Source organism: Rossellomorea sp. DA94, from assembly GCF_029834455.1.
Taxonomy (GTDB): Bacteria; Bacillota; Bacilli; order Bacillales; family Bacillaceae_B; genus Rossellomorea; species Rossellomorea vietnamensis.
Genome location: NZ_CP122397.1, coordinates 1,083,273 through 1,544,645, shown reverse-complemented (window position 1 = coordinate 1,544,645; position 461,373 = coordinate 1,083,273). Strand labels below are relative to the sequence as shown.

443 protein-coding genes, 16 tRNA genes, 3 rRNA genes, 3 pseudogenes and 6 riboswitches (2 of these 471 running past the window's edge) are annotated in these 461,373 nt (G+C 45.0%); of the genes and pseudogenes, 129 read left to right on the top strand and 336 right to left on the bottom strand.

What is annotated here, in order from left to right; genetic code table 11:
* The 11 genes from P8596_RS08130 to P8596_RS08080 form a co-directional block, all read right to left on the bottom strand.
* On the bottom strand, positions 1 to 1,085 hold the 5' portion of the coding sequence (locus P8596_RS08130) for a class I adenylate-forming enzyme family protein (RefSeq protein ID WP_224520495.1). The gene continues 403 nt to the left of window position 1, outside the view; only the first 1,085 of its 1,488 coding nucleotides appear in the window; it begins with the start codon at positions 1,083 to 1,085; its stop codon lies beyond the left edge, outside the window.
* Between the two features lie 118 nt (positions 1,086 to 1,203).
* Positions 1,204 to 2,298 (bottom strand): endonuclease, encoded by a 1,095-nt coding sequence (locus tag P8596_RS08125; protein WP_224521118.1) that lies wholly within the window; start codon positions 2,296 to 2,298, stop codon positions 1,204 to 1,206.
* A 267-nt stretch (positions 2,299 to 2,565) separates the two neighbouring features.
* A complete protein-coding gene (locus P8596_RS08120) occupies positions 2,566 to 3,744 on the bottom strand; it encodes a thiolase family protein (RefSeq protein ID WP_279726557.1) in 1,179 nt (392 codons plus the stop codon).
* Positions 3,745 to 3,769: 25 nt separating this feature from the next.
* Complete coding sequence (gene fabG, locus P8596_RS08115) at positions 3,770 to 4,513, bottom strand: 3-oxoacyl-ACP reductase FabG (protein WP_061811230.1); 744 nt, start codon at positions 4,511 to 4,513, stop codon at positions 3,770 to 3,772.
* Entirely contained in the window at positions 4,510 to 5,421 is a 912-nt protein-coding gene (gene phaZ, locus P8596_RS08110) for an intracellular short-chain-length polyhydroxyalkanoate depolymerase (protein ID WP_224520497.1), read from the bottom strand. The genes fabG and phaZ overlap by 4 nt, the downstream gene beginning before the upstream one ends.
* A gap of 16 nt (positions 5,422 to 5,437) precedes the next feature.
* Entirely contained in the window at positions 5,438 to 6,442 is a 1,005-nt protein-coding gene (locus P8596_RS08105; RefSeq protein ID WP_224520498.1) for a 3-oxoacyl-ACP synthase, read from the bottom strand.
* Between the two features lie 14 nt (positions 6,443 to 6,456).
* Complete coding sequence (locus P8596_RS08100; protein ID WP_224521119.1) at positions 6,457 to 7,413, bottom strand: branched-chain amino acid ABC transporter permease; 957 nt, start codon at positions 7,411 to 7,413, stop codon at positions 6,457 to 6,459.
* Positions 7,414 to 7,456: 43 nt separating this feature from the next.
* A complete protein-coding gene (locus P8596_RS08095) occupies positions 7,457 to 8,317 on the bottom strand; it encodes a branched-chain amino acid ABC transporter permease (RefSeq protein WP_224520499.1) in 861 nt (286 codons plus the stop codon).
* 12 nt (positions 8,318 to 8,329) lie between these two features.
* On the bottom strand, positions 8,330 to 9,037 hold the full coding sequence (locus P8596_RS08090) for an ABC transporter ATP-binding protein (protein WP_224521120.1): 708 nt from the start codon (positions 9,035 to 9,037) through the stop codon (positions 8,330 to 8,332).
* Positions 9,021 to 9,833: an ABC transporter ATP-binding protein gene (locus P8596_RS08085; protein ID WP_224520500.1), complete on the bottom strand. Its 813-nt coding sequence runs from the start codon at positions 9,831 to 9,833 to the stop codon at positions 9,021 to 9,023. Before P8596_RS08085 ends, P8596_RS08090 begins: the two co-directional genes overlap by 17 nt.
* A 51-nt stretch (positions 9,834 to 9,884) precedes the next feature.
* On the bottom strand, positions 9,885 to 11,105 hold the full coding sequence (locus tag P8596_RS08080) for a substrate-binding domain-containing protein (RefSeq protein ID WP_224520501.1): 1,221 nt from the start codon (positions 11,103 to 11,105) through the stop codon (positions 9,885 to 9,887).
* Positions 11,106 to 11,322: 217 nt separating this feature from the next.
* On the opposite strand from P8596_RS08080, the gene P8596_RS08075 reads away from it, so the two are divergent.
* Positions 11,323 to 12,837 carry an HD-GYP domain-containing protein gene (locus tag P8596_RS08075; RefSeq protein WP_224520502.1) on the top strand — a complete coding sequence of 505 codons (1,515 nt, stop codon included), beginning with the start codon at positions 11,323 to 11,325 and terminating at the stop codon, positions 12,835 to 12,837.
* Between the two features lie 60 nt (positions 12,838 to 12,897).
* On the opposite strand, the gene P8596_RS08070 is transcribed toward P8596_RS08075, so the two are convergent.
* From P8596_RS08070 to P8596_RS08055, 4 genes are all read right to left on the bottom strand, one after another.
* The gene (locus tag P8596_RS08070) at positions 12,898 to 16,038 is read right to left on the bottom strand and encodes an AfsR/SARP family transcriptional regulator (RefSeq protein WP_224520503.1); all 3,141 of its coding nucleotides are present in this window, start codon (positions 16,036 to 16,038) and stop codon (positions 12,898 to 12,900) included.
* Between the two features lie 210 nt (positions 16,039 to 16,248).
* Complete coding sequence (gene lepB, locus P8596_RS08065; RefSeq protein ID WP_034763363.1) at positions 16,249 to 16,809, bottom strand: signal peptidase I; 561 nt, start codon at positions 16,807 to 16,809, stop codon at positions 16,249 to 16,251.
* A complete protein-coding gene (locus tag P8596_RS08060) occupies positions 16,806 to 17,447 on the bottom strand; it encodes a TVP38/TMEM64 family protein (protein WP_224520504.1) in 642 nt (213 codons plus the stop codon). The genes lepB and P8596_RS08060 overlap by 4 nt, the downstream gene beginning before the upstream one ends.
* Positions 17,448 to 17,732: 285 nt before the next feature.
* The gene (locus P8596_RS08055) at positions 17,733 to 19,703 is read right to left on the bottom strand and encodes a S9 family peptidase (RefSeq protein ID WP_224520505.1); all 1,971 of its coding nucleotides are present in this window, start codon (positions 19,701 to 19,703) and stop codon (positions 17,733 to 17,735) included.
* A 207-nt stretch (positions 19,704 to 19,910) separates the two neighbouring features.
* Here P8596_RS08055 and P8596_RS08050 point away from each other — a divergent pair, with 207 nt between their 5' ends.
* Positions 19,911 to 20,300 (top strand): YhjD family protein, encoded by a 390-nt coding sequence (locus P8596_RS08050; RefSeq protein WP_034763359.1) that lies wholly within the window; start codon positions 19,911 to 19,913, stop codon positions 20,298 to 20,300.
* Between the two features lie 7 nt (positions 20,301 to 20,307).
* Here the strand turns inward: P8596_RS08050 and P8596_RS08045 are convergent, their stop codons facing one another.
* Positions 20,308 to 20,877 carry a competence protein ComK gene (locus P8596_RS08045; protein ID WP_079533760.1) on the bottom strand — a complete coding sequence of 190 codons (570 nt, stop codon included), beginning with the start codon at positions 20,875 to 20,877 and terminating at the stop codon, positions 20,308 to 20,310.
* 196 nt (positions 20,878 to 21,073) lie between these two features.
* Between P8596_RS08045 and P8596_RS08040 the strand changes: the two genes are divergently transcribed.
* Both P8596_RS08040 and P8596_RS08035 read left to right on the top strand, forming a co-directional pair.
* Positions 21,074 to 21,310, top strand: coding sequence for an IDEAL domain-containing protein (locus P8596_RS08040; RefSeq protein WP_034763355.1), 237 nt, complete (start codon positions 21,074 to 21,076; stop codon positions 21,308 to 21,310).
* A gap of 121 nt (positions 21,311 to 21,431) precedes the next feature.
* The gene (locus P8596_RS08035) at positions 21,432 to 22,112 is read left to right on the top strand and encodes a DUF421 domain-containing protein (RefSeq protein ID WP_224520506.1); all 681 of its coding nucleotides are present in this window, start codon (positions 21,432 to 21,434) and stop codon (positions 22,110 to 22,112) included.
* Between the two features lie 37 nt (positions 22,113 to 22,149).
* Here the strand turns inward: P8596_RS08035 and P8596_RS08030 are convergent, their stop codons facing one another.
* From P8596_RS08030 to P8596_RS08015, 4 genes are all read right to left on the bottom strand, one after another.
* Positions 22,150 to 22,473, bottom strand: a complete 324-nt coding sequence (locus tag P8596_RS08030; RefSeq protein ID WP_224520507.1) for a hypothetical protein — start codon at positions 22,471 to 22,473, stop codon at positions 22,150 to 22,152.
* Positions 22,474 to 22,665: 192 nt separating this feature from the next.
* Positions 22,666 to 23,937, bottom strand: coding sequence for a M48 family metallopeptidase (locus P8596_RS08025; protein WP_224520508.1), 1,272 nt, complete (start codon positions 23,935 to 23,937; stop codon positions 22,666 to 22,668).
* 255 nt (positions 23,938 to 24,192) lie between these two features.
* Entirely contained in the window at positions 24,193 to 24,504 is a 312-nt protein-coding gene (locus P8596_RS08020) for an AzlD domain-containing protein (protein WP_224520509.1), read from the bottom strand.
* Entirely contained in the window at positions 24,501 to 25,220 is a 720-nt protein-coding gene (locus tag P8596_RS08015) for an AzlC family ABC transporter permease (protein WP_224520510.1), read from the bottom strand. Before P8596_RS08015 ends, P8596_RS08020 begins: the two co-directional genes overlap by 4 nt.
* Positions 25,221 to 25,322: 102 nt before the next feature.
* On the opposite strand from P8596_RS08015, the gene P8596_RS08010 reads away from it, so the two are divergent.
* Both P8596_RS08010 and P8596_RS08005 read left to right on the top strand, forming a co-directional pair.
* Positions 25,323 to 25,880, top strand: a complete 558-nt coding sequence (locus P8596_RS08010; protein ID WP_224520511.1) for a helix-turn-helix domain-containing protein — start codon at positions 25,323 to 25,325, stop codon at positions 25,878 to 25,880.
* A gap of 116 nt (positions 25,881 to 25,996) precedes the next feature.
* Entirely contained in the window at positions 25,997 to 27,061 is a 1,065-nt protein-coding gene (locus P8596_RS08005) for a CotH kinase family protein (RefSeq protein ID WP_224520512.1), read from the top strand.
* 42 nt (positions 27,062 to 27,103) lie between these two features.
* On the opposite strand, the gene P8596_RS08000 is transcribed toward P8596_RS08005, so the two are convergent.
* From P8596_RS08000 to P8596_RS07975, 6 genes are all read right to left on the bottom strand, one after another.
* Positions 27,104 to 28,354, bottom strand: coding sequence for a YeeE/YedE family protein (locus P8596_RS08000; RefSeq protein WP_224520513.1), 1,251 nt, complete (start codon positions 28,352 to 28,354; stop codon positions 27,104 to 27,106).
* A gap of 131 nt (positions 28,355 to 28,485) precedes the next feature.
* A complete protein-coding gene (locus P8596_RS07995) occupies positions 28,486 to 29,388 on the bottom strand; it encodes an AEC family transporter (RefSeq protein WP_224520514.1) in 903 nt (300 codons plus the stop codon).
* Positions 29,389 to 29,458: 70 nt separating this feature from the next.
* Entirely contained in the window at positions 29,459 to 30,781 is a 1,323-nt protein-coding gene (locus tag P8596_RS07990; protein WP_224520515.1) for a 2-hydroxycarboxylate transporter family protein, read from the bottom strand.
* A 199-nt stretch (positions 30,782 to 30,980) separates the two neighbouring features.
* Positions 30,981 to 31,691: a response regulator gene (locus P8596_RS07985; RefSeq protein WP_279726555.1), complete on the bottom strand. Its 711-nt coding sequence runs from the start codon at positions 31,689 to 31,691 to the stop codon at positions 30,981 to 30,983.
* Positions 31,684 to 33,285, bottom strand: a complete 1,602-nt coding sequence (gene dcuS, locus P8596_RS07980; protein WP_224520517.1) for a DcuS/MalK family sensor histidine kinase — start codon at positions 33,283 to 33,285, stop codon at positions 31,684 to 31,686. The genes P8596_RS07985 and dcuS overlap by 8 nt, the downstream gene beginning before the upstream one ends.
* Positions 33,286 to 33,568: 283 nt before the next feature.
* Positions 33,569 to 34,345 (bottom strand): enoyl-CoA hydratase-related protein, encoded by a 777-nt coding sequence (locus P8596_RS07975; RefSeq protein WP_279726554.1) that lies wholly within the window; start codon positions 34,343 to 34,345, stop codon positions 33,569 to 33,571.
* Between the two features lie 254 nt (positions 34,346 to 34,599).
* Between P8596_RS07975 and P8596_RS07970 the strand changes: the two genes are divergently transcribed.
* A complete protein-coding gene (locus P8596_RS07970; protein WP_279726553.1) occupies positions 34,600 to 34,794 on the top strand; it encodes a hypothetical protein in 195 nt (64 codons plus the stop codon).
* Positions 34,795 to 34,835: 41 nt separating this feature from the next.
* Here the strand turns inward: P8596_RS07970 and P8596_RS07965 are convergent, their stop codons facing one another.
* The 3 genes from P8596_RS07965 to P8596_RS07955 form a co-directional block, all read right to left on the bottom strand.
* On the bottom strand, positions 34,836 to 36,392 hold the full coding sequence (locus P8596_RS07965; RefSeq protein WP_229595767.1) for a fatty acid--CoA ligase family protein: 1,557 nt from the start codon (positions 36,390 to 36,392) through the stop codon (positions 34,836 to 34,838).
* Positions 36,393 to 36,542: 150 nt separating this feature from the next.
* Positions 36,543 to 37,529, bottom strand: a complete 987-nt coding sequence (gene lplA / locus P8596_RS07960; protein WP_224520521.1) for a lipoate--protein ligase — start codon at positions 37,527 to 37,529, stop codon at positions 36,543 to 36,545.
* A gap of 11 nt (positions 37,530 to 37,540) precedes the next feature.
* Positions 37,541 to 38,275 carry an MBL fold metallo-hydrolase gene (locus tag P8596_RS07955; RefSeq protein ID WP_034763331.1) on the bottom strand — a complete coding sequence of 245 codons (735 nt, stop codon included), beginning with the start codon at positions 38,273 to 38,275 and terminating at the stop codon, positions 37,541 to 37,543.
* 196 nt (positions 38,276 to 38,471) lie between these two features.
* On the opposite strand from P8596_RS07955, the gene yhfH reads away from it, so the two are divergent.
* Positions 38,472 to 38,606 carry a protein YhfH gene (gene yhfH, locus P8596_RS07950; protein ID WP_079533738.1) on the top strand — a complete coding sequence of 45 codons (135 nt, stop codon included), beginning with the start codon at positions 38,472 to 38,474 and terminating at the stop codon, positions 38,604 to 38,606.
* Between the two features lie 64 nt (positions 38,607 to 38,670).
* Here yhfH and P8596_RS07945 read toward each other — a convergent pair whose 3' ends face one another.
* The 3 genes from P8596_RS07945 to P8596_RS07935 all read right to left on the bottom strand — a co-directional run bounded on the left by P8596_RS07945 (position 38,671) and on the right by P8596_RS07935 (position 42,464).
* Positions 38,671 to 39,423 carry a FixH family protein gene (locus tag P8596_RS07945; protein ID WP_279726552.1) on the bottom strand — a complete coding sequence of 251 codons (753 nt, stop codon included), beginning with the start codon at positions 39,421 to 39,423 and terminating at the stop codon, positions 38,671 to 38,673.
* Positions 39,424 to 39,566: 143 nt separating this feature from the next.
* Complete coding sequence (locus P8596_RS07940; RefSeq protein ID WP_279726551.1) at positions 39,567 to 41,765, bottom strand: YhgE/Pip family protein; 2,199 nt, start codon at positions 41,763 to 41,765, stop codon at positions 39,567 to 39,569.
* A 126-nt stretch (positions 41,766 to 41,891) separates the two neighbouring features.
* Positions 41,892 to 42,464: a TetR/AcrR family transcriptional regulator gene (locus P8596_RS07935; protein ID WP_034763328.1), complete on the bottom strand. Its 573-nt coding sequence runs from the start codon at positions 42,462 to 42,464 to the stop codon at positions 41,892 to 41,894.
* Between the two features lie 188 nt (positions 42,465 to 42,652).
* Here P8596_RS07935 and P8596_RS07930 point away from each other — a divergent pair, with 188 nt between their 5' ends.
* The gene (locus P8596_RS07930; protein WP_279726549.1) at positions 42,653 to 44,059 is read left to right on the top strand and encodes a LysM peptidoglycan-binding domain-containing protein; all 1,407 of its coding nucleotides are present in this window, start codon (positions 42,653 to 42,655) and stop codon (positions 44,057 to 44,059) included.
* 114 nt (positions 44,060 to 44,173) lie between these two features.
* Here P8596_RS07930 and hemY read toward each other — a convergent pair whose 3' ends face one another.
* The 4 genes from hemY to P8596_RS07910 all read right to left on the bottom strand — a co-directional run bounded on the left by hemY (position 44,174) and on the right by P8596_RS07910 (position 49,842).
* Positions 44,174 to 45,571 carry a protoporphyrinogen oxidase gene (gene hemY / locus P8596_RS07925; protein ID WP_224521121.1) on the bottom strand — a complete coding sequence of 466 codons (1,398 nt, stop codon included), beginning with the start codon at positions 45,569 to 45,571 and terminating at the stop codon, positions 44,174 to 44,176.
* 117 nt (positions 45,572 to 45,688) lie between these two features.
* Positions 45,689 to 46,621 carry a ferrochelatase gene (hemH, locus tag P8596_RS07920; protein ID WP_034763325.1) on the bottom strand — a complete coding sequence of 311 codons (933 nt, stop codon included), beginning with the start codon at positions 46,619 to 46,621 and terminating at the stop codon, positions 45,689 to 45,691.
* A gap of 90 nt (positions 46,622 to 46,711) precedes the next feature.
* Positions 46,712 to 47,740 carry a uroporphyrinogen decarboxylase gene (gene hemE / locus P8596_RS07915; protein ID WP_279726547.1) on the bottom strand — a complete coding sequence of 343 codons (1,029 nt, stop codon included), beginning with the start codon at positions 47,738 to 47,740 and terminating at the stop codon, positions 46,712 to 46,714.
* An 821-nt stretch (positions 47,741 to 48,561) separates the two neighbouring features.
* Positions 48,562 to 49,842 carry an IS110 family RNA-guided transposase gene (locus P8596_RS07910; protein ID WP_279724108.1) on the bottom strand — a complete coding sequence of 427 codons (1,281 nt, stop codon included), beginning with the start codon at positions 49,840 to 49,842 and terminating at the stop codon, positions 48,562 to 48,564.
* A 435-nt stretch (positions 49,843 to 50,277) separates the two neighbouring features.
* On the opposite strand from P8596_RS07910, the gene P8596_RS07905 reads away from it, so the two are divergent.
* Both P8596_RS07905 and P8596_RS07900 read left to right on the top strand, forming a co-directional pair.
* Positions 50,278 to 50,784 carry an antibiotic biosynthesis monooxygenase family protein gene (locus P8596_RS07905; RefSeq protein WP_279726546.1) on the top strand — a complete coding sequence of 169 codons (507 nt, stop codon included), beginning with the start codon at positions 50,278 to 50,280 and terminating at the stop codon, positions 50,782 to 50,784.
* 144 nt (positions 50,785 to 50,928) lie between these two features.
* Positions 50,929 to 51,504 carry a cysteine hydrolase family protein gene (locus tag P8596_RS07900; RefSeq protein WP_224520527.1) on the top strand — a complete coding sequence of 192 codons (576 nt, stop codon included), beginning with the start codon at positions 50,929 to 50,931 and terminating at the stop codon, positions 51,502 to 51,504.
* 99 nt (positions 51,505 to 51,603) lie between these two features.
* On the opposite strand, the gene P8596_RS07895 is transcribed toward P8596_RS07900, so the two are convergent.
* Genes P8596_RS07895 through liaF form a run of 3 tightly spaced genes read right to left on the bottom strand, consistent with a single transcriptional unit; the run spans position 51,604 to position 54,143 of the window.
* Positions 51,604 to 52,257, bottom strand: coding sequence for a response regulator transcription factor (locus P8596_RS07895; RefSeq protein WP_224520528.1), 654 nt, complete (start codon positions 52,255 to 52,257; stop codon positions 51,604 to 51,606).
* A 19-nt stretch (positions 52,258 to 52,276) separates the two neighbouring features.
* Positions 52,277 to 53,305, bottom strand: coding sequence for a sensor histidine kinase (locus P8596_RS07890; RefSeq protein ID WP_224520529.1), 1,029 nt, complete (start codon positions 53,303 to 53,305; stop codon positions 52,277 to 52,279).
* Between the two features lie 25 nt (positions 53,306 to 53,330).
* Positions 53,331 to 54,143, bottom strand: a complete 813-nt coding sequence (gene liaF, locus P8596_RS07885; protein ID WP_254653549.1) for a cell wall-active antibiotics response protein LiaF — start codon at positions 54,141 to 54,143, stop codon at positions 53,331 to 53,333.
* Between the two features lie 237 nt (positions 54,144 to 54,380).
* Here liaF and P8596_RS07880 point away from each other — a divergent pair, with 237 nt between their 5' ends.
* Positions 54,381 to 55,778 (top strand): hypothetical protein, encoded by a 1,398-nt coding sequence (locus P8596_RS07880; RefSeq protein WP_254653548.1) that lies wholly within the window; start codon positions 54,381 to 54,383, stop codon positions 55,776 to 55,778.
* A gap of 40 nt (positions 55,779 to 55,818) precedes the next feature.
* Here the strand turns inward: P8596_RS07880 and P8596_RS07875 are convergent, their stop codons facing one another.
* Positions 55,819 to 56,412 carry a phosphatase PAP2 family protein gene (locus P8596_RS07875; protein ID WP_254653547.1) on the bottom strand — a complete coding sequence of 198 codons (594 nt, stop codon included), beginning with the start codon at positions 56,410 to 56,412 and terminating at the stop codon, positions 55,819 to 55,821.
* A gap of 96 nt (positions 56,413 to 56,508) precedes the next feature.
* Here P8596_RS07875 and P8596_RS07870 point away from each other — a divergent pair, with 96 nt between their 5' ends.
* Positions 56,509 to 57,711: a M20 family metallopeptidase gene (locus tag P8596_RS07870; protein ID WP_279726545.1), complete on the top strand. Its 1,203-nt coding sequence runs from the start codon at positions 56,509 to 56,511 to the stop codon at positions 57,709 to 57,711.
* Between the two features lie 40 nt (positions 57,712 to 57,751).
* Here the strand turns inward: P8596_RS07870 and P8596_RS07865 are convergent, their stop codons facing one another.
* The 4 genes from P8596_RS07865 to P8596_RS07850 all read right to left on the bottom strand — a co-directional run bounded on the left by P8596_RS07865 (position 57,752) and on the right by P8596_RS07850 (position 61,028).
* Positions 57,752 to 58,159 carry a DoxX family protein gene (locus P8596_RS07865; RefSeq protein WP_051758452.1) on the bottom strand — a complete coding sequence of 136 codons (408 nt, stop codon included), beginning with the start codon at positions 58,157 to 58,159 and terminating at the stop codon, positions 57,752 to 57,754.
* A gap of 142 nt (positions 58,160 to 58,301) precedes the next feature.
* Positions 58,302 to 59,003, bottom strand: a complete 702-nt coding sequence (locus tag P8596_RS07860; RefSeq protein WP_034763313.1) for an EcsC family protein — start codon at positions 59,001 to 59,003, stop codon at positions 58,302 to 58,304.
* Between the two features lie 62 nt (positions 59,004 to 59,065).
* Positions 59,066 to 60,295: an ABC transporter permease gene (locus P8596_RS07855; RefSeq protein ID WP_254653546.1), complete on the bottom strand. Its 1,230-nt coding sequence runs from the start codon at positions 60,293 to 60,295 to the stop codon at positions 59,066 to 59,068.
* Positions 60,285 to 61,028 carry an ABC transporter ATP-binding protein gene (locus tag P8596_RS07850; RefSeq protein WP_061811488.1) on the bottom strand — a complete coding sequence of 248 codons (744 nt, stop codon included), beginning with the start codon at positions 61,026 to 61,028 and terminating at the stop codon, positions 60,285 to 60,287. Before P8596_RS07850 ends, P8596_RS07855 begins: the two co-directional genes overlap by 11 nt.
* 1,290 nt (positions 61,029 to 62,318) lie before the next feature.
* Here P8596_RS07850 and P8596_RS07845 point away from each other — a divergent pair.
* Together P8596_RS07845 and P8596_RS07840 are read left to right on the top strand one after the other, a co-directional pair.
* Positions 62,319 to 62,741, top strand: coding sequence for an HIT family protein (locus P8596_RS07845; protein ID WP_034763312.1), 423 nt, complete (start codon positions 62,319 to 62,321; stop codon positions 62,739 to 62,741).
* A gap of 172 nt (positions 62,742 to 62,913) precedes the next feature.
* On the top strand, positions 62,914 to 63,450 hold the full coding sequence (locus P8596_RS07840) for a tryptophan transporter (RefSeq protein WP_034763310.1): 537 nt from the start codon (positions 62,914 to 62,916) through the stop codon (positions 63,448 to 63,450).
* A gap of 61 nt (positions 63,451 to 63,511) precedes the next feature.
* Here the strand turns inward: P8596_RS07840 and yhzF are convergent, their stop codons facing one another.
* Entirely contained in the window at positions 63,512 to 63,706 is a 195-nt protein-coding gene (gene yhzF / locus P8596_RS07835) for a membrane protein YhzF (protein WP_034763309.1), read from the bottom strand.
* A 165-nt stretch (positions 63,707 to 63,871) separates the two neighbouring features.
* Here yhzF and P8596_RS07830 point away from each other — a divergent pair, with 165 nt between their 5' ends.
* Together P8596_RS07830 and P8596_RS07825 are read left to right on the top strand one after the other, a co-directional pair.
* Positions 63,872 to 64,243, top strand: a complete 372-nt coding sequence (locus tag P8596_RS07830) for a YtxH domain-containing protein (RefSeq protein ID WP_279726544.1) — start codon at positions 63,872 to 63,874, stop codon at positions 64,241 to 64,243.
* A 373-nt stretch (positions 64,244 to 64,616) separates the two neighbouring features.
* Entirely contained in the window at positions 64,617 to 65,192 is a 576-nt protein-coding gene (locus P8596_RS07825; RefSeq protein WP_034763913.1) for an HTH-type transcriptional regulator Hpr, read from the top strand.
* Between the two features lies 1 nt (position 65,193).
* Here P8596_RS07825 and P8596_RS07820 read toward each other — a convergent pair whose 3' ends face one another.
* Complete coding sequence (locus P8596_RS07820) at positions 65,194 to 65,511, bottom strand: DUF1878 family protein (protein WP_279726542.1); 318 nt, start codon at positions 65,509 to 65,511, stop codon at positions 65,194 to 65,196.
* A 194-nt stretch (positions 65,512 to 65,705) separates the two neighbouring features.
* Here P8596_RS07820 and P8596_RS07815 point away from each other — a divergent pair, with 194 nt between their 5' ends.
* Together P8596_RS07815 and P8596_RS07810 are read left to right on the top strand one after the other, a co-directional pair.
* Complete coding sequence (locus tag P8596_RS07815) at positions 65,706 to 66,242, top strand: DUF3267 domain-containing protein (protein WP_279726541.1); 537 nt, start codon at positions 65,706 to 65,708, stop codon at positions 66,240 to 66,242.
* 219 nt (positions 66,243 to 66,461) lie between these two features.
* The gene (locus P8596_RS07810) at positions 66,462 to 66,641 is read left to right on the top strand and encodes a hypothetical protein (protein ID WP_034763303.1); all 180 of its coding nucleotides are present in this window, start codon (positions 66,462 to 66,464) and stop codon (positions 66,639 to 66,641) included.
* A 59-nt stretch (positions 66,642 to 66,700) separates the two neighbouring features.
* Here the strand turns inward: P8596_RS07810 and P8596_RS07805 are convergent, their stop codons facing one another.
* From P8596_RS07805 to P8596_RS07795, 3 genes are all read right to left on the bottom strand, one after another.
* Entirely contained in the window at positions 66,701 to 66,796 is a 96-nt protein-coding gene (locus P8596_RS07805; RefSeq protein ID WP_079534381.1) for a YjcZ family sporulation protein, read from the bottom strand.
* 127 nt (positions 66,797 to 66,923) lie between these two features.
* Entirely contained in the window at positions 66,924 to 67,007 is an 84-nt protein-coding gene (locus tag P8596_RS07800; RefSeq protein WP_060670486.1) for a YjcZ family sporulation protein, read from the bottom strand.
* Between the two features lie 86 nt (positions 67,008 to 67,093).
* Positions 67,094 to 67,180: a YjcZ family sporulation protein gene (locus tag P8596_RS07795; RefSeq protein ID WP_034763301.1), complete on the bottom strand. Its 87-nt coding sequence runs from the start codon at positions 67,178 to 67,180 to the stop codon at positions 67,094 to 67,096.
* A gap of 186 nt (positions 67,181 to 67,366) precedes the next feature.
* On the opposite strand from P8596_RS07795, the gene P8596_RS07790 reads away from it, so the two are divergent.
* Complete coding sequence (locus P8596_RS07790; protein WP_279726539.1) at positions 67,367 to 68,320, top strand: peptidylprolyl isomerase; 954 nt, start codon at positions 67,367 to 67,369, stop codon at positions 68,318 to 68,320.
* 52 nt (positions 68,321 to 68,372) lie between these two features.
* On the opposite strand, the gene P8596_RS07785 is transcribed toward P8596_RS07790, so the two are convergent.
* The 6 genes from P8596_RS07785 to P8596_RS07760 form a co-directional block, all read right to left on the bottom strand.
* Positions 68,373 to 68,552: a sporulation YhaL family protein gene (locus P8596_RS07785; protein ID WP_034763298.1), complete on the bottom strand. Its 180-nt coding sequence runs from the start codon at positions 68,550 to 68,552 to the stop codon at positions 68,373 to 68,375.
* Positions 68,553 to 68,666: 114 nt separating this feature from the next.
* A complete protein-coding gene (gene yhaM, locus P8596_RS07780; protein WP_034763296.1) occupies positions 68,667 to 69,608 on the bottom strand; it encodes a 3'-5' exoribonuclease YhaM in 942 nt (313 codons plus the stop codon).
* 53 nt (positions 69,609 to 69,661) lie between these two features.
* Complete coding sequence (locus P8596_RS07775; protein WP_279726979.1) at positions 69,662 to 72,613, bottom strand: ATP-binding protein; 2,952 nt, start codon at positions 72,611 to 72,613, stop codon at positions 69,662 to 69,664.
* A 5-nt stretch (positions 72,614 to 72,618) separates the two neighbouring features.
* Positions 72,619 to 73,830, bottom strand: coding sequence for a metallophosphoesterase family protein (locus tag P8596_RS07770; protein WP_279726536.1), 1,212 nt, complete (start codon positions 73,828 to 73,830; stop codon positions 72,619 to 72,621).
* 142 nt (positions 73,831 to 73,972) lie between these two features.
* Complete coding sequence (locus P8596_RS07765; RefSeq protein WP_061811352.1) at positions 73,973 to 75,223, bottom strand: ABC transporter permease; 1,251 nt, start codon at positions 75,221 to 75,223, stop codon at positions 73,973 to 73,975.
* Complete coding sequence (locus P8596_RS07760; protein WP_079534389.1) at positions 75,216 to 76,115, bottom strand: ABC transporter ATP-binding protein; 900 nt, start codon at positions 76,113 to 76,115, stop codon at positions 75,216 to 75,218. The genes P8596_RS07765 and P8596_RS07760 overlap by 8 nt, the downstream gene beginning before the upstream one ends.
* 196 nt (positions 76,116 to 76,311) lie before the next feature.
* On the opposite strand from P8596_RS07760, the gene P8596_RS07755 reads away from it, so the two are divergent.
* Positions 76,312 to 76,497, top strand: coding sequence for a YhzD family protein (locus P8596_RS07755; protein WP_034763288.1), 186 nt, complete (start codon positions 76,312 to 76,314; stop codon positions 76,495 to 76,497).
* Between the two features lie 95 nt (positions 76,498 to 76,592).
* Here the strand turns inward: P8596_RS07755 and P8596_RS07750 are convergent, their stop codons facing one another.
* The 6 genes from P8596_RS07750 to P8596_RS07725 all read right to left on the bottom strand — a co-directional run bounded on the left by P8596_RS07750 (position 76,593) and on the right by P8596_RS07725 (position 84,133).
* Positions 76,593 to 77,387, bottom strand: coding sequence for an enoyl-CoA hydratase (locus tag P8596_RS07750; protein WP_061811354.1), 795 nt, complete (start codon positions 77,385 to 77,387; stop codon positions 76,593 to 76,595).
* Between the two features lie 101 nt (positions 77,388 to 77,488).
* Positions 77,489 to 79,102, bottom strand: a complete 1,614-nt coding sequence (locus P8596_RS07745; protein ID WP_279726534.1) for a long-chain fatty acid--CoA ligase — start codon at positions 79,100 to 79,102, stop codon at positions 77,489 to 77,491.
* An 828-nt stretch (positions 79,103 to 79,930) separates the two neighbouring features.
* Complete coding sequence (locus tag P8596_RS07740) at positions 79,931 to 81,424, bottom strand: coproporphyrinogen III oxidase (protein ID WP_061811537.1); 1,494 nt, start codon at positions 81,422 to 81,424, stop codon at positions 79,931 to 79,933.
* Between the two features lie 133 nt (positions 81,425 to 81,557).
* Positions 81,558 to 82,430: a Cof-type HAD-IIB family hydrolase gene (locus tag P8596_RS07735; RefSeq protein WP_347815205.1), complete on the bottom strand. Its 873-nt coding sequence runs from the start codon at positions 82,428 to 82,430 to the stop codon at positions 81,558 to 81,560.
* A 135-nt stretch (positions 82,431 to 82,565) separates the two neighbouring features.
* On the bottom strand, positions 82,566 to 82,919 hold the full coding sequence (locus tag P8596_RS07730; RefSeq protein WP_034763247.1) for a YlbF/YmcA family competence regulator: 354 nt from the start codon (positions 82,917 to 82,919) through the stop codon (positions 82,566 to 82,568).
* A 74-nt stretch (positions 82,920 to 82,993) separates the two neighbouring features.
* Positions 82,994 to 84,133 carry a DUF445 domain-containing protein gene (locus P8596_RS07725; protein WP_254653541.1) on the bottom strand — a complete coding sequence of 380 codons (1,140 nt, stop codon included), beginning with the start codon at positions 84,131 to 84,133 and terminating at the stop codon, positions 82,994 to 82,996.
* A gap of 131 nt (positions 84,134 to 84,264) precedes the next feature.
* On the opposite strand from P8596_RS07725, the gene P8596_RS07720 reads away from it, so the two are divergent.
* The 4 genes from P8596_RS07720 to P8596_RS07705 are packed head-to-tail and all read left to right on the top strand — an operon-like array spanning position 84,265 to position 89,252.
* Complete coding sequence (locus P8596_RS07720; protein ID WP_279726533.1) at positions 84,265 to 85,593, top strand: YheC/YheD family endospore coat-associated protein; 1,329 nt, start codon at positions 84,265 to 84,267, stop codon at positions 85,591 to 85,593.
* 4 nt (positions 85,594 to 85,597) lie between these two features.
* Positions 85,598 to 86,689, top strand: a complete 1,092-nt coding sequence (locus P8596_RS07715) for a YheC/YheD family protein (protein ID WP_279726532.1) — start codon at positions 85,598 to 85,600, stop codon at positions 86,687 to 86,689.
* Positions 86,689 to 88,062, top strand: a complete 1,374-nt coding sequence (locus P8596_RS07710) for a YheC/YheD family endospore coat-associated protein (RefSeq protein ID WP_254653538.1) — start codon at positions 86,689 to 86,691, stop codon at positions 88,060 to 88,062. The genes P8596_RS07715 and P8596_RS07710 overlap by 1 nt, the downstream gene beginning before the upstream one ends.
* On the top strand, positions 88,059 to 89,252 hold the full coding sequence (locus P8596_RS07705; RefSeq protein WP_254653537.1) for a YheC/YheD family endospore coat-associated protein: 1,194 nt from the start codon (positions 88,059 to 88,061) through the stop codon (positions 89,250 to 89,252). Before P8596_RS07710 ends, P8596_RS07705 begins: the two co-directional genes overlap by 4 nt.
* 42 nt (positions 89,253 to 89,294) lie before the next feature.
* Here P8596_RS07705 and P8596_RS07700 read toward each other — a convergent pair whose 3' ends face one another.
* A complete protein-coding gene (locus tag P8596_RS07700) occupies positions 89,295 to 89,693 on the bottom strand; it encodes a ferritin-like domain-containing protein (protein ID WP_060670520.1) in 399 nt (132 codons plus the stop codon).
* 126 nt (positions 89,694 to 89,819) lie between these two features.
* On the opposite strand from P8596_RS07700, the gene P8596_RS07695 reads away from it, so the two are divergent.
* Together P8596_RS07695 and P8596_RS07690 are read left to right on the top strand one after the other, a co-directional pair.
* Positions 89,820 to 90,029 carry a YheE family protein gene (locus P8596_RS07695; protein WP_061811107.1) on the top strand — a complete coding sequence of 70 codons (210 nt, stop codon included), beginning with the start codon at positions 89,820 to 89,822 and terminating at the stop codon, positions 90,027 to 90,029.
* Positions 90,030 to 90,126: 97 nt separating this feature from the next.
* The gene (locus tag P8596_RS07690; RefSeq protein WP_034763239.1) at positions 90,127 to 90,315 is read left to right on the top strand and encodes a hypothetical protein; all 189 of its coding nucleotides are present in this window, start codon (positions 90,127 to 90,129) and stop codon (positions 90,313 to 90,315) included.
* Positions 90,316 to 90,370: 55 nt separating this feature from the next.
* On the opposite strand, the gene P8596_RS07685 is transcribed toward P8596_RS07690, so the two are convergent.
* Positions 90,371 to 90,631: a metal-sensitive transcriptional regulator gene (locus tag P8596_RS07685; protein ID WP_034763238.1), complete on the bottom strand. Its 261-nt coding sequence runs from the start codon at positions 90,629 to 90,631 to the stop codon at positions 90,371 to 90,373.
* A gap of 147 nt (positions 90,632 to 90,778) precedes the next feature.
* Between P8596_RS07685 and P8596_RS07680 the strand changes: the two genes are divergently transcribed.
* A complete protein-coding gene (locus P8596_RS07680; RefSeq protein ID WP_061811100.1) occupies positions 90,779 to 91,696 on the top strand; it encodes a PucR family transcriptional regulator in 918 nt (305 codons plus the stop codon).
* 96 nt (positions 91,697 to 91,792) lie between these two features.
* Complete coding sequence (locus tag P8596_RS07675; protein WP_034763235.1) at positions 91,793 to 92,890, top strand: ABC transporter ATP-binding protein; 1,098 nt, start codon at positions 91,793 to 91,795, stop codon at positions 92,888 to 92,890.
* 48 nt (positions 92,891 to 92,938) lie between these two features.
* Here the strand turns inward: P8596_RS07675 and P8596_RS07670 are convergent, their stop codons facing one another.
* Entirely contained in the window at positions 92,939 to 93,190 is a 252-nt protein-coding gene (locus P8596_RS07670) for a hypothetical protein (protein ID WP_156477355.1), read from the bottom strand.
* Between the two features lie 295 nt (positions 93,191 to 93,485).
* Between P8596_RS07670 and P8596_RS07665 the strand changes: the two genes are divergently transcribed.
* On the top strand, positions 93,486 to 93,704 hold the full coding sequence (locus tag P8596_RS07665) for an alpha/beta-type small acid-soluble spore protein (protein WP_034763234.1): 219 nt from the start codon (positions 93,486 to 93,488) through the stop codon (positions 93,702 to 93,704).
* A 91-nt stretch (positions 93,705 to 93,795) separates the two neighbouring features.
* Here the strand turns inward: P8596_RS07665 and fumC are convergent, their stop codons facing one another.
* The 4 genes from fumC to P8596_RS07645 form a co-directional block, all read right to left on the bottom strand.
* Positions 93,796 to 95,181 (bottom strand): class II fumarate hydratase, encoded by a 1,386-nt coding sequence (gene fumC / locus P8596_RS07660; RefSeq protein WP_061811099.1) that lies wholly within the window; start codon positions 95,179 to 95,181, stop codon positions 93,796 to 93,798.
* Positions 95,182 to 95,334: 153 nt separating this feature from the next.
* Positions 95,335 to 96,069 (bottom strand): amino acid ABC transporter ATP-binding protein, encoded by a 735-nt coding sequence (locus P8596_RS07655; protein ID WP_061811098.1) that lies wholly within the window; start codon positions 96,067 to 96,069, stop codon positions 95,335 to 95,337.
* 18 nt (positions 96,070 to 96,087) lie between these two features.
* Complete coding sequence (locus P8596_RS07650) at positions 96,088 to 96,783, bottom strand: amino acid ABC transporter permease (RefSeq protein WP_261751510.1); 696 nt, start codon at positions 96,781 to 96,783, stop codon at positions 96,088 to 96,090.
* The gene (locus tag P8596_RS07645; protein ID WP_279726531.1) at positions 96,767 to 97,582 is read right to left on the bottom strand and encodes an amino acid ABC transporter substrate-binding protein; all 816 of its coding nucleotides are present in this window, start codon (positions 97,580 to 97,582) and stop codon (positions 96,767 to 96,769) included. The genes P8596_RS07650 and P8596_RS07645 overlap by 17 nt, the downstream gene beginning before the upstream one ends.
* A 199-nt stretch (positions 97,583 to 97,781) precedes the next feature.
* Here P8596_RS07645 and P8596_RS07640 point away from each other — a divergent pair, with 199 nt between their 5' ends.
* A complete protein-coding gene (locus P8596_RS07640; RefSeq protein WP_254653535.1) occupies positions 97,782 to 98,390 on the top strand; it encodes an NAD(P)-dependent oxidoreductase in 609 nt (202 codons plus the stop codon).
* 44 nt (positions 98,391 to 98,434) lie between these two features.
* On the opposite strand, the gene P8596_RS07635 is transcribed toward P8596_RS07640, so the two are convergent.
* The 10 genes from P8596_RS07635 to yfcC form a co-directional block, all read right to left on the bottom strand.
* Entirely contained in the window at positions 98,435 to 98,920 is a 486-nt protein-coding gene (locus tag P8596_RS07635; RefSeq protein WP_224520553.1) for an endolytic transglycosylase MltG, read from the bottom strand.
* Positions 98,917 to 99,294, bottom strand: a complete 378-nt coding sequence (locus P8596_RS07630) for a hypothetical protein (protein ID WP_279726529.1) — start codon at positions 99,292 to 99,294, stop codon at positions 98,917 to 98,919. Before P8596_RS07630 ends, P8596_RS07635 begins: the two co-directional genes overlap by 4 nt.
* A 211-nt stretch (positions 99,295 to 99,505) precedes the next feature.
* Positions 99,506 to 101,524, bottom strand: a complete 2,019-nt coding sequence (locus tag P8596_RS07625; protein WP_279726527.1) for an ABC transporter ATP-binding protein — start codon at positions 101,522 to 101,524, stop codon at positions 99,506 to 99,508.
* A complete protein-coding gene (locus P8596_RS07620) occupies positions 101,521 to 103,278 on the bottom strand; it encodes an ABC transporter ATP-binding protein (protein WP_061811092.1) in 1,758 nt (585 codons plus the stop codon). The genes P8596_RS07625 and P8596_RS07620 overlap by 4 nt, the downstream gene beginning before the upstream one ends.
* Before the next feature lie 555 nt (positions 103,279 to 103,833).
* On the bottom strand, positions 103,834 to 104,148 hold the full coding sequence (locus tag P8596_RS07615) for a YbjQ family protein (RefSeq protein ID WP_061811091.1): 315 nt from the start codon (positions 104,146 to 104,148) through the stop codon (positions 103,834 to 103,836).
* 199 nt (positions 104,149 to 104,347) lie between these two features.
* A complete protein-coding gene (locus P8596_RS07605) occupies positions 104,348 to 104,665 on the bottom strand; it encodes a YxlC family protein (protein ID WP_279726526.1) in 318 nt (105 codons plus the stop codon).
* Positions 104,649 to 105,182: an RNA polymerase sigma factor SigY gene (gene sigY / locus P8596_RS07600; protein WP_254653532.1), complete on the bottom strand. Its 534-nt coding sequence runs from the start codon at positions 105,180 to 105,182 to the stop codon at positions 104,649 to 104,651. The genes P8596_RS07605 and sigY overlap by 17 nt, the downstream gene beginning before the upstream one ends.
* 422 nt (positions 105,183 to 105,604) lie before the next feature.
* On the bottom strand, positions 105,605 to 106,873 hold the full coding sequence (locus P8596_RS07595; protein WP_061811088.1) for an MFS transporter: 1,269 nt from the start codon (positions 106,871 to 106,873) through the stop codon (positions 105,605 to 105,607).
* A 328-nt stretch (positions 106,874 to 107,201) separates the two neighbouring features.
* Positions 107,202 to 108,377 carry a beta-aspartyl-peptidase gene (iadA, locus tag P8596_RS07590; RefSeq protein ID WP_224520561.1) on the bottom strand — a complete coding sequence of 392 codons (1,176 nt, stop codon included), beginning with the start codon at positions 108,375 to 108,377 and terminating at the stop codon, positions 107,202 to 107,204.
* A 76-nt stretch (positions 108,378 to 108,453) separates the two neighbouring features.
* Complete coding sequence (yfcC, locus tag P8596_RS07585; RefSeq protein WP_224520562.1) at positions 108,454 to 109,956, bottom strand: putative basic amino acid antiporter YfcC; 1,503 nt, start codon at positions 109,954 to 109,956, stop codon at positions 108,454 to 108,456.
* A gap of 165 nt (positions 109,957 to 110,121) precedes the next feature.
* Between yfcC and P8596_RS07580 the strand changes: the two genes are divergently transcribed.
* Together P8596_RS07580 and P8596_RS07575 are read left to right on the top strand one after the other, a co-directional pair.
* Positions 110,122 to 112,182 (top strand): sigma-54 interaction domain-containing protein, encoded by a 2,061-nt coding sequence (locus P8596_RS07580; protein ID WP_224520563.1) that lies wholly within the window; start codon positions 110,122 to 110,124, stop codon positions 112,180 to 112,182.
* A 338-nt stretch (positions 112,183 to 112,520) separates the two neighbouring features.
* The gene (locus P8596_RS07575) at positions 112,521 to 113,039 is read left to right on the top strand and encodes a universal stress protein (protein ID WP_224520564.1); all 519 of its coding nucleotides are present in this window, start codon (positions 112,521 to 112,523) and stop codon (positions 113,037 to 113,039) included.
* Positions 113,040 to 113,101: 62 nt separating this feature from the next.
* Here P8596_RS07575 and P8596_RS07570 read toward each other — a convergent pair whose 3' ends face one another.
* On the bottom strand, positions 113,102 to 113,554 hold the full coding sequence (locus P8596_RS07570) for a helix-turn-helix transcriptional regulator (protein ID WP_224520565.1): 453 nt from the start codon (positions 113,552 to 113,554) through the stop codon (positions 113,102 to 113,104).
* 197 nt (positions 113,555 to 113,751) lie between these two features.
* Between P8596_RS07570 and P8596_RS07565 the strand changes: the two genes are divergently transcribed.
* Positions 113,752 to 115,149 (top strand): cryptochrome/photolyase family protein, encoded by a 1,398-nt coding sequence (locus P8596_RS07565; protein WP_279726525.1) that lies wholly within the window; start codon positions 113,752 to 113,754, stop codon positions 115,147 to 115,149.
* Positions 115,150 to 115,203: 54 nt separating this feature from the next.
* Here the strand turns inward: P8596_RS07565 and putP are convergent, their stop codons facing one another.
* From putP to P8596_RS07550, 3 genes are all read right to left on the bottom strand, one after another.
* Entirely contained in the window at positions 115,204 to 116,673 is a 1,470-nt protein-coding gene (gene putP, locus P8596_RS07560; protein ID WP_061810957.1) for a sodium/proline symporter PutP, read from the bottom strand.
* Between the two features lie 374 nt (positions 116,674 to 117,047).
* Complete coding sequence (locus P8596_RS07555; RefSeq protein ID WP_061810956.1) at positions 117,048 to 117,611, bottom strand: NAD(P)H oxidoreductase; 564 nt, start codon at positions 117,609 to 117,611, stop codon at positions 117,048 to 117,050.
* 215 nt (positions 117,612 to 117,826) lie between these two features.
* A complete protein-coding gene (locus P8596_RS07550) occupies positions 117,827 to 119,071 on the bottom strand; it encodes a dicarboxylate/amino acid:cation symporter (RefSeq protein ID WP_061810955.1) in 1,245 nt (414 codons plus the stop codon).
* A 372-nt stretch (positions 119,072 to 119,443) separates the two neighbouring features.
* On the opposite strand from P8596_RS07550, the gene P8596_RS07545 reads away from it, so the two are divergent.
* Positions 119,444 to 119,878, top strand: coding sequence for a low molecular weight phosphatase family protein (locus tag P8596_RS07545; protein WP_224520567.1), 435 nt, complete (start codon positions 119,444 to 119,446; stop codon positions 119,876 to 119,878).
* Between the two features lie 44 nt (positions 119,879 to 119,922).
* On the opposite strand, the gene splB is transcribed toward P8596_RS07545, so the two are convergent.
* The 8 genes from splB to P8596_RS07505 all read right to left on the bottom strand — a co-directional run bounded on the left by splB (position 119,923) and on the right by P8596_RS07505 (position 126,160).
* Positions 119,923 to 120,951, bottom strand: coding sequence for a spore photoproduct lyase (gene splB / locus P8596_RS07540; RefSeq protein WP_224520568.1), 1,029 nt, complete (start codon positions 120,949 to 120,951; stop codon positions 119,923 to 119,925).
* A gap of 12 nt (positions 120,952 to 120,963) precedes the next feature.
* Positions 120,964 to 121,209 carry a transcriptional regulator SplA domain-containing protein gene (locus P8596_RS07535; RefSeq protein ID WP_034763200.1) on the bottom strand — a complete coding sequence of 82 codons (246 nt, stop codon included), beginning with the start codon at positions 121,207 to 121,209 and terminating at the stop codon, positions 120,964 to 120,966.
* 139 nt (positions 121,210 to 121,348) lie between these two features.
* On the bottom strand, positions 121,349 to 122,128 hold the full coding sequence (locus P8596_RS07530) for a TatD family hydrolase (protein ID WP_279726523.1): 780 nt from the start codon (positions 122,126 to 122,128) through the stop codon (positions 121,349 to 121,351).
* On the bottom strand, positions 122,121 to 122,858 hold the full coding sequence (locus P8596_RS07525; RefSeq protein WP_224520570.1) for an ABC transporter ATP-binding protein: 738 nt from the start codon (positions 122,856 to 122,858) through the stop codon (positions 122,121 to 122,123). Before P8596_RS07525 ends, P8596_RS07530 begins: the two co-directional genes overlap by 8 nt.
* A 1-nt stretch (position 122,859) precedes the next feature.
* A complete protein-coding gene (locus P8596_RS07520; RefSeq protein ID WP_224520571.1) occupies positions 122,860 to 123,621 on the bottom strand; it encodes an ABC transporter permease in 762 nt (253 codons plus the stop codon).
* Positions 123,618 to 123,911: a thiamine-binding protein gene (locus P8596_RS07515; RefSeq protein ID WP_061810949.1), complete on the bottom strand. Its 294-nt coding sequence runs from the start codon at positions 123,909 to 123,911 to the stop codon at positions 123,618 to 123,620. Before P8596_RS07515 ends, P8596_RS07520 begins: the two co-directional genes overlap by 4 nt.
* Positions 123,912 to 123,923: 12 nt before the next feature.
* Positions 123,924 to 124,910 (bottom strand): ABC transporter substrate-binding protein, encoded by a 987-nt coding sequence (locus P8596_RS07510; RefSeq protein ID WP_279726521.1) that lies wholly within the window; start codon positions 124,908 to 124,910, stop codon positions 123,924 to 123,926.
* A 167-nt stretch (positions 124,911 to 125,077) separates the two neighbouring features.
* Positions 125,078 to 125,187, bottom strand: a riboswitch (TPP riboswitch).
* A 49-nt stretch (positions 125,188 to 125,236) separates the two neighbouring features.
* Positions 125,237 to 126,160 carry a phosphotransferase enzyme family protein gene (locus P8596_RS07505; RefSeq protein WP_279726519.1) on the bottom strand — a complete coding sequence of 308 codons (924 nt, stop codon included), beginning with the start codon at positions 126,158 to 126,160 and terminating at the stop codon, positions 125,237 to 125,239.
* Between the two features lie 86 nt (positions 126,161 to 126,246).
* On the opposite strand from P8596_RS07505, the gene P8596_RS07500 reads away from it, so the two are divergent.
* Positions 126,247 to 127,149 carry an aldo/keto reductase gene (locus P8596_RS07500; protein ID WP_279726518.1) on the top strand — a complete coding sequence of 301 codons (903 nt, stop codon included), beginning with the start codon at positions 126,247 to 126,249 and terminating at the stop codon, positions 127,147 to 127,149.
* 45 nt (positions 127,150 to 127,194) lie between these two features.
* On the opposite strand, the gene P8596_RS07495 is transcribed toward P8596_RS07500, so the two are convergent.
* From P8596_RS07495 to P8596_RS07485, 3 genes are all read right to left on the bottom strand, one after another.
* Entirely contained in the window at positions 127,195 to 127,380 is a 186-nt protein-coding gene (locus P8596_RS07495) for a Fur-regulated basic protein FbpA (RefSeq protein WP_034763185.1), read from the bottom strand.
* A 137-nt stretch (positions 127,381 to 127,517) separates the two neighbouring features.
* Positions 127,518 to 128,411, bottom strand: a complete 894-nt coding sequence (locus tag P8596_RS07490; RefSeq protein ID WP_034763183.1) for a cation diffusion facilitator family transporter — start codon at positions 128,409 to 128,411, stop codon at positions 127,518 to 127,520.
* Between the two features lie 180 nt (positions 128,412 to 128,591).
* Positions 128,592 to 128,921 (bottom strand): hypothetical protein, encoded by a 330-nt coding sequence (locus P8596_RS07485; protein ID WP_224520576.1) that lies wholly within the window; start codon positions 128,919 to 128,921, stop codon positions 128,592 to 128,594.
* 300 nt (positions 128,922 to 129,221) lie between these two features.
* Between P8596_RS07485 and P8596_RS07480 the strand changes: the two genes are divergently transcribed.
* From P8596_RS07480 to P8596_RS07460, 5 genes are all read left to right on the top strand, one after another.
* Positions 129,222 to 130,547, top strand: a complete 1,326-nt coding sequence (locus P8596_RS07480) for a hemolysin family protein (protein WP_279726978.1) — start codon at positions 129,222 to 129,224, stop codon at positions 130,545 to 130,547.
* 257 nt (positions 130,548 to 130,804) lie between these two features.
* Entirely contained in the window at positions 130,805 to 132,217 is a 1,413-nt protein-coding gene (locus tag P8596_RS07475) for an ABC transporter permease (protein WP_279726517.1), read from the top strand.
* A gap of 11 nt (positions 132,218 to 132,228) precedes the next feature.
* Positions 132,229 to 132,927 carry an ABC transporter ATP-binding protein gene (locus P8596_RS07470; protein ID WP_279726515.1) on the top strand — a complete coding sequence of 233 codons (699 nt, stop codon included), beginning with the start codon at positions 132,229 to 132,231 and terminating at the stop codon, positions 132,925 to 132,927.
* A 158-nt stretch (positions 132,928 to 133,085) separates the two neighbouring features.
* Positions 133,086 to 134,372 (top strand): GntP family permease, encoded by a 1,287-nt coding sequence (locus tag P8596_RS07465; protein WP_279726513.1) that lies wholly within the window; start codon positions 133,086 to 133,088, stop codon positions 134,370 to 134,372.
* 18 nt (positions 134,373 to 134,390) lie between these two features.
* A complete protein-coding gene (locus P8596_RS07460) occupies positions 134,391 to 135,167 on the top strand; it encodes a 3-hydroxybutyrate dehydrogenase (protein WP_034763177.1) in 777 nt (258 codons plus the stop codon).
* Positions 135,168 to 135,210: 43 nt separating this feature from the next.
* On the opposite strand, the gene P8596_RS07455 is transcribed toward P8596_RS07460, so the two are convergent.
* Positions 135,211 to 136,818 carry an SLC13 family permease gene (locus P8596_RS07455; protein WP_481900323.1) on the bottom strand — a complete coding sequence of 536 codons (1,608 nt, stop codon included), beginning with the start codon at positions 136,816 to 136,818 and terminating at the stop codon, positions 135,211 to 135,213.
* A gap of 193 nt (positions 136,819 to 137,011) precedes the next feature.
* Between P8596_RS07455 and P8596_RS07450 the strand changes: the two genes are divergently transcribed.
* Complete coding sequence (locus P8596_RS07450) at positions 137,012 to 137,641, top strand: YczE/YyaS/YitT family protein (RefSeq protein WP_061810945.1); 630 nt, start codon at positions 137,012 to 137,014, stop codon at positions 137,639 to 137,641.
* Between the two features lie 81 nt (positions 137,642 to 137,722).
* Here P8596_RS07450 and P8596_RS07445 read toward each other — a convergent pair whose 3' ends face one another.
* The 4 genes from P8596_RS07445 to P8596_RS07430 form a co-directional block, all read right to left on the bottom strand.
* On the bottom strand, positions 137,723 to 138,067 hold the full coding sequence (locus P8596_RS07445) for a hypothetical protein (protein WP_279726512.1): 345 nt from the start codon (positions 138,065 to 138,067) through the stop codon (positions 137,723 to 137,725).
* 117 nt (positions 138,068 to 138,184) lie between these two features.
* Positions 138,185 to 139,597 (bottom strand): SpoVR family protein, encoded by a 1,413-nt coding sequence (locus P8596_RS07440; protein WP_061810943.1) that lies wholly within the window; start codon positions 139,595 to 139,597, stop codon positions 138,185 to 138,187.
* 411 nt (positions 139,598 to 140,008) lie between these two features.
* Positions 140,009 to 141,199, bottom strand: a complete 1,191-nt coding sequence (locus P8596_RS07435) for an MFS transporter (RefSeq protein ID WP_254653516.1) — start codon at positions 141,197 to 141,199, stop codon at positions 140,009 to 140,011.
* 250 nt (positions 141,200 to 141,449) lie between these two features.
* A complete protein-coding gene (locus tag P8596_RS07430) occupies positions 141,450 to 141,752 on the bottom strand; it encodes a DUF3889 domain-containing protein (RefSeq protein ID WP_034763166.1) in 303 nt (100 codons plus the stop codon).
* Between the two features lie 167 nt (positions 141,753 to 141,919).
* On the opposite strand from P8596_RS07430, the gene P8596_RS07425 reads away from it, so the two are divergent.
* Positions 141,920 to 142,174, top strand: a complete 255-nt coding sequence (locus P8596_RS07425) for a YhdB family protein (protein ID WP_034763164.1) — start codon at positions 141,920 to 141,922, stop codon at positions 142,172 to 142,174.
* Positions 142,175 to 142,289: 115 nt separating this feature from the next.
* Here P8596_RS07425 and P8596_RS07420 read toward each other — a convergent pair whose 3' ends face one another.
* The 6 genes from P8596_RS07420 to P8596_RS07395 all read right to left on the bottom strand — a co-directional run bounded on the left by P8596_RS07420 (position 142,290) and on the right by P8596_RS07395 (position 150,398).
* Complete coding sequence (locus P8596_RS07420; protein WP_279726510.1) at positions 142,290 to 142,832, bottom strand: NADPH-dependent FMN reductase; 543 nt, start codon at positions 142,830 to 142,832, stop codon at positions 142,290 to 142,292.
* 21 nt (positions 142,833 to 142,853) lie between these two features.
* Positions 142,854 to 143,489: a response regulator transcription factor gene (locus P8596_RS07415; RefSeq protein ID WP_254653514.1), complete on the bottom strand. Its 636-nt coding sequence runs from the start codon at positions 143,487 to 143,489 to the stop codon at positions 142,854 to 142,856.
* Between the two features lie 14 nt (positions 143,490 to 143,503).
* Positions 143,504 to 144,619, bottom strand: coding sequence for a GAF domain-containing sensor histidine kinase (locus P8596_RS07410; protein WP_224520583.1), 1,116 nt, complete (start codon positions 144,617 to 144,619; stop codon positions 143,504 to 143,506).
* A 175-nt stretch (positions 144,620 to 144,794) separates the two neighbouring features.
* Complete coding sequence (locus P8596_RS07405; protein ID WP_279726507.1) at positions 144,795 to 146,546, bottom strand: phospho-sugar mutase; 1,752 nt, start codon at positions 146,544 to 146,546, stop codon at positions 144,795 to 144,797.
* 441 nt (positions 146,547 to 146,987) lie between these two features.
* Positions 146,988 to 148,529 (bottom strand): bifunctional GNAT family N-acetyltransferase/carbon-nitrogen hydrolase family protein, encoded by a 1,542-nt coding sequence (locus tag P8596_RS07400; protein ID WP_061810936.1) that lies wholly within the window; start codon positions 148,527 to 148,529, stop codon positions 146,988 to 146,990.
* A gap of 195 nt (positions 148,530 to 148,724) precedes the next feature.
* Positions 148,725 to 150,398, bottom strand: coding sequence for a glycoside hydrolase family 13 protein (locus P8596_RS07395; RefSeq protein ID WP_254653512.1), 1,674 nt, complete (start codon positions 150,396 to 150,398; stop codon positions 148,725 to 148,727).
* 159 nt (positions 150,399 to 150,557) lie between these two features.
* Between P8596_RS07395 and P8596_RS07390 the strand changes: the two genes are divergently transcribed.
* Positions 150,558 to 150,983 carry a disulfide oxidoreductase gene (locus tag P8596_RS07390; RefSeq protein WP_061810934.1) on the top strand — a complete coding sequence of 142 codons (426 nt, stop codon included), beginning with the start codon at positions 150,558 to 150,560 and terminating at the stop codon, positions 150,981 to 150,983.
* Between the two features lies 1 nt (position 150,984).
* Positions 150,985 to 151,458 carry a thioredoxin family protein gene (locus tag P8596_RS07385; protein ID WP_254653510.1) on the top strand — a complete coding sequence of 158 codons (474 nt, stop codon included), beginning with the start codon at positions 150,985 to 150,987 and terminating at the stop codon, positions 151,456 to 151,458.
* Positions 151,459 to 151,639: 181 nt separating this feature from the next.
* Here the strand turns inward: P8596_RS07385 and P8596_RS07380 are convergent, their stop codons facing one another.
* On the bottom strand, positions 151,640 to 152,041 hold the full coding sequence (locus P8596_RS07380; protein ID WP_254653509.1) for a DUF5365 family protein: 402 nt from the start codon (positions 152,039 to 152,041) through the stop codon (positions 151,640 to 151,642).
* Positions 152,042 to 152,212: 171 nt separating this feature from the next.
* On the opposite strand from P8596_RS07380, the gene P8596_RS07375 reads away from it, so the two are divergent.
* Positions 152,213 to 153,097, top strand: coding sequence for an RluA family pseudouridine synthase (locus P8596_RS07375; protein ID WP_279726505.1), 885 nt, complete (start codon positions 152,213 to 152,215; stop codon positions 153,095 to 153,097).
* An 80-nt stretch (positions 153,098 to 153,177) separates the two neighbouring features.
* Here the strand turns inward: P8596_RS07375 and wrbA are convergent, their stop codons facing one another.
* The 8 genes from wrbA to P8596_RS07335 all read right to left on the bottom strand — a co-directional run bounded on the left by wrbA (position 153,178) and on the right by P8596_RS07335 (position 161,840).
* Positions 153,178 to 153,792 carry an NAD(P)H:quinone oxidoreductase type IV gene (gene wrbA / locus P8596_RS07370; protein ID WP_061810931.1) on the bottom strand — a complete coding sequence of 205 codons (615 nt, stop codon included), beginning with the start codon at positions 153,790 to 153,792 and terminating at the stop codon, positions 153,178 to 153,180.
* A 71-nt stretch (positions 153,793 to 153,863) separates the two neighbouring features.
* The gene (locus P8596_RS07365; RefSeq protein WP_279726976.1) at positions 153,864 to 154,265 is read right to left on the bottom strand and encodes a DoxX family protein; all 402 of its coding nucleotides are present in this window, start codon (positions 154,263 to 154,265) and stop codon (positions 153,864 to 153,866) included.
* Positions 154,266 to 154,545: 280 nt separating this feature from the next.
* Positions 154,546 to 155,376 carry an aldo/keto reductase gene (locus P8596_RS07360; RefSeq protein ID WP_254653508.1) on the bottom strand — a complete coding sequence of 277 codons (831 nt, stop codon included), beginning with the start codon at positions 155,374 to 155,376 and terminating at the stop codon, positions 154,546 to 154,548.
* A 133-nt stretch (positions 155,377 to 155,509) separates the two neighbouring features.
* Positions 155,510 to 157,777, bottom strand: a complete 2,268-nt coding sequence (gene helD, locus P8596_RS07355) for an RNA polymerase recycling motor HelD (RefSeq protein WP_279726502.1) — start codon at positions 157,775 to 157,777, stop codon at positions 155,510 to 155,512.
* A 192-nt stretch (positions 157,778 to 157,969) separates the two neighbouring features.
* Positions 157,970 to 159,151 carry a sensor histidine kinase gene (locus P8596_RS07350; protein ID WP_224520592.1) on the bottom strand — a complete coding sequence of 394 codons (1,182 nt, stop codon included), beginning with the start codon at positions 159,149 to 159,151 and terminating at the stop codon, positions 157,970 to 157,972.
* A 224-nt stretch (positions 159,152 to 159,375) separates the two neighbouring features.
* Positions 159,376 to 160,308 (bottom strand): ATP-grasp domain-containing protein, encoded by a 933-nt coding sequence (locus P8596_RS07345; protein WP_254653505.1) that lies wholly within the window; start codon positions 160,306 to 160,308, stop codon positions 159,376 to 159,378.
* 97 nt (positions 160,309 to 160,405) lie between these two features.
* Positions 160,406 to 160,681, bottom strand: a complete 276-nt coding sequence (locus P8596_RS07340; RefSeq protein WP_279726500.1) for an MscL family protein — start codon at positions 160,679 to 160,681, stop codon at positions 160,406 to 160,408.
* 199 nt (positions 160,682 to 160,880) lie between these two features.
* The gene (locus tag P8596_RS07335) at positions 160,881 to 161,840 is read right to left on the bottom strand and encodes a LacI family DNA-binding transcriptional regulator (RefSeq protein ID WP_279726499.1); all 960 of its coding nucleotides are present in this window, start codon (positions 161,838 to 161,840) and stop codon (positions 160,881 to 160,883) included.
* 147 nt (positions 161,841 to 161,987) lie between these two features.
* Between P8596_RS07335 and P8596_RS07330 the strand changes: the two genes are divergently transcribed.
* Positions 161,988 to 162,128 (top strand): hypothetical protein, encoded by a 141-nt coding sequence (locus P8596_RS07330; RefSeq protein WP_224520595.1) that lies wholly within the window; start codon positions 161,988 to 161,990, stop codon positions 162,126 to 162,128.
* Here P8596_RS07330 and P8596_RS07325 read toward each other — a convergent pair.
* Positions 162,125 to 162,331 (bottom strand): annotated as a pseudogene (locus P8596_RS07325) (hypothetical protein). The gene P8596_RS07330 and the pseudogene P8596_RS07325 overlap by 4 nt on opposite strands.
* Before the next feature lie 723 nt (positions 162,332 to 163,054).
* On the opposite strand from P8596_RS07325, the gene P8596_RS07320 reads away from it, so the two are divergent.
* Entirely contained in the window at positions 163,055 to 163,672 is a 618-nt protein-coding gene (locus P8596_RS07320; RefSeq protein WP_279726975.1) for a nitroreductase family protein, read from the top strand.
* 53 nt (positions 163,673 to 163,725) lie between these two features.
* Here the strand turns inward: P8596_RS07320 and cydC are convergent, their stop codons facing one another.
* The 3 genes from cydC to P8596_RS07305 form a co-directional block, all read right to left on the bottom strand.
* Complete coding sequence (gene cydC, locus P8596_RS07315) at positions 163,726 to 165,444, bottom strand: thiol reductant ABC exporter subunit CydC (protein ID WP_279726498.1); 1,719 nt, start codon at positions 165,442 to 165,444, stop codon at positions 163,726 to 163,728.
* Positions 165,445 to 167,175, bottom strand: coding sequence for a thiol reductant ABC exporter subunit CydD (cydD, locus tag P8596_RS07310; RefSeq protein ID WP_279726496.1), 1,731 nt, complete (start codon positions 167,173 to 167,175; stop codon positions 165,445 to 165,447).
* Positions 167,176 to 167,383: 208 nt separating this feature from the next.
* Positions 167,384 to 169,027, bottom strand: coding sequence for a M20/M25/M40 family metallo-hydrolase (locus P8596_RS07305; RefSeq protein WP_224520598.1), 1,644 nt, complete (start codon positions 169,025 to 169,027; stop codon positions 167,384 to 167,386).
* Between the two features lie 241 nt (positions 169,028 to 169,268).
* Here P8596_RS07305 and P8596_RS07300 point away from each other — a divergent pair, with 241 nt between their 5' ends.
* The gene (locus tag P8596_RS07300) at positions 169,269 to 170,570 is read left to right on the top strand and encodes an NCS2 family permease (protein WP_034760258.1); all 1,302 of its coding nucleotides are present in this window, start codon (positions 169,269 to 169,271) and stop codon (positions 170,568 to 170,570) included.
* 59 nt (positions 170,571 to 170,629) lie between these two features.
* Here P8596_RS07300 and P8596_RS07295 read toward each other — a convergent pair whose 3' ends face one another.
* Complete coding sequence (locus tag P8596_RS07295; protein WP_254653725.1) at positions 170,630 to 171,175, bottom strand: histidine phosphatase family protein; 546 nt, start codon at positions 171,173 to 171,175, stop codon at positions 170,630 to 170,632.
* Positions 171,176 to 171,318: 143 nt separating this feature from the next.
* On the bottom strand, positions 171,319 to 171,855 hold the full coding sequence (locus tag P8596_RS07290) for a GNAT family N-acetyltransferase (protein WP_079534760.1): 537 nt from the start codon (positions 171,853 to 171,855) through the stop codon (positions 171,319 to 171,321).
* A gap of 330 nt (positions 171,856 to 172,185) precedes the next feature.
* On the opposite strand from P8596_RS07290, the gene P8596_RS07285 reads away from it, so the two are divergent.
* The 3 genes from P8596_RS07285 to P8596_RS07275 all read left to right on the top strand — a co-directional run bounded on the left by P8596_RS07285 (position 172,186) and on the right by P8596_RS07275 (position 174,354).
* Positions 172,186 to 173,136 (top strand): L-lactate dehydrogenase, encoded by a 951-nt coding sequence (locus P8596_RS07285; protein WP_279726494.1) that lies wholly within the window; start codon positions 172,186 to 172,188, stop codon positions 173,134 to 173,136.
* 88 nt (positions 173,137 to 173,224) lie between these two features.
* Entirely contained in the window at positions 173,225 to 173,692 is a 468-nt protein-coding gene (locus P8596_RS07280) for a hypothetical protein (protein WP_254653499.1), read from the top strand.
* A gap of 8 nt (positions 173,693 to 173,700) precedes the next feature.
* Positions 173,701 to 174,354 (top strand): SIMPL domain-containing protein, encoded by a 654-nt coding sequence (locus P8596_RS07275; RefSeq protein WP_279726492.1) that lies wholly within the window; start codon positions 173,701 to 173,703, stop codon positions 174,352 to 174,354.
* Between the two features lie 77 nt (positions 174,355 to 174,431).
* Here the strand turns inward: P8596_RS07275 and P8596_RS07270 are convergent.
* From P8596_RS07270 to P8596_RS07240, 7 genes and pseudogenes are all read right to left on the bottom strand, one after another.
* Positions 174,432 to 174,971: pseudogene (locus P8596_RS07270) on the bottom strand (NAD(P)H-dependent oxidoreductase).
* Positions 174,972 to 175,092: 121 nt separating this feature from the next.
* Positions 175,093 to 175,899 carry a pyrroline-5-carboxylate reductase gene (gene proC / locus P8596_RS07265; RefSeq protein WP_279726491.1) on the bottom strand — a complete coding sequence of 269 codons (807 nt, stop codon included), beginning with the start codon at positions 175,897 to 175,899 and terminating at the stop codon, positions 175,093 to 175,095.
* A 128-nt stretch (positions 175,900 to 176,027) separates the two neighbouring features.
* On the bottom strand, positions 176,028 to 176,231 hold the full coding sequence (locus P8596_RS07260; RefSeq protein WP_224520604.1) for a hypothetical protein: 204 nt from the start codon (positions 176,229 to 176,231) through the stop codon (positions 176,028 to 176,030).
* Positions 176,228 to 177,250 carry a phosphotransferase enzyme family protein gene (locus tag P8596_RS07255; protein WP_279726490.1) on the bottom strand — a complete coding sequence of 341 codons (1,023 nt, stop codon included), beginning with the start codon at positions 177,248 to 177,250 and terminating at the stop codon, positions 176,228 to 176,230. The genes P8596_RS07260 and P8596_RS07255 overlap by 4 nt, the downstream gene beginning before the upstream one ends.
* 10 nt (positions 177,251 to 177,260) lie before the next feature.
* Positions 177,261 to 177,578 carry a YciI family protein gene (locus P8596_RS07250; protein ID WP_224520606.1) on the bottom strand — a complete coding sequence of 106 codons (318 nt, stop codon included), beginning with the start codon at positions 177,576 to 177,578 and terminating at the stop codon, positions 177,261 to 177,263.
* 106 nt (positions 177,579 to 177,684) lie between these two features.
* Positions 177,685 to 178,422, bottom strand: coding sequence for an alpha/beta hydrolase (locus P8596_RS07245; protein ID WP_279726489.1), 738 nt, complete (start codon positions 178,420 to 178,422; stop codon positions 177,685 to 177,687).
* 49 nt (positions 178,423 to 178,471) lie between these two features.
* On the bottom strand, positions 178,472 to 179,461 hold the full coding sequence (locus P8596_RS07240; RefSeq protein ID WP_224520608.1) for a Gfo/Idh/MocA family protein: 990 nt from the start codon (positions 179,459 to 179,461) through the stop codon (positions 178,472 to 178,474).
* A gap of 85 nt (positions 179,462 to 179,546) precedes the next feature.
* Between P8596_RS07240 and rpiA the strand changes: the two genes are divergently transcribed.
* Positions 179,547 to 180,233: a ribose-5-phosphate isomerase RpiA gene (gene rpiA / locus P8596_RS07235; protein WP_279726487.1), complete on the top strand. Its 687-nt coding sequence runs from the start codon at positions 179,547 to 179,549 to the stop codon at positions 180,231 to 180,233.
* A 24-nt stretch (positions 180,234 to 180,257) separates the two neighbouring features.
* On the opposite strand, the gene P8596_RS07230 is transcribed toward rpiA, so the two are convergent.
* The 6 genes from P8596_RS07230 to P8596_RS07205 all read right to left on the bottom strand — a co-directional run bounded on the left by P8596_RS07230 (position 180,258) and on the right by P8596_RS07205 (position 186,432).
* Entirely contained in the window at positions 180,258 to 180,749 is a 492-nt protein-coding gene (locus tag P8596_RS07230) for an STAS domain-containing protein (RefSeq protein ID WP_224520609.1), read from the bottom strand.
* A gap of 140 nt (positions 180,750 to 180,889) precedes the next feature.
* Positions 180,890 to 182,050: a sporulation protein YhbH gene (gene yhbH, locus P8596_RS07225; protein WP_371928753.1), complete on the bottom strand. Its 1,161-nt coding sequence runs from the start codon at positions 182,048 to 182,050 to the stop codon at positions 180,890 to 180,892.
* Between the two features lie 263 nt (positions 182,051 to 182,313).
* Positions 182,314 to 182,487, bottom strand: a complete 174-nt coding sequence (locus P8596_RS07220) for a hypothetical protein (protein ID WP_098441226.1) — start codon at positions 182,485 to 182,487, stop codon at positions 182,314 to 182,316.
* A gap of 76 nt (positions 182,488 to 182,563) precedes the next feature.
* A complete protein-coding gene (locus P8596_RS07215; protein WP_224520610.1) occupies positions 182,564 to 182,746 on the bottom strand; it encodes a hypothetical protein in 183 nt (60 codons plus the stop codon).
* Between the two features lie 101 nt (positions 182,747 to 182,847).
* Positions 182,848 to 184,743: a PrkA family serine protein kinase gene (locus P8596_RS07210; RefSeq protein ID WP_034760298.1), complete on the bottom strand. Its 1,896-nt coding sequence runs from the start codon at positions 184,741 to 184,743 to the stop codon at positions 182,848 to 182,850.
* A 396-nt stretch (positions 184,744 to 185,139) separates the two neighbouring features.
* The gene (locus tag P8596_RS07205) at positions 185,140 to 186,432 is read right to left on the bottom strand and encodes a purine/pyrimidine permease (RefSeq protein WP_279726485.1); all 1,293 of its coding nucleotides are present in this window, start codon (positions 186,430 to 186,432) and stop codon (positions 185,140 to 185,142) included.
* A gap of 213 nt (positions 186,433 to 186,645) precedes the next feature.
* Here P8596_RS07205 and P8596_RS07200 point away from each other — a divergent pair, with 213 nt between their 5' ends.
* A complete protein-coding gene (locus P8596_RS07200) occupies positions 186,646 to 187,542 on the top strand; it encodes a LysR family transcriptional regulator (RefSeq protein WP_279726484.1) in 897 nt (298 codons plus the stop codon).
* Between the two features lie 53 nt (positions 187,543 to 187,595).
* On the opposite strand, the gene nfsA is transcribed toward P8596_RS07200, so the two are convergent.
* From nfsA to queG, 5 genes and pseudogenes are all read right to left on the bottom strand, one after another.
* Positions 187,596 to 188,345: an oxygen-insensitive NADPH nitroreductase gene (gene nfsA, locus P8596_RS07195; protein ID WP_279726481.1), complete on the bottom strand. Its 750-nt coding sequence runs from the start codon at positions 188,343 to 188,345 to the stop codon at positions 187,596 to 187,598.
* 88 nt (positions 188,346 to 188,433) lie between these two features.
* Positions 188,434 to 188,907, bottom strand: coding sequence for a tRNA (uridine(34)/cytosine(34)/5-carboxymethylaminomethyluridine(34)-2'-O)-methyltransferase TrmL (trmL, locus tag P8596_RS07190; protein ID WP_060674724.1), 474 nt, complete (start codon positions 188,905 to 188,907; stop codon positions 188,434 to 188,436).
* Between the two features lie 16 nt (positions 188,908 to 188,923).
* Positions 188,924 to 188,968 (bottom strand): annotated as a pseudogene (locus tag P8596_RS23885) (hypothetical protein); the annotation flags it as partial.
* Between the two features lie 5 nt (positions 188,969 to 188,973).
* Positions 188,974 to 189,846 carry an amidase domain-containing protein gene (locus P8596_RS07185; protein ID WP_371928750.1) on the bottom strand — a complete coding sequence of 291 codons (873 nt, stop codon included), beginning with the start codon at positions 189,844 to 189,846 and terminating at the stop codon, positions 188,974 to 188,976.
* Positions 189,847 to 189,931: 85 nt separating this feature from the next.
* Positions 189,932 to 191,071 (bottom strand): tRNA epoxyqueuosine(34) reductase QueG, encoded by a 1,140-nt coding sequence (gene queG, locus P8596_RS07180; protein WP_279726480.1) that lies wholly within the window; start codon positions 191,069 to 191,071, stop codon positions 189,932 to 189,934.
* Positions 191,072 to 191,170: 99 nt separating this feature from the next.
* Here queG and P8596_RS07175 point away from each other — a divergent pair, with 99 nt between their 5' ends.
* Together P8596_RS07175 and P8596_RS07170 are read left to right on the top strand one after the other, a co-directional pair.
* Positions 191,171 to 191,842: a B3/B4 domain-containing protein gene (locus P8596_RS07175; protein ID WP_279726479.1), complete on the top strand. Its 672-nt coding sequence runs from the start codon at positions 191,171 to 191,173 to the stop codon at positions 191,840 to 191,842.
* The gene (locus P8596_RS07170; protein WP_279726478.1) at positions 191,823 to 191,963 is read left to right on the top strand and encodes a hypothetical protein; all 141 of its coding nucleotides are present in this window, start codon (positions 191,823 to 191,825) and stop codon (positions 191,961 to 191,963) included. Before P8596_RS07175 ends, P8596_RS07170 begins: the two co-directional genes overlap by 20 nt.
* 74 nt (positions 191,964 to 192,037) lie before the next feature.
* Here the strand turns inward: P8596_RS07170 and P8596_RS07165 are convergent, their stop codons facing one another.
* The 29 genes from P8596_RS07165 to P8596_RS07025 form a co-directional block, all read right to left on the bottom strand.
* Positions 192,038 to 193,006: a sugar phosphate isomerase/epimerase family protein gene (locus P8596_RS07165; RefSeq protein ID WP_279726476.1), complete on the bottom strand. Its 969-nt coding sequence runs from the start codon at positions 193,004 to 193,006 to the stop codon at positions 192,038 to 192,040.
* Between the two features lie 12 nt (positions 193,007 to 193,018).
* The gene (locus tag P8596_RS07160) at positions 193,019 to 194,059 is read right to left on the bottom strand and encodes a Gfo/Idh/MocA family protein (RefSeq protein WP_279726475.1); all 1,041 of its coding nucleotides are present in this window, start codon (positions 194,057 to 194,059) and stop codon (positions 193,019 to 193,021) included.
* Between the two features lie 15 nt (positions 194,060 to 194,074).
* A complete protein-coding gene (locus P8596_RS07155) occupies positions 194,075 to 195,100 on the bottom strand; it encodes a Gfo/Idh/MocA family protein (RefSeq protein WP_279726474.1) in 1,026 nt (341 codons plus the stop codon).
* 19 nt (positions 195,101 to 195,119) lie between these two features.
* Complete coding sequence (locus tag P8596_RS07150) at positions 195,120 to 195,845, bottom strand: ThuA domain-containing protein (RefSeq protein ID WP_279726472.1); 726 nt, start codon at positions 195,843 to 195,845, stop codon at positions 195,120 to 195,122.
* A 16-nt stretch (positions 195,846 to 195,861) separates the two neighbouring features.
* Positions 195,862 to 197,430, bottom strand: a complete 1,569-nt coding sequence (locus P8596_RS07145) for a response regulator transcription factor (RefSeq protein WP_279726471.1) — start codon at positions 197,428 to 197,430, stop codon at positions 195,862 to 195,864.
* Positions 197,411 to 199,222, bottom strand: a complete 1,812-nt coding sequence (locus tag P8596_RS07140) for a sensor histidine kinase (RefSeq protein WP_279726470.1) — start codon at positions 199,220 to 199,222, stop codon at positions 197,411 to 197,413. The genes P8596_RS07145 and P8596_RS07140 overlap by 20 nt, the downstream gene beginning before the upstream one ends.
* A 142-nt stretch (positions 199,223 to 199,364) precedes the next feature.
* Positions 199,365 to 200,642 carry an ABC transporter substrate-binding protein gene (locus P8596_RS07135; RefSeq protein ID WP_224520625.1) on the bottom strand — a complete coding sequence of 426 codons (1,278 nt, stop codon included), beginning with the start codon at positions 200,640 to 200,642 and terminating at the stop codon, positions 199,365 to 199,367.
* Positions 200,643 to 200,724: 82 nt separating this feature from the next.
* The gene (locus P8596_RS07130; RefSeq protein ID WP_224520626.1) at positions 200,725 to 201,552 is read right to left on the bottom strand and encodes a carbohydrate ABC transporter permease; all 828 of its coding nucleotides are present in this window, start codon (positions 201,550 to 201,552) and stop codon (positions 200,725 to 200,727) included.
* Positions 201,552 to 202,448 (bottom strand): carbohydrate ABC transporter permease, encoded by an 897-nt coding sequence (locus tag P8596_RS07125; RefSeq protein WP_257474862.1) that lies wholly within the window; start codon positions 202,446 to 202,448, stop codon positions 201,552 to 201,554. The genes P8596_RS07130 and P8596_RS07125 overlap by 1 nt, the downstream gene beginning before the upstream one ends.
* Before the next feature lie 307 nt (positions 202,449 to 202,755).
* Positions 202,756 to 202,829, bottom strand: a tRNA-Gly gene (locus P8596_RS07120).
* 4 nt (positions 202,830 to 202,833) lie between these two features.
* Positions 202,834 to 202,917, bottom strand: a tRNA-Leu gene (locus P8596_RS07115).
* Between the two features lie 8 nt (positions 202,918 to 202,925).
* Positions 202,926 to 202,999 (bottom strand) — tRNA-Cys (locus P8596_RS07110).
* A 7-nt stretch (positions 203,000 to 203,006) separates the two neighbouring features.
* Positions 203,007 to 203,081: transfer RNA gene (locus P8596_RS07105), tRNA-Gly, on the bottom strand.
* A gap of 4 nt (positions 203,082 to 203,085) precedes the next feature.
* Positions 203,086 to 203,157: transfer RNA gene (locus P8596_RS07100), tRNA-Gln, on the bottom strand.
* Between the two features lie 39 nt (positions 203,158 to 203,196).
* Positions 203,197 to 203,272: transfer RNA gene (locus tag P8596_RS07095), tRNA-His, on the bottom strand.
* Positions 203,273 to 203,283: 11 nt separating this feature from the next.
* Positions 203,284 to 203,357: transfer RNA gene (locus tag P8596_RS07090), tRNA-Trp, on the bottom strand.
* A gap of 8 nt (positions 203,358 to 203,365) precedes the next feature.
* Positions 203,366 to 203,449: transfer RNA gene (locus tag P8596_RS07085), tRNA-Tyr, on the bottom strand.
* Positions 203,450 to 203,465: 16 nt separating this feature from the next.
* A tRNA-Thr gene (locus P8596_RS07080) sits at positions 203,466 to 203,541 on the bottom strand.
* 14 nt (positions 203,542 to 203,555) lie between these two features.
* A tRNA-Phe gene (locus tag P8596_RS07075) sits at positions 203,556 to 203,631 on the bottom strand.
* A 163-nt stretch (positions 203,632 to 203,794) separates the two neighbouring features.
* Positions 203,795 to 203,871, bottom strand: a tRNA-Asp gene (locus P8596_RS07070).
* A 10-nt stretch (positions 203,872 to 203,881) separates the two neighbouring features.
* Positions 203,882 to 203,955 (bottom strand) — tRNA-Met (locus P8596_RS07065).
* 22 nt (positions 203,956 to 203,977) lie between these two features.
* Positions 203,978 to 204,053 (bottom strand) — tRNA-Val (locus P8596_RS07060).
* A gap of 31 nt (positions 204,054 to 204,084) precedes the next feature.
* Positions 204,085 to 204,159 (bottom strand) — tRNA-Glu (locus P8596_RS07055).
* Between the two features lie 15 nt (positions 204,160 to 204,174).
* Positions 204,175 to 204,266: transfer RNA gene (locus P8596_RS07050), tRNA-Ser, on the bottom strand.
* A 6-nt stretch (positions 204,267 to 204,272) separates the two neighbouring features.
* A tRNA-Asn gene (locus tag P8596_RS07045) sits at positions 204,273 to 204,347 on the bottom strand.
* A 7-nt stretch (positions 204,348 to 204,354) separates the two neighbouring features.
* A 5S ribosomal RNA gene (gene rrf, locus P8596_RS07040) occupies positions 204,355 to 204,471 on the bottom strand.
* Between the two features lie 298 nt (positions 204,472 to 204,769).
* A 23S ribosomal RNA gene (locus P8596_RS07035) occupies positions 204,770 to 207,705 on the bottom strand.
* Positions 207,706 to 207,901: 196 nt separating this feature from the next.
* Positions 207,902 to 209,453: ribosomal RNA gene (locus P8596_RS07030) — 16S ribosomal RNA — on the bottom strand.
* Together the 16S, 23S and 5S rRNA genes with 16 tRNA genes alongside form the textbook arrangement of a ribosomal RNA operon.
* A gap of 260 nt (positions 209,454 to 209,713) precedes the next feature.
* Positions 209,714 to 210,580: a nucleotidyltransferase-like protein gene (locus P8596_RS07025; RefSeq protein WP_034762625.1), complete on the bottom strand. Its 867-nt coding sequence runs from the start codon at positions 210,578 to 210,580 to the stop codon at positions 209,714 to 209,716.
* Between the two features lie 154 nt (positions 210,581 to 210,734).
* Between P8596_RS07025 and P8596_RS07020 the strand changes: the two genes are divergently transcribed.
* Complete coding sequence (locus P8596_RS07020; RefSeq protein ID WP_034762624.1) at positions 210,735 to 211,085, top strand: YgzB family protein; 351 nt, start codon at positions 210,735 to 210,737, stop codon at positions 211,083 to 211,085.
* 86 nt (positions 211,086 to 211,171) lie between these two features.
* Here P8596_RS07020 and perR read toward each other — a convergent pair whose 3' ends face one another.
* The 8 genes from perR to P8596_RS06980 all read right to left on the bottom strand — a co-directional run bounded on the left by perR (position 211,172) and on the right by P8596_RS06980 (position 217,077).
* Positions 211,172 to 211,612, bottom strand: a complete 441-nt coding sequence (gene perR / locus P8596_RS07015) for a peroxide-responsive transcriptional repressor PerR (RefSeq protein ID WP_371928721.1) — start codon at positions 211,610 to 211,612, stop codon at positions 211,172 to 211,174.
* A gap of 92 nt (positions 211,613 to 211,704) precedes the next feature.
* A complete protein-coding gene (locus P8596_RS07010; protein WP_034762619.1) occupies positions 211,705 to 212,253 on the bottom strand; it encodes a cob(I)yrinic acid a,c-diamide adenosyltransferase in 549 nt (182 codons plus the stop codon).
* A 1-nt stretch (position 212,254) separates the two neighbouring features.
* Positions 212,255 to 213,205 carry a D-2-hydroxyacid dehydrogenase gene (locus P8596_RS07005; RefSeq protein ID WP_279726467.1) on the bottom strand — a complete coding sequence of 317 codons (951 nt, stop codon included), beginning with the start codon at positions 213,203 to 213,205 and terminating at the stop codon, positions 212,255 to 212,257.
* Positions 213,206 to 213,433: 228 nt separating this feature from the next.
* On the bottom strand, positions 213,434 to 213,898 hold the full coding sequence (gene bcp / locus P8596_RS07000) for a thioredoxin-dependent thiol peroxidase (RefSeq protein WP_034762614.1): 465 nt from the start codon (positions 213,896 to 213,898) through the stop codon (positions 213,434 to 213,436).
* A 73-nt stretch (positions 213,899 to 213,971) separates the two neighbouring features.
* The gene (locus P8596_RS06995) at positions 213,972 to 214,376 is read right to left on the bottom strand and encodes an ion channel (protein ID WP_060673410.1); all 405 of its coding nucleotides are present in this window, start codon (positions 214,374 to 214,376) and stop codon (positions 213,972 to 213,974) included.
* A 61-nt stretch (positions 214,377 to 214,437) separates the two neighbouring features.
* Positions 214,438 to 215,223 (bottom strand): ABC transporter permease, encoded by a 786-nt coding sequence (locus P8596_RS06990; protein WP_224520628.1) that lies wholly within the window; start codon positions 215,221 to 215,223, stop codon positions 214,438 to 214,440.
* A gap of 3 nt (positions 215,224 to 215,226) precedes the next feature.
* Positions 215,227 to 216,018 carry an ABC transporter permease gene (locus P8596_RS06985; RefSeq protein ID WP_224520629.1) on the bottom strand — a complete coding sequence of 264 codons (792 nt, stop codon included), beginning with the start codon at positions 216,016 to 216,018 and terminating at the stop codon, positions 215,227 to 215,229.
* A 48-nt stretch (positions 216,019 to 216,066) separates the two neighbouring features.
* Positions 216,067 to 217,077 carry an ABC transporter ATP-binding protein gene (locus tag P8596_RS06980; RefSeq protein ID WP_224520630.1) on the bottom strand — a complete coding sequence of 337 codons (1,011 nt, stop codon included), beginning with the start codon at positions 217,075 to 217,077 and terminating at the stop codon, positions 216,067 to 216,069.
* A gap of 199 nt (positions 217,078 to 217,276) precedes the next feature.
* Here P8596_RS06980 and P8596_RS06975 point away from each other — a divergent pair, with 199 nt between their 5' ends.
* Both P8596_RS06975 and P8596_RS06970 read left to right on the top strand, forming a co-directional pair.
* Positions 217,277 to 218,563 carry a glutamate-1-semialdehyde 2,1-aminomutase gene (locus P8596_RS06975; RefSeq protein WP_159361645.1) on the top strand — a complete coding sequence of 429 codons (1,287 nt, stop codon included), beginning with the start codon at positions 217,277 to 217,279 and terminating at the stop codon, positions 218,561 to 218,563.
* Positions 218,564 to 218,800: 237 nt separating this feature from the next.
* Positions 218,801 to 219,883 carry an FUSC family protein gene (locus tag P8596_RS06970; protein WP_224520631.1) on the top strand — a complete coding sequence of 361 codons (1,083 nt, stop codon included), beginning with the start codon at positions 218,801 to 218,803 and terminating at the stop codon, positions 219,881 to 219,883.
* A gap of 45 nt (positions 219,884 to 219,928) precedes the next feature.
* On the opposite strand, the gene nikC is transcribed toward P8596_RS06970, so the two are convergent.
* From nikC to fabL, 10 genes are all read right to left on the bottom strand, one after another.
* Positions 219,929 to 220,825 (bottom strand): nickel transporter permease, encoded by an 897-nt coding sequence (gene nikC / locus P8596_RS06965; RefSeq protein ID WP_034762597.1) that lies wholly within the window; start codon positions 220,823 to 220,825, stop codon positions 219,929 to 219,931.
* Between the two features lie 27 nt (positions 220,826 to 220,852).
* Positions 220,853 to 221,857 (bottom strand): ABC transporter permease, encoded by a 1,005-nt coding sequence (locus P8596_RS06960; RefSeq protein ID WP_034762595.1) that lies wholly within the window; start codon positions 221,855 to 221,857, stop codon positions 220,853 to 220,855.
* A 263-nt stretch (positions 221,858 to 222,120) separates the two neighbouring features.
* Positions 222,121 to 223,710, bottom strand: coding sequence for an ABC transporter substrate-binding protein (locus P8596_RS06955; protein ID WP_229593683.1), 1,590 nt, complete (start codon positions 223,708 to 223,710; stop codon positions 222,121 to 222,123).
* 74 nt (positions 223,711 to 223,784) lie between these two features.
* Positions 223,785 to 224,750 (bottom strand): ABC transporter ATP-binding protein, encoded by a 966-nt coding sequence (locus tag P8596_RS06950; RefSeq protein WP_279726464.1) that lies wholly within the window; start codon positions 224,748 to 224,750, stop codon positions 223,785 to 223,787.
* The gene (locus P8596_RS06945) at positions 224,725 to 225,741 is read right to left on the bottom strand and encodes an ABC transporter ATP-binding protein (RefSeq protein ID WP_061810823.1); all 1,017 of its coding nucleotides are present in this window, start codon (positions 225,739 to 225,741) and stop codon (positions 224,725 to 224,727) included. The genes P8596_RS06950 and P8596_RS06945 overlap by 26 nt, the downstream gene beginning before the upstream one ends.
* Before the next feature lie 306 nt (positions 225,742 to 226,047).
* Positions 226,048 to 227,796 carry an ABC transporter ATP-binding protein gene (locus P8596_RS06940; RefSeq protein ID WP_279726463.1) on the bottom strand — a complete coding sequence of 583 codons (1,749 nt, stop codon included), beginning with the start codon at positions 227,794 to 227,796 and terminating at the stop codon, positions 226,048 to 226,050.
* A 169-nt stretch (positions 227,797 to 227,965) separates the two neighbouring features.
* Positions 227,966 to 228,496 (bottom strand): nucleoside tri-diphosphate phosphatase, encoded by a 531-nt coding sequence (gene ntdP / locus P8596_RS06935; RefSeq protein ID WP_034762875.1) that lies wholly within the window; start codon positions 228,494 to 228,496, stop codon positions 227,966 to 227,968.
* Between the two features lie 183 nt (positions 228,497 to 228,679).
* Positions 228,680 to 228,943: a YgaB family protein gene (locus P8596_RS06930; RefSeq protein ID WP_279726461.1), complete on the bottom strand. Its 264-nt coding sequence runs from the start codon at positions 228,941 to 228,943 to the stop codon at positions 228,680 to 228,682.
* A gap of 253 nt (positions 228,944 to 229,196) precedes the next feature.
* Complete coding sequence (locus tag P8596_RS06925; protein WP_034762583.1) at positions 229,197 to 229,403, bottom strand: gamma-type small acid-soluble spore protein; 207 nt, start codon at positions 229,401 to 229,403, stop codon at positions 229,197 to 229,199.
* A 76-nt stretch (positions 229,404 to 229,479) separates the two neighbouring features.
* Positions 229,480 to 230,223, bottom strand: coding sequence for an enoyl-[acyl-carrier-protein] reductase FabL (gene fabL / locus P8596_RS06920; RefSeq protein ID WP_034762580.1), 744 nt, complete (start codon positions 230,221 to 230,223; stop codon positions 229,480 to 229,482).
* A 104-nt stretch (positions 230,224 to 230,327) separates the two neighbouring features.
* Here fabL and P8596_RS06915 point away from each other — a divergent pair, with 104 nt between their 5' ends.
* The gene (locus P8596_RS06915) at positions 230,328 to 230,552 is read left to right on the top strand and encodes a mother cell protein YfhS (RefSeq protein WP_224520635.1); all 225 of its coding nucleotides are present in this window, start codon (positions 230,328 to 230,330) and stop codon (positions 230,550 to 230,552) included.
* A 32-nt stretch (positions 230,553 to 230,584) separates the two neighbouring features.
* Here the strand turns inward: P8596_RS06915 and mutY are convergent, their stop codons facing one another.
* Positions 230,585 to 231,691: an A/G-specific adenine glycosylase gene (gene mutY, locus P8596_RS06910; RefSeq protein WP_224520636.1), complete on the bottom strand. Its 1,107-nt coding sequence runs from the start codon at positions 231,689 to 231,691 to the stop codon at positions 230,585 to 230,587.
* 49 nt (positions 231,692 to 231,740) lie between these two features.
* Positions 231,741 to 232,049: a hypothetical protein gene (locus P8596_RS06905; RefSeq protein ID WP_061810821.1), complete on the bottom strand. Its 309-nt coding sequence runs from the start codon at positions 232,047 to 232,049 to the stop codon at positions 231,741 to 231,743.
* Positions 232,050 to 232,136: 87 nt separating this feature from the next.
* Between P8596_RS06905 and P8596_RS06900 the strand changes: the two genes are divergently transcribed.
* The gene (locus tag P8596_RS06900; protein ID WP_279726459.1) at positions 232,137 to 233,123 is read left to right on the top strand and encodes a metal-dependent hydrolase; all 987 of its coding nucleotides are present in this window, start codon (positions 232,137 to 232,139) and stop codon (positions 233,121 to 233,123) included.
* A gap of 43 nt (positions 233,124 to 233,166) precedes the next feature.
* On the opposite strand, the gene P8596_RS06895 is transcribed toward P8596_RS06900, so the two are convergent.
* Entirely contained in the window at positions 233,167 to 233,442 is a 276-nt protein-coding gene (locus P8596_RS06895; protein ID WP_034762572.1) for a YfhJ family protein, read from the bottom strand.
* Positions 233,443 to 233,593: 151 nt separating this feature from the next.
* Here P8596_RS06895 and P8596_RS06890 point away from each other — a divergent pair, with 151 nt between their 5' ends.
* Both P8596_RS06890 and P8596_RS06885 read left to right on the top strand, forming a co-directional pair.
* A complete protein-coding gene (locus P8596_RS06890) occupies positions 233,594 to 233,758 on the top strand; it encodes a small, acid-soluble spore protein K (protein WP_034762570.1) in 165 nt (54 codons plus the stop codon).
* Between the two features lie 31 nt (positions 233,759 to 233,789).
* Positions 233,790 to 233,948 carry a YpzG family protein gene (locus tag P8596_RS06885; RefSeq protein WP_079531087.1) on the top strand — a complete coding sequence of 53 codons (159 nt, stop codon included), beginning with the start codon at positions 233,790 to 233,792 and terminating at the stop codon, positions 233,946 to 233,948.
* Positions 233,949 to 233,985: 37 nt separating this feature from the next.
* Here P8596_RS06885 and P8596_RS06880 read toward each other — a convergent pair whose 3' ends face one another.
* Entirely contained in the window at positions 233,986 to 234,312 is a 327-nt protein-coding gene (locus P8596_RS06880) for a YfhH family protein (RefSeq protein WP_061810819.1), read from the bottom strand.
* A gap of 184 nt (positions 234,313 to 234,496) precedes the next feature.
* On the opposite strand from P8596_RS06880, the gene P8596_RS06875 reads away from it, so the two are divergent.
* Positions 234,497 to 235,168, top strand: a complete 672-nt coding sequence (locus tag P8596_RS06875; protein WP_279726457.1) for an SDR family NAD(P)-dependent oxidoreductase — start codon at positions 234,497 to 234,499, stop codon at positions 235,166 to 235,168.
* Positions 235,169 to 235,209: 41 nt separating this feature from the next.
* Here P8596_RS06875 and P8596_RS06870 read toward each other — a convergent pair whose 3' ends face one another.
* Together P8596_RS06870 and recX are read right to left on the bottom strand one after the other, a co-directional pair.
* Positions 235,210 to 235,623 (bottom strand): hypothetical protein, encoded by a 414-nt coding sequence (locus P8596_RS06870; protein ID WP_279726455.1) that lies wholly within the window; start codon positions 235,621 to 235,623, stop codon positions 235,210 to 235,212.
* A 40-nt stretch (positions 235,624 to 235,663) separates the two neighbouring features.
* Positions 235,664 to 236,470 (bottom strand): recombination regulator RecX, encoded by an 807-nt coding sequence (gene recX / locus P8596_RS06865; RefSeq protein ID WP_279726453.1) that lies wholly within the window; start codon positions 236,468 to 236,470, stop codon positions 235,664 to 235,666.
* 91 nt (positions 236,471 to 236,561) lie between these two features.
* On the opposite strand from recX, the gene P8596_RS06860 reads away from it, so the two are divergent.
* The 3 genes from P8596_RS06860 to P8596_RS06850 all read left to right on the top strand — a co-directional run bounded on the left by P8596_RS06860 (position 236,562) and on the right by P8596_RS06850 (position 237,953).
* Positions 236,562 to 237,467, top strand: coding sequence for a TIGR01777 family oxidoreductase (locus P8596_RS06860; protein ID WP_279726451.1), 906 nt, complete (start codon positions 236,562 to 236,564; stop codon positions 237,465 to 237,467).
* Between the two features lie 71 nt (positions 237,468 to 237,538).
* Positions 237,539 to 237,664, top strand: coding sequence for a YfhE family protein (locus P8596_RS06855; RefSeq protein WP_079531092.1), 126 nt, complete (start codon positions 237,539 to 237,541; stop codon positions 237,662 to 237,664).
* 103 nt (positions 237,665 to 237,767) lie between these two features.
* Positions 237,768 to 237,953, top strand: a complete 186-nt coding sequence (locus P8596_RS06850) for a YfhD family protein (protein ID WP_060673389.1) — start codon at positions 237,768 to 237,770, stop codon at positions 237,951 to 237,953.
* A 94-nt stretch (positions 237,954 to 238,047) separates the two neighbouring features.
* Here P8596_RS06850 and P8596_RS06845 read toward each other — a convergent pair whose 3' ends face one another.
* Entirely contained in the window at positions 238,048 to 238,548 is a 501-nt protein-coding gene (locus P8596_RS06845) for a DoxX family protein (protein WP_279726449.1), read from the bottom strand.
* Positions 238,549 to 238,884: 336 nt separating this feature from the next.
* Positions 238,885 to 239,226 (bottom strand): VOC family protein, encoded by a 342-nt coding sequence (locus tag P8596_RS06840; protein ID WP_279726448.1) that lies wholly within the window; start codon positions 239,224 to 239,226, stop codon positions 238,885 to 238,887.
* A 219-nt stretch (positions 239,227 to 239,445) separates the two neighbouring features.
* Here P8596_RS06840 and P8596_RS06835 point away from each other — a divergent pair, with 219 nt between their 5' ends.
* Positions 239,446 to 241,071, top strand: coding sequence for an ABC1 kinase family protein (locus tag P8596_RS06835; RefSeq protein ID WP_279726446.1), 1,626 nt, complete (start codon positions 239,446 to 239,448; stop codon positions 241,069 to 241,071).
* 83 nt (positions 241,072 to 241,154) lie between these two features.
* Here P8596_RS06835 and cphA read toward each other — a convergent pair whose 3' ends face one another.
* Positions 241,155 to 243,785 carry a cyanophycin synthetase gene (gene cphA, locus P8596_RS06830; protein WP_279726445.1) on the bottom strand — a complete coding sequence of 877 codons (2,631 nt, stop codon included), beginning with the start codon at positions 243,783 to 243,785 and terminating at the stop codon, positions 241,155 to 241,157.
* Positions 243,786 to 243,800: 15 nt separating this feature from the next.
* On the bottom strand, positions 243,801 to 244,595 hold the full coding sequence (locus P8596_RS06825; protein WP_224520647.1) for a cyanophycinase: 795 nt from the start codon (positions 244,593 to 244,595) through the stop codon (positions 243,801 to 243,803).
* A 231-nt stretch (positions 244,596 to 244,826) separates the two neighbouring features.
* Between P8596_RS06825 and P8596_RS06820 the strand changes: the two genes are divergently transcribed.
* Positions 244,827 to 245,009 (top strand): hypothetical protein, encoded by a 183-nt coding sequence (locus P8596_RS06820; protein WP_279726444.1) that lies wholly within the window; start codon positions 244,827 to 244,829, stop codon positions 245,007 to 245,009.
* Positions 245,010 to 245,020: 11 nt separating this feature from the next.
* On the opposite strand, the gene P8596_RS06815 is transcribed toward P8596_RS06820, so the two are convergent.
* Entirely contained in the window at positions 245,021 to 245,332 is a 312-nt protein-coding gene (locus P8596_RS06815) for an MGMT family protein (RefSeq protein ID WP_224520649.1), read from the bottom strand.
* 159 nt (positions 245,333 to 245,491) lie between these two features.
* On the opposite strand from P8596_RS06815, the gene P8596_RS06810 reads away from it, so the two are divergent.
* Together P8596_RS06810 and P8596_RS06805 are read left to right on the top strand one after the other, a co-directional pair.
* Positions 245,492 to 246,235 carry a Cof-type HAD-IIB family hydrolase gene (locus P8596_RS06810; RefSeq protein WP_224520650.1) on the top strand — a complete coding sequence of 248 codons (744 nt, stop codon included), beginning with the start codon at positions 245,492 to 245,494 and terminating at the stop codon, positions 246,233 to 246,235.
* Between the two features lie 110 nt (positions 246,236 to 246,345).
* Positions 246,346 to 246,858 carry a CBO0543 family protein gene (locus P8596_RS06805; protein WP_279726442.1) on the top strand — a complete coding sequence of 171 codons (513 nt, stop codon included), beginning with the start codon at positions 246,346 to 246,348 and terminating at the stop codon, positions 246,856 to 246,858.
* Between the two features lie 146 nt (positions 246,859 to 247,004).
* On the opposite strand, the gene P8596_RS06800 is transcribed toward P8596_RS06805, so the two are convergent.
* The 3 genes from P8596_RS06800 to P8596_RS06790 all read right to left on the bottom strand — a co-directional run bounded on the left by P8596_RS06800 (position 247,005) and on the right by P8596_RS06790 (position 252,342).
* Positions 247,005 to 249,143 (bottom strand): ATP-dependent Clp protease ATP-binding subunit, encoded by a 2,139-nt coding sequence (locus P8596_RS06800; protein WP_279726441.1) that lies wholly within the window; start codon positions 249,141 to 249,143, stop codon positions 247,005 to 247,007.
* Between the two features lie 294 nt (positions 249,144 to 249,437).
* Positions 249,438 to 249,866, bottom strand: a complete 429-nt coding sequence (locus P8596_RS06795) for a hypothetical protein (protein ID WP_279726439.1) — start codon at positions 249,864 to 249,866, stop codon at positions 249,438 to 249,440.
* Positions 249,867 to 250,290: 424 nt separating this feature from the next.
* Positions 250,291 to 252,342: a catalase gene (locus P8596_RS06790; RefSeq protein WP_279726438.1), complete on the bottom strand. Its 2,052-nt coding sequence runs from the start codon at positions 252,340 to 252,342 to the stop codon at positions 250,291 to 250,293.
* Between the two features lie 208 nt (positions 252,343 to 252,550).
* Between P8596_RS06790 and P8596_RS06785 the strand changes: the two genes are divergently transcribed.
* From P8596_RS06785 to P8596_RS06770, 4 genes are all read left to right on the top strand, one after another.
* Complete coding sequence (locus P8596_RS06785; protein ID WP_279726437.1) at positions 252,551 to 253,186, top strand: DUF4004 family protein; 636 nt, start codon at positions 252,551 to 252,553, stop codon at positions 253,184 to 253,186.
* Positions 253,187 to 253,212: 26 nt separating this feature from the next.
* A complete protein-coding gene (locus tag P8596_RS06780; RefSeq protein WP_279726436.1) occupies positions 253,213 to 254,004 on the top strand; it encodes a polymer-forming cytoskeletal protein in 792 nt (263 codons plus the stop codon).
* A 167-nt stretch (positions 254,005 to 254,171) separates the two neighbouring features.
* Entirely contained in the window at positions 254,172 to 255,467 is a 1,296-nt protein-coding gene (locus P8596_RS06775) for an alkaline phosphatase family protein (RefSeq protein ID WP_279726435.1), read from the top strand.
* Positions 255,468 to 255,498: 31 nt separating this feature from the next.
* Complete coding sequence (locus P8596_RS06770) at positions 255,499 to 256,773, top strand: MFS transporter (RefSeq protein ID WP_229593585.1); 1,275 nt, start codon at positions 255,499 to 255,501, stop codon at positions 256,771 to 256,773.
* Between the two features lie 49 nt (positions 256,774 to 256,822).
* Here the strand turns inward: P8596_RS06770 and P8596_RS06765 are convergent, their stop codons facing one another.
* The 5 genes from P8596_RS06765 to P8596_RS06745 all read right to left on the bottom strand — a co-directional run bounded on the left by P8596_RS06765 (position 256,823) and on the right by P8596_RS06745 (position 260,012).
* Positions 256,823 to 257,458 carry an FMN-dependent NADH-azoreductase gene (locus P8596_RS06765; protein ID WP_279726433.1) on the bottom strand — a complete coding sequence of 212 codons (636 nt, stop codon included), beginning with the start codon at positions 257,456 to 257,458 and terminating at the stop codon, positions 256,823 to 256,825.
* A gap of 115 nt (positions 257,459 to 257,573) precedes the next feature.
* Positions 257,574 to 257,717 carry a hypothetical protein gene (locus tag P8596_RS06760; protein WP_224520660.1) on the bottom strand — a complete coding sequence of 48 codons (144 nt, stop codon included), beginning with the start codon at positions 257,715 to 257,717 and terminating at the stop codon, positions 257,574 to 257,576.
* Between the two features lie 96 nt (positions 257,718 to 257,813).
* Positions 257,814 to 258,350 (bottom strand): DUF3189 family protein, encoded by a 537-nt coding sequence (locus P8596_RS06755; protein WP_279726432.1) that lies wholly within the window; start codon positions 258,348 to 258,350, stop codon positions 257,814 to 257,816.
* A gap of 126 nt (positions 258,351 to 258,476) precedes the next feature.
* Complete coding sequence (locus P8596_RS06750) at positions 258,477 to 258,998, bottom strand: ferritin (RefSeq protein ID WP_279726431.1); 522 nt, start codon at positions 258,996 to 258,998, stop codon at positions 258,477 to 258,479.
* Positions 258,999 to 259,073: 75 nt separating this feature from the next.
* The gene (locus tag P8596_RS06745) at positions 259,074 to 260,012 is read right to left on the bottom strand and encodes a DMT family transporter (RefSeq protein WP_279726429.1); all 939 of its coding nucleotides are present in this window, start codon (positions 260,010 to 260,012) and stop codon (positions 259,074 to 259,076) included.
* A 186-nt stretch (positions 260,013 to 260,198) separates the two neighbouring features.
* On the opposite strand from P8596_RS06745, the gene P8596_RS06740 reads away from it, so the two are divergent.
* Together P8596_RS06740 and P8596_RS06735 are read left to right on the top strand one after the other, a co-directional pair.
* Positions 260,199 to 260,537, top strand: a complete 339-nt coding sequence (locus P8596_RS06740; protein ID WP_254653462.1) for an ASCH domain-containing protein — start codon at positions 260,199 to 260,201, stop codon at positions 260,535 to 260,537.
* A gap of 19 nt (positions 260,538 to 260,556) precedes the next feature.
* Positions 260,557 to 260,994 carry a hypothetical protein gene (locus tag P8596_RS06735; protein ID WP_279726974.1) on the top strand — a complete coding sequence of 146 codons (438 nt, stop codon included), beginning with the start codon at positions 260,557 to 260,559 and terminating at the stop codon, positions 260,992 to 260,994.
* Between the two features lie 66 nt (positions 260,995 to 261,060).
* Here P8596_RS06735 and P8596_RS06730 read toward each other — a convergent pair whose 3' ends face one another.
* Positions 261,061 to 261,468, bottom strand: coding sequence for a potassium channel family protein (locus P8596_RS06730; RefSeq protein WP_279726427.1), 408 nt, complete (start codon positions 261,466 to 261,468; stop codon positions 261,061 to 261,063).
* Between the two features lie 164 nt (positions 261,469 to 261,632).
* Positions 261,633 to 262,010: a hypothetical protein gene (locus P8596_RS23880; RefSeq protein ID WP_481900322.1), complete on the bottom strand. Its 378-nt coding sequence runs from the start codon at positions 262,008 to 262,010 to the stop codon at positions 261,633 to 261,635.
* A 128-nt stretch (positions 262,011 to 262,138) separates the two neighbouring features.
* Here P8596_RS23880 and P8596_RS06720 point away from each other — a divergent pair, with 128 nt between their 5' ends.
* Both P8596_RS06720 and P8596_RS06715 read left to right on the top strand, forming a co-directional pair.
* Entirely contained in the window at positions 262,139 to 262,861 is a 723-nt protein-coding gene (locus P8596_RS06720) for a TerC family protein (protein WP_279726423.1), read from the top strand.
* Positions 262,862 to 262,960: 99 nt separating this feature from the next.
* Positions 262,961 to 263,665 carry a DUF421 domain-containing protein gene (locus tag P8596_RS06715; RefSeq protein WP_279726421.1) on the top strand — a complete coding sequence of 235 codons (705 nt, stop codon included), beginning with the start codon at positions 262,961 to 262,963 and terminating at the stop codon, positions 263,663 to 263,665.
* 33 nt (positions 263,666 to 263,698) lie between these two features.
* On the opposite strand, the gene P8596_RS06710 is transcribed toward P8596_RS06715, so the two are convergent.
* A complete protein-coding gene (locus P8596_RS06710) occupies positions 263,699 to 264,748 on the bottom strand; it encodes an NAD(P)/FAD-dependent oxidoreductase (protein ID WP_279726419.1) in 1,050 nt (349 codons plus the stop codon).
* 179 nt (positions 264,749 to 264,927) lie between these two features.
* On the opposite strand from P8596_RS06710, the gene P8596_RS06705 reads away from it, so the two are divergent.
* The 4 genes from P8596_RS06705 to P8596_RS06690 all read left to right on the top strand — a co-directional run bounded on the left by P8596_RS06705 (position 264,928) and on the right by P8596_RS06690 (position 268,752).
* Positions 264,928 to 265,773 (top strand): ABC transporter ATP-binding protein, encoded by an 846-nt coding sequence (locus P8596_RS06705; RefSeq protein WP_279726418.1) that lies wholly within the window; start codon positions 264,928 to 264,930, stop codon positions 265,771 to 265,773.
* Positions 265,724 to 266,650, top strand: coding sequence for an iron-hydroxamate ABC transporter substrate-binding protein (locus P8596_RS06700; RefSeq protein WP_279726417.1), 927 nt, complete (start codon positions 265,724 to 265,726; stop codon positions 266,648 to 266,650). The genes P8596_RS06705 and P8596_RS06700 overlap by 50 nt, the downstream gene beginning before the upstream one ends.
* Before the next feature lie 69 nt (positions 266,651 to 266,719).
* Positions 266,720 to 267,727, top strand: coding sequence for a FecCD family ABC transporter permease (locus tag P8596_RS06695; protein ID WP_279726973.1), 1,008 nt, complete (start codon positions 266,720 to 266,722; stop codon positions 267,725 to 267,727).
* Positions 267,724 to 268,752: a FecCD family ABC transporter permease gene (locus tag P8596_RS06690; RefSeq protein ID WP_279726416.1), complete on the top strand. Its 1,029-nt coding sequence runs from the start codon at positions 267,724 to 267,726 to the stop codon at positions 268,750 to 268,752. Before P8596_RS06695 ends, P8596_RS06690 begins: the two co-directional genes overlap by 4 nt.
* Positions 268,753 to 268,934: 182 nt before the next feature.
* Here P8596_RS06690 and P8596_RS06685 read toward each other — a convergent pair whose 3' ends face one another.
* The 8 genes from P8596_RS06685 to P8596_RS06650 all read right to left on the bottom strand — a co-directional run bounded on the left by P8596_RS06685 (position 268,935) and on the right by P8596_RS06650 (position 277,264).
* The gene (locus P8596_RS06685) at positions 268,935 to 269,915 is read right to left on the bottom strand and encodes a bile acid:sodium symporter family protein (protein ID WP_279726414.1); all 981 of its coding nucleotides are present in this window, start codon (positions 269,913 to 269,915) and stop codon (positions 268,935 to 268,937) included.
* Complete coding sequence (locus P8596_RS06680) at positions 269,912 to 271,309, bottom strand: FAD-binding oxidoreductase (RefSeq protein WP_279726412.1); 1,398 nt, start codon at positions 271,307 to 271,309, stop codon at positions 269,912 to 269,914. Before P8596_RS06680 ends, P8596_RS06685 begins: the two co-directional genes overlap by 4 nt.
* A gap of 215 nt (positions 271,310 to 271,524) precedes the next feature.
* Positions 271,525 to 272,619, bottom strand: coding sequence for a threonine aldolase family protein (locus P8596_RS06675; protein ID WP_279726411.1), 1,095 nt, complete (start codon positions 272,617 to 272,619; stop codon positions 271,525 to 271,527).
* A 15-nt stretch (positions 272,620 to 272,634) separates the two neighbouring features.
* On the bottom strand, positions 272,635 to 273,597 hold the full coding sequence (locus P8596_RS06670) for an alpha/beta hydrolase (protein ID WP_279726410.1): 963 nt from the start codon (positions 273,595 to 273,597) through the stop codon (positions 272,635 to 272,637).
* Positions 273,598 to 273,733: 136 nt separating this feature from the next.
* Positions 273,734 to 275,122 carry a bifunctional metallophosphatase/5'-nucleotidase gene (locus tag P8596_RS06665; RefSeq protein ID WP_279726409.1) on the bottom strand — a complete coding sequence of 463 codons (1,389 nt, stop codon included), beginning with the start codon at positions 275,120 to 275,122 and terminating at the stop codon, positions 273,734 to 273,736.
* A 129-nt stretch (positions 275,123 to 275,251) separates the two neighbouring features.
* Positions 275,252 to 275,866: a class F sortase gene (locus P8596_RS06660; RefSeq protein WP_279726407.1), complete on the bottom strand. Its 615-nt coding sequence runs from the start codon at positions 275,864 to 275,866 to the stop codon at positions 275,252 to 275,254.
* On the bottom strand, positions 275,866 to 276,657 hold the full coding sequence (locus tag P8596_RS06655) for a DUF4397 domain-containing protein (protein ID WP_254653447.1): 792 nt from the start codon (positions 276,655 to 276,657) through the stop codon (positions 275,866 to 275,868). The genes P8596_RS06660 and P8596_RS06655 overlap by 1 nt, the downstream gene beginning before the upstream one ends.
* Before the next feature lie 136 nt (positions 276,658 to 276,793).
* Positions 276,794 to 277,264, bottom strand: coding sequence for a DinB family protein (locus tag P8596_RS06650; protein ID WP_279726405.1), 471 nt, complete (start codon positions 277,262 to 277,264; stop codon positions 276,794 to 276,796).
* Positions 277,265 to 277,363: 99 nt separating this feature from the next.
* A riboswitch (purine riboswitch) is annotated at positions 277,364 to 277,465 on the top strand.
* 78 nt (positions 277,466 to 277,543) lie between these two features.
* Between P8596_RS06650 and ade the strand changes: the two genes are divergently transcribed.
* The gene (ade, locus tag P8596_RS06645; protein ID WP_279726403.1) at positions 277,544 to 279,289 is read left to right on the top strand and encodes an adenine deaminase; all 1,746 of its coding nucleotides are present in this window, start codon (positions 277,544 to 277,546) and stop codon (positions 279,287 to 279,289) included.
* A 163-nt stretch (positions 279,290 to 279,452) separates the two neighbouring features.
* On the opposite strand, the gene P8596_RS06640 is transcribed toward ade, so the two are convergent.
* The 3 genes from P8596_RS06640 to P8596_RS06630 all read right to left on the bottom strand — a co-directional run bounded on the left by P8596_RS06640 (position 279,453) and on the right by P8596_RS06630 (position 282,459).
* Positions 279,453 to 280,967 (bottom strand): flotillin family protein, encoded by a 1,515-nt coding sequence (locus P8596_RS06640; protein ID WP_224520682.1) that lies wholly within the window; start codon positions 280,965 to 280,967, stop codon positions 279,453 to 279,455.
* Between the two features lie 177 nt (positions 280,968 to 281,144).
* Complete coding sequence (locus tag P8596_RS06635; protein WP_279726402.1) at positions 281,145 to 281,513, bottom strand: DUF1761 domain-containing protein; 369 nt, start codon at positions 281,511 to 281,513, stop codon at positions 281,145 to 281,147.
* A 13-nt stretch (positions 281,514 to 281,526) separates the two neighbouring features.
* Positions 281,527 to 282,459 carry an AraC family transcriptional regulator gene (locus tag P8596_RS06630; RefSeq protein WP_279726401.1) on the bottom strand — a complete coding sequence of 311 codons (933 nt, stop codon included), beginning with the start codon at positions 282,457 to 282,459 and terminating at the stop codon, positions 281,527 to 281,529.
* Positions 282,460 to 282,591: 132 nt separating this feature from the next.
* Positions 282,592 to 282,782, top strand: a riboswitch (cobalamin riboswitch).
* Between the two features lie 152 nt (positions 282,783 to 282,934).
* Here P8596_RS06630 and P8596_RS06625 point away from each other — a divergent pair.
* Complete coding sequence (locus tag P8596_RS06625) at positions 282,935 to 283,408, top strand: acyl-CoA thioesterase (RefSeq protein ID WP_254653443.1); 474 nt, start codon at positions 282,935 to 282,937, stop codon at positions 283,406 to 283,408.
* 56 nt (positions 283,409 to 283,464) lie between these two features.
* Here P8596_RS06625 and P8596_RS06620 read toward each other — a convergent pair whose 3' ends face one another.
* From P8596_RS06620 to P8596_RS06580, 9 genes are all read right to left on the bottom strand, one after another.
* Positions 283,465 to 284,826: an SLC13 family permease gene (locus tag P8596_RS06620; protein WP_279726399.1), complete on the bottom strand. Its 1,362-nt coding sequence runs from the start codon at positions 284,824 to 284,826 to the stop codon at positions 283,465 to 283,467.
* Between the two features lie 210 nt (positions 284,827 to 285,036).
* Positions 285,037 to 286,551, bottom strand: a complete 1,515-nt coding sequence (locus tag P8596_RS06615) for a tripartite tricarboxylate transporter permease (protein WP_254653441.1) — start codon at positions 286,549 to 286,551, stop codon at positions 285,037 to 285,039.
* A 12-nt stretch (positions 286,552 to 286,563) separates the two neighbouring features.
* Complete coding sequence (locus tag P8596_RS06610) at positions 286,564 to 287,010, bottom strand: tripartite tricarboxylate transporter TctB family protein (protein ID WP_224520689.1); 447 nt, start codon at positions 287,008 to 287,010, stop codon at positions 286,564 to 286,566.
* A 69-nt stretch (positions 287,011 to 287,079) separates the two neighbouring features.
* Positions 287,080 to 288,054 (bottom strand): tripartite tricarboxylate transporter substrate binding protein, encoded by a 975-nt coding sequence (locus P8596_RS06605; protein WP_279726397.1) that lies wholly within the window; start codon positions 288,052 to 288,054, stop codon positions 287,080 to 287,082.
* A gap of 253 nt (positions 288,055 to 288,307) precedes the next feature.
* Entirely contained in the window at positions 288,308 to 289,003 is a 696-nt protein-coding gene (locus tag P8596_RS06600; protein ID WP_224520691.1) for a response regulator, read from the bottom strand.
* Positions 288,996 to 290,609 (bottom strand): sensor histidine kinase, encoded by a 1,614-nt coding sequence (locus tag P8596_RS06595; RefSeq protein ID WP_279726396.1) that lies wholly within the window; start codon positions 290,607 to 290,609, stop codon positions 288,996 to 288,998. The genes P8596_RS06600 and P8596_RS06595 overlap by 8 nt, the downstream gene beginning before the upstream one ends.
* Positions 290,610 to 290,841: 232 nt before the next feature.
* Positions 290,842 to 291,096 (bottom strand): hypothetical protein, encoded by a 255-nt coding sequence (locus P8596_RS06590; RefSeq protein WP_224520693.1) that lies wholly within the window; start codon positions 291,094 to 291,096, stop codon positions 290,842 to 290,844.
* A gap of 21 nt (positions 291,097 to 291,117) precedes the next feature.
* Positions 291,118 to 292,122, bottom strand: coding sequence for a hypothetical protein (locus tag P8596_RS06585; protein WP_279726395.1), 1,005 nt, complete (start codon positions 292,120 to 292,122; stop codon positions 291,118 to 291,120).
* Complete coding sequence (locus P8596_RS06580; protein ID WP_279726394.1) at positions 292,115 to 293,002, bottom strand: ABC transporter permease subunit; 888 nt, start codon at positions 293,000 to 293,002, stop codon at positions 292,115 to 292,117. Before P8596_RS06580 ends, P8596_RS06585 begins: the two co-directional genes overlap by 8 nt.
* Positions 293,003 to 293,116: 114 nt before the next feature.
* On the opposite strand from P8596_RS06580, the gene P8596_RS06575 reads away from it, so the two are divergent.
* Positions 293,117 to 293,680 carry a hypothetical protein gene (locus P8596_RS06575; RefSeq protein WP_279726392.1) on the top strand — a complete coding sequence of 188 codons (564 nt, stop codon included), beginning with the start codon at positions 293,117 to 293,119 and terminating at the stop codon, positions 293,678 to 293,680.
* A gap of 40 nt (positions 293,681 to 293,720) precedes the next feature.
* Here the strand turns inward: P8596_RS06575 and P8596_RS06570 are convergent, their stop codons facing one another.
* Positions 293,721 to 295,691, bottom strand: a complete 1,971-nt coding sequence (locus P8596_RS06570; RefSeq protein ID WP_279726391.1) for a beta-propeller fold lactonase family protein — start codon at positions 295,689 to 295,691, stop codon at positions 293,721 to 293,723.
* 12 nt (positions 295,692 to 295,703) lie between these two features.
* Positions 295,704 to 297,767 (bottom strand): hypothetical protein, encoded by a 2,064-nt coding sequence (locus tag P8596_RS06565; RefSeq protein WP_279726389.1) that lies wholly within the window; start codon positions 297,765 to 297,767, stop codon positions 295,704 to 295,706.
* 209 nt (positions 297,768 to 297,976) lie between these two features.
* On the opposite strand from P8596_RS06565, the gene P8596_RS06560 reads away from it, so the two are divergent.
* The 3 genes from P8596_RS06560 to P8596_RS06550 all read left to right on the top strand — a co-directional run bounded on the left by P8596_RS06560 (position 297,977) and on the right by P8596_RS06550 (position 300,276).
* The gene (locus P8596_RS06560; RefSeq protein ID WP_279726388.1) at positions 297,977 to 298,639 is read left to right on the top strand and encodes a VC0807 family protein; all 663 of its coding nucleotides are present in this window, start codon (positions 297,977 to 297,979) and stop codon (positions 298,637 to 298,639) included.
* Between the two features lie 107 nt (positions 298,640 to 298,746).
* Complete coding sequence (locus P8596_RS06555; RefSeq protein ID WP_279726387.1) at positions 298,747 to 299,997, top strand: helix-turn-helix domain-containing protein; 1,251 nt, start codon at positions 298,747 to 298,749, stop codon at positions 299,995 to 299,997.
* Between the two features lie 93 nt (positions 299,998 to 300,090).
* Positions 300,091 to 300,276: a hypothetical protein gene (locus tag P8596_RS06550; RefSeq protein WP_034762451.1), complete on the top strand. Its 186-nt coding sequence runs from the start codon at positions 300,091 to 300,093 to the stop codon at positions 300,274 to 300,276.
* A 16-nt stretch (positions 300,277 to 300,292) separates the two neighbouring features.
* Here the strand turns inward: P8596_RS06550 and P8596_RS06545 are convergent, their stop codons facing one another.
* The 11 genes from P8596_RS06545 to mnmH form a co-directional block, all read right to left on the bottom strand.
* Positions 300,293 to 301,099: an arylamine N-acetyltransferase family protein gene (locus tag P8596_RS06545; protein ID WP_347815204.1), complete on the bottom strand. Its 807-nt coding sequence runs from the start codon at positions 301,097 to 301,099 to the stop codon at positions 300,293 to 300,295.
* Between the two features lie 128 nt (positions 301,100 to 301,227).
* Positions 301,228 to 302,181 carry a PDR/VanB family oxidoreductase gene (locus tag P8596_RS06540; protein ID WP_279726386.1) on the bottom strand — a complete coding sequence of 318 codons (954 nt, stop codon included), beginning with the start codon at positions 302,179 to 302,181 and terminating at the stop codon, positions 301,228 to 301,230.
* Complete coding sequence (locus tag P8596_RS06535) at positions 302,181 to 302,666, bottom strand: hypothetical protein (RefSeq protein WP_279726385.1); 486 nt, start codon at positions 302,664 to 302,666, stop codon at positions 302,181 to 302,183. The genes P8596_RS06540 and P8596_RS06535 overlap by 1 nt, the downstream gene beginning before the upstream one ends.
* On the bottom strand, positions 302,663 to 303,601 hold the full coding sequence (locus P8596_RS06530; RefSeq protein ID WP_279726383.1) for a heme-dependent oxidative N-demethylase family protein: 939 nt from the start codon (positions 303,599 to 303,601) through the stop codon (positions 302,663 to 302,665). Before P8596_RS06530 ends, P8596_RS06535 begins: the two co-directional genes overlap by 4 nt.
* A gap of 73 nt (positions 303,602 to 303,674) precedes the next feature.
* Positions 303,675 to 305,546 (bottom strand): squalene--hopene cyclase, encoded by a 1,872-nt coding sequence (shc, locus tag P8596_RS06525; protein ID WP_279726381.1) that lies wholly within the window; start codon positions 305,544 to 305,546, stop codon positions 303,675 to 303,677.
* A 106-nt stretch (positions 305,547 to 305,652) separates the two neighbouring features.
* Positions 305,653 to 306,369: a DUF2161 domain-containing phosphodiesterase gene (locus tag P8596_RS06520; RefSeq protein ID WP_279726380.1), complete on the bottom strand. Its 717-nt coding sequence runs from the start codon at positions 306,367 to 306,369 to the stop codon at positions 305,653 to 305,655.
* A gap of 86 nt (positions 306,370 to 306,455) precedes the next feature.
* Complete coding sequence (nagE, locus tag P8596_RS06515; RefSeq protein ID WP_279726379.1) at positions 306,456 to 307,898, bottom strand: N-acetylglucosamine-specific PTS transporter subunit IIBC; 1,443 nt, start codon at positions 307,896 to 307,898, stop codon at positions 306,456 to 306,458.
* A gap of 579 nt (positions 307,899 to 308,477) precedes the next feature.
* Positions 308,478 to 309,965 carry a glutamate synthase subunit beta gene (locus P8596_RS06510; RefSeq protein ID WP_279726971.1) on the bottom strand — a complete coding sequence of 496 codons (1,488 nt, stop codon included), beginning with the start codon at positions 309,963 to 309,965 and terminating at the stop codon, positions 308,478 to 308,480.
* Positions 309,966 to 309,982: 17 nt separating this feature from the next.
* Positions 309,983 to 314,581, bottom strand: a complete 4,599-nt coding sequence (gltB, locus tag P8596_RS06505; protein ID WP_279726378.1) for a glutamate synthase large subunit — start codon at positions 314,579 to 314,581, stop codon at positions 309,983 to 309,985.
* A 505-nt stretch (positions 314,582 to 315,086) separates the two neighbouring features.
* Entirely contained in the window at positions 315,087 to 315,341 is a 255-nt protein-coding gene (locus tag P8596_RS06500) for a hypothetical protein (protein WP_279726377.1), read from the bottom strand.
* A gap of 41 nt (positions 315,342 to 315,382) precedes the next feature.
* Positions 315,383 to 316,423, bottom strand: a complete 1,041-nt coding sequence (gene mnmH, locus P8596_RS06495) for a tRNA 2-selenouridine(34) synthase MnmH (protein ID WP_279726376.1) — start codon at positions 316,421 to 316,423, stop codon at positions 315,383 to 315,385.
* A 279-nt stretch (positions 316,424 to 316,702) separates the two neighbouring features.
* On the opposite strand from mnmH, the gene P8596_RS06490 reads away from it, so the two are divergent.
* Positions 316,703 to 318,253, top strand: a complete 1,551-nt coding sequence (locus P8596_RS06490; RefSeq protein ID WP_279726374.1) for a glycoside hydrolase family 10-like protein — start codon at positions 316,703 to 316,705, stop codon at positions 318,251 to 318,253.
* Positions 318,254 to 318,296: 43 nt separating this feature from the next.
* Here the strand turns inward: P8596_RS06490 and P8596_RS06485 are convergent, their stop codons facing one another.
* The 7 genes from P8596_RS06485 to P8596_RS06455 all read right to left on the bottom strand — a co-directional run bounded on the left by P8596_RS06485 (position 318,297) and on the right by P8596_RS06455 (position 324,399).
* Positions 318,297 to 318,848, bottom strand: a complete 552-nt coding sequence (locus P8596_RS06485; protein ID WP_279726373.1) for a cysteine dioxygenase — start codon at positions 318,846 to 318,848, stop codon at positions 318,297 to 318,299.
* A gap of 18 nt (positions 318,849 to 318,866) precedes the next feature.
* Positions 318,867 to 319,781: a DMT family transporter gene (locus P8596_RS06480; protein ID WP_254653716.1), complete on the bottom strand. Its 915-nt coding sequence runs from the start codon at positions 319,779 to 319,781 to the stop codon at positions 318,867 to 318,869.
* Positions 319,782 to 320,078: 297 nt separating this feature from the next.
* The gene (locus P8596_RS06475) at positions 320,079 to 321,410 is read right to left on the bottom strand and encodes a 6-phospho-beta-glucosidase (RefSeq protein WP_279726372.1); all 1,332 of its coding nucleotides are present in this window, start codon (positions 321,408 to 321,410) and stop codon (positions 320,079 to 320,081) included.
* Positions 321,411 to 321,425: 15 nt separating this feature from the next.
* Positions 321,426 to 321,716: a hypothetical protein gene (locus P8596_RS06470; RefSeq protein WP_224520714.1), complete on the bottom strand. Its 291-nt coding sequence runs from the start codon at positions 321,714 to 321,716 to the stop codon at positions 321,426 to 321,428.
* A 200-nt stretch (positions 321,717 to 321,916) separates the two neighbouring features.
* Positions 321,917 to 323,197 carry a PTS sugar transporter subunit IIC gene (locus P8596_RS06465; protein WP_079531141.1) on the bottom strand — a complete coding sequence of 427 codons (1,281 nt, stop codon included), beginning with the start codon at positions 323,195 to 323,197 and terminating at the stop codon, positions 321,917 to 321,919.
* A 27-nt stretch (positions 323,198 to 323,224) separates the two neighbouring features.
* A complete protein-coding gene (locus P8596_RS06460) occupies positions 323,225 to 323,530 on the bottom strand; it encodes a PTS sugar transporter subunit IIB (protein ID WP_229593458.1) in 306 nt (101 codons plus the stop codon).
* A gap of 2 nt (positions 323,531 to 323,532) precedes the next feature.
* A complete protein-coding gene (locus P8596_RS06455) occupies positions 323,533 to 324,399 on the bottom strand; it encodes a MurR/RpiR family transcriptional regulator (protein ID WP_159361600.1) in 867 nt (288 codons plus the stop codon).
* 159 nt (positions 324,400 to 324,558) lie between these two features.
* Between P8596_RS06455 and P8596_RS06450 the strand changes: the two genes are divergently transcribed.
* The 6 genes from P8596_RS06450 to P8596_RS06425 all read left to right on the top strand — a co-directional run bounded on the left by P8596_RS06450 (position 324,559) and on the right by P8596_RS06425 (position 330,909).
* A complete protein-coding gene (locus tag P8596_RS06450; protein WP_061809518.1) occupies positions 324,559 to 324,897 on the top strand; it encodes a PTS lactose/cellobiose transporter subunit IIA in 339 nt (112 codons plus the stop codon).
* 12 nt (positions 324,898 to 324,909) lie between these two features.
* A complete protein-coding gene (locus tag P8596_RS06445) occupies positions 324,910 to 326,007 on the top strand; it encodes a DUF871 domain-containing protein (RefSeq protein ID WP_279726370.1) in 1,098 nt (365 codons plus the stop codon).
* Positions 326,008 to 326,010: 3 nt separating this feature from the next.
* A complete protein-coding gene (locus tag P8596_RS06440; protein WP_279726369.1) occupies positions 326,011 to 326,922 on the top strand; it encodes a BadF/BadG/BcrA/BcrD ATPase family protein in 912 nt (303 codons plus the stop codon).
* Entirely contained in the window at positions 326,915 to 328,081 is a 1,167-nt protein-coding gene (gene anmK / locus P8596_RS06435; RefSeq protein ID WP_481900321.1) for an anhydro-N-acetylmuramic acid kinase AnmK, read from the top strand. Before P8596_RS06440 ends, anmK begins: the two co-directional genes overlap by 8 nt.
* A gap of 99 nt (positions 328,082 to 328,180) precedes the next feature.
* Complete coding sequence (glcD, locus tag P8596_RS06430) at positions 328,181 to 329,593, top strand: glycolate oxidase subunit GlcD (RefSeq protein ID WP_224520721.1); 1,413 nt, start codon at positions 328,181 to 328,183, stop codon at positions 329,591 to 329,593.
* The gene (locus P8596_RS06425) at positions 329,590 to 330,909 is read left to right on the top strand and encodes a (Fe-S)-binding protein (protein ID WP_224520722.1); all 1,320 of its coding nucleotides are present in this window, start codon (positions 329,590 to 329,592) and stop codon (positions 330,907 to 330,909) included. Before glcD ends, P8596_RS06425 begins: the two co-directional genes overlap by 4 nt.
* A gap of 70 nt (positions 330,910 to 330,979) precedes the next feature.
* Here the strand turns inward: P8596_RS06425 and P8596_RS06420 are convergent, their stop codons facing one another.
* The 7 genes from P8596_RS06420 to P8596_RS06390 form a co-directional block, all read right to left on the bottom strand.
* A complete protein-coding gene (locus P8596_RS06420) occupies positions 330,980 to 331,141 on the bottom strand; it encodes a hypothetical protein (RefSeq protein ID WP_224520723.1) in 162 nt (53 codons plus the stop codon).
* A gap of 228 nt (positions 331,142 to 331,369) precedes the next feature.
* Complete coding sequence (locus tag P8596_RS06415; RefSeq protein ID WP_279726366.1) at positions 331,370 to 332,287, bottom strand: ketopantoate reductase family protein; 918 nt, start codon at positions 332,285 to 332,287, stop codon at positions 331,370 to 331,372.
* A 74-nt stretch (positions 332,288 to 332,361) separates the two neighbouring features.
* A complete protein-coding gene (locus tag P8596_RS06410; RefSeq protein WP_224520725.1) occupies positions 332,362 to 332,970 on the bottom strand; it encodes a methyltransferase in 609 nt (202 codons plus the stop codon).
* A 107-nt stretch (positions 332,971 to 333,077) separates the two neighbouring features.
* Entirely contained in the window at positions 333,078 to 334,469 is a 1,392-nt protein-coding gene (locus P8596_RS06405) for a nucleoside recognition domain-containing protein (protein ID WP_224521135.1), read from the bottom strand.
* On the bottom strand, positions 334,456 to 335,181 hold the full coding sequence (locus tag P8596_RS06400) for a FeoB small GTPase domain-containing protein (protein ID WP_224520726.1): 726 nt from the start codon (positions 335,179 to 335,181) through the stop codon (positions 334,456 to 334,458). The genes P8596_RS06405 and P8596_RS06400 overlap by 14 nt, the downstream gene beginning before the upstream one ends.
* A 2-nt stretch (positions 335,182 to 335,183) precedes the next feature.
* Positions 335,184 to 335,435: a FeoA family protein gene (locus P8596_RS06395; RefSeq protein WP_034762401.1), complete on the bottom strand. Its 252-nt coding sequence runs from the start codon at positions 335,433 to 335,435 to the stop codon at positions 335,184 to 335,186.
* 212 nt (positions 335,436 to 335,647) lie between these two features.
* Positions 335,648 to 336,193, bottom strand: coding sequence for a GNAT family N-acetyltransferase (locus P8596_RS06390; protein ID WP_224520727.1), 546 nt, complete (start codon positions 336,191 to 336,193; stop codon positions 335,648 to 335,650).
* A gap of 170 nt (positions 336,194 to 336,363) precedes the next feature.
* On the opposite strand from P8596_RS06390, the gene P8596_RS06385 reads away from it, so the two are divergent.
* Complete coding sequence (locus P8596_RS06385; RefSeq protein WP_224520728.1) at positions 336,364 to 337,038, top strand: NAD(P)H-dependent oxidoreductase; 675 nt, start codon at positions 336,364 to 336,366, stop codon at positions 337,036 to 337,038.
* Between the two features lie 48 nt (positions 337,039 to 337,086).
* Here the strand turns inward: P8596_RS06385 and P8596_RS06380 are convergent, their stop codons facing one another.
* The 6 genes from P8596_RS06380 to P8596_RS06355 form a co-directional block, all read right to left on the bottom strand.
* Positions 337,087 to 338,334 (bottom strand): ATP-binding protein, encoded by a 1,248-nt coding sequence (locus tag P8596_RS06380; protein WP_224520729.1) that lies wholly within the window; start codon positions 338,332 to 338,334, stop codon positions 337,087 to 337,089.
* A gap of 36 nt (positions 338,335 to 338,370) precedes the next feature.
* Entirely contained in the window at positions 338,371 to 338,940 is a 570-nt protein-coding gene (locus P8596_RS06375) for a helix-turn-helix domain-containing protein (RefSeq protein ID WP_224520730.1), read from the bottom strand.
* Positions 338,941 to 339,154: 214 nt separating this feature from the next.
* Entirely contained in the window at positions 339,155 to 340,213 is a 1,059-nt protein-coding gene (locus P8596_RS06370) for a C45 family autoproteolytic acyltransferase/hydrolase (protein WP_224520731.1), read from the bottom strand.
* A 77-nt stretch (positions 340,214 to 340,290) separates the two neighbouring features.
* Positions 340,291 to 340,809 (bottom strand): hypothetical protein, encoded by a 519-nt coding sequence (locus P8596_RS06365; RefSeq protein WP_034762394.1) that lies wholly within the window; start codon positions 340,807 to 340,809, stop codon positions 340,291 to 340,293.
* A 190-nt stretch (positions 340,810 to 340,999) separates the two neighbouring features.
* Positions 341,000 to 341,584 (bottom strand): ATP-dependent Clp endopeptidase proteolytic subunit ClpP, encoded by a 585-nt coding sequence (gene clpP / locus P8596_RS06360; RefSeq protein WP_261751686.1) that lies wholly within the window; start codon positions 341,582 to 341,584, stop codon positions 341,000 to 341,002.
* A 21-nt stretch (positions 341,585 to 341,605) separates the two neighbouring features.
* Positions 341,606 to 342,280 carry a sigma factor-like helix-turn-helix DNA-binding protein gene (locus tag P8596_RS06355; RefSeq protein ID WP_224520733.1) on the bottom strand — a complete coding sequence of 225 codons (675 nt, stop codon included), beginning with the start codon at positions 342,278 to 342,280 and terminating at the stop codon, positions 341,606 to 341,608.
* A 185-nt stretch (positions 342,281 to 342,465) separates the two neighbouring features.
* Here P8596_RS06355 and P8596_RS06350 point away from each other — a divergent pair, with 185 nt between their 5' ends.
* From P8596_RS06350 to P8596_RS06335, 4 genes are all read left to right on the top strand, one after another.
* A complete protein-coding gene (locus tag P8596_RS06350; RefSeq protein WP_224520734.1) occupies positions 342,466 to 343,140 on the top strand; it encodes a response regulator transcription factor in 675 nt (224 codons plus the stop codon).
* Entirely contained in the window at positions 343,137 to 344,507 is a 1,371-nt protein-coding gene (locus tag P8596_RS06345; protein WP_224520735.1) for a HAMP domain-containing sensor histidine kinase, read from the top strand. The genes P8596_RS06350 and P8596_RS06345 overlap by 4 nt, the downstream gene beginning before the upstream one ends.
* A 72-nt stretch (positions 344,508 to 344,579) precedes the next feature.
* Entirely contained in the window at positions 344,580 to 345,617 is a 1,038-nt protein-coding gene (locus P8596_RS06340) for an ABC transporter permease (RefSeq protein ID WP_224520736.1), read from the top strand.
* A gap of 1 nt (position 345,618) precedes the next feature.
* Positions 345,619 to 346,272 (top strand): ABC transporter ATP-binding protein, encoded by a 654-nt coding sequence (locus tag P8596_RS06335; protein ID WP_224520737.1) that lies wholly within the window; start codon positions 345,619 to 345,621, stop codon positions 346,270 to 346,272.
* A 23-nt stretch (positions 346,273 to 346,295) separates the two neighbouring features.
* On the opposite strand, the gene P8596_RS06330 is transcribed toward P8596_RS06335, so the two are convergent.
* From P8596_RS06330 to P8596_RS06320, 3 genes are all read right to left on the bottom strand, one after another.
* The gene (locus tag P8596_RS06330) at positions 346,296 to 347,327 is read right to left on the bottom strand and encodes a beta-carotene 15,15'-monooxygenase (RefSeq protein ID WP_224520738.1); all 1,032 of its coding nucleotides are present in this window, start codon (positions 347,325 to 347,327) and stop codon (positions 346,296 to 346,298) included.
* A 39-nt stretch (positions 347,328 to 347,366) separates the two neighbouring features.
* Positions 347,367 to 348,461 carry a serine hydrolase gene (locus P8596_RS06325; RefSeq protein ID WP_224520739.1) on the bottom strand — a complete coding sequence of 365 codons (1,095 nt, stop codon included), beginning with the start codon at positions 348,459 to 348,461 and terminating at the stop codon, positions 347,367 to 347,369.
* A 110-nt stretch (positions 348,462 to 348,571) separates the two neighbouring features.
* Positions 348,572 to 349,438, bottom strand: coding sequence for a DMT family transporter (locus tag P8596_RS06320; RefSeq protein ID WP_159361580.1), 867 nt, complete (start codon positions 349,436 to 349,438; stop codon positions 348,572 to 348,574).
* Positions 349,439 to 349,689: 251 nt separating this feature from the next.
* On the opposite strand from P8596_RS06320, the gene P8596_RS06315 reads away from it, so the two are divergent.
* Positions 349,690 to 349,860, top strand: a complete 171-nt coding sequence (locus P8596_RS06315) for a hypothetical protein (protein ID WP_224520741.1) — start codon at positions 349,690 to 349,692, stop codon at positions 349,858 to 349,860.
* 108 nt (positions 349,861 to 349,968) lie between these two features.
* A complete protein-coding gene (locus P8596_RS06310) occupies positions 349,969 to 351,501 on the top strand; it encodes a multicopper oxidase family protein (protein ID WP_224520742.1) in 1,533 nt (510 codons plus the stop codon).
* 35 nt (positions 351,502 to 351,536) lie between these two features.
* Here the strand turns inward: P8596_RS06310 and P8596_RS06305 are convergent, their stop codons facing one another.
* A complete protein-coding gene (locus P8596_RS06305; RefSeq protein ID WP_224520743.1) occupies positions 351,537 to 352,394 on the bottom strand; it encodes an AraC family transcriptional regulator in 858 nt (285 codons plus the stop codon).
* 253 nt (positions 352,395 to 352,647) lie between these two features.
* Here P8596_RS06305 and P8596_RS06300 point away from each other — a divergent pair, with 253 nt between their 5' ends.
* The 3 genes from P8596_RS06300 (at position 352,648) to P8596_RS06290 (ending at position 355,032) form a co-directional block, all read left to right on the top strand.
* Entirely contained in the window at positions 352,648 to 353,082 is a 435-nt protein-coding gene (locus P8596_RS06300) for an SRPBCC family protein (RefSeq protein WP_079531187.1), read from the top strand.
* Positions 353,083 to 353,406, top strand: a complete 324-nt coding sequence (locus P8596_RS06295; protein WP_224520744.1) for an ArsR/SmtB family transcription factor — start codon at positions 353,083 to 353,085, stop codon at positions 353,404 to 353,406.
* Between the two features lie 147 nt (positions 353,407 to 353,553).
* A complete protein-coding gene (locus P8596_RS06290; RefSeq protein WP_279726364.1) occupies positions 353,554 to 355,032 on the top strand; it encodes a flavin monoamine oxidase family protein in 1,479 nt (492 codons plus the stop codon).
* Between the two features lie 42 nt (positions 355,033 to 355,074).
* Here the strand turns inward: P8596_RS06290 and P8596_RS06285 are convergent, their stop codons facing one another.
* From P8596_RS06285 to P8596_RS06275, 3 genes are all read right to left on the bottom strand, one after another.
* Entirely contained in the window at positions 355,075 to 355,440 is a 366-nt protein-coding gene (locus tag P8596_RS06285) for a permease (protein ID WP_244886877.1), read from the bottom strand.
* The gene (locus tag P8596_RS06280) at positions 355,437 to 355,649 is read right to left on the bottom strand and encodes a helix-turn-helix transcriptional regulator (protein ID WP_279726363.1); all 213 of its coding nucleotides are present in this window, start codon (positions 355,647 to 355,649) and stop codon (positions 355,437 to 355,439) included. The genes P8596_RS06285 and P8596_RS06280 overlap by 4 nt, the downstream gene beginning before the upstream one ends.
* Positions 355,650 to 355,794: 145 nt before the next feature.
* The gene (locus tag P8596_RS06275) at positions 355,795 to 356,730 is read right to left on the bottom strand and encodes an NADP-dependent oxidoreductase (protein WP_279726361.1); all 936 of its coding nucleotides are present in this window, start codon (positions 356,728 to 356,730) and stop codon (positions 355,795 to 355,797) included.
* 191 nt (positions 356,731 to 356,921) lie between these two features.
* Between P8596_RS06275 and P8596_RS06270 the strand changes: the two genes are divergently transcribed.
* Positions 356,922 to 358,340, top strand: coding sequence for an NAD-dependent succinate-semialdehyde dehydrogenase (locus P8596_RS06270; protein ID WP_279726359.1), 1,419 nt, complete (start codon positions 356,922 to 356,924; stop codon positions 358,338 to 358,340).
* 38 nt (positions 358,341 to 358,378) lie between these two features.
* On the opposite strand, the gene P8596_RS06265 is transcribed toward P8596_RS06270, so the two are convergent.
* Complete coding sequence (locus P8596_RS06265) at positions 358,379 to 358,552, bottom strand: hypothetical protein (protein WP_224520750.1); 174 nt, start codon at positions 358,550 to 358,552, stop codon at positions 358,379 to 358,381.
* A 324-nt stretch (positions 358,553 to 358,876) separates the two neighbouring features.
* On the opposite strand from P8596_RS06265, the gene brnQ reads away from it, so the two are divergent.
* On the top strand, positions 358,877 to 360,175 hold the full coding sequence (brnQ, locus tag P8596_RS06260; protein WP_279726358.1) for a branched-chain amino acid transport system II carrier protein: 1,299 nt from the start codon (positions 358,877 to 358,879) through the stop codon (positions 360,173 to 360,175).
* A 65-nt stretch (positions 360,176 to 360,240) separates the two neighbouring features.
* On the opposite strand, the gene P8596_RS06255 is transcribed toward brnQ, so the two are convergent.
* Positions 360,241 to 360,699, bottom strand: coding sequence for a GNAT family N-acetyltransferase (locus P8596_RS06255; protein WP_279726357.1), 459 nt, complete (start codon positions 360,697 to 360,699; stop codon positions 360,241 to 360,243).
* 122 nt (positions 360,700 to 360,821) lie between these two features.
* Entirely contained in the window at positions 360,822 to 361,316 is a 495-nt protein-coding gene (locus P8596_RS06250) for a lactoylglutathione lyase family protein (RefSeq protein WP_034762355.1), read from the bottom strand.
* Positions 361,317 to 361,449: 133 nt separating this feature from the next.
* Between P8596_RS06250 and P8596_RS06245 the strand changes: the two genes are divergently transcribed.
* A complete protein-coding gene (locus P8596_RS06245) occupies positions 361,450 to 361,782 on the top strand; it encodes a winged helix-turn-helix transcriptional regulator (RefSeq protein ID WP_279726355.1) in 333 nt (110 codons plus the stop codon).
* 77 nt (positions 361,783 to 361,859) lie between these two features.
* On the opposite strand, the gene P8596_RS06240 is transcribed toward P8596_RS06245, so the two are convergent.
* From P8596_RS06240 to P8596_RS06220, 5 genes are all read right to left on the bottom strand, one after another.
* Positions 361,860 to 362,456 (bottom strand): LysE family translocator, encoded by a 597-nt coding sequence (locus P8596_RS06240; protein ID WP_279726354.1) that lies wholly within the window; start codon positions 362,454 to 362,456, stop codon positions 361,860 to 361,862.
* Positions 362,457 to 362,489: 33 nt separating this feature from the next.
* Positions 362,490 to 363,107 (bottom strand): LysE family translocator, encoded by a 618-nt coding sequence (locus P8596_RS06235; protein WP_279726353.1) that lies wholly within the window; start codon positions 363,105 to 363,107, stop codon positions 362,490 to 362,492.
* A gap of 12 nt (positions 363,108 to 363,119) precedes the next feature.
* Positions 363,120 to 363,590, bottom strand: coding sequence for an Lrp/AsnC family transcriptional regulator (locus P8596_RS06230; protein WP_279726351.1), 471 nt, complete (start codon positions 363,588 to 363,590; stop codon positions 363,120 to 363,122).
* Positions 363,591 to 363,739: 149 nt separating this feature from the next.
* Positions 363,740 to 368,287: an FtsX-like permease family protein gene (locus P8596_RS06225; protein WP_279726349.1), complete on the bottom strand. Its 4,548-nt coding sequence runs from the start codon at positions 368,285 to 368,287 to the stop codon at positions 363,740 to 363,742.
* Positions 368,284 to 368,976 (bottom strand): ABC transporter ATP-binding protein, encoded by a 693-nt coding sequence (locus tag P8596_RS06220; protein ID WP_224520759.1) that lies wholly within the window; start codon positions 368,974 to 368,976, stop codon positions 368,284 to 368,286. The genes P8596_RS06225 and P8596_RS06220 overlap by 4 nt, the downstream gene beginning before the upstream one ends.
* Positions 368,977 to 369,177: 201 nt before the next feature.
* Here P8596_RS06220 and P8596_RS06215 point away from each other — a divergent pair, with 201 nt between their 5' ends.
* Positions 369,178 to 369,534 carry a DUF488 domain-containing protein gene (locus P8596_RS06215; protein WP_224520760.1) on the top strand — a complete coding sequence of 119 codons (357 nt, stop codon included), beginning with the start codon at positions 369,178 to 369,180 and terminating at the stop codon, positions 369,532 to 369,534.
* A 66-nt stretch (positions 369,535 to 369,600) separates the two neighbouring features.
* Here the strand turns inward: P8596_RS06215 and P8596_RS06210 are convergent, their stop codons facing one another.
* The 4 genes from P8596_RS06210 to P8596_RS06195 form a co-directional block, all read right to left on the bottom strand.
* Positions 369,601 to 371,826, bottom strand: a complete 2,226-nt coding sequence (locus P8596_RS06210; RefSeq protein WP_224520761.1) for a bifunctional diguanylate cyclase/phosphodiesterase — start codon at positions 371,824 to 371,826, stop codon at positions 369,601 to 369,603.
* Positions 371,827 to 371,961: 135 nt separating this feature from the next.
* Complete coding sequence (locus P8596_RS06205; RefSeq protein ID WP_224520762.1) at positions 371,962 to 373,662, bottom strand: transglutaminase domain-containing protein; 1,701 nt, start codon at positions 373,660 to 373,662, stop codon at positions 371,962 to 371,964.
* A gap of 133 nt (positions 373,663 to 373,795) precedes the next feature.
* On the bottom strand, positions 373,796 to 374,302 hold the full coding sequence (locus P8596_RS06200; RefSeq protein WP_224520763.1) for a GNAT family N-acetyltransferase: 507 nt from the start codon (positions 374,300 to 374,302) through the stop codon (positions 373,796 to 373,798).
* Between the two features lie 117 nt (positions 374,303 to 374,419).
* Entirely contained in the window at positions 374,420 to 374,929 is a 510-nt protein-coding gene (locus tag P8596_RS06195; RefSeq protein WP_224520764.1) for a DUF3916 domain-containing protein, read from the bottom strand.
* Positions 374,930 to 375,078: 149 nt separating this feature from the next.
* On the opposite strand from P8596_RS06195, the gene P8596_RS06190 reads away from it, so the two are divergent.
* From P8596_RS06190 to P8596_RS06180, 3 genes are all read left to right on the top strand, one after another.
* Positions 375,079 to 375,462 carry a GntR family transcriptional regulator gene (locus P8596_RS06190; RefSeq protein ID WP_034762336.1) on the top strand — a complete coding sequence of 128 codons (384 nt, stop codon included), beginning with the start codon at positions 375,079 to 375,081 and terminating at the stop codon, positions 375,460 to 375,462.
* 3 nt (positions 375,463 to 375,465) lie between these two features.
* Positions 375,466 to 376,569 (top strand): DUF1648 domain-containing protein, encoded by a 1,104-nt coding sequence (locus P8596_RS06185; RefSeq protein WP_279726348.1) that lies wholly within the window; start codon positions 375,466 to 375,468, stop codon positions 376,567 to 376,569.
* Between the two features lie 289 nt (positions 376,570 to 376,858).
* Complete coding sequence (locus P8596_RS06180) at positions 376,859 to 378,277, top strand: alanine/glycine:cation symporter family protein (RefSeq protein ID WP_224520766.1); 1,419 nt, start codon at positions 376,859 to 376,861, stop codon at positions 378,275 to 378,277.
* 25 nt (positions 378,278 to 378,302) lie between these two features.
* Here P8596_RS06180 and P8596_RS06175 read toward each other — a convergent pair whose 3' ends face one another.
* The 6 genes from P8596_RS06175 to P8596_RS06150 all read right to left on the bottom strand — a co-directional run bounded on the left by P8596_RS06175 (position 378,303) and on the right by P8596_RS06150 (position 384,330).
* Entirely contained in the window at positions 378,303 to 378,833 is a 531-nt protein-coding gene (locus P8596_RS06175) for a GNAT family N-acetyltransferase (RefSeq protein WP_279726346.1), read from the bottom strand.
* Between the two features lie 99 nt (positions 378,834 to 378,932).
* A complete protein-coding gene (locus P8596_RS06170; protein WP_279726345.1) occupies positions 378,933 to 380,003 on the bottom strand; it encodes a PLL family lectin in 1,071 nt (356 codons plus the stop codon).
* A gap of 110 nt (positions 380,004 to 380,113) precedes the next feature.
* On the bottom strand, positions 380,114 to 381,373 hold the full coding sequence (gene hflX, locus P8596_RS06165; RefSeq protein WP_224520769.1) for a GTPase HflX: 1,260 nt from the start codon (positions 381,371 to 381,373) through the stop codon (positions 380,114 to 380,116).
* A 590-nt stretch (positions 381,374 to 381,963) separates the two neighbouring features.
* Positions 381,964 to 382,884, bottom strand: coding sequence for a methyl-accepting chemotaxis protein (locus P8596_RS06160; RefSeq protein ID WP_279726343.1), 921 nt, complete (start codon positions 382,882 to 382,884; stop codon positions 381,964 to 381,966).
* A gap of 339 nt (positions 382,885 to 383,223) precedes the next feature.
* Positions 383,224 to 384,048, bottom strand: coding sequence for an SDR family oxidoreductase (locus P8596_RS06155; RefSeq protein ID WP_224520770.1), 825 nt, complete (start codon positions 384,046 to 384,048; stop codon positions 383,224 to 383,226).
* Positions 384,049 to 384,195: 147 nt separating this feature from the next.
* Positions 384,196 to 384,330, bottom strand: coding sequence for a hypothetical protein (locus P8596_RS06150; protein WP_256504009.1), 135 nt, complete (start codon positions 384,328 to 384,330; stop codon positions 384,196 to 384,198).
* Positions 384,331 to 384,581: 251 nt separating this feature from the next.
* Between P8596_RS06150 and P8596_RS06145 the strand changes: the two genes are divergently transcribed.
* Positions 384,582 to 385,151 (top strand): TetR/AcrR family transcriptional regulator, encoded by a 570-nt coding sequence (locus P8596_RS06145; protein ID WP_279726341.1) that lies wholly within the window; start codon positions 384,582 to 384,584, stop codon positions 385,149 to 385,151.
* A gap of 81 nt (positions 385,152 to 385,232) precedes the next feature.
* Positions 385,233 to 388,400 (top strand): bifunctional cytochrome P450/NADPH--P450 reductase, encoded by a 3,168-nt coding sequence (locus P8596_RS06140; RefSeq protein ID WP_279726340.1) that lies wholly within the window; start codon positions 385,233 to 385,235, stop codon positions 388,398 to 388,400.
* A 128-nt stretch (positions 388,401 to 388,528) separates the two neighbouring features.
* On the opposite strand, the gene P8596_RS06135 is transcribed toward P8596_RS06140, so the two are convergent.
* From P8596_RS06135 to P8596_RS06100, 8 genes are all read right to left on the bottom strand, one after another.
* Positions 388,529 to 389,359, bottom strand: a complete 831-nt coding sequence (locus P8596_RS06135; protein WP_224520773.1) for a carbohydrate ABC transporter permease — start codon at positions 389,357 to 389,359, stop codon at positions 388,529 to 388,531.
* A 15-nt stretch (positions 389,360 to 389,374) separates the two neighbouring features.
* The gene (locus P8596_RS06130; RefSeq protein ID WP_279726339.1) at positions 389,375 to 390,274 is read right to left on the bottom strand and encodes a carbohydrate ABC transporter permease; all 900 of its coding nucleotides are present in this window, start codon (positions 390,272 to 390,274) and stop codon (positions 389,375 to 389,377) included.
* Between the two features lie 154 nt (positions 390,275 to 390,428).
* Positions 390,429 to 391,682: an ABC transporter substrate-binding protein gene (locus P8596_RS06125; protein WP_279726338.1), complete on the bottom strand. Its 1,254-nt coding sequence runs from the start codon at positions 391,680 to 391,682 to the stop codon at positions 390,429 to 390,431.
* A gap of 56 nt (positions 391,683 to 391,738) precedes the next feature.
* Entirely contained in the window at positions 391,739 to 393,847 is a 2,109-nt protein-coding gene (locus P8596_RS06120) for an amylo-alpha-1,6-glucosidase (RefSeq protein ID WP_279726337.1), read from the bottom strand.
* A 143-nt stretch (positions 393,848 to 393,990) separates the two neighbouring features.
* Positions 393,991 to 395,007, bottom strand: a complete 1,017-nt coding sequence (locus P8596_RS06115) for a LacI family DNA-binding transcriptional regulator (protein ID WP_279726336.1) — start codon at positions 395,005 to 395,007, stop codon at positions 393,991 to 393,993.
* 187 nt (positions 395,008 to 395,194) lie between these two features.
* Positions 395,195 to 396,061 carry an AraC family transcriptional regulator gene (locus P8596_RS06110; RefSeq protein ID WP_279726335.1) on the bottom strand — a complete coding sequence of 289 codons (867 nt, stop codon included), beginning with the start codon at positions 396,059 to 396,061 and terminating at the stop codon, positions 395,195 to 395,197.
* A gap of 115 nt (positions 396,062 to 396,176) precedes the next feature.
* Positions 396,177 to 397,622, bottom strand: a complete 1,446-nt coding sequence (locus P8596_RS06105; RefSeq protein WP_279726334.1) for a DEAD/DEAH box helicase — start codon at positions 397,620 to 397,622, stop codon at positions 396,177 to 396,179.
* Between the two features lie 410 nt (positions 397,623 to 398,032).
* Entirely contained in the window at positions 398,033 to 398,233 is a 201-nt protein-coding gene (locus tag P8596_RS06100; protein ID WP_034762315.1) for a cold-shock protein, read from the bottom strand.
* A 244-nt stretch (positions 398,234 to 398,477) separates the two neighbouring features.
* Here P8596_RS06100 and P8596_RS06095 point away from each other — a divergent pair, with 244 nt between their 5' ends.
* Positions 398,478 to 398,690, top strand: coding sequence for a hypothetical protein (locus P8596_RS06095; RefSeq protein ID WP_224520780.1), 213 nt, complete (start codon positions 398,478 to 398,480; stop codon positions 398,688 to 398,690).
* A 78-nt stretch (positions 398,691 to 398,768) separates the two neighbouring features.
* Here P8596_RS06095 and P8596_RS06090 read toward each other — a convergent pair whose 3' ends face one another.
* The 3 genes from P8596_RS06090 to P8596_RS06080 form a co-directional block, all read right to left on the bottom strand.
* Positions 398,769 to 398,969 carry a cold-shock protein gene (locus P8596_RS06090; protein WP_034762311.1) on the bottom strand — a complete coding sequence of 67 codons (201 nt, stop codon included), beginning with the start codon at positions 398,967 to 398,969 and terminating at the stop codon, positions 398,769 to 398,771.
* Between the two features lie 297 nt (positions 398,970 to 399,266).
* Positions 399,267 to 399,413, bottom strand: coding sequence for a DUF3934 family protein (locus tag P8596_RS06085; RefSeq protein WP_082386265.1), 147 nt, complete (start codon positions 399,411 to 399,413; stop codon positions 399,267 to 399,269).
* Between the two features lie 85 nt (positions 399,414 to 399,498).
* Complete coding sequence (locus P8596_RS06080) at positions 399,499 to 400,272, bottom strand: MerR family transcriptional regulator (protein WP_224520781.1); 774 nt, start codon at positions 400,270 to 400,272, stop codon at positions 399,499 to 399,501.
* Positions 400,273 to 400,426: 154 nt separating this feature from the next.
* Between P8596_RS06080 and rluF the strand changes: the two genes are divergently transcribed.
* The 3 genes from rluF (at position 400,427) to P8596_RS06065 (ending at position 402,939) form a co-directional block, all read left to right on the top strand.
* Positions 400,427 to 401,134, top strand: coding sequence for a 23S rRNA pseudouridine(2604) synthase RluF (rluF, locus tag P8596_RS06075; RefSeq protein WP_224520782.1), 708 nt, complete (start codon positions 400,427 to 400,429; stop codon positions 401,132 to 401,134).
* Positions 401,135 to 401,305: 171 nt separating this feature from the next.
* The gene (locus tag P8596_RS06070; protein WP_224520783.1) at positions 401,306 to 401,923 is read left to right on the top strand and encodes a DUF47 domain-containing protein; all 618 of its coding nucleotides are present in this window, start codon (positions 401,306 to 401,308) and stop codon (positions 401,921 to 401,923) included.
* Between the two features lie 14 nt (positions 401,924 to 401,937).
* A complete protein-coding gene (locus tag P8596_RS06065) occupies positions 401,938 to 402,939 on the top strand; it encodes an inorganic phosphate transporter (protein ID WP_224520784.1) in 1,002 nt (333 codons plus the stop codon).
* Positions 402,940 to 402,980: 41 nt separating this feature from the next.
* On the opposite strand, the gene P8596_RS06060 is transcribed toward P8596_RS06065, so the two are convergent.
* The 6 genes from P8596_RS06060 to P8596_RS06035 form a co-directional block, all read right to left on the bottom strand.
* Positions 402,981 to 403,358: a DUF2500 domain-containing protein gene (locus P8596_RS06060; RefSeq protein WP_318020740.1), complete on the bottom strand. Its 378-nt coding sequence runs from the start codon at positions 403,356 to 403,358 to the stop codon at positions 402,981 to 402,983.
* A 124-nt stretch (positions 403,359 to 403,482) separates the two neighbouring features.
* On the bottom strand, positions 403,483 to 403,956 hold the full coding sequence (locus tag P8596_RS06055; protein ID WP_224520785.1) for a response regulator: 474 nt from the start codon (positions 403,954 to 403,956) through the stop codon (positions 403,483 to 403,485).
* Positions 403,957 to 404,032: 76 nt separating this feature from the next.
* A complete protein-coding gene (gene desA, locus P8596_RS06050; RefSeq protein WP_224520786.1) occupies positions 404,033 to 405,064 on the bottom strand; it encodes a Delta(5) desaturase DesA in 1,032 nt (343 codons plus the stop codon).
* Between the two features lie 266 nt (positions 405,065 to 405,330).
* Positions 405,331 to 406,305, bottom strand: a complete 975-nt coding sequence (locus P8596_RS06045) for a TRM11 family SAM-dependent methyltransferase (protein ID WP_318020743.1) — start codon at positions 406,303 to 406,305, stop codon at positions 405,331 to 405,333.
* Between the two features lie 51 nt (positions 406,306 to 406,356).
* Positions 406,357 to 407,142 (bottom strand): SDR family oxidoreductase, encoded by a 786-nt coding sequence (locus P8596_RS06040; RefSeq protein ID WP_224520787.1) that lies wholly within the window; start codon positions 407,140 to 407,142, stop codon positions 406,357 to 406,359.
* A gap of 108 nt (positions 407,143 to 407,250) precedes the next feature.
* A complete protein-coding gene (locus P8596_RS06035) occupies positions 407,251 to 408,114 on the bottom strand; it encodes a 5'-methylthioadenosine/S-adenosylhomocysteine nucleosidase (protein ID WP_224520788.1) in 864 nt (287 codons plus the stop codon).
* A 135-nt stretch (positions 408,115 to 408,249) separates the two neighbouring features.
* Positions 408,250 to 408,353, bottom strand: a riboswitch (purine riboswitch).
* A gap of 176 nt (positions 408,354 to 408,529) precedes the next feature.
* On the opposite strand from P8596_RS06035, the gene P8596_RS06030 reads away from it, so the two are divergent.
* On the top strand, positions 408,530 to 409,429 hold the full coding sequence (locus tag P8596_RS06030; protein ID WP_224520789.1) for a Gfo/Idh/MocA family protein: 900 nt from the start codon (positions 408,530 to 408,532) through the stop codon (positions 409,427 to 409,429).
* A gap of 153 nt (positions 409,430 to 409,582) precedes the next feature.
* Here P8596_RS06030 and mmuM read toward each other — a convergent pair whose 3' ends face one another.
* Positions 409,583 to 410,530, bottom strand: coding sequence for a homocysteine S-methyltransferase (mmuM, locus tag P8596_RS06025; protein WP_224520790.1), 948 nt, complete (start codon positions 410,528 to 410,530; stop codon positions 409,583 to 409,585).
* Complete coding sequence (gene mmuP, locus P8596_RS06020; RefSeq protein ID WP_279726333.1) at positions 410,499 to 411,911, bottom strand: S-methylmethionine permease; 1,413 nt, start codon at positions 411,909 to 411,911, stop codon at positions 410,499 to 410,501. Before mmuP ends, mmuM begins: the two co-directional genes overlap by 32 nt.
* 92 nt (positions 411,912 to 412,003) lie before the next feature.
* A riboswitch (SAM riboswitch) is annotated at positions 412,004 to 412,110 on the bottom strand.
* 137 nt (positions 412,111 to 412,247) lie between these two features.
* On the opposite strand from mmuP, the gene nei reads away from it, so the two are divergent.
* Positions 412,248 to 413,072 (top strand): endonuclease VIII, encoded by an 825-nt coding sequence (gene nei, locus P8596_RS06015; protein ID WP_279726332.1) that lies wholly within the window; start codon positions 412,248 to 412,250, stop codon positions 413,070 to 413,072.
* 70 nt (positions 413,073 to 413,142) lie between these two features.
* Here the strand turns inward: nei and P8596_RS06010 are convergent, their stop codons facing one another.
* From P8596_RS06010 to P8596_RS05980, 7 genes are all read right to left on the bottom strand, one after another.
* Positions 413,143 to 415,359, bottom strand: coding sequence for an ABC transporter permease (locus tag P8596_RS06010; protein WP_224520793.1), 2,217 nt, complete (start codon positions 415,357 to 415,359; stop codon positions 413,143 to 413,145).
* Positions 415,359 to 416,060 (bottom strand): ABC transporter ATP-binding protein, encoded by a 702-nt coding sequence (locus tag P8596_RS06005; RefSeq protein WP_279726331.1) that lies wholly within the window; start codon positions 416,058 to 416,060, stop codon positions 415,359 to 415,361. The genes P8596_RS06010 and P8596_RS06005 overlap by 1 nt, the downstream gene beginning before the upstream one ends.
* A 2-nt stretch (positions 416,061 to 416,062) precedes the next feature.
* Positions 416,063 to 416,692, bottom strand: coding sequence for a TetR/AcrR family transcriptional regulator (locus P8596_RS06000; protein WP_279726329.1), 630 nt, complete (start codon positions 416,690 to 416,692; stop codon positions 416,063 to 416,065).
* Between the two features lie 145 nt (positions 416,693 to 416,837).
* Positions 416,838 to 417,410, bottom strand: coding sequence for a cysteine hydrolase family protein (locus tag P8596_RS05995; protein WP_279726328.1), 573 nt, complete (start codon positions 417,408 to 417,410; stop codon positions 416,838 to 416,840).
* Positions 417,411 to 417,593: 183 nt separating this feature from the next.
* A complete protein-coding gene (locus P8596_RS05990; protein ID WP_279726327.1) occupies positions 417,594 to 418,628 on the bottom strand; it encodes a zinc-binding dehydrogenase in 1,035 nt (344 codons plus the stop codon).
* A gap of 62 nt (positions 418,629 to 418,690) precedes the next feature.
* Positions 418,691 to 420,139 carry a protein adenylyltransferase SelO gene (locus P8596_RS05985; RefSeq protein ID WP_224520798.1) on the bottom strand — a complete coding sequence of 483 codons (1,449 nt, stop codon included), beginning with the start codon at positions 420,137 to 420,139 and terminating at the stop codon, positions 418,691 to 418,693.
* A gap of 107 nt (positions 420,140 to 420,246) precedes the next feature.
* Positions 420,247 to 421,641, bottom strand: coding sequence for an amino acid permease (locus P8596_RS05980; RefSeq protein ID WP_279726325.1), 1,395 nt, complete (start codon positions 421,639 to 421,641; stop codon positions 420,247 to 420,249).
* Between the two features lie 200 nt (positions 421,642 to 421,841).
* Here P8596_RS05980 and P8596_RS05975 point away from each other — a divergent pair, with 200 nt between their 5' ends.
* From P8596_RS05975 to P8596_RS05965, 3 genes are read left to right on the top strand one after another with little or no spacing between them, the layout of a single operon-like run.
* Entirely contained in the window at positions 421,842 to 422,705 is an 864-nt protein-coding gene (locus P8596_RS05975) for an ABC transporter permease subunit (protein WP_224520800.1), read from the top strand.
* On the top strand, positions 422,705 to 423,730 hold the full coding sequence (locus tag P8596_RS05970; protein WP_279726324.1) for an ABC transporter permease subunit: 1,026 nt from the start codon (positions 422,705 to 422,707) through the stop codon (positions 423,728 to 423,730). Before P8596_RS05975 ends, P8596_RS05970 begins: the two co-directional genes overlap by 1 nt.
* Entirely contained in the window at positions 423,727 to 424,329 is a 603-nt protein-coding gene (locus tag P8596_RS05965; protein ID WP_224520802.1) for a hypothetical protein, read from the top strand. Before P8596_RS05970 ends, P8596_RS05965 begins: the two co-directional genes overlap by 4 nt.
* A gap of 127 nt (positions 424,330 to 424,456) precedes the next feature.
* Here the strand turns inward: P8596_RS05965 and rlmD are convergent, their stop codons facing one another.
* From rlmD to htpX, 10 genes are all read right to left on the bottom strand, one after another.
* Positions 424,457 to 425,821, bottom strand: coding sequence for a 23S rRNA (uracil(1939)-C(5))-methyltransferase RlmD (rlmD, locus tag P8596_RS05960; protein ID WP_481900337.1), 1,365 nt, complete (start codon positions 425,819 to 425,821; stop codon positions 424,457 to 424,459).
* A gap of 159 nt (positions 425,822 to 425,980) precedes the next feature.
* Entirely contained in the window at positions 425,981 to 427,147 is a 1,167-nt protein-coding gene (locus P8596_RS05955; protein ID WP_279726321.1) for an N-acetylmuramoyl-L-alanine amidase family protein, read from the bottom strand.
* Between the two features lie 188 nt (positions 427,148 to 427,335).
* A complete protein-coding gene (locus tag P8596_RS05950; RefSeq protein WP_224520805.1) occupies positions 427,336 to 428,301 on the bottom strand; it encodes a histidinol phosphate phosphatase domain-containing protein in 966 nt (321 codons plus the stop codon).
* Between the two features lie 12 nt (positions 428,302 to 428,313).
* Complete coding sequence (locus P8596_RS05945; protein ID WP_224520806.1) at positions 428,314 to 429,093, bottom strand: DeoR/GlpR family DNA-binding transcription regulator; 780 nt, start codon at positions 429,091 to 429,093, stop codon at positions 428,314 to 428,316.
* A complete protein-coding gene (locus tag P8596_RS05940; protein ID WP_279726319.1) occupies positions 429,090 to 430,091 on the bottom strand; it encodes an ABC transporter ATP-binding protein in 1,002 nt (333 codons plus the stop codon). Before P8596_RS05940 ends, P8596_RS05945 begins: the two co-directional genes overlap by 4 nt.
* A gap of 1 nt (position 430,092) precedes the next feature.
* Positions 430,093 to 430,872 (bottom strand): ABC transporter permease, encoded by a 780-nt coding sequence (locus P8596_RS05935; RefSeq protein WP_279726318.1) that lies wholly within the window; start codon positions 430,870 to 430,872, stop codon positions 430,093 to 430,095.
* On the bottom strand, positions 430,869 to 431,714 hold the full coding sequence (locus P8596_RS05930; RefSeq protein WP_224520809.1) for an ABC transporter permease: 846 nt from the start codon (positions 431,712 to 431,714) through the stop codon (positions 430,869 to 430,871). The genes P8596_RS05935 and P8596_RS05930 overlap by 4 nt, the downstream gene beginning before the upstream one ends.
* A gap of 83 nt (positions 431,715 to 431,797) precedes the next feature.
* On the bottom strand, positions 431,798 to 432,622 hold the full coding sequence (locus P8596_RS05925) for an alkaline phosphatase family protein (protein ID WP_224520810.1): 825 nt from the start codon (positions 432,620 to 432,622) through the stop codon (positions 431,798 to 431,800).
* On the bottom strand, positions 432,612 to 433,697 hold the full coding sequence (locus P8596_RS05920; RefSeq protein ID WP_279726317.1) for an ABC transporter substrate-binding protein: 1,086 nt from the start codon (positions 433,695 to 433,697) through the stop codon (positions 432,612 to 432,614). The genes P8596_RS05925 and P8596_RS05920 overlap by 11 nt, the downstream gene beginning before the upstream one ends.
* Before the next feature lie 222 nt (positions 433,698 to 433,919).
* Positions 433,920 to 434,801 (bottom strand): protease HtpX, encoded by an 882-nt coding sequence (gene htpX, locus P8596_RS05915; RefSeq protein ID WP_279726316.1) that lies wholly within the window; start codon positions 434,799 to 434,801, stop codon positions 433,920 to 433,922.
* Positions 434,802 to 434,956: 155 nt separating this feature from the next.
* Here htpX and P8596_RS05910 point away from each other — a divergent pair, with 155 nt between their 5' ends.
* Positions 434,957 to 435,661: a DUF1836 domain-containing protein gene (locus tag P8596_RS05910; RefSeq protein WP_224520813.1), complete on the top strand. Its 705-nt coding sequence runs from the start codon at positions 434,957 to 434,959 to the stop codon at positions 435,659 to 435,661.
* Positions 435,662 to 435,708: 47 nt separating this feature from the next.
* On the opposite strand, the gene P8596_RS05905 is transcribed toward P8596_RS05910, so the two are convergent.
* Entirely contained in the window at positions 435,709 to 437,706 is a 1,998-nt protein-coding gene (locus P8596_RS05905) for a YhgE/Pip family protein (RefSeq protein ID WP_279726315.1), read from the bottom strand.
* A 118-nt stretch (positions 437,707 to 437,824) separates the two neighbouring features.
* On the opposite strand from P8596_RS05905, the gene P8596_RS05900 reads away from it, so the two are divergent.
* Positions 437,825 to 438,727 (top strand): LysR family transcriptional regulator, encoded by a 903-nt coding sequence (locus P8596_RS05900; RefSeq protein WP_224520815.1) that lies wholly within the window; start codon positions 437,825 to 437,827, stop codon positions 438,725 to 438,727.
* A gap of 59 nt (positions 438,728 to 438,786) precedes the next feature.
* On the opposite strand, the gene P8596_RS05895 is transcribed toward P8596_RS05900, so the two are convergent.
* The 3 genes from P8596_RS05895 to P8596_RS05885 all read right to left on the bottom strand — a co-directional run bounded on the left by P8596_RS05895 (position 438,787) and on the right by P8596_RS05885 (position 443,468).
* A complete protein-coding gene (locus P8596_RS05895) occupies positions 438,787 to 439,278 on the bottom strand; it encodes a GyrI-like domain-containing protein (RefSeq protein ID WP_224520816.1) in 492 nt (163 codons plus the stop codon).
* A gap of 33 nt (positions 439,279 to 439,311) precedes the next feature.
* Entirely contained in the window at positions 439,312 to 439,605 is a 294-nt protein-coding gene (locus P8596_RS05890) for a hypothetical protein (RefSeq protein WP_224520817.1), read from the bottom strand.
* 149 nt (positions 439,606 to 439,754) lie between these two features.
* Complete coding sequence (locus tag P8596_RS05885) at positions 439,755 to 443,468, bottom strand: S8 family peptidase (protein ID WP_279726313.1); 3,714 nt, start codon at positions 443,466 to 443,468, stop codon at positions 439,755 to 439,757.
* Between the two features lie 336 nt (positions 443,469 to 443,804).
* Here P8596_RS05885 and P8596_RS05880 point away from each other — a divergent pair, with 336 nt between their 5' ends.
* Positions 443,805 to 444,008 carry a hypothetical protein gene (locus tag P8596_RS05880; protein ID WP_279726312.1) on the top strand — a complete coding sequence of 68 codons (204 nt, stop codon included), beginning with the start codon at positions 443,805 to 443,807 and terminating at the stop codon, positions 444,006 to 444,008.
* Positions 444,009 to 444,032: 24 nt separating this feature from the next.
* Here the strand turns inward: P8596_RS05880 and P8596_RS05875 are convergent, their stop codons facing one another.
* The 4 genes from P8596_RS05875 to P8596_RS05860 all read right to left on the bottom strand — a co-directional run bounded on the left by P8596_RS05875 (position 444,033) and on the right by P8596_RS05860 (position 448,106).
* Positions 444,033 to 445,061 carry an ABC transporter permease subunit gene (locus P8596_RS05875; RefSeq protein WP_279726310.1) on the bottom strand — a complete coding sequence of 343 codons (1,029 nt, stop codon included), beginning with the start codon at positions 445,059 to 445,061 and terminating at the stop codon, positions 444,033 to 444,035.
* Positions 445,058 to 445,927: an ABC transporter permease subunit gene (locus P8596_RS05870; protein WP_224520820.1), complete on the bottom strand. Its 870-nt coding sequence runs from the start codon at positions 445,925 to 445,927 to the stop codon at positions 445,058 to 445,060. The genes P8596_RS05875 and P8596_RS05870 overlap by 4 nt, the downstream gene beginning before the upstream one ends.
* Before the next feature lie 109 nt (positions 445,928 to 446,036).
* On the bottom strand, positions 446,037 to 447,323 hold the full coding sequence (gene lysA, locus P8596_RS05865) for a diaminopimelate decarboxylase (protein ID WP_279726308.1): 1,287 nt from the start codon (positions 447,321 to 447,323) through the stop codon (positions 446,037 to 446,039).
* 113 nt (positions 447,324 to 447,436) lie between these two features.
* Positions 447,437 to 447,613: riboswitch (Lysine riboswitch) on the bottom strand.
* Between the two features lie 349 nt (positions 447,614 to 447,962).
* On the bottom strand, positions 447,963 to 448,106 hold the full coding sequence (locus P8596_RS05860; protein ID WP_279727058.1) for a hypothetical protein: 144 nt from the start codon (positions 448,104 to 448,106) through the stop codon (positions 447,963 to 447,965).
* Between P8596_RS05860 and P8596_RS05855 the strand changes: the two genes are divergently transcribed.
* Positions 448,039 to 448,941, top strand: coding sequence for a DMT family transporter (locus P8596_RS05855; protein ID WP_279726970.1), 903 nt, complete (start codon positions 448,039 to 448,041; stop codon positions 448,939 to 448,941). The genes P8596_RS05860 and P8596_RS05855 overlap by 68 nt on opposite strands.
* 41 nt (positions 448,942 to 448,982) lie before the next feature.
* On the opposite strand, the gene P8596_RS05850 is transcribed toward P8596_RS05855, so the two are convergent.
* The 8 genes from P8596_RS05850 to P8596_RS05815 all read right to left on the bottom strand — a co-directional run bounded on the left by P8596_RS05850 (position 448,983) and on the right by P8596_RS05815 (position 459,580).
* Positions 448,983 to 449,630 carry a 2OG-Fe(II) oxygenase gene (locus P8596_RS05850; RefSeq protein WP_279726969.1) on the bottom strand — a complete coding sequence of 216 codons (648 nt, stop codon included), beginning with the start codon at positions 449,628 to 449,630 and terminating at the stop codon, positions 448,983 to 448,985.
* Between the two features lie 345 nt (positions 449,631 to 449,975).
* Entirely contained in the window at positions 449,976 to 451,115 is a 1,140-nt protein-coding gene (locus P8596_RS05845; RefSeq protein WP_279726968.1) for a mannitol-1-phosphate 5-dehydrogenase, read from the bottom strand.
* A 5-nt stretch (positions 451,116 to 451,120) separates the two neighbouring features.
* A complete protein-coding gene (locus tag P8596_RS05840; RefSeq protein ID WP_279726306.1) occupies positions 451,121 to 453,190 on the bottom strand; it encodes a BglG family transcription antiterminator in 2,070 nt (689 codons plus the stop codon).
* Positions 453,191 to 453,276: 86 nt separating this feature from the next.
* On the bottom strand, positions 453,277 to 455,184 hold the full coding sequence (locus tag P8596_RS05835) for a PTS mannitol transporter subunit IICBA (RefSeq protein WP_279726305.1): 1,908 nt from the start codon (positions 455,182 to 455,184) through the stop codon (positions 453,277 to 453,279).
* Positions 455,185 to 455,380: 196 nt separating this feature from the next.
* Positions 455,381 to 457,426, bottom strand: a complete 2,046-nt coding sequence (locus tag P8596_RS05830; RefSeq protein WP_279726303.1) for a DUF4179 domain-containing protein — start codon at positions 457,424 to 457,426, stop codon at positions 455,381 to 455,383.
* A 148-nt stretch (positions 457,427 to 457,574) separates the two neighbouring features.
* Complete coding sequence (locus P8596_RS05825) at positions 457,575 to 457,907, bottom strand: hypothetical protein (protein WP_051758405.1); 333 nt, start codon at positions 457,905 to 457,907, stop codon at positions 457,575 to 457,577.
* A 129-nt stretch (positions 457,908 to 458,036) separates the two neighbouring features.
* The gene (locus tag P8596_RS05820) at positions 458,037 to 458,585 is read right to left on the bottom strand and encodes a hypothetical protein (RefSeq protein WP_224520825.1); all 549 of its coding nucleotides are present in this window, start codon (positions 458,583 to 458,585) and stop codon (positions 458,037 to 458,039) included.
* A 161-nt stretch (positions 458,586 to 458,746) separates the two neighbouring features.
* On the bottom strand, positions 458,747 to 459,580 hold the full coding sequence (locus P8596_RS05815; protein WP_224520826.1) for an STAS domain-containing protein: 834 nt from the start codon (positions 459,578 to 459,580) through the stop codon (positions 458,747 to 458,749).
* Positions 459,581 to 459,944: 364 nt separating this feature from the next.
* Here P8596_RS05815 and asnB point away from each other — a divergent pair, with 364 nt between their 5' ends.
* Positions 459,945 to 461,373, top strand: the 5' portion of a protein-coding gene (gene asnB, locus P8596_RS05810; RefSeq protein ID WP_224520827.1) for an asparagine synthase (glutamine-hydrolyzing). It continues 395 nt past the right edge of the window; the window shows 1,429 of its 1,824 coding nt (coding positions 1-1,429); it begins with the start codon at positions 459,945 to 459,947; its stop codon lies beyond the right edge, outside the window.

Here is a 461,373-nt window from a genome sequence, read left to right as displayed (position 1 = left end):
TGTTCAGGGTTCTTCCAATATTCTTTGAATAAATGATCCCCTCCTAATAAAAGCTCCCCGACTTCCCCCTGGCCGACAGGATTCCCCTCGTCATCGATGACCTTCACCCGGTTCAACATCATCGCTTTCCCTACCGAACCCTTTTTCATACGGGAAGGGTCAATGTAGAAATTATTTGGCCCGGCTTCTGTCAAACCATACCCTTCCTTAAAGGGAATCCCTTTTTCTTTAAAAAATTCATATACTTTCCCTGGACAAGGGGCTCCCCCGGATAAAAACACCTTCATCTTCGGGAAAAGGGTAGACTTGAATCCCTCCTTTTCCATCAGCAGATGATACATGGTCGGTACAAGGAGAACAATGCTGCATCCATATTCATTTAAAGCCAGTATCACCTGTTCCGGATCGAACCTCTCAGCGACCACGACCTTTCCCCCTATCATTAAAAGGGGAATCGATAAAGCATTTAATCCACCTGTATGAAAAGTAGGCAAATACGTCACGGTGCAATCTTCTTCGATTAAATTCCAGCTCACCACTGTATTCAGGGCATTTGACGTCACTGATTTGTGTGAAAGGACGACCCCCTTTGGACTCCCCGTCGTGCCCCCTGTATAAATCATCAGCCAGGGATCAGAGAGTGAGAGAATAGGAGTGTATGACATACCTTTGTCCACTGAGTAAACTTCCCCTGCAACATCATCTATACAGAGTTGCGGGCAACATGTAGAAATTGAAGAAACGAGGAGTTGAAGTTCTTTTTTATAAAATAGGAGACTCGGGGTACAATTCTTTGTAATCGATTCAATCTCAGCTGGCGCTAACCTCCAATTGAGTGGAACAAACACAGCCCCAATCTTTCCACAAGCAAACAAAATCTCAAAGCAGATCGTATGATTCGTGGATATGAAAACTACACGGTCCCCTTTCACAATCCCATGATCACACATATATCTAGCCCACTTAGACGCCCTGTCATCTAAAGTACGGTAATCAATCCTATCGTCCGTGGCAGCATTCAGTAACGCAATCCGGTCAGGAGAGATCATTGATCGCTTATGCAACCAATCTGTGACTCCTTCCATACTCATCTCCTCCTTTTGGTAGTTGTATCCATCATAAGGATCAGAGGTTACAAATGAGTTACAGGCCGTGCCTCCTTCAACGAAAAAAAAGACCCGGAAGACTCCGGGCCCAAACGCTTTACCAGATCATTTCTGCCCACTCGGGGTGATCGATGAATGGATTTCTATTTCCTTGATACTGTTCATAGATAATGTTATTCCTGCGGATTTCCCTTTCATCAACGGGATCTTCTTCGTTCCATTCAAGAAGTACAGACATTTTGCCCATATAAGGGGCACTTCCGTTGTTGACGTTATTGTTCATTTCCAAATCCACTTCACCACTGTCCCCTTCATAGCGGACATCCATGTAGAAAATCATCCGTGCCACGTCGCCTTTTACTTCATCACGAGGCTCCCATGAATCGCTATCATAATAGTTTCCAGGGGCTTCACTCTGCTCGTTTCCACCATTATCGAAGTCAAGGTTTCCTCTTGTAGAGTTGACCGTCACATCCGTCGGTCTTAAATGATGAAGGTCCGTCCCCGGGCCCTGAGCCGTTCCGAAATCACCATGGGATTTAGCCCACACGTGTTCACGGTTCCAGTCGTTCACTCCGCCGCCGTTTGTCGTTTTCGATTGTGATCGTCCTGAGTAGAGGAGAATGACATTATTGGGATTGTTGGGGTCTTCATCCGTATTCCGCAACGCTCCCCACACAGCATCGTACGAAAGGGTTTGATGGTCATCGATGATGTTATGTAGTGCGGTTTTCAGTGCTTCACCCGTTTTCCCTTCAGCTGTGTTGTAATATTCTTCATAAGCCGGTGGGTCGGTTGGTTCCGTTGGAGGATCGGTTGGATCGGTTTCCCCGCCTTCCATCGATTCAAACACCGATGTCGACTTCACTCCCGGGTGGGAAAAATAGGCCGTCAAGCTACCCGTCACCTTGATTTTTTCTCCCATCAGTCCCGGGTTACTCTGAAGACCGAAGCTTGAACGGTAAGAAGATGGGATTTGAACATACACCATTTGATCAGTATCGGCTTCTGACGGGGAATCCGCTAATGCCAATGCATAATCGTTCGGAAATTGATTTGTGACAACCGATGATTCAGATGTCGGCTGCCCGACCACATATCCTTCTACGGACTGTGTGGATCCATTTTGATTTGAAATGGCCTGGTCCACCGTATAAGGGGAATTCCACGTCCCATTTCCTGCAGCACTCATTTGACTGGGGGATACCTGACTGCACGCAATCGTAAAAATAAATACAATGGCAAAAATACCGATGACTTTGTTGTGTATAGATTTCAAATTGCTTCGCCTCCTTTGAATGCATTACACATTTAGCGTACAATATCGATTGTCATTATAGGGTAAATTTTATGTAAATAAGGGAAAATGAGTCAAATTTCACAAGGTGCAGCTGGTGATTTTGGTACATTTCAGCAACGCAAAAAGTGCCGGCCCACTCATGGACCGGCACTTTCCCTGCTACATTCCTTCCACGAAAACCGAAGCACCCATGCCTCCGCCCACGCATAGTGACGCAATTCCTTTTTTCAATTCACGGCGCTTCATTTCATGGAGCAATGATACGACTAGTCGGGCGCCTGTGCAACCGACGGGATGACCGATGCTGATCCCGCTTCCATTCACATTCACCTTTTCCCGGTCCAGTCCAAGTTCTTTCTCCACCGCTAAATACTGAGCAGCAAACGCCTCGTTGATTTCGAATAGATCGACTTCATCCAGGGACCAGTTTTTTGTTGTATGTAATCCTTTTTGAATGGCAGGTACCGGACCGATTCCCATCACTTTGGGATCGACTCCCGCCACTGAATAACCGACGATTCTTCCGAGTGGCTGTAATCCTCTCCTGTCGGCTTCTTCTTCACTCATTAAGATTAAAGCCGCTCCACCGTCATTCAGGCTGGACGAGTTCCCTGCTGTAACAGATCCCCCTTCTCGGAACGCCGGTTTCAATTTCTCTAGTTTACCGAAATCCAGTCCTGCACGGGGACTTTCATCTTTCTCAATGATTTTATCCCCTCTTCGCTGCTTTACCGTAATCGGTACGATCTGCGTATCGAAGTATCCCTTTTCCATTGCGTTCACTGCCCGCTCATGACTCAGCACCGCATATTCATCCTGTTCTTCGCGGGAAATGGAATGGATTTCCGCAAGGTTTTCAGCGGTTTCCCCCATCATGATGCCATGAATGGGATCTTCAAGCACCTCCCAAACCGAATCGCGGATTTCTCCGTGTTGCAGTCTTTGTCCGAATCGGTGCTGCTTTAATATATAGGGGCTCGAGCTCATCGCCTCCACTCCGCCAGCCAGGACGATATCGGATAAGCCCGTTTGGATTTGCATGGCTGCCGATATGATGGCCTGCATACCGCTTGCGCATTGACGTTGGATCGTAAAGCCCGTCGTTGTGTCATCAAAACCGGCAAGCAGGGAAGCCGTTCTGGCCGTATTAGGCTGATCGGTCCTTTGGATGCAATGCCCAAGGATCACTTCATCAATGTCGCTTGCCGATAACCCGCTTTCCTTTGCGGCTTCTTTCATTACGGGTACGATCAAGTCTGTCGGAAGCAGGTCCTTGAACGCTCCTCCAAATGCGCCAACCGGCGTACGAAGAGCCGATGTGATTACTACGTTTCTCATTTTGTCACTTCCCTTTCGTGTCTGATTACATCATGATCCCGCCATCAACATGGAGGACGGTGCCATTCACATAGTCACTATCGTCCGATGCAAGGTACAAATAGGCCTTTGCGATATCTTCCGGCTTTCCTAATCTGCCAAGTGGAATCATCGCTTTCATTTGATCGATGACCTTTTCCGGTACGGCAGCCACCATGTTCGTCTCGGTAAAGCCCGGTGCGACGGCATTGACGTTGATCCCTTTGCGACCTAACTCCTTTGCCCATGTTTTCGTCATCCCAACGACCGCGGCCTTCGTTGCAGCATAGTTGGTCTGACCGACGTTTCCGTAAACCCCGCTGACAGAAGACGTATTGATGATTTTCCCTTTGCCATTTTCGATCAGATGCGGCAGGACTGCCTGAGTGCAGTTGAATACACCTGTTAAATTGACATCCAGGACCTTCTGGAAATCTTCTGATGAAAGCTTATGAACCATAGCGTCCCTCGTGATTCCCGCGTTATTGATTAAAATATCGATCTTTCCGAATTGCTCTTTTACCCCTTGAACGAATGAATCCACCGAAGAGCGGTCGGCCACATCCCCTTGGAAGAAGACGGCTTTTCCCTTCCCCAATTCGTTCAGCTGGCGAGCTTTTTCTTCCCCGCTTTCCTGATTGAAGTCCACCAGGGCCACATGACATCCTTCGTTTACAAATGTTTCAGCTGCAGCAAATCCGATCCCGTTGGCTGCACCAGTGATGATTGCGACTTTCCCGAGAAGCCTCATGCCATTTCCTCCTTCGTATGCAAAAACGAATGGATCGTGTCGAGCAATTGATCCAAATCGTCTATGAGCGGTGAATGCCCACTATTCTTTAATTCGACAAATATAGCGTTTTCTCCTATATCCTCGATGATTTCCTCTGTCATTTCCTTCGTGATGACATAATCCCGCTCTCCCCTGATGACAAGGACGGGTATGAAAATCGCGCCTGCCTTACCTGTTCCTTCCACCAGACCATTGTATACACCACTTATATTGAACGTATTAAGCGCTTGATAAATATGAGCGAGATTCCGTTGGGTTCTCATGTCATCGATATATTCTTCATAGCGTCTTGCCTCAGGCTGGTTATGGGAATAGATCAGGGCATTCCAAAGACCACGGAGGAAATCCCTGTCATTTCCGTCATATGCGGCTTGAACGGGAATCGTCTTTCCTGTGTCCGATTTCACTTCTTCCATCGTACGAAGGCGTTTTCCCAAATCAGGTGTGCCATCTTCTTTCGTCCCCATAAATGGATAACCTCTGGTAGATGCAGACGCGAGTAAGATTAGATTCTTGCAATCATCGGGATGATCAATGACATATTGCATCGCGACCGCCCCTCCTGTGGACCATCCCATCATTGAAAATCCGTTGAGACCAAGCACGTCCACCCAATCCTTCAGATCATCAGACAAATCTTTGATACTTGCAATCTCCCGATGATAGCTGGATTCTCCAAATCCTCTCATATCAACCGCATAAATCTTATAACGCCCATCCATATTTTCCAGGACGATATCCCAGTGTTTGGATGACGTCATATTCCCATGGACGAGAACGAGGGGAATATGTCCCCCGCTTCGCTCCCGATAAGAGAGAGTTTCTCCATTTCCAAGCAATACTTTCTTTAATTGAACCGTTGTCATAACGCTGATCCCCCTTTTAAGAATTCCCCCAGACGATGGTGGTCGCCCCCCATGCGTATCCAATACCTGCACTGACGAGGACGACCACATCGCCATCCTTCAGCTTGCCTCTTTCTTCCGCCAATCGCAGTGATAGAATTTGATCGAATTGCCCGATATGGCCGTATTCCTCAAGATAGATGGATTGCTCTTCCGTGAGCCCCAATTCCTTTAATACATAGAGGTGGGCGGACCTCTTCATGTGCAGCATGGCGACATAAGAGATATCCTTTTCTTCGTAACCACTCTTATATACAGATTCACGTATGACCTTCAGGAAGTGATCCATGGACTTCTGTTCCAATCTTTTTTTCATTCCATCAGGATCGGTCACTTCGAGCTTATAACGGTGGAGGGACTCTCCTGTCAAAGGCTCCTTCGTTCCTCCCACGGGGACAATGACGTCTTCTGAAAACGAGCCGTCGGTGATGATGGATGTCTCCAATACCCGGTTTTTCTTCAGGTTTTTTTGTAGAATCATCGCCCCGCCTCCTGCTGCCAGGTTGAACATAAAGCGGGTCCTGTCATTCTCGTAATCTATGAAGTCGCTGTTGCGGTAGCCCCCTGCCAATAGGACCGTTCTAATGGCAGGGTCCGTTTCCAGTAAGCTTTTTGCAAGTTTCATGGCCATGATGGTGGTTCCGCATCTCAGTGCAACATCGAATGCCCAGGCATGGTACGCCCCGATTTCTTCCTGAAGCTTGATACCCGCGGTCCAGAGGGGATACTCTTTATGCTCTTCCCCAACGTATATGACTACATCTATATCCTTGGCATCGATGGCGGCCTTTGAAATGGCTTCTCTTGCCGCTTGAATCCCCATGGCACATGTATGGTCTTCAGGATGTGGAACCGTTTTCTTTTTAATCCCCATTTTGCTTTCTACAACCTCTATCGGAAGTCCTGCTTTTTCTGCGATTTCTTTACTTGTCATAGTGGATGAGGGCAAATACATCCCTGTACTGAGCATACCGACTGTCATGAAGATCCTCCCTTTTAGCTTGCGATGTTTTTCTCTTCTCTGTCTTTTTCTTTTGTCCGTTTTCTCTTCTTGATTTTCTTGAATGATCCCACAATGCCCGCCGGGAAGAACATCACGGCCAGGATATAAAGGATACCGAAGAAAATGATCCATCGTTCAAAGATCGGATACGTTTTCGCGAGCTCAGTCAGATAGTGATGGGCAAATTCAATCAACCCTGCACCGACCATCGGTCCGATCAAAGTCCCCACCCCGCCGATGATGGTCATCAATAATGCATCGAGGGTCACATCCATGGTGAATACGCTCGTATTCACGAAGCGTAAGGACAAGCTGTACAAAGAACCCGCAAAGCATGCTACCACCCCGGCTATCACACTGGCTAAAATCTTGTAATGAAGAACCTGGAAGCCGATCGATTCCGCTCTCTGCTCATTTTCACGGATCGCCTGGAGAACGGAGCCCGCCGGAGAGTGGGTGAACCTTTTTAATAACAGAAAAATGATGACCATGACACCGAGACAAACGAAGTAAAAGACAAGACGATCCTTCAATACTTCCGGTGTCCGGAACGTAAATCCGTCATTCCCGAAGGTCAGGCTTCTCCACTTTTCCGCACCGACTAGGAACAAACCTGCGAAGGCCAGGGTCAGCATGGCATAGAAATGACTCTTAAGGCGTAACGTCAGGAGTCCAACGACATAGCTGACGATTCCTGCAATGACGGACGCAGTAAGGATAGAGACTACGAGCCAAAACATGGTCGGCTCCATCCGGTCGAGAAAGATCCCTGTGGAATACGCGCCGATTCCGAAGAACATGGCGTGCCCAAAGGAGACGATTCCTGTATAGCCAAGCAGGAGATCGTAACTCATGGCGAAAATGCCGAATATGAATACCTGCGTCAGAAGAATCATCATACTTCTTGAATCGTTGAAAAATGGGTAAACGATCAAGATGATCAATGCCATCCCTAAAAATGCGTTCGATCTGTCTTTGAGAATCTTCACTTCCTCACCCCTTTACTGTAAATAACCCTTGTGGTCGGAATATGAGTACGAGAGCCATTAAGATCATATTGACGGCGAGGGATAGTTCCGGGACATAATAGGTCATGAACGAGCCTGACAATCCAACTAAGATGGCTGCGAACAATGAACCCGGAAAGCTCCCCATCCCTCCAATCACCACGACGATGAAGGCGAGGATCGCGAATTCCATGCCCATTTCGGCATAAATGACACCCGAATAGGGCGCAAGGAGAATCCCGCCGAGGGCAGCAAGCGCAGACCCGACCATGAATACATACATAAACACTCTCTTGATATTGATCCCGAACGCTTCAACCATTTCTTTATTCATGACCCCTGCCCGGACGATCAAACCGATTCTTGTTTTATTCAAAACCAGTTGCACAATCGTGAAAATGAAGAGGCCGATGAGGATAATAAAGACACGGTATTTAATGACAATAATATCCCCGATCGAAAAGCTTCCCGCTAAATAGTCAGGCGCTGTGGCCGATAGCTGATTCGGTCCCCATACCACTTTCAATAATTCTGACAGGACGAGCATGAAGCCCAGAGTAATGAGGATTTGCTGCACATGGTTTCCATACACAGGCTGTATGATGAATTTCTCCGTCACAAAACCTAATACCAACCCCGTCGCAACCGCTCCGATGATGCCGATCACAAAGCTTCCTGTCACGGTGTAGATCCATACTCCGCTATAAGCACCCCATGCGAACAAACCGCCGTGGGCAAAATTCAATACATCCATCAACCCGAATATGAGTGTCAAACCTGCTGCAAGCAAAAAGATCAGCATCCCTGTCGCCAACCCATTCAGTGCCAGGGTAATGATGAGGTCCATCCTATTCACTCCTCACGCGATTCCTAAGTATTTCCGTTTCATTTCTTCATCTTTCACCAATGACTTCATCTGCCCATGATGGACAGTGGTTCCATCGTCGATAATATAGAAACGGTCCCCAATCCCGCTCGCCATCAAAAAATTCTGTTCTACAAGGAGGATCGTCGTTCTTTCCTTCATTTCTTCAATGGAACGCATGACTTTCTCTACAACGATCGGAGCGAGCCCCTTACTCGGTTCATCAATTAAAATGAGGTCATTATTATTTAGGTACGCCCTTGCGATGGAAAGCATCTGCTTCTGACCGCCGCTTAAATTCCCTCCGGCTTTCTTCCAGAATGTCTTTAAATCCGGAAACAGATCAATGATCCAATTCATGCGATCCTCCGTCTCCTGGTCCTGGACTTTCATCGCCACCTTCATATTTTCTTCCACTGTCAGGTCTCCGAATATCCCTTGATCCTCAGGTACATAACCGATGCCTCTACCCGCCACTTTAAAGGTTGGGAGCCCCTGGATTTCTTTTCCTTTATAGATGATTTTTCCCTGTGACGGTGGTGTAAGCCCCATGATGCTCCTGAGACTGGTCGTTTTCCCCGCACCGTTTCGTCCAAGAAGCACCGTTACTTCACCCTGCTTCACTTCAAAAGACACTCCCTGGAGGATATGGTACTGCCCGATATACGTTTCAATATGATCTACTTTAAGCAGTGTGCTCATCATATAAGCCCCCTAAATAGGCTGATTGCACCTGCTCATTTTTCATGATTTCCTTCGGATGATCATCAGCAAGCAACCTCCCATTGAATAACACCATGATGCTGTCTGATAAATCCATGATCATATCCATTTTGTGCTCGATGAGGACAATCGTTTTTGTTCCCTGGGATTTGATGGCACGAATCACTTCCAGAATCTGTGGTACCTCCTCCAGTGACATCCCTGCCGTCGGTTCATCCAATAATAAGATTTCCGTATCCAGTGCAAGGAGCATGGCAATTTCAAGCTTTCTTTTTTCCCCATGAGCAAGATTTACGGCAAGGGAGTCGGCTTTATTTGAAAGCATGACGAGTTTCAGTAATTCATGGGATTCGCTCATCACGTCCCTGAATGAGGCTATATTTCTGTGCATCACATACCGGATTCCTTGTTTGGACTGTACGGCCAATCTCACATTCTCCAGCACCGTTAAGTTTGGAAACACATTCGTCATTTGAAAGGAACGGCCGATGCCGAGACGGGCACGTTTTGTCGGGGACAGCCTGGTGATTTTCTGCCCTTTCAGATACACATCACCACTCGACGGCTTTAATTGTCCGCTTAATAGATTGAAAAGTGTCGTTTTACCGGCACCATTCGGCCCTATGATGGATTTGAATTCCTTTTCCGGTACAGAAAATGTCACATTGTCCACGGCTGTATGGCCACCGAATGTGATACTTAAGTTCTTGGTTTCTAAAATACTCAACTCTTTCACCCCGCTTGGATTTTCATGAAAGGGGCTGACTGTAAACAAAGTGCCATAACACCATGTCAGTCACCCCCCATTCATTCGTTTACGTTCAATTTAGTTTCGGATTGGCGGCGCTGTTTCTTCAGGAGAAAGTTCCCTGATCAATACCGGTACAGGATATGGAACTCCTTCCTTCTTTTCAAGCTTAATGGCGTACAGTGTTTGAAGGGCCTGATGATCTTCTTCACGGAACGTCATCGTCCCTTTCGGCGTCTCAAAGCTCATGCCTTCCATCGTGTCGATAAGTGTATCGGCATCCAGATCCCCTTCCGTTTTCTTGATCGCCTCGACAATGGAAATTGCCGAGCTCATCCCTCCAGGAGTGAAGAGATCCGGTACTTCATCATATTTCTTCTGATGCTCTTCCACTAGCCAGTCATTGATCTTATTGTCAGGCAGTTCATGGTAATAAACACTGAAGCCTTCCATCCCGACAAGGGGTTCCATAGCGGAAAGGGCGGCAATATCGGGTGCTCCCGTTGATATTTTGATCCCTTTTTCCTGAAGCTTCATATCCGCTATCTGATTCCATGGAGAATTGGCTCCCGCCCAGATGACAAAAAGATAGTCCGGTTTACTATCGATGACCTTCTGGATGTTGGAGGTGAAATCTGTCGCTGCCGGGTCGGCATATTCTTCCAGGACGATGTCCGCTCCGAGTTTTTCGGCTGCTTCCTTAAAGGCGGCCACCCCGTCGCGTCCAAAAGAGTAATCAGGTGCCAGAGTGGCAATCTTCACCCCATCCTTCGCGATCGCCGCAGCACCTGCAACAGCATCCTGTGAAGAGTTACGTGCGGTCCGGAAGATATATGGATTAAACTCCGATCCTGTGATGCTGTCCGCAACGGCAGGTTCGACAATCATGATTTTTTCATATTCCTCTGCAAGAGGGAGCACGGCCAGGGTGTCACCTGAGCTTGAAGATCCCACCAGGAAATCGACTTCATCCTCTTCTAATAGTTTCGTTGCTTTCTGAACCGCTACCTCCGGCTTTGTTTCTGTATCTTCATAGACTACTTCTATCTTCTTTCCAGCCACCTCCATCTTTCCATCCGTCGCATACTCAAGACCCAATTCAAATCCCTGCTTCGTCTGCTTACCGTATGACTCCAGCGCCCCTGTCAAGGAAGCAAGCACCCCGATTTTCACCGTCTCCTGTTCCTTCCCATCCCCGTCCCCTGATCCACTGCTGCTTTCCGAACTGCAGGCACTTGCCGTTACCAACAGGCAGGACAACATCAGGATGAAAGCCGTCCATCTAAATGATCGTTTCATTCTTTTTCCCCCTTAAGATTGAACTAAAGCGATAATAGCTTTGATTTCATCTTAGTGGAGGGGAGTTACAAATGAGTTACAGGGTAGACAGGGAGGCTGTCTAGTAGTGCGTGATGGTTGTGGTTGTTTATGTTGGGATGATAAAAACCATGTTCCCCCCTCCCTTTTTCCTATATAATGAATCTACTAAATGTTAGTGAAATTGGAGGATTCATCCTTGGAGATATTTCAGCGATTTCAGCGTACCATCATCAAAAATTATCTTTTAGGCAGTTTCATAGCCGTGTTCGGTGTCGGCTCTGTGTTCATTTTTCAAACCCTTTCTCTTAAGGAGGATGAGTTCATTGCAATGGGCAGCATCATCTTCCTTTCGATTGTCACCATGTTCGGATTTGAATTTCTCGTCTACAGGAAGCATATTCGTCCAATGAAAGACGTTTATATCGGGAAAGACCATTCCATCGATTTGGAATTCCTCGTTACCGCTTATAAACAAGCAGAAAGATTTCCGCTATTAACCGTTAAACGGATCCTGTTGCCCCACTTCCTGGGGCTTTCAGTTCCTTCGACTTTGCTGACAGTCGTGTTCATCCATGAAGGCACTCTTTCCATTCCGTACTCGTATATCCTTTACGCATGGTGTGGGGCTTTTCTAGTGGCGATCCTTCATGCGCTGATTGAATTTTTCTTAACATTCAAAGCTTGTCACCATCTGCAAGTAGATCTGATCCGGAAGGCGAGGGTACGGTATGGAGTGGATCCTTCCAATGAGTCCACTTTATTTATCAGTTTAAAACAAAAGATCCTGGCCGCATCGCTATTCCTTGCCCTGTTCCCGATCCTGCTGTTTTCACTCGCGTCACAGATCCGCTTATCCATCGCGGACTCTGCTCTTTTAGTGGACTACTGGAAATGGGCTGGCATCCTTGTCCTCATCATTACGATTCTTGCCTTCTACGGGGCGATCCTTATTTTTAAAAATATTGAAGGACCCGTAATGGAATTGGTCAACCGTTTTGAAAAGGTGGAACAGGGGCATGTTGCACCCTCTCTCAATACGTATACGGACGAGTTCTCTCACCTCTTTTCGGGATTTAACCATATGGTGGAAGCCATCAATCTCCGGGACCAGAAGAACCAGCAGCTTCTCGACCAATTTTTCGCAGTGGTGGCAGGCACATTGGACGCACGAGATCCTTATACCGCAGGTCATAGTAAACGTGTGGCGGAATATTCCGTTCTGATTGCCAGACAGTGTAAATGGTCCCTGGAGGAAATCGATTTACTCAATAAGTCGGCACTGCTTCATGACATCGGAAAGATCGGGATCAGGGATGACGTGCTTTTAAAAGAAGGTCGATTGACCGATGAAGAATTTGATCAGATCAAACGTCACCCTGCAATCGGTGAAGAAATCGTCAAAGGGGTCCAGTTGACGGAAGAACTCCAGCCCATCTTACCCGGGATTAAGCATCACCACGAGAGGATCGATGGCTTCGGTTATCCGGACCGGTTAAAAGGGGACGAAATACCCGTATTCGGACGATTGATCGCTGTCGCCGATGCCTTTGACGCCATGACGTCTGATCGCCCTTACCGTAAAGGGATGCCTTATGAGAAGGCATTTTCCATCTTGAAAGAAGGAAGGGGGACACAGTGGGACAAGGAATTTGTGGATGCTTTCCTGAAGAGGATGGAATTTGATGCCGGGAATAAAAGGCAGACAGGGTGATACATGCCTCTCCACGCCAAAAAAGGATCCAATCGCAAACCGACCGGATCCTTTTCCTATCTAAAGTGCTTTTCCGCCACTCTCTATTCCCATCACCATTTCATACATTTGAATGGTCGCCGTCATCGGTTCTACACCAAGTTCAGACTGAAGGAGGGATTTGCACCGCCTGAACCATTTAACGGCCTGTGGGCGGTTATTTTTTTGATAATAGCCGTACATAAGGATTCTGTAAGCTTCCTCCCAGAGGGGATCATGGTCGATGATGGTGAAGCAGTAATCGAGAGCTTCGTCTACCTTTTCCTCTCTGACAGCAAGCTGTGCCCGTTTTTCCAATCCCCTCAAGTACAGCAGCTGTAATCTTTCCCTTTCCTTTCCGGTCCACCACATGCCTTTTCGGTCGGGCAGGAACTCACCTTTATAGTAGTGAAAGCCCCTTTCAAGATATTGTATGGACTTTTCCATATCATTCTCCTTTAACCCTTCCATGATCCAATCCGTAAATTGTTCGGCATCGTATTCAATATTTGCTGATGAATTCAATCCGTAGCCTTCCTGGTGCCTCCCGATAAAGAAAGCTTTTCCCCTTGCTTGTCGATTCGGCTCCAATACATTGTTCAAAGCATTGAGTGCCACTTTGAAATCACGGTCGGAACCACTCCCTTCTGGCCACAGCTCTTCGATGATTTCTTCCTTCCTCTTTAATTGCTTTCCATGGATCAGCAGATATTGAAATAATTCCTTTGCCTTCTCCCTTTGCCACTGCTTCTCAATGACCCTTTGATCCCCTAACTGGATTTCAAATCGGCCAAGGGTTTGAACCTTTATGGAATAACCCGGGTGAGAGGGGATCGAATCATACCCCAACCTTGTTAGCAGTTGATGACAGTATGGAGCATGGATTCCTTCCTGATAAGCTTTCACGATTAACGGAACCAGGCTTTGCAGGTCTTTTGGCCCGAATGTCGTCGGCTTAAAAAAGATAAATTCATATTCCCCTGTCTGTACTTCATTCAAACAGGAGATCATGCTCTCCATAAACAAGGCAGTATCACCGGTTTTATAAGCGACTGCGCTTTTCCACAGCTTTGTCATCGTTTTGCCGTATCGGTCACCGCAGGAATCAAATTGCCTCTCCGCCCGGTCAAAGCATGTTCTTGCCTCTTCCCATTCTTCACGGTAGAAATCCGTCATTCCCATACTGAGCAGGATAAGGGAATAGAGCCACATGTCCTCCACCTTTTCCGTTTCATGCAGCGCTTCTTCGGCCAGTTCCTTCGCCCTTTGAAACTCACCCATCCGGGCAAAAAGAATGCTCAATCCCATATACGGTTCTGCTTTTCCCCTGGAGACATTGATTTGACTCATTAATTCTAGCGAGGTTTCATAACAGTTTTTTGCCAGGGATGTATCATAGTCGCTGATCAGCTGGACCGCATGTCCCATCCTGATCCACCCGCAGGCTTCCACAAATGGAGATTTCCCTTTTATCCCCTGACTGATTCCATGCTGTGCCAATGATTTGGCTTCCTTCCCGTTCCCCATGAACGATTGAATGAGAGACAGTAGCAATTCTTTCTCACGGTGTGATTGAGGAAGCTGATTTTCCCCTTCTTTGTATAGCAGGACCTGCTTGGCTTCTTGAAGCTTGCCTGTCCTGAGCAGCATCCTTGCTTCGAGGTTGCCTTCTTCTTTCATGAATCCGTTCCTTTTTCCTTTGTCATACCAAAGTTTTGCCTGTATCGCCTTTCCTGAGTTTACAAGGTTCTCGGCTGTTAACACGTACAGGTGATTCTTTTCTTCCACATATTCTTGCTCCCCGGCTTCAAGGCATTCAATGGCCTTAAGTAAAAACCGCTGTGCTTTTCCCGGCTGAATCGTATCTAAATAAATCCGTCCAATTCCTTCATATGCTTTACTCAACATAATCGGGTCATTTTCTGTCAGCTGCACTCCCCTCGTATAGGCTTTTTCTGCTTTTTCATAAAATGAACGATAGCGAAAAAATTCTCCTTGATAAAACCATAGGGAATGATGGTGATCCTTTACATGATCAGGTATCCCTCTTAAGTAATCCCCCAATGTCTCGAGCTGCCCGCCCTTCATCATCCCTTCAGCTTCTTTGACGAGGATCGTGGACACTGCCTCGATATTCCCCATTTTCAAATAATGGAATATGGCTTTCTCCCAATTCCCGTTCCCTTCGAAGAATCGGGCGCACTTCAAATGAAGTTCCTGATAGAGCGCTGGGCTTTCTTCTTTTAATCTTCGTTCTAAAAATGTTTGGAACAAGGCATGCAGACGAAAATGATGAGAGCCTTTCATTTCCTGTAGGAGAGCATTCTTTTCGGATAGCTGCTTCAGCATCTGTTCGGATCCCGGCAGTTCAAAGATCACTTCGCACGTACTTCCGTTGATTTCATCCAGGATCGAAATCTGCTTAAGGAACTGTTGCACGATGGGTGTTTGTTTGGAGAGCACTTCCTGGGCCAGGTAATGAAAGAGTTCTTCCAGGGAGGAATGCTGTTTTTCCACCGTAAGGATATCCGGATTCTCCTTAAGCTGCGAGTGGATCATACTGACTGCGATGACCCAGCCTTCGGTCAAATCATAAATGGCATCGAGCTGGGATACAGGGATGAGGGTTTCATGAAACCCCGTTAAAAGCAACTCCACCTCTTCTTTCTTGAGGCACAAATCACTTTCTGATATCTCCATCAGTTGACCGGATATCTTAAGCTGTATAAATGAGGACCAGGCAGGTTTGGTGCGTGTAGAAAGAAAGAAATGAATATTACCGGGTAAATGTTCGATGACTTTCTCCATCCATTGATTGATGAGAAAGGAATGATCCACAAGATGATAGTCATCTACAATGATGGTGAAGGAGTGGGGGATTTTCATACATTCATTAATAAACAGGGCACTTAACCGGTGGATATCATCTTCCTTCATATATTGTCCCATAGACCGGAGCATCTCTCTTAGTTCTTCTCCAAAATGTGGCATCTGCTTTTGGATTCCATAGACGATATTGGTGACAAAAGGGATCAGTCCATCATCGGTCTGAGTGATGGAGTACCAGCAATATTCTGGTTGTACATCCTGTAAAAATTGGCTGATGGCCGTACTTTTCCCATAGCCTGCTCCCGAATGGACGATCACTAATTTGTAATCTGTAACCGTTCTCATCTTTTTCATTAAGCTTGGACGCCTAATGTAGGAATCCTTGACAACAGGCGGCACAAATTTGGTTTCAATGATTGGAATTTCCGCTGTCACATAACCACCCTCAAAACGAACGAATTTTCTTACTATTCTATCATATTTATATTGGTCAAAGGTGGATAACTAGTACATAATCGGCAAAAAAAGGAGGCGTCCCCATCATGAGACGCCTTCTTTTTCGTTCTATTTTCTAAACTGTACATCCCATTCATTGATCGGCCAATAGCGAAGGTCCACTTTCCCGACAATCTGCTCACGATCCACAAATCCGAAATAGCGGCTATCCATACTTCCCCTGCGATTATCCCCGAGAACGAAGATCTTACCTTTAGGGACTGTTTTTTCTCCTGTGATTTCCTGCAGGGTAAAATCACCCGTCAGCTTACTGCCGATGTACTCCTGCTTGAATTTCTCTAAATAGGGTTCTGGATAGTACTTCCCATTCACATAAAGTTTGTCATCTTTGTACACGATTTTATCACCAGGCAAACCAATGATCCTCTTCACATAATCTTCTTTTTCATTTGCATGGAACACCACTACATCAAAGCGGTCCAGTTCTCCTATATGATAGCCGATTTTATTGACAACCAGTTTATTTCCATCCTGCAGTGTCGGCATCATCGATTCGCCTTCCACCACATAGTTGGAGAAGAGAAAGGTCCGAATGATGATGAATATGATTAATCCAATTCCCAAGGCTTTGATCCATTCAAGTCCTTCTCTTTTTACCTCTTCTCTCAATTTGATTCCTCCTGCTTTTTCCGTTCGATTCGTTGGTCTAATTCCATTTTCTTATTCAGATGTATCTCAATTCTTTTTCCGATAAACCATAACACAAAAATAATAGCCACAACGATTACAGTACGAATTGGTTGTTTAACTAATGATATAATATCATATCCTATAAAACTAATGGTGAATATCATCACCATTTTCCCCGTTACCACTGCCAGCATATATTGAGCAATGCTGATGGAGGATAATCCTGCCACCACATTTACAACCGCAGACGGAGTAAACGGGAAACACAAAAGGATGAACAGCGGTCCAAACCCATGCCTGTCTACCCATTTTGTCAATCGATTCACTTGCTTATTCTTCCTCAAGAAGCGAAAGACCCTTGTCTCCCCGTATCTTCTTACCAAAAGAAAGACGATCAGGGCACCAAGCGTCGCACCGATCCATGAGAACAAAAAGCCCCACCATAAACCGAATGCATTCGCATTGGCCGTCACAAACACCACCAGGGGCAGGAACGGAAGAAATGCCTCCAGCAATGGGAGGAGGATTCCGGGAATCGGTCCAAATGAACGATATTGCTGAATCAATTCCATCATATTTTCAAGCGTAAACCAATTTTTTATCGTATTGATATTCATATTATATGTTTCCCCTTAAACGACCATGAACTTCGCCTTCACTTCTTACTCTCTCATCATATCACACCGGAACAGGATTTCCATATTGCAATTTGACGTGTCGTTTTTATTAATACACGTTTTCCTAAAGCGGGGGATTGTAAACCTCATCCGGCAGGGTAATTTTTTTCATGACGGGTCCTTGCCCACCTGTCGAACGTCTAAGGATGGCCGTTCCCCCTCTCCCTATTCCGTTTCCCTCAAAAAAACTGCCATCCCCACCGGAATGACAGTTCTCCCAATCCTCTATAAATGCTCCCCGAACCAGTCGAGTATTTCCTGCAAACGGGCTTCCCGCATGGATGGCTTTCCTGTACGGGAGAGGTTATGGTTGGATTCCGGGAAGCGGACGAACTTCGTCTCTTTATTCTCCCGTTTTAATGCGATGAATAACTGTTCTGCCTGCTCGATCGGACAGCGGTAATCCTTTTCACTGTGAAGGATCAATAACGGAGTGTCCATATCCTTCACATAGGCGAGGGGAGAGTGCTTCCACAAAGTTTCAACGTCCCCAAGGTCGCTTTGAATCTGCCACTCGGAGAAATAGTAGCCGATATCACTCACTCCATAAAAGCTGATCCAGTTACTGATCGATCGCTGGGTCACAGCTGCTTTGAACCTGTCGCTGTGGCCGATGATCCAGTTGGTCATGAAGCCTCCATAGCTTCCACCGGTCACACCAAGGCGGGATTCATCGATGAAAGGAAATTTCTTCAGTGCGTAATCCACTGCCTTCATGATATCTTCGTAATCCCCTCCGCCATAATCACCCCGTACGGCATCGACGAACTCCTGACCGTAGCCGTGACTTCCTCGGGGATTGACGTATAAGACAGCATAGCCGGAGTTTGTGATGACCTGGAACTCATGAAAGAATGTGTTACCGTACATCGTATGAGGACCCCCATGAATTTCCACGATAAGGGGATACTTCTTTCCTTCCTCAAATCCCGCAGGTTTCATGATCCAGCCTTGGACCGGCATATCTTTCGCCCCGTTGTACATGAACGATTCCGGACAGGACAGTTCCCTCGCGGCAAGCAGATCCCCGTTTAAACGGGTGATGGTGGTGAGTTCTCCGGTCGGGACATGCAGTGTATACAATTCCCCTGGTTCTGTCGGTCTGCTCATTGCCAACAGGATGGTTTGGCGGTCCGAATCCAGGTCGAATCCGTAGACATGCTGCTCTTCCTGTAAAAGTGCAGGATAAATGGCCCCCTCGATGTGAGCATAATAGAGGACCGTGTTCCCCGAGTCCGATGCCAGAAAGTAAAAACTTTCATTGTCCTTAGACCATTGTATCCCCGTCCGTGACGAGCCCTGGATGCTGTCGCTGTTAAGGTAATCCCCTACCGGCACATCCATCCCTTCAGTCAGGCAAACGGAGTATCCGGTCTCAAGTCCGTGAATATATATCTTATTATGAGTTGCGTTTTCAAATTCACGATTATGGCCAATATAGGCAAGGTGCGTGCCATCCGGAGACCAGCTTGCTTCCCCGTAGTATCCCGGCTCCCCGTTCACTTGTTTCATCTCTCCAGTGTCAAGGTGAAAAAGATATAAATCGGACTGGAATGAAAAGTCCCTGTCTTCTTTCCTGTCTGTCGATACGGCAAGGTACTTTCCATCCGGGGACCATGAATGAAGCGTGTAGTCATGTTCATCATCCGTGAGCCTTTTCATTTCCTTCGTTTCTACATTCACATATGCTATCTGTGAATATGAATCATCATGGAAGCCGCGATCATCACTTTTATATTTCATGCTTGTTGTTACAAAAGGCTTTGGCTTTTCCTCTTTTTCGTCTTTGTGATCAAACGTTCCGCCTTTCTCTAAGCGAATGGTTAAGGCAATCTTTTCACCGCATGGGGACCACACAGGATTCGAGACCGCAACCGGACAGTCCGTGACCCGCTCTGCTTCCCCTCCATCCCGTCGGATGAGATAGAGCTGATTGACACCGGACCGGTTGGAGATGAAAGCAATCCTCCTTCCATCAGGTGACCATCTTGGTGACGAAATCCTCTGTTCCCCAAACGTCCATTGACGAATGGATTTTTCTTTTAGGTCGATACTATGTAAGGTTGAGAAATATTCATCTTTTTCTTTACACATCACCGTTTGAACGAATACAGCTTCATCTCCACCCGGTGAGAGCCTTGGATCCGATACAGCCTTTATTTCATAAAGGTCTTTTATGGCCATGCTTTTCTTCATGCTACGGCACCTTCCTTTCATTTTGTACCCTATATATTTTCGACATTGAAAATGCGAATCCCTTCACGGATAAAAACCTGCGATCCCCTTCATAATAGAAACAAATTCAAATTCTACAATTTTCCCTATTGAAAGTAAATTGAAATCAACGTAAAATATGAAATACGAACACACGTTCTATACCAAAGTGAAAAGGAGTCTTTTCATATGACAAGGATACCGGAGACCGATCGGAATATTTTGGAGCAGGCAATCTATCTGCCCATGGTGCTGACGATATTGAATCGCGACCTGCAAGTCGTCGACAGCAGCCCATTTAAATTAAAGAGACCGTATTTAGAGATGATCGAGGAGACGATGAAGGTCATTCAGGGAGAACTGGCCCACGTTAAAAAGTATATGAGGACGAATAAGATGAAGGTGGAACGGATTCAATCGGATGATGCTTTCACGATGTACATGTTTTTGTATAAGGGATATGAAGAGCACCATAATTACTTCAATCCACGCCTCCGGAACCGGGTGGAGGATTTAATGAGACATTATCTGTTCCGCCGTTTCACGGAAACAAAGACAGATACAACAAAAGAAGCGTGACAGTGGCTCACGCATCGGTTTTGTGTATATGTCGATTCAAATAGAACGTTTTTACATTATTCATTTCACTCTGGACCTTCGTATTATATTTACTTTCCATTTCAGCGATCCGCTGTGTATAGGCAATGCGTAGATCCGAGGTGCGGAGCATTTGGTTTTCAAAAGAACTGTAAGAAATGGGAACCGTACAGGATTCATTGTTTTGCAGGAAGATTCGTGTTGATCCATTTGTCAACCGTTCATATCCCCGGACATGGGAGTGGGAAATCCATGCACATTCCTGCTTTACTGGAGAGGATGTCGGGAATAGATAAATGGACATATCAGGGTTGACCATGATGGGGGCTTTGTAGATGATACCCGTAAGTTTCTTCGTACCTTCTTTCCTGCCTTCATAAGAACAGCCAAAGAATTCACAACTTTTCTTGAGGATATCAAAGGGTTTAAACGGAGAAATCAATACGTCATCCACCTCTATTATTTTCGTAAATGTCCTGGCGCCATATTCCATAGGCTGAAGGATCATCGTATGGGGATTCACTTCATATTCTTCTATAATTCGAGATTTTTCTCTCATTTCATCGCCTCCATTTACATTTTTCACCAAAATAATACCACAAATTTCGAGGGTTGTCTCTCATATTTTTAAAAATTCTGATATTTATCCCCTTTTACTGTTTTATGAATAAAAAATTATCAGAATATTTAATTTTTTGGTTGAATTTTTACTACTTACCCCATATACTAATAAAAAGAATTCAGGGGTGACGTATATGGAAAGCAAAAAGTCCTATACAGAAATGATGAAAGCCGCTGCCATGACCCGGAAGAAAGCCGCTGAAAGAAGCGTAATGGAAATCTATATCGATATGGTCCTGCATGAAAGCATTTTAATGACACAGAAATCCAAGCTCTTAATTGACATTGATGCCGCCCTGGATACAAAGGATAAAGCACTGTTCATGAAATTATCAAAGGAATTAAATGAATTGAACGTAAGTTACGGATAATCATAAATGGCTGACTCCACCTCCCGAGTCAGCCATTCCCTTTTTATCGGACGGGCCTTTGGTACCTTCACGTGCATGACTTCCTCCCCATTGGCTAATCCTAATGGGGAATCTATACACGATGGAGCGAATCATCATGATCCTATTGATAAAAGTTCTGGTCCTCTACCTGATCACCATAGCGGCTATGAGGCTGATGGGTAAGTCTACAATCGTCCAGATGACCCCTTATGACCTGGTGGCCATCATCATCGTCGGGACCATTGCCTCTGAACCATTGATTTCAACAAAATTCTGGCCGACCATCACAGCCCTCGTCTTTCTTGTCGGACTCCATGTGCTGTTTTCATTCCTTACGTTAAGTCAATGGGGAAACCGGTTCTTCCTGGGAGAGCCTACATTGTTAATAAAAGACGGGGAAATATTGGAAGATAACCTGGAAAAGTCAAAGATCTCACTCATTCAATTAACATCCATCCTCAGATCTCAAGGATACCCGAAGATTTCAGATGTGGACTATGCGATGCTCGAGCCCATCGGTGAAGTGAGCATTATCCCCAAGGTAGAAAATACGCCGGTGACAGTGGAACATCTCAAATTGAAGATCGACGATGAAGGCCTGCCGATTTCGGTCATAGTGGACGGAAAAATCCAAACCAGGAACTTGAAGCTCCTGGGAAAATCGAAGGAATGGCTGGAAACACAACTAACCAACTCCAACCTGCACCATAAAGATGTGATCTTCGCCTATATGACGGAAAAAGCGAAAAACCTGGTTATCAGCAAAAGAGAAAAGGCCTAGTGGGTGACCAGGCCTTTTTCTTTATGCCTTCAAGATTTCAATGGAAAATGTCCCCATAAGCTTTTATTGTTAAATAGAATACGACTACAGTGTAAATCAAGGCTGTCCAAAATGATATCGAGTGATAGAATCTCTTCTTCTTTTTACCTTTTAACAAGTTGTGGATCCTCTGATACCGATAACCACCACCGTAAGTATAAATGATGATCAAAGTGATCAATATCCCAATGATCAATGACCATTCCATCATTGGGCGGCCAGTTTCAAGATAACTCCAAAATGGCAATCCCACTAACACCAACATAGTAAAAGCAATCTTGCTAAAGTACAACAACAGTTTTTGGTGTATGATTCCTTCCATCCCCTACCACCTCTCCATCCAATTTTCATGATCCAGCTTTTAGATATATTACTTATTTTACCATAAAAGTTATAATTTAGAGAAAACATTTTTTACTTAATCTTTCTGTTATCATAGCTGGTTGATCCTTTCCCCGTTCATTCAAAAATAAAAAAAAACGAGTCAATATAGCTTTGACTCGTTTTTTTCTCTTTACTCTTTTTTCTTCTCCGCTTCATATTCCTCAAGCATCGACAGGCGTTCAAGCATTGTAGGATGTCCGTAACGGAAGATCTTCACCAACAGAGGCGGATTCACTTGGGATAATCCCACCTTCGATAACTTCTGGAAGGACGAGATGGCCGACTCCTTATCACCGGTCATTTCGATGGCGTAGCGGTCCGCCCTCGTTTCCTGGTACCTGGAAATCCAATTGCTGAGTGGACTGATCGTAAACAACAGCATGGATGTGATCATTAAAAATAATGGAAGTGAACTCAAGTTCGAGACTTTCGAAACTTTCAAATCATCACTGTGATTGGCCACGATGCCCCTCATCAGCTTAGCCGTCAGGAATAGCCCGAAGAAGGACAGAACGAGATAGATCCCGATTCCGATATAGATATGCTTTTCCACGTAATGAGCCATTTCGTGGGCCATGACGAAGAGGATTTCCTTGTCTGTCAGCTTTTCAAGGGTCGTATCCCATAAGACGATCCTTGAATTGGACCCTACCCCGGTGACATATGCGTTAAGGGAATTGGTCTTCTCTGACATATCGACTTCAAATACGTGATCAGCAGGGATATCGGCTCTGTCTGCAAGTGAGAGGATCTGCTCTTCCAATGCTTTATCCTTCAATGGATAGAAATCATTGTAGAGGGGATCTATCAGTACAGGCTGAACAAACATCATGAAAATCGTGAATGGCACAGACAAAGCCCAGGCGGCAAGCCACCAGCGCTGTTTAAAGCGTTTCATCAAGGCATACAGGACTGAGACGATGATGAACATAAGCAGATAATTCACCCAGAAATCCGTGATTTCGTCCTTCATCCACATGGAAAACGTCTGAGTGGAAATGTGGTAGCTTTTTGAAATCTTATATGAAATATACTGCAAAGGGAAAATAGCCACAAATGAAGAGATCGATAACCAGAATAAGAAAATGGCCGTTTGAAGGAACCCATTCTTCACGGTCCCCCTCGCCCATTTTTCAAACACACGGGATACTCCGAAAATCAGGATCAGGAAATAGAATAACCATTCATACGGAGTGGATAAGAAAAATAATAGATTCTTGATTTTGGAAAAGTCCTCACTCAACAGAATTTCTTTATTATTCATAAAAGTGGCCGGGTCCGCACTGCTTCCCTTATACGTTTCAGGTAAAGTGGAATCCGCCAGGAAAAATAAGTACACATATAAAAATAAGCCTAATAGCAAGTAAGCCAATATTGACCTGAGCGCCCATTTTCTAGCCAACATACTTCCTCCCTTCGTCTTCACTACTATATGTAATACCCTGTCCAAAGTTTTAGAACCTAAACACGGACGGTGAATGAAATGGTCCCGTCCGGGAAGGGAAAATCGTTTATCTGACGTTCTGGTGATTTACGTACCACATATCCGCCATATCTTCATTATATCTGCCAGGATAAATTTTTATCTGTCATTTTTCAAATTTATATAGTACGTCCAGGTTCCATAAAAAAAAGCCACGATTTAAATCGTAGCCCTCTACATTAAAGAGACCGAATACAAAGACAAAACGGAGATCGCCCCGATCACCACAAGGATCACGTTGGCACCCAAAAACGCGATGGCAAAGGCAGCCACCGTCCCCACTGCCCCAAACAGGAGGTTCCCTTCCTGTATCAGAAGAATACTCGGGAAAATCAACGCTCCCAAGACAGCAAAAGGGACATTCTTCAGCACTCCTTGAAAAAAAGGTGGAAGTTCCTTTCCCTTAAATACGAGGAAAGGGAGCATTCTGGGTATGTATGTCACTACGGCCATTCCAATGATCATCCACACAATGGCAGGATTCATATGGTTTTCCCCCTTTCTTTCAGCATGATGACTGCCTCAACGATCACGGCAGATGCAATCGTGGCGGCCACAATCGACCAGCCGTTTGAAAGGTTTGTCGTAAATAGGAGGGTGCTATTCAGAGCCCCTGCGACAACGGCTAAAAATGTGACCTTGACGCTCTTTTTCATAGAAGGGACGAGAAGTCCGACAAACATGGCATACAAAGCAATGGTCATACTGGCCTGGAGGAAACCGGGGAGGATTTCTCCGATAAAATATCCCACACCGGAATTCACGACCCAACTGCCGTATGAAATGAGCATAACCCCAACGGCAAACCCCGTCCGCACTTTCCCCTCTTTGACACTGATGACCGTGAAGGTTTCATCCGTGATGCCAAACGCATAAAAAAGCTTTTTAAACAAACGGTCTTCTTCAAGTTTCTCACTTAACGAAGCAGACATCAGAAAGTGACGGATGTTTACAATGAACGTTGTTAGAATGATTTCAATCATTCCGGTACCCACCGCAATCAGGCTCAAGGATATGTATTGAGCAGCCCCTGCGAACACGAGCATGCTCATCAAGATCGTCTCCGTCACTGTAAGCCCGGTTGTGCGTGCCAACAAGCCAAACGTCAGGGCCACAGGCATATATCCAATGGCAATGCTGATGCCACCCTGCAGGCCATAGCGAAAGTCACTCACTTTTTTCGTAGAAAGAAGTGCTTCCATCCCTTCACATCCTTTATAATAAGTGTTATTCACTATTTTAATTTTTTGATAATTTATTATATTATACATATAGACGTTATAATAAACAAGAGGAGTTTTATCATGGAAAATTTCCCGATACAAATTGGTGAGAATATCAGAAAGATCCGGAGAGAACGGGGATTCAGCCTTGAACAAATGGCTGAGCGGACAGGGGTCAGCAAGGCAATGATCGGTCAAATCGAACGTGGGGATTCGAACCCTACCGTCGCCATTCTGTGGAAGATTGCCAATGGCTTGAAGGTATCCTTTTCTTCCCTCATTGAGAAGCCGAGCAGCCAGGTGTCCATCATTCATTATGAAGACGTGCAGCCTGTGCTTGAAGATGACGGCAACTACATTGTGTATCCCATCTTCCCTTTCGATCCCTTAAAGAAATGGGAAAGCTATCGGGTGGAAATGAAACCGGGTTGTACCTATCGGAATGAAGGACATACGAAGGGTGTAGAAGAATACATCACAGTTCTATCAGGAGAGATCACCCTGAAGATTGCAGAGGAAAAGTATGAGTTGACGGCAGGAAGTTCGATTCGGTTTGCCGCTGACTCTGGTCATCAATACTCCAATGAAGCGAATCAGGAAGCTGTCTGCCAAATGGTCATTTATTACGGGGAAGAGTAAAGCAGTCATGAAATGGAACCTCCATTTCATGACTGCTTTTTTTTCTCACGTCGTGTCAAACTTTGGAACCCACCAATATACTATTACATCTTTAAGTTGAGAGGAGAATAATGAACATGACTTCTTCCCTACCCTCATTTGACCTCCAATTCGATCATACTGATTTACGGGAGCTGGAACGTGATGTATGGAGCAACACTTCTGTTCCGGCTCAATTGAAAATAGAAGATGCCGTACATGACATCCATATCCGGTACAGGGGATCCTATACACGGGAACTGGAAAAAAAGTCGTATCACATAGAATTTGGCAAACAACAAGACCCGGATGAATCCTCAGAACTGCACCTGAACGCAGAGTCCCTTGATCCCTCCCATTTCCGGAATAAACTCTCCCTCGATTTCATGAGGGAACTGGGCATCCACACACCGGAGAGTCAGCATGTATTCATTACCCTGGAGGGGGAACCCCTTGGTTTATACCTTCAGCTGGAATCGGTGGATGAGATCTACCTGAAAAAGAGAAACCTTCCCCCGGGGACGATCTATTATGCGGTCAGCGACAAAGCTGACTTCTCACAAAAGGGAAAACGCGGCCTGACATCAGGATACCAGCGAAAACTCGGACATATGGAAGATGATCATACCCTCATCCACTTCATCAAGAGAATCAATTCACCTTCAACCTTCCAACATGAAATCCCCCGGCTCTTACACATTGAAAACTACTTGAGGTGGCTTGCCGGGGCTGTCTGTACAATGAATAATGATGGATTCACCCATAACTACGCTTTGTATCTGAACCGGAGGGATCAACAATTTTCCATCATACCGTGGGATTACGACGCTACATTTGGAAGACGGGTAAACGGGGAGGTCATGGAATGGGATTATGTACCGATTACGGGGAAAACGAAAAACAAACTGACCACACAGCTAATGAAACGATCGGGCTACCGAAAACGATATAAGGATATATTGGAGGAAATTCTTGAAACGACGTTCAATGTGACACACCTTGAAGACAAAGTGATGAGCTTACACTCTTCCCTGAGACCCTATATCCTGATGGACCCCCATTTTCAGAGGGATATTGATGTGTATGACCGGGAACCTTCCTTCATCCTTCAGTTCATTAAAGATCGCGGTGCTTACCTGAGACAGGAATTAAGGTATCTCTAATAAAAAATAAAGCGTGGGAACAAGAAATTCCCACGCTTTCCATTAACAGAACGTATCCTTCGGTTTTGGAACGGACAAGCCGAACAGAGGACGAAGATAGAGTGCAAGGAATGTGCCGGCAAGGGCCAGAACTCCCCAGATGTAACCGTGAAGGCTGAAGGAAGCAATTCCTCCGAAGTACGCGCCGATGTTACATCCAAATGCCAAGCGGGCACCATATCCCATCAACAGTCCGCCAATGACCGATGCCATGGCATTTTTACCAGTGATCTTATTGAAGCGGAACAAACCTCCGGCTGCAGAGGCCAGGAATGCTCCAAGAATGACACCGAAGTTCAATACGGTAGTAGAATCAGCAAAGATTGATGCTTGAAGGGCCTCTGCATTGGCTCCTGACCAATAGCCCCAGCTGGCAACATCTACACCGAACATTCCGGCAACCTTGGATCCCCATAACGCAAAGGCCGATGTAATTCCCCATGGATTTCCCCGCGTCATGAGTGTGAGGGCATTCAATACCGCAAGAACGATGGCAGCTGCAATAAGTGGCCAGGATCCACGGAAGATCCGCTTCCACCCTTTTGCAGACGGAAGAACTGCCATGCGCGGAGGATTCTTCTTCTTTTCGATCCGAAGGGTGACCCATGCAACGAATGCGAAGAATAACATGGACACGACCCACGCGCCGAAATAACCCAGTCCTGTAGACGTGGCCAGCGAGATCGGCTTAAAGGAAGGAAGCTCCTCTGTCCAAAATGGAAGATGAGCCGCTCCGACGGTTGCACCTACAATAAAGAATAATAGCGTGATGAACATGACGGAACGCCCTCCGCCAATCGCATAAAGGGTTCCGGAAGCACATCCTCCCCCCAGCTGCATCCCGATCCCGAACAGAAAGGAACCAACAATCAGGCTGACACCGACTGGTGACACATAGCCTGTCGCTTCTCCTCCAAAAAAGGTGTACCCTGTAGCAAGAATTGGTGCAAACAAAGTAACCGCAACGGCGAGCATTACCATATGGGCACGCATCGCCTGGCCGTTTCCGACAGACATCACCCTGCGGAAGGCAGAAGTGAAGCCGAATCGTGCATGAAATAATGTATATCCTAACAGAAGTCCGAGAACGAGAAGCACGGTTTGGGCGATTTCCTGTGTAAAGAGCAGGTAGAGACCAAGAACCGCTGATACGATGATCCCACCAGCCACTAATGACGTCTGTGGTGAGTTCAATTCGGTACTCTTTTTCTCGGGACCTTTTTGTTCATTAATTGGTTGAACATATTCAGCCATAACAAATCCTCCTTAATCTTATTGATTTGGTTGGAATTTATTTTACAATAGTAATGGATTCTTCAGAATCTGTCAAAAGATGAGCTTCCATAAAAAAACCACCTGAGTGAAAACACTCAAGTGGTTTTACCTTATGAAACCAGTGCCAACATGACCGGAATCGTCACGATACTCAAAAGGGTCGTGACCAGCGTACTTGCTGATACGAGATCAGGTTCCGTATTGAATTGCAGTGAAAACATCGTCGTATTGGCAGCAGTCGGCATGCTTGCCAATATAATAAGGATTGAACCAAGTGTCGATGAAATCGGCAGCAGGGAGACGATCGCCAATGCCAGAATGGGCGAAGCGACCATTCTCATAATCACGATGAAGGATAATGCGCTTCTCTCCACTTTCTTCCCGCCAAGAGTGGCCAGCTGCATCCCGAGGACCACCATGATTGTAGGGATCGTGGCTTGTGAGATCAAATCGATCGTTTGATGTAGAAATAGTGGAACGTGAAGGTGCAATACCTGGAAGGCAAGCCCGATAAACGCTCCATATAAAATCGGCATCTTGACGATCTTTATCCATATTTCCTTTGCTCCCCTTGCTTTGTCACTCCCGCTAATAGCGTAGTATAATCCGATCGTATTCATAAGGAAAGATTGAATCACCATCATGATGACGGCATAGCGAAAACCGAGTTCGCCAAACCCGAACAGAATGATGGGTACACCGTAATTACCCGAATTCATGAAAACGCCGGAAAGGATCATGGCCGATTCTTTCGGTTTTGAGTAGTTCCTGAACGCAGCCACTATTTTAACGGAAAGAATCAATATGACACAAAGTGCGAGGCAAAAGAGAAAAATATAAAGATAGTCCATATTCAGTTCATTTTCGTAAAAGGTCTTGAACGCCAGGAAAGGATACATTAAGTAGATGGCCATCTTCGAAATCGAATTGATTTCAAAGCCAAGTTTCTTTTGGCCCATATATCCAACGGCAAAGACCAGTAAGGCAGGCAGTACAATCAATATTACATCCATTTATGTCACCACAATCTATTGAAATGAAAGATAGGCCTGACTACTAGAGTCAAGCCTAAGTGTACCATATTTACAGGAGTGGGATGATTAATCCGGCTAACAGCAGGATCAATGCGCCACCCAGTCGTGAAGAAATCTGTGCGAATGGCATTAGCTCCATTCTTTTGGATGCTGACAACACGGCAACATCCCCTGTTCCTCCCATATTCGCCATGCACAGTCCCGCGGTGATGGCTGCTTCGATCGGATAAAAACCGACCAGTTTCCCAAGGATCGCTGCACCGATGATCGCCCCCAGGACCACTCCGAGTACGGTCAGGATATATTGAAGAGTCAAAGCTTCAAGGACCGTATTCAAATCCGTGTACGCAACACCGATCCCGAATAGTAAAGCGAAGGTCCAGTTAGCCGCTACAAATTGATACCACTGACTCGCTCCCTCTACAACATTTTGAGGAATGATATTTGAGATCTTCGCCACTGCCACCAGAATGATCATGATTGCATAAGGATGAAGAGGCAGAATGGATCCCAGCAGGGTACCAACCGTAAAGAATGTCAGGGCAGCAAGTAAGCCAACTCCCATCTTCTCAATATGATACTTCTGCTTTGTTTTCTCATAGGTAAAGCCTTTCATGAGCTGGCCGTTTCCACTCAGGGAAGGGACCTTTTTCCCGATAATATCAAGAACCGATGCGAGAATGATGGCAAATACATTTCCCAACGCAAGTGCCGGTACAAGCATCGATATATAGTAGCTCGGATCATTCCCCATCATTTCTGAATAGATCTGACTCATCGGCACTGCGCCGGCTCCCATTCCACCACCCATGATGGGCATGGTAATGACAAGGATCGCTTCTTTAAGGGTAAAGCCGACAAGAGATCCAAATATACCGGCTACAATGATCGCTCCGGCCACTGCACCGAAGATTGGGAGAAAGTAGCGAAGGCCCACCTTCACCAACACTTTCGAATTCATCCCCAATATACTTCCGGTAATTAACGCCGCAATATAAAAATTCAAGAATCCACCTGACTTCATAAAGTCGGTCATGGATGTGACCGTGGTTTCAGGAAGCAATCCGGCATAGACCATATAAGCCGCGCCGAAAATCGCGATGATGGCACCTCCTCCAAGGAATGTTTTTACGATGGGGGTACGGTCTCCTGCCCATCCAAATAATTCACCAAGGACCATCATGACGAGAAGGCTTCCGATCATCCCTCCCGGCAGATTCCCCGTGTACATGCTAACCAGCGTAATCCCCGCGAAGACCAGGAACCAAAGGATCGGCATACTAAAGATTTTAAGAGAACGATCTTTCGTATCCGTCACATCCTCTTTTGTTTTCCCATTTTCATATGAAAGTGTTGATGCAGGTTGTCCCATTTTGTTCATCCCCTTTGTCGATTTATAAGTACGAGCTGAATACTGTACCACTCTTTCCAGTACTCACTTCCTTACACCCCTGTAATCGCACTTTAGCAACCGCTTACATGATACTCATTTTATGAAAACGCTTTATGATTTCATAGATTATGAAACTATTGTTTGTTTTTTGAAATTAAAATAAGCAGCCATAAGCTGCTTATAAATAACTTTCGATTCTCGGGATATTCATTTTTTTCAACGAATACTGATATACCGGCCTTCCGATTCCATAGACCAAAGTTTCATCCACAACCCCGATTTCTTTCAAGAACCTCAGGTACTTTCTGATCGACACCCGTGAAATGGACGTCACCCCCGCTATATCATCTGTTGAAAATGACTCTTCTTCGAAACTGACAAGCTCTTGATAAATAGACGCCAATGTACTTCTCGCCAACCCTTTAGGAAGGGACATCTTCTCCCGGGTTTCCTGGACATCCCGTAATAAAAGCAAATCCAGTTCGCCTTGTTCGATGATAGAATGCTTTTGAAGAATGTGATTACTCTCCCGGTAAGACGTCAACGCTTTTTTAAACCGTTCGAATTCAAAGGGCTTGATTAAATAGTCGACCACGCCCATCCTGAGGGCACTTTGAATATTCTCGACTTCTGATGCCGCTGTGATGAGGATGACATCCATTTTCCGCTGTTCCATGCGAATTTGCTCCAATAAGTCCATTCCCGTTTGCTTCCCGGGCAAATAAACATCCAATAATATCAAATCGACCTTCAACTCATTGATCTTCTCCATGGCATCTTCAATGGAATTCGAAATGCCGATTAATTGAAATCCATCGATCTCTTCCAGATACCTTTGATTAAACCGGGCCACCATTGGATCATCTTCCACGATCAATACATTAATCACCTTTCATCGCCTCCTTATATGAAGCCTGAACGATCATGGTCGTTCCCGAACCTTCCTTCGATTCAACATGCAGGGTCCCATTCAGCTTACCGATACTCTCTTTCACCAGGAAAAGACCGTAGCCCCGTCCTTCTCCCTTAGAAGAATACCCCTTGATGAAAATATCCTCAACCATGTCTTCCGGCATCCCTATTCCTGTATCCGTCACTACGATTTCAAGCTGACCATCCTCAAAAAACACCTCCATCAACACTTCCTTTTCCTCACAACCCATCGTTGCATCAATACTATTATCCAATAGGTTTCCAATGATGGTGATCAGCTCATGGGTAACGGCCGGGTTCCTTGGTTCCGGAAGAAAATCGTGACATTCGATGGTTAACCTAACGTTCTTTTCCCTCGCGTAGCTCAGTTTCCCCATGATAAAGCCGGCCAGGGCAGGGTCTTTCACCTTCGAGGTCACCCTGCTCACTTCGTCGACACGGAAGGAAACAAGTTCTTTCACATACCGGCCTAAGTGGCTGTAATCCTTCATCTTTACGAGTCCCATAATGACATGCATCTTATTCATGAATTCATGTGACTGAGCCCGTAGAGCTTCCGCATATGATTTTACACCGGTTAGTTGTTCCGCCAACTGATTTACTTCCGTCTTATCACGGAAGGTAGAGATCGCTCCGACTACCTCATCATTGACGATTAATGGAACCCGGTTCACGAGTATTGATACCCCGTTGATTGTCTGCTCTTCGTCAAGCTCGGGTTTCCCCGTCTCCATCACCCGTTCAAGACGGGTGTGCGGCATGTATTCCTTAATGGGCATACCTATCGGATCAGAACTCAGTCCAGCTTTATTGAAAATTTTCAGCGCTGATTTATTCACAAGGGAAATGGTGGTATCCTTATTCACAGCCACCACTCCTTCATGGACCGACTGGAGCATCGTATTCCGCTCCTCTAAGATCTTCGCAATCGCAAAGGGTTCAAGCCCAAATAAGATTCTCTTTATGTACCGGGCAATGAAGATTGCGCCTATAATCCCCACAATGATTCCGAGAGCCGAACCCAATAATATATTGTAGTGGCTTTGATTAAGCGCTTCCTCTACACTTTTTAGGGAAATCCCGACAGACACTGCCCCGATCTGTTCGTGTTTCTCATTGTAAACGGGAGAAAAAGCCCTCACAGACTTACCAAGCGTGCCCTCAGAAATGGACAGGCTTTCTTTACCTTCCAACACATCTTTCTCGTCCCCACCGACAAAGTGCCTGCCAATCCGATCAGGATCGGGATGTGATTTCCGTATGCCCTCCATGTCCATCACCACAACAAACAGGACCTCTGCTGATTCTTGGATATCCAAAGCGTATTCTTGTATGCTGTCTTCCTTTTCTGGATTCTGAAGGCCGTTCTTCACAATCGTCGAGTGGGCCACCGTCCTTGAAACAATCTTAGCTTTTTCTTCAATATTCGCTTCAATATTATCATTGATCGTCCTTGTAATCAGCAGATCGGTTATGACAAGGGAAATGAGGACAACGACACATACGAAAAGAATGATGATGGTACTTAGTTTAAGCTTCTTCTTTTTCACGGGCGTCACTCCTGTGCAGTTTGGTATGATTGTTTATTTTACATGAATTTTGGTTTTAAGATAGACCCGCGTAAAGAAAGAGGCTCCATGGGAACCTCCAAAACCTTTATGGGAAGAAAACTTCCCTGTACCCAGCTCTTCAAAACACTGTGGCAGTTCTTCTATTTTTGAAAGTGAATCTCCCCCTGGCCCCAACCATAAAAAAGATCCGCCACGAGAGCCAAGCTGGCTCCACAGCAGATCTCCTACTCACGTAAAAGCTCGATCAGTCAAAATGTTCGATTCACTTCCCCTTAAACTCAGGCTTCCGCTTCTGACTGAATGCCAGTAAAGCTTCCACACGATCTTCAGTGGGTATTGTGATTTCATATGCTTTTCTCTCAAACTGCAAACCTGTCTGCAAGTCCACGTTCATCCCATTCTTGACGGCAAACTTTGCCTGCTGCAGGGCAACCGGTCCATTCGACAGCATCGGTTCCACGAATCCATGGACTTCCCCCATGAAATTCTCTTTTTCTACTACTTTTGTAACAAGCCCGATTTCCAATGCTTCTTCCGAAGTTAAACGTTTAGCCGTCAGGATAAGTTCGAGGGCTTTGGATTCACCGACCAGTCGCGGCAGACGCTGAGTCCCTCCTGCTCCCGGTATGATGGCGAGGCTAGTTTCGGTAAGCCCCATTGTCGTACCAGCTACAGCTATCCGGAAATCGCAGGCAAGGGCAAGTTCCATCCCTCCGCCGAATGCGTAGCCATTCATGGCGGCGATGGTCGGCTGCGGAAGGGTGGCGACAGACTGGAAGACCTCCCCGATCTTATAAACATTACGGATGACCTGTTGTTCAGTCAAGGTCTTTCGTTCCTTAAGATCAGCACCGACTGAGAAAGCTTTTTCCCCGCTTCCGGTAAAAATGACGACCCGGACGTCCGGATTGATGCGGAGTGCTTCGACTACCTGCTGCAGTTCGTTCAGTGTATCGTAATTAAAGGCGTTCATGGCATCCGGCCTGTTGATGGTGACCGTTGCAACGTTGCCCTTTTGTTCCAGTAAAATGGATTCCATGTTTGTTCTCCCCTTTGTTTAAGTGTTTCCTCCTTATGTATGATTCGACACGAATCGAGAAAACCCTTTCATTTTTTAAAAGGACTGAACACTTCCCGGGCAAATGCATAAACTATCGTGACATCAACCCATAAAGGAGTTGTACGATATGATGCATCATCCGTATAATCAAAACCCTTACCTCCAGCATCAACAGGCCAGTCAAAGCTTCAATCCATACCACCGTGAAACGAAAAGTCTTCCGGATCAGTGGGTTGAGTATATTCAACCACTCCCGTGCCTTATCTGAAGTGGAAGAAGGCATCAATCTGACCCACCTCTTCCAGGAATTTATCTTATCCGGTGTATTAGTCGGGCAGGGATTCACTCCAGAGCAGGCAATTGAGCAGGTTGAGACGTGGGAAAAAGGTGAATCCAAGTTATTACAGGCCAGTAAAGCTATGAAATAAAGAAAAAAGATGCTCAGTGATCCACTGAACATCTTCTTTCTTTAGGACTGTAGGACTTGCTCTTTTAACGCTCTTCTTAAAATTTTTCCCGTTGTGTTCTTCGGCAGTTCATCCAGGAACTCGATGGATGCCGGGAGCTTGTATTTCGCAAGATGCTCTTTACAATATTCCAGCACACCCTGTTCTGTCAGGGATGGATCGCTTTTTACAACATAGCAGTTGACGGCTTCACCCAATTCGGGATGCGGGACACCGATGACCGCTGCTTCCACGATACCGGGATGATTGTATAGCACTTCTTCCACCTCACGAGGGTAAACATTGTACCCCCCTACGATAATCAGTTCTTTTTTACGGTCCACAATGTAGAAGTAGCCATCTTCGTCCATGCGGGCAAGGTCCCCGGTATATAACCATCCGTCACGGATCGTTGCGGCGGTTTCTTCTTCCATCTTGTAATATCCCTTCATGACATTCGGGCCTTTGACAATCAGCTCACCGACCTGTCCTACAGGGACTTCTTCTCCCATTTCATCGACGACTTTATTCTCCAGGTTCATGATCGATGTTCCGATCGATCCGGGTTTTCTTGGTCGATCCAGCGGGTTGAAGCAGGTCACAGGTGACGCTTCGGATAATCCATATCCTTCAGAAATCATGACATTGAATTTCTTTTCAAAGTTTTTCAAGAGAGCCACCGGCAGGGAAGCGCCTCCTGAAATACAGAGACGAAGCGATGATAGATCCTCCGGGTTTCCATCTGGATACTGAAACAGGAAGTTGTACATGGTCGGTACTCCGGCGAATACGGTTGGTTGAAACGCCTTTGATAATTCAAAAATGGCCTTTGGACTGAAGCGCGGGACGATTAACAGGGTAGCCCCTCTCAAAAGTGGTGCATTCAGGACCACTGTTAAACAGAATACATGGAACATTGGCAGAGCGGTAATGACGGTATCATCTTCATTCATTCGTAAATAGCTCCCGACGTCGGTCGCATTGGAATAAATATTCTTATGAGTGAGCATGGCACCTTTTGGTTTCCCTGTTGTTCCGGAAGTGTACAGAATGATGGCCACTTCATTCTCATCCACCGTCTCACCTTTGAATCCGGGGTCCCCTTTGCCCAAAACACTTGTAAACGATTTCATTTTAGGGTAAGCAAGAGAAATGTTTTCTAAGTCAATATCCTTTGCCCGCTCATCTCCTGATTCACACAGGATGAAGTGCTCGACATCCGATAACAGATGCTGCATCTTCTCGATTAATGGCACGAGTAGATCAAGTGTGAGAATGGCCTTCACATCACCATTTTTCAGAATATATCCAATCTCATCAGGAGTATAGATCGGATTGATCGGGATGACCTTTAATCCAAGACGAAGTGCACCATATAATCCGATGACAAAATGCGGTGAATTCCCCAATACAAGCGCGATATGATCTCCCTTTTTCAGACCCAATTGCTCTAAGCCGCTTGCAAATTTCGATACAGCACCATTCAATTCCCCGTATGTACTTGAAGTATTTAAGAAATGATAAGCTGTTTTATCTGCTTTCTCTTGAGCGATTTGGTCTAACCGTGTAGCAATATTCAATTGTATCCCTCCCCTTTTCAACAAACTGAATGAATGGTCATTCATCAAACTATTAAAAGTATTCAAAATATATTCTATATAAAGAATAGTATTAATACAAGTATATTGATGCAAAAAAACCGCCCAATTTGGACGGTTCTTCCGTTTATATCAATACACCAAATCAACGAATTCATCCTTCGTGATATTACCGAAATAGTGTTGGATATCAACACCTTCCAATGCCCCGGCAATGTCCTTTCGCTCGTAGCGAGTACCAGCCAGCTTTTCTTCAATGTCCTCTACATTTCCAACCCCAAAGAAATCACCGAAGATTTTACAGTTATCGATCTTCCCTTTATTCACTTCGAGTCGGACATCGATGGAACCGACCGGGAAGCGGTGGGAATGCTGGAGATTGAATTTTGGTGACTTCCCATAGTTCCAATCCCAGTTCTGATAGCGTTCTTTTGAAAGCTTATGGATATTCTCCCAGTCTTCTTCCGTCAGGACATATTCTTCTACGTCGCTTCCGTCGAAGATAAAATCAAGGAGGGTTGAGCGGAACTCTTCTATCGTCATTTGTTCAGCCAGGAATTCTGAAATATTGGCCACACGGCTCCGGATTGATTTGATTCCTTTTGATTCGATCTTGTCTTTTTTCACCCGGAGAGCGGACACGACGTTTTCCATTTCGGAATCGAACAGCAGCGTTCCGTGGCTGAACATCCTACCCTTAGTGGAGAACTGGGCATTGCCTGAGATCTTTCTGCCTTCTGCGATGATATCGTTACGACCGCTCAGCTCTGCTTTCACCCCGAGTTTGTGGAGAGCCGTTACAACAGGCTCAGTGAACTTTTTGAAATTGTGAAAGCTCTCCCCATCATCTTTCGTGATAAAGCTGAAGTTCAGGTTCCCAAGGTCATGATACACGGCTCCCCCACCGGAAAGGCGGCGTACGACGTGAAGTCCCTGTTTTTCTACGTAATCTGTATTGATCTCTTCAATTGTATTTTGATTCTTCCCGATGATGATGGAAGGTTCATTGATGTAAAATAATAAATAACTCTCATTAATATCTAAGTTCTTCAGTGCATATTCTTCTATAGCAAGATTGATCCGCGGATCTGTGATTCCTTTATTATCAATAAATAACATCGTTTTCCCTCCTAAATTTCTACTACCATATCTTTTTTTGCTAATGATACATTACCGCTATAAATTGTTTTCGCTTCTGTCATCAACTGCTCCAAGTCACCGAAATGAGGCAAATGGGTGAGGATGAGGTTGCGTGCACCGGTTTTCTGAGCAAGTTTTCCGGCATCCAGACTAGTCATATGACCAGCATTCGAGGCATCCATATCACCATAGAAATTACATTCACACAGAAGCACATCAGCATCCTGCCCGAATGAAATGAATTCTTCCCTGAAGGCTGAATCTGCTGTATAAAAGAGGGATTTTCCATCTGCTTCGATTCTCATTCCGTAACATGGAACGGGATGCTTGGATTTCACAAACGTTACCGTGAAGGGACCAACGGATAAAGAAGAGTCCTCAGTATACTCATGGGCTGTCATCAAATCTTTGTATGTAAGGGAACTGAATCCTTGCTGATCTTCCCTATGGGCATATACAGGCAGTGTACCTTTGTTTTTCCCCAGGAAGTATTGAATCAGTAATGCGTGTTGTAGTACACCTATATCTGCCACATGATCAGGATGATAGTGGGACAGAAGGACCGCATCCAACTCTGTTGCTTCTATGTGGTGCTGAAGTTGGGATAATACACCACTTCCACAGTCGATAAGCAGTTTGAAGCCATGAGCTTCAAGTAAATACCCGGTGCTTGCTTCTCCTGCTTTCGGATATCCGCCCCATTGACCAATAACGGTTAACTTCATGTCTGAACAACGCCTTTCACTTTAGTCTGTCCCCCTACTATACTTCATTGTGCCTATTTTTTCATTTTTTCCGCCCATTTTAGAATTTATTGTTGACGAAACTCATACTGTTATAATACAATAAAATAAATTAACACATCAGTTATATAACACGAACAATTGATGGGTGAATACAAATTTACGGAGGGTGATGAACATGGTAAAAAATATTGTTGAGTTCTTTCGAAATTTGCCGCCTAAGTCTTGTGCACAATGTGGAGATACAATTGAGGAGCAACATGAATGCTACGGCATTTATTGCGAAAAATGTACGACTGACTACGAATACTAAGCGCATGAAAATCAAGGGGTACTAAAAAGGATGCTCTTCAAAATGAAGAGCATCCTTTTTATGATTATTGTACGTCTACTGTTTCCATGGTGTGTTCGTGAATTTCTTCTCCTTTGGTTACGTGAACCTGTACATTATAAGAACCTTTTTCAGGGAATGTATAGGAACCGCTATACTTGCCGGCTTCACCCGGATCCAGGTCCACCCACTCATGTTTCTCCTGACCGTCCTGATAAATTTCAAAACGAACCCTGGCATCTTCCAGTGCAGTTTCTTCATTTTCAACATGGACCATCATTTCTGATTCTTCCCCGGCTTTAATACTGTCAGGCTTCATAAGATGAATAGATACGGTACTTTCATGCTGGCCATGATGGTGATCCTCTCCCGCTTCCTCATGCTCTCCTTCTTCTACATCACCAATTGCAATCTCTGTCTTTGGCATCGTATGCATGTCGCGGGCGGTCACATGAACCTGTACGGTATACATGCCATCTTCTTCAAACGTCTTTTCTGCCTTGTATACCCCGTCCTTGTCGTGCTTCCCTTCAATCATTTCACTTTCTTCTTTATGATCATTTTTCCAAATCTCATATTTCACTTCATCGGCATCCTCGACGTTCTCATCACCTTGTGTGACTTTCGTGGAAAAAGAAACAGTTTGACCCTTCTCCCCCTTTTCAGGTACGTCTAATTTTGCCTCGATTGGTTCTAATTTCTCGTCGTCTTTTGCTCCGTTATCTTCATTTGAATTACCGCATGCAGCGAATAATAACGCGAGAAAACCCACGAGCATAAACAAACTTATTTTTTTCATAATAAATCCTCCTTTATGCATTTTTTAATGTATCACCATTATGTACCACTCATCCATTAGTATACACGTTTATGTTTACACAGGGTTTGTCCATTTAATGAAGAAAAAACGGTAGATGTGTGTGACATCTACCGTTTTTTTCCTTAAGCTTCTACTGATTTTGTATATTGTTTCTTGAATAGCCCTACAAAGAACACGGCCGTCAATGCAACGAACACAATGAAGTACCCCAGCAGGATGTATAGATTCTGCCACATGAAGGCGAAATCCCCGCTTGAAATGACCGCTTTAAACGCTGACACCGAGTACGTCATCGGTAACAGTGCACTAATTGGCTGCAGTGCCGTCGGTATCAATTCTAGTGGGAATGTACCGGCACTCGTTGTTAATTGCAGAATCAAGATGATGATGGCGACGAATCGTCCAGGATCACCAAGGATTGTAACCAGCATTTGAATCAATGCCAGGAACGTAAGACTTGTAATAATAGTAGAAAGTAAGAATAATGGTACACTTTCCACTTCAAGCCCCAATCCAAAGAGTAAAATCGCTGCTGCGATCAGAGATTGGATGATCCCCACTGTCGTAAGCACTGTGAATTTACCCATGAACCAGCTCATTCCGCTTGATGGACGATCGGATGGTTCGCGGAGTGGATACACAATCGAGATTAATAATGCCCCTACGAATAATCCAAGAGATAAGAAATAAGGAGCAAATCCTGTTCCGTAGTTTGGCACATGATTGATTTTCTCATTTTTCACATCGACTGGACCTGCCATCATGTCATACGTATCGTCGTCCGCTTTGACACTGTTGGCTTCTTTTGCTGCATCTTTTAATTTCGATTCGTATTCCGTTGTTCCATCAGATAGTTTCGTTGAACCGTTTGCGAGCTCAGTTGAACCATCGGCGAGTTTCCTGGATCCGTCTGCTAGCTGATTGGATCCATCATATACCCGGTTAAGGCCAGAACTTAGTTCATTCGCTCCTGAAGCAAGACCTACCGTCCCCTGGTATACGTCTCCAAGTTTCCGATTTAATAAACCGTAGTTTTCCACTACTTTGTTTTGACCTGCCACAAGTTGATTGGCACCTTCATCCAGTTGAGCTGATCCGGCTACAAGCTGACCTACGCCGCCTTGTAGTTTCTTTTGACCTTCATTTAATTTACCGATATTAGTTGCTAAGTCAGTTGCTCCGCCTTGTAATCCAGTAATTCCAGTGCTTAATTTACCTGTACCTGTTTCAAGACCAGATGCTCCCTGCTTGATTTGACTGATCGCAGCCTTTAGTTCAGCCTGCTTTTCTTCAGGCAGGCTACCCATGTATGGAGCCAATTCATTCTCAAGCTTAGTGGCACCTGCTCCAATTGCCTGAGCACCGGCTTGAGCACTGTCGGCTCCGCCTTTTAAGGCACCGATCTGATCGGCAAGGTATTTAGATCCGGCCTGCAATTTAGCCGTATTGTCCACAGCACTATCAAGCCCGGCGTCCACCTGTTCCAAACCTGCCTTGCTTTTATCGATTCCGGCAGCAAGAGAATTCAACCCGGTTTGAACATCCTGTGTCCCTTTATATAGTTGCTGTGATTTATCCGTCATGATACCGACACCGTCAGATAGTTCCTGAGAACCTTTAGCCAGTTTCTCGGCACCTGCACGGGTTTTGGCCACCCCGTCTGTCATCTCGACGTTCTTTTCAGCAAGGACTGCTAAATTGTCTTTTAGCTTCTTGGCACCTTGAGAGAGATCAATGGCCCCGCTATTGATTTCGCCCGCTTTATCGCTGGCGGTCTTGAAACCATCTCCCATTTCCTGAATCTTATCAAACATGGTTTCGGCATACGTTTCTGAAACGGATTTAGAAAGACTCGCTTTGATCTCTTTCATGGCCGTATCCCCGATTTGAGCAGATAAGAAGTTAAAGCTCTCATTCGGTACATATTTCAGCGAAAGCTTTTGAGGATTATCCTCTAACAATGTTGTACCGTTTTCAGAGAAATTCTCTGGAATTTCTACAAGCATATAGTAGTCTTGTTTCTCCAGATTCTTGTACCCTTCTTTTTTATCCACAAAATGAAAATCGAACTGATCGCTATCCTTCAGCTTATCAACAAGCTCCGATCCAATATGCAACTCCTTGCCGTCAAACTCTGCTCCCTGGTCACTGTTCACAACAGCTACAGGAAGATCTGAAAGCTGCTCGTATGGATCCCAGAATGCCCAAAGGAACATGCCGCTGTACAGTACAGGAATAAAGAGCACGGCTAGTATTGGAATGAGCAGCTTCTTGTTGCGAAAAATCGCTTTGAATTCTGAACCAATAAATGATTTCTTCATATTATCCTCCTATTGTTATTCAAATGATTTGAACTATTGACCAATAAACCCAAACGGTCATTTAAAGGTAAAAAATAAATGACTATTTCATTCGATTGGTCATTTTTCCCTAAAAATGAAGGACTATCAATTTGATAACCCTTTAATGATATATAGCTCAAACAGATTGGCTATTTCATCTTTATCAAGTGGACCATGTGCACGTTCCCAATCGAAGATCAATGAAACGTATAGCTTCAATAGGACGAATGCTGTCATTTCCGGGTTGCAGGGCTTAATAGCTCCTGAGGAAATGGCCTTTTCTATTCGGCGACTCAAAAATTCTATGACCACTTTTTCCATGCGGTCAATGACCTCGGATACAGCAGGCGTTCCCATTTCACGGGCTTCCTGATATAACTTGATCGTCAGCTTATGCTCTTTGCGAAATTCGAGAAGACGAAACAACGCGCGGTGGACATTTTCAGAAAATGTAGCTTCCGGATCAATCACTTCTTCTGCTTCAAAGGTCATTTCATTAATTAACGATGAAACAATCTCGTCGAATAATTCTTCCTTATTCTTAAAGAACGTATAAATCGTTCCTTTTCCCACATTCGCTATTTTAGCTACTTGATCCATCGTCGTGGCTTTATACCCAAACAAGGAAAAAGAATTGGTAGCCGCCTCGAGGATCTGTTTCCTTCGATCAATCGCCATGAACTCACTCCTTCCATTTGACCGTTTGACTATATTTGTAATTTAGTCATTTTGTTAACAATGATAAATTTATCACATCTTCGATCATTACACAAGTGATATTTTTCAATTTCTTTATCCCCGTTCTTTCATATCGAATAAGCCCTGTTGAATAGGCTATAGGTATAAGACCGTTCAGGAGGTGTCATATGAATATTTACGTAGTGAAAAGCGGGGATTCACTCTGGTCGATCGCATCAAAGTACGGGGTTGAGGTGAACCAGATCGCTTATGGAAATCAATTAAAGAATCCCAATATACTCGTTATCGGACAAAGTCTTCTCATCCCGGAACCTTTAAAAGAATATATCGTTCAGCCAGGTGATACGTTGTATAAGATCAGTCAACAGTATCAAATGGATTTCAATGAACTACAGACATTCAATCAAATTTCTGACCCCTCCACACTATTTATCGGTCAGTTGATTGTCATGCCCGCCTTCATTCACAGGGTTCGAACAGGCGATACCCTTTATACCATCTCCTATAATTATAAAGTGCCCATGCAAGAGATTTTGAATGCGAATGCCATCTCGAATCCTTCCCTTATCTACCCCAATCAACAGATTCGGATCCCGAATACGAAACCGGTGATTGAGGTGAATGCATACATCACGAGGACGGATAGCCAAGGAGTGGCCGAAGTGAATGGGCTGGGAAGCTACTTCACTTACCTTGCTCCTTTCACCCATTCCATTACAAAAGAAGGCACGATTACAGAACTGAACGACACCGGTTTGATATCAGCTGCGGATAACCAACAAGTCGATCCCCTATTGGTCCTGACCAATTATGTAGACGGCAAATTCAACTCCGACCTTGTCGCCACAATCTTAAGGAGCGATTCACTGCAAAATACGTTAATCTCTTCCATTCAGGAAAAAATGGAGGCAAAGGGTTATAAGGGCTTGAACATAGATTTCGAATACGTTTACCCTGAAGACCGGGAAAATTATAATTCCTTTTTAAGGAAGACGGTCTCAGCATTAAGACCAAAAGGCTATTCTGTCTCAACGGCACTCGCACCGAAAATCAAGGCAGATCAAAAAGGCCTATTATACGAGGCCCATGACTATAAGGCCCAAGGAGAAATTGTCGACTTTGTTGTCCTTATGACTTATGAGTGGGGATGGGCAGGGGGAAAACCATGGGCGATCGCACCCATTAATGAAGTAAAAAAAGTACTGGACTACGCCGTAACGGTCATACCCCGCAATAAGATCCTCATGGGGGCTCCATTATATGGTCGTGACTGGAAAATACCATGGGTGGATGGGACCTTTGCGAAATCCGTCTCTCCTCAGGCTGCCATAGACCTTGCAAGCAAATACGGGGTCCGCATTCAATATAATGATCAGTATCAGTCTCCATTCTTCAAGTATTGGGATGAGAACGGACAGCAGCACGAGGTCTGGTTTGAAGATGCAAGAAGCATGCTGGCAAAGCAAATGGTGGTGAACGACTATCGATTAAGGGGGCTGAGCTACTGGGTGCTTGGTTCTGCCTTTCCACAGAATTGGGTGCTTCAGCATTCCAGATATCAGGTAGTGAAGTAGGGTGCACCTTCAACCCGAGGGTGCTTTCTTTCATCTGGAAAGTGAGGCCTAGAGAATATTCAGCATGCCCTCAAAAAAAAGACCACCAGTTTCCCGGCAGTCTTCCGCAAATAATTAGTTCAAGTAGTCCAACACTTTTGCTACGGTCCTCTCCCCCTGCCCGATGCAGTCGGGAATACTCAATCCATCATATGAACTCCCAGCAATGAATATCCCCGGTAAAGTAGCCTCTGCTTGCTCATACATACGTTGAATCCGTTCCCTGTGCCCCACCGTGTATTGAGGCATTGAATTTTTATATCGTGAGACAATCGTGAAATCAGGGGGACCATCAATTTCCATGATCTTACTCAAATCATCGAGCACGATCTGCTCGATGTGGTCATCGGATAAATCCACGATGGTTTCGTCACCGGACTTGCCCAGGTAGCAACGCAATAATGCCTTTCCTTCCGGAGCCGTGTGCGGCCATTTTTTATGTGTCCACGTTCCCGCAGTCAGGGAGTAATCGCTATTTCTGGAGACCAGGAACTCGGTCCCGGCGATATCTTTTTTTATGGCCTCTTGTGAGAACCCCATTGCCACCGTCGCCACTGAAGTAGCTGGCATCTCCTTTAAGAAATGTAAGAATGGATAGGAGGGGAACATGGATTGCAATACGTGATGGGGAGTCGTGACGATGACGCTGTCTGCCTCCATTTGATCACCGTTCGTGAACGTGACTGTATAATCACCGCTGGTCTCTTTTTCTATGTTGGTTACCTTCATGCTTTTGTAAGCGGTATTTGGTTCCAAGCCTGCTTCCATGGCATCGATCAAGGATTGAAGACCCCCTGTAAAAGTCAGGAAGTTCCCTTCTTCGTTCGATTCTCCCGCTTGTCCGCTCTTCTTGATGCCGGCTATTAAACTGCGATGTTTCTGTTCTAATTCATAGAGTTGCGGAAATGTAGACATTAAGCTTAATTGATCGATATCCCCGGCGAATATGCCCGTTAAGAGCGGTTCGATCAAATGGTCAACCACTTCATCCCCCATCCTTCTCCTGAAGAATTTCCCCAATGACTGATCTTCTCTTTCCTGGGAACGCGGAAGGATAAAATCCGCTGCAGCCCTCATTTTTCCTGATAGTGAAAATAAACTTGTTGTGATGAAAGGGGCGATTTGGGTTGGAATCCCTACGATGGATCCCCCGGGAATCGGATAGAGTTCACCACCGGCTATACAGTAGGACGTGCCTTTCTTATTTCGGACGAGCTTGTCCTCCATACCCAGTTTTTCCGCTAAACGGGAGATTTCCGTTTTGCTGGATAAACAAGAATCCGGACCCTTCTCGATGATATAGCCGTCTTTTTTGAGGGTTTGAACCTTCCCGCCCAATCGGTGGGTGGCTTCTACCAGTTTTACTTCGATGGGGAGATGTTCTTCCTTGATTTTCTGTTGCAGATAGTAGGCTGTGGTTAAACCAGTGATCCCTCCACCTACGACTACAATCTTTTTGTTTTGTTGTTCCAACACGTTCATCGCCTTCTTTAACAAAATATCTTCATATCCAATAATAGATAAGGACTAAAGCGCTTGAGAGTGAACCCACTCGCTTCAGTCCTTCGGTGTACAGCCAAAAACGGGAAACTATTTTTTAAGGTGTTTTAACACGACATCTGCCATGGCATCAATGAATTCCGGTTTGGCGTTCGGCATTTCCGGACGATAGTAAGAAGCTCCGATATCATCTGTTACGACTTTGCATTCATAATCATTATCATAAAGTACTTCAAGGTGATCAGCCACAAACCCTACCGGCGTATAAACAAAAGTAGTGTAGCCCTTTTCCTTGTGAAGATCCCTTGTCAGATCCTGGACGTCAGGACCGATCCATGGGTCAGGAGTGTTCCCTTCACTTTGCCATCCTACGGCATATTCCGTGACTCCGGCTCCATCTGCGATCATCTTCGCCGTTTCCTCCAATTGCTTTGGATAAGGATCTCCGGACTGCAGAATGCGTTCGGGAAGGCTGTGAGCAGAAACAATGAGGACCGCTTTATTACGCTCTTCATCACTCATGTTTGCAAAGGTCTCCTTCACCCGGTCTACCCAGTACTGAATGAATTTAGGTTCCTCATACCAGCTTTCGATCGATGTGATCGTTGGACCGCCAAGCTTTTCCGCTGTTTCTTTCGCACGTCCATTGTACGATTTGACGCTGAACGTTGAAAAATGAGGGGCGAGTACGATGGAAACCGCTTCTTCAATGCCGTCATTGTGCATTTGTTCGACTGCATCTTCTACGAACGGTTCAATATGCTTTAATCCAAGATACATTTTAAATTCAATATTGTCTTGAACCGCATTTAAACGTTCTTCCAGGCTTTTCGCCTGATCAAGGGTGATCTTAGCCAGTGGGGAAATCCCCCCGATTGCCTCGTAACGTCCCCGCAAGTCATCCAAAAGTTCACTGGAAGGGACTCTTCCATGTCGGATATGTGTATAGTAGCGTTCCAGATCTTCTTCTTTATATGGTGTACCATAGGCCATCACCAATAGACCCATTTTCTTCTTTGACATCCCATTTCACCTCATTGTCAGTTTCATACATTCCATTATTGTGCCATGTTTCTTTCATAGAATCCATTTATAAAGATGTATGAATGTTCTCTACCTGGCACTGTATTCATGCACAAAGGCTGCTAATCGTTTTAATGTGTCTGGATTGACTTGAGGGAATACCCCATGTCCGAGGTTGAAGATGTGACTCAGGTCCTTCCCTTGATCCAGGATCTCTTTGGCTTTTTCTTCAATTACGTCCCATGGTGCCAGCAGGATCGCAGGATCCAGGTTACCCATCACCGTTTTGGAGATGCCCCTTTCCCTTGCTTCCTTGATCGGCAATCTCCAATCAAGTCCGACTACATCGATAGGGAGATCATGCCATTCATTTGCAAGGTGGCTTGCTCCGACACCAAACATGATCAATGGTACATCCTCTTCCTTCAGTTCATTAAAGATTCTTTCCATGACCGGCTTGATGAATGTGCGATAATCCTGTACATTCAATGCACCTACCCAGGAATCGAATATTTGGAAGGCAGACGCCCCTGCTTTGATTTGGGCTTTTCCGTAGGTGATTGTCATCGCTGCCAATTTATCCATTAAAGCAAACCAGGCTTGCGGTTCTGCATACATGAACGCTTTTGTTTTATTATAGTTTTTAGAAGGACCACCTTCAATCATATAGCTTGCCATTGTAAACGGAGCACCGGCAAAGCCGATCAATGGAACCGATAATTGTTCCTGTGTCAGTAATTTGATTGTGTCCAATACGTAAGGAACATCCTGTTCAGGATTGATTTCCCCAAGCTTTTCAACATCCGCAGTCGTACGGATGGGATTATCGATCACAGGACCGATGCCTGATTTGATCTCGACATCCACTCCAATCGAAGGAAGTGGGGACATGATATCCTTGTAAAGGATTGCTGCATCGACGTCATATTGTTCCACAGGCAGCCTTGTTACATATGCACAGAGTTCAGGCTGGTGCGTGATTTCAAAAAGAGAATATTTCTCCTTGATCTTCCTGTATTCAGGCTGTGAACGACCCGCTTGTCTCATATACCAAACCGGAGTATAATCCGTTTCCTCTCCCCTTGCCGCTCGTAAAAAAGTATCATTCATCTGTTTCATACCTTTGTTCGTCCACCTTTCTATGTAACTCCATTAACCCTATTGTAAACTAATTTGAGTAGATTCTAAAATTGCCATTTCTATTAGCTGTATGTTCAAACGTTGTTGCTGTTAATGAAGCGAGTAGTGGTTGATTTCCGCTGCAGGTGCTCGCTTTCCGCGGGGCGTGAGTTGAGCCTCCTCGGGCTAAAGCCCTGTGGGGTCTCAACTTTCACGCATTTCCCGCAGGAGTCGAGCACCTTCCGCTTCAATCAACTTTCTAAATATCGTTTTTTACTTCAAACTAAAAACAATTCTTTGACCAATTTAACAAAACCAATTTATTCCTTATTGTCATTTCCAAATAATTTAGTAGACATACTTTTTTGACTGTCGTGTCATTTATAAGGCTCTGTCAAGTCTTTCGCGATTAAGATGGTGAGGGGAACTGCGTAGACTCCCTCGGGAAAGGTTATTATATCAGGGCTTACAACCGGTTTATTCTCTTTTAAAAATTTTTTAAATATCATATTAGATAAACGCATTCCCTTTTTTTCTTATTTGTTCAAAATAAAGGGATTTACGCTTACGCGTTGCGTTAAGAGACTGGAAGGGTCTCCCTTATATTCAGTGATGGGCACTTTTGATCTCTGCTTGTTTAGGTAGACTTACCCTCCCATATCTCCTGGCATCGAGTGCCTACATTCCTTCGTTGGGTCTTTCCCTAACGCAGAGGCCAGCGTATGCTCCTGCATGGACTGATCAGTAGATCGTCGAAAGTCGTGTATGGGCCGGCTTCTCAGTGTCTGGGTTGTAGAAGAACTACGTTCTAATTCAAATAGTTAGGCTGCTTTGAGATGAGAGAGGAAAGGCATATCTCGCATCATGCGCTCTAAATCAAAGGTCGTTTCATAATGGCTGAGTCCGTGACAAATTTGAAGTAATTTACGACACAGAATCACAAGTGCTTCTTTTTTCGTTACTGGTTTCTCGCGATCATTGCTGTAGTAGTCATAAAGTGCTCGAAACGCCGAGTTTGAGTGTAGTAAAGGGAACACTGCTTTGTACAATAAAGCTCGAAGCCTTCTTCGCCCTCGCTTAGATATTCTTTTTCTACCCTTTGATTCACCAGAAGAATTCGTTACCAGTGTTAATCCCGCGAGTTTAAATAATTGGCGTGGATCCTTGTAACGTTTGAGTGAACCTGTCTCGGAGAGTAGCTCCAATACGGTTGTTTCACTAATTCCGGGAATCGATGTTAGGTAATCAAAGTCAGGCAATTGGCGGGCAAGGGTGACAAGGTTTTCAGTAAGCTCTTGGATCTGTGATTCATACATGAATAACTGGTCAAGCAACATTCTGATTTCCATGCGTGCCATTTCAGGACTGTCTTTCAATCCTATAGACTGCTCTGCCACTTGAAGGAGTCGCTCTACTTTATTCTTTGACAGATAGCGAACACCCTTTGTCTGAAGAAAGTCAATCAGCTCTTCAGGCGAGAAGATCACAAGATCTTCTGGTAAAGGGGCATATTTTAAGATAGCTTGAGCCTGTTTTCCAAGACCTTTGATGACGGAAGCGAACTCAGGGAAGTAAAGGTCGATCCATCGTCGGATGCGGTTTTGAATAGAGGCCGATTCTTCTTTTAAACGGACTCGATAGGCCGTCCCCCGACGAAGTTCAGAATCGATTTGAGTCATTTCCCTTGGCATACTGTAATATCCTTGTGGCATCATTTTTGCGATGACCCGGGCATCTTTCAGATCATTTTTACTCTGTAGGTTATCGTCTAGCTCTTTGGTTTGTTTAACGTGAAGAGGATTGACAAGGACATATGGAATGCCATGATCTGTTAGAAAAGCTGCGAGATTCATCCAGTAATGGCCGGTAGGCTCAAAACCAATGATGACTTCCTTTTTATTATGAATACTTATTAGCTTTAGGATAGTAGCGTAAAAGCTTTCAAATCCTTGAAGGGATTGGCGAATGACAAAGCTTTTCTTGAGTTCACGTCCACGCTCATCTACGGCACAGGCGTAATGATTCCGCTTCGCTATGTCAATACCAACAACCAGTGTAGTTTCAGAAATTTGATTAATACGTTGATTTCGATTATCATGCATGTGAAGATCCTCCTTAGTTATGAGCGATTGGTTAGCACCTGCATCATAACGGAGGGTCTTTTTTTATGCAATAGATGAATTCTCACCTCACAGGAATAGCTCCTGCGGAAAACGGGCGTGCCGAGACCCCGGAAGCGACAGCTGAGGAGGCTCGGCCGTTCGTCCGCCGGAAAGCGAAGCGGTTCCCCTCACCATCTACCACACTCTGATTGACAGAGCCTTTAGCAAATTCAAAGTTTGTTAAATATGAACGTACAGATTGTAACCCTTTTAAACTATAGACGTTTTAGGGAGAATTGTATAGTTTTCAAGGGAAAATGTCATAAATTTGCCGATTTTTGAGGGGTGGTGAAAAAATATCCATCATTCATGTTACAAGAGTGAAAGAAAAGGGAAGAGTATAGTAGAAGTGACTACTTTATTGAGGTGATTTGGATGAAGCTATATATGACGACAGGAACACATGATTTCTTACAGAAAATAATGGATCAGCATGCGGGTGAAAAAATGCTTTTGATGCAGGGCGAAGATGCACTGCTTTTACATGAAACAAGCGGCGAAAGTGTCTTTGAATCTCCCCGCAGCTATGAGATTGTCGATCAATCAGGTGAACTTGAAAGTAAAGGATACGTGGTCTTCAACAACATCCCCGTATCAGACGAAGGCAGGCCGCTTTTTGAATACCGCTTTAAAAACCGTGCCGGTTTGATTGAAGATGTGCCAGGTTTTACCGCGATTCGGGTCCTTAGACCACTGGACAACGATACATATGTGATCATGACCCTTTGGGACGATGAACGGAGCTTCCTGGGCTGGCAGGAATCCAAGCAATACGAGAAGGCCCATGCAAAGAGGGGCACTGAAGAAGGAATCGATAATCAAAAGGATATCTTCCCACGTGCATCCTATGTAAGTAAATACTACGTTTCGGGTCAATCCTGAAGAAAAGCTGCCTAAACTCAGGCAGCTTTATTCTTTTCAATCTTTACAATTACAGTGAAGGTGTACATACATAATTACAAATTATTAACAGTATACTTAATCGTATTGGTTACAGACATCCTGAATGAAAGGAGAGGAGTTCCGATGAGTGAAACATGTTTGATTCTGATTGATTTCCAAAAGGCATATAATGATTCTTCACTGGGAAAGCGGAATAATCCCCGTATGGAAAAGAACGCTTACCAGCTTTTGCACGGTTGGAGAGAAAAAGCCTGGCCTGTTGTACACGTACAACATTCATCTTTCGATATGGAATCACCACTGCATTCAAGTTCAAGAGGTTTTGATTTTATAGAGTCTTTCCGTCCTGTACAAAAGGAAAAACACATCATTAAGCATGCTAATAGCGCTTTCATCGATACAGATCTGGATTTATATCTAAAACGGGAAAAATATACATCCCTTGTTGTCATGGGGTTCACAACGAATCACGGTATATCCACTACTGTCCGTATGGCCGCGGATCTGGGATATGAAGTGACGGTCCCTTATGATGCCACTGCATGCTTTGAAACCTATTCGTTTGACGGTTCCCTATATTCCGCTGAAATTGTTCATGGACTGTCCCTGGCAAATCTACACCATGAATTTGCTTCTATTTCTTCAACGGATTCCCTGCTATCATCACGATTGAAATTAACGAAGCCGGTCATTTTTTAATCATCATTATCGCTTTTTGCAGAATGGGCTTAGTCAAGGGGAATGACTTCATTCCTTTTGACTAAGCCCATTCTGCTTTCATCCTTTCATATACCTTCTCTACTCTTTCCTTTCGGCTTTATGCAAGATCCCATTTCGATTGGCATAAATGGCTGCCTGGGTCCGGTCCGCGACCCCAAGCTTACTCAAAATATTACTCACATGGGTCTTGACGGTCTTGATCCCGATAAATAACTCTTCGGAAATTTCCTGATTCGTCAGCCCCTCACCCAAGCATTTCAACACATCCATTTCCCTTGTCGTCAACTCTTCATGAGCCTTTCTTTCCTGGGGACGGAATCGGTTCAGCATCTTATCGGCAACTTTGGACGCTATGACCGATTCACCCTTAACCGCCTTATAAACCGCCGCGGTTACTTCTTCTGCACTTGCTGTCTTCAATAAGTAACTATGAGCACCTGCCTCAATGGCAGGAAACACCTTTTCATCGTCATAGTAGCTTGTAAGGATGATAATTTTACAGTGAGGATGATAGGATAGGATCTTCCTTGTGGCTTCAATGCCATTCCCATCCTCCATCAATAAATCCATTAATATGACGTCGGGCATATACAGCTTGGCAAGCCGGGCCGCTTCATTTCCACTTTTTGCTTCTCCAAGAAAGTCAATCCGCTCTTCTGTCAGCAAATAAGTTTTCATGCCCAGCCGTACCATTTCGTGATCATCTACAATCATTACCTTTATCTTATCCATTTGTTTTGCCCCCTTTGAATTAGACCGGGATGCGGAGATCGATATACGTTCCCTCTTTTTCTTTGGAGCGAATCTGAAATAGTCCTCCAATTTCCTCCGCCCGCTCTCTCATCGTTTGAAGTCCGTACGAGGTCATCTTATTCTCCTTTAGATTAAACCCCTTACCGTTATCACTGATATACAATGTGACAAAGCCCCCTTTTTTCTCCGTCACGATCTTTACTTTCGTTGCTTCCGAGTGACGAAGGATATTGGAAAGACTCTCCTGGATGATCCTGAACATATGCGTTTCAGTACCTTTCGATAAGTCTTCCATACCATCCAGGGTGGCATCAATCTCAATTTGTGTTTTTTCCTTCAATTCTCTGATCAAGATGGTTAACGCTTGACGAAGACTTTCGCCCCTTAAGTCGATCGGTCGAAGATGAAGAAGAAGGGCCCTCATCTCACCTTGTGCCTTCCCTGCAATGTCGGCTATTTGTTTCACGATGATTTCAACCTTTTTATAATCCGTCCCGATGCTCTTTTGCGCCGCGGAAGAAAGCATATTCAGTGCAAATAATTGCTGGCTGACAGAGTCATGCAAATCCCTGGCAAGCCTCTGCCTCTCCTCCATGACCGCAGCCTGGTGAGCCTGATCAGCAAGCTCTGACTTCTCATCTGCCAGCCGCTGAAGTGATTTCACCTGTTCTTGAATGAATACCGCAAGCTGATTCAATTCATCCGATAAAATCCCGAGCTCATCATGCTCATACCTGTCCACCCTGGCAGAGAACTTTCCACTTCGGAGTAAGGTGACGAAGGTGGATATATCATCGATCCTGCCTTTGAATGTATACCCTGTACGAAAACCGAAATAAATGCTTAATAGGAATAAAATGATGGCCAACCAAGTGGTTAAATAAATGGAAAGAGAAAGAGAGATACTGGGATCCTCTGAAAGGAACAGATAGACTTGCAAAACGATAAAAAAAAGTAGGATGGTCATGATAGCCATCATTAAAAAGCTCTTGAAGATCCAATTTCGGATATTTGAGGTTTTATTCAATCTCATTCCTCCTTTCACGCAACCTTTATATCCTGGTAATCCGGATCGAACCGATTTTCACATCAATCGTCAGCTTTATTTTTTTACTTGCCTCCAAATAACCTGGTGATCGATAATACAGTTCCGAACGAATATCAGCAGATTTCTGATCAAACAATTTCACATCCCCCACCTGCACCTTCAAAGTGATTTCCACAGGGACATTTTCCGGTATGATCATTTTCACATCGCCAATCCAGCCTCTGATATCAATAGGTGTTTCCCCTTCAGGAATGAAGGCTTTACTGAAATCAAAATAGTAATCTCCGATGGCATTGTAAAGTTTCATATTTTCCAGGGGCCAGTTCGGTTCTGAAAAACGGATATCCCCGACGATAAACCCTCTATTTACCTTGGGTTTCTTGTGGAGGATCTTTTCACCCAGTGGCTGCTCCTTATCATCTGTTTCAGCTGTCTTATCAAACGGATAATCACTGCTTATACTCACTTGAATCGGTTTATTCCTCACGATCCGATGAATCGCAATGGCAATAATGATGACCGGCCATAGTTTCCACCAATTCCCGTAATCGAAAACCAACACATCATATTTATCAAGGAGGATCAGCACCCCAAGTGCCAAGCTGAAAAGGCCGAACAATAATTTGCCGAAGCTTTTTTTCAAAAAGCTGTCTACTGACCACTTCAAACCCAGCAGTAATAACAAAATAGGAATAATATTGACAAATATCTGCGTTATTTCCAAGGAAATGACACCGATATTCAGTAATAATAGCCACAATCCTATCATCATCAGCAAAAATGAGAAAAACCATTGCTTTCTTCCTTTGTATCTCATACAGGCACCACCTTCACATCACTTATTAACTTTCTCTATTAACATCGTCTATTCCTGTTATTTCTTTTATTATAGATTGATTTCCACGGGTGTTTGACGAGCATGGGAATGATTCACCCTCAGTCCAGAGGCTGAAAAAATGTTTCTATCCTGTATCACACCTTATTTGCATTTTCATAATCTATAGTACAGATCAGGGCAAATGCCCAAGGTTTGAAACATTGAGGGGGTATTCTAATGGGGATTGACTTGACTGCTCTTCATTGGATTTATTTAGTTTTCATAGGGTTGATCATCCTATTTATGATTTTCCGAAAGGACACGACCATCGTATGTATTCTCGGAATCTTCAGTATCGCTTTGATTGCTACGGGTTCGATGAGCGGGTCGATCAGTAGTATATTTAATAGCTTCATTTTTGCCATCACTGAATTACTTTCTACCATTCTCGTCATTTCCATCATTGTTGCCATGAGTAAAGGATTGACGTCGACAGGGATCAATGATGTGATGATCCGACCGTTCACTAAGTTCATCCGCACCCCTGCACTTGCGTACTGGACGATCGGTCTTGTCATGATGTTCATTTCGTGGTTTTTCTGGCCATCCCCCGCAGTGGCCCTTTTGGGAGCCGTGTTGGTACCCGTTGCCTTACGTGTCGGATTGCCAGCCCTCGGCATCGCCATGGCCATGAACTTATTCGGTCATGGGATCGCCCTTTCAGGTGACTTTGTCATTCAGGCTGCTCCAAAGCTGACGGCAGACGCTGCAGGTATTCCTGTTTCAGAAGTTATTTCTGCAAGTATCCCCCTCATCATTGTCATGGGAGTGGTCACGACCGTCACTGCATTCATCTTCCTTAAACGAGATATGAAAAAAGGGATCCTTACGGTCGATTCAAGCTCCCTTGCTGCCATCGATCCAGAGCAGGATGCTTCACATGAGCTTTTATCATCCCGTTGGAAAAAGGCCATTGCGATCCTTATCCCTATATTATTTGCGGCTGATATTACGGCAATGGTTTTATTCGATCTGCAGGGTGGAGATGCAACCGCACTGATCGGGGGAACCTCCATCATCATCCTCTTATTGATTTCATTGGCCGCTTATAAAGGAAAAGGATTAGAGAAAACGACCAGTTTCATGATTGACGGGTTTCAGTTCGGGTTTAAAGTATTCGGTCCGGTCATACCGATTGCCGCTTTCTTCTATTTAGGGGACTCGGGGTTTCAAACGATCATTGGGGATTTTCTTCCGGCAACATCCCATGGAATCGTCAATGACCTGGGCGCATCCCTTGCTGCCGCCGTCCCGCTTTCCAAGGCTGTGGGCGCGATTACCCTTACGACGGTCGGGGCCATCACTGGACTTGATGGATCAGGCTTCTCGGGAATTTCTCTTGCCGGTTCCGTCGCCAATTTATTTGCTGAAAGCATCGGTTCCGGTATCGCTACCCTGACGGCCCTGGGCCAGGTTGCAGCCATCTGGGTCGGTGGCGGGACCCTTGTACCATGGGCACTCATCCCGGCAGCAGCCATCTGCGGAGTCGACCCATTCGAACTTGCCAGGCGAAACCTGCTTCCAGTCGTCATCGGACTGGTCGCAACTACCATTGTAGCGATGTTCTTAATCTAAAGACAGAGGGACGGACCTTCCAAGGGAAGGTCCGTCCCTCTTATTTTGCAGGGCGCTTTTCATATAGGAAGATACACAGCACGAAAAACGAGTAACCCAGAAGGAAGCCGGCAGCAACATCAGTAGGATAGTGAGCCTGTTCCGCTACACGGCTGAATCCTGCCAACAGGGAAAGGATGACGGCCAAAGTGAAGATCGTGACTTTCATTCCCATGGTGGAAATTTCCTTACTGAGGAAATAAGCGATGACCAGGAGAAAGACAATCCCCACCATGGCATGACCGCTGGGAAAGCTGAACCCCTCTTCCCCATGGGAAAACGGGGGTCTTTCACGTTCCATCCACCCTTTGATGACTTTATTTAGGACGTTACTACCCGCAACCAGTACCACGACCGTTATGATTCCTGCGTAATCTTTTTTAACCCACCAAAGGAACAGGATCAAGGCGATTGTGGCGATTCCAATTACCAACTCGGTCCCTATCACGGAAAATGGTTCTAAAACGTTCATGTCGCCCATGTTTGTCAGAAGATAATCCTCTCCGAAAATCTCCATGTCATGATAAACAAAATGGGCAATGGTCATAAAAAGTACAAATGAAATGATAGCTGAAATGGATAAGGTTTTATTCATCGAATCCTCCTTGAATTTCACTTATCCCCTCTTCCCGGTACATATTTAGTGTTATAATATTCGTAATATTCACCAAACATTAGGAGGTTTGAGGACTTGCTGAATGAATTATATCAGAAATTAGAAGATCGTTGGATAGAAATGGTTAATATCAGAAGATTTCTTCATCAACACCCGGAATTATCCTTTCAGGAAAAAAATACGGCAAAGTATATTGCGGATTACTACAAAGAAATCGGGGTCCCCGTTCAAGAACATGTCGGGGGCAATGGGGTGGTAGCAAGGATTGAAGGGGCTCTCCCCGGAAAGACCGTAGCTCTGCGTGCGGACTTTGACGCCCTTCCCATACAGGATGAAAAGGAAGTGGAATATCGTTCTACCGTGCCGGGTGTTATGCACGCCTGTGGTCATGACGGCCATACCGCGACACTTCTGGTATTAGGGAAAACCCTTCATGAAATGCGAGAAACCCTTTCAGGGACAGTCGTTCTCATACATCAGCACGCTGAGGAATATGCACCCGGAGGAGCTAAGTCCATGATCGAAGCGGGTTGCCTCGAAGATGTGGACGTGATCTTTGGCACCCATTTATGGGCAACCGAACCACTTGGGAAGGTCCTCCATCGAACAGGTCCGATCATGGCCGCTGCGGACCGCTTTGAGATTGTCATTAAAGGATCCGGGGGACATGGGGCACAGCCTCACAAAACGAAGGACTCCATCGTGATCGGAGCTCAAGTTGTTGCAGAACTTCAACAAATCGTCAGCAGAAGAGTAAACCCGATTGATCCAGCCGTGGTGACGGTCGGCTCCTTTATAGCTGATAATGCGTTCAATGTCATAGCCGATTCAGCTAAATTGATTGGAACGGTACGGACCTTCAATCCAGAAGTCAGGGACTTTATTGAAGAAGAAATCGAACAGATCCTGAAAGGGGCCTGCCTTTCCGGACGCTGTGATTATGAGTTTGTATATGAGCGGGGGTATCCGGCCGTTGTCAATCACCCTGAGGAGACAGAACTATTCATTCAAAGTGCCGATACTGTAGATGAAGTGCATACCGTGGAAGAAATCGAAATGCAGATGGGCGGTGAGGATTTTGCCTTTTATTTAGAACATGTGAAGGGTACTTTCTTCTTTACGGGAGCCAAGCCCGATAATGTGGAAACGGCCTACCCACACCACCACCCAAAGTTCGATCTTAACGAAAAAGCGCTTCTCATTGCAGCAAAATCATTGGCAAGTGCAACCATTCACTACCAGAATAAACATTCCGTTTCGGAAGCCGTTCCGAAATAACGCAAAGAAGGATCGGACGCTCACATCCGATCCTTCTTTTTTAATAAAAGCGATGATTCTTTTCAATTTTACTGACCACCAACACCCACCAAATCAAGAGGGGCTGGAACAATAATCTGACCCAAAGCAGCAGTTGATTGGCATCTTCCTGTCCCGGGGCCGGAATTCCTTTAATGGCCGCGTAGATATTTGCAGGAAATACAAGAACTAAATAAATCGCGGTGATGATCCCAGTTTTTTCACGCGTCTTCGGAATCAACAGCAGGACTGACAGAATAAATTCAATGATTCCTGTGATATAAACAAGCTCTTCTCTTAAAGGAATAAACGCAGGGACCATTTTCGCAAATCCTTGGGCTTCAATAAAATGAAAGACCCCTGCCAGAAAGAAGAAGAATGAGAATAAAATGAGCCCGACTATCTTCCATGCTTTTTTCCGTTTATTCATCTATTTCACACCTCACTAAACACAATTTACCCTACCCTTATCACTATACATGAAGTCATTGCGGAAATAAAAAGATGGGTTTGTCATCACAATGACCCCAACAAAAAGAAGACCGATCATGATGATCGACCTTCATACGGTACTATTCTACTGCATGGAAGTAGCGAATCCGATAAGCAAATTTTGCCACCTCACCAAGCTGATCCAAAAGCTGATAATTCGCATAGGCACCCACAACCGCCCCGACTCCAGGGATGAGCTGGAGCATCTTCACCAAATCGATGTAATCCCGATACTCCTGTTGAAAGGTTTTCCAGTCAAGTTCCTTCAGCTTTTCTTTTTCTTCCTCCCAATTCTCAATGATGGAGAGGACCTTCTTCTTATGAGCATCACTTGAGAATGCAAGCTGAAAAACATACAGAAGAAATAGACGCTCCTCATATTGTTTGGGGTCATAACCATGAATCAGGGAGCATTCGCTCAAAAATTTCATCTTAATAGACAGAAGCAATGGAAAATCCGCAAGACCAAGGAAAATCCCCCCGGCACCGGTTCCTGCCCCTTCGATGGTGGCAGCTTTCCGGTAAAATTCCATTCGTTCCTTCATCACGACTTCCCGTTCCTGTAGCTCAGGTCTGTAGGCCGCCTGAAGGGACACCCATTCGCTGCCCTTCAGGGTGACCTCCACCATTTTCTTGATGCTTTCCGTGACGACTTTATGCGCTTTCTCAGGTATCCACTCATTCACTTTCGTCTGGGCCTGTTTGGATACCCTCTTAAAGATGGACGATTTCCTGGTGTATCTCCGTTTCCACTGCTCGAGCTCTTCTCTTTCATGGCTCACTTTAGAACCACCATCCTTTTTGGTCAGCCTTTACTCATACTATGTTCATCCTGCCTGTTTCATTAAAAAAGCGTTTCTTCCATCTTTTTCAACCTTTGGACGAGGTAGAACTGACTGAAAAAGATGGAGAAGGTTAAGCCTGCAAGCAACGTGATCAATCCAGGCAGCCACTCTCCCCTTATAAAAAGGGGTAGTGAAAACACAAGGGCCTGTATCATCATCGACTGGCTCATGATTTTCTGAAAAGATGATGTCTTCAATTCCCTTGAAACCGGATAAATAAGTACCCAGATCTTATAGTCAAAGCGCTTGAATAATGGAATCATCTGAAAAGCTGTCAAATAAAGAAATACCATAGCCGTCAGAATACTGAAGATGAAAGATGGATTGGAATAGATCAGCAACACACCGATCAGGGTCAAGCGTATATACAGACCTGAATATTCACTTGTCCTTACAAGCGAGCGAAGATACAAATAGCGATAGGTTGATGCTTGAGAGAAAGGAGCCTTCACAAGCCAGTCGAGCCATTTTCTCCTGTGCACTTTCCCTTTCAGCTTTGGAACATCCGTGAACATATTGGCGATGCGATAAAAGATCAGCATGCGCTGCTCTTCAAGATTGATCAATAAATCCCATTTAAGGTTCTTACCCTTTGTTGCTTGATGAAAATAAAAGGCATAGCCGAGCATCAAGACGGCCACGATGAGTGTCATCCAAAGGTCGGCTCCCGATAACACAAGGAACAAAAGAGTCCCGTTCAATAGGAAACGGACAAGACTGTCCGTCAGGTGAGCTTCCCTCTCCTGAAACCTTAACATGAACCAACGAACAAAGAGATTCCATATTTTCATGACCAATACTAAGCCAAGTAACGGAAAGAAGCTTCTGAAACTGTTTCCAGAAACAGCTACATACATAGGCATTAGGGCAGCCAGGACAAGCAGTTGAATGTAGGATTGGAACATGAAGCTGATCCAGATACATTTCCTGAAATAACCGGATAACCGTTCTTCTAAAGGTAGAAGAAATACAGCATCCGCCTCCCGGAGAAATGTGTAAACCGGACTCCATGCCAATAAGAGACCAAGTGCGACTGACATGATGAGAGGAGCCGGGAATGTTGGCTCGAGTGTCTTCACCCACTGATTATACGTAAATGCAGCGCCCCCCAAAGCGAAAATCAGGACGAATAACAAATGATCATTGAACATGTATTTCAAATACTTTTGAAGTTCCTGATTATACTCTACAATCCTCTTTTTCCAGATGCCCTCCACGTTATTCATCATGGGATTCTTCCTTTGTCAACTGGATGTATATATCATCTAAAGTGGCTTCAGGCATCGTAAACTCCCTGCGAAGCTCTTCTAAAGTCCCCTTTGCCCGGATTTTCCCTTCATGAAGGATGATGAATGAGTCACAATATCTTTCGGCAGTAGCTAATATATGGGTAGACATCAGGATGCCCGCTCCATTTTGTTTCATTTCCTGCATCCAATCCAGTAACGACTGGATCCCGAGTGGGTCCAATCCGACAAACGGTTCGTCGATGATGTACAGACTGGGCTGAATAAGAAAGGCACACATGATCATCACTTTTTGTTTCATCCCTTTAGAAAAATGAGCGGGAAACCAACTCATCTTCTTTTCCATACGAAACGCTTTCAACAATTTATCGATTCTTCCCTTATATTCCGCATCTGATAATCCATAGGCCATGGCCGTAAGCTTCAGGTGTTCCTCGAGGGTAAGTTCATCATATAAAATTGGTGTTTCCGGTATGTATGAGAATTGCTTGCGATATTGATCGGCATCCTTTTTCAACGTATGGCCGTTGATGGATACCTCCCCTTGCTTCGCCTCCATCAGCCCGATGATATGCTTGATGGTCGTACTCTTACCCGCCCCATTCAATCCGATTAACCCGACAATTTCATTAGAGTCAATGGAGAATGTTATATCCTTCAAAACCGGCTTCCTTGTATACCCGCCGACAAGATGCTTAATTTCTAATAACGACACGAGCAGCAACGTCCTTTCTCTTCTATATGTATTATTTCTATTTTATCAAAACTTTAAAGCAAAGGCATGCTTTGAATATGAATCATTTTCTCCAACAGATCTCTAAAGACGAACAAGCAAGTAATTTGTCGAGATCACTTTCTACACCGCTATTGATTTACGTGCAAGACTTCGCTTTCCTCGGGGCGGAAGGCAAGCCTCCTCGTCGCTGACGCTCCTGCGGGGTCTTACCTATTCCGCTTTTCCCGCAGGAGTCTACGTCTTGCACTCCAATCAATAGCTAGATCCTGCTGTAACTGACTATGCTTTAGGAATAATTGCAAAAGCCCTTTTTTACCGGGTTTTGGTTATTCATACACAGACTTTAGTTTTCGAATGTTCGGTCGTTTGGAAGTATTAGCAGGATGGGGCATTACTGTAACAAAAAGGATAAGAGTGGTGTAGTAATCTCGGCATTACATTTTCACAGTGACCACTTATACTTGGGTAGTTGATTGGAGCGGAAGGTGCTCGACTCCTCCGGGAAACGCTGGACAGGTGAGACCCCGGAGGCGCAGCCGAGGAGGCTCACCGCCAGCCCCGTGGAAAGCGAGCACCTGCAGCGGAAATCAACCAGCACACACTCTTTCTCAGGGGGAGAATTACGACAACCGTTTGAATAAGCAACCTTCCACATTTTAGCATTCATAACCTCCCCCTAGAATGCACAACATATTATCAGAAGGGGCCAGCAATAAGAAAAAGGGGATGGTTGTTAAAGACCAGCTAACCGATTTCACTATTGTTTGCGACTTGAAGGATTCGTCGTCTTCTTTAGTGAATGACACACTCACCCAATTCATTTCATCAAAAATTTGATAAATGAGGTGTTTGTTAAAGCACATTTTGACTAAATCAACTTTCTTACTAAGCTTTTTTAGCCTACAAGATAAGGGGATGGTCAGTTTGCACAAAGTCATTCATGTTTCTAACGATTTACACATATCATCCTTATAGCAAATGAGGTGTTTGTCCAAGACGGCTAACAGTTTCTATTGTCTAAATGCTTAAATAGCAAAAAGATAAGGGGATGGTCGCATTGAACAAAGTTCATTCTACCCTAGAATGGTACACTTTTCGAAGCTACTAACGAATGAGGTGTTTATCAAAGAGAATGAAGCCTGACATATAAACCTTTACAGTATTACCCCTTCTAAGAAGAGAGGCAGGAAAATCGTTCCTGTCTCTTCTTCATTTATTGTCCTATTAATGATAAAATACATACACCATTACTGAAAGGTGGAAATGAATATGAGTGACTGTATTTTTTGTAAAATCATCGATGGGGAAATCCCGGCAATGAAAGTATACGAAGATGAACATGTCCTTGCTTTTCTTGACATCAGTCAGGTGACGAAAGGTCATACGCTTCTTATCCCTAAAGTACATAAAGAAAACGTCTACGAGCTGACACCGGACATGGCGAGTCACCTCTTCTCTGTAGCACCTAAGATCGCAAACAGCATCAAGGCTGAGTTTAGCCCTGTAGGAATGAACCTTTTAAGCAATGCAGGTGAAGAAGCAGGACAATCCGTCTTTCATTTCCACATGCATTTCATTCCACGCTATGGAAATGGCGATGGCTTCGGAGCCGTTTGGAAAACCCACAATGACGACTACAGTCAAGACGATTTGAAAGAGATTGCAGCTTCCATCGCACAGCACCTATCATAAATTCGACAGCCCGCACCCTTATCATTGAAGGATGCGGGTATTTTTTCAGAAAATTAAATCTTTGACACCCGTTCACAATATGTTATAATGTACCTATCTTTTCGCTGATGGCAACAGTGCACATTAGGAGAAGCAGAATACAAAGTATAGTTTAGTTGAGGAGAGATGAGAAATGAATACAAAAACACTTGTATCCCTGTCATTATTAGTAGGGATCGGAGCGGTCCTTCACACAGTGATCCCGGGCATATTCTTAGGGATGAAACCGGACATGATGCTGACCATGATGTTCTTAGGGATTATCTTGTTTCCGGCCAAGAAAAACGTTTTGCTATTAGGTTTATTAACAGGAGTCATTTCAGGACTGACAACACAATTCCCTGGTGGATTCTTGCCAAACCTGATCGATAAACCGGTCACGGCATTCGTCTTTTACGGATTATTCCTGGCAACAAAGAAAATCACTCGTTCACTGTTAGGTGCTTCTGTTCTAACCGCAATCGGTACACTCGTATCAGGAAGCGTATTCCTGCTTTCTGCATATGTGATCGTAGGACTGCCTGGGGCTTTCTTCGCTCTATTCGCAGCAGTCGTCCTTCCGGCAACACTTGTGAACGCCGGCGCGATGTTCGTTGTGTATCCGATCATCAACGGTATCTTAAAACGTTCAACCATTCGAGAAGCTGTCACAACAGAACAGCTATCCTAAACGAAATAATAAAAACACCCTCCATGCCTTGTGATCCGTCACAAAATGGGGGGCTTTTTTATTAACTGACTGCAAACCAGAGCAGTATCCCTATGAGAAACGTGATCAATCCACCTGAACCCAATATGGTCGCACGTTTTTTTAATATATTTTTAGGAGGATACATTCCAGGTCTTTGAATACTAATGAAGTTATATACCATACTTAGAAACAACACTGTACTGAGAGCAAAGAAACCAAAGATTATTCCGTCCATTCTGTTAGAACCTCCCCCCTCTTCCTCACCTCTTATCTTATTTTTATGCGTTTGAAGAGAAAGATATGAACCGTCTTGTTTCAATCTGTTCTAAAAGGGAAAAGGAGAATACATACTGATTGGAGAAATATAGTATTATAGAAATAGAAGAACGAGGTGAACATAATGAATAAAAAATCTCTTGCCTACGGATTACTAATCGGTGGAGTGGTCGGAGGAGTCGCGTCCCTTTTGACATCCCCTTCATCAGGTAAAGAAATCCGTGCACAAATCAAAGACAAGAAAGACGATTGGACAGTGGTCATCGAGGAAATGAAAGGCCACATCGGTGAATTGAAAGAGTCAATCGGCACCCTGTCACAGGAAGGAAAGGAAACGGTCCTTCAGCTTTCCAAGGATCTTCAAGCTTCCTTCAAGCAGTGGCAGGCTTCAACCGAGCCGAACAACCAGCGCCTTCAAGAAGAAATCCAATCCATCCAGCGAACCATCGAAGAGCTGGAAAAATCGATCAACTCAGCCAACACACCGAATCCATAACCCTATCCCCGTTATGCCCTTCACCCAATTATGGGTTAGAGCTTGCGGGGATTCTCTTTTATTTAAAAATAAAAATTATTTCCACCCCGATTTCTTTCAGAATAGTGTTTCCCTATTAAAGTCCCGTCATTACAGGGTTCAAACACTCTAATATTTCTATTATGTATCCGGTAAACCAACCAGAAATTATATACTTCGAAAAATTTTGTCAATTTAGCCTTTATTAATTATTACTTTATTGGCATAATAAAATATAAGCGCTTTCTTTTTGATGATTGTTGTAGTAGTGAATCCTTTGGAACTGCTTACAACGCAACCATTTCAAGAACAGCTTATAGTAAAAAAAGATTTTCTAGCAAAGTGGGTGAATGAGATGAAGGAAAGAGAATTTACTTTGAAAGAGGCAATGCTCTTCAGTCAAAGGATGGCTCAGCTTAGTAAAGCTTTGTGGAAGGCCATAGAAAAGGACTGGCAGCAATGGATCAAGCCATACGACTTAAATATCAATGAACATCATATTCTCTGGATTGCGTATCATTTAAAGGGTGCTTCCATTTCGGACGTGGCCAAATTCGGTGTTATGCATGTTTCAACGGCATTTAACTTTTCGAAGAAATTAGAGGAACGTGAACTTCTTGAGTTTTCCAAACGGGAGAATGATAAGCGGAATACGTATATTCAACTGACGGCCAAAGGGGAGAATATCCTTCTTGATCTAATGAAGAACTATCAGCCGGAAAGTCATTCCATCTTCCAGGGAGTATCTCCATTACGGGAATTATATGGGAAGTTCCCCGAAATGATCGAAATGATGACCGTCGTACGTAATATTTATGGGAATGATTTTATGGAAATATTTGAAAAGTCATTTCACAATATTGAAAATGATTTTTCTGATGATAATGGAAAGCTCGGTGAACTATTTGAAGATGAGGAAGAACTGGCATGATCTACAAGCTCTTCTGTAATTGTTTCATCAAAGCTGGATAAATATTCTGGATAAGGCAGCTATCCACGACTTCATGCACCTTCAGCTTTGCATGAAGCACATCTTCAAATTCTTTAAAAAGCGGAGTATTGTATACGAATCCTTCCGCTTTTTGTTTTTCAAGTTTCATGCTCAATCTATCACAAGTTTGAAAAAACTCCTTCACTTCCCTCTCTGACAATCCACTACGAATGATCAGACGATAAAAGGGATATCCGTTTTCAGGCATCATTTCAGCCATCAGCCTCTGATGGTATTCAAGTTTTTCTATTCGCTTCATTAGTTCGTGCATCTTTATCACCCACTATTTATCTCATACTCTTATTGTACAAAACTATCACATACCTGTCGCCCCAAACTCCCTTCAAAAAATAAGAAAAATCCTCTAAAATGTATTGATTTTTTCCGGTAATCGTAATAAAGTATGTAAAGCACTTAATTAACCACAATTCGTCTAATGGAGGCGATTTTTTTATGCATTGCTGGAAAACAATCAATCTGGAAAAACAATTTGGATTCTACCGAGTCTTTTTACTTTCATCCATCATCATGATGATGGTATTCTCATTAATATACGTACCAATCAACTTACTATTTCCGAGTGCTTTTTACGATAAGCATTTCCTGGGATTCTTCGTGGGCCTGATCAGTATCTATCCATTGCATAAATTTTTTCACATCGTGCCCATCTTGCCTTTTGTGAGAAAAATAAAATGCAAATGCAACAGAAAAATGTATTTTTTGCCGATACTTTCATTGCGGGTGGATCAGCCAATTTCAAAATACCGTTATTTGGTCGCCCTTGTGGCCCCATTCTTTGTACTAAACAGTATTTTATTATTCGGGTGCTTCCATTTCCCACATTATTCGCATTACTTTACCATGCTCCTTGCATTTCATTCAGGGATCTGTGCCATTGATTTCATTTATGCGAAACAGTTGATGGACTCACCAAAGAATGCTTTAATCGAAGAAAATGAAGATGGATACGAAATATTGATTTATCAGTAAGGATGATGGATGGCCATTGAAGCATACACTCGATGGATGAAATCATCCTTCTCATATTTTCGGGATGATTCACTGCTTTCGTTCACCCATTCTTCATACCGGAAGGGCATATATATGAAAAAAGCTTCATTTACATGAATTAAGGCAACACTCTTGCTACCAATTAGGGAAATAATTTGGTAATGTATAGTCTATAGGAGATAACGGGGAGGGGTTTGGATGATCTCCATGTTTTTAGTATTTGCTGTCTTCATCTTATTTTATATAAATAAAATGACCAACGCATTATGTTTACAAAAAGAAATACCTGAAGAACGCCAACCTAAGGTATTTAGGACCATCAATATCCTTATCACCATACTGCTGGTTTCTTCTTACATAGAGATACTATTTACATAGAACATGAAGTGTAAAAAAAGCAGATCCGGAAAACCGGATCTGCTTTTTTATCTATTTAATTAGCAAACGTATGCTGCACCAATGATGATTAACAAAATGAATAAAACTACGATTAACGCGAAACCTCCGCCGTACCCGCCGCAAGCACCTGACATATGCGCTTCCTCCTTTCATGTATGAAAAGCATAAACATATGAATATGAAGCAAAAGGGGCCAGCCTTTCTTAAGGTATTGCCCCCTCTTACAGTCTTTATCCGGTGAACCTAAACCCTGAGGCTAAATTATAGCCATGCTGCACCTACAATGATTAACAGGATGAACAGTACTACGATTAACGCGAAACCTCCGCCGTATGCGTGACCCATAACTTTCCACCTCCTTTGAAGCGCTACTTTATCTTATTCAAGTTAGCTGCCATATGTTTTAGGCTAATGTCATAATTTTAATTTTTTTAGTAAATATATGCGGCACCAACGATGATTAATAAGATGAACAGCACTACGATTAACGCGAATCCGGAATTGTATCCACAGCTCATATTTATTACCTCCTTTTCTCTCTTCGCTCTTATCATATGAAAGTACCTAGGAAATGGGTGTGTAAAATGCCCATTTTTCTGAAGATTAGTTTGGAAAATATTTTTTTAAATGGAAGAAGTGTGTTATAGTATGTTTTGTAGATTTTGACAAGCCATCAAACGAATTTATTGTAGGAGTTGGTCACCATGAAAAAATGGATCATTTCAGTATCACTGGCTGCGGGAGTCGTAGGACTTGCAGGGTGCAGCGGTGACGAAGCTGAAGGAAACAGTGACGTTGTTGCAACAACAAAAGCCGGAGATGTAACAAAAGATGAACTTTACAAATCAATGAAGCAAAAATTCACTCCACAAATGGAACAGGCCCTTCAGGAACTGGTATATACGAAAGTCCTTGAAGACAAGTATGACGTGTCAAAAGAGGAAGTTGATCAAAAGCTGAATGAAGCGAAAGATCAGTTGGGACCTCAATTCGATATGTTCTTACAACAATATAATTTGGACGAAAAGTCGTTCAAACAATATCTGAAGCTACAATTGCTTCAAGAAAAAGCTGCGATTTCCGATGTGAAAGTAACAGATAAAGAAGTCAAAGACTACTACGAGAAATGGAAGCCTGAAATTAAAGTCCGCCACATCCTCGTAGAAGATGAAAAAACAGCCAAAGAAGTGAAGCAAAAATTGGCTGATGGAGCGAAATTCGAAGATCTTGCCAAGGAGTACTCCACAGATCCCGGTTCTGCTGAAAACGGCGGAAGCTTAGGATGGGTAGACTACGCTGGTCGTCAAAACTTTGTCCCTGAATTCTCAAAGGCACTGGATACCCTTGAAAAAGGCAAAGTAAGTGAACCTATCAAAACAGAATATGGTTATCACATCATCGAAGTGACTGATAAAAAAGAAAAGAAATCCTTTGACGAAATGAAAAAGGAAATCGAAAAAGAATTAAAGCTTTCCAAAGTGGATCCTCAGAAAATCCAGGAAGCGATGAAAGCTGAAATCGAAAAAGCTGATCTGAACATCAAAGATAAAGATTTGAAAAAATCATTCGATCAAGTACTGAATCCTCCTGCAGCTCCTGAGGGTGGAGAAACACCAGCACCTGAAGGCGAAGCTCCGGCAACGGAAAAACAGGAATAACCAAAAAGGACTGACGGCTACCTTAAGCCATCAGTCCTTTTTTATCATTTGATCAAGACGTCAGTTGACGCTTCTTCTCTTTTTCCTCTTCCATTCGATGAATATACACTTCTCCTTCTTTCTCAATCCATTCATCTTCCAGCGTCTTTTCTTCCTTCGCCGATTTGATCGTCATAAAGGCACTCCCGAAAATTCCAGCTACAACAAGGTACATCCAAATAGGCAGGGTCATTTGCTTCATCTCCTTATAGGTTTGTCCTCTTTTATTTACACTATATGTGGGCGGGGAAGAAAACATGACAGCATGATAAAAAAAGAATCCGGTCCATGGACCGGATTCTTTTTGTTATTTATGAAAGGTTGGTTTATAGAATGAACGGTTGTCGAGTGCGAATACTCTCTCCGTATACTCACCCGGCTTCACCCGCTGTAGGGCCCGATCAAGCATATTCATCTTTGCGTCGACATTATCGATGTAGTGAAGGATCTCTGCTTCCCGGATGAGTGGCGGCTTAGGGCTTCCCCACTCGGCTTTCCCGTGATGACTCAACACGAGATGTTGAAGAATCATGACCTCTTCGCCTTCGATTCCCAGTTCATCCGCTGCTTTCCCGATTTCATTCACCATGATTGAAATGTGCCCGATCAAATTCCCTTCAATCGTGTACGTTGTCGAGGTAGGACCCGACAGCTCGATGACTTTCCCTAAATCGTGAAGGATCACCCCTGCATAGAGAAGGTCCGAATCCAGGGAAGGATACAGTCCGGCAATGGCTTTCGAAAGATCCAGCATCGAGACCACATGATAGGCAAGGCCGGATACGAATTCGTGATGATTCTTCGTAGCTGCCGGATATTCAAGGAAAGGCTTTTGATATTTCTTGATCAGATGCCTTGTGATGCGCTGGATATTCGGGTTTCTCATTTCAAAGATATACTGTGTAATCTTGCTCGTCATCTCATCTATGCTCACCGGCGCCGTTTCCAGGAAATCTGAAATGGCATAGCCATCCGCCGGGGAAGCGGGTCTGATCTGTTTGATCTTCAGCTGATTCTTCCCGCGGTAACTGTGTATGTCCCCGACGACCCTAACGATCGTTTCAGGCTGGTAGGCCTTCTCATCCTGCTCAGAAGCATCCCAGAGCTTCGCTTCCATATCTCCGCTCTTATCCTGCAGGATCAGCGTAAGAAACGGCTTTCCTGTATTTGTGGTACCCTTTGTCATTTGCTTGATTAATAATGGCAAGTCAATCGTCTCACCTACGCTGAAATGTGTAATACCTGACATCTGTTCTCCTCCGTTCACTATAAAAGTAGTTTCAGTATATCATATTTTTGTACTCAGGAAGTCTGGATCGACTCCTTCCTCTTTAACACAATCATCTCTTCATCCGTGAACGATTGTTTGATATGGGGGTGACAGGTGAAAAATAACACTTGATGGTCCCTTGCCACTTTCCTTAAGAGCGAAAGAAATGCCTTTGTTCTGGTCAGGTCAAAGTTGACTACCCCATCATCAATCAAAACAGGCAATGGATATTTATCACCGATCGATTGAATGAGGGCAAAGCGGATTGAAATAAATAGCTGCTCTTTCGTCCCTTGACTGAGTTCGATTGCATCAAAGATGGTCCCATCCATCCTCTCCACTTTGATCATTTCATCATCCAGTAAGAAAATGCGCTGATAATGCCCTTCCGTCAGTTTCCTGAAGTTTTCTTCTGCAAGCTCTATGACTTTCGGCATTTTGGTTTTTTGATATAGCTCCATTGTTTTTCTTAACGAAACCCCTGCCAATGTATACGTAGACCATTCAAAGGCCAGCTCCCCCAGCTCGGCTTTTTTGCTTTGGAATTCTTGAAGGATGGCGGAATGGCTCTTGCCTTCTTCTAACGTTTTAATTTCATACGAAAGGGAGGCGAGTTCTTTTTGCAGAGCGGACAGCTCTTTTGACAACTCTTCGATGGATTGTAAGACCCGGGCCGATTCCTTTCTGCTTTCTTCCAATGAATGAAACTCAAGGAACGTATCAAGGGTTTTTTGGGTCAATCTCGTTTTCATCCCCTTATATTGAGACCAAAGTTTGCTTCGTTCCTGAACCTTCATAGCCTTCTCCCTGAATTCCATTTCCTCGGAGCAACCAGCTACAAGGATAAGCTCTTGTATTTCATGTCGGATTTTTTCAATTTCTATGGAATGTTTTTCGATATCCATAGATAAAGGTTCTAACTCTGCAACAATATTTTCGACTACCAGCCGCCGTTTCTCCAGATCCTGCAGCATCCCTTTTAATTGAAGCAGCGCTTCGTCCACTGTCGTGAACAGGAGTGCATGGCGTTGAAACCAACCCCGGCATTCTTCAGTGAATTCTTTCACCTTCTTTTCTGAATAAGCCTCTTCAGCGGATAAATGGCTATATGTTTCATATGAATAGACGATTTCTTTCATCTTGGCAAATGCATCACGTAGCCACTTCCAATGAAAATCGGAAGGTAAGGATAATTCCCCTTTCAGGCTTTCCATCCTTTCTTCTCCCCAGATGATCGCTTTCTCAAGCTCTTCCTTTTTCTCATGAAGCTTCTGTACCTTCAGCTCCTGTTCTTCCAACGACAAGACCCGCTGCTTCCATTCGTTGCGAAATTCCATTTGTTCCAAAAGGCTTTGTTCTGCTGTATCCAGGGTCCCGGTTTTCTCCGGTTGAATGTCTTTGGCTCGCTCCTTAAGCTTTTCAAGGGTGTCGGTTTCTGTCCTTACATTCTTCCTCGATTGAAAGATGGTTCCACCGATAGCCATCAGAACAAGCAAGCTCATACCTGCCATGACCCAATTGCCGGAGAACATTCCCCATAAACCGAATCCCATTGCAATCAGCAATGCTCCACCACTGAACAGCATCTGATTCGAATAGGTAGCTTTTTTTCGGCTATAGTTTTCCTCTGCCTCCTTTACTTGCAGATTCATCCATTCCATCTGCTCCCTCGTAGAATTCTTGCCGGTTAGAGCCTTGACCTTTCGTTGTAACTCTTGATATTCATCCTCTTCCATTAATCGTTGTTCTAAGTTTTCGCATTTTCTTTCAATGATTTGAAGTTCTTCCATTTCCTCTTCTTTAAGCCGATCCAGGCTTTCCCGTTCGTGAAGGAGTTTGGTCTGATGATCCAAAGCCTGCTGGATGTTTTCAGACATCATCAGGCTTGTATTTAATGACGGGATATTTTCCATTTCAATCTGCAGCCCTAATTCCCGGATGGTGTCACTGATTTTACTTTGGAGCATTCTTAATTCTCTGCTTCGCTCCCCGCTCTCTTCTTTCCACTTCAAGTAAGAGGATTGACGGGACAATAGTTCCTCCATAAACGGAATATCTTCTCTTAATGAAAGGTCCAGATCGTTCGATTCCAACTTTTCCTGTAGATTCTTTTGTTTGCTTTTCAGGGTCTCAAGATAGGCTGATGTTTGTCTTTCTTCGATCTTCAACTCGTTCATTCGCTCTAATCCGTCTGGAGGGAATTCGAGGTCTTTCAGCTGGGAGAGGCGCTTTTCGACATCATTGAATTGGACAAGGGTATCCCAATTTTCATTTACGGAAATAAGATGTTCTCTCTTATCAGAGAGAAGCTCCTTTTTCTTCTCCAAGTCCGATATTTCCGCCTCCAGGGATCTGCGTCTCGCTATGAGCGGCAGGTACTGATCATTCTTCTCTTTCCCTTCCTTCACTCGTTTTTCAAGGTCCTTTAGTTGAGAAAGCACTACATTGATCCTCGGTTTCCTACCTGATTTCTTAAACAGCTGTTCCCTTTCTTTCTGCCAATCCTGGGAAAGCTTCAAAAGAAGGTCCGTCCCTGTAGATCCCGCTGCGAATAAATATCGGTTCAGTTCCTCTTTTTTTAGTCGCTGGATGTTCTGAAGGCCTTCCAGGTTGAATGAGAAGATGTTTTGGTAGGTGGACCGGTCCATTTTGCCCAACAATTGTTGGAGGGTTTCTTCTCCTTCCACTCTCCCATCTTCAAATTGGACGGATACGTCTCCCGCTGCCTTCCCTTTGACCCGCTCAATGCTCACCATTCCCTGATCTTCCACGTGACAAAGGATTTTCCCACCATACTCGGTCGATGATTTTGGAATGTATCTCAACAAAGATTGCTGTTTCGTCGGAAAACCGAATAGGATGCTATGAATGAATGACATGATCGTGGATTTACCCGCTTCATTTTCTCCATAGAATAATTGAAGGTCGCTAAGTGTATAATGCTTGTTGTCAAGCTTTCCATATCCGTATATATGAAGTTCCATCAGCTTCAATTTCTTTCACCCCCACTTTTCAGTAAGTGCTTTGTTTCTTCTATTAAATCGTTCTTCCCTTCGTCCTCCAACGGTGCAAGAAATCGGTAGATCGACGGATGTTCATACAACTCTGCCAAGACTTCCTTCCACTCTTCCCCTTCAAGGCTTTCAAGGGTTGAAATCATATCCTGAAGAAAGGGATCCCGTTCCTTTATCGCTGTGCTGGCGGGAGATCGGCGTATGGAGTGAATCCATTTCAATTCCCCATGGTTTTCTATATCCGATTGCAGCGCCTCCAGGAGATCGCCATTGTCAATCTTTCTCATCATATCTTCTGGGAGCGAATCTTCATCCGTTAGGACGATTTCAATCAAGCTGTCTTCATGTATGGTTTCCACTGCCTGTTGGATGCGCTGAAACACCTCACCAAACCTCCCTATACCATGCAGGGATACATCGCATGTTTCCCAAAGCAAATCATGGGTGGGAATGAACGACAGCTCTGTCTGATACTCATCAAGTAAGACTTCATAGCATCCTTTTGCACCGGTCTCCTTTCGGTGCCTGCCTTGGATATTCCCGGAATAGACGATATAAGGCTCTTCATGCAAAATCCGGCGTTGATGAATATGCCCGAGTGCCCAGTAATGGTAATTCTTCTCCAATAATTCATTTAGCGTAAAAGGGGCATACGTTTCATGAGATGAATTCATGCTCCCTTCACTTCCATGCAGGATCCCGATCGTATAACGCCCTGCGCCTCCTTTAGGATATTCCCCGATCCTTCTTTCCCGGATATGCCTTGTTCCATAGCTGAACCCCACGATATCAACAAGGGTACCATTCCTGGTGGTAAGCTGTTTCACTTCGGTTTCCTCGTGAAAAATATGTATATTATCCGGCATATCCAGTTCTAATCGACGGCTGCCGAGATGATCATGATTTCCGTGGACGACGTATACAGGGATATCATGTGAATGTAGGATTTGAAATTGTTTCACTAGTTTAGCCTGGGCACGGATGCTTCGGTCTTCTTCATCAAATAAATCCCCACTGAGAATCATAAAGTCTACTTCTCTTGCAATCGCTTCTTTCACCACTTTTTCGAATGAAGCAAAGGTACTATTATGTATTCGTTCAAATAATTCTGTCGGTAAATGCTTCAGCCCTGTAAATGGACTGTCCAAATGTAAGTCTGCTACATGAAAAAACCGTATGTTCTCCATGAAGTCCCCTCCTTCAACACTACGAATATACGTTCTGCTATTCATTCATTATATCCCAAAACCGGGGAAGATTTCAGTATGTATTCACATTTTATCCGTTTCATATAAAAAAGCTGCCACTTTAAAGGTGACAGCCCTCCACTTATTTCTTTGATGTTAAATCGATTGCTTTCTTTATATCTTTATATGAATTGGACTTACCGTATAGTAGCACCCCTCCACGATAGACACGTGCACCGAATACCCCCAGCAATGCGATGGAAACAATCAGGACGAGTATCCCGATGACTGGCTCATACACCGGCAGGTTCAGCATCCCGACACGAAGGAACATGACCATCGGAGTGAAGAAGGGAATGTATGAAGTTACGGTTACAAAGCCCGATTCAGGACTACCAAGGCCAAACATGGAGATGAAGAATCCGATCATGATGAGAAAGGTCATCGGCATGATCATCTGCTGGACATCTTCAATCCTACTCACAAGGGATCCAAGCAGGGCTGCAAGGGTTGCATACAGGAAATATCCAAGCAGAAAGAAGATGATCGCATAAATGATGACACTGAGTGATAGGGATTCAAATCCGAATCCTTCAAAGAATCCCCCTACCAGTTCATCCTTCTTGCGGATCAGGGTAAAATAACCTACACCAAGGATAACCGCTAATTGAGTCAAACCAACGAGACCGATTCCAATGATTTTGGCAAACATTTGTTTGACCGGTGACACACTTGATATGAGGATTTCCATGACCCTGGAGCTTTTCTCTGTGGCGACCTCCATCGCCGTCATATTGGCATAGGCAATCACAGAGAAATAGATAAAGAATAATAAGACGTAGACAATTCCCCTTGCCTGACTCAGTTCTTCTTCAGACTTGGCCCCTTCAAGGAGTGCCTCCTTCTCGAAATCAACCGGGGCACTTAATAAGGCCAGCTCCTCGCCGGACAGATCCAACTTACCCGCAGCAAGGGAGGATTTCACATTTTGCAGGGCTGCCTGCAATTCTCCGGCCACGGCAGACTCCGATAACGAGTTTGATTTATACAGGGCCTGTGGCAGCCCATCACTGCTTTCACTTAAGACCAGTAAACCTTTATATTCTTCCGACTCTATTTTTTTCTCGATTTCCTTTGTTGACTCCGAGGCAGGCTTTAATTGAATCTCACTATTCATTGTCTCCAGCTGCTCTAGGAGGGGCTCATATAGTTTGCCCGTTTGATCCTGAACCGCTACCTTGCTCCCTTCATCATCCGTGAAACTCGAGATGACGCTGTCGAAATTGGCCAGCAGGACAAGGGCAGCGGCAATGATGATCGTGGATATGATAAAAGACTTGGCTTTCAATTTTGACATATAGGAATGACCGAGGATCAAGAAGAAATTATTCATAAGAGGTTCCCACCTTTTCTATAAATATATCGTTCAGTGAAGGTTCCTCAAGCTCGAATTTTCGCAGGAAGCCCTTTTGGACGACATCATGAAATACTCCTTGGGCAGCAGCCTCGGATTCCACCTGGAGCAGGACTCCTTCCGTCGTTTCTTTAAGCTTTGTCACTCCCTGCATGTCCTTAAGGTAGGTAAGGTCGAAATCCGCATGTATCACGACATTCTTCTTTCCAAAGGAACGTTTGATTTCCTTCAGTCCGCCATGTACCACGGGACGCCCTTTATGCATGATACACAAGCTTTCACAGAGCTCCTCCACATGCTCCATACGATGACTTGAAAACACGATGGTCGTTCCATTCTTCTTGATTTCCCTGACGGCGTCCTTCAACAGCTCCACATTCACGGGATCAAGACCGCTGAATGGTTCATCAAGGATCAATAGTTTCGGTTTATGAATGACCGATGCGATAAATTGAATTTTTTGCTGATTCCCTTTGGAGAGTTCCTCCACTTTTTTATTGAGATATTGAGGAACGTTGAATCGCTCCAGCCAATAATCCAACTCTTTCAGGATCGTCTTCTTTTCCATTCCCCGGAGGCGTGCCAAATAGACGATTTGATCACTCACCTTCATTTTCGGATAAAGTCCCCTTTCTTCCGGGAGATATCCGATTTCCGGACTGGTGGAATAATCAATCCCCTTGCCGTCCCACGTGATCCTGCCTTCTGTTGCATCCAACAATCCCAACACCATTCGGAAGGTCGTCGTCTTTCCGGCTCCATTCGCCCCAAGGAACCCGAACATTTCACTTGGGGGAATTTCAAGTGACAGCTCATCTACCGCCGTGAAATCCCCAAACCTTTTGGTCACCTGTTGTAATTTCAAACTCATCTTTTGTTTCCCCTCCTGTTGCCCTTTAATAAAAATCCGGCATTCACTTATCTCTCTAGTACTCTACGATTCTATCCATAAAAGGTTTCATTTTCCATTCTTTTTTTCGTTATCAAACTATTTAGACTTCACAAAAAAATGATAGTATGAAAAAATAAAGAAGAACATCATTTCAAGTACAAAGGGGTATTACATAATGAAAGTATATAAACTGACGGTATTCGAGAAAGACGGCAAAAAAATCCTGGATGAATCATTCGAAGCTTCCTCTGACAGCGAAGCGAAGAAAATGGGAGAAACCATGCTTGAGGAAAAAGGCTATGCTGAACATACGCATCGCTGTACGTCCCCACTTGGGAAACTCTTGCTGTTTCATGTGTAGAATGACCTCTTGCATTACAGACTTCAATGGCTGTAATGCATTTTTTATGCAACGACAAAAAAGAACCAGCCTTTAAGACTGATTCCCGTTTTCCATTATTCACCCTTGAATTCAGGTCTTCTCTTCTCCACGAATGCGCGGATGCCTTCCTGGTGATCGGAGGTCTGGCGCATGAGCCACTGACCATCCTTCTCAAGATCAAGTGCCTGCTGCAATCTTTCTTTGTTCAACTCCACATATACTTCTTTCGTTTTCAGCATTGCTTTCGTCGGCGCACTTAATACCTGTTTGGTATAGCGTGCGATGCCTTCCTCCAATTTCCCTGAAGGTATGGCTTCATCGACGAGCCCTTTCATTAGGGCTTCCTGTCCTTCAAATACTTTCCCATTCCAGATCAACCGTTTTGCCTTGTGCGCCCCCAGGCGTTCCTGCAGAAGGAAATGACTTCCTCCATCCGGGATCAAAGCGATGCCGATAAAGTTCATGGCGAGCTTACTATCTTCTTCACAAAGGATATAATCAGAAGCCAGAGCCAGGCTCAACCCAAGCCCCGCCGCAGCCCCGTGAATGCCTGTCAGGACCACTTTCGGCATGGAATATAAGGTCATCACCAGTTCACTGATCGTATCCATGATCTGTGAAAACTGCTCCTCCCCACTTAATGAAAGCATGGACTTAATATCTCCCCCGGAGGAAAATCCCTTCCCCTCCCCTGTCAGGATCAATAATGAAATCGTTGGATCACTTTTCACTTCCTTCAAAGCAGCCAGCAATTCTTCCATAAGCCGGGCATCCAATGCGTTCAGGGACTGCGGCCGGTTCAAATGAACCCTCGCCACTTTCCCATCTTTATGTAGTTTTACTGTTTCGTATTGATTTGACACTGTCAAAAAAATCCCTCCCCTTTCTATTAGCATAGCGCAGAATGATTATTTAGAAAAGTACAATAATTCAAAACAGAGATCGACATAGTGCCGATCTCCCGTCTCAATTAGATTTGTTTCATCTGATCCTGAACCTGGTCCCTTAGAGCCCTCTTTAAGAATTTTCCAACAGAGGTTTTCGGGATTTCATCCAGGAACAGTATCTCATCCGGCAGCCACCATTTCGCAAACTGAGGCTTCAGGAATTCCATGATTTCTTCTTTGGTCACACTGCCCTTCCCGGATTCCTTTAAAACGACACAGGCAATCGGACGTTCCTGCCACTCCTCATGGGGCACTGCCACCACAGCAGCTTCAAAGATATGCTCATGGGCCATGAGGGCATTTTCAAGATCGACGGAAGAAATCCATTCCCCACCGGATTTGATCAGATCCTTCGTGCGGTCAACGATCTTGATATAACCCTCTTCATCTATGGTGACGACATCCCCCGTATACAGCCAGCCATCCCTGAAGGCATCCTCGGTACGTTCATCTTCATAATACTCAGAAGCGATCCAGGGACCCCTTAAGGCAAGCTCACCCATTTCAGTACCATCCCATGCCACTTCCCCGTCTTTTCCGACGATCTTCATATCTAATCCAGGTACGAGGATCCCCTGCTTCGCTTTCAAGTCGAGCTTCTCTTCGGCAGAAAGATCGTCATGATAGCTTTTCGATGCTGCAATCACAGCGAGTGGGCTTGTTTCAGTCATGCCATAAGCATGCATGAACGGGATGCCGAACTTCTCCTCAAATGACCGGATCATCCCTTTAGGAGCTGCCGATCCCCCACACAGAACGGAACGAAGACTTGAGAGATCATACTCATTTTTCTCCAATTCATTGAGTAATCCAAGCCAAATCGTCGGTACCCCTGCGGAAATGGTGACTTTTTCATCCTGCATGAGCCCGGCAAGCAGTCCAGGCGTGAAATATGGTCCCGGCAGAACCTGCTTACTACCGAACCAAACCGACGCAAATGGGAGTCCCCAGGCGTTCACATGGAACATCGGCACCACCGGCAGGGCAACGTCCCTTTCACTTACGCCTGTTGTATCAGCCAGCCCGAGTGCCATTGCATGGAGCACGATGCCCCGATGGGAATAGATGACTCCTTTGGGATTTCCGGTCGTGGCCGACGTGTAACACATTCCAGCAGGGGCATTTTCATCAATGTCGTTGCGGAATTGAAACGATGGATCCCCCTCTTCCAACAAACTTTCATAATGATACACAGGCTCGAGGGTCGTCTCGGGTAACTCTCCGTCGGTCATGACGATGAAGGCTTTAACCGTAGGGATCTGGTCCTTCACCTTTTCAATGAGCGGGACGATGTCCGGGTCGATGAGCAATACTTGATCCTTGGCATGATTGATGATGTAAACGATATGTTGTGGCGATAAGCGGATATTGATTGTATGTAATACGGCTCCGCTGCAAGGAATCGCAAAGTACGCTTCCAGATGACGATGATGATTCCAAGCGAGTGTACCGACTTTGTCTCCTTCTTCAACACCGAGTTTCGACAGGGAGCTTGCCAGCCTCCGCGTTCTCTCACCCCACTGTTTGTATGTGAAGCGGTTGATCCCCGACTCTGTCCGGGATACGATTTCTTTCTTAGGAAAATACTTTTCGGCTCGTTCAATCATTTGTGTCAATAGCAGAGGTGTTTGCATCATATTCGATCTCTCCCCTCAAAATAGTAAGCGTTTACAAAAAATGTCTGATTTTCTATGTCTATCTTACTAATTCTCCTTTCATGATGATATCTCCTCTAAGCCGGGTTGAAATATTCCTGTAATGAGCAAGGAAACGGAAGCCATAATAAAAAATTCTTTAGACAAAGATTGATGTTTTCTTAAATAAGGGACTGCCAAAGCTCTGTCTATGAGTGAGGGCGATAGATGGTGATGGGAACGGCTTCGCTTTCCGGCGGACGAACAGCCAAGCCTCCTCGCATTCGCTGCGGGGTCTTGTCTCGTCCGTTTTTCCGCAGGAGTCTACGCCGTTCCCCTCACCATCTAAAAGAGATACCGTGACAGAGCTTACAGGTTAAAAAATCTATAAATTTGGATCATACTATTAGCTGCAATTGGTCACTGCACACGATACAAAACGATGTTTTCTCGATGTGTATCCTAGTAGGCTAGACCTCCATACCCCGAAAGTTGATCCTCGCTGCAGGTGCTCGACTCCGACGGGAATAGCGGGAAAGTACAAAAAGCGGAGGCGGCTCGCCTAGCCCCGACAAGCATAAGATGAATGGGCCGATAAGGCGCTTTTTGCCTTATTGGTCCATTTAGCTTATGACCTCGAGGGGCTAGCCGCTGTAGCTAGACAGTTGAGACCCCACAGGGCAAAGCCCGTGGAGGCTCAACTCACGCCCCGCGGAAAGCGAGCACCTGCAGCGGAAATCAACCACCACTCGCTACCTTAAGTAGCAACAAGCTTTACAAATAGAGCCTAATAAAAAACACGCCACTCATGATGAAGTGACGTGTTTCCGTTTATGAAAATAAATCATTCAAGATCTTGATTTTCTTTTCTGTGTACTCTTTGAAACCAAGGTTATAGGCATTCGGTTCTTTTGGATTGGCGAAGTGCGTGATCTTTCCGGTTTTCGGATCGATGAATTTGCTTGCCGCCCCGCAGCCGATTCCAATGATGGTCTGGACTTCTTCCATGATCATGATGTTATAGATGCTGTCCTGCTCTGGAAGGGCGTATCCCACATTTTCCAGGTTGCCGAGAATGTTCTTCTGACGGTATAAGTAGTAAGGCTCATAACCATGCTCCTTCGTCCACTCTTCCGCAAGATTCATCATCTTCTCAATTTCAAGACGGTCCGCCACTTTATACTTGTCCTTATTCTTTGTCATTTCGGACGCCCGCTTAAAGGACAGGGTGTGAACCGTCAAGGATTCAGGCATAAGCTTCTCTGTTTCGTCCAAGGAATGCTGCAGCTCCGGAAGCTCCTCCCCTGGAAGACCAATGATGAGGTCCATATTGATGTTATTCATTCCCATACCACGGGATAAATGAAATTTGTCAATTGTTTCCTCCACCGTGTGATGTCGCCCGATCGCTTTTAAGGTTTCCTGGGTGTACGATTGAGGATTGATGGAAATCCGGTCGATGTTCCATTTATTGAGCACTTCGAGTTTATCTTCGGATATCGTATCCGGTCTCCCTGCCTCCACCGTTACCTCCCTTACCTTGTCCACATCCGGGAAGGAGCGGTACATCTCTTCATAAAGAGCATCCATTTCTTCAGCTGTGATGGACGTAGGGGTACCCCCGCCATAATAGATGGTCGTAATCTTGATATTGTTTTCTTTCATCCAACGTCCCATTTCCTGGATTTCGTAATGAAGTCCCGCCAGGAAGGAATCTACCCTCCCCTGTTTACCGAGAATCGCATAGGCAGGGAATGTGCAATAAGCACACTTGGTTGGACAAAACGGAATGCCGATATAAATGCTCACTTCCTGCTGAAGGTCATAGAGATCAGGCACGACGGATAATTGACGATCAACGATGTTTTGCATCAGCTGGATCTTTTCATCCGTGATCAGGTACTCTTTTTTTAATTTCTCATGAATCTCTTCCTTGGGCATCCCAAGCTGCATCTGTTTATGAATCAGCTTCGTGGGACGGATTCCCGTCAAGATGCCCCATTTTTGCCTGATCCCCGTCAAATCTTGAAGAACATTTAAGTACACATGGGAAACAGCCGTTTTCAGCTGTTTGAACCGCTCTTTCTCATTTTCATAAGGTACCCAGTCGTGCACATAACGTGCAGTGTATGATTGTCCTTTGAAGTTCGTTAATACAGCTTCCGCCTCTATCTTGTCATCTGAAGAAAGTTCTATATGGACTTGAAGATCGGCCTCATCACAATCACCGAAGTGAATGGCAGACTCTTCAAAGAATAAATTCGCTATCAATCGCAGGGGACGTTCAAAACGCTCATCCTCGATTCCTTTTATCAAAACATTCACGTTCTAATCACCTTTCATATAACTAATAAGCTGTTATAAGTGTACAGAAAGGGGTGGGAATGGTCAATGGTCCGAACCCTCCCAATAGAAGAACACCCCGTATTCCTGTTGGAATGACGGGGTGTTCCTTGAGTCACGATTTTATGATGTTCATTTTTTTCAGGAATGGGATGGGATGTTGTTTACGGAATAACTCAGTGACAAAGTACGGAATCCCTTTTTCAACCTGACTGCGTGTGATCCAGTCCGCCGCTTCCCGCACTTGACGTGGTGCATCTCCCATGGCAACACCGAGACCCGAACATTCCATGGAATCAATGTCATCGATGCCGGATCCGACCATCACGATTTGATGCTTCTTCACTCCGAGACGCTCAGATAGATACATCAATCCCCTGAGCTTTGAAACACCCCTGGGAACGATATCCAGTTTATAGTCTGACGTCGGAATTGCGTCCACTTCCTCATACATTCCTTTTAACGAAGCGACAACGTCCCATACGTCTTCCCTGTGTTCCATCACAACCGAAATCTTCGGTACTGCCATCGGATTCTCCAACAGGTGATCACTCACCCGGTCCACAAACTGTTTGCTGTAAAGTAATTTCGATTCTCTTTGCCATGAGACCTTTGCCATCTCACGTGCCCCGGTACTGGTTTTGCCTACGATGGATCGCTTTTCATGGGACAAGTGTACCTGGCATGAAAAGCCTTCAAGGAATTGAGAGATTTCATACGTAATATCTTCCGCAATTTTTTTCACATACAGCGGTTTTTCAAGCTCGCCTGCGATATAGGCGCCGCTGTGTGTAACAATCGGGCTTTCAAGCTTCAGGGCTTTGGCTACTTTCTTAGCAGAAGCAAAACTCCGGCTTGTAACCAATGTGACCGGAACCCCTTTATCTTGAACGTACTCAATTGCTTCCTTCGTTTCCTTCGCAATTTTTCCGTTTTCATTTACAATCGTGCCATCAATATTCAAAGCCAGCATTCGATAGATCATCATTGGTGTCCCCCCTATATGTTGTCTACTCCCTTTCTCTACTTTTATGAAGGATGGGAGACAAATATGCCAAGGGGGTGGAATGCCCAACAAAAAAAGACCGGCTCCCATCAGGAAGTCGGTCCCTCTTCAACACGATTATTTTTGCATTGAACCATAAAGTTCTTCAAGCGGCTTCATGATGACTTTGTTTAAGTCATTGATCACCATGCTCATGCGTTGCTCAGCTTCCATAAGCTTTGCAATCTTTTCATGTTGCTGAACAAGTTGAGCTGTTTTTTGAGCCTGCTCCACTTCTTCCTGAGAAATTTCTTCACCGCTCATTTGTTTTTGTTGAAGTGTCATTTGAATGTTTCTGAAGTTTTCAAACATCTTGTTGGCAGATTCGTCATTGTTTACTTCATCATACATTTTCTTCAGTTGCAGGAATTCATCGCTCTGACGCAATGCGCTTTCCAGTTCGTTCGCTTGATCGTATAAGTTAATAGCCAAAATACGTACCTCCTAAAATTTCAGTCTCCCTCACTATAACAAACAATGGGGTTGATTTCTAGGCAGGACCCTTATCAGGATATGAAAAGGGCGATCAATCCCTGAATGATCCCGATCACACCGCCGAGCAAAGCACCGAGATACGTGATCATTTTGAATTCCCGCCTCGAAATGCCGAGGACAAGTTCCTCGAGCCTGCCGACAGAGAAGGATTCAACCTGCTCCTGGACGATATGCTGAAGGTGCATCTTCTCCATGAGGTTCGGAATCTTCCTGGATAAGAGGTCCGTCCCTCTATCCACCCATTTCGGAAGCTGTATGTCGAAGAAGGTTTGCTTGTGCGGTTCGAGCCAAGACCTGAGCGGTTTGGAGAGGTGACCGTCGATGTTGACGAGTTTGACAAGTGACGATTGGACAGTCTGGATGAGGTCCTCTTCCGGCAATCTGTCGATGAACTCTTCCAGTTTCATTTGTTTCAGCTTCGACCACTCTTGGGTCAACAGGTTAAAGAGGATTTCCTGTGTCCCTTCATGCTTAATGAACTTGACGATTTCCGGTTGCACTTTATCTGCAACCGAGGTGTTGCCCAGGAACATGCCCAACATGTTTCCTAGCATGCCGCGTTCTTTGAGGAAATCATCAATCATGATCTTCACTTTCATTTTTCCTTCCGGGCTTGTGAAATACGCTTCCGCCCTATTTGCAATGAAGTCGACAAGCTTCGGTATACTTTCTGAAACCTTTTCCTGCCACCTCTCAGGAAGTGCCTCTTCCAGTTTCATAGATGTATAGGACATCTTCGTATCTTTGATCTTTCCTGCGACCCAGTCCTCAAGCCATTCATTAAGTCGATCGGAGGAAACGGGGATTTGGAGGGTGTCCAGCCACTCATTCACCGTTTTGTCGGATGTGAAGACCGGCTGCAATTCTTCGGATAGCCAAAGGGTCACATCCTTTTGGAAGTCTTCATTCATCACTTTTTTCTGAAGGCTTTCAGGGGTGATTAAGTGGTCCACCACCATCTTCCCGAGTTGCTCTGCCAATTCTCCCCTGCGTTTTGGGATCAGTCCCGGTGTAAATGGGACTTTGAATTTTCCGATATAGTATGCCCGATAAGGCCTGAATAACATTTTTATTGCAAGTGAATTGGTGACTCCCCCAATAAGGGCCCCAACGATTACCATGAATAATACCAGGATGAAAGCATCTAGCATGAGTGCACCTTCCTTTTCTACTTCTCTCGTTTGAACATTTTGCCTATGTTTACATAGAATGCTATATCAACATTAGCCCAATAAATTATTATAAAGTCAATCTAACGGGTTATGCAAACGGGGAATGCCGGATGAAGATAAAATGTTCATTTGTTTCTCATCAACACACGAAGGACCATCATCATTTATATATCCCAGACAAATGGATGGACCGCTTCCCTTTTCAACGACATATGACGTTGAAATGCGGCAGCTCCCTTCTTGACGTGACATGCATGGGAACAAAAACAGATTCTTTACAGATTATGTTGGATACATCCGATTCATTATTCGCAGCCATCCCGATATTGGAAAATATATGGATTTCCATCGATGCCGGGATGATCCATATGGGACCGGTTGCGGCTCTCTTACTCAATCAACCTACGCTCGCAACCATCCATTCCCATTCTTTAAAGGAATATTTTACAGAGTGTCAGGAATGGTTTCAACGAAAAGGTGGATTTTTCTATCTGCTTCCCCTTTCCTCCTTCGCCGGGAATAAAAGGGAAGGTGTTTATTATAACGGAAATGATTGGGAAACCGGTCTTCTACCTGATCCCCATGTCCTATACAATCGATGTCACTCACGAAAAATAGAGCGGTCCCCTTCCTTTCAAAGTGCTCTTGGCCGCACTCTGGACCGGGGCATCCAGGTTTTCAATTCCGGCTTTTTGTCCAAGGATGAGGTATACAATGCATTAAAAGACAGCCCCGTCCTTTCTCCACACCTGCCCGAAACCGTAAAGGGAATTGATTCCCTGGAGAAAATGCTTACCCTGTATCAAGATGTTTTCGTGAAAGGGATAAATGGGAGCAAGGGACGCTACATCATGCGTATCCAAAAAAGAGACGATGGATATCATATGCAGCAGAATTCATTTTCGACTGAGAATCCCCTCAACTTCCCCACCTACCCTGCTTTGTACAAACAGCTTAAGGCATGGTGCAATCGTTCTTATCTGGTTCAGGAAACGATTCCCTTTCTAACGTTCGAAGGACAGCCTTTGGATTTTCGCTTTCTCTGTCATCAGAATCGGAATAAAGCATGGGAGCTGGTCTCATCGGTTGCTAGAATTGCTTCACAGGATCAATTCGTGGCAAATGTCGACCAGGGCGGACGGATTGCAAAACCTCTCTCGGTCTTGCAAACGATCTTTTCTCCCAGGGAGAGCCTGGCTATCATGAAAGGGATGAAAGAATTATGTATACACGCTTCAACGCTTCTTGCCGATAGCATGGAAGGACATTTCGCAGAACTCGGAATCGATATCGGCATTGATCAGTCGGGAAAACCATGGCTGATCGAAATCAATTCCAAGCCTTCTAAACGGACCTACTTAGAAAACGACAGGATTCGTCCTTCAGTTAAAGCACTTTATGAATATAGTTTGGCCATCTGGACAAATAAGGAGGAATAATACGATGAATCACTCATTAGGCATCATGACCCTTACTCCTGAAGTGAAAAATGAATATTTTCTCGAAATCGCTAAGCAGTCCCTTTCATATCCAATCGACCTTTACCTGTTTTCTCCACAGGGAATATCTCCTTTGAACGAAACCGTGGAAGGATTTCACTTCGACAGGATGACGGGGGAATGGGAAAAAGATGCCTTTGAAATCCCGGAGTACATCTATGACAGAACGTATTATCAGAAAGATATGAAGTCCCGGCAGGCGAGAGCCGTCGTTCAATGGTTAAAGAACCAGAAGCATATCCGTTTCCTTGGTTACGGATTACCAAACAAATGGCATCTTTATGAAAAGCTGAAACAGACCTCCCTCGCCCCCTATATCCCTGTAACATCCTTAGTAGCCGATGGAAAACATTTATTAAATCTCCTCCTCAAACATAAAGATATAATAATCAAACCTGTCGACGGGGCCCATGGATTTGCCGTTTACCATCTCGTTTTCAATCAACAGAGTATTGTCGTTCGCACCACCAAAAAGCAAGGAATCATAGAACAATCATTCCCAAATGAAGATGTCTTTTTAAAATGGGTTGACCACATGCTCAAGGTTCACACGTTCATTTGTCAAAAACGGCTGCCAAACCTGACGAAAGGAAATGCCCCTTTCGATATGCGCATTCTCCTGAATAAAGATCACAACGGGGAATGGAGGGAATTTCAACGCGCAATCCGTCAAGGGGTAGAGAATGGGATCCTGACGAATATCAGCCGCGGTGCTTCCTATCTTTCCTACAAGGAGTGGAAGGATAGCCAGGATTCACATGCATGGGATTTTATCGACGAAGAACTTACATCCATTTTGGAAGAAGTCCCTATACTTCTTGAAAAACATTTTTCCCCTCTTTTTGAAATCGGGGTCGACCTCATTATCGGGGATGATCATTCCCTATGGATCCTGGATTTGAACTCTAAGCCGGGGCATAAAGTAGTGGATGCATTACATCCCGGGAAGTTATCAACATTATATCAGGCACCTTTAGATTATTGTGACTTTCTATCCTCACAATCTCTATCATCCTTAAGGCGAGGTGATTTCTAATGCTCCATGCATACAAGGTCGAATACTTCCAAGATGAAGAAAGCATCCTCTACCTTCCGTCCGGGTTCAAAACCGGGGAAGATACCTTTCCACATACCGTGATACTCGGGACCAGAAGACAACCTGCCAGCTGCAGGCGCCATCCGAATGGCCGGAACGTAATGGGGATCAGTACTCGTTTAGCTGAAAAGCTGCACCTTCCATCAAAAGTGAATTCCCTTTCCCTCTACTGTAAAGACGAATGTGTACACGCAGGGGTCCTGATTGGAATATTCACTGCGGGATTCACAAGTTTCCGATTAAGCCCCATCGGACAACGCTCGCACTTCTTCAAGAAGCTACTGTCGGTTCAATCTTCCCTGGGAGTCATCCCCTTTGTATTTGGAGAACAGCATATTGATTGGGAGAATGGGCTCATTAAAGGATTGTTTCATTTTGGAGAAGGATGGGAAACGGAAGAAATCCCTTTCCCGAATGTGATTTATGACAGACTTCCAAACAGGCAGAGTGAAAAGCGGAAAACCTATCAGGGACTGAAGGAGAGACTGGAAAGAGAATACGGCATTCCGTGGTATAATCCAGGATTCTTCAATAAACTCGACCTTTTTGAGAGATTGGAAAATGATCTGACTGTTCAACACTTCCTTCCTGAAACCAGGCCGTTCCAATCATTTGAGGAAATGGAGCGAATGCTTTCCTCCTATAACCATATTTATTTAAAGCCTAAAAACGGGAGTCTCGGAAAGGGAATACACAAAATCACACATAACCGGTCCACAGAAGAGTATTACTGCCGTTTCAGGGACGGTGATCAGAAGAACCGCTTACTTAAGTTTAAATCACTGGAGCAGCTGGCCAATACAATATTCAAAAGCAGAAACCTGGACTCCTTCATCGTCCAACAGGGAATCTCGTTACTGAAAGAGAATAATCGTCCCATCGACTTCAGGGTCCATACAAATAAAGACGAAGAAGGAAACTGGCAAGTCAGTGCAATGGCGGGAAAAGTGGCGGGGACGGGAAGTGTGACGACACATGCGAACAATGGTGGAGAAGTGAGGGTCCTTTCAGAACTATTCAGGGAAGAAAAGGAAAGACAAACCATTGAGGAGGCTTTAAAGGACGCGGCTTTATTGTTGTCACACGCCATTGAGGGGAATCTTGAAGGATTCATCGGCGAAATAGGCTTTGATTTCGGTGTGGACGACAACCATCGCATTTGGATGTTTGAAGCAAACTCAAAGCCTGGCAGATCGATATTCTCACATCCTGACTTAAAAAGGTTTGATTTATTAACAAGGAAACTCGCCTTGTCATTTGGTATTTTCCTCACCCACCAAAGCTTGGATCATCCCGAGGAAATGATACCATGAACATCCTTTACGACCGGATGAAGAAGACCTTTTTTCACGGAGAAGAACCCATTACTACCTATGGATTTGCGAAGGATTCCTTTCTCTTATCATCGAAAGCTTCCAATCAATGCTATACCTTTACCATCTCTCACCGAAAGAGGAATCGTCCCGCGATCCCCTTAGTCGGCATCGTTTCAAGTAAAGAAGGAAAAAACAAATATAAGGGAAACTTTGAATTATTCCGGTCGATACAACAGGACGTCGAGCAGTCTGGAGGAATCTGTTTCGTCTTCTCCCCCCAGGATGTTCTGGGTGATTCGATAGAGGGGATCATGTATAATCATGTTTTACACAAATGGGTAAGATGCCTGTTCCCCGTTCCAAACGTCATTTATAACCGGGTCCCATCAAGGAATGCAGAGCAAAACCAAGCATACGAAAAGCTTCTTCGTTTTATCAAGAAGCATGGGATTCCATTCTTCAATCCCCATTTCTTTAATAAATGGGAAATCTACGAGCTGTTGTCCAAAAATGATGAGCTCAAAGCATATTTGCCGCAGACCGAGCTGGTTACCGATGAAGCCTCCCTTTCACGCTTCTTGACCACTCATCAGAAAGTATATGTTAAACACGCTCTCGCTTCGCAAGGAAAAGGGATTCGCCTGATTGAACTGGATGACAGAGGCGGAGTCCTATGTAAAAGCATTAAGAAAATAGAGAGGTTCGTATCGATCTCCCGCCTTCATCAAACGTATAACGAATGGTTTATGGGCAATGAGTGGATCATGCAGGAAGCGGTCCCTTGTAAAACAGTGCACGAACACCGTTTCGACTTTCGCATATTAGTCCTTCACACGGGTGATGATTTCCGCTTGATCGGTATCGGGGTACGCATGTCCCAGCGTCAGGAAGTCACCACCCATGTACCTGCCGGTGGCAAAATCATTTCCCTGAAGGAAGTGGCAGATGCAGAAACAAAAAAAGAAATTTCGAGGATCGTTCAAACATGCGGGGAGGAACTGGCCAAATCGTTTGGCTATGTAGGGGAGTTTTCCATTGACCTCGCTCCCAAAGAACAAGGGGGATTTGTTTTGTTTGAAATTAATTCAAAGCCGATGTGTTTCGATGAGACAGAGATTGAGACGAAGCGGAGAAAACAGCTTGTCCGTACGTTCATGACACTCAGTGCACAAAACAGTGAAGGTTGAATCTTCGTGAATGACACAAGGTTCAACCTTTTTCTTTATCGCTTATCGTAAGGAATTATAAATGGTTGAAAACCTGGTTGCATGTTCCTGTTCATCTGTCATGGCAATAAATAGCGGTTTATATGCCTGCTGATTGGGAATCTCCAGGAGCATATCCCGGTAAAACTCCGCACCCTCCAGTTCATCCTTCAGTGCGCGGAGCACCCCTTCCTTGAAAGTGGTGAACCCCACCTTCTCTTTCTTGTGCTCATAATACTCTCCCGTCAATAAATAATGAAGATATTGAAACATTTCATAATGTTCTTTTTCGTCTTTTTGAGCATGTTCAATAAACTCTACGTACAATGGGTTATTGGTCCGTGCTTTTAGCTCTTTATAGAAATAATAACCTGTCCATTCATCACTGATCGCCTTCTCTAAATCACGAATAAACGAATTCATCCTTCGTCCCTCCCCTATCTCTTCAGTAAATTCTATTAGAGAAGACTTCCATTTATGATACATTTCACGGCCGGTCCTACACAGCCCGGGTTAAAACGTTTACAATAGGAATGGAGGTGACCAATGATGATCCAACATTTTCAATTTAAGAACATGTACGAAAATAAACAGCTCCCGGGCTGGACGTTTTCCTTTTATTTCAGCGGGACGAAATATACAGGAACATACCATAAAGACGGAAGGATTGAATGGACCGGCCCAAATCCTCCCTCTGACAAGGAAGAGACCCTTAAGAAGCAGTTGCATGAACTGATGCTATTCCATGTTTATGAGTGATGCAAATTACATAATACCCTTGTCCGGAAGAATTTAATCCTGCTCCATGCATAACTTCAGCCCCCTTTCTAAAACTAAAGAAAGGAGGCTGATGAGAATGAAAAAAGAAAATAAGAACGATCAATTCCTTCCTGATACGAATTACGAAGGAAAAGAAAAAGCATTCCTGGATGTCGACCGTTTCATCAACGAAGGGATGTCCGGAGGTTCCGTCCACATGAGGGAAAACACCACCAACATCGAAGAAGCGATCGAAATCACAGACTACGAAGAGCCCCCAAGATAATATGGACAAAAAAAGCTGCCAATCAGGAATCTTCCCTTTGGCAGCTTTTTACCTTTTATCGACTTTTCACGAGCATATTGACAGCTTCCTGGATCGCATCTTCCGCCTTTATGCCCTCTTCTTCTGACTCGCGTATGCACGCTTCCAGATTCTTTGCCACGATGAGGCCGATTGTCCGGTCAACAGCAGTTCGAACGGCTGATAGTTGAGTCACAACATCCTTACAATGTTTCTCATCCTCCATCATTTTCAATACACCACGGACCTGACCTTCAAGACGTTTCATTCGATTCGTAACTTCTTTCGTATATTCCATTCAGGACACCCCATAAGAATTATTCATTGTACAATAGTATTAAAATTATTGTACTTTTGCAATCATGCACTCTTTGATTACTCCAGCTATTTCAGTACAATGTCATTATAACCTTTTTTACTATAATAATGAACAAAGAGGGATCACATGTTTACATCTTTACGTAAAAAATATCCTGGCGCCATCATTCAGCACCATTATCCCACAAGCCTTGAATCTACGAAAGTCTGGTTTACGAACGAACAGGAAGATGAATATATAGGGATCGATCAATCAGAAATCTCCCAGCCGGAACTGGATTTATTATATTGCTTGTTTCAAGAGATCACCCCTTCACCAGGAAGCGTGAATGATTCTCCCGATTCCGCTGAGTGGTACCAATACTTATTGGAGAACGGGCCGGTCCCCTCCATGCATGATGGAGAGTTCCGCATCATTCAATTCAGTCTGAAGGAAGGCAGGGAACAGCTTCAACTGAGAGAAGCATTCCAACATTTATTACCACACGGGACCATCCTCGTTTTCCTTACAGATCGCATGGGACTACTTATAGAAAGGAAGCATGAGTGGATGATGGATGAGGAACAGCTGCAGTCGATTTCCCATGTCATTGAATCGGATTTCTTTGTCAGTCCTTCTTTTTACATTGGGCAGTTTCATGATGCAGATTCACATTTCCCTGCTTTTTTTGCCCATGAGCGTGAGCTATTTTCGTTTTCGGGAACCATTCATAAGCAGGCATTCATCCAGTCGGCCGTGACGGTTCTGCCTGAATTCATCCTCCACCACTTTCCACATGAGTGGGAGGAGCATTTCTTTAAAAAGGTCGCCGACTTCTTTTCAGAAGATCCTGAACAAATTCACACCATCCGGGCATTTCTAGAGAATCAATCCAATATCAGTCAGACCGCCAAAACATTATTCATGCATCGGAACAGCGTCCAGTACCGGATTGATAAGTTTATTGAAAAAACAAATATAGATATTAAAAGCTTTCAAGGTGGGATCCTTGCCTACTTTGCCTGTTTAAGCTTCCAATCTGACAACCTGCCCAATAATGTTTAGGCAACTTTGTGCAGGTTGACCATATCGTTTTGAATCCGCTTTCTCTACAATGAATCTATAGATGAAAACGATTGCATTACAAGGAGGAGAAATGAAGTGGCTGAATTAAAATTAGAACATATCCACAAGATTTATGATAGTAAGGTAACGGCGGTAAATGACTTTAACCTTCACATTCAAGATAAAGAATTCATCGTATTTGTTGGACCATCGGGATGTGGGAAATCCACTACCCTTCGTATGATCGCCGGACTCGAAGAAATATCCAAAGGGGATTTCTCCATTGACGGAAAGCGCGTAAATGATGTTGCGCCTAAAGACCGTGATATCGCTATGGTGTTCCAGAACTACGCCTTATACCCTCATATGAGTGTGTATGATAATATGGCATTCGGTCTTAAACTGCGTAAGTTCGATAAACAGGAAATTGACCGTCGCGTACAGGAAGCGGCCAAGATCCTCGGTCTTGAAGCACTGCTCGACCGGAAACCTAAAGCTTTATCAGGTGGTCAGCGTCAGCGTGTAGCACTTGGCCGTGCCATCGTCCGTGATGCGAAAGTATTCTTGATGGATGAGCCTTTATCCAATCTTGATGCTAAGCTTCGTGTACAGATGCGTGCTGAAATTGCCAAGCTTCACCAACGTTTACAAACAACAACGATCTACGTAACACATGATCAGACAGAAGCGATGACGATGGCCACACGTATCGTTGTCATGAAAGACGGTGTTATTCAACAAGTCGGTTCTCCTAAAGAAGTATATGATAAACCGGAAAATGTCTTCGTAGGCGGATTCATCGGATCACCTGCCATGAACTTCTTCCACGGATCCCTGGAAGATGGGAAATTCGTCATCGGCAATACGAAAGTGTCTGTACCGGAAGGAAAAATGAAAGTGCTTCGCGAACAAGGACATGTAGGAAAGAGCATCATCCTTGGTGTACGTCCTGAAGATATTCATGACGAACCTCTTTTCCTGGATACTGCTCAAGGGGCGAAAATCACGGCGAAGATTGAAGTATCTGAATTAACGGGTGCTGAAACGATGCTGTATTCTCAATTAGAAGGACAAGAGTTTGTAGCCCGCGTTGACTCCCGTACAGATATCGTTGCAGGTCAAACGATCGATCTTGCATTCGATATGAACAAAGCTCATTTCTTTGATTCAGAATCTGAGTCAAGGATCCGATAAGTAGAAAAGAAAATGGCGCACCCTGTTTTTAGGGTGCGCCATTCTTTATTAAAATTCCGTCAGGTCTATACTTTTCCCTTCCTCATCTCCACACCGGATGCATGTAAAAAGATGAAGGCAGGTATCAGAGCAGCTGCTATTCGGAATGCCGTCGGCTAATTGCACGTGCTGTATATCCATATACGCACTATACTCATCGTAAAAATCATAATATCTACCCTGATCCGTTGTCGAGTCTCCACACTTCTTGCAAAGTCCCCTGTATTCAACGATCCCGTTACATAATGCGCAAGCTTTCATGATGTGTCACCATACTTTCAATCTAAATCTTTGTATAGTGTTATCCTTTTTACAATCATGGTGATTTATGTAGAAAACTTGCAGGGATTTAATAGGAATAAATTCCCTGTCATCCCCTTGAATATAATTCTTCAGAGAAACCATAATACCTAGTAACAAGGCAGCAACAAGCCTTCACTAAACCCCACTCGATGGGTTACACCATATGAAGATGGTCGCTCATGGAATAGCGTGCTGGTGCAATCCCAGCTAACCCAACCAAAAAAACTTATACATTCTAAGGAGATGACAGATTATGCAACAGCAACAATCTCGCAGCAATTCATCTAACCAACTAGTAGCTCCAGGAGCTCAACAAGCAATCGACCAAATGAAGTACGAAATCGCTTCTGAATTTGGCGTACAATTAGGACCAGATGCAACAGCTCGTGCTAACGGTTCTGTAGGTGGAGAAATTACTAAACGCCTGGTTCAAATGGCTGAACAACAAATCGGTGGCGGGTACCAAAAATAATCACCAATTTAATATGATTGGATAAAACTCCCGGTCTTTTAGGCCGGGAGTTTCATTATGTCTTAAATAGTTTCCAGTCCATGCTTTCCCATCATTTATTATGAACCATAGCTGCCGGATCGATCCATTTATCATACTGTTCTTCTGTCAAATAGCCTGACTTGAGGGCCGCTTCTTTCAATGTTGATCCTTCTTGATGGGCCTTCTTCGCAATTTCTGCCGCCTTCTCATAACCGATGTGGGGATTTAAAGCGGTAACGAGCATGAGGGATCTTTGCACAAAGTCTTCAATGACGTCACGATTCGCCTCTAGTCCCTTTACACATTTATCGTTGAAGGATTTTATTCCATCTGAAAGCAGCCTAACGGATTGCATCATATTATAGATGATGACCGGTTTGAAAACATTCAGCTCGAAGTTCCCCTGACTGGCGGCAAAACCTATGGCTGCATCGTTTCCGAAGACTTGGGTCGCGACCATGGTCACGGCTTCACTTTGTGTCGGGTTCACTTTCCCCGGCATGATGGAGCTGCCTGGTTCATTGGCAGGTATCGTCATTTCTCCTATGCCGCTTCGGGGACCGCTTGAAAGCCATCTGACGTCATTCGCAATTTTCATAAGATCTGCTGCCAATGCCTTAATGGCACCGTGGACGTACACGATTTCATCATGGGATGTCAGGGCATGAAACTTATTATCAGATGAAGCAAACTTGATGCCTGTCTGTACTTCTAATTGGGCCGCAACCTTGCTGCCAAAGGTCGGATCTGCATTGATCCCCGTTCCTACTGCCGTTCCCCCGATGGCAAGATTGACCAAGCGCTGTACACTTTCCCTTGTCATGCTATAGGATTTTTCCATCATGGAACGCCATCCACTGATTTCCTGCCCGAGAGTCAACGGCGTAGCATCCTGAAGATGGGTACGGCCGATTTTTATAATATCCTGAAATTGATCCTCTTTCTCTTTCAATGTTGCAATGAATTCCTGAAGCACGGGAAACAGCTTGGATTCGATTTCCTGATACGCCGCTACGTGCATGGCCGTCGGGAATGTATCATTGGAACTTTGAGACATGTTCACATCATCGTTGGGATGGACCCTCTCCTCAGAGCCATTTTCTCCGAGAAGTTCATTGGCTCGATAAGCCACTACTTCATTTACATTCATATTGGACTGTGTACCGCTTCCCGTCTGCCATACGACCAGTGGAAAATGGTCATCCCACTTCCCTTCCAAAATCTCATCACATGCCTTTCCAATCGCCCTCATCTTCCCTTCAGGAAGCTTTCCGAATGAATGATTGACGACTGCAGCCGCTTTTTTCAACTGTGCAAAGGCATATGTAACCTCAATGGGCATCTTCTCAGTACCGATCTGGAAGTTTTCCTTACTCCGTTGAGTCTGAGCCCCCCAATATTTTTCCTTTGGTACCTTCATTTCTCCTATCGTGTCACGTTCAATACGGTATTCCATTGTCATTCCTCCCTGTAAATGATCCAACTACTACCATATTTCCACTAAAACGTTCCCTCTAACCTTTTTGTGAAAAGTTTATTAGATTTAGCTGACGATATGAATAAAACCTAAAAAAAGATGAATGAGCCCACGCCCATTCATCTTCTCACTTTATTGTATTAAGTTAAGGAATTGCTTCGTACGTTCATTCTTTGGATTTTCAAACACTTCCTGTGGAGGACCTTCTTCGACGATATAGCCCCCATCCATGAAGATGACCTTATCGGCCGCTTCTTGGGCAAATCTCATTTCATGGGTGACGACGACCATGGTCATCCCCTCTTCGGCAAGGTCTTTCATGACTTTCAATACCTCGCCAACCAGTTCGGGATCAAGCGCTGAAGTGGGCTCGTCGAAGAGCATCACTTCCGGCTCGATGGCGAGGGCCCTAGCAATGCCGACCCTCTGCTGCTGCCCACCTGAAAGCTGGAATGGATAATAATCAATCTTATCACCAAGACCGACTTTTTCAAGCAGTTTGATGGCCTTTTCGCGCATCTCGGATTTTTTTCGTTTCTGTACAACGGTCGGTCCTTCCATGACGTTTTCGAGTGCAGTCATGTGAGGGAACAGATTATAGTTCTGAAATACCATCCCTGTTTTTCTTCTTAGGTTGATAAGCTCCTGTTTGGTTACCTTTTTATTGAAATCAACGGTGGAACCGCCTATCGAAACAGTACCGTCATTCGGGATTTCAAGGGCATTCAAGCAGCGGAGGAACGTTGTCTTTCCTGAACCAGAAGGACCGATCAGGACGATGACCTGTCCTTTTTCGACTTCTACATTCATACCTTTTAATACTTCTAACTGATCAAATCGTTTTGTTAATCCTTTAATGGAAATCATGTTCAATCTCCTTTTATATTACTTGGCAATGTACCGATCCAGTCGGTTCTCTATACGACCTTGTATAATGGATAAAATAAAGCAGATGACCCAGTAAAGCAGCGCTGCTTCCATGTACATAAGTAAAAACTCATAGTTGGTAGCCGCAATTTCCTGTGCCTTCCTGAACATTTCCGTCACTAGAATCAAGGAAGCAAGTGACGTATCCTTCACCAGACTGATGAAAGAATTGGATAACGGAGGAATGGATACCCGTGTTGCCTGCGGCAGGATGATTCTCTTTAAAGCTTGAGAATACGTCATGCCGATGGAATAGCCGGCTTCCCATTGTCCTTTCGGGATCGATTGAATCGCGGCACGGACGATTTCGGACGAATATGCACCTTTATTTAATGAGAAAGCGATGATGGCAGAAGGGAACGGATCGAACTTGATTCCCAAAGTAGGTAACCCATAGAAAATGATAAATAATTGAACGAGTAAAGGGGTCCCTCTTATCGCAGATACATAAAACCTTGCAATCCCACGTAAGATTGATATATTTGACAGACGGGCAAGAGCAGTCAGAACAGCCAGGATCATCCCTAAAGCAAATGAAATGAGCGTTAGAGGTATAGAATAATACAAAGCCCCCTCTAACATCGGAAGCAGGGAGCTTTGCAAAATATCAATCATTGCTTGAGGATCCTGGTAAATGCTACTTAGGAGATACATCTTCTCCGAACCACTTATCAGAGATCTCTTTGTACGTACCGTCTTCCATCATTTCCTCTAACGCTTTATTCACTTCTTCTACCAGCTTGTCATTGCCTTTACGGAACATCAGGCCACTTTGACCAGCGTCTTCAGCTTCTGCGGCAATTTTCACATTGGCATTCGGCTGTTTCTTCAGGTAATCAAGGATTGAAATCTTATCATTCACTGTTACATCCACTCGGCCTTGCTCAAGTAATTGGATGGATTGTGACAGACCTTCCACCCCTTGAATTTTCGCACCATTTTTTTCAGCGATATCGCGGTAGTTACTAGTCAGGGATTGAGCAGAAGTCAATCCTTTGATGTCCTCAAATGAAGTAACATCTTTGTTGTCTTTCGATACAACCACTACTGCACTTGATTCAATATAGGGTTTAGAGAAATCATATTTCTTCTCACGGTCTTCACGAATTCCCACCTGGTTTGCAATCATATCGAAACGCTTGGAATTCAAACCTTCAAACATTGCATCCCATTGTGTTTCCTGGAATTCCGCTTCGACACCGAGTCGCTTCGCTACTTCACGGGCGATTTCTACGTCAAACCCGGTCAGCTTTCCTGATTCGTCATGGAATGTGAAAGGAGGATATGTACCTTCCGTCCCGACAAGTAATTCTCCATCTTCCTTTACCTTATCGAAAAGGGATGTCTCTTTCGAATCACCGTTTGATTCTTCTTTATCTTTAGATTGACCACATGCAGCTAATACCATGGATAAAGCGATTAGCATGATGATGGATAATTTCCACTTTTTCATTGTATAACCCCCACTATTCTTATCGGATTTAAATTTGTTACGAATGTCATCATAAAACGTTACCAGAGATAAGTCAACATAAAAGTTTCCTACCCGAGTTTTTTTTCACGTCTTTAGTATGTATCCTTGAATACACAAACATGTAAAAATTTCCGATTATACGTTACACTAATTTTAAAGAAAAATAGGAGGGCACGATATGAAAATTGCTTTATTCGGCAGTACGGGCCGAGTTGGTTCCGTCGTCTTTCAACGGGCTATATCAGAATATGAAGTAAATCGATTGGTACGGAGAGGCAGCGGACAGGACGCTCCCGGCACGGAAATAATCGGGGATGTGTTGAACGAAGGAGATGTGATGAAGACCATCGAAGGCTCGGAGGCCGTGGTCAGCTGCCTGAATACAGATAAGGAGGATGTACTCACAAAAAGCATGCCGATCCTGTTAAAAGCCATGAGAAGCTATGGGGTAAAACGGATCATTACGTGCGGGACGGCGGGCATCCTCCAGGCGAGGTCGGAGGATGGTCTTTACCGTTTTCAGTCGAGTGAATCGAAACGGAGAAGCACAACCGCGGCCGAAGACCACCTAAGGGCCTTTCTCATGCTTCAGGCATCCGAAATGGACTGGACCATCGTTTGCCCCACTTATTTGCCGGATGGGGAACGGATCGGGAATTATCGAACGGAAAGAGATGTACTTCCAGAAGGCGGTAGCAGCATTTCCAAGTACGACACAGGAGATTTCATATACAAACAACTGTCAGACCTGTCCTTCATCAAAAGCCGGGTCGGGATCTGTTATTGAGTATGGGATAAAAAAACGGGACTGATAGCAGTCCCGTTTTCCTATTATTTAAAGATGGCCGAAATGATTTCGTCCGTGGTCATTCCACTTTCGACATCAAAGGTACCTGGGCGCAGCTCGTTCTCAAGCCCCCGCTTTTCTACCTCTTTATAGAAATCCAACCCATCTTTTATGATATTGGCTTGTTCCAAAGCGTTTCCTACGTCGATGCTTGTCATACCGGTAGAAACGGTGAGCATCGTTTTGTAGACCACCTTGCCGTCATCTTTCTTATCCGATGCTTTCTCTTCTTGATTTTCATTCATGGCTTTCAGCTGCTTGTTCCACTGGTCTTCAGTATGTATGACATAGCCTTTTGAAGTCAGCTTCTTCACCATTTCATCCTCTGTCAGCTTTTGCACTTCAGCAGGTTCTTCTTTTCCGGTACTGCTTGCTTCAGAAGGACCGAAAAGATACACAGCCCCAATCAAAGAGGTGGCGATCAAGATCCCTCCAGCAAAGCTCCGCAATGAATTCGATGTCACTGTCATTGTGCCACTAAGCTCCTTTCACCCTTTTGAGCCATAAATGGCGCAAGCATATGCTCCACTTCATTAGGCTTAAGCTTTGTTTTACCTGCAATGCTTTCAATGGAATAGCCTCTTTTATACAAATCTAACATTTCACGAAGCATCTCTCGTTCTTCTGATTCAGCGGGTGCAGCCCCTGCCTGTTGAGCAGTGATTTCCGCATCCAGTTGAATATTTCTTAATTGCATTTCCAGTCCATGCACCTCATTCAAAACATTGATCGATACATGCTCTATCTGTTGCTCAAGCTTTGAGTTGGTTTGTGTCGTTTTAATAAACGATAAAATGAGCAGCACAACTGCTGACCCAAATAAAATGGCGATTGCCCATCCCATCTTAGGATCCTCCCTTTATGAAACTTTTTTATCAATTAAATTATACATTGATAATGACGAAATTTCGATTTAAAACGACAAAATACCACGAAAGTCCTGTTTTCTTAACAGGAAATTGTATTTATACATGGATAATTCCCCGTAACATCAGTATATTTTCAAGTTTAAAAGAAAAAGCATCCGACTACTATCGTCAGATGCCCTTTCTCTTCTACCCTGCCAGATTCTCTTTTGATCCCTGCTGGAGCTGATACATTTGATAATAACGGCCAAGCCTTTTCATTAATTCATCATGATTCCCACGTTCAACGATTTCGCCTCGATCTAATACAAGGATTTGATCCGCTTCCTTGATCGTGGATAATCTGTGAGCGATGATGAAGGTCGTACGGCCCTTTTTCAGGACTTCCATCGCTTCCTGGATGATCGCCTCAGTCTCTGTATCGATGCTTGATGTCGCTTCATCGAGAATCAGGATCGCTGGATTAAAGGCCAATGCACGTGCAAAGGATATCAGTTGGCGTTGACCGGATGAAAGGGTGCTGCCTTTCTCGATCACCGGTTCATCATATCCATTCTCCAGGTTTTTGAACACTTTTTCCGCTCCTACAGCATTGAGTGCCGCCTCCACCTGCTCCCTTGAAATCCTTGGATCATCGAGACTGACATTCGAAGCGATCGTCCCTGTGAACAAATAAGGATCCTGCAAGACGATTCCCATATGTTCCCGAATCGTTTGATAGGGAATATCGACAATGTCTTTTCCATCAATCCGGATTTTCCCTTCATTGCTATCATAGAAACGGAATAACAGATTCATGATCGAGCTTTTTCCTGAACCCGTATGTCCCACCAAGGCAACGGTTTCCCCTTTATTCGCTTCAAACGTAATATCTTTCAATACATATTCATTCTCTTTATATCCAAAGAATACATGCTCAAAGCTTACATTCCCGTCATACCTGCTCATTTTACCATCTTCCACAGGAGTCCCCGTCTCTTCAAGCAACTGGAAAACCCGTTCTCCCGCAACAAGTGCCTGTTCAAGATTGGCAAGCTGATTCACGATCCCTGTCACCGGCTGGAACAACCGGTTGATGTAGTCCACAAAGGCATAAAGGACGCCGAGGGTGACAGCAGATCCCACTCCGATCGATGCTCCTCCGAAATACCATATGAACGCTACGAAGGTGATATTCCTCAGTACCCCTACAAGGTTATGGGAGGTCATTGAATTTAAGCTTAATAGCTTATTTTGATAGTTGAAGTGGGTTTCGTTCAGATCTTCGAATTCTTCGTTCGTTTTCTTCTCCCTGCTGAAAGCCTGTATGATGTTCATGCCCTGTATGGATTCATTGATCATGGCATTGATATCACTCACTTTCGATCTGATGATATGATTGTATTTCGACGCATAAATTCGGTAAAGATACGTCCACACAACCAGGATCGGTATCAGGATCAAGCAGATGGCCGCTAATTTTGAATCAAGGATAAAGAGTGCAATGTAAATACCGATAATATAAATCGTACTGGAGAAAAACGTTGATAGTACGGTTACATACAGGTCCCTGATTGCTTCGGTGTCGTTTGTGATCCTTGCAACGACCTTCCCTGCCGGAAGATTATCGAAATAGCGGATCGGAAGCTTCTGGATGTGTTGAAACACATCATTACGCATCTTTTGTATCACACGGTTTGCCGCCTTCTGAAGGTAAAACCGCTGGCCGTATTGGAAAAAAGCCGCGACGACAAGCAAGCCGAAATAAAAGGCAATCAATCGGATGATCCTAGGGATTTCAGGATTATAGAACTTGAGAAGCTCATCCCCTGTTAATTTCTTGGCGGGATAAGTTTCTGATTCCCCGCCTTTCGTGATCGTCATCTCCCCCGATGACACCGATCGTTCCCCGTCAAAGGAAACGTTGGCAGGGACGAAATAAAACGCTCTGCCAACCTGAAGGATACGGACGTCTTCCCCTTTTGTTTCTCCATCACTGAAATATTGATCACGTTTATACCAAGTACCCTCATAAGGTACAGCTTCTTTTCCCTCAACCGTTTCATACCAGGTCGATTCAATCCCGAGGATATGATCATCAATCAGTTTCTTGGCTATGAATGGACCGGCAAGTTCCGCCGCCACTGATACACTGAGCATCAAGAGGGCAGCTATGATGATTTTCTTATAAATGAGGGCATATTCGGTTAGTTTTCTTCCGACTTTCATGCGCCCACCTCCTCTGGTGAGGAATCTTCAACTTGTTGGCGGTCAAATTGTTCTTTATACCAACCGCCATTCCCGAGGAGCACTTCATGTACCCCTTCTTCTACCACTTTCCCATCCTCGAAAACGATGATCCAGTCAGCATGCTGAACCGCCGAGAGACGATGAGTCGTAATAATCGTTGTTTTTCCTTCACGTTCTGTTCGTATATTGTCTATGATCTTTGCTTCTGTCTTGGCATCTACTGCCGATAATGAGTCATCAAGGATAAGGATTTCAGGGTTCTTGATGAGGGCTCTTGCAATCGAAATCCGTTGTTTCTGGCCACCCGAGAGAGCCACACCCTTCTCCCCTACAAGGGTGGTCAACCCATCAGGCAGCATGTCGAGGTCCTTCTTGAAATCAGCCAATTCTATCGCCTTTTCCAAATCTTCCTCTGTTGCATCATGCTTTCCGAATAGAATATTTTCCCTTACAGTTCTGGAAAAAAGAACATGATCTTGTGGGACATACCCGATCCAATCCCTTACCTGCTGAATGGACAAGTCATCAATCGGGATACCTCCGATGGATAAGGAACCACTTCCCGCAGGATATTCACGGAGAAGCTGCTTGATGAAAGTCGTCTTACCGCTTCCTGTCTTCCCGACTATCCCGAGGGTTCCTCCTTGATGAATGTTCACATTGATGTTGGATAGGTTCAGTACCTGTGAGGAAGGATATTTGAAGTCCACATCCTTAAATCCGATCTGTTCCGGGGAATCGATCGATTTAGGATTTTCTCTATCCTGTACGTCCTGGACATAATCGAGTGTCTCCTGAACCCGATCGAGGGATGCATTCCCCCGCTGCATCACATTGATCAATTCACCGATTGCAAACATCGGCCAGATCAACATTCCCAGATACACATTAAAGGAAACCAGCTGTCCCAAGGTAATGCTCTGGTGGAATACCAGATACGCGCCATAACCCAATCCGATTAAGTAACTTAATCCAACGAGGACTTTTATGGTCGGTTCAAACAAAGAGTCGATCTTCGCAACACCGATATTTTTGTTATACACATCTTCCGTCATATCACCGAAACGATTTTCATCTGCCCTTTCCTGTACGTAAGCCCGGATGACCCTGACCCCTGCAATCGACTCAAGAACTTTATCATTCAGGTCTCCGAATGCATCCTGAGCTTCGGTGAACCGTTTATGGATTCTTGCACCATATACCTTCATTAACAAAGCCATGATCGGCAAAGGTAAAACGGCCGCTATCGTCAGTTTCCAGCTGATGAGAAACCCCATCGTAAACAGGATCGTTAACATGAACACGCTCGAATCGATCAACGTCAGGACACCGAAACCCGCCGTGATTGAAATCGCCTTTAAATCATTCGTCGCCCTTGCCATTAAATCACCCGTCCGATTCTTCTCAAAGAACGTCGGGGTCATCTTTAAGAGGTGACCCATGAATTTACTGCGCAGCTTCCTTTCAACGAGAAAGGCCCCACCAAACAATTGATACATCCACACATACGTCATCCCATACGATATGATGGCAATCCCGGCAATCATCCAAAGGTACTTCCCCACCACATCCCAGGTCATCGCACCGAGGTGAATGTCATCGATGGCATTCCCCACAAGCTTCGGAGGGATCACATCAAGGATCCCTACAATCGTCAATAGAATGATCGCCACCGTATACCTTTTCCAATTTTCAATAAAGAACCATGATAATTTCTTAAAAATACTAAACATCCCAGTCTACCTCCCCATGTTGACTTTCTTTACTATCCGCCTTCTGTCTCCACAGCAGACATCATCTTCTTCATTTGAACCATTACCATCATCTTTTCCTCCTTCATAAATGAATAATCTATGTGTGATCAAGGGTGCCCTTGGGTCCACCGCTAAGCGATAACATACAAAAGACGGACGTCACAGGACAGTCAGAATCGCATTCCCCAGGTGGGGGTGATTCTGTTGTGCCTTATAGACGTCCGTCTTCATGAATGGACATAAAAAAGCACAGATTATAAACATAACCTGTGCTCGTGAATTCATATGAAATCATTAAGGAGTTACCGGTCATGTGATGATATGAAATTGATTTGAAAAGCCGCTGTTGCTCCTTGAGATCCATTCACTTTCATCATCACAAACCCTCCATTCGTTACCGTTTTTTATTCCATTAATAACCATACTACAGGACCTTAATTGTGTCAATATTATTTTTATTGATAATTTTCTATATACTATATGATTTTCTTCTGTATTCGGTAACCATCTTTCCTCTATTTCACTACAGTCTTATCATTCAACAGTGACCGCCGTACCATAAGCAATGATTTCAGAAGCGTTCTGCATGACGGAGGATGTTTCGAGACGAACAGCCACCACTGCATTCGCTCCTAATTGAGAGGCTTCCGCTTTCATGCGGTCAATAGCCTGCTTTCTTGCTTCCTCCATCAGTTCGCTGTATTCACTGATTTCACCGCCGATGATGGTCTTTAAACCTGCAATGATATCCTTTCCGATATGCTTAGCCTGTACCGTACTTCCCCTCACGAATCCCTTCAATTCCTTGATTTCCTTTCCTGGTACATAATCTGTGGTTACAATGATCATGATTTTCTCTCCCCTTTTCTCCTAAAAACTTTTTTCGCGAATATGAAATAAAAAATGATGGGCACCGGGCACTGAATCAGCCCCCAAATCCCCCAGAACCAATACTGATGTCCACTCCTACGTGCATCGATGAATAAATAGATGCTTTGGACCAAAAGAAGGGGAATGACAATCGGCAAGATATAAAGCTCTTCTCTTGTCATGTCCTTTTCACCTTTTTCGTATAAGTCAATCCAATAAATATCGAAGCTCCTGCGAAAATGAGAACCTGAAGGAGAAGAAATAGAATCGGCATTTGAAACAAAGTAAGGGAGAAAACGGTCAGTAGGCAGCAAGCAAGAAGAAGAAAGAGTATCAAATCTCGTTTAAACCTTGCTTTTAACTGCTCTTGCTGATCCTCGACCAATTGCTCAAACCATTGAAGGGACGGAGTACTTTGATCTACTTCACGATCAATGGACCGAAAGCCTTCCTCTATCAATTCCTTTAGTTCATCCTGTTCATGTTTGTTGTTCATCTATTTTCAACTCCTTTCTCATCCTTGTAATTCCGTGATGGACCCTGGATTTAACGGTCCCAGGCGGCAGATCCGTCATTTGACCGATCTCTTCGTATGAGTATCCATAATAGTGCTTCAATATGATAGGAAGCCTCGCCTCATCTGAAAGTCGTCCCAGTGCGGCTAATGCATCATTCCACTCTTCGTTTCTAGATTCCATTTCCCACTTGAGCTTTCTACCATTCATTTCTTCCCTCTGCCAATCCTTTTCTCTTTTGCTTTTGCGCTGAAGATCGATATACCGATTGGTGGCAATCGTGATCAGCCAGGAGGAAAATTTGGATTTCCCGTTGTATTGATGGATTTTCTCCACACATTTAGCCATTGTGTCCTGAGCAAGCTCTTCTGCCAGATCACGATTCATCGTTACTTTGATCAAATACTTCACTAAAAAGGGGTAATGTTCTCTAAATAGAAGAGCAAAGGCTTCATGGTTCCCTTTTTTCGCTTGCTTAATCCATTTTTTCTCTTCCATCCTTTACTGTCCTTTCTATCCCCCGGCAGGTGAGTTCATTGATAAGACGTACATGAAGAAAAAACGTTCATAAAATGATTATACTTTTTAAAAATAATTTTCATTCTTTTTATAATAGCGGTTTATTAAACATTTTTACTGTTAAAGAAGCGAGTGCTGGTTGATTTCCGCTACAGGTGCTCGCTTTCCGCGGGGCTGGCGGTGAGCCTCCTCGGCTACGCCTGCGGGGTCTCACCTGTCCAGCGTTTCCCGCAGGAGTCGAGCACCCTCCGTTCCAATCAACTATCAAAGCATATTTACTTATGAGTAAAGGAAAAATCATTTTTTCCTTCCAAACCACATTATTTTCAAACGATTGAAGAGGTTTATAATATAAAAAACCCCTACTGAATCATCTTGCCCAATTCAGCAGGGATGTTTCTTTAACTATTTAAAACGGCAGAATGTGGTTCTTCTTCCTTTACGTATTTAGGCAGGATGATGGTGTAGAATACGGCTACGATGATGAGGCAGCCTCCGACGAGCCAGTAGAGCATTTCAACTGTGATCACAGACGGGAATGTCATAGCGATGACTCCCAGGGTGATCGATTGTGACAGCATCATAAGGGGATTGATCCATCCCTGTACCCTCCCCATCATCTTTGGGTCAATGATACTCGGCATCCATCCCCCGATTGCAATGTTCACAAGTGGCAATCCCAGTGCAGCAATGAAAATGATCATCAGGAAAAGCCAGGTGGTCGGGGCAAACGATGCTGCGATGATAAAGGTACCCGATATCACGAGACCTGCCACGATCAATACATGAAATTTGAATTTTTGGGTGAGCATGGAGGAGAAGATACTTCCGATCAGCACTCCTGCCCCGAAGGCTACCCCTAATAGAATGGAATATTCTTCATAGGAATCGGGAGCCAATTTATATTTCAATATAAAAATAGGGATGACCGCAAATCCACCGTTCACAATGCCGAATACGATAAACCCTCCAATCAATGATAGGAGCAGCTTATGATTGAAAATATATTTCATTCCTTCTGTAAAGTCTTTAGTCACAGATTGAATGTTCAAATCTTTCCAGGAATGCTTCCCATTTGGGAGCCTGACTTCTTCCGGAATGACACATTTCTTAATCAGGATGGCAGAGATCACAAAGGTAACGAAGTCAACCGCAATGGCACCGTAAATCCCTGTCGTCCAATAGACAAAGATGGCAACGGCATTTCCGAGTAGCATAAACAAGCTCATAACCATTTGGTTGAGTCCGGCAGCTGTAGAATAATCATCCTTTGAGAGGACCCCCTGCAGGATTCCTTGTTCTGCCGGGAAGAAAAATTTCTGGACACCGCTTCTTAGGAAGAGAACCGTAAAGATGAGCGGAAGCCAGCCTATGAAGATGGCACCGAATAATAATAATGTGAGAATAGCACTGATTGTATCACAGTGATAGGCAATTTTTTGGCGGTCCAATCTGTCAGCGAACACACCTACAAGGAAAAACACGAGAAGAGTCGGGAGTGAATACATCATTTCCGTAATCGATGCATACATGGGCTGCTCAGAAAAGCGATCCAGCAGATAAAACATAAACGCTGTCAGGCCAATCACACTTCCCATATGCGAAGTAAAGTTAGCGAAGAATAATTTTAAAAATATTGGATTTTTAAAGATTTCAATCATTTTTTTCATAACATCCGTCCCCCATCAATAAGTAACTATCTTTATCATATGGAAATGACCTTAAGGACAGTAGGGGCTTCTGGTGGTTTTTTCCTCCGTCTCGGGTCGGATAAGGTTTAGGCGCCTCTACAAAAAGGGGAATGATTTTTCGTTTCGCTGATATATTCGGTATTTCGCTGATAAAAGTAATGTTTTCGCTGAAATATTCGGAATTCCGCTGATATATTCCAGATTTCGCTGATAAAATGAAGATTTCACACGAACCGCTCTAAGCGAGCATCCAATTTCAATAAAAATAGCCCGGAGCACCAAGGCTCCGGGCTATCCTTTCTTTCCATCACTGTTCAAATGTCCCTTTCACGATTGCTTCCCCGTTTTCCACCATCAATTTCCCTCTGGCGAAAACCGTATTCACGTCAAGGGTTTCCTGATCCAAAAGGACAAGATCAGCGTCCTTTTCGACTTCCACGCGACCTTTTTGCTTTAGTTTCAGGATTTTCGCAGGATTCGAGGTAATGACCCTGATCGCTGTTTCCAAAGGGATGTTTTCCATCAGAACGGCATCCCTCACTTCTTTATAGAGGCTTGACACCTGACCGATCTGCAGTCCGATCAGCTCTCCATCACTATCAAAATTCGGCAGACTTGCTTGTCCATCGGAGGTATAGGTGATTTGTTCCACCGGTACGCCCGCATCGAGCATGCGTTTAAGCGCTTGACTGCATTTCACTTCCCCGTCTTCCAAAAACTGAGGGATGGTACTTGTTGTAAAGTCTACATAGCCGCCTTTAAGTGCATATTGGATCCCTGCTTCAAAAAGATGGGCATTCCGGTTGATGTGAGTCGGATAGAACTGCTTGATCGGAATATCCGTCGTCTCGACAATCTCTTCCAGCAGGTTCAAGTGATCATAACTATCCCCGACGTGGATATTTACAATCCCGGCTTTCCCCGACAACATCCCTCCAATCCTTGCGGCGGAAGTAATTTTCGCTAACTCGTTTACCGTCGGCTGAGATGAGCGGTGATCGGCTATCGCCACTTCACCCACTCCAATGATTCTATCGACTAAGATGATATCATCCTCAATCTTTCCGGTTAGGGTTTTCAAAGGTACCTGGTATGAACCGGTTTGCGTATAACAGGTAATCCCTTCTTCCTCCAGCCCCTTCGCTTTGGCTATGAGGCTTGCCATCGTCCTCGTCGTCCCGTCTGTGCCGATGACACCGACAAGGGTGGTGATTCCTGAGAGCGTGGCCTGAGTCAATTGGATTTCAGGGGTTCTTGTACGGAAGCTCCCTTCGCCTCCTCCGCCCATAATATGGACATGTGAGTCGATGAATCCGGGTACAACATACTTCCCGGTTGCATCCACCACTTTTATATCCACAAATTGACCGGGAAGTTCAATCTTGTCTTCAATGAAACCTATTTTATCCCCTACCAGGAGGATATCCTTTTTCCCTAGATATGCTGGAGCATAAACTTCCCCGTTTTGAATTAATGTCAGCATGATGTTTGCTCCTTTCATTTCATGTTAATGACCAAGCCGGGGCCAGAAAGGCGGACCCGGCACAAACGTTCAAAAATTAGAATCCGATGAGTGTGGCCGTAATCACAAAGATGGATGACAGTACGAATAGAATGAGCATGAATTTAATGATGAATTTAGCCCACACACCCCAATCGACCCGCGCTGCCCCGAGTGTACCCATAAGGGCTGCAGAAGTCGGAACCAGGATATTCGTTAATCCATCCCCCAGTTGGAAAGCCAGTACCGATACTTGGCGCGTGACGCCTGCGATATCGGAAAGCGGGGCCATCAATGGCATCGTGAGCGCTGCTTGACCGGACCCGGAAACCACGAAGAAGTTGAATACAGATTGGAATACATACATACACCATGCTGAGATGGCTTCCGGGAAATCACCGACTACCTGCCCCGCACCATATAATACCGTGTTCAATACAGAGGGTGCATCCGGTGCGTCTCCACCAAGGATGATGACGATCCCTTTCGCCATCCCGACCACCAAAGCTGCAGGCAGAAGATCTTTCGCTCCGTCGATGAAGCCGTTTGCTACATCATCCCAACTCATTCCATTTAATTTAAACAGAACCCCGATGACCCCTGCAACTAAACCAATGGTAAAGAATTGGCTTGCAATCTCAGGAATATAATAAGCATGTTCCACGACCCCCCAAATGATCCAGGCGATCCCCACTACTACTGTAAGAATGACGAGTGTATGTCCCAAAGTGAACTTCGCATGTAAGTTTTCCACTTTACCTTCTTTCCTGAAATATTCATCCGTTTTGTAAGAAAGGCTTCGTTTAGGATCCTTCTTGATCGCATTGGCATATCTCCAAGTGTAAATGATTCCGACAAGAGTAAAGACGATCCACATGACAATACGGAAGCCGGCACCTGATAGAACCGGTACACCGGAAACCCCTTGAGCGATCGCTACCCCGAATGGATTCATCCACGATGTGGCAAACCCGATCTGAGTGGCAACATACGTGATCATGATCCCCGTGATGGCATCATATCCAATGGCAATCATGATCGGAACGAGGATCATGGCAAAGGCAATGGCCTCTTCCCCCATTCCAAAGACGGCCCCCCCTAATGAAAATAAGAAGAACATGATCGGAATGATAAGGGACTCCTTCCCTTTGGTCCGATCGATCACCTTGAGGATCCCTTCTTCGATCGCCCTTGTTTTCATGATGATTCCGAAGGCTCCCCCGATAATGAGGATAAAGGCCACTACCCCTACGGCCGAGCCCCATTTATCTCCTGATACAAGACCTTCAAATACATAATTCAGGAAACCGATCCCACCACCAGGTTCAAAAAGGCTTGTTCCTTCCCTGATGAGGTTTCCATCATCATCTTTTAAATAACTGAACGAATCCGGATCCAGGACTGTTTTGGTTTGTTCTTCCCCATCCTGCATATACGTGATTTCTTCTGTAGCAAATTGCCCCTTAGGTATGACATACGTTAAAATGGCAGCCGCAAGTACGACGAAAAACACAATGATAAACGTATGCGGTACCTTCCAAGCTTTTTGTTCTTTCTCCATTTTTTATCCCCCCGTTTAACAGATTAATAACCTTCATTTTCTTATATGCAAGTTCCATGCCAACCCCTTATTATCTGAAAATACAAACTTCAATCCCATTAATGGTTGAAATGGGTTAGAATATAGATAACCAAAAACCTTTCATTAACCATAAGGAGGATTCAAATGAAACGTGAATTAATTCTATTAGCCGGTACAAAGGAAACAGAGAGAGCCCTGAAGGAACAGTTACAGTCCGTTTTTGGCGAACTGATCCATATTACCAGTTATGCCTGCGATGAGGGGATTCCAACCTATTTCACACATGAACTGATTGTATACTCATCTTCTCTGATCGAGCCTGAAGTACAGGAATATATCGATTTCGATTCCTGCACCATCATCAAAGCCCGCCGTACGGTGAATTATGAATACATAGACCGCATATTTGAATTACCTCCGGGAAAGAAGATCCTTTATGTGAATGACTTCATCGAGACGGCCCAAGAAGCCGTCTCCACTCTGAAGCGTCTCGGTATAGATCACGTGGACTATATCCCTTACTCTCCTTCAGGAGGAGGGGATACGAAACAAATTGATATTGCTGTTTCTCCAGGGGAGATGGCGAGCATCCCCTCTTCCATCCCCCATAAAATCGATATAGGTGTCAGACTGATCGATTTGAATACGATCATGAAAATCATCCACCATTTTCAATTATCAGAGAGATTGACCTTTGATATTACAGATCGTTATACAAGGAAAATCATCGAGCTCAGTCAGAAGCTCGGTGCCATTAACCGTCGGGCCAAAACATTAAACAAATTTTTAAATAAAGTGGTCGATGGAGTGAACGACGGAATCCTCGCCTTTCAGGAGGATGGGGAAATCACCGTCTTCAATGAAGTACTCGAAAGAATGATCGGGATTACCGCGGCTCACGCGAAGGGGAAGAAATTGAGCAGGGTGTTCAAAAACATCGAGCTCAATCGTTTCCTGACCTCAGAGCAGGATGAAGATCTGGAATACTTCACACTCCGTCAGCAGAATGTCATGGTGTATCGCTTCCGGCTGGAGGCAGAAGGTGTCATTGTGGCTACTTTCAAGGATATGGAAGAGACCATTGAAATGGAGAAAGTGCGGAAACGCGAGCTCCAGCGAAGGGGATATATCGCTAAGTATACATTCGACAGCATATTAGGGAACAGCCCTCTTATTAAAGACACTAAATTGATCGCAGAAAAACTTGCAAAAAGCGAGCTGCCGATATTGATTTATGGTGAGACAGGGACTGGGAAAGAGCTGTTTTCCAGCGCCATGCACAATGATTCTTCCCGTAAGAACAGTCCATACCTCGCTGTTAACTGCAGCGCGTTGCCGGAGGACCTATTGGAAAGTGAATTATTCGGTTATGAGGAAGGAGCCTTTACGGGTGCTAAAAAGGGCGGCAAAAAAGGATTATTCGAACAAGCCGATGGAGGCACCCTGTTCCTTGATGAAATAGGCGATATCAGCTTAAAGCTTCAGGCGAGACTTCTAAGGGTGCTTCAGGAAATGGAAATCAGAAGGATTGGAGGAAACAAAAATATCCCGGTGGATGTGAGGATCATCGCTGCTACAAACAAGGATCTTCAAAACTTAATCATTGAAGGTACGTTCCGGGAAGACCTCTACCATCGATTAAAAGTGTTATCCTTACAGCTTCCAAGTCTCAGGGAAAGAAGTGAAGATATCCCCCTTCTTATCGAACACTTCCTCGGAATAGAACATAGTAAAATCACCACGATCGACCGTGCCGTTTTGGAAGCCATGAAGAAAGCACCGTGGAAGGGAAATATCCGGGAACTAAAAAATACACTCCTATATATGATGACCGTGGCTGGGCACAACAGGCTGACTCTGCAAGAATTACCGAGAAATGATTATAATTTCACTGAGATAGAGCAAACTAACGGTACCTATTCTCCGGCGGAAATCACCATGTCTAAATCCCAGGAGTATATCAACATCCTGACTGCATTAGTGGGATTCTTTGAAAATGGAGAAAGGGCAAGCAGGGAAAAGATCCATTCTTCACTCCAACAAAGTCCGACCCCGCTCTCCGTTCAACAGATCAGGACAAGATTGAGCGAATTACAGGATTTAGGATACGTTTTCATCCAAAGAGGGAGAATCGGAACTGAAATAACACCAGCAGGAGTAAATTGGCTAAACGAACAGAGGGAGAATGTTTTAACCAGTCGATAACGGGGTATCTTACCTTTAACCGGTTAGATACAAAAACATTCTTCACGATACAATAAGTCGAGGTGATTTTCATGGTACGTACGATCTTAATGGTCATTGGCGCAATTGTTGTTATTGGCTGGATCATCAGCATGCTTTAAAAGGAACCCCTATCAGCCAAACATTATTCTTGCAATTATTTGAGTTATATTATTGAAAGCGAAGGAGCAGAATGGATCTTCCCCCATTCTGCTCCTTATTTTTATTTCAGATTATCCCCACCTCGGGAATCTGCCAAAGAAGATTAAAAATTCTAGAAACGGGTAAACAACAGATATCCCAATGTTGAGGTGATTAACGTGTATAGACATATTCTATTAGCTTACGATGAAACAGATGGCAGTAAAAAAGCATTAGACGAAGTATCGAAATTAATGAAAAGTTCCATAGACTCTAAACTGACCGTGCTTCATATTTCAGATGAAAAGACAGCGAATGAACCTCGTGATAATTTCACACCGACTCACGCACTCGCTGATACGTCTCCCGGTTTCGATAACCAGTACATGGGGAATCTATCGGTCTCCCCTGACAACAAAGTCCGTGACGAAGACAGGCATGAAATCCAGACACCTACTTCCACTCACCCGTATTTAGTAAATGCGAGGGAAAAACTTTCTCCTCATGGAGTGGATGCCAACTACATTCACCTCTCAGGTTCTGAAGCGAAACGCATTTGTGAATACGCCAAGGAAATACAGGCCGACCTGGTTGTCGTTGGAAGCAGCGGCAAATCCGGCATGAAGAAATGGGTACTCGGAAGTGTAAGCGAAAAAGTCACGCAAGACTGTGAATCCAGTGTCCTTGTGGTAAAGTAAGCCATCAACAAAGAGGAGGGACGGACCTTTAAAGGTCCGTCCCTCCTCTATTGTTATGTATCCTAATGACTCGTTAATTCATCCAATCGCTTACGGCTGCTTTTCTCATCGAAGCTGCTATAGATCCGGTAGTCCTCTGCATCGAGTATTCGATAGTGCTTACTGAACAGGTTTTGTTGAAGAATGTATTCGTCAGTCTTTTTAATATCCTTCCACCAAATCTTGCCACCAAGTGTTTTTTCCTTCCGATAATCAATGCCTTCCCGGGCGATGGTCTCAATAACCTCAAGGGGTTCTCCACCAAGACTGGTCGTTAACGTTTCACTATCCTTGAATAACGCACAAATGGCGACGGCTGCGGTCCAGCTGGCCATCACTCTACCTTTTTCAATCTGTACGAGGGTTTTTTTCGATAACCCTATGACAGTAGCCATCTTATCCTGCGTATACCCCGCCTCTGTCCGTACCAGCCTTAATTTATCAGAGATGATTAATATGATTTCTTCTTTTGTCATGGTTTCACACCTTAATCGTTTATAGTGTAATATTACACCTATATCATACCTGTTTTCAATCCCAATCAAACATCTTTTATCCAACCCATTAAATTTTGAATACAAATCAATGATTCACTATACTTCTACTTAGAATGCATGTAATCATTTTTGTAACCATGCGCTGAAGATAGCATCATTTTAAAGGAGGAATCAAGGTGGAGGATCCCATCATCATTCTGATCAGAGAGGACTTACGGATTCATGATCACCCCGCTCTCTATGCAGCTTGCCAGGAAGGGAATGTGATCCCCCTATATATACTAGACGAGGAAAGCAACCTAGGCGAAGCAAAGAAGTGGTGGCTGCACCGGAATATCGAGGCCTACCAACATTCCCTTCAATCGATTAACGGCAGACTATGGCTGGATAAGGGGAACGTGGAAAAAGTCCTTTCCAAATGGGTGAAGAACACCAACGCAAAGGCTGTTTACTGGAATCGGACATACGACCCCGACATTTACCAAAGGGATCGTTCGATGGCCGAGGCCCTGTCCTCCCAAGGAATCCAGGTCAAGACGTTCGAGGGAACCCTCCTTCTGCCCCCCTGGAAAATCAAAAAGGATGACGGTACTCCATATAAGGTGTATTCAGCTTATTACCGATCACTCAGGAAAGAAGAAATCCCAAAACCCCTTCCAGCTCTTAAACGGATGGAGGTTCCACAGCTACAAGACGATGGGATGGTCCTGAACGATTTGGATCTCCTTCCGACCATCCCCTGGTATCACATCATGGAAAGCATATGGGACCCTGGTGAAGAAGCGGCAATCAAAAGAATGAACTCATTCCTCACTAAAAGATTAGATGATTATTCAGAAGGGAGAGATTTCCCGGGCAAGGGACTGTATTCCACCTTGTCACCTTATTTGGCTCTCGGGATCATTTCCGTCAGGAGAATCTATCATGCCCTCCTCGATATGGAGAATAAACCGATTGAACCATTTATTAAGCAGCTTATATGGAGGGAATTCTCCTATTCAGTCCTCCTCCATTATCCCGAGTCACCGACACGTCCACTAAATGAGAAGTTTGCCGAATTCCATTGGCAAAGTGATGAAGAAGGTTGGGAGAAATGGACAATGGGCAAAACCGGTTATCCCATCGTCGACGCAGGGATGAGGGAATTGTGGGCAACCGGTTTTATGCATAACCGGGTGCGAATGATTGTGGCATCCTTCCTGACAAAGCACCTGCTCATCCCATGGCAAAGGGGAGCAGAGTGGTTTCTTGATACCCTGATTGACGCAGACATTGCCAACAATTCAATGGGGTGGCAGTGGGTGGCAGGCTCAGGATTTGATGCAGCACCTTACTTCCGGATCTTTAATCCGACCCTTCAAAGTGAAAAGTTTGATGAAGAAGGGACATATATACGGATGTGGGTCCCTGAACTAAGTCAACTCCCTAATCGATATATACACAAACCCTCAGACGCTCCCGAAGATGTTCTGAAAAAGGCAAACCTTACCCTTGGAGCGGATTATCCATATCCAGTCGTTGATCACAAAGCAGCCAGAAAGAGAGCATTGGCGCATTACGAGAAAATAAAATAATGCAAAGAAAAGGACCCGATACGATCGTATCGGGTCCTTTTTAAGATCAATTGGTTATTCTTTTAGACGCAACTTAACAGTTTCGAACTCTTCCTGTACTTCTTTGGCAGGAGGGTTACCAACAAAACTGAAGATAAAGATTGCGATGGTCGCAAAGATGAATCCAGGCAGGAGCTCATACACATCGAAGAGTCCTCCAGACAACTGCTTCCATACAATGACGGTCACTGCACCTGTGATCATACCTGCAAGGGCACCGTTACGTGTCATGCGTTTCCAGAATAAGCTCAAGATCACGACAGGTCCAAAGGCAGCACCGAAACCAGCCCATGCATAACTGACTAACTCAAGCACTTTACTATCGCGGTCATATCCTAGGAAAATGGCAAGGATGGCGATTACCACTACCGAAATACGACCAACCAATACCTCTTCTTTTTGGCTTGCTTCTTTTCGGAAAATGGCTTTATAGAAATCCTGAGCCAGGGCACTTGATGAAACAAGAAGCTGTGAATCCACTGTGCTCATGATCGCTGATAGAATGGCCGCAAGTAAGAAACCTGCTACCCATGGATTAAATAATACTTGCGAGAACATGATGAACACCGTTTCTGAGTTTTCCAACGGTGAATCAGCGAAATACGCAATACCAGAGAAACCGATGAAGATGGCTCCGAATAGGGAGACGATCATCCATACCATACCAATCAAGCGTGCTTTAGGTATTTCTCTCGTTGATTTAATACCCATAAAACGGACAATGATATGAGGCTGTCCGAAATAACCCAAGCCCCATGCGAGAAGCGACACGACTGAAACAAACGTCGCTCCCGTGTAAACATTCAAGTAAGACGGATCGATGCTTGATACGGCACTTACCGTTGCATCCCAACCGCCAATTTCGGAAATGGCTACGATCGGAATGATGATCAAAGCAAGGAACATCAAGATCCCTTGAATGAAGTCTGTCCAGCTGGCTGCAAGGAATCCACCAAAGAATGTGTAAGACAGGATGACCCCTGCACCAACCCATAAAGCTAAACGGTAATCCATATTGAATGATTCTTCAAGTAAGATTGCTCCACCCACTAAACTCGATGAAGTATAGAACGTAAAGAAGATCAGGATGATGATAGCAGAGAACACTCGAAGAATTTTGCTTGAATCGTGAAAACGATTTTCAAAGAAATCAGGTACTGTAATTGAATCATTCGCCACTTCCGTATAAACCCGGAATGGCTTTGCAACGAATTGCCAATTCAAGTACGCACCTACCGATAGACCAATCGCTAACCAGATTGACCCCATACCACTGGCATAAACGGCACCCGGCAGACCGAGCATCAACCAACCACTCATGTCGGAAGAACCTGCACTCAAGGCAGCTACACCGGCAGTCAATCGCCTGCCTCCAAGCACGTAGTCGGATAAATTGCTGGTTAACTTAGCTGCCATGTAACCAATAATACCCATTCCAATTAAATAAATAATAATCGATGTTAACGTTTGAATATTAATATCCATAATCTACTCCTTTGTTTTTTCTGTAAAAAAAGTAATGATTGATAAAATGATCAATGTCGGCATTGGAATTAATAACCATAACCAGGTTCCCAATGTTAATTCTTCACCCATATCAAGTACCTCCTCCTTATGCAATTAAGTGTATTTTTTATACACTTATTTTTTAAATGTTAATTTCCCGGCTGTTATAGACACAAGAATTATCATACCATAAACGAGAATTTTTTAAAGTCATCTGCTTCTTACAGGGATAAATACATGAATAAATATACGTTAATATTCGATATTTTTGTCTTATATCAATTATTACTCAATATTTATTCACAAAAAATTATTTAAATTTATTGAAAAACAGTACTTTTTTCTCACCCTAATCAAAATAACGTACCAAGCAGATACGCTTTATTCATAGTTTTTTCATAATCGAATTTTTTATCCCTGTCCATTGTGTCGAAAAAGATCTCCACTTCTTTGTCAATGACCCCCATCTTTTCTGAAATTCCCTGTATTAGTTGGTGTCTCAACGATTCATCATGACCATTAGAAATAAATTCCTCCTTCGTTTCACCTGCGAGCCCGACCCAAAGAACCTTCTGAGGATTAACTTGAGTGAATGCCGGATATGTAAAGACTCGATCAATATACCCTTTCATAATGGCTGGTAAACCATACCACCAAATCGGGAACACAAAGATCAGGGCGTCATATCTCTTTAATTTCTTCCTTTCCTTCTCAACAATATAAGAGGGTTTTCCTTTCGCAGGGTTATCCCACTCATCTTCACCCTTTTCATCAAGCAGGGGATTGAATTCCTCCCTGTACAAATCTAAAATGGATGACTTATATTCTTTGTCATGCAGACCTTTCTGAATATGCTTTGTAATGGAAAATGTGAGGGAATTCGTCCGCGGATGGGCAACAATCATCAGTACTTTCAAGAAAAACAACTCCTTAAATAGACTTTAGTGATCACTGTGCAGCATTCACTATTCAGGATAACATACCGGATTTCTCACCAAGTCCGTCTCCTTTAATTTGTCGAATGTACATGGGGAGCATACATACCCAATACGCCCCGCTCCTTTTTACAAAAAAAAGATGAAATCGAGTTGATTTCATCTTTTTTTCTTGCAACATGACGTTGGGCGGATGTTTATGACTCGCCCCTTTGGATCTTAATGGTCCGTTTTTTCTCTGACTCGGATACAAACAGGGCACATGCAGCATCACCAGAGATGTTAATGGATGTACGGGCCATGTCCAACAGACGGTCTATTCCAAGGATTAACCCGATCCCTTCGACAGGAAGATTAACACTGCTTAAGACCATGGCCAGGAGGATCAACCCGACTCCCGGTACCCCTGCGGTACCGATACTGGCAAGTACAGCCGTGAGGACGACGGTAATGAGCTGTTCCATGGATAAATCCACATTGTATACCTGAGAGATGAACACAGTGGCCACCCCTTGCATGATGGCGGTACCATCCATGTTGATCGTGGCTCCCAGGGGCTGGACGAAGGAGCTGACCGACTTTGAGACACCCAGGCGCTGCTGGGCAACGTCCATTGAAATCGGGAGGGTCGCGTTACTGCTGGATGTACTGAACCCTACACTCATGGCAGGACTGAAATTCTTGAAGAACCAAATCGGGTTTTTCTTTGCGAGTAAGAATATCGTTCCTCCGTACGTAATGATGGCATGAACAAGTAAAGCCGCTAATACAACTACAAAATAAAGCCACATCGCTTTCAGGGCACTGGAACCCTGACTTCCGATTGCCGAAGCGATCAATCCAAATGTTCCGTATGGAGCGAATTTCATTACAAGGGTCACGAGATACATCATCAGGTCGTTTCCTTGCTCCACAAGTTTCAGAATTCCTTTTGTCTTATCGCCCAGTGCCGTTAATCCGAATCCGATGAAGATGGCAAACGCGATGATTTGGAGCATATTGCCTTCGGTCATGGCGGTTAATGGGTTTTTGGGGATGATGTTCATAAGTGTTTCGCCGACAGGAGGAGCCTTTTCTGTTTTAAAGCCCTCTGATTGGGAGGCGTCGATTCCTTCCACCAATCCCGGGTCGATGATGTATGCCAGTGTCAAACCAATCACAATGGCGATACACGTTGTCAGTAAAAAGTAAACAATCGTCTTCAAACCGATTCTTCCGAGTTTCTTCGGGTCTCCCAATCCTGCCGATCCAAGGACGATGGAAAGAAACACAATCGGCACGACAAGCATACTGATCAGGTTGAGGAAAATCTTCCCTAGGGGTGTGAACAGATAAGGGTCTAATATATCGAATAAATCTTTTGCAAATATGTTCAGGATCAATCCTACTACAGCCCCTAATATCAAGGCTGTAATGATCTTGGTTGTCAAATTAAATTTCATAGATGTACCTCCCTATAATTTTCCAAATAGTATAAAGATATTACCCTTTTATCATTTTTATAAAACCAAAAATTTTTAGAACATTTAATGAATGAATTTCTCTATTGTCATCCCCCGGCTGCTTTGTGCGTTCAAGAATTTCATTCTCCTTTCCCCATTATACTGATTTTTTATGAAATGAAAGAAGATTAAAGGAGATTCACATCGAAATTACTAGTTTTATGTAGTAGTATTTCATAATTTCAGGTAGTTCAATGAATCCATTCTACTAAGAAAGCCTTACCAAAAAATTCTTTTCACATTTCATGGATTATCTTTTACGTGATTGGGTAAATAGTAATAACAGCATGAAATAGAAAGGAACATACGATTATGAATAAAACCGTCTATTTTCTTTCAAGTAGTCAACAGCGCAGCTTGATGGCTGAGGGCTGGGCAGAGAAGCTCGAAGTGTCGGATTGGTCTTTTAAAAGTGCCGGATGGGTTTCTGACAGTCGTAGTCGTGAAGAATTCAGCGTCCTAGCAATGAAAGAATTATGTATCGATATCAGTTCATTTCCTCTTTCGCGCATTGAGATGAAGGAACTTGGCGAGGCCTCGGTTATCGTTGCGATTCAGGATACAGAGTATGATGACAAGATGGAGCTTCCCTCTGAAATAGAAGAAAAAGTCATCTATTGGAATTTACCGAATCCACGTAAACGTTCTGCGACATTGATTGAAGAATGGGTACACTATCAGGAAATTTGTGACGAAATTGCTATGCGGGTGAAGGACTTGGAACATTTACTTCCACAATTACATTAAGAGGACTGATTACAACAGAACGTACATGTAATCAGTCCCTTTTTTTACGTAAAATACTCCAGCTTCGCTTTCGGAAAATGCTTCTCCATATAAGCATACAGATGATCTTTGATTTCCTGCTCTTCATCCTTCTGGTATATATACTTACCGATTCCGTATTTCCCCCATTTGTATCGACGTTCTTCTTCATTTAATTCAAGTTTCGTCATCGGGTAATTCTTCTCGATCACCCTTTTAGCAGGCTTCGTGAAACGGTGTTGGATAAATTCGAAAGTTAAATCCTTTTTTGCTTCTTCAGGAAGGTGGGCTTCGAGGTGTTCGAACATTTGCTTATATCCTTCCTGCCATCCTTCATGTATATAGATGGGAGCTACGATAAAGCCCAATGGATACCCTGCCCTGGCTACCTTACCGGCTGCTTCCAACCTTTTATCCAACGGGGAGGTACCCGGTTCAAAATTCTTAATGACATAGTCTGCGTTGATGCTGAAGCGAAATCTTGTCTTCCCATTATGTTTCGCATCCAGCAAATGATCAACGTGATGAAATTTGGTTACGAAACGTAACTTCCCATACTCCGATTTACCAAAATGTTCAATCGCGCGCTTTAGTGTATGCGTGAGATGGTCCACACCGACGATATCAGACGTACACGCTGCTTCAAAACGCGTGAAATCGGGTGCCCTTTCCTCTATATACCGATCCGCCGCCTCAAATATTTCATCAACATTCACATAGGTGCGAATATAGGGTTTACTGCCCATCGTGGTTTGAAGATAGCAATAATGGCAGTGCCCCATACACCCTGTCGCAAACGGGATGGCATACTCAGCTGACGGTTTGGAGGTATCGAATTTCAGCGTTTTCCGCACGCCCACCACTAACGTTGATTTGGCGATCCTGTATTTTTGAAAATGATTATCCCCAGGCAGATCGCGCACCTGATTGTGGGAAGTGGTATATCGAATTTCAACATCCATCTTTTCGAACTTTTCCTTTAACTGCTTCCCTAATGGGTAATCCAGTGCATTTGGTTCAAAATAGACCAATTGAGGCACAAACGGTTTCACCATATTCTTTCCCTCCTAAAGGTCTCCAAATGATTGTGAATAAGCCTCTTCTGCTTCTGCTTCTGTAGAATAGACTGCTACCTCATGTGTTAACGGATAATAGGTTTCATAAAGAAATAATGCTAATTCGTTTGGGTTTTCCGGATCGTGTACAACCGCTGCTTCCTGCACATTGGCTACACTTTGCGTATGCGGGTTACGGTAGATCACGTACACAACATCGCCAGCTTGATATGGCGTATAGTGATTATTCAATTCCATTTTTCTCACCTTTTCCTATCATTCATTACTTTCATTTTCTGTCAATCGAGATAGAAATATGATGGTAAAAGATGTTTAATTAGCATAAAGCCAAAAAAGAAAACTCCCCCCACTTGACTAACCGCAGGAGAAGTTTGTTCTATAAACCATAAAATTCAGTTGTATTTTTGACCAATTGTTTATATACAGCTGCTTCTGACATACTTTTTAATTCGGCCACTTTCTCAATGGAGCGGTGCATCATGCCAGGATGAGTCATTCTTTCTTGAAAGACTCCTTCAAACCTCCAGGGACCGTCTGTCTCCACCATCAGCCCTTCGATCGGGTAGTCCCTGACCAGCTGTTGTATTTCCTTTTCATACAGGACATCAGGCGTAACAGAAACGAGGTAACCATTACGGATCATCCTTTCGATCGTTTTACTATCTCCCTTAAACCAATGAAAATGAGCTTTTGAAATGGAATGCTTCTCCAATAAATCGCAGATGATGTGTGCATGCTCATAAACACCATGAAGGATGATGGGTTTATTCAGCCGATTCGATTCAATGATAAAGCGTTCCAACAGCTCTATGTAAGGAGCGAGGACCAGTGAGGGATCTTCTTTCATTTTGTAATAGGGCAGACCGACTTCTCCTATTGCCACAAGCTCTTGATGATGCCGCTGAATCCACACCAGAAGTTCCTCCACCTCACTATCCGAAGGAAGCTCTTGTTCCGGATGAAAACCGGCAGCTGCCTTTACCCTCCCGTCCTTTTTCGCAAATGCCAGATTTCGTTTGGATGATTGGAGGTGAAGGGATACAGAAATGAGAGCCTCTACTGAGTAGAGATCGAGCTCCCTCAGGATTTTTTCACGTTCTTCCTTTTCATATAAGTCCAGATGAGTATGAGCATCGATAAGCGATGGTTTACACATACTGGGATAATTCCTCGAAAATATCCGTTTTCCATTTTAGGAACTCTTCGGTTAGAAGGATTTCTTTATCACGAGGTCGCGGGAAAGGCACCTTGAATTCCTTTTGCACGCGTGCCGGTCTGGTTGATAACACAATGATACGGTCCGACAAGAAAAGTGCTTCGTCGATATTATGAGTGACAAACAGGACTGAACTTAAGTCTTCTTCCCATATGGAAAGGAGCCACCTCTGCATGTCCAATCGGGTAAATTCATCAAGGGCAGAAAATGGTTCATCCAGGCATAAAAAGGATTGGGGACTGACCAGTGCACGAATAAATGCAACGCGCTGTTTCATCCCTCCTGAAAGATCTTCAGGGTAAGCGTCCTCATAGCCCTTCAAACCGGCGCGCTCAATCATCCCCATCGCCATTTCCTTATCCCTCTTTCCATGCAGCTCCTGACCAAGCATCACATTCTCGATCACCGTCCTCCACGGTAAGAGGGACGGACTTTGTGGCATATAGCTGATGGACCCTCTACGGCCATTGATCGACTGTCCATCGAGCTTTATATCTCCTGAATCGGGTGCGAATAATCCACCGATCACGTGAAATAACGTACTTTTCCCACTTCCTGAAGGCCCAAGGATGGAAACAAACTCACCTTCCCCTACTTGAATGGAAAGATCATCGAGGATCAATTCACCATCAAAGGATTTGGACATATTTTGGATCGATAACGTCGTCATGTTATTTGTCCTCCTTTCGATTCCACTTCACCATGACTCTTTCTAATAGTACGATGAGTCCAAAGAACAGCAGGCTTAGGAGCATGATCATGAAAATGGCGACAAACACCCTGTCGGTCCTGAAGGAAGAGGATGCAAGAGTCATATAGACGCCAATCCCTTTTTGAGCACCAAGCCACTCCGAAATGACCGCTCCCATCACACTATAGGTAGCGGAGATTTTCAAACCGGAGAAGATGGAAGGCAGTGCATGTGGCCACTCCACTTTCCGGAAAATCTGTCCTTTGGTTGCACCGGACATTTTCATATAAAGAATATACTCTCCATTCGTCTGCCTGAATCCATCCATCGCCGAAACAGCCACAGGAAAGAAACAAATCAAGGTAATGACGATGATTTTGGGCAGGAGTCCGAATCCGAACCAAATGACAAGGAGAGGGGCCAATACAATGATGGGTATATTCTGAGATAGGATCATGAGAGGATAGACCGCTTCCCTTACCTTAGGGAGGAGATGCAGTACCACCGCTGTCCCGAGCCCGATCGAACAGCCGATCGCAAACCCTGTGATCGTCAGAAATGCCGTTGATGAGAAATTCCCCTTGAACTCAGACCACGAGGCAATTCCTTCTTCCCATATCTCTGAAGGCGACGGCATCAGCCAGGCTGGCACCTCAAATAATTTAATGGCCACTTCCCAAATGATGAATAAAAGGATGAGGACCAAGAAGGGTCTCCATCCTTTTGAAATCCAAGTCCTCATCCTTTATATTTCTCCGTTAAGTCGTCCATTTCGATCCCATCCGGCTGGTACAATACTTTGATCTGGGAAATGACATTTTTGCTTCCTATTTCAATCATTCGTTCATTCATCTGTTCAATCACCTTGAATAATTGTGACAGATTCCCCTCCATCGTCGTTTCCAAAGGATGGACTTCATATCGCACTCCCGATTTTTCGATGATTGCGATCGCTTCATCCACATATGGAATCACATCTTCACCGTTCTTGGTCTTTGGAATGATTTGTATGCTTACAAGTGCGTTCCCCATTTTGTTCACCTCTTATTTTGGTAAGAATTCGTTCGTGAATGCTTTCTTGCTTTCGAGTTTCTTATCTAATAAATCATTTTCATACATCCATGACGCATAGTTCTCCCAGACTTCCAGTTTCTGCTCTCCCCATCGGTCAGCATCATCTTTATATTTGGGTGCGAGCCATTCCTGACTCTTCATGACCAATTCTTTATCAAGATCTGGAGCTGCATCTAATAAAATCTCTCCCGCTTCTTTCGGGTTGTCGATTGTGTATTGATACCCTTTGGAAGCAGCTACCATGAATGCCTTGACCGTTTCAGGATCTGAATCGATCATTTTCTCATTTGTTGTAAGTACTGGAGTGTAGTAATCCAGTTTATCGGAATAATCCTTTACATACATCATGTTCAACTCTTCACCGCGGAGTTCAGCTTCAATTCCTGTCCATCCATAATAAATCCAGGCGAAGTCAACGTCCCGTTTAACGGCAGTAAAGAAATCGGTGTCTCCCATGTTGATGAAATTCACTTTTTCTACATCCGCGTTTTCTTGCTTCATGATTGAATCCATAACGGCTTTCTCAACGGGTGAACCCCAGCCGCCATAGCTTTTCCCTTCAAAATCCTTTGGTTTTGTAATACCCTTACTCTTCGGGGAAGCAAACCCCGACGTATTATGCTGTATGATGGCAGCTATGGATACGATGGGTACATCCTGGACCCTCGCTTGAGTGACACCTTCCTGATATCCAACTCCGAAATCGGCTTTCCCCGATGCAACGAGTTGATCGGCACCCGCTTCCCCGGGCAGGATGATGTCTACATCCAGTCCCTGATCCTTGAAGTAGCCTTTTTCTTTCGCTACATACAATCCAGTGTGGTTGGTATTTGGTGTCCAGTCGAGTACGACATTTACTTTTTTAAGATTGTCCATCTTCTCATCGGCTGCATCTTCCCCACCGTTACAGGCGGATAAAAGAAGTACAGAGCAGATGAGGAACATCCATTTTTTCATGATGATTCCTCCTTCGGTCTTTTGCGGTCGTAACGTCTCATTCCTATATTCTTCGCTTATTCTGGAAAATGAATGTAAACCAAAGGCAGTTGAGGCGTAAATTCAGGGGTGAAACAAAAAAACGCCCCAAGCTTCAGCCGCGGGACGCATCGTTAAACAGGTTATGTATCGTTTAAGAGAATGTTTCCTACGCTGGTATCAGCCAGTTCAGGTTCAAAGGGTCAGTATCTACAGGATACAATCTCAACCGGCCACTCCGGTCCCCCTACACGTGGAATATGAAATTTAACGTTATCTTCCTCCCTACTTTGCCATAGAATGAAAGGTTATTCAAGCTTTTCCTTCTCATATTGAAAGACTCCATGAAAATAAGCCGATGCAAACAGTTCCTCGATGAAATTCATGCACGAAGCACCCGCTTCTGTATATCCCTGATGATAGGTTAAAAAGGCATATTGCAGGAGAAAGAGAATGACTATTGACGGCAAGATCCTTTTCTCTCCTGCAGTCAAAGGGGCATGCCTTTCATATCCTTTCATAAATGCCAGAATCCATTTCATTGACTCATCTTTTTTCTCTTTCGGGGCTGCTTTGAGCATACCTGCGAGGAAGTAGCCGATGTCAGTAATCCGGGGTGCCGTCCGGATTCGTTCAAAATCAATGATCCCGCACACTTCTCCTCCCTGCATCAAAATATTCCCCGAATTGTAGTCGCTATGAACGAATTGATGTGGCAAACACCGGTAGGGATGCTCCCACCCCTTCATCTTTAATAAGATCACTTGCCCCCTTATGCCGATCGATTCAGTTTCAAGCTCCTTCACCCATTCTGTTACATGACTTTCAATCTCCCAGCCCTTCGTTTCATAATGACACCGATAGTCTTTAAGGATGAGATGAAGGGTTGCAAGGTATGCTCCTGCATTTGTCAGGGAGTCGGCAGACCATTCCTTCAATGGCGTTCCTTCAAGGGCCTCATAAAGAGAATAGATTTGCTCTTCTTCTTTTACATAAGGAAGTTGTGAGCAAGTTAATAGAGGGGATTCAACGTTAAGGTGATGACTCATTAAATAATCGGTTAAATAGAGCTCCTCCATCCGATTTTCAGGGGAAGAATACACTCTTCTTTTTAAATAGAAGGTCTTTCCTTCTGCCTTCACTTCCGTAACATCAGGATGAAGAAGAAGTGTTTTGAAGGAAGTGGGATCCATTCCCCAATGACGTACAATATCCTGAAGAGGTTCAATCATTTCTATTTCCTTTCCATACATAGTAATATACTTGTAGTATGACTTTGAAAGAATATACACATACCATACGAAAAGAGGTTTCACCTATGCAAAGAATACAAATGACAGAAGACTTATCATTCTCGAGGATCATTCATGGATTATGGAGACTATCAGACTGGAAGCAGTCCAAGGAAGATACGTTATCATTGATCCAACACAATATTGAAAACGGAATCACAACGTTTGACCATGCCGATATTTATGGTTCTTATATGTGTGAAACCTTATTCGGTGAGGCGCTAGCCCTCCAACCATCCTTGCGGGAGAAGATGGAGATCGTAACAAAATGCGGCATCGTCCTGCCTTCCGACAATCGACCGGAGCACAAGACGCATCACTACAACACGAGTAAGAAACATATTCTCACCTCGGTTGAACATTCTCTCCAACAATTAAAAACGGATTACATTGATCTCTTGTTGATTCACAGACCGGACCCATTCATGAACGGGGAAGAGGTAGCTGAAGCCTTCACACAATTAAAAGAAGAAGGGAAAGTCCGTCATTTCGGAGTATCCAACTTTAAAGACCATCAGTGGAATATGCTTCAATCTTATTTACCATTTCCATTGATCACAAACCAGATTGAATTATCCGCCTATCACCTGGAGAATTTTGAAGACGGCACGTTGAACTTCTGTCAGGAAAAGCGTGTGGCTCCCATGGCATGGTCACCACTGGCAGGAGGGGCGATCTTCAAGGGGGAAGATGAGAAAGCGGTCCGCCTTCAACATACATTAAAGAAAGTCCAGGAGGAAACAGGAGCGAAGGGGATCGACCAGATTCTATACGCGTGGCTGCTTAACCATCCGGCCAACATCATGCCGATTGTCGGATCAGGTAAAAAAGAACGGATCCAGCATGCAATCGACTCTCTTTCCATCCAATTGGATCATGATCAATGGTTTGAAATCCTGCAAACATCCATGGGACATGATGTTCCTTAATGAGTACATGAAAAAAGACGATCCTTTCTTTAAAGGGTCGTCTTTTTATTGAGCTATATCTCCACCAACATAATATTCAAGGTACACATCCTGCAATTCATCCATTGAAAGTTCATAGAGCTGCTTACCGAACGATTTATAGACGCCGATCCTCAATAACTGTTGTATATAAAAGTCTTTTTTAAATTCGGGTGTTTTGTTCTGTTCAGATTTCGTTTCTTGATGTAGCATGTTCATCCCTCCAGTTGAGGATATACCCCATACATGGAGAGACATAAACATCCGTTTCCCATTTTTCTTGAATCGATCTTTTAAAAACCCGTCACTCCAATCATGAGAGGGAGCTTCTTCATAATATTCCCAATCGATCATGTACAACTATGATGATGTCCCTCGAGCACGGTTTCCCCTTCCACTTGGATAGTAGAGTGATGAATACCAAACTCTTGTTCAAGAAAGGATGACAGCTGTACTAAAATTTCATCCCGATTCACTTCATCCCCTACGACGACATGGCAGCTTAAAGCTTTAAAATCCGAAGTGATGGACCATACATGAAGATCATGGACTTCCCTTACCCCCGGGACCTGTGACAGGCTCCCAGACACCTTTTCCATATCAACATCTCCCGGAGAACCTTCCATTAGAATATGAATGGAATCCTTCGTCACCCTCCATCCGGAGATGACAATAAGAATCGCTACGATGACAGAAGCAATCGGGTCTGCCAGATTCCAATCAAAGAAGTAAATAAGAAGACCCGCTATGATGGCTCCGACTGATCCGAGCATATCCCCCAGTACATGAAGGAACGCACTGCGGACATTCAAATTATGTTCGTTGTCCCCTTTCATCAGGATCCAGGCGACAATGATGTTCACAATCAAGCCGATTATGGCGATGATCATCATGCCGGGTGATACAGCGGGAGTATCGATGAAGCGACGGTAAGCTTCCCAGAAAATATAAAGGGAAACCAGGATCAGGGTGATCCCGTTCAAAAAGGCAGCTACGATTTCAAAACGTTTGTACCCGTAGGTCTTACCCATATCCGACGCCTTCTCCCCTATATAGAAAGCGGCCAGACTTAAGCCAAGTGCCGCTGCATCACTGAGCATATGCCCTGCATCTGAAAGAAGAGCGAGACTATTTGTCACCACTCCCCCCACCACTTCAACAATCATAAAAGAAAAAATGAAAAGAAAGCTGATTAATAATGCTTTTTTATTTTGGTTGTGGCCATGACTGTGATCGTGACCCATAAAATATCCCTCACTTTCAAATGTTTTCTTCTAAGTACATGAATACTATTCACTATTATACGTACCGCCGCTTCCATTAAGCAAAAATATGGCATCCACCCTATGAACAGGACGGCTCCGGAAGCCGATCTTTGAACATAAAAAAACCCCGGACACTGAATCCGGGTTTTCGCTGAAGGATTAATTTTGTTGCAGCTTTTTACGCTCCCGCTTCATGAAGAGGTCAAGTGTTACCCAGAACACAACGGATGTAATGGCGAAGATGGCGATGGCGAAGTAAATGTCTTCTGTTTTCCAGTCTAATCGGGGAATAAGCAGGCCCAATACACCTGATAATATATAGTAGCCTCCAATTAATTGCAGGTATAACCGTCCTGTTTGGGATTGAAGGTTTTCAAGATACCCTTTTCCTGCTTTGCCGAAGAAAATGGCTACTCCTCTTAAAATGACATAAACCGAAAAGGCAATGATAAGGGATACAACAAACTCTTGATTAAAAACGTCTGCCATGATCGTCCTCCTTTCCAATTATCCAGTGTTTTGAATCCTAAATGATTGTATTGTTCATAAATATTCACTATGATGAAATCATGAATCTTTCCGGTTAATCGTTATATCTCAGAATAACCCAATGCGTGTTGCATTTCAATGACAATGGATAGGAATGTAATACGTTAAAGGATATATTCAATTCATAAGGATTTCAAGTGGCATTCGGCCCTCAATTCTTACGTAATCATGACTATATTATACAGGAGGTGATTGAAGCGAAAGAATGGGACAACTTCCCGTTCTTTTGACTTCTACTACTTGGATATTTTAATTAATTTACTACTTGTCACCCTACTGATCGGATTGACAGCGTTCTTCGTCGCTTCTGAATTTGCCATTGTGAAAGTAAGGGGTTCGAGAATCGATCAGTTGGTCTCTGAAGGAAATCAAACCGCTGTTGCTGCGAAAAGGGTCATTTCCCATCTCGACGAATACCTTTCTGCCTGTCAGCTGGGGATTACTATCACCTCCCTTGGACTTGGCTGGTTAGGAGAACCAACCATCGAAACCTTGCTTCACCCATTATTTGAAAAGTTTGATTTGAATCCGTCCATTTCTAGTATCATTTCATTTGCACTGGCTTTTTCGGTCATTACCTTTTTGCATGTGGTAATAGGGGAATTGGCTCCGAAGACATTCGCCATCCAAAAAGCTGAAAAAATCACCTTATTATTTGCCAAGCCGCTCATTTGGTTCTACCGGATTGCGTATCCATTCATTTGGACCTTGAATAGTTCGGCACGTGTGTTTACAGGCATGTTCGGTTTGAAACCGGCCTCAGAGCATGAAATCGCCCATTCGGAAGAAGAGCTTAGAATCATTCTTTCCGATAGCTATAAGAGCGGTGAAATCAACTCTTCCGAATTCAAGTATGTGAATAAGATATTTGAATTCGACGAGCGCATCGCCAAGGAAATCATGGTCCCCCGTACAAACATTGTGACTCTATCCGCTGGATCCACCATTGATGAAGTATTATCGGTCATTAAGGAAGAGCGGTATACGAGATACCCTGTCGTGGATGGGGATAAGGACAATATCCTCGGGGTCGTGAATGTGAAGGAACTCTTAACGACCCTCGTGAATCATAAAAGCGAGCATGAAGACGTAACCTCCTTCATTAAGCCCGTCATTCGCGTCATTGAAACCATCCCGATTAAAGCCCTGCTCCTCAAGTTGCAAAAGGAACGCTCCCCGATGGCCGTCCTTCTTGATGAATACGGAGGAACGGCAGGTCTGGTTACGGTGGAGGACATCATCGAAGAAATCGTCGGTGAGATCCGGGATGAATTTGATATCGATGAAATTCCTGAAGTCCAGAGGATAAAAGAAGATCATTATATTTTCGACGCCGTCATGCTCATTGAAGACGTGAATGACCTTCTCGGCATCTCGATTGAAGAAGAGGAAGTCGACACAATAGGAGGCTGGTTCCTCACTCAAAAATATGAAGTCAAGCCTGAAGATAAGATTGAAGAACAAGGCTACTGCTTTAAAGTAAAAGAAATCGACGGCCACCATATTCAGTATCTGGAAGTCACCAAAATGAACAGCGCCAAAAATAAAACGAACGGGTCTGATTAAAGTCCCGTTCGTTTTTTCTATGCCCTGATAATATCGTTGGATTGTTCTTTTCTTTCTTCCAACAAGGATTTATATTTCCTGCCCCCTCACATTTAACCTTTCGGACATTATTCGTTCATATTTTGGCCACATTTGATGGATAAGCTATTTCTGTAGATCCGGTTTATAACTACCGGGCTGTACAGGAATCATGGAAAAGGCGGGTCGAAAAATAAAACACGCCCACAAATTATTTGAATGGATAGGAGTAGAGGAGAATGAATTTTATTAAGCGTGCCTTTTGGAGTGTGAAAGCACGAATGGGGAAGAGCATTTTATTACTGATCGTCCTGACGGTCATATCCGTATTGGTGCTCTCAGGATTAACGATCCAGACCGCTGCGGATCAATCCAGCATCTTAGCACGTGAGAAATTAGGCGGCGAGGTGACATTGACCGTGGACCGGGAAAAGCTCATGGAACAGCAGCAAGGACAGGATCAAGATGGTGGAGGAAGACAAAGATTCCAATCAGTCCCCGTCCCCCTTGAATCTGCTGAAGAACTTATCGATTCCACTTATGTAAAAGGCTACAACTACTACTCTTCCACTTCTGCCCTCGCCAAAGATTTTACTGCTGTAGGCAGCGAGGAAGCAACGGAAACTAGTGATCAAGGAGGACCTGGAGGCGGCAGGATGATGGCCGGGGATGTATCTGTAGAAGGAATTGTATTCTCAGATTCAACAAGTTCATTCATGAATGGAGATGCATCCATCGTCGAAGGTCGTCATCTAACTGAAGAGGATTTGAACAAAGACGTAACACTTATCGAAAAAAACCTTGCCTCCGAAAATGACTTGAAAGTCGGGGACTCGATCACTTTAGCTAATACTGATGGTACAGAATCCACCCTTGAGATTGTGGGAGTCTATGAGACCACAGCAGAAATGGATGAAAGAGCTCAAAATTTTACCTTTTTGAATCCATACAATCAGCTGTTTGTTCCTTATACCGTAGCGAATACTTTAAAAGGCACAGGTGATGCGATCGATCGAGCCGTCTACTATATGATGGACCCGGCTGATATTCAAAGCTTTATAGCAGATGCAGAAAAATCTTCTATTGATTTTGATCAATACAAGCTGGATGCTAATGACCAACTATATCAACAAATGATGGGACCGATTGAAAATGTAGCCTCCTTCTCAAACAATGTTGTACTCCTGGTCACCATCGCCGGAGCCATCATATTGGCGCTCATCGTCATGATGACTATTAGAGAAAGAAAATATGAAATGGGTGTGCTCCTGGCCATTGGTGAAAAAAAAGCGAAACTAGTCAGCCAATTCCTTGTTGAGATTTTGATTGTGGCCGTTTTGGCCATGGGGATCTCTACTATGACAGGAAACCTGGTTGCCAATCAAATAGGTGAAAAGCTTCTTCAGCAGGAAATCACTCAGTCAGAAGAAGCAACCGACACACCAGCATCATTCAACTCACGCCGTATGCCGTTTCAAGCTTCAAACGTACAGGATGTGGACGCTGTGAATGAATTGTCCATTCATACGACAGGTGAAGACCTTATAAAATTGTTCGGAATCGGGATGATGGTGGTATTACTTTCAACAATGATTCCATCTTTGACGGTATTGAGATTAAACCCTAAAGCAATCTTAACAAAACAGGATTAAGGAGGACTATGATGAGTACCCTTTTACAGTTTGAAAATGTCAGTTACAACTATAAACAAGATTCTAAAAAACAGCATATATTAAAGAATGTGACCGCTGAATTTAAACGGGGCACCTTCTATACTTGTGTCGGTCCATCAGGCTCCGGGAAAACAACCTTCCTATCCCTGGCAAGCGCATTGGATTCACCTACCGATGGACAAGTACTATTCGAAGGAAAGAACATACGCAAAATCGGTTTATCTACATTTCGGAATAAATATGTTTCCATCGTCTTTCAATCCTACAATCTCTTGCCCTATATGACAGCTCTGCAAAACGTACTGACGGCTATGGAGATTACAAAATCCCAGGCCAAGAACAAAAAAGGATTTGCCCTGGAAATGCTCCAAAAGGTGGGTATCTCTGAAGAACAGTCGCGTCAAAGGATCCTCACTCTAAGTGGCGGCCAACAACAGCGGGTTTCGATTGCGAGAGCACTTTCATGTCAGTCAGAACTTATTCTGGCAGATGAACCGACAGGGAACCTTGATGAAGATAACGCCGGTGGGATCGTTGATTTGTTGAAAGATCTTGCCCATAAAGAAAACAAATGTGTCATTGTCGTAACCCATGATCAAGGTCTGGCACAGAAATCGGACACCGTCATCACCCTTTCAAAAGGAAACCTCGTCTTCAAGGATATGAGGAATGTGGAACAATTCATTTAAGTGAAGTACTGACCGAAAGGCTGCCGCATAAGCAATGCGGCGGCCTTTTCAATTGCTCCTGTTCCCCACACTTCTCCATATGATAAAACCCATCCACATAGAATAAATCCATTCATTATTGGAAAAATAAGCGGAAATAGATAGTTAAGAGGTGAATTATGACTAGCATCATCGTTGGATTAATCCTGCTTATGGTTTTAGCGTATTTAGGATGGTCGATCATCTGGATCGCGCCGCTGGTTGCAGGTTTGGTTGCGTTAATGAGTGGTCTCGATCTGCTGCCGGCCTATACAGAAACGTATATGACAGGGTTTGTGGACTTTGCAAAAGAATGGTTTCCTGTCTTCCTGTTCGGGGCCATCTTCGGAAAGTTGATGGAAGATGTAGGGGCCGCTCAATCCGTTGCATACAAGATCACCAACATTATCGGGAAAGACAGGGCCATTCTGGGAGTACTGATTGCAGCAGCGGTATTGACATATGGCGGTGTCAGTTTATTCGTGGTGGTGTTTGCCATCTATCCACTGGCGATCGCCATGTTCAGAGAGGCGGATATTACTCGGAAATTACTGCCACCAACCTTTGTATTAGGTGCTTTCACCTTTACCATGACAGCAATCCCCGGTACACCACAGATCCAGAACCTGATACCGATTGATTACTTCCAGACATCACCTACTGCCGCTCCCATCATCGGGATCACCGGGGGGTTAATCATGGCGGTTGGCGGGTACTTTTATTTAAGATGGCGTCAAAAGCAGTTCACGGCGAAGGGCGATGTTTTCACCGAACCTAAAGGCGGGAATGATGTAAAAGAGATTAAAGAATCGGAGCTTCCGAACTTCTATCTCTCGTTTCTGCCACTTGTCATCGTCGTCGTTACATTGAATGTCTTCAAGTGGAACATCCTGACTGCCCTTCTTGTCGGAATCCTTTCAATATTACTTATTAATTTCAAACATTATAAGAAATTCATTCCTGCTGTCAATGGAGGGGCCAAAGGTTCTGTGATGGCCGTGATCAATACGAGTGCCGCCGTCGGGTTTGGGGCTGTCGTGACAGCGGCACCCGGTTTCAAGACATTAACGAAACTCATCCTGGGCATCAAAGGGAACCCGGTGATCTCAGAAGCAATCGCTGTGCAAACATTGGCTGCCATAACGGGTTCTGCTTCCGGAGGGATGGGAATTGCCCTGGAGGCGCTGGGAGATAAATATTATGAGCTTTCACAGACAAGCGGAATCAGCGCAGAAGCATTCCACCGAATTGCGTCCATCTCTTCCGGTGCATCGATTCTGCCTCATAATGGCGCTCTCCTGACCCTATTTGCCGTAACGGGACTTACTCATAAAGATTCATATCTAGATGTTGCCGTTGTCGGGCTGCTTATTCCGACAATCGCGGAAATCGTTTCAATCATACTAGCCAATATGGGAATTTACTAATTCGAGGAGGAAATCAAAATGGTCAATGACAAAGTGGTATTTATTACAGGTGCTGCAAGAGGGATCGGATTTGAAATCGGGGAACATTTTGCCCAAAATGGTGCAAAGGTCGTCCTGTCCGATATCAATCAAGAAGGATTGGATGAAGCGGTAGATGAACTAAAAAGCAGAGGGTTTGAATGCCTTGGCATTAAATGCGACGTAACGAGTGAAGACGACGTGAAGGCCGGAATCGATAAGACCGTAGAACACTATGGACGGATCGATGTCCTGATCAATAATGCAGGGCTTCAACATGTTTCACCCATTGAAGATTTTCCGATTGAAAAGTTCGAACTATTAATCAAAATCATGCTGACCGCCCCATTCATTGCAACAAAATTTGCTTTTCCACATATGAAAAAGCAAAAGTTTGGTCGGATCATCAACATGGCCTCCATCAATGGCCTGATTGGATTTGCCGGAAAAGCTGCCTATAATAGCGCGAAGCATGGTGTCATCGGGTTGACAAAAGTCTCGGCCTTAGAAGGTGCTGAACACGGGATTACGGTCAATGCTATGTGTCCCGGTTACGTGGATACTCCCCTTGTCCGCAACCAGCTGAAAGATATCTCCACCACCCGTGGTGTTGAGCTTGAAAAAGTATTGGAGGATGTCATTTATCCCCTTGTCCCACAAAAACGATTGCTATCAGTAGAAGAAATTGCGGACTACACCATCTTCCTTGCAAGTGACAAAGCAAAGGGCGTAACCGGACAAGCTGTAGTGTTGGATGGTGGATATACAGCCCAGTAATACTGCACAGCAAAAATCGGATCAGAAACCTGATCCGATTTTTTTACTTTAAATGCCCAGGGAATGCACCAAGGTCCACCCCCCACACGAGCGGCATCACAAAATAAATCAACAGGGTGATAAACACGATACTGATCAAATTCAACCAGACGCCCGCTTTCACCATATCCCCCATTTTGATATAGCCAGACCCGAAGACAACGGCGTTCGGTGGAGTGGCAACCGGCAGCATGAAAGCACAGGATGCAGCAAGCCCGGCGGCTACCATCAGGCTGTAGGGATGAACATCCAAAGCAGCAGCCAATGCTGCCATAATCGGAAACATCATCGTGGCTGTAGCCGTATTGGACGTGATTTCCGTCAGAAAAATGACAAAAGTGGTCACAGCTGCAAGGATGATAATGAAAGAGACACCATCAAGGACCGTCAACTGCTTTCCGATCCATTCTGCCAAGCCTGTTTCCTTGAACCCCTTGGCAATGGCGAGTCCTCCCCCGAATAGAAGCAGGATACCCCATGGCAGCTTCTTGGCATCCTCCCAGTTGATCAATCTTGCCTCTTTCCTTCCTGGAAGAAGGAAGAGGACAAGTGCCCCCGTCATGGCAATGATCGTGTCATCTAAAGAAGGAATCCACTTGTTCAATAAGAAGGAACGAGTGATCCAGCAAAGGGCAGTGGCCGTAAAGACAGTGAGAACGAGCTTTTCCTCAAATGAAATGCGCCCAAGGGAACGGTTTTCCTGTTCGACGATTTCCCTTCCCCCCGGCAGTTCTTTTATTTTCAAAGGAAACGCCACTTTAATGAGATACCACCATGTTACGATGAGGAGAATGGCTGCAAGAGGGACTCCGAACAGCATCCACTTTGCAAAGGAGAAATCGATACCATAGAGCTGTTTCACAACAGCTGCGAAAATGGTGTTCGGTGGCGTTCCAATTAATGTCCCTAATCCTCCGATCGATGCACTATAGGCAATCCCCAGCATGATGACTTTACTGAAGTGCCCTGTTCTATTCGCTCCCTCCTTCTTTAAGCTTTCATTCACCTGGTAAATCACCGCGGTTCCGATCGGCAGCATCATCATAGCCGTTGCCGTGTTCGAAATCCACATGGACAGAAACCCCGTAGCAAGCATGAACCCAAGGACAATCCGTTCTGTACTCGTCCCAATCAGCAGGATGATGTTCATGGCGATTCGTTTATGTAAATTCCATTTTTCCATGGCAATCGCGATGATGAACCCGCCCATAAACAAAAAGATGGTCCCATCTCCATAAGCAGATGTGACATCCCCTGACTGCAGTGCCCCGGTAACGGGAAACAGGATGATCGGCAGAAGGGATGTAGCCGGAATTGGAATCGCTTCCGTAATCCACCAAATCGCGATCCAGACGGTTCCCGCAAGAACCCCCACTGCTTCTTTGGACAATCCTTCAGGAGAAAAGAACAGGATGATAAGAAAGAATAAAACCGGCCCTAACATAAATCCGATTTTTTTCCCGGGATTTGCAGTCGGTTCCGGAGAACGATCCGTCTGCATCCCTCCATTTACCCCAGCTGGAGTACTTCCCGATGTAAAAAACCTGAACGTGTCCAATACATCAGCATGCCACTCCCATAGCGTTTTCCAAGCATACTTCACGGTTTGCATCTTATTCCCCCTTTTCTTGTGATACTAGTCCATACCCCTTGAAGAAACCTGTATAAACAAGAACAAACCACAATTTGTCAGATTGACTCATCCCTCCTTATAAACAGAATGAAAAAAGGACCATTTCATCATAAAGCGTTTCATTGTAAAATAATGTTAGAGTAGAGATGACGGTAGGATAAAAGGAGAAACGATGAAAATTTATTGGCAAATCAGCTATTTTGTAATCGGTTTACTTATTTTCAGCTATGGAATCAGCATGTCCATTAAAGTCCAATACTTAGGCATCCACCCATGGGATGTATTAAATATCGCCCTGTTCGACAAGTTCGGGCTGACCATCGGAACGTGGAATATCATTGTCGGTGCCACTCTCATAGCAGGCACGCTTATCTTGAAAGGAAAATACATTCAAATCGGAACCATCCTGAATGGAGTGATGGTCGGCATGCTTGTTGATCTTTTTCTATTTTATGATTTGCTTCCTCCACAAACGGGCCCCGTTATGGACACCTTGATTCTCCTGTCTGCCATTCTGTTCATGGGGGTCGGAGGCGGGTTGTATTCGGCTGCCCATCTTGGAACCGGTCCAAGAGATGGATTTATGCTCACCATTTCAGACCTGACCAATCTTTCCATCAGCAGAGTCCGGATCCTATGCGAGTGCACCGTCTTACTGATCGGTCTACTCCTCTCCGGTCCCGTCTTCGTTTTCACGTTTATTTATACGTTCATCCAAAGTCCCATCTTCCAAAAATCGTTTCTATACTTTACCGAAAGACTCCATACGCGCTTTCCGAATCGAAGCAATATTAGTATGTAATTTAGAAAAGCGGAAGGGGCTCGTACTGGGGGTGAATCAAGAAAGGACAAACCGCCCTAATCGCAGTTTGTCCTTTTCACGTTATGACATTTCGCATGCCACTAAGCCATATTGCCGTCCATGATCAAGCTTCTTGATGAATTGAAACAATTGCTGCACCTCCTCATTATCCCCCTCTCTCTTATAGTAGTCTTCCAGCACCGACAGCATTTCATCAGGGTACATCAGGCATGTATGGCTTCCCCAATCTGTTTGCCTGCCTTCGAATCTTTTATAGTAAATGCCATCCAACAGGGCAAAAAACAGGTCATACCCTTTAGGAAAAAACGGACTGATCCGCTTCGGATAATTATGATTCCAGTCTCCTCCCTCATAATGGAATGTCCGGTCAGTCAAATCACCGATAAAGACTTCAACATCCGCCATCCTATCTCCTCCTCATTCAATAAATGCCTACTCTACATTGTATAAACCCGTCCATCATGTTTAGAACAAAAAAAGAGCCGCATCAGGATTCTTCTCCGTGATGCGACTCGTGATTTATTATAGATATTTCCGTTGGACGCTCCTTCCGTCATACGTAAATAGCATATCCCGGTTCTCCACATGGGTCTCGATGTGGACCGGTCTTCCCCAGAGCCGGTGCAAATAAGGTAAAACCTTTTCCAAATATTTAATATCAAGCTCGACATCCTCAAACCAGTGCTTAAGATACAGCTCCCCGCTCTTCATGTAGTCCCCGTCATTCACGGTGATGTAAGGGAAACCGCCATTCACCCTCATGCCCACGAGCTGATCCCGTACATGGGTCCATTCTTTATCGACAATTTTATAATCCTTCCCCTGCTTTTGGAACAGATACATATCCTCTCTCGTCACCAGATCCTTCGTTAAATAGTTTCGCAAGAAGGAAATATCCGATTCGATCTCACGCACTTCAAACATTTTTTCACGACCGGAATTCGGCTTTACCCCCCGCTTTTTCATCTCTTCTGTCGGGTTGTCGAACCGATCCTCAATATCTTCGAAAATCTTCAGACCGAGATAATATGGATTGATCTGTGTGCGGGACGGCTGTACGACACCAGCATTCAGCTTGGCAAATTCGATCGATTCACCGCTTGTCAGATCCATTTCACGAATGATCCGCTGATGCCAATACGAGGCCCACCCTTCATTCATGATCTTCGTTTCAAGCTGAGGCCAGAAATACAGCATTTCTTCCCTCATCATCGTCAATATATCCCGCTGCCAGTCCGACAATTCCCTGCTGTACTGCTCGATGAACAGGAGGATGTCCTTCTCCGGCTGCGGCGGAAACTTCTTCTTCACCTTCTTCTTTTCCCTGCTCTTTGGCTTTTCATCCAATGACCATAAATCATCATAAGGCGTTGCATGACTCACTTCTTCTTCTTCCCACTCCACATCATCCATCGTCCATGACAGTTTCGGCCGCATGAGGGAAGGATCGATATGTTCATCCACTGCAAGGACCGCATCAAGGAAATTCTCGACTTCCTGCTTCCCATGTTCGATCTCATACCTGCGCACACGTTCAGCCGTAGCCGACATACTTTCCACCATATCCCGCTTCGTATTCTGAAAACGGACATTGTTCTTAAAGAAATCACAGTGGGCCAGAACGTGAGCCACAATCAATTTATTCTGTATGAGGGAATTGGAATCCAGCAAGAACGCATAACAAGGATCCGAGTTGATCACAAGCTCATATATCTTACTCAACCCCAAATCATACTGCAGCTTCATCTTATGGAATTGCTTCCCGAAACTCCAGTGCGAAAACCGTGTCGGCATCCCATAAGCCCCAAAAGTATATATAATGTCAGCAGGACAAATCTCATAACGCATCGGATAAAAATCCAGACCAAACCCGGCTGCTATCTCAGTAATTTCCCCTATCGCATTCTGCAAATTCTTCTGCTCCTCTAAATTCATCTTCATCCCCCTCTTTATTCTCTTATCTAAATGTATGAAGAGAAAGGGGATTTGATGAAAAGAAAAGCGGAAGGGGCTCGCACTGGGGCGACAAGCATAAGAAGAGTCATCCGGAAAGGCGCTTTTTGCCTTTTTGGATGACTCTTCTTATGACCTCGATCCCCAAGCCCCTGGAGCTAGACAATAGAAAAGCGGAGCCGGGTTGGGCAGGCCCGACAAGCATAAGATGAATTGGCTAGAAAGGCGCTCTTTGCCTTTTTGGTCGATTTAGCTTATGACCTCGAGGGACTACCCGGCGGAGCTGGACAATTAGAAAAGCGGAAGGGGCTCGCACTGGGGCGACAAGCATAAGATGAGTCACCCCAAAAAAAGCTGTTCCCCTAACCCCAGGGAACAGCCTTCTTATCAACCTTACGTATCCAGATTCTTTTGCAATCGTTTAACCGGGATGAGCGTAGTGAGCAGCAGGAGTGCAGACCAGGTGAAAACCATCGAAACACTCATGACCTCAAGGAGAAGTCCGACCCCCACTGACGATAAGCCGAATAAGAGCGTGGTTAACGCCCCTTGTGCAGCATAAATCTTCCCGAGCTCTTCCGGTGGCGCACTCTCCTGTAAATACGTCTGAAGCACTACATTCTTTATTTGATCAAATAACCCGAAAACAAACGACAAGATAAGCGCCATCACGGCCATTTTATTCCAGGCAAATACAAGGGTGACACTTGAAGTGACGATCATGCAGAAGGGGAGCCACTTATGCCGGTGTTTTGAAAAGATGCCATGCAGCTTAAATATGAGATAGGAGGCAAGGACCAATCCCACAAAGAAGCTTGAATTGATGAATCCCCACCATTCTTCCCCCCGCTGAAGCGAGAGATCGACATACAAATACAGGACGGCGGCAATCCAGACGGTCCCTGAGATCGACTCCAGCCCGTATATCCAAAAAACGTGGACCAGCCCTTTCCGGCTTTTAACCTGAGACCATCCCTCCCCAAGCTCCTGCCACCAAACCTTGCGAACTTCCAGGGTGCTACTTGGAATGACCGGCAGCTTCAGCATAAAAAAGGTTGAGGCCAGAAACAAGAGAATCACCACAATGAAAAGATTCGTGGCATTCAGGACCGCTAAAAGAATACCGCCCAAAGCCCAGCTTGAGAATTGAATCGTCTGATCGACGGTTGAGAGGAAGCCATTCGCCCCCATAAGTTCCTCTCTCTTAACAAGAAATGGCACATATGCATTTCTCGCTGGAAGTGCCCAACCATCCAGAAAAGAAATGATACTCGCACAACTGAGATAAATCCACACATTCTGAGTACCCAGTACCATCATCATGAGGAACACGCATAAAAAAAATGTCTTCCCCATTTGCGAATACGCGATCAAGCTCTTCATCTGTGTACGATTCAACAACAAAGGCGCTGCCATGCTGCTGATAAATCGTGAAAAGGTGATCACTAAAGGAACAGCCGTCATGTAAACAGCAGAACCGGTCAAGTCGTAAACAAGGGAGATCAACCCTACGATATAGAAGATATCCCCCATATTGGCCAATGCCTGGCCGAACCACAGATTTCTAAATGCATTGGAGTGCATATCTCTTCCTCCCTCTATTCAGTTTATATATAGGTAAGAAAAGAACAGCATCACATCGGAACAAAGATCCCCTTTCAGAATCAAAACGATTTATGTATGATTTCATTTTAGCAAATTGCCGGTGAATTTGCAGGTAATACTTTAGTTTATCGTCATATGGGTATGCACGTGCAGGTTTTACGGGGAAACGGCCAGCTCCGCCTATAACAAAAAAAGCCTCCTTAATCAAAGAAGACTTCATCTGTTCCCGCTATTCCTTTACCGAGATGTTGAGTACCTTTTCATTATCAAGATCGTGTACCACGATGACAACGACCTTTTTCTCTGCATTATTTTCTTGCACGGTAAATTCAAATGCATCGGATACTTTGTTCTCCGTCATTTTCTTGCGTCCCTGGTACTGATAATCCTTTACAGGCTGCCCAGGATAGTCCTCTTTGATGACTGCTGTTGCAATGCGTCCAAACTTCTTATAATCCGATTGCTCGGCATGGGCCTGACTTGAAAATACTAGAAAAAATACAGTTGATAACATCACGATTGCTTTCTTCATTTTCATCACCTCTATTTACGTTTCATTACATAGGATGATTTAATCAGGCATTTTTATTCACCCAATAGAAGGAAAACGAGCATTTGCAACAGTACCAACTTTTACAGAGAAAAAAATACGGTTTCTCGCGCAAAATAGGAGTACCCCTTCAGAAGGAGGGAAACCAAGTGAACAAAGTCGATTACGATCGGGCCTTGTATTACACTCACCGGTCAGAATGGGATAACCTGTTGATCCTAATGGTGAGAACGAAGGATGACCTTCTTTCAAAAAGAATTGAACATTTCTTACATGCGTATCATTTTTCAAATGATTACACGGTTGTAGAGCGTAATCTCTATACGCTTTTACGATATATCGAACATGCAAACTTCACCTATAGTGTCGAGCAACCACTTCAGGAAACCTTTGCAGAGATGTAACAATAAGAGAATTCCACCTACGGCTGATCCGATTAGTATGCACGATTGGATCAGCTTTTATTTATTTCCATCAGGTGTAAGATCACTAAAAACCGGCAAAAATGCCGATTTTTCATCATTGGGACGAAATTTCAGTTTTTACCAGTTCAGCTGCTTTTACATACACCTTTAATTCCCTCATCAGGTCATCCACTAACTTTGCAGGTTCTTCCAATAGCCCATCATTTTCATAATCAAAGCAGTGGGGGTCAAGAACAAGCTGTTTCGGAATGACATTTGCATACACTCCCCGACCGACGATACGGAGATTATTCAAGCAGTTGATACCGCCTTTCCCCCCGCCTGCGCATGCAAGAAGGGCGACAGGTTTATGGGCGAATTGCTCACTGCTTAAGAAATCGAGTGCGTTTTTGAGTGCCCCGCTCATACCGCTGTGATACTCCGGGGAAGCTAAAATGACGGCGTCCGCATCTTTCACTTTTTTCTTAAGTGATTGAACGGCGGAGACCTCCGATTGCTCCTGTTCTCCAGTGTAAAGTGGAAGGGAGCCGTCACTCAAATCAATAAGATCACAATCATATGTTCTTGCAATGAATCTTGACGCTATTCCAGTACGTCCGCGTTTTCTCGGGCTTCCATTGATGATTACGATGTTCATGTCATAAAAATCCTTTCCAGATTAATTTTTTGTCAATTGATGTTTCACGGCATAAAGTGCCGCCTGTGTCCGATCTGACACTTCCAGCTTGGAAAAAATGTTCGAAATATGGGTTTTGACGGTTTTTTCCGTAATATAAAGGCTTGAAGCAATCTCTTTATTACTCTTCCCTTTCGTCAGCTCAATCAAAACATCCTTCTCCCGTTTGGTGAGCTCATGAATTTTATGGGGAGGCTCTCGTTTCGTGATCCTTGTCAGTAAATGATTGGTTGCTTTCGGGTGAAGAGAGTTTTCACCTGAAAGAAGTTTTCGGATCCCGCTCACTAATTCATCGGGTTCAATGTCCTTTAACTGATATCCTGCCGCTCCTGCTTCTATAGCGGGAATCACGTGATTCTGGTCGGAAAAGCTCGTCAGCATCAGAATTTGAATATCTGGATAGTTCTTTTTAATTTCCCTGGTCGCCTGGATGCCGTCCATGACCGGCATCATCAGATCCATCAGGATGATGTCGGGTTTCAAGTCTCCAGCCATTTGAACGGCCTCTTGTCCATCCTTCGCTTCACCGACGATATCAAAGTCCTTTTGTGTTTTCAGAAAGAAAACCAATCCCCTACGTACGACGTGGTGATCATCTGCTATCAATACTCTAATCATTTACCCGGCACCTCCTAATACGGTAATCGAACTGATATGACCGTTCCCCTTCCAAGCTGACTGTCGATCTTCAGCGTACCACCAATGCTTTTCACACGTTCCTTCATACTTTGGATCCCGACTGAAGGCAGGGACTGCTTTCCGTCATATTGAAATCCGTATCCTCTATCTTCAATCGTCAGATGGATCGATTGCGACTCACTTTTCAATGTATAGAGGATGCGTTTCTCCCCGGAATGCTTTTTACAATTATTCAGTGCTTCCTGACTGACACGCCACAACACTTCTTCTATTTTAGAGCTTAAGGAAATGACTCCTTCAACTTTCGTTTCCAAGGTCAATCCGAGCATCTCTGCGTATCCTTTGGACGCTTCTACGACTCCATTCTCAAGCCCATGGGGTCTCAATTGCCAGATGAGGGCCCTCATTTCCGATAAGGCTTCCTGAGCCAACCCTTGAATCGTTCTGAACGTATCCTTTACTTCTTCATCCCCGGTCATTTCTGCCCCTCCCCTTGCTGTTAACGTGAGGGAGAACAACAATTGATTGACCGAATCATGAAGATCTCTTGCCAGTCGGTTCCTTTCTCCGATCAACGCGACTTCCTGCTCTTTTTTCGTGAGCAGGATGCGCTTGATGGCGGATCCGATTTGGAAGGCGACCGATTCAAGAAGCGCCAGTTCGTCTGTTGTGAAGTGGGTCTTGTTCGGTGCTGCGACATTCAATAACCCAAAGGACTCATCCCCGGACTGGAGGGGGACCGTCGCATGATGGGTGATATCATCTGTATTTTCCCTGTTCTCTTCGATGGCCTGCTCGATCCGCTGACATTCAATAATATTGGACGCTTTGGTGAGTTTACCTTTTCGAAATCGATTCACACACCAGCACCCGCCCTTTTTCATCGGCTCACATTGACGCTCTGAGAGTGATTCCGGCAGACTCTCATATGAAACAAGTTCGTGGCTTCCTTCTTTTTCAATGAAGAAGATCCACCCTGTTGTAAAGCTTGAACCCCTGATCAGCTTCTTCAGGGCACCTGAAAGCATGGAATCAAGCTCTGTTTCGTTGTTCAGCAACTCGGCTATCTCTTTCAAAAGTCCGATATTTGAAAGGGATTCAGAATTCATGTTCATCGTCCTCTCCGATCCTATACTACTATTATATAGATTTCACATAAATCCGGTATTATCAAAAAGAAGGATACCCTTCTACGACCTTTGACCGAAAACACACGTTCCCATCACAATCCAAAAAACAAGAGATGCAGGAGCACATCTCTTGTTTTTAAAATGATGAAAAGGTTTACGCCTTCCCTACAGACGAACGGATCATCGTTTCGACTTTCGCCATGATGGCATCCTGCAGAGCTTGTAATTTCTCACCGCTGTCGCTTTCGGTCTCACCGATCACGCTGAAATAGAACTTGATCTTCGGCTCGGTCCCTGATGGACGGAGGCAAATCCAAGATCCATCTTCAAGATGATATTTCAACACATTGGAAGAAGGCAGATGAATGGAGGATTCTTCACCGGATACCAAATCCACTTTCGTACTTGTTTTGTAGTCCTCTGACGAAACCACACGTAAGCCTGCCACTTCTTTCAACGGTTCGTTCCTGAAGTCCTTCAGGATCCCTTGAATTTGTTCGGCTCCTTCTTTTCCTTTAAGGGTCAGACTCTTCAGTCCTTCCTGATAAAACCCGTGTACTTCGAATAATTCATGGAGGACATTGTATAGCGTTTTGCCTTCTTTTTTATAATAAGCAGCCGCTTCTGCCGCCATCAATACTGCTTGAATGGCATCCTTATCACGGGCAAAGTCGCCGATCAAGTATCCATAGCTTTCTTCATATCCGAATAAGAATGAATACGCACCTGTTTCTTCGTATTGCTTGATTTTTTCCCCGATGAATTTAAAACCTGTAAGAACATCCTCGACTGAAGCTCCATAATGTTCAGCGACTTTACGGCCCAATTCGGATGTCACAATGGTTTTGAATACCCGGCCGTTCTCAGGGATCATATTCTTCTCCTGTTTGCGGGCAAGGATATAGTCCAGGAGGATCGCCCCTGTCTGGTTTCCGGTAAGGAGGATATACTCGCCTGTTTCCCCTTTTACCGCTACACCTAAACGGTCTGCATCGGGATCCGTCGCAATCAGGATATCCGCGTCGATTTCCTTTCCGTCACGGATGCTGTATTCAAATGCCGCTTTATCTTCAGGGTTCGGAGACTTCACTGTTGTAAATTCAGGATCAGGGACTGCCTGTTCCTTTACAATGTGAACTTGCTCATACCCTAATGCTTTCAACCCTTTTTCTGCCATCTTCAAGGCAGTGCCATGCAGGGGTGAGAAGACGATTTTCAAATCGGTTTCCTTGGCGATCTGAGGCTTCTCGGAAATCGAAATCAAATGTTCCAGGTATGATTGATCGATCTCTTCCCCGATCATTTTAATCAGCCCGGCTGCTTTTAATTCTTCTTCTGTCTGAACGTGGATTTCCAGTTCATTTTCAACGGCGTTCACTTTCTCGATCACTGCATCCGCTACATGTGGAGGAAGTTGAGCACCATCTTCCCCGTACACTTTATATCCATTGTATTCAGGAGGATTATGGCTTGCTGTCACTACGATGCCGGAGAATGCCTTTAGCTGCCGCAGGGCAAATGAAAGCTCCGGTGTCGGTTTCAATTCATCGAAGACATATGTTTGGATGCCATGGGTTGCCAGGGTCTTCGCTGACTCCATGGCAAATTCAGGTGATTTATAACGGGAATCGTAAGCGATTACAACTCCGCGGTTCTTAGCCTCCTGACCCTGTTCTTCTATGTATCTCGCCAGTCCTTCAGAGGCTTTTCTGACTGTATAGATGTTCATCCGATTGGTTCCGGGACCGATTTCTCCCCTCATTCCACCCGTACCGAATTCAAGGTTTTTGTAGAATGCGTCTTCCAAGGACTTTTCGTCGTCTTTCATTGACTCTAGAAGTTCATTGACTTCTTTGTCCAGATGTAAGTAGCTGCTCCATTTTTCCCAAGATGTTTTCCAACTCAAAACGATCCCCTCCTAATGCTGTATAATAATGAATTCTATCATATATTGTAGAATTCCTTCTAAAACAATCCGTCACATGTCGACAAGATTCGTTTAATCCTTATTTTAGCATAATTTCTATTTGAAAGAATCAGTATGTTTGTGTTGATAAAAAAAGCGAGTGCTGGTTGATTTCCACTCCAGGTGCTCGCTTTCCGCGGGGCGTGAGTTGAGCCTCCTCGGGCTATGCCCTGCGGGGTCTCAACTTTCCCGCATTTCCCGCAGGAGTCGAGCACCTTCCGTTCCAATCAACTTTATAAGGTAGTGTGTAATCGTTAAAAATATAAATATTCATTAAAATAAATGATCCTATACCCACGATATATTTACCGAAGGATGTTTAAATATGCTTTCATTAAATAAAGCCCCGCTGAACAATTCAGCAGGGCCTTTTGATATGCATTATTTTTTATAATTCACTCCATAGACATCATGGCGTCGGTCTTTGAGTTGACGGACGGTTCCTGATTGGCGTTGGCGGCGGAGGACTTCGAGGTCGACGTCTCCGATCATGACCATTTCGATGTTAGGGTTGGTCTCGCCCACGATTCCATCACGCGCGAATTCAAAGTCGGACGGGGCAAAGATGCCGGACTGGGCATATTGAATGTCCATATTTTCCGTTTGTGGAAGATTTCCGACCGTACCGGAAATGACTGTGTAGATCTGATTCTCCACTGCACGTGCCTGGGCACAGTATCTGACGCGAAGATAACCTTGACGGTCCTCTGTACAGAATGGGGTGAAGATGATTTTTGCACCCTTGTCTGTAGCAATGCGCGCAAGCTCTGGGAATTCAATATCATAGCATATTTGAATCGCGATCTTCCCGCAATCCGTATCGAAGACCCTGACAGAATCCCCGGGGCTGATCCCCCACCATTTCCGTTCATTCGGTGTGATATGAACTTTGTATTGCTTCTCGATCGTCCCATCACGACGGAAAAGATAGGCAATATTGTAGATCTCATCGTTTTCTTCCTTGACGAAGTGTGAACCCCCGATGATATTGACATTGTACCTGACAGCAAGGTCCGTGAATAATTCAATATAATCCTCAGTGAAGTCTGTCAACCGTCTTACTGCAAGGCTTGGTGATTGAATATTCAGGAATGACATGAGCTGGGTGGTGAAAATCTCAGGGAACACCACGAAATCTGATTTTGCATCGGAAGCCACATCGGTGAAGTACTCCACCTGATTGGCAAACTCTTCAAAGGAGTTGATTTTCCGCATCATATATTGAACGACACAGATCCGGACCGGATAGCTCGTTTTGAAGTGACGTTTGCTGGATGGACGGTAGTCGACATTATTCCATTCCATCAGTGTGGCATATTTATGGGACCTCTTATCATCCGGCAGGTAGTTCGGATTGATCCTCATCAGGGTGAATCCGTTCAGAAGCTGGAACGAAAGGACTGGATCGTAAATCTTGTGACGCCCCACGGAATCCACATACTCCCTTGGAGACATTTCATCAGAATGTTTATGATAATTCGGGATGCGTCCCCCGATGATGATACTCTTTAAATTCCACTGCCTGGCAAGGTCCTTTCTGGCTTCATACAAACGGTGACCTACCTTCATGCGCCGGTAATCAGGGTGCACCATCACTTCGATCCCGTACAGGTTATAGCCGTCGGGATTGTGGTTCGTTATGTAACCATTATCCGTTACATCATCCCATGTATGGCGGTCGTCGTACTCATCAAAGTTGATGATCAGACTCGAGCATGATGCGATGATCTCTCCATCTAATTCTGCTACGAGCTGACCTTCCGGAAACACTTCCAGATGACTTTCCAGATGCTCCACTTTCCATGGGTCCATCCCTGGAAAGCAGACAGACTGCATATTGATGATATCTTGAATGTCCTTATGTTCCATTGGACGGATGATCATTTTCTTTTCAAATTGTGATAAGTCCAGTTTTTCTGCCATCTATGATCTACTCCTTCATAAAATACCTGAATTATATACCCTTATAGTGCACTGTTGAAACGAAGTTCATGACAGTCCATTTCTTTTATTTTAGCAAAGGGGTGAGGATTTTTTGAAGAAATATGATTTGTCTTTACTCAAATAAAAAAGTCCTTAAAAATAGAAGCATCCGATGATTAGGATGCTTCCTTTCATTTAACCTTTAAAATAATACACCGTCGCTTCCCATGGGTTTAAAGTAAATGCATCTTTTTCATGCAGTTCTTCGTTTGATATGAGGATTTCCGTTTGAGTGATATCAAAGGAAGCGATGTTGTCGATGACTTGCTCTTCTCCTGATACATTGCAAAGAACGAGGATCTTTTCATTCCCATGTGTTCTCGTATAGGCATATACGGAAGGGTGATCTGCATAGTGAAGCTCGAACGATCCGTATGGAATGATGTCATGCTCTTTGCGGATCGCAATCAATTTTTGATAGTAGTAGAAAATGGATTCTGGATCGTTTAAGGCTTTTTCGGCATTGATCTCTCTGTAGTTCGGGTTGCTGGCGATCCATGGTTCCCCTTCTGTGAATCCACCGTGTTCCGTGTCGTCCCACTGCATAGGAGTCCTTGCATTGTCTCTTCCTTTTACGTAAATGGATTCCATGATTTCCTCTGGATCCATACCCTGGGCTATTTTTTCCCGATACATGTTCAATGTTTCGATATCCCGGTATTCATCAATGGAAGAGAAGCGGACATTCGTCATACCAAGCTCTTCCCCCTGATAAATGTAAGGCGTCCCCTGCATCATATGGAGGAGGGTCGCAAGCATTTTCGCAGACTTCACCCGATACTCTCCATCTTGTCCAAGTCTTGAGACGATTCTTGGCTGATCGTGGTTGTTCCAATACAGACTGTTCCAGCCCTTCCCGTGAAGTTCCGTTTGCCATTTAGTCAGGATTGATTTCAATTTTACAAGATCGAACGGAATGACGTCCCATTTCCCTCCCGGTCCCGAATCGACATCCATATGCTCGAATTGGAATACCATATTGACTTCATTACGGTCTTCACCTGTGTAAAGTACGGCTTCCTCGGGTGTCACCCCCGGCATCTCCCCAACCGTCATCGCCTCATAATGGGAGAGGACCTCCTGATTCATTTCCTGAAGAAATTCATGGATCCGTGGACCGTTCATAAAGTACTCATGACCGGAAGCATACGGTTTACCTTCAGGGTTCGGCGCATCCGGTAACGTAGGTACTTTCGATATAAAGTTAATGACGTCCATACGGAAACCGTCGATTCCTTTATCCAGCCAGAAGGTCATCATGTCATAAATTCCCCGGCGCAACTTCGGATTTTCCCAGTTGAGATCCGGCTGCTTTTTCGAGAAGAGATGTAGGAAATACTCTTCTGTTCCCTCATCATATTCCCAGGCAGAACCGCTGAATACAGATTCCCAGTTATTCGGCTCTTTACCGTCCTTTCCTTCACGCCATATATAATAATCACGATAAGGATTATCCTTTGATTTCCTCGATTCCACAAACCAGCCGTGCTCATCGGAAGAGTGATTCACCACAAGATCCATCACAAGCTTCATCCCACGGTTATGCATTTCTTCAAGCATTTCCTCCCAATCAGCCATCGTGCCGAACTCATCCATGATTTTTTTATAGTCGCTAATATCATAGCCATTATCATCATTCGGGGATTCATAAACAGGGGATAACCATATCACATCAATGCCCAGTTTTTTTAAATAATCCAATTTAGAGATGATTCCTTTAATATCCCCGATGCCATCACCATTGCTATCCATGAAACTGCGAGGGTAAATTTGATAGACCACCGATTCTTTCCACCATTTTTTTGTCATATGTGTTTTCCTCCTGTTCAGCATCAAGCAAGCGTTTTCTGCAACCGCTTGCACAAATCGTTAAAAAAATATCACATTTCTTCATAAAGTTTTCTCATTTTACTTTTATAATAATATCATACTATAATTTGATAGAATATACGTAGAAAGGAATTCTATATGAATAAAAAAGCAGATTCTCTGTTATTCCTGGCTTGGGCCTCTTCCCTGGTCGCCACGATGGGGAGTTTATATTTCTCTGAAATCATGAAATATGAGCCATGTGAATTATGTTGGTATCAGCGGATATTAATGTATCCGATGGTGATTTTATTAGGAGTGGCTTATGTACGCAAAGATTTTAAAGCGGCATTATATTCTACCATTTTTTCCGGCATCGGCCTTCTCATTTCCATTTATCACTACTCTATCCAAAAAGTTTCGATCCTGACTGAGAGTGCCCCAGCCTGCGGACGCGTTCCTTGTACAGGTGAATACATCAACCTGTTCGGTTTTATCACAATTCCGTTTCTTGCACTCTTGGGGTTCATCATCATCTTCATTTCAAGTGTGATCGTCTTAAAAGCTATAAAGGAGGAAAACTAGATTGAAAAAAATCATCATATTCCTGGTGGCGATCGTCGGATTATTCGCAGCCATCGCCATTGTCACAAGCGTCCAGAACAGTCAAAAAGCCGAGGGAAATAAGTTCAAAAAAGCGAAACTCGACCCTGCTACCGTTGAGCTGCTGGATGATCCAAACTATCAAAACGTCATCCTTCCCGAAGAACTGGAAGAGACATTAAAGAATAAAGAAGAAGCGACCGTATACTTCTACAGCTCTACTTGTATCCACTGTAAAAGAACGACACCTACCCTCGCACCTCTTGCCGAAGATATGGGAGTCGACATGGTTCAGTACAATCTGCTTGAATTCGAACAGGGCTGGGATCAATACGGAATCGAAGCCACCCCTACACTCGTCCATTATGAAAATGGAAAAGAAGTGGCGAGAATTGTAGGAGAACATCCTAAAGAAGATTTCAAGGCATTTTTCGAAGAGAACGTAAAATCAGAATAAAAAAAAGAGGGGCTGACTTTTCCACGAGTCAGCCCCTTTCAAGTGAGGAGGAATTTCAAGATGAAGATACGTTGTATCTTCAAGATTAACTTAGTACTTGCTATTTTCCCCTCACAAGAACCTTTCAAACATGCTAATGTGAATTTTCTAAAGTATCTAACTATTAAGGACGTGATATAACCTACACAAGCAGCTGGTTATCCGCTCTCGAGTATATGCTCAGATTGTGCTTACAGTCCGATTCTTCCGTAAATTGATCATACGATAAAGGGAAGAACATGCCAAAGCTTTGAAGGATCCCGGCATTATGATAGAACATATCTTCATATAGGTCTTCTTTTGAGCCGCTTTCAATGATGGAAATCAGCGTTTGCAGGCTTGAGATCACTTGAAATGCTTCCTTCAGAGTCCCGAAATATTCAAAGTTCCTCGTCGTCGTATGTAATACTTGCATATCATCGAATTGTTCGATTTCATCATCTGTGAAATAATCAGGGAAAATAGTACAATACATGTACTGTATAAGCTCTTGGATTTTATCTTCCTGTTCATGTGTTGATGCTAGTAAAACTTTCACCATCATAGCCCACCTTTGTAACGGTTGTAATCTCTCTGTAATAGATATATTAAGGATAACATAGAAGTAGAACCAACAGCGTGGTAATTATACCCATGAATTGGGTTGAATAGGTGCTATGGTAGGCTTAAATACCCACAAGAGTATAAGATATTTGTCATTTAAAGGGGTTTTTTGATGAAAACACGGAAAATAGGCGAACGATTCGACCTAGTCATTCCAAATGATTGGAAAAATGTAACGATTGAAACAATTCTTAGAAAACACTGGCAGGCTCCTAAGAAACTGGTTCATTCCATGAGGATGGACGGTGATGTCAAAGTAAATGGAGAGTTGACTTCATGGACTTCCCCACTCTCACAAGGAGATATTCTACAGATTCGACTATTCAAGGAAGTCGAATACGATGTTCCCCCGACCTACGGGGAGTTAGACGTCTTGTTTGAAGATGAACATCTGATTGTGGTCAATAAACCTGCCGGGATCGATACCCATCCAAATAATCCTGATGAAACGGATACCCTGGCCAACCTTGTCGCTTTCCATCATCAGGCAAATGGTGAGAGATGCCGCGTGTTGCACATCCATCGGTTGGATCGCGATACGTCCGGAGCAATCATCTTCGCCAAGCATCCATTAAGTAAAGCGATCCTTGACCGCCTTCTTGCCGAAAGACAAATCAAGCGTACCTATCATGCCCTCGTTCACGGTCGATTAAAGCAAAAAAAAGGCACCATCTCAGAACCGATTGGGAGAGATCGTCATCACAATACGAGAAGGAGGGTTTCGCCTTCCGGTCAGGATGCAGTCACCCATTATAACGTAATGGAAGTCAGGAATCCATATACACTCGTCGAAGTACAGCTTGATACCGGCCGTACACACCAAATCCGTGTACATATGAGCCACATCGGACACCCTCTGGCTGGCGACACATTATATGGGGGAAAGCCGGTCTTCACCAGGCAGGCACTGCATGCAGCCCGAATTTCGTTCCCTCATCCGCTGACAGGGGAACGGATTGAATGTGAAGCTGATTGCCGTGATGATATTGGGTTGTAATGGAGTGAATTCAAAGGAAATCTGAACGCATCAAAAAGACCAGGTCATTCAAAATCATGAGTGACCTGGTCTTTTTATCATTATTTCAATCCATTTTTCACTGCTTCAGCGATTTGGATCGTACGGCGGGTTTGGTGTTTTACGGCAGGCTCGACGGATTCGACCATATTGCCTTCCCCATCGACCGTTACACTCGTACCGTATGGATTCCCTCCAGTTGCAAAGCTTGATTGATCTGTGTATCCAGGTGCTGCGATGATGGCACCCCAGTGCATCATGGTTGTATAAAGAGCCAGAACCGTTTGCTCCTGTCCACCGTGTGAGTTGCTTGCAGATGATGTGGCACTCACTACTTTGTTGGCCAGTTTCCCATTGAACCACAGTCCTCCGGTTGTATCCAGGAACGCCTTGACTTGAGAGGGCACGTTACCGAATCTGGTAGGAACGTTGAATAGATAAGCATCTGCCCACTCCAAGTCATCAAGGGTCGCTACCGGAACCGTATCTTTTGTTTCATTATAGTGCTTTTCCCATGCCGGGTTGGAAGCAATCGCTCCTTCTGGTGCAGTCTCTTCAAAGCGAAGTAATTTCACCTCTGCCCCCGCTTCTTTTGCAGCTTCTTCGGCCCATTTCGCCATCTGATAGTTTGTTCCTGTTGAACTGTAATACATGATTGCCAATTTTACGTTAGACATAAAATCTCTCCTTTAATTATGTTTTTTATAATAAATGGGTGAAACACAGATTAGGGTTGCATGTAAATCTATTAAGCAAATAATAGTGCATCTATTGAAAAGCTCCCTGCACCGACAAGGGCTACCCCCAGTGCCACAACAATGAGCATCACATTATATTCTGTACCATTTTGTGTCGCCCAATAACCGTTCGCACCATGAACCTTCACGATGGCCACGATCATGGTGCCAATGATGAGCAGTGCACCTAATGGCGTAAGGAAGCCTGCGGCAAACATTAATCCACCCGCTACTTCGGATATCCCTGCAAGTAACGCCATCGTCCTTCCCGGCTTGATTCCAATCGATTCAAAGAATCCTCCCGTACCCTGGACACCATGACCTCCGAACCACCCAAATAATTTCTGTGTTCCATGAGCAGCGAATGTCAATCCTACTACTAAACGAATAACCAATAAACCAAACGCAGCCAATGCTGTCATCTTTTTTCCTCCTTCTTGTTTTCCCTTCGAGATTTACCTTTAAACATTTCAAATTCAATTATTCTTACGTCAATTATCTTGAATGTGAGATATATAATTAAAAAAATAAGACAAGTTATCTCGAATGTGATTATTTTGATTTCGAGATAATTGTATAATATCCTTCTCCTCCCTGTCAACAACTATTTGCAACATTTATTGAAATGGGCTGGACGAAAAAAAGAGGTCCGTCCCTTTGCATGAGGGACGGACCTCTTTCGAAAGATCGATATTAAAAATCGAAGTTGTCTGGATCTGGACCAAAACGTTCGTCCAGATTCAGTTGGTTGATTTGATTCATTTCTTCCAGTGAAAGCTCGAAATTGAATAAATCTGCATTTTCTTTGATGCGGTTTTCATGAACTGACTTCGGAATGATGATGACATCATTCTGAAGGTGCCAGCGCAGAATCACCTGTGCAGCAGACTTTTCATGCTTCTCTGCAATGTGGTTTAATGTAGGTTCATCCAGTACCCGCCCTTGAGCGATTGGTGACCACGCTTCGACTGCGACATTGTGTGAAGCACAGAATTCTCGTATTTTCTCCTGGTTCAGACGGGGATGTAACTCGATTTGATTTAATACAGGCTTTTCATTGCCATTTTTCATCAAATCTTCAAGATGATGCTGATGGAAGTTACTTACACCGATTGATTTGATCAATCCTTCGCCATGAAGTCTCTCCATTGCTTTCCATGTATCATTGTACTTTCCTTCCACCGGCCAGTGAATGAGATACATGTCCAGATAATCCATATCGAGCTTCTTCAGGCTCGTTTCAAATGCTTTTAACGTCGTATCGTAGCCTTGATCGCTATTCCATACTTTCGAAGTGATGAACAGGTCCTCTCTCGCTACGCCACCTTCTTTCACCCCTTGCCCTACGCTTTCTTCATTGTCGTAGATCGCGGCGGTATCGATGGAACGGTATCCGGACTGAATCGCTGTACGGACGGCCTGTACCGTCTCAGACGGATCTTTCATTTGGTAAACTCCTAAACCGACATAAGGAATTTCGATTCCGTTATGTAGTGTCTTCGTGCTTTGTAAGTTTTTCAACATATTGCATCCCTCCTGACTCATTATTTTACAAAGTTAAACGCCAGAAAGCTAATTTTATGATTCCGGAGTATTCTATGAGAGTAAAAAGGTCCGTCCCTCGGTTTTGAGGGACGGACCTTTTCTTCTACATTGCCTATTGACCGATAAATTGTTCTCGTTTCTTTCCTATGAATGCAAGTTTATGAAGGGGACGTGTCATGGCAACGTACTGGAGCTTGATGTCGAGTTCGTTTTCCGGGTTGAATGCTTCATCCACCGCAGCGATGATCACCACGTCAAACTCGAGTCCCTTCGAGAGATAGGAAGGAACGACGACAATCTGATCTTTCGGGATCGATTCCTGTTCTTCCAATAGCTTTACTTTCCCTGGCTGCCTCTCTTGAAGGATTTCACTGATTTTCACACAGTCCTTCATGCTTTTTCCAATGACGGCGAAGGTTTGGAATCCTTCTTTCCGTCCTAACTCCACTTCCTTCTCGATGAAGGAAGCGAGTTCATCCACTTCCACATACTCATCAAAGCTCGGAGAATCTCCGTGTCGCACCACCGGATTCACTTGCGGAAAATCATAGGGCAGGAGACTAAGCAGTTTATTCGCTTCCTCCATGATTTCAATCGTCGTACGGTAGCTTTTTTGAAGCTCGGTGTACGTCGCCCTCGGAAAGATATCCCGATAGACCGGTTCCCAGGACTGAAGGCCCCGGTATGAGTGAATCCCTTGAGCGAGATCCCCCACCAGTGTGAACATGTCGGTCTCAAGTGCCCGCTTCAATGAATAGAGCTGCATATAACTATAATCCTGTGCTTCATCTATGACGATGTTTTTTGCTTTGTGGAATTTATCGATTCCGAACAAATGGGATTGCAAGTATAGGAGAATGGCCAGATCCTCTACTTCATACTGCTTTTTCTTCGCATATTTCAATGTGTACTGACAGAGCCGTTCCGCCTGTCTCCCGCTGAGCTCCCCCTTCGAGTAGGAAGCAAGGCGCACGGGATCTGAGAACAACTCAATGAAATATTGATGAAGTGTTTTCTTTTCAAACTGCTTCATGTATCCATTGACACTTGTCCGTATTGCTTTCTTGATTTCGTCCACACGCTCGAGTTTCTTATCCAATGCTTTCGAGACATATTCCTTTCGGTTCCCTGCCTTTGAACGTTCAAAGAGTGCGGTTTCAATCCGCTCATCAAAAAATTTCTCGACCTTCTCAACCATTTGCTTCTTGTTCGACCGTACATAGCTTTGAAGGAGTGACTTCAGCTTTTCCATCCGGCGATAGATTGGCATATACGTATATTCCTCTTTGAAAAGGTGAGTGAACCTTTTGGCGGTGTAGAGCTTGTATTTATCCACATAGAAGTCCTTTGAAGTATAAAAGCGCTGTTCGACTTCTTCTATATAATGCTCGAGAATTCTCCTGAATGCTTTAGACCCTTTGAATCCTGATATCCATGATGCGGTCTCTACTTTTTCATCATGGGTCTCGATCAGTTGAATAAGCTTATTATCTTCTACAATCGTAAGCTTCTTTTCTAAGCAGGTCATGACATAATCCGTGAATGTCGTTTGCCTTACCCGCTCCACCCCAAGTTCCGGCAGCGCTTCTGAAATATAGTCAATGAACAAATTACTCGGGGCCAGGATCATCAGTTGCCTCGGATCAAAATGCTGTTTATAGTTATAAATAAAATAAGAAATCCGGTGAAGGGCAATGGTTGTTTTCCCACTTCCCGCCGCCCCCTGTACAATGATCGGCTTGTTCAAGTCGGCCCGGATGATCCGATTCTGTTCCTCCTGGATGGTAGAAATGATTTCAGTCAAACGGTTACTGGAGCTTTTGGCTAAAGAATCCTGAAGCAGTTCATCCGTGGTGGTTAAGTCAATATCGCGAATCTCTTCCAGGAGTCCATCCTCGATCATGTATTGGCGCTTCAGAGATAAATCTCCCTCGTACGTTTCACCTTCAGCCTCGTAAGAGACATCGCCGATCCTTCCTTCGTAGTACAGGTTTGCGATGGGGGATCTCCAGTCGACGATGATTTGCTCCTGATTTTCACGCTGATACAAGGAGGTCTTCCCGATATAATGCTTCTCCACCTTGCCGGAGCCCTCATGTTGAAAATCGATCCGGGCAAAGTACGGTTTCGTCTTTGCTTTCGTAAGGGACTCCAATTCTTCTTTGGACATCTCAAAAAAGCTTGAGTTCGTCAAGATATCGATGTAGGCGGCACTCGACTCTCCCCAATCAATATCTCCAAAAGCTTTTTCCATGTTTTCCTTATACTTTTCCTTACTCGTCAGGGATGTGCTGATGACTACGTCAATATAGCGCTTCGTAAACTCTAATCGTTCTGATTCAATTGAAAAATCGGGATGAATAGTCGATTCCTTTGTCATACATTTCTCCTTCCAATTGTTTTAGCCGCAATGGAGAAAAAACGTCTTCCCACTTCCACCAAGGTAACGACTCTTGATGGGGAAAACGTTGATTAAGACACATTGAAATCTGTAAAAATTATGTAGGCGTTTGGGAGCAGAAATATATATTATCAGATAATTCAGGAATAAACAAGTAGAAAAACCCTTCACCTAAACAGATGAAGGGTCCTTCACTTGATCCACAGGAAACACAATCTGAAAACCAGTCCCCTTACCCACTCGGCTCTCCACGGTAATGACACCCCTCATGGCTTCGATGATCCGGTAGGAAACCATCAGTCCGAGGCCCGTCCCCTTTTCCTTCGTAGAGAAATAAGGTTCGCCGAGTCTCTCTTGTTGATCCGGGGTCATTCCGACGCCGGTATCAATGATGGATATGCTTACGGTCCCTTTTTGAACCTTCGAAAGAATGGTGAGTGTGCCCCCATCAGGCATGGATTCAATGGCGTTTTTCATGATGTTGAGAAATGCCTGTTGGAAACTGCGGGTGTTCCCTACGATGGAGGCATCCTCGATCCGTTTATGTACCAGGACCGATTGTTGATTGCTCAAGGGCTCAACCATGTCGGCGAGCTTATGGAGTTGCTCCGAAATGGAGATGTTCTCCACTTGATCCGGATCCGGTTTAGCGAACGTAAGATAATCGTTAATGATTTCTTCTGCCCGGTTCAGTTCGGATGATGCGATCGTTAGATATTGTTCCCTTTTTCCTACAGGAAGATTTTCCTGATGGAGCAGTCTCAGGAATCCCTTGATCACCGTTAAAGGATTTTTCACCTCATGGGAAATGCTGGCAGCCAACTGAGCGAGCACTTCCATTTTTTCTATTTTCACGAGGGCTTGTTTGATTTGAATCTGTTTAAGCAACGTCTCACAAATGTATGTCAGGATCAGCATGCCCAGGGAAGGGAGAAAAATAAAATTTATCAGATAGCTTTCGTCGATCACAAACACAGTCATCGCCTTCGCAATAAGAGCTGCTACGATGGAATGAACTGTAAAAAGCACCACAGAGAATATGATCTTCTTCCGGCTTGATAACCGGTTGAAATCGAACCATTTCATCCCGATGACCGTCAAGAGGTAGATCACGGCATATATCACGAATGCCACCATACTCCAACTGTAGATCATCGTCCTGGATACCAATAAGACAGCGAGCAATGCGAGGCCTGTAAATGGACCGCCATACAGAATGCCGAGAACAAACGGGATCATCCTGAGATCGTGGACACAGTAGGGGTTATTGTATATGGGGGAAAGCATACACAGAATAATGGCGATACTTAAAGAAACAAGGGTTGCGAACCTTGTATACCAACCTTGTATCATCTTTTTTTCAACAAGGAAAAAAATTAAAAAAATACTCAAAATGATATAAAAGAAATTATTAATGACATCCTGATTAAAAATAATCATCCTGACCCTTTGACCTTTCACAGAAATTGTCTTCTTTATAAAAATTCTACCATACTAATCCATCTATCGTTACAATTATATATGTAACTTGTTATTTACATAAGAGAACTCTCCTGTACTACAGGAGAGTCATCACCTTACACCGTTTTCAATTGTTCACCAAGATATTTTGCCAGCTCGAGCATTCCGTATTGCCCGGACTTCGACTCGGCCTCTTTATTGTAATTCGTATTCGTGTTCACATCATACGTGTAGATGTTGCCTTCTTTGTCCTGAATAAATTCAATCCCGGCAATATCGATTGTATTCGCATGCAAAAACGCTTCATATGATGTCAGGATCTCATGTGAAAAGTTCTCCCTGATCTGAAACTTAGGCTTGTCTTCCTGTTCCCCTACAGGACAGAATAGGTCATCCACCTGACATACGTCAGCAGGACATAATTCGAATCCATCCGATGTATCCACCTTTACTGCATACATGAACTTACCACCTATAAACTCACAGCGTGTAATCGATGCATCGGGTGCTTCGATGTACTCCTGTATAAGTGTCGTGCCGTCTAATGGCTCTTCAAAGTCGTCACTGTACACATAATTCTTCAATGCTTCCACCGAATGGAACAATTGCACCCCCAAACCTTTTCCTGCACGATTATGCTTCGTGATGAAAGATGGTTTACCAAGCTTTTCACAAGCTTCAATTATTTGTTCTTTCCCAACGGCTGCAATAGTTTCCGGTGTCTTGATGCCGGCAGCATTCAAAGCTGTATACTGATTTACTTTACTAACTTCCAAGCGAAGGGCACGGCTTCCATTCAGGACCTTTCTTTCGTTTCGCTCTAACCAGGATAGAACGCTCTCCGTCAACTCCGGTGCAAAACGATGGTTTCGCGTATGAGACGACGCACTGATTCGATTATAGAAAATACCTTCCGGCGGCTTTGATGATAATTCGACGAGTCCACGATCAAGGAACCATTCCTCATATGGCAGTTGTAGCTCATCAAGCCTGGCCGTTAAATGATTGGTCCATTCACTGTTTTCATGAATGATATGAATTTTTTTCATGATCATTACCCCATTTGTTCGTATGATTTTAAATATACAGTCTTTTAACACAAAGTAATCCTACTATAAAAGTAGGATTTAGGCAATGATCATGAATTCACTTTAACTTACGATCCGTCCTCATTTGAATTTTCATGCCGCTTTTCGTCAGGAGATCACGGGCTTTGACCGGTACCGCTATGCGGGCACTCCTAAAATCGTCCTTCAGAATGTCTCTGATTTCCTGCAGGACTTCAAGATTGTTCGTTCGATGAACCTTAGAAGCCTGATCACTGGCAGTTAAACGATTGAGCAGTTTAACCATTAGAAAAATACTCGTGGCAATCAGAAGAAGGTCAACCAATGAGCCCAGGAACTTCCTCAATCCAATCACTCCTGTCTTATCTGAAGATGCTTCACTACTTTAAGATATGGGGAAAAGGAGTGTGTTATGAAGGCTAATTCCTTAAAAAAGATATTTTCCTATGATGGCGATCAATACAATACATGCGACAACTCCCATCAGGATGACGAGCATTTTTTCTTCCTTGTTCCCCTGCATGGTTTTCCCTCCCTCTAATGAGCAGCATGACTTACACGCTTCCCCGTTCAAACAATCTTGTGTACAATATGACCGGATCAGGATGTTCCGATTCAAGAAAGAGTTTAAACGCTTCTTCCCCCACCTTTCTTATCGGTACTTCAAAAGATGTGATATCCAGGGCATCGGAAAGGGGGTGGTTATCAAAGCTCAGGATAGCCAGGTCGTCTGGAATCCTGATTGATCTTTTTCCCGCCTCTGCCACCATTCCCGCAGATACTTGATCGCTCGTTACGATAAGGGCAGAGGGCTTCTCTTCCATCCGTTCCCATTCACTCAACACATCCCGTCCGTCCTGAAGATCGTAGCAGTCATTGAAGATCCACTCGTCACGAACGGGATGGCCGGCAGCCTCTGCGCTGTCGAAGAATCCCCGGATCCGCTCTTCGCTATTCGTCCCAAATGTTCTGTGCAAACACAACCCGATTCTCGAATGCCCTTTAGAATAAAGATACTGGAGCCCGCTCCGAATCCCCTGATAATGATCAATGAATACCTTCTTATATGTGGGGTCGTATACATTTTCACAAAAAACCACATTCGGACTGATAAATGAAGCAAGAGCATCCAGAGAATTGGAGCGTGACGTCAGGATCAATCCATCCACTTCCTTCATCTGAAGTCGATGAAAGGCATCCAATTCAGCCCCCCTGTCATAATCCGTCTGAAAAAGCTGGAGGTGATAGCCATGCTTTAACGCTTCCCCCGCTATGCCTTGAAGAATCTCCCCGAAGTAAGGAAGATTCAAATAAGGCAGAATCACTCCGATGCTATAGGTTTTCCCTTTTGATAAATGGACGGCGTTCGCGTTCTTTATGTAGTTTAACTGCTCCACAGCATCCAGGACCTTTCGGCGCTTCTCTTCTTTCACATAAGGATGGTCATTCAATACCCTCGAAACCGTTGACACCGAAACTCCTGCAAGCTTTGCAATACTTCTAATGTTTGTCATACCCATACCCCTTAAGTAACCATATTCCAACCCTAAACGATCTCTTAAAATAACGCTTGCTCTGAAACGCGTTTCACACTTTAAAGTAAATCATGCAAGGAATTCCATTGCTTTTTCATTCCAAAAACATGATAAGGAGGCTATACTATGCTCGGCATTTTATCCTTACCCGTTCTCTGTGCCATCATCATCGGCGGAAGTTACGCTGCATTAAAGCCCATCCAATTCCACACTTCCTACGATCAAAATGATCCCTTTGAGCACATTTACAACTCTAAGCTCCTTTAAATCGTATGATGCCTGAATATAACTAAATCCATTTTCTCTACAGACAAAAAAATAGTTTGGATCACTTTTGCCACCGCTATTGATTTCCGTGCAAGACTTCGCTTTCCTCGGGCGGAAGGCAAGCCTCCTCGTCGCTAGCGCTCCTGCGGGGTCTTACCTATTCCGCTTTTCCCGTAGGAGTCTTCGTCTTGCACTCCAATCAATAGCTAGATCCTGCTTTATACATTGAAGATGCTTTAGCAATAATTATAGAAGGACCATTTCACCAAAGTTGTTATACATACACAGACTGCAGTTTTCGAATGTTCGCTCTTTTTGGATGTGTCGGAGCAAAATGAGTCATTCAGGATAGGTTAGAAAAGTATGTTTTACAGTAATCGGTCACTGCAACTAATAGAATAGGAGTTGGTGAATGTGATTGTAAAGCACTCTCTACATTACATTGTTATAGTGAAGACTTACACTTGGAAAGTTGATTGGAGCGGAAGGTGCTCGACTCCTGCGGGAAACGCGGGAAAGTACGAAAAGCGGAGGCGGCTCGTCCAGCCCCGACAAGCATAAGATGAATGGGCCGAGAAGGCGCTTTTTGCCTTATTGGACCATTTAGCTTATGACCTCGAGGGGCTAGCCGCCATAGCTAGACAGTTGAGACCCCGCAGGGCAAAGCCCGAGGAGGCTCAACTCACGCCCCGCGGAAAGCGAGCACCTGCAGCGGAAATCAACCACTACTCGCTACAGCCAAAAGGAACAGTATTTACTATTCAAAACATCCACCGATACTGGTTCTTTGACACATCCTAAAACTTCATTCCTTGACGCATACTAAAACGTCGGTTATATTGTTCGTATTGCTTAATAACTTACAAAAAGTAAGTAACATACAATTATATACCACATTATAACATTTCTTCATACATCAAGGAGGCATACTCATGGATAATTTCTTTCAAATCGTCGACGAACGCCGCTCCACGAAAGTATACGACCCTCAGGTGGAAATCCCCCGTGAGGAATTGGTCAGCCTGTTAGAGGCGGCTGGGAAAGCTCCATCTGCCTGGAATCTGCAGCAATGGAGATTCCTTGTATTTGACCAAAAAGAAGTGCAGGAACGCCTGCTTCCGATCGCCTATCACCAGCAGCAGGTACATGATGCTTCTGCTGTCGTAGCTATACTTGGTGACCTAGAAGCCAATAAGAACATCGATCCCGTCTTTGATCCTGCCATTGAGAAAGGCGAAATGACGGCGGAAATCAAAGAGGTGCTGAAGAAGCAGATCGAAGGTGCGTACAGCCGTGAGGAATACCCTCGGGACGCTGCATACAGCAATGCGTCACTCGCTGCCATGCAATTCATGCTTGCCGCAAAAGCGAAGGGCTGGGACACTTGTCCGATCGGTGGATTCAATCCGGCTGCCCTCGTTTCTGAATTCAAAGTATCCGGGCGTTATCTTCCGATCATACTGATCACAATCGGAAAACCGCTTCAAAAAGCTCGAAAGACAGATCGACTGGACATCCGAAACTTAATTGATTGGGCAGAATGATTGCCTGTTACTAAAGCCACATCCTGAATGGGATGTGGCTTCTTTAGTGTGAGTTAGAATAGGACGCTCTTTTCAATCTGCTTCATTTCATAGAAATAGCCTTTTTGACTCATAAGCTCCTGATAGCTTCCTGATTCCACCACACTCCCCTGATCCATGACGATGATTTGGTCCATTTTTTCAAGACCTGTCAATCGATGACTGATCAGAACCAGCGTATCCCCGTCGGCTGCTGAATACAGATGGTCAAATATTTCTTTTTCCATCAGTGCATCAACGGAAGATGTCGGTTCGTCGAGCAACCATAATGGTGCGTCTTTCAAAAGGGCCCTTGCAATCGCCAACCGCTGCTTTTCCCCCCCGGAAAGATTCTCTCCTTTTTCCAATACTTCATCCTCTAAAGAAATGTGATCCAGTTTCACTTTATCCAATGCCGACTTCATTTCTCCATCTGTCAAATCATGACGCACGAGCATCAGATTTTCTTTGATTGTACCGTAAAAGAAATGGTTTTCTTGAAGAACAACATTCGCATACCCCCACAATGTCTCTTTATCGATATCTTTAATGGAAGCATCATTGACGAAAATCGCTCCTTCATCCGTTCGGTAAAAGTGTAATAACAATTGAAGTAACGTCGACTTGCCTGACCCCGATGGTCCTACGACCGCTGTTTTCGAACCTGCGGGAAGCTCGAGGTTCACCCCGTTCAGTGTCTTCCTTTCCTCCCCGTCAAAGGAAAAACTCACATCCTTCATGCTAATGGCAGGAACATCCCCTTCAAAAACCGAAGCCATTGGAGGTCCGTCCCTCTCGATAGACTCTTCATTCGTGATGGTAGTGAGCCTTGTTGCCGCCCGACGCGAATCTTCATAGTGGGTCGGCAGGATCGCCATGGGTGTGGCGTTTTCAAATACGGTTAATGAGATCATGACAAGCATGGCAAGGAATATTCCGTCCAATTGACCCGCTGCTACTGAATAAGCCCCCAATGCCAAGACGATCCATGAAATGAGCAGGGAAACCAGGATGTTCGTTGAATGACTAAAGAGGGAATATCGGCTCTCCCTTTCCTGTTCGGTCACATACCCTGTCGCTGCCTGGACTAGATTCGCCTCTTTATCTTCCAGTCTCCGGTAGATCTTCAGGTCCCTGAATCCATAAAGAAATTCCGTCACCTCGGTCGATAATCCCCCACGTCTTTCCCGCAGCGTCGCCTCCACTTTTCTCTGTTTAAAAGCGAAGTAGGCTGGGACGATATAGCCTGTCAACAATAGACCTCCGAGTAGGACCAGGGCAATCGAAACAGAGTAAAACACAGTAAATAAAACCGTGCTTAAAAATACCATCACCAGGATCACGGGCGGATAAAAGACACGAAGAAAGAAATTCTGCAGGCTCTCAACATCCCCGACGATTCTTGCAAGAAGGTCCCCGCTCCGATAACGCCCGAAGATCCCCGGTGCTAGGGGCTCGATTTTTTCATAAATGGAAACCCGCAAGTTCGCCAAAATCGTGAACGTGGCCCGATGGGAAAAATAACGTTCCCCATACCGGCTAAGTGCCTTCGTTAAACCAAACAATTTTAACAGAGCAATCATGACGGTCAGGGCATAAAGCGGTACCTCCAAGGCCGCTTTGGAAATTAAATACCCACTTGAAGCAAAGAGTCCCACAGAGGTAATTCCAGCCAGAAAGCCTAAAAGAATTGAATACGCAACATCCTTCTTTTCCTTCATCATCAGCTTTACGACAAATTGTAATTCTTTCATCTAATGTTTCACCCCTTGCTGTACATTCACCATATCACGATAGTGAGGAGCCGATTTCATGAGCACCTCATGAGTTCCAAGCCCAGCCACTTTTCCTTTATCCAACAACAAAATGGCATCTGCTTTTCGTATTGTATGAAGGCGGTGTGCTACTGTAATGACGGTAGAACCCTTAGCCAACTCCTCCATCGACGACTGCAGGATTTGCTCGGTACCAATATCCAGTCCGGTAGTCGGTTCATCAAACAGGATGAGGGACGGACCTTTGAGGAACGCCCTTGCAATGGCAATGCGCTGCTTCTCCCCACCGGAAAGCCCTCTCCCCGCTTCCCCGATCGGTGTATCATATCCCTTCTGAAGTCCCGCGATCATTTCAGCAATCCCCGCTTTTTCAGCAGCGGATACGATTTCTTCTCGAGTGATCCCTTTTCTTCCCCCGACCGCAATATTTTCAGCTATCGTGCCAGAGAATAAGTACGGGTTCTGTGAAATGTAACTCAATTGATCAAACCAGTCACTTTCCGCGTATTCGCTTCTCGGGACTCCATTAATGAGAAGGTCTCCCTCAGAAAGATCAAGCAGACCTGCCAGCAGATGAAGGAGGGTTGTCTTCCCCGCTCCACTCTGACCGATGACCGCCACCTGGCTCTGTGAAGGAAAGGAGGCGGTGACCCCTTGAAGGGCATAGCCTTTTTCACTGTAGGAGAACCCGAGGTTACGCAGTTCGATGGTGGGAGGAATCCCATTTGAATTGAACTCCCTTTCCCCCCATTTGACCGGCTGACCCTTTTCCTGAAGCTCCTCCATGACTTTCTTTGCGGCCCCCATGCTCCCACGACCGGTATGAAATGCATTCCCCAGCTCTTTTAAAGACTGATAGAATTCCGGTGCCAGGACAAGAACGAAGAAAGCGGTAAAGAATGGGATACTCTCAAAGACTACCAATCTCAGCCCCACCTCCAGGGCGATCAGGCCGATGCTTAACATGGAAATGAATTCAAGCATCAAGGAAGACAAAAATGCCGTCTTCAATACATCCATGGGCGCTTCCCGGAAATCCAGACTGCTTGATTTGATCCCCTCTTTCTGTTGCTTCCCCTTCCCAAGTAACTTTAAAGTAGGCAATCCTTGAAGAGTATCGAGGAACCTCCCGGAAAACGCGGTCAGCTTATCCATCTGCTTCTCTGATTTCTTCTTGGTCATGACTCCGATGATGGCCATGAATAATGGGATGAATGGAGCCGTCACCACCATGATCAAACCTGTATACACATGCTCAGTGAAGATGGTGATCAACAGGATTAAAGGAACGATGGTGGTCTGGATCCTTTGAGGAATATACTGACTGAAAAATCCGTCCACCCCATCGACCGCATCCATCATCGTGCTGACCTTTTGACCCGATTGACCTTGAATGGAGGCCTGAAGGGGATTCTTTGCCCATTTCTTTAACAGCCGTTTCCTCAGGTCCACCTTCACCTTTCTTGCCATCCTGATTCCAATCCGGCCATTGACAAATGAAAGGGCTGACCTCCCTATGAGTATGAGAAGCAAAGCCCCAAGCATCGGGAGGATCTCCTGGAACCCGAGCTTCTCTATGAATATTGAATGAACAATGCTTACGAGCAAATACGCCTGCCCAACAACGACTCCTCCCATCAACAGGGAAGTCCCGTAAAGCGTCATGGTCGATGCTCTTTGCTCTTTGGCTAATTGATTAAGCTCTTTCATATTTTCTCTCAACCCCAAAAGTTAAAAGTTAGTGAAATACTTCACAATCTATATTATAGTAAACTTGTTCCGTTCATGCATCTTTTGGGATTGACCGTTTTGTGACAATTTTCTAGTGAGAATCCAGAAAAATTCATTTTTATAGTAAATCACACTCTAATGACCAATAAAAAATAGAGAGGAAAATAACCTCTCTACCTATTTCATATTAAATTTCCAATAAGTCCTTCGTCACCCGCCTGATGATCTCCGGCAGGACGGAGAACGTATAAGGTTTATACACTCTTTCGGTCCATTGATGACCATCTTTCCCGTAGACTCCTATATTGATGGAGGGGATGTTCAGCTTTCTGATCATATCGATGGGCACCGGGTACAGGTGATCGATGAGGGGCAGATTCTTCTTGAAAACCTCGATATCTTCATCTTCTTCGTGAAGGGAAAGAAAGCTGCCATCTGCGAGATATGGGAAAAACCGTTTGATGACGAATTCTTCGCCTGTCTCATTTGATATGTCATCCAAGCAGGTTCCGAGCACCTCTCTCACCTTCTTGCCGTACTCATTTTCCTCATTCACAAAATTATGTGGTAAAAAAGGCGGAGCGAAGAACAGGATGACCCTTGGTGTCCGGTCGGGGTCAAGATGCTGGAGGGCTTCCACCATTGAAAAAGCAATCGTCCGTCGGTCCTCCCCTTCCATATCATGAAAAATTTTCTTCATGACGGGGTCCGGATCTATGCCCCTTTCTTTCAGCCAGAATATATACTCCCTTAACGTAAGGACCTCTACTTCCCATGAGAATTCCCGTTCGGGGAATCCGTGATAGTTCCGGTACTGTTCAAACTGCCTTTTGCTTCGCTCTTCCATTTCACTTACTACCTTCAAAGCGACCTTTTTCATGTCGTACAGCACTTCACGAGCCGTTCTTTCATATACAAAATAATTGAAATACAGAGACGCACTGAGTGGTGTCTGAACATTATACGTATGCTTATCCTCTTTAAAATGCAAACATGAAGGCGGCAGGGTGAACTCCCCGGGGATATCCTCGAGATAATCAAGATTCTGATTGATTTCGAGATTGATCTTCGAAGCGATCACGGTTGGATCAATCGATGTCAAAACATCCCCTACATGTGCTTCTCTTCCATATATATAGAAACTTGGCAGCAGCTTCCCCGCTGCTCCCGTATAAATATACCGTTTACAATCCCCGTCATAAATAGGGGAAATGAAGTCTGTGTTGATTGCTGCTAAATAGTCAAAGCCTTCGTTTTTCAAGCGGTGGAGATCACTTAAAGCCGCAATCATCCCGGCATGCTCACTTTCTTCATCCCCATTGAACAGGAAGAGTAAATTCCCATCCGGCTGTTTTTCCCCTGTATGATATAAAAGATTCGCTAAATGGACGGCGATCCCGCTCTGCATATCCAAGGAGCCCCTCCCGAACAGCCAGTTTCCTGAAAGGGCATCTTCTTTTACCTTCTCCTCCCCTTCATAATCCATGAAAAACTTCTGCAGAAAATCCGGGTCATGGGCCATATCCTGGAGGGCCCCATAATCATCTGTTCCCACCGTATCGTAATGGGCATGAAATACGACGGTTTTAGAAGACGCCCCTTTTACAAAGGCAAAGACGTTCTTCCTTCCAATCGGATCATTAGGGACTTCCTGTAGCCAGACTCTTTCGGGATGATGCTTGAAATAAGGAAACGATGAGATCAATTTATATATAAATAGGGCTTTCTCACTTTCGCCGGTTGTACCGTTATAACTTTTCAGAGCGATTAAGGATCGTGTGATGAGTTCGATCTGTTCAGAAGTTGACTTGTTTTTCAGTTGAGTATACATAGTACCGCCCCTTTCTTAAAGAAATATGAGCCTATGCGTGGTAAATCGTTCAATGCATGGGCATTATAGAAACTGATTCCTCTATAATTGATAACATCTTATCGAAAAAGAATGGGGTTTGGAAGGGGTTTCAAGATATTTTCTTAAAAATAATTCGGTCTTTTCTATTGAAATTCGTTCTATTACCGAATATTATAGAAGTTGTGTGTTTTTAATGTTCGTTTTTATTGGAGGTTTTACGATGTTTAAATTAAAGGAAAACGGTACGGATCCCAAAACGGAAATACTTGCCGGTATTACAACATTCCTGACGATGGTATACATAGTGGTTGTGAATCCCATCATCTTATCCGATGCGGGTGTCCCGTTTGATCAGGTATTCTTAGCAACCATCATATCGGCCGTAGCCGGAACGTTATGGATGGCATTGTTTGCAAATTATCCGATCGCCATTGCACCAGGTATGGGATTGAATGCTTATTTTACTTACTCAGTTGTCGGTGCACATGATGATATTTCATATATCGTTGCTTTTTCTGCCGTTTTCGTAGCAGGGATCGTCTTCATCCTGCTCTCTTTAACACCCTTGCGAAAAAAATTGATCGAAGCCATTCCTCAGAATCTGAAGCACGGAATTACAGCGGGAATCGGTTTATTCATTGCTTTTATCGGATTGCGTCTGACTGGATTGATCCAGGCACATCCGACAAATTTAGTACAGCTTGGGGATCTTCATTCCCATTCAGCACTTCTTGCATTGACCGGATTGGCCGTCACACTGATCCTCATGGTCCTGAACGTCCATGGAGCCCTGTTCATCGGGATGATCGTGACTGGATTGATTGCGTACTTTACGGGAGACCTTTCCTTTAAAGAAGGATTCGTCGCCATTCCCCATCTTCCTGAAGGACTGATGGTAGCAAACCCGGTAACGGCTTTTGCCGACGTCTTCCAGTATGGATTATACGCGGTCGTCTTCTCATTTTTACTTGTCACCATCTTTGACACGACGGGAACGATGATCGGAGTGGCACAGCAGGCTGGACTTATGAAAGGAAACACCCTTCCGAGGGCCAGGCAGGCACTTCTAGCCGATTCCATCGCGACAACGATCGGTGCGATGTTCGGGACGAGCCCGACATCCGCATATATCGAGTCTTCGGCTGGCGTTTCTGCCGGGGGAAGAACGGGATTGACAACCTTGACCGTATCGATCCTGTTTATCGCTTCCGCCTTTTTCGGGCCATTGGTCAGTTCCGTATCTGGGATCTCTGCCATTACGGCTCCTGCCCTGATCATCGTGGGCAGCCTGATGATGGGAAGCATTTCCCAAATTAAATGGGATCAGCTGGATGAAGCCTTTCCAGCATTCCTCATCATCCTGAGCATGCCTTTAACATCCAGCATCGCAACGGGGATCGCACTGGGATTCATTTCTTATCCTTTACTGAAAGTAGTGAAAGGACAATGGAAACAAGTACATCCACTTGTTTATATCTTTGCTGTCCTGTTCTTCTATCAGCTGGCGTTCCTGCCTCATTGATTCAGATAGATACTCGAAAGACCGTTCACAGTGAACGGTCTTTTTTAAATGAGCTGCGATTATATTCTTTTTACACTCTCGAGATTTCTATCATGGAATGCTAAACAATATACATCCGGCATCTCAAGTTCTCTCCAGAATTCCACATCATATCCCGCGTCAAAATAATTCATGATCAGGACCATAATATTTCCGTGGGTTCCAATCACCACGTTTTTACCAGTATATTCTTCCAATATTTTAAATATCCCCTCGACACCCCTCTTTTGAGCGGTAAGATTCGACTCTCCGCCTTCCAGTGCAAGGGAAGGATCAGCCCAAACCGATGAAATGGCTTCCTGAAAGTTTTCGACAGGCACCGAGGATAGTGTGCGCTCTCTCATCTCAGACACCAATGTAATTTCCTGATCGATATGCCGGGCTATTCCTTCTACCGTTTCAACGGCTCTTTTGTAGGGACTGGAACAAATCACGTCAATCCCTTCTTTTATCAGTCGTTCCGTCACCTTAAGAGCGTCCCTTCTTCCCTTTTCAGACAGGGGCCTCGTTAACTCTTCCGGCGTATAAATCGAGTGGGCATGCCTGACAAGATATAATTTAGTCACGGTCACATCCATTCACTCCTTTCTCTTAGACAACAATAAATAGGGCCGCCCGTTTGAACAGCCCCTGACTATTCGATATGTACTGCGTAGAAATCATGTCCTTACTTTTTTACTTTTCAAAAAGCCACAGGTGTATCTTCCATTTACTCGGGTATGAACTCCATCAACCATGAATCATGGTATACCCCTTCATGAAGCTCATGCTCCCGGAGTATCCGTGCTTTACTATATCCACATTTCTCATAACAGCGAATCGCTCTCGTGTTCCATGTCATCGGATCCATCACGAGGCGGTGGACTCCCTCCTTCTGAAGCAAGTATTCCACCACAGCACGAATGAGCTTTGTCCCGACTCCCTTATTCCAATAATCCGCCTCTCCGATGAATTGATCCGTACCATAAATCACTTCATCCAGATTCGTATAGCCGTAGCGTATCATCGTCTCATGATCGAGCTGGTAATATTGAAGATAACCGATTTCAATTCCTTCATACTCAACTAGACAACTCATGACACCCCTATCCGAGAAGAATTTCTCCTCCACCATCTCGGGTGTGAAAGGGCGATCCCTGCCTTCATAAAATTCCAGGACGACGGGATCCGTCAACCACCTTGAAAGCGTGTACTTATCCCCAGCCACTAACGGACGGACATTCAACTCCCCACTCACGACATTCATACATACAGCACCTCCATAAACAAACCTCTTCCTCTATACATTCATCACAACCACTAAAAAACCCTTCTTTTAGAGGGACGGACCTTGATTCCTAGAACCAGGTCCCAGGAATCAAGTCCGTCCCCCTCCAGTAACTTTGACAAATTTGTGAATCATTTCACAATAAATGTATGATAGGATGTATTTATTAATAGAATATCAGTGAGAAACGTGTTATGATTTGTTTGTGAAATACTTCACAATATCAACGGATTCAATCTTCCCCTCTAACCATCGGGAACGGATGTTACCAATCGCTAGGACAAATTATGAAAGAATAGGTGATGACGTATGACAGTCAAATGCACAAACAAAGTAGCTTTAATCGGTACAGGATTTGTCGGTTCCAGTTATGCCTTCGCTCTTCTCAATCAAGGAATCGCCCATGAGCTTGTGATGATCGACTTGAATAAGGAGAAAGCCGACGGAGATGCACGTGATTTAAATCACGGTCTTGCTTTTGCTTCCCCCATGAAGATTTCAGCCGGGGATTATCGTGATTGTAAAGACGCTGATTTGGTCGTCATCACGGCCGGAGCCAATCAGGCCCCCGGTGAAACCAGATTGGATCTTGTAGAAAAAAATGTGAAGATCTTCAAAAACATCGTAGACTCCGTCATGGAAAGTGGTTTCAACGGAATCTTCCTTGTCGCCACCAACCCTGTCGACATCTTAACCTATGCCACCTGGAAATTCTCCGGCCTGCCGAAAGAGAGAGTCATCGGCTCAGGGACGATCCTCGATACAGCCAGGCTCCGCTACCTGGTCGGCCAGCATTTCGATATCGATACACGAAATATCCACGCCTATATCATGGGGGAACATGGTGACACAGAGTTCCCGGTCTGGAGCCATACGACAGTTGGTGCAAGTCAGTTGAATGAACTGATTGATATGGACAGGGAGAACGTCCAGAAAGACCTCGATGACATTTTTGTCAATGTAAGGGACGCCGCCTATCACATCATCGAACGAAAAGGGGCCACGTACTACGGAATCGCCATGGGACTTGCCCGGATCACCAAAGCCATCTTCAATAATGAAAACAGCATCCTGACCGTTTCCGCCCTCCTTGAAGGAGAATATCAGGAACAGGACATGTATATCGGTGTACCGGCCATCATCAACCGGGATGGAATCCGAAAAGTTGTCGAACTTCCCTTGAATGAAAAAGAAAAGACCCAGTTCTCCCATTCTGCCCAAACGTTGAAAAACGTCATGAAAAAAGCGCTGGAATCTTAATGGGCTACCTTATCACAGCAGATTAGACACGCACGCCCACTCCCCCTCCTCATAAGATAAAGAGAATTCTTTATGAGGAGGTTCTTCTATGTACGATCACAGACAATTATTCCCTGGTTTTCCCGGGGGAGGACAGGGTTCCGGTGGTGGCTTCCCTGGTATTCCTGGATTTCCAGGCGGCGGTGGTTCAGGCAGCGGTGGTTTCCCAGGCATTCCCGGTTTTCCCGGTGGAGGACAAGGAGCACCAAGCTCACCACCCCCTACAGGCGGGCAGGGGGGACAAAACCAACCACCACCCGGTCCACCACCGAACTTCCAACCGCAAAAAACGGCACTTCAAGGAACGCAGGGTGGACCGAGCACCTTCGCAGTCGATCCGGGTGCCATCAGAAGATGCTTATTCCGTTACACGTATATATGGTTAAGAAGAGATGCTTTCTGGTTCTACCCGGTGTTTGTCGGGCGCCGTTCCATTGCCGGATGGAGATGGATCGGATTCACATGGGTGTACTTCGGCATCGATTTGGATAAAATAGAATCCTTTACGTGCGTGTAGGTGGCGCCATGCACTCAATCCCATACTATCGAACCAATCAATCGAATGGCATCATAACCGTGAGCGGGGAACATACTTTGTATGTCGATCCGGATCAAGCCCTCGTATCGATAGGCATTGTGACGAATGATAAAGAGCTTGAAGTTGCCCAAAACGAGAACAAGCAACTTTCCAATCGGGTCGTTCAGTCCCTTTTAAATAACGGAGTTCGCCGACAGGATATTCAGACGTCCACCTATCAAGTTCTTCCACAGTATCAATTTGAAGATGGAAAACAAACGTTCACCGGTTATGAAGTTCGACAAGTATTCAGGGTCACTGTTAAGTCGATCGAAAAAGTCGGAAAGATCATTGATGATGCTTTAAAGAGTGGGGCCAATCGAGTGGAAAACATTCAGTTCATTCAGTCTAACCCCATCGAATCCTACCAGCAGGCTCTCGCCTTAGCCTATCAAGAGGCATACCAAAAGGCACTCACATTATCCGGCCAATCAAATCAACAGCTTAATCCGCAGCCCAAATCCATTACGGAACAATCCCGGCCTTCAGCCGTTCCCTTTATGAACACCGCCTATTTAAAGGCAGCCGACGAAAGTACGGCCGTGGAGCCTGGTCAAATTGCCGTCACAGCCATCATCACAGTAGAATTCAGGACCCATTAAATAAACTGCCAAAGTAGAGAACTACTGAGGCAGTTTTTTTCTGGCATCCACTTTCCATCACTCTTACAAAATACCGCTTACCGACCTCTCTTCAAATCCCCATCCCTCACATAGGCAGCCACTTTTTCTGCAGAAATGGAGACTTCCTCATCACTCAACATCCTGACGCCCTGCTCGGCATATGCAGGCAGGAAGGTCATCCCTGTGAGGTTAGCCATCGCCTGTAATGGTTTCAGCAATTCACTCATGGAATAATGATTATAGCCTCCTGATTGGTAAGCCCCGGCAGGTCCGCCTGTTGAAGTGACAACCAGGAATTCCTTTCCAAAGAGCTTCGTCCCTTCCGAACCGTATGCCCAACCGTATTGAAGCACTTGATCCTGCCATTCTTTTAAAATGGCGGGAGTGCTGTACCAATAGAATGGAAATTGAAACACGATGCGATCGTGGGCCAGCAACAGGTGTTGTTCTCTTTCTACATCGATTTTCATGTCAGGGTATTCTTTATATAAATGATGGACCGTGATGTTCTCTTCCTTCTCCAGCCGGTCTGCTCACGCTTTGTTCATTCTGGATTCTTCAATGGCTGGATGGCCAACCAATACTAATGTTTTCAAATTCTCTCACTCCTTATTTGTATGTACAAATAATAACACATATTCATTTGTACATACAAATAATATCTTAAAAATTTTTATTTTTTATTTACCCTATTAAATTTGCAGGTAACTCAATCAGCTATTCACCAAGGGATTTCGATTTGCGCCCGCAGGCTTCCATGGCCGATAATACAGCCCCCTTGAACTGGTGTTTCTCTAAAGCAGCCACTGCTTCAATCGTTGCGCCTCCGGGTGAACAGACCGCATCTTTCAGCTCTCCTGGATGAGTGCCGGTTTCAAGGACCATTTTAGCTGCCCCAAGCACTGCCTGTGATGCCAGCTGATAGGCAAGATTCCTCGGAATTCCCTGGAGGACGGCTCCATCGGCGAGTGCTTCGATAAACATAAACACGTAGGCAGGAGAGGAGCCGCTCACTGCCGGTATTGCATCCATCAAGCTTTCCTCGATCTTTTCCGCCTTTCCGAAGCTTTCAAGGATTGCCTGGACATGTTCCAAATCGCTTTCTGTTATTTCTTCATTCACACAGTATGCGGTCATTCCTTCCCCGACAAGACTCGGAGTATTCGGCATCGTCCGTACGATTTTGGCAGAAGGGGAAATCTGCTCTTCCATCCATTCAATCGTGATTCCAGCCGCAATCGTAATGATGATGCTGTCTTTTTTCAAGGAATGTTTGATGGATTCGATCAGGTCCTTGTATTGATCCGGTTTCACAGCAAGGAACACAATATCAGAAAAGGCTGCTACATCCAGATTGTCATCCGTCGCCTTCACTCCAAATTTCTCTCTGACCATATCCAGGGTTTCCTGAGTCCTGGCACTTGCACGAACAGATTGTCTGTCCACCAGCCCGGACTTCAGTATCCCTCCCATGATGGCCTGCGCCATATTTCCACATCCTATAAATCCAATGGTTTTATCCATTTCTTTCACCTCTCGATTTTATGTAAACAGTCTTTAGCATCATACCAAACTTTCCCTTCTATTAACATGTTTCACCTCTTCACTTTAAAAAAAGGCCCCGGGAGACCACTCCACCCTGAGCCTTTCCATCATTCCACCAGCTTCCCGCAATGGGGGCACAGGGATTTAGAATAATCCTTTGGAATCTTTTTATGACAATGACTGCATGTTTTCACATACACCGGCTGATCGAACAGGTCTTCCGACATGCCGTATCCACTCTTGAAGGTCACCCTCATCACCCTGACCAGTAACCCGATGATTCCCCCGGTAATCAGTAAAGCCCAGATCATCTTGTGCGGACTACACGAAGGATCTTCTCATAATCAAGGTCGACGATTGGTTCATCCTCCTGTAACCTCTCCCTGATTTGGGACAGCAACGACCGCTCTCCATCAGATAAATTCTCAAGATCCCACTTTTTATGGAAGACTGTGTAGAGAGTCAGATCCCTGAGAAGCAGGAAATGGGGGATGCGCTTGACCCATTCGTCATCGATGTCACACTCCGTCAAATATCCTTTAAGAAACGCGATGAGGAATTTCCCCCCGAATCCACTGCGGGTTTCCAGGGTCTCATTCCGAAACTTCCACCATACTGAATAATATAACGGGATGGCCACGTCGCTTACAAAAAAGAATTGAGTACTGTCATCAAAGTCGAATACATGGAGATCTCCATCATGAAAAAAGAAGTTGCCTGGATGGATGTCCGAATGAATGAGTCCAAACGAATCACGTGTCTCTTTAAATCCTCTGATCGTTTCCTTGTTTTGATGTCCTTTACTGATAATGTCCCTGTCTTTATCACTCGTCAAATATTTCTCGTAATCAAGTACATCATCTTGATCCCACCGGTCACGCCCAGCTTCACCCTGCACATACCCCTTCGTTACCCGGTGCATATGACCGGTGAGTTTTCCCCATTTATAAAAAAGGTCATCATCAAATAAAGGATCATCCATCTTCACGGGTTTCCCGGGAGCTTTGTCAAATAAACAGACAAAGAAATGTGTATCCCCCGCCTCCAGTACTTCAACCAGGTTTCCTGCTTCTGAATCATTCACGAGTGAAACATTCACCCCATGTTTATGTAAGTAATTGATCCATTGCAACTCTGCTTCCACTTCCCCTTTTGAACGATGGGAACTATGAGTCAGGCGGAGGATATAGGGAATCTCTCCCCTGTGCACCTCATACACATAGTTTTCGAAATCACCAAGCTTCTTCGCATGATTTGTGTCGCAGCCGAAGCGTGAAGCTGCATCCTTTAATATATCCTCTGTAAAAAGTTCTTGAATCCACTTTTCCATTCTTTATCTCCTAGTCTATGACATGTTCATTTTTTCTTAAAAGAGCCACACGATAAGGGAACAGTTCTGCTGTCATGATACCTTCAGCTACAGTCGGATCTTCTTGCATGAATGCCTTTGCCTGTTCCTCGTCATCCGCTTCAAATACTACGATTCCAAAGGCATTTTCCTCTTCATTTAATGTTCTGCCGGCAAGGATCACTTTCCCATTGTCCGTCCATTCTTTCAAGCGTTCGAAATGACGTTTCACGATTTCTTCATCCCCGGTTGTCCAATTTGCTTCTTGATACAAGCGTGGGATCAACTTTAATACATAAATAAATTCCATTTCTATCTCTCCCTTCACCATGACATATACGACCTGCTCCGTCCATAATCCTTTATTCAGAAATCAAAAAGGCCGCTTGAGTTCGACTCAAGCGGCACTAAAAGGGTTAGTTCTCCTTCATCCAATCGTCCATCACCTGTATGATTTCATCCTGCTGTTCCCACACGGAAATACTCGCTTTCTTGTCACCCTTTTGTGGACCATACACTCCGAATCCTGCATGGTTGCCGCCGTCAATCTTATGGAAGGCCGCTTTAGACGGCAGCAGCTTCTTACTTTTTTCAATATCATCCCCTGTGGTAAGGCCATCGTTCTCTGCGTAGATGCTTAGGACCGGCATATCGCTCTTGGAGAAATCAGCCGAAGTGGTTGGATAGGAGGCCAGGAATATGACACCTTTCACTTCATCTTGATGATCATAGGTATACGATGCCGCAGCCACACCTCCCAATGAGTGACCGGACAGATACCAATCAAGCTTTTCATCGAAATCGCTGATGATCTTTTCAGCTTCATTCATGCCGAAAAAAGCGATATGAAATGGCATCTCAGGGATGACGACGGTGTACCCCTTATCGGATAGAGACTTACCGATATACCCATAAGCCTCCACTTCCACCTTTGCTCCGGGATAAAGTATGACGCCTTTCCCGTTTGAATCTTCACTTTTAAAAATAAGCCAGTCATTTTTTTCCTCTATCAGTGGGTCATCCCCCAGGTGGACTGCCTTCGTCAACTTCTCCTTGGCTGAATACGTTTGTTCTGACCAGATGTAGAATCCCAGAAAACCTACTACAATCACTGCCAAAAGAACAATTCCGGCCCATTTTAATATCTTTTTCATCGGCTCTCTTCCCTTCATAGACACTAAATAAAACATCATTTCCGAATCGTCAAGTCCGATCTGCCGGAAAAACCAGTCCGATCTGCTTTCTGGCGTTATCCATCACCCTGGAGCTGATTAATGAATTCTGGTAAGAATTAATGGGAGATTCGTATTCCCCGCCTTTTTTGATGATGGAAACAAATTCACTTATTTCGTAATACATGTACGGAAAGTCCTCTTTTTGAGTATAAACACTTTTTTCTCCATTATGATAATAAAACGTCAGTGTACTGAATTCACCTATTTGATCGATGGTGACTGTTCCTTCCTCTCCTTGGATTTCAGTCGGGATGTGCGTATTTGAAATCTTAGAGAAAGTAGACACCACTTCCATTTCATCGTATTTCATGATGACTGTGCCTGAACCATCGACACCTGAATCCAGCATGGTGCCAGTTGCCTTTATTTCCTTCGGCTCTCCGAATAGAACAACCATGGGATAAATGCAATAAACACCCAAGTCCATCAGGGCACCATTGGAAAAAGCGGGATTGAATGCATTCAGGACCGTCCCATCTTTGTACGCGTCGTATCGGGAAGAATACTTACAGCAGCTGACATTGACTTTCCGAATGGTCCCGATGCTGTGCAGCTTCTCTCTAAGCACCTTGAAATTGGGCAGGAATGTGGTCCTGACCGCTTCCATGAGTAAGGCATCGTTCTCCTTTGCAGCAGCAACCATCTCTTGAACTTCTCTTTCATTCGAAGCCAATGGCTTCTCACATAATACGTGAATGCCTTTATTTAAAAAGGTGATGGCCTGACTGCAGTGAAAGGAATTGGGGCTGGCTATGTACACGGCATCGATAAGATCTTTACTCGCCATCTCTTCTATATCCGTGAACCAGTCGCCGATCCCATGGCTTTCAGCGAATGCCCTTGCCCTCTCTTCGGTCCTTGAGTAAACAGCCTGTAATTGAAAGTCATCCACGCTTTCTGATGCTTGTATAAAACGGTCAGTGATCCAGTTGGTTCCGATGATTCCGAATCTAATCATATATGATCTCTCCTTCTTTCATTCATGTTTATTCTAGTATAGAATGCTAAGTAAAACGATGATTATATTGGAAAGGGGCACTAGAGTGGACAGCCTGGAAAAGAAATGGGCCGGTGAAAAAGCGGCAGAATATATACAAGACGGAATGACGATCGGTTTGGGAACCGGCTCAACCGTTTATTGGACGATTCAAAAATTAGGGGAACTCGTCTCTCAAGGATTACAGATCAAGGCCATCCCCTCTTCAGTGGAAACAGAGCGCCTGGCAAAAAAGGCCGGCATTCCATTGACTACCTTCTCTGAAGTGAACATGTTGGACCTTTCGATTGATGGCGCCGATGAAGTGGATGCCATGTTCAACTTAATAAAAGGGGGAGGTGGAGCATTGGTGAGGGAGAAGTTTATTGATACGTTCACCCGCAAGTTTATCGTTGTCGTGGACGAGTCCAAATTGGTCTCAAAGCTTGGCTCCTTCCCTCTCCCTGTTGAGATCACACCCTTCGGATGGGAAGTGACATGCCGATCACTCGCTGAATTAGGATGCACGCCTGTTCTAAGAAAAAGAAATGATGAACGATTTATATCCGATAACGGAAACTATATCGTGGATTGTCATTTCACGGGCATCGATGCCCCTGCCTCCCTTCACTCCCAGTTAAAACAATTATTAGGTGTCGTGGAAACAGGTCTTTTCATTGACGTGACCGACCTGATGATTGTAGGGAAACCGGATGGCGTGGAGGTTGTCTCACCCAAGAAGAATCTGACATGATGGCACTCAGTACAAAAGCCAACCTTATTGGTTGGCTTTTTGGAATTCCATGTCTTTTTCCCTCATCAAATACTGCAGTGCTGTCCGGAATGTCAGGAAGGTTTTAATCCCTTGAAGCTCCCTCACTCCTGAATTGATCATTACTTGCGTAAGAGCAGGAGTGAAACCGACGAATAGGGTTTCGATCCCCATTAACCCGATCGCATTGGCCATATTATGGATATAGGTGCCGAAGATGTCGATTTCTCCGATTTCTTTTTCTGAAATCGCTGAGAAGTCTACAATGATGGTATTGATATCTCCTCCATATGAGAAGTCCAATATCTTTGAAATGATCATCTCAAAGCGTTCAGGAGTGAGCCTCCCCGTTATGGGAATCAGAATCGTTTCAGGGATGATGGACGGGATGATGGGTGCTGATATATCCTTGATAAGCTCTTCGGATTGTGCCAGCTTTTCTTTCAATTCTTTAACCTCTTGCTTTAATCGTTGAACTTCTTGACTTTCACTTGTCATGACAACCCTCACCGCTTATAGAATGTTTTTAAAGTACCTTTCTCTATTCTAGCACTTTAGATACAGAATAACCTAATGATTTCATATGTAACGAGATAAATAGATCACAATGAAAAACCAGCCTCGTCGGCTGGTTTTTCTCACGCGAATGCCTTTTCCTGCTCCTTGTGGAAGAAACTCTTCATGGCATGGAATACATCGGCTTTTTGTTTAAGGATGTAGTAGCGGAAATCGTCGTTTTTAATATTTTTATAGGCTGACATCAATGTGGAGTGACGATTATACTGATTCACTTCCCCATATCCGAACATGCTGGACACTTTCATTAATTCTTCGACAAGCTTGACACACCGCACATTATCACTCGTCAGGTTATCCCCGTCGGAGAAATGGAAAGGGTAAATATTGTAACGGCTTGGAGCATACTTTCCATCTATGAGCTCAAGGGCTTTTCGATAGGCTGATGAACAGATCGTACCTCCGCTTTCCCCTTTCGAGAAGAAGTGCTCTTCTGACACCACCTTGGCTTCGGTATGATGAGCGATGAATTCGATTTCCACGGTTTCATATTTCGTGCGCAGGAATCGGGTCATCCAGAAGAAGAAGCTTCTTGCCATATACTTCTCCCACACTCCCATACTGCCGCTCGTATCCATCATCGCGAGTACAACGGCTTTGGATTCGGGCTTTAATACTTCGTTCCACGTCCTGAATTTCAGATCCTCTGTAAAGATCGGATGAAAGCTTGGTGCTCCTTTCATGGCATTTCGTTTGAAGGCAGACATCATCGTCTTCTTTTTATCTATATTCCCCATTAGGCCGGTTTTACGGATATCATTGAATTCAATATGCTCGACGGTTTGGACATCCTGCTCTTTCTTCTTCAGGTTCGGAAGCTCCAATTGGCTGAATAACGCTTCTTCAATTTCAAGCATCGAAACTTCTGCTTCATAATAATCTTCACCGGCTTTGTCCCCGGCCCCTTGACCTTTTCCTGGACCCTGCTGCTGTTGTGAGCCGTCCCTTGCAATGACGTCCCCTACCTGGCTTTCACCGTCTCCCTGCCCGACGTGTTTATTCTTATCATAGTTGTAACGGATTTTATATTCATCTAACGAACGAATCGGGATTTTGACGACGTCTCGGCCATTGGACATGACAATGTTTTCTTCTGTGATCAAGTCTGGTAAATTATTGCGGATGGCATCCTGTACTTTCTCTTGATGTCTTTGCTGATCATCGTGACCTTTGCGGTGGAGGGCCCAATCTTCCTTGGAAATGACAAACTGATGATTATCCATTTGACTCAAATTATTCCCCTCCTTAATTTTTTTCACATTTTTTCATTTTCCTGCATACACTATGTTGACTGTCTAAACTGCACGTATCCCATGAAGTGAAACGGGGATTACTCTATCCTATGCAGAAGTATTGATAAATTTACAAATAATTTCGACAATTAACCGTTCTTTTCTAATCGGACGAGCCTATTTTTCTGACAGGTTGTAATGCCTGTCCCGGATCGATGAAATTCCAAAAAAAATAATCAGGCACTTTCACCTGATTAAGCTTCCTCTTCATATTGAGCCGGGTCTGAAACTCGATTGTTCAACTTTAATTCGCCACTGGAACGTAATTTCTCCATTTGCTTTCCCAGTTTAATGACTTCCTCCATATTGGAGGCCATGCTACCATTGAGAGGTTCCGCTTCTTCCCGGGATTTCGGTGTAAACGACATCCTATCAACCCACCTTCATTTGATAATGGGTCCGGCTCTCTATCTATAGATTATGGTATTCAGAGTTTTCTGTCAACTATTCCTTGTCTTTCTCTTTATACTGAACAGGATCGGGCTGTTTTTTATCCTCTTTCAATTCTTCATTCGTCCTAAGCTTATCCATCTGCTTCCCCAATTGCTCCATCTCTTCCATATCATGCGCCATTGAGCCGTTTTCCGGTTCATAATTTTTATCTAATTCGTGTTTGCTTTTACTCATATCTCTTCACCTCTTGGATACTACTTTTCCCTTTCGATGAGAGATTTAAACAATCCAGAAAAAATCGGAAGATGCCGAAGCACCTCCCGATTGCACGTCTATTAACGATTCAACAGGCTGCCCACATAGCGCAGTAATTCATTGGCGGATGTTGAGTTATAGCCATGTTCATCGATGAGGCGGGCAACCACTTCGTTGACTTTTTTCAGCTGCTGTTCGTCTGGCGTTTTAGATGATGTCGTGATTTTCACAACGTCCTTCAAGTCAGCGAATAGCTTCTTCTGAATGGCTTCTCTCAGGCGATCATGGGAATTGTAGTCGAATCGCTTCCCTTTACGGGCATAGGCAGAGATTCGGATCAGGATTTCTTCACGGAATGCCTTCTTCGCATTTTCTGAGATACCGATCTGCTCCTCTATGGAACGCATCAGCTTTTCATCTGGATTGATTTCTTCACCGGTTAACGGGTCATGAAGCTTTGCTTTGTTGCAGTAGGCTTCAACATTATCAAGATAGTTATCCATAAGCGTTTTCGCAGACTCTTCATACGAGTACACAAAGGCTTTCTGCACTTCTTTCTTGGCGATATCATCATACTCTTTCCGGGCAAGGGAGATAAAATTTAGATATTTTTCCCGAAGCTCATTGGTGATCGATGGATGTTGGTCCAGACCTTCCTTCAAAGCCCGGAGAACATCCAACGCGTTAATGGTCGGTACTTCTTTTCGAATGATCGTAGAAGAGATACGGTTGATCACATAACGCGGATCGATACCGCTCATTCCTTCATCCTGATATTCCTTTTTCATTTCGTCCACGTCAGCGGAGTTAAACCCTTCTACATTTTCGCCGTCGTACAGGCGCATTTTCTTGATTAAATCGATGTCACCGCGCTTCGGTTCCTTCAGTCGTGTCAGGATCGTGAACATCGCTGCGACCCTTAATGTATGAGGAGCCACGTGGACGTTCGAAACATCACTTTCGTTGATCATTTTTTCATATATCTTCTCTTCCTGGGTAACCTTCAAATTATACGGGACCGGCATGACGATGATACGTGAATGCAGGGCTTCATTCTTTTTATTCGAAATGAAGGATCGGTACTCGGTTTCATTCGTGTGAGCCACAATCAGCTCGTCGGCAGAAATCAGGGCAAACCGGCCTGCTTTGAAGTTCCCTTCCTGGGTAAGAGATAATAAGTGCCATAAGAACTTTTCATCACATTTGAGCATTTCCTGGAATTCCATCAAACCACGGTTCGCTTTATTTAATTCCCCATCAAACCGGTACGCACGCGGATCGGATTCTGAACCGAATTCTGCAATCGTCGAGAAATCGATGCTTCCTGTTAAATCGGCGATATCCTGTGACTTTGGATCAGATGGACTGAATGTACCAATTCCAACACGTTTATCTTCAGAGAAGAAGACTCTTTCCACTTGGACGTCTTCAATGCGGCCCTGGTATTCTTTCTCCAGACGCATTGTATTCAACGGAGAGAGATTTCCTTCAATTCGGATGCCATACTCTTCATAGAAATCTTCACGTAAATGCTGAGGGATCAAATGCAGCGGGTCTTCATGCATCGGACAGCCTTTAATGGAGAATACTCCTCCTCTTTCAGTCCGTGAATACTGCTCGAGTCCCCGTTTCAACATGGAAACGAGTGTCGATTTCCCTCCACTTACAGGACCCATCAATAATAAGATCCTCTTTCTCACGTCTAATCGTTTCGCAGCAGGATGAAAGTATTCTTCAACGAGTCTTTCCAGCGCCTCTTCTAAGCCAAATAATTGATTGCTGAAGAATTTATACTTCCGTTTCCCCTCGACCTCCTCGACTCCGGCATCTTTAATCATATTAAAGACTCTTGAATGAGCAGACTGCCCGATCCAAGGCTTCTCTTTCAGCAGGTCTAAATACTGAGCAAACGTCCCTTCCCATTTCAGTTTCTCTTCTTCTTCTCGGTAATGTTCAATTCTTTTTAAAATATCCATAAGGACCTCCCCCTGTCGCTTAATGAGAGACGATTAATATACTCTATGCGCTTGTTCACCCGAACATGTTAATAAGATATTTTAATTCAAGACAAACGGTCGATATTCGCTTCATTCATTGGAATAGAGACATAAATATGAAACGCTTTCTCTTTCGACCTTCAAACTTTCACAAAACAGCAAAAAAAGTCCAACTTTCGTTCACATCAATTTGAAAATAGGCTATACTAAAGACAGACTGTGGAATAAGTAAACTGGGAGGTTGCAAAAACATGGGTACTGTCATGATCGTAGGTGTATCTTTAACGTTCTTAGTAGCGATTTTCACTGCTGGATATAACGATAAACCGGGTTCCAACTAATGCATACTAAAAAGACTGGCCAAGGCCAGTCTTTTTATTTTTGCCGCCATATGAAATTCATCACGATCACCACTACTGTCCCGACAATCAAACCGTTCCCCATCACAATCTGAAGCGAGCCGGGAAGATTTGCGAAAAGTTCAGGTGATTGAAAGAAGAGAGCAGAACCACTCAATACTGAAATCCCGATAATGGTCACTTCCCGCTGCCTCAATTCAAGGGCATTCATCTTTTTCAACGCAATGATGAACATATTGACGATAGTTGATAAAAGCGCTGCACTGGCGACGGCTACGGGAAGAGTCGACACTACATTCACCACCTGGGGAATGAACGATATAATTAATAAACTGCTTGCTCCTATAAGAAATGACAGGCCACTCTTTTGTTTAGCGGTTTGGACAAAACCCGATGTTACCGGCAAGGGCACAATGGCGAGTGCAGAGAAAAGGGAAGATAACCAATGATTGATTCCTCCGACGACAAATCCTTTTCTGATACTATCCTGTTTCTCTATCTTCTTGCCATCGTACACATCATACATTGAATCAACGGCTGCAATATTATTTAAGATCAAAGTGAAAGAAAACATTATCGTCGCCACTACGATGCTACTATTAAACGTAGGCTCCCCCCACGAAAGGAGCTCTGGTACATGTATGCGATAGCTGCTTTCTCCTGCCGGATTAGAAACACCACCAAATATGGCAAACATTCCCCATCCTACTATGATACCGATCAACAGTGAAAACTGCTTTCCAAAGCCTCTGGCTCTTATGGATAAAAACACGATAAAGGCAAATACAAAAAAGGCGAGACTTGTTAGTTTCCAATCAACATCCCCCTCTTCTTTCACAATCATCCCATTGAAAAAGATGCCACTAAGCTGAACCGCCAGAAGAAATAAAAAAACACTAGAAACCAAAGGAGGGAATACTCTTTGGTAAAATAAGCGGTTTTTCACAAGCCCCATCAAGATAAGAAAACCTCCTGCTAAAGCAAGTGATCCCATACCGATCGACAGTGATTCATCCAGGGAAAGACCATTTTGTTTAGAAAATGCAGCCAATACCACAAACACACTTACCCATGATCCCGCCGGTCCTTCTATAATTGGAAGGGAGTGTCCCATTCCTTTCTGCAGGATAGATCCGAGGGCGACCAGGAAAAGCGTCCTTTGCATTAACCCGGATATTTCAGTCTCTCCTAATCCAAACACATTACCGATTACAATCGGAAGTGCAATCGACGTTCCGATCATAAACATGAGCCATTGAAAGCTTTGTGTAACGATTTCAGCATGCTGCTTTTTACTTTTCACGATCATAAAACCTCTCCTGCTCCCATGAGCATCTCTTTCATACTTCCTTTTTTACTATGCGTTATAACCACTTCTTTTTCCTCCCCATGATGTTGAAACGAATATACAACAGGACCATTTTTCTTTTCATATGATAACTGTTAGGATACCAAAAGTTGATTTATATGAATAATATCTATTAAATTATATTATTATATATTTATTGTATAAAAGGACGTGATGACCATTCTGGACTTTAAACAAATGCGCTACTTCATGGCAATTGTGGAGGAGAAAACCATACTTGCTGCTGCCAAGCGACTGCATATGTCTCAGCCTCCCCTAAGCCAGCAATTGCGCACAATGGAAGCGCACCTCGGTGTAAGCTTATTTTACAGAAAAGGTCGAAGACTGGTGATCACGGAGGCTGGAAAAGCCCTTTATCAGCACTCTTATCAGATGATCAAGTTAATGGAGGCAGCAGAAGCAGAAGTGAAAGAAATTGGTTCCGGAGAAAAAGGAAATCTGAGGATCGGAGTATATACATTATCCGATATCGATTTGCCAACTATCTTAACCAAGTATGAGGAGAATTTTCCACACATCAGCTATAATATTCATCAAAATGAATCCTCACAGCTCATTCATCTATTAGAATTACGGGAGATAGATGCTGCCCTGATTCGGCTTCCCTTTTCAGGGGACAATCTGGAAAAGGTCATTCTCCAAGAAGAGCCATTTTATTACATTACAAAATGGTCAGATACCACCCACAATACATTAGAAGAAATCGTTCACGAGGCTTTAATCCTTCCCAGTACAAAGCGTTTGGGATTGTATGAATTAATACTTCAGTCATTTCATTCGATTGGATTGACACCGTATGTTAAGGCGGAGTGTTCGGACACCATACTCCTTGCCAACCTGGTGGATCAAGGATTCGCTTCCACAATCGTCCCTCATAGCGCACTGGAGGTATTTAGACACAAAGATGTTCACATAAGACAAATTAAGGACATGGGCTACTCAAGCTACGGTATCGTATGGAAAAAAAACTTCTACCTTCCTAAAACAATAAGAGAATTCATCCGGTTGGTTACTGATCATTATCAGGTCGAATGTCCGGACCTGGATTAGAAAAAGCCCGTAAGGATTCAATCCTTGCGGGCTATATAGAAAAGAATATTTTATTACCTTTTATTAAACCCCTTCTTCTCCACAAATTCCTTCATATACATCCGCTTCTTACCAGACAGCATCTTTGCCATTTGCGCGGTCCAGCGATCCGATCGTTTCCCTGCGGTCCGGGCATGATAATAGGCTGAAATTGTTTCATCATAGCGGTCAAGCCCTTCCTTTATGGAGGTCTCATCCACATTGTATGAATCCTCATGATAAACCGATTCCAACGGCAGCCTCGGCTTCACATCCGAATGATTCTCAGGGATACCGACAGCGAGTCCGAATAAAGGGATGACCCGGTCCGGCAGCCCCAGCAGTTCACTTACTGATTCCAGGTCATTTCTGATCCCGCCGATATAGCAGATCCCAAGTCCCATTGATTCAGCCGCGATGGATGCATTCTGGGCAGCCAGGGAAGCGTCAATGAGGGCCACCATGAATTTTTCCGTGCTTTCCAAAGAAGGAATGATGTCTGATTCTTCCCAATCACCTATTTTTTCATGGCGGAATAAATCAGCACAGAATACGAAGAAATGGCCGTTTTCTTCAACATAACCTTGATTCCCGGCAAGTTCAGCAAGCTTCTTCTTTTTCACGGGATCCTTCACGCCAATGATTGAATACGCCTGTATATAACTCGATGTACTCGCAGCTTGTGCACTGGAGACAATCGTACGGATCTGCTCCTCTGTCAGTGCTTCATTTTTAAATTCACGGATGGATCGATGTTTCAGGATGGTTTCGATGGTTTCATTCATTATGTAGTCTCTCCCTTCTCATTATCCTCTTAGTATAAGCTAAATAAAAAAAGGAATGAAAATCATTTGATTTTCATTCCTGCCTTTTTTATAACAGCCCCGGATAATTTCGCTGTCTCAATGCTTCATAGATGAGAATAGCCGCTGTGTTGGAAAGGTTCAAGGAGCGGACGTTTTCATTCATAGGGATGCGGAGTGCCCGGTCCAGATTATTCTGGATGATGTCATCAGGAAGTCCGGATGTTTCCCTGCCGAAAATAAAGAAGTATTCTTTGTCTTCCACACTATAGTCAAAGTTTGTGTGAGGGATTTTCCCGTACTTTGTTAAATAGAAAAATTCACCGCCGTCGTTTTTCTCGAAGAACTCTTCGATGGAATCATAGTAAACAATGTTTACAAACTGCCAGTAATCAAGGCCGGCGCGCTTTAACATTTTATCGTCCGTCGAGAATCCAAGTGGTCGGATCAAGTGCAGGGTTGTGTCCGTCGCTGCACACGTTCTTGCAATATTCCCTGTATTCGCAGGGATTTCTGGTTGATATAATACAACATGTACTCCCATGTTAATGTCACCTCATTCATAAAACTCTAAGTGACATTATACCATTTCTCCCCCATAGAACAAGACTTAACGGTCATCTACGATCGTAAAAAAACGATATTTCATATTAGGTGTATAGGCAGTGGAATCTTCGTATTTCCAATATCTCATCCGGCTATTGAAGGTATGGGCATTCACGAGGGGCTCTCCCGCGGCATCCTTTCCCGTCACAATGGTCGTATGATCAAAACGTCCGTCCCCTTCAAAGTCGTAGCAGATCACGTCCCCAAGCTTCAATTCTTTCGCATCATCCACAAGCCTGCCGCGAAGACCGATCGTCGAATTAGGGATATACCACCTTAAGGAATTCGCCACCGTCCAGCTGTAACTCCAGTTCTGATTCCGCATCCACCAGCCCTTCCCCTTGGTGGGATATCCACGCATGGGAGCATCCCCTGCATGAAGGCATTGCGAAATATAATTCGTGCAATCATTTTCGAACTTCTTGAATGCCGGGTTATAGCTGTTCCACCACCGCTCTGCATATTGAACGGCACTGAGTCGGTCATACCGGTACGTCACTCTTTCTTCTTCTTCATGAGTGACGCCCTCCTCTTCTTCCACGCTCTCTTCACGTTGAATCTGGATTTCTCCATCTTCATACATTTTATCATTGTAGAAGACCGCCCTTCGATTCTCCACTTCCTCTTCCAAATAGAGCAGGGCCCCCTGCTTGATGAGATATTTATAATGAACATCATATAAAATGGTTTGAGTCTCATTGCTTTCTTGTGTAATGCGGAGGACCTTTCCGGTTGCATCCACCTTCACGATTTCTGCGTGGCGCTCCTCGCAAGATGCTTTTTTTCTTCTCACTTTGTCACTCTCGTAATCTGATTGACTGCGAGAAGTATATTCTTCGATTACATGATGGACTTTTTCCATTAACAGCTTTCGAATCATCGTCTCCCCTCCTCACTAATTGATATGCTCCACTCAAACCGTTCAAAACAAAAAAGGATAAACTCGAGGAGAATTGACGAGTTTATCCTTTGTGCTGTATTAAATTAAGACCTTTTCGTATTTCATCCATGACTTCTTCATCCGTTTCAACCGCTTGCTGCATGAGAAGTGCTTTTTCCGCTGTTTCTCCGCCGATTTTCCCCAGAGCCCATGCGGAGGTTCCCCGCATGACGGGCCTCACATCTTTTTCCATAACATGGATAAGCTCATCTACTGCCGTCTCATCTTTAAAGTGAGCGAGGGCAATGATGGCGTTTCGCTGTATGGGCTTCTTTCCTCTCCAGGAACCCGATACATGCCCGTATTTCTCTTTGAACTCACGGTTACTGATGGTTAATAGGGGCTTTAAGAGTGGCTTCGCGATTTCCGGATCCGGCTCCATCTCTTCATGAAAATGAAAGTCCATCCCCTTATTTTCAGGACAAACGGTTTGACAGGTGTCACAACCGTACAGGCGATTTCCGAGCTTCACCCGGTACTCATCCGCAAGAAATCCCTTCGTTTGAGTTAAAAACGCAATGCATTTTTGGGAATCCAGCTGTCCGCCTTCCATGAGGGCCCCCGTCGGGCATACGTCCACACATTTATTGCATGTCCCGCACTGGTCCTCCATAGGTGTATCCGGTGCAAATGGAAGATTTGTCACCATTTCCCCCAAATACACATATGATCCGAATTCGGGTGTGATGATGGAACAATTTTTTCCGCTCCAGCCGATCCCTGCACGCTCCGCCACGGCCCGGTCCACAAGTTCCCCCGTATCCACCATGGATTTGAAACGCGCCTGTGGGACTCTGGAGACAATATACTCTTCAAGCTTTGAAAGACGATCCCTGAGCACATGGTGATAATCCGTCCCCCATGATGCCCTGCAGAAAATCCCCCGTCTCTCCCCACGCTTGCTTTGGGGGGCATTTTTCATCTTGGAAGGATAGGCAAGGGCAATCGCGATGATCGATTTCGGTTGATCAAATATCAAGGAAGGATCGACCCGCTTCTCAATATCCTTCTCCTCGAATCCGGATTGATACCCTAGCATCTCCTGACGAAGGAGCCGGTTCTTCATTTCAGAGAACGTATCGGCCGTGGTAAACCCGATCTTATCTATTCCAATCTCTTTACTGTACGCAATGATATCCTGTTTTAATTGATTTATATCCATTGCCCCTGCCTCCTTTCTGCATTTATTTAAATAAGCATTCGTGAAATAGCAATGTGTATTATGATAAACTATTTTAAAACAAATGTGGAGGGAAAATAAGTGGAAATCACAATAGATTCATCCATTACGAGTAAAATCCCCGATTTCAAAGTCGGATTCATTCAATACCATCATATCGAAGTCGGCTCTTCTCCTCAAATGCTGAAGGGCAGACTTCAACTGTTTCAGGAATCGATATTCTTTGACCTTCATGATAAGAGTGTCACTGAACTGGAAGGGATTGCCGCCTGGAGGGAAATCTTCAAGAGGACTGGAAAAGATCCCAACCGGTACCGTCATTCAGCCGAGGCCCTTTTCCGCCGTGTCAAAAAACAAAATTATCTGACGACCATCAACTCTGCCATCGATCTCAATAACTTCTTCTCCCTTCAATACGAAGTGCCGATCGGCATATACGACTGTTCGGGGCTCAAGGGAAATCACATCGAGTTAAAAGTAGGGGAAACGGGACAAACCTACACAGGGCTCAACGGCCGGGAAAACTCCCTGGAAAACCTCATCGTCGCCTGTGACGGGGACGGACCTTTCGGAAGTCCATTCGTAGATTCTGACCGTGCACCCGTCGGAGAAGGGACGAAAAATGCCGTACAGATCATTTTTTTGAAGCCATCCCTTTCTAAAGAAGAAAGCGGGAAACTGACGAAATCATTGATGGATATGTTCATCGGGATTCATGGAGGGGAAGGTTCGTTTGAAGTGGTTGGTGGATAGTGGATTCTCCAGGATTCCTGGGAATCACTCCAACCCAATGTGGACAGTGGCCGGGGTTAATCCGGCCGTTTTTATCGTGAATCCAGCCGTTTCAGCAAATAATCCAGCCATTTTACAATAAATGTTAACCCGAGGCACCTCCACACTTCATTTCAAAAAAAAAGAGAGCCCCATGGACCCTCTCCTTTCAAAAACTTACACCCACCACATATCCGACGGCTGTTCCTCAATCAAGATCGACTTCAGATTCTTCACGGCACGTCCGAATCCTTCTTCAATCGACATGATCGGATCTTCATGCTCGATGCTTACAACATAATCATACCCGAATGTGCGAAGGGCACTCATCATATCCGACCACTCCTGCAAGCTGTGCCCGCATCCAACCGAACGGAAGGACCACGCCCTTGTCTGGATGCTGCCGTATGGCTGCATATCTGTCAGACCGTACATGTTGACGTTGTCCTGGTCGATATATGTATCCTTCGCATGGAAATGGTGGATCGCATTTTCCTTTCCAAGGATCTTGATCGCTGCAACCGGATCGATTCCCTGCCACCAAAGATGACTTGGATCCAGATTGGCTCCGATTGCATCGCATGTTTCTTCACGAAGCTTCAATAACGTGTACGGAGTATGTACAAGGAACCCTCCGTGGAGCTCGAGACCGATTTTTACATTATGATCCTCTGCTAGCTTCCCTATCTCTTTCCAATACGGAATCAACTTTTCTTCCCACTGCCATTTCAGGATATCTCCGTACTCGTTCGGCCAAGGTGATACCGGCCAGTTCGGATGCTTGGCTCCTTCATGGTCCCCTGCCGTACCGGAGAAGCAGTTGACGACCGGTACATTCATCAATCCGGCTAGCTTGATCGTTTTCTGCAGAGCAGCATGGGATTCTTCAGCAAAGACGGCATCAGGTGAGATCGGATTTCCGTGACAGCTGAACGCACTGATCTGAAGTCCCCGTGACGTTACCTTCTCTAAGTACTCGTTTCTCTTTTCTTCGCTTTCTAAAAGGGCGTCCAGGTCACAGTGGGCATTTCCGGGATATCCTCCCGTACCGATTTCCACTGCGTGAAGTCCGGCTTCTTTTACATAATCCAGCATTTCATCAAGGTTTTTTTGTGAAAATAATACGGTAAATACGCCTAGTTTCATTTATACTTCCTCCTATTTCAATGGGATGCTTTGTCCGGTTTCACTGCTTTTATAGATGGCATCTATGATTTGGGACACCTGCATGGCTTCCTCCGGTTTCACAACCAATTCCTCTAAACCGAGACAGCTGTTGATAAAGTTCTGTGCTTGGGGAAGACTCGGATCGTCTTCACCGGGAAGCCAATCCGCATCACTATTCAGAAGCATGCCGTGCTTCATCTGATTCATCTGGAACGGGAATAAATCGACTCCCCCCGTTTCCCCTGAGATGCTCATGCTTTCTTCATCACTCTTCACGTTTGCGGACCATGACGTTTCAAAAAGCATGGATGCCCCGTTATCGAATCTGATATAAGCGGTCACGTGATCATCGACTTCAAAGGTCTCTTTATCGAAATCCCCCCATTGATTCACTTGATCAGGCATTCTACTAAGTTTGTTATATGTCGTTCCCGTCACTTCGACAGGTGTAGGATTTCCGAGAAGCCACAGGGATAAATCGAGGAAGTGACATCCGTAGTCGATCAGGCTGCCTCCGCCTTGAAGCTCCTTATTGGTAAACACTCCCCACCCCGGTACTTTGCGGCGACGGATCGCCCTTGCCCTGGCGACCATCGGTTCTCCGATTTCATCTTCCATGATCACCCGCTTCGCCGCACGAGAGTCCTTCATGAAACGATAATGATAGGCGATCGCCAGAACCTTCCCTGATTCTTCAGCGGCACCGATCATTCTTTCACATTCCTCAGGAGTCATGGCCATCGGTTTCTCACAAAACACGTGCAGACCCGCTTCGAGGGCGGCAATCGTGATTTCCGCATGAAATTTATTCGGAGTACAGACCGTTACGGCATCCACATGCGCGAACATGTCCCGATAATCACTGAACACGTGCGGGATGTTAAAGGTTTCTGCCACAGTTTGAGCCGTGACGGGATTGATATCACTGATCGCTTCAATCGATACTGAATCTGATAGTTTAATAAAAGTAGGGATGTGACGCGTCTGGGCGATCCCCCCGACGCCGATCACTCCCATCCGAAGTTTGTTCATCGCTCGCATTCCCCTTTATAGCTTTACAATTCGTTTTGTTTCACTTGATTCAAGAGCTGCCAACACAACCTCAAGTGATTTCTTTCCTTCTTCACCCGGTACGAGAGGCTCTGCATCATGAAGGATGCAGTGTACAAATTGATCGATCACGCGGGAATTCGACTGTCCTCCCTCGTCATTCGTTTGGATGCCGCCAAGCTCATACTTCACTACTTCCCCCGTTGCATATTGCACGACAAGGGAGTTTACCGGATCATCTTCTAAACGGAGAATCGCTTTCTCTCCATATATAATGGTGGAGTTGTCTTCTTTGGACACATAAGACCAGCTTGCTGCAAGGGTACCGATTGTACCGCTTTCTGTTTTCAATACGCATACTGCCGTATCATCCACATCGGCATTTTCCTTTGCGCTTGTTTCCACAAAGGCGCCGACTTCAGCAAATTCTTCCCCTAAGATGTAACGGAGAAGATCTGTTTTATGAACACCAAGGTCACCCATGGCACCGATGAACGCTTCATCCTTTTTGAAGAACCAGCTATCCTTGCCATCAGCACTCCAGCCTTCAGGACCGCCGTGGCCGAATGCCGAACGGAAGCTGTAGATTTTGCCCACTTCCCCGTTTTCAATCAGCTGCTTCGCTTTTTGATGAGAAGGGACAAAACGCTGGTTGTGAGCGATCATCAGCTTTTTACCGCTTTTAACCGAGGCATCGATCATACTTTCTGCTTCTTCGCTTGAAGTCGCCATCGGCTTTTCACATAGTACATGCTTTCCTGCGTTCAAGGCATCGATGGAAATCGGTGCATGCAGGTAGTTCGGTGTACATACGCTCACTGCTTCCACATCAGCATTTGCCAGCAGTTCTTTATAATTGGTATAGGCTTTAGCTCCTACTGCATCGGCGAGTTTCCAAGCCCGCTCCTCGACGATGTCACATACGGCGACTACTTCAACGTTTTTATTATTTGCGTATTCCGGAAGGTGACGGTGCTGAGCGATGCTTCCACATCCGATGACCCCAATTTTTAATATTTTCATGATTTTTCCTCCTCTATTTTCAGTTTGATCCTTTGATCTCTTCGAGCGGCTTTGCATTCCCGTATACAGGTCTTGCATGATCCACCGGTGCAGACCATTTCACGGCATTGACGATGACCTTTTGGACATTTTCATTGTAATAAGTCGGATAGGTTTCATGTCCCGGACGGAAGTAAAATACTTTTCCGTTCCCACGCTGATATGTACACCCGCTTCTGAACACTTCCCCACCTTCGAACCAGCTCACCATCACAAGCTGATCCGGTGCCGGGATGTCAAAATGCTCTCCATACATTTCTTCTTTTTCAAGCTCAAAATATTCCCCTAAACCGGCTGTGATCGGATGGCTCGGGTCCACAATCCAGATACGTTCCTTTTCATCCGCTTCCCGCCACTTCAAATCACAGGATGTTCCCATCAAGGTTTTGAAAATCTTAGAGAAGTGACCTGAATGAAGGACGATCAAGCCCATTCCGTCGAGGACCCGCTGTTTCACCCGTTCGACCACCTCATCCTTCACTTCTTCATGGGCGATATGGCCCCACCAGACCAATACATCCGTACCTTCAAGCACTTCTTCCGTCAATCCGTGATCACCTTCATCCAATGTAGCGGTTTTTACATTGTAGGACGCTTCTCCGAGGAAAGAAGCGATGGCACCATGAATTCCTTCAGGATACACTTCTCTCACTTTCGGATTCTTTTGTTCATGTCGATTTTCATTCCATACGGTTACGTTTACCATTGTAAAACCTCCAAGTTTATATTTGTGCATGCCGGTATTCATTTGGTGTTACACCCGTGTGCTTCTTGAACACCTTACTGAAATATTTTTCATTCCCGTATCCTACTCCGTAGGCCACTTCGTAAATTTTTAAATACGGGTTTTCCAGGAGCTTTTTCGCCTTTTCCATTCTGATACCGGTGATATAATCCGTGATGGTCGCTCCATAATCCTGCTTAAACTTACGGGAAATGTATTCCCTGCTTAAGAAAAACCTGTCGGCGATGTCCTGAAGGTTGATATCCTCCTGATAATGCTGCTGCAGATATTCTTCAATATGCTGCATATTGTTTTTTTCCTTCTGATATTTAACGTTTGTCAGTGTCTGAATAAGTTCGATAAATTCTTTTGTCTTCTCTTCTTTAAACTTCCGGAACGAAAACGATCCGTCTTCATTCCAATAATCCGTTCCCCGGTAGAAAGGTTCCTGACGCTTGATCTCATATTCCTTCAACCAATTATTACGCAACAGTTCAAACTGATCTTCCCAGGCCTTAAGCTGCTCGATGGAGATGGTATGTCTGTTTTCTAACTGAGAGAAGATCGCTTCCAGCTGGTGCTGGACCTGCTCCCTGCTTCCAGAACGGATGGCCCATTTCAATTCATTGGAGTAATCCAATAAATGAAGGAGGTGCCCGCTCTTCACATCCCGGTGTGTGACCAGTTTCTTCTGATCCAGGAGGGCATGCCTTGAAAATACTTCAAGGGCGGATTCATAGGCTTCATTCACCTTTTTTGACTTCTTCCCGAGAGCGAGGACCGTAAACACCTTGCTATATTGATAGATTATTGAGTAGATTTCCTCCAGCAGATAGGTCACACGCTTATCATTCCAGAAGAGAATGACAAGCTCCTCTTCTTTGTGGCTGTTCCGGAAGCATACCCCATCATTTTGCTTTCGTAGAAGCTCATTGCAAATATTAATGAGGGTGAAAAAGGCGAGGTCCCTGTCTCCCTGAAAGGATTTCATGACAATCGGCTTGATCGGCAGGAGCGCAACCGTTTTCTCAAGCTTCGGCAGTGAAACACCGAACTCCCTCTCAACCTTATCCACCATTTCAGCCGTAATGCTCTCCTTCGCGCAAAGACTGGAGAATAATCGATCCCAGTATAGAGGCTTGGCCTCATTGAGTACTCTGTTTTCCTCGACTTGGGTCCTTCTTGACCGGGCCTGCTCATTCCATTCCAATACCGCTTTATCCAGCGTGTCATTCAGTACATCCGGTTCAATCGGCTTCAGGATGTAATCGAAGCTCTTATAATGGATTGCGTTTCTCATATACTCAAAGTCATCATATCCGCTCACAACGATGGTCTTGCTTGTCAAATCAGAGGCATGAAGCCATTTTAACAGGGTGATGCCGTCCCTCTTCGGCATCCGCATATCCGTGAAGATGATCTCGGGCCTGTGCTCTGTGATCAATTCGATTGCTTCGTCCCCATCTTCCGCCTCTAGGATGGTATGGATACCGTGCTTTTCCCATTCTGCCAACAAAAGTAACCCTTCACGCACATGCTTTTCGTCGTCAATGATGATTGCTTTCATTTGCCTCACCTTCCATTCTGAGTGGCAGCCTCATGGTGACCATAAAGCCTCCATCTTCATGATTCTCAAGTAGCAGAGCCGCCTGATGGTCATAGTAAAGTTTTAGCCTTACATACACGTTCTTCAGCCCTATATTGGTTTCATCACCGGTTTTATTCCATGCATCTGCTTTGAAATGCTCTTCTATTTCCCTGAGCCTGTCTTCTGTCACCCCTGCTCCATTATCCCGGACGACCATCACCAGTTCTTTCCCATCCTGAAAGCAGGTCAGATCAATTCTCCCCACTCCATCACGGATGTCGAACCCGTGCTTGAAGTAGTTTTCTATGAGGGGCTGCAGGATCATTTTGGGAACGGGAACACCCTTTACCCCATCGTCCACCTCGACACTATACTCCAGGTTTTCGCCAAACCGCTCCTTTTGTAAAAGGAGATAAGCGTTCGTATAGTTGATTTCCTTGCTTAAAGGAACCACATCCTCCTCCATATTCATCCCGTATCTCATGATTTTAGATAAATGGGTGATCAGGGAGTATATTTGCGGAACCCTGTTCTTAAGCGCAATTGTCCCGATGGACTGCAGGGCATTGTAGAGAAAATGGGGATTGATCTGCGACTGCAGGACCTTTAATTGATTCGTTTTGTTTTCAAGTTCCAGCTTATACTCCCTGTTGATCAAATGATTGATCCGCTCGATCATCTGCTGAAATCGATTCCCAAGGATCCCGATTTCATCAAAACCGAATGATTCCGCCTGTACTTTCATATTCCCTTTTTCCACCTCCTGGATATTTGAAAGCAGTATCCGGATTGGAGATGTAATTTTGAAGGAAACAAACAGAGTCGCAAGCACAACGAGGGTCAAGCCAAGAACCCCGAACAGGATGTTGATCTTCGCCACACTAAAGGCACTTTCATACAGATTGCCATAAGATACCCTTTTCACGAGGAACCATCCTCCCGAAGAAGCTGGAAGCTGATCGTACATCATCACCCCGTTGAACCTATCTTCCTTCCACTCAAGTGTCCCGGAAACATCCTTTGACTCCATGATCTTTCTGATCCATTTCTGATTGTTTCCACCATTCGATACGTCACTATCCGAGCTGTAGATCATTTCCCCTTCTGAAGACAAGAGGTAGAATTCCTCAGAATCAGGGTTATAGAGGTTCCTGCTTAAATCAATGATTTTATCCGGAGAGATGTCCAGGGAAATATACGCCAGCACCTCGTCACCGGGAACATTCCGGAACGCCCTGTGAATCGTAATGATATCCTTCGACCGGTTAATATTCTCCTCTTCCTGACTATTGGTGGGTTCAATGTACATATTGTACGGGCTTCGTTCTGCATTTCTGAAGTATTCCCACTGTGAATCTTTTATTCTATTGGAGAACACAACGGTGGATCGCTTTGTTGCTGAAATGACCCGGTCACCGTTGGCAAAGGAGATGCGAACCCCATTGATTGTGTCCCCAGTGTAGAGAATTGTTTGCACAATATTCTTCACGATGCCGATCGTCAGGTAGTTATTCTCCTTACCCGGTGACCTCATGAAATTGATGAAATCTGGATTATTATAGAGGGACAGCGATAACCCGTTGAGCTCATTGATATAGCTCTCCAAGTTCACCTTCCCCTGATAAAGGAGATTACTGCTTTCCTTCACCACCTGCTCCTCAATCGAATCCTTCGTATACAAATATGTAATGATGATCGAACTGCCAAACGGCACAATCGTCGTAATCATCAACAGCGCAATCAACTTATTCCGAATGCTTGTCTTTAACATGAGGGACGGACCTCCCAGGTCTCACTTATACACTAGTATAAAGTGTTATTCCCCGCTCTTGGAAGTGTTTTTTCGAAATATTCCTACTAAACTTATAAAATAGAAAGCATGCCTTCAATAGACATGCTTTCTACTATTCTGTTTACTTCAAGTTATCCCACGTTTGTTGGAATCGCTCAAGTACAGTATCATAATCAATTTTTCCGGCTGCATATTCCTGGATGGTCGCAGCGAATTCTTTGTTCGCTCCATCCGGCCATTTGAACCAAGTCCAAGGAATCGTCTTCTCATCCTTAGAGTAGTCAAGGATGGATTGACCCAGGTCACCAAGACCATTCGGCTCGATATTATCAAATGCAGGAATGAACGCAAATTCTTCTGTGATATAACGCTTACCTGTTTCAGATGAAACCATCCACTCCAAGAATGTTTTCGCTTCTTCAAGGTGTTTAGAGTTCTTATTCAATACCCAGTTATTCGGTACACCGACAGGAAGGCGATCTGCATTCTCGTCATTGCTGATCGGAATCGGAAGGAAGCCCATGTTGATATCAGGATTGATCTCCGTGATCATGTTCTCCGTCCAGTTCCCCTGTTGAAGCATCGCCGTTTCACCAGAAGCAAACAACGTGACCTGCGTATTATAATCCGTTGTTAAAGGATTATCGTTGGCATATTTAAGCTCAGTATCCAGTACTTCTTTAAACTGTTTGAACTTCTCGTTCCCTACAATCTTCTCAGAACCGTCATAAAGTCCCGCGATGAACGCATCCGGATCTTCCTGTTGTGCAAAAGGAATGTTCAGTAAATGCTGACCGATTACCCACCACTCGCCGTAACCAGCTGAGAATGGAGTGATTTTCTTCGCCTCGAGCTTCTTCGCAGCGTCTTTCAACTCATCAATCGTTTTAGGAGGCTCAGTGATACCTGCTTTTTCGAATAAATCTTTGTTGTAAACAAAACCATACCCTTCTAAGTTAACTGGCATACCATAAAGCTTGCCGTCCTCATCCGTCATCGGAACTTTCCCGATCGGAAGGACATGCTCAACCCAAGGTTCACCAGAAAGATCCGCAAGCTTCTCTTTCCAAAGCTCTAACTCTTTGAATCCACCATTGTTGAAAATATCCGGCTCTTCACCTGATGCAAATTTCGCTTTAAGGGCAGCACCGTAATCGGCACCTCCACCAACGGTTTCAAGCTTGATTTTAATGTTCGGATGCTCCGCTTCGAATTCTTTGATCATTTCTTGAAGCTGATCGGCAATTTCAACCTTGAACTGGAAGAAATTCAATGTTACGACATCATCACCTGAACCTGAATCCCCGCCTGAACTGCTTGTTTTGTCTTTAGAAGAACAACCTGCAATGATTCCAAATACTAAAACCAAAGACATACATAGTAATAAAATACGCTTCATAAATGGAATGACCTCCCTGATATAAAATATTTTATATAAATTTCTGTATCAATGATAGACCATCTCGACAGAAACTTTATATCTACTTGATCGAACCTGACGCAATTCCTTTGATGATATGCTTCTGCAAAAACAGGAAGAAGATGATGATCGGTGTGATCCCAAGTACCAAAGCTGCAAGTCCCATATCCCACTGCTTCGTATACTGTGCAAAGAAGGAGCTTGCTGCAAGCGGGATCGTACGCAGTTCCGCATCCTGTAACACAAGGAGTGGAAGCAGGTAATCATTCCAGATCCACAATGTGTTCAAAATAATCACAGTAACCGTTATCGGCTTAAGTAATGGGAAGACGATTCTCCAAAACACGCCAAACTGACTGCAGCCGTCTATCATCGCTGATTCCTCGATTTCAATCGGGACGGTTTTCACAAATCCGTGATATAAGAACAGGGAAAGTGGCACTCCGAACCCAAAGTACATGAGAATGAGACCGGGAATGCTATTTGTCAGTCCCAGTGTACCCCCGACCTTCATCAAGGGAATCATCACCGTCTGGAACGGGATCACCATGGCTGAAACAAAGATCACGAATAAGATCTTGCTGAACTTCCCTGGCGTACGGACCATTTTCCACGCCGCCATTGAGCTGATGATCACTAGGCCAATATTACTGAAAACGGTGATGATCAATGAGTTCCAGAAAGCCCGGGGGAAATTAATGACTTCCCACACTTTTGCGTAGTTCGAAAACATAAATTCCTCCGGCCATGCTGCCGCATCAATCAAAATCGCAGCAAATGGTTTCACCGAGTTGACTAGTACGAAGTAGAAAGGGATAAGGAAAATGAGCCCGATCACAATCCCGATGATCTCTAATACAAATGTTCTTTTCGTATAGCGATTGCCCATTACGCCTCAACCTCCTTCTTCTTCGTCACCATTACCTGGACCGTCGTAAACACGGCCACTACCACAAAGAACAGAATCGACTTCGCCGTCCCAAGTCCATAACGGTTATTCTGGAAAGCTTCCTGATAGATATTGATCGCTACAGATTGCGTGGAGTTAAATGGCCCACCGCCTGTCAGCGAGATGTTAAGATCAAATATTTTAAATGCCATCGAAATCGTCAGGAAGAAACAAATCGTGAATGCAGGTAATATTAAAGGAATAATGATTTTTGTGAGGAGGGTCCAATTTGATGCCCCATCCATTTTCGCTGCTTCAAGAAGTGAATTGTCCACCCCTTGCAATGCCGCTACATAAATGACCATCATATACCCCGATATCTGCCAGGCAAATACGATGACAATCCCCCAGAAAGCCGTCTTCTCATCACCAAGCCACGGCATCTTAAAGAATCCGATATCCGTCATATTCCCAAGTGATGCAAATCCTTTAACAAAGATGAACTGCCAGATGAACCCTAGTAACAATCCCCCGATGACGTTGGGGATAAAGAATACCGTCCTCAGGATATTGCGCGTCTTCAACGCGGCATTCAACAACAGGGCAAATCCGAATCCTATCAAGTTACTGATGATCACTGCCGCAAACATAAACTTCGTAGTGAACATGAATGAATTAAAAAACGTCTTATCATCCGTGAAGATCTTTTTGTAGTTATCGAATCCAACCCACTCGACAACCGAGCTGACACCATTCCATGAGGTGAAGGAATAATACACACCCATCAAGAATGGAAGAATCTGAATCACTAAGAAAAATAAAAGTGCCGGTCCAACAAAGGCAGCGTACGTCAGCAAGCTCTTATACTTGAACTTCTTCTTTGTCACTGCCTTCATTTGTACATCTGGGCTTACTGGTCCAGTCTGAATCTTTGGTTCCACCCGTATCACCACCCTATCTGTGTAATCGCTTTCTTTTATTATAATGGTAGCGCTTTCTTAATAAGGGGAACTCAATTGACGAAGAAGGTGCACTATTTTGACTAGATGGGTTTTGTTTTGGTGGGTGATGGGTAAAAGAAAAGGTTGTGAGTTTTGTGTGAAAAGTTAGTTTTGCAAATCATTAAGTGGTGTTGAAATAATGCTGAGATTTGAACAAATAAAAAAGACTTCCTCATAAAGAGAAAGTCTGTCGTATGTAAGTTGGAGCGGGTGAAGGGAATCGAACCCTCATCATCAGCTTGGAAGGCTGAGGTTTTACCACTAAACTACACCCGCGATGTGGTACCGGTGGCCGGGATCGAACCGGCACTCCAGAGGAACACGATTTTGAGTCGTGCGCGTCTGCCAATTCCGCCACACCGGCATTACATTTGGAGGCGGCAACCGGATTTGAACCGGTGATCAGGGTTTTGCAGACCCATGCCTTACCACTTGGCTATGCCGCCTTAATATTGGAGCGGAAGACGGGATTCGAACCCGCGACCCCCACCTTGGCAAGGTGGTGTTCTACCACTGAACTACTTCCGCACTACTGGGCTAGCTGGATTCGAACCAACGCATGTCGCAGTCAAAGTGCGATGCCTTACCGCTTGGCTATAGCCCACTGATAGTATATGTCACGGAAATAAAAATGTGACTTTTATGGGGCGACTGATGGGAATCGAACCCACGAATGCCTGAACCACAATCAGGTGCGTTAACCACTTCGCCACAATCGCCATGTTAAAATTGGCAGGGGTAGTAGGAATCGAACCCACACCAAAGGTTTTGGAGACCTTCGTTCTACCGTTAAACTATACCCCTAAAATAAATGGTGGAGGGGGGCAGATTCGAACTGCCGAACCCGAAGGAGCGGATTTACAGTCCGCCGCGTTTAGCCACTTCGCTACCCCTCCAGCTAAATCACTTGACTGGTGCCGGCAAGAGGACTTGAACCCCCAACCTACTGATTACAAGTCAGTTGCTCTACCAGTTGAGCTACACCGGCATCAAGTAAATAAATGGTGGCTCAGGACGGAATCGAACCGCCGACACATGGATTTTCAGTCCATTGCTCTACCAACTGAGCTACTGAGCCAAATAGTTTCCGGCTTCCGCTAAGCTTCGAATCTCTTCGTCAGCTCACTCAGTCACATCCTCACGTATGTTAAATACGCTACGGTGTTCCTTCGATCGCTTCCTCGACCTTCTCGCTTATCGAAACCCTTTTCCTTTTCAAGAAACAATACTCTAAGTAAAAATGGCGGTCCGGACGGGACTCGAACCCGCGACCTCCTGCGTGACAGGCAGGCATTCTAACCAACTGAACTACCGGACCAAAAATGGTATTGCGGGGACAGGATTTGAACCTGCGACCTTCGGGTTATGAGCCCGACGAGCTACCGAACTGCTCCACCCCGCGACGATATGAACAAAAAAATAAATGGTGGAGGATGACGGGATCGAACCGCCGACCCTCTGCTTGTAAGGCAGATGCTCTCCCAGCTGAGCTAATCCTCCACTATGTAAATGAATTCTTTTTGAAAGAAAATGGTGACCCATACGGGATTCGAACCCGTGTTACCGCCGTGAAAGGGCGGTGTCTTAACCGCTTGACCAATGGGCCTTATTGAAAATATAATGGCGGAGAGCAAGGGATTTGAACCCTTGAGACAGCGTTAACCGTCTACACGATTTCCAATCGTGCTCCTTCGGCCACTCGGACAGCTCTCCATATATTGGCTCCGCAGGCAAGATTCGAACTTGCGACCGATCGGTTAACAGCCGATAGCTCTACCACTGAGCTACTGCGGAACGATATGCCTGGCGACGTCCTACTCTCACAGGGGGAGATCCCCCAACTACCATCGGCGCTGAAGAGCTTAACTTCCGTGTTCGGCATGGGAACGGGTGTGACCTCTTCGCCATTGTCACCAGACTATGTATTGTCTCTTTTTTAAGGACAAGTACTATTATATCGTGTAGATAATTTTTTTCAAGGATTTTTTTATATTTTCATATAAATTTTATTCCTTCAAAACTAGATAAAGGATTGATGTCAAGAAAGCCGAATATCGACCAATGTTGCATCTACTATTGAAAGTAGAATGCAGTCCAGCTCCGGCGGCTAGAGACTCGAGGTCATTTCAGTTCAATCAGCTGAGGGTAAAGAGCACCCTCTTCTGATTGCCCAGAAATGCTTGTCGTCTCTGTTCAAGCCGCCTCCGCTTTATAGTGTGGTTAAGTCCTCGATCGATTAGTATCAGTCAACTCCACATGTCGCCAAGCTTCCATCTCTGACCTATCTACCTAGTCATCTTCTAGGGATCTTACTCACTTACGTGATGGGAAATCTCATCTCGAGGGGGGCTTCATGCTTAGATGCTTTCAGCACTTATCCCTTCCGCACATAGCTACCCAGCGATGCCTTTGGCAAGACAACTGGTACACCAGCGGTGCGTCCATCCCGGTCCTCTCGTACTAAGGACAGCTCCTCTCAAATTTCCTGCGCCCACGACGGATAGGGACCGAACTGTCTCACGACGTTCTGAACCCAGCTCGCGTACCGCTTTAATGGGCGAACAGCCCAACCCTTGGGACCGACTACAGCCCCAGGATGCGATGAGCCGACATCGAGGTGCCAAACCTCCCCGTCGATGTGGACTCTTGGGGGAGATAAGCCTGTTATCCCCGGGGTAGCTTTTATCCGTTGAGCGATGGCCCTTCCATGCGGAACCACCGGATCACTAAGCCCGACTTTCGTCCCTGCTCGACTTGTAGGTCTCGCAGTCAAGCTCCCTTGTGCCTTTACACTCTGCGAATGATTTCCAACCATTCTGAGGGAACCTTTGGGCGCCTCCGTTACTCTTTAGGAGGCGACCGCCCCAGTCAAACTGCCCACCTGACACTGTCTCCCACCCCGATAAGGGGCGCGGGTTAGAATTTCAATACAGCCAGGGTAGTATCCCACCGATGCCTCCACCGAAGCTGGCGCTCCGGTTTCCAAGGCTCCTACCTATCCTGTACAAGCTGTACCAAAATTCAATATCAGGCTACAGTAAAGCTCCACGGGGTCTTTCCGTCCTGTCGCGGGTAACCTGCATCTTCACAGGTACTATAATTTCACCGAGTCTCTCGTTGAGACAGTGCCCAGATCGTTACGCCTTTCGTGCGGGTCGGAACTTACCCGACAAGGAATTTCGCTACCTTAGGACCGTTATAGTTACGGCCGCCGTTTACTGGGGCTTCGATTCGCACCTTCGCTTGCGCTAAGCACTCCTCTTAACCTTCCAGCACCGGGCAGGCGTCAGCCCCTATACTTCGCCTTACGGCTTCGCAGAGACCTGTGTTTTTGCTAAACAGTCGCCTGGGCCTATTCACTGCGGCTCTCTCGGGCTTGCACCCTACCAGAGCACCCCTTCTCCCGAAGTTACGGGGTCATTTTGCCGAGTTCCTTAACGAGAGTTCTCTCGCTCACCTTAGGATTCTCTCCTCGCCTACCTGTGTCGGTTTGCGGTACGGGCACCTTTTTCCTCGCTAGAGGCTTTTCTTGGCAGTGTGGAATCAGGAACTTCGCTACTATAATTCGCTCGCTATCACAGCTCAGCCTTCACGATGATGGGATTTGCCTCATCATCAGCCTAACTGCTTAGACGCACATATCCAGCAGTGCGCTTACCCTATCCTCCTGCGTCCCCCCATTGCTCAAACGGAAAAGAGGTGGTACAGGAATATCAACCTGTTGTCCATCGTCTACGCCTATCGGCCTCGACTTAGGTCCCGACTAACCCTGAGCGGACGAGCCTTCCTCAGGAAACCTTAGGCATTCGGTGGATGGGATTCTCACCCATCTTTCGCTACTCATACCGGCATTCTCACTTCTAAGCACTCCACCAGTCCTTACGGTCTAGCTTCGCAGTCCTTAGAACGCTCTCCTACCACTGACACCTAGAGGTGTCAATCCACAGCTTCGGTGATACGTTTAGCCCCGGTACATTTTCGGCGCAGAGTCACTCGACCAGTGAGCTATTACGCACTCTTTAAATGGTGGCTGCTTCTAAGCCAACATCCTGGTTGTCTAAGCAACTCCACATCCTTTTCCACTTAACGTATACTTTGGGACCTTAGCTGGTGGTCTGGGCTGTTTCCCTTTCGACTACGGATCTTATCACTCGCAGTCTGACTCCCATGGATAAGTCTTTGGCATTCGGAGTTTGTCTGAATTCGGTAACCCGATGAGGGCCCCTAGTCCAAACAGTGCTCTACCTCCAAGACTCTTACACATGAGGCTAGCCCTAAAGCTATTTCGGAGAGAACCAGCTATCTCCAAGTTCGATTGGAATTTCTCCGCTACCCACACCTCATCCCCGCACTTTTCAACGTGCGTGGGTTCGGACCTCCATTCAGTGTTACCTGAACTTCATCCTGGACATGGGTAGATCACCTGGTTTCGGGTCTACGACCACATACTCAAATCGCCCTATTCAGACTCGCTTTCGCTGCGGCTCCGTCTTATCAACTTAACCTTGCATGGGATCGTAACTCGCCGGTTCATTCTACAAAAGGCACGCCATCACCCGTTAACGGGCTCTGACTACTTGTAGGCACACGGTTTCAGGTTCTATTTCACTCCCCTTCCGGGGTGCTTTTCACCTTTCCCTCACGGTACTGGTTCACTATCGGTCACTAGGGAGTATTTAGCCTTGGGAGATGGTCCTCCCAGCTTCCGACGGGATTTCACGTGTCCCGCCGTACTCAGGATCCACTCAAGAGGGAATGAAGTTTCAACTACAGGGTTGTTACCTTCTTTGACGAGCCTTTCCAGACTTCTTCGTCTACTTCATTCCTTTGTAACTCCGTATAGAGTGTCCTACAACCCCAAGAGGCAAGCCTCTTGGTTTGGGCTATATCCCGTTTCGCTCGCCGCTACTCAGGGAATCGCAATTGCTTTCTCTTCCTCCAGGTACTTAGATGTTTCAGTTCCCTGGGTCTGCCTTCCATACTCTATGTATTCAAGTAAGGATATTGTTCCATTACGAACAATGGGTTCCCCCATTCGGAAATCTCTGGATCAAAGCTCACTTACAGCTCCCCAAAGCATATCGGTGTTAGTCCCGTCCTTCGTCGGCTCCTAGTGCCAAGGCATCCACCGTGCGCCCTTCATAACTTAACCGAATTGGTTGTTACATCAGGTTTAAAACCTAAAATGGCGATACTCGGTAATTTCTTGACTATCAATTTATCTTTATCTAGTTTTCAAAGAACAAACACAACTTTTATCTCGTAAGAGATAAAAAATGTTTTGATGGTTGAACCATCAAAACTGAACAAAACTTCGACTGTCAAACGTTTTAGTAAATCTTCCTTAGAAAGGAGGTGATCCAGCCGCACCTTCCGATACGGCTACCTTGTTACGACTTCACCCCAATCATCTGTCCCACCTTAGGCGGCTGGCTCCAAAAGGTTACCTCACCGACTTCGGGTGTTACAAACTCTCGTGGTGTGACGGGCGGTGTGTACAAGGCCCGGGAACGTATTCACCGCGGCATGCTGATCCGCGATTACTAGCGATTCCAGCTTCATGTAGGCGAGTTGCAGCCTACAATCCGAACTGAGAACGGTTTTATGGGATTGGCTAAACCTCGCGGTCTCGCTGCCCTTTGTACCGTCCATTGTAGCACGTGTGTAGCCCAGGTCATAAGGGGCATGATGATTTGACGTCATCCCCACCTTCCTCCGGTTTGTCACCGGCAGTCATCTTAGAGTGCCCAACTGAATGCTGGCAACTAAGATCAAGGGTTGCGCTCGTTGCGGGACTTAACCCAACATCTCACGACACGAGCTGACGACAACCATGCACCACCTGTCACTCTGTCCCCCGAAGGGGAAAGCCCTATCTCTAGGGTTGTCAGAGGATGTCAAGACCTGGTAAGGTTCTTCGCGTTGCTTCGAATTAAACCACATGCTCCACCGCTTGTGCGGGCCCCCGTCAATTCCTTTGAGTTTCAGTCTTGCGACCGTACTCCCCAGGCGGAGTGCTTAATGCGTTAGCTGCAGCACTAAGGGGCGGAAACCCCCTAACACTTAGCACTCATCGTTTACGGCGTGGACTACCAGGGTATCTAATCCTGTTTGCTCCCCACGCTTTCGCGCCTCAGTGTCAGTTACAGACCAGAAAGTCGCCTTCGCCACTGGTGTTCCTCCAAATATCTACGCATTTCACCGCTACACTTGGAATTCCACTTTCCTCTTCTGCACTCAAGTTCCCCAGTTTCCAATGACCCTCCACGGTTGAGCCGTGGGCTTTCACATCAGACTTAAGGAACCACCTGCGCGCGCTTTACGCCCAATAATTCCGGACAACGCTTGCCACCTACGTATTACCGCGGCTGCTGGCACGTAGTTAGCCGTGGCTTTCTGGTTAGGTACCGTCAAGGTGCCGCCCTATTCGAACGGCACTTGTTCTTCCCTAACAACAGAGCTTTACGATCCGAAAACCTTCATCACTCACGCGGCGTTGCTCCGTCAGACTTTCGTCCATTGCGGAAGATTCCCTACTGCTGCCTCCCGTAGGAGTCTGGGCCGTGTCTCAGTCCCAGTGTGGCCGATCACCCTCTCAGGTCGGCTACGCATCGTTGCCTTGGTGAGCCGTTACCTCACCAACTAGCTAATGCGCCGCGGGTCCATCTGTAAGTGGTAGCTAAAAGCCACCTTTCAACATTTCCTCATGCGAGGAAATGAGTTATCCGGTATTAGCCCCGGTTTCCCGGAGTTATCCCAGTCTTACAGGCAGGTTACCCACGTGTTACTCACCCGTCCGCCGCTGATATCAGGGAGCAAGCTCCCATCAATCCGCTCGACTTGCATGTATTAGGCACGCCGCCAGCGTTCGTCCTGAGCCAGGATCAAACTCTCCGATAATAGTTTGAATAGCTCTTTAAAAATAAATCTAGAATTAACGTTGACGTATTGTCTTGTTTTGTTCAGTTTTCAAGGTTCAATGTGTAAGCGCTTCGTTTAAGCGACTTTTTAATCTTATCAAGTTGCCACCGTGTTGTCAACAACTTTTTTCGTTTTTTTAAGTCGCCACTGACCGCTCGTTGCCGTCGTTCAGCAGCGACATTTACTAATATACCAAGGTAGCAGATTGAAGTCAACGAAAAATTAATATTTTACTATAATTATTTCGCTGCACGATAATAGCGATGATAAATACCTTGTCCTTTCGTCTCTACATCGACGATTTCAACAAATCCTTTATCCGTTAAATACTCGATCAGCATGCTTAAATCTACGGAATAGTGTCTTGCTTCTGAATGATTAAGAAGATCCTGGAATGTCCAGTGTTCCTTTTGGCCAAGGATGTCCAACAGATGTTCAGTCGAAACCTTCGTTCTTGAGTGGATGAGGAACTCACTTGCCAGGAACAGGAGCTCCAGCCGTTTATCGATTTCTTCATCACTGGTAACGAGCTCTTCATACAGTTTATAAATCTCAGGTTCTATTTGCTTGACCTGGTTCCATACGGTTACCTCAGGGTGGAACCCGTTTTCAATAACCGCCAGTCGCGCTAAATGATGCAAAGAGTGGACGATGTGATTGTATGCATCCAAATAATGTTTGCTTTCAAAGAATTCTTTACCGTCCATATACCGGCGGATCAATTTGGCAAATTCCATGCCCATTTTGATCTTTCTGCCATAGAAAGGAAAGTCTCGCAACTCGGTTTTAAGATTCTGGATAAACTCGTTGCGGTCAAACAGGACTTTCCCATTGAATAGCCAATCGATCACTTTCCGGTTTGATCCGAGTAAGATCCACTCATTCAGCTTGGCTTCTGTCACGATATGTAATGCTGCCTTTTGTTCTTTATAAGAATAATGCTTGATGAACACAGGCTCTTCCGCTTCCTTCACAATCAGGAACAGGACGATATCAAAGGTATCGGTCAAGGGACTTGATTTCTTGCTTTGTTCTATTAGAAGCGCTCCTAAAGTATTGGGGTGACTTGTACGCTCTTGGTATAACGGTCGTAAAATGTCTTCCATTTCATACTCCTCCACATCACTCATTGGTTGGTTACTATTTCGACATTCAAAGGGGATTTCCTTCTCTGAATATAGTCATTTTTCGACAAAATGGTTTCGCATCCCTCTACTACCAACAAATATGGTATAGTATTTTTTTAGGAGGGACAAACAAATGGCTAAGAAATATTCAAGTAAGATCAATAAAATCCGTACGTTTGCCTTAAGTTTAGTTTTCATCGGATTTATCATTATGTACGTCGGTATATATTTTAGAGAACATCCGTGGGTTATGACAACATTCATGCTACTGGGTTTTCTGGGAATCATCGGAAGTACGGTTGTCTACTTCTGGATCGGGATGCTGTCGACGAAGGCCGTACAGGTGACATGCCCCAATTGCGGTAAGGTCACCAAGGTCCTTGGGCGTGTAGATATGTGCATGTATTGTAACGAGCCCCTGACTCTTGACCCGAACCTTGAAGGGGAAGAATTCGATGAGGACTATAATAAAAGGAAAAGATAAAGCTGAATGAGAAAAGACCTTCAACGGAAGGTCTTTTTTGATGCCCAATATAAAAGAAGAATGGTTCTAATTAGAACCATTCTTCTCTAATGTGTCTCCTTAACAGAACAGTCAGAGCACGTGCCGTAAATTTCCATACGATGGTTGTTCACCTTGAATCCCGTGACATGGGAAGCCAGTTGTTCCACTTCATCAAGTCCAGGGTAATGAAAGTCTACGATTTTACCGCAGCCATCGCAAATGACATGATAATGATCGGTCGTCACAAAGTCAAAGCGACTGGATGCATCCCCGTATGTCAGTTCTTTCACTAAACCTACTTCACGGAATACACGCAAATTATTATAAACGGTCGCCACACTCATGTTAGGGAATTTCCCTTCGAGCGCTTTATATATGTCATCGGCAGTTGGATGGGCCATTGAATCAATGAGATACTCTAATATCGCATGACGTTGAGGAGTGATACGGACTCCCGTTTCCTTCAATGTCGAAATCGCTTCTTTCAATTGTCCTTCTTCAGACATCGTCATGCACCTCTTTTCATAAGAATTATTATTTTATAATCTTTATAAATAGTGTACTAATCAACGGTCCATTTTGTCAATCTTTCACCCTGCTACTCGTGGAGGTTTTTCTCCTGCTCACCAAGCTGCTGGTTGATGTATCTGCCTGCTACGAAGAGGTAGTCAGAAAGCCGGTTCAGATACGAAAGGACTAATGGATTGATGTCTTCATCAATTCCTACAGCTTCTCTTTCAGCTCTCCTGACAATCGTTCTTGCTGTATGCAGGGCGGCACCGGCCGGTTGACCACCGGGAAGGATGAAGTTTCGTAGAGGTGTGAGAGATCCGTCCATCCTATCGATTTGATCTTCCAATTCCTTGATATGTGTTTCATCAAGCTTCCATTTCACTTCTTTTCCAGCGGGAGTAGCAAGTTCTGCCCCGACATGGAAAAGGATCGTTTGCACCTTGTGAAGAAACTCTTCGAACTCTTCTTTACCATCAAAGTATTCAGCCTTGATATAACTTAGACCAAGACCTATCATGGAGTTCGCTTCATCGCAGGTTCCGTAGGCCTCCACACGTTGATCCTTTTTCGATACGCGGGTTCCATATACCAGGGAAGTCGTCCCTTTGTCTCCAGATTTCGTATAAATTTTCATATTAATAACCCCTCTCTGCATCAATCACGTTAATAAAGTTATCCCTCTTATTACTATATGTAGATAAATTCTTTTTAAAGATTTCAAGTGCCCTTGGCATGTACTTTTTTGTAATGCTTGAAAGGTGAGGTGTCACCGTGATGCCTTCCGTTTTCCAAAAAGGATGATGTTCAGCTAACGGCTCTTGATCAAATACATCCAGATACATATGTTGAATCAACTTCTTTTCTGTTACTTCAAGAAGGACGGATTCTTCAACAAGGTCACCCCGGCCAATATTGATGAATACAGCAGACTCCTTCATCTGTTCAAAATGATCAACGTCCAGTATTCCCTTTGTCCGGTTTGTACTTGGAAGCACAGAAACAATGTAATCGGCTTCGGGGAGCTGATCCCTGAAGGTCTCCAAGGTGAACATGCTGTCAAAATGCTTTCCGGGTGAGCCGGTGGAATTCACTCCACTTACGTTCATTTGAAATGCCTTTGCCAGTCGGGCGATTTCCCCTCCAATGGCTCCCGCTCCAAGAATAAGGAGAGATGCTTCATGAAGTTCAGTGGTAGGTAACCTTCTGCTCCACAGGGCATCTTTCTCCTGCTCCCATACTGATTGAAGCTGTTTTGCATGCTGAAGCATCAAGCCAATCGTGAACTCTGCCATGGGGATCTTGTGGATTCCCCTTGCATTGGTGACAAGGATCCCCCTTCTTTTGATTGCTTCAAACGGCATTTTTTCGAGTCCCGCCGAAGTGACCATGATCCATTTGCATTTCTTGCTTCTTTCAATATGATCACTCGTTAAATCTTCCCCCATCGTAACGATCACTTCCGCATCGGGAAGCTCACTTTCCGCTTGGTTGATTTTTTTATAAAAAAGGAACTCAACCCCAGGGAAGCTATTTGTTAAATCTGAGACGAATTCTTCTTTCGGTTGAAATGTAAAGATGATTTTCATGTAGTTGCCTCCCATCCCTATTGCCCATTATTTTACCATATAGGAGAGGGTTCTCCCTAGTTTCGAGCATCCCTGTGCGCATAAAAAAAGAGGATCGACCTGGTCGATCCTGCTACACGGATGAGACTGACTTATTTGAGGAGGTTGCCCTACTCTTACTATATGTCCTTACAGCTTTTGTGAATGGACAAAAGCCTCAAACCCGTTAAAATAGGCTGGAAAATAGGCTTAGGAAAGGTTTTCTTGAATATATTGAAGAGCTTCTTCGACATGCCCCTTCACTTTCACCTTCCGCCATTCCTTGGAGAGGTTCCCTTCTTTATCAATGATGAAGGTGGAACGCTCGATTCCCATGTATTCTTTTCCGAAGTTTTTCTTCAGCTTCCATACGCCGTATTCCTCTGCCACTTTATGATCTTCATCTACCAGCAGGAGGAACGGAAGCCCATGCTTGTCCACGAATTTCTCATGTTTATCGACGGGATCCGGACTCACCCCAAGGATGACGGCATCAAGATCTTCAAAGTTCTCATGCTGATCCCTGAAATCACACGCTTCTGTTGTACACCCTGGTGTCATGTCCTTCGGATAAAAATAAAGGACCACGTTTTTTCCTTGATAATCAGATAGCTTCACCTTTTCTCCATTGCTTGCCAGTAATTCGAATTCAGGTGCTTTTTGACCAACTGTCATACATCTTCCCCTCCTAATGGTTATCGTTCTGACTTTAGCGTACCCAATAGGAGGGAAAAACTCAAACCATACGCTACTTGTTCTCATAGTGTAAAAAGGACTTCACGACAAAGGCTGCCGGTATCGTATAGCCGAGCCAGGACTCGATAAGGGCAATCCCTCTCCCGATCCCAACAGGGGTTACATCGCCATACCCCACTGAGAAGAGGGTAATGCCGCTGAAATACATCGTAGTAAAAAAATGATCGAGGAAGTCTCCGGAAAGTGGTCTCCCCGCCTCGACTAGAATCTGGATGCCCTCGATCTCAAGGAGCATGAATAATAACCCGAACCCGATCATGATCGTGATATAGCACATTCCCAAAAAGAGAAAATGATGAAGGGAAACATGGTGTTCTTTCCATCGTGAAGGATAAAATAATGCCCGCAGACTCATGACCATGCAAAAAAGAATGAAAAATCCAATGATATAAAGCATGTACATACCCTCTTTTTTCTGCTTGTCTTAGTATATGTACGCTTTTCATCGTGAAATCATTCTAGTTACCTGCTCCCCTGTACCGTTTCACACCTTCATTCCAAAGGAAGATGGAAAAAATGAAAAAACCGATTCCGACAAATGGAGTCAGGAACGAATACGAATACCATTCCGTCTTTTCAAGGAAAAAGGCGGATGGATATACGCCAACGAACGCAAAAGGAAGGATCCAGGTCAGTACAAACCGGATGACGCTATTGTAAATATCCACCGGATATCTTCCATAGTTTCCGATATTGTACATCATCGGCATGATGGACGTTTTCGCATCCGACCAGAACGCAATGCTTGCAAGAGCAATGAAGATCCCTGCATAGACGAGGGCTCCCCCCAGGACAAAAACGATGAATAGAACCGGCTCATACCATTCGAAGGTGATATCAAGCCTCCCACCTGCGTAGTACATGACGGCCATTCCCGTGATGACGCCAAAAAGGGACTCCAGCTCCATCCGCTCCAATATCACTTGAAATAAACTGTGGATGGGCCTCGTCAGGATCCGGTCGAACTCACCCTTCACTACATACCGGTCGTTAAAGTCCCAGATATTGAAGAAGGAACTGAACAGGGCGAACGGTACAAGGAAAAATCCATAGATAAATATAATTTCATCCCTTGTCCATCCGCTCAACAGCTGCGTGTGACCGAAAACAACAAGGATGAATACAAGATTGACAGCTTGAAATAGTAAATCGGATAATATCTCGACAATCAGATCGGCCCGGTACTGCAACCTGATCTTCATGTATTGGGCGACATATTGAAAAAACATCTTCACATAAAACATCGGTCACCCTCCCTGTATGATCATTTGTTTTTTTGCCATGACCCAAAGCACTTTAATCGGTATAAGGAGAAGCAGCGACCAAAGGCCCTGCATCATGATTGCATTGAAGGCTTCCGACGTGGAAAAGCCATTGGTGAAAATCATGCTCGGGACATAACTGATGCTTTGAAAGGGCAGATACTCCATCACATTTTGGGCCCACAGGGGGAAAAAGTGAATCGGAAGAAGGAGTCCCGAGAATAAATCGATGACGACCCGTTTGGCCCTGATGAGACCGTCGTTATTAAATAAGAAAAAGGTTGTGATCCCTGTCAGCAAATTGATTTGGGTATTGATGATGAAACTGAAAAGGATCGAAATGGCGAATAATCCGATCGTGTCAAAGCCTGTCCCGATTTGAAGTGGGAAAATCAGGCTTACGATGATCATCCCCGGAAACGAGAAAAACACCAAACGGAAGATTCCCTCTCCCAGTCCCTGCATCGTCTTCATGCCGAGATAGTTATATGGCCTGATGAATTCAACGGCCACTTTCCCCTCTTTGATTTCCTGCGCAATTTCACGATCAATATTATTAAAATAAAATGCCCTGGCCATCCACGATACGGCCACATAGGTCGTCATCTGAATGATTGATAATCCTTCAATATCCTGTTTTCCACCATAAATGGCCTGCCACAGGAAATAGTACGCACCGATGTTGATACTGTAAATCAAGATTCCACTATAATAATTTGTGCGGTAGGCAAGCATCATCAGAAATCGGATGCGAATCATTTCGATATACTTAGCCATGATCCTTCACCCCGCATACGAGCAGACTCACAGCTTGTTTTCCTCCACTCAACTTGTCACAGCCCCTTTTTCATAGATGTTTCGGATGATTTCCTCAGTAGTCGTTTCTTCTATCTTCATATCTTTCACTTTGAAGTTGGCCACGACATCTGTAATGAGCTGTGAGATGACTTCTTCATCGGCATCTGTTATTGCAGCGTAGGATTGCTTTTTCTCATCAAAACTCCAGGAAATGTTCTGGTTTTTAGTAAGATCCGATAAAGCAGACAGAGAGATTTCATCCAGGAATTGAAAGACGACTTCTTTCTGATCTCCCCAGTTTTCTTTCAGCCGACTCAGTTCACCATCGTAAATGATCTTCCCTTCATCGAGCATCACGACCCGTTCACACAGCGCTTCGATATCGGATAAATCGTGGGTCGTAAGTAAAATGGTTGTATTGTATTTCTCATTGATTTCCTTTAAGAACTGACGGATTTTTAATTTTACGAGTACATCCAATCCGATTGTTGGTTCATCCAGGAAGAGCAGTGGTGGATTATGGACAAGTGCGGCGGCGAGTTCACACCTCATCCGCTGTCCCAGGGATAACTTACGGACAGGTTTGTCCAGGAGCGGAGCGATATCCAGGGTTTCAATCACATGATCCATATGTTCCTTGTATTGTTGATCCGGCACTTTATACACCTTTTTCAGCAGTTGAAAGGACTCCTGCACGGCAATATCCCACCAAAGCTGGGAACGCTGGCCGAATACGACACCGATCGTCTGTACGAACTTCTCCCGGTCCCGATGCGGATCCATCCCATTGACGGTTAACTCTCCCCCGGTCGGAGTCAGGATCCCCGTCAGCATTTTGATGGTGGTAGACTTCCCGGCCCCATTTTCACCAATATAACCGACCATCTCCCCCTGCTTCACATTAAAAGAAATATCGTTCACCGCCGGAACGACTTTATAATTACGCGTAAATAAATCCCTGAAGGCACCCTTCAGTCCTGATCGACTGGAAAAAGCCTTGAATTCTTTACGCAAATGATTCACTTCAATTGCGTTCATCTTGCGTCCTCCTACATTCTTTTAAAATAGGTTTGTCTTTTAGAAACAAAGAATAGTGTACCACAGTAGGCTGATTCTTTTTGAACAGTCTGCTTGAAATTTAGTGTACCCATCGATTCCCTATTTGCTAAAGTGGAAAAGACCGTACTACAATAGAAGGGTGGTTCATAGACAAATACACATTAACCGGGAGGAAAATATGAAATTCACTGAATCAGAAACTTTACATACAGAAGCATTGGAGCATATAGTCGGAGGCGTGAACAGCCCATCCCGATCCTATAAAGCAGTTGGCGGCGGATCACCTGTTGCCATGGAAAGAGGAAAAGGCGCATATTTCTGGGACGTGGACGGGAACAAATATATCGATTATCTGGCTGCATACGGTCCCATCATCACGGGACATGCCCACCCTCATATCACCGAAGCCATCACAAGAGCCGCGGAAAACGGTGTCCTTTATGGAACTCCTACCCGACACGAAGTGAAATTTGCGAAAATGATCAAAGAAGCCATGCCTTACATGGACAAAGTCCGCTTCGTCAATTCAGGTACCGAAGCCGTGATGACCACGATCCGTGTGGCAAGAGCCTATACAGGGAAAGACAAAGTCATCAAGTTCGCGGGCTGTTACCATGGCCACTCTGATCTGGTACTAGTTGCAGCCGGTTCTGGTCCGTCAACGCTCGGAACGCCGGATTCTGCAGGGGTTCCGAAAAGCATCGCGCAGGAAGTCATCACCGTTCCATTCAATGACATCGAGCCGTTTAAAGAAGCGATGGAAAAATGGGGAGATCAAATCGCCGCTGTCCTTGTGGAACCGATCGTCGGGAACTTCGGGATCGTGGAACCGAAGGAAGGCTTCCTCGAGCAGGTGAATGAAATCGCCCATGCTTCCCATTCCCTTGTCATCTATGATGAAGTCATCACAGCATTCCGCTTTACTTACGGCGGTGCCCAGGACATGCTGAAGGTAAAACCTGACTTGACTGCACTCGGAAAAATCATCGGTGGAGGACTTCCGATCGGAGCGTACGGCGGTAAGAAAGAAATCATGGAACAGGTGGCACCACTCGGACCTGCCTACCAGGCTGGAACGATGGCCGGAAACCCAGCCTCCATCCTTTCAGGGATTGCCTGTCTGGAAGTATTAAAAGAAGACGGCGTGTACGAGAAATTAGATCAGCTTGGGGAGATGCTTGAAAAGGGGATTTTAGCTGCGGCTGAAAAGCATAACACCCCCATCTCCATCAACAGGCTGAAAGGAGCCCTTACTCTCTACTTCACAACGGAAAAAGTGGAGAACTATGAACAGGCGGAAGCAACCGATGGAGAAATGTTTGCGAAGTTCTTCAAACTTATGCTTAATCAGGGCATCAATCTTGCGCCATCTAAATATGAAGCATGGTTCCTGACGACGGCCCATACGGAAGAGGATATTAAGGTGACACTCGAAGCTGTAGACCGTGCCTTTGCACAACTGTAAACACAATCAATAGACTGCATGCCACAAGCGTGCAGTCTTTTTTTGAGATACCATACTATTTCTCTACCTTATCGCATATCTATGGTTTTTGTGGAAGAACGATTGTTTATTCCCCTTTATAAAAAGGTACATATTTTGTAAAAACTTATTCGAATTTGCCTATTGATATTACTTGTAAGTACATGTATAGTACAGTATTGTTTATTAAAACGTTACACAAGAAAGGACTCTAATTCCATGAAACTTGGTGCTCGCATCCTTAAAACGGGAATTGCGATTGTATTAGCTTTACTTGTATCCCAGCTGCTCGGCATACCTTCTCCGGTGTTTGCGGGAATCGCGGCGGTCTTTGCCGTCCAGCCCACCATTTATCGTTCTTATCTATCCATTATCGAACAAATTCAGGGTAACCTGATCGGGGCCGGAATTGCCGTCATATTTGTACTATTATTCGGAAGCAATCCATTGATTGTGGGTCTCGCTGCTGTTATAGCCATTGCTATCATTCTAAAATTAAAGCTGCAGAACACAATCGGTCTTGCACTGGTGACGATGATTGCGATCATGGAAGTAACGGATCAGGACTTCATCCAGTTTGCATTCATCCGTTTCTCCACCATCATGATCGGGGTCTTCTCATCATTCCTGGTGAATCTTGTCTTCCTGCCGCCAAAATATGAAACCAAGCTTTATCATAAAGTATCCGATTCAACGGAGGAAATCCTGAAGTGGATCAGGTTAAGTATGAGGCACGCAACGGAGTTCCACCTTTTGAAAAAGGATCTGGAACGAATTAAAGAAAAGTTGATAAAAGTCGACCAACTGTATCTTCTATATAAAGAAGAACGGGATTATTTCAAGAAAAATTCGATTGTCAAAAGCCGTAAGCTCGTGATCTTCCGACAAATGATTTCTTCAACGAATCGTAGTTTCGAGATATTGAAGCGCCTGAATCGGTATGAAAACGAAATCTATCAATTGCCCGACGAATTGCGGGCCGTCATTAAAAATCAACTTGATTGTTTACTGACCTATCATGAACAGCTACTATTAAAGTTCCTTGGCAAGATGCATCCTCATGCAGAATCGGAAGCCCAGCAGGATGTATGTCTGCACCGGAAAGAGCTGATGAGGATCATGCTTGAAGAGGTCAATCACCATACAAAGGATGACAACATCCATAATTTCCACCTGCTTCATATTTTCTCTGCCATTTTTGAATACGATGAACATCTGGAGCATTTGGAAAAACTGATTACAAGCTTTCAGTCGTATCATAAAGAGGATAACGAAGTAATGATCGGGGAAGAAGAAGAATAGATGGAAAAACGGAGCAAAGACTGATGTCCTTTGCTCCGTTTTTTATTAGTTTTTCATTTTTGGATCCAGTGCATCCCGGAGTCCATCCCCCATCAGGTTGAAGCCTAATACAGTCAGCATGATGGCGAGGCCAGGGAAGATCATCGTCCAAGGCGCCTGAAGCATGTACTGTCTTGCATCGGACAGCATTTTTCCCCATTCAGGTTCAGGTGCCTGGGCTCCAAGACCAAGGAAACCAAGTGCTGCCGCTTCAATGATGGCCGTCGCAATGGCAAGTGTTCCCTGCACGATGATCGGAGCCATACTATTCGGCAGTACATGACTGAAAAGAATCCTGAAGTCGCTCATCCCGATTGCTTTTGCAGCCATGACATACTCTTCCTGCTTCACACTCAGTACCCGTGAACGGATGAGTCGACCGAAATTCGGTATATTGATAATGGCAATGGCAATCAATGCATTTCGGAGTGACGGCCCAAGTGCTGCCACAACAGCGATTGCAAGCAGGATACTTGGAAAGGCAAGCATGATGTCAAAAATACGGGAAATGATCGTATCGACCCATCTGCCATAATAACCCGCTACGATCCCCAGTAAACTTCCGATTACAGAAGAACCGATGACGGCGAAGAAACCGACCCACAACGAGATACGCGCACCATGGATGATACGTGATAAAATATCCCGTCCAAAATCATCCGTTCCTAACCAATGTTCTGAGGACGGTGCCTGCAATCGTTTGGATAAATCCTGTTCATTGATCCCCTGGGGTGCAATGAGTGGTGCTGCAATCGCCAGGATGACAAAGAAAAGGACGATACAAAATCCGACTAAAGCAATTTTATTCTTTGTGAAGCTTTTCCAGGCTTCCTTCCAGGGAGAAACCGTTTCTTCTTCCAGGGAAGGATGAAGCTCCTTTTGCGGTTCTGCTAATTCTGCCATGAGAGTTCACCTCTTTCTTCATTGATGTTAGTTGTATTTAATACGCGGATCGACAGCCGCATACAGTAAGTCGACAATCAAGTTAATCGTGACAAAGATGGTGGCGACAACCAATATTCCGGATTGAACGACTGGGTAATCACGGTAACCGATCGCTTCGTAAATATAACGTCCGATTCCAGGCCAGCCGAAGATGGTCTCGGTCAAGATCGCACCACCGAGGAGAAGCCCCATCTGTAAACCAATGACGGTCAGCACCGGGATGATGGCATTTTTCAAAGAATGCTTGTACACGACCCAGAACATTTTCAATCCCTTGGCACGGGCTGTGCGAATATAATCCGAACGCATAACTTCCAACATACTTGAGCGTGTCATCCGGGCAATAATGGCCATCGGGATGGTCGCTAAGGCAATCCCCGGCAGAATGATGTGCTTCAATACGTCACCAAGCTGATCGAAACGGCCCTGCATGATTGTATCGAGAATATAAAAGTTTGTTATTGAATCCACGGGATTCCGTATATTCTCCCTTCCTGTTGTAGGCAGGATGTCAAGCTGGATACCGAATGTCCATTGCTCCATCAGTCCTAACCAGAAGATCGGCATGGAAACACCGATAAGAGCCAGGATCATGGCCGTATAGTCGAACCAGGAGTTTTGGAACCATGCACTGATGATCCCTGCATTCACACCTATGACAATTGCGATGATGATGGCCACGATGGCAAGCTCAGCTGTAGCTGCCAGATAAGGCCAGATTTCGGTTGAAACTTCCGTCTTTGTTCGAAGGGAGCTCCCTAAATCCCCGGTCAATAACCCTTTTAAATAATCGATGTATTGGATATACCAGGCATTGTCGAGACCGAGCTGATCCCTTAATGCTGCAACGGCTTCCTTCGTAGCCTGCTGCCCCAGTATCACCTGAGCGGGATCTCCCGGAATGGCACGGATGATCGAAAAAACGATAAGAGTCATCCCGAGTAATACGGGAATGAGCTGCAGTAGTCGACGAATGGTGTATTGGAACATTTTGTTCACCTCTCTGTGTGGAGATTCTGATTTCGATAAAAATAATATGATTGCTTGTCGGGGCTGAACAGCCGCTTCCGCTTTTCTATTTGTCCAGCTGCAGCGGCTAGCCCCTCGAGGTCATAAGTCAATCTTGCCCCAAAGGCAAAGACCGCCTTTTGTGCAAGCTCGCCTTATGCTTGTCGGGGCTGTTCAAGCCGCTTCCGCTTTTCTATGTACAAAGGGGAGAAATCTTAGATATCTCCCCTTTGATTTGTTGCTTATTACTCCATGTCTACTGCGCCTAACCAGTCGGAACCGGTTGGATGCGGCTTGAAGTTTTTAAGTGCTGCGCTTCCTGCAAGCAGCGGTGTAGAGTGAGCAAGTGGTACCCATGGAGCATCCTCATGGATGATTTCCTGGGCTTTCTTGTACAACTCTTCACGTTTTCCAGGATCTACTTCTGTTTGGGCATCGATCAGGATTTTGTGTACCTCATCGTTTTTGTAGTAAGAGTAGTTGTTGCTTCCGATATTGTCTTGGTCAAGTAAAACGTATAGGAAGTTATCAGCGTCTCCATTATCCCCGGTCCAGCCGAGTAAGAATGCATCCGCCTCTCCGTTTTTCGCTTTTTCAAGGTAAGTCGCCCACTCGTAAGACACGATTTTGGCTTTTACTCCTACTTCAGCAAGATCTGCTTGAATCGCTTCAGCCACTTTTTGGCCATCCGGCATGTATGGACGTGGTACAGGCATTGCCCATAGTTCCATATCGAATCCGTCTTTAAGACCGGCTTCAGCAAGAAGTTCTTTCGCTTTTTCAGGGTTGTACTCATAAGGCTCGATATCATCATTGTATCCGCCGATTACTGGAGGCATCGGGTTTTTCGCCATTTCCGCTTTTCCTTCGAAGAATGCATCAATGATCTCCTGCTTGTTGATTGCATAGTTGATTGCCTGACGTACTTTAGGATCATTGAAAGGTTCGCGAGTTGATGTTAATCCTAAGTATCCAACGTTCATGGATGGACGTTCGAATAATTGCAGGTTGTCATCGCCTTCGACTTTACTTGCATCACTTGGGTTTACACCATCAGCAAGATCGATTTCACCTGAAATCAGCGCATTCAGACGGGCTGAGTTTTCAGGGATCGATTTGAATACGACTTGATCTAATTTTGGTAAATCTTTGTTCCAGTAGTCTTCGTTTTTCTCGATGACGATTTTGTCATTACGCTTCCACTCAACAAATTTGAAAGGACCTGTCCCCGCATCTGTCGGCGCTTCAGCAAGCTTGTCACCAAGTTCATCAATTGCTTTCGGGCTTACGATCGCAAATGGGCTCATGGCAATGTTTTTCAAGAATGGTGCTTGAGGACGCTTTAATACGAATTCGACCGTCATGTCGTCAGCCGCTTTCACTTCCTTGATCACGTGACCTTCCTCACCTTTAAAACCGCCAAACATAGAACCGTAGTAAGGGAATTGATCTGCATTCCCGTTCATCCAGCGTTCGAAGTTTTTCACAACGGCATCTGCATTGAAATCTGTGCCGTCCTGGAATTTCACTCCCTCACGCAGCATGAATTTGTAGTTCAACCCATCATCGGATACTTCCCACTTTTCAGCTAATCCCGGGTTTACTTCTGTATCCTGCTCTCCGAATTTAACAAGTGTTTCGAAGATGTTTTTCGTTACTTTAAATGATTCCCCGTCAGTTACTGTTCCCGGATCAAGAGCGACAGAGTCTCCCCCGCGACCGAAGATCAATACTTTGGGATCTCCATTATCTCCACTGTTGCCGCTGTCACCTGATGATTTTTCATCTCCTCCACATCCGTAAAGCGCGGATGATACGAGCAGGATGAGCAGCATTAAAATTGACCAGCTTTTTTTCCTCAACTAAATCCCCTCCTGAATAATGTTTATATACTTATGAGACTTGTCTTCTAGTAAAGATGACAAGCTACATAATGCCCTGGTTGGTGTTCCTTGAATTCCGGCACTTTCTTTTTGCAGATGTCCGTTGCATGCGGGCACCTGGTATGGAATGTGCAGCCGCTAGGTGGATTGGACGGACTCGGGATGTCCCCCTGTAAGAGAATGGTTTCCCTTTTGAAATCCGGATCCGGTACGGGTACCGCCGACAGGAGCGCCTGGGTGTATGGATGAAGAGGCTTTTCATAGAGATTCTCACTATCGCTCAGCTCCACCATTTTTCCGAGATACATAACGCCCACACGGTCGCTTATATGTCTGACTACACCGAGATCATGCGCGATGAAGATATAGGTGAGTCCGAATTCTTTTTGTAGATCCTGCATCAGATTCAATACCTGGGATTGAATGGATACGTCCAGGGCAGACACAGGCTCATCGGCAATGATGAGTTTCGGCTTCGTCATGAGCGCCCTGGCAATCCCGATCCTCTGCCTTTGTCCTCCACTGAATTGATGCGGATAACGTTTCGCATGATAGCTGCTTAAGCCGACGATGTTGAGGAGTTCATGAACCCTTTCTTTTCTTTCCTTGGCAGAACCCATTCCATGAACCTTGAGTGGTTCTTCGAGGATCTTTTCTACCGTATGTCTGGGATTCAAGGATGCAAAGGGATCCTGAAAGACCATTTGCATTTCCCGGCGAATCTTCCTCATGTCCGAGTTTGATAGACTTGTAAGCTCACGATCTTCAAATGTCACTTTGCCTTCGGATGGGTCGATGAGTCTCATGAGCATCCTGCCCGTCGTCGACTTCCCACATCCACTTTCCCCTACGATTCCAAGGGTTTCTCCTTTATTGACGGTAAAAGAAACACCGTCCACCGCTTTAACAGAACTGACGGGTCGTCCAAGGATCCCGCCTGTTATCGGGAAATGTTTCTTAAGATTCTCAACCTTTAGCAACGGTTCCGTCATAAACTCCCTCCTCCGCTTCATCGAACAGGAAGCATCGTGTGCAATGTCCTTGTGATGTTTCATATAATTCCGGTGTTTCCACTAAACAGCGATCGAATGCTGCATCACAGCGGGCTGCAAATCGACAGCCTGTCTTGATCGACCCCGGCTTTGGAACATTCCCCTGGATCGAATGCAGTCGCTGCTGCTTGATTCGCATATCGGGTACAGATTGTATCAGGCCTTTCGTGTAAGGATGCTGAGGGTTCTTGAAGATTTCTTCAACAGTGCCCTCTTCCACCACCTTGCCTGAGTACATGACAACGACCCGTTCACATGTTTCTGCCACAACCCCTAAATCATGTGTGATCAGGAGTACGGCTGTGTTCAGTTCCTTATTTAACCGCTTCATTAATTTTAAAATTTGGGCCTGGATCGTCACGTCCAATGCGGTTGTAGGTTCGTCTGCTATCAGGACGCGGGGATCGCACACCATCGCCATGGCGATCATGACCCTTTGCCTCATCCCTCCGGATAATTGGTGAGGGTATTCCTTGATTAATTCTTCAGATCTCGGCAAGCCGACCATCTTCATGATGTCGACGGCCTTTTCCCTTGCCTGTTTCTTTCCTACTTTCGTATGTATGCGTATTGCTTCGATTAATTGATCTCCTATGGTAAAGACGGGGTTCAACGATGTCATCGGTTCCTGGAAAATCATCGCTATGTCATTGCCCCGGATATCCCTCATCCGCTTTTCGGAAGCCTGTGTCAGGTCTTCATCTTTATACAGGATTTTTCCGCCGACGATTTTCCCTGGCGGCTTTGGTACGAGACCCATGATGGATAAGGAGGTGACACTTTTCCCGCATCCACTTTCCCCGACAATCCCGAGCACCTCCCCTTCGTTCACATGAAAACTGACTCCATCGACTGCAGGAACTTCTCCATCATCCGTAAAAAAGGAGGTCCTTAAATCTTCCACTTTCAGTAAAGGACGCTGTTCGCTCATTCAAATCCTCCTCTTCGAAACTATCTCTCTTTTCTTAATAGTGCTTATTTTCTAAATTTTATATGTCTCTTATTATACAAGATGTTACAAATGTTGCAATCCATTTTCAGAATTTTTCTACAAGAAGTCGATATTCCCACTTCCATTCAATATATGTCCAATTAACCCTTTCATTCCTTCCATATAAAGTTATTTAGCACTACTTTATTCACGACACACCTGAAATAAGTTTGATATGTTTTTTGAAAACACAAAAAAAGTCATGACATTTATCACAGGAATCGTGATATGTCATGACTTTCACTATTATTGGTCGAGTTGTTGCACTTGGAAGAGCTTGTAGTAGTGACCTTGCTTCTTCATTAAATCTTCGTGTGTCCCCATTTCGACAACTTCCCCATGCTCCATGTGGATGATCCGGTCCGCATGAGTGATCGTGGAGAGTCGATGGGCCACGATAAAGGTCGTCCGGTCTTTTGCCAGGACTTCAAGGGATTCCTGGATGAGGTGTTCGCTTTCTAAATCAAGGGCAGACGTCGCTTCATCCAAGATGAGGATCGGCGGATTCTTCAGGAATACCCTTGCAATCGCCACCCTTTGCTTCTGACCGCCTGACAGCTTCACGCCACGCTCCCCTACGCGGGTATCGTAGCCTTGGGGCAATTTCATGATGAAGTCATGGGCATTCGCCGCTTTCGCCGCCTCGATGACCTCTTCATCCGTCGCTTCGGGATTACCAAACTTAATATTCATCTTGACAGACTCACTGAAGAGAATATTGTCCTGCAGTACCATTCCGATGTTGTCCCGCAAAGATCTGACCTGGAACCTCCTGAGGTCCGTACCGTCTAAAAGGATCTCCCCTTCCGTCACATCATAGAAGCGGGGTATCAGACTGACGAAGGATGATTTACCCCCTCCGCTCATACCGACCAGCGCAACGGTTTCCCCCGTCTTAATATCCAGGTTGAGGTTCCGGAGCACTCTCTCTTCATCCGATTCATAACGGAAAGAGACATTGTTGAACTGGATATCCCCCTGTACATTTTCACACGGAACAGCACCCGGTTCATCATCGATATCATACTTTTCATCCATGAATTCAAATACACGATCCATGGAAGCAATCGATTGAGTCAGTGTTGTAGATGAGTTCACCAGTCGTCTGAGTGGGCCATACAGGCGGTCGATATATGCAATGAAGGCAGCCATCGTACCAATGGTAAGATCTCCATTGATCACTTGCAGCCCTGCATAACCAATGATGATCAATGGTGAGATATCCGTGATCGTATTGACGACCGCAAACGCCTTCGCATTCCAGCTTGTCTGCTTTAAAGCCTTCGTCAGGAAATTATGATTCTGATCCTGGAATTGCTTCTGTTCATAATCTTCAACAGCAAAGCTCTTGATGACAGCCATCCCCTGGACCCGTTCATGCAGATGGCTTTGAACTTCTGCAAGCGCCTGGGAGCGATCTCTCGTCAACCCCCTGAGCCTTCCGAAGAAATAGCGGACACTGAAGGCGTAGAATGGAAAAGCGATGAGGGACACAAGGGTGAGCGATACATCCATCGTGAACATGATGGACAAGGCAATCACAATGGTGGCCGCATCCAGCCAAAGATTCATCAGCCCTGTGATGACGAAATTCTTCGTCTGCTCCACATCATTGATGACCCTTGAAATGACTTCCCCCGCCCTTGTATTCGAATAGTACTTAAAGCTGAGCCGCTGAATATGCGAGAAAAGATAATCCCTCAAATCATACAGGATCTTGTTGCCGGTCCACTGTGCAAAGTACTGCCTGTAATACTCCACCGGCGGCCGCACGAGAAGGAACAGGACGAGCATGATTCCCATGATCATGAGCAGCTGACTTGTCTTTTCATCGGCTGTCAGTCCTTTAGCCCCGACGATATCATCAATGACATATTTGATTAATACGGGGATCAATAAAGGGATGGTGAATTTAATGATGCCTATGATTAATGTACCTATGATCTGCCACTTATAAGGTTTGACAAACTGAAGGTACCGTTTGATACTATCCAAGTGATTACTCCTTTCTAAGGTGTATGCGTTTAGTTTACCCCAATAAAAAGGGGTGACCCTGTACGGAAAGAAGCACTGCAGCTCCCCCTGATCTCATGATCGATCAGGAGAAGGTTGCTCCTTACCGGGTCAGCCCTTTTACACCTATACAACTTTCCTAAAAATCCATTTACCCTCTGTGCGTCAAATATCGCTCGTACCAAATATCGATAAAGTCCGGGGCGAATGGCCCTTTTCTCTGTCTGATCCAGCGGACAAGCTTGTCGACATTCCGCTTAAGGATGTGATCGATCACATCCGGGTAACCGTAAAGCTTTCGATGAGCTTCATACTCATCTTCATCGAGCAATGTATATGTCATGTCGGGAAACACTTTGATATCCAAGTCGTAATCGATATACTTGATCGCCTCATGATCATATACAAATGGTGAGCTTAAATTACAATAATAATAAATACCGTCCTCACGAATCATACAAATAATGTTAAACCATAGCTCAGAATGGAAATAGCAGATGGCCGGCTCTCGTGTCATCCATGTCCTTCCGTCTGACTCCGTCACCATCGTCCGGTCATTTCCACCGATGATCTGATTGGTCGTCCCTTTCAGGACCGTCGTCTCATTCCAGATGCGGTGAATGTTTCCATCATGCTTGAAGCTATGTATTTGTACAGATTTTCCTTCAGTGGGAACCGCCATCGTATCCCCTTCTTTCATTTCAGAATTACCTTTATATATGCTTGTCTATTTTATCATTATAACGTTTCCTCAGAAAATTTAAAACAAAAGGGCTATCCTTAAAGAAAATATCCTTTAAGAATGGCCCGAATTTGATCTTTACTGGGGTCTAATATAGAAATGGCAGAGGTGCTCCTCCTGATTTTATGATGTGACACCGCTTTGTTCCTTTTGATAGGAACGGATCACTTCATCGGTCTGCTCTTGGAAGGTTTTCTGAATTTCCCTGAGATCCTTCTTCTTCCTTAGAATTTCCTTCTGTATCGATTCTACCTTTGTCATCTCCTGAAGCTGGATCAATTCTTCCTCCAACGCCTGGCAACGCTCTATCTCGGACTGAAGATATAACAACTTATCCATTGTACACAGCTGTACCGAAACCAACTCATTAAATCGTTGCTGCAACACTTCGACCAACTCCTCTAAACAAGCTCTCCTAACACATTCTCCCTTCCCATCACAAACCCTTTGACTTTTTCTGTCATAATCGTGAAAGTTTTGTCGATGGAGGGACGGACCTCCATTTTCAGAGGTTATATGGAGTAGAAGTGTTGTTATATAAAGCTTTGTATGATTATGAGTGTTGTTTTGAGAGGTCCGTCCCTCCAAAATGAAAAAGCACCCATCGAAATGGGTGCTTTTTCTGTCAAGAACAATGGGATTATTGTTGTTGACCGTATTTTCCAGAAGCTTTCGCTTTGTTAGCTTCTGCTTGTTGGTTTTGTTGCTTTACGTGTTGAGCTGCTGTCGTTTCAGAAGCGAACTCAGTACCGTATTGTTGTTGCTGAGCTTGACCAGCTTGAGCGTTTTGTTGTTTCACGTGTTGAACGCTTGTACCAGATTGAGTTTTGTTTGGTTGTTTTGCCATTGTAATCACCTCCACGCTTATTAAGATAACCAAGCGTGGATTTCACTATTCGATTTTTTTCAGGAAAAACGTTCCATTAGACAAGGAGAGAACGACCACCGTCCACGATAATGGTTTGACCCCTGATCATGGAAGAATCATCTGAAACGAGGAACATGACTGACTTCACAAGATCGTCGATTTCGACCATCCGTCCTGCCGGTGTTTTGCTGCGGGCATCCTCAAGAAGTTCTTCACGGTTAGGGAAGTGTTTGAGTGCATCCGTGTCGATTGCGCCGCCTGATACGGCATTTACGATAATGTCACGTGGTGCAAGCTCAACGGCAAGATAGCGCGTCAATGCTTCCACGGCAGCTTTTGAAACCCCTACCGTAGTGTAATTATCCAGGTAACGGATGGATCCCAAAGAGCTGATGCTCACAATGCGTCCGCCCTTGTCCATTAATTTTGCTGCTTCCTGTGCACAGAATAATAGAGCTTTACTGTTAATATTCATCGTCCAGTCCCAGTGAGACTCTTCAAGCTCCATGACAGGGCGTAATACTCCTGAAGCCGCGTTGCTAACCAATACATCCAACCGGCCGAACTCTTCTTTGATCTGTTCGAACATGGATTTGATTTTATCGACATCCCCGACATTCGCACGGACCACAAATGCTTTTCGTCCCAGTTTTTCAACTTGTTCAGCCGTTTCCAGGGCACCTTTTTTACTGCGGGCGTAATTGACGACGATATCGTACCCTTTTTCTGCAAGCTGGATGGCGATTTCCCTTCCAAGACCGCGGCTGCTTCCTGTTACTAATGCTACTTTTTGACTCATATTACTTCATCCTTTCAATTTCATTTTCCAATTGGTCCAAAGCATAAAGCGACCCTGAACACACAAACTAATAAGAACATATCAGTTAAATGGAGGAATGAGTTATGTATGTAGGCAGAGATATGACCGAGCTTTCCATGATACCAAAAGATGAATGGAAGAAAAGTGAGCTTGCTTTCTTTCACCATTCACTACAACAAATAGTACCTTATTTGAATACAGAAGGACAATCGATTCATCGGGAAATTATCGAAGAAATCGAAAACCGCGGTGGATTGAAGCGCGGCGAAGCCGATTATACACATGGAACGAAGATAAGTTACGACTGAAATAAAGGAGCAGCGGGACCCGCTGCTCCTTTCTATTTCTGCAGTATCCCTGCTCCTGTTTCCTGCCAGATTTTCTGGTGTGATACAGGAAATGCATACTTTTCCATTTCCAACGGAGTAACGGCAATCAGTTCGCTTCCTTCTAACGTATTGCTGTTTACAGATCCCACATACACCTCGATATCCCAAACGATGTGAGAGAAGATATGCTGGATCTTTGTCACAACTCCGGCCTTTAAAGAGCAATCCACTTTATACTCCTCTTCCATGAGTTGGAGCAATTGCTTCCTTCCGCTGCTTGCATTTCCTACTTCAAAATTAGGGAATTCCCATAAATTAGCGAGCAGGCCCTTCCCGGGGCGTTTATGGATCAAAACCCGATCATCTTCTGTGAACAGGACCGCTGCCGCCATATTAAGCTTGCGGGCCGATTTTTTCTTCGATTTAATGGGGAGTTCAGTCTGAACACCTTCTTCAAAAGCCTGGCAGTGCTCACGTACGGGGCAAAGCAGACAGGATGGGGATGTCGGTGTACAGATCAGGGCACCAAGTTCCATCAATGCCTGGTTGAAAAAGGAAGGGTTTTCTCTTGAAATCAGCTCCCTCACTGCTTCTTCAAACACTTTTCTGGATGAAGGCTTGGCGATATCAAGCCATATGGACAAAATACGTGAAAATACCCTCATCACATTTCCGTCCACTGCAGGCTCAGGTTTGCTGTAAGCAATACTTAAAATCGCTCCCGCCGTGTATGGACCGACCCCTTTTAAAGAAGAAATTTCTTTCGGCGTATCCGGAACGACTCCTGCATACTTTTCATTCACTTCTTTCACAGCTGTTTGCAGATTCCTGACTCTCGAATAATAACCGAGGCCTTCCCACGCTTTCAGCACATCCTCTTCATCTGCAGAGGCAAGGGCAGCTATTGAAGGAAATTTCTCGATGAATCGGTTAAAATAAGGTATGACCGTATCCACCCTCGTTTGCTGAAGCATGATCTCTGACACCCAAACTTTATATGGGTCTTGATCCTTCCTCCATGGCAAATCGCGTTGTTCTCTTGAAAACCATGAAATCAAATCATTCTGAAATTCCTCACGGTTTATGGTCTGTAAGTGTTTCAGTGGCTCTTCTATCAATTTTGTACCTCCAGGATGTTAATTGTTGCATTGAATAGGGAATAAATAATTAGTACTCTGTTTTTAAACAGACAAGCTTTATTTCTTGTAACCCACCACAAATACATTCGTCCAATAATCCAAATAATAAATGACGACGGGACATCCGTAAACGTTTTAACGCATGGAAATGGGATTCTGTCGGAACCACAAAGGTTTCGATATAGCGATTCGAATCATCTTCAGCCTTCTCCCAATGGAAGTTGAGAGCATCATAATGTGGTAATGTCTCTGCGATATCGGTCATAATTTGCTTATATCGAGGGTTTGAATTCTGCTTGATTTCATATTCCAAATGTATGTGCAAAGTGTTTTTCATTGAAATAATCTCCTTTTAACCATATCATGTTCACCAATGAAACGTCATAAACAAATCTTAGAAATGCGAGCCAAGGGAGGACTTTTTTTGGATACAGGCACTCATATCGTCATGGGCTTCGCTCTCGGCGGATTGGCTACTTTAGATCCCGTCGTAGCTGAAAGCGCAGCCACTTCTCAAAGTGTGTTGGTCGCAGCCGTGATCGGCTCTCAAATTCCTGACATCGATACCGTATTGAAATTGCGCAATAATGCGGTTTATATTCGTCACCACCGGGGGGCCACCCACAGTATTCCTGCGGTCGTTCTCTGGCCGCTCTTAATTGTTGCTTGTCTTTATCCGTTTTTTCCAGGTGCTGATTTGCTTCATCTATGGATTTGGACATTTGTGGCCGTATTCCTCCATGTATTTGTCGACATTTTCAACGCGTATGGAACCCAGGCCATCAGGCCGATCTCGTCGAAATGGGTCGCTTTAGGGGTCATTAACACGTTTGATGCGATCATATTCGCCTTACATGTAGTCGGCTTGATACTGTGGGGTCTTGGTTTTCCACCGGGAAAAACCTTTTTGGTCATGTACATTGTCATTTTTGCTTACTATGTATTGAGATTTCAGGTTCAAAAAGCCGTGAAAAATGCAGTGAAGCGAAGAATCCCCCAGGCTGAAAAGATCATCGTTTCACCGACGATCCGATTTTTCCAGTGGCGCCTGGCGATCGTTACGAAGGAACATTATTATGTAGCACGGGCATTCAGGCGGTCGATTACGATCTTTGATAAATTTCAACGCGTTGAACTACCTGACAGTCCAATCATCAAAGCCGCGAGGAAAGATAAAAACCTGGCAGCCTTCCTCTCCTTTTCCCCGGTTTACCGGTGGGAAGTGGATGAGTACGATGACCATTATGAAGTCCGCTTTATCGATCTGCGATATCGAAATAACGGACACTACCCATTCGTCGCCCTCGTGCAGCTCGATAAAGACCTGAACATCGTCAGCTCCTACACAGGATGGGTCTTCAGCGAAGAAAAACTCCGCTCAAAAGTGGACATTGACATTTTAATTGATTAAAGCAGTGAGGGACGGACCTTTTAAAGGTCCGTCCCTCATTACTTTAATGTACTAAATCATCATCTTCTTTGTCGTCGATCAGGTGTTTGTATTTCGGGTTTTGTGCGGCGAATTCATGGATTTGCTCACCGTATGTATTGACCCATTGTCGAACGACTTTCTCCGTCACTGCTTTTCCTTTGTAATCGTAACCTGCTTTTGCGTATGTTGCTTCGAAATCTTCCCATACGAGTTCAATCCAGGTCCTCGCTTTTTCATACGAAAGCTTATTATTTTTTTCTATTAACAATTGTGTTAATTCGTGGAATGTAGACTCCATTTTGTCTCCTCCTTTTCCATATATTTAGTTTGTACTTTTATGATAATGTCGACCATTTCACCCATACTAAAGGTACGTGGTTAAGCTTAGTTGTGAATCTTTGCTTCTTCACGGTATAAGTCAGTACATTTCACCTTTTAGGAGGCACATTATGCGAAATAAATCGACAGGGTTCCCCAACATGAACAACAATAAATTTGAAGGTGAACCGAGAGCAAAGGCGGAATATGCATCTAAAAGGGCTAACGGCACCATCAACACCCATCCTCAAGAACGCATGAAATCTTCTGGACAAAGAGATCACGACTCACTTTAATACAGTGAAATTTGATTAGGGGGTAGTCACGATGGGAAACATGAAAAACAACTTCTACCGAAATAAGTACAGCAGTCCATTTAACAAGGCATTCTACAATCCGAAGCATGCCCATTCTCAGGCAAATGGACAAACCACACAAACTCAAGACTTAATCATTCTGGAGAACCAGACACGTAAGCGTTCCTAGATCTTCTGAGGTCCGTCCCTCTTGACGGACCTCTTCCTTATTTCTTTTCCCCCGCTAAAAGGGAAATGGGCAAAGCTTCTTCTTTCCCGTCTCCGCCCAATCGATATCCCCATGCGAAAACTCCATTCAGATAGTCCACTTTAAAATAAGTGCCCGGATCTCCTTCAATCCCATAAATCCCACCAGGCTTATAAGCATCTGGATCCATGAGATAAGCCTGCGCCATAAGGGCTTTCCGCTCCAACACAGCAAACTCATTCACAATTCCCAACTGCTCTGCTTTCCTTGCCTTCTCCTTCAGCGAAGCAATCTCCTGCTTCAACTCATGCTCCGTCATCTCACTATATCTTCTCTCTTGTTCCATTCCTCATCACCTCTACTAATAGTAGTATAGAGAAAATGATACAATAAGAAAAGCGCAAGCGGCTTGGTCAGGCCCGACAAGCATAAGACGGGATGGCTGAAAAGGCGTTCTTTGCCTTTTTGGCCATCACGGCTTATGACCTCGAGTGGTCAGGCCCGACAAGCATAAGAAAGGATGATTAAACATGAAGACAGCCATCATCACAGGTGGAGGCTCAGGCCTCGGGAAAGAATTGGGGAAACTCTTTAGCCAGCAAGGATATCACATATTCCTTCTTGGTCGAACAGAAGACCGTCTAAAAGAAGCAGGAACAGAAATTGAACATATAGACGGACAAGTCTCATATTCCACGTTGGATATACGCTCCACACATGACATTCACCAATTCTGCAGGGATCACCTTAATGATCGTAAGGTTGAATTACTCATACATAACGCAGGAGTAGGCTATTTCGGTCCTTTAGAGGAGTCAAGTGACGATGAGTTAATCAGTATGTTTGAAACCAATGCCCTTGGGCCAATACGGTTAACGAAGGCACTGCTGCCTCAACTGAAGAAGAAAAGCACCATCATCAATATCATTTCTACAGCCGGCCTTAGAGGAAAGAAAAATGAGTCCTTGTATGTAGCAAGCAAGTTCGCCCTAAGAGGGTTCGGCGAAAGCCTTCAAAAGGAATACGAAGCCAAGGACCTACGCATCGTGAATGCTTATATGGGTGGAATGGATACTCCATTCTGGGAAAACAGTGACCATATCAGTGACCCGTCAAGACTCCGCTCTCCTAGAGCAGTAGCGGAGACGATCGTAAATGAATTTCGGGAAAAAGATGAAATCGTCATCGAATCAAAAAAATAAACAGCAAAAGGCAGCCATCGATGATCGAAGGCTGCCTGGATTTAAGGAGCAAACGGGAAAAACATAAAGGCCACAAAAAATAATAGCATAGGAACCAAAAACAATGCGAATACATCAATGACCACGACAAAGGCGATCCATACCCAGCGGATGCCATCCTTTCGTTTTAAAAATTGCTGAATCATCCTGATGTTGACCAGGATCAAGAAGATTACAACTCCCAGAAGGAAGAATGGAACGACCCATTTCCCCATATCCTCAGCAAACCCCTGGTTGAACCACTCCTGCCTGCCCAATGAAAAGTAGTCCGTTTGCACTTTAATCAACAATTCACCGATGAGAAATAAGAGAGCGGTGCCTATCACTATTCCTCCAGTGTAAAGCTTGAATTTTCTCCCTGTCCCAATAATAAGCGGAAGGGTAACAACAACAAACAGGATCGCGGCTATCTCCACTGAACTCTCCCTTTCCCCATCCTTTTAGTAATGAAAAGAATCACTCTTCATTTTCTTTTAATTCTTCCAACAACCTTTCAATGTCTTCCATTGAAAACCCTTTTCGATACAACGTTTGCTTCATTTTCTGTACATACTCATATCCATCGTATTTTGAACTGAGTTTTCTGTGAGCCTTCAACCCCTGATGATAAACCGCATCCCATCTCTCATCATCATCCCGTTCGGATTCGACCGTTTCCCAGACGATTTTCATGACTGAGCCAGGATACCCTTTTCTCATCATGTTTTGTTCAATCTTTTGCTTGGCAATCATCTTGGAATCTTTCCGATACTTATGAAGGAGCTTTTCTGTCAGGGCGACCGCTTTGTCTACCTGCTTTTCTTGTGTGAAAGCGGCCAGGGCTTCTTCAATATGGGAATCCCCCACGCCCTTTCTTCTCAATTCCCCCCGGATCCAAGTCGGCCCCTTATCAGCCGTATTCATTTGGGTCCCGACAAACGCGTGGGAGAATTCTAAATCATTGATGTATTTAATCTCATTTAATTTATGAATGACTTCCTGGATGATCCCTTCCTCCGGGTCCCCTTCCTGCAGGTGATCACGGATTTCCTTTTCCGTTCTCATCCGGTAGGCCAGATACTGAATGGCTTTATTAAATGCTTTTTTGACATCGTCTTCATATTGAAGCTCCGAAATCTCGAGCTCATCTACCTCCAGCCCTTTTCTGAGCTGAAACTTGGCAAGAATCGCTTCATCGACACTGAAAGAATATTTTCCATCTATAAATAAATTGTAACGCTCATCGTTCTTCACTTGCTTCGTTATTTTCGTAATCTTACCCATATTTTCCACCTCCTCTTAATCCTAACACATTCAACATATGTTTTTTATTCTGAAGATAGGTAAAATAATAAGTATAACTGGAGGGATGATGATGAAGATTGCCATAACAGGTGGAACAGGTTTTGTCGGCCAGGCTCTGACTGAGGAACTTCTCAAACACCAACATGAAGTGATGATCCTGACCCGAAATCCGGATAAATACGATGCTCGGCCAGGTGTGACGTATGTGAAATGGCTCTCCGATGGGGCAAGACCCGAAGCGGAGCTCGAAGGAATTCACTCCTTCATTAATCTTGCGGGAGAATCCATCAATAGCGGAAGATGGACCGAAGAACGCAAGAAACGGATCATCAACAGCCGGATCAACTCAACCCGGGAAGTCATCAATATTATAAAAGCATTGAAAGACAAGCCTGCCTCCCTTATCAATGCAAGCGCAATCGGCTATTACCCTTCTTCCAAGACGAATACGTATACGGAAGCCTCAACCGAGACAGCTGACAATTTCCTTGGGGAAACCGTTCAAATATGGGAAAAGGAAGCAGCCAAAGCCACCCAAATCGGCATACGGGTAGCCTATACACGATTCGGCATCATTCTCGGCAAGGGGGAAGGTGCCCTTCCACGGATAGCCCTTCCCTATAAAATGTTTGTCGGAGGGACTGTCGGTTCTGGTGAACAGTGGATGTCATGGGTTCACATCAACGATATCGCGAGAGCTTTGCATTTTGTAGCCGAAACAGAGGGGATTGCAGGACCTGTTAATGTCACCGCTCCTTCTCCCGTCACTATGAAAGAATTCGGAAAGACACTAGGGACGGTCCTTGGCAGGCCACACTGGATACCGGTCCCTTCCCTTGCTTTAAAAGTGGCCATGGGTGAAATGAGCGAACTCGTACTGGAAGGACAAAGAGTCTTACCGGTTGTCCTCTCAGAACACGGTTTTCAATTTCAATATCCGGAATTGAAAAGTGCCCTCATTGATATTTATCAGTAAGTCACAGGTATGTCCCTTCCTTTTCACGGCAAAAATAGAAATAATCTTGAAAAGAAGGGATGTACATAGAAATGGATAATAAGAAAAAGAAAGACAAAAACAAGTCGGTTCTATCAAGTGCTCAGGAAGTCACGTACTCAAGGGAGTTCAAAGCAGCAGATCGTGCAGGCGGTTTCAGTTCCAAAGCCCACAGATAGACAATTATTACCTAACTAAAAGCCCTTACTTTGAAGAAAGATAAAGGTACAGGTCCCACAGGATCCTGTACCTTTATTTTTTAACCAAAAGGGGATGTTGATATTGGGAAGATCACGCGGCCATAGCAAAAGAGGAAATAAAAACAGCCTGCCACAAACACCCGCTCAGCTCAAATCTGATGGTGTTGACGAAGAGTTCTCACGAGAACTTGCCGATCAGGCAGATATGGAAGCACAAGCCCGCGCGAACGCTGCAAACCAGCGTGCACGGGTGAAGAAAAACCAATAGTGAATCCCGTTCGTTAAAAAGTCGGGTTTGAGGAATTCAGCTTTAAAGAGCCCCACGCTGTGACAGCATGGGGCTCTTTCATTTCCAAACGTTCTCATACAACAATCGGCTTTTTGTGCTTTCTGTCATGTTGAGTGATCGTTTGTTTCAAGTAAGGAATCATCCAATGGTCAGCTCCCCAATAGTAGGCGCCCCTACCTGTAAAGAGGAGGATGATGGCCGCTGTGTAAAGGATGGGGTTCGTGCTGACAGTCCCTGCCAGTAAGAAATTCAAGTTCATAAATGCACCTGCGAGAAGGGCCGGCAGCGTCATTAAGCCGACAATCAGCCCTACCCCTACCAACATTTCTCCCCAAGGAATCAAGACATTGAACAGTTCTACGTTCGGCAAAGCGAATCCTTTCAAGAATTCTGCATACCAGCCTTGTACGGCTGGATGATCTCCTGTCGCATTAGCCAAAGCCCCCTGCAAAAAGCCGCTTGCATCAAAACCGTCATTCACCTTATGCCACCCAGCTTCAAGCCACTGAACTCCCAACCAAATCCTCAACACTGTCCAAACCGCGCTCACTTTTTGATTTTCCCACCATCTCATGATGGATCATCTCCTTTTGGATGTATAATTTGTGAAACTATTCACAAATATATTTACGTTAAGATGACCTGTTGTGATTTATATCGTGTTATTGTGAAATGTTTCACATATTCTTTACACTCTTAATATACCTCTTCTCCCCCCTTAATACAATAGGCTTTCGTGTCGTTCACAAAGGTGTCAAAATCCTGGAGTTTAGGAAGAGTTCAGCTGCTGAAATAGAAGCGAAAATCAGCAGCTGAATTTCCTTTCTTATTAGACTGTTAAAGTTCAGCCAATCTTCACCTGTCAAAAATCAACGGAATTTTAACAGGTGAACAAGCGGGCCGTCTGTAGTTATCTCTCTCTACTCAAATCAATGATCCGGATTACATTTTCACTATCATCTTGGTAAATGGCATATCTTCCTGGTGGGATATCACATGGAGTTTTAATGAAATGGAGCTTTTCCTGATGATGTTCATAATATTCATCTACGCTGTCTACGATAAAAATTCCGCCTGGTCCTAATTCAGGCTCATCATTTTCAATCATTAGTTGAACATCCGTTCCCGGCAGCCTAAGGGCAATGGTATGATCTCCTTCCCTCCAGGCCTCTTCAAACCCTAATGTGTCTCGATAATAAATAAGGGATTTCTTTAAATCTGTTACAGGATGACATAGAAAAGCCAGTTTCATATACTCCACCTCAATTGATATTTTTACAAAAACCTAACTTGGTTTGTATAACGTAACATAGTTATACATCGCTTATGCTGCAATAAATCCCGTACGCATTAATTTTACCATAAAAACCCATATACAACCCGCTATTTTTTGAAAATACAAAAACAGAAACTTTCTAATTTCCCACACGTACTACATAATAGAGATAGATATCCGTTTACGGGGGATGAAATGATGAAGTCAGAGAACAAGCTTTGGAGAATGTGGAAGGTATTATCACTCGCCTTATCCATAGTGGTCAGGGTCTACTGGTACCGGCTGCGTGGTAAGTCCCAATGGGAAAAAGAAAAGCTTTGGGAACAAATCGGGAAAGAGTTCAAGGAAACCCTTTTTGAACTGAATGGCGTGTTGATCAAAGTTGGACAACTCTTAAGTATACGGGAGGATCTGCTTCCGAAAGGGTTTATCAATCAAATTCAAGACTTGGTTGACCATGTACCTCCTTCACCTTGGGAGAGAATTGAATCGGTTCTTGAACGGGAATGGGATGCTACCGTTACTTCCAAAGTCAAGAGCATCGACCAGGAAGCCATCGCCTCGGCTTCCATCGGGGAAGTGTACAAAGCGACACTGCTTGATGGCACCCAAGCGGCCATCAAGGTACAGCGACCGGAGATCCCCTCACTTGTGAAGACCGATTTCCGGACATTGTCCATCATCATCTGGTTTGCCCGGCATTTTGCTCCCATGCCGAAGGGGTTCATTAATTTTAAAATGCTATATAGAGAATTGAAGCAGGTCATCGAGCAGGAGCTCGACTTTTCAAAGGAAATGACTACCGCCATTTCTTTTAAACAGCGGTTTAAAGATCATGCCAATGTTAAGATCCCGACTATGTATCCTGAACTCTGTACAGATAAAGTATTGGTGATGGAATGGGTCGATGGGGTTCGATTGAATGATAGAGAAGCGATTGATTTGTATGGACTGAATGGCCAGAAGCTTGCACAGGAACTATTCCGTCTCTTCCTCCCTCAGTGGCTCGAGCCGGGAATCTTCCATGCCGATCCCCATGCCGGGAACATTCTGCTTCAGCCTGATGGTACTTTCGTTTTATTGGATTACGGGATGATTGGGGAAATTTCCAAAAGGGATTCAGCCCATTTCCAAAACCTCCTCGAAGGGGTTCTTTTAAAGAATTTCCGGAAAGCTTCAGAGGCTCTTGCCGAATTGGGGTTCTTGCTTCCAGACGCCAGTCCGAAGACGATTGAGCATGTGCTAAAGGAATTTGTCACTCTGGATATGGAGCAGTTTAAACAGATGGATCTGATATCGGTAAAGAAGGAAATCAACGAAATGATGAAATCACTTCCTGTGCAGGTTCCGACCCGCTTTATCTTTTTAGGGCGATCCTTCGCCACGATCGAAGGACTTGTCCACACATTGAGCCCGGATGAAGAAACCCTTGATGTAGTCAAGCCTGCCTTTATGGATTGGGTGAAGGATGGGAACACAAACAAATGGGAGCTTCTTATGAAATGGGTCAGCGCCCAACCCCTTTTTCAGACCGTTCAAAAAGTACGGCAGTTATTGGATATACCGGAAAAGGCACTGGAACAAAAGGAACATCATCAGCTAAACGAGTTTCAATTTAAGATATTCGAGGGTCAAAAGAAGCAGGCTTATGTCATTATACTAGCAGGCTGCCTCGGGGGATTTTCAGGACTGGCGTTCGATATGGAGGTCATCTGGAAAGGAAGCTTTGCCCTGGCAGGATTCGGTGTCGCAGGGTATTGGATGATTGCCACAAGGCAAAGAAACTGGTTAAAGAAGTTGAAAAATGGGCAACTGTATTAAGAGTTGTTTCCCAGTTAAATAAAAAGCTCAGAGCAGCCTCTGAGCTTTTTCCTATTTAATCCGTGTGTAGTAGAATTTCATCCCTATTCAGCCCTCTGAAATTCACTCCTCGATACAGAACTCTTCATCACGGAATCCATAAAGGTTTGAATCGATGCGTAGTCGTCATACAGAAACAGTAAGGTGTCACCCGGCTGTGACATCTCCCACGCCATGAACAAGGCATGGATTTCCTCCGGTTGCACATGAATCGTTGGATGTCCTTTGGATTCATCCACCCCTCTGGTCAGCAAATGGATGGTTTCTCCCGGGGCCCTTCCCCTTAAATTCAGATCTTCCTTGATAATGAAGATATCAGAATGCTTTCCAAAAATCCTTCCCATTTCCTGAATCGTTTCATCTTTCCGGTCTCCCGCAGCTGAGCCAACCGTGATGACCCTTCCATCCTTCAGATAGGCAATGGTATCGTATAATGCCCTTAAGCCTGCCGGATTATGGGCGTAGTCCACAATGATGGTCCTTCCTTGTACGATTTGAACATTGAATCGTCCACGATTCTGATTTTCAGTCGGCAGAAAACTGATCACCTTGCTTCGAAGTTCGGAGAGTGGGCGTCCTAAAGAATGTGCGGCGGCAAGAGAACCAAGCACATTCAAGACATTATACCTGGCAGCACCATTGATGGTGATGGGAATATGGGAGACCGGCAAAAATCGTTCCGTTTTCCCCTCACAGGTATGCATGATCCATCCTTCATCCATGTACCAAGCCTCATTCCCATTTTCAATATGCTCCTGTATCACTGGATTTGAAAGAGATAATGAGAAATAGACAATCTTTCCATACGTTTGAGTGGCCATTTGGACACATCGCGGGTCATCCGCATTCAATACGCACGATCCTCCTGGTAAAACCACTTCAGCTACTGTCTGCTTCAGCTTTGTTAAATCCTCCAGCGTATCTATACCATTCAATCCCAGATGATCTTCACTGATATTGGTAACGATGGCCACATCACAGTGCCTGAAAGCGAGACCTTCCCTCAGCATGCCGCCTCTGGCCGTTTCAAGTACAGCAACGTCTACACCAGGGTGGGAGAGGACTTTCCTGGCGCTTTTTGGACCGCTGCAATCTCCTTCATCGATTTGTTGTTCGGCGATCCAAACGCCGTCAGAGCAAGTAAAGCCGACGGTTACATCCTCCTTTTGTAATAAGTGAGAGACCAACCGGCAAGTCGTTGTCTTACCGTTCGTTCCTGTCACAGCGACTATCGGGATCGCCGCTTCCTCGCGATTTTCGAATAAATAGTCAACGATTGCTCCCCCGACGTCCCGGCTTTTTCCTTCTGAAGGATAATGGTGCATCCTGATCCCAGGCGCAGCATTCACTTCAAGGATGGCAGCAGCTCCCTTTTCGAATGGGACGGTTACATCTGTTGAAAGGATATCGATTCCGGCAATGTCCAGACCGATGGCAACCGCAGCTCCTTCTGCCATCTTGCGGTAATGAGGATGAACATCATCCGTCACGTCAATGGCTGAACCACCGGTTGAAAGGTTCGCATTCCCCAGTACTTCAAGACTTTGTCCCATTTTAAGGACCGTATCCAGGGAGTGTCCCTCCTTCTCCAAATGTACAACGGTTCGTTCATCCAGGGGAATTCTGCTCATGGCTTTCTCATGTCCTTCTCCACGCAAAGGATTTTTGTTTTCGCTTTCAATTAGTTCCTTGATTGTTTTTCTCCCGTCACCTATTACCGTTGGAGGCTGGCGGAGACTTGCTGCAATGAGTTCATTATTCACGACAAGGAATCGGTAGTCCTTTCCTTTATAGTAACGTTCAATGATATAGTCAGTCCCTTCACTGTATACACAGCGGAAGGCCGTTAACAGATCAAGTTCATTCTGGATATCCGTCACGATATTTTGTCCCTGGCGCCCATTGACAGGTTTGATTACGAGTGGGAATCCGATCTTTCCCGCAGACTGAAGAAGCTCGTATTCATTTGAAACGACATCCCCCTCAGGAACTGGCAGACCTGCACTCTTCAATAACATTTTCGTCGCATCTTTATCACAGGAGTCCTCTACAGCAAGATAAGAGGATTGACTTGAAATCGTCGCCTGTACGAATTTTTGTTTCTTACCTGTCCCGAGCCTTAAATGGCTGTTTGTTCCCGTTCTTTCGACTGGTATCTTACGGGCTTTGGCAGCTTGGAAGATGGCCTCTGTACTCGGCCCCATTTTATGCAGATGATATAGATCGGAAGTTTCTGATATGTAAGGTTCGGCGCTGACCTCTTTATGTTCGAGGATGGCTTCTACGATTTCCATCGCTGCTGTAAACGCATAATATCCGGACTTCTTCTCCACATAATCGTATGTCACGAAATAAATTCCTTTCCGTTCGCTCGTGATCGTTTTGCCGCGTTTTACAGTGATTCCCGCCAGATGCTGGATTTCGAGTGCAATATGTTCAAGGATGTGGCCCATCCACGTCCCTTCATGCAAGCGTTCCACAAATCCCCCTGCATACCCCCTTGAACAGGTGTGTGTGAACAGGGATGGCATGACCTTCAGCAATGTTTCGGTAAACCCTTCCAATCGATTGGAGGGCTTCTCTTCGAACTCCTCTATGTCGAGCTCAATGCAGATCGTCGGCTTGAAGCTGTATAAGTTAGGACCGGATAAGTAGTTGACGCGATTGATTTTCATTTAATTGTTCTCTCCTTAAGATAAAATTAATTCCCTTTTGGTTAAATCAAAGATCGCGCCCTCACCCAATGTGTGAAAACGAATATCTGATATGGTCATGTTCTCTTTATTTTCAGCAACATCTATATAGGAAGACGTTTTCCCATCAAAAATGCTCACATTGAATTCACCGATCACTTCAAATTGATTCCGTTCACTGTTGACCCAAATCGCTGTATTTTCATCGATCCCCACCCCGATAATTTGAGGATTTAATGCAATCGCCCTCATCAGCCTTGAAAATCGGTCACGCTGGGAAAAGTGCTGATCTATAATGACGTCTTCGAGAAACCCGAAGCCAGAGCCCATTTCGAGGATCGATACATCCTGCTTTTTTGAGATTTTGGATGAAATGATCATCAGCCGGCTCATGACGGCAGCCCCGGCACTGGTCCCGCCTATGACCAGACCTTCCTTCCATTCCTTGATACAGTGTTTATAGAAGGTTGTCCCCCCCAGCAGGCTCGTGAGTCTGAGTTGATCTCCGCCTGTCATGAATAACCCCGACAGGGAAGAAAGCTGCTCGATCAATTCAGGATCATCCGCTTTCTCACGGGAATCCAGATGGAGCAATAGTGGTTTTGTTCCATGAAGCGTCTGAAACAAACTTGCGTATTCATTTCCTACCTCTTCCGGATAAGCTGTAGCAGTCGTAACGATCCCAATCGGACCTTGTCTATTTTGACATAATGAAGCGAACTTCGATAAGATGACCTTCTCATCCGTTTTATCCTCATTGCCCCCAATGATCAGCAAATCACCTTTTGCCATCCTCCATCAACCTCTTCGCTCTCATTTAATTTCCAAAAATAGTTCAGAAAATTAAAAATATATTTTGTATTCAACAAAGCATCTATACCCTTGTTTACCATTGATTAAACCTATATAAAAATAGAAAAAGACCAGGTCCATCCTTTATAAAGATGAAAACCTGGCCATCCTGCTATAAGATCACTTTCTTCGATTTAAAATATATAGTAAAATATTTACAGGAGGGATACCATGACAAATCGAAAAGAACCGTTCAATGATGTGACCGACCATATGTCTAAAATTGAAGGGGCACCCATGAACCAGCCCGGAAAGGAGAGTCTTCCACTCGGGATTCGGATTATCGGTTATGTAATCATTGGGTTTACGGGCCTTACGACTTTATTTGTCTTTATTTTGGGCTTGTTTGATTGAAGTTTGTTCCTTTATGATTCAGGGTGATACTGATACTCCCCAAGTTCAATCCGGTTATTCCCTATAAAATGGACTCCCTCCGCTTCCAGGGACAGCCTTTGGCTCATCATTTGCTCCTCATCACGAAATCCGATTTCCCCTTTGCTGTTTAGAACCCTGTGCCAGGGGAGTTTATACTTTTCACTCATGGAGTGCAGGATCCTCACGACCTGCCTTGCAGCCCTCGGACTTCCTGCAAGCTCCGCAATTTGTCCGTATGTCATGACCTTTCCCGAAGGAATATTGGCTATGATGGTAACCGCCCGTTCGGTAAACGGCTTCATGCATGTTCACCTCCCCTTCCTTCTCTCATTTATGTATTACCCTTATGGAATTAGGAATTCTATTATTCAGGAAACCTTGTCTTCATCAAGTCACGTTCCTAGAAGATTTCCTCCCTTTATATTACACTGTATAAGAATGAAAAGAAGGATGTGATACGAATGGATATTAAACTGATTGCATTGGACATGGATGGGACACTCGTCAACCATGAGGGCGAGGTATCCCCTGAAAACGAACAAGCCATTCAGCGGGCAAAGGAAAAGGGGATTCACGTTGTACTGAGTACCGGACGTTCTCTTTTTACTTGCAGGGACATTTCAGATGAGCTTGGTCGCTCATCGTACCTCGTTACCGTGAATGGCGGAGAAATCTACGATCATGAATACAATCTTGTAGACCGCATCCCTCTTGATATCGATCTTGTAAAGCAGTTATGGGCGCTTAAAGAAGAGCATGATGTGTATTTCTGGTCTTCCACTTCCCAAGGCTTATTCAATAGCAGGAAACCTTTTGAGCAGGATATCGAATCGTATGATTGGCTGAAGTTTGGCTTTGATATCCAGGATGATGATGTCCGCAAAGTCATGTGGGACGAACTGGTGAAGAATGAAGCACTCGAAATTACGAACTCCTCACCCACCAATATCGAAATCAATCCAGCAGGGGTCAATAAGGCGGCTGCCCTGGTGAAGGTGTGTAAGTGGCTGGACCTTTCAATGGATCAAGTCATGGCAGTCGGGGACAGTATGAATGACATCGCCATGATCCGGGAAGCAGGATTCGGTGTGGCGATGGGCAACGCTCAGGAAGCAGTGAAAGAAGCAGCGGACTGGGTGACAGGGATCAATACTGATCACGGTGTCGCTCAGGCAATCGATAAAGTACTGAAGGAAAAAAACTAACTCGTTAAAAAAGGGCCTGATTATCGAATCAGGCCCTTTCTCTTTCCACTGGGTCTATTCCTTTCCTGTTACGTCTATACTAATGGAAAAAACAAGGATTGTACCCCGCTATGTACCTAATACTGATCGTCGTCGTTTATTTACTTTTCGCAAAGTTCTTTATTGATTGGAAACGCTGGAAGGATTTTTATCCAACGGTTCAGTTTTATATTATCTGCAACCTTACGTATAACATGATATTTTATAACCACACCTTATGGAAGTATAAAGCGGTGACGGTGGACTGGCTGAATCATACGTTGATCGATCTTGTTTTTACCTTTTTCATCATTCCTGTGGTGATTATGATCTACCTCCGTTATTTTCCCTATCGGAAAAAGAAGACGGTTTACGTCTCGAGCTGGATTGTTTACTTTACGTTTATCGAGTATTTATTTCATAAAAAAGGGCTGTTCCTTTACGAAAATGGTTGGAACTTAGGATGGTCTGCTGTATTTAACATCATCATGTTTACCATTTTGGGATTGCATCACAAAAAACCGCTGCTTGCACTCATCCTTTCTGTTCCCATCATCGGCATCCTTTTGTTGATTTTCCATCCATCTTTACAAGAACTAAAGTGAGGGTGTTTTGATGACTTCCTTTTCTACACCTATTTTCATAGTCTCGATTCTCGTCGTGTATATAACGATGGCCATTTATATCGCCATATTGAAGCGAAAAGAATAAAGAGCAAGGAGCATCCGATCCCGGATGCTCCTTGCCCATTTTATTTCACGATGATCTCATCATTTTCAACTGATACGATCAGTTCCGTTACGCCTTCCTCATCAAGAAGGAAGTCGGCAATCTTATCTTCCACTCTTTCCTGGATCACCCGGCGCAATGGTCTTGCACCAAATTCAGGATGATATCCGAGTTCCACGAGTCTGCGCTTCGCTTCTCCGTCTATTTTCACTGTAATCCCCTGCTCCTTGAGCTCATCCTGCAACTCATTCAGCATCAGATCAAGAATTTGCAGTAACTCTGCCTTGTCGAGTGATTCGAATTCAATGATACTGTCGAATCGGTTAAGGAACTCAGGCTTAAAGTAGGCACCCAGTGATTGTAGAATATTCGTTTCTTTAATGGCATCTGTGCCTCCGGTATTGAAACCGACGACGGCTTCCTTCTTATCCGTCACCCCGGCGTTACTTGTCATGATGATCACAGTCTCTTTGAAGCTCACCGTTCTGCCTTGACTATCCGTAAGACGACCGTCTTCAAGAATCTGAAGGAACATATGCTGAACATCGGGGTGCGCTTTTTCAATCTCATCCAGAAGTATGATGGAGTAAGGATTCCTTCTTACTTTTTCCGTCAGTTGTCCGGATTCTTCATGACCCACATAGCCAGGAGGGGATCCGATCAGTTTAGACACAGAGTGTTTCTCCATATACTCACTCATATCCAAACGAAGCATGGAATCTTTAGATCCAAACAACTCTTCTGCCAATGTCTTCGTTAATTCTGTTTTCCCTACACCCGTCGGTCCCACAAATAGGAATGTTCCGATTGGACGGTGCTTCGCTTTCAAGCCTGCCCGGCTGCGTCGGATGGCTTTCGCCACTTTTTTCACGGCTTCATCCTGTCCGATCACTTTATGGGCAAGGTTTTCTTCAAGGGATTTCATCCGCTTACGGTCATCACTTTGAAGCTTTCCTACAGGGATGCCTGTTTTGGTTTCAATGATCGCCTGGATCAAGTCCTTTTCTACAAGTGCCTTTGAATCAGATGATTCCCGGCCAAGCTGTTTCTCCAAGGACGCTTCCTCATCCCTTAGGATCGCTGCCTGCTCATAGTTTTCTTCTTTCGTTGCCTGCTCTTTCTTTACTTTTACTTCATGTAATTTTTTGTGAAGGGCCGTTTTATTCTTGCCTTCAGATAGAAGGTTCACTTTTGAACCTGCCTCATCCATCAGATCAATCGCTTTATCCGGCAGGAATCGGTCCTGTATATAACGGTGTGACAATTTCACACATGCCTCGATGCTTTCGTCTGTGAATTCCACCCCATGATAGTCTTCATAGCGGGTTTTTAAACCCTTAAGAATTTCAATGGATTCTTCCGGTGTAGGCTCATTGACCATGACAGGCTGGAAACGACGTTCGAGTGCCGCATCTTTTTCGATTTGACGGTACTCTTTAAGGGTTGTCGCCCCAATTACCTGCAGTTCACCGCGAGCAAGCGCAGGTTTTAGGATATTCCCTGCATCCATGGATCCTTCTGCAGAACCTGCTCCCACCAATTGATGGATCTCATCGATGAATAGCATGACGTTCTCTCGACTCTGCAATTCGTTAATGATGGCTTTCAACCGTTCCTCGAATGATCCCCGTACACCTGTACCTGCTGTCAAGGAAGCAACATCCATCACATATACTTCTTTGTTTAATAATTTTGACGGCACATCTCCTGCTACGATTTTACGTGCCAATCCTTCCGCAATGGCCGTTTTCCCGACGCCGGGCTCACCAATCAGTACCGGATTGTTTTTATTGCGGCGGTTCAGAATTTCAATCACACGATCCACTTCTTTGTCACGACCGATAACCGGATCGATCAAGCCGGCTTTAGCTGCTCCAGTGACATTACGCCCGAACTGGTCGAGGATGCCGTTTCCGCCATTCCCCTCTTTCGCTTGAGCTGATGAAGATGGCTGATGCTGGCTTTGGAATCCATGGTCGGGACTTCCGCCCATGCTCATACCTTTGAATAATTCATCAAACGGGAAACCTCCGTGAATGCCAGAAGGGGTTTGCTGCTTTTGAAAGCAAGCAGAACACATTTTCATACTGGATTTCTTACCATTCAGTTGCGTATGGACTTCAACTGTTGCTTGATTATGATGACATACTTGGCATTTCATGAACATGACCTCCTGTTGTCTTCTTATATATTAAGTGGTTTGTTAGTTGGTTTATGGGTAAGGTCATACTATAATTTGACTATGTTTGACTTTGACTTTTCTTGACCTTATAAACATAGTATACTTTGACCTTTTTTGACTTTCAACATTTTTGCTTATGGGAATTTTTTCTTGGATTCTACTTTCCCGTTGATTGAAGAGTATAATAGGGTGGAATAGAGAAATCAACTAATTGATTTATGGATATTCCACTCCTGAAATACACAAAAAAAGCCGGCATGTCCGCCGACTCTATTAATACCAATGCTCCCATTTGTCTTTGTAGCACTCATGCTTCTTTTTATGGCATGTGCATTTTTTAATTTTCTTCAGTTCGTCCAGAATGTCTTTTAGAAGATCTTTGATATCTTGATCCTTGTCTTTTTTACATTCATCATGCTTGTAGGATTCGGATTGTTTTTTATACATACGCTGATTCACCACCTTTTCAACCATTGGAAGAATATTCATCATATTTGCCATGGCCCCTAAGTTTCCAAGTGAACCTAGTGCATCAAGAGAACTCTTACCTTGAGAACCTAACAGTCCTTTAAGGTGATCCTCATTCAGTAATGAACTTACTTTTTCCTTTGCCGTTTCCAGATCCAGTTTACTCGCATCTTCTTTTGTGTATTGGTTGATTAAATCCATAAGTCCTTCTAGTGGATTATTATTTTCACTCATCGATTTCCCCTCCATCTTTTTGCAAATTTCAATGTAATGGTATTCCTTGAAGACTTGTCTCCAAGGAATGATCAATCTTTAAATCTTAGCTAATGGCACTAACGGCAAGTAGAACCAAAATAGCGATTCCAACAATCAATGCTGCTAGAGGGTTAATTGCAAGTAGTACTAGAAAAGCTACAATTAACAGAACTAATAGCAAGCTGTAAAAGTCAAATTCGTCATGAGAATGACCGGCACCCATCCATAATCACCTCACTTATTCAGTACTTTTAAATCACCTTACATGGCTATCTTATGTATGTATTGGTAGTTTCGAATGATATAAACGTCTATTTTCTAGTAAAAAGGGCTATTTAAACCATAAAAAAATGCTAGACCTAAGAAGCAGGTCTAGCATTTCCCCGTTACTATTCTATTATCCTTACACTAATTCACGATCCCAATGACGATGTGCTGCGATGGCTGCCGTGAATTCCTTGGCGAATGACTTCATGTCATCCCCGGTTACAACACCTGAACCCCTCACACCTGCCTCTTCCAACCAGTGTAAACCTTCATGGGTGGCACCGATCGGTTTAAAGTGAGAATACGCTTCTTTAACAAAGTAGGTGGTATCTTGAGAAAATTTCTTATCTACGTTTTCTCCACCTACAACGTATAGGCTGTCGAATAAGACCGATTCTCCCGTTAAGAATGTATGGTCCACTTCAAGCTCTGTACCGTCATCACCTTTGCGCGTCCCCAGTTTGTCACTGATGATTTCAGGCTGGACCCCTTCTTCTTTAAGAGCAGAGAGGACACGGTTCACTTCTTCTCCTTTAAAGCCATTTCCTACGATGACACCGACTTTCCGGGTAGCCGGCTTCTTTTTCGTATTTTCCTGACTTAAAGCCGGTGAAGATTTCGTTACCTTCGATCCTTCTCCTTCAGGTACTTTTATATTGATCGCTTCCGCAAAACCTTTAGCCAGATCCATACTGACGTTTGCAAACATATCGACGATCTGCTTCTGAATCGATTTGCTTTTCACTTTTCCGAGTTCAAAGCTGAAGGCTTGAATGATATGCTCCTTCTCCGGCTCACTCATGCTGTTCCAGAATAGTGTTGCCTGAGAGAAGTGATCCTTGAAGCTTTCACTTCTTGTACGTACTTTCCTGCCCTCCATCTTTTCCTGATAGTGGGTGTACCCGCCTTCTTCCTGCGAAACGGGGGCCGGTGTATTATGAGCCAGTGAATTGTTGTGATAGCTGACCTGTCCTTTATTGATCGTATGGCGGCCGTATCCATCACGCTGGTTATTGTGGAAAGGACACACAGGTCTATTGATCGGAAGCTCGTGGAAGTTCGGTCCCCCAAGACGGATCAATTGTGTATCCGTATAGGAGAATAAGCGTCCCTGCAACAACGGATCATTGGAGAAATCGATTCCAGGCACGACAGATCCAGGGTGGAATGCCGCCTGCTCCGTTTCGGCAAACACATTGTCCACATTGCGGTTTAACGTCATTTTCCCGACGATCTTCACAGGGATTTCCTCTTCCGGCCATAGCTTCGTAGGGTCAAGGACATCAAAGTCAAAGTTAAACTCATCTTCCTCCTTGATGAGCTGAACACCCAGTTCATACTCCGGATAGTCCCCTCCCTCGATGGATTCGTATAGATCACGGCGGTGGAAATCAGGGTCTTTCCCGTTAATCTTCTGTGCTTCATCCCAAACGAGTGAGTGTGCACCGAGTACAGGTTTCCAGTGGAATTTCACGAAATGGGCTTTCCCTTCCTCGTTCACCAGACGGAATGTATGGACACCGAAGCCTTCCATCATACGGAAACTTCGGGGGATTGCCCGATCGGACATAGCCCACATCACCATATGAGCGGACTCCTGATTGTTTGCAATAAAGTCCCAGAATGTGTCATGGGCAGAAGCAGCCTGTGGCATTTCATTATGTGGCTCAGGTTTAAGAGCATGAACTAGATCCGGGAACTTGATCGCATCCTGAATGAAGAATACCGGAATATTGTTCCCGACCAGATCATAATTCCCTTCTTCTGTATAAAATTTAGTGGCAAATCCCCGGGCATCACGCACAGCCTCCGCAGAACCCCTGGATCCCGCCACTGTGGAAAAGCGGACAAATACAGGTGTCTTCGTCGACGTGTCCTGAAGAAATTTAGCCCTTGTATATTCTTTCATAGAGTCATAGAGTTCGAACTCCCCATGTGCCGCAAATCCCCGGGCATGGACAATCCTTTCAGGAATCCGTTCATGGTCGAAGTGGGTCATCTTCTCACGGAAATGGAAATCCTCCATTAAAGTAGGTCCACGCTCTCCGGCTTTCAGTGAAAACTCATCCTCTGATACCTTCAGCCCTTGATTGGTTGTCAGATGCTTTCCTTCGTCATCCACTCTATACTGTTCAAGCTGTTCATCTTTACTTTTACCATTCACCTTCGTATGACGCTCGTCTCCCATTCTTTCATCCCTCTCATGTTTATTAATGTTTACTATGTAAAACATTCTGATTATCTAGTACCCTTGATGGATTGATGTAAACATTTATTGGAAGGTCGGGATTTATGATTTTTAATTTTTTCATTCTTTCCTTTACTGCGTAACATTGTTCTGTTAAACTGAAACTACAGTAACGTAACAATGTTTTGTTTCGAAAAGAGGAGACCCAATGGAAACCGATTTTATTTCTAAAAAAGAAGTACTGGAACTGACCGGGATATCCTACGGACAGCTTTACCGCTGGAAACGTAAGAATATCATCCCGGAAGGATGGTTCATCAAGAAATCCAGTTACACCGGTCAGGAGACGTTCTTCCCAAGGGAGAAGATGCTTGCCCGGATCGATGCAATCAAAGAAATGAAAGATGATTACTCCCTGGATGAGCTCTCGGATTTCTTTTCACCTAATCCCGCGAGGATCGAAGTCAGTGAAGAAGAACTATCGTCGCTCAACATTCTTTCAGAACACACCATGGCTTTCTGTACATCCCTATTACCAGTAAAAAAAGCGTACGAATTCCAGGACATCCTGCATATGGTGATCATCGAAAAATGCCATAGGACAGAGATTCCTAAAGAAGCTCAGCAAACCCTTTATCTTTTTCTTCATGAGAAGTTTACACCACTGAAAGAATCTTCCCTTGAGCTGATCGGTATCCGGAAAGGTGAGGCGTATATGTGGATGCTCCTGCCCCTCCCTTCAGATTTCCTTCTGGACCATACGGCTCAAGTCGTATTGAGATTCGATCTGCAACAAATGATGGAAGAATTGAAAATTACATTAACGAATACGAAGGGGATTTGACGTCCCTTTAATTGGAGGAGAAATGCATGAATACAGTGGAAAAGAGAAAGCTTCATGATTTGAAGATCAGCGGGTCCGGAACATCCGGCGGTGGCCAATTTGATGAAGTGAAGATCAGTGGAAGTGGAAAAATCGCAGGGGATATTGACTGCCGTGAAATGAGAATATCGGGTTCCGGCACCGTTGCAGGTGATGTAAAAGCAGGCCTGATCAAAACCAGCGGCTCTTCCTCCATCGAAGGAGACACGAAAGCCGAAACGATTACAACGAGCGGGAGTTCCAAATATGCAGGGTCCGTGATGGCATCCGAAATGACGATAAGTGGATCCAGTAAGGTGACCCGGAATCTGATCGTTGAAAAACTCAAGGTGAGCGGCTCATGCAAGGTAGGCGGGAAAATTCAGGGCGGATTGATCAGGGCGAGCGGATCGTTAACGGTTGGAGAGGATTGTGAAGTCGAAACCTTCTCAACCTCAGGCTCTGTACACATTGATGGATTGCTGAACGCCGACAATGTCCAGATTGAAATCAACCATGAATCTTCCATTAAAGAAATCGGCGGCGAAAAAATTTCAGTGACTCACCACCATTCAAGCAAACTACTCAAACAGGTAGTCAACTTCTTTCTGCAAAAGGAAGATTGCTTATCTTCCGAACTAATCGAAGGGGACGAAGTCTATCTTGAAAATACGAAGGCAAAACTCGTTCGCGGAAAAAACGTCGTGATCAAGGAGAATTGTGAAATCGATACGGTAGAATACTCCGGCACCATCGAGGTACACAAGGATAGCTCGATCAGAAATAAAGTGAAAATCTGACGGATCAGTGACAGGGTATGGCTCGGCCATCCCTGTTTTTTCAATTTTCATCGCACTCATTACATCCCCTTCATCTCCACATATTCGAAATTTCATATTTTTATTCTGAATGTTCTGCTATATTAATAGGTATATAGTACAATCCTGCGAGGATATTGGAGGACTTTATGGAACGTTTGACCGATCACCTCATCATCATCTCTTTCGATTGTTTATCTGCCTTGGATTTTCCGATTCTAAAAGGACTCTCCCACTTCCGGGAGCTGCTTTCACATGGTTCTTACTGCAAAAGGGTTGAAACCATCTATCCTTCTGTCACGTATCCCTGTCACGCCACAATTGTCACCGGAAAGTACCCCAATCGTCACGGTATAGTGAATAATACACTCCTCCAGCCTGGCAGGGACTCGCCTGACTGGCATTGGCATCGGAAATCCATTAAGGGTACCACCCTCTATGACGAAGCAAAGAAGGCGGGGATGACCACCGCTGCCCTCCTTTGGCCGGTGACTGCCAAAGCGGATATCGATTATAATATGCCGGAAATCTTCGCCAATCGTCCCTGGCATAATCAAATCCTCGTTTCACTTTTGAATGGGAGCCCCCTCTTCCAACTGCAGATGAATCGTCTTTTTGGCCATATGCGCAATGGCCTGAATCAACCTGAGCTGGATGATTTCGTCCTTGAATCGACGCTTGAAACAATCAAAAGGAAACCAGACTTATTGCTTGTACACTTTACGGATCTTGATACCAAGCGGCATTACCACGGTTTCTCTTCAGACGAAGCACATGCAGCGCTCCGCCGCCATGACGACAGATTGGGAAGGATCGTAGGAGCGTTAAGGGACAACGGCATCTATGATAAGTCGACGATCGTAGCCCTTGGTGATCATAGCGCCCTCGATGAATCGAAGGCCGTCCAACTCAACACCCTCCTTAAGGAACAGGGGTTCATCACCGTAAACCGGCGCGGGAAGATCACTGACTGGAAAGCGTATTGCAAAGGGTGTGATGGTTCTGCCTATGTGTATACAAAGGATCCCGAATCGAAGCAGAAAGTGAAGGACCTTTTGGAACGATTACAACCTGATCCAGCGAGTGGAATCGAATCCATCCTCACTGGAGAGGAAGCAGCCCGGAAAGGGGCCGATGAACAGTGTTCGTTCATGCTCGAAGCCAGACTCGGGTTTTATTTCAAAGATGCATTGGATGGTTCCTTCATCCATACGATCACTCCGGAAGATGTGAAGGAAAAGCGTTACACGTACGGCTCCCACGGCTATTCTCCGGAAAAGGAGAACTACTCCACGATCTTCATGGCGGCGGGAAAAGGAGTTCGTCCTCACCTCGAGATTCCTTCCATGGGTCTCATTGATGAAGGACCGACATTTGCCAGATTGCTCGGACTCACCTTAGAAGATATTGACGGAAAAACGATTGAAGAAGTATTGGATATCTAATGAAGATTCTGTTTCCTTAGGGGGAAAAACCATGAAACGTTTTTCAAAAGAAGAAAGCAGCTGGATTTTTTATGATTGGGCCAATTCAGCGTATTCCATCATCATTTCCACCGCCGTCTTTCCGCTCTTTTATAAAGCGGCCGCTACAAATGCAGGTGTCAGTGCCGCTAATTCAACGGCCTATTTGGGATACACCATTGCCATTGCGACCTTCATCCTGGCCATGATCGGTCCCATCCTTGGGACCATCGCCGATTATGAGGGATATAAGAAGAGGTTCTTTTCCTTCTTCTTTGCACTGGGTGTGACATTCACCCTCCTCCTCGCTTTCGTCCCGAGCGATCAATGGCTGCTTCTTTTAGTCTTTTATACAGTGGCAGCAGTCGGATCCGCCGGTTCGAACGTCTTCTACGATGCCTTTTTGACCGACGTAACGACGGAAGAACGGATGAATCGTGTATCATCACGGGGATTTGGATTTGGGTATATCGGGAGCACGATACCGTTCATCCTAAGCATCGCCATCATCATCTTATCCCAGAACGGGACCCTTCCCATCTCCGTTACGGTCGCCAGTAAGATTGCCTTTGTGATCACCGCTTTATGGTGGGGTCTCTTCTCTATACCGCTATTAAAGAATGTCCATCAGCGCTACTTCATCCAACGGGAAAAAAGCCCAGTCGCGAACAGCTTCAAACGTCTTGGCAAAACGATGAAAGAAATCAGGAAATACCGGGCACTCTTTTTATTCCTGCTTGCTTACTTCTTTTATATTGACGGTGTCGGCACCATCATCACCATGTCCACGGCGTACGGGTCGGATCTTGGGATCACCTCCACCAACCTTTTGATCATCCTCTTTGTGACCCAGGTGGTGGCTGGACCATTCGCCATTCTCTATGGAAGGCTGGCTGAAAAATTCACAGGTAAAAAGATGCTGTATGTGGGCATTTCCGTGTATATCATCGTGTGCATTTACGCCTATTTTCTAGAGACAACCATGGATTTCTGGATCCTTGCCATGCTCGTCGCATCTTCTCAAGGGGGCATCCAGGCACTGAGCAGGGCTTATTTTGCAAAGCTGATACCGAAGAAAAACGCCAACGAATTCTTCGGGTTTTATAATATTTTTGGTAAGTTTGCATCGATTCTCGGACCGTTATTAGTGGCTGTCACCGCACAAATGACCGGCGCGTCCAACAGTGGAGTATTCAGCCTTGTCATCCTCTTTATCATAGGGATTGTGATCCTTGCTTTCGTACCCGAACCGACAGAGGCTGACGTCGAGAAGTCAGCCATCGTATAAAGAAAAAAGGGCCTGAACGCTTATGTTCAGGCTCTTTTTTGCATTTCAATTAGAAAGTATGTGCTGCGTCTTTCGCGCGGGCAATCGCATCTTCTTTGATTTCCTGTGCTTTATCCGGCATTGCCGCATGTCCCTCCACAAAAACTCCCTCAAAGGAAGGTACACCAAAGAATTGCATGATAAGGCTTAAATAACGATGACCCATTTCCATGCCTGCTGCCGGTCCTTCAGAGTAAATACCGCCCCTGGCCTGGATATGTATCGCTTTCTTGTCCGTCAATAATCCAACCGGCCCCTGCTCCGTATACTTGAATGATTTCCCTGCCACTGCCACGGAATCGATATATGCTTTCATCACCGGTGGAAATGAAAAATTCCAAAAAGGGGTCACAAATACGTATTTATCAGCCCCGATGAACTGATCGGATAGTTCATTAAGGCGGTTTACTTTCTTTTGCTCTTCCATGGAAAGCTCCTCAAATCCTTTACCTGATTGAAGCTTCCCCCAACCGCTGAAGACATCCGCATCGATATGGGGAATATGCTCCCGGTACAAATCGAGGTGAATTACCTCATCTTCCCGGTTCACATCCTTATACGTATCCATAAATGCTTTCGCAACCGCCATGCTGTACGATTGGGTATCGTCATGGGGATGCGCGGTAATGTATAATACCTTTGCCATTCATCATCCATCCTTTCTTCTATTAACTCACAATCGTATTTTGTGAAGATATGAATGGAATTATCCTTTTTCACTGTAAAAAAAGAATGCTGCCCTGTAGGACAGCATTCGATGCTTACTCTTCTTCTCCTGGTACTTCAAACGGGTTCCCCCCGATATGTTTCCTCATTTCGTCTGTTAGTTCAAATGGAGTGTTTTCTTGTGTTTCCCCTGCTGCAAAATGGTGACTGCCATCAAAGTGAAATGGTTTACCTTCCAATGTCGACACCTCCGTTTTACTGTAGTATGACCATTATGTACAGGCCCATACAGAACAGACCTTTTACCCAGTAGTATTTACTTATTATAATATGCTTTACTTCCAGAAGATATCCTTTTTTCCCATTTTATATTGATATTTTTTATTTTCTAATACCACGACTTGTTCATGGGATGTTGTTGCCACACGCTTTGTTTCCTCCACTAGATGCTGAATGAGACCATGGCACTGCTCCGCCCCTTTCACAAGGAGGGGCACGCCGATCCAATCGATCTTCAGTTCCCTTGAGAAGAAACCTCCCGCTGTCATAGCTGGCGGGACGGTTGGCGAAGTGTTGGAAATGATGATCTTCTCTTCTTGTCCGTATCGATTCAGCAAAATACCACTCAGATCGGTTAAGGCAGGGACCACATACTTGGAATTCCTTCGTCCGATCGTATAGACGGGACACCCTTCTTCGTCCGTTCCGTGATATAGAATATGCCCCGTGTCTTTTTTTGTAAGTTGGTTAAAATATGGAACAGAAAGGATCTCTTCCTTCGTCAACTTCCCCGGTTTCAGTATTTGTAAATGATAGGCTGCAGCCATGGACGTGGTATGAGTCCCACCGAAATCGTTGTAAATATAAATCATCTGATCACCTTTAAGAGATTCGTTTTCTTCAGTATGAACGGTCGGGGTGGAGAGTATCCCTTTTCATCTTGATTCAATAAAAAAACCTGCTCCCAAAAATGGGAAAGCAGGAATTCATTGCCTGAATCAACCACCCGCAGGAGCGGGACCGGCTGCAGGTGCTGCTGTACGCTGACCAAGTTCCTGGTCCAGCACCAATAGAGCGGCGGGATTATCTCCGGCAAGTTTCAACCGATCGACAATCGTCAGCGCCTGGGCTTCTTCATCAATCTGTTCTCTCAGAAATTCCTGAATGATGACAGCAGTCTGTTGATCATTTTGGGCGGCATAATTGTATGCTTGTTGATAAGAGTTGGTAACGAATCGCTCATGCTCCAGCACTTTTTGAAACGTTTGAAGAGGGGTGCCATACTCTTTCGGCTGCGCAGGGAGCTGCTGAAGATCGACCAGCCCTCCCCTGTCTGTCACATAGTCGATGAGCTTCAACATATGTGTTCGCTCTTCTTCCGACTGTAGTCTCAGCCAACTGGCCATCCCAGTATAATTCTGATTCGCCATATAGGCGGACATGGCAAGATAGAGAGTAGTAGACACGTGCTCGATTCCAATCAAATTATTTAAGAGCTTTTGAATTTGTTCGTTAAGCATACCCTTCCTCCTTAAAAATATATTGACTCTTCATTTTATTGAAGGAAAGTAATAATTATGATTGATTCATTAAACCTACATATGGTGATGTTGTTTCCCCTCGAGGAACCGCTTTTGTTTTCTTCTGACCACAAATTCTTCGAGGGTCCCGGAACCACACACGACTCCAAGAACGATGAACACCAGTCCGAACAGATGATAGAACGTCACGGTTTCACCAAGAAAAACCGCCGCTCCAAGAAGTGAGAAAAAGGTATTGAGATTCAGGAAAATGGATGTTTCGGCAGCCCCTATTTTACCAATTGAATGATTGTAGATCATATGACCGACTGCTGTGGCCAATATGGCAGAGGCAAAAAACAGCACCCATATGGCGGCCGGTGCATCGCCTAACTGCTTCAGTCCTCCCGGCTCCATGATCAGACTGATGACAAACAGAATGACAGAACCAAACACAAGCATATACCCCGTCAATAACCGGGGATCCAACGTCTTGGCGGCACGGCTTATGATGATGAAGCTCAACGCCTGAGAAAAAATGGAGATGAAAATGAACAAATCTCCCATCTTCAGACCACCGAGTCCTTCCCCTCCCGACAATACAATGATCGTCACACCGACACTGCCTGAAAGAAACCCTATGATCTTGATCATGGTCGGCCGGTTCCTGAGGATGATCGTCGCCATTAGAGCCGTTAATAATGGCCCCGTTCCAAGGATCAGGCCCCCATTTGTAGACGATGTTCCCGTTAACCCGACTGATAAAAAATAATGATGACTGACCACATTTAACAGACCACCGGTAATGATGAACAGAAATTCCTTTCCTGTCGGCTTCCTGATCTTTCCCATCAGGCCAAGGAGAATAAATACTGTAACACCTGCTGTGAAAATGCGAAGCGAGGTGATCGTAACAGGTGTAAATTCACTTACAAGCGTTTTTAACGCCGGCACATTAAAGCCCCATATGAGCATGATGAACACAAGGATGATATACGTTTGCCATTTTTTCAATACGTCGGAGCCTTCTTTCTATATCGGATATTTCATCCAATCATAGCACCCGAAAGCCATTACGACTAGAGATAGAAATCCTTTTTTGGAAACAAAAGGGACATTTCAGCCCTGATATAGACAGTAGCTTTTTTTCTCCCCGACCCAAGACTATGCTATAGTATAGGTCGAAAGGGGTTTTTTAACATGTCAAATCAAGAACTGCCACCAAAAACATGTTCCATCGAGCGTTTAGTCACGAAAGCGGAAGACGTCGAAAAAGTGCTTCAAGGAACGAAAACGGCGACCCGCCGAAACGGAAGATACGCGGATGTCGGGGAAATCATGGAGCTTCAAGGAACGAAATACATAGTGAACAGCGTCTATTCACAGTCACTCGGCGAACTGACAGACGAACACGCCAAGCAAGAAGGGTTTCAAACAGTGGAGGATTATAAAAATGCCATCCTCTCTTATCATCCAGGAATGCCGTGGCACCCCGGCATGAAAGTATGGGTCCACGAATTTAGCTTAGTGACAGAATAGAGCACTTCACATGGAGCAGCTGCTATATAGAACATTGATCTATCTTCATGTCATAAGTGTCGTGGCTTCCATCGGGCCATTCTTCTTACTTCTCTTGACGATGAACAAGTTACGGACCGCTTCCCCGTCCATCCTGCCTTCGTACCTGGATACATTCCGGTACACCGTGCAGCTTTCCAAGCATTCAGGGCACGTCCTTGTCGGAACGGGGATCCTCCTCGTACTTCTTGGACCATGGACATGGACGACACCGTGGATCGTCATGACCCTCGTCATCATGTTCTGTTCTCTCTTCTTTCTCGCACGGGCATTTTCGCCGACTTTAAGGAAATTCGAAGAGGAAGATGCGGACAGGGAAAAGCTTGTTGGAAAGTTACATCGGACCGTTTGGATTTATCTCATTCTCCTCCTGGCCATGCTATGGTTTATGGTGGTGAAACCGGGGATGTGGGTGTAATTCTTTGCGTGTACCAGGTACAGTCGGGGACGATTGTACCTGGTACACGCTTTTTAGGTTCGAATCCTACTCATTCCCCTTACTACTCTTCGAATCCAAAACCTTCATAAAGTAGGCCGTCGGAAGTAACAGGCCGATCGCCGCTTCAAGCAGCGCAAAGAACCTGAGATGACCCGTCGGGATATAATCGCCGTAACCCACCGACAAAATCGTCACTCCGCTATAGTAGAGATAGTTAAGGAATGTGTGCTCCACCGGCTTCCCACTCGGCGAGCTTATCCTGAGCATAGGATTGTCAAACGACAGGGTATAGTAGAGGACAGCAAACGCGATCATGATACTGAGAAGCACAAAGAACAGCTTCAAAAAAAGTGCTGTACTGAAATAACTATACTTAAAGTGCTTATCTTTAAAGAAATAAATTAAGTTGGCCAAAATAAATAGAATGGCTCCTACTGTAACGATGGTTGCCAAAACGTGTGAATCCTCCTCTTGTCAATGTAGTATGTTTCATTTACCACGTTCGGTTTGTTTAAAACTTAAGACTTTAAATTCTTATTCCTCATCCTCAAAATCCACATATGATGTACCAATCCTCTTTTTAAGAAAGGTGAGAATGACATTGAATCTGCCATACACTATGTATAGACCCGCTCACGGCGGTGGAGGGCATGCAAGTTGGGGAAACGGGCACGGCCACGCGACTTGGGGACACGGAACAAGCTGGAACCCGGGAGGCAATTGGAATCACGGGGGAAACTGGGGATACCACGGTTGGGGTTACCCCGGATTTGCTGCGGGGACAGTGACTGGTTTAGCGGTTGGGGCCGCCGCGTCACCCGGTCCTTACCCGGTGCCGGTTCCTGCTTATCCCTATCCGTATCCTTACCCTTATCCCTATCCACCGCCTTATCCCCAATCATAATGAAGCCAAAATCCCCGATCCTGAATGGAGTCGGGGATTTTGATTTGATTATGATCGCAGAGAAGATGAGCATGTATTCTCTATTAACCATGAAATTCCTCCCATGGAATAGAGTTAACGGCTCACGCGACTGCTGGACGTTTTTCTATTGAAAAAATGTGGTATAATAGATTAGTTAGCAAATTATTCATAGATTCGTATACACAAGGAGGAAGCAATATGGATTTGTTATTTCCACTTGGACTAGCCATATCCACTGGTGCAATCATTGCCCTTTTAAAAATCATAGCCATCGATATCATTTTATCTGGAGATAATGCCATCGTCATTGCCATGGCAACAAGGAGATTACCCAAAGACCTTCAGAACAAGGCCATATTCTGGGGAACGGCAGGTGCTGTCATCCTGCGTATTTTGTTTGCGGCCGTCATCGTTTATTTACTTCAGATTCCTTTCGTACATCTCATAGGAGGAGTCCTGTTACTATGGATTGCCTACCAGGTGCTCGTTGAAGATGAAGAGGAAGCCAATATCAAGTCACACACCGGACTTAGACAGGCCATCATGACCATCATTGTCGCAGACGCCGCCATGAGTCTTGATAATGTCGTTGCTGTTGCAGGTGCCGCTCATGGACATATCGGTATGATCGCCCTCGGCGTCTTCATCTCGATTCCGATCATGATATTCGGATCGAAAGCCATTGTGAAAATCCTTGAAAGATTCCGCTGGATCGCTTACCTTGGTGCAGGGATCCTTGCCTACACAGCAGGTGAAATGATTGTGTCGGATGAAAAATTCTTAGACTTGATCAATATCGAACATGGACTGATTACTACCATCATCACCATCGTACTGACCGCCGCGATTCTTATTGGTGGGTTCCTGGCAAATAAACGTTCTCAATCTGATCACAAAAATGTTCACCAATATAATGCATAACCCTCGAAGATGCCAGCAATTGCTGGCATCTTTTTTGTTTCTTGAAAGTACTTTTTGGAAAGACTAATTGTCAGTTAAGAAAGAAGGAGGACGTGCGTATTGGATTTCTTTATGAGCCAGGATTCACTAACCGCTGTGGAATGGATTTCCCGTGCTGCTATAGGATTCATCTTTTTACTTATCATAACCAAATTAATGGGACAACGCTCCATTTCTCAGCTGCGATTCCTTGATTTTGTCATGGCACTTTTAATCGGGAATATTATGGCTCACCCCTTGTCTGACGAAGGGTTAGGAATGAAGGGATCTATGCTCACTATGGGAACATTGGTGATTCTCTATCTACTTGGGGTTTACCTCAGTCTTCATTCAACCTTCATACGAAAAATACTCGATCCTTCACCTATTTCTATAATACATAATGGGGAAATCTTATATAAAAATCTTAAGAAAGCAAGGATTCCTATAGAAAGCTTGTTATCTGAATTAAGGAAGCAGCAAATCGAAGAAGTTCATAAAGTTGCGATCGCCCTGTGGGAGCCTGGAGGAGAGATTTCATTTTTTCTCAAACCACAGTATCAGCCCGTTACACATCTGGATGTCGCACTCCCTTTTAAAACATTTGACCTCCCCATCCCCATTATTGAGGATGGCAGAGTCAATCAATCGGAATTAATGAAGCTGAATAAAGACGAATCCTGGCTGCACGATCAATTAAGAAATTCTTATGATGCAACAGTACATGACATCTTGCTGGCAACGATAGATAAGCAGGATCAGATAAAAATCTATCTGTATAAATGAACAATCCCTCTATCCTCTGGGGGAGCATTACCATTATGATTTCATCATCTGCTTAACCAATTCTTTATTCCTTTTCTTGAATGCTTCGTTATGGGAAGAGACCATGGCAAATTCATTGGCGCCTGGCTGAATGAATTGTTTGGCTTTATTGATCGCGTTTGCTGCATCCTGGAAAGCACCGGCAATCAGGTTCACTTTCCCTTCATACTTCAAGATATCCCCTGCTGCATAAAGCCCTTCTATGGATGATTCGCTCGTTGCCGTACCTGCTATATAATACTCATCAATCATGTTGATATCGAGTGAACTATTCTTAAGTAAAGATGTATCGATTTCATATCCATGATTGATGATCACTTCATCGATCGCCAGGTAGGAAACTTCATTTGTCTGGTGATTCTTCAACTCTACCCTTTCAATGGAATCATGGTCTGCACCAGCAACCAATTTGGATATGGAGGTGTTCAGTAAGCAGGTAGCCGAGCTGTTCATAAGCTGGGCACATTGTGCTTCGTGTCCTTTGAGGGCGTCTTTACGATAGGCTATGTATACCTTCTCAGCCACCGGCTCGAGTTCATTGGCCCAGTCGATTGCTGAGTTGCCTCCACCTGAGATGATGACGGTCTTTCCTCTGAATCGTTTCAGTGATTTCACCGTATAGTGTAGATTGGTAATTTCGAAACGTTCAGCTCCTTCGATGTCTAGCTTTTGAGGATTTATGATCCCGCTTCCCACTGCGACGATGACCGTTTTTGAATAATGCTTTTTACCGGAACATCCCTCAAGAATAAAGATTCCTTCTTCATTGCGTGTGATCGATTCAACCTTTTCATTCAGGACGACCGTCGGATTGAATGTCAGCCCTTGTTGAACAAGCTGCTCAATCAGTCTTGCCCCCGGTACAGGAGTCATTCCCCCCACATCCCAGATCATCTTTTCGGGATATACATGTATCTTTCCGCCTAAGTCGGACTGAAATTCAATGATCTTTGTTTTCATTTCCCTGAGACCGCTGTAAAAAGCTGAGTAAAGGCCAGCCGGCCCTCCACCGATGACCGTTACATCAAATAGTTCCTTCTCCATTTCCGTTCACTCCTTGAGTAACCAAACTTTAATTGATTATCATTCTCAATTAAATCCTATCTCTTTTTCAGCCACTTGACAACCAAATTTTCTGTTGACATTGGAAAAAAAGGATTATAGTATTGAAATTGTTCGAGAATGAGAATCATTATCAATTTTTTATGAATGGAGGTCATAATATGGTTCGCCTCTGTACAGACGAATTAAACATTGGTTACGGGGACCGCCTGATTGTGAAAAATCTTAGCGTCGACATCCCGGATAAAAAGATCACAACCATCATCGGATCCAATGGTTGTGGAAAGTCCACCCTCTTGAAAGCGATTACCCGCATCATCCCCCACCACTCCGGCCATGTCCTGTTGGATGGTGAAAACATTTCAAAAGGAAATACAAAAGAATTGGCAAAGAAGATGGCGATCCTCCCTCAAACACCTGAAAGTGCAAGTGGTTTGACGGTTGGTGAGTTGGTGTCGTACGGACGTTTCCCCCACCAAAAGGGTATGGGACGGCTGACGAAAAAGGATTATGACGTAATCAACTGGGCCCTTGAAGTGACAGGGACTCTTGAATTCAAGTATAGAGAAGTCGATGCCTTATCAGGCGGTCAGCGCCAACGTGTGTGGATCGCCATGGCTCTTGCCCAGGAAACGGACATCATTTTCCTCGATGAACCTACTACATATTTAGACATGGCCCACCAGCTCGAAGTCCTTGAACTGTTACAAAAGCTCAACCTGGAACAGGAACGCACCATCGTAATGGTCCTGCATGATTTAAACCAGGCAGCCCGGTTTGCCGATTATATCGTAGCGTTAAAAGAAGGTGAAATCGTCCAATCCGGAAGTTGCGAAGAAGTCATCACCCATGACGTATTGAAAGAGGTATTTCACATTGATGCCGAAATTGGAAGAGATCCCCGAACAAACAAACCAATGTGCATCACATACAATTTACTCAAAGGAGAAGATCAACATGAAAAAATGGCTCATTCCGTTTACTCTGCTGTTGGTGTTACTGGTTAGTGCCTGCAGCAATGGTTCAACGAAAGAAGAAGGATCAGAATCAAAGGAAAAGGATCGTAAATCCGATACCATCACGTATCAATCAGAAAATGGTCCCGTAGAAGTACCAGCTGACCCACAGCGTGTCGTCGTCCTATCCTCATTTGCCGGTAACGTGATGGCACTTGATGTGAACCTGGTCGGTGTCGACTCCTGGTCCAAATTGAATCCACGCTGGGATAAAGAACTCGAAGGCGTTGAGGAAGTAACCGATGAAAGTCTTGAAAAAATCATCGAACTGGATCCCGATCTGATCATCGGTTTATCCAATATCAAGAATGTGGATAAATTAAAAGAAATCGCTCCTACGGTTACATACACATATGGAAAAGTAGACTATTTAACGCAGCACATTGAAATTGGGAAACTATTAAACAAGGAAGAAGAAGCTCAGAAATGGGTGGATGATTTCAAGAAGCGTGCTCAAGCTGCCGGAGATGATATCAAAGCAAAAATCGGTGAAGACGCGACTGTTTCTGTCATTGAAAGTTTCAATAAGCAATTATACGTTTACGGCAACAACTGGGGACGCGGTACAGAAATCCTTTATCAGGAAATGGATTTGAAGATGCCTGAAAAAGTAAAAGAACAGGCGTTGGAACCGGGATATTTTGCCCTTTCGACTGAGGTGATGCCTGAGTTTGCCGGAGACTACCTGATTATAAGTAAAGATCCTAAAGCGGATAACTCCTTTATGGAAACCGAAACATACAAAAACATTCCTGCCGTGAAGAACAACCAGGTATTTGAAGTGAATATGATGGAATTTTACTTTAATGATCCTCTTACACTGGATTACCAGTTGGACTTCTTCAAAGACAAATTTCTAGGTAATTAATTCTTAAAGGGGGATTCTTATGATGAGAATTCCCCTTTTCCATACTTTAAAAAGAAAAGATGATGGATGATGCTCACTCAAAATCAACGAATTCCATTTATATTTAAATTGATCGGTGCAACCTTTCTTTTTGCAGCTGCCTTCTTGGTATCTGTTACATTCGGAGCTGCTGAAACAACGGTGAGGGATGTCTTTCATGCCCTCACCTTCTCGGCCGAGGGAGATAAGATTAATATCCTCCAAGAGATCCGCTTCCCCCGGGAAGTTGCCGCCATTGTGGTCGGGGCGGCCCTGGCCGTATCAGGTGCCATCATGCAGGGCATGACACGGAATCCCCTGGCCGATCCCGGTTTACTCGGCTTGACAGCCGGAGCGAATGCTTCATTGGCAGTCGCCATTGCATTCCTCCCCTCCATCAGTTATGTCGGAATCATGATTGCCTGCTTCATAGGTTCTGCCGCAGGGGCCATTATGGTATTCGGTATCAGCTCCATGAAAAGGGGCGGTTTCTCCCCCTTTAGGGTCGTACTGGCAGGAGCTGCCGTATCTGCTTTTTTATTTGCCATTGCAGAAGGGATCGGCTTGTATTTCAAGCTATCGAAAGATGTCTCCATGTGGACGGCAGGCGGAATGATCGGTACTACCTGGTCTCAGCTGCAAGTGATCGTTCCGTTCATCATGTTTGGTATATTAGTGTCCTTACTTTTATCCAGGCAGTTGACAATCTTGAGTTTGAATGAAGAAGTGGCGGTAGGCTTGGGACAGCGGACGGCGGTTGTGAAAAGTGTCCTGTTCATTGTGATTGTCCTGCTTGCAGGTGCCGCCGTTGCACTGGTGGGGAATATGGTGTTCATAGGATTGATGATTCCCCATATGGTCCGGGCGGTTGTCGGGACAGATTACCGTTTCATCATTCCGATCTCCTCCCTGTTTGGAGCTTCTTTCATGCTAATGGCCGACACACTTGGACGCACGATCAATGCTCCATACGAAACACCCGTGGCAGCGATCGTCGCGATGATGGGACTTCCGTTCTTCCTGTTCATCGTACATAAAGGAAGGAAAGGATTCTCATGATACATCCGGACTTGATTAAAAAACAACGATGGTTGCTTATAGCTTTTTTCATCCTTATTGTCACAACAGCCTTTATCAGCATCGGACTGGGCTATTCTTCCGTATCGTATGGCAGACTCCTCCCCACTCTGTTGGGTGATGGGACATTCAAAGAAGAATTCATCCTTTTCTCCATACGTTTACCGAGGATCATCATCACGATTCTCGCTGGGATGGCCCTTGCCTTATCCGGTTCCATCCTGCAGGGGATGACCCGGAATGACCTGGCCGATCCCGGTATCATCGGAATCAATTCAGGTGCAGGTGTTGCTATTGCCATCTTCTTTTTATTTTTCCCAATCGATGCGGGGTCATTTGCTTATCTGCTTCCGGTTGTGGCTTTCTGCGGGGCACTCCTTACAGCCTGCTTGATTTACTTATTTTCATATAGTAAGAGAAACGGGATACAGCCTGTCCGGCTTATCTTAGTGGGAGTTGGATTCTCAATGGCCTTGTCGGGGCTCATGGTCATTCTGATTTCGAGTGCTGAACGGGCAAAGGTGGATTTCATTGCCAAATGGCTGGCGGGGAATATATGGGGTGCCGACTGGCCGTTCATATGGGCGATTCTCCCTTGGCTTGTGGTCCTCATTCCATTTGCCCTTTATAAATCCCAGATGCTTAACCTGCTGGGATTGAGTGAACCCGTTTCTGTGGGGATTGGCGTCTCGATCAACCGTGAGCGGTTCCTGATGCTGATCGTGGCAGTTGCCCTGGCAGCCTCTGCCGTTTCCGTTACAGGAGGGATCGCCTTTATCGGTCTGATGGCCCCTCATATGGCAAAAGCGATGGTCGGGCCACGGAACCAACTGTTCATCCCCATCGCCATATTACTCGGAGGCTGGCTCCTGCTCCTCGCCGATACCATCGGCCGGAACATCCTCCAACCCGACGGAATCCCCGCCGGCATCATGATCGCCCTCATCGGTGCCCCCTACTTTATGTACCTGTTACTAAGGAGGGACGGACCTCACTTTTCAAGTTGAAGTGTGAGTATGACGGGCTCTGTGCTTAAAAAAGGTAGGTCCGTCCCTCCACAAAAAGGCAGATCCCCCACTTTCATGTGGGGATCTGCCTTTTTCTTTATAGGATATGAGTGGCAATCAATCGATCGAGTTTTCGCATGGCCACTTTTTTGTTGAGGCTTAGTTTCAGCTTTCGGAATTCCCTACCTCGCCGTTGGAGTAACAGCTCTTTTACTATATTCCTCCTCCACCTCGACCTCCACAGGCTTCTTACTCCAAAACGTTGCAAGGATCGGTCCTGAAATATTATGCCATACAGCGGCAATGACACTCGGCAGGGCAGCGAGGGGACCAAAGTGGGCAGTGGCAAGGGCCACCCCGAGTCCGGAGTTCTGCATCCCCACTTCAATGGAGATAGCGCGTCTCGTTCCTTCATCAAGCTTCATCAGGACACCGGTTCCGTATCCCAAGCCAAGTCCAAATAGATTATGAAGGATCACGGCCGTGAAAATGATCGCGCCGGAAGATGCGATATTTTCAACATTTGCAGAAACGACAGCTGAAACGATGATGATGATCGCGAGAACTGAAATAAGCGGGATGACGTTCAGGCTTTTTTCGACAGTCCCTGGGAATAGCTTTCGTATCACTAACCCAAAAGTGATCGGAAGAATGATTACCTGCACGATTGAAAGAAACATGGCGACGGGATCGACGGGCAGCCATTGACCGGCAAGACCTAGAAGGATCAGTGGCGTTGCAATGGGTGCCATTAGTGTCGAAAGTGAGGTCATGGCGACGGATAACGCCAGATTCCCTTTAGCCAGATAGACCATGACGTTGGATGCCGTCCCGCCGGGAACAGACCCCAATAATACCAAACCGGCAGCCAGTTCAGCCGGCAGACCAAGTATGTAAGCAATTAAAAATGCACCCAGTGGCATGATGAGGAATTGTGCCAGGACACCTGTGATGACAGGAAGAGGTTTTTTTAGTACCAGTTGAAAATCAACGGGCTTAAGAGTGAGCCCCATTCCAAACATCACAACACCCAATAGAATCGTAATATATGCTCCTAAAGATAGAAAGGGAGCGGGAATAAAATAAGCGACAGCCGCTACCAGGATGACCCATACTGCAAAGTACTTCCCTGCCAGATTACTGATGGTTTCAAGTAGTTTCATTTGGATTCCTCCTTCTTTTTATGTACCAGCTTATGAGGATTGAAAATTCCATCGGGATCAAGTGCCCGCTTTATTTTCTCCATGACCTTCAAGGCTCCCCCGTGTTCCCGCTCTTGATATTTCATCTTCCCTACACCCACTCCATGTTCGCCTGTGCATGTGCCATTCCGTTCAAGGGCGTATTCAACGATCAGTTCGTTATAGATGCCGGCTCTCTTCACCTCTTCCGGATCATTCAAGTCAATCATGAGTGAGGTATGATAATTCCCATCTCCCACATGCCCGAGAATCCCTCCGATGAGCTCTAATTCTTCAAGCTTTTTCCGTGCATGCTGAACAGCTCCCGATAATTCTGAAATAGGTACGCAAACATCCGTCACCATGAGTTTCCTTCCCGGATGCCCATGCACATAAGCATAGGCGAGATTATGCCTCGCTTCCCACAATTTGTTCCTTGCTGCCGTATCCTCTTCAAAGACAATGTCTTCACACTGATGATCGGCCACGATTTCTTTTGTGAATTCAACGTCTTGATTCAGACCCGCTTCATTTCCATGAAACTCAAGGAACAGAGTCGGTTTTTCCTTATAGTCCGTATCACTGAACCGGTTCACTTGAATCATGGACGGCTCATCTACAAGCTCACACCTGGCAATCGGGACTCCCGCCTGCAGGATTGAAACAACGGCTTCCACTGCATCATTTACATGTTTGAAAGAAGCACGTGCTGCCACGATGTGTTCAGGGATGCCATATACGCGGAGGGTCAATTCCGTGATGCATCCCAGCGTTCCTTCAGACCCTACGAATAAGCTATTCAAGTGATAACCCGAGGAGGACTTCTGTGCCATATTCCCGGTGTGGATCACGTCTCCATCAGGGAGTACCACTTCGAGATCCCGCACCTGATCACGCATGACACCGTATTTAACCGACGTCGTCCCACTCGCATTCGTCGCTGCCATACCGCCGAGGGTCGCATCTGCACCTGGATCCACTGAGAAGAAGAGGCCATATTTCTTTAATTCTTTATTCAACTGGGTGCGCGTCACACCTGGTTGAACCTTTACAAGGAAATCCTTTTCCCTTACCTCAAGGATCCTATTCATCTCGGAAAAATCGATCGTGATCCCTTTATCATACGGGATGACGTGCCCTTCAAGACTGGTGCCAAGTCCAAAAGGGATGATGGGGGTTTGATGACCAGATGCCACTTTCACGACAGCACTCACCTCCTCACTGCTGCGGGGAAACACCACCACATCCGGCGGGCTTGGAGAGTGATAGGACTCATCTTTCCCATGCTGATCCAAAATCGTTTCATTCATCGTCACCTGGCCTTCGCCAACAACCTCCCTTAATTCATCCAACAAACGACTATCCTTCACACTCATTAGCCCTCTCTCCTTCAAAATGTATAATGTATCGAATTATACCCAATAATCAGAATATTTCAATAGTCATTTGGGATTCTTTTGAGATATCATTTGAGGGACGGACCTCCAAAAGCGGCCTTTTTACAGAGGAATCCTTATCATACCGGAATTTCGGCAAGGTCCGTCCCTCCAAAAAAAGTGGTATCGGAAGAGTTCCGATACCACTTTTTTTGTCATTTTTGTTCTTTTTTTAGTTTTTCATTTAGGAGGGTGAACATTTTTTCCAGGTTTTCTTTTGGTACGGTTTTGTATTGGTCCCCGATGCTTGCTTCAAATACACATTCATTTTCGTTTACTTCTTTCACGTAGCCGGTTAAGCCGATCCTCGTTTCTTCATACACTTCGATCAGAATGGCTTCGATCTGCTTTTGAGGGTAGTGGAAGAAGACGTGAAACATATTCGAAACAGGCGTTTCTGGCAGGGTCCTGATCCCCTCACAACCATTCAAATAACCAGCCAGTTCCTTCGCTCCTTCATAATACTGTTCCATCTTATCGACACGTTGATCAAAGTAGTAGTCGGCACTGATAATGTATGGATAAAGACTGATCAGATCACCGCCATGGCGCCTTTTCCACACCTTGGATTCGTCAGTGAATTTCTCGTCGCCTGCAAGGATCGCGCCTGCAATACCTCCGAATCCCTTATAGAAAGAAATATAGACACTATCAAATAACTCACAGATTTCTGCAGCACTCTTCCCGTAATAAGGGAGCACTTCATAGAGTCGTGCCCCGTCCAAATGAAGCTTGATCCCTTTATCCCGGCAATATTGGGAAATGGCAACAAGGGTTTCATACTCAGGCAGCTGTCCTCCTATTTCCCGTTGAGGAAGCTCTAATAATAAGCATGCAATCTCTTCCTTCAAACCAACAACATCTTCAAGATTAATCACCGAGTCCTTATCCGCCAATAAAATAGGCTCGATCCCGTGTAATTTCTTCAACCCATCCTCTTCATGAATTTCCAGGTGACATAATGGATGGTACGCCACTCTCTGCACACCTTTTTGATCACACCAAATCCGGAGGGCGATCTGTTGGGCCATCGTCCCGCTTGGAAAGAACACGGCCTGTTCTTTCCCAAGGCTCTCTGCCATCTTTTGTTGAAAGTCTTCTATGATTTTTCCTGATCCATATATATCGCTGTCCACATCACCATCGAAACCCTCAAGTGCCTCCTTCAGGACATGAAGATCCCTTTTCCCATGACCCTGTAAAGGATGTTTAGCATTTTTATACTCTTCAAATAACGTTTTTTCCCCCATCACGATTCATCCCTTCTATGATTTCATCGCCTCGGCAATGAATCCCTTGATCCGTTTCTTGTATTCTTCTTCTTGTACCGTGAACCCTTCTGTATGTCCTGCCCCTGGTACGATCCATAATTCTTTCAGACCTTTCGCAGCCTTATACAAGCGATTGGCCATCTCCGTCGGGACCAGTTCATCCTGATCGCCGTGAATGATGAAGAGGGGCAAATGGTTCTTCTTCACCTGTTCCAATGCCGATGCTTCCTTGAATGAATATCCTGCTCTCACTTTTGTCACCACACCCGTGATGTTCATAATCGGAAACGCAGGTAACCGATAAAGATATTTCAACTGATGGGCAAGCTCCTCGTCCACTGAAGTATACCCACTGTCTGCAATGATTCCCTTTACCTCATCAGGAAGGTCTTCCCCACTCGTCATCAACACGGTCGCAGCTCCCATTGAAAAGCCATGGAGAAAGATGGTGTCCTGCCCTTTTTCATTGATCAGCAAATCAATCCACCTTTTCACATCCAGTCGATCGTCCCAGCCGTATCCGATATAGTCCCCTTCACTCTTTCCATGCCCCCGTGCATCAGGCTTCAGGATATTGTATCCCTCTTCATAATAGAATCTGGTGATCTCCGGCATTTGCTCACTGTTTCCTTTATATCCATGAGCAAGGATCACCGTTTTCCCATTTGGCGACTCGTTCTCGAGGTATTGGGCTCTAAGGGTCAACCCATCCTCCGATTCAACCTCAACCGTTTGAAAATCCCGCTTACTTGTCCAGTTTCTTAATTCTTCCAACCTCTCCTGTTCTTCCTCCAATGCACTGACTGCCTCGACCGCTTCTTCCGTCCCGCCGTAAAGCTCCACTGCTTCATTGCTGCGGTTGATGGCTACATCGTAAAAGTAGTTGCCGGCAACAGTCAGACCAATGAGTAGAAACAACACCAAACTGCTGACAATCCACAGAATTTTCTTTTTCATGGCATGTTCTCCTTCATACAAGTAGTTATCTCTATTTTACTTGAAGGCTGCCTAAGTTTCACAGAAAAAAGACCTGCTTACATGTTTCTTCCCTGAAAAAAAAACGCCCAGGTTCACTGAGCGTCTCTGTTGAAGCCTAAGCCATGACATTACTGCCTTCACTCCACCTGTTCATCTGCGCTTTTTCAATGAACCCTGCTCGTTCAGCGTATATCCGGATCACATCACGAATTTCTTCAGGCAAGTATTTTTCATTTCGGCCGTGACCGAGGGATTCATAACCGGACCCCCGCTGTAAATAATCAGAAGAGGCAACGGAATACCATTTCTCATCCTCCAAGGGCGTACCGCCGATGAGGATTTCAGAGATTCGCCGTCCTTCTTGAATAATTTCTGCACCGGACACATGAAGTCTGCCGACGAATTTCCCCCTGAACCCCGGACCTCTTCCATCAGCCAAGCAGACCTGGGCATCCATGGAATCCTCGATCGCCTTCCGGATATGCTTTCCCTGGATTTCGAAGGAGGTCGGATTCAATGGGGATGGACAAATCTCGATGAGTTTCTTATGACTGATATACTGAAATGCCCCGGCGTTCACAATACCACTATTGATTAATCCGAAATCGCATTTCAGCATGTCCTGCAGACCGTCGGCAATCAAATTCGTCATCGGATTCTCTTCCATCACATCATGCCAAAGGGGCCGGTCGAGTGTGTAAAGCGGCCTGCTTAACACCTCGATCGCTTTTTCTTTATTTCTTTTCATAATATCGATTACCTCATGATCAGGTGGATAGGGCTGAGTCGAGATCGTTTCACCCCGTATCAGTTTCACTCCCTCATTTGTTACTTCCACTTCGATCAGACCCACATATTCCCCATAGCAGCCCGCACTGTTCAACACAGTACCATTCACACTCTTTGCCCGCGCATAAAGCTGATGATCATGAGCTGAAAGAATCATATCCACTTCATCCAGCTCATTCGCAAGTTCCTCGTCAATTTCTGTACCCACATGATTCAGGAGAATACAGACGTCATATGTTCCACGGTGACGAACGAGTTCCTCCTTGATGGCTTTTTTATAATCCGTAATGTATACCCCGAGACCCTCATTGAAACCTTGCAGGTCAGGGGATGCACCCGTTATAAAAATTCGCAGGCCGTTTTTCTCCAGAATGACGCTTGACTTCACTCCGCTGATGGGTGCCTTGTCTTTTCTGTACAGATTGTTGCTGATAAAAGGGATCGGACTACTACCAGCCATATGTTCAAGGGTATCGAAGCCGTTGAACATCTCATTGTTCCCGATGGTCAATGCATCATAGCCGACACTTCTAAGCAGTTCAATTGCAGCCATCCCCTTTGTTCCCTGAAGCTCGATGCTTTTGAAATCGGCAAAATCTCCCCCGTCCAGCACAATCGTATTTTCATCTTTATATTCTTTGATCAGTGTCGCGGCTCTCGCGAATGCCTCAAAGTGGCTGTGTACATCATTTGTATGTACTATTTTCAGTTTCATTTTTACCCCCACCAATGTTTGTCAGAAAACTCTCTCTATTTAATAGTATAGGAATTTATGATTGTGTAAAGGCTTTTTATGGAAAAAAAGAGAGCTTATCTTCCATGCGATGGGAGGTAAGCTCTACACTTAAGATTCTTCAGTTTGATCATCTACCAGCTCTGTATAGACAACAAGTCGTTCAACGTAGTTATGAATGTCATGATCGAAATAACCTGTGCATGTGATCAGATTCAGCTTCCTTTTCTCACTCGGTCCAAAAATCTTTCGAAGCGGTGCATCATCTTTATCATAGGCGACCTTTTCCTTCACCACGAATGTAAGAGTTTCTCCAGATTCCCCCTGCAGATGGATCTTATCACCGGGCTCAAGCGTCTTCAGCTCAAAAAAAACAGCCGGCTTTTTCTCATCATCTACATGTCCTGCAAGAACGGCATTCCCTTTTTCGCCCGGTTGAAATCCAGGTTCAAACCATGCTACATCCTTTCCGTTCTTCGGAAGCTCCATATTCCCGTTCTTATCAAGTCCAAACTCCTTAATCGGGGCCTCAAGTCCTAGTTTAGGGATCGACAGGACAGATGGTTTGATCTTGTTCTCTTCTTCTACTGCTTCAGGCGTTTTGGCTTGAACAGGTTGTTCAACGGTGGATGATTGAACAACGGTATCCGGAACGGTTTTAGGCTCTTCGGCAGCACATGCCGCCAGAAGAGCCAAAAGGGGAATAGTCAGTAATTGTTTTTTCATTATTTTTGCAGTTGTCTGCGTGTGACAAATAGTAGAGCCGCTCCACCTAATACCACTGTTGCAAGGACAATTGGAAGATTGGAAGATTGTTCAGTCGCTGCTCCGCCCATCCCTGTTTCAGGCATGCTTCCAGGCATCATCGTATAATCCTTCAATACAAGTACTTCTAATTGATCGGCCGTATTAATGGCAAATACGCTGTATACCGTGTTTTCTTCAAGCATCGTACCGGATAGATCCAACACTTGATCTCCTTCAGGTGTTCTGATTTCTAAATCATATGTTCCCGGATCTAATTCCTTGTAATCTGTGATTGCTTTGAATTCTGCCCCGCTGAAAAGTGCATCTCCACCTACAGGACCTACATCAACGGTCGGTGCATCCGGTGAAAGATGTCCTACGCGTACCTTCGTCATCCCTTCCGTTACATCCATCGAGTCTTGTGCCACGACTAGTTCCAGGTTTTCCAATGTATTGGCCGCTGCTACAGTGTAAGCCATACCTGCTTCAACCGTCAGGTCTTGAGAAATGACCGGATCTTCGCTTCCCATGGTCCCTGCAGCATAAATTTCTACTTTATGGTCTCCGGCAGGAAGATTCATATAATCCGTCGCTGCTTTAAATTCCGCACCTTCCACCACGGCATTTCCGTCAACATATACATCGACAGCCGGGGCATCCGGAGAAGCATGTACGATACGAACCATCGCATCATTTTCTGCTGCAAACGCACCTCCTGCCAGTGATAGGAAAAGCATTGCCGTTACAAAAATCGTAAAAATCTTTTTCATTTCATCCACTCCTTTTGTTTTGTACAAGTTTTGTATTTTACTTGTACATTAAATGTATAATCATATGAAAAAGATTTCAACTTTGAACTGCACTACTCAGCACATTCACTCTTCCACTTTATAAATAGGCGGTTCCTCATTCAAACATCGGTACCCGGGGATCCTTGTCATAGCAATGGACAAGCATGCTATGAAGTTGTCCACGATGGTGATAAAGATGAGCTGCGACCTCCACCAGCCACTCGAATCTTGTATATGTCACTCCCCAATAGGCCGTGGTCTCTTCCACCAGCATATCTTCAGTCCATGCCGCCACCTGCTTTTTCAGATAGTGAAAATTCTCCTGTAGTTCCACTCTCATGTCTTCGAGGGTATGGATAGATTTACTCCTGTAAAAAGAATCCATTTCTTCTCGGCTGGCTTCCCCGGCGATGAGGTCATCCGCCAAGCAGATGAGAGAAATATGCGAAAGCAGCTCCCCTATGGAATGCTTGGAAGGAGTCGGTCTCATGTTGAGGTCTTCCTCTTTAAGGCCGTCCATGATTTTTATGATTGACTCTACGGCTACTTCGATTTGATGCAGGGTGCTTCGACAATATACATTCATATTCATTCTCCTTATGACCTTTACCTCTCATTATACAAGGAGATACCCATTGACACATTCCATTCGGTGCATATACAATGTGAAATAATCATTTTTCATAAATAAATATATTCGCATACTCGTATAATATTGGAAATATGGTCCTAAAGTTTCTACCAAACTACCGTAAATGGTTTGACTACGAGAGAGAGCAGCGACAGCAGTCCCTGCTCTTCTCTCTCTTTAAGTCAAACCCCGGATGAATCCCGGGGTTTTTCTATTCGATAAGGAGAGGATCACATGAGTACACAAAAAGAATCACTAAAGAAACGGATTGCAGCGGCCAATAAAGATATCCCTGCAGACCTAGTCATAAAAAACGCGAAAATTATCGATGTCTTCAACCTGGAAATCACGGACGGAGATGTCGCGATAACGGACGGGATATTTGTCGGCATCGGGACATTCGAAGGAAAACAAGTGATTGATGCTAAGGGGAAATATATTAGCCCCTCCTTTATCGATGCACATGTCCATATCGAATCCTCCATGGTCACCCCTTCTGAGTTCGCTAAAGTCGTTCTCCCACACGGCGTCACCACCGTCATCACTGACCCACATGAAATAGCCAATGTGTCCGGTGAAGACGGCATCCGGTTCATGTTGGACGATTCAGAACACATTCCATTAGACGTCTTCGCCATGCTTCCATCCTGTGTCCCTGCCACACCTTTTGAACATTCAGGGGCCACTTTGACAGCACATGAATTGACCCCTTTTTATCAGCAGGAACGTGTCCTCGGACTGGCAGAAGTGATGGATTACCCATCCCTTCAAAAACGGGAAGACTCGATTGTGGACAAAATTACGGCCACCGCTTCATTCACCCACAATATGGACGGCCATCTGGCTGGTCTTGATACGAATGCCATCAATGTGTATAAATCAGCCGGCATCCGGACCGATCATGAGTGTACCTCCGTTCAAGAAGCAAAGGAACGCTTGCGGAGGGGGATGTACCTTTTGATTCGGGAAGGGAGTGTCGCAAAGGATCTCTTGTCCCTCATCGGTGTCGTCAATGATAGAAATGCACGCCGATGCCTCTTTTGTACAGATGATAAACATCTGGATGACTTAATCGAAGAAGGCAGTATCGATCATAATATACGGTTAGCCATCGGGGAAGGCCTTGATCCACTATTGGCGATTGCCATGGCGTCCCTGCATGCCGCCGAATGTTACGGCCTACATCAAAAAGGAGCCGTTGCACCTGGCTATGAAGCGGATTTCGTCATGTTTGAGAACCTTGAAACAGTGACCATAGCTGATGTGTTCAAAGCTGGAAAAGCGGTAGCTAAGGATGGGAAGTACATTGGAAATACAATGGTCAAAACGGTTCCTGACCCATCCCTGACGTCAACCGTCCATATTCCTGATATCACTGAAGAAGATCTGAAAATCAAAATCGGAGCTGCTAAAAAAGCTAATATCATTGAAATTAATCCCAATCAGCTTCGAACCAATAAAAAAATCGAAACGGTACAAGTAGAAAACGGGAGCTTCAAAGCCTCCCCCATACATGATCACCTCAAAATCGTCGTCGTGGAAAGACATACCCACACAGGCAACATTGGATTGGGCATCGTCAAAGGCTTCGGACTGAAGGATGGAGCCATCGCCACCACCATAGCCCATGATTCCCATAACATTGTGGCAACGGGCACCAATGACGGGGATATCCTAATGGCTGTGAAGGCACTGGAAGAAATGAACGGCGGCCTTGTCATGGTGAAGGATGGACGGACCATTGCCTCCCTTCCTTTAGCCATATCAGGTTTAATGTTTGAAGGGGACTATGAAGTCGTTGCAAGGGGAATTCATCAGTTGAAGGATGCTTTCGTTGAAATGGGATTCTCCGGGGACTTTAATCCGTTCTTAACCCTCTCTTTCCTCACTCTGCCCGTGATCCCGGAATTGAAGCTGACGGACTTAGGATTGTTCGATGTCGGGGATTGCCGGCATATCGAGGTGAGTGTGGAAGGATGATACGCGGAGTTGGACGGTTTGGTTGTTTTTTGTTTGACTGTTGAATTCGGTGATGAGTTTGTCTGTTGAATTTCCCGCAGTTTTCAGCAGCTGACATCCACTTCCAACACTAAAAGGTGCCAGGCACAGAATCTTCATTCCGTGCCTGGCACCTTTTTTTATCTTATTTACTTCCCTGACCCGCTTCTTCAAACTCTTTTTCTTCCACCTCGTTCGAAGCTGCTGCTTCCTTTTCTCCTGACTCGGAAATAGCAGGCTGGTAATGCGTCGGTTGAGTCCTGTTTGCATACGACTTCAGTAATTCCCCAACATCGATGCCTGTCATTTCACGGAGTGGCTCCTGCATGTCAAGCATCGTTCTTGTGATGCTTTTACCAAAGGAAGGCACCCCTTGGCCATTACCTGAATCGATGATCTTGACTGAATCGATATTGTTCAGAGGCTGAGCGATCTTCTCTGCGAATACCGGCAGCATTTCGATGAGTTTCTCGGTGATGATGACATCTCCGTGTTTTTCCATGGCTTCTGCGAGGAGTTTACGGGATTCAGCTTCTGCTTTACCGCGTTCACGGATGACATCGGCTTCGGCCGACCCTTCTTCCCTGCGGATCTTCGCTTTGGCTTCCCCGTCGATTTCCGACTTACGTGCTTCCGCTTCCGCTTTACGGGTCGTTTCGTAATAATCTGCATCTGCTTTCGTTTTACGGACTTTCGATTCTTCCGCCTCAAGCTTAACTGCGCGCTCACGTTCAAGGAATTGAAGGGTCAGCTCTTCTTCTTTTACTTCCTTGGCAAGTTTCGCTTTTTCAAGCTCATAGGACTGTTCGGACTTCGCTCTTGCGCGTTCGGTTTCTTCTTTGAAAGCAGCATCTTTGATGTCTTTTTCCTTTTTCGATTCTGCAATCGTGATTTGGCGTTTGTATTCTTCTTCTTTCGCTTCCTGGTCGGTTTGGGCACGGTGGATACGCGTTTCACGTTCTGTGTTCGCCTCAGCGATTTCAGCTTGTTTCCTCACCTCAGCGATACGCGGACGACCAAGATTTTCTAAGTATCCATTTTGTTCGTCAGCATCCCTTATGTCCGTCAAACCGAGTGACGTGATTTTGAAGCCCATCAGATCAAGCTGTTTCTGGGCGATTTCCGACACATCGGCATTGAATTTTTCACGGTTGCTGTTTATGTCTTCCACGGTCATTTTTGAAAGAATCGCGCGGAGGTTACTTCCCAGCACCTCGATGATTTCATCTTCAATTTCTTTTTGATCCTTACCGAGGAACTGCTCGGCGTAGTTTGCGATCCCGTTCAAGGTATCGGCAACCTTCACCATGGCCACGGCATCGGCCACGATCGGCACTCCTCCATTTGTGTACACTCTTGGTGTCGATAGTTTCAATTGGAATGATGTAAGGTTAACAGGAGTGGACGTCTGGAAACGTCTTAATCTGTATCCCCCACCACGGATGATTTTCATGGAACGGCCTTCCTGGTCGGTGAAAATATTCGATTCCTTCTCAGGATCCCCCAGTTTCGGTCCGGTAATGATCAGTGCCTGGTTCGATTTCGCCGTACGATAGCGGAACCTCATCCAGAAGTAATAGGCGATCCCCACAATTGCTGCAATAACCAGAACAGGAATCAGGAAAACGAAAAATCCAATCACACTCAATGATCCTAGCATTCTGACAACCCCTCTCGACATTTTGTTTAAACCAGCATGTCTGATTTAATTTTAAATAAAAGTGCTAGCTACACTACTATATACGGAGCCCACCCTTAAAAAGTTTCAATAAATTAGGCGAATCTCCTATTTTTATATAAAAAAGCCTGAACCTGTAGAAGTTCAAGCTTTCATATGCTATAGAAATAAACCGTGCAATGCACCAAGCAAAGTGAAAACGATGAGATGGTCTCCGACAGCAATTAGAAACATCCGTTTAGTCATGAGTCCAAATAGTGTATTTTTAAAATAGACGATGGATATAAGAAATCCAACAAGTCCACCAATCAAGGCTCCTGAAGCAAAGCCGCCGGAATTCGTTGCATAAACGAGAACTCCCACCAGTGCTGAACTGATGAATGCCACCAAGACAGCCAAGACATATTTCACCGGTCCTGTTCTTTCCTGATCTTTTTTACCGAGTAAAAGTGAATAATAAATCCCGCCGTATATCATATAGAATACGGCACCAGCCATAAACGCAGACACATTAAAGTCTATTGTCATCCCTATTCCTCCATTAATTGGGTTCAATGGCCAGAGCGATCGCCTTTATACCGCATCTTATATCAAGCGATCCTTGTACACCCGTTACCTCAACTAGCTCCACCGGGTTCCCCAGATATCTAAAGCCGCTTTGTGGCAGCCAATAGCTATATAGTTCTGAGTAACATTCAATCAACATGCCCCTTTCTCCATAGTCGACAGGGTTTGGAAACTCATATATTACATGCTTACCTCCCGAAAAATGATTGACATCATCTCCCGATAAGCTTTGATCCTTAACTACCAGGCGGCATTCGTACCTGTTTTTATCTGGTGGAGTAATGTAAGGATTGCTCTTTGGGACTCCGAATAGTAGTGAATTTCCCTTCATCAGATTTCTTGCATTTCCCCAATGATAGAGATCTCGCCACGTGTCAGGGATTCCCTCTGTATAGGAGCCTGTATAATAACGGTTGATGGTAGTACACTCAGGTAACTCGGCAACCTTCACTTCAGTAAGATCCAGCCATTTAAATTCATTATAGGATTCTCTGCTTTGGATTGCTTTCGGATTTGTGCTGAATGTTTTAGATTTCTTGCTATTAACATATTCCCGTGGAAATCGTTCTAAATACGCACCCTCTCTCCAACGTTTCGGATTACTGTTGAAATACGCATTGAACGAATAGGTGAAATAAGATAACGATGCAAATCCATTTATCATAGCAACTTCTGTAACAGGGATGTCAGGCTCATATATCAGCATATGTGCCGCATTCTCAAGTCGGATCCGTTTTACATATCCGGCAGGGGTTTCACCGATGAACCCTTTAAACAAACGTTGGAAATGATAGGGTGAATAAGTAGATACTTTGGCGAGCTGTTCTAAAGATAAATCCTCTGTAAGATGTTGATCTATGTAATCAATTACTCTATTAATCAGTTTTTGCTGGTCACTGTAGGTCATGTCAATTCCTCACTTATCTTAATAAAAAAGCACGTCCATCATTCTATGATGAATAAAATGGTTGGAGCTCCCATTTTATCATAAATAGTCCTCATTCAATGGAAGTCTATGATAAAATTAAACCGTTCAACAATTTAATCATTGCTCATTGGTGGAAATGATTTCAGGTCATTTCCTTAAAAGGGAAGTTGGTGAAAATCCAACGCGGTCCCGCCACTGTAAAGCTGAGATTTCATATGTATCCACTGTTTCAATTTGAAATGGGAAGGAATTTGAAATCGGAGACGCTGAGCCAGGAGACCTGCCAATTGAGAAGAACACGAAAGTCCTACGGGAGATAGGAGGGTGTTGCGCAAATGAAACGTCACAAAGGAAATCATAGGTTCCTGGACGCTCGCTTGGAGTAACCGCATCTTCTTTTACAAAAGGAAGATGCTTTTTTATTTCGTCAAAAAGGAAGCAGGGAGATGAGAATATGGAACAAGCTTTTTCAGTGGAGCGTTCACGAACCGTACAGACAAGATTGGTACTGCCCCCGGATACCAATCATATGCAAACCATCTTTGGAGGGAAAGTTCTATCATATATTGATGAAATCGCTGCACTGTCAGCCATGAAGCATTCGAGTTCTGTGGTGGTCACGGCTTCGATCGATTCGGTCGATTTCCTGTCATCCGCAACTGTCGGGGATGCACTCAGCCTAGAGGCGATTGTAACTTCCACGGGAAGGACTTCGATGGAGGTGTACGTAAAAGTTTTCTCTTCGAATCTATTGACAGGTATCAAAACCTTGACGACGGAATCATTCCTTACCATGGTTGCGGTGGATGAAAACGGTAAGCCGAAACCGGTGCCGAAAGTGATACCGGAAACAGAAGAGGAGAAGAGATTGTTCAAATCAGCTGTTCTGAGGAAGGAACATCGAAAAAACCGGGCATTGATAAAATAAGTTTTTGGGTATGAACAGCACGCTGTTCATACCCTTTTTCAACAATAAATATTGTCTTACCAGTAAAAGAAAACCGAGCAGATGATGACGGCGATCCATGCTGCGGATGACCAAATTCCTGCCCGCATTAAATCCTTGTCGGTAAAATAACCGTATGAGTAGCTGATCAAGTGAACCGGGGACTGGGTGACGAGGAAAAAGCCCGGGACGCATGCCAGGAACACCGGCATGGCAATTTGCATGGGTGATAAACCCGGGATTGTGTGCCCGATTGTGATGCTGAGAGGGAGCATGATGGTCAAAAACCCCAGGATATTAACGAATACGATCCGAATAATACTCGTACATAAGATGAGGAGCAGGATGATCACCCAGAGTTGGCGGCCAGTAAGTATAGTATTCAACCCTTCTGCCATCCATTCAATCGTCCCTGTCTTGACCAGCATCCCCGATACCATCAGAGTGGAGGCAAAAAAGAGCATCAGATCCCAATCAATCGATTCCCGCGCTTCTTCCCACTTCCATACTCCCGCCAAAGGAATGACCGTCATACATGCACCCAGAAGGCCAACCTGAGGAATGGAATATCCATGCAGAGGCTGTGCAATCCACAGGATCAACGTTCCCCCGATGATACACATGATTTTCTTTTCATTGATGCCGACCGGCCCAAGTTCACCGATTCTTTTTTCGATCAATGCCAATAACAGCTTTCGGTCAATCTTCTCAGGGGGAAAGATCATTAAGAATATTCCCCACAATATCACGATAAAAAGCAGCACCGGTATTCCAAAAATCAGGAACCATCTTATATAATTCAGATCGCTTGAAACGTCGCTCAGGATCCCGAAAGCGTAAATAGTGGAACTGGCCCCAGTCGCGACAAACGCCCCTGAAATGGCAGCAAGATAGGCAACCCCTATAAACAGCGACTTGCCCAGATAATGGACATCCGCTATTTTTCGCAGACTTTTCATCAGGCTGTCGAGTACCGATGATAACAGGCTGCCCTTCCCTACATTCGACGGTATCAGGACAGACAGGACAGTCATGAGCAGAAACGAAATGAAAATCAACGCTTTCCCCGACCCTCCAGACAGCTTTAACGTATAAAGCGATACCCTGCTTGCCAGACCTGTTTTAATGAATGCAGCTGAGATAATGAATGTAGAAAACAAGAGCCAAACGATACCCGAACTGAAATAACTCAATGTCTGTTCATAACTGAAAAAATGAAACGAAATCAGCAGAATGAGTAGCAGCGAGCTGAATGCAAGTGGAAAGACTTTGCCGATCCAGAGGATCTGAATGATGATGAGTGCAGCGATAGCCTTCCATGTTTCATCCCACTCAAAAAATGGGAGAAAGAATAAGGCATATAATAGAAACGTGATAACCAGTAACAGTTGTTTTTTCATGACGATTACTCCCATCTTTCAATCAAAGGAAAAAGCCACCGGCGATGGGGTGACTTTTCCTTTTCATCAATAACTGTCAGTGAATGATCGTTGAATCCTGCTTATTACCTAGGGCATATCGGGCAGCTGAAGAACCGGCTGTTTCCCATAAACAGTCCCCGACATCAATCCTGACCCTTCAGAATAATTGTGATAAAATATCCCTCTTCCTTACATGTCTTTTGAAATAGGGTCGACAGGATTCTTCTCTTTCTTTTTAAATGCTTTGATCAGCAATGGATAAAACAGTGATAACAGCGTCAATATAGCCAAGGCGATGGCAATCGGTGTATCAAAGAAGATACCGAGGCTGCCATTTGACGAAAGAACGGCCATCCTGAAGTTCTGCTCCATATCTGCTCCTACGATCAATGCCAGAACAAGCGGGGCAATCGGAAAATCCATGACTTTCAGAAATAAACCGAATACTCCAAAAATTAATAACAGGAAGAAATCCACTGCACTGTAACTGAGCGTGTAGGTTCCGATAAATGCAAGAATCACAATGACCGGATACAACACTTTTGCAGGCGTATCCAGTATTTTCACTAACAGACCGACAAGCAGAATATTAATAATAACAAGGGCTATATTCCCGATAAACATACTATTGATCAGCGTCCATACCGTATTGGGATCATTCTCAAACAAAAGCGGTCCAGGTTTCATCCCAAGCATTACCAGGGCTCCAAGCATGACAGCAGTTGTCCCCGAACCTGGGATACCCATCGTCAACAGCGGGATCATCGCTCCGACAGAGGCTGCATTATTAGCAGATTCAGGTGCTGCAAGCCCTTCTACTGCACCCTTCCCGAATTCTTCAGGATGTTTGGAAATTTGCTTCTCTGTTGAGTAGCTGATCATGGATGCGATCGATCCCCCGGCTCCCGGAAGGACACCAACCACAAATCCAAGTGGTCCGCTTCTTAAAATCGGCCATAATGAGCGTTTCCACTGCTTTTTCGTAAACCAGATCTTACCGACTTTCTTTTTCTCTTTTTTCTCCTGATCGATCGTCAAATAATTGTAAAGAACTTCCCCGACTGCATATACACCGATGATCACGATTAGAAAATCGATTCCTTCACTTAAATGCGAGCTTCCGAAGGTGAATCGATAGACGCCGCTCTGAGTATCAATGCCCACCGTACTGAGCATCAGCCCAAGGAACATCGCGATGAAGCCCTTCACCATTTTCCCTACCGATAAAGCAACAATCGCCGAAAGAGTCAGCAGCATTAATAAAAAGTATTCAGCAGGACCGAATTTCAGGGCAAAGCTTGCCAGCGGCTCGGCAAGGAAGATAAATCCGATGACGGCCATCATCCCGCCGATGAAAGACGCGACTGCCGATATGGCCATGGCCTGTCCTGCCTCACCCTTCTGAGCCATCGGATACCCGTCGAATGTGGCAGCAATGGCTGAACCGTCACCTGGTGTATTTAATAGAATCGAACTCCTCGATCCCCCGTACATCGCCCCATAATAAATAGCAGCCATCAGGATGATGGCACTGACGGGCTCCATACCGAATGTAATCGGGATCAAGACAGCCACGGCAGTTGCCGGTCCGAGCCCGGGGAGCATGCCGACGATCGTCCCTAGAAATCCTCCGATGACAACCCACATAATATTGATTGGTTCCAACGCAGTTGTTAACCCCTGCATAAAATTGCTAAAATCCATCTAGTGCACCTCCTATGGAAGACTGACTCCTAATAAAACGCTAAATGCATACCATGATAGAAAAGAAAAGCTGATTGCCACTATCACATTCACAACATATTTCTTGGCGTTGACTGTAAATAGTAAAGCACCCAAAAATAAAATAGTAGAAAATAAGAATCCGATCCGTTCAAATATGAACGCATAAACAGCTCCGTATAAAACAGTCAGGGCAATCAATTTCGGCGTTCTCCCTTTCAGCAGAAGCTTGATATCTTCATTATGAACTTGAAGGCTCTTCCACTCCTGAAATAAGTAAACCGCACTGAATACCAGCATGAATACACTTAAACCGACAGGAAAATAGAGCGGACCGTTTGGATTCCCGAGATTTGCCTTGGGCAAATTGATGGATGCTATTAAAAAAAAGAAGCTTAAAAGAATTAAAAAAATCGGCATCCCGAGTTTGATTGCTCTCATGCACTTCAACCTCCTTTGAGAGAGTAGACCGGTGGGAGACACTCATTCGTCTCCCAACCGTCACTTACTTTAATTTTTCAACCCGGAGTTTTCCACTAAATCGGAATATAATTTTTCCTGTTCCTTCATGAATTCCTTCGTTTCCTTGCTGTCTTTATAAAAATCATCCCAGTCATTGTTTTCAAGCATCTTCTTCCATTCATCCGTTTTGACCATTTCGCCGATCTTATCATCCCAATAGGCGATTTCATCTTCTGTCATATCACCAGGTCCCATGATGCCTCTCCAGTGAGGGAACACCATGTCCACTCCTTCTTCCGTCCAGGTTGGAACGTCATCCAGCCCTTCAAGCCTTTTTTCAGAAGATACCGCAAGAATTTTAAGCTTCCCTGCCAAGTATTGCTCTTTCACTTCTGAAAGGGAAGTCGTCACTGCATCCACATGTCCCCCGAGCAGCGCCGTCACGACGTCGCCGCCTTCATAGACAAGAAAGTCAAGATTAGTAGGATCGATCCCCTTCTCACTTGCGGCCTGTACAATCGACAGGTGGTCATCATTCCCGAGACCAGGACCGACCCCTATTTTAATTGATTTAGGGTCTTTCTTCATTTGTTCAAGCAATTCATTTGCCGTTTCATACTTTGAATCCACAGGGACTGTAAGAGCTTGCCACTCTGTTGCCAGTGTCGCAATCGGCGTGAATTGTTCGTAGGATAGATCGCTTTGTCCCAATAATTTATTTGTCAGTACCAGACTTGAATTAATTGCAAGATGATGGGCATCCTTCTTCTCAAGATACTTCCATCCCGCTTCTCCGCCTCCGCCCGGTTTGTTGATGACATTGATGTTTTTATCCACAATGTCGTTGTCACGCAAAACCTTCTGGACAGAACGGGCTGTTAAATCCCAGCCTCCGCCTGGAGAAGCTGGTGCAATGATTTCAATATTCTTTGACGGAAATTCCTTATCTCCCGAAGCAGAGCTGGAACAAGCTGTCATCAATGCCATTACACAAATAATCAATACGAAGCCAAACCTTTTCATTTTTTCTGCACCCCTTTTATCTTGTTTGTACTCACCGTAAACATCCCCTGTAAAAAAGGTGAAATACGTTAATTTAATCCTAGTTGCCAAATGAGGCTATGTAAACGTTTCCAAAATATTATGTTTTAAAAAACTTGTGGGGATTTTGTTCATTTTGTTCACAGGTCTCCTGCCTTCTGCAAATAAAGAAGTCTGCCACATCGATGTAAGTGATCACTTACATCGATGTGGCAGACACAATCTCTCCCGGAAACTATTTCACTGCATTCTCACTTCCAATTTTGTATCTTCTTTCGGGACGTCCGACGATCCCATAGACATGCTCGACAGTGGCATCTTTTATCCCCACCAGATATTCTAGATATCTCCGTGCGGTTGTCCGGGATGCCCCCATCTTTTCGCCGACTCTTTCCGAGGTGATCCCTTCTTTTTCCTCTTGCAGGATGGATGTCACTTTATGAAGAGTCAAATAATCGATGCCAGGCGGAAGATCGTATCTTTTTTCAGCAGCTTTCTTTTTTTCCTTCCCAAAGAATTGATCCAAGATCTGCTGATTGACCTCTTCAGCAGAATCAAGCATCACTTTTTTCTGGAGATAAGACGTGATGGCTTCGTGGAATTTCTCCAGTGTCACCGGTTTGATCAAATAATGTTCGACACCGTACCGGAGTGCCTTTTCTAAAAAAGCCTTATCTTTCGCAGCCGTGATCATGATGATATCAACGGAAGGATAATCAGAGCGTATTTTATGCAGTAATTCAGTACCAAGCTGATCAGGCATATATACATCAAGTAATAGCAAATCAACATATTGTTTATCAAGAATGGTCAATGTTTCCTTAGCATTCATCGCTTTACCGACTAATGTCAGCTGCTCATTCTTCGCAAGAAATTCTTCATGTATCTGTGCAATGCGAAAATCATCTTCGGCAATGACAACGTTAATCATACCTATTCCCCTTTGTGTGTGATTTCGGCAGGATGACAGTGAATACCGTCCCTGTATCCTTTTTGGAATCCCATTCAATCGTCCCCCCGAGCAGGGATAGTTCTTCCTGGACGTTCGCAAGTCCATACCCCCGGTGGTCACCCTTTGATGAGACTCCTTTCTGAAGAATACGTCCCTCTTCTTCTTCAGATATCCCTTTTCCGTTATCAGCGATTTCAAAGATGATATCGTTGCCAATGTCGGTAACGAAAAAAGAAACGACCTTGATTTTTTGGTTTTGGTCCATCACCGCTTCGAATGCATTATCAATCAGATTACCCAATATAACGATAAGGGGTGAAAGACCGATGAACACAGGAAGCGGGGAAAGCGAACTTTCACCGTCTATTTCGAAATCTATTTTCTTTTCTGATGCTTTTGCAATCTTTCCTAATAGAATGGCCTGAACTTTCTCATCCAGGATACTCTGAAAGAATATGGTCGAATGATACTCCTGCAGCTCCGATTCCTCCGTTAGGAATGTGATGGCTTCTTCATATTTATGCAGCTGAAGCAACCCGAGAAGTACATGCAGTTTGTTTTTGAATTCGTGCGTTTGTGCCCGTAAGTCCTGCGAGTATTGCTGAACTTCCGAAAGGGCATCGACCATTTGTTTAATTTCTGTCCGGTCCCTGAAGCTGAACACAGTTCCTGCCTTCTGATTATTTTCGATGATAGGCTGGGCATTGACGATCATCGTCTTTTCTTTATATTGAAGTTCGATGTTGGAAATATGCAAAGAAGAAGCAAGCATGTCGGGCATCGTTTGAGAAGAAATGACTTCTGTCAAGAATTTACCTTCCACATTTTCCTTAATATCAAGTAACTCACGGGCAGATTGATTCATCATCGTAATCACACCTTGTGTGTCGATGGCTAAAATCCCTTCCTTTACAGATTGCAGAACCGCATTTCTTTCCCTGAAGAGCGCACTGATCTGATACGGTTCCAGACCGAGTGTATCCTTTCTGATACTCCTGGCCAAGAACAGACTGCCGAACACCCCAAGGATCAGGACTCCCCCGGAAAGAGCAAGCATTGTGCGGATTTCATAGGCAATCTTACTCCGAATGGTTTTCATATCAAACTCCACCGTTACGGTGCCTTCGACTTTTTTGTAGTTGTCATACCGGATCATGACCGGGACAATCCCCTTTAACACCTCTTCGTCGCCATCCCCGGTATGAATCAGATTATTACTTCCGAATACCAATGCACGATAACGTTCTTCTGGATCCCCATCCCCAATCGCTTGTCCGACAAAACTGAATATCTGTCCGTCCCTGTTTTCAATCAGGACAGCAGAAGCATCCACCTGGTCACGGATTTGTTCCGTGACCACACTTAGATCTTCTACTGGCTCCTCATTCTTAAAAGAATCCTGAATCACCGGCATATACGAAAGTGTCTTGGCCGTTTGCATCGCCAGATCTTCTGCCTGAGCAACGTCTTCCTGTGATTCCCGGTATGCAAACATCCATGTAAGCAGGCCAATCACGATCAACAGAAGCGAAATGACCAAGCCCAATATTTTGACCTGAAGCGGAACCTTAAGAAGTCTATTCATCCCATTACCCCTGATTATACTGAATTTTCTATTATATTAATATATCATACTCATTACAGGACAAGGAACTTAAAAAAGCCTTAGTTTACAACAGGAAAGAAACCCTTCTCAATCTGAAGAAGAGAAAAGGCTGTTTAAAACCGTGCCTTTGCGAAAAGAACATAGAAAGAACCGCGCATTGATACTGTAAAAAAAGAACACTCAGAAATCATTGATGATTTCTGAGTGTTTTCTATATCAGGTACGGAATCACCATGTATAAAAGAGAAGAGACAGCCATCAGACTAAATCCCATTGTATAGTAGGGACGGCTTTCTTTCATTGAAATGTATACATTGATGATCATAGTGGCCAGGAAAATTAGCGGAAACCATAAGGAACGATCTGGGTCCGGTTCAAACCCAGCGTAAACGGTAACCACTCCACCAAATAATAAGAATAGGATAGATACAACCAAAAAAATCTTTCCACCTTGTTTTTCCTTCATCCTAATTCAACCTACTTCCTCCTACTGTTTCAAAGTGAAAAGGTCCTTCGATACAGCTACTGTTCTTTCATGATGTTTTTCTTCCGCCTTTTTCTTCACCTTCCCACCTTCCCCTTCAATCAAGGACCTCCTAAGGGTCGAACTAATCCAGTTCACACACAAGATCAAGATGGCGAATAGCGTCAGTGGGACGACGACAAGCATCGGGCGCAGGAAGATCTGCTGGATGTTGATGGCGATCGTCGCTGCCCATTCGTTTGTTTCGGAAAAGTAAACCGGGATGCTTTCCATGATGCCAAAGTTGGCGATCTTAAGGCCACCAAGACACATATGAAGAATTCCGAGCTGTATGAGCAGAGCAAGGGTCTGGGAAACCTGCTCTGAAAATAACACGATTGAGTGTCTTCTGAACTGTGGAAGCAGGTGCTGCTTGATCAGATGGAATCTTCCTGCCCCCATCGTTCGTGATACCTGTATGAATTCGCTCTTCATAAAGAGCTTCATCTCTTCTCCTAAATAGATTCCGAGAGACGGGATCGTCACAGCGGCAATCGCAACCACCTGAATGACGAAGTACCGGTTGGACGGCAGGACCTCGGAATGAAAGGCTCCCTCGAGGGGAACGAGTAACGCAAATACGATAATGGCGAGAGGAATATATTGGAACGACTCTCCCAGCCCTTTAATAAACCTTCCCAGAAATGCAGGAAGGAAGGTATACAGTACAGCAAAGAAAAACCCTAAAACCATACGTAATAAGGCGATGGCTAGAGAAGCAAAAATGGTATATTTCGCTCCGACTAATAAGAGCAACAGAAAGTTCCTCCCCAGTTTATCACTCCCTAAAGGAGGCATTTCACTCGGGGTGAACGGCGGTGCTGCTATCACTCTCCCATTCTCATCCGAGAGATAGTCCACAACCTCATCATAACCGGGATTCAGTACGGGTACCAGGAAGCTGACAGCAATAAAGGCTATCAGGATCAGGAACGGAAATGCCAATCGTTTGGCCATCCAGCTATTCACTATTCTGTTCCCCTCCTTTCAACCATTTTGATAGAATGTTAGAACCTATCGTAAAGACGATAAAGAACGGGACAAAAATGAGAAGCATCCCAAGGAAGAATGCAGCCGGTGAACTGGTCGCCGTTCGCAGCAGCACCTGCATGAATCCATTGATGTTAAATAGAAGTTCAATGATTAATAGGTTTGAAAGCATCAGTAGAAAGATCGGCTTCAGACGAAAGAAGAAGTGTACCCATACATTCCGGAACAGATGATGCCAAACCGTATAGGCCCTCCTGAATCCTTTTGAATACGAAAACTCCACATAGGGTTTATTTTCTTCTTCTTTTAACTGAAACAAAAACTGTTTTAATAAGAACACGGCCGGAATCACCGACAAGCAAAGAATAGGTAAAAAGTAGATCCGCTCTTCACCCAGGGCATAAATATCGAACACCAACAGATTCGTCTTTTTGAATAACCAGATGATAAAAAGTTGAAATAGAACGACAATGAACACATCCGGCAAAGCATCCAGTCCATTGATAATCTTAGTAGAGAAACGATATGCTTTCCGGGGTAATAACATGAGAGAATAGCTGAATAGCACTGACAGGCAGACCGCTAAGAAGAACGAACTGAAAAGAATCAAAAACGAGTAAAAATACGTCTTGGAAAAGACTTCAGTGATGCTGTATTGCTTATTTCCCTCTCCCCAATAAATGTAGATCGATGAGGGATGCATGATGTCAATCCAGGTCTGTTGCAGTCTGTGCCCATATGCTGCCAGGTTAATCAAAAGCTCTGTATCATATGCGAGTAGCGAACCGATCCCGCTAAGTAAATATAAACCCAACACGACAACCAAAAAATGAAAGGGAATCTCAAACACCCTTTTCATAACATCCCTCCATACAACTTCCAAATTGATACATTTTTTCTATATTTATGTTACAATACTGTAATATAATTGTAAACACAATTCTGAAAATGAAGAGATGAAGGGGACTCCAATATGAAGGGAAAATGGGTACTACTGAGTCTTGCAATGCTGGTCTTACTTAGTCTATTATCTAGTTGCCGAATTAGTTTCACTGCCGCCAAGGAAAATCAGCCCCACAAGCCTCAAAATATTATGATGGATGCATCCGTCTCGTTTAAACCACATCAGATCATTATAAGAGGTGACACCGACCTGCCGCAGGGCTCTGTTTTGTATATTATGCTCAAACCCTATGACGAAACTGTGTCACTTGAAGAAATCCAGACCTATCAGGTTGAACCTGAAGATATCGCCCTTGCTTCAACTGCGAAAGTGGGTAAGGAAGGATCGATTGAATTAACCGTTTTGAAATGGCCCGATCCCAATAAAAGGTACCGCCTGGATCTTATGTTCATTCCGGATAACCAGCCTGAGGACATCAAGCTCGGAGAAAACCTAATAACCAATGAAGACTATATAGAAATCTCTGAAAATGGAAAAACACTTACCGGACTTCTATTGTACGTCAATGTTTTAAAGGAAGACGAAGTGATTGGAGGTACGATGGATTTCATTCCGAAACATAGCACACCATAAAAAAGCTTGAGGAACGGTTTCCTCAAGCTTTTTCATCGCATTAGTCAAGGGACCTTACATAATCGGCAATCTTGGACATTTCGATTTGACTCAGCTCCGATTTCCCCTCATATTGATGGCGCAGGATGGATTCCTCAATGGTCCCGGCACTTCCATCATGCAGATATGGGCCAGTTGCCCACACTCCGACCAGGCTGGGAGTATCAAAGCTCTTCCCATCCCGAGGATTTGTGAAATCTGCTCTTGCGTCCCCCTCCGATGGTACATCAAATGGGTTGGCCGTGCCGATATCATGGAGATAGTCTGTCATGCTTGTTGACAGCTCTCCATTTTCACCTGTTGCTTTCACACTATCCGTAAACTGACTTCCGCTATGACAGGAGATGCAGGAGGCTTTTCCTTCAAAGAGAGCCTTTCCCTCTTTCGCCGAGCTTGTTAATTCCCCATTTTCCTTATAAGGACTCTGTGGAACGGGGAAAGATGACGGTTCCTTCAGAAAGGCGAATAGATCATCATACATCTTCTCAACATTCGCCGGCAGTTCTTCACCAGGCTCATATTTCATCATGCCGCCCATTTCACCCTGGACCGTCAGGAGATAATCCGTAAAGTCATCCCGGCTGCCGTCCCACGTGAAGAGTCCGGTTTCCGCAGTTCTTGTGTTCGTCGGGACATTCCGCTGACCCCTTCCAGTCATCAAGGTCAACCCGTTGATTTCTCCATCACTGTGACAAGACACACAGCTCATCCAGTTGTTGCCGGTGATATCCGCTTCAAACTCATCGCTGTTGGCACTATAAAAAATAGTTTTCCCTTTACGAACCTGTGGATCGAGTGGATCTTTTTCGATCAGGGAGATGTTATCTTGAAGTTTTTTCGCCCTTGAATGAGTAGAGCTGCCTCCCGAATCAATGGTCGCAAGGTCATGACTCATGGCATTATGGACGTAAAGAGTTTCCCCATTGTTACTTAATATGATTCCACGGGGATTATTCCCCTCGATTCTTCGTAGAATTTGAGTGGCATTCCCACCGCGCTTCAGATCAAAAACAACTAAATCTTCACTTCCCGACATCACCACATATGCTTTCGATCCATCTTTTTGGAAGGCCACATCATAAGGATTTGATACGATCATCGTCTCATTTTTTGAATCCAGCACATTGATTTCTTCAAACAATTCTTTTCTTTTATCCACCAATTCTTCATCTTTTTCCAGATCGATGATGGAAATCGCAGGAAAGATTGTTTCCTCAAATTGAATGGGCGTATCGACATTGGTCACCAAATGGGGAATCCATGCTGTTTTCCCATCGGGTGCAATCACAAATTGCTCAAGGGTATTCGGGATGCCCTGGCTCTTTTTCCGGTCAGAAACATCAGGCGAGTCTGCCAGTTTAAAGGTTTTTGCAACCTTTTTCTTTTCTGCATCCAGGACGGATACTTCACCGGATAAATAATGAGGGATGTATATCTTCTTCCCATCCGCTGTTTCAGCCAACGTTCTTGGTCGATCGTGCACTGGGATCGTCTCAGTTACATCCCCACTCTTCACGTCAACCATCATGATCGTGCTTTCCCGATAATTGGCTACATACAGGGTCTTACCATTTTGGCTTGTCAGGAGTCCAAAAGGTTCCTTTCCCACTTCATAGGAATCTACTACTTTCCCTTCTTCCAGTGAGATGACATCAATCTTATTATCATACCTGCACGATACATACAGGCGATCTTCATCCGGTGATATAGCCAATTGAACCGGCTCTTTCCCGACAGGAATTTCTCCTTCAACCTTCTGTGTTTTCTCATTCACAATGGAAACCGTATTGGCATCAAGATTGGCGATATATAGCTCGGTTCCTTCTTTGTTTTGGAGGATGTTATCGCTATTGACTGCTTCTTTCCGAACTGACTCGAAGCTCGGGGCGTCTTTGGTTGTCGTTTGAATCGAACATGCAACAAGCGTTCCTGCTAAGAGAAACGCCGTCGCATATCCTATTATCTTATTCATAGGATCCCTTCTTTATCGTTTTTCGACCGTAACAGGAAGCAATACGGGCGCGATCCCATTTTTGCCATGTCCGGCTTGAACTTGTGGAACATTGTCCCCATCGGTATTTCCAGATGAATCCTTGCTGTTGTAATAATCTCCTGTATCCCAGAATTCACTTGCCTGCATTCCTTCTTCAAGGGACGGACCATCGATGACTGTATCGTAGAAATCACTGTAGCGTGAGGTGATCATATCGATTTCAAGGCTTTCAGGTGTTTCAGAATCCGATTCCCGATTGCTTAAGTTTTGCAGGGCGACACGGTATGTGGCAGACAATGCCCCTGCTGTATACGGGGTATACTCCATTTTCCCTTCCCATGTTTCATATGCATTCAATTCGTCATCCCAAAGCCCGGAATCCAACGCTTCATAAATAGAGCGGGCTGCCTCGCGATATTTCTCATCATCGGTGGCTAAATAAGCTGCTGTCAAGCCTCTAATCGCACCTAGTTGAGCATCCAATGTTACATCCTTATCTGCACCTTTTTTGGTATCAAAACCTTTTGCTACAAGACCTGAATCCATGACCAGGTTGTCTATCATGAAGTCTGCCTGCTTACGGATCATTTCGAGTGCACGCTTGCCTTCAGCGGTTTTTAATCCATCAGCAGACTCCCCTGAAGCGTACCCGACAGGAAGCCCATCGATGGCACGTTGGAAGATCCTCATCGATTCCATCGTGTAACCAGCCTGGAACGTATCCATATACGTCCCTTGTTCTTTTCCATCATTTTCAGTTACAAACATTCCTTTATCATCATTGAAATGCATGGCATCAATATTCTTGAATACATGCAGCATCACGTTTTGATTGGCTGTGAACGGATCTGTTCCTTTCACATCGTTATCAGGCGAGTCATCCGTATTCTCTTTAGGTGCAGAAGGATACGGTGCACCGTCAAACAACTCCTGGAACGGTGGTGTCTTGTTCGGGTTGCTTTCCCTTTGGTCCGTCATCCCATAGAATTCAGAAGTCGGCCAAAGCATCATCCACTGGTCCTGAAGGACACTGTTTGAATCTTTGATAGAGAGTGACTTTGCGTTTGGTGCCTGTTTACCATCTTCGGTGACTTCTACACTATGTGGTAAGTAAACGAATCCTTCTGAAGGATTATACTGGCTTCCAAGGCCGGCAGCCGTCAATTTCCCTGTCGTGCCATCCACAAACAATTCATTCGAAATATAATTCACTTTATTCCACATTTCTTCCGTCAGAACCGCTCCCTGGAAACCATCTGCTGAGCTTACTCCCAGTGCAATATTCTGATCATCGTCATCCTTGGACGTTTCTCCTGCCAATTCTTCATCAGCATCAATCGTATGGAATCCGCCCATGAAATCACCGGCCCACAGCGCTTGTTTTAAGAACGTTGCACCGTACGCTGAAGGGATAAGGTTCTTCTCCATTTTGTCACGGTCCCAGCGGAGTGATTCGAAGTTTACTTGATACATAGGTACATAGCTACCATCATCATTCGCTGCATACTCACTTGTATCTACTTTGCCCTTATAATGGGGATCGCCGGCAGAGTATTCAATGAACGTCGGAAACATATTCCTGAAAATTTCATCTTCTGGATATCCGACGGCACCCGCCAATTCATAAAAGCGGCTTCCCAATTTTTCATCAGCTGTTTTTCCATTTTGAAGGGTTTCAACAGCTGGGCCATTGATCAAATGTAATCCGAGACCCGATTTTTCGACAACTTCATACATAGCTTCCTCAGAGTACTCATAGGATTCAACGCCGGCTGTATAATCAAATTTTGTTGGCTGATCCAATTTATTGATATCTAATATATCTAAATCCAGGCCAAGGCTTTCTGCCAGCGGCTCGCCGGATAATTCAAATTCTGCATACGCAAACATATTCCCGGCAGTATCGAACGTATAATCAGAGACGTTCACCTTGCTTGCTCCCGTTTTCTTTTCTCCGTCTGATTTCGAAGCTTCTTCCTTATCACTGACACATCCGGCAAGTAAAAGTGAAGATGCCAACACGGACGCGGATAATACTTTCCATGGTCGATTCATTCTATGTAGCCCCTCTCAACGTTCACGAATCATTCGAGAATGATTCTCATTACTGTTTATTAGTATAGTTTAATTGAGAAAGAATCTCAATAAGAATTTTCATAAAAAAAGAAATCGATTTCATTTATTAAATATTATCCATTAATTTGAAACTTTGTTCTTTTGAGGACCGTACTCTTTGTATAAGGAAAAAAGAAAGAGTGATAAAAGTGAAGAAAAATATTGTACTATTCGATCTGATGATTTATGTTGCCCTCCCTCTGTTTGTGTGGAATATCATGAGGGATTACACCGGAGATTATTACGCCATGCTCCTTTCCTCTGTTCCAGGAATTATTTATACCGTCTACCGATTCATCGAGATGAAGAAAGTGAATACATTCGGCCTGTTCATTCTGTTCACTTTGATTGTCGGTACCCTGATAGACGTACTGGCCGGTTCGTCTTTACAGCTTCTTTGGAATAATGTTTATTACGCTGCCGGGATCAGCTTATTTTTCCTCATGACCATGATCATCAGAAGGCCCATCACCTTATACTTTGGTCTTGATTTCGCAGAGCTCCAGGGTCATGACCGTACGTTTAGTAAGAGACTTTTCTATAAGAAACCTCTGTACACCTTGTTTCAGTTGATCACGCTTTGCTTCGCACTGAGGAGTGGGATTCTCGCCGTCGTGAAAGCATGGCTCATTTTGGAGTATGGTGTGGAGGCATTTGATAAAGGGATCATTCTGCGACAGGCGTTCAGCTGGATCATGACGGGTATCACCGTTGCCGGATTCTTCTATATCGGGAAGATCATCAACAATTCCCCTCAATTAGTCGAGGAAGTACGGAATGAACTCCAAGCAGAAAAGACGGATGCCGTATAGGCTTTTGGATGTTTCTGCCTTCAGACCTCCGTCTTGTCCGAACCCTATAGAACAATGTGAATATTTTTCCTATAATGGATAATAAAATGTTCACTCCGAGGTGTACTATGATTGAAGGTAAATTGATTAAATTTCATCGGGAAGAATCAGGATTGACCCAGGAGCAGCTTGCACAGGGGATCTGTTCCACTACACATCTAAGTAAAATCGAAAGGGGAATCACAGAATACTCAAGTGAAATCACCGATCTACTTGCTAAAAGGCTCGGAGTCGATATGATAGCGGAGCGCTCGCGATATGAATCCTTGCAGCATGCATTGGCCAAATGGAACGATGCGATCATCATGATCCGGACCCATGAAATCCATCAACTTAAATCAGAAATCGAACAAGAACCTTTACGATTTTTATCCGATTTCTTCTTTCAATATCACTTATTATTAGCAAGGTATCATCTGTTCTTAGATAACCCTCCAAGAGCAAACGAAATCCTGACCATGATCAAATCGAAACAGGACTCTCTTTCCCCTTATGAGTCCAATTTATTACTCCATGTGAGAGGAATCTATTTTTACTCAATAAGAAAATTTGACTGCTGCATCCAGTCCTTAAAACAGATTGATGATGAATACCCGAATGCTGAATATTATTTTCATCTGGCAACAGCCTATCATTCCATCCATTCTAATACGTTCGCCTATTATTACGGACAAAGGGCCCTGCAGTTTTTTCAAAAATCATTAAATATCCTCAGAGTCATCGATTCTGAAATTCTCATATTAATTCAATTGAACGCGAAGGAACCTTTCGATATGGAACAGACCAAACAACAGTATGATAAACTCCTTAGAGTCTGTGAATCTGTCAACTCCATGGAAAGGGCACATAAAATCCATAATAACCTGGGATTCGAATATTTCCGGAGAAAGCGATATAAGGAATCGAAAGCATCGTATGAAAGGGCTCTGGAGCTCACTACAGAGAACACCCCTGCTTCTTCTTATTTAGTCACACTCAGTGGATACATCCTTTCCTGTATGAAAGGAAACCTTCTTTCTGAAGAAGAGCTCAACCATCTGGCAAACAGTGGACTGAAGAAAGCCAGGGAGCACCAGGACCCCACCTTTGTATTCTTTGAAATCTATCTGCTCACCTTGAAATCAAATGAAGAAGAACTCTATGAGTATATGGAAAAAACCGCCCTCCCCCACTTTAAAAGGACGGGCAGTCAGTTGATGTACCAGCATTATGAAAGGCAACTCTTTTTATATTATGTTAAAACCGGACAGACCGAAAAAGGGTTCGAGCTCGCATCCGAAAAGATGACGAATGAAATCAGTTACTATGAATTGGAATGATCCCTAAAGATGCATGAATAAAAACACTTCCTATTATTGGGTTCAACTTCCCAATCCCTCCTTCATATACTATCGTGAAAGGAGGCGATTAGAATGGATCGATTCATTCTTTTATTAGTAGCAGGTATTCTTTCCGGTTTCGCATTGTTAAGGGCACCACTTAACGGAACATTTTTAGAAAGCGTGTCACCTGTAACAGACATCATCGGTATTTTAGCTATTCTCGTATTCTCACTCTTCTTAATCTATAAAGGGATTATGGCGATGCTCGGTAAGTAAATGAAGAGACCCGGATTCATTCCGGGTCTCTTTTATCTGTTCGAGAAAACCAAAGGTTCAAAAGTTCCTGGTACTCCTCTGAATTTATTTCACTTTTCTTTACATTCCCTTTCTTCCATTGAGTAAAGGAAGTCTCCGTCAAGGTCACACTTCCGTCATCCGTTCGTTTTGTCAGTAACCGATGTTTATTAAAGGGTGAGGCGGGATGCTCTTCCACTGTGACTCGGACGTCGTCAAGGAAACGCACATCCCTGATCGTTCGTTTAGAATCAAATGCATACCCGATTCTCCAATCGGTGTCTTTATGCTTCAATTTCATTTCTAATCTATAATCCCCATAAGCTGTTTCACCTGCACGTATCCTGAATTCCCCATTGCCCGAAGAGACCGTCTCCCCCGATAATGGTACGGGTTTCATCGGAATATTCCCTCCGAAGCCCCCATCCAGAATATAATCCTGTTTTTCGTGACACACCTTAACGGCAACATGTGTCCTTCCGATGCGACCGAACGCTCCTGAAGCATGATCATAGACCGCTCCCTGTATTAAGGAAGCTTCGAATCCGTTTTCTATCAGGAATAAATAAAGGAGTGAATTTAGTTCATAACAGAGACCTCCCTCATTTAAAATGAGCATTTTATTCACCAGATGATCTTTGGTCAGAATACGGGATCTTTCTTCAATAATGCATACATTTTCAAATGGAATATAAAGCGCCATTTTTTCTAATATGATATCCAGATCCTGAAAGGTTACGGGATCTGGACTTGAATATTGAATCCTTTTGCGGAATAGCTTGTCTAGACTGTTGATGGCGGGCACATCCTTTCTTTGAGGCTAGTCTTTAAAGTTTACCTGCTTCTCATAGACGTTTTCAAGGAAAGAGATGATCGCCTGACATTCATTTTGGGATTAAGGTGCTAAATCTCCTTGATTCCGGTCAAAATGCACTAAAGCTTAATCCGCAGTTTCTCGGCTTTCGCCCTGGATACACATGTTAATATCGAGTGATGTTCACTCCTCTCACTGTCACTTAAGAAAGAATCACCGTGCTCGACTTCACCCTCCAATACGTTCACCTCACAGGTTCCGCAACGACCGACCCGGCAGGAATATGGCGCATTGACCCCTGCCTTGAGAAGAGCTTCTAATAATGTCATATCCTTTGGCACTTTAATGGTCGGGCCATTTTCTACTTCTACCAAAAAGTCCTGACGTTTCATTGTCTGCAGTGGAGCAAACCGTTCAAAGTGAATGCTTGATCGGGGATATCCAATTTTCAGGGCACTTGCAGTAAATCCTTCGATAAAAGAAGTTGGACCGCAGAAATACACATGAGTTCCGATTCTATGTTCCCAGAGGCTTTGATCAGTCAATCTCCTTTCTCTTGAAAAATAAAAATGACTCTCATTGGGATACACTTTCATTAAATACGTAAAAAACGGGCAGTCTTCCTCGGACTTTGCCGCATAATGAAGTTCAAAGGAGCGTCCCTCCTTTTTAAGTTCTGCCATCATGGACAGGAAAGGCGTGATCCCGATTCCCGCTGCATAGAAAACATGGTGCTTCGCACGGAAGCTCAATGGGAAATGATTCTGTGGAGGACTGATGCAGAGGGTGTCTCCTGCTTTCATCTGCTCATGCCAATAACGGGACCCGCCTGTAGATTGTGCATTCAGCCGAATGGCGATGTGATAGGTGTCCCTTTGACCGGGTGGGTTCGTAAGAGAATAGGATCGTGCAATCGTCTCCCCTCCTGTCTTAATATACGTCGTGATGTGGGAACCCCCGCTAAAAGGAGGGAGAAGTTCATTCCCGGCTTGAATTAGTGAAAAACGTTTGACATAAGGTGTTTCCTGATGGATCGATTGGACAGTGACGTTTATGGTTTTAGCTTGATTCACTACTGATCACTCCCTGTTTCTGTACATGCTGCATACCCGAGATAGGTTTCATGGAAAGGAGAATAATGATCGGAAATGGATAAGGTCAAGTGACAATGAGGACAGGTCGTAATTTGACTGATTGGCTCACCATCCACTTCCATTTTCTGATGGCATTTAGAACAGAATACAAGGATCAACCTGACTCCATGTCCGATATATTGCGTCTCTTCTGCGGAAAATCCATGAGCCTCTGCCATTTTTTTAAAATAGGAGAGCTTGTTCCATCCCATCGCTATGTATAGATAACTCCCCATTTTCTGATCTTCCAGCCAATGAGAAATATCCGTTTCTTCCTTATCATCCAGCAACACCGATTGATTAGGATAATCATCCTTTTTTACTCTTTGGATGATAGGAGACAGTCGCTTCATTCCTCCTTCATCACCAAGAAATATATATTTTCGTTTGCCCGGTACGAACAAAGGCTGCAGGAGTGTCTTCACATCCCCACCTTCTTTTCATTCAAGTACCCGACGACCTCTTCTTTATATAAGGTGATCCCCTTATAATCGGCTATATGGTCGGGAAGATCCTGGAGAATATGATAAAACTCATTCGTCCATTCATGATTCTTCGCAAATTCTTCAAGTGGTAGAAGATGGGTATGGATGGTAAAGAGCAGCCCATTCGAACCTGGCAAACGGAACAGCTTTTGCACCTCTACACGAAAATGAACGTATTCCCCGACGTTTTCCTTTGAAACCTTTCTTCTTCCTTTTCCCCACTCATCAAAGGTTTCCAGGGAAGTATCCAGACGATTTCCCGCCATTAGCGACCAGTTCCGCCTTACCCAGGGATCTCCCGCTTGCATCCTCATCAAGAACGTCAGGATCCGCTGATCCAATCCCTCTTCCTTAAATCCCGGAATCGGTCCGTGTACCTCCTTGAAGCTCATTCCGATAGTAAATGCAAGGGACCAGTTGGCCGGAAAACATACCTGCCCCGCATCCATATATAAATCCCCATCCCGCTGCATCATAAAAATCAAATCCTCCTGTACATGACGACCGATGAAATCGAGGGGCTCTGAGGATAGCGTGGCTTCATCCCCAAATGTAAACGTTGTGTGTTCTTCTAAGATGTGATTGTGAAACGTCCATTCCCCTTCACTTCTTTCCAAGGAAAATTGCTGAGGATAATAGGTTGTCAGATGTGTCATCACCATCTCGGCTATTTCCCATTGAGCTTTCAAGGTATGCGACCGGGACTGGAAACACCTCTCAGGATGTTCGGTAAGCAGGTTCCGTTTCAGCCTGACCTCACTTGAATACGAAGTGGTTACCTCCACACAACCTGCTTCTTCCAATGGAACCGAATTATTAGAATAACGATACACATCCCCCTTAAAGGGATAAGGGAACGAATCCACTCTCATCATACAACCACCTTTTTCAGAAAATTCTCACTTTCATCTTATCGTATAGAGGGACGGACCTCAAGAGGTCCGTCCCTCACCCGAATTTCTCTTTGTACCGGCTGAGTGTGATCAGCGGCCATATCCATTGGTAGCTGTGGTAGTGTATATAGAAGTTTCCTGGAAGACCGATACCTGTGGGATATGCTTTGGATGTCTCATTGTCTGCGCCGTTCTTTAATTCGAGAAGCGCCATGATACCCAGATCGATGGCAGGTGTCGGTTTGTCTTCGATACAGATGAGCGACTCCAGGGCCCATGCCGTTTGTGAAGGGGTACTGAAGGGAAGGGATACGAACGTCTTTTCCTGATCGCTGTAGCAGGACTCCCCCCACCCCCCGTCTTTTCGTTGAATGCTTTCCAGCCACGTTTTTGCTTTTTGTAATTGTTTATCAGAAGAAGATACCCCCACGGCTTTCATTCCCGTGATGGCCGCCCATGTTCCATAAATGTAGCAGACGCCCCAGCGACCGTACCAGGATCCCTCCTCTTTTTGCATCAGTTTCAGCCACTCGACCCCTTTTTTCACCTCTGGATGTTCCGTAGTCAATCCTGCCCGGCTGCCCAGAAATTCAAGCGCTCTTCCCGTTAAATCAGGAGTGGAAGGGTCGATGGCTGCCGCCTCTGCCCCGTCCATCGGAAAAGAAGTAAGGATCGATTTCGTCTTATTCATTTCAAAAGCCGGCCAGCCACCGTCACGATTTTGCATACCGAATACCCAGTCAATCCCACGGTCCCATGACTGTCTGATAAGGGGGTTCCCCGAAGCTGAATACGTAAGGGCCCTGAGAGCAGCCGTTGTATCGTCCACATCAGGGTGAATGCTGTTGCTCTCTGAAAAGCCCCATCCCCCAGGTTTCACCCCGGTCTCCATCGCCCAGTCCCCATATTTGAAGTGCTGCTTCTTCAGAAGATAATCCACTGACTTCTGTATGACATCTTCATTTGCATCCACCCCCGCTTCCTGAAGGGCATGGCTGATCAAAGCTGTGTCCCATACGGTAGAAGGAGAGTTTTGGATATGGATGCCCTTCTTCGTTTCGCATGCCATGTCCTTCAACCCCTGTAATGCCTTTACGATGATAGGGTCATTCTTCTTATATCCCAGTGCCAACATGGCATAAATCATATAAAACGTCGCGCTGAAATAACTGAGATAGGTCCCGTCACGCTCCATCCGCTGCAACATGTACTCTAGGGCAAACTGCCTTGCCTGCTGATGAAGTTGGGAAGGCAGGCCTGCGAGTGCCTGTATGCCTTCACTTATTTTTGAAAATAATCTCCATTCCCGTTCGCTGTACCTCTCTTCCTTTACAGCACGGGACAAATCCTGTATGTGTGGGATACTGCTTGTTTGGATCTTAAATTTATGATCTTTCAACAGGATCATCGGAGCCAAATGCCCTCTTGCATAACTGCTCAAGTCCCAAAAATTCAGGGGAAATGTCTTCGGAAGCAACAGGAATTCAATGGGGATCGGCAGGAGATGCTTCCATTCATATTGACCATGCACGGCCAGCATGAATTTCGTCATCGTATGAGCCTTGTGAAAACCGCCTTTTTTCTCTATGAACCGTTTGGCTTTCAGAAGTCTTTTATCCTCCTCGTCGACCATGCCACTGAATCTCAGAGCAAAGTATGCTTCAATGGTTGAAGACAGGTTCCCTTCCTTTTCATCTTCAAAGAGCTTCCACGTTCCCTCCCTTGACTGGCATTTCCAGAGGCGGTCAACCAGCTGTCCAACCAGTTCATCCTCATCCCCTGAGAGCGTTCGCAGAAGGATGATCATATACGCATCGGTCATCACGACATTTTCAAAACAAAACGACCAGTGTCCATCTTCCCTTTGCATCCTCTGTAGACCGCTTATCATATTCCGGATCGTGCTCTCTATCTTCTTTTTCATCATTCGTCCTCCCGGCTACCTTCTCTGTTGTTATGTATATGTGAAGGATGCGGGTACTAGTAGTGGAAGCAAAGAAGAGCCTGCCACCGGTTTCCCGGGAGGCAGGCTCTTACTGGTTTTCTTCTATTTTCTGTGAGTAATAGCTTACAAGTTCAGGATATCTCTGCATTTCCTCTCTGCCGGTATCCGTGATTTGATACACGCCCCTTTTCACCCTCTCGAACCATCGGTAATAGTTCTTCTGGAGGATGGACGGTGTTTTGTCACCCGTCCCCATCTTTGTTAAATTCTTCGGGGACATGGGTCCGTGTTTTTCCAGGCAGCAGGCGATGTGAATGCAACTTTCCTTATAGGCGGTCATAATCTTCGTTTTATTGGTGCCCCCTACATTGTAATCCGCGCTCCGGCCTTCGATTTCCTTCACCAGGGCCGCCCGCTTCTTTTTACTATTTCTCATAACCGTCTTTCTGTCAAAGGCTTCCGGATGAATGACAAAATCAAGCTTGGGCGTCTTTGTCGTAAAGGAAACCGTGATCAGACCAAGTTCAAGACGCCTGACCAAATGACGTATATCATTCCACCGCTTCGACCGGGTGCGCTTCGGTTTAGGAATCGCAATATACACAAGATCCGTCAGCCGCTGCCGCTTCGTTGCCTGAATGAGGAGCTCGACATTCAAGGAAAGCTTCAGCTCCACGATCACAAGCTCCCCCTCTTTCATCGCCGTCAGATCACAGTCATTCACCTCACCGTTCACCTGATATCCCTGTTTATGAAAATGGTTTTGGATCGGTTGATAAAGATCTGATTCTTTCAGTTTCGTCATGGGTAAAAACCTTTCCGGGAATAAGTTCTATTAGTTAAAGTATAGACCATTTCAGATATTTTTGCAGTTTCCGAGAAAGAAAGACCTTACCTCCGAATCCTCTCGATCTCGTCTGCCACAAACTGCACAGACGTCCCGACAATCACATGAATGCTATTTTCCCCCACCACATGGATGCCCGGAACCCCCGTTGCTTTAATCCGTTCCTGGTCCACTGTCTCCATGTCCTTCACTTCCACTCTCAATCTGGTGATACAATTTTCAATGGAGGTGACATTTTCATCTCCGCCGAGGCCGGCATAGATTTCTGCTGCCATGGAACTGAACCTATCTCCTTTGGTGAGGACTGCCGCTGCCTCCACGTCCTCACTATCTTCTTCACGACCCGGTGTCATTAAATTGAATTTCGCAATCATAAAGCGGAACAAGAAATAATAGAGAAGAGCAAATACCAACCCTTGAATGAGGAGCATATACGGCAGATTCGCCAGTGGGAGCCGTGAGCTCAGGACAAAATCGACGAAGCCCGCGCTGAAACCAAAGCCTGCCGTCCAGTGGAAGAAGGAAGCGATCGCAAGGGATAATCCCGTAAGCACTGCATGAGCTACATATAAAGCCGGCGCCACGAACATAAACGCAAATTCAAGAGGTTCCGTCACCCCTGTAAAAAAGGAAGCAAATCCGGCTGCAAGCATCAGTGAGGCAACCTGTTTTTTCTTACCTGGTTTTGCCGCATGATAAATGGCAAGCCCTGCTGCAGGGAGTCCGAACATCATCACAGGGAAGAATCCGGCCTGGTACATCCCCGTCACGCCTTTTTCCCCCGTCCCCGACCAGAAGTTCCCGATATCATTGATTCCCGCAACATCGAACCAGAATACGGAATTCAACGCATGATGCAATCCGGTGGGAATCAATAAACGATTAAAGAAACCGTATAAACCGGCTCCCGTAAACCCGAGGCCGCTGATTTCCTTCCCAAAGGAAACAAGCGCCGTGTAAATGACCGGCCACACAAACAGCATCACACCTGAAACGACGAGCATCGCTATGGCCGACATGATCGGCACCAAACGCTTTCCGCTGAAAAAGGCAAGAGCATCCGGAAGCTTCACTGAACTGAAGCGATTGTACATACTTGCCGCAACAATCCCGGACAGAATCCCGACAAATTGATTTCCTATCTTATCAAAAGCAGGGTTCACTGCCTCTTTTTCAATGCCTTGTAATAAAGCAACGGAATCCGTTGAAAGCAATGTGGTAATGACAAGGTAGGCGACCAGTCCGCTCAGTGCCGCCGATCCATCCCGTGCTTTTGCCATCCCGAGTGCGACCCCGACAGCAAATAGAATCGCCATATTATCAATGATCGATGCCCCTGCCTTGATCAGGAAAGCGGCAATCGGACTGTCCGCCCCCCATCCCGAAGGATCGATCCAATACCCGATCCCCATCAGGATCGCGGCAGCAGGTAACACGGCAACGGGAAGCATCAACGAACGACCAATGCGCTGCAAGTATTTCATCATTTTGTTTTCCCCCTATCAGTCTGTTTTTGAAAGATGCCTTGTCTCTTTCATGAGGACAAAGCCCTTCTTTAAAAAATATTCCGGCATTTAGTTGTTTAGAAGTGGATGCCGATGTGTATTGGGATAGATTGATAGGATTACTTTTAATGATTGAGATGAGGGACGGACCTTCAAGGGGGATTATGTAGGTTTGGGATTAGGATTTTCCATAAAATAGAAAAATGCGCAATTACTACTTAAAACGACGCAATTAAGACGGAAATGACGCAATAAATTTAATAATGACGCAATCACCTACGAAAATGACGCAATTATCCCCTAGCCTCCTTGAGAAAGCTATTCCAAGACCCCTTTACAGGAACCATAAGAATTAAGTACCCACTGGAAGACCTTTCTATAGATGTTTCACCACCCCCCTAAAAGTGGCCGATTTCCCTCTCTTTTCAAAGATTATTCGATCCAATTCCCCCAAAACCAGCTCCCTGCCAACAGGCTACCTAACCATGAAAGGTCCCTCCCTCAAAACACACAAAAACCCCCATCAGGCATCTAGCCCGACGGAGGTCCGTCCCTCAAAAATTAAGGTAATTCAGTTGTGCCCATGAGGTAGCGGTCACATTCGCGGGCTGCTTCACGGCCTTCGTTGATGGCCCAGACGATGAGGCTTTGGCCTCTGCGCATGTCTCCTGCAGCGAAGACGCCATCGACGTTCGTCATGTAGTTTCCATACTCCGCTTTCACAGTGGAATTGCTGTTTGTTTCGACTTCAAGCTCTTTGATCAGATCCTGTTCGGGTCCGCTGAATCCGATAGCCAGAAGGACAAGGTCCGCCGGCCATATTTTTTCAGTTCCCGGGATTTCATCACGGATCTTGTTTCCTTTTTCATCATAGCGGAGTTTCACATTGACCGTATGAACTTCCTTGATATGGCCATATTCATCACCGACAAACTTCTTCGTCATGACAGCGTAGGCACGTGGATCATCGCCAAGGACTTCAGCCGCTTCTTTTTGACCGTATTCCACACGGTGAATGACTGGATACTGAGGCCAAGGATTGCCCACTTCATCCCGAATCGCACCTTTTTTATCATATATATCGAACTGAGTCAGGCTTTTACAATTATGCCTCACAGAAGTGGCCAGGCAGTCTGTACCTGTGTCCCCTCCACCGATGACGATGACGTTCTTCCCTTCAGCAGAAATATAGTTTCCATCTTCCAAGTTCGAATCCAATAAGCTTTTCGTATTAGCGTGAAGGAATTCCATGGCATAATGAACGCCTTTCAGATCACGGCCATCGACTTGGATGTCACGGTGAACGGCTGCTCCCCCGCAAAGAATGACGGCATCAAAGTTCTCCCGAAGATTTTCCACCGTGTAGTCTTTCCCGACTTCCGTATTCGTTACAAATTCAATGCCCTCTTCTTCTAAAATATCCACACGGCGCTTCACGACCGAGTATGGAAGCTTCATTTCAGGAATCCCATACGTCAAAAGGCCGCCCACCCGATCATTTTTTTCAAAAACGGTGACAAGATGACCTGCTTTATTCAGCTGTGCAGCTGAAGCCAATCCGGCAGGACCTGACCCGACGATGGCCACGCGCTTACCGGTCCGGAACTCAGGCGGCTCCGGAATGACCCAGCCTTCCTCAAATCCCTTCTCAATGATCGAGCGTTCCACGGTCCTGATGGCAACAGGCGGCTCATTGATTCCAAGCACACATGCCCCTTCACAAGGAGCCGGACAGGCAAAGCCGGTGAACTCCGGGAAGTTATTCATCTGATGCTCCCGTTTCAACGCTTCCTTCCATTGTCCCTGATACACAAGATCATTCCATTCGGGTATCAGGTGATACACAGGGCAGCCCGATGTCGACCCGTTGATCTCCATTCCGGACTGACAAGTAGGAACGCCGCAGTCCATGCAGCGTGCCCCTTGTTTCTTGATTTCTTCTTCCGAAAGAGGAGTGGTGTAATCGTTCCAATCTTTCGTCCGTTCTGCTGGATGTCTCTCAGCTGTTGTCTGTCTCGAATATTCCATAAATCCAGTTGCTTTTCCCATCATATCCCCCTCCCTGATTAATTCGCAGGCTCCAATACTTTTTTCTCTTCTTTCGTACCTTCTTCAAATGCTGCCATTTCCGCATCGAATTTCTCTAATCCACTATTTTCAAGTTCACTGATCCGTTCTCTCATCTTGAGATAGGATTTCGGAATCACGCGCACAAATTTGGACACGTATGATTCCCAGTTCGCCAAAATCTTCTTTCCATTATTGCTGCTTGTATAGTGAACGTATCGCTCGATCATATCGTAGACGTTCTGCATCTCTTCCGGATCAAACAATGGTTGAACAAGGACAAGCTCCTGATTGCACCTTGAACGGAAGGTTCCATCTTCATCCAGGACATAAGCGACCCCACCGGACATACCGGCAGCGAAGTTCCGTCCGGTCAGACCAAGGACGACGACTTTGCCTCCAGTCATGTACTCACATCCGTGGTCCCCGACGCTTTCCACGACTACCTGGGCTCCACTATTACGGACACAGAAACGCTCGCCTGCCACTCCGTAAATATAAGCTTCCCCACCGGACGCCCCGTAGAAAGAAACGTTTCCGATGATCGTGTTCCGCTCAGGGATGAACGTGGCGGTCGGATCCGGATGGACGATGATTTTCCCGCCTGATAATCCTTTTCCTACGAAATCGTTGGAATCCCCGACAAGTCTCAGAGTCAATCCTTTAGGAATATAAGCACCGAAGCTTTGCCCTGCAGAACCCTTGAATGTCAGACGGATCGTGTCTTCCGCTAATCCTTCTGCTCCATATCGTTTTGTGATTTCACTGCCGAGCATCGTTCCGGTCACCCGGTGAATATTCCGGATCGCCGTCGTCCATTCAACCGGCTCCCCTGTTTCAATCGCATTGCGGCAGCGTGGAATCAGTTCTTGGAAGTCCAATGTCTTCTCAAGCTCATGATCCTGCTTACGCGTCGCATATCTGCCGACTTTCTCAGGTACATCCGGTTGATAGAGAAGGGCTGACAGGTCGATTCCTTTGCCTTTCCAATGATCGATTGCTTCGTTGGCCTCGAGGATATCGGTTCTTCCGATCATTTCATTGATCGTCCTGAAACCAAGTTGTGCCATGAGCTCCCTTGTTTCCTGAGCAACGAAACGCATGAAGTTCGCCACATGTTCCGGGTCCCCAGTATACTTTTTACGAAGCTCAGGGTCTTGTGTCGCAATTCCGACAGGGCATGTATTCATATGACAGACGCGCATCATGACACAGCCAAGGACCACAAGTGGTGCAGTCGAAAATCCGTATTCCTCTGCTCCAAGAAGGGATGCGACGACCACATCCCGGCCCGTCATCATCTTGCCGTCCGTTTCAACGACAATCCGGTCACGAAGTCGATTTAACAGTAAGGTCTGATGGGCTTCGGCAAGACCGATTTCCCACGGCAGTCCCGTATGTTTCAGACTGGTTCTCGGTGCCGCACCGGTCCCTCCGTCATATCCACTGATCAACACAACGTCGGCCCTTCCTTTTGCCACACCTGCTGCAATCGTTCCGACACCTACGGCAGATACCAGCTTGACGCTGATCCTTGCCTGCGGGTTTGCATTTTTCAGGTTGTAAATCAATTCGGCCAGATCTTCAATCGAATAGATATCGTGATGGGGCGGTGGTGAAATCAATTCGACCCCCGGTGTCGATCCCCTTACTTCAGCAACCCAAGGATAAACCTTTTTACCAGGGAGATGTCCCCCTTCACCAGGTTTGGCCCCTTGAGCGACCTTGATTTGAATCTCATCGGCATTCACTAGGTAGTGACTCGTTACGCCGAAGCGGCCTGAGGCTACTTGCTTAATCGAGCTGCGGCGCGAATCTCCATTCTCATCTGGAATGAAGCGGCTAGGGTGTTCCCCGCCTTCTCCTGAATTGCTCCGTCCGCCGATTTTATTCATGGCGATCGCCAACGCTTCATGGGCTTCCTGACTGATGGAACCGAATGACATGGCACCGGTCTTGAAGCGGCGGCAGATTTCTTCGACTGATTCCACCTCTTCAATCGGCACGGGCTTCGTTTCTTTAAAGGAAAGAAGGCCGCGCAGGGATTGAAGATTCTGCTTTTCATCTGTCAGCATAGTGGAATATTTCTTAAATAATTCATAATTATTCGTCCTGCATGCATGTTGAAGAGTGTGAATCGTACTTGGATTGTACGCATGGTCCTCCCCATTTTTACGATATTGAAATTCGTCCCCGGATTCTAATGTACGCTGGTTATCTTTCCGGTCGTTGAATGCCTTTCTATGTCTTAAAAGAACTTCTTTTTCAATGATATCCATCCCGATTCCGCCGAGTCTTGATGCGGTACGGGTGAAATATTTATCGATGACATCCTGATGAATGCCGACTGCTTCAAAGATTTGGGCTCCACGGTAACTTTGGATCGTTGAAATCCCCATTTTCGATAGAACCTTGATGACCCCATCAGTTCCCGCTTTCACAAAACGCTGTACCGCTTTTTCATAGGTGGTGTCTTGAAGCTCGCCTTTTTCAATCAAATCACGCAACGTTTCATAGGCCAGATACGGATTGATGGCTTCTGCACCATATCCGAGCAGGGTGGCAAAGTGATGCACTTCCCTTGGTTCCCCTGATTCCAGGAGGATACTCACGGTTGTGCGCGTCCCCTGACGGATTAAGTGATGATGCAGACCGGATACGGCAAGGAGAGACGGAATGGCCGCCTTCTCCCTCACCACCCCGCGGTCGGAAAGAATGAGGAGTGTCGCCCCGTCAGCAACGGCCTGGTCAGCTTTTTCGTAAAGAGCATCCAGGGTCCGTTCAAGCTGGTCTTCTTCTTCGGTCACATCAAATAAAATCGATAAAGTGACTGCCTTGAATCCTTTTTCTTTCTGATGACGAAGCTTCTCAAGCTCTTCCCCTGTAATGATCGGTGTCTTTAAATGGATGTGCCTGCAGCTTTCTGGACCTGGGTTTACCAGGTTTCCTTCAGCTCCGATCGTTGTGCCGACAGATGTGATGATCTGCTCCCGGATCGCATCGATCGGTGGATTTGTCACTTGGGCAAACAATTGCTTGAAATAGTTATATAGAAGCTGAGGCTTCTTCGATAAAACGGCAAGCGGTGAATCGTATCCCATGGAACCGACCGGATCTTTTCCATCGGTCACCATCGGCTTGATGATCTTATTCAATTCCTCTGTGGTGTAACCGAATGCCTGCTGTTGCAGGAGTACTTCATCTGAATCCAATCGGGCCACTTCCTGGGTCGTTTCCGGAAGGTCCTCAAGTTCAAACTTATTATTATCGAGCCAGTGCCTGTATGGATGCTCGGACGCCACACGGAGCTTGATCTCTTCATCGGGGATGATACGTCCTTTTTCCAGATCGACAAGAAGCATCTTTCCAGGCTGGAGACGATCCTTGTACACGATGTCATCGGCAAAAATATCAAGGGCGCCGACTTCAGAACCGAGAACAATCATGCCTCCCTTGGTTACGTAGTACCTTGCAGGTCTGAGCCCATTACGGTCAAGGCACGCACCGATCTGGGTCCCATCCGTGAACACGAGGGCTGCAGGTCCATCCCAAGGCTCCATTAAACAGCTGTGATATTCGTAGAAATCTTTTTTCTTTGGATGGATGGTGTCATCATTCTCCCATGGTTCAGGAACCATCATCATGGCCGTATGAGCAAGGGATCTTCCGGATAGGTGAAGGAATTCAAAGCAGTTATCGAACATGGAGGAATCACTGCCTGTCTCATCGATAACGGGTAGGATTTTTTCCAGGTCTTCATCTTTAAAGGCACTAGAGCTGCACAGCTTTTCACGTGCACGCATCCAGTTCACGTTCCCTCGCAATGTATTGAATTCTCCATTATGGATGGTATATCTGTTTGGATGAGACCGCTGCCAGCTTGGGAAAGTGTTTGTACTAAAGCGGGAATGTACAAGAGCTAAAGCTGAACGGAACTCAGGGTGGTTGAGGTCAATATAAAAGGAATCGAGCTGTTCCGGGATGAGCATCCCTTTGTAGACGATGGTCGTGGAAGACAGACTGCAAAGATAAACGTCCTCTTGCCCCTCGACGGTTGCCACTTCTTTTTCGATCCGCTTCCGTATCACATACAACTTACGTTCGAAATCCATCCGTGACTTCAAATCTTCCGATGCCCCGATGAACACTTGTCGGATGAACGGTTTCGACTTCGATGCCACTTTTCCAACAAAGGAATCATTGAGCGGAACAGGCCTCCAGCCAAGTGTCTTTTGACCCTCTTCCGCAATGATGCGTTCAAAGATTTCTTTACTTTTCTGGCGCTTGTCATAGTTTTCTGGAAGGAACACCATCCCGATTCCATATTCACCTTTCCTCGGAAGGATGATGTCTTCTTTTTCACATTGCTTCTTAAAGAAGTGATGAGGGATCTGGGTCAGGATACCTGCACCGTCCCCCGTACTTGTATCGGCGGATTGTCCTCCGCGGTGCTCTAAATTACATAGGATATTGATGGCATTCTGTACAATGCTGTGACTCTTCGTCCCATCTATATTTGCAATCATTCCAATTCCACATGCTTCATGTTCTTGCGCAGGATCATACATGCCTTGCGCTACAGGAAGATTCGTTTTCATCCAATGTCCTCCTCTACTAAAGTTGTATAATTTTTGAATAAATAACCGATTGATTAAATTTTCTTAATTTTCGTTAGTATATCATGAAATTTAGAAAAAACGAAAAATTTTGTTAATGGTAAATATGTATATTTTCCAAATATATGTGCAAATCACAAGAAAAACATTGATTTATCAACAATGCCTTTAACTTAATATTCAGAATCTTTAAAGGCTTGATACAAACACAAAGAAATCGCTTACAATAATTCGTGTCCCTAAGCATATTCCATCAAAATCCCCCATGAATTTTCATACAAAAACATTACTAAAAAAATTTTTTCTCAAAAAAAAATATGTCATGAATCCGGGTCTATTGGAGGAGGGACGGACCTCTAAGTATGTAAAGAATATTTTCTCATCATTCCGCTTCTGAAACTCCTTTTCTATTCCCCGCCCTTCTCCGATTCAAACTAAAAGAAAGAGGGACGGACCTTCGAACATTCGAAGGTCCGTCCCTCTTTCTTCACGCCTCTTTCATCGCTTCACTTTCTACGAGGTTCATGAAATCTGTGACGACTTTGTTATTATTTTTCTCCCCCCCAAGTTTCAGTAGTACTTTTCCAAGGAAGTTCAAGCCTTTGTTTTCACCTTGATAAATGAATTTCGTCTGATTCTCATCGATTTTATATAGGGTGAATGCGGCCTCGATTTCAAATGCCTTGGCCAGTGTGAAGCCGATTTTATTATGCTTCTTTTCTGGGGTATTTTCGTACTCCAAGTCCTCCACTATATACGTTTCAATCCTAATGGGCAAAGGTCTCAGTGATTGGAAACCAAGGGGCTTTTCTCAGGAAGGAGCTTCTTGATTTCTTGGTATGCCTCTTCGATTGAATTCACCTTAACCGTGGTCTTTCGATCCTCTGGATATTGATTCCACATATGTAAGTACCTCGGATCGTAATAATATTCGATGAGCAGTTCCAATATCCGTTCATAGTTTCCTTTCTGCAGCTCAGCCTCGATTTCATTGGCAATCGGACTGTGAATCCTTCGCTTGATGGACCTGAACGCTTTCACAAACTCTTCATGATGTTCGTGAAGACGGTACTCGTCTAAAATATGCCTCACTCTTTCTTTCATGGGCATTTCGATGAAGATATGAAATGCCTCCTCCTTCTCCTGAATGAGGAAATCAGGAAGGAGAACCTTTCCAATCCGCTTACTTTCTGCTTCAAATAAAAGAAAAGGAGAATCCTGCTTCTTCATCAGTTCCCGAAGGAGGAGGGAGTCAAATGTTTTCTGGTTGTTGGCAGTCAGTCCGATTTCCCCGAATATGGACCCTCTATGGTTGGCTAGGTCTTCTATATCAAGAACCGGATATCCTTCTTCCTGAAGCTTCTTCAAAATCGCGGTCTTCCCGGTGCCAGTCCCGCCGTTCAGTACAAAAGAAGCAGGCTTCATATCAATATTTTCAAGCCCCTTCAGCACCCAGTGGCGATAAGCCCTGACCCCTCCGAGAATCCGGGAAGTCCTGATCCCCATCAGGTCAAGGAAAGTAGCGGCTGCTTTACTTCGCATACCACCCCGCCAGCAAAACACGACGATTTCACCCTCAAGTTTCTTGAACTCATTCATGAATCGGGGAAGTTTACCTGAAAAAATCTCCAGTCCCCGGTCCGTCGCCACTTCCTTATTCACCTGCTTATATAATGTGCCTACTTCCGCTCTTTCTTCATCATTGAAAACGGGTATATTCAGGCTGCCCGGAATCGTCATTTCCCTGTACTCAGAAGGAGATCGTACGTCCACAAATGTATACTTATCTAAATCGCATTGATCGATCCGTAGATCTTTGAACATGTCATCCTCTCCCTTTTTACATTTCTCTTCTATTTTACACCACTTCGGTATTCATTCTTTCCCTTTTTATTCTTTTTAGAAGTATTCACTTAGTCCTTTCCTCCCGTTTACCGGCTGAATATTCAGATTTTTCACCTCATTGGTACTATATACCAGAGTAATGGAACCCCTTATAATGAAAAGGAGAAATAATATTTCATGTTTTTATTAAAATTTATGAAGTATTATTTCAATAAAATGAAAGCGGTTTCTTTGTAACCGCAAGAGAGGAGTAGAGAAATGAAAGCAGTAAAGTACATGATTATGGCCGTGATGTTGTTCTCACTGGCTCTTCCCTTTTCCACCGGGAAAGCGAAGGCCTCCGGGACGTCTGAACCGAAGCATGAGATGCGGGCTGCGTGGATTGCGACCGTGACGAATATTGACATGGCGCCTGGAATGGACAAGCAGGAATTTACGGATTGGGTGGTGAACACCCTGGACGAGTTGAAAGAATTGAACTTCAATACGGTGATTTATCAAGTCAAGCCGACTGCCGATGCCTTGTATCCTTCCGAACTTGCCCCATGGTCCCAGTATATTACAGGTGACGAGCAGGGAACCGATCCAGGCTATGACCCACTTGCCATCATGTTAGACGAATCTCATAAACGAGGAATCGAAGTACACGCATGGGTGAACCCTTACCGGATCACGATGCCGAATCAAACGATCGAGTCCCTCGCGGATGACAACGTGGCCAAGCTTCACCCGGAGTGGGTACTGAAATATGGCAAGCAATATTATCTCAACCCCGGAATTCCAGAAGTACAAGATTACTTGATTGATACAGTGAAAGAACTAGTAAGCAACTACGACATAGAAGCCGTTCACATGGATGATTATTTCTATCCTTATAAAATTGCAGGAGAAAGCTTCCCAGATCAAGATACATACGAGAAATATGGCAGCACATTCGACAATATCGATGACTGGAGACGCAACAATGTCGATGAACTGGTCGCTGATATCAACACTGAAATCAAAGGTATCAAAGATTATGTCCAATTCGGGATTTCCCCATTTGGCGTGTGGAGAAATATCGCCGATGATCCGACTGGAAGCGAGACAGAAGCGGGACAAACGAATTTCGATGACCTGTATGCCGATACCCGCCAATGGATCAAGGATGGAAGCATCGACTACATCACCCCGCAAATCTACTGGTCAAGAAAACTTGCCGTCGCCAACTACTCCGTCCTACTCGATTGGTGGAGCCGGGAAGTGAACGAGTATTCCTATGAACATCCGGTGAATCTGTACATTGGGATGGCCGATTATAAGGTCGGGGACAACTTTGACCAGGAATGGTTCAATCCTTATGAACTGCCGGGGCAAATCATGGACAACCGGGCTAACGGTACGGCCCTTGGCCAAATGCATTTTTCCTTAAGACAAATTTTCGAGAACCCACTTGGATACGCTGATATTCTACGCAATGAAGTGTATACGGAAAAGGCCTTGACCCCTGCCACTCCTTGGAACAATGATGACCTTCCGAAGAAACCGAATACGGTAAAAGCGGATAAGCAGGAAATCGGTATCACCTTGAGCATTGATGACAAGAAACATTCTGACGCCAGGAAATATGTCATCTATCGCTTTGACGGCGTGAAAGAAGGAGACTACAAGAATCCTGCGAATATCGTGGATGTCGTGTACTCTCAAGAAGGCGTCGCGACGTATAAAGACACGTCTGCTGAAGAAGGTGGAATGTACACATATGGTGTTACCTCCGTATCTCCAACAGGTGTGGAAAGCAAGGATGCAAAAACAGTGAGAGTACGATAATCATAGAAAGAAGCGTTTCCCCGTTGTGGAGAAACGCTTCTTCTTATTTTACCTGTATGTCCTTTATCTTTTCCCTCATATGATCCGGCCACCATGCCCCGCATTCATCGGATACTACACAGGCCGCACATTTCTCCAAATCGTATACCATCATCCCTTGAATGGGCGGTGAATAGAGGTGGAGAGTCACTAGATCCCCTGCACTCCCCTTCTTCATTTTGTGAACTGCTTTCTTCGGTGCGAAAAAGAAAGAACCTTCTCTATACTCCCGGTCAAATAACTCCTGAGGAAGCTTGTTATCCCTCACTTCAAAGATCGTGTTGACGGAAGTCCCATCCATCACCTGGATCCATCCTTTCGAATCTCCGTGGTCATGCGGGGCACATTCCATATCCGACCAATTCATGACAAGGAGCTCCACTGCTTCATTTTGATAAAGGAGCTTTCGGTAATAAGGTTTCCCTTCCGGAGATTCCAGATAAGGCTGTAAATCCTCTAGAGATATATTCAGAGACTGCAAGACTTCTTTCAGTTCTTTCGTGGAAGGATGTGATAATCCATCCAATTGATTCTTTATCCGTTCCTTTAAGGTCACTGCGGATCCCCCCTGATGTTATCGTTTCCTCCATAGAAACCGATGAAGGACAGAAATCATCTGACCATTGACAATGACAACTCCTATAATAATTATGACTCCACCCAGGATGCTTATGAGAAAAATTTTCTCGTGCAGGAGAAGAATGGCTGCAATGAGAGTGGTGACAGGCTCCAAGTAAAGAAACATCGACACCTTTGACGCATCCAATACTTCCAATGCCTTCGCCCAGTACCAATACGCGATCCCCGAGACGAATACACCGAGGAATATCAAGTGTGCCCACTCTACATTCGATAATTGGGAAATTCCTTCCCAGCCGCGGTTGCGAATGAGAAACGGGATGGTCAGACTGAATCCCAGCAGGCTCATATAGAAGGTAATCACGAGAGATGGAAGCTCAATGCGAAGCTTTTTCAGAAGCACGGAGTATACCGCCCAGTTCAATGTACTGAGAATCATGAGGAAATACCCAATGTTGACAGTAAATCCGATCGATTGTCCGCTCCCAGCAGTCGTTACCATCAGCACACCCGTAATCGCAATGATCATGCCCAGCGCTTTGGAGATGGTCATTTTTTCATGCAGGAACATCATGGAGAGGATCACGGTGAACACCGGGGAAAATGAAATCATCCATCCTGCCGACGATGCATCAATGTTCAGGAGTGCCGTCGCCTGGATGACTTGATGAATGAAGACTCCGAGGACCCCAAGAACGATCAAGTGAGGGACATACTTCAGAGGGATGGGGAGCCTGTATCCTTTTAGCAACAGAAGCATGAGGAGAAACAGAGCTCCGATCCCAAAGCGGAGGACGAGGAGCGTATAGGGATCAAGCGTACCCAGCACCGCTTTGGTGGATACGAAGGATATCCCCCAGAAACTGATGGACATTGTGGCATATAATGAGGCGGCAGCCTTGGTTTTCATCGGGATCATGGGCGGTGCATCCTTTCTTAGCTCGTCTTCTTTTTATCAAGGTATGCTCGTCCATGGGAAAAATGTGCAGGGGATTGATTGGTTATGAAAATAAAACCGGGGAGCCGTTCCGTCACAGTTCATGAGTTCTCATAAGCTGTTGATAATAAAAGCGTTGAAGTCGATAATATATCCAGAAGGTCGATAATAAAATGTCCAAACTCGTAAATAAGTCCACCAAAATCCTTTCCTTCACTCCCCTCTCCACAAAAAAACGACCCAAATCATGATTCGGGTCGTTTTCTATCTTTAATTTTGGTTCATCCGCTCACCAAACTGAGGCAAATACTCTTTATGAACCTCAAGCATTTCATCCAGCAGCTGTTTCGCTTTCACATCACTCGTCACTAATGGATTGATGGTCATGGCAAGCAGTGCCTTTTCATAGGAACCGGTTACGGATGCTTCTGCCGCCACCCGTTCAAAGGATTTGATCTGTTGCACAAGTCCACTGACCGACACAGGAAGTTCTCCAATAGCAATCGGCTCCGGTCCCGCTTTCGTCACGACGCAGTTCACTTCCACGGCAGAATCCCTTGGCAAATCACTGATTGCTCCATTATTGCGTACATTCAAAGTCTGGATATCCCCGCGATTGTTGTAAATGGACGATATCAGATTGCATGCTGCATCACTGTAGTAGGCCCCTCCCCGCTCTTCAAGCTGTGGAGGCTTAACCGCTAAGCCTTCATCCTTATACAAATCAAACAGCTCTTCCTCCAACTGCTGGACGACCTCCGCACGAGTCGTACCCGTCTTGAATTCCTCAAGCTGTTTTTCTAAAATATCACCCGTTTTGTAGTAATAGCGGTGATATGGACAAGGAACGACTCCCAGGCTCCTTATGAATTCAGGCTCCCAGGGCAGTGGAGCAATATTCCTCATGCTGACCTGCCTGTCCGGATCGCTCATGATGTCGAGTACTTCCCCCAAGACGGATTCTCCGTCTACCTGTACGTCCAGTCCATAAACCATATGATTGAGTCCGGCAAATTCGATATGCACGCGTTCCACGTCCACGCCGAGGAGTTTTGCAAGCGTCATTCTCGTATTGATGGGAAGATTGCAAACACCTACGACCTTCGGGTGCGAACCGTAGCGCAGCAGCGCCTCCGTTACCATACCCGCCGGGTTCGTGAAATTGATCAGCCATGCCTCGGGACAAAGCTCCTGCATTTCTTCCGAGATGTCCAAAAGGACTGGTATTGTCCTCATCCCCTTGAAGAGTCCGCCGGCTCCATTCGTTTCCTGACCGATCATCCCATACTTGATCGGCAGGCGCTCGTCCTGTATCCGGGCTTTCAGCTGCCCTACCCTCATCTGGGTCGTGACAAAGTCCGCGCCCCTCAACGCCTCTTTCCGGTCCAGTGTAAGATGGATCTTCATGGGGACCCCCGATTCCTTCACCATCCGCTTCGCTAAATTCCCGACAATATTCAGCTTCTCTCTTCCAGCTTCAATATCCACAAGCCACAATTCACGAACCGGAAGTTCATCATACCGCTTGATCAATCCTTCAACAAACTCAGGGGTATAGCTCGAGCCCCCGCCTATCGTAACGATCTTGATTCCTTTTCTCATTGCAAGAGCCTCCAGTTACCTGGCCACAAAAGCCAAAATAAAACTAATCACGAAACTGACCACGACTGCCAGTAGCATCCGCTTCTTTTTAACGGAATCATCTTCCACCGGTCCTTCAATTTTCAATAAAATGTAGGAAAGCCCGATGGAAGCTGAAATGCCCGTTGCCAAAAACATACTCCATTCCTTTGCCAGACCCGTGCTCATCAATGGTTTTGAAAGAAGTAAAAGCCCAATAGATACAGAGATTAATAATACAAACACACTTTTAAAACCGATTCTCTTTGGCACAACGGTTTCTGTCATGTCCATCACTCCTTATGCTAGTAAAGAAGTGGGAATCCTAGGACTCCCACTTCTGGTTTCTTATAAAAAGGCTAACGTTTGTCCAGCTCCAGGGACTTGAGGCTCGAGGTCATAAGTCCAGCCCACCAAAAAGGCAAAGGACGCCTTTCCGGATGACTCGTCTTATGCTTGTCGCCTCAGGGCGAGCCCCTTCCGCTTTTCTATGCCGCTTGTTGCTCGCTCTCTTCCATCTTCAACATTTTCTTGTCGTACATTTTCAAGAATGGGAAATAGATAGCAAATGAGATTCCGATATTGATCAGAACCATGACGATCGCTCTCCAGTCACCACCCGTTGCAAGGTACGCGCCGATTGGTGCAGGCAGTGTCCATGGCGGCATGATGTAGGTTGGAGATACCAAACCGACAGTGGTGGCCACATAGGAAATGGTTGCTGTGATCAAAGGTACAGTGATGAATGGGATGATCAAGATCGGGTTCAATACGATTGGAGCACCGAAGATGACAGGCTCGTTGATATTAAAAAGACCCGGTACAAGACATGTTTTCCCTAGTGCTTTTAAATATTTTGAACGGGAGAAGAAGACCATTGCCAGGACCAATCCAAGCGTGGCTCCTGATCCACCGATCCAGATGAACCATTGGTAGAACGTTTCCGGGGCGATATGCGGGATCGCTTGCCCGCTTGCAACCGCGTCAGCGTTGTTCACAAGGAATACTTCCCATAGTGGACGGGCCACGGTTCCGACAACGGATACTCCGTGGATCCCGAATGACCAGAAGAAATCGATCAGGAATACCGGAACCAATACCCCGAATATGCTGTCGCCGGCAGTGACCAATGGTGCGACCGCGACACCGACCAACTTATGCAGATCTACCCCTGCTAAGACAGTAACGGATGATATCAATAAAATAACGATTGCTACAGGTATAAGTGCTTCAAAGCTTCGTGAAACGGATGCCGGTACTTGCTCTGGCATTTTGATCGTGATGTTCTTCGTCTTACAGAAACGCAGGATTTCAACGGCCAGGATTGAGACGACCATGGAAACGAATAATCCCTGCCCACCGAGGTTGGTCATTGGAAGGACCCAACCTTCTCCGTCCATTACTTTCGGTGTGATGGTCAATAGAAGTGCCGCGACTGAGATCTGTGCGCCGGATAATGGATCCAGCTTATAGCTTTTCGAGAGATTGTATCCAATCCCGAATGCCACATAGAGTGACATGATGAACATGGTCAGACGGTACGGAATCAGGATATCGACAATATTGTCTGCTGCCCACTGTTTGATGTCCCCGAATATCCATGCGTCAGGCAGTGGCGGAAACGCTAAGATCAGAAAGAATGAACCGACGATAATAAATGGCAGTGCTGAAATAACCCCATCCCGGATTGCTTGCAAATGCCTTTGTTCAGAGAGTCTGGCCATTGGACCTGACAAATTATTCTCCAGAAAGTTCACAAACGTTTGCATGTTACTACCCCCTTGTTTCCTATTAAATTAGTTTGCTAATTCTTTTACTGTTTTCAGTAAAGTCGGCCCACCTAAAGGCGTATAAGCCTGTGGCGGAATCGGGCCGCATGGAACATTGGCCTCATCGGCGGCTTTCTTCACTTGATCAAATCGGTGTCTGATCTGAGGTGCTACCATACATACATCCCATCCCTTAGAGATTTCCTCGGATACTTCCCCAGTTCCGATTGCATGGACTTCCATTTCGAGCCCCTCTTTTGTTCCTTCTTTTTTCAGGGCATTTACGACGATCGCACTGGACATTCCACCAGAGCATACAAATAATACTTTCATCCCTACTCCTCCTCCTCTTTCATTCGCTGAACCACTTCATGTGTATGAATAATTTGCTCGTAAACGCCATGTCCTTTTTTCATGCATAATGCCACGAATAAAGCGTCGATCACGACGAGTTGAGCAATTCTTGCCGTCATGGTACCGATTCGGATATTATGTTCCTCCTCAGAAATCGTCAGTACGATATCGGCGAGCTTTCTTGCCGGTGATTTACCGTGCTGTGTCAGGAGTACGATTGTGGCTCCCTTTTCCTGTGCGACATTCATCAGCTTCAAAATTTCTTTTGTCTGACCGGATGTTGAAACGACGAAGAGAACGTCTCTTTCTGTTAAGTTCGCTGCCATCATCATCTGGACATGGATATCACTTGCCTGAAACGCCAGGTAGTTCAATCTCAACAGCTTCTGGGTGAAATCTTCCGCTACCACTGCGGAACCCCCCACTCCGTACAGATAGACTCTTTCGGCTTCATGAAACGCATTGACCGCTCTACCGAGTTCATCAATGGAAAAAAGCTTTTCCGTATTCTTGATGGCTTGATAGGTATTGACCAATACTTTATTGAAGACGGTCTCAAGATTGTCTTCAAAGGACAGGAGTGTATTGATATCATGACTCTTCGTTTCTTCGATGTTCGTGCTTTTTGCGAGCTCGATCTTCAAGCCGCTGAAACTGTTGATCCCGATCCGTTTGCAGAACCGGATGATGGCGGCTTCACTGCTGCCGCATGAGTGTGATAGTTGCTTTGTGGTCATCTCCATCACTTTCTCCGGAAATTCGAGCACATATTGAGCAACCGCTATTTCAGACGGGGTAAAGCTCTCCATCTGACTTTTGATGTGTTTTAAAACCTGAAATTCTGTCATGGTCACCTCCAAAAAATGATTGTCTTGAAAAGGCTTTCAGTTTAATATGATTATATGCGATAATGAAATTAAATTTCAATATTATTTTAAAATATTTAAACTTTTATTTTACAAAATTAGTAGAAAAGAGTTCTAAAAAGGTTCAGGGAGGAATACACGATGGCAGAGATCCGCAACGTGGAAATGGAAATATTTGAGATTATATCAAACGGTGGGAATGCGAAGAGTACGGCTTATGAAGCCCTTGCTAAAGCCCATGAAGGAAAATTCGATGAGGCGGAAGAGATGATAAAGAACGCCCATGACGAACTGAATAAAGCCCATAAGACGCAAACAAGCCTGATACAGGCCGAAATCAACGGGGAAGAATTTGAAAAATCACTTCTTATGATTCATGCACAGGATCACTTGATGACGTCGATCAGTGAAATCTCATTAATTGAACAAATGATTCCTATGTTAAAGAGAATCCATGCACTCGAAAACCAATCGAATTAAGGAGGAGTCACGATGAGTAAAAGACTGGGAGTTTCAATCTATCCGAATCATTCTGTAACTGAAAAAGATAAAGAGTATTTGGCCCTTGCCGCTTCTTACGGATTTCAACGTGTGTTTACCTGCTTATTATCCGTTGAAGGAGACAAGGAAGGCATCATTGCGAACTTCAAAGATACGATCAAGTTTGCCCGTGAGAAAAATATGGAGGTCATCGCAGACATCAGCCCACGTATTTTCAAAGAGCTGGATATTTCTTACGATGATCTATCCTTTTTCGCCGACCTGGGTGCTCACGGTATCCGCCTTGACCTCGGATATACCGGTCATGAGGAATCCATGATGTCATATAACCCTTATGATTTGAAAATCGAATTGAACATGAGCAATGCCACGAAATACATCGATAACATCATGACGTATCAGCCCAATAAGGATCAATTATTAGGGTGCCATAACTTCTATCCGCACCGCTACTCCGGTTTATCTTATCCTTTCTTTATCGAATGCAGCAAGAAATTCAAAGATTTCGGCATGAGAACGGCAGCCTTTGTGTCTTCCGCGGATGCCACATTCGGTCCATGGCCCGTCACGGAAGGATTGCCAACACTGGAGATGCACCGATCCCTTCCTATTGATGTGCAGGCGAAGCATCTGTTTGCCACTGGATTGATCGACGACGTCATCATCAGCAATGCTTATGCATCAGAACGTGAGATGCAGCTGCTTAGTGAACTGAATACATCGAAGCTCACTTTCAGCGTCGAAACCCATGAGACGACAACGGACCTAGAGAAAACGATCATCTTTGAAGAACCTCATTTTTACCGTGGAGATGTATCGGATTATATGATCCGTTCCACTCAAAGCCGCGTCAAATACAGAGGTAGAGAATTTGCGCCCCATAACAACGTCGACATCAAGCGTGGAGACATTATCATTGAAAACGACCTGTATGCCCAATACGCGGGAGAACTTCAGATTGCCCTCAAGGATATGGAGAACTCCGGTAAGACGAACGTGGTGGGCAGGATCCGTGAAGAAGAAATATTCCTGTTGGATTATCTGAACCCTTGGGGCAAATTTGCCTTCCAGCCACGTGAGAAGGTTTAAGAGATGACTAGAATAATAGGAATCGATGCAGGCGGAACGAAGGTTCAGGGACTTGTCATGGATATGGAGAAAAATATCCTTTTCCAAAGTTTATCCGGACACGGGAATCCGTCCGTCTCGTATGAGGAAGCATTGCAGAACCTCTCATCTGTCGTTCAACAATGCCTGAACCATACTAGAGAAGCGGCCACACATATTGTGATCGGGATGGCAGGCGGAGGGTCGGGAAATCTATCACAAAGGATTCAGTCAGAATTGAGCAGGATGACTTCCCTTCCCATCATTCTTATAAACGATGCCACTCTTGCCTATTTCAGTTTGATCGGTAATCGGAATGGTGTGATGACGATCGCGGGCACGGGATCGATTTGTTACGGAAGGAACGGAAAAAGAGAAGGAACAACCGGGGGCTGGGGCCACTTACTTGGAGACGAGGGCAGTGCCTACCATATTGCCATCGAAGCGAGCAAAAGGATCGTCAGGGAAATGGACTCAGGACTCCCGCTCTCTCCCCTTTCCCAGAGTATACTGAAAAACATCAACGCTACTGACGCTCAAGGATTGAAAGGATTCATCTATTCTTCCTCCAAAGGGGAGATTGCCCGGCTTGCGAAAGTGATTCACGAGGAAGCACAGGCAGGGGATGAATATTCCCTTCATTTATTAAAGAGAGCAGGCGAACTCCTTGCCGGGCAGACTATCGCATTAATCGAGAAGTTACACCTTGAATCACATCCTGTGATCGCATTAAAAGGCAGTGTGCTTGAACACAATCCGGTTGTTCAATCCATTTTTAAAGAAACGATTTCAAAACGGTTTAACGAACCGAGTTTCATCACTGATTCCACTTCCCCTGCAACAGGCGCAGTGGAGATGATTGAAGCGATACAAATGGGGAGGTATGTATATGACTAAGCGTTTAGCAGTCGGACTGATGTCCGGCACGTCCGTTGACGCAGTGGATGCCGCTCTTGTTTCCATTGAAGGAGCAGGGACGGATACCGTGGTGGAGCTTGTCCAGTATTCAACTACGCCCTTTTCACAACCGGTGAAAAAGAAAATCTTCGATGTCATGAGTCTTGATCATTCTTCCACCCCTCTTTTATCCAGCCTGCATTTTGAGCTTGGAGACGTATACGCCGATGCCGTAGAGAAAGTATGTGCGGAGGCAGGCATCTCTGTTGACGATCTCAGCTTTATCGGATCACATGGACAAACGGTCTATCATCAGCCCTTTCATACGGAAGATTCGGTTGCTTCCACTCTTCAAATCGGAGAACCGAGCGTGATTGCCTACAGGACTCACACACAGGTGGTATCCAATTTCCGTTCCATGGATATGGCTGCAGGAGGAGAAGGGGCACCCCTTGTCCCTTATACAGAGTTCCTGCTCTACCGGAAAAAGGATGGGGGCAGGCTCCTCCAGAACATCGGGGGAATCGGGAATGTGACCGTCCTGCCGAAAGACTGCTCCCTTGAAGAGGTGTTTGCTTTTGACACAGGTCCCGGGAATATGGTGATCGATGGACTGTGCGGGAAGTTATTCGGCTTGTCTTATGACGAGGATGGATCGATTGCCGCCAGGGGAACGGTTCACCCTGAAGCAGCACGGAAATGGATGGAGTGGGAAAAGGATTTCTTTCAGAAAGCGCCTCCCAAGTCCACCGGCAGGGAACTGTTTGGTGAAGTATTCGTGAACCGTATCCTTCGGGAACACAGCGATATCCCGAAAGAAGATTTGATTTCGACGGCAACCTACTTTACCGCCCAATCCATTTCGGATGCTTATAAAACATTCGTCTTCCCTCGGCATCCGATCAATGAAGTCATCATCGGTGGCGGGGGAAGCTATAACGGGACCCTTCTCCAAATGATGAAGGAACTTCTCCCTGAAGTGACAATCCTCATTCAGGAAGATATCGGATACTCCTCCGATGCCAAGGAAGCGATTGCCTTTGCACTATTAGCCAACGAAACGCTACACGGCAAACCAGGCAACGTCCCTGGGGCAACCGGAGCGAAAAAACCCGTCATCCTCGGGTCGATCACACCAAGCCCCATCATCACAACATAATGTATCAGGAGGGACGGACCTTGACCCCAGTCGGGTACCGTCTCTCTAGTCATTTTATGAACAACTTTGAAAAAATCGCTAATAAAGGTGGAAACCACTATGATCACCCCTGATATCAAGAATCAGCTCGTCAGCATCGTCGGTGAAGACAACTACCGTGATACCCCTGCTGAAAAACTTGTCTATTCCTATGATGCAACACCCAACTATCAATCCATGCCCGATGCCATCATCGTTCCCAGGTCAACGGGGGAAGTATCGGCAATCGTGAAGATCTGCAATGAACATGGCATCCCGATTGTCCCGCGGGGCTCAGGAACAAATCTTTGTGCCGGTACGTGCCCAACTGAAGGCGGACTTGTTCTACTTTTCACCCATATGAACAACATCCTCGAATTGGATGAAGAAAATTTAACGATCACCGTCCAGCCTGGGGTTGTTACACTTGATTTGATTCACGCCGTTGAAGCCAAGGGACTCTTCTACCCTCCAGACCCGAGCTCCATGAAAATCTCCACCATCGGAGGGAATATCAATGAAAACTCCGGTGGCTTGAGAGGGTTGAAATATGGCGTCACCCGGGATTATGTACTAGCCCTTGAAGCGGTGCTCCCAAATGGTGATATCATCCGGACCGGCGGGAAACTCGCAAAAGATGTGGCCGGGTATGACTTGACCCGCCTGTTTGTGGGGTCGGAAGGGACCCTTTGTGTCATCACGGAAGCGACATTAAAGCTCGTTCCCATGCCAGAGACGAAACAGACGATGCTTGCCCTTTATCAGGACATAGAAGCAGCTGCTAAAAGTGTGTCGAGCATCATCTCGAATCGGATCATTCCGACTACCTTGGAATTTCTGGACCAGCCTACATTGGAAGTGGTAGAGGATTTTGCCAAAATCGGCCTGCCTACCGATGTGAAAGCCGTCCTGCTGATTGAACAGGATGGTCCTCCTGAAGTGGTGGCACGAGATATGAAGCGCATCGAAGAAGTGTGTGTCGAAAACGATGCCGTATCCGTCCAACTCGCAAAAACGGATATCGAAGCAGATGCCCTTCGCACTGCCCGGCGTTCTGCCCTCTCGGCTCTTGCCAGACTAAAGCCGACGACAATCTTGGAAGATGCGACGGTACCACGTTCCGAAATTGCCAAGATGGTGAAAGCGATCAATGATATAGCCGAACGTCATGGGGTGAAGATTTGCACCTTTGGACATGCAGGAGACGGAAACCTTCACCCGACCGTCGCGACAGATGCCAGGGACAAAGATGAAATGGAGCGGGTCGAAGCGGCCTTTGAAGAAATCTTCGCTCATGCCATTGAATTGGGCGGCACCATTACGGGTGAACACGGGGTCGGCATGATGAAGGCCCCTTATCTCGAATGGAAACTTGGTGCTGAAGGAATCAACGCCATGAAAATGATCAAGCAATCCTTCGATCCCAATAACATCATGAATCCGAATAAAGTATTTGCGAAAGAATCAAGAAAACGTGTGGTGATTTCAAGATGACGACCGTCCAGGAAAAACAAAAGATACAACAAGAGTTCAAAACACGTATGAATGAAGATGAACTATTGAATTGCATGAGATGCGGATTCTGTCTACCCTCCTGCCCTACCTATATCGAATCGGGGTTTAAGGAATCACACTCCCCACGCGGGCGCATCGCCTTGATGAAGGCCGTCGTCGATGGTGTGATCGAGCCCGATGAAGAAGTTGAGCGTACTCTGGATCTGTGCCTCGGATGCAGGGCATGTGAACCTGTCTGCCCTTCTGGCGTTAATTATGGACACTTACTCGAGGAAGCCAGGGATATCATCAATCAAAATAAAAAACACTCCTTTCCCGCCCGAATTGTCAGGAAGACCGTTTTTGAAGGGTTGTTTCCCCATCCTGATCGAATGAGGATGGTCACGAACCTTCTCGGAATCTATCAGCGTTCCGGTTTACAGAAGGCTGTCCACACCACGGGAGTGATGAAGCTGTTCCCGGAAAGCATGGCCACGATGGAACTCGTCCTGCCTCAAGTTCCTAGATTGAAAGAGATGAAGGAACGCCCGACTTCCCTTTCCTCGATTGGTGAGGTCCGTAAAAAAGTCGCTTTCTTTTCCGGCTGCTTGATGGATACGATGTTTCTGGAAACAAATAAGGCCACAACGAAACTCCTTCAACTGGCAGGCTGTGACATCGTCATTCCAAAGACGCAAACCTGCTGTGGGGCTTTGCATGGACACAGCGGAGAGAAGGATGCAGCGAAAGAGCTGGCCAAACGGAACATTGAGGCATTTGAAGATGAAGGCGTCGATTACATCATCACCAACGCAGGGGGATGTGGGGCCTTTCTCGTTGATTATGATCACCTGCTGAAAGACGATCCCGAGTGGAAAGAACGCGCCGTCATATTCAAAGAGAAGATCAAGGATATCTCTTCGATTCTGGTAGAATTGGAGTTTCATAAAAAGACATTGAATGTGGCACCACAACGGATCACGTACCAGGATTCCTGTCACTTAAGAAACGTTCAGAGAACCTTCTTGGAACCAAGGGTACTCCTTCAATCCGTGGAAGGGGCCGATTACGTCGAGATGAAACAAGCCGACCACTGCTGCGGATCTGCAGGAATTTATAATATCGTCGAATCCGACATGTCCATGAAGATCCTCGATCATAAAATGGAAAACGTCGAAGACACCCGGGCCACTACCATCATCACTTCCAACCCGGGCTGCCTCCTCCAAATGAAGCTTGGCATCGAACGGGAAGGCCTATCAGATAAAATGCGAGCCATCCACATCGTCGACTTCCTATTAGAAGCAGTCGACTGAGAGGGACGGACCTCCTCAACCATCCTTTTGCTTCCGCAAAAGAGATGATTGGAGGTCCGTCCCTCGATTTTTATCTTTTTTTGATTTTAAAGAAAGTAAAGTAGACGAGAAAGGATAGGATGATTCCATAGGCTGCAAGCAGTGTGAGGGCATTGGTGACATTGGTTGTGAGCCAGATGATGATGGTGGCGATGGCGACGAGTACAGCGCTGATTGTGATGAGTCTGTTCATGGGAGGCCTCCTTTATGAGTAGAGTAAGTTCTATTGGTATATACGATTGAGATGAGGGAAGGATTCTTTTTTGTTTTTTGAGCAGGAGATTTTGAGGTTTTGATTCAGCTGCTGACTGATCAAGAATTTTCAGCAACTGAATTCTTCCACTTATTCACCCGCTGAACCCACCCCCACCCATCAAAAAAACACCGGACACCCCCAACAGGCATCCGATGTCTCCCATTCTCATTGACTCGCAATCTCATAAATCTTCAAATTCCCATGTATCAACCGTAAATCAGGGACCTCTACTTCCTGACTCCCAGCAGCGTCCAGTAAATAACCGTATAAATGATCGGCCTCCACTGATAAATTCTTCTCCATATCACGTTGCAGGGAAGATTTCATGCTGTAGCCCATCCCGCTGATTTTATCGTAAAGAGCGTCTTCAATCTTTTCTGCAAGTGGCGCCTCCAACTTCCTCATGACCATCGCTGCCTGAGAAAGGACCGTCTTGATCCGCCCCTCTCCTTCAGCGGTCTCCCGGATCGGACCGATCGGGGCACGATAGAGGGATGTAACTCCTGAAAGGGTGGTGATGAAGAGATATTTATGCCACATTTCCTGCTCGATGGCATCGGATAATCGGAAGTTCGCTTTCGTTCCAGAAAAAGCTTCTTCCAGTCTGATGATCCGGTCCGTCCGATCTCCATTCCTTTCTCCAAACACCAGGTCATGGATAGGGCTTGTCTGAATGACTTTACCTGAACCATCGAGTGTGGACTCGACAAAGCATAAGCCACCTATCACCTTTTCTTCCCCGAAGGCCTCAATCAGGTCATCGACGTGTGACATCCCGTTTAACAATGGAAGAATCATAGTGTTCTCCCCTACAAACGGGCTTAGACTATCGATGGCCCCTTTTAGGTGATACGCTTTGGTGGATAAAATGACAACGTCAAAGGGCTCTGCTTTTTCTTCTGCCTTAAGGGTCTTCGGCTGAAAGTGATGATCGCCATGAACGCTCTCGATATGAAGTCCATGCTCCTTCAGCTGATGTTCCCTTTTATCCCGTACGAGAAACGTGACGTCCTCACCTTTCTCTGCCAATCTGCCTCCAAAGTATCCTCCGACGGCCCCTGCTCCTACAACCAATATTCTCATTCCATCCGCCTCCATTCCTGTTAGATCTTCTATTACATTCTCCAATATGAAAGCGGATAAATCAAAAGTTCTGATCAGTACATTAACCCATAAACCAGAAACCGCTCATATTCGTTCTTCGCGAACTCCCCTGTTAACACAACTTCTTTTCGCAGCTGAAATAATGGATGATCCTCCAGGAAATGAACATAATCATCCGAGCTGTAGTACAGAAGAAGCTCGATATCACGTGGAAAGGATTCTACTGATAATAGAATATGATTGATGACTTTAATAAAAATTTGAACTGAAAAGGGATTGAAAAAGTAGAAACGGTTGTCTGCCGGGTTTATCTCATAGTCCTCAGCCAGGCAATGGCGAAAGGAAATCGCATCGTTCCTGATTTTTGTTTTCTCGCGGTAGGTCGCAAGATTCCTCATACAATCACCGTAAAACTCGTCGTTCATTTCGACACCGATGACAGTCGATTGAAAAAGATGATGAACGAAGAAGTTCAAGCGGCCTTTCCCACATCCGAAATCCACTACCCGATCACTGCTTTCCAGTTCATACTGCCGAAATAATTCCTCTAATGCCGCGTAAGGAGTCGGTTCATACCGATGATAATGAAAGGATCTGTGGAAGCCTATTTGACGATCGCCCGTTTTGATATTCAGTAATGTATCGTAATCATGTTCGTTCATTCTGCTCTCCTTATGGAACCTGCCATATATATGCTCTTCCATCGTACCACGATTCCTTTCAGACATAAAAAAGCAAACCCCTTTAATAGGATTTGCTTTCATATGTCTTATACCCAGCCCAATGCCCTAACAATCGTTGCTACCAGGAATGTGACCCCGATCGCAATCGCTGTCGGAATCGCAAAGGACAGGAACGTCCATTTCTTGCTTTTCGTTTCCTTGTAGATATTCACAAGCGTCGTGCCGCAAGGGAAATGGAGCAATGAAAAGAGCATCATATTCAGCGCCGTTAACCACGTCCACCCATGACTGACGAAAACAGCTTTTAACTCGGTCAGATCATCCAGTTCAAGCATAGCCCCTTGAGAAAGATAGGCCATGATCAGGATCGGCACCACAATTTCGTTGGCAGGCAGCCCGATAATGAAGGCGGCCAGGATGAAACCATCCATACCGAGTGCCTGCCCGAACGGATCAAGGAACTGTACAAAATGCATGAGGATGCTCGTGTCACCGATATTGATGTTGGCAATGATCCACGTGATGATCGATGCTGGTGCGGCAACGATCACCGCTCTTTTTAACACATACCAGGACTTATCTTTACTCGAGCGCAATACGGTACTCCAGATTTTCGGACGGCGGTATGGCGGTAACTCAAGCGTGTAATGAGTCGGAACGCCTCTAAGGGCTGTTTTCGATAGCACCCATGAAACCGTAATGGTCACGACAATTCCGATCAATACCATGGTCATGACCATTCCTGCAGTCACGAGGGACGCCATCCCACCGGCATACCCGGCCGCCATGAACAGGGAAGCAAGAAGGATCAGAGTCGGCCAGCGACCATTACAAGGAACAAAGTTATTCGTCAGGATGGCCAGCATCCGTTCTCTCGGTGATTCGATGATACGCGTCGACATGATGGCAGCAGCATTACATCCAAAGCCCATCGCCATCGTCAGGGATTGCTTTCCGTGGCCCCCCGCTTTCTTAAACAGGCGATCCATATTGAAGGCGACACGGGGTAAATACCCGTAATTCTCCAGAAGAGCAAAAGCCGGGAAGAAAATGGCCATCGGAGGAAGCATGACGCTGATCACCCATCCGGTACCCCTGAAAAAACCCAGAACGAGCACACCGTGAAGCCATGCTGGTGCATTCATGGCGTTAAAGAGCAGGGTCAGCTTCCCTTCCATCCAGGCAAATCCTTCCGCAAGCATGCTGGATGGGATATTCGCCCCCGCAATCGTCAGATAAAAAACCGCTCCAAGCATGGCAAGCATGATGGGGAATCCCCAAATAGGTGAAGTCAGCACTTTATCCAGCTTTTCAGAATGGATCCGTTCTTTGTTTTTGTATTTTACGACTTCTTTGCAAATCCCTCTGCTCGTCGAATAAATGTTTTCTACAATTTCATCCCGCAGGTTGTCACTCGACATCCCTTTCGCATGATTGAATAAAAACGCAAGGCCCTGATCACCATTATGTGGTTGCATTGACTGAGACATTGGAAATTCCTCCTCTCTTTCGTTCCCTCCGGAAATAATCATTCAACGAGTTGAGTATGCTTTCGTCTCCATCCAATAATCGCAGGGAAATCCAGCGAATCGGAAACTCATCCCCGATCATTTGGCGTACTTTTGGAGAAAGCTCTTCTATTTTTGCTTCGATATCCTCTGAATAGGTCATGCGGTATGGAGTGGTCGGTACATTCCCTTGGGCCATTTTGTGTACGATATCCAATAACTCCTTGATGCCCGTTTTATTTCTTGCCGATATCTTTACAACCGGTACGCCCAGTTTTTTGCTTAGTGCTTCACTGTTGACTTCGATGCCTTTTTTCTTCGCTTCATCCATCAAATTGAGGGCTACGATCACTCGATCCGTCATTTCCATCACTTGAAGGGCGAGGTTCATGTTTCTCTCAAGGGACGTTGCGTCCAGTACCACCAGCGTCACATCCGGTTTATCAAAAATGATATAATCCCGGGCCACTTCTTCATCCGCTGAATTGGAATAAAGAGAGTACGTCCCCGGTAAATCGACGATAGTGAAATCCGTATCCTTGTGATTGAACTCTCCTTCTGCGTGAATGACCGTTTTCCCCGGCCAGTTCCCTGTGTGCTGCCTTAAACCTGTCAACAGATTGAATAAGGTACTTTTCCCGGTATTCGGATTTCCTGCAAGAGCAATTCTGTATGATTCCATCTTTACGCACCTCCTATTTTCTCAACATGAATCCTTGAACTTTCTTCTTTACGAAGGGCAATCGTGGTGTCACTGACTCGAAAAGCCATCGGATCTCCCAGTGGACTTTTTTGAACGACCGCTACCTCGGACCCCCTTACAAACCCTAAATCCAATAATCTTCTTCTCATGGTACCTTCTAATGATAGTGATGTTATAAGAACGCGGTCACCTGGTTTACATTCTGAAAGAAGCAGCTTCTTGACTTCGGACACATTTCATTCCTCCGGTAAATTATATTGTCTTTATATTAAAAAGTTTCCCTTGTGCAAATTATATGTTCATCTTATTCCCTTCACCCCAAAAATGTCAAACAAAGTTTCATATTTTTATAGATTTTTTAAGTGGACGTCCATTTATGACATAAAAAAAGAAGCATCTGGCAGCCAGATACCCCTTTTTGAAACAGACATATGGAAAGCACTTATTAACCAAGATACCCCATTAGATCAAGCTCTCCCTCTTCCCAACCTTTCTCACCAACCGCTTTAACCATGAGTTCATTGATGACTTCATGTCCGATCCCGTATGTCGTTTGATTCTTATCGTTGATCTTTAACCACTTGCATCGATTCTGTACCCTTTGGAACCCGTTTCGTTCATATAAATCAGGGTCATCAGCGAATAACACAATATGGTCAATGTCCCGATCATGACAAAATTCATCCGTTTTTTTCAATAAGTGAGATCCGATCCCCTTGGAACGCATATTGGATGAAACACACACATCTATAAGGCTTAACACATTTATAGGCTTTCCATTCAGATTCATCACCCGATAATCACATGCAATCTGCCCAACCAAACGATCCTCTTTGTATGCCAGAAATCTTAAGTGAGGTTTCTGTTTGAAATAGATCCTGTTCACAGGATAATCCCCACCGAAGCACTCACATAATAACCGTTGCAAGTGATCTTGAATGTTGCCGTTTAGATCAAATTCTGAAACTGTTCTTATTTCAATAGTATTCAACCTCTCTTCCCTCCCATGTATAATCAACTCTTTTCCTTATTTACGGATACAATGAACCATTTGTTTCACCATATCGAAAAAAGTTCCACCAAACACATCACATGATTAACCTCCTGAACTTGTGGTAAGTTAAACATGTTGGAATTAATGGATTAAGGAGTGAATATTCAATGTCTACAAAAGACCAGATCAAGCAAGACATACTTGATGCTTACCATTTCAGACATGCCACCAAGGAATTCGATCCGGACAAGAAGGTTTCCGATGACGACTTCAGGTTCATTATGGAAACGGGGAGATTGTCACCGAGCTCATTCGGGTTCGAACCATGGAGATTTGTGGTCATCCAAAATCCTGAACTGAGGGAAAAGATCAAGAACACCGCGTGGGGAGCCTACGGAAAACTTCCGGAAGCCAGTCATTTCGTCGTGATCCTTGCAAGGACCAAGAAAGATACCAAGTACGATTCAGACTATTTACAGGATCATTTCAAAAATAAGAAGAAGATGCCTGAAGATCATTTGGCAAAGTATTTAGAACGGATCGAACAGTTCCAGAAGGTTGATTTCGATTTACTTGAAGGAGACCGTCCTCTATACGACTGGGCCGGAAAGCAGACGTATATTGCCCTTGGCAATATGATGACCGCCGCTGCCCAGATTGGTGTAGATTCCTGCCCGATCGAAGGATTTGATGTTGAGAAGATGAATACATTACTGAATGAAGAAGGCCTGCTTGAAGACGGTCACTTCGGCATTTCCGTCATGGTGGCTTTCGGTTACCGGGTCAAGGATCCAGCACCGAAATCCCGTCGACCATTTGAGGATATCGTGAAGTTCGTATAAATAAATGAAAGGAATCCCGCGTCCATCGGGATTCCTTTTTTTCTCTTGTTAGCCTGCTTCTGTCTTAATGGCTTTTTGCAATTCTATCATTACCGTTGTCCCTTTGTTCAGTTCACTTTCCACTTCAATTTTCCCCTTCATGGAATGAACAATGATCGTGGCTGCCATCATTCCGAGGCCAGTGCCTTCATTCTTTGTTGTAAAGAACGGTTCACCGAAACGTCGAATCTGCTCATCGGTCATTCCTTTACCTGAATCAGAAATGGAAATGATTACGTTCTCCTTCTCAACCATCCCAATCGATATCTGCCCACCCCGAGGCATGGACTCTATAGCATTGGTCATGATATTCCCCATGCATTTAATAAAATTATGGCGTTGCCCTTCTACATGAATACCGTCTAAAAGTTGATATCGGAAGGAGATATGTGTAGCCTTTGGTTTGACGATTTCAATCAGCTCCATAAGTGAATCCTTTACATCGATACTTTCCGACCTTTCTGGCGTTGAATTGGTAAACGTCAAATATTCCTCTATAACATGAGTGGCCTGATCAATCCCTTTTAAAGACAACTCTATAAATTCTTTCTGTGTTTTTATGTCTTTTTCTTCTTGTACAAGCTGCAGAAATCCTTTAGATGAAGTCAATGGATTTCGGATTTCATGGGAAAGACTCGCTGCCAACCGGCTCACAAGCTGAAGCTTCTCATGTTGAGACAAAGTCTTTTTCAACTCCATCAATTTCCGTATCATTTCCGCGATCATCACTGATATAACAGTCGCTGCCAGCGGAATGAAAACGAGATACAGATACTCATCCATCGTGATTTCAGCTTGATGAATATACCCAAACAGAAGGTTAAATATCGTCATACTGAAACAGATGATAATCATGAATAATACTTTCACTTTTTTCTTAGCACGCAGAAATCCTTTTGAAAAGGCTGCCAAAATTAAAAAAGTGACAAAATAGTTGAGAATCACCAAATGGATAAGACCACTCCCAATGATGAAATACCGTAGCGCTATGATCATGACCATTAGAACGAAGGAAACGACCGGGCCGAAATATAAGCTGGCCAGAAAAAAGGGGATCCTTCGCAAATCTACATAGACGCCATTTGCCAGCTTATGACTGAACATCACACATAATAGAATCGTGACAGTGGAGAAGATGATGACAATCTTTTTTGAAGGGTGCTTCTTTGTGGCGTCATAATAAAGGGCGAAAAGGAGTAGTCCCACTAGAATAAATAAAAAGTTCATTAATAAGTTCGTCAAGACAGAATCATGCAACAAACACCCCTCCCTCATTTCAATCGGCAACCTTTATCAGGAGTGAATTTCATAATCAGAGATCCGATTTCCCTCTTTTATCAACTGTGTAGAGGCCGAACTCCCCCCGATCAACTCTCCTTTATGATTAAATAACGGATGACAGTTTACATCATACTCATACAATTGATCAGCTATCGGGAATACGATAACCTTTCTTAATGATGTACGGTTCTTTATTACTTCTTGTTTTACTTTCATTAATTCCCTCGTACCGTGGTTGTCCCCTAATTCCACATCGTTTCTTCCAATCACAGTCACGGGGTCAAGTTCAGGATTCGGGTTGAAAATCCACGTATATCTTAGATCCAAATCAAAATGGGCAATCACCATAGGAGAATCTTGGAGGGCAAAATAAAAGGGACTTTCTTCTAATTCGAAGATGGAAACATGAAATTTCAATAAGTCTGCCAAGTTCTCTGCAAGCCGCTTACTTGGAATTCTTACACCACTTTCAATCTTTGAATAATAAGATCTGTCGATGTGAACTAAATAGGCAATGTCTTCTTGGCTATACCCCTTCATTTTTCTTAATCTCTCTAGCCAATTTCTCTTTTGATGACTCATTCGCATCCCTCCTACAAAACCTTTCTAGTTCTATTATACTGATTCAATATTCAAAAACTATGTGACTATTTTGTCACTATTGCAAAATAACGTAAAACCGACTAAAAGCCCTACATTTAAGGAAAAAACAGAAAAATTCTTCTAATAAAATGGAATTTCCGTCCCCGTCCATTCATAAAAAAAGAACTCCAGGAGTAAACCTGAAGTCCTACATTTAGTTCCTGAACCAATCCGCCCCCTCATCCATATGAACAAACGGAATATCAGTATCCACTTTTCCCATCAGTTTTTCCTGTTCAACATCTTTCCCCTTTAGCCATTCGGCAAAATCGAAGATAACAGGATCCCGGTCTCCGCCAAGAGCAAACCATGCTTTCATTTCTTTCGGAAAATAAGCCGATGTATGAATCGTTCCGGCCCAGCTCCCGTAAAGATCCGAGAACACCCCTTTACCCGTATCATTCATTAATCGGAATGCACTATGTGCGTCTTGATCCCCCGTTTCCTTGATGATGCTCAATCGCCGCTTGGAATCGACCAGGTGATTTCTGTTCTCATCGGTCATCATTTCAAAATGGTTGGTGCATGCCCTGTCTTGCCGAGTTGCCACCCCACGTGGTGAGGTTTCCACGATATACGTCTCCCCACTTCGATCATACACCACATAACTGAACGAATGCCTATGAGGGATTTCCTTCAGCATGTCGACGGCTTCGGTAACATCTTTACAGGACTCAAGGATCAACCGACCAATCATGCAGCAAATGAAACCATCTCCGGGATTCTTGCGGTGCATGAAGTTATACCCCAATGAGAGGCCATGTTCGTTCATCCCGTCCATCCTGCCCGTCACGCGCTGGCTAGGGCCGATGATCGCGTATCCTGTATCCGTTGGCTGAAAGAACGTATAACGTCCCTCATACGTTTTCGGATGATAATCATAATTCCTGATCAAGTAGTCTTTACCCGTCACGATCGAGCAGCCGGACTTCACATAATCCACCCGGTAGCCGCCAAACTCCTTCAGCACCCGCTCCATCGGCCACTGGAGGGCTTCTTGTAACCCAAGGAGTTCATCCCAGACCCCTGGGGCAAATCTTCTGATCGCAGTCTTTGTTTCTTCAATACTGATAGAAAACCTTGGTTTTCGTACCTTCCACTGATTCTCCCGATTTCTAACCGTTATGGAATCCTTTATCCGTTCCCCTTGCATAAACCCGAAGTCATAATGGGAACCGCGAAATTGAATCACATCGCTATGTATTGTTTTCATGCTAAAACCTCATTTTCATCAGAATCTATTCTACAAGGATAATAGAATGGATTGGAAAAGGAAAGCAATCGCATCCCTTATACACGCTTATCAACTGGAAGAAAGACAATCATCATAAAACATATGAGGAACGCCATACCCGTCACCACTAACCCAAGGAAAAAACCGATGAAGGCCATAAATCCGTCTTCACCTGGATACTGGGGTACATACGTGTTCCATTGGTACAGGATAAACAAAAAAAGAACCAAATAAAAACTGCTTCCAACCGTTCCTGCTTTCCATCGTTCCCCATTCCCCCATACTTTTGTGCGCACAAGTGAACTCCATACGAGAAGACTCAACACAGTGGCAAGCATCATAATAATGAGATGAACGTATGGAATCATCAGAAGAGTCGTACCGTACAATAGCAGCCCCGTTGCACCGAATAATAATAGATTCATCCCAAACAAGAATACACCGACTAACCAGGGATTCTGAAACCAATTAAACTTATTTAGAGATTGAATCCACTTAAATATATAGAGTCTCTCTCTCGGGATTTTCGAAAAAAAGAAAAGTCCGACAATACCCAAAATGAAAAATAATGTCACTTGTTACCCCCCTGTCATTTGTGGTTTATTTTACCATACAGCCCGCATGTTATGGTATATCTTGTGATGAGTGTAGGGGGATACACAATCATCCTCCCGTATTCGTTCTTATTCGTTCAACTGCTGAAATCATCCAAATATTCAGCAGCTGAATAAAAAAAGACGGCCATCAAGACCGTCCCCACATCCATCACTTCTTCTTCTCGATAATCTCATCAATGATCCCATATTCCTTTGCCTCATAGGCACTCATGAAGTAGTCACGGTCCGTATCAAATGCAACTTTCTCAACCGATTGCCCCGTTTTCTCCGCAATGATTTCATTGATATGCTCCCTTAACTTCAGGATGCGTTTCGCTGATATCTCAAGGTCTGTCGCCTGCCCCCTGGCGCCACCCAACGGCTGATGGATCATGATTTCACTATTAGGCAGGGCGAATCGCTTTCCTTTCGTGCCTGCCAAGAGCAGCATCGCGCCGAATGATGCCGCCATGCCCGTGCAGATCGTCCGCACATCGGGGCTGATGTACTCCATCGTATCAAAGATGGCGAATCCCGCCGAAGTCGATCCCCCCGGACTGTTGATATACAAAGAGATATCCTTTTCGGGATCATCCGCGGCGAGAAATAACAATTGAGCCACGATACTATTGGCCATCTGATCATTCACTTCGTCACTCACCATGATGATCCGATCCTTTAATAACCTTGAATAAATATCGTAGGAACGTTCTCCTTTACTTGATTGTTCAATTACATAAGGTATTGCGTTCACTATTTTTCCCTCCCTCATTCGTTATGCTGCCATTGAGAGGACGTTTGAAGACGATGGAGATGCAGGTGCCACCATGTGGACTGTGGTACCATTGGCAAGCAGCGTCGGGATGTAGACGAGGAGGAGACTCGGATCCTGTGCTTTCAGGCTCCGATATAAAATGGCGTTCAGCTCTTTTTGGAGATTTTCATCCCCGTATGTGTCACTTCCTCCCCAATCATCATCGACGGAGATCTTTTTTAGTTTGGCCCTGGACCGATTCAATAAAGCCTTCACAGCTGTTTCTGTCAGGTTTAGTTGTACAGCAACTTCAGAAATTTTGTACTGAAAGGCTTCCTTTAATACGAAGGCAACCAGTTGCTTGGGAGTCAATCTGTTAGAAAGCATGCCGATCATCTCAGGACTTATCCACTCTTTTGGATGATTTTCCTCACAAGAGTCAGGCACAGATCCGATTGTTTCCCTGCTCTCTTTCCGGCCCTTGTCGATCCACAGATGATAGGCCATTTTCTTCAGTAAAGCAGGACTCCAATCCTGACGATCCGGGTAGCGGGTGAGGGCTTTATAAACAGATTCCTGGGCAAGATCCTCCCCGTCCCATTTGTCCTTTGTCAGAAAATAGCAATACCGTAACAGTTTTGGGACCATTTCTTCGATCCCTTCTTCGTCCAAGTTGAATACCGATCTCATCTGCATTGTCTTCACTCCTTTGCATCCTCTCATGGCTATAACGGATAAGTAACAGAAAAAGATATGGGTAAAAGCATATTTTATTTTCATTATATCCAAGGAGAGGAGTATTCGTCATAAATTGGTTTCCTCTCCGTCACTTGTGCTAAAGTAAAATCATAAAAAATCGTTTACTGAAATGAGGTGCCCTTATGATATCAATTCTTGTCGTTGATGATGACCCCCATCTGCGAAAGCTCGTCCGCGTATATTTGGAGCAGAACGGATACATGGTGACAGAAGCACCGGATGGCGAAGCTGCCTCCGTCATTCTTCTCCATCAAACCATCGACCTTGCCATTGTCGACCTGATGATGCCGAATAAAGATGGATTTCAGTTGGCAAGTGAGATAAGGGAAGACTATGATATCCCCATCATCATGCTGACTGCGAGGGGCAGCATGACGGATAAAGCGAAAGGATTTCAGTCCGGAACCGATGATTATATGGTGAAACCCTTTGAAAAAGAAGAACTCCTTTTCCGGGTACAGGCAATCCTGAGACGATTCGACCGGGCAGGTTCCCAAACCATCCGCTTGGGGGACATGACGCTTGATAAACGGTCTTATGAGGTGAAAGCCGGAAATAGGACCATGAACCTACCCCTCAAGGAATTCGAACTGCTCTATTATCTTGCAAGCTTTACGAACAGGACATTTACGCGCGATGAACTCATCCAGCATGTATGGGGAATGGACTTTGTAGGGGACGACCGGACCATCGATGTGCATATTAAACGTTTGCGTGAACGGTTCCGAGGTTCCACCAATACCTTCACGATCACAACCGTACGGGGAGTCGGCTACAAATTGGAGGTACATAAATGAAAACCCTTTATATCCGGATCGTCGTCGTCACCCTGTTGATCATGATCGTAAGCAGTGTGATTGCCTTTATCGGTTCGAATCTTTATTATCAAATGATTTTAAAGCCTTCCAATGATGAAAAGAATACCGAAATCGCTCGGGACGTTGTGGAACTTTATGAGGCAGCTTCCATGGAGGAATCGACTTTTTTTGAAAAAACGGCAAGACTGAGCTATCAGTTTTATGTGACCGATGGAAAAGGGACAGGGACATTTTATGGGGAGGAATTTCGTGATCGAACACTATCTCCTCAAGTAATACGAAGCGTTCTGAACGGGACAACGTATCACGGGATGGCTGAATATCCTTCCACCACGTTTGTGACGGGGTTTTTCTCTAATGAATTATCCAATTCTATCGGTGTCCCGATTGAAATCGACGGGAAACCACATGCGTTGTTCATGAGGCCGAACGTCAAGCAGCAGTTCAATGAAATACATATTCTCCTGTCCGTCCTTCTCCTATTGACGATTGTGCTCAGTATGATGATTGTATTCTTCAGTACACGGTACTTGGTAAAGCCGATCAGGGAACTTACCGCTGCCACGAAGAAGATAGCCGGTGGAGACTTTTCCATACAGCTGCATGAAAATCGCAAGGATGAAATCGGGACCCTTGCCAAATCATTTACGAGCATGAGCCGTCAGCTCAGGCAGGTGGAAAATATGCGTCAGGAGTTCGTTTCCAATGTCTCACATGAAATTCAAACACCACTTTCTTCTTTGAAAGGCTATGCGAATCTGTTACAATCCCCTTCCATATCTAAAGAAGATCAGGAATATTATACAAAGGTGATCGAATCCGAAAGTACGCGGTTATCAAAGCTGAGTAAACAGCTATTGACCCTTGCCTCCCTTGATAAGGATCAAGGGGTGATCAAATTAGAACCTGTAGAACTGACATCGATGGTGCAAGTTCTCATCAGTCAGACCCGATGGTTGTGGGAAGGAAAAGATCTTTCCTTATCCTTTGAAGCGGATGAGGTGACCTATAACGGACATGGGGAATTGCTGTACCAGGCTTTCGAGAACCTATTATCCAACAGCATTAAATATACTCCCAGAGGTGGGGAAATTATTATAACCCTCCTTACAGAATCAAAGGGTATCACGTTTACCATCCAGGACACTGGAATTGGTATCCCACCGGAGCATATGGAGAAGATCTTCGACCGATTCTACAAAGTGGACGAGTCCCGGAGTCACGAACGGGACAGCAGCGGCCTTGGTCTATCCATCGTCCAAAAGATCATCAGCCTCCATCATGGGGAAATCCATGTGGAGAGTGATCCAAATGAAGGAACCACTTTCAAGGTGACCCTTCCTTAATCCGTTGTTCATCTTCCGTTCATACTTCCCTTTTATCATGAAAGAGAAGTTATGAAAGGGAAGGTGATTTTTTTGTTTCTCGCATGGAAAGAAATCCGCTATGCCAAAATGAAATTCATACTGATCACAGGCATCATCACACTGATCACAAGTCTCGTCTTGTCAATATCCGGGCTTGCCAACGGCTTATCCGTTGATAATGCCTCTGCTATTAAAAATTTGTCTGCAGAAACATATATTGTTGAAAAAAGCGACTCGCATCAGCTTGAGCGATCAAATATGACAGCTGCTGATAGATTCACCGTAAAAGGAGGCTCTCCACTGGCATTGAAGATGGTCGAAATGACTCATGAAGGAGAAGCCGTGAATATCAGCCTCTTTGCCTTAGATCCAACCAGCACTTTCATGCCGGACGCAGAAGAAAGTGTGAAACTCGCGCCTTACGAGGTACTTGCGGATCCCGGCTTACTAAAAGAAGGATATCAGTCTGGAGACTCTTTCACGTACCAAGGGAAAACATGGATCATTAAGGGTTTTACAAAAAAACGTTTCAGTTACGGCCATACCCCGGCCATGTTCACATCGATGGAAACGTGGAAAGATCTCCATGGAGATGATCTTACGTACCAGGCACTCCTCTTCACAAATAAGGGTGGAGTGGACATTCCTTCCAAACTGGAAGCAGCACCAAAAGAGGACATTCTGTCAAACGTACCGGGTTATTCGGCGGAACAGGGCTCTTTAAAGATGATGGTCATCTTTCTGCTCATCATTTCGGCGATTGTCCTTGCAACGTTCTTCTATGTCATGACCCTGCAAAAGCTTCATCAATACGGTGTACTGAAAGCAATCGGAGCAAAGGCAGGCATTCTTCTACGAGCCCTGTTCCTTCAGATATCCATTCTTGCCGTACTTGGGATCCTGGCAGGGAATACCCTTACGTATGGATTGACACAACTCATTCCCGGAGGCGTCCCGTTTGAATTATCCTCTGGCATGATCCTGTTAAACAGCGGATTGATTTTGGTCATGGCATGGATCGGTTCACTTTTGTCCTTTAGAAGTATTATGAAAGTCGATCCATTAGAAGCAATCGGAGGGGTGAAATAAGATGACATCAATCTTGGAATTAAACGGAGTTACGAAGACATACAAACAGGGACATGAACGGCTCACGGTCCTGGATCATATTTGCATGAAAGTCAATAGTGGGGAGTTCGGTGCGATACTTGGTCCGTCCGGTTCGGGGAAAAGCACTCTCCTTTCCATCATCGGGGCGTTGACCAGTCCCACAAGTGGTGAGGTGACTCTAAACGGAAGAAATGTACACGACATGACCGGAAAAGAACAAACGGCTCTTCGTCTGAAGGAAATCGGCTTCATCTTTCAGCAATCGAACCTGGTTCCTTTTTTAACAGTGGAAGAACAACTGTTACTCGTTGGGAAGCTTACCAAGCAGAAGGACCACCTTCAGGAACGGGCATTGGATTTATTGTCTCACCTTGGACTTGATGAACGGAAAGCTCATTATCCTGAACAACTCTCCGGAGGCGAACAGCAACGGGTCGCCATCGCCCGTGCCCTCATGAATGAACCAAAGCTGATCCTTGCCGATGAACCTACAGCAAGCCTTGACCGGGAACGGGGGAAATCCGTGGTGGAATTATTAGTAAAAGAAACGAAGGAAAGAGATATTGCTACTATTATGGTCACTCATGACGAGTCGATGATCGGAGATTGTGATTGGGTTTATCGGATGGGATAGGAAAGGAGCGTGCCTGGAAAGAATCAGGCACGCTTTTCGTGTTGCTCTAATAACCGCTTTAACTTCTCAGGATCATCCACTCTCAAAGCCACTTTAGATACCACTTCTTTTTTACCCATGAACAGCGTCGCTTCGACGGGCTCTTTAAAGATCAGGATCACTTGAGGGTGAATCTCCTCAAAGTCTTTCTGCATAAAGACCATGGTGCCTTTACCTGGTTTCTTCTCTCCCCATTCTATCTCTTCGATGTTTGACAGGGGCAGAATCAGTCGCTGCCTTAATCCCTGCACCACACGCAATTCACCATTTTCTACTTCAACAGGATGCAAACGTGTAATCTGGATTTCTGCCAGTACGAGCAGAATACTGTACACGTTTAGAATGAGCAGAATGAATGACAGGATAGGAAGTTTGGTATGCAACCACCAGTGAAGTCCGATTGTTTCGATGGCTACGGCATGGATGAGCATGATATTCATGGCGATGGCACTGGTCTTATGATGCATCGTCACCACCCCGTCATGAATAAGAGGTTTCTTCCTCCAGCTGAAGAAGGCGTAGTACGCCATCAGAATCTCAGATGCCACGATTCGGACAAGAGGAAGTCTACTTACCTTTCTTTCTACTGAAGGAAGGAATGAAAAGATCGGACCTGTTTCCGATGATCTCATTTCGGCCCAGATGACCGGCATTCTCTTGAGCAGAAGGAAGATCAGTCCCAGTTCCGCCAGAAAGAACAAGGCCTCAAAGCTTATCCCCGAGTACAGGAGAATCGTATAGGGTGCAAAGAATTCTTCAGGAATGATGACTCTTGCCATGACCAATCCAAATACGACGAATCCGGCGGCCTGCTTCTTTGACACTTTAAATGCGGCATAAGCAAGTGCCGGTGAAATGATGACCAGATCCACTAAGGATCCAAGTACGGCGCCTCGATCAAGTTCAATGGCCAGGAACTGCTGCACGATTGGTTGATAAAGCATGACATTGCTGAAGAGGACGAGTGTTAACAGGGCAAGTGCCCATAGTGACCATTTTGAGTTTCGCAGAACCATGTTCACACCTCCAATTGACACCTATTCCATTTACTTACATTATAACTCTTTCAGCTCGTTCCGGAAATCTTCGTCTCTTAGAATATTCAGCATGAATGAATTCAAACTCCCTGAGATCTTATCTAACTCCCCTGCTCCCAACTCGTTTGTAAAGAGTGCAACCTCTGTTGAATTTCCTTCTTTATCCGTTGCATACGCAGCATTCGTGACGAGGAACTCTGTCGATCCCCCTTTTTGTCCGGCATGCTTTAACCACTCTTGATTGATTGGACTTTCCATAAGACCTTCCATGACTGAATCCAATCGATCCTGTGTTTCTTTGTCAAAAAAGTTCTTTGAATTCAACTTCCCCATGAGAGTGGAGTATTCAAAAGTGGTACTCCTGGTCAGTCTGTCAGACCAAATTTTGTCCAGACGCTTACTTGAATGCCCATTTTCAATATACAGTCCTTTTTCCCCCTCTTTTAAACGTTGTGCAATGGTTTGAGCGATTTGTATGTATTCCTCTTTTGACATCTCCTTTATCTTCGTCTCAATATAGTCATCCGTATAGGAAGGATCTTTCATCTTCAAATACGTTGGAATCAGCATGGCCCCCGTGACCGGGTAAAGCGCCTCATGTTTTTCAATGTGCAGTTCATCCAGTGATTCGTTGATCGCTTCCATTCCCAAGAGATCAATTAAATAGTCAGTGTTGGCATTGGAACTGAAAGCCATCATTCCTTTCACCACATTTTCAAGGGTAGTACTATTCCCAAGGAGAAGTCCCTTATCCTTTGAATACGCTATCCAGGCTTTATGGGCTCCCCCATCCGTATCCGGAATATAGTATCGATCAAGTTCTTCCAGAGAAATACTGCGGGAAGGATCTAATGTCTGTTCTCCGCATCGCTTCGCATATTCAATGGCTATGATAGTCTTCATCGCACTTGCTAAAGGATACATCTCATCTTCCCTGACAGACACAAGTGTTTCACCATTCCGAACCACCGTTAAACTCCAATTTTCGTTATGCTTCAAGTAGTCTAACAGATAGTCGGCATCCCTCTTTCCCGCATGCTGTCTAATCCCAGCCACGATGACGATCAATGCGATAATCAAGGCTATTCCTATGATGAATAAAGAAAGCTTCATTTTCTTCTCTCCTGTCTATTAACGGTTACTATATATACGGTGTAAAATTGGAAAATGTTTCATTTTTTTGCATGAAAAAACCTATCCATCGTTTGATGGATAGGTTTGAATCAGGCTGCCTGTTTCTTGCCTTCTACATTATTTTTCAAGAACATATACAATGATGCTCCGAAAATCACAATGTACCCAATGATGCTGTATACGTCAGGAATCTGTCCGAACAGGAAGATGCTAATGAGAGCGGAGTATACAACCGTCGAATAGAAGAAGATCGATATCTCCCTTGCCGGTGCAAACTTATACGCGATCGTGATCCCGAACTGACCGACTGTCGCAAAGACACCTGCGGATAACAGGTACACCCACTGTTTCGCGCTCATCGGTTCATAAAACCCGATGACAAACGGAAGCAGCACGACCGTCGTGAAAAAGGAAAAGTAAAAGACGACTGTATAAAACTTCTCCCTGCTCCCGAGCACCCGGAGGACCGTGTAGGCACCTGCTGCAAAAATAGCGGAAAACACCCCTGCAACGTATGGGATGACATCAAAAGAAAAAGCCGGTTTAATGATGAACAATGTCCCGATGAACGCAATGATGATCGCCACCACCTGAAAGACGCGCGTCCGTTCCTTCAAGAATAGAGCAGAAAAGATGATGGTCAAAAATGGACTCAGCTTGTTCAGCATATCGGCATCCGATAACACGAGATGATCGATCGCATAAAAGAACAGCACAATTCCAACAGCCCCTAATGAAGAACGCAGCAATAGAAGCTTTTGATTTTCTCTTTTTCCAAATAGCCTTTCCTTATGATACCGGACAAAACCGAATGCAATGAAGGCAGAGACGATATTCCGGAAGAATGTTTTCTGGATCGTCGGCACATCCCCCGATAACTTGACAAATGCAGCCATCAAGGAGAAACCAAACGCTGATAATAATAAAAGTAATATGCCTTTATTTCGATTTGACATTATATCCTCCAATGATAAACAATTTAGCAACTAAATTAGTGTATCAAAAAAAGGAGGCAAAGAAAAAAATTCGAACCACCAGCTATTATTTCCCTGAAAAAGGAATGCCTTTTGAACTAGGCGGGTATAGAAACAAACTCTTCATCCTGCAGGGGATCGGATTATTCCAACCTCGTATTCATGAGCAACTTTGATGACCGTGATCTGCTGGTCCAAGTTCAAATCGCGTTTATGATTCTTCGGGGAATGTCATGGACACCATTGAAACGGGTACAATGTCCATTGGTGCCAATCAAACCATCCCCTTCCTCCCGCAAAGTGAAACCACGAGGGACAACAGCCTGTGGAATCGGTTTACCATTGATACGGATGAGCGTACTGCAAACATTCAATATCGCTACCGGTATAAAGACGCCAATTAAGTAGAAGCACCTGCAGGTCAGGTGCTTCTTCTTTTTATAGAAAGAGGATATTCCAGCCTACCTCTCAATACATATGGAATAATAGCACCATTTAGAGGAGGTTCTTATATGCTTGAGAAATTCGTCGATCCGCTTCCCGTCATGAATACGATTCAACCCGTTTCTGCCCACAAAGGCTCTGACTATTATGAAGTGACCATGAAGAAAGGGAAGCAGCAACTTCACAGGGACCTCCCCCCTACTTCGATTTGGGGATACAACGGACAAATACCCGGCCCAACATTCAAGGTGAAACGAAATCAAACGGTTCGGGTCTTATGGAAAAATGAGCTTCCAGAGAAGCATTTCCTCCCTATCGATACCACCGTTCATGGAGCAGGAAAAAATCAGCCCGAGGTCCGCACCGTTGTCCATCTACATGGAGGGGCGACACCTGATACGAGTGACGGTTACCCGGATGCCTGGTTTACAAAAGGGTTTAAAGAGAAGGGGCCCTTCTTCGCCGGGGAAGTTTACACATATCCCAACCGGCAACAAGCTACCACACTCTGGTATCACGACCATGCGATCGGCATCACAAGGTTGAATATCTATGCCGGACTCGCCGGGGCTTATATCATCCACGATGATGAAGAGAAGGCTATGTCTCTGCCTGCTCATCCATACGATATCCCGCTTGTGATCATGGATCGGTCGTTCAATAAAGACGGTTCGCTTTATTATCCTTCCGAACCGGATCCCCCGGTTTCAGAGGTCCGTCCCTCCACTGTTTCTACTTTCTTCGGGGAAACAATCCTGGTGAATGGGAAGGTCTGGCCATTCCTTGAAGTTGAGCCAAGACGGTATCGCTTCCGATTGATCAATGCTTCGAATTCCCGGACATATCAGCTTTCTCTTTCAAACGGAAAGCCGTTCATTCAAATAGGATCTGATCAAGGGCTACTCTCTGCCCCTGTCCATGTTTCAGAAATCTTGCTTGCCCCTGCTGAACGGGCGGATGTCATCATTGATTTTTCTAGCGCAATGGGAGAATACATCACCATTCATAACCGTGCACCGGCTCCCTTTCCAACCGGTTCGGTGCCAGACCCTGACACGACAGGAGTGCTGATGCAGTTCCGCGTAATTAAGACGCTTCAAGGTCAGGATATGAGCAGGATTCCACCGACATTACGGCATGTACCAAGATTGAAGAAAAGGCATGCCATTCAAACCAGGGATCTTTTTTTAAATATGGTACATGATCAATATGGGCGGGAGATGCATCTATTAAATCATCAATTATGGGATGATCCGATTACGGAGATGCCACGTTTAGGGAGTAGTGAAGTATGGAACTTTATCAACATTACGGAAGGGTCCCACCCCATCCACTTGCATTTGGTACGATTTCAGGTGCTGGACCGGCAGACCATTGATAATAAAATCTATCAAAGGGAAGGTAGAATTGTCCCCACTTGCCCCCGTATCAAACCAAAGCCCAATGAACAAGGGTGGAAAGATACGGTTTGTGCAAACCCCTGGGAAATGACCCGGATCATTGTGGCATTCGGTCCTTACACCGGCTTGTACGTATGGCACTGTCATATACTGGAGCATGAGGATTATGAGATGATGCGACCGTATGTGGTGATCAGGTAAATAAAAAAAGCCTCCGCACTGGAGGCAAAATCATCTTATTTCTTCATTACGGGAACCCAGACCTCGCACCTGTAATCCTCGTCATTCGGATTCCCCGGCGGATATAATTCAAATTCAGGTGCACTTCCATGCACATACCCTGTAGACGGGAACCATTCAGAGAAAATCCGTTTCCACACATCCTGGATCGCGTCAGGCATCGGACCGATCGATTCAAATACGGCCCATGTGGAAGCAGGTATCTCCTTAACCTCCAGCGGGGGATGAGTGTCAGACTTCTTTTCTGATCCGATAAAATAGGTGAACTCTTCATTAGGGTCATCAAACTCCATGCAGATTCCGAGCATTTCATCATTCCCCGCAGCCTCGCAAATCTCACTGTCCAAGCCGGAAGTATTCACTTCATCCCAAAGTGTCGGAATCTCCTTTAAGTTTTGGCCATTATGGGTTGAGACTCTTTTCCCTTTTCCAATCACCTGAAAGGCTTCTTTTTCAACAATTCTATAATTCATTTCAACTTCCCCTTTTAATTGGATTTGGAAGGAGATACGCGGGAATGCTTTTAAAGGAGTTCCTGATTCTCTCACCTGGGATGGAGAAACACCGTGAGCTTTACGAAACGCCTTCGAGAAGGATTCCGGTGTTTCGTACCCATACCTGAAAGCGACATCGATGACCTTCACATTCGCATGATTCAGTTCCTGTGCCGCAAGAGTCAGCCTTCTTCTCCGGATGTACTCGGCTACAGTGCAGCCTGTGACTAGTGAAAACAGCCGTTGAAAGTGAAACTTCGAGTTCAGTGAGAGCCTGGCAAGCTCCTCCATCTTGATATCCCCTTCAAGATTTTCCTCAATATACTGAATGCAATCATTCATCCTATGAAGCATTTCCATTTCTGATCTTCTCCCCACTACCCTAATGTACCATTCAACTAATCGGTACACCTGTCAATTTGTGCACGGTTATGACCGGTTATATTCTATTCGATAATAGTAGCTGCTATGCTCATACTAATCTTTACCAAGACACTACTTCTACACTCTTTCACCTATTTCCTCTTTTCATTGACACGAAACCATATGGTGTTATATTATTAAAACGAAACCAATTGGTGTTATTTTCATTCACAGAAAGCAGGCGAGAAATATGAAATCAAATCAAAGCAATCAACTTCAAGATATTACCCAAACCGTCCTCTTCAATGCCCCCATTCAAAAGGTATGGGACACGGTCTCTACTTCAGAAGGCATATCTACATGGTTCATGCCGAATGATTTCCAACCAGAGGAGGGATACGAATTCCATATTCAGTCCCCTTTCGGCCCGTCCCCATGTAAGGTATTGGAAGTGGATGCGCCTCATAAGCTGACCTTTTCCTGGGATACGGATGGCTGGTTCGTCACATTTCTTTTAAAAGAGGTCGGGACACAAACGGAGTTCACATTGATTCATGGTGGCTGGAAGCATGATGATGCGGTTGTTTCTAAACCGAACGAAAAAAGCTCCGTTATCCGGGAACGAATGGCGAACGGCTGGGTCGGCATAGTGGACCAGCGCCTTCGGAAGGTTGTGGAGGAATAAGTGTCCGCCGTTAAACATGACGTTTTCCAGGCGATTGCAGACCCGACTCGCCGGGAAGTGCTTCGCCTTCTTTCGGAAAAAGAAATGCCGATTTCGGCTCTGACTTCCCACTTTCCCATGAGCCGGACCGCCATTGCAAAGCATCTTGCCATCCTGACAGAAGCCGAGTTGGTTTCAGGAGAAAAAATCGGCAGGGAAAAAATCTATCGCCTCCAGCCTGAACCCCTTGGAGAACTAAAAGACTGGTTAGCCTATTACGAACAGTTCTGGAGCAATAAACTGACCAAGCTGAAATACATTTTGGAAGAGAATAATGAAGAATAGCGAAGAGGGACGGACCTATAAATTCAAGGTTTGTCCCTGTTTATTTTTTACAAATTAGAGAGTTGGAACTACGTCTTTCCCGTCTATTCATCTTCTCCTCTATCATATATATAGATAATGCAGCTTCGGCTTAAGGGGGAGAACGAATTGGGAAATAGAGCTGATGATCATCATTATGGTGATCTTTCTTATCCGAATGATATGGTATCCATTGTTAAAAATGGATTGGTTCCCACACAAAAACCAAGGAAAGTGATTATCATCGGTGCAGGTATGGCCGGCTTGGTGGCAGGATCCCTTTTGAAAAAAGCAGGCCATTCCGTTACGATCCTTGAAGGGAATGACCGGATTGGCGGAAGGGTATATACGTTACGGCAACCTTTTTCAGAAGGTCAATACCTCGATGTAGGTGCCATGCGATTTCCGGAAACCCATGATTTAGTATTTGAATATATTCGTAAATTCAACTTACCCACCAATGAATTCATCAATAAGAGTGATCTCTATCTCGTAAATGGAGTCCAAACAACAGATTGGAATTACAACAAAAATCCGAATATCTTCAACTATCCCTTCCCCCCTGAAGAACAGGGCAAAACAGCCATCGAATTATTATCCTCCGCCGTAAAACCCTTTTTAGACTTGTACGAAAAAGCAAGCCCTGAGGAACAAGAACGGTTACGATTAAAGTTTGATCATTATTCATTCGATGTTTTTTTGCGGTTCAATCCAATCGGAACCTCCCTTTCCCCCGAAGCCATCCGTATTGTAAAGGTCATTCTTGGTATAGAAGGGTTTCCCGAGCTTTCATTTGTTGATATTCTTCTTGATATTGTCCGAACCGTCTTCAATGATAAATTAAAGTTTTATGAAATAGATGGTGGAAACGATAAGCTTCCCTACTCTTTCTTGCCGGAGCTTCATCAGAATATCTTCTACTCCCAAAAGGTCCATGGAATTGTTCAGAAGGATGACGGCGTCGAGGTCATTACAAGAGATCGGGCAACTAACCGTTATCATCGTTTTCTGGGGGACTACACCATCGTGACGGTCCCCTATTCTGTATTCCAATTCATTGACGTCCATCCTCACGATTCCATCTCATTTCAGAAGTGGAAGGCGATACGGGAGCTGAATTATGTCTCATCTGTAAAAATCGGTTTGGAGTTTAAATCAAAATTCTGGGAGACTTTTAAAATTGGGAATATCATAACGGATCTTCCCATCCGATACACGTACCGCCCAAGCCATGGCATCGGTGTCTCAGGTCCCGGCGTCATGTTAGGCAGTTACAGCTGGGGACAGAATGCCAATCTCTGGAACAGTTTGCCTGAAGATGAGCGAATTCGCGAAGCACTTCAGGGACTGTATAAAATATACGGAGATCAGGTGTACAAAGAATTTTCAAAAGGTGCCTCATACAGTTGGGGGGAAAACCAATTCTCTGCCGGATGCTTCACCCTATTCGCCCCCAACCAGGCTACGGACTTTTCCGATTCCCTGTACTTATCGGAACACCGCATCCACTTTGCCGGAGAACACACCTCCCCTTTCCACGGCTGGGTGGAAGGGGCAATCGAATCAGCCATACGTGCCGCCTATGAAGTCAACAATAGAACGGATTGAAAAGAGGGACGGACCTTTGTTCCAAAGGTCCGTCCCTTCTGTTTAGTAAATTTTGGCCATGACGACCATGGAGATGAATACGGTCATGATGGTCAGACTGGTGATTATGTACATTAGATTCATAGCCGTTAGATCAATCAGGCCAAGGCCGAGTGTGGACATGATGATAATGTAAAAGAATAAGATGGCAAAGTACGAATAGAAGATTCCCTTCTCCCTTATGACCTTCATCCGTTCATCCTTATCCTTGAACTGTGGATAAAGATAATGCATACAAAAGCTCATTACCGTCAAAGACAGCGGAGTAAGGGCAAAAAACGGGAACTCCCCTGCCGAGATGCCGACGAAAAATAAAAAGGCCGTCTGCAGCGCCATAATCGATCCTATAATCAAATAACCCTTTGTCACGATTTCTCTTCCCCTTTCTCTTCATACAAAAAAATCTTTTCAATTGACGTTTCAAATACATTTGCCAGCTGAAAAGCCAGATTCAAAGAAGGGTCATACTTCCCCTTTTCAATCGAAATGATGGTCTGCCTCGAAACCCCTAATCTCGCCGCCAATCTTTCCTGTGAGTATCCAAACGTCTTGCGGTATTCTACTAGTCTATTTTTCAAAGAAGGATACCTCCTTATATTTCCATATCATAATGTAAAGGATACTTTACGTCAAGTGTCCTTTACATTATGATGGAACTTCTTCATTCAATCGTATACAAAAGGAGGGACGGACCTTTGTTCCAAAGGTCCGTCCCTCCTTTCATTATTTCACTTTAATCACGATTTTCCCTTTTGCATGGTGCGTTTCACTGAGTGCGTGAGCGTCTTTTAACCCTTGTTCGCTCAGTTGGAATGTTTCTCCGATCACTGGCTTTAATTGACCGGATTCGTACAGGTCGGCAAGCTTTGAGAGTTGTTCTCCTTTTGGATCCAACCAAAGGAATTCCGCTTTCACTCCGTACTTAGCCGCTTCCTCCTCTTTCGGGGGCTCTGCAATCGATACGAGCTTCCCATTTTCCTTGAGGACTTTATAGCTGTTCGACTGAATGTCCCCGCCCATGGTGTCCAGCACCAGGTCGAAGCCTTGTAACACTTCACTAAAGTCTTCTTCTTTATAATTGATGAACTGATCGGCACCCAATGATTTGACGAAATCCTCATTTTTACCGCTTGCCGTGGTCGCGACATGCGCTCCAAAGCTTTTGGCAATCTGAATGGCGAAGTTCCCGACGCCACCGGAACCTGCATGGATGAGCACCTTATCACCTTCTTTGATTTCACCAAAGCCGACTAAGCATTGCCAGGCTGTCAATCCGGCAAGCGGGATGGCCGCCGCTTCTTCAAAGCTCATGCTTTCAGGCATTTTAGCGAGTAGCTCTTCATCCACGGCCACATATTCAGCATAAGTGCCTTCCCTTGTCGTAGCCGGTCTTGCAAATACACGATCACCTACTTCAAACCCTTTTACATCCTTCCCTTTTTCAGCGATCACTCCCGCTGCATCCCATCCCAGGATGATCGGGAACTCAAAGTCCAGCATATCTTTCAGATACCCTGCCCTCACCTTCCAATCGATGGGGTTGATGGATGTGGCATGATTTTCGAGCAGTATTTGATTGTCGCCGATTGACGGCTGGTCGATTTCCTTCTCCTGTAAAACGTCCTTGTCTCCGTACTGGTTGATGATGATGGCTTTCATATCACTACGCCCTCCTTGTTTTTGAACATACGGTTTATCTTCCCTCTTATTCAGGGTATTTAAACAATAGAAAGCCCATCGTCATAAATTATAAGTGTATTACTGGATTCTTCCCTCACACTATTGTAAATTTAAGACAAACTACATAGTCATACGCATATGGGAATCTATCTTTCTAAAGGAGGAACACGATGCAACACTACAATCTCATCATCAATGGAGAACAAACCGGATCGGATCTTGACAAGAAAGAGGTAACCAACCCCGCGACATCGGAAGTGATCGCCACCATTCCCAATGGAGGTAAAAATGAGGCTTCGAAGGCGGTGGATGCCGCTCATGAGGCATTCAAGGAATGGTCCCAATTCTCGGCTTACGAACGAAGTGAACTCATTCGAAAATGGTATGATCTTATTAATGAAAACAAAGAGGATCTTGCACGCACGATGACCATCGAGCAAGGAAAACCGCTTAAAGAGGCACTCGGTGAAATTCAATATGCCAACGGATTCATCTCCTGGTACGCTGAAGAAGGAAAGCGGGTTTACGGGGAACAGATCCCTGCCACTCAGCGGAACAAGCGATTATTCGTCCATAAGCAGCCGGTAGGGGTCGTAGCCGTCATCACTCCGTGGAACTTCCCTGCGGCAATGATCACACGCAAGGTTGCACCGGCACTTGCCACCGGCTGTACGGTCGTGATCAAACCGGCAAACCAGACCCCTTTGACTGCATTAAAGATGGCTGCACTTGCTGAAGAAGCCGGAATCCCGAAAGGCGTTGTAAACGTCGTCACAGGAGATTCGAAATCCATCGGGGAAGCGTGGATGGAAGACATGCGAGTCCGGAAGCTGACCTTCACGGGTTCAACGGAAGTCGGAAAGGTCCTGATGAAGGGATCAGCGGACACCGTTAAGAAAATATCCCTGGAGCTCGGCGGGCATGCACCTGTCATCGTAATGGCCGACTCTGATCTAGAGAAGGCAGTAGATGGGGTCATAGCCTCCAAATTCAGGAATGCCGGCCAGACCTGCGTCTGCTCCAATCGGATTTATGTCCATGAATCCATCGCAGATACTTTTTCTGAAAAACTGGTTGAAAAAGTAAAGGCGCTGAAAGTCGGAAATGGACTCGAAGAAGGCGTCGATATCGGTCCATTGATCGATGAAGATGCCATCGAGAAAGTCCGCAAGCATGTGGAAGATGCCGTAGACAAAGGTGCTTCCGTTGCCTACGGAGGAAAAGGAATAGAGGGTCTATATTTTGAGCCGACTGTTTTGACGAACGTGAACGATGACATGCTGTGCATGAATGACGAAACATTCGGACCGGTCGCTCCGATCACTACCTTCAAAACCGAAGAAGAAGCCATCGAACGGGCCAATGACTCCATTTATGGCCTCGCTGCCTATGTGTTCACCGAGAATATCACGAAGGGAATCCGGATCAGTGAACAACTTGAGTACGGTATTGTCGGATTGAACGATGGGTTGCCATCGACTCCCCAAGCTCCATTCGGAGGATTCAAACAAAGCGGCCTCGGCCGTGAAGGCGGTCACCAGGGCATAGAGGAATTTTTGGAAGTGAAGTATATTTCCCTTGGATTATAAGCAAAAACAAAGGCACGCATCCCCATGCGTGCTTTTGTCTATTTTTTTTGAAAACGTCCCCTGATTTCCCTGTACAGATACAATGCCCCGGCCATAAGGAATAAGAAAATGATAAAGTTCATATTTTCCGGGCCGGTAAATCCGTCAAATCCTTGCATAAATAAGAATAGCATCCCGAAAGAGAGATAGATTGCCGCCGCAATATGCTTCATGGAACCAGCTCCTACCTGCTTTTTCTATATACATATTCCAGACTTGTTGCTTGCATAACTTTAGAGAGACAAGAAATTAACATTATAGTAGGAAAATTCATTGACGACACAAATGGCCTGTGCTAGATTGTGAGTATTAATGAAATTTTAAAAAAGAAGAATTGTATGAATATATCCGCTTTTGCATATCAAAGTTTGGACCATACGGAATATGGTTAGTCATGCGAGTTCAGACTCGTCCCTGATCAGGGGCGGGTTTTTTCATGTGTGATGTAAAATGTGACGGATGGCCTATCAGTCGGTCATGAATTTGGAGGCGTATTTATGAGAAAAAAAGATGTCCTGATTTCGGGATTTATGCTTTTTTCGTTATTTTTTGGTGCAGGGAATTTAATATTCCCCCCCTATCTCGGGATGGAATCCGGAACCCACTTTGCTGCAGCGATTTCCGGATTTATTTTAACGGCAGTGTTCCTGCCCTTTTTGACGATCATTTCCGTATCCCTTTCAAAAAATGGATTATTATCGATTGGTGAAAGGGTCCACCCCGTTTTCGGGATTGTTTTTGCCGTCGTCATTTATATGTCCATAGGTGCTCTTTACGGAATCCCGAGAGCTTCCAATGTCGCGTACGAATTGGGATTTTTGCAGATCGTCAGTGTGGAAGGGCGGCTTCCCTTATTAGTATTCTCGATCGCTTTCTTTGGATTAACCTATTTGCTTAGCATTAATCCTAAAAAAGTGATTGATCTTGTCGGGCAATTCTTAACACCTATACTGCTCATCGTACTGGCTGTATTGTGCATACAGGCTTTTTTCACCTTTGATTACACTGATGCAGCAGCCAGCGAGAAATTCCAGTCAGCACCGTTCCTGAAAGGCTTCCTTGAAGGGTATTTTACAATGGACGCCGTGGCAGCCCTGGCTTTCGGCATTGTCATCATCAATGGATTGAAAGAGAAAGGAGCTTCCGGTAAAAAAGAGCTGATCCGCGGAACCATCAGCGCCGGAATGATTGCCGCCATTGGACTCGTGATGGTGTATCTTTCCCTCGGGTGGATCGGACGGGTGATTCCCCATGAAGCACCGATCAGTAATGGCGCAGAAATACTCGTGTTAGCATCTCGGCAACTATTTGGATACAGCGGCAACCTCCTATTTGGTTTGATTGTAATGATTGCCTGTTTGACGACATGCATCGGACTGATTAATGCGTGCGGCCGCTTTTTTCATGAGATCTATCCAAGATACTCCTATAGAGCATATGTACTGATTTTCATCCTGATTGGGATGGCCGTGACCAACCTGGGACTGAATATGATATTAAAGGTCGCCACGCCTCTGCTTGTTCTCATTTACCCCGTGGCGATAGTACTCGTAGCCCTTTCCCTCTTTCAACACTTCTTCGGGGAAAGCAGAAGGATGTATGTATATGGTGTCAGCATAGCAGCGGTCTTTTCCTTATACGAAATGCTCGCAAGCCTCAACTTGAAAATGGAAGGAATTCAGGACGTCATCAGTCATCTTCCCTTAAGTGCAAATGGACTCGCCTGGACCACCCCCGCCCTATTCGCCGTCATCATCGGATACGGACTGGACCTCTTTCAAAAGAAAATCATTTGAGGGACGGACCTCCCTAAAAAAAGCAGCAAGCGAATGTGACCCATCACATTTCCCTTGCTGCTTTTTTATATACTGGTCCGTTTTTGATAAACGTTCATAGAATCTCCACTGAGTCCAATGGCTTCTGTTGAATGAGTCCAGCCGTATTTTTCATAATATCCTTCGAGGTCAGTCGTCAGGTAAAGACTGTCGTACCCTTTTTTATGAGCTTCCCGGAGAGCATGGTCGAGGAGGGTCGAACCAAGACCTTCCCCCCTCTGATCAGGGTGAACATACAGACATGCCAACCACGGAAACAGGTCCTGACGGCTGTTAAGATCGTTTCTTAGTAATGCGTAGGTGCCGATGATGTCCCCCTCACGCACAGCGATATAAAAACGGGGAAGGTCCGCTTCCGTCTGGCAGGAATGAAACATGCAGTCATGGTAGAACCTGTAATTATCCTCATTTCCCCATTGTCCCCAGAACACGTTCACTGCTTGTTCAAACATGCTTGAATCTTTATGTAATTCAATTATTTTCATCGCGGTTTTCCTTTCTCACTTATTGAATGTTACACTACTGTATTCTTCATCCGTGACAGAAAACCTTTTTCCAAAAAAGAAAAAGGCACATTCAAGAGCTGAACGTGCCTTTTATGCATCAATTAGTAAGCCCCATCGGAGTAGGTTAATTCATAGCTGTGGGAATATATCTCGAAAATATTCCCGAATGGGTCTTCCACATACACCATGCGATAAGGTTTTTCACCAGGATAATACTCACGGACCGGCATACGCTGTTTTCCTCCGTGCTGCTTGATCTTTTCGACCATGCCTTCTACATCAGGATCCTGGATACAGAAGTGGAATAATCCCGTCTTCCAATATTCGAAGTTATTCTCCGGTTTTTCATTATGAGGGAATTCAAATAGCTCGATCCCTATTTTATCACCTGTTGCCATGTGGGCGATCCTGAACTTCTCCCAGTCGTTACCGAACACGTCGCGGCACATCTGACCGATCGCTGTGTCGTCATTCTCGACATCAGATGGTTCCATGATGACATACCAGCCGAAAACCTCTTGGTAAAATTTTATCGCTTCTTCAAGGCTCGGGACGGATAGTCCAATATGAGAAAATGATCTTGGATATGGTAACATCGTACATGACTCCTCCTTCGTTTTGATTAGTTTCATCTAACACGACTTCATTATACGAAGATGAGTGGCTCTATGTAAGAATGCACTTTTTTGTGAGAAACTAACCTTTAGGTAAGAAAGGACTGGATATGATATGGATACACCTACCGATCAGCACGGTAAACTGAAGTGTTCAATCGAGTACACATTGAGGAAAATCGGAGGGAAATGGAAGACCGTCATCCTCTGGCACCTCGGGACGGAAGGGACCCACCGGTACAATGAATTGCGCAGACTCCTCCCGGGTGTCGCCCACAAAGTGCTGAGCCAGCAGCTGAAAGAGCTCGAAGAAGACGGCTTCATCAACCGTACCCAATACGACACCATCCCACCTAAAGTCGAATACTCCATGACCGACCTCGGCATGACCCTCATGCCCATCCTTCACCACATGCACGAGTGGGGTAATGAGCATGGGGAGTTTTAAAAGAAGAGAGAGGGACGGACCTCCAAGCGGGAATCTTATGTAAAGTAGAAATCCGTTTTGGAGGTCCGTCCCTCTTATTATGCTAGTGATAGAAATGCCAGCAGGATGATGAGGAGGCCCGCTACTTTATTGACGATGGGGAGATGAGGGGTGATGTTCTTTTTAAATAGGTTTACTCCTATACTCAATACAAGCCACCAGGTGACTGCGCCCATAAAGACGCCAAGGATGAGCGTAACCGCCATTCGGATAGAGCTGCTTTCATTAGAAAACCCTAAACCTGCAAACATGGCAGCAAAGTTGAGGATGGTGACAGGATTTGTGATCATTAGGAGCAATGTTGATGCAAACAATTGGCATGATGAGCTCTCCCCTTTGACTCTTACAGATTCCTGTGGGGGTTTCTTCTGAAACGTTTTGATTCCCAGATATACCAGGAAAACCAAGCCGACCATTTTAAAAAACACTTGCTGTTCCAACATGAATGCGGAAACAACAGTGAATCCAAAAGCAGCAATACTGGCATAAATAATATTGGCAGTCGCCGCACCAAGACCTGTCAAAAACCCTGCAGTGAAGCCTTGTGATAATACCCTTTGTATGCAAAGCAACCCAATTGGGCCAACTGGGGCCGAAACAGAAAATCCCAAAATAAAGCTTTTAAGTAATAACATGATGTATGGATCCTTTCTTCATAAATATCCCGTTTATAACAGATCGATCAAAAAGAGTACACTGAAAATCGTCAGGACGATACCCGCTGCTCGGTTGATCACTCTTAAAGAGGCAGACCCAATCCTGCTTCCGATCCATCCAGAAACGAAAGCAAGCCCCCACCACCAGAGCGCCGATCCTGAAAAGACGCCTGATACTACTGTCAGCACGGTGACGAAATCCTCTGAACCTGCCACCCGGAATACTCCAAAGATCGCTATAAAAGCAAGGATCGTCATTGGATTCGTGAGAGTTAATAAGAAAACCGACACAAATCCTTTCACTGAAGAATTAGTATCGGGTTCATCCAGCAGCTTTGCAGCAGGTTGTGAGGTGAATGTCTTCCACCCTAAAAGCAAAAGGAACACCCCTCCCCATAATTGAATCCAGAACTGATGATCCAGAAGAAATCCCGAAACCATTGTCAGCCCCATAACGGCAATCAAGCCGAAAAGGGCATCTGCTGTGGCTGCCCCTAATCCTGAAAGGAAACCCATCCTTTTCCCATAAGTCAATGACCTTTGAATGCAAAGAATTCCGATTGGCCCAACTGGTGCCGCAATGGCCACGCCAATCATAAGACTCTTAAGAAATAATAATACAGAAGTCATTGTTTCCTCTCCTTATTCTGAAGAAAACGTACCTGATGGCAGTGGCAAAATCGTACTCTCTTTAATAGAATCCATCACAATCGTGGTCTTCGTCCGGGTGATCCCGTGAAGACTCTTTATTTCATGACTGATGATACGATCAAGATCTTTCGTGTTCCTGCTCCGGATTTTCAAAAGATAGTCATCTTCCCCTGCAATATGGTGGCATTCCTGGACTTCAACCAACTCATTGATCAATTGAAGAAAAGGTCCTCGATGCTCCGGTCGTTCCAGTGATACGGCTACAAAGGCAGTGAGTTCAGATCCCAAGCTGGCAGCATCCAGGATGGCTCCAAAATGCTTGATTACACCCTTCTCTATAAGACGATTGACCCTGTCCGCCGTGGCCGGGGCACTTAGTCCGATCGTAGCTGCTAAATCAGACCACTTAAGCCTCGAATCGTGCATAATCGCATCCAAAATCTTTTTATCATAAGCATCCATAATGAAAAACCTCATTTAATTAAGTTTTTTATATAATAACTTAATTTTCATAAGTTGTGAAGAGGAGAATTCAAAAACAGGGACGGACCTCCAACAAATCCCTCAATGAATTCCATGAGAACCGTTTGGAGGTCCGTCCCTCTTACTTTCTATTTAAGCCATCCTGTCAGGAATTCTTTTTGGCTGCCTTCGTAGTAGGCTTCGAAGAACTGTGCAAAGGTGTCGGAATCTACATGTTTGAATTGATACTCTTTGTAGTAAGCCGCTAAGAAGTTCAATGCTTCCGTTCTTCCTCCATTACCCTCGAAAAACTCATTCAACAGGAGCGGGCCTTTTCCGTATACAGTTGAAATATAATTCCGTTGAAATTCATTGAGCGGGGTATTCAGGAACTTTTCCGGCTTCTCCGTGTTCAACACTTGATTTGAAAAGGCAAATGCTTTTCCCTCGTCCTTATATTCATATGCGAGATAGAAGGAGGATAGTAACTCTGCGAGACTTTCATCAAGCCATGCATCCCGATAAGGATTGTTCGCCACTCCCTGGTAGAACCATTGATGGGCAATTTCATGGAACAATGGGTGCTCGTATCCATCAGGATCACCCGATATTTCCACGATATTCGAGTATTCCATGTCCCCATTATTTGCAATGAGATCCAATTCACCGGTCGGATTCTCTCCGATGTTATCGTGGTAAAAAAGGAAAGAATCTGCTGCTTTTTTGAGCACATCATCCATAATGGAATCTTGTTCTTTTTTCATAAAAGCCCGGATGGCCACGTTTCGATACATCCCGACTTTCACTTTTTCTGTTTTTTGTTCCCATTCATCGGGGTTCAGGAATGCGAGATAGAAATCTCGGATGCTGCTTCCTTCGATTTCCCCTTTATTCACCGGTTCTTCCGACGCATCTTCCCCGGAGCTTGCCACCAAATATTCCTCTGGAGTTTCAAAGGAAACACGATAATTTCCATAGGTTGTATCATAGGATTCGCCTTTCGGATCGAAAGGCTCTATATCCCAACCATCTTGATACGTAGCGAGCATCGGATACCATTGTGCTAGAAAGAAGTCTTCCCCTTTCTGTGACAACCGTAATCCATCTTCCGGAAGTTTCAAGCTGTAGTCGATGCTGATCGATTTCGTTTCACCAGGCTGTAGCTTTTCATCAAGATCGACAAGGAGCTTATTCCCATTTAAGGAGTACTGAAGATCCTCGCCAGTGGTATTTATGGAGTGAATGCTGGTTTCCGCATGACCTTTCAGGAAATCCGGTTTATTTTTTTCCGTAAATGCATTCGGGATGAAATAAAACCCAATATCCCGAAATGCTTCTTCTGAATGATTGGTCACCCTGATATCGGTCTCGACACTCCAGTTTTTCTCCTTATCCATTTTTATCTTCATCGTGTAATCCCCTGTTGCCCCCGGGGAAACACCGGTTTTCTTCAACGTAAAAGGCTCCCTGCTTTTTCTCAGGTCTTCTCTCGTAAGTTCGGCCACTACATCTTTGGAATGATCAGGAATCCTTCCGCTTATCAGAAAGCGTTCATACTTCTCGGGCACTTCGAACGTCAATAAAGCCGTCACTCTACCTGGAAACTTCAATCTTCCCCCACGGTAATTGAGTGCATCCACAATGTCCGTTTTCAATGGATAATACTTCTTCTCCTTTTCATCCAATAGGAAATAGGCACCTGGTTTGAATGAGAGATTGCTTGAATAGGGATCACTATATTTAATGTCCCAGCTGACAGGTATCGTGATGAGCTGATGTTTCTTTTTTGCCTTTAATTCCGGTGGCGTTTTACTAGGTGACTCAATAAGGATCGTTTGCTGATCAAGGTCCAGTTTTTCACCAAGCTCTGCCTGCTTTCCTGCAAGTTCTTTCGCTTTTAAAAATGCCAGGGGAGCATCCTCCTGTGGCCCAGCCTCCTCTTTCATTTCCGGGGCAAAGACCGACGTTGTTTTTCCTTCCGTTCCTTGTTCTGTCACCGGAGATGCCACTTTCGCGGTTTCAACTTTCTGGACTTCGGGAATTCCCTTCGCCACTAAGGTCATGACACCGAGGAGGAGGATGACTGCTGCCCCTGAAAGAATGTATTTGAATTGCTTTTCCACTTTCTTATCATTGCTGTATCCTCCATTCAGTCCCTGATAAGGAGGAGTATTGGCAGCTTTCCCCGCAGGCAGGACGGCTGCGATGATCCCGGTGACGACCGGGATCGATAGGGCGGCCACATAGATCCACCAAAGGGTGAAAGGGACGCTACCGTAAACCTTCCAGACTAACGTAAAGGCAAAAAGCAGTCCGACGACACCGGCTAGTGCCCCTGAAAACACCCCTTCCAAAATGACAAGTATCCGGACGGTACCATTTTTCCAGCCAAGAGCTTTAAACACCGATATTTCGGGCTGTCTTTCCGCTACATTCTGCCAGATGATTTCAGCCGTAGTCAGGATGGCGATCGAGAGGGCGATCCCCATTGCCACATAATGCATCGTACTGACTTCCATGGCCACGTACTCCCCTAACCAGGTCGTATACATAACTCCTTTCAATCGAAAGGTGATGAATAAGTAAAAGACAAGAAGACCTGTCGGCAGACCCATGGAAACGACGGATAAAACGGTCCGTTTCCACCTGGACACCATTGAATTGATGGCCATTCCGACCACGGATTCAGACCTTGCCACCCGTTTGTGTTTCATGGAAATTTCCCCTGAACGCATCGCTTCGTATGGTCTGATTTTTTTCACAAGATAGGCGGGAATGAGTGCACCCGCGATATAAATCGTCAGTCCGATCAATCCGATGAGGGCCACTCGAATATAGGATGTTCCCAGTTCGCTTGTCACTGAAAACCATGCCAGTATGAGCCAGCTGATAAAAGATACGACCATACCCAGCAATAGTGCTTCAAGAAGAAGGAGTCTTGAAAGCTGATTCGGACGCCAGCCCAATGAAAGCAAAACGGCAAACTCCTTTTTCCGGGCGTACATCATGATGAGATTGGAGGAAAACACATACACGATCGCCACCAGGATGACGCTCCCCACTACTCCTGACACCCCAAGCTTTGCTTCTTTAAAAATCGTGATGGAAGAACCAATCTTAATCCACGGCTGTTCGATCCAGCCAAAGCCCTTTTCCCCCTGAATGCCCGGGATATGGGTCAAAGCAGGCTGCGGGGAGGACCCTAACGTGATATCCACGATCAATCCCGTTTTCTCTTCGATTTCTTTTGCCATTTTTTGAAGGACTGCTTCACTATCTTCATTGAAGGTGTCAACCCCCTTTACGTTGACACGTATCGCTGAGATGGGTTTGTCCCCCAGAACATGAGCCGCCGCATCCAGTGTCGTCAACATCAAAGGAGGCTTCGTCAGGAAACCATAAGGATTATTTGCAGGCTTCATCGTGACGGGTGGATTGATGGGATCCCCTTTCTCATCTACTACCCAGCTGGCTTTCGAAGGAAAGTACGTTTCAACGGGCAGCTCCGTCAAGGGGTCTTTCGAAATGGTCAGCTTCTGGGCATCAAAGATCCCGATGTAGTCCAGTCGCAACCTCGGCCAGCTTGAGCTATCCTCTCCGAACGACTCAACCGGCCTGTACGCCTGGTCGACTGCCAGAAGAGAATCCTCCGGTAAGTTGTATGGTTCCACTTCATAACTGAATGCCCACCTTTCCCGAAATGGGCTGGTCACCGGTTTGTATTCCACCGGCGACGGCTTGAAGGCCATCCAGCTCATACCTCCCAAACCTGATTCGAAACTTGGGTTCATCACGGAATTGACAATTTTTTTGTGCGCTTCCTCTGTCGTGAAACTCCTTTCTTCCACGACACTCCCTGTTTGCTGCTCTAAATATTTCTCCCCGCCATTCTTCTTCACTTTTTCCATCGTTGCATCCTGATGGTCGGGATCGAATGGCATATCCAGCTTTTCCACTGTATAGTTTATTTCCCCATCAACGAATTCACGGTTGCTTAGAATGACCGGTATGGAAATATCGTTTAGGTTGCCTTCCAATGGTATATCCATGACCTCGTCATTCTCTGAAAAATACCGGCTCCCTTTTCCATCCACCATTGCATTGTCTAGTCCGACAAGCTTTGCTTCCTGTTCGGGATCAATCCCTGCAACGAGGACCTGTGTACCGTAAGATAACTCACCTATTGACTCACCAACCCCATAAGCCCGATCCATCGAATACTGTCCGCCACCCACTGTAAAATAATAGTTTCCGTCGTTAACCTCCGCTTTCACCCCGGTCTGAACCGTTTCTTTTTGATTCAACCGGTAAATTCCCGGCTCTGTTATGTTCAACTCTCCCATTTGAACGTCATTGAATACATACCCCATCACAGAGATGGGTGCTGCAATCTTGACATCGTCCATTCCCTTGATGGTTTCATATTGTTCCAGAGTGATACCTCCGTCGAGTCCACTCAAATAGTTTGGTTCCAATAGATTCATATCTTCCGTGACACTTCTGGAGTCAGGCGGCCTCACAACCATATGATAGGAAGATTTCCACCTTTTCTGCAGTTCACTCACAATCGTTCCGTTATTGGTTTGGGTCATCCCGACGAGATAACTCAGTCCGACACTTAAAAGCAGGACTCCGATGATCAGCAGGATGAACCGCTGCTTGTTGCGCCACCATGTATTCCATATAAAGCGGATCACAGGGTTCCCACCATCCGATCAGATAGAATCCTGCCATCCTTCATTTCAATGATTCGATCCGCTTTCTCAGCAAGTTCCGAGTCATGGGTGACAAAGATGACCCCACATCCTTTTTCCTTATTGAGTGATTTTATAATTTGAAAGATGAGCTCCCCTGTTTCCGTATCCAGGTTGCCTGTCGGTTCATCGGCCAATAGCCACTTAGGCTCATGTACCAAAGCCCGTGCAATCGCGACCCTCTGCTGCTGTCCGCCAGACAGTTGTGAAGGAAGGGAATCCAGCTTATCACCAAGCCCTATGGATTCCAACAATTCTTTCGCCCGCTGTTTTTTATCATACGGAACTTTCCTTGAGAAAAGGGGGGCCATCACATTCTCCAATGCTGTCATCGTAGGGATCAAATGGAATTGTTGAAAGATGAAACCGATGTTCTCAAACCGGAAATCCGCCATCTCCTTCTGACTGAATTCCGTTACATCCTTTGACTCGAATAAGATACTTCCTCCTGTCGGACGGTCCAACGTTCCGATCACGCTCAATAACGTTGACTTTCCCGAACCGGATGAACCTACCACAGAAACAAATTCCCCTTGTTGAAATTCAGCCGTTACATTCAATAAAGCATGCGTCTCTACACCTTCACCTTTATATATCTTAGATACCCCATCAACCTTGACCCCATTAACCATCCAAAAGCCCCCTGATTTTTGAATTTTTTAACAATTATAACAGAAATACTACAAATGCATGACAAATATTTGAAAATTCATGAGGGACGGACCTTGTTGTTTGGATGATGAGGCTATGTGCAGGGATGAGTATGACCAGATTTCTAAACGTTGCTTCCAGCCCCCTTCCCCTTTATCCTGAAAATAGAAGGAGGGTTTACGTTGTCTATCATTTTGAAACGAATCTATAAGGAACCTCCGCGATTAAGAGGTCACCGGATCCTGATCGACCGTGTCTGGCCCCGTGGAATATCGAAAGAAGAGGCAGACCTTGAAGAGTGGATGAAAGAGATTACACCCAGTCCCTCTTTAAGGAAGTGGTTTAACCACGACCCCGAAAAGTTCGAGAAGTTCAAACAAGCCTATAAAGACGAACTCCATCAAGATGAAGTAAAACAAAAAAAACTGCGGGAACTGAAAGAAATGGCAGAAAATGAACGCCTGGTCCTTCTCTACGGAGCGAAAGATGAGAAGCACAACCATGCCGTCGTGCTTAAAGAAGTTCTGGAGGATATGTAAGAGGGACGGACCTCCTATAAGCATACACCCCTTGGGTTCATTGCTTATGGGAGGTCCGTCCCTCACTTACGTCATATTAGCTTGAGTCGTTCTCGTCTCCAGGAAAGATAATCTCAACTCAGACGCAGGTAATGGCCTGCTGAAGTGATATCCTTGTCCTACCTGGCATCCATTCCTTTTCAGGAACAACATTTGATTTTCCGTTTCAATGCCTTCTGCGATGGTGGTGAAATTCATGTTTTGGCTCATATCGATGATGGCTTTGACAATGGATACCTGGTTGGAATCTTCCATAATATCATCTACAAACGATTTATCGATTTTAATACTATCGATTGGTAAGTGCCTTAAATTACTCAATGACGAGTAACCCGTCCCAAAGTCATCCATGGAGATCATGACGCCCACTTTTTTTAACAGATTGAGGACATTCGTCGATATTTCAAAGTCCTGCATAATGCTCTCTGTTATTTCCAGCTCAAGTCGGTCCGGCTTAAACTCATATTCTGCTAAAATTCCTTTTACCATTTCAACAAATCCGCCATCCTTCATCTGCCTGACGGAAATATTGACTGCAACAGGAATAATGCCCATCCCGGTCTCTTCCCACTCTTTGCTCTGTTTACACGCCTCTCTTATAACCCACTCCCCGATTGGAACGATCAACCCGGTCTCTTCTGCCAGGGGAATGAATTCAGCCGGGGAAACCATCCCCAATGTAGGATGATGCCAACGTATCAAGGCTTCCACTCCAATTATGTTACGGGTAGCAAGGTCCACCTTGGGCTGATAATGAAGGCACAATTGGTCGAATTCCAAAACTTTTCTTAATCCATTTTCAATCTCCATATTCCTTGAAGATGCTCTTTCAAGTTCCGGGTAATAGAATTGATAATTGTTCTTCCCTTGTTCCTTGGCTAAATACATGGCTGTGTCGGCATGTTTAATCAAACTCTCCTGATCTTTCCCATCCATTGGATACATACTGATTCCGATACTCGGGGTGACAAAGAATTCCTGTTCCTGAATGAAGATCGGCCTGATGAAACTTTGTAAAATTTCTTTCGTCGTTGCTGCAACCTCTCCTTCACTCATATTGGAGAGGATAATAATAAATTCATCTCCACCTTGTCTAAACACAATCCCCTTGTCGCTTACCACCTTTTTCAAGCGAAAGGCGACTTTCCCCAAGATAGCGTCTCCAGTAGTATGTCCTTTTGTATCATTAATGACTTTAAAGCGATCCAAATCTAAAAATAATATTGCCATCGGTTGATCAGGATGGTCACGCAATGATCCGCTTAAATGTTGTTTGAATTTATTCCGATTCGGAAGGCCTGTCAGTGAATCATAATAGGCCATCGCATGGATCGTCTTTTCCGCTTTCTTCCGATTGGTGATATCCCGGCCGATCAATTGAATAGCCATCCTTCCCCCATATAAAATGGGCATGGCGGAAATCTCCAACTCTATCTCATCACCGTTAAGGCGGTAAACGGTCAGTTCAAAACGTTCACCTGAAGTAGAACCATTGGTACCTTTCCTGATCATCCTGATATTCTCATCACTGGTAAATCGGGAAACATGTTGGTTTAGGATATCAGCCGGGCTCTCTGCACCGATCAGCCTGCTTCCCGCTTCATTGATATAATCAAAGGTTTGGTTACTGATCACTGCAATGATATCAGGTGACAAGTCGACTAAACTGCGATATTGATCTTCGCTCTCCTTGCGGTTGGTGATATCAAACAGCACACTGGTAAAAGAAGTCATTTCCCCGTGTTCATCCAAGGTCGGGATGCCCCGGTCCTGTATCCAGCGAACCTGTCCATCCGGCCTAATGATCCGGTAAATGCTCACACATGCCTGACCGGAACCAAGATTCTTCGCTCTCTCTTCCAATACCGGCATGTCTTCAGGATAAATCACTTTTTTCCACAGAAGTGTATCCTGATAGAAGTCATTTAATGGATATCCGTACAAATTTTCAATTCCAGGGGTGATCAAGAGAACATCTGATTTTAAATCATGGGACCAAATGGCCACATCCAGCGTATCAAAAATATTGTTTAAATTCTTATTGCTATTGGATAATTCCCTGGAAGCACTCCAATTGCCCCTAAAAAGGATGAACAATAGAGCAAGCATACAGAACACTAAACCTGTGTGAAGGAATAGTGACCCTTCCCATTTCGTTTGATCGTTTGTCTTCCATGAAAAATCGAGGATTTCCAAGAAGATCATGGTAATAAAAAGGATGAGGACTGTTTTCTTATTTTGTGTCAATAACATTCATTACGCTCCTGAATATAAGAATTTCTTCTTATCCAAGTGTACTATTTATGGCTTTCATTCACAATACAGCTAAAAATTTCCTGTCACAATCAAAAAGAACCAGCTCTCCTAAAGAGAGCCGGCTCAAACTTTCTAATACGATACACCCGTCCGTGTGTGCGTCTTCTTAAATTCACTCATATTCGGGTCGAAATAATCTTCATTGAATGCAGGGACGAACTTACCGTCCTTCAAGTAACCGGATCCCCATGTCGGATCCAGGGTCACCCATTCCCCGTCAAGATTCGCCTCCACCCACGCATGCCTTCCCGGGAAAATACCGCCAGCCCTGCCTTCCACGAATCTCGCCTCAATATCGCTGGCACGAAGCATGGCAATCGCGAGATACGCATAATCCTGGCACACGCCGGTTTTGGATCCCAGTGTTTTCAACGCACTGTCATCCCAGTTGAAATCATCATTTTCATACTTTTTAACATCATATGAAACATTCTTTGCGACATAATCATAGATGGCTTTTGCCTTGTCCCTGTCACTTGATTTTCCTGAAGTGACGGTTTCTGCCTGCTTCTTGATTTCAGGGGAATCAGACTGAACACCGCGTGAAGGCAGGAGATCCCGCTTGTCTTCACCTGTGGATTCCACTTCGAACTTCGCAAAGCCGAAAAACCTGAAGTAATCACTGTTCTCTTCCTTGATTTCAGGCACACTGAGGGTCACTTCATACGTTCCCGGTCCAAAGCGCAGGTAAAACGAATCATCAAAAGTGAAATCTTCAACAGGGATGACATCCAATGCTTCGTCCTCCCCTTTTTTGGTCGTGATATAAATATGCGACGTTTCCGGGCCGAATTCTGCTTTCGGATCGATGCTTCCCTTAACTCTGTATTGGCCATCCGACTCCTCTCCCCCAAATTGAGGAGATTCTAGGTCCACGCCCCGCTCACGATACGTATCCGCATACTCAATGGGGCTCATCACCCGGTCGGACTCGTTATCTATAAGAAGAGTGGTCGCCGTCTGGTAGTAATTTTCACGGTCTCCATCCGGAACCAGCACTTCAAGCTCGTGCACCCCTTTTCCGTAAAACAAGGGAACATCATAGTTAAATGACCCATCCTTCACGGGGATGACATGCTTCCAATGATCTGAATCCTTCTTTAGTCTGAGCATGATCGTATCATTATCCGAAAGACTGGCAGCCTCTCCTTTTAAAGAAAAGACTTGATTGCCTTTGACATAGCTGGAATTCGTACTTAATGACAGTTCCGCATCCTGACCAAATGGTGTCATTGTCACATCCCTCTTGATCTCAGGATTCACATTATGGACGGTAAAAGATGCCGTATCATAGTAGTAATTTTCACGGTCCTTGCTCGGGAGCTGTACAGAAACGCTATACTCACCTTCCCCGTTAAAAAAATGGATATCCTGTTTGAACTTGCCGTCTTCGATCATTGTGTAATATTCGAGCTGCCTTCCTCCTGGCCCTTCTTCATTCGCCCTGACCTTAATCCAGGCAAAGTCCGATTTCAGATCTTTATACTTTTCAATTTCCCCCTTCACGCTCACCTTTCCATTTGCAGCGAATTCTTTATATACCGGCTCATCGATTGTGACGCCGATCTCCTCGCTATAGGATGTGAGTTTCAGAGGCTCCTCTTCTCCTATTTCATCATTCATTTTCTTTACTTCTTTTTCATACGGATCTTCTTCCCTTTTATCGTCTTTCTTTCCCTCGCTGCTGGCATTCGAGTCACTGCATGCCGTCACAAACAGGAAACTGCTCAACAAACACAGAACTAAAATCAAAAACGAACGTTTCTCCCTCATGTCTTCCTCCTCTAAACTTCTTCGCTATCTACACATACGAACCAGAAAGCTATTAGTTTCTGATTCTATTTTACTATTCATTTGAGGGACGGACCCCTACTACTGATTTGTTTTAAGGCCCCATCTTCCATTTCTAAATGTGCTTATAATAAATGATGGTGGCCTCTAGTTCCCCGAATGGCGAGGTGGCGTAATCCGGTATGCGTCCTCCCTTTACGAACCCTAGGGAGGTGTACAAATGATTTGAAGGAGCTCCTTCTACTGTATCGAGAATGAGCAAGGTCCGTCCCTCTTCTTTCGCTCTTTTCTCTGCGGATTGCATGAGTTTTTTGGCGATGCCTTTTTGGCGGTACGCGGGGTGGACCATCATTTTGGCGATTTCGGCTCTGTGGGTACCGTTTTGTTTGGTGCAAAGATGAAGCTGCACAGTTCCTGCAATGACTTCATCCACCCAGGCTATATAAAGGATCACATGGGGACGCAGTGCATCACCCCAGAATTCCACTGCAGTAGAACGTTCCATTGGGGATAAAAACCCTATGGACGCCCCGTCGTCCACGACTGTCCTTAATAGGTGGGAAAGCTCAACTATATGCTCTTCTATGGTTGTCAGTTCTTTCATTTCCAGGTCTTTCTTCATCGTGGACACCTTCCCTTGCGAATCTATTATTATCTTTATTAGAGATTACAAATTTCATTTCAGCAACATACCTGTTAAATTTCATAACAAGCTGGAACCTTTAAACTACTATACTATTTATGTAAATTCCCCAAAAAACCAAAGTTCCCTCTCCCTATAGCCTATATCTTCGTCCAAGATCCTTTCTAAATAGGATACAGACTCTAGACTCCTTGGAATCTTAATCCCCCACCTTTTCAATAACTTCACATTCATTACCTGAGGTATCCATTTCTGATCCACGAAGTTCCGTTCAAAAAAAGCCTTGAAGGCATCTTCTTCATTAAATACGATGATGTGGGAGTTCCATAAATCTGAAGGATCAATCATGACAATGACCCTCGTATGCATTTCTTTCTCGGTTTTTAATTTGGACAAACGTCCAGCTCTATCAAGCAAGGTTTGTACGCACAAGCGTTTAATTTTAAAAGGGGTTTTGCCCGAAGAAATAAAATCCCTGCCAGCCGGCAAAGGTAAATGCCAGTATCCATGTATGAATTGAGTAGGAAAACATTTCGTTGCAACTACAATCCTCTTAACCATGGAATCCGTCCTTCTTTTCAACCCACGAATTTTTTTATTTCTCACCTGTTCTTCTCCTCCATCATTTCTATAATCAAGTATAACGAGTAATCATCCAACCCTCTAACTTTTTTTGGAATTTCTGCATTTTTGTTATACACTAACTAGAACAATTCTGTTATACTTAACATATAACAAAACTAGGAGGTGACGCTTTGTTTATCCAAATTGAACCTCAATCGGATACACCGATTTATGCACAGGTAACAAACGGGATCATGGAAGGGATTGTCAGGGGTGAATTGATTCCAGGAGATATCCTTCCTTCTGTACGGAGTCTTGCCGGTGATCTTGGTGTGAACATGCATACCGTGAATAAAAGCTATCATGAATTGGAAAGCAAAGGAGTGATCCGGATTGTTCCGAAGTCGGGTGCCGTCATTTGTTCACCTTCCGAGGGAACGATCCCTCCGCAAAGGTTGAATCAGATTTCAGAAGAATTACGGCCGATCTTAGTCGAATCACTGGTCGCCGGCATGAACGAAGAAGAAATTACAGAATTAGTCGCATCGATCATTTCAAACGTTAAGGGGGATTAAAAAATGGAAATGACTCTTATTTTCGTCACGATAGGCTTTCTGGCAGCACTTCAAATGGCGGTTCCTTTCATTGTGAAGCGAACGGTGGTGTTCGGTGTAACCATACCTGTTGATGAGATAAAGAATACACAACTTCGTCATTATAAAAAACTTTATGCCATCCTGACATTGTTGGTCTCATTCATCGTGTTGGCCACCTATTTCATCTGGTCATCAATAAACACCCTCACTGAAAATGTACTCATATTTGCTGGATTATTTATGCCCTTTGTCATCTTATTAATCTCGATGGCTCTTTATTTTTATTTTCATATGAAAGTGACGCAATTGAAAAAGCAAGAGCAGTGGTTCAAGGACCGAAAACAGGTTCGCGTTTCTGAATTGAACCTCAGAACAAAGGATGAAATGCTCCCATGGATCGTGTATGTCATCCCCATGGTCATCACAATCGGGTTAGTGGTGTTTACTTTATTAAATTACGCAAACCTCCCGGACCAGATTCCTACCCACTGGGGACCGGATGGTAAGCCCGATGCTTTCACCGGTAAAACGTATCTTTCTGCTCTGACACTTCCTCTCGTGCTACTGGTGATGAATGCCATGTTCCTCGGGATCAATGAACTCACAAGAAATTCCGGCATCAAGCTGAGCGCAGGGAATGTCAAGGCATCCCGCGTCCGTCAACTGCGTCTTCGAAAGTACACAAGCTGGCTACTGTTTTTCATTTCCGTCCTGGTGTCCATGCTGTTTACGTTCCTGCAGTTCACCACTCTCTACGAAAATAGCGTCAGTGACCTCCTGATCATCACGATGCCACTTGCCTTCTCTGCACTTGTCCTGATAGGGACTGTCATACTCGCCATTAAAGTGGGGAAAAAGGATTCAGACCTGGATGTGGAAATCATCGATGAAAGCTCAGGTGATGTGATCAACGCTGACGACGATCAATACTGGAAAGGCGGCCTCTTCTACTTCAATCCCGAAGACCCCTCCATCTTTGTCGAAAAACGCTTCGGAGTGGGCTGGACCCTGAACTTCGCAAGACCCTTGGGATACATCGTCCTGATCGGCCCACTCCTCGTCATACTGATCGTGACACTCCTATGATGTAGAGGGACATGACGTAGAGGGACGGACCTCAAAAATCAGGCCAAGACGTGACGCAAACGTCCTGCTGATTAGAGCTCCGTCCCTTTCTTTATGCGGTTTCCACGATTTGTATTCCTGCCGGACACTTCCATTATTCACCCGAAACCGAGGTCCGTCCCTACTAAAAAAGGCTCAATCTCTGGAAATTCGACAATTATTATGGACAGATTGTTCGGAATACTATATAAATAGTAGATGGAAACTCACAAAGAAAACGTTTACAACATGAGATGACAAGGAGGATTCTATGTTAGATGTGCTAGACAAGATTAATTCATTCTTATGGGGGACACCAAGTTTAGTGCTATTATTCGGGACAGGTCTTTTCCTGACCTTTATGCTGAAAGGCCTTCAGTTCCGCAAACTGATGTATGCTTTTAAACTGGCTTTTACGAAGGAAAAACCTTCTGCATCCTCTGATCAATCTGAAGGGGATATCAGTAACTTTAAAACGCTAATGACGGCTTTATCCGCAACGATCGGAAACGGGAACATTGCCGGAGTGGCAACGGCGCTCACCATTGGGGGACCCGGGGCGATCTTCTGGATGTGGATCGTCGGCCTCCTTGGGATGGCAACGAAATACGCAGAAGCCCTGCTTGCCATGAAATACCGTGTGAAAAATAAAAATGGGGAATACTCAGGCGGTCCTATGTATTACGTAGAAAAAGGCCTTGGCAGCAAGTGGAAGTGGCTGGCCGTCGCATTCGCGTTGTTCGGTGCTTTCGCCGCTCTCGGAATCGGGAACAGCGTACAGTCGAATACGATTGCTGACGTCATGGACACAAGCTTTCACATTAACAATCTGACAACGGGTATCATTCTCGCCGTCCTCACAGGATTAATCATCTTTGGAGGGATTCAGCGGATCAGTACCGTCGCTTCCTTCTTTGTTCCGGTCATGGCGTTCCTGTACATCGGAGGTTCCCTTCTGATTATCGCCTTAAATTATGACATGATCATTCCAGCGTTTAAAATGATCTTCTTCTACGCTTTCAATCCTGTGGCAGCTGCTGGTGGATTTACAGGGATCATTATTTCAGAAGCGATTCGCAGCGGGGTATCAAGAGGAATCTTCTCAAACGAAGCAGGTCTTGGTACGGCAGCACTGATTGCCGGTAATGCGAAAACGGATCATCCGGTCAAGCAGGCTCTTGTCGCCATGACAGGAACATTCATCGTCACGATTGTCGTGTGTACGATGACCGGTCTCGTTCTCTTGATCACAGGTTTCTGGGATCCGACAGGCGGAGCGATATCAGGTGTCGAGCACGCACCAAGCCTTGATGGAGGGGCATTGACGAGCGCCGCGTTTGGACATGCTCTTGGTGTAGTCGGAGAGTATATTGTATCCTTCTCCGTCATCTTCTTTGGATTCTCCACGATTGTCGGATGGTATATGTACGGAGAGAAATGCTTCGAATATATCACGAATTATCGATTTGCCAATTCCTACAGGCTTATTTACATTTTTGCCACCGGACTTGGTGCAGTCGCGAATCTAGACCTGGTTTGGGCCTTTGCCGACATGTCCAATGCCTTGATGATGATTCCGAATCTGATTGCCTTACTATTACTCTATAAAGTCATCGTTTCGGAGACAAATCATTATTTTAACGAATACATGCCGATGATGGAAGCTCAGCCTAAAAGAAAAGCCAGTTAAACTAAAAACCCTGTGTGAGACGCTATCACACAGGGTTTTTCATTAGGGGAACCTCATATTTACAGTGACGGCCATGGATATTGATGACTTCCTTTAACGGATACCGTTTTTGGTAATAGCGGTTCAGCCCCTCATTGTCTGCGATGCAATCGAAGCGGATGCTTTTTTTACCGGACGTTCTCATAGCATTTTCAGCCCAATCCAAAAGGCTTGTCCCAATCCCTTTTCCCGCAAAATCTCTGTGAACCGCCAATCTATGCAAGTATGCAACATCATCCCCTGCTTCCTCTCCCCAAATATCCATATCCCATTCATTCGGTGCCGATTCGAGTGTCAGGGTGGCGATCGCTTTCCCATCGTGTTCTAGGATATAGGTTGATTCATTTTCAATGGAAGCGATGACTTCTTCTTTGTTTCCTTCAAGATCAGACAAGTAATAATCCCACTGCTTTGTTCCTTTTGTAAGCAACCAGTCTGCTGCATTCACCAATAACTCCAACACTTCTTCAAAATCTTCCTTTTTCGCTAGTCTGATATCTAGAATCTCTTCTACCATGGTCAACCACACCTTTCCTTGTTTTACCAAATCATAACATAGTCTGGATTTCCAGACATAAAAAAACCATCCCTCTTCACACAGGGATGGTTCCATTCCTTATGCATACCACTTATGCCACATATGGTCATTTCTTCCTCTGGCAAAGGCGTCCACCCGGTTTGGTCCCCAGGAAACGACTCCCGGTGATGAACGTACGCCTCCACGCGGTGCACCAAGATCCTCCCAGTTGCTCCAACGGGAACCGTTCCACCATTTGTGCCACATAGTGTTGTTGTCTCCACGGACGAAGGTGTCGATTCGATTGGTTGCCCATGAAGATGCTGCCGGAGCCCCTTCGAATCCACGAGGCGGCGATCCGAGATCCTCCCAATTACTCCATCTAGAACCGTTCCACCACTTATGCCACATCCGATCATTGTTTCCACGTATAAAGCAATCGATCCGATTTGGTCCCCAGGATACTGCACCTGGTGAATCCCTCAGGCCGCCCCTTGGAGCGCCAAGGTTCTCCCATTGACTCCAGTTCCGTCCGTCCCACCATTTATGCCAAAGATTATTGTCGTATCCTTGGACGAACACATCGAGCCGATTGGCTGACCATGATGACACTGCCGGATCTCCCTTGAACCCACGCGGCGGTCCTCCAAGGTCTTCCCACTCACTCCAGCGAGAACCGTCCCACCATTTATGAAAGAGCGTATCCCGGTTCCCCCTTACAAAGGTGTCAATTCTGTTTCTGCCCCACGATACGGCAGCAGGCGAACTCTTCAACCCCCGCCTTGGAGCTCCGAGGTCCTCCCACTCACTCCAGCGGGAACCGTCCCACCATTTATGATACATTCTGTCGTTTTCACTTCTGACAAACGTATCCAGCCGGTTGGCCTGCCAGGATGCAACGGCAGGTGAACCCTTCATCCCACGCGGCGGTGCACCAAGATCCTCCCATTCCCTCCAATTGGCCCGGGAGTCAAATGGATCCGTGGTGTAGACAGGCTCTTGGATATATCCCTGATAAGGGTGATTCTGCGGATAGTAATCATACTGTGGAATGTATTGCGGATAAGTATGTGGTAAGAACATATCTTCATAATCGTTTCTCACTTCTGCTCCAAACGGGTAACACTCATACGCTGTTGGATAAACCGGATAGCGTCGTTGAAAAAACATACTGCATCCCTCCTAAAGCTTACTGTATGCAGAAGCCCAGATATTGGAGTATGTCCATCTCCCCTCAAAAAAAGAACCCTCACACCACAGGTGGTGAAGGTTCATATCTCTCAGATGATATATTCTTTAAATCTCTCAGCATCACTCGTCTTGCATTCCAGGGTCAGCTTCGTTCCATTTTCTTCATATTCCGTTTCTAACACAGTGGCATTCTCATTAAAATACGATATCAATTGCCCCTTATCAAACGGAATCAACATCTGACACCGTTTATAGTCTTTAAAAATATAGCTTTTTACGACTTGAAGGAGTTCATCGATCCCGATTCGATTTTTCGCGGAAAAATAGATGCGGTCCTTCTCTACTCTCGGCACTTCCTCATCAACCAATTCAGCCTTGTTGAATGCATAAATGATCGGAATGTCACCGGTCCCAAGTTCATCAAGGGTTTGGTCCGTCACCTTCATCAATTTCTCGTAATGAGGATCTGAATAATCTACCACATGAACGATGAGATCCGCTTCCACCACCTCTTCAAGGGTGGAACGGAATGCCTTGACCAGCTGATGGGGGAGTTTGTTTACGAACCCGACCGTATCTGTCAGAAGAAATTCCTTTTTGTCAGGTAAGGTGATGTTTCTGACCGATGTTTCCAGGGTCGCAAATAACATATCCTTCTCGAATACCTGTTTGTTCTCATTCGGATGGAAGGTTTCGACAAATGCATTCATGGTCGTCGATTTACCCGCATTCGTGTACCCGACCAGGGAGACGACGGGGATTTCACTCTTTTTCCGCTGTTTCCGCTGCGTGGTTCTCAGGTCGACCAGTGAATCCAGTTCTTTATTCAAGGCCGTTATTTTTTCTTCGATCCGGCGGCGGTCAAGCTCTAGCTTCGTTTCACCGGCTCCACGGTTGGCAAGTCCCGACCCGCCACCTTGACGGCCGAGTGATTCCCTGCGTCCAACCAGACGGGGAAGCATGTATTGCAGCTGTGCCACCTCGACTTGCAACTGAGCTTCACGGGTTTTCGCCCGTTCTGCAAAGATATCGAGAATCAGCATCGTTCTGTCCATCACCCGGACATCAAGCTTTTCTTCGAGGACCCGGATCTGAGAAGGAGCAAGTTCATCGTTTGTAATTAGAACATCCGCTTCCCACTCTTCTATGAGCGGCAGCAGTTCGTCAATCTTCCCTTTTCCGATATAATGCACATGATTCGGCCGGGGCAGGTTCTGAGTCAGTTCCCCCACGACATCGATTTGCCTGGCATCGGCCAATCCTTTCAACTCTAACATCGAATACTCAAAGTCATTGTTTTTATCCTTGGTATTAACGCCTATGGCGATCGCTTTTAATCTTTCTTCCATTACATAGTCACTTCCTGTTTGTTTATTTTGGTCATATGGTGCAGAAAAAAAGCACAGGCCTCCGCCTGTGCTTTTTGTAAATGGATTTGAATATACCAATGGCGCAAGAAGAAGACCGCATTTTCCCCCTGCATGTTTTTCAATAAAAAAACACACTATAGCGCCTCTCGGTACGTATTCAATTCTATTTTTAAGAGAGTACCATGCGCACTCCCTTCACCTTCATTTCACGTTAAATGAAGAATTCCTTTAAAAATAGTCAGACCAATCCCATTTACCCTGCACACAGGCAGAGCCTTTGAACTTATTCAATTAAGCGTTCAAATTGCGGATGCGTAGTCTGATCAAAATCAAAAGGAAAACCTCCATTTCTCATAAGTTACCCCCATTCTACCACACCCCGTGATGGATGGGAAGATATGGTTTGAGGGACGGACCTCCAAAACCATTAATTATGGATCCTCCAATGGATATTTTGAGGTCCGTCCCTCACCACGTTACCCCACTAAAGAAAAGAACCCCCAATCCTTCACCTTTTCCGATGAATTCACAACCGGATCGGGGGAAAATTGGAGGTCCGTCCCTCAAGCTTACAGGATATCTTTGAAGTCCCGCGCCTGTAGGTCGAGGCGTCGGGCTGCACGGCCGATTTCTTTGAAGGCCAGGACGGCGTGTTCGTTGAGGCCCTGGTTGTTTGAAATGCCTGATTGTGACCGGATTGTTCCTTCATTGATTTTTTTGATTTCGCCTGTGATTCCTTCCACATGGGCGTTCACTTCCTGAATGGAATCCTGGACCCTTGTGGCAAGCTTTCTCACTTCACCTGCTACCACATTGAATCCTCTTCCATGTTCTCCGGCACGTGCCGCTTCAATGGCGGCATTCAGTGCAAGAAGATTGGTTTGAGTCGCAATCTCCCTGATCGTCTTGACAATATTCCCGATCGAATGTGCCTGCAGAGTAAGAGACTCCAAGGTTTTCATATTTTCATTTGAGTCCTCGACCAGTTTCCCGGTGGCAATAGCCGCTTCTTCACTTCTTGTTATCCCCTGCTCAGCTTTTTCACTTAGCTCTTCAGACATCTTCTGTAATTCAGAAGCGACCTTTCCAATTGTTGTTTCCCGCTCTGTAATATCCGTCGCGATTTTTACAACACCTTCAAGTTTTCCTTCTTCACTATATACCGGTGTATATGTAGCCTCCAACCAAAGAAGTTTCCCGGTCTTCGTGACCCGCTGAATTTTCTCCTGAAAGCTTTTCCCATTCCTTAAATCCCGCCACAACTTCTTATAATCCAGACTGCCGGCAAACTCCGTTGTACAAAATGTCTGATGGTGCATCCCAATCATTTCTTCTATATCATATTCCATCGTCCTTGCAAAATTCCCATTCACCCAGAGCACATTTCCGTTCCCATCGAATTCTATCATAGCAAGCGATTCTTCAATGGCTGCAAGTATAGCAGACTCCTTAAATACTTGAGTACTATTTCTTGATTTGGTTTTCAGCACTTCGCAACACTTCCTCTTTCTCAAAAAAATTAGTAGAGACAAAACAAATATGTACCAAAGAGATAGTAGTCGTTTTATGGAGGCTCTCCGCTTGGCAATGTGCTGGCCGGTTGCGCCACTCGCTCCTATTCACAAACAGCGCCCATTTCACCAGTGAATGATCTTTGCTTCCAACTCATATATTTGTAAGACTATCCTACTAGTTAGACCTCCATTTAACAACTATTATCCTCTGAATTTTATAAATTTTCTTCCGTTATTCAAACAAAAAAAGACCCCCCCCCCACATACAACCTTTGATGCAAAGGCTGCCGTAAGATTGGAGGTCCGTCCCTCATATTATTCTGTACCCTTTTTCCACTCTTCTTCCTCGATCAACATTTTACCCGGCCAAGTGTAAGCCATGATGCCTCCGTCTGCTGTGATGTCTTCACCTGTCACGTAGGAGCTGTCGTCCGATGCGAGGAACAGGGCCACCGTCGCCATTTCTTCCGGTCTTCCCAAACGGCCCATCGGTGTGATCCACTTATTGGCCTCCCTGAATTCCTCACCCATCTTTTCCTGTTTGCTCCCGACGAGATCGTCAATCAGTGGGGTCTCGATTGTTCCGGGTGAGAGGGAATTCACTCGGATGCCATGTCTCGCATAATCAATTGCCATGGCTTTCGTAAAGTTGATGATTCCACCCTTTGCCGCATTGTAGCCAGACCGGTCCAGATCTGCCGCATGGCCGGACATGGACGCCGTATTGATAATGGATCCGCCATTTTCAAGCATAAGTGGGATTAGATACTTGCTGCATAAAAAAGTCCCTCGCAAATCGACTGCGATGATCCGATCAAATAGTTCCACAGGATATTCATGCACCTTACCACCCTGTTCATCGACCCCGGCGTTGTTAAAGAGGACATCGATCACACCAAATTTCTCCTTTATCTTTTCAGCAAGCGACGTGACACTTTCCTCACTGGAAACATCGAGATGGAATGCTTCTGCCTTTCCACCATCGCTTCTGATCCCATCGACTGTCTTATTCATTTCCTTTTCATTAATATCTGCACAAACCACCGTCGCACCTTCACGGGCGAACACTTTGGCAGTCGCTGCCCCGATCCCAGTGGCAGCTCCTGTAATCACCGCGACCTTATCTTCTAGCCTTCTCATAAAGTAATACCTCCTTGAAATATCTCATGGATAGTATTTTCCCCTTATGTGAAATAGTAAACATAGAGAGGGACGGACCTCCACAGGGCCTGTTTCATCTTCGAATGAAAGGCATTTGGAGGTCCGTCCCTATTAAAAGAACTTAGATTAACATCCCAAAGTACTGCAAACGGCGTTTTTCAACACAGATACCAGATTGCTGTTTGGAGCCAAGATCGATACCAACAACCAAGCAACAAGTAATAATACGGCAATCAGAAAGGTGACAAGTCCTAAAGACATCTAAAATCCCCCCTTTCTTTTTATAACTCTAGTAAGTGAGCTCTCTTACAAGGTTATTCTATGAAAAAATGATAGAGTTGGACCGGCAATTATAATAGAAAAGAAAAAAAGGGCCATACCCCCGTCTTAACAAAACCTTCACAAATAATGGGTATTTCGTGTGATTGAGAACACTTTCACATGGGTATACACTATACTGGAATGAACATTCATTCCGCATTACCGTTATGAAAGGCTGAGTTGGTATGTCAATGGCATTAAATAAGCGGGACAGCATTGTAGCGAGTTCACTGGCTCTATTTGCAGAACGGGGTTATGACGCCACGACGATTCCCATGATTGCATCGTCCGCAGGCGTGGGAGCAGGAACGATCTATCGCTATTTTGAAAATAAAGAAGTCCTTGGGAATACGATCTTTCAAGAATATGTGAAAATTTTTACTGAAACAGTGGAAAATGATTTCCCGTATGAGAAGTCGATACGGAATCAATTTCATCATATTTTCCAATCGATGATTCAATTTACAAAAGAACAGAGCCAGGCGCTCTACTTCATCAAGACACACAGCAGCGCCCACTTTCTCAACGAGGAAAGTCACACATGCTTCGAAGAACTGTTGAATCTATTTAAATGCTTCTTCGATTCTGGAAAAGAGAAGAAGATCATCAAGAATCTGCCTTCCACGGCTTTGATCGCCATCCTTTATGGTGCCTTTCTCGAACTTCAGCGACTTGTCCGGATCGGGGAATTGGAGCCTGATACCTCTATGCTTACTGATGTAGAGGAAAGTATGTGGGACGCTGTACGATTACATATGTGAGAAGCGATTCGTTTCTCATATCCCAAGCGGAATGAACGTTCATTCCGCAACAACCAAACTTTAATACGAGGTGAAGGAACCATGACACAACAATCTCAATACCCACAACCGAAAACGTATGGACCACTCGGGAATTTGCCCGTAATCGATAAAGAAAAGCCCCTTCAATCATTTATGAAGCTTTCCAGGGAGCTGGGACCCATCTATCAGTTCCAGTTTCCCGGCAGAATGAGCACCTTTGTTTCCAGTGCGTCCCTTGCAAAAGAAATATGCGACGAAACCCGTTTTGATAAAAAAGTCGGACCTGCCCTGCAAAAAGTGAGAGCCTTCGGTGGAGACGGACTTTTCACCAGTGAAACGACAGAGATGAATTGGAAGAAGGCGCATAATATCCTGTTGCCAAGTTTCAGCCAGCAGGCCATGAAAGGATACCACTCAAAGATGGTGGATCTCGCCACCCAGCTCATCCAAAAATGGGCACGTCTTAACCCTGCAGATGAAATCGACGTCCCCGAGGATATGACCCGTCTGACCCTGGATACCATCGGTCTCTGTGGTTTCAATTACCGTTTTAACAGCTTCTACCGGGAAACCTCCCATCCTTTTGTCGATAGTATGGTTAGGGCTCTGGATGAAGCGATGAATCAATCACAGCGCCTCGGTCTTCAAGATAAACTGATGATTAAATCGAAGAAACAGTTCAGGGAAGACATCGAGTACATGTTCTCCCTTGTCGACGACTTGATTGCCGAACGGAAGGAAAACGGGGATCAAGGGGAAGAAGATCTCCTCTCCTATATGTTGAAAGGAACAGATCCCGAAACAGGCGAGGCACTCAGTGACGAAAACATCCGCTTTCAAATCATTACCTTCTTGATTGCAGGTCATGAAACCACGAGTGGACTCCTCTCCTTCGCCCTTTACTACCTGATGAACAACCGGGAAAAATTGAAAAAGGCTCAGGAGGAAGTCGATCGCGTGGTGGGAGATTCTATTCCTGACTATAAGCAAGTGAAACAGTTGAAGTATGTCCGCATGGTCTTGAATGAAACGCTGAGACTGTGGCCAACCGCCCCTGCATTTTCTGTATATGCCAAAGAAGACACAACACTTGGCGGACAATATGATGTCAAAAAAGATGATGTGTTCACACTCGTCATCCCTGAATTACATCGGGATTCATCCGTATGGGGAGATGACGTGGAAGCCTTCATTCCTGAACGATTCGAGGACCCCTCTTCCATTCCCTATCACGCGTATAAACCGTTTGGAAATGGACAGCGAGCCTGCATCGGACAGCAGTTCGCCCTTCATGAAGCGACACTGGTGCTCGGTATGGTCTTGCAGCATTTTGACCTGATCGATCATCAAGACTATCAACTGGATGTCAAAGAGACGCTGACTCTCAAGCCTGATGGATTGACGATGCGGGTTTCCCCCCGTAAACCTGCCATGGCATTCTCAATCGCTTCCTCCGAAGAAGCAAAACCGGAAAAAGCGGCTGCATCTGTCCCGTTAGAATCATCCCACGGGACGCCTTTGCTCGTCCTCTATGGCTCAAACATGGGAACGGCGGAAGGAATTGCCCGGGATCTGGGGGAAACAGGCCGTCAACAAGGATTCCGGACAGAGATCGCTACATTGGATGAGTACAGTGATGGACTCCCAACAGAAGGAGCGGTCATCATGGTTTCTGCTTCCTACAACGGAAACCCTCCTGACAACGCAGGTCAATTCATTTCCATGCTGAAAGAAAGTCGGCCTGATGACTTTGAAGGGGTTCATTACGCAGTGTTCGGATGTGGTGACCATAACTGGGCGACTACGTATCAGAGGATCCCTAACTTCATAGATGAACAGCTTTTTGAAAAAGGCGGACACCGCATCGCAGAAATCGGGCACGGTGATGCAAGCGATGACTTTGAAGGGGATTATGAAAAATGGGCAGACTCCCTTTGGCCGAATCTGGCTGACGAATTGAACATCGAACTGCATCAGAACGATGGATCTAATAGCTCGATTACCATAAATTATGTCAGTGATGTGAGCGACACACCGCTGGCACGCACACACCATGCCTTTACCGCAGTGGTAAATGAGAATACAGAGTTACACCACGCAGAAAGCGGCAGGAGTACGAGACATATCAGCCTCACGCTGCCTGAAGGTGTTACCTATCAGGAAGGGGACCATATCGGGGTTCTTCCGCAAAATCCGTCGTCTCTTGTCGAGCGAGTGCTCAGTCGATTCAACCTGAACGGGCAGGATTTCGTTACATTAACGGGGGATTCCGGTAAAGCCGCGCACCTCCCTACAGAAAAGCCTGTAAAACTTTATGAGTTACTGGCCAATTATGTAGAGTTCCAAGAACCCGCTACCCGTTCTCAAATCAGGACCCTGGCCGCTCATACCGTCTGCCCTCCTCACGTTGTGGAACTCGAGGAACTACTGAAGGATGAGACGTATAAAGAGGTCGTATTACGGAAACGTATAACGATGCTCGACCTGGTGGAAAAGTACATGGCATGTGAAATACCGTTTGAAAGTTTCCTTGCACTTCTTCCATCATTGAAGGCACGCTACTATTCGATTTCAAGCTCACCTTTATACAAAAACGGAGAAGCAACCATCACCGTCAGCGTCGTCCGTGGAGAGGCCTGGAGCGGGCATGGTGTATACAAAGGAATCGCATCCAACTATCTTGCAGAGCGATCCCAAGGGGACAAAGTCGCCTGCTTTATCTCTACACCGCAATCGAACTTCCAGCTGCCAGAGGATGCGGAAACCCCGATTGTCATGATCGGATCAGGAACGGGAATCGCTCCATTCAGAGGATTCATCCAGGCACGGAGCATTCTGAAGGAACAAGGAAAATTACTCGGCGAAGCACATCTCTACTTTGGTTGCCGAAATCCTGAGCACGATTACCTGTACCAGAACGAATTGGAGAAGGCGGATCAAGAAGGAATCGTCACACTTCACACCGCATTCTCAAGATGCCCGGGTCAAGAAAAAGCATACGTCCAGCACCGACTTGCAGAAAATGCAGAGGAAATCCTGCCATTATTGAAAGAAGGCGGACGACTATACATCTGTGGGGACGGAAGCAAGATGGCTCCGGATGTTGAAAAGACATTAGTAGAAAGCTATATGCGTCTCTATCAAACATCGAAAGAAGAAGCCGATAAATGGCTGAGATCATTGGAAGAGGATGGTCGATACGCGAAGGATGTTTGGGCAGGGGCATGATGTAAGAGAAGCGAATCCTTATTGGGTTCGCTTTTTTTTTGGTGATAGATTTGGACATTTCTAACATACTTTGTGAGTGTTTGGCAAACTTAAAAAAGGGAGTTTCCCATTGGAAGCTCCCTCTCCTATCATTTCCCCCCTGTAAACGAAATCCCCTTAATAAAGTACCGATTAAAGAATGCATACAACAACAGAACAGGAAGTGTAAACACCATCGATGCTGCCATAATGTAATTCCAATAGCTGACATACTGGCCTTTGAAGGTGTTCAACCCTAACGGCAAGGTATACATTTCTGTATCGGTCATGACGATCAATGGAGTCATAAAGTTATTCCAAAAGCCCATAAAGACAAAGATTGCCTGAGCAGCCAGGGCCGGTTTTGCCAATGGCAATACCACTTTAAAGAAGATACCGAAGCGGCTGAGACCATCGATTTGGGCAGCCTCTTCCAGTTCCTTCGGGAAATTGATGAAGAATTGTCTCATCATGAAGATGAAGGTCGCATTGATCATGGCCGGTACAATCATCCCTTGATACGAGTTAAGCCATCCGATTTCCTTTAAAATTAAGTAGTTCGGGATCATGGTGACCTGTGCAGGGATCATCAGGACAGCCAGGATTATGATGAACAATGCCTTTTTCCCAGGAAAACTCAATCGTGCCAAGGCATACCCCGACATGGAATTAAAAATGATATTCAAACCGGTACCGACTACAGCAATGAACAGACTGTTGAACAGCCATCTTGGAAACAGCTCTTGTTTGATGAAGATTTGTTTATAATTATCTAAAGTGAAATTTCTTGGTATGAAATTCATGGTCCCGCTAATGATTTCTTCCAGCGTTTTAAATGAAGAAGACAGTGCCCATAGAAATGGGATCAGGGTCGTGATGGCATAGCCGATCAAAACGATGTACAGGAGACGTTTACTGAACGTCTTTTTCTTTGAATTCATGCTTTAGTCCCCCCATTAATAGAGTGATTCTTCTTTAGAGAATTTACGTTGTATCAAGGTGGCCACCAAGATGATGAGAGCCAGTGCAAAGGCGAGTGCCGCCGCATATCCCATGGAACCCAATGATTTAAACGCATATTGATAGATTAAGAGCACCACCGTCAACGTCGAGTTATTTGGTCCCCCGGATCCCCCTGAGAAGATATACGATTGATCAAACAACTGGAACGTGCCGATGACTCCCATGATTACGACGAAGGATGTAACCGGTCTGAGGAACGGAACCGTCACATAGAAGAACTTCTGAATGGCACTCGCTCCGTCCAGTTCAGCGGCTTCGTATAACGAGTCGGGAATATCCTGAAGGGCAGCGAGATAAATCACCATGAAAAACGGAGCCGTCGCCCAAATATTCATCAGCATGATGGCATTCAAGGCGATATCGGGATCCCCCAGAAAATTGTAGGTGGGCAAACCGACTTTATCTAACACGTTATTGATCAACCCTTCTTTGTTGTACATCCACATAAAGATCAGGGTCAATACGGCTGAAGACGTTAACGTCGGCAAAAAGTAGACGATCCGGAACAGCTTCTCACCCTTTAAACCTGCATTTAACGTGGCAGCTAATACCAAGGCGAGGAAGGTTTGTGTCGGGACTACGATCAGCACATATTTGGCTGTGTTTTTCAAGGCAATGATGGCCCGGTTGTCTTCCATGATCCTGGTAAAATTGTCGAAAGCCACAAAATCGAAACTCATATCACCAAGGAGTTGAACTTTATGAAAGGATAAAAAAATGGCATATAGAATCGGTCCAATGATAAACACCGCTAATACCAGCAGTGTCGGTGACATAAATAAGTATCCTTGTCCTGCATCTTTTAATCTCTTTTTGGAAGATGGTTTGTTCATTCTTATCCCTACTTTCTATCTGTCTCTTTAACCTGCACCTATTACCTGTATTCTTTCCGCCAAGGTCTACAAGACAAGACCTAAGAAGAAAGAATACAGTCAATGGTAAAGTTGTACCTGACACGATCATGAGTGCCAGGTACCTTTAGAAAGATTATTGAATTTCGCTATTCGCCTGTTCCTGTGCTTCTTTCAGAGCTTCATCCAATGGGCGGTCTCCGAGGAAGGCTGCGATGAACTGGTTGTTAAAGTTATTCATGATGATCGGCAGATTCTTTCCTTCTGCCCAAACTGTTGCATATGGTGCTCCTGCTACGAGGGCACCCCGTAATTCATCTTTGTCATACCCCAATTTTTCAGCAACTGACTTACGTGTCGGAAGGGCAAAACCTTTGGAAGTCCAAGTTTCCATTCCTTCTTTACCTGTCAGATAAGAAATCAATTCCCATGAAGCTTCCTTCTTTTCAGAGGCGGCATTCATCACATATCCCACCGTGTAAGCCATTGTTCCTTTTTTGCCATCAATGGTCGGTAACTCAGCCGTGCCATATTCTACATCCGGGAATGTATCGGCTAAAAATGGAATCGCCCAGTTTCCTTCGATGACCATGGCCGCTTTTTGTTGTCCGAACATTTCTCCACCCCAGTTCGCTCCCACTTCTGAAGCCTGTGCAGAGGTTTTATCTTTGTTATGCTGATCGATGATTGGCTGAAGGGCATTCACCACTTTATCAGAAGCAAAGTTCGCTTGATCATCCTTCACGACTTCCCCACCCGTTGCCTGTGCGATGTGGTAAAGACGGGCAAGTTCAGGTGCGACACCAAATCCATAGACGCCATCTTTCGTAAGTGCTTTTGAAACTTCACGAAGTTTTTCCCATGTTTTCGGAACTTCGACACCTGCCTCTTCAAACATCTTCTTATTATAAAAGAGTGCTAAAGTCGAGTAATCTTTCGGAAATCCATACGTTTTTCCATCGACTTGAAATGCTTCAAGCATCGGCTTTTCGAAATCTTTCACATCAAAGTCTTCCGTCACATAATCATCCAGTGGTTCCACGACCCCGGTATCAATCAGGGCAGGTGCTTCCAGGGCATCGAGATAAAAGACATCAGGTCCTTCGCCACCGATTAGTCTTGTTTTCAAGACATCCATGTACTGCTCAGAAATGACTTCGTGCTTCACATCGATATTTGGATGCTTCTCTTCAAAGTCAGCAAGGGTCTGCTTCAGGAGCTTTTGCTCTGAAGGATTCCCTCCCCAGCCGGCTAAGGTGATTTCGACCTTTTCACCATTTTCCCCGCCGTCGGAACTTGCTTTCTCATCCGAACCGCTGCAGCCCGCAAGCACTGATCCCACTAACATCGTCGTCATTCCTAAACTCGCCATCCACTTCATTTTCACCATTTCTTCCAACCCCTTTATTGATTTATGAAAAATAGGAAGCTTATTCCCAGGTGTACCTAAACTGTTTGTTTTTCTTTAACAATGTCATAGCCGGTTGAGTTTTCCATAATCGTGGTCTCTACTTTGTCCCCATTTCGCACCACGGAGAGAGAAAGCACTCCCTCACCAATCGCTATATTTTGAACCGTTAAGGTATTCATCTCATTGAGTAAAATCGGATGTAAATGAATCTCTTTTTGAAGGCTGTTCGGGAAAAGCCCCAATAAAGATTGAACAAACACAAGAGGTGTCCCCGCTGCCCATGCTTGCGGAGAACATGCGACAGGATACTTTACTGCCTTTCCGATCGTTGACTCGTATCCACAGAATAATTCGGGAAGTCGGTCGTATTCGAAATGATGGGACGCCTCAATCAGCCCACTCATGACCTTCTTGGCTTCAGCCGTTAATCCCAGCTTGCTTAATCCGAGCAAAGTCATACTATTATCATGAGGCCAGACACTTCCATCATGGTAGCTCATCGGGTTATAGCCAGCTTCCCCTTTCCCCATCGTACGGATTCCGTAACCGGAGAACATGCTGTCACCTGTTAATGTTTGACTGACTTTTTCAGCGCGATCACCTGTCATTATCTCGGAAAACAACACATGACCTGGATTCGATGTAATCGTACCTACCTTTTCTTTCTTTCGATCAAGAGCAATGGCGTAGAATTCAAGGTCATCTATCCAAAACTCCTGTTCAAATCGCTCTTGGAGGTTTTTCGCTTCTGCCTTTAATCTGGACGCTGTATCATGGTCCTCAAGAGCTTCATAAATGGCCGCCAATCCCCGTTTTGCCTGGTACACATAGCCTTGGACCTCTACCAACGCGATCGGCGTATCCGCGTAGTCCCCGTTTCGGTGGACGATGGAATCCCCGGAATCCTTCCAGCCCTGATTGGCAATTCCTTTGGAAGATTCCTGGTGATACTCAAGGAAAAGATCTCCATCACGATCTCCATATTGATCGATCCACTTCAAAGCGCTCTTTACGTTGTCTGAGAGCTTTCGGAATGTGCCGACATCCCCTGTCCATTTCACATACTCCGTTAGAAGGACGAGGAATAACGGTGTGGCATCAATCGTCCCGTAATAAGGCGTGAATGGGATCTGATTCGTATTCGCAAGCTCTCCGTAGCGAATTTCATGCATGATCTTCCCTGGTTGTTCGTCTCTCCAGGGATCCACCTTCGTTCCTTGTTCGCTCGCCATCGTGAACAGGGTGCCTTTTGCAACCTGTGGTTGGAAGGCAATCATTTGCAGTGCCGCAATAAGACTATCGCGGCCAAATGGTACCCCGAACCAAGGCAGACCCGCTACAGGGAACTTTCCATATCCAGTGTCATTCAATAATACTCTAAGATCGGATAACCCTCTATCCACCAGACGCTGAAGCGGTTGGTAATCGGTTTCTACCCTAGTTAACCCAGCGGACCATTCTTTATATGAAACTCTTAATCTTTGAAGAGCCTCTTCGACAGGTAATAAGTCATCTCTCATTTTTCCATTTTCCAGGGGCACGATCATCAATGTAATAGATCGCTCTTCCTCATGCTGAAGCTCCATCTGAAATGTGACCTCTCCAGTTTCATTCACATTTTTCGCCTCTGCATCCCAGTGGATGTTGGTCGCGCGGTTGAGACCGTCTGCTCCTTCATATTGGAAGATGAGGGATTGATCTTCCACTTTCTGTCCCGTTCTTTTTCCTACCTTTCCCGTTTGGAAGCCGCGTACGATAAACATATCGTTAAAGTCCACATCGACTTCTATACTCAACTCAAACGAGACCGGCTTTGGGAAATAGTTTTTAGTTTTGATCGTTTCATATAACACATCATCATAAATAAAGCGCTTACGTTCGATCTCGACGGATTCTCGCCAAAGAATGAGGTTGCCCTCCTCTTCCTGATGGGGATTTGTCGATAGAATCGTAGACATATAGTTTTCGGACCCATCCGAATGTAGTAGAATCGGTTTTTGATGATTGATTTTCACATTTAACTTGCTTAAATACCTGGTATCATTCTTGTATAAGCCCAGTCCGTAACTATGCTCTGAAGTGATATCTCCCTGTTCATCTGTAAGAAGAAATAAGTTGTTTTCTTTAATCACTCTGTAATTCATATTGATTCCTCCTCCTTTTAAAAAGTGTTTTCATCTTATCCGAAACGTTTTGGGAACAGGTTAAAAAAATATAGCCATTTTATCCAAAACGTTTCGGATTTCCTCCTGAATAATAGCTGGTCCGTGAAATGACACACCAACTTTTATTCAATAATGAAATTCGTACTTTCCCTCTCGATCAACTTCGTTTCCAACACCACTCGATGGGTTTCCGACTGATTCGTTAACAAATCCCATAATAATTTAGCAGCTTCATAACCCAATTGAAATTTATTTTGTTGGATGGTCGTAAGCTTAGGGCTCACATATGAAGCAAGGAGGATATCATCATATCCAACAATCGAAAGATCTTCCGGGATTTTAATACCCAACCCTTTCGCAGCACTCATTGCCCCGATGGCCATTAAATCACTGGAGCAAAAAATGGCTGTAATTTCTGGGTTTGAGGAAAGCAATCCTTGGGCAGCTGCCCTTCCACTTTCTTCTGTAAAAGCACCGTTTACGATGTAGTCCGGTTTACTTTCAATGTGTGCTTGATGCAAGGCGGCATGATAACCTTCCAGTCGCTGCTGACTGACAAACGCAAACTCGTGCCCATTGATCATCCCGATATTCCTGTGGCCCTGGTCGATTAAATGCCGGACCGCTTTTTCAGCCCCTAAGACATTATCTGTCGTCACATGACTTACATTTGAAGACTCAAGGGGGATATCGATCAATACACAGGGAATATCACTTTCCACCACTTCATGTAGATAAGGATCATCGGTTCTGATCCCCTGGATGATCACTCCATCCACTCTTCGTTCCCTGCAAAGCTGAGTGTAGGTCTTTTCTCGTTGCTTCGATGAATTCGTATTAAATAATACAAGGTCGTAATCAGAACCTGACACAAAATCATTAATGCCCGCAAGAACTTCCACGATAAAATTATCCTTCACACTTTCCTTCGTGAATCCGGAAACGAGTAATCCAATCGTTTTCGATTTCTTCATCACCAGACTCCGTGCAATGGAATTCGGGCTGTAATTCAATTCTTTTGCCACTTGGGCAATCTTCTTCCTCGTATCTTCATTGACATCCGAGTATCCATTCAACGCCCTTGAAACCGTCGTAACGGACACCCCAGCTACTCTTGCAATATCTTTAATCGTAGTCACTTGCACATCTCCCAAAACGTTTCGGATTTCCTTTATCTGAATAATACAACAGGTTGAAAACGATTACAATATTATTTTTCTATAACGTTGGTTGGGGACACGTAAGATTCCGGCTATATCCGGAGAAGGCTTTCGGAAACCCGACCAATAAAAAACAGCGAATCCAAATGAATTCGCTGCCTCTTCCTCATCTTTTCCTAACCGGTATCCATATTTCACTTCTAAACGCTTCAGACGTAACATCTTTACTTTCATTCCACAATATCTCCGGTCCTTCTGCTTGTTCATAGCTTGAAGTTGGAAACCATTCAGAATAGATTCTCCCCCATACCTGCTGCAGAGTATCCGGAAATGGGCCGACCGCTTCAAAAACTGCCCAAGTTAGACGAGGGACATCAAGTTTCGATAATCCGTCGGTACATTCCTCTGTTGTCGCTGCCCCAATATAATGATCAAGCTCACCCTTCTCTTCCATCCTGCCCTCGGAAAAGTTGACAGATGCACTAATCAATCCTTGTGGTTCAACATTAGATAGGCTCTTTAACCTCTTGATCATGTCTTCATCCAAGCTCTGCCACATGCCTGCAATGTCAGGATTCACCCCATTAAACAAGATGGGTACTCGTTTCATGATTCCTACAATGGAGAACGGTTCTTTCTCTACGATTCGATAATTCATTTCATTGCCTCCTTTAATAGATAACTGGAAGGTCATCGGTGGAAATGATTTGATGGAATGGCCCTTTGCTTGTGACGGAGTGATCCCGTGCATTTTTTGAAAGACCCTTGTAAAGGAATCGGGTGATGCGTAGCCATATTTTAAGGCTATATCAATCACCTTTACATTTCCGTTTTGCAGTTCAAGTGCCGCCATGGTCAAACGACGTCGTCGGATATATTCCGACAGTGAAATCCCGGCAAGGAATGAAAACATCCGTTTAAAGTGATATTCCGAGCAATAGGCACGCCTGGCCACTTTCTCATAATCGATTTCTCCCGTCAGGTTTTCTTCAATATAGTGTAAAGCGTCATTCATCGTCTTCAATGTATCCATTTCCATGACCTCCTTCTTCATAAGAATAGCAAGAATGAAAGCAATCGACCCGACATATCGTGCCCCATGTTGCAGGATGTAAAAAAGACCTCCTCACAGGAGAAGGCCACTACATTTAGTTCCTTGCTTCATGTACCTTAAGCATCTTCCCTTTTACCGTCGTTTTCTTCATGGCTTGCAAAACCAACGGCCCTTTCCCGTTGAGGATCTCCACATACGACAGGTTTTCCTGAATCGTGATGATGCCGATGTCTTCAGCTGTCACGCCATCGATTTTCGCAATCGTTCCGACAAAATCGACTGCCCTGATTTTCTTTTTCTTCCCGCCATTGAAATAGAGCTTCATGATATCTCTATTCAGCTGCTGACTTTTGTCCATTTTAAAATCGGGTTCCTCAGAAAGCTTCCGTTCAAACTCTTGTTTCGTCCTATCCACAGCTTCCCGCGTAGGTGCCGTAAGCTTAGGGATCTTAAATCCGATATACCCCTCAATTTCATCAAGGAATTTCTCTTCATAAGGTGTGCAGAACGTAATTGCTTTACCTGTCTGTCCTGCTCTCCCCGTTCTCCCGGTACGGTGGACATAGCTTTCTTTCTCCATGGGCATATCATAATTAATCACGTGGGTGATGTTCTCTATATCGATCCCCCGCGCAGCCACATCCGTTGCCACCAGGTATCGGAAATCTCCCCTCTTGAAATCGTCCATGACTTCAAATCTGGCTTCCTGGATCATGCCGCCATGGATTTTATCCACAGGATAACCTGACCGGTCCAGCTCTTCACATAATGTGTCCACATTTTCCTTCGTCCGGCAAAAGATGATGCAGCTATCCGGGTTTTCTACGGTTGTCACGTTTTTCAGAAGGGACAGCTTTTCCTCTTCCCTCACTTCAAAAACGGAATGCTCGATTTTATCCGTCGTGATTCCCGTTGCCTTGATTTCAATATGAACAGGTTGCTTCATATATTTGTGACAGAGTGCTTCGACATCCTCTGGTAATGTCGCAGAGAATGTCAGCGTCACACGATCAGATGGCAACTCCTGAATGATCGCTTCTACTTGATCGATAAAGCCCATGTTGAGCATTTCATCGGCTTCATCAATGACAAGGTACGTCAATTTATCCAGTGGAAAGGTACCTTTTTCAATATGGTCGAGGACACGGCCCGGTGTACCGACGACGATATGATTTTTCTGCTTCAACTCAAGTTTTTGGCGATGGAAAGGGGATTTCCCGTATACGGCTGCCGCTTTAATCCGCTTATATCTCCCAATATTCGTAATATCTTCTTTGACCTGAACCGCAAGCTCCCGTGTCGGGGTCAAAATAAGCGCCTGAGGTTTATTTTCCTCCCACTCCACCATCTCGCATAGGGGAATCCCGAAAGAAGCCGTCTTTCCGCTCCCCGTTTGAGAACGGACAACAAGATCTTTTTTCTCTAAAGCAAGTGGGAGTACCTTGGATTGTACGTCTGTAGGAGCTTCATATCCTAAACCGGACAGCGCCCTGACAATCTCTCCACTGAGCTTATAATCCTTAAACTGTTTGATTGACATATCATAACCTCATTTAGTTTTTCTTATTTTCATAGGAAAGTACACATTCTATTCACAAAATCACGTCCACATAAATTCTTTTCAAATTTATTTAGGCAATCCCCCAATAGTGTGTTATGCTTTACCTAACCATTTTTAACTTGTAACATGTTGTCTCCGGGACCGACGAACGCTGTCGGTCCCTTTTTATATCTAAAGCGCAGGCGGCTCGTTCAGAGGCGACAAGCATAAGATGAATAGGCTGGGAAGGCGCTCTTTGCCTTCCTGGCCTATTTAGCTTATGACCTCGAGCCTCGAGCCGCCGTAGCTGGAAGAACCCTAAAGCGCAGGCGGCCCCAGACCAATCCAAAACGTCTCATCACCAATAAAAAAAGGACCCTCCTGAGAGAGTCCTTTTTTCTTAAAAGCTATTACGCTTTAACAACGTTAGTCGCTTGAAGTCCACGTTGACCTTGCTCAGTGTCAAATGTAACTTTTTGACCTTCGTCTAAAGATTTAAATCCTTCGCCTTGGATAGCTGAGAAATGTACGAATACATCTTCTCCACCTTCGATTTCGATGAAACCGAAACCTTTTTCTGCGTTAAACCATTTTACTGTACCTTCTTGCATGTGTGTATCCTCCTGTGTGGATATTGAATCCACGTTTTATTACTATCGTTGCTCAAGTTAGATATCAAAGGCGAAAAGTTTAAAACTTATTCTTTCCTTACAGACCGAACAAAAATAATTCTTACTAAGACTAACAGATAATCTGATAAAAAGCAAATCCATCCGAAAATTCACTCCCACTCTCTCTACTTAAAGGAATATACCGTTCCTTTGTCGAAAGTAAAGATATAAAGGGGATGGCCGAATGAATAAAAGTACATTACTAAAAAAGCTGAATCAAACAAGTCGCGGAAACTTTTTCACGATCGAACTTCCTGTGCAATCCAGGGAAGAAGCGGAAACCATCAAAAATGTGGCAGCTGAATTAGAAAGAGAAGGAAAGATCAAAATCAGGGAATGTGAGTTGAAGGAAACGTTCATCTACATTCAGGGAATAATAAAATACGCATTGACGTAACTAAAATGGTGCCTAATTGCAGGCACTTTTTTTTGCAAAAAAAAGGACCCTCAGAGAGAGTCCTTCTTTTTAAAGCAATTAGATTTTGTTAACGTTAGTCGCTTGAAGTCCGCGTTGACCTTGCTCAGTTTCGAATGAAACTTTTTGACCTTCGTCTAAAGATTTAAATCCTTCGCCTTGGATAGCTGAGAAATGTACGAATACATCTTCTCCACCTTCGATTTCAATGAAACCGAAACCTTTTTCTGCGTTAAACCATTTTACTGTACCTTCTTGCATGTGTGTATCCTCCTGTGTGGACATTGTATCCACAATTTATTACTATTATTGCTCAATTAGATATCAAAGGCGAAAAGTTTAAATACTTTCATTCCTTACAGACCGAACAAAAATAATTCTTTCTTAGAATAACAGGAAATCGTAAAAATAGCAAATTCTTTTTACATTTTTAAAAAATGCTTTAGGGAAAGTCGTGTTTCACCACTCTCATTAAATATAGAAAGAAGATGATATTTCCCTGTTTTTTCCTACCTCCAGAAAAAAAGCCCATTCCCAAAAGGAAATGGACGTGCATTCTTAGTCTTCCTGCTTGTTTCCGTGTTTTACACCTTTACTCGTATAAGGCTTATTGCTCTTTTTCTTATTGGCGCCTGCCTGCCACCGGTTCCAGCCTTTTTTGCCGGTGCCCTGGCCTGTTCCGCTCTTTTTCTTAGGTTTACTCATTTTTTCACTCCGTTATGATCAGGTTCGTTCTTTCAAGTTCGTCCCCATATCATAACATGGATTAGTCGGTCAGGGTACTTCTTGTTTATTCCACTTCTTTTTTCTGCCCGGTATAAATGTGGATCGCATCCCTCAGGAATTCGGCCACTCCCTCTTGTTCCCCATCATAATAGGCCTTGAATCGTTCATCTTCCACGTACATCTGGGAGAGTCCTGCATGGGCTTCCTTGCTGTAGTGACCCCAATAGAAGGAAATCCACTGTCTGTGAAGATCAGCCGCTTTCTGTGCCATTTCACTTCCAGGATCACCGTCTTGAAATGCTTCTCCCAGCATTTTTTTGATTTCCTGCTCGAGTCCTGTGACCTTTTCATACTCTTCCTCTGACAAGTTCATGACTTTCGCGTTGGATTCATCCACACTCTTGTCACCATATTTCCCCCTCACTTCTTTCCCATACTTTTTCTCATTCTCTTCCACCATTTTTTCTTTGAATCCATTAAATTTTTCTTTATCCGACATGGTCATTCTCCCTTCTTTTACACCTAGTGTTTTATCGACATTCGCAATCAGTTGATCAAGCTGAGCGCGTCTGTTCAGTAATATTTTCCGGTGTTCCCGTAATGCAAGTGTTGCGTCAAAGGCGGGATCATCGAGAATATCCTTGATTTCATCCAGTCCAACACCTAATTCTTTGTAAAAGAGGATCTGCTGCAGGCGGTCGACTTCCTCCTGCCCGTAAATCCTGTATCCTGACGAATTGATCCTGGCCGGCTTCAGAAGCTCAATTTCATCATAATATCGGATAGTCCTTGTGCTCACCCCAGCGATCTCCCCCAATTTTTTGACGGTATATTCCATGATGTCACCTCCTGACATTTCTTACTTTACAGGTTGACGCAGCGTGAATGTAAAGGGATTTCTTCCAAAAAGGGCGAATGTGGATTTCCTTGAAAATAACGTGCCAGTCCGATATTCTTAGTATAATCACTTTGAGTATAAGGTTGTGTTGAATATGCGAATTAATAAATATATCAGTGAAGCTGGGAAGGCGTCGAGACGCGGTGCCGACAAGTTGATCACGGAAGGCAGGGTCACGATCAATGGACGTGTGGCGAAGATCGGTGACCAGGTGAACCCAGGTGACGATGTGTTGGTGAGCGGAGCACCTGTAAGGGTCGCCCGGAATAATGTATACATCGCTCTGAATAAGCCTGTTGGAATAACGAGTACAACAGAAAAAGGGGTCAAGGGGAATATCGTGGATCTCGTTAATCATCCCCTGCGAATATTCAATATCGGCCGCCTGGACAAGGACTCCGATGGACTGATTCTCCTGACGAACGACGGGGATATCGTCAATGAAATCCTCCGTGCGGAAAATCAGCATGAGAAAGAATATATTGTCACGGTTGACCGCCCGATTTCAGAAGACTTCCTCAAGCAGATGTCAGAGGGCGTCAAGATTCTTGGAACGAAAACACTGCCATGTAAAGTGGAGCAGATTTCGAAATATGTATTTCAGATCACCCTCACCCAAGGGTTGAACCGACAGATCCGCCGCATGTGTGAAGCTCTTGGATATGAGGTATACCGATTGCAGCGTACACGGATCATGAATATTCAATTGGGAAATCTTCCTGTCGGACAGTGGCGGGATCTTTCAAAAAAGGAAAAGACGCGATTGTTTCAGGATTTAAATTACGAACCAAAAGAATGGTAAATAACAGATAGGACCGGACCCTTGACTGCTTGACAGTCGGGTTACCGGCCTTTTTTTTATCTTTTCAGGCTCCAGGAAACGAATGGATTTACTCTTCTTATTTTCGACAATATACGCTATTATTAAATGGTTTAGAAATTCTAACTAGATTTTTTGGAGGTTTGAGAACATATGGTTTTCAAGAAAAAGGATAAATTCGCTATTCTTCTTAGTCAAATAGCTGGTAATTTGAAAGAGAGTGCGCATTATTTTGCTGATTATAAACTGAATAATGTGAGCGACCTAAAAGAATTTTCCGGTCAGATGAAGGAATATGAAACAAAAGGGGATTCTTTTGTGCATGAAGTCATTTTGGACTTGAACAAAGTGTTCATCACACCGATTGAACGGGAAGATATCCTGGCGCTGGCTATGAGTATGGATGATGTACTGGATGGGCTCGAGCATACATCCGCTATGTTTGAAATGTATTCCATCACTCTGGCAGACGAATATATGCTGAAGTTTGTCGAAGCGATCCGTCAATGTTCCGATGAGATTGAATCGGCTGTCGAACTGTTATCCACGAAGAAATGGATCCAGATCAGAGAGCATGCCATCAAAATCAAAGATTTAGAATCAAAATGTGATGGGATTCTCCGTCAATCCATCAAGCATCTCTTCCATACAGAAAAAGATCCCATTCGTATTATTCAATATAAGGAGATCTATGAAGAGCTTGAGGAAATCGCAGACTATTGTCAAAATGTGGCCAACACGTTTGAAACCATTATTATGAAGAATGCTTAAGGAGTCTTGCAGGAATGGATACAATCTTAATTTTAACCATACTTATTGTTGTGGGGGCCCTTGCATTTGATTTCATCAACGGGTTCCATGATACGGCCAATGCCATCGCGACGGCTGTGTCGACAAAGGCACTGAAGCCGAGGCATGCCATCATCCTGGCAGCCGTCATGAATTTCGCGGGAGCACTTGCTTTTACAGGAGTCGCCAAAACGATCACCAAGGACATCGTCGACCCCTTTTCCCTGGAGAACGGGACGATTGTCATCCTGGCAGCGCTCCTTGCCGCGATCACGTGGAATTTAGTGACGTGGTATTACGGGATACCGAGCAGTTCCTCCCATGCATTGATCGGTGCGATTGCAGGGGCGGCCATTGCGGCGGCTGGTGTCTCAGCGCTGAATTACAAAGGGTTCATTAAAATCATCCAGGCGTTGATTTTTTCACCGATTTTAGCTTTTGTCATTGGCTTCATCATCTATAGCATATTCAAGGTCGTTTTCAAAAATAGGAACCTGGCGAAAACGAACCGGAATTTCCGTTCGATCCAGATTGCGACAGCGGCACTTCAATCGTTCACCCATGGTACGAATGATGCGCAAAAGGCGATGGGGATCATCACGATGGCTTTGATCGTGAACAATTATCAAACCTCCGATGATATCCAGACGTGGGTTCAGGTTTCCTGTGCCACAGCCATGGGTCTCGGGACTTCGATCGGCGGATGGAAGATCATCAAAACCGTTGGCGGAAAGATTATGAAGATCCGACCGGTGAATGGTGTGGCAGCAGACTTGACGGGAGCAGCTGTTATTTTTGGGGCTACGGCGATTCACTTACCTGTCAGTACGACACATGTCATTTCTTCTTCGATCCTTGGTGTGGGTTCTGCTCACAGACTGAAGGGTGTGAAATGGGGAACGGCTCAAAGAATGTTGATCACATGGGTCATCACATTGCCCATTTCGGCAAGTCTTGCCGCCATCTTCTTTTATATCCTGAATCTATTTTTCCAATAAAAAGGAAGTCAGAAGGGAGGTTCCTCCCCTTTGACTTCCTTTTATCGTTGCGCTTTTAGATGACTACGCTCGAAACCAAGGTAACGCGTGCCCTGGAAGGACAATTCCCCCTCATCCCCTTCGACAAGCATCCCATAATCTGAATCTTTCACTTTTAATTCCATCCTGTCTCCGCTTTCCACTTCGAAGGTGATGTAATAATGGCTATATGCCCTGCTTTCTCCTCCGCCTTTCACAGCCGTCCGTTTCCCTAGCACCTTAGCCCATACATTTAAGACAGGAGATTGATTATTCTGACTCCACTGTGTCACTCCTTTTACGGCAGAAAACAATATGAACGAAATCACGATCACAAAGATGATCCCAATGAAGATCGGGACCGCTTGAAACATAAAGTCTCCTCCACCATACATACTCATTTCCCCCTCCTGCTCTTTTTCTACATTTTAACATTTTCATACGTATATGAGTGGGGGATTCTGATGATGACAAAATAAAAAAAGCCAGCCCCCACTTTGATGGTGTGAGGTGCTGACGAGTCATTCACCCTGTCGGATGCTTCATCTTGTCCATGATCATCGTGAAATAGTTCTTCTTCACCGGTCCTAGTGCACGGGGGATTTCGTATAATGCAGGTTCTTTTTTCTCCAAGAGTTTTGATGAGTATACCTGCGTCCCCTCCATCAAACGGCGGATGGAAGAGGTCAATTCTTCACTCGGGGTATCCTTCAATAAGTAGCCGTCTGCACCCGCGTCCTGTACCTTTTCGAGATATCCATCTCTAGGGAATGTGGCGAGGACCAGCAGTCGACATTCCGGCACTTCCAGAGGTCCGTCCCTCAAGAGATGTTCGATGTCGAGGATAAGGAGGTCTGGTTGCATGCAGCGGATGAGTTCCAGGGCATGCTCCCTGTCCTCCGCCTTTCCCACTACTTCCATGTCTTCTTCAAGGCCCAGCAGTGCGCCGATTGTTCCTAACACCCATTCTTTATCCTCTGCTATCACGATGCGAATCATCTGTGTCCTCTCCTTTTAGTACCGTATCAAGTAAAGACTCCCCTTATATGGATGTCATAAGGAGAGTCGGCCGTGTTTATAATTCAGGTTTTGCTTCTGTAGAAATGCGCGCGCTTGATTTTGCTGAAGATTTGATGCCTCTAAAGCTTACAAACGTCTTATTTTCTTCGTCCCATAGTTTAAAGCGAAGGGATTTCAGGCTTGTTGCCAGAGAAATCGTCGGTACATTCTGTAATGGAACCGTGTTTTCGTGAGCTTCTTCCAGCTTATAATTCGGCACTCTTGGACTTAAGTGGTGGACATGGTGATATCCGATGTTCCCGGTCAGGAACTGCATGATTTTCGGGAGCTTATAGAATGAGCTCCCCTCAACAGCTGCCAGGACATACTGCCACTCTTTGTCTTCTTCAAAATACGAATCTTCAAAGGTATGCTGTACATAGAACAACCAGATCCCGATTGATCCTGAGATCATGAAGATCGAACCTTGAACGAGTAAGAATTCCTGCCATCCAAGCGTGACAGAGAGTAGTGCGATGAGTGCGACGATGATCACATTGACTAAATACGTGTTATTTCGCTCTTTCTTACGTGCATTTTTGCGATTAAATCGATTTTTCAAAAGGAACACATAAATCGGTCCTAATACGAACATGACGAGCGGATTGCGGTAAAACCGATACGCTAAACGAGTTTTCAAAGGTGCTGCTACATATTCATCGATTGTAAGGGTCCAGATGTCACCGGTTCCCCGTTTATCCAAATTTCCGCTTGTCGCATGATGCACGGCATGATCGTGTCCCCACTGATCGAACGGGAACAGAGTCAGGACACCCATGGCCGTTCCGACTGCCCGGTTGGCTTTACGGCTTTTAAAGAAAGAGAAATGGGTGCAATCATGAAAGATGATGAAGATCCTGGTCAAGAATCCGGCGGCAATCACGATTGGAACGAGTGCGAGCCAGTATGATACCGACAGACTTTGATACGCAAGGAACCATAATAGAAAGAACGGTCCAAGCGTGTTGATCATCTGCCATACACTTTCTTTCGTTGTAGACTTTTCATAAGGAGCAACTTCTTTTTTCAACGTTTTTATATTTGTCATGTCATTATTCCCTTCGTTTAAGGCGTTGGATTCATTATAGGATAAGGGGGATCATCGTGTTAGTAGTAGGTGTCATATGCTGGGCATGACAAATGTCATAAGGGAGAAAATGTCATGCGTTTACATTACCTGAAACCCTTGATAATACTGACTTCCTCTCACTCATCGTAACGTTCAATTTACCTTTATTATTTTTGAGAAAAAGAAATATATTCTTGTTTTGGTGAGAAAGTGTCATAAAAAAAGAGCGTGGTCTCCCACACTCTTTACGCGCATACTAGTATCTGTCTGACAAATCTTCCTTTACTTACTTCACAACGGTCGACAATATCGAAGCCCGCTTTTTCAACGTTTCTATCCACATCTTCCAGCGTCACGATCACGACCTTTTCAGCGAATCGCCTCGCACTCTTGAGCATTTCCAGTTGTTCATCATCCGTTATGACGGAGCAGAGATTATAAGGTAGATCAATGACAGCGACATCGTAGCTGCCGGTTACATCATTGATGTCTCTTAATGACACTTCCCCTTCCAATCCAAAATGAGCGATATTCTCCCTTACTCCGTCAAGGATCAACGGATTGCGATCACTGCCTACAATGTCGATACCCATGGACAGGGCTTCTACCAGGACTGTCCCGATTCCACAGCATGGATCGATCATCTTGATGCCTTCGGTTTCCGGCGCCGCAATGTTCACGACGGCTCTTGCCACACGGGTACTCAGTGCAGTGGAATAGCTGTGAGGCTTTTTTACATGATGAAGCCATATCGCTTCATTTTTCATATAAGCTCCAAACACCCAGCGTTCACCGGTGTTGATGACACCGTACCAAATATGGGGATCGACAAGTTCCGCTTCGCCTTTCAGATGCATGCCGATTTCCTTCTCGATCCTCCGTAGTTTCTTAAAGCCGACTCTGTCCCCATCAGGATTTTGTACAAACACGACCTTGAATCCATCCACTGCGTCTAATCGCTCTATGTGATGAAGTAATTCTTCCCATTCAGCACCTTCGCATATGATCTCCAGTCTCTCCCGGATGAAAGGGCTTCTGCTTGGATCGACCTTCACAGTACTTTCAAGAATACTAGATTCAGAAGCCTCTCCGAACAGGCTGCGTCTTTCCAACGCATATAAGGACTCTTCGTTCGGCTCCCATGAAAACGTATATAAATAGTGTTTCGTTTCTATTGTAATCAACTCCGTGTGAGGTTTTGCATTTCTCCATTGTATCACAAAAAAGGAAGGGACCCCTTCACAGGGTCTCCTCCCTCCTTATTGACGGAATCAGATTTCCATTTCCCAGCGCTCTGCTTGTGTCTGTTTCAACTGTTTTTCCGTTTCTTCCGGATAAACAGTACGGAATTTGTGGTTTTCAGCAGGGATGATTTCAATCATCTTTTGAATCATATCTTCAGGATCGAACTGATCTTCCAGCCCTTTCTGCTGTTCCAGAATATCTTCTTTGCGGGTGAAGTTCTTCTCGTCATCGAACCATTTCCAGATTTCTTCCCCGCTCCGCTTATTGAATCCGGTTTCGAAGGCACCTGGATTGATGGTTGCGACCTTCACTCCAAATTCTTCAAGCTCGGACTTCAAGGTTTGGGCAATCCCTTCAATCGCATGTTTCGTTGCCGTATACGGACCGACATAAGGTGTTGCTGAAATCCCGGCCATGGAACTCATGAACACGATTTTCCCACTGCCTTTCCTCACAAGCTTTTTGGCGGCCAACTGAACCGTTTCCAAGGTGGCGAACACGTTCACTTCAAAGAGGGCACGAAAACGATCTATCGGCACTTCCCCGAGTGGTCCTCCTTCATTGATGGCTGCATTGGCTACGAAGACATCGAACTCATACTTCGATATTTGCTCGCGGTCCCTTGCATTCGTTATATCAAGCTTAAATACCTCCATATCCAATCCTTGTTCATCCGCTTCCCTCATGAGGTCGGTCTTTTGCGAGGTTAGTTCTGTCGTCGCAATGACCCGGTGGCCCTTCTTCGCAAGACCAAGAGACGCTCCCTTCGCGAGACCGCTTCCCGCGCCAGTAATGAAAATTGTTTTACCCATTCTGTTTCCTCCTTGGCAATCTAGTATGGTATGTTCTTCCCTTTAACAGAATCAGTAAAACTTCATCAATATAAAAGGGACCGACTACGGTCGGTCCCTCATGATGAATTACTCCATCTCTTTAATATATTCTTTCACCACTTCATACACATACCCCTGGTTTGCAGCTGCTGTGTCGGGATTGTAAGCTCCGCCGTTCGTTTTGTTATTAGAGAGCACACGGATTCCAAGGAAAGGCACATCGTATGCCCCGGCGATTTGTGCCGCCGCTGCTCCTTCCATTTCCTCTACGGATGTACCGTATTTGTCATGGAACCATTGGATGCGGTCGACTTCGTTATTCCACACGTCAGCAGAACCAATTGTGCCTTCGACGACCTTGCCTTTTTTATATGTGTCCTTTACGGCGTTAGCAGCCGCAAGCAGTGTCTTGTCTCCATCGTAATAACGGATTTTTTCTGCATTCGGGTCTTCCCCGGCACTTCCTTCAGACGCCATCAGGTCCATCGGCTTCCAGGCAGTGGGTTCGATTCCTTCTTCATCTGCCATGCTCCCTGTTTTTAACGAACCGAGATTGACGGTTCTTTCACCGAGTACGATATCAAACACGTTCAATGCAGGATCATGACCGCCTGATGTCCCTTGGTTGATGATGGCGACTGGATCGTATTTTTCAATGGCGACAGCCGTGGCTGCTGCTGTATTTTCCATTCCTTTACCCGTCTTTGCGACGATGACCGGGTAATCGTCCAATGTTCCTTTATAAAAAACGAATGAGCCGGATGTTTCTTCCTTTACATTCTTAAGTTTTCCAGCGAATTTTTCAGCCTCAATGGGCATCGGCCCCTGAATCAGGATCGGCTGCTCTTCCTTTTTTTCTTTCGCTTCCGTTTGTTTCGTTGAGCTGCACCCCGTAAATAAGGATAAACCTAGTACAGATACTGCTGCGAGTGATGCGATTTTCTTTTTCATGTGAATCTCTCCCTTTTCTTGGTGATTGGATCCCGCTGATTTTGGTCAAAAGAAAAAGACCTGTCATGGTAGAGTGAATCTACGTTCCAGATCTCAGAAGTCAAAGTAAAAGCATAAACGGCAAAGAAACCGTAAAAACCGAATACTTCAACCCGTAGTCCGGTTCTTATAATGGGAACCGGGTAGAAACGCTCAGACCATATTACTGAGGATATACGAGTAACGATATGTAATGGTGGTACGGTGTAACTATAACAAACCCTCTTCGTTTAATCAACCAAAATACGAATTTTATTTTAATTAATTTCGTTATCGTTCGTGTTTAAAGGAAAGTTTCTCTGGCAGTTTGAAAGCGTTACATTTGAAATCCTATTGTAGAATACTATAATAAAAGAAAAATGAAGAGGTGAAGACGATGAAAATCGGTCTAATCGGATTAGGGGATATCGCGAAGAAAGCCTATCTTCCTGTCCTATCTGAAAAAGAAGGCATTGAATTGGTCCTTTGCACCAGAAATGCAGAGACGCTACATGCACTTGGAGATAAATATCGAGTGGAGAAAAGGGTTCAGACGGTTGAAGAACTGATCGCTGCAAACATCGAAGTTGCCTTCGTCAGTACTGCCACTGAAGCCCACTACGAAATATCGGAGAAGCTCCTTGAGAACGGCATTCATGTATACATAGACAAACCGATTTCCCTGACCTTCGGGGAAACGGAGCGAATCGTTCAACTTGCAAAAGAGAACGGCAAGATTGCCATGGTTGGATTCAACCGACGCTTCATCCCCAAGGTAAAGGAGCTGAAAGAGCACGGAAAACCGAGCTTCTTGTTGATGCAGAAAAATAGGTTTGCTGCACCGGACGAGCCAAGAAGATTTGTTGTCGAAGATTTCATTCATGTAGTAGACACTCTCCGCTTCCTGATGGATTCAACTGTAAAAGATGTAAAGGTTCAGCCATTTAAAAAAGGAGATCTCCTTCACCATCTCGTCATACAGCTCATCGGTGAAGACTGTACGGCAGTCGGCATCATGAATCGTGACGGAGGCGTGACGGAAGAAATCATCGAATACTCTGCAGGCCATCACAAATATGTCGTCAACAGCCTTGTTGAAACGACACATTATCATAACAAAGAAATGAGTGTTTCCTCCTTTGGGGATTGGGAACCCACGCTGTATAAACGGGGATTCTATGATTTGGTCGATCACTTCCTCGAATGTGTGGAAAAAGGGCAGGAACCGGACCCTTCCATCGAGGATTCTTTGATCACCCATGAGATTTGTGAAAGAATTGTGGGAATGGTCGACTAATTGAACGAAGGGGAGCCTTGCCATAGTGGGAGGGGCACGTAACCCACCCCCTATATCTCGCCAAAGAGAGGTTTTCTATTCAATAATAGTAGCCATAATCATGCAAAGGCCCAAGTGGTTCACCACTTGGGCCTTTGCATGTAAGCATATGGATTACCTCCACCTCTTCACCAACGCTTCAATATCCCCCGGATGTGTACGGCAGCAACCACCAATGATACGGGCTCCCCCTTCATACAAAACTACTGAATCCTCATCAAACTCACAACACTCCTCCCCATTCCACGTTTTAGTCTCAGCATCGTACGTTTCACCTGAGTTCGGGTACACGATGATTGGTTTGTTAGTGTGTCTGTTTAGTACGCTCATCGCAAGCTTAGCCGCGGGAATCGGTGTACAATTCACACCAATCGCAGCGATTTGTTCATGATCTTTGAACACCCTCGCGCACTCTTCAATCCCCGTGCCATCACTTATCGTCTCTCCATCCTTTAATGAAAAAGACAGCCATGCCCAGGTTTCCGGAAATTCTTTTAAAATCGAAGCGAGTACTTTTGCTTCCTGCAAGGACGGGATGGTTTCGAATGCCAGCACATCAGCACCCGCCTCCACTAATGCCCTGATTCTCGGATAATGGAAATCCGCTAAAAGTTGATCACTTACTCCATAATCCCCTACGTATTCAGAGCCGTCAGCAAGGTATGCCCCATAAGGTCCTACAGAACCGGCGACGATTGGTTTCGGACGATCCCAATTCACCTTCTTTTCCTTCCAAAAGTCATCTCGAGCCTGTCTGGCAAGATAAACTGTCTTCTTGATCAATTCCAGCGCTTCAGGTTTCTCTATTCCACGCTTCAGAAAACCTTCCACCGTTGCCTGATAGCTCGCTGTAATCACACAATCGGCTCCCGCACGGAAATAATCAGCATGAACCTTCTCAATTGCTTCCGGTTTTTCAAGGAGTACACGGGCTGACCAAAGGGGATCATTTAAATCAAAACCATGGGATTCCAGCTCTGTGGCTAATGCTCCATCCAAAATCATCAGGGAATGTGTTTGTAAAATCTCCTCAATGGGATTCAACTTCAGTTGATTCGACATGACCTGTACCTCTTTTCTTCACGTATTGTGTTAGATAATAGCTTCCATAGCAAAGGGCGATAAACGGGATCCCGCAATAAAGGGCAATCCTCTGAGTGGGATCAAAGGCAATACCGATGCAGGAAGCGAGACAAAGCATAAATGATGCAACGGGAACCAGTGGATAGAGCGGTGTCCGATAGGCCAGGTCTTTTACATCGTTTCCTTCCCTTATGTACTGTCTACGAAATAGAAATTGGGCAGCACTGATGCTCATCCACACAATCACGACCGCAAGACCTGAGACCGAAACCAATACGATGTAGACCGTCCCCGGTGCAATGATGCTTGAAAGCAAGGCAAGTCCCCCTCCAAGCATGCTACATACAATCGCATTAAGAGGGATCCCCCTATCAGTCAATTTGGCAAAAATCGGGGAGATCGTTTGCTTATCAGCCAGAGACCATAGCATTCTGGAGGAAGCATACAGACCTGAGTTTGCCGCTGATAAGATAGCCGTGATAATGACAAAATTCATGATATCTGCGGCAAAAGGAATTCCAATCCGTCCAAGCACTGCGACAAAAGGGCTTTCCAATACACCGGCTGACTGGCTCGGTAATAATGCAGCTAGTACGACAATCGTCCCTACATAAAAGAGGATCAACCTTACAAGCGTAGTGCGGATGGCTTTTGGAATCGATTTGGATGGATTCTCTGTTTCTCCAGCCGCTACCCCGATCAGTTCTGTTCCAGAAAAAGCAAAATTTACGGCAAGCATGGTCATCAAGATGGCAAATGCCCCGTTCGGAAATAACCCTGAATCGGTGATATTCGAGAAAAATGGAACGGGCTCTGAATGACCAAGGGGGATGAACCCGAAGATCGCCCCTGCCCCAATCACAATAAACCCCACAATCGCAATTACTTTCACTAAAGAAAACCAAAATTCAGATTCAGCAAAAAAACGCACCGACAATGCATTAAGGAAAAAAATCAACGCAGCGAAGACCGAGCTCCAAATCCATACACTAATTGAAGGGAACCAGCGCTGCATCATCAAGCCGGCCGCCGTGAACTCCGACCCCAATGCCACCGTCCATGTCAGCCAATATAACCAGCCCACTGTATAACCGGTCCCCGGACCAATGAATTTTGCAGCATAACTATGAAAGGATCCGGTCTCCGGCATATGGACAGATAGCTCGCCTAAACACAGCATCACGAGATACACCACCAGCGCACCGATTAAATATGCAAGGATGGTCCCAAATGGACCAGCCTGATGAATGGTATAACCCGAACTCAAGAAAAGCCCGGTTCCGATCACCCCTCCAAGACTCAGCATCACTAAATGCCGTGTCTTCATCTTTCTTTTGAAACTCTGTCCTGCGTTTTCCATACAAACACCCTTTCTTCTAAGTTAATTGAGGAATGAGTGAACAAACAAAAAACGCACCCTGAACGAGTGCGTCACCGACAAATAAAAGATTGCGCCTATCTATCAGGGTTTGAATCACCCGCTGGAATTAGCACAGTATCTTCGCAGACCTGTTGCTGAGGCTTCAAAGGGCCAGTCCCTCCACCTCTCTGGATAAGAAAATATTTTGATTTTTTAAAACTTTATCAATATATCGGAATAATGTCAATACCCTGAAACGGATGAATAGCCCAGCCCATCCAATGGTTACATTGAGGAATAAAAAGGGAACAACTAAGTAAAAAAGGAGAAACCGCCATGCCAGAAGGTCCAGAAATCAGAAGAACTGCCGATAACGTTGAGCGTGCTCTTATAAATAAAACAGTGGAAGATGTTTATTTTGCTTTCCCTCATTTAGAAGACTACGAAGATCTGCTGAAGGGGTCTATCGTAAGAAGAGTCGATACGAAAGGAAAAGCCATGCTCATCCGCTTTGATAATGGATACACCATCTACTCCCACAATCAACTTTACGGAAAATGGTATATCAGAAACACCTACAATTATCCTAAAACAAATCGTCAGCTCCGATTAGCCCTACATAACGAGAAAAAATCCGCCCTTCTCTATAGTGCATCGGATATCGAGGTTCTCAGGGACGAAGAGGTGCCATCTCACCCATTCATCTCAAAAGTCGGTCCAGACCTTTTAAGTGAAGAACTATCCGTAGATGAGCTGGTCGGGCGGATGAAAGATAAAAGATTCCGAAACCGAAAATGGTCGATTTTATTGCTTGATCAAGGCTTTGTCGCCGGAATCGGTAATTATTTGCGATCTGAAGTTATGTTTGTTGCCGGCATACACCCTTCCCTAAGGCCTGTAGACTGTACGGAAGATCAATTAAACAAAGCTGCCCATGCCATCATGGATTTAGTAAAGCAATCGTATGAAACGGGGGGGATCACTAACGATCCCGTCCTTGCACAGAAACTGAAAGCCAAAGGTGTGAAGCGATCCCGCTATCGTCACTGGGTCTTTAACCGTGAAGGGGAATCTTGCTTCATCTGTGGAAGCGAAATCGAGAAGACGGTGGCCTCTTCAAGAAGGCTTTACCATTGTCCGGTTTGTCAGGGAATCGTATGATCGATAAAAGGGTCCGTGGCAATCTTAATGCCACGGACCCTTTTATCCGCTTAACGTCAAACCACAGTTTCTATTCCGTACTCCGGTTAATCGCTTCTTTCATTGAAATCCCTTTTAATTTCCGACGATTCAGCCACAGGGAAACATAATACGATAGGATCATGATGATGAAACTGATAATGACACTCATCCAATCCAGCCTGACGGGAATCGTCACATTCATTTCTGAAGTGATGGAATTCATAAAGGCTGAAATCGAGAATATCGTCACGGGAATGCCTATCGCATACCCAAGGATGATAAACCAAATGTTATAGCCGATCATCATGTTCATAATCGACTTCTCCCGGTAGCCGATGACTTTCATGAGTGAAATTTTGAATGAATTTTCCTCGATTAATAATGAAATCAATATATAGATGATGATGACCGCAATGATGGCAGCAACAAGGGCAATCGCTACCACACCATAGTTCAACGGCTTGATCATTTCCTTGAAACCGTCAATCGTATCGGATGACTTTGTCATCGAGACAATCTGATCTTCCGGTAAGTGGAGTTCCTTGTTTGAATAAATTTCCATATAACTTCCCGAAGGATAATCATTTAATCGGTTGAATTCATCGAGTGGCATATAGATCATATTTCCAAGATAGGATTCAGCGATGTGATCAATGGTGAGAGTAAAGGATTTGTCCGTCAATTCATTTGTCACATGAATTGAATCCCCCTCTTGAATCCCCAATTTATCTGAAAGTGATTTATTCATGATCACTGAATCGAATGTCAGCCTTTCTCCGCTTCCGTCCTGCAATCGAATGGCTGTATTGTCCGGCTTCAGGCCAGTGATCATGACGCTCTCCTCATCTGTCGTAAATGGTGCCACGGATCCCACCTGTCCCGATTCCGGCTCTATGGTCTGTGGAGCATTGAATAGATAGCTATACTCATAGTCATATACTTGCTGAAAATGATCGGTCACCAGGTACTCCATCGAATTCTTGGTGACGAATCCGAACAACAATAATAATGTCGCAAACATCACACCTATGATTAAAAACAGTGCCCTGGGAAGGTTTCTCATGATTTCCCTGATCACGAATTTCCGGTGGAACGGCAGCTTCCTCATTTTAAACAACCGCTCGAGCCTGCTTACTTTGACCTTTCGTTCCCCACCTTTTATCAAACTCACCGGCGGGATCTTCAAGACACGGTGAACCAAGTAATAGGTAAACGGGATGAACAGCACAAGTGGCAGAAACATACTCACAAGTAAATAACCCACATGCAGTTTCACATCCAGTACAGGCAGATTATAATATGCCGCGAAAGTGGAAAGCAATGGATGCAGGAATATCCAGCCAAGGAACGTACCGACCACACTTCCTGTTGTGGCAAGAATTCCTGCATAAGAAAGATAATGACGGATAATTTCCCTTTTCCTGTAGCCGAGGGCATACAATGTACCGATCTGTACATATTCCTTCTTCATTAAGCGCCACAATAATATTAGAATGATCACCATACTAATGAATAAAATACCTATCGGAAGAAATTGTCCCATCTTTTTGACACCGGCAATATCCCCTTTGATGAAGGAAATGCGGTTATTATCTTTTTTATCCGTCCATTTAATGATCTGATTCGTTTGATTGATCCTCTTCTTCAGTTCTTCCGGAGAAGCATCCAGTAGACGGATACTATAGTAAATCCGGTGATTTTCCCACTTTGATAAAACAGATGGTTTCACGACGGCGACACCGAATGCATCCGGATTTTTCAGGAAACCCGATTCATCCTTTAATGGATAGATGTAATCCGGAATCGCCATATAGCCTGCAACCTGGAACGTTTCCCCTCCCAGTTCAACCTCATTTCCAATCGCCACACCATGGGCTTTGGCGAAACCTTTATCCACTAATATATCACGGTCCGAAGACAGTTTTTCCCCCTCCACTATAGTAGGAAGATTGAGGTCATCCGTCTCATCCAACAACCTGAGAGTCGAATCTTTACTAAATGGAAGATCGATTGCCATCCTTTGCTCGATTTCCGCGCCACTTTCCTTTTCCAATTCTTCGATTTCATTCAAAGGCTGTTGTGTCATGAACTGCGCATCTTCTACTTTATTCTCGTTAAAAAATATCTGTAGATTATCAATGAGATTTGCTCCGGCTGCTGTGAATGCGTAAAATACGATGGAGCTGATGGCAATCAGACACCACGCTGAAAAGAACTGCGCCTTTTTTTCCATTATGGTCCGAAAAAGCTTTTTCCGAAGAGGCATCACCACTCAACCCCTTCAGCGGAGGTCTGATGTTCATTGACAAAGTCGGATTCTACCTTTCCATCTTTCAGTGTGATGACCCGGTTCGCCATGCTTTTGATTGCCTGGTTATGGGTGATGATAAGGACTGTCGTGTTAAATTCTTTATTCACTTTCTCGATCAACTGCAGAATTTCTTTCGATGTGACTGAATCCAATGCTCCAGTCGGTTCGTCACATAATAATAGTTTCGGAGCCTTCACGACGGCACGGGCGATTGACACCCGTTGTTGCTGCCCTCCGCTTAATTCACGGGGAAAGCGATCCTCCATCCCCGACAATCCAACAGCATGGATCACCTCCGGAATTGACATTGCCTCCCGGCTGATATTCGCCGTCAATTCGATATTTTCATAGACCGTTAAATTCGGGATCAGATTATACATTTGAAAGACAAAGCCAACGTCTTCCCTTCTATAATCCACAAGCTCTCGGTCACTCAATCGGCCGATATCTTTCTTATTGACCACAATGCTCCCGGAATCAATTGCGTCAATGCCTCCAATGGCATTCAACAATGTGGACTTCCCGGAACCCGAGGGACCGAGCATGACGACAATCTCACCCTCCTCCACCTCTACATGAATATCCGTCAGCGCCTGAAAGGTGGTTTGACCGCTTTGATAGGTTTTATGAACTCCATTGATGCTCAAGATGCTCATGTTCATCCCTTCTTTCCCGGTTTCATTTTTCCTTCTAATAGAAATTGGATGTGCCTCGCCAACTGCTCCTTGTATGCTTCGTGATCCATTTCTTCGTTATACATATAGAACATCGTATCGGACATGGCTGCACTATAGATGGCATAAGCCGCTTCTTCAGGATCGATCTTAACGGCAAAGCAATCTGAATGGCTTTCGATCAAATTCATTACCCAATTCATCATCTCTTCATCAATGCCGAATAACCCTTGTCTCAACCGGATGCTCTCTTCCACTTCTCCCGTCATCACGTGAAACAGCTCGCGCCAAAATGCTTTCGGATAATGCTGAAAAAATGCTGCAAATCCCTGCATGGCCCCAACCACACTTTCTACCAGATCGCCACTCTCTTCTGAGGAAAACGGATCTTGAAGCGCTTCTTTCATCCCCTCCGCTTCTTCAGTGAAAATCCGCAATAGCAAAGACCCCTTAGAAGGAAAATAATTATAGATGGTACCGGTCCCCACTCCTGCATCCTTCGCTATTTCAACCATGGAAGCCGTTTCGAATCCCTTTTGAGAAAAAATGTTCTTTGCTGATTCCATGATGTTCAGCTGGGTTTGCCGTTTTTTATCTTCACGTAATCCTGCCATGATCAATGCTCCTTTGGTTATAAAATATGAACGCGTTCATTTATGAATACATTCATATTTTAACTGGAAGAATATTGATTGTCAAACCGTGCTTGTCTCAGAAATAATAAAGCCCACTTCATCAAATGAAATGGGCTCGTACTTCTTACATACCATATTCCTTCCGATACTCATCATGCTTTGGCTGGAACAGTTCCTCACTGGATGGTCTCACATCCGAGAAATGATCCACATTGTAATGCCCTCTTAAAGCAAGATTATGATGGGCGATGATTTGCTCGGCCTTCAACGCTTGGGAGTCCTTGGTGGAATGGCCGTCTGCCACCAGTGTGACATCGAATCCGCTGACCGTCGCATAACGGACAGCCGTGTCGATGCAGTACTCGGTCTGACAGCCCGCAATCACGAGATGCTCTACCTCTTTTTCTTTTAAAAAGGAGAGTAACGGCGTCCCGTAAAACGAATTGGTGGCAAGCTTATCAAATACCTCTGCATGATCTGGAATCTCAAGATCCCGATGCACCTGGAACCCTTCGCCGGTTCCGCCTGCGACGTCTTTATCCCTGATGAAGACGATGTGGGCGTCCGCTTCATTCGCCTTGGCGACCACTATGTTGATGGTGTCGATCAGTTTTTCTTTTTGAAAGACCTCCTGTTCCTTTTCGTTGCCTTCCACTAGTTCCTGTTGTACATCAATGACAAGTAATGCCTGCTTCACATATAAAACCCCTTTACGATTTTAGTCCTCTTTTAAATGGATGTCGTTCGGTAGTCTTTTTCATCATGAACCGCCCCCTTTAAAGTCTATATATGTATAGTTCGGCTTAACCCTCGTTCAATCCTTTAACAAAGCAAAAAAAGCCCGGAATCACATAGGACTCCGAGCTTTATCGCATGTATGTCATGGAAGTAGGACGATCTTGCCAATCTTTCCTGATTGTTTAAAATAGGTTTGTGCTTCACCCGCTTGTTCCAGTGGAAACGTCCGATCAATGACCGGCTTGATTTTCCCTTCTGAGATCGCACCAAGCATCCGTTTGAACTCTTCTCTTGTCCCTAAGACCGAACCATAGAACGTGATATGTTTTAAATAAAGGGTTCTGAAATCGAGTTGAGTTTTCTGACCACCGGCGGAACCGGATATGCAGAACTTGCCGCCTTTTTTCAAGACTTCAAGGGATGTTTCAAACAGTGCATCCCCTACTACATCCAACATGGAATCGACAGGACCTCCATTTACTTCAACGATTTCCTCGGCAAGGTTCGCCGATTTATAGGACAAGACGTGTGTGGCCCCGAGTTCTTTCATCTTCTCTTCTAAAGCCAAATCACCCACTATGGCAATGACCTTAGATCCGAATACTTTGGAGGCAATTTGAACATTCAATGATCCCACACCGCCATTGGCACCGGTGACGACGATCGTTTCCGAAGGCTGAGCCTGGATCTGTTCCACCATATGCCATGCAGTCAAACCGCTGACGGAAAACACGGCACTTTCTACATACATGGAGAGAGGCATGTCATAACATAGTTCTGCAGGCCATACGACGTATTCTGCATAACCTCCGTCATATTCGGAACCGATGAATGACATATCGTCTGAAATATGTTCGCTACCTTCCGTGCCGCTTGAAGTGAATGGGAAAAGGACAACAGATTTCCCCACCAGGGTTTCAGAAACATCTGCCCCCACTTCTACGATTTCACCAGTGATATCCGAACCGGGAACCCTTGGAAACTGAACCCCTTCAGGCCTCCACCCAGACTTCTCTTCCGTTCCATATGCGCCTTCTCTCATCCAGATTTCAGTATTGTTAATGGCACACGCCTTTACTTTGACAAGAACTTCCCCCTTTTGAGGGACGGGAACCGGAATCTCAGAGACTTCGAGCTTGTTGACATCTCCATATCCTGTAACTTGAACGGCCTTCATGTGCGTTCCACCTTTCCATTTTTCTGGTTATAGTGTTGCCGAAACCCTTACCCTCAACCCCTTTAAGTTCCACAAAAGGTTCGGTAAGGACGATTCGTCGGACTCGGAAGTTTACAATACTCTTCCTGATCTGAAGAGTAAGCGTATGGATCTTCCAGAACCGAAAGCAAGTCGGTCATGACACTGAAATCATCTTCTTCCACTGCCGCCTGAAGTGCTTCTTCCACCCTGTGGTTACGCGGGATGACCGACGGATTACTCGTGCGCATCCGCTGCTTGGACGCTTCCATCGTCTCGTCCTGTCTGCTCAGCCTTTCTTTCCATCGTTCCTTCCAAGATGTAAATTCAGATGTGTTGAATACATCTGACTCTTCACGCCCCAATGTCAGGCTCCGGAACGTATTCGTAAAATCTGACTGATGCTTATTCATGAGATCCAGCAGTTCTTCAGCCAACGCGCGATCCCCTTTTTCTTCATTGAATATCCCAAGCTTGGCCCTCATGCCGTCAAGCCAGTGTCCTTCATATAACTTAGGAAATTCCAAAACCGCCTCCTGGGCAAGCTTGAGGGATTCTTCCTGTTCAGGATGAAGGACCGGGAGCAGGCTTTCAGCAAAGCGGGCGAGGTTCCATCCAGCGATTGGCGGCTGATTCCCGTATGCATACCTTCCTTGTGCATCGATGGAACTGAAGACCGTTTTCGGATCATACGCATCCATGAAAGCACAAGGGCCGTAATCAATCGTTTCCCCGCTGATCGTCATATTATCAGTATTCATGACTCCGTGGATGAAGCCCACCATCTGCCACTTGGCGATAAGGGCTGCCTGCCGTTTGATGACTTCCTTCAGTAGGAAAAGGTAGCGGTTTGGAGCATCCATGCCCTCTGGATAATGGCGCTCCAGGGCATAGTCTGCCAGAGCCCGAAGATCATCCACCTCTCCAAATCTTGAAGCAAACTGGAATGTCCCGACACGGAGATGACTGGCCGCCACCCTTGTCAGGATCGCACCCTCTTGTTCCGTTTCCCGGTAAATGGGATCACCCGTTGTCACTATCGCTAGACTCCTGGTAGTCGGTATTCCAAGTCCGTGCATGGCTTCACTGATGATGTGCTCCCGGAGCATGGGACCAAGTCCTGCCCGACCGTCCCCTCCACGGGAATAAGGAGTTCTTCCTCCCCCTTTAAGCTGAATATCAAATCGTTTTCCTTCCGGCGTGATCTGCTCGCCAATCAGGACAGCCCGTCCGTCACCCAGCATATTGAAATGTCCGAACTGGTGGCCCGCATAGGCTTGGGCAAGGGGCTCGGCTCCTTCAGGGATTTCATTACCCGACAAGACACCCGCTTCCAGTTTTTCGGCATGGAGCCCTAGGGACTCAGCAACCCTATCATTTAGAACCACCAGCTTTGGGGCACGCACAGGTTCAGGAACCTGAAGGGTGAAAAATGTTCCAGGAAGGCTTTTATAGCTGTTTTTGAGATTCCAACCTGCTTTCTTTTCCATCATCGTCCTCTCCTCCTTTTCAATAAATAAAACAAAAAACCATAGACTCCTTCTATGATTTTTTGGTGAAGTTCCTTTTAATCTCCCCTTCATTATACCTTTCTTTCCCCTTAATGTCCTTTATGGCCACTGCGGAAAACACCCCAATACGAGAGGTAAATCACACAGATTAATCCCAATGAGATGAATAACCCAATTCGTTGGTTCGCGTGGACCATGGCACCTGAGATTGCCAGTAGGATCAAAGCGATCCCGAGGTAGGAGGTAAATGGATAACCAAACATTTTAAACTTCCCATTCGATGCATCGTATGACGGATGAAGCTTGATATGGGAAACCAGGATAATGACCCAGTTCAAGATCAGCATGACGCCTGCCGCTGTGGTGATATATTCATACACTTCATTGGGGAGGAGAAAGGAAAACAGAATCGATATACCGAGCCCGATCGCTGTGATCATCAAAGATTTCACTGCCACACCCCGATCATTTTTTTCAGCGAATCCTTTCGGCGCATCTCCATCGACAGCCAGGGAAATCATCACATTCGTAATGGAGAATAAGGCCCCGACCATCGTCGAGAAGGCCGCACTGATGATGATGATATTGAAAATCGAATCAAGGAACGGGATGTGATACGCCGAGAGCGCCGTTACAAACGGGCTTTCTGACTCGTTGATCTTGGTCCATGACACCATGCTCATGACAAAGAACAAGGAAAGAACATACACCGTCACCAGGGAAAAAAGCGTGCCCTTCCCCGCTTTCGGGACATCTTTCTTGTCACGCAGTTCATTCGAAGCGATACCAAGAACGGCAATGCCACCAAAAGAAAAAAACACGAAAATCAAAGCCGCCCATGTTCCCTTGATACCCATTGGCATAAAAGGAGAAATACCGGCATTTTTGGCAGATTGAAGCTCGGATGGTGTAATGATATGAAACAAAAGCAGGGCACCGAAAACGATGAATATAAGCAAGGTCGACAATTTGATCACGGCAAATACCGATTCGATCTTACCGAAATTACTTGCCCCCAGTAGATTGATGCCAAAACCCAGGACCGCATAAAGAATGGAGAAAATCCATAACGGGACGTGGGGAAACCAAAACTGGGTGAACGTCGATAACGCCACGATTTCACTGGACATAATCAGGATACCTGATAACCAATACATCCATCCTGAGACAAACCCGAATGAATGTCCGAATGCCTTCTTCGCGTATATCCTGAACGTTCCCTTTTGTGGATCATTCGTGATCATTTCCGCCAGGGCACTGAACACAAAATAAGCGGTCACTCCTGCGATCATATAGTCGATGAGAATGGACGGACCGGCCGTCTTGATGGATAACCCCGTTCCGAGAAAGAATCCTGCTCCGATGACGGACCCGATCCCGATCAGGGACAGTTGCCACCAGCTGAGCTTGGTCCCTTCCCTTTTCTCCTGCTTCTTCTGTTGGTGATGGGCTACCGTCTGGGTTAATAAATGCTCGTCCTTCATCCAACCATCCTTTCGTAAGGTTCACATACTCATAGTTTTTTCATTGACTGTTATAACTATGCAAAAAGCAACCTTCCAGCCAATTAACATTATTGTAAAAATTAAAATTATTTTGAAATTTTTGTAATGTAAAGTTATACTAATTCTAAAAGAAGTCGGGGGTGGTTCTACTGAGAAAACTTCAATTTATGGGTCTTCCCATGCAATTTGTTCTCACGTGTATCGGGTTATTCCTGTTCAGCGGGGCGGGTTCGTTACTCGATTACGATGATGAATTAGTGATTATGCTGGGGAAATATCTACAGACGTTGCAAGAAATGGTCAAGATTTTATCGGATCCCGGCTCCATCATCATCATGGTAGGCGATCCAATGGACTCCAAAAGCTATCCGATTTACCCTATATTTTTTCAACTGTTTGGCTATTCGTTTTCTCTCTTACTCCTTGCATTCTTCCTGGCCGCCATCGCATCTTCTCTCGTAAGCTACTTGTTTATGTTTCTGCCAAAGAAAGTATATCGCATATGCTTCAGGCTACTGGACTCCCTGGACTCACTTCCGGACGTCATGATCATCGTATTCATCCAGCTGTTCATTGTGTGGTTTTTCAAGAAGACCAATATTCTGCTGTTCGACATTTATACTCTTGGCGATGAAAAGATCTATCTGCTTCCCATTGTTTGCCTTGCAATCATGCCGATTGCTTTTTTAACTAAGAATTTCTTGTTTCAGCTTCGTGAAGAAGAAGAGAAGCCATATGTAGAGTATTCGTATTCCAAAGGGTTTTCTAAAGCTTATACCATATGGGTTCATTTGTTCCGAAATGTATGGGTCCATTTCTATTATCATATAAAGCCCATCTTCCTGCTCATGCTGTCGAACCTCTTGATCATCGAAATCTTATTTAACATCAATGGGTTCATGAATGTGCTTTTGGATATGTCTATCAATACTCCCACTGCGTTCTTTATAGGGATGCTTATGATTTACATACCGTTTTTCGTCGTGTTTACATTAGGTTCAGCCATTCTGAAGAAATGGTTATCCGGAGAGGAGGTCGGCTGATGAAAATCTTAAGATCATTCAGATTTTGGCTACCAATGGGCTTTCTGCTGTTGATGCTTTCATCAAGCTTTATCGCGCCATACCTTTTCCCGGATCTTCTAGAGCCCGGGCCCGCGTATTTAAAGGATGATTCCGGAAGGGTGATTGCAGACCCTCCTTATACCATGGAACAAATGGCACCTCTCGGTAGTGATAAACTTGGGAGGAATGTATTTTATTTACTTCTGGCGGGAGCAAAATACACGCTCTTGTCCGCCATCGTCATTGCTCTTCTCCGAATGGTCGGAGGGTTCGCATTTGGATTGCTGTATGCATTTCTTCCCAATGGACTGAGACAAATGATTAAAGGGGTCGGGGATACATTCAATTTTATCCCCCTTGCCATCATTGCCTTTGTACTCCTCACGCCATTGCAGGATGCTTTTGAATCCGGGGCTTTGTATTCATTTCAATTTCTGATCATTGAGGTTGTCGTGATCGCCATCATTGTCATTCCTTCACTTGGAATGTATTTGGGAGAGGAAATGAAAGAATATTTGAAGAATGATTTCATTTCAGTCTCCAGGCAAATAGGCGCAAGCAGATTTCACATCATCAAACAGCACCTGCGCCCTCAATTCAGCCGCCATGCCCTGGTCATGTTTTCAGAACAGATTTCCCAAACCCTTTACTTACTGATTCAGCTTGGAGTTCTTCACATCTGCCTGGGAGGGCTGAAAATAGCAGATTTCGGTATTGACACGCCAATTCCGGAATACTTCTCTTTCACAAATGAGTGGGCAGCCACGATGAGTATCAATATTCAGATGATCTTTCTTCATACATGGCTGGTGCTGACCCCTCTCGCATTCTTTGCCGTCTCGATCTTTTGCATCAATGAGATCACCAGATTTTTAAAAGAGGTTCTGTTGGAAGATGCGCTCCCGGTCAGTGAGGGACGGACCTCCACTGACATACCGGCATCTCCTTCTAGGCTTGAGGACCCTTTTTCATTCAGCAGTGCTTCAAAGGAGGGATTCCATTGAGTAACCGACTGCTTTACATTCTGTCTGCCTGTGTCATTCTCCTGACTGGATGCCGTGTAGAAATGGCAACGGAACTGCCTCAAAAACCCGAGGCACCATCAGGGGTCAGAATTGATTTTTCCGGAAACGTCCTGCTGAATGGAGATGAACTCATCGTCGAAGGAAAGTCCAATCTGCCGGAGGATAGCATCATGTTTGCCGGGATCAAGGATTATGGGAAATTCGAGTCTTATCCAAAGGTCATCAGTTGGCAGGCGGTAGAAGACGAAGAATATGCTGCAGAAAGCACCGGGGTGGTGGATGAAAAAGGGAACTTCCAAATCAAATTGAAACGTGTGAATCCGGACTCACGTTACAAACTAGAGGTGATCTTCAATCCAGCCATCCAAAAGTCAAAAATCCAGGAAATCTACGGCTTCTGGGGTGAAGGCATCGCACCCAACATCGGATACTTTGACTTCGAATACAACGAAAACACCTTATCCGGAATGATCCTCTCCGCCCCCATTGTAAGCATCACCGATCCGAACGGAGACGGCGCCAAATGGAACCTCACCAATATTCCGAACAAATCCAGGGCGATAAAAGAAGAATCTTGAGGGACGGACCTCTAAACGGGCCAGAAGTTCTTTGGCGGAGTGTGAAGTAGAGGTCCGTCCCTCAAAAAAAATCCCTGCCCATTATCGTTGGGCAGGGATTTTACTATGTGCAGTTCATCCGTCTTTGCTATACGTTCAATGTCAGTGTGGCAACACATTCCACGTGTACAGTATGAGGGAAAAGGTCTACAGGTTGAACGGCATCAAGGGTGTAGCCGAATGGCTCAAGCTCCTTGATATCCGTCGCGAATGTATCCGGGTTGCATGAAACGTACACGATCCGCTCCGGTTTTGCACGTCCGATCCTTCTCATCACCTTACCTCCTGCACCGGAACGCGGAGGATCCAGCATCAACAGCTGTGGGTGACCGAACGTTTCGAGCATCTGGTCGATTCCTTTCCGTGCATCCTTTGCGAGGAATGTCGTATTGGAGATTCCGTTATCATCTGCATTCCGTTTCGCCGATTCAATGGAGCTTTCCACGATCTCGATACCAGCAAGCTCCTCTACTTTGCTTGCAAATGGAAGGGAGAATGTCCCTACTCCACAGAAAAGATCGATCATCTTCTCCGTTTTCTTCGGCTGACTCATCTCAACCGCCAGGTCCACAAGCTTCTGTGCCTGAGTCGGATTCGTTTGGAAGAACGTATCGAACCATAAGCGGAAACGGTAGCCGTCCATTTCGTCATAGATGAAATCACGTCCCGAAAGCAGGTGGATTTCCTCTGCCTGGGTACGGTCAGCCCATGCCGTGTTTTCAAGCCATAATAGACTCTTCACATGTGGGAATTTCTCTTCAACACGTCTCATTAAATCTTTAACCGCATCTGAGTGGAGATCAGGTGCTTCCGTAGCGAACACAGCAAGCATTAATTCACCCGTCGCAAACGATTGGCGAACCATCAAATGGCGCAATAACCCTTCATGCTTATCTTTGTCATACCCCTGCAAGTCATGATCCTTCACCCAATCAGCGACTTCCATCGTCGCTTCCACCATCTCCTCACTTGCAATCAGGCAGGTTTCAAGGGAAATGATCTTCCGGAAATTCCCTTGCTCATGTAAACCAAGGGCTCCCTCCGGTGAGAAGGTAAACTCCATCTTATTGCGGTAACGCCAAGGGTTGTCCATTCCCATCGTGTCACGGACAAATGCGGGATCAAACCCCTGCCCTTTAAGAGCTTCTTTCACGTGATCGGTCTTGTGCTTCAGCTGACCCTCATAGTCCCAATGCTGCCACACACAACCTCCACAGCGATCAAAATGTGGACAAGGTGGCTCGATGCGCTCTGGGTTCGCCTCCAGGATTTCATCCGCCATTGCCTTACGTCTCCTGCGGTCCGGTTGATCGACCGTCACCTTCACCTTTTCCCCGATCAGGGTCTGAGGGATGGTGAGTCGCAGCTTCTTCGGATTCCCCAGCTCATTCTCACGCCAGATCACAGCCTGTCCCGAGCCTTTTTGATCTAATTCTTCTATAGTAGCAACCATCGTTTCCGGTTTGATATTCGACACTATCTACGTCCTCCTTCAAATTGCTCTCTAACTCTATACTTTATTAAAAATGGAGGCGGAATGCAACAGGGATATAGGGGCAAACAACACAAAGAAGGAGCCTTGCATGCAAGGCTCCTCTTTGATAGAAACAGACTAATAGGCTTTGTAACGTCCGAATTCACCGGTGATATAAGCTCGTCTTCCGTTGTAGACGACTTCCCAATAGCCTGAGCTGCTGTTTTTCCCTCTGACGGATCCCGTGACGGGAAGGGTACGACCTTTTCTGATGGTACCCAGATCTTTGGATGTCAAACGATCCGGACGATCTTGTATGATGGCGGCATTGGCGACTCCTATTATGGTGATTTCCCCAATGGCAATCGGCCCTCCTGTTGCAGGCGGCGGTGAGGCTTGGCCCCCCTGCTGTCCACTTCCTTCCACCTTCACATATTTCGGTGATGCGGTCACATAATACACATGCCCCCTGGAGTTCATGACTTCATACATATCGGCCCCTTCCACCTTCAGCTTCCGGACAATCGTCGGAAATCCATACCCGTACTTCAGTATTCCAGCACGGTAGGTATCATCAAAAGTAGGCCGGCTGTAAAAGTCAAGACCTTCTGCTCCTCTGTAAATACTCTCAACGCGTTTGCCGACAACATTTCCGGTGCTTGTCCCACCGGATACGGGAGGTGACCCGACGTTTCCGCCGTTGCCTGCAGCCACATATGGCACCCCGAAGAAATCACACACTCCCAGTGCCTGCTCCCTTGCCGTCTCACGTTGAAAATCCTCGTTGATCATGAGCAACGCTTCCCTCTCATTATCCATGAACCCATTCTCTACAAGCACCGCCGGCCCATCAAACTCCCTCGTCATATGAAGATTCTGCTCAATGATCCCCCGGTACACTTGCTTTGTCCCCTGTTTCAAGTACTTTGCAATGCTCTCAGCAAGTTTCCTATCCTTTGCATCATTATAATATACATGAAGCGAATGCCCTTCTGCATCCTTCCCCGGGCCATCAAACTTCCCATCGAAGGCATTGTAGTGATTGGAAACCAATGCATCCGCCCCCATGGAATTCGCGGCATCGGTTCTCGCCTGAAGCGGGGTATCTGCATCGGTCGGAGCCGTTAACAGCGTCCGGAATCCACATCTCTCCAATTCCCATTTCAAAAATAAGGTCACTTTTTCATTGAATTCATTTTCTCGGATCTGCCTTCCGATGGACGGAATATAAGGCGTCCGTTTACCAGCTGTCCCAAGACCGTGACCATCATCCAATGCTATTAAATAATCACTAGCTTTTACCATATTTTGTATCCTCCTTTACTAGTAAAATATTCACAGCTTGTACAAATGGTCACGGCAAGGGGAAAAGAATAGAATCATTTCATAGAGGAATGTTTATCATTTTCATGAGAAAACATAAAAAGGCGCCTGTCCCCACTAACGGAGACAGGCACATAAACGATTAAACTATAAAAAATCAAGTCTATGACTTAGAAAGTCGCAATCTGGTGAATCCCCAATGCCTTTAACCGCTCTGTGTTTTCATTTACATAAAGTCCGATATCATCGGGGAAGTGGGAATCAGAAGAGGTTGTGAACCTCACACCTGCCTCAGCCAGCACTTTCAGAAAGCTCGGGCTCGGGCACATCTCTTTAATTGGGTAGCGATAGAATAAACCGGCATTCACTTCTGTCGCTGTATTGGTATCTACCAATGCACGTGCAATCTTCTCGTAATGGGGGAGAAGAATTTCTTCATGGGGTCTGAAGTTGAAGACTTTCAGATTGTCGAGGTGGGCGACGAAGTCAAATAAGCCGCTACGGATGGCTTCTTCAACAATCTGGAAGAAGCGTCCATACAATTCTTCTAATCCATAGTGCTCAAATTGGTCTATGGCTTCAGGGTTATCAAATCCCCACCCATCCACAAAGTGAACCGAACCGATCACATAATCCCATCTATGCGTCGATAACAATTCCTTCAACTGATTATGGCAACCAGGAAAGTAGTCAGCTTCCATCCCAAGCTTCAGCTTAATGCCATGCTCTGCCCACTTCTGTTTTTGACTTTCTATGAAGTCGACAAAGTCTTCCATGTTTTCGGTCATGACCTGCTTCAACCACTGGTGTTGTTTTCTCCCCAGGTCCGTTTCACTAATATCCATGTTCTTCTCGAAGTAGTCTCTCGTTTCCCTGAAACGATATAAATGATCGACAATACCTACTTCTTTCAAGTTTCGTTCCTTGGCTTTCTGTAAGTATAAATCCAGCCATTCGGATGAATATGGGCCTTTTTCCAACCGCTCACTCAGAAGCTTATAGCTGGATTGAATCCAGCTTCTGTGATGGGCCTCCCCTGTTACAGGATAAAAATGCTGAAGTGCCCGGCTCGTACGTTCCAGCCATCGAAATGAGTAAGGCCCTTCTTCCAGATGTACATGATAATCGACACTCATGAGGTCTCCTCCTTATGGTGAAATCCATTTTTTAAACGTACGATGCTTACTTTTCTGCCATTCTTTGGGCATCGGTGCATCACATACCACATAGTCAAGTTTTGCCATTGGACCGATCCTGCAAAAGGAAGTCTGGTTCAATTTGGAGGAATCAACCAGCAGATAGATTTCCCTTCCCTGATTCATGACGTTTTCAGACACAAGGGATTCTTCCAAATCGTAATCGAAAATATCTGTCATGGTGACCCCTCCACAAGACAGAAACACTTTGTCAAATTGAAAATGACGGAGCATTTGAATCGTCATGGCACCTGATACGGATTTCTGTTCAGGATTGCTCATCCCGCCAAGCATGACAAGCTTCCCGTCAAAGACCTTAGCCTCAAGACTCTTATTGATGATTTCCGCCGAAGCCAGGGAATTAGTGACGATCGTCAAACGCTGAAGCCCGGCAAGAGCATTTGCCAGTTGATAGGTGGTGGTACCAACATCTAGCATGATTGTATCCCCGTCTTGAATATAACGGGAGGCAAGTTTACCAATCCTCCGTTTCGCCTCCAGATGGACATTCATCTTTTGCCGGAACAACGGCTCTTGGACGACAGGGACGTATTTCACCGCTCCTCCATGGACGCGGGTGAGACGATTTTCTTTCTCTAGAAACGCCAGATCTTTTCGGATGGTTTCAGGTGTCACACCCATTTTTTCTGCTAATTGTGTGACATATATTTTCTCATCCTCTTGAAGGATGTCTTCTATTAATTTGTGCCGGTCCGATGCAAATGCACTCATGCCAGGGGAATCACATCCTCTTTTAAAATATATAGTGTGACTTCACTTTCTGGAGATAGACCAGAGTTTCGTTGCTGAAGTAAGTCGGCTGAAAAAGACACAGAGTTTGATTCCATGGAATAGCGGACGATGTTTCCTAATACTGCCACGTCTTTCACCACGCCTTTTATGGCATAAGAGGGACCGGATTCAGTTCTTTGAAACGCTTCCGGGCGGATGGCATACATCCCGTCTGCCTTAAGAGCCTGTCCGAACAAAGTCTTTAGATCATGTGCACCCAGGACGTTATAATGTCCTATGAATCGTGCTGAAAATTCCGTAGCAGGATTCATGTAGATATCATGAGGATGGCCGCTCTGAACCATTTGCCCATTATTCAGAAGCACAATCCGATCACTCACAACCATGGCCTCTTCCTGATCGTGGGTCACAAGAATCATCGTAATGCCTAGACTCTGCTGAATTGAACGTAGCAGTTGTTGAAGATTCTTACGGATCTGAGCATCAAGAGCACTCAGGGGTTCATCCAACAGGAGGACTTTCGGCTCGACAACAACACTTCTCGCAAGAGCCACCCTTTGCTGCTGACCACCCGATAACTCATGGGGATATGCTTTTTCTTTTCCTGTCAATCCTACCAGCTCAATCATACTCATCACTTTTTCATGAATATCGTCCTTCCCCATCTTCTTCATCTTCAATCCGAAGGCGACATTTTCATACACATTCATATTTGGAAACAAGGCATACGATTGAAACACCATTCCCACTCCTCTATCCTTCGGCGAGACATGGGTTACATCTCTTCCATCAATCGAAATGGAACCTTCTTCCGGTGTGACAAGACCTGCAACCATCCTGAGGAGAGTACTCTTCCCGCAGCCGCTTGGACCCAGGAACGTCACAAGTTCCCCTTTCTCGATTTCCAGATTCATATCTTGAATGACCGTCTGGCCTTCAAAGGATTTTTGGATGTGATTCAATGTGATAAAGCTCATATTAGAACGACTCCTTTTTACGCTGGGCAAATTTCACTACCAAGCTTGATAGGATACTGATGAATACGAAATAACACACGACGATGGCACTGGAGAAATGACCACTTTTCTTTAATTGCTGATACAAATAAATTTGTACGGTTTCATAGCTGCCACCGACCAATAAGTTCGCCAGGACGAATTCCCCAAATAGAATCGAGAATGAAAGAAGGGCTGACACCAGGATGCCCGTCATGATATTGGGAACGATGATTTTCTTGAAGGCCGATACCTTGGATGCCCCCAGCAGTTCAGCCGATTCCATCAAGGATACGGCATGAATGTTTCTGAGACTATTTCGGGTACCCTGATACATATACGGCATGATCCCGATGAAATACGCACCGACCGTCACCAGGACCATGGGAACTCCCACTTTCGAATACGCCCTTAACAGCCCTACTGCCATAATGACTCCCGGCATGGCATAAGTCAGAAGTACCAGCGCCTGCAAACCTTTTTCCAAACGTGGTGCATAGACGACGATGGCAAATATCGCAGGCACCATGATTAGTGCTGAAAGAACCGTGGCTCCTCCTGAAAGCATAAGGGAACGCAGGACGGCTGAAGTGAATGCTCCGTCACTGAATAACTCTGTATACCACTTGAACGTGATCCCTTCAGGCAGAACCGTTTGATTCCATTTAGTCGAAACCGAATATAAGAACGTTGCTAATAGTGGCAAAATTAAATAAGCAAACACAATGACCAGGGGAACGAACGATAAACGGCTTTTCTTCATCCGACATCCCTCCTTACCTTCCTAGTGAGCCATTCATTGATCAACATCGCAACGATCAGGGTGACGCCCAATAACACGGCAAGGGCGCTCCCAAGTTCAGGCTGTGCAAAGATATCTCCTGATATCAACGCCCCTATCCTGATGGTGGCGAGATTATACGTGCTTCCTGTCAGGGCATAGGCAGAGGCATAGGCTCCCATTGAATTCGCAAACAGTATGCTCGCTGTCCCTGCGACGCTCGGCAGCAGGATCGGAATCCCGATTCGCTTCCAGAACATAAGCGGTGATGCACCGAGAAGATAAGCCGATTCCCTCCACTGCTCCTTGATGCCATGGAATGCAGGGAACATGAGCATGACGGCCAGGGGCAATTGAAAGTAAATATAGATGAGAATGAGGCCTGTCCAAGAATACAGATTAAAATGATTCAACAAAGCCACATCCAGTTTCTCCGCTAAAATCGTAAACACACCGCTATTTCCCAATAAGACAATAAAGGCAAAGGACAATGGAATCCCTGCGAAATTAGAAGTCAAATTTGCAAGTACCAAAATCCGGTCCTGAGTCTTTTTATGAAAAAACGTAATGGCATATGCGGCAAAGAGCGCAAAGATAATCGCTACCACTGTGGATGAGACTGAAATGATAATACTGTTTTCAAACGATTTATAATAATAGGGATTCGTAAAAATCTCCAGGTAATTTTCAATAGTGAAAGATGTTTCACCACCCTTTGTAAAGCTTGCATGAATCATTGAAACTAAAGGAACGAGTAAGAATAATAGAATAAAGGCCAACAAAGGGACCATTGTCAAAAAAATTCCGGATGCCCTCTTTTTCATTAGTATTCACTCCTTTTACACCATTGTCCCTGTGCTCAGGATGACAGGGTAGTTACCCATCACCCTGATTGGGACTACATGACCTAAACGAGGCCTGGAATCATTATTTCCTGCATGGCAGGTGACGGTTGAATGTTTAATAGTTTACATACGAATGGTGCGATTTGAAGCTGAGGAACCTCCTCTTCATAGATTCCCGCTTCTATTTTCGGACTGATGATGAATAACGGGACTTCCCGATCTTCCCTCGTCGTTCCTCCATGCTGACCATCCTTATTCATGCCATGATCAGCAGAAATGATGATCTGATATCCTTCCTTTATCCAATCTGGAAGAATAGACGCAAGCATGACGTCCACGGCGATCACACGATTTCTGTATCCGGCTGAATCCGCCGTGTATTTGTGTCCATCATCGTCTACATTCATACTGTGAATGTAGAGGAAATCAGGATCCTTCGTCGTTTTCATATAGTTGGCATCTGCAAATAGATGAGTATCTGGATAGTGATCCTCCCAATAGAAAATTCCGTTCTGAATCGGGCCATTCCCGTCAAGCTTGATGCGGTCCGTCATTGGGTTGAATGGAGCGGAATGATAGAGCTCACTCACCCAGTGATAGCTTGCCGTTGCATTCTTCAATCCTTGTTTACTCGTTAAGTGAAAGATGCTCTCTTCCTTTGAGCCACGGACAACCTGATTGGACGTGATACCATTTTGATAGGGAGGTGTTCCTGTCAACAAGACTTCGTAAAGGGGCCGGGACATGCTCGGCACCTCGGAGATCACCTTAAATCGTGAAGCCTGTCCCTTCTCCACCAAATGATGGAGATATCCCATATTATCTACAGCCGTATCAAAACGAAGACCGTCGATCATGATGAAGATCAGCTTATCGTTAGTTGACATGGACCAACACTTCTTCCTGCCATTTTTGTGGTAGGGCTTTTGTTGCCTTTTCCCATGCGTCTGCATCCTCTACCGGTCGTACATTCTTATACATGCTATCAGGAAGAAGCTTTGCTTTCGCATCTTCTGGCAGCTCCACATCTTCACGGATCGGTCTTGCATAACCTCGGGCAAGGTTTGCCTGTCCTTCATCAGATAGGATGTATTCACGTGTCAGCATTGCTGCGTGTGGATCTTTGGCCTTTTTATTGATGACATTCGCATATCCCGACACGACAGATGAATCTGATGGAATCACGACTTCAAAACGATCTTTATTAATTTGATCACGATAGTTCAGTGCGTTGAAATCCCACACAATCGCGACATCTGTCTCCCCTTTTTCCAGAGACGTCAAGGATGGATCCGTCGTCTGCAGGCGCTTCTGTTTCGCGAGTTTTTGGAAGAACTCGATCCCCGGTTCAATATTCTTCTCGTCTCCACCGTTTGCAAATGCTGCTGCGAGGACAGCGAATTGAGCCTGATTGGCTTTCATCACGTCACCTACATCCACCTTATAGTCACCCTTTAGGAGGTCACTCCATGAAGAAGGCGGATTCTTCACGTTATTCTTATCGATAATGAAAGCCATGGTGCCGGTATAGCCGACCACCCAGTCTCCATTGTCGTCTTTCGCCCAATCGGGGATTTCATCCCAGTGCGTCGGTTTATATGGAAGCGTCAATTCTTTCTCTTCCGCAAGGGGACCGAATGCCACACCTACATCTCCTACATCGACATTTCCTGTTTCAAACTTGGCAAGTTCCTCAGCACTCGACATGTCTGTATCTGTATGCTTGATATCATATTTTTTTGAGATATCCTTCCATGTCTGTCCCCAGTTTGCCCATGAATCAGGCATTCCGACTGAGTTCACTTCCCCTTCTTCTTTTGCCTTCTTTTCTATTTGATCCAATGATAGATTACTAGTATCGATCTTGCTTCCTTCTGCGTTATCATTTCCAGAACAGCCCGCCATAAGGAAAGCGGAAGTCACCCCAACCGTTAATACCTTTAACAATGAGTTCTTCTTCATGGATGTCTCCTCCTAGTTTTGAATCATTTTTGTTTTCTTTTGTATTACACCCTCATCATAGGGAACCAAAGTAAACAGGAGATTAACCAAACGTAAAACTATTCTGAAATAATGTTAATGTGATGTAAAGGACAGGGAAGAGATGATTCGGGATACTGATAAGAATCCATAAAAAAAATGCCCGACTCCCCTTAACGGAGTCAGACACCTTTTAATCTTCTATTATTTCGCCTGCAAACGGCTGATCCGCTCATCCAAATCCGGGTGAGTGGAGAATATCGCCGATTTACGTCGTCCATTGATTTTCAACGTAGAAATCGCCGTGTCGTCTTCCCCCTTCATGCGGCTTGAGTATGCTTTCAGCATCTGCAGGGCATGGACCATTTTATCCTTACCGGCAAGATCTGCTCCGCCTCTATCTGCATGATACTCACGATGACGTGAATAAGCGAAGACAACTAGACTTCCCAAGATCGAGAAGACGATCTGGAATACGATCACGGCAATGAAATGTACGATCGGCGCCATTTCTTCCCTTGCAAATCGGGATGCAATCCATGCGGCGATCCGTGCGAGGAAGACAACGAATGTATTGACCACACCTTGCAGCAGGGTCATCGTCACCATATCCCCGTTCGCCACGTGGGCCACTTCATGGGCAATGACACCTTCAACCGCATCATCATCCATTTCACGAAGCAATCCAGTTGAAACGGCAACAAGGGAGCGTTTCTTAGAAGGTCCTGTTGCAAATGCATTCACTTCGGGAGAATGGTAGATTCCCACTTCCGGCATATGCATGAGTCCTGCCGCTTTTGATAGACGGTGGACTTTCTCGACAACGGCACGTTCCTCAGATGATAAAGCCCCATCCGGATTCAATACCTGTACACCCATCATCCTCTTCGCCATCCAGCGTGACATCGCTAAAGAGATGAACGATCCGGAAAAACCGATGATCGCACTGAATACGAGCAGTGCCCCTAAATCCAATCCGCCTGAAGCCGTGATGTAATTCCCCGCTCCTGTGACGGAAAAAATGATGCTAATCGTCAGTAGTACTAAAACGTTCGTTAACAGGAAATAAAATATTCGTTTCCCCATCTTTTCTCACTCCTATTTCAAGTTCAAATGAACCTGTATCTGATTATATTATAAATCCTTCATGTTCAAAATACAAGCAAAAGGTGAAATTGACGAGACTTCACCTAACCAGTAGTATAGAAGAAGATATTTGCAAAAGAGACGGGGTAATCACGATGGAAACGTTTAAACTGACACGCAAAAATATGGCCGACCTGCTGCTCTCTCTGAACGGCACTGCGAGCAGGACTCCACATGCGGTGATCGGGGCAATTTGGTCGGACCCCATTCAAAGGGAGCGTCCTCCCATCATCCAAAAAATCCTTAAACCAGTCAAAGGCGACATCGGCTTTTCCCTTAAAGAGATCGTCTCCCTGGGAAACCTGATCGAATTCACCAATTTTCCCCAAAGCACCGTCCAGAACTGGGTGAAACGGGATGTAAGAGGATTGATCGGTTCCCCCCAACTCGGTAAAAAGTACACCACCGAACAGGCCGCCATGTTATTCATCGTCGAAGACCTGAAAGCGACCCTTGATTTCGAATCAATTCGTAAGATCCTGACTCTTGTCTTCAATAATATTGAAGACCGAACCGATGACATCGTCAATCCCACGGATCTTTATCTTGCCTATGCATCCATTTTCGATCAGATCCACCACCAGTCCCTCCCGTCAATCAAAACGGCGGATGGTTCAGTGAACGAGCATATCGATGGATTCATCAAGGATGAGTGCCGGGCTATGCTGGCAACGTTTGATGGAATTGCGGAGGAAAACCTCACCAAAGTCCTTAATGTCATGATTGTATCCGTTTTGACGGTCCAGGCCGGATTTTATCAGGATGTAACGAAGAGATATGTCATGGATGCCTTATCTTAACAAAAAATGCCTGCCCCCCATTTGATCGGGGGCAGGCATTTTTATGATCATTCCGCGACTTCAGCGGCTTTGGAATGCTGCATATGGGTGGTAAACCAGGCGATCCCACCGGCCACAGCCAAATAGGCAAACAGGATCCACAGCTGGTGCGTCAGCTGAGTGAAGTCCCCGAGGGTAATGACTTCCTGGAAGCTGCTTAATGAGTGCGCCATCGGTAAGTTTTCCCCAATAATGCGCAATATCGGTGTATTCAAGTCTCTTGGGAATGTCCCTCCACATGTCGCCAATTGCAGGACAAGGAAGGTGACGGCCAGAAACTTCCCGACGAAACCGAACGCGGTGATCAGCATGAAGATAAACGTCATGAACGTAAAGGAAACGATGACACTTGATAGGATAAACAGCGGTATATTTACGACCTCTAAATGGAATCCAAACAAAAGGACCCCGTCGACAATGAGTGCTTGAATGGCACCGATGAAAAACACCAATCCCAACTTATTGATGAAGTGGGTCGTTCCATTTACGCGAAGATCATTGCGTCTAGCGAGTGGCAGGATATTCGCTGCCATGATTCCTCCCACGTATAACGCCAATGACAAGAAATAGGGAGCAATCCCTGTTCCATAGTTCGGAACCTTGGACACATTGGATTTCACAAGATGGACGGGATCCGAGAACATGGACGATAACTCATCCGTTGAATGTACTGCTGACGTTTTTTCTGCAGCATCGCTGAGTTTCCTTGATAATTCTCCTGAGCCTGCTTCCAGGTTTGTCAATCCTTCATTTAAAGCACCGACTCCTGAAGAAAGCTTGTCCGTTCCGTTGGTTAAACGGTCGATTCCGGCAGTCAGGGTTGTGAATCCCTTGTTCCAATCGGCAAAGCCGGAAGAGAGCGTGGATGTACCGGATGCTAAATCAGAAGCTCCGTTGGATGCTTGGTTCAGTTTGTCTGCAAATTGGGAAAACCCTGTATGCAGCTTACTTTGTCCAACGGCAAGCTGTTCTGATTGTTGATGAAGTTTCACTTGTTCATTTTCAAGCTCCGAGGTGGATGCTGACAATTTTTCCGCCTGTGATTGAATCATTGCGAATGCAGGATCATTTTCCACCTCTGGATGTGATTCCTGATAGGCTAGAAGCTCGTTTTTCAGCTCTTCTGCCTCTTGTGTAGCCTCCGTTTGCTGTTGTGTAAGCTTATTCTCAGCACCTGCAAGCTGTTTCGTTTGACTCGCCAGTTGTTCGGTGCCATTATTCATTTTCTCTCCGGCTTGTGAAAGGTCCTTCATCCCGCCGGCAAGCTGAGCTGAACTTGAATCAAGATGATGAAGTCCACTTTCAAAGGAACCCGCGCCGGCTGATAGTTTTTCACTGCCAGCTTGAAGATTGAGCGAACCTTCTCCAAGTGAGTCGATTCCGGCTGCAAACTTGTTCATTCCTGCCTTCTCATCAGCGATCCCTTCATGCAATCCGTTCGCTCCATCACTTGCTTTCGTTAATCCTTTTCCTAACTCCTCAAACTTTGAAAACACTCCATCTGCATAGGATTTGGAAATCGTATCAGACAGCTTGCTTTTCATTTTTTCCGTAGCACTCGAACTGATTTGCGAGGCGACGAAATTTTTACCAGGGTTGTCCTTATAAAGTAGTTCGGCAGGCTCGGGATGTTCATCCATCAAGGTGCTCACCTTTTCCGAGAAGTCTTTAGGGATGGTCACGACCATGTAGTACGTGCCTTCTTTAAGACCTTCATTGGCCTTAGTAGAGGAAACGAACTTGAAGTTCAGATCTTCTGACTTTTTCAGTTCCTTTACAAAATCCTTCCCTGCCTCTATCGGCTCATCCTCCATAACGGCTCCTTCGTCTTCATTGACGATGGCTACGGGTAATTGTTCAAGCTTGCCGTATGGATTCCAGTAGCCTGACAGGAATAACCCCGAATAGATTAATGGAACTAAAAGAAGAAAGCCGAGGGCGATTCTTCTGTGCTTATGGCTGACCATGGCTTTTAAATCTTGTACTAATAATGTGAATCCTTTCATAACAAACTCCTTCTTATACTCATTTACATCCATTTATCATACGTGGATAAAATGATAATGTATAATACATAATGAGTTATACATATATAGCTTTCAGTCTATGGAAGGATGTGTTCTTATGGAACTACAACAGCTCCACTACTTTCAGACGGTTGCCCGTCTGGAACATATGACCAAGGCTGCAGAGGAACTAAGGATTGCCCAGCCCTCACTCAGCAAGACGATTGCCCGTCTGGAAGAAGATCTGGGAGTGCCGTTGTTCGAACGGCAGCACCGACAAATCAAACTGAACCGCTTCGGAAAACTTTTTCTTAACCGGGTAGAGCGTATATTCATGGAAATCTATGAAGGAAAAAGAGAGATCAGGGAGGCGCTGAACCTCGAGGAACATACCATCCGGATGGCCGTCACGATCCCAAGGGTCCTACCGGATCTGGTCGGGTCGTTCTTGAAGGATAATCCCCACGTCCGGTTTCAGCAATTTGTCCACTCGATGGCTGAAATGAAGGAAAAGTTGAAAAATGGCGAAGTGGATTACTGCATTTCTTCCATCCCGTTGGAAGATGATGAAGACATCGTGTGGGAGCCGTTGATGACAGAGGAAATCTTCCTCATCGTCCCACCCGATCACTGGTTGGAAGACAGGGATGAAATCGATTTAATCGAGGTAAAGGATGAACCGTTCATCAGCATGAATACAGGCTACGGCCTCAGGAACCTGACAGATGAAATCTGTTTGCAGGCGGGATTCTCACCCGTGATTTCCTTCGAAGGAGATGAACCGGGCGTCATTGGGGATCTCGTCAGACAAGGTCTCGGCATCGCCTTCATCCCTGCCATTTCATGGATGAACCGCCGGACACCCTTCCCCCACAAAATCCGGATCAAAAGCCCAACTTGCGTGCGCACCATCGGCCTCGGCTGGTCCAAACGAAGACATTTCACGCGAACCGCCAAAGAGTTTCACCCCTTCATGATCAACTACTTCCATCACATTGGAAAGAAGCTGAACCAACTGTAAAGGGACGGACCTTCATATTTGCAAATGAAGGTCCGTCCCTACTGGGGTTTGCCTTGAATTTAGAGGTCCGTCCCTCTCTTAATGGGGATCCAGACCTCTTCGACTGAGTTGGGATTGGCTGGGTTATAGTGTTCGTCGAAGCGTTCGAAGTGTTCGCGATCGTCTAGCTTGTATTCGGATGCAGGCATCCATTCTGTGTGAATATACTCAAGGGTTCGGTGGAAACGACTAGCGGGACCGCGGTGAAGAAATTTGGCGTACAGTCCACCTTGAAGAGTATAGGTCTCCATCCCATTAAGTCCAGTTTCAATGGACTCTACTTCTATAGCTGCCCATTTAAGAAAAGGAGTAGTAAGGTTTAAATTCCTCACATCAGTCCCTTGTTTAAACACCTTCATATTATATAGTTTTTCATCTACACGATGAGGAATCGAATTCCGATGAGGCATGAAGCTTTGCCACAGTTCTCTTGTTGCATCCTCCCCAAGGGACATCATCTTGGATTTTCCGATCAGTTTCTTAGAGTGTACATTTACGATTTCAGGCTTCATACAGTCATTCCTTTCAATTAATAATTGACTCCTTCATGAACTCCTATTGGTCTCTCTAATCTGCCAGGACAATTTTTTTGAGCTCTTCCAATCATAAGCATATACATAAAACATTCCTAACAAAAGATATGTATTGAAAAAGTAAAACAACTGATCAATGAACGGACTTCCAATCATATCGGTCAAGATTGAGAGGAGTAATGTAAAGATGAAGTAGATGAGTACGAAACTGATAAGCCCCTTTACTTCTCTCCCAATTCTTTTTCCAATCCATTTCCCGATCCAGACGGACAGAAAGAAAATACTTTCCAAAGGTTTATTCATCATTCTTCCTCCTAGATCAAATCCTCGTAATAGTCTCTCAGTAAAGAGCTACTCTTAACGTTTGTCACCTTACTATACGGGCCTATGCCAAAATGGTTTCAGTGAAATAAAAGAAGATGCCCTGATGATTCAGGCATCTTCCTACTATAAATCTATCTCAATCCATAAGCCTTTATAATTTCCTGGCTGATCTTATTCCCTTTATCATCCCAGGCACTGGCTTTCAGTGATACATTCTTGGCATTTTTCGGGTTGTTGATGATCGCTTTGAACGTATCTCCATCCAGTTCAAGCTTTACTTTCTTCCATGACTTCCCTTCGTTGAAGGACACTTCTAAGGATGCATCTTTTACATCCCCATAACCGATGGCTCCTTCTACCTTCTCTACAGAAAGTTTGAGTTCGGTTGGACGATTCAATAAGGCGTCTCCATTCACATCTGTGTCCACTTTATAGTCAAGGACCAGGAATGGAAGGTCTTCCATCCAGTTTTCAGTCGCTTCTGTCCAGAATGTCCACTCCGTATGGGTGCGTGTAGAAGTGTTCCAACGTTTTTCGTCCCGTTTGGCATCTGTGACGAATCGGTATTGAGTGCGTTCTTGCGGTAAGATGTCCCAAACATTCAAGGACTGCCCTTTTCCTTCCTTCAGTAACATGTCACCTTTGTATAACTGGGTGGTCTGGTTTTGGTTTGAGACATCCCAATCCGTGCCACCGGTGTTCCCTTTCCCGCCATCAGCCCATGCAGGAACATTGATTTGAAGTGAGTTACCCTGTCTTCTTGGAGGCCAGTATCCATCTCCGAGACTCGGACGAACTACTGGCGAGAACCAGTTCTCAGAAATTTTCTCTCCTCCACCATATGTCATCAGCGGTTGTCGCACCTGCCAGGTCTCATCGAGTACGTTTGCCTGATGATACCAACCTGTGCCTTCTGTCGCAGATACATATTCAGTCCGGGCGCTTGGCAGTGACACTTTTTGCAGGAATCCAATTGCTCTCATCGTGTGAGGGCGCAGATCATATCGGAACTCCCCGCCATCCGTTTCAACAGGTGAAGTATAATTTGTTTCGATTTTTGCTAATTGCTTCCCTTTAGGTGCATAGGTCAGATCCTTTGGAATCGAGCCTTCATGTACATCCATTAAATCATAAAGGTAAGGAGAATCGACCGTTCCTTCCACCTTTAACTTTATATTTCCTGAACGGACCGCTTTGACGAGCTTGTCGCCTTCGCTTTTACTAATACCTGCAACAGCAACGGGATTATCGGTATATTCAGGAGTTCCCGCGTATACACTGAATTCTTTGTCTTCATTATTCACAATGATCACAAGCTTTGCCCCTGCTTCAGCAGCATTTGTCGCTTGCTGGGACACGCTCACTTCTGCATTACGATCGACCACTACAGCTTTTCCTTTTGCTTTGAGGCGATCAAAGTCAGCAGCGCTCCCTTTACCCGCATAGACTGTGGACAGATTATACTTCCCATCTAACAACGTACTTCCCGCCAGTGGGATATCATCCAATTCTTTCCCTTTAAAATCAATTGTCAAGGTCGGCTTTGTCAGACGCCAGCGTGTTAGCTGCTCAAAATACCCACTCTTCACTTCTTTAGTCGGTACGGCATACATCTTATCAATCCAGACAGGCATTAAGTAAAGACTTGTCATCGGCATGTCTCCGATGGTTTGATGATATTCCAGACGCTTATAGTTCGCTTCGGCTTTCTTTGGAACGACTGCTTTGATTTCCTTGGCTTTACGTGCATCAAGCTCAACCGTCTTCGGTCCGTCCAGTTTCACTTCAGGATCCCCTACAAGCGCAACCCCCATATCATCTGTATCAGCATCTACATCCATAAGTGACATGGCTGAATACGTACCAGGTGGCAATCGAAGCTCGAGTGATCCATCAACAGCCACGACTTCAGGCTCCATCTTTTCACTGAACAACACAACATAAGCAAGTCCTTTCTCCCCGTCACGATCAGTGGCATTCAGGGTCAGCGGGTAACGTTCTTCTTCCTTGACCATGGCCATTGTCGTACGGACAAGCTCTGTTCCATCTGCTTTCGCTGTCAGAAATCCTTGATAACGTGAGCCTGTTTCACCCAGAGTTGAATCGAGGGTTACGTTAACATCCACTTTTCCACCCGCTGGCACCGTGACTGATTCTTGAGAAAGAGTCAGCATACCGGCAGGAGCTTCATTTCCTTCCGCATTCGTAAAAGTGGCATCCAATTCCAGCGTCACTTCTTCTTTGCCCTCGTTGGTGTATGTGACCACCTTTTCAACTGGTTCTGCCCCATCATGCGGCCATTTGAAGAAGCCGAATGAAACGGATTCAGTCACCCTTACCTCTGCGTCGAGTGCCGCCGGGATGTCCACCCGACCTGTCCCCACATGATAAGGCTGATACCCATCAAGCTTCTTGGTCGTATTCATGAGGGCCTGTTTCAATGTTTCTCCGTCCCACTCTGGATGCTTCTCTGCTAAAATCGCTGCTGCTCCTACTACATGAGGCGTGGCCATCGAAGTACCACTCATGCTTTTATACAATCCTTCTCCACTTGAATAGTGGGAACGGGCCGCCACGATGTCTACTCCTGGTGCTGATAGATCAGGTTTCAGACCCATATCTCCATATCTCGGACCCTTGGAAGAGAAGTAGGCAAGTTCGTCCGACTTATCCACGGCTCCAACCGTCAATGCAGAATCGGCCGCCCCTGGAGAACCAATGGTCCCTTCCCCGCCTCTATTTCCTGCAGCGATGACAAATAGTGTCCCTTTTTCGTCAGTCAATCGATTGACCGCTTCTGACATTGGGTCTGTTCCATCACTCGGCATATCACTGCTAAGACTCATATTGACGATTTTGGCATGCTCAGATGCCCATTCCATTCCATCAATAATCCAGGAATCCTGTCCATATCCTTCATCACTCAAAACCTTTCCTACTAATAAACGGGCATCAGGTGCAACTCCCTTATGCTTACCGTCACCCGCTCCAGTACCGAGAACCGTCGAGGCCACATGGGTACCGTGACCATGGACGTCCTTTACTTCTTCTCCAGGCACAAAACTGACTGCTTCATCTAACTGACCTGTAATGTCGGGATGTTCCGAGTCAATCCCTGTATCCAGGACCGCCACCTTGACGCCTTCTCCTGTATACCCTTGTTCCCAAGCCTCGTCTGCTCCGATTTGCGGCACACTTTGATCGAGCGCTGCTTCCACACGGCCGTCTAGCCAGATTTTGTCGACACCGTTTTTAAATTGAGATGTCACTTGCTTCTCATCATGTTGAACCGCCACGTCATTCCAAAAAACTTCAGCATGCTTCTTTTCTGCAGAAAGTGCCGCTCCCTGGATACTTTCCAATTCCCGTACTTTCTTAGACCCCTTTGGTGCAGCGTTGATCGATTTCGCTTTCGTTTCTTTGTATTCGACAATGACCGGTACAGCATCTGTGTTTTTGTCATCATACCCATACTCGATCAATTTTGTAATGTTAAACAAATCTTCATCCAGCTTACCCGCTGACATATAAGGCATCGCAGAGTTCGGGAAGACGAAGGTTTCATCTTTGATCGTCATGACCCTGACTCCCTCACCGTTCTTCTCTGCCGGCTCCACATTGATGATTTGTTTTCCATTGTTTAACGTAGAGACTTTCACCACGTCTCCGGTTATGAGGGTGATGGTATGCTCCCCTTTTATGCTGTCTTTTACATCAACGGTTGACTGTTCAGGATTGACGTCCTTTGTAGGGGCCCCTTTTGCATCCACTTGGAACATCGAGCCCGCAATCATCGAGGCAGCGATCGATCCGACCAGAAGCGGTTTAACGTTATGCTTTTTCATTATCATTCTCCTATTCTATTAAAGTCTTCATACAGGCTAAGGGTAGAATCTAGGTAAGAAAAAAAGAATAAAGTATGTAGTCACAACATCTGTTGCATAATTGATAGACTACGGGAAAAACAGTATGCCACCGCCTCCTTGATTGGATTTAAAAAGTATGTCCTGGAAGTCGATTGAACCTCATGTCGTTAATTGAATTGTAAGGGTGTGAACATGGATTCCTCAATTGGGGTTATTTTCCGGGACGAGAGTACTAGGATGGCCCCCGCTCCCCGGAGAGCAGGAAACAATTCTATGAAATTAGGTGCAGTTACTCAGTGGCAGGAGGAGGATATCATGGGGAGAGTAACGAAAAGTAGCTTTCCATTCCATTCTCTGAAGACTAAAGTCCTCTTATATAATCGTGAAAAACTCCATGGAATAAGCGTTCAAATCGCACATTCCCCGCTTGACCCGGGCTATCAGGATGAAACAGAAAAGAAAGAAGGCAGCACCCTGGCAGATGCTGCCTTCTTGATCATTCCCTATACCGGACTATAAACATAGGCTAATAGATACAGCCACTCACTTCGCTTCTTTCACAAGTTGGAATATTTCTTTGTCTTTTAGGCTTGTAGTTTCAGTTTCTTCAGCCGATCCTTCTTCTATTGAGGATTCCATAAGGGTTTCCACCACTTGTGTCGACCCGATCAGCATCAACTTTGCAGACAGGATCGTCAAAGTAAAGAAAACGACAGGGATGAAGGATATCCACGGATAGGTGGTCCACAGGAATTGCCACCATCCGCCGAGAAGACCCGACCATTCATGAGATAGGGAAGCCAGGAACGGATTGTCAAAAAGGTCTACCTCAAGTGATGATCCCCCTATATAAATGTTCAATACCCCAAGATGTGCAATCAACAGCATGATGATCATAAATTCCCTGATCGACACGAGAAGAATCTGCGGGAGAATAAAAGGACGAATATGATTCCTGATGTAATGACGCTTCGTTGCTCCCAGCACTTTCGCACTATCAATGAACTCGTGACTCATGATCCGGTCATATTCATTCGTAAATAGCAGGGTGAGACTCGGAAGTGAAATCACGATAAGAATGATCAGGTAAAAAATCGTTTTATCCGTAAAATCATAAGGGAATCCCTCAGGATGATGCAACGGACCGTCCAACATCATCCAATTCAATAATAAAAAAGATAATAAGGTAGGCGGAAAATAGTTGGCGGCATCCACCATGTGATCAATGATTCTCCTGAATGGTTTTAAATAAAAGTGAAGGATCAACCCCATGAACACCGAAGGCAATACTCTGCATAGCGTGATCACCAGCGCTGCCCCAATGGTATATTTCGCGCCAACGATGATGAGAAGGAAGATATTTCGGTTAAAATTGTCGGTGCCAAGGGGTGGATACTCCACGGGTGAATAGGGAGGGCTGAGAAGCTCCCCTTCTTCATTTTTCAAAAGATCCAACTTCGGCACCTCATCCCCCCACCCGACATAATAAACAAGACTTGCGGCAAACATACCAAACAGAAAGATAAACCCTATTATGAATGAAGGATTCTTCATCAATTTTTTCAGCATCATATCGCCACCTTCTGCCCGGTCTTACGATCAACGATGGTTCTGATGAGGATGAGCAGGACGAAAACCGGCAGATAGACCATGATCAGACTGAAACAGATCACATCCATTTGAGAGAATGATAGGATGAAATGAGTGATGCCATAAATATTAAATAATCTTTCAAATACGATCAATGATGATAAGAGAAACAGAATGATGGATTTGGAATGATTCAATAAACTGAACGCGATATTCCGCAGGACATGGATGAAGAAAATCCAGTGCTTGGACATCCCCCTGCTTCTGATCAGATCAACATACGTCTTCCCGTATTCATCATTCACCAACAGATAGATGATCCTGAACAACATGATCGTCGGCAAGATGGACAGGGTCACAACCGGAACCAGATACACCTTTTCCTGGGAGCCGACGATTGGAAACAGAAGCACCCCTGTTTCTTTCAAGATGAAAATGACACTGTATTGAATGACGATCAAGATGAAGATATCAGGTGTGGACTCGAGCAAGTTAGTCGCCCTAAGGATGAACGTTGACCAGCCGGATGGCAGCAAGTGTGTGAGGTACGCAAGGAAGATGCCCATGAGGATGGATAAAAGAAAGGCAGACAAAAAAATCGAAACAGAATAGAAATACGGCTCCCAGAAGGCCGGGAACATCGGATATGAGTTGTTCGATTCATTCGTGATGGTCATTGATTCAGAATGGATGAGGGAGGTCGATATCTCCACAATGTTGAGCACATATTGTTTCAAACTGAGATCCACCCCTTCATTGAACAAACCGATGAGGCCTGTCAGAAGGATGATTCCGAACAGAACGAAGACAAATTTCAAAACCATGGAACCGATCGATTTGAGATTCATAGATTGATCCTCCGAATTCATTGGATAAAGTTACCTTTATATTACCATAATAAGCCAAAAAAACCATAAAAAAAGGTGAAGCCGCTTTTGGACTCCACCTTTCTTTCCCCTACCGATCTTTTCTTACAAGGTCCGCATATGTCTCCCGCTCAATCACGACCCGGGATTCCCCGTTATCCACAAACACAACTGCCGGTCTCGGTATCCGGTTATAGTTACTCGCCATGGAATACCCGTAGGCCCCCGTACTGAACACAGCCAGAATATCACCGTAATTCGTCGGCGGCAGCATCAGGTCCCAGATGAGCATGTCACCCGACTCGCAGCACTTCCCCGCGATGCTTACACGTTCCGTACATTCTTCATTCGGACGGTTCGCCAGTTCCGCGTGATACTTCGCCTGATACAGTGCGGGTCTGATATTATCCGTCATCCCTCCGTCAATCGCCACATACGTGCGCACATCCGGGATGATTTTCTTTGAGCCCACTTTATACAACGTCGTACCTGCTTCCGCCACCATGCTTCGACCCGGCTCCACCCAGACTTCCGGGAGTGGGTATTTATTTTTCGCAAAATAGGTTTTCACACTATCCGTAATCCCTTTGACATAGGTCGGAATCGGCAGAGGCTGGTCTTCATCCGTGTACCGGACACCGAATCCGCCACCGATATTCAAGACAGGCATCGTAATGTCCATGTCGATCCGGATCCGCTGCATGAAATCAGACAGTACACGGATCGCCTGATCGAAGCCTTCCTGTTCAAAGATCTGAGATCCGATATGGGAATGGAGGCCGAGCAATGAGAAGTATGGCTTCCTGATCGCAAGCCCGATCGCCGTAGCCGCCTGACCGTTTGAAATGCTGAATCCGAACTTCGAATCTTCCTGGCCCGTCGTGATGTATTCATGAGTATGGGCTTCCACGCCCGGTGTGACCCTGATCAGGATTTGTACCTCCTGCTCCCGCTCTTTTGCCAAGTCATGCAGCAGTTCAAGTTCAAGGAAACTATCGACGACAAAGCAGCCGATTTCAGCTTCAAGGGCCATTAGAAGCTCCTCTTCGGATTTATTGTTGCCGTGAAAATGGATGCGTGCTGCCGGGAAACCAGCTTCAAGGGCCGTATACAATTCCCCTCCTGAGACCACATCCAGGGAGAGATTTTCCTGTTCCGCCAGGCGCACCATTTCTTTACAAAGAAATGCTTTACTCGCATAGGCCACCTGATATTTCAGACCACTTTCATGGAATGCATCCCGGAACAATTTAGCATTCCCGCGAATCATCCCTTCATCATAAACCATCAGGGGTGTCCCGTATCTTTCGACCAAATCACCCGTACCGATCCCACCGATCGTTAAATCCCCTTGAACATTCACATCAACTGTACTCATATCCCTAACTCCTTTTGACTCTCTAAAAAACACAAAAAAACCGTATGAAGCAGATGCTCATACGGTTTTTCATCAAAGTTTACGGAAACATGATGAAGACTATGTATTAACATCTCTTCAATAGTGCTCCACAACCTTTGCATTGTGACAGTCCAGCATTTCTTCAATGCTGGCCCAACAAAAAATAGAATTGGCTATTTTCTGCTTCGGCGATCTGCCTTTCCCAACTTATCCCGGAATCCATTATTCTCAAAGAAGGTACTCATCATTCTCGCGCCTCTATTATCAGAGAGTGACTGTATATTTTTTATTGGCATAACTATATCATTCTCTTGAAATGGTTGTCAATTGGTTTATGGATATAGCGTGATTTCGGAGCTCGCATTACCATTTATTTCAAAAATACGCATGAACTATGGGGAATGACGCAATTAATTTAAAAACGACGCAATTACTTCCATAATGACGCAATCTCCCTCGAAAACGACGCAATTAAGGACGATTTTTCCACAATGATGTGAATGTGATAGTCTCAAGCCCTTAAAAACCACCAATCAACGATTAAAAAAACTATTTTTAACTTCCTTAGTGAGGATTTTTCCTCTAAAATGAATTTAAAATAAACGATAGTGTATGTCATTAGAAAGGAGTGCTTCCCATCAAAGAACTGACTATCGGTATCATTTCATCCATGTTCTTTGCCGTCACCTTCATCCTGAACCGGTCCATGGAACTGGCCGGCGGAAGCTGGATGTGGAGTTCGTCCCTGCGTTTTTTGTTCATGCTCCCTTTCCTTTTCCTTATTGTAGGTTTACGGAAGAATATAAATCAAGTGTGGATTGAAATGAGGAAGAAGCCATACGAGTGGCTGACGTGGAGCTTTGTCGGGTTTGTCCTCTTTTATGGTCCTTTGACGTATGCGGCAGCATATGGACCTGGCTGGCTTGTTGCCGGCACGTGGCAATTCACGATTGTGGCAGGGATCCTGCTCGCTCCCTTGTTTTTTACATCAGGACCTGTGAGACGCAGGCACTCCATTCAAAAAAGGGCTCTCGGCATTTCCTCGATCATTTTAATCGGAGTACTGTTCATCCAACAGGAAAATGCCAGTGGGCTGTCTTTTCCAGAAATGATCACAGGCGTCTTACCGGTGATCATCGCAGCGTTCGCTTACCCTCTTGGGAACCGTAAAATGATGGAGGTATGCGGAGGAAAGCTTGATACGTTCCAACGGGTACTCGGAATGACGATCGCAAGTACCCCCTTCTGGCTGATCCTTGGAAGCTATGCGTTTTTTAAAGTAGGCGTCCCCTCCACGGGTCAAGTGACACAATCCTTTATCGTGGCCGTTTGCTCAGGTGTGATTGCGACTTCCCTCTTTTTCCTTGCGACGAACATGGCAAGGCAACATCCCGGGAAGCTTGCGGCAGTAGAAGCGACCCAGTCGACCCAGATTCTGTTCGTCATTATGGGAGAAGCGGCAATCCTTTCCGTTCCCCTTCCGTCGGGATTTGCTCTCCTCGGCATCCTCCTGATCATCGCCGGCATGATCATCCACACCATCAACGTGAAAAAAATGAATGCCGGAGTGGTGAATCCGGTGAAATCAGCAAGCTAAAAAGGAGGAGCATCCCACTCTTGGGCTACTCCTCCTCTCCATTATTTAAATACCTGCCTTCTCATCCACTGGGTCGCAGCCCATTTGTCCCCGATGACAACCGGTGCACCGCCATGCAGCGTTAAATCGTTCAGTTCCTGATTATCATAAAAATATTCAAAGTATACCGCCATTCCCTTTTGAGGGGAAACGGAGAGATTCAGCTTCGGAAAATAGGTTTCCCCGCCTTCCTCTACGTCGTTCAAATACATGACAAGGGTACTGATCCTCGGATTCTTCACGGGCCTTGCCGATGCAGAGAAGAAATCGAAATGAGCCTTGTACTCCTGCCCCGGTTTATAGTTCAGGATCTGAAGACCCTCCCCATGCTCAACGGGTATATTCATAATTTGAGAGACTCGCTTTTCAACGCGTGTCACGACGTCATGACTTTCTTCCAAAAACACAGAACTACTTGTTCTCAGTCCATCGACCGTCCGTGTATTCCCGATTTTCGAGCGCTCGACACGGTCTTTTGACAATTGGATGAGTTCATCACATTCTTCGTGGCTGAGCACATTCCCGAGCACGACGACTAGTGGCTCTTCCATTTTCGCGATGATCTGGATATCCCGGTCTTCCGTCTTGATCTTATTCCCCGTATGGTGAAAAATCGTTTGTTCCTTTACAGCTATTTCATTCGTATCCATTGCCAACTTTCATCAACCTCTTATCGTATTTTTAACATTCTGAATTCTTATATTGGTGGAAGCATTCTTTGAATCTTCCAGACTGGAAAAACGAAAGCAACTTTAGGCATAACTGTATAATTTATTCGGTTGTTTCCTCCTGCATGTCAAAATATGAGAGTGTATTTTTATATATTTTACACCCGGGATGAGGGGAATTCTATCTTTATTTTTTCATTTTCCGCTGAAAAATAATGAGGTTGACTCAGGTGTAGGATTGGCGTGGGTTGAAGGGTGTCACAGAAAGGACACGTAGTCAAAACTCATAAAAAAAGACTGCCGGATTCCATCCGACAGTCCATCCATTTATTTCTTCAATGCTTCATACTGAACCATTACTTCCTTCACGATTTCACTATCCGCATCCAATCCACTCACTTCTTTCAAAACATGAGCTGGTCCATGGTCCTTGATCATGCCCTGGATTTCCATGGCCTGTTCGTCTTCAGGATTGTCAAACAGTAGCGCTGCTGCAATCGCTTTGGCGAGATACGAATAAGACAGTCCTGCTTTTTGAGCTTCGGTGGTCGGGCGGATCAAGCGGTCATCGGGACCAAGCTTTCTGATCGGCGCGCGTCCCACACGGGTCACATCATCATTCAAATAGGCATTTTTGAAGCGTTCGATGTTTTTATCAATATAAGCAATATGGTCGTTTTCATCGAGACCATATTGCTTCACAAGGTAGGCACCTGTTTCTTTCAACGTTTCCTTCACTTGTGCAGCGATTTCTTCATCGGCCAATGTCTGATCAATGGTCGATTTCCCTTGCAGATATCCAAGGTAAGCAATGACAGCATGCCCTGTGTTCACCGTGAACAGCTTCCGCTCGATGAACGGTGCAAGATCTTCCACGATCGTCATTCCTTCAACAGGCGGGATTTCTTCGGTCGTCTCAACCACCCACTCGTAGTATGGCTCAACGAGGACGTCCAATGAACCTTGATCCTGCATCGGTACAATGCGATCCACCGCTGAATTGAAGAAGAAGACTTTGCCTTCAAGCTTTGCAGCCGTATCTTCATCAAGATTTTCCAAGATATGCTTTTTCAAAATATCCGTTGCACCGATCTGGTTTTCACATGCGATGACGTATAACGGATCATCTGAAGAGGCCACTCGCTTCGTGATCCCTTTAGCAATCAGGGGTGAGATCCGTGGCAGGATGTTCGGTCCGATTGCCGTCGTCAGGTAGGTAGACGAGACGATCGTATCGATTACTTCCCCTTCCTGATGAAGGTTGTTCAGGCCGGACACATTCTCAATCGTTTCTGTTTCCATCGTTTCCGTTGCAAGCTTCACCTCATAGCGTCCTTCTTGATTCAGTTTATTGATCACTTGTTCCGCAATATCCACAAAGGTCACATGGTAACCTGATTGGGAAAACAATGCTCCGATAAACCCTCTGCCTATGTTTCCTGCTCCAAAATGTACGGCTTGTTTCAACATCATCATTCCTTTATCAAATTAGTTTGTAAGTAGTCCAGAAAGATTTCTTCTAATTTCTTTAAAATGATCGCTTCGTTCGTGGACGAATAAATCATCATCGATCGATGATCTTCGATTAAACTTGTTGAGATCAGGCTGAGGATTTCCTGCTCCCGTCTGCTCAACTCTTCCGGGGCAAGCATCAGGAGAAGGCTCTTCATCTCCATCTCAGCACCATCCATCCCCTTGATCTTGCAAGGTTCATCCAGATGGGCCACCTGAAAGATCAGCTTATTTACGTTATGATCCCGGCAATGGAAAAGCCCCATATTCGTGTTCGGGATGCCCAGTCCGCCTTTCTTCTCCCTTTCCATCAGTTGATCCAGGACCACTTGAGGCTGTTGTAGAAGTCCATCCCGGTCTGCCTGCTCCACCATTTCACTCAGGATCCTGACGTGATTGCCCGCAGACTGCTTCCGGTATACGCGAAAATTGGTAAGGATGGCTTCCATGCTGGAATGGACATCTTTGATCTCCTGAAGGAGCATTCTCACTTCGCCTTTCCCGTCAGACTTCGGGGATGGTTTCAAATATTTTTTCCTCGTCAGCTTCTCGACGTTATTCTGGAGGTAGCTTTGGATGAAACCGATGTCCTTCTCACTCAATAATGGACTCACGAGAATATACTCCACTTCCGTAAAGGGAAGCCTGACGGTAGAAATGACAATGTCGTACTCCTCGAGATCCGCATTCTGAAAATCCTTGATAGACAGGATTTCCACCTTGTTGATCATGCTCAACTCCCGCTGGATGCGGCTTGCGAGCATCTTTGAGGTCCCGATTCCTGTGGGACATACGACCACGGCCTGGATATTGACCTTTTCTTCATTCATCAGCATGGCGGATCCGAAATGAAGGACGATGAACGCCACCTCATCATCCGGAAATGAGATATCCTTGAACTCCATTTCCAGGCTCTTTTTTACAGCTAAAAATAAGACCGGATACTTCTTCCTGATTTCATCCGTCAGGGGATTAAAAAGATCGAGCTCCTGTTGCAAACGGAAGATGGACGGTCCCATATGGGCAAGGAGTCCCTGAAACAGAGAAAAATCATCGGACAGATCCACGTGGAGGTCTGCCGATACATCCTTGATGACATTTTTGATCAGATGCCCAAGGAGGATACTGTCGTAGTATACGACTTCTGGATCCTGCACCTTTGATCCTTTCAAGATGACCGTCAAGAATTGAATGTCCAGAAGGTTGATTGAAACGGGAATCCGCTTTGTCAGTTCCCGGCATATCCTGTCCATCAACTGGAACTCACCTGTTGCCTCTTCTTCGGATGGTTCCCTTTGCTGTAATCCGAAGCCCTTCTCGGTTCGCTGGACTGTCAGGCAGATATGCACGACAAGACCGATATAATCACTGTCCGTTAACGTGATCTGCTCTTCTGCCAAATGGTGATTCACCACCTGGTCGACGGCGAGTAAATAGTCCGGTTTGAAATAACCGAGAACCGGTTCATCAAGATGATGGCCCTTTTGCCTCCCATACAGGGTCTCGATAATGTCTTCATAAAAATGAACCAGAAAAAAACTTGCCAGGGCATGACGCTTGTCGACTTCTTCCGCCACAAGCTCAACCCCCACCCCTCGTTTCCTCGTCAGGGTGATCCCATACTTCTGAAGCCAATCGGCAAGCTCATCCAGATAAGATGACAAGGTTGTCACGCTGATCCCGAGCTGACTCGCCAGTACCTGTTTTTTAAAAGAAGGGCCTTCATGCAGAAGGATGATCAGGAGGTTCAGCTTTCGTTCCTCAGGTGTTTCGTCAGTCGGACTCACATCCGCAAGGTTTTGTATTAAACGATAGATATGCTCATTCTTCCCATCGATGAACAGACCTTCATTGGCCGTCCTTTTCAATTCCAGATGGTACTGTTTTAAAATGCTTTCGATTGATTTCAAATTTCGCTGTACGGTTCTCCCGCTCACATTTAAAAACGCAGAAAGAGAGTACACGGTATGTTTCCCTGAGGTTTTTACAATCAATTCAATAATGGCTTTTTCCCTTGAGGTAATAAACATCCTTTCCCCTCTTTCCCTGGCATGAGCTTTTTTTCAAAACAAATGAGAACAGAAAGGCAGGGATCCCGCCTTTCTGAATGATTTCTCTAGTTGCTGTTGATGATGTCTTTCAGTTCTTTAGCTGACTTCGCCTGCACCATCTGGTCGACGTTTTCCTGCTCTGAGCAGACAACGGCGATGCCGGATAGGATTTCAAGATGCGTACCGTCTTTACCGGCGATACCAAAGATCATCTTCGCCTTTTCACCGTTGAAGTCGACGCCGTCCGGAACTTGAACGACCGTGAATCCGGACTTGATGACGGCTTTCTTTGCGTCTTCCGTACCGTGTGGGATCGCTACATTATTACCCATATACGTAGATGTGATTCCTTCTCTATCAATCATAGCATCTACATAGCTTTCTTCCACATACCCTGCTTTGACAAGAGCTTCCCCGGCGAACCGGATCGCTTCTTCTTTCGTGGAGAATGACTGATTCATGAAGATGTTCTCTTCAAGTAGTAGATCGTCATCGTGATCTGCATTCGGTTCAGCGTTAACCGCCTCTTCCTCTGCCTCTTCGACAACCTCTGCCTGCTCATCCGTGATCCCGTCCTGAAGACTCGCGATCAGCTTGTCGTACTCAGGACTGGATAGGAAGTTATCCACAGAGATGTGATACACATTCGGTAGTTTATTTTTTGCACGAGGCGTCAGTTCTTCTTGTGTGATGACGACCTGAGCATCTGATGGAAGATTGCTGATCGATGTATTTGTCACGCTGACATCGAGATTTGCCGCCTTCACTTTTTTACGCAGAAGGGACGCACCCATGGCACTCGAGCCCATACCTGCATCACAGGCAAAGACGATTTTATTTACTTCTTCAGGAAGTGTTCCTTTGCTCACATGACCTGCAACGGAGCTTTTCTTACCTTTCATTTCCTGCATTTTCTTTGTAGCGCCTTCGATGTCTTCATCTGTCGTTTTGCTTGATTTCAAGACGATGGCCGATACGATGAAGGAAACGGCTGCAGCAACGAATACTGCTGCGAAGTTTGCCAGATACGCCATTCCTTCAGGAGGAGTAACGGCCGTAATAGCAATGATACTTCCAGGTGACGCTGGTGATACCAGTCCTCCACCTAATAAAACAAGAGTAAATACTCCGCTCATTCCACCAAGGATGACGGAGATGAATAGCATCGGCTTCATTAATACGTATGGGAAGTAGATTTCATGAATCCCACCAAAGAAGTGAATGATTCCTGCTCCAGGTGCTGATTGTTTCGCCGTTCCTTTTCCAAAGAACATAAATGCAAGCAGGACACCAAGACCTGGTCCCGGGTTAGCCTCCAATAGGAATAGAATCGATTTTCCACCCTGCTGGACCTGCTCCAGCCCGATTGGTGACAGGACACCGTGGTTGATGGCATTATTTAAAAATAGAATCTTCGCTGGTTCGATCAGGATACTGGTTAATGGAAGCAGGCCTGCTGCAACCAGCCAGTCAACACCTTCAACGAGTAGACTTGTAAATGCATCCACTGCAGGACCGACACCTAAGAATGCCAGAATTGCCAGGATTCCCCCAAGGATACCTGCCGAGAAGTTATTCACGAGCATTTCAAATCCTGCCCGTATCTTCCCTTCGATCATTCCATCAAATTTCTTGATCACATATGCTCCAAGCGGCCCCATGACCATGGCACCTAAGAACATCGGTGTATCAGGTGCACCGACAATGACACCCATTGTCGCGATGGCACCCACGACCCCACCACGCTGGTCGTGTACGAGCTTACCTCCTGTATACCCGATCAATAACGGTAACAGGTACGTAACCATCGGCCCGACCAGTTTGGCAAGGCTTTCATTTGGAAAGAACCCAGTTGGTATGAACAACGCTGTAATTAAACCCCAAGCGATAAATGCACCTATATTCGGCAGAACCATAGAACTGAGGAAGTTACCAAACTTTTGTACCGCAACTTTCATATTGGATTGCGCCACTTCTCTCATCCTTTCATGTATAAATAATAATTTCTTATTTTAATGATAGGCCTTCCAGCATGGGGGTTTCAAGAATGATGAAAACTAACTTTGTCACCCTGGTGACGACAAACCTATTGTTTCTCTGAATGGGGAAGATATTCCGGTGGTGGATCAAGAAAAAAGGGAACAGCATGGTACTGTTCCCTTTAAGCCGTTATTCTAGCTTCACCTTCACCGAATCGTCCAGGTATTTGGTGGTGCTGTAGCCGTCGATGACAAGCTCTGTCGGCACGACGTCATCACTGGAGCCATCGTTGTAAAAATCAATGGTTTGTTCCGTTTCAAAATAACGGGGCTGGTCCAGCTTCTCGTACTCATAGGAACCCGGCTCATACTTCTTGCCATCCTTGTCCATTAATATGCCATCCCCGCCACTGACTCCGATTGAGTAGTAATCTTCCTCTTCTTCCGCAGTCTTATAATATAAATAGTTTACACTTTCATACTCACGATCTTTCGGCAAGTCGTGTGTGAGGGTCACCTGTGTCGGGCTACCGATTTTGATGTCATCGATGGTGATCGTGTTACCGAGATACTCTATCGTATCCGGCAACTCTTTATTTACATCTAGTTCAATGACTTTTTGATCCTTTACAAAAAGATGAGCCGATCCAAATCGGATGGTCACCATCTTAGGATCATCAAAATAGAGAGTGTCAAAGGCCGTTTTAAAGGAATTCCATCCCTCATTATCAGAAGCTCCTCCATACATCATGCCCCCGAATTGATCCGCCTCCCATTTTTTATCTTTCGATTCAACCGACTCAAAGGTCATCATATCGATCCGACCATCCTTTTCTTGCTCCTGAAAGCTATATTCAAGAACTGTTGCAGTTGGCGCGATCGTCATTTGATCCAATCGGACCGGTATGCCTGCCACTTCCATCTTCTTATCCAGCTTATGGACACGGGATGGCTGCTTTTCGAATGGAATCTCAAAGCTCCAACCCCCTTCGGCAAATCTCATTTCCCCGCCGCCGATCCATTCGCCGGTTGAAGGATCTTCGTTTAATTGCATGAGTCGGACAATCTGTAATTTTATCGTCCCCTCGTCCACTGAGACCGGCTGGAGACTGATGGTTCCCCTATAGACATTTTTCTTATCATTATGTAGGTTTTCCTGATCCCGGGGAGGAGAATAGAAACTGGATTGCTCGTCCCTCTTCATGACATCGTATTCGTTTTCGATGATGACCCCTTCATAAGGGTTCATCATATATCGATTTTCTCCCTTCATGTCTTCTACTTCATAAAAGACGAGCGTCTGCACGTCATCCGCTACAACACTCTTGATCGTAACCTTTACACCGTCACTCTCCGACTCCAGGTCGAGACGTTCACCAAGATTGTGCTGGAGAATGGCCCGGAGCTGTTCATCATCCTCCGTGTAAGAATAGTAGAGACTAGCAAACCCACCGGTGATAAACCCTGTGACAATCAGGAGTACAAATACTCCCGCGAAGGAAAGGAGGATCGATTTCCGTTTCTTCCTCCGCTTCTGTCTCTGTGCTTCCCTTTGATCCAGTCTGTTTCTGACTCTCTCCATGACATCTGCCGGTAGATGGGTCTCTTCTGCCAATTCGGCAAGGGCGAGAGTCACTTCCTGAAATGAAGCGAGGTCTTCCTGACAATCCGTGCAATGATATATATGTATTTCAAAATCCACCTTTTCCGGTCGATCCATCGTTCTTCCTAAGTAATCCAGATAATGCTTCTGATACTTGTGGCAGCCTTCCACTTCAGGGTCCTTCCCCATCATTTCACGAAGCTTCCGTATGCCTCTGAATAAGCGGGACTTCACTTCATCAATCGAAATATCTAGAATATGAGCGGCGTCATCCTGGTCGCACCCTTTCATAAAGACTAAGGCCACCGCTTCCTTATCAGCTGCACCCAGGTGATGAAACAGGTGAAAGGGATCATTCTCTGAACTCACAGATGGTTCCGATACCTTTTGACATTCCTCCAGAAATATCCTTGTAGCCGCAGCCGAATGAGACTTCTTCCGTTTTCGAGACTCATCCTCCAGGCGGATAATCGAGCGGTAAAAAAGATCCTCCACCTCCTGATGATGATTCGTGAAAGCCAGAGCCAATGCATAGAACGAATGCCTATCCTCTTCGTACCGGGCAATGATCGATTCCATTTCCCTTTCATAGGTACTGCTCACCGGTACGGTACCGGTTTCCAGTTTTGCCATAACCGTCTTCCCTCCTTCCTTTTTCCTACTCATAATTATTTCAAAATTCCCAATACTTCACAATGCTTTTCTTAAAAATTGATTGAGTTGGCATCAAACATACAAAAAGAGGTCTGGATCACGTTGGATCCAGACCTCCTTCTTTCTATTATAATCGATCGATTTCACCCAACTGGGATTGCATATCAAGCTTCACCATCTCTTGTGCTTTAGAAAAGGTGAACACTTCATTCGATACCCAGTGATTATATAATTTAGCCAGGGCGTTCCGGTGATAGACCGTGCCTTTCACCTCTGTAAAGAAATAGATGATCAACAGGTTGGTCACGTCGACTGGAAGGTTCTTCTTACGTTCTATCCCCTTCAATGAGAGGATATCTAATCCTCTTAATGGACTGCCGATCACGGTTTCTGCCATGTGAAAATGATCGGCTGTCTGACATAATGCCACGAGATCCGGATTCAATTCTTCAAATTTCAAGTGAATTCCCCTTTTATATAATACATAGATAGTGAACGAAAAATCGTTACACTTCAGGTCCTCTTAGATTGTAGGATTAACTACTATGTAGTATAACAAAAAAATGGCACAGGCAGACACTCCAGTGTGTTAATTTTTACTCAACCAAAATTCCATGACCTTTTCATTTGTGGAAGGATAGATCAACCTCTCCACCTGGAGCTCCGTCAGATAACACTCGGTGACCCAATCAGGCAGGTGGACACTCTTCTCCTTCCAAAGACGGGTTCGCTCCAGTGCATCCTCCACACTCATCTGCACCCATGTATCGGTGATCATATTCTCTCCATCACCGGATTCATCTTCCACCAATGGATGAAGGGAACGATTGTAGTATGGGATGCCATCACCAAAATGGCTTATGTTCCTCACCCATATGGTGCTTTCCCTGGGAAGGAACCCAATCGTCCTCGTACCTGACGTTTGCATCGTATTCTCCTCCAGATAGCAGAAACAACCGTCCCAGTCACGGTCTGCCTCTTTCGGAAAGATTATTTCTGTTGTGTAAATCGTTTGACCGGTATGAAACAGATTATGAACGACACGGTTGATGAAACCCGGATCCTTCTCCTTATGTGTAGCAGGTGATTCACATGTGAATCCATTTTGATGAAAGCGGATCATCTTGACGAATTGCATTGCGCCCCCTCCTTCTATGGTGAGTTTTATTCAAGGGCATACCTTGCCAAATTCACTCTATAATGGAGGTAATTCCCTATATAAAATGACTTCAAACAAAGTATGAGTAAATTAAATAAAAAAAAGAGCGTTTTTATAAACGCACTTTATCTTTCAATCTACTATACTTGTTCGTTTAACGCACGTTCGAGAGTCGATGTGACCGAAATATTTTCAAACGAAATCCCCAACTGAATCGCCGTTTGGGCAATTTCCGGACGAATTCCGGAAATCGTGCTCTTCACACCGATTAAATTCAGGCTTTCGATAATTTGAAATAACTGGTGGGCAACCATTGTGTCTACCATTATGACCCCTGATAAATCAATAAAAAGATGCTCGACATTTTTATCGACACACTCAGCCAGGGTATTCTCAAGAATGTATCTGGCCCTTCCCGTATCGATGTCGCCGATCAAAGGCAGGACTCCGGTTTTTTTATTCAACAAGATGACTGGAGAACTCAATTCCCTGATCATTTCCTGCTGGGCATTCAACCTTCTTTGGGAATACTCGTAATTTTCTTCAGCAAATTTGGAGATAACAAGGCTGAAGGTTTTGATGATGATATTTCTTAATGACTCAAGTTCGTCAAGTGAATATTCATTGCCATACATACGAATAAACTCTTTTAATATATCTAGATATTGGTCCTGAGTCCTGAAAAACTCCCTAAGAATGAAATGTGTAGGGGTCTGCAAGTGTTCTTCATCCTTGGCAATCTCTTCGATCCATTGTTCAAAGTTGCATAGTGTATCCTGGTCCACATCTTTAAAAAGGTTACAGAATCGTTCGTGGAACGCATGGTTTTGTTCCTTCAATGTCTGGATCACTTTAAGATCTCGGGAGGCATATACGCCAGTGGGATCGCTTTTATCCAATGATTCGTACCAATTCTCCGTCAACTGCCACGTTCGTTCGCTCATAAACGTATAAAACTTTTCCGATACTTGCATATTCGACCTACTCTCTTTTAAGGATGTTCAATTGTTTAATAGTCCACTCTTAAATCATCATTTTTATCCTTATACGAGTAATGTACTATGTCCCACCTATAAAAGAAAGAAAAAAGTATGCTCAAAAGTCCGCTTCAATTTTATTAAGGCAAAGGACATGCCTTTTTAGGAGTTTTTTGGAAAGAAAGAACGACCTTTTACATTTTTCCTCAAAAACAAACGGTAATCCTTTGACGTTCACAAGACAGTAGATTTACCATTTAACGTGAACCCGTAACAGGGATCATTATATAAATGCTTCAAAACTCATTTCATAGTTGAGCGCTCAACATGAATGCAATGAAAGAAAGAAGGCGTATGGAATATGTGTGGAATTGCAGGTTGGATTGATTGGTCCAAAGACCTTACGAATGAGGGACGGACCTTAAAGAATATGACCGATGCCATTGAGCACCGCGGACCGGATGCAGAGGGAAGTTGGCTGAAGGGTCATGCTGCACTCGGGCACCGCAGATTGATTGTCATCGATCCGGATGGCGGCAAACAGCCCATGCTCTATCAAAACGAAAAAAACACCATTGCTTTAACGTACAACGGGGAACTTTATAACTATCTGGAGCTCCGGAAAGAGCTGACGGAGAGGAATCATCCATTTACAACGAACTCCGATACAGAAGTGCTACTGCGTGCTTACCTAGAATGGGGTGAAGACTGCGTCCGTCACTTCAACGGCATCTTTGCTTTCGGGATCTGGGATGAGGAAAAAGAAAAACTCATACTCGGTCGTGATCATTTGGGGGTAAAACCTTTATTTTATACGATTAAAGAAGATCAGATTTTGTTCGGCTCCGAAATCAAAGCCTTACTTGCCCACCCTGACGTTCAAGCAGAAATCGATACAGAAGGCTTATCTGAAGTATTCGGCCTCGGACCGATGAAAACACCAGGAAAAGCCATTTTCAAAGATATATATGAAGTTCGCGGCGGCCATTACATGACTGTCACAAAAAATGATCGCAAGACCGTCCAATATTGGAAACTTGAAAGCAGAGAGCATACGGATGATGTTGAAACCACGGTACAAACCATTCGAGGTCTGCTTGAAGATACGGTCAAGAGACAGCTGATTGCAGATAAACCACTTGTATCCATGCTCTCTGGCGGCCTCGATTCAAGCGGACTCACAGCGATTGCAGGGAAGGAGTTCAAGGAGGAAAACAAAGTGCTTCCAACCTACTCCATCGACTTCGTGAACAATGAAGAAAGCTTCAAGGAAGATTTCCTGCGACGCGACCTTGATGAACCTTGGGTGAAGCGGGTATCAGATCATGTAGGGACGGACCATACTTCGATTGTATTTGATGCCGAGAAACTTGTGGACAACCTTCTAACCCCTATGCGCGCAAGAGACCTGCCGGGAGTCGGGGAAATCGAGACCTCCCTCTACCTTTTATTTAAGGAAATGAAAAAGGATGCCACCGTAGCATTGTCGGGGGAATCCGCAGATGAAGTGTTCTCCGGATATCCGTGGTTCCATCAGGAGGAGTTCCTCGCTGCCGATGTGTTCCCGTGGCTCCTGAATATCGGAGGAATCGCCGGTGTCCTGAATGAAGACTTGAAAGATAGGCTGAACACCAAGGAATATCAAAAGCAGCGCTATCAGGAAGCACTCGCAGAGCTGCCCGTGTTAGAAGGCGAAAGCGATACTGAAGCAAAGCAAAGGCGGATGTCGTATATGTTCATCACCCGCTTCCTTCCGTTCATGCTTGACCGCAAAGACCGTGCGAGTATGA

What these genes read in the sequence shown, in the direction of transcription:
- P8596_RS08125 (WP_224521118.1), bottom strand. Translation starts at nt 2,298, where the DNA reads ATGAGTGCTGCAGGAAATGGGACGTGGAATTCCCCTTATACGGTGGAC.
- P8596_RS08120 (WP_279726557.1), bottom strand. Translation starts at nt 3,744, where the DNA reads ATGAGAAACGTAGTAATCACATCGGCTCTTCGTACGCCGGTTGGCGCA.
- fabG (WP_061811230.1), bottom strand. Translation starts at nt 4,513, where the DNA reads ATGAGGCTTCTCGGGAAAGTCGCAATCATCACTGGTGCAGCCAACGGG.
- phaZ (WP_224520497.1), bottom strand. Translation starts at nt 5,421, where the DNA reads ATGACAACGGTTCAATTAAAGAAAGTATTGCTTGGAAATGGAGAAACT.
- P8596_RS08105 (WP_224520498.1), bottom strand. Translation starts at nt 6,442, where the DNA reads ATGACAGTCGGTATGCTCAGTACAGGGATGTATTTGCCCTCATCCACT.
- P8596_RS08100 (WP_224521119.1), bottom strand. Translation starts at nt 7,413, where the DNA reads ATGGCATTGATCATCTTGATCGTTTACCCATTTTTCAACGATTCAAGA.
- P8596_RS08095 (WP_224520499.1), bottom strand. Translation starts at nt 8,317, where the DNA reads ATGGACCTCATCATTACCCTGGCACTGAATGGGTTGGCGACAGGGATG.
- P8596_RS08090 (WP_224521120.1), bottom strand. Translation starts at nt 9,037, where the DNA reads ATGAGCACACTGCTTAAAGTAGATCATATTGAAACGTATATCGGGCAG.
- P8596_RS08080 (WP_224520501.1), bottom strand. Translation starts at nt 11,105, where the DNA reads ATGAAACGATCATTTAGATGGACGGCTTTCATCCTGATGTTGTCCTGC.
- P8596_RS08070 (WP_224520503.1), bottom strand. Translation starts at nt 16,038, where the DNA reads ATGAAAAAGATGAGAACGGTTACAGATTACAAATTAGTGATCGTCCAT.
- P8596_RS08060 (WP_224520504.1), bottom strand. Translation starts at nt 17,447, where the DNA reads ATGAATATCAATACGATAAAAAATTGGTTTACGCTTGAAAATATGATG.
- P8596_RS08055 (WP_224520505.1), bottom strand. Translation starts at nt 19,703, where the DNA reads ATGAAGAAAAGCATGGCCATAAAAGACCTTTATGAAATAAAGGCTGTA.
- P8596_RS08050 (WP_034763359.1), top strand. Translation starts at nt 19,911, where the DNA reads ATGACAAGGATACCGGAGACCGATCGGAATATTTTGGAGCAGGCAATC.
- P8596_RS08045 (WP_079533760.1), bottom strand. Translation starts at nt 20,877, where the DNA reads ATGAGAGAAAAATCTCGAATTATAGAAGAATATGAAGTGAATCCCCAT.
- P8596_RS08040 (WP_034763355.1), top strand. Translation starts at nt 21,074, where the DNA reads ATGGAAAGCAAAAAGTCCTATACAGAAATGATGAAAGCCGCTGCCATG.
- P8596_RS08035 (WP_224520506.1), top strand. Translation starts at nt 21,432, where the DNA reads ATGGAGCGAATCATCATGATCCTATTGATAAAAGTTCTGGTCCTCTAC.
- P8596_RS08030 (WP_224520507.1), bottom strand. Translation starts at nt 22,473, where the DNA reads ATGGAAGGAATCATACACCAAAAACTGTTGTTGTACTTTAGCAAGATT.
- P8596_RS08020 (WP_224520509.1), bottom strand. Translation starts at nt 24,504, where the DNA reads ATGAATCCTGCCATTGTGTGGATGATCATTGGAATGGCCGTAGTGACA.
- P8596_RS08015 (WP_224520510.1), bottom strand. Translation starts at nt 25,220, where the DNA reads ATGGAAGCACTTCTTTCTACGAAAAAAGTGAGTGACTTTCGCTATGGC.
- P8596_RS08010 (WP_224520511.1), top strand. Translation starts at nt 25,323, where the DNA reads ATGGAAAATTTCCCGATACAAATTGGTGAGAATATCAGAAAGATCCGG.
- P8596_RS08005 (WP_224520512.1), top strand. Translation starts at nt 25,997, where the DNA reads ATGACTTCTTCCCTACCCTCATTTGACCTCCAATTCGATCATACTGAT.
- P8596_RS08000 (WP_224520513.1), bottom strand. Translation starts at nt 28,354, where the DNA reads ATGGCTGAATATGTTCAACCAATTAATGAACAAAAAGGTCCCGAGAAA.
- P8596_RS07995 (WP_224520514.1), bottom strand. Translation starts at nt 29,388, where the DNA reads ATGGATGTAATATTGATTGTACTGCCTGCCTTACTGGTCTTTGCCGTT.
- P8596_RS07990 (WP_224520515.1), bottom strand. Translation starts at nt 30,781, where the DNA reads ATGGGACAACCTGCATCAACACTTTCATATGAAAATGGGAAAACAAAA.
- P8596_RS07975 (WP_279726554.1), bottom strand. Translation starts at nt 34,345, where the DNA reads ATGGAATCCATTTTACTGGAACAAAAGGGCAACGTTGCAACGGTCACC.
- lplA (WP_224520521.1), bottom strand. Translation starts at nt 37,529, where the DNA reads ATGTTATTTATTGATAATAAAGGAATCACAGATCCGCGGATCAATCTT.
- P8596_RS07955 (WP_034763331.1), bottom strand. Translation starts at nt 38,275, where the DNA reads ATGAAGTTAACCGTTATTGGTCAATGGGGCGGATATCCGAAAGCAGGA.
- yhfH (WP_079533738.1), top strand. Translation starts at nt 38,472, where the DNA reads ATGGTAAAAAATATTGTTGAGTTCTTTCGAAATTTGCCGCCTAAGTCT.
- P8596_RS07945 (WP_279726552.1), bottom strand. Translation starts at nt 39,423, where the DNA reads ATGAAAAAAATAAGTTTGTTTATGCTCGTGGGTTTTCTCGCGTTATTA.
- P8596_RS07940 (WP_279726551.1), bottom strand. Translation starts at nt 41,765, where the DNA reads ATGAAGAAATCATTTATTGGTTCAGAATTCAAAGCGATTTTTCGCAAC.
- P8596_RS07935 (WP_034763328.1), bottom strand. Translation starts at nt 42,464, where the DNA reads ATGGCGATTGATCGAAGGAAACAGATCCTCGAGGCGGCTACCAATTCT.
- P8596_RS07930 (WP_279726549.1), top strand. Translation starts at nt 42,653, where the DNA reads ATGAATATTTACGTAGTGAAAAGCGGGGATTCACTCTGGTCGATCGCA.
- hemH (WP_034763325.1), bottom strand. Translation starts at nt 46,621, where the DNA reads ATGTCAAAGAAGAAAATGGGTCTATTGGTGATGGCCTATGGTACACCA.
- hemE (WP_279726547.1), bottom strand. Translation starts at nt 47,740, where the DNA reads ATGAAACAGATGAATGATACTTTTTTACGAGCGGCAAGGGGAGAGGAA.
- P8596_RS07910 (WP_279724108.1), bottom strand. Translation starts at nt 49,842, where the DNA reads ATGCATGATAATCGAAATCAACGTATTAATCAAATTTCTGAAACTACA.
- P8596_RS07905 (WP_279726546.1), top strand. Translation starts at nt 50,278, where the DNA reads ATGAAGCTATATATGACGACAGGAACACATGATTTCTTACAGAAAATA.
- P8596_RS07900 (WP_224520527.1), top strand. Translation starts at nt 50,929, where the DNA reads ATGAGTGAAACATGTTTGATTCTGATTGATTTCCAAAAGGCATATAAT.
- P8596_RS07895 (WP_224520528.1), bottom strand. Translation starts at nt 52,257, where the DNA reads ATGGATAAGATAAAGGTAATGATTGTAGATGATCACGAAATGGTACGG.
- liaF (WP_254653549.1), bottom strand. Translation starts at nt 54,143, where the DNA reads ATGAGATACAAAGGAAGAAAGCAATGGTTTTTCTCATTTTTGCTGATG.
- P8596_RS07880 (WP_254653548.1), top strand. Translation starts at nt 54,381, where the DNA reads ATGGGGATTGACTTGACTGCTCTTCATTGGATTTATTTAGTTTTCATA.
- P8596_RS07875 (WP_254653547.1), bottom strand. Translation starts at nt 56,412, where the DNA reads ATGAATAAAACCTTATCCATTTCAGCTATCATTTCATTTGTACTTTTT.
- P8596_RS07865 (WP_051758452.1), bottom strand. Translation starts at nt 58,159, where the DNA reads ATGAATAAACGGAAAAAAGCATGGAAGATAGTCGGGCTCATTTTATTC.
- P8596_RS07855 (WP_254653546.1), bottom strand. Translation starts at nt 60,295, where the DNA reads ATGATGAATAACGTGGAGGGCATCTGGAAAAAGAGGATTGTAGAGTAT.
- P8596_RS07845 (WP_034763312.1), top strand. Translation starts at nt 62,319, where the DNA reads ATGAGTGACTGTATTTTTTGTAAAATCATCGATGGGGAAATCCCGGCA.
- P8596_RS07840 (WP_034763310.1), top strand. Translation starts at nt 62,914, where the DNA reads ATGAATACAAAAACACTTGTATCCCTGTCATTATTAGTAGGGATCGGA.
- yhzF (WP_034763309.1), bottom strand. Translation starts at nt 63,706, where the DNA reads ATGGACGGAATAATCTTTGGTTTCTTTGCTCTCAGTACAGTGTTGTTT.
- P8596_RS07830 (WP_279726544.1), top strand. Translation starts at nt 63,872, where the DNA reads ATGAATAAAAAATCTCTTGCCTACGGATTACTAATCGGTGGAGTGGTC.
- P8596_RS07825 (WP_034763913.1), top strand. Translation starts at nt 64,617, where the DNA reads ATGAAGGAAAGAGAATTTACTTTGAAAGAGGCAATGCTCTTCAGTCAA.
- P8596_RS07820 (WP_279726542.1), bottom strand. Translation starts at nt 65,511, where the DNA reads ATGAAGCGAATAGAAAAACTTGAATACCATCAGAGGCTGATGGCTGAA.
- P8596_RS07815 (WP_279726541.1), top strand. Translation starts at nt 65,706, where the DNA reads ATGCATTGCTGGAAAACAATCAATCTGGAAAAACAATTTGGATTCTAC.
- P8596_RS07810 (WP_034763303.1), top strand. Translation starts at nt 66,462, where the DNA reads ATGATCTCCATGTTTTTAGTATTTGCTGTCTTCATCTTATTTTATATA.
- P8596_RS07805 (WP_079534381.1), bottom strand. Translation starts at nt 66,796, where the DNA reads ATGTCAGGTGCTTGCGGCGGGTACGGCGGAGGTTTCGCGTTAATCGTA.
- P8596_RS07800 (WP_060670486.1), bottom strand. Translation starts at nt 67,007, where the DNA reads ATGGGTCACGCATACGGCGGAGGTTTCGCGTTAATCGTAGTACTGTTC.
- P8596_RS07795 (WP_034763301.1), bottom strand. Translation starts at nt 67,180, where the DNA reads ATGAGCTGTGGATACAATTCCGGATTCGCGTTAATCGTAGTGCTGTTC.
- P8596_RS07790 (WP_279726539.1), top strand. Translation starts at nt 67,367, where the DNA reads ATGAAAAAATGGATCATTTCAGTATCACTGGCTGCGGGAGTCGTAGGA.
- P8596_RS07785 (WP_034763298.1), bottom strand. Translation starts at nt 68,552, where the DNA reads ATGACCCTGCCTATTTGGATGTACCTTGTTGTAGCTGGAATTTTCGGG.
- yhaM (WP_034763296.1), bottom strand. Translation starts at nt 69,608, where the DNA reads ATGTCAGGTATTACACATTTCAGCGTAGGTGAGACGATTGACTTGCCA.
- P8596_RS07775 (WP_279726979.1), bottom strand. Translation starts at nt 72,613, where the DNA reads ATGGAACTTCATATATACGGATATGGAAAGCTTGACAACAAGCATTAT.
- P8596_RS07770 (WP_279726536.1), bottom strand. Translation starts at nt 73,830, where the DNA reads ATGGAGAACATACGGTTTTTTCATGTAGCAGACTTACATTTGGACAGT.
- P8596_RS07765 (WP_061811352.1), bottom strand. Translation starts at nt 75,223, where the DNA reads ATGAATAATTTCTTCTTGATCCTCGGTCATTCCTATATGTCAAAATTG.
- P8596_RS07760 (WP_079534389.1), bottom strand. Translation starts at nt 76,115, where the DNA reads ATGAGTTTGAAATTACAACAGGTGACCAAAAGGTTTGGGGATTTCACG.
- P8596_RS07755 (WP_034763288.1), top strand. Translation starts at nt 76,312, where the DNA reads ATGAAAGTATATAAACTGACGGTATTCGAGAAAGACGGCAAAAAAATC.
- P8596_RS07745 (WP_279726534.1), bottom strand. Translation starts at nt 79,102, where the DNA reads ATGATGCAAACACCTCTGCTATTGACACAAATGATTGAACGAGCCGAA.
- P8596_RS07735 (WP_347815205.1), bottom strand. Translation starts at nt 82,430, where the DNA reads ATGATGATCTATCGAATGCTGGCTTTGAATATTGATGGCACGATTGTA.
- P8596_RS07725 (WP_254653541.1), bottom strand. Translation starts at nt 84,133, where the DNA reads ATGCTAGATGCTTTCATCCTGGTATTATTCATGGTAATCGTTGGGGCC.
- P8596_RS07720 (WP_279726533.1), top strand. Translation starts at nt 84,265, where the DNA reads ATGAAGATAAAATGTTCATTTGTTTCTCATCAACACACGAAGGACCAT.
- P8596_RS07715 (WP_279726532.1), top strand. Translation starts at nt 85,598, where the DNA reads ATGAATCACTCATTAGGCATCATGACCCTTACTCCTGAAGTGAAAAAT.
- P8596_RS07710 (WP_254653538.1), top strand. Translation starts at nt 86,689, where the DNA reads ATGCTCCATGCATACAAGGTCGAATACTTCCAAGATGAAGAAAGCATC.
- P8596_RS07705 (WP_254653537.1), top strand. Translation starts at nt 88,059, where the DNA reads ATGAACATCCTTTACGACCGGATGAAGAAGACCTTTTTTCACGGAGAA.
- P8596_RS07700 (WP_060670520.1), bottom strand. Translation starts at nt 89,693, where the DNA reads ATGAATTCGTTTATTCGTGATTTAGAGAAGGCGATCAGTGATGAATGG.
- P8596_RS07695 (WP_061811107.1), top strand. Translation starts at nt 89,820, where the DNA reads ATGATCCAACATTTTCAATTTAAGAACATGTACGAAAATAAACAGCTC.
- P8596_RS07690 (WP_034763239.1), top strand. Translation starts at nt 90,127, where the DNA reads ATGAAAAAAGAAAATAAGAACGATCAATTCCTTCCTGATACGAATTAC.
- P8596_RS07685 (WP_034763238.1), bottom strand. Translation starts at nt 90,631, where the DNA reads ATGGAATATACGAAAGAAGTTACGAATCGAATGAAACGTCTTGAAGGT.
- P8596_RS07680 (WP_061811100.1), top strand. Translation starts at nt 90,779, where the DNA reads ATGTTTACATCTTTACGTAAAAAATATCCTGGCGCCATCATTCAGCAC.
- P8596_RS07670 (WP_156477355.1), bottom strand. Translation starts at nt 93,190, where the DNA reads ATGAAAGCTTGCGCATTATGTAACGGGATCGTTGAATACAGGGGACTT.
- P8596_RS07665 (WP_034763234.1), top strand. Translation starts at nt 93,486, where the DNA reads ATGCAACAGCAACAATCTCGCAGCAATTCATCTAACCAACTAGTAGCT.
- fumC (WP_061811099.1), bottom strand. Translation starts at nt 95,181, where the DNA reads ATGGAATACCGTATTGAACGTGACACGATAGGAGAAATGAAGGTACCA.
- P8596_RS07655 (WP_061811098.1), bottom strand. Translation starts at nt 96,069, where the DNA reads ATGATTTCCATTAAAGGATTAACAAAACGATTTGATCAGTTAGAAGTA.
- P8596_RS07650 (WP_261751510.1), bottom strand. Translation starts at nt 96,783, where the DNA reads ATGTATCTCCTAAGTAGCATTTACCAGGATCCTCAAGCAATGATTGAT.
- P8596_RS07645 (WP_279726531.1), bottom strand. Translation starts at nt 97,582, where the DNA reads ATGAAAAAGTGGAAATTATCCATCATCATGCTAATCGCTTTATCCATG.
- P8596_RS07640 (WP_254653535.1), top strand. Translation starts at nt 97,782, where the DNA reads ATGAAAATTGCTTTATTCGGCAGTACGGGCCGAGTTGGTTCCGTCGTC.
- P8596_RS07635 (WP_224520553.1), bottom strand. Translation starts at nt 98,920, where the DNA reads ATGACAGTGACATCGAATTCATTGCGGAGCTTTGCTGGAGGGATCTTG.
- P8596_RS07630 (WP_279726529.1), bottom strand. Translation starts at nt 99,294, where the DNA reads ATGGGATGGGCAATCGCCATTTTATTTGGGTCAGCAGTTGTGCTGCTC.
- P8596_RS07625 (WP_279726527.1), bottom strand. Translation starts at nt 101,524, where the DNA reads ATGAAAGTCGGAAGAAAACTAACCGAATATGCCCTCATTTATAAGAAA.
- P8596_RS07620 (WP_061811092.1), bottom strand. Translation starts at nt 103,278, where the DNA reads ATGTTTAGTATTTTTAAGAAATTATCATGGTTCTTTATTGAAAATTGG.
- P8596_RS07615 (WP_061811091.1), bottom strand. Translation starts at nt 104,148, where the DNA reads ATGATCATTGTAACCACAGATTATGTACCAGGAAAGGAAATCAAGGAA.
- P8596_RS07605 (WP_279726526.1), bottom strand. Translation starts at nt 104,665, where the DNA reads ATGAACAACAAACATGAACAGGATGAACTAAAGGAATTGATAGAGGAA.
- sigY (WP_254653532.1), bottom strand. Translation starts at nt 105,182, where the DNA reads ATGGAAGAGAAAAAATGGATTAAGCAAGCGAAAAAAGGGAACCATGAA.
- P8596_RS07595 (WP_061811088.1), bottom strand. Translation starts at nt 106,873, where the DNA reads ATGAAAAAAATGATTGAAATCTTTAAAAATCCAATATTTTTAAAATTA.
- iadA (WP_224520561.1), bottom strand. Translation starts at nt 108,377, where the DNA reads ATGCTGACATTAATTCAAAACGGGGAAGTTTATGCTCCAGCATATCTA.
- yfcC (WP_224520562.1), bottom strand. Translation starts at nt 109,956, where the DNA reads ATGGAGAAAGAACAAAAAGCTTGGAAGGTACCGCATACGTTTATCATT.
- P8596_RS07580 (WP_224520563.1), top strand. Translation starts at nt 110,122, where the DNA reads ATGAAACGTGAATTAATTCTATTAGCCGGTACAAAGGAAACAGAGAGA.
- P8596_RS07570 (WP_224520565.1), bottom strand. Translation starts at nt 113,554, where the DNA reads ATGACAAAAGAAGAAATCATATTAATCATCTCTGATAAATTAAGGCTG.
- putP (WP_061810957.1), bottom strand. Translation starts at nt 116,673, where the DNA reads ATGGATATTAATATTCAAACGTTAACATCGATTATTATTTATTTAATT.
- P8596_RS07550 (WP_061810955.1), bottom strand. Translation starts at nt 119,071, where the DNA reads ATGAAATTTAATTTGACAACCAAGATCATTACAGCCTTGATATTAGGG.
- P8596_RS07545 (WP_224520567.1), top strand. Translation starts at nt 119,444, where the DNA reads ATGAATAAAACCGTCTATTTTCTTTCAAGTAGTCAACAGCGCAGCTTG.
- splB (WP_224520568.1), bottom strand. Translation starts at nt 120,951, where the DNA reads ATGGTGAAACCGTTTGTGCCTCAATTGGTCTATTTTGAACCAAATGCA.
- P8596_RS07535 (WP_034763200.1), bottom strand. Translation starts at nt 121,209, where the DNA reads ATGGAATTGAATAATCACTATACGCCATATCAAGCTGGCGATGTTGTG.
- P8596_RS07530 (WP_279726523.1), bottom strand. Translation starts at nt 122,128, where the DNA reads ATGTGTAAACCATCGCTTATCGATGCTCATACTCATCTGGACTTATAT.
- P8596_RS07525 (WP_224520570.1), bottom strand. Translation starts at nt 122,858, where the DNA reads ATGACGACGTTATCGATCCAAAATATGTCCAAATCCTTTGATGGTGAA.
- P8596_RS07520 (WP_224520571.1), bottom strand. Translation starts at nt 123,621, where the DNA reads ATGAGGACTTGGATTTCAAAAGGATGGAGACCCTTCTTGGTCCTCATC.
- P8596_RS07515 (WP_061810949.1), bottom strand. Translation starts at nt 123,911, where the DNA reads ATGGGGAACGCACTTGTAAGCATACAAATCATTCCAAAGACCAAGAAC.
- P8596_RS07510 (WP_279726521.1), bottom strand. Translation starts at nt 124,910, where the DNA reads ATGAAAAAATGGATGTTCCTCATCTGCTCTGTACTTCTTTTATCCGCC.
- P8596_RS07505 (WP_279726519.1), bottom strand. Translation starts at nt 126,160, where the DNA reads ATGATTGAACCTCTTCAGGATATTGTACGTCATTGGGGAATGGATCCC.
- P8596_RS07500 (WP_279726518.1), top strand. Translation starts at nt 126,247, where the DNA reads ATGCAAAGAATACAAATGACAGAAGACTTATCATTCTCGAGGATCATT.
- P8596_RS07495 (WP_034763185.1), bottom strand. Translation starts at nt 127,380, where the DNA reads ATGCTACATCAAGAAACGAAATCTGAACAGAACAAAACACCCGAATTT.
- P8596_RS07490 (WP_034763183.1), bottom strand. Translation starts at nt 128,411, where the DNA reads ATGGGTCACGATCACAGTCATGGCCACAACCAAAATAAAAAAGCATTA.
- P8596_RS07485 (WP_224520576.1), bottom strand. Translation starts at nt 128,921, where the DNA reads ATGGCAGACGTTTTTAATCAAGAGTTTGTTGTATCCCTTATCATTGCC.
- P8596_RS07475 (WP_279726517.1), top strand. Translation starts at nt 130,805, where the DNA reads ATGAATTTTATTAAGCGTGCCTTTTGGAGTGTGAAAGCACGAATGGGG.
- P8596_RS07470 (WP_279726515.1), top strand. Translation starts at nt 132,229, where the DNA reads ATGAGTACCCTTTTACAGTTTGAAAATGTCAGTTACAACTATAAACAA.
- P8596_RS07465 (WP_279726513.1), top strand. Translation starts at nt 133,086, where the DNA reads ATGACTAGCATCATCGTTGGATTAATCCTGCTTATGGTTTTAGCGTAT.
- P8596_RS07460 (WP_034763177.1), top strand. Translation starts at nt 134,391, where the DNA reads ATGGTCAATGACAAAGTGGTATTTATTACAGGTGCTGCAAGAGGGATC.
- P8596_RS07455 (WP_481900323.1), bottom strand. Translation starts at nt 136,818, where the DNA reads ATGCAAACCGTGAAGTATGCTTGGAAAACGCTATGGGAGTGGCATGCT.
- P8596_RS07450 (WP_061810945.1), top strand. Translation starts at nt 137,012, where the DNA reads ATGAAAATTTATTGGCAAATCAGCTATTTTGTAATCGGTTTACTTATT.
- P8596_RS07445 (WP_279726512.1), bottom strand. Translation starts at nt 138,067, where the DNA reads ATGGCGGATGTTGAAGTCTTTATCGGTGATTTGACTGACCGGACATTC.
- P8596_RS07440 (WP_061810943.1), bottom strand. Translation starts at nt 139,597, where the DNA reads ATGAATTTAGAGGAGCAGAAGAATTTGCAGAATGCGATAGGGGAAATT.
- P8596_RS07435 (WP_254653516.1), bottom strand. Translation starts at nt 141,199, where the DNA reads ATGCACTCCAATGCATTTAGAAATCTGTGGTTCGGCCAGGCATTGGCC.
- P8596_RS07430 (WP_034763166.1), bottom strand. Translation starts at nt 141,752, where the DNA reads ATGAAGAAAGCAATCGTGATGTTATCAACTGTATTTTTTCTAGTATTT.
- P8596_RS07420 (WP_279726510.1), bottom strand. Translation starts at nt 142,832, where the DNA reads ATGAACATCGTAATCATCAATGGAAGCCCGAGAAAACGCGGACGTACT.
- P8596_RS07415 (WP_254653514.1), bottom strand. Translation starts at nt 143,489, where the DNA reads ATGATTAGAGTATTGATAGCAGATGATCACCACGTCGTACGTAGGGGA.
- P8596_RS07410 (WP_224520583.1), bottom strand. Translation starts at nt 144,619, where the DNA reads ATGAATTCTGAATCCCTTTCAAATATCGGACTTTTGAAAGAGATAGCC.
- P8596_RS07400 (WP_061810936.1), bottom strand. Translation starts at nt 148,529, where the DNA reads ATGGCAGAAAAACTGGACTTATCACAATTTGAAAAGAAAATGATCATC.
- P8596_RS07395 (WP_254653512.1), bottom strand. Translation starts at nt 150,398, where the DNA reads ATGACAAAAAAATGGTGGAAAGAATCGGTGGTCTATCAAATTTACCCT.
- P8596_RS07390 (WP_061810934.1), top strand. Translation starts at nt 150,558, where the DNA reads ATGAATAAAAAAGCAGATTCTCTGTTATTCCTGGCTTGGGCCTCTTCC.
- P8596_RS07380 (WP_254653509.1), bottom strand. Translation starts at nt 152,041, where the DNA reads ATGATGGTGAAAGTTTTACTAGCATCAACACATGAACAGGAAGATAAA.
- P8596_RS07375 (WP_279726505.1), top strand. Translation starts at nt 152,213, where the DNA reads ATGAAAACACGGAAAATAGGCGAACGATTCGACCTAGTCATTCCAAAT.
- wrbA (WP_061810931.1), bottom strand. Translation starts at nt 153,792, where the DNA reads ATGTCTAACGTAAAATTGGCAATCATGTATTACAGTTCAACAGGAACA.
- P8596_RS07360 (WP_254653508.1), bottom strand. Translation starts at nt 155,376, where the DNA reads ATGTTGAAAAACTTACAAAGCACGAAGACACTACATAACGGAATCGAA.
- helD (WP_279726502.1), bottom strand. Translation starts at nt 157,777, where the DNA reads ATGACAAAGGAATCGACTATTCATCCCGATTTTTCAATTGAATCAGAA.
- P8596_RS07350 (WP_224520592.1), bottom strand. Translation starts at nt 159,151, where the DNA reads ATGATACAAGGTTGGTATACAAGGTTCGCAACCCTTGTTTCTTTAAGT.
- P8596_RS07345 (WP_254653505.1), bottom strand. Translation starts at nt 160,308, where the DNA reads ATGAAAAAAATTCATATCATTCATGAAAACAGTGAATGGACCAATCAT.
- P8596_RS07335 (WP_279726499.1), bottom strand. Translation starts at nt 161,840, where the DNA reads ATGACAAACATTAGAAGTATTGCAAAGCTTGCAGGAGTTTCGGTGTCA.
- P8596_RS07330 (WP_224520595.1), top strand. Translation starts at nt 161,988, where the DNA reads ATGCTCGGCATTTTATCCTTACCCGTTCTCTGTGCCATCATCATCGGC.
- cydC (WP_279726498.1), bottom strand. Translation starts at nt 165,444, where the DNA reads ATGAAAGAATTACAATTTGTCGTAAAGCTGATGATGAAGGAAAAGAAG.
- cydD (WP_279726496.1), bottom strand. Translation starts at nt 167,175, where the DNA reads ATGAAAGAGCTTAATCAATTAGCCAAAGAGCAAAGAGCATCGACCATG.
- P8596_RS07305 (WP_224520598.1), bottom strand. Translation starts at nt 169,027, where the DNA reads ATGTATACTCAACTGAAAAACAAGTCAACTTCTGAACAGATCGAACTC.
- P8596_RS07300 (WP_034760258.1), top strand. Translation starts at nt 169,269, where the DNA reads ATGTTTAAATTAAAGGAAAACGGTACGGATCCCAAAACGGAAATACTT.
- P8596_RS07290 (WP_079534760.1), bottom strand. Translation starts at nt 171,855, where the DNA reads ATGAATGTCGTGAGTGGGGAGTTGAATGTCCGTCCGTTAGTGGCTGGG.
- P8596_RS07285 (WP_279726494.1), top strand. Translation starts at nt 172,186, where the DNA reads ATGACAGTCAAATGCACAAACAAAGTAGCTTTAATCGGTACAGGATTT.
- P8596_RS07280 (WP_254653499.1), top strand. Translation starts at nt 173,225, where the DNA reads ATGTACGATCACAGACAATTATTCCCTGGTTTTCCCGGGGGAGGACAG.
- P8596_RS07275 (WP_279726492.1), top strand. Translation starts at nt 173,701, where the DNA reads ATGCACTCAATCCCATACTATCGAACCAATCAATCGAATGGCATCATA.
- proC (WP_279726491.1), bottom strand. Translation starts at nt 175,899, where the DNA reads ATGGATAAAACCATTGGATTTATAGGATGTGGAAATATGGCGCAGGCC.
- P8596_RS07260 (WP_224520604.1), bottom strand. Translation starts at nt 176,231, where the DNA reads ATGATCTGGGCTTTACTGATTACCGGGGGAATCATCGGGTTACTGGTC.
- P8596_RS07255 (WP_279726490.1), bottom strand. Translation starts at nt 177,250, where the DNA reads ATGGAAAAGTGGATTCAAGAACTTTTTACAGAGGATATATTAAAGGAT.
- P8596_RS07250 (WP_224520606.1), bottom strand. Translation starts at nt 177,578, where the DNA reads ATGGAATTTATTTATGTATTAAAGTTGATCCCACGCTTGTATCAAGAA.
- P8596_RS07245 (WP_279726489.1), bottom strand. Translation starts at nt 178,422, where the DNA reads ATGAAAAAGATATTAAAATGGGCCGGAATTGTTCTTTTGGCAGTGATT.
- P8596_RS07240 (WP_224520608.1), bottom strand. Translation starts at nt 179,461, where the DNA reads ATGATTAGATTCGGAATCATCGGAACCAACTGGATCACTGACCGTTTT.
- P8596_RS07230 (WP_224520609.1), bottom strand. Translation starts at nt 180,749, where the DNA reads ATGACAAGTGAAAGTCAAGAAGTTCAACGATTAAAGCAAGAGGTTAAA.
- yhbH (WP_371928753.1), bottom strand. Translation starts at nt 182,050, where the DNA reads ATGGATAATCATCAGTTTGTCATTTCCAAGGAAGATTGGGCCCTCCAC.
- P8596_RS07220 (WP_098441226.1), bottom strand. Translation starts at nt 182,487, where the DNA reads ATGTCGTTTACACCGAAATCCCGGGAAGAAGCGGAACCTCTCAATGGT.
- P8596_RS07215 (WP_224520610.1), bottom strand. Translation starts at nt 182,746, where the DNA reads ATGAGTAAAAGCAAACACGAATTAGATAAAAATTATGAACCGGAAAAC.
- P8596_RS07210 (WP_034760298.1), bottom strand. Translation starts at nt 184,743, where the DNA reads ATGGATATTTTAAAAAGAATTGAACATTACCGAGAAGAAGAAGAGAAA.
- P8596_RS07205 (WP_279726485.1), bottom strand. Translation starts at nt 186,432, where the DNA reads ATGATCGTGAAAAGTAAAAAGCAGCATGCTGAAATCGTTACACAAAGC.
- P8596_RS07200 (WP_279726484.1), top strand. Translation starts at nt 186,646, where the DNA reads ATGACCATTCTGGACTTTAAACAAATGCGCTACTTCATGGCAATTGTG.
- nfsA (WP_279726481.1), bottom strand. Translation starts at nt 188,345, where the DNA reads ATGAATGAAACCATCGAAACCATCCTGAAACATCGATCCATCCGTGAA.
- trmL (WP_060674724.1), bottom strand. Translation starts at nt 188,907, where the DNA reads ATGGGAGTACATGTTGTATTATATCAACCAGAAATCCCTGCGAATACA.
- queG (WP_279726480.1), bottom strand. Translation starts at nt 191,071, where the DNA reads ATGGATATAAATCAATTAAAACAGGATATCATTGCGTACAGTAAAGAG.
- P8596_RS07165 (WP_279726476.1), bottom strand. Translation starts at nt 193,006, where the DNA reads ATGAAACTAGGCGTATTTACCGTATTATTTTCACAAAAAAACCTTGAT.
- P8596_RS07160 (WP_279726475.1), bottom strand. Translation starts at nt 194,059, where the DNA reads ATGAACAAACTTCGGATGGGAGTGATCGGCGTCGGGGGGATCGCCCAG.
- P8596_RS07155 (WP_279726474.1), bottom strand. Translation starts at nt 195,100, where the DNA reads ATGAAAATATTAAAAATTGGGGTCATCGGATGTGGAAGCATCGCTCAG.
- P8596_RS07150 (WP_279726472.1), bottom strand. Translation starts at nt 195,845, where the DNA reads ATGGTAAACGTAACCGTATGGAATGAAAATCGACATGAACAAAAGAAT.
- P8596_RS07145 (WP_279726471.1), bottom strand. Translation starts at nt 197,430, where the DNA reads ATGAAAGCAATCATCATTGACGACGAAAAGCATGTGCGTGAAGGGTTA.
- P8596_RS07140 (WP_279726470.1), bottom strand. Translation starts at nt 199,222, where the DNA reads ATGTTAAAGACAAGCATTCGGAATAAGTTGATTGCGCTGTTGATGATT.
- P8596_RS07135 (WP_224520625.1), bottom strand. Translation starts at nt 200,642, where the DNA reads ATGAAGCGTATTTTATTACTATGTATGTCTTTGGTTTTAGTATTTGGA.
- P8596_RS07130 (WP_224520626.1), bottom strand. Translation starts at nt 201,552, where the DNA reads ATGGGCAATCGCTATACGAAAAGAACATTTGTATTAGAGATCATCGGG.
- P8596_RS07125 (WP_257474862.1), bottom strand. Translation starts at nt 202,448, where the DNA reads ATGAAGGCAGTGACAAAGAAGAAGTTCAAGTATAAGAGCTTGCTGACG.
- P8596_RS07025 (WP_034762625.1), bottom strand. Translation starts at nt 210,580, where the DNA reads ATGGAAGACATTTTACGACCGTTATACCAAGAGCGTACAAGTCACCCC.
- P8596_RS07020 (WP_034762624.1), top strand. Translation starts at nt 210,735, where the DNA reads ATGGCTAAGAAATATTCAAGTAAGATCAATAAAATCCGTACGTTTGCC.
- perR (WP_371928721.1), bottom strand. Translation starts at nt 211,612, where the DNA reads ATGTCTGAAGAAGGACAATTGAAAGAAGCGATTTCGACATTGAAGGAA.
- P8596_RS07010 (WP_034762619.1), bottom strand. Translation starts at nt 212,253, where the DNA reads ATGAAAATTTATACGAAATCTGGAGACAAAGGGACGACTTCCCTGGTA.
- P8596_RS07005 (WP_279726467.1), bottom strand. Translation starts at nt 213,205, where the DNA reads ATGAAAATCATCTTTACATTTCAACCGAAAGAAGAATTCGTCTCAGAT.
- bcp (WP_034762614.1), bottom strand. Translation starts at nt 213,898, where the DNA reads ATGACAGTTGGTCAAAAAGCACCTGAATTCGAATTACTGGCAAGCAAT.
- P8596_RS06995 (WP_060673410.1), bottom strand. Translation starts at nt 214,376, where the DNA reads ATGCTTTATATCATTGGATTTTTCATTCTTTTTTGCATGGTCATGAGT.
- P8596_RS06990 (WP_224520628.1), bottom strand. Translation starts at nt 215,223, where the DNA reads ATGTTTTATGTGAAGATGTTTTTTCAATATGTCGCCCAATACATGAAG.
- P8596_RS06985 (WP_224520629.1), bottom strand. Translation starts at nt 216,018, where the DNA reads ATGGCTAAGTATATCGAAATGATTCGCATCCGATTTCTGATGATGCTT.
- P8596_RS06980 (WP_224520630.1), bottom strand. Translation starts at nt 217,077, where the DNA reads ATGAACGCAATTGAAGTGAATCATTTGCGTAAAGAATTCAAGGCTTTT.
- P8596_RS06975 (WP_159361645.1), top strand. Translation starts at nt 217,277, where the DNA reads ATGAAATTCACTGAATCAGAAACTTTACATACAGAAGCATTGGAGCAT.
- P8596_RS06970 (WP_224520631.1), top strand. Translation starts at nt 218,801, where the DNA reads ATGAAACTTGGTGCTCGCATCCTTAAAACGGGAATTGCGATTGTATTA.
- nikC (WP_034762597.1), bottom strand. Translation starts at nt 220,825, where the DNA reads ATGGCAGAATTAGCAGAACCGCAAAAGGAGCTTCATCCTTCCCTGGAA.
- P8596_RS06960 (WP_034762595.1), bottom strand. Translation starts at nt 221,857, where the DNA reads ATGTTCCAATACACCATTCGTCGACTACTGCAGCTCATTCCCGTATTA.
- P8596_RS06955 (WP_229593683.1), bottom strand. Translation starts at nt 223,710, where the DNA reads ATGCTGCTCATCCTGCTCGTATCATCCGCGCTTTACGGATGTGGAGGA.
- P8596_RS06950 (WP_279726464.1), bottom strand. Translation starts at nt 224,750, where the DNA reads ATGACGGAACCGTTGCTAAAGGTTGAGAATCTTAAGAAACATTTCCCG.
- P8596_RS06945 (WP_061810823.1), bottom strand. Translation starts at nt 225,741, where the DNA reads ATGAGCGAACAGCGTCCTTTACTGAAAGTGGAAGATTTAAGGACCTCC.
- ntdP (WP_034762875.1), bottom strand. Translation starts at nt 228,496, where the DNA reads ATGGCGGTTCCCACTGAAGGAAAATCTGTACAAATACATAGCTTCAAG.
- P8596_RS06925 (WP_034762583.1), bottom strand. Translation starts at nt 229,403, where the DNA reads ATGGCAAAACAACCAAACAAAACTCAATCTGGTACAAGCGTTCAACAC.
- fabL (WP_034762580.1), bottom strand. Translation starts at nt 230,223, where the DNA reads ATGAGTCAAAAAGTAGCATTAGTAACAGGAAGCAGCCGCGGTCTTGGA.
- P8596_RS06915 (WP_224520635.1), top strand. Translation starts at nt 230,328, where the DNA reads ATGTATGTAGGCAGAGATATGACCGAGCTTTCCATGATACCAAAAGAT.
- P8596_RS06905 (WP_061810821.1), bottom strand. Translation starts at nt 232,049, where the DNA reads ATGAAAAACACTTTGCACATACATTTGGAATATGAAATCAAGCAGAAT.
- P8596_RS06895 (WP_034762572.1), bottom strand. Translation starts at nt 233,442, where the DNA reads ATGGAGTCTACATTCCACGAATTAACACAATTGTTAATAGAAAAAAAT.
- P8596_RS06890 (WP_034762570.1), top strand. Translation starts at nt 233,594, where the DNA reads ATGCGAAATAAATCGACAGGGTTCCCCAACATGAACAACAATAAATTT.
- P8596_RS06885 (WP_079531087.1), top strand. Translation starts at nt 233,790, where the DNA reads ATGGGAAACATGAAAAACAACTTCTACCGAAATAAGTACAGCAGTCCA.
- P8596_RS06880 (WP_061810819.1), bottom strand. Translation starts at nt 234,312, where the DNA reads ATGGAACAAGAGAGAAGATATAGTGAGATGACGGAGCATGAGTTGAAG.
- P8596_RS06875 (WP_279726457.1), top strand. Translation starts at nt 234,497, where the DNA reads ATGAAGACAGCCATCATCACAGGTGGAGGCTCAGGCCTCGGGAAAGAA.
- recX (WP_279726453.1), bottom strand. Translation starts at nt 236,470, where the DNA reads ATGGGTAAGATTACGAAAATAACGAAGCAAGTGAAGAACGATGAGCGT.
- P8596_RS06860 (WP_279726451.1), top strand. Translation starts at nt 236,562, where the DNA reads ATGAAGATTGCCATAACAGGTGGAACAGGTTTTGTCGGCCAGGCTCTG.
- P8596_RS06855 (WP_079531092.1), top strand. Translation starts at nt 237,539, where the DNA reads ATGGATAATAAGAAAAAGAAAGACAAAAACAAGTCGGTTCTATCAAGT.
- P8596_RS06845 (WP_279726449.1), bottom strand. Translation starts at nt 238,548, where the DNA reads ATGAGATGGTGGGAAAATCAAAAAGTGAGCGCGGTTTGGACAGTGTTG.
- P8596_RS06840 (WP_279726448.1), bottom strand. Translation starts at nt 239,226, where the DNA reads ATGAAACTGGCTTTTCTATGTCATCCTGTAACAGATTTAAAGAAATCC.
- P8596_RS06835 (WP_279726446.1), top strand. Translation starts at nt 239,446, where the DNA reads ATGATGAAGTCAGAGAACAAGCTTTGGAGAATGTGGAAGGTATTATCA.
- cphA (WP_279726445.1), bottom strand. Translation starts at nt 243,785, where the DNA reads ATGAAAATCAATCGCGTCAACTACTTATCCGGTCCTAACTTATACAGC.
- P8596_RS06825 (WP_224520647.1), bottom strand. Translation starts at nt 244,595, where the DNA reads ATGGCAAAAGGTGATTTGCTGATCATTGGGGGCAATGAGGATAAAACG.
- P8596_RS06820 (WP_279726444.1), top strand. Translation starts at nt 244,827, where the DNA reads ATGACAAATCGAAAAGAACCGTTCAATGATGTGACCGACCATATGTCT.
- P8596_RS06815 (WP_224520649.1), bottom strand. Translation starts at nt 245,332, where the DNA reads ATGAAGCCGTTTACCGAACGGGCGGTTACCATCATAGCCAATATTCCT.
- P8596_RS06810 (WP_224520650.1), top strand. Translation starts at nt 245,492, where the DNA reads ATGGATATTAAACTGATTGCATTGGACATGGATGGGACACTCGTCAAC.
- P8596_RS06805 (WP_279726442.1), top strand. Translation starts at nt 246,346, where the DNA reads ATGTACCTAATACTGATCGTCGTCGTTTATTTACTTTTCGCAAAGTTC.
- P8596_RS06800 (WP_279726441.1), bottom strand. Translation starts at nt 249,143, where the DNA reads ATGAAATGCCAAGTATGTCATCATAATCAAGCAACAGTTGAAGTCCAT.
- P8596_RS06795 (WP_279726439.1), bottom strand. Translation starts at nt 249,866, where the DNA reads ATGAGTGAAAATAATAATCCACTAGAAGGACTTATGGATTTAATCAAC.
- P8596_RS06790 (WP_279726438.1), bottom strand. Translation starts at nt 252,342, where the DNA reads ATGGGAGACGAGCGTCATACGAAGGTGAATGGTAAAAGTAAAGATGAA.
- P8596_RS06785 (WP_279726437.1), top strand. Translation starts at nt 252,551, where the DNA reads ATGGAAACCGATTTTATTTCTAAAAAAGAAGTACTGGAACTGACCGGG.
- P8596_RS06780 (WP_279726436.1), top strand. Translation starts at nt 253,213, where the DNA reads ATGAATACAGTGGAAAAGAGAAAGCTTCATGATTTGAAGATCAGCGGG.
- P8596_RS06775 (WP_279726435.1), top strand. Translation starts at nt 254,172, where the DNA reads ATGGAACGTTTGACCGATCACCTCATCATCATCTCTTTCGATTGTTTA.
- P8596_RS06770 (WP_229593585.1), top strand. Translation starts at nt 255,499, where the DNA reads ATGAAACGTTTTTCAAAAGAAGAAAGCAGCTGGATTTTTTATGATTGG.
- P8596_RS06765 (WP_279726433.1), bottom strand. Translation starts at nt 257,458, where the DNA reads ATGGCAAAGGTATTATACATTACCGCGCATCCCCATGACGATACCCAA.
- P8596_RS06755 (WP_279726432.1), bottom strand. Translation starts at nt 258,350, where the DNA reads ATGATTTATATTTACAACGATTTCGGTGGGACTCATACCACGTCCATG.
- P8596_RS06750 (WP_279726431.1), bottom strand. Translation starts at nt 258,998, where the DNA reads ATGCTTAACGAACAAATTCAAAAGCTCTTAAATAATTTGATTGGAATC.
- P8596_RS06740 (WP_254653462.1), top strand. Translation starts at nt 260,199, where the DNA reads ATGTCAAATCAAGAACTGCCACCAAAAACATGTTCCATCGAGCGTTTA.
- P8596_RS23880 (WP_481900322.1), bottom strand. Translation starts at nt 262,010, where the DNA reads ATGGTTAATAGAGAATACATGCTCATCTTCTCTGCGATCATAATCAAA.
- P8596_RS06720 (WP_279726423.1), top strand. Translation starts at nt 262,139, where the DNA reads ATGGATTTGTTATTTCCACTTGGACTAGCCATATCCACTGGTGCAATC.
- P8596_RS06710 (WP_279726419.1), bottom strand. Translation starts at nt 264,748, where the DNA reads ATGGAGAAGGAACTATTTGATGTAACGGTCATCGGTGGAGGGCCGGCT.
- P8596_RS06705 (WP_279726418.1), top strand. Translation starts at nt 264,928, where the DNA reads ATGGTTCGCCTCTGTACAGACGAATTAAACATTGGTTACGGGGACCGC.
- P8596_RS06700 (WP_279726417.1), top strand. Translation starts at nt 265,724, where the DNA reads ATGAAAAAATGGCTCATTCCGTTTACTCTGCTGTTGGTGTTACTGGTT.
- P8596_RS06695 (WP_279726973.1), top strand. Translation starts at nt 266,720, where the DNA reads ATGCTCACTCAAAATCAACGAATTCCATTTATATTTAAATTGATCGGT.
- P8596_RS06690 (WP_279726416.1), top strand. Translation starts at nt 267,724, where the DNA reads ATGATACATCCGGACTTGATTAAAAAACAACGATGGTTGCTTATAGCT.
- P8596_RS06685 (WP_279726414.1), bottom strand. Translation starts at nt 269,915, where the DNA reads ATGAAACTACTTGAAACCATCAGTAATCTGGCAGGGAAGTACTTTGCA.
- P8596_RS06680 (WP_279726412.1), bottom strand. Translation starts at nt 271,309, where the DNA reads ATGAGTGTGAAGGATAGTCGTTTGTTGGATGAATTAAGGGAGGTTGTT.
- P8596_RS06675 (WP_279726411.1), bottom strand. Translation starts at nt 272,619, where the DNA reads ATGGGGGAAAAAACGTTATTTGAAGAGTATAAAAATGCTAAACATCCT.
- P8596_RS06670 (WP_279726410.1), bottom strand. Translation starts at nt 273,597, where the DNA reads ATGAAAAAGAAAATTCTGTGGATTGTCAGCAGTTTGGTGTTGTTTCTA.
- P8596_RS06665 (WP_279726409.1), bottom strand. Translation starts at nt 275,122, where the DNA reads ATGAAACTGAAAATAGTACATACAAATGATGTACACAGCCACTTTGAG.
- P8596_RS06660 (WP_279726407.1), bottom strand. Translation starts at nt 275,866, where the DNA reads ATGAAAAAACAATTACTGACTATTCCCCTTTTGGCTCTTCTGGCGGCA.
- P8596_RS06655 (WP_254653447.1), bottom strand. Translation starts at nt 276,657, where the DNA reads ATGAAAAAGATTTTTACGATTTTTGTAACGGCAATGCTTTTCCTATCA.
- P8596_RS06650 (WP_279726405.1), bottom strand. Translation starts at nt 277,264, where the DNA reads ATGAATGTATATTGTCGAAGCACCCTGCATCAAATCGAAGTAGCCGTA.
- ade (WP_279726403.1), top strand. Translation starts at nt 277,544, where the DNA reads ATGAGTACACAAAAAGAATCACTAAAGAAACGGATTGCAGCGGCCAAT.
- P8596_RS06640 (WP_224520682.1), bottom strand. Translation starts at nt 280,967, where the DNA reads ATGCTAGGATCATTGAGTGTGATTGGATTTTTCGTTTTCCTGATTCCT.
- P8596_RS06635 (WP_279726402.1), bottom strand. Translation starts at nt 281,513, where the DNA reads ATGACAATAGACTTTAATGTGTCTGCGTTTATGGCTGGTGCCGTATTC.
- P8596_RS06630 (WP_279726401.1), bottom strand. Translation starts at nt 282,459, where the DNA reads ATGACCTACAGTGACCAGCAAAAACTGATTAATAGAGTAATTGATTAC.
- P8596_RS06625 (WP_254653443.1), top strand. Translation starts at nt 282,935, where the DNA reads ATGGAACAAGCTTTTTCAGTGGAGCGTTCACGAACCGTACAGACAAGA.
- P8596_RS06620 (WP_279726399.1), bottom strand. Translation starts at nt 284,826, where the DNA reads ATGAAAAAACAACTGTTACTGGTTATCACGTTTCTATTATATGCCTTA.
- P8596_RS06615 (WP_254653441.1), bottom strand. Translation starts at nt 286,551, where the DNA reads ATGGATTTTAGCAATTTTATGCAGGGGTTAACAACTGCGTTGGAACCA.
- P8596_RS06610 (WP_224520689.1), bottom strand. Translation starts at nt 287,010, where the DNA reads ATGAGAGCAATCAAACTCGGGATGCCGATTTTTTTAATTCTTTTAAGC.
- P8596_RS06605 (WP_279726397.1), bottom strand. Translation starts at nt 288,054, where the DNA reads ATGAAAAGGTTTGGCTTCGTATTGATTATTTGTGTAATGGCATTGATG.
- P8596_RS06600 (WP_224520691.1), bottom strand. Translation starts at nt 289,003, where the DNA reads ATGATTAACGTTGTCATTGCCGAAGATGATTTTCGCATTGCACAGATA.
- P8596_RS06595 (WP_279726396.1), bottom strand. Translation starts at nt 290,609, where the DNA reads ATGAATAGACTTCTTAAGGTTCCGCTTCAGGTCAAAATATTGGGCTTG.
- P8596_RS06590 (WP_224520693.1), bottom strand. Translation starts at nt 291,096, where the DNA reads ATGAAGGAAAAACAAGGTGGAAAGATTTTTTTGGTTGTATCTATCCTA.
- P8596_RS06580 (WP_279726394.1), bottom strand. Translation starts at nt 293,002, where the DNA reads ATGAAAAGGGTGTTTGAGATTCCCTTTCATTTTTTGGTTGTCGTGTTG.
- P8596_RS06575 (WP_279726392.1), top strand. Translation starts at nt 293,117, where the DNA reads ATGAAGGGAAAATGGGTACTACTGAGTCTTGCAATGCTGGTCTTACTT.
- P8596_RS06570 (WP_279726391.1), bottom strand. Translation starts at nt 295,691, where the DNA reads ATGAATAAGATAATAGGATATGCGACGGCGTTTCTCTTAGCAGGAACG.
- P8596_RS06565 (WP_279726389.1), bottom strand. Translation starts at nt 297,767, where the DNA reads ATGAATCGACCATGGAAAGTATTATCCGCGTCCGTGTTGGCATCTTCA.
- P8596_RS06555 (WP_279726387.1), top strand. Translation starts at nt 298,747, where the DNA reads ATGATTGAAGGTAAATTGATTAAATTTCATCGGGAAGAATCAGGATTG.
- P8596_RS06550 (WP_034762451.1), top strand. Translation starts at nt 300,091, where the DNA reads ATGGATCGATTCATTCTTTTATTAGTAGCAGGTATTCTTTCCGGTTTC.
- P8596_RS06530 (WP_279726383.1), bottom strand. Translation starts at nt 303,601, where the DNA reads ATGATGAGAGTGGATTCGTTCCCTTATCCCTTTAAGGGGGATGTGTAT.
- shc (WP_279726381.1), bottom strand. Translation starts at nt 305,546, where the DNA reads ATGATGAAAAAGAAGATAGAGAGCACGATCCGGAATATGATAAGCGGT.
- P8596_RS06520 (WP_279726380.1), bottom strand. Translation starts at nt 306,369, where the DNA reads ATGACGAAACTGAAAGAATCAGATCTTTATCAACCGATCCAAAACCAT.
- nagE (WP_279726379.1), bottom strand. Translation starts at nt 307,898, where the DNA reads ATGATGAAATACTTGCAGCGCATTGGTCGTTCGTTGATGCTTCCCGTT.
- P8596_RS06510 (WP_279726971.1), bottom strand. Translation starts at nt 309,965, where the DNA reads ATGGGAAAAGCAACTGGATTTATGGAATATTCGAGACAGACAACAGCT.
- gltB (WP_279726378.1), bottom strand. Translation starts at nt 314,581, where the DNA reads ATGAAAACGAATCTTCCTGTAGCGCAAGGCATGTATGATCCTGCGCAA.
- mnmH (WP_279726376.1), bottom strand. Translation starts at nt 316,423, where the DNA reads ATGTTCAAAGATCTACGGATCGATCAATGCGATTTAGATAAGTATACA.
- P8596_RS06490 (WP_279726374.1), top strand. Translation starts at nt 316,703, where the DNA reads ATGAAAGCAGTAAAGTACATGATTATGGCCGTGATGTTGTTCTCACTG.
- P8596_RS06480 (WP_254653716.1), bottom strand. Translation starts at nt 319,781, where the DNA reads ATGAAAACCAAGGCTGCCGCCTCATTATATGCCACAATGTCCATCAGT.
- P8596_RS06475 (WP_279726372.1), bottom strand. Translation starts at nt 321,410, where the DNA reads ATGAGAAAAGGAATCAAGATCGTTACGATAGGCGGGGGCTCGAGCTAT.
- P8596_RS06470 (WP_224520714.1), bottom strand. Translation starts at nt 321,716, where the DNA reads ATGACAGAAACCGTTGTGCCAAAGAGAATCGGTTTTAAAAGTGTGTTT.
- P8596_RS06465 (WP_079531141.1), bottom strand. Translation starts at nt 323,197, where the DNA reads ATGCAAACGTTTGTGAACTTTCTGGAGAATAATTTGTCAGGTCCAATG.
- P8596_RS06460 (WP_229593458.1), bottom strand. Translation starts at nt 323,530, where the DNA reads ATGAAAGTATTATTTGTATGCTCTGGTGGAATGTCCAGTGCGATCGTC.
- P8596_RS06455 (WP_159361600.1), bottom strand. Translation starts at nt 324,399, where the DNA reads ATGACAGAATTTCAGGTTTTAAAACACATCAAAAGTCAGATGGAGAGC.
- P8596_RS06450 (WP_061809518.1), top strand. Translation starts at nt 324,559, where the DNA reads ATGGCAGAGATCCGCAACGTGGAAATGGAAATATTTGAGATTATATCA.
- P8596_RS06445 (WP_279726370.1), top strand. Translation starts at nt 324,910, where the DNA reads ATGAGTAAAAGACTGGGAGTTTCAATCTATCCGAATCATTCTGTAACT.
- P8596_RS06440 (WP_279726369.1), top strand. Translation starts at nt 326,011, where the DNA reads ATGACTAGAATAATAGGAATCGATGCAGGCGGAACGAAGGTTCAGGGA.
- anmK (WP_481900321.1), top strand. Translation starts at nt 326,915, where the DNA reads ATGACTAAGCGTTTAGCAGTCGGACTGATGTCCGGCACGTCCGTTGAC.
- glcD (WP_224520721.1), top strand. Translation starts at nt 328,181, where the DNA reads ATGATCACCCCTGATATCAAGAATCAGCTCGTCAGCATCGTCGGTGAA.
- P8596_RS06425 (WP_224520722.1), top strand. Translation starts at nt 329,590, where the DNA reads ATGACGACCGTCCAGGAAAAACAAAAGATACAACAAGAGTTCAAAACA.
- P8596_RS06420 (WP_224520723.1), bottom strand. Translation starts at nt 331,141, where the DNA reads ATGAACAGACTCATCACAATCAGCGCTGTACTCGTCGCCATCGCCACC.
- P8596_RS06415 (WP_279726366.1), bottom strand. Translation starts at nt 332,287, where the DNA reads ATGAGAATATTGGTTGTAGGAGCAGGGGCCGTCGGAGGATACTTTGGA.
- P8596_RS06410 (WP_224520725.1), bottom strand. Translation starts at nt 332,970, where the DNA reads ATGAACGAACATGATTACGATACATTACTGAATATCAAAACGGGCGAT.
- P8596_RS06405 (WP_224521135.1), bottom strand. Translation starts at nt 334,469, where the DNA reads ATGCAACCACATAATGGTGATCAGGGCCTTGCGTTTTTATTCAATCAT.
- P8596_RS06400 (WP_224520726.1), bottom strand. Translation starts at nt 335,181, where the DNA reads ATGGAATCATACAGAATTGCTCTTGCAGGAAATCCGAATACCGGGAAA.
- P8596_RS06385 (WP_224520728.1), top strand. Translation starts at nt 336,364, where the DNA reads ATGTCTACAAAAGACCAGATCAAGCAAGACATACTTGATGCTTACCAT.
- P8596_RS06375 (WP_224520730.1), bottom strand. Translation starts at nt 338,940, where the DNA reads ATGAGTCATCAAAAGAGAAATTGGCTAGAGAGATTAAGAAAAATGAAG.
- P8596_RS06370 (WP_224520731.1), bottom strand. Translation starts at nt 340,213, where the DNA reads ATGAAAACAATACATAGCGATGTGATTCAATTTCGCGGTTCCCATTAT.
- P8596_RS06355 (WP_224520733.1), bottom strand. Translation starts at nt 342,280, where the DNA reads ATGCAGATGAGATCGGTATTCAACTTGGACGAAGAAGGGATCGAAGAA.
- P8596_RS06350 (WP_224520734.1), top strand. Translation starts at nt 342,466, where the DNA reads ATGATATCAATTCTTGTCGTTGATGATGACCCCCATCTGCGAAAGCTC.
- P8596_RS06345 (WP_224520735.1), top strand. Translation starts at nt 343,137, where the DNA reads ATGAAAACCCTTTATATCCGGATCGTCGTCGTCACCCTGTTGATCATG.
- P8596_RS06335 (WP_224520737.1), top strand. Translation starts at nt 345,619, where the DNA reads ATGACATCAATCTTGGAATTAAACGGAGTTACGAAGACATACAAACAG.
- P8596_RS06330 (WP_224520738.1), bottom strand. Translation starts at nt 347,327, where the DNA reads ATGGTTCTGCGAAACTCAAAATGGTCACTATGGGCACTTGCCCTGTTA.
- P8596_RS06325 (WP_224520739.1), bottom strand. Translation starts at nt 348,461, where the DNA reads ATGAAGCTTTCTTTATTCATCATAGGAATAGCCTTGATTATCGCATTG.
- P8596_RS06320 (WP_159361580.1), bottom strand. Translation starts at nt 349,438, where the DNA reads ATGTCAAATCGAAATAAAGGCATATTACTTTTATTATTATCAGCGTTT.
- P8596_RS06315 (WP_224520741.1), top strand. Translation starts at nt 349,690, where the DNA reads ATGGACACCATTGAAACGGGTACAATGTCCATTGGTGCCAATCAAACC.
- P8596_RS06310 (WP_224520742.1), top strand. Translation starts at nt 349,969, where the DNA reads ATGCTTGAGAAATTCGTCGATCCGCTTCCCGTCATGAATACGATTCAA.
- P8596_RS06305 (WP_224520743.1), bottom strand. Translation starts at nt 352,394, where the DNA reads ATGGAAATGCTTCATAGGATGAATGATTGCATTCAGTATATTGAGGAA.
- P8596_RS06300 (WP_079531187.1), top strand. Translation starts at nt 352,648, where the DNA reads ATGAAATCAAATCAAAGCAATCAACTTCAAGATATTACCCAAACCGTC.
- P8596_RS06275 (WP_279726361.1), bottom strand. Translation starts at nt 356,730, where the DNA reads ATGAAAGCCATCATCATCAACCAGTACGGAGACAAGGACGTTTTACAG.
- P8596_RS06270 (WP_279726359.1), top strand. Translation starts at nt 356,922, where the DNA reads ATGCAACACTACAATCTCATCATCAATGGAGAACAAACCGGATCGGAT.
- P8596_RS06265 (WP_224520750.1), bottom strand. Translation starts at nt 358,552, where the DNA reads ATGAAGCATATTGCGGCGGCAATCTATCTCTCTTTCGGGATGCTATTC.
- brnQ (WP_279726358.1), top strand. Translation starts at nt 358,877, where the DNA reads ATGAGAAAAAAAGATGTCCTGATTTCGGGATTTATGCTTTTTTCGTTA.
- P8596_RS06255 (WP_279726357.1), bottom strand. Translation starts at nt 360,699, where the DNA reads ATGAAAATAATTGAATTACATAAAGATTCAAGCATGTTTGAACAAGCA.
- P8596_RS06250 (WP_034762355.1), bottom strand. Translation starts at nt 361,316, where the DNA reads ATGTTACCATATCCAAGATCATTTTCTCATATTGGACTATCCGTCCCG.
- P8596_RS06245 (WP_279726355.1), top strand. Translation starts at nt 361,450, where the DNA reads ATGGATACACCTACCGATCAGCACGGTAAACTGAAGTGTTCAATCGAG.
- P8596_RS06240 (WP_279726354.1), bottom strand. Translation starts at nt 362,456, where the DNA reads ATGTTATTACTTAAAAGCTTTATTTTGGGATTTTCTGTTTCGGCCCCA.
- P8596_RS06235 (WP_279726353.1), bottom strand. Translation starts at nt 363,107, where the DNA reads ATGACTTCTGTATTATTATTTCTTAAGAGTCTTATGATTGGCGTGGCC.
- P8596_RS06230 (WP_279726351.1), bottom strand. Translation starts at nt 363,590, where the DNA reads ATGGATGCTTATGATAAAAAGATTTTGGATGCGATTATGCACGATTCG.
- P8596_RS06220 (WP_224520759.1), bottom strand. Translation starts at nt 368,976, where the DNA reads ATGGTTAATGGGGTCAAGGTTGATGGGGTATCTAAGATATATAAAGGT.
- P8596_RS06210 (WP_224520761.1), bottom strand. Translation starts at nt 371,826, where the DNA reads ATGTTATTGACACAAAATAAGAAAACAGTCCTCATCCTTTTTATTACC.
- P8596_RS06205 (WP_224520762.1), bottom strand. Translation starts at nt 373,662, where the DNA reads ATGAGGGAGAAACGTTCGTTTTTGATTTTAGTTCTGTGTTTGTTGAGC.
- P8596_RS06200 (WP_224520763.1), bottom strand. Translation starts at nt 374,302, where the DNA reads ATGAAGAAAGACCTGGAAATGAAAGAACTGACAACCATAGAAGAGCAT.
- P8596_RS06185 (WP_279726348.1), top strand. Translation starts at nt 375,466, where the DNA reads ATGGAAATGACTCTTATTTTCGTCACGATAGGCTTTCTGGCAGCACTT.
- P8596_RS06180 (WP_224520766.1), top strand. Translation starts at nt 376,859, where the DNA reads ATGTTAGATGTGCTAGACAAGATTAATTCATTCTTATGGGGGACACCA.
- P8596_RS06175 (WP_279726346.1), bottom strand. Translation starts at nt 378,833, where the DNA reads ATGGTAGAAGAGATTCTAGATATCAGACTAGCGAAAAAGGAAGATTTT.
- P8596_RS06170 (WP_279726345.1), bottom strand. Translation starts at nt 380,003, where the DNA reads ATGTTTTTTCAACGACGCTATCCGGTTTATCCAACAGCGTATGAGTGT.
- hflX (WP_224520769.1), bottom strand. Translation starts at nt 381,373, where the DNA reads ATGGAAGAAAGATTAAAAGCGATCGCCATAGGCGTTAATACCAAGGAT.
- P8596_RS06155 (WP_224520770.1), bottom strand. Translation starts at nt 384,048, where the DNA reads ATGAGAAGGCTAGAAGATAAGGTCGCGGTGATTACAGGAGCTGCCACT.
- P8596_RS06150 (WP_256504009.1), bottom strand. Translation starts at nt 384,330, where the DNA reads ATGTCTTTAGGACTTGTCACCTTTCTGATTGCCGTATTATTACTTGTT.
- P8596_RS06145 (WP_279726341.1), top strand. Translation starts at nt 384,582, where the DNA reads ATGGCATTAAATAAGCGGGACAGCATTGTAGCGAGTTCACTGGCTCTA.
- P8596_RS06140 (WP_279726340.1), top strand. Translation starts at nt 385,233, where the DNA reads ATGACACAACAATCTCAATACCCACAACCGAAAACGTATGGACCACTC.
- P8596_RS06135 (WP_224520773.1), bottom strand. Translation starts at nt 389,359, where the DNA reads ATGAATTCAAAGAAAAAGACGTTCAGTAAACGTCTCCTGTACATCGTT.
- P8596_RS06130 (WP_279726339.1), bottom strand. Translation starts at nt 390,274, where the DNA reads ATGAACAAACCATCTTCCAAAAAGAGATTAAAAGATGCAGGACAAGGA.
- P8596_RS06125 (WP_279726338.1), bottom strand. Translation starts at nt 391,682, where the DNA reads ATGGTGAAAATGAAGTGGATGGCGAGTTTAGGAATGACGACGATGTTA.
- P8596_RS06120 (WP_279726337.1), bottom strand. Translation starts at nt 393,847, where the DNA reads ATGAATTACAGAGTGATTAAAGAAAACAACTTATTTCTTCTTACAGAT.
- P8596_RS06110 (WP_279726335.1), bottom strand. Translation starts at nt 396,061, where the DNA reads ATGGATACATTGAAGACGATGAATGACGCTTTACACTATATTGAAGAA.
- P8596_RS06105 (WP_279726334.1), bottom strand. Translation starts at nt 397,622, where the DNA reads ATGTCAATCAAACAGTTTAAGGATTATAAGCTCAGTGGAGAGATTGTC.
- P8596_RS06100 (WP_034762315.1), bottom strand. Translation starts at nt 398,233, where the DNA reads ATGCAAGAAGGTACAGTAAAATGGTTTAACGCAGAAAAAGGTTTCGGT.
- P8596_RS06095 (WP_224520780.1), top strand. Translation starts at nt 398,478, where the DNA reads ATGAATAAAAGTACATTACTAAAAAAGCTGAATCAAACAAGTCGCGGA.
- P8596_RS06090 (WP_034762311.1), bottom strand. Translation starts at nt 398,969, where the DNA reads ATGCAAGAAGGTACAGTAAAATGGTTTAACGCAGAAAAAGGTTTCGGT.
- P8596_RS06085 (WP_082386265.1), bottom strand. Translation starts at nt 399,413, where the DNA reads ATGAGTAAACCTAAGAAAAAGAGCGGAACAGGCCAGGGCACCGGCAAA.
- P8596_RS06080 (WP_224520781.1), bottom strand. Translation starts at nt 400,272, where the DNA reads ATGGAATATACCGTCAAAAAATTGGGGGAGATCGCTGGGGTGAGCACA.
- rluF (WP_224520782.1), top strand. Translation starts at nt 400,427, where the DNA reads ATGCGAATTAATAAATATATCAGTGAAGCTGGGAAGGCGTCGAGACGC.
- P8596_RS06070 (WP_224520783.1), top strand. Translation starts at nt 401,306, where the DNA reads ATGGTTTTCAAGAAAAAGGATAAATTCGCTATTCTTCTTAGTCAAATA.
- P8596_RS06065 (WP_224520784.1), top strand. Translation starts at nt 401,938, where the DNA reads ATGGATACAATCTTAATTTTAACCATACTTATTGTTGTGGGGGCCCTT.
- P8596_RS06060 (WP_318020740.1), bottom strand. Translation starts at nt 403,358, where the DNA reads ATGAGTATGTATGGTGGAGGAGACTTTATGTTTCAAGCGGTCCCGATC.
- P8596_RS06055 (WP_224520785.1), bottom strand. Translation starts at nt 403,956, where the DNA reads ATGATTCGCATCGTGATAGCAGAGGATAAAGAATGGGTGTTAGGAACA.
- desA (WP_224520786.1), bottom strand. Translation starts at nt 405,064, where the DNA reads ATGACAAATATAAAAACGTTGAAAAAAGAAGTTGCTCCTTATGAAAAG.
- P8596_RS06040 (WP_224520787.1), bottom strand. Translation starts at nt 407,142, where the DNA reads ATGGGTAAAACAATTTTCATTACTGGCGCGGGAAGCGGTCTCGCGAAG.
- P8596_RS06035 (WP_224520788.1), bottom strand. Translation starts at nt 408,114, where the DNA reads ATGAAAAAGAAAATCGCATCACTCGCAGCAGTATCTGTACTAGGTTTA.
- P8596_RS06030 (WP_224520789.1), top strand. Translation starts at nt 408,530, where the DNA reads ATGAAAATCGGTCTAATCGGATTAGGGGATATCGCGAAGAAAGCCTAT.
- mmuM (WP_224520790.1), bottom strand. Translation starts at nt 410,530, where the DNA reads ATGTCGAATCAACTGAAGTTGAATCCCATTGAGGAGATTTTACAAACA.
- mmuP (WP_279726333.1), bottom strand. Translation starts at nt 411,911, where the DNA reads ATGGAAAACGCAGGACAGAGTTTCAAAAGAAAGATGAAGACACGGCAT.
- nei (WP_279726332.1), top strand. Translation starts at nt 412,248, where the DNA reads ATGCCAGAAGGTCCAGAAATCAGAAGAACTGCCGATAACGTTGAGCGT.
- P8596_RS06010 (WP_224520793.1), bottom strand. Translation starts at nt 415,359, where the DNA reads ATGCCTCTTCGGAAAAAGCTTTTTCGGACCATAATGGAAAAAAAGGCG.
- P8596_RS06005 (WP_279726331.1), bottom strand. Translation starts at nt 416,060, where the DNA reads ATGAGCATCTTGAGCATCAATGGAGTTCATAAAACCTATCAAAGCGGT.
- P8596_RS06000 (WP_279726329.1), bottom strand. Translation starts at nt 416,692, where the DNA reads ATGGCAGGATTACGTGAAGATAAAAAACGGCAAACCCAGCTGAACATC.
- P8596_RS05990 (WP_279726327.1), bottom strand. Translation starts at nt 418,628, where the DNA reads ATGAAGGCCGTTCAAGTTACAGGATATGGAGATGTCAACAAGCTCGAA.
- P8596_RS05985 (WP_224520798.1), bottom strand. Translation starts at nt 420,139, where the DNA reads ATGATGGAAAAGAAAGCAGGTTGGAATCTCAAAAACAGCTATAAAAGC.
- P8596_RS05980 (WP_279726325.1), bottom strand. Translation starts at nt 421,641, where the DNA reads ATGAAGGACGAGCATTTATTAACCCAGACGGTAGCCCATCACCAACAG.
- P8596_RS05975 (WP_224520800.1), top strand. Translation starts at nt 421,842, where the DNA reads ATGCAATTTGTTCTCACGTGTATCGGGTTATTCCTGTTCAGCGGGGCG.
- P8596_RS05970 (WP_279726324.1), top strand. Translation starts at nt 422,705, where the DNA reads ATGAAAATCTTAAGATCATTCAGATTTTGGCTACCAATGGGCTTTCTG.
- rlmD (WP_481900337.1), bottom strand. Translation starts at nt 425,821, where the DNA reads ATGGTTGCTACTATAGAAGAATTAGATCAAAAAGGCTCGGGACAGGCT.
- P8596_RS05955 (WP_279726321.1), bottom strand. Translation starts at nt 427,147, where the DNA reads ATGGTAAAAGCTAGTGATTATTTAATAGCATTGGATGATGGTCACGGT.
- P8596_RS05950 (WP_224520805.1), bottom strand. Translation starts at nt 428,301, where the DNA reads ATGAGTGTCGATTATCATGTACATCTGGAAGAAGGGCCTTACTCATTT.
- P8596_RS05945 (WP_224520806.1), bottom strand. Translation starts at nt 429,093, where the DNA reads ATGAGTGCATTTGCATCGGACCGGCACAAATTAATAGAAGACATCCTT.
- P8596_RS05940 (WP_279726319.1), bottom strand. Translation starts at nt 430,091, where the DNA reads ATGAGCTTTATCACATTGAATCACATCCAAAAATCCTTTGAAGGCCAG.
- P8596_RS05935 (WP_279726318.1), bottom strand. Translation starts at nt 430,872, where the DNA reads ATGAAGAAAAGCCGTTTATCGTTCGTTCCCCTGGTCATTGTGTTTGCT.
- P8596_RS05930 (WP_224520809.1), bottom strand. Translation starts at nt 431,714, where the DNA reads ATGAAAAAGAGGGCATCCGGAATTTTTTTGACAATGGTCCCTTTGTTG.
- P8596_RS05925 (WP_224520810.1), bottom strand. Translation starts at nt 432,622, where the DNA reads ATGTCAACTAACGATAAGCTGATCTTCATCATGATCGACGGTCTTCGT.
- P8596_RS05920 (WP_279726317.1), bottom strand. Translation starts at nt 433,697, where the DNA reads ATGAAGAAGAACTCATTGTTAAAGGTATTAACGGTTGGGGTGACTTCC.
- htpX (WP_279726316.1), bottom strand. Translation starts at nt 434,801, where the DNA reads ATGGGGAAACGAATATTTTATTTCCTGTTAACGAACGTTTTAGTACTA.
- P8596_RS05910 (WP_224520813.1), top strand. Translation starts at nt 434,957, where the DNA reads ATGGAAACGTTTAAACTGACACGCAAAAATATGGCCGACCTGCTGCTC.
- P8596_RS05905 (WP_279726315.1), bottom strand. Translation starts at nt 437,706, where the DNA reads ATGAAAGGATTCACATTATTAGTACAAGATTTAAAAGCCATGGTCAGC.
- P8596_RS05900 (WP_224520815.1), top strand. Translation starts at nt 437,825, where the DNA reads ATGGAACTACAACAGCTCCACTACTTTCAGACGGTTGCCCGTCTGGAA.
- P8596_RS05895 (WP_224520816.1), bottom strand. Translation starts at nt 439,278, where the DNA reads ATGAAGCCTGAAATCGTAAATGTACACTCTAAGAAACTGATCGGAAAA.
- P8596_RS05890 (WP_224520817.1), bottom strand. Translation starts at nt 439,605, where the DNA reads ATGATGAATAAACCTTTGGAAAGTATTTTCTTTCTGTCCGTCTGGATC.
- P8596_RS05885 (WP_279726313.1), bottom strand. Translation starts at nt 443,468, where the DNA reads ATGAAAAAGCATAACGTTAAACCGCTTCTGGTCGGATCGATCGCTGCC.
- P8596_RS05880 (WP_279726312.1), top strand. Translation starts at nt 443,805, where the DNA reads ATGGGGAGAGTAACGAAAAGTAGCTTTCCATTCCATTCTCTGAAGACT.
- P8596_RS05875 (WP_279726310.1), bottom strand. Translation starts at nt 445,061, where the DNA reads ATGATGCTGAAAAAATTGATGAAGAATCCTTCATTCATAATAGGGTTT.
- P8596_RS05870 (WP_224520820.1), bottom strand. Translation starts at nt 445,927, where the DNA reads ATGAATCTCAAATCGATCGGTTCCATGGTTTTGAAATTTGTCTTCGTT.
- lysA (WP_279726308.1), bottom strand. Translation starts at nt 447,323, where the DNA reads ATGAGTACAGTTGATGTGAATGTTCAAGGGGATTTAACGATCGGTGGG.
- P8596_RS05860 (WP_279727058.1), bottom strand. Translation starts at nt 448,106, where the DNA reads ATGAACAAAAAACGCAGGGACGAACTCCACATCCAGCTTCCGCCGGCC.
- P8596_RS05850 (WP_279726969.1), bottom strand. Translation starts at nt 449,630, where the DNA reads ATGGATACGAATGAAATAGCTGTAAAGGAACAAACGATTTTTCACCAT.
- P8596_RS05840 (WP_279726306.1), bottom strand. Translation starts at nt 453,190, where the DNA reads ATGTTTATTACCTCAAGGGAAAAAGCCATTATTGAATTGATTGTAAAA.
- P8596_RS05830 (WP_279726303.1), bottom strand. Translation starts at nt 457,426, where the DNA reads ATGGCAAAACTGGAAACCGGTACCGTACCGGTGAGCAGTACCTATGAA.
- P8596_RS05820 (WP_224520825.1), bottom strand. Translation starts at nt 458,585, where the DNA reads ATGCAATTCGTCAAGATGATCCGCTTTCATCAAAATGGATTCACATGT.
- P8596_RS05815 (WP_224520826.1), bottom strand. Translation starts at nt 459,580, where the DNA reads ATGCAAGTATCGGAAAAGTTTTATACGTTTATGAGCGAACGAACGTGG.